Origin of the sequence: Streptomyces sp. BJ20 (genome assembly GCF_022869105.1) — a bacterium.
GTDB lineage: Bacteria > Actinomycetota > Actinomycetes > Streptomycetales > Streptomycetaceae > Streptomyces > Streptomyces griseoincarnatus.
Genome location: NZ_CP094918.1, coordinates 6374841 through 6836213, shown reverse-complemented (window position 1 = coordinate 6836213; position 461373 = coordinate 6374841). Strand labels below are relative to the sequence as shown.

Here is a 461373-nt window from a genome sequence, read left to right as displayed (position 1 = left end):
CGGCCTGGACCTGGAATGGCTGTTCGCCAACGCGGACCACTACCAGGACTACGTGGTCTCGGTGCACCAGCTGTTCGCGCGGATGCTGTCGCTTCCGGTGATGACGGTGGCCGCGCTCCAGGGCCACACGTTCGCGGCCGGGGCGATGCTGTCGCTGGCGCACGACTTCCGCGTGATGCGCGCGGACCGCGGCTACTGGTGCCTCCCGGAGGCGGACATCGACATCCCGTTCACCCCCGGCATGTCGGCCCTCATCCGCGCCCGCCTGACCCCGCAGACGGCCCACGAGGCGATGACGACGGCACGGCGGTACGGGGGTGTCGACGCGGCGGCCGCGTCGATCGTGGACCGGGCGGTGCCGGAGGCGGACGTCCGCGCCACGGCTGTCGCCCTGGCCGAGTCCCTGTCCGGCAAGGCCGGGAACACGCTGGGCACGATCAAGTCCCGCCTGTACACGGAGGTCTTGACGACCCTGAGGGACACGACGAACCCGATGGGCTGACGGCACGACACGTCCCCGGGCCCGAGGAGGGCCGCATCCCTCAGCCATGTTCCGCGCAGGTGGGAGACGGCGCCGGGCCCGGACATCGGGAGCCTGCCCCCACTCCCCGAGGCGCGCCTCACGACCGTCGCCCGGCGGCCCGAGCGCACCGTCTGCCCGACGTCTGTCCGAGGCCTGTCCGAGGCCTGCCCGAGGCCGGTCCGACGCGGGCCGTCGACCGGTGTCGGGGGCAGCGGGCCGTCCTGCCCGCCTGCGGCCTGGGCGCGCCGCCTGCCCGACGCGGGCCGTCGACCGGTGTCCGGGGCAGTGAGCCCTGCTGCCACTCACCCGCCTGGATCCCTCGGACTGGGCACGCGGCACAAGGCACCGGAAGCTGGGCGTCAGGCCCGCAGGACGGCCGGTAAGGCAGACCCCGTCGCACCGGACCCCGTCGAGCCGTGAAGGGGGCGGGTCCCGTCTTGGTGCTGCCCATCTCCCAGGAGCGTGACCGTGGCCCGGAACCGTAGTCTGATCCCTAGCTCGCCGGCCGAAGTCTGGCGCCTGCTGTCCGACGGCCACCGGTACGGGGAATGGGTGACCGGAACGCAGCAGATCCTCGCAGTGGACCCCCATTGGCCGGACGTGGGCGCCCGACTGAAGGTCCGCGTCGGCGCCGGCCCTCTGACGCTCGACGACACCTGCGTCGTCCGCATCTGCGAACCGCGGCGCCGCCTGCAACTGGAAGCGAAGGCGGGGCCCTTCGGCGCGGCTCGCATCGCCATGAAGTTGACGCCCTGGGGCGAGCACACCCTCTTCACGCTCGACTGGCACCCCCTCCGGGGCCCCGGCACACGCATGCACGGGCTCCCCGTCGACTACGTCGTCCGGGTCCGCAACGGCATGATGCTGACCAAGCTCGCCCGCGCCGCGGTCCGCGAGCACACAGCGGCCGTTTGAGGCGCCACACGGAGACGGAGACGGCCCGTCCACTGCTGGGGGCTTCTTCGAGCGTGCTCGGGAGAGTCGAGCACGCCCCACCCTTCCTCGTCGTGCCACTCGCGGACAGTCGCAGTCACCATGGCGGAACCTTGCGGCCGCGTCTGCGCCGGCACCCCGGGTCCGCGGGGTCACGGCGGAGCTGCACTTCCACGCCCCGCCACAAAGCGAGCCAGATGCCGGAAGGCCCTCACCCGAGACCCGCGTCATCCGCCCACAACCGCCCGGGACAGGGCGACCAGCGGACAGGATGGCCATTCATGCCTGGTCGGCTGCGATCCCGGCCGGACAGTGCGGATCCTTCGGGGGCATTCGGGAGACCGACTCCTCGTCCGCTCACTTGGTCAGACCTGGCCGAGGTCGACCTCCGCCGGGAAGGGTGCCGCGACCTTGAGGACGCCGGTGAAGACGTCTCCGTCCCGGTAGGTCATCGTCGCGGGGTCGAGAACGTAGGTGTACACGAGGGGAACGCCGGTCGCGGCCTGCTCGATCCGCCAGTAGAAGCCGATGCCTGCCTTGGCGTACTGGTCGACCTTCACGATGCGGTCGGTGGTCTCCGAGCCTGGCGACACCACCTCCGCGACCAGCAGCACATGCTCAGGACGGGTGGGGGTGATGTCGATCGTCTCTGCGCGGTACACGACGACGTCCGGGCGGCGATTGGTGAGCGGGACGTCCTGAAGCCGGACGTCGAAGTCCGTGTCGGCGTTCCACTCCGGGCCCGCGGCGGCATCCAGGGCGTTCGCCAGAATCCGGGCCAGCCGGTTGTGCCGCTTGGAGGCATTCGGACTCACGACGACCATCCCGTCCACGATCTCGATACCGGCGCACTGCTCCTCGGACCAGGAGTCGTACTCCTCCGCCGTGATCTGCTCATGCATCCACGCCGGGGCCACCATCTCGGCCGTCATGAAGCACCTCCCGGACACTGTGCTGCGGGCCCGATCCCGCTGCGTGCAGCGTACTGTCTGCCGTCCTTCCGGCACGCTGATCTCGCTCACGCTCCCTACCGTCGGCCGACGTCCGGCCGGCAAGCCCACGACGAGTGGGAAACCGGCGCGCTGCCAAACAGGCACACCGAGGTACTTCACGTGCGTCACCAGACCCAGCGGCGCAGGGGTGAGCTGTACGACGACGACCCCAAGAGCCGTCGCAGCCGCGTCGTGCCGCGGTACCACTTCCGCCACGCCGACGAGGGGGGCGGCTTGTGGTACATCGAGGCCGTACCCGACCGCGGCGAGTTGGTCGCCATCAAGCAAGCCGAGCTGACTTCGGCCGGCCGGCTCCACCGGTACAGCTGGGAGCACCTGGAGGACGAGCACGGCGGCCTGACAGACCAGGCGATCGACCCTGAAGAGGACCTGCTGGAGATCATCCCGACCGAAGAGTTCCAGCGAGTGTGGACGCAGTGAACACCGTCTGGGCCCGCACCGTGGTGCAGCCCTGCAATGCAACTCGGTAGGGACACCAACCTGTTGAAAGCATGCTGGTGGGTGCTGTCCGGTGAAGGCGCGGGTTGCCCGGCGGAAGCCGACGAGCAACCCGAGCGAGGTGAACGTGTCCCGTCAGACCTTCTCGACCCGTACGGGGCGGCCTGCGAGAAGCTGGTTCAAATCGTCGGTGTCCGAGGTGAAGACGGTTGCCTGGACTCCCCGCTCGGCTTCCCTTGCGGCCACAGCCGCCAGGACGGCGTCGCTGGCGTACCTGTGCCCGTGCAGACCTGCGGTCTTCAACATGTCCCGTGCCGTGGCGATCACCCGGTCGTCCGTGTGCACGATGCGGATCCGGGACCGCGTCCAGTTCCACAGTGCCTGCCTCGACGTTTCGCGAGGATCCCATGCCTCCAAGGTGGTGGGGGCCGAGGTGACGATGGAGATGTCGAGCCGCGGAGCCGCCTTGATCAGCGCGACCATCTCCCGATCTCCTTGAATCGCCTTGGAAAGGGCCTCGGAGTCGAACACGAAGACGCGTTGTCGTGGCTGGTGCAGCTTTGCTCGGGCGGCGCGGCTCATGCGGCCGCACCGGGGCGCGATCGCCGCTCGTCATGCCAACCGTCGATGGCGGCGATGTGGTCCAGCGCTGCCTGCTGCTCGTCGTCCGTCACCGGCCCGTGCTCTTCCTCAAGGCGTTCGGCCAGCTCGCGCAACCGGTCCATGGCGTCTTGATGGGCGGCGGCGGCCGCGATGTAAGCGGACACCCCTCGTGCGTCGACACGTTCCTTGATCGATTCGACAAGTTCTTCCGGCACGGTGATGGTGATCTTCCGAGTTGCCATACTTGAAATATGCCAGGCTCTGCGTCAAGCGACCTGACTTTCTCCGCGGCCCGGCTCGCAAGCCTCTGTCGTCATCCTCGTTCAGGGTGCCGGCCTCTCCAGGTCACCACCAGGCGATCAGAGGTGTCGGGCTCTCCGGGCGATCGATGAAGGCCGATCTCTGACGTTCCTCCCGATGGCTCGGGCGCGTACCCGCGGACGACGTGGCGACAGCCGTCCCGCGCGGTCCTCGAAACGGCGAAGGGCCGGCCCCGGAGAAAAGCTCCCTCGAACCGGCCCTACTGTCTGTGCCCCCGGCAGGATTCGAACCTGCGACACCCGTTTTAGGAGAGGCTGGGGCGTCTTGGCGGTGACTTGCGGCTTCATCGGTCTGGCCAGCGGGCACGCATGCAACCGCTCGTTCCCGTTGTTGACCGTGGCTGGCCCCTGCATCTGGCACGGCTGTGGCACGCGAACTCTTGGTCCCGAGCCAGGGGGGCCGTTCAGTCGAGGAAGTAGGACCAGAAAGGGATCGTGGCGTACTGATGGTCTTCGGGTGTCGGCACAGGGCGACCGAACTCGTGGTGGAAGTAGTCGACCAGATCGGTGCCGTAATAAATGATGTCCGTCTGGTATATCGAAAGTACAGGCGCGCCGGTGCGGTCTGGATCGGCCAGCAGGTACCGGTGCGAGTAGATCGGCACCATGACCGGGACCTTGGCCAAGTACGTGCGAGCCACTTCGATGGCATCCTGAGTGCCCGCCGGCCGCGGCTCCCAGTCCGGGTGCCAGAAACCGTTGTGCTCCACGTCGAACAGCACCCCATGCACCGGCCATGCCAACCGCTCCGCCAGGTTCTCCGGCTCGCCGTCCCGCCAATCGGGCCAACTACCGCTCCCCGTAGGTATCCCTGCCCCCAGCAGGGTTCGATGCTCCGGCGCGAAGCGGAACCCCCAGCGCTCCTCAGCGCGGTCAAGCTCCCGCTCGCTCATGCCTCGCTTTACCTTGACGCGGGCAGAGAGCATGGCAAGCAACGCCTCGGCGTCTTTGGAGGTCAGTGGGTTCTCGGGGCTGACCGGAGTCATGCGTCGAACCGTAGGACACCTCGAGGACGGCAAGCAGCGGATTTCCCCGAGACCTCAGTTTGGGAAGCTTAGGTCACTCAGGGGGCATGGCCAGCTGACCTGCGGCGGAGCGGACTCGGCGATTGGTGGGCGGCCGGCTGGTTCCCCGGTGTCCCCCGTGACTCCCCGCAGCATCTGGCACGCAACTGGCACAGCCTGACGCTTCCTACAGTCAGCGGGAACAGCCCCTGGGATGGGGTGTCCGGGGTGCGAACTCGCCTACAGGTAGGCAGAGTTGCAGGTCATAGGCTGTGATATAGTTCTGTTGCTTGATCTCTTCGCCCCTTGAGCTGCGGCATCAAGGGGGTGGGCTCTACGCCGCCAGAGGATGAATCAGAGCTCGAAGATTTATAAATCCATATCGTTAAATCGCAAGCCTGATTTCTTTTCGCGACGATGGCGCATTAGTGCCGGAGTGATTAGAAGTCGGGCTTTTCTTGTTTCTACACAGAGAAGGTTAGAAGCTCTACCCGAGAGTTAAACAATCAATGGAGGTGCTGGTGCGCGAATTTTTCACGCAGGTTGGGCAGACGGTCCGGTTCGCGATTGCCGACGAGTCCCGGACCGCCCGCCTGAAGTCCCTGATCACGACGACTGCCATCGTCGTAACCGTGGGCTACTACGTCCTGTTCGTTAGGTAGACGCGTTCTACGCCAGGACAACTTAAGAGCTCGTAACACGATCTCGCTGGCGTGCTGCGGCTGCTCGGGGTTGTTACGTAGGTTGCCGGTGCCGAGGTCGTTCACGGGCTACGCCGGAGTCATGCCGGGATGAAGCTCGGCCACCAGGGTGGGACGTTGCCCGCGCACAACGGGGCGGGGTAGGAGTGCGGCATGCCGAGCCAGGTGACAAGGAACCAGGTGAACCACAGGGTGAAGATGAGCCCTGCAGTCAGGGCTGTCCTGCGATGACGTTTTCCGAGGGTGCTGTGCAGGATCACCCACGGAACCGCAGCGGCGATCCATATGAGAGGCGCAAGAAACAGCAAGGTCATGCCATTGGTTACGCCGTTGCCGATGTCACAAGCAGCCCATGCACTCCCTATGGCAGGAGTGGATACCACCGCAGTCAGCCCACCGAAGAGGACACCGAGGCCAGTTCCTCTGAACCAGCGGCTCGGAGGAGTCGACGGCTCTGCTCCCATGATCGTCTCTCCTGCCTTGCCGTAGATGCGGAGAGTACCAACGCTCTGAAGCAGCCCACTGGGGCCCTGAACCTGCCCCGACGCCGGTCAGTCGTTCTTGGGCTTCCGAAGCCGTCGCCAGCAGAGGAGACTGCAGGCCAAGGAGACGAAGGCGTCGTGGAGTTCGGTGCGGCGTTCCCAGCGGACCGCGAGGCGTTTGAAGTGGTGGAGCAGGGCGAAGGTCTGCTCGACGACGTAGCGGAGCTTGCCCATGCCCTTGATGTTCGGGGCCCCCTTGCGGGAGATGACGGGCAGGATCCGTCGGCGACGTAATTCGGCGCGGTGGGCGTTGGAGTCGTAGCCCTTGTCGCCGAGCAGGGCTTCGGGCCTGCTGCGGGGCCGGCCGGGGCGGCCGGCGACGGGCGGGATGCCGTTGACCAGGGCGAGGGTCTGGGTGACGTCGTTGACGTTGGCCGCGGTGGTGATGACCTTGAGCGGGGTGCGACGGCCATCGCAGATCAGGTGGTGTTTGCTGCCCGTCTTCCGCCGGTCGACCGGCGACGGACCGGTGTCGGCGCTCCCTTTTTCGCGCGGATGTGAGAGCCGTCCACGCACGCACGTGACCAGTCGAGTTCGCCGGCCGCGTTCAGTTCCGCGAGCAGGATCCGGTGCAGCCGGTCGAAGACTCCTGCTTTCTGCTACCGGTCCAGGCGGCGCCAGCAGGTCTGTCCCGAGCCGAACCCCAGCTCCAGCGGCAGGAGCTGCCAGGCTATGTCGTTGTAGAGGACGTACAGGATTCCCTGGAGGCAGAACCGGTCCGCCACCGTCGTGGCCCCGGCGCCTTCTCCGACCACGGCGGCAGCAGCGATTCGATCAGCGCCCACAAGTCGTCGTCACGATCCACGGCCGGGTAGTCACACCCTCACGAACGGCCGAATCCTCACACCAGTCACGGCCAACCACGACTTTTCAGCAAGATCGTGTTACGAGCTCTAAGGCGTGATCCAGTTGGCCCATCCGAAGGTGAACTTGTATGCGGCGCGCGCTGCACCCCATCCTCGCTTGCCCGCCAGGAGGGCCACAACCAGAGCGACCACGAACAGCGCTGCGAAGGCTCCTGCGATGATCACCCCCGTCCCGGGGGACCAGACCACACTTACGAACACACTCGCCACGACCACAAGCATCAGGCCCACGTGCGCAATCGGCAGTTCCACCCGGAACACCTCGCGTATCGCAGCGCGCGATGCCCGCATATCCGTGTTGTAGCGGTCTCTCGCCACATCAGGATCGGCTTGCGGCCCTTCCGACCATCGCTGGTCCACCAGCCCTCCCCTTCTTCCCGCCCGTTCGGGAGAGCCTAGACCGCAACTCGTCCCTCAGACCCCAACCCACCACTCACCCCAACTCCCATCCCGTCCGCCGTCGACCCACATACCGTGGAGCGGGCGTGGTTCAGGGCGTCCAGGTGGAGCGCGCCACTGTACGAACGACCTGGACGCCCTGGGCCGCGTCTGCTCGGCTCTGCCTGGGTCGATGGTGGACGGGATGGGAGCAACCCGCTCATGCCACTACCGGCCCGCGGTCGGCGACGACGCCCCCTCCATCCCGGTGCCGGCCGATCCCCCGCCGGAGGCGATCGTCTGTGACCGCAGGTCGCATTGTGCGGTGCTCTCCTCATAGTCTTCGGCCCTACCCATCAGTGGGCGCGCGTCGGCGTAGCGCGGGCGGAGCGGGCCGAAGGCAGGAGCGGAGCCGGGAAGCGCGCCCCGGCGGAGCGGAGCGCAGCCGGGGCTTGAGCTGGCCCTTCCGTGTGTGCCACCGGTCGGCTGATGCGGCAGTCGGACAAAGCCGCTGGTGTGTGCCTCCGTCCGGCGCTGTTGCTGTCAGCCGTAGATGTCAGAGCTCGCGAGAGATCCACCGGTCGTCGAGGAACTCAAGGCGTGCGACCGCACTGCTTGCCCCACGTTCACAACAGACCATTTCGGCGGAGTTCTTCCCGACGCCGGCGGTCCGCATCAGCGCCGTTCTTGCCACGAGCTGCTCGCGCCCGCTTTCGCGGCTTGCGAGGGGGTTGTGCCTGGGCATCAAGTACCCGGTCGTACTTGTTCTCGCCACCCACACTCGACGGATCAACTGGGTCTCCGCCATGCAGGTTGTAAGCAACGAACCACTGGCTCACAGTCGCCCCTTGCCCTTGACGCTACCGGTCTCGGCATAGCGTCGGCCCTCTGAAGCTGGTGAAGGAACTCTACTCAGCGTGGTCGACGTGCGCCATGGCCTGCGGCGAAGGACGTCTGAGTCAACAGACATGGCCAGGACGCGGCAGCGTCGACCTTGGCGGATGCCTCTGAGGTGTGACTCCAACGAGCGGACGTAGTGGCACGTCTGTGGCACGGAGCCCGGAACGGTGAAGGGCCAGCCTGGGTGAGGAAACCCCTCCTGAGCTGGCCCTTCTGTCCGTGCCCCCGGCAGGATTCGAACCTGCGACACCCGCTTTAGGAGAGCGGTGCTCTATCCCCTGAGCTACGAAGGCGTGGCCGGCGGTCAAGCCGTGCCGTGAGCGTCCTGGTCGGTGGCCGCGGACCCGCTCAGGGGGCAGCGGCGCCCGCCGGGGCGCTCGATCCACAGGGTACCGGATCAGCGTCCGGGCGGGTGGGGGACGGTGAGGGGAGCCCCTGTCCCGAGCCCCAGCCGGACCGCCTCGCCCCGCCCCGCCCCGACTCACCCGGACGGCCTCAGAGCTTCCGGGCCACCCCTCCGAACATCGCCACCTCCGCCGGAACCTCACCGGAGCCCTCGTCCGGGCGCCACCGGTTGCAGGACACCACCCCCGGCTCCAGCAGCTCGAGCCCCTCGAAGAAGCGGGACACCGCCCCGGGTGTCCTCTGCGTCAGCTTCGGGGTGCCGTTCTCGTTCCAGAACGCCACCGCCGCGTCCACGTCCGGCATGTCCGGGCGGGTGATCGTGTGGGAGAGGACGAGGTGGCTGCCCGACGGCAGGCGGTCCATCAGGCGGCGCACCACCCCGTACGCCTCCCCGTCGTCCTCGATGAAGATGACCACGCCCAGCAGGACCAGGGCGACGGGCTTGCCGAAGTCCAGTGTCTTCGCGGCCTGTTCGAAAATCTCGTCGATGTTGCGCAGGTCCTCGTCGAGGTACGCCGTGCTGCCCTCCGGCGTGCTGGTGAGCAGCGCCTCCGCGTGCGCCAGCACGATGGGGTCGTTGTCGACGTAGACGACCCGCGATTCGGGCGCGACGCGTTGCGCCACCTCGTGCGTGTTGTCGGCCGTGGGCAGACCCGTGCCGATGTCCAGGAACTGGCGGATCCCGCACTGCCCGGCCAGGTACCGCACCGCGCGGCCGAGGAACTGCCGGTCGGCCAGGGCGTAGTCGCCGATGCCGGGGTGCAGCTTACGGATCTGGTCGCCGGCGGCCTGGTCGACCGGGTAGTTGTCCTTGCCGCCCAGCCAGTAGTTCCAGATGCGGGCGGTGTGCGGCTGGTCGGTCCTGATGCGCTTGCGCGCCTCCAGCGATGCCGCGGATATCTCCGTCACTACGTCCTCCCAAAGCTGGCCGGCAGCTGTCAAGGAGCAACCTAGCGGGGGGAGTTGTAAGGGAAAGGTCAGCCCCTGGCCCGGTTACCGGGGCGACGTGCGCGTCACCCTCACCCGGTACTCGTCCTCGCCCCCCGCCAGCACCGCCACCCGTACCCCCTCCCCCCGGTCCACGAAGTCCTGCCCCGGCTTGAACGTCGCGTCCGACAGTTCCGCGTGCACGTTGGGCGCCCGGGTGCAGCCGCCGCTGTCCCGGGTCGCGTCGTGCACGGTGATCGGGCCCATGCCCGTGTCCACGTCCGCGTCGACCCGGTAGACCAGGACGCCCGGCCGGCACACCGCCTCGTCGTTCCCGTCGCGGGTGCGCAGCTCGACCGCGTACCCGGAGTGCGCGTCGAGCGGGATGAAGAGCAGCTTGGGGCCGCCCGCGCGGGCCAGCGGCGTCAGGACGTACTCCCGTGAGCCCCGCTCGGCCACGCAGCTCACCTGGGAGGCGTCCAGCCAGCCCAGCTTCCATTTGTGCCAGGCGAGGAAGTCGTTGTTGGCGCCCCAGTCCTCGCTCATGATGTCCCAGTGGCCGACAGCGCCGCCGCCCTCGGCGGTGTAGAGGTCGGGCAGGCCGAAGACGTGGCCGTTCTCGTGGGGCAGGACGCGGTAGCCGGTGCGGTCGTAGGAGCCGGAGCCGTCGTCCTGGCGGGAGTAGACGAACGAGGCGTTGGAGACGGGCCGGCCGTCCGCGATGGGGGCCTCGTCGTTGCCGGCGAAGGTGACGGACAGGACGGTGTCCAGGGCGGCGGGGCCTGCGTTGGGGGTGACGAGGACGTTGACCAGGTCGTACGCCTGGAAGTCCACCTCAGGGTCGGCCACGGAGACGATGTCGCGGATCAGCTCCCGGTAGCCGGGGTCGAAGGGGGCGCCGCGCTCTATGCCGTACTGGCGGAAGGACTTGGGCATGCGCAGCCACTCGGGGACGGGCAGTTCGGGGCGGTAGTCGAGGCGGCCGTAGGAGCTGGTGGTGAACCAGTCGCGGGTCTGCGGGAAGAACTCGCGGTAGCGGTCCAGGGCGTCGCCGTCGCCGGGTGCGTCCGAGAAGTCGATCATCAGGGTGAGGGCGCGGACCGTGCCGGTGGAGCGGGTGTAGCCGGGGTCCGTGGGGATGCCCTCGGACATCTGGACCTCGCGGTCGCTGCCGATCATGCACGGGCCGTGGGGGGAACTGCGGGAGAGGGCGCTCGGGCCGGCGCCGGGGGCGGTGGTGGCGGGGGAGAGGTGGCCGCTTCCGGCCGAGCTGCAGACCGCGAGGGTGAGGGCGGCGACGGAGCCCAGGGCGGCCAGGCGGCGCGGGGATATCCGGCCTCGGCTCGGCTGCGGCTGCATGGGGGACCTCCGCTCCGCACGGCAGCCGCCGTCTCCGACTGCACCCTCGTGATCACCCTGCGTCACGGGTCAGGGGTGCGCCCGCCGGGTGGTCCGATCGTGGGGGTCACCGGACGCTAGAAAGTGACCTGAGTCACATCAAAAACTTCCCGGGCGGGAAATAACCGGGGATCGTCTCCCCGTTTACGCCTGTGTCCGCACGATCCGGGGACGCAATCCCCGGATGCGACGCGGGCGAAGAACAGACGTCAGAGCAACACCCCGAGGAGTGCACCGTGACCGCGACGACCGAGACCCCCGTGACGCGCAAGGCGCCCCGGCCCCGCGCCGACGCCCTGCGCAACCGGGAGCGGATCGTCGCCGCCGCCCGTCTGATGTTCGTCGAGTTCGGGTGCGAGGTGCCGCTCGACGAGGTCGCCCGCCGGGCCGGCGTCGGCAATGCCACGGTGTACCGCAACTTCCCGGACCGCGACGCGCTCGTGCGCGAGGTCGTCTGCTCCGTCATGGACCGTACGGTGCGGGCGGCCGAGCAGGCGCTGAACGAGACCGGGGACGCCTTCGAGGCGCTGGAGCGCTTCGCGCACGCGGCCGCCGACGAGCGGATCAGCGCGCTCTGCCCGATGATCTCCAGCACCTTCGACCAGAGCCATCCCGACCTGGAGGATGCGCGGCGGCGCGTCGAGAGCCTCGTCGTCCAGCTGATGGACCGTGCCCGGGCGGCCGGCCAGCTGCGGGACGACGTGGAGTACGGCGACCTGCTGGTGGGTGTCGCGCAGCTGAGCCGGCCCCCGGCCGGCACCGGCTGCATGAGCGCCGACCGCTTCGTCCACCGCCATCTCCAGCTGTTCCTGGACGGGATGCGGGCGCCCGCCCCCTCCGTCCTGCCGGGTTCGGCCGTGACCGTGGAGGACCTGCGCCGCTGAGCCACTCCTGACACCCGCAGGCCGCCCGTCCTGATCACGGGCACCGGCACCGACGGCCGTCGACGGGGACGCGCCGTTGGCCGAACACGCCCGATTTTTCGTTACTCACCCATTCATTCCGTTACACGTCCCGAAGTGGGTACCTCCATGTCTGAAACAGTGTCCCCGGCCGGAAAGGCCCCGGGTCGCGCCGACGCCGGCGGCCCGGACGCCAACCGCTGGAAAGCGCTCGTCTTCATCGCGATCGCCCAGCTGATGGTCGTCCTGGACGCCACCATCGTGAACATCGCCCTGCCCTCCGCCCAGCAGGACCTGGGCATCTCGGACGGCAACCGCCAGTGGGTGGTCACCGCCTACGCCCTGGCCTTCGGCGGACTGCTGCTGTTCGGCGGACGGATCGCCGACCTGTGGGGACGCAAGCGGGCCTTCGTGGTCGGTCTCGGCGGCTTCGCGCTGGCGTCCGCGCTGGGCGGCGCGGCCACCAACGAGGCGATGATGTTCGGCGCCCGCGCGCTCCAGGGCGCGTTCGGCGCGCTGCTCGCGCCCGCCGCGCTGTCGCTGCTCGCGGTGATGTTCACCGACGGCAAGGAGCGCGCGAAGGCGTTCGGCATCTACGGCGCGATCGCCGGCGGCGGCGGCGCCGTCGGCCTGATCCTCGGCGGCTTCCTCACCGAGTACCTGGACTGGCGCTGGACGTTCTTCGTGAACATCCCGTTCGCCGTGATCGCCGCGGCCGGCGCGTACTTCGTCATCCGTGAGCCCGCGGGCGGCCGCAACCGCTCCCCGCTGGACGTCCCCGGCGTGGTCCTGTCCACCCTGGGCCTGGTCGCGCTGGTCTACGGCTTCACCCGCGCCGAGTCCGAGGGCTGGAGCGACACCGTCACGATCGCGATGTTCGTCGCCTCGGCCGTGCTGCTCGCCGCGTTCGTGGCCGTCGAGGCGCGGGTCAAGGCGCCGCTGCTGCCGCTGCGCGTGATCACCGAGCGCAACCGCGGCGGGGTCTACCTGTCGCTGGGCCTGGCCATCATCGCGATGTTCGGCCTGTTCCTCTTCCTCACCTACTACCTCCAGGTCGTGAAGGGCTACTCGCCGGTCAAGACCGGCTTCGCCTTCCTGCCGATGATCGCGGGCATGATCACTGGCTCCACGCAGATAGGCACCCGGCTGATGACCCGGGTCGCGCCGCGGCTGCTGATGGGCCCCGGCTTCCTGGTCGCGGCGGTCGGCATGCTGCTGCTGACCCAGCTGGAGATCGGCACCTCGTACGCGGCCGTGCTGCTGCCCGGCATGCTGCTGCTCGGACTCGGCATGGGTACGGCGTTCATGCCGGCCATGTCGCTGGCCACCCTGGGCGTCGAACCGCGTGACTCCGGTGTCGCCTCCGCGATGGTGAACACCTCGCAGCAGGTGGGCGGCGCGATCGGCACGGCCCTGCTGAACACGATCGCCGCCTCCGCCACCACCGCCTACGTCGCCGACCACATCGGCGGCGCCTCGGGCCGGGCCCAGCAGCAGCTGGTCCAGCTCCAGGGGCAGGTGCAGGGCTACACCAGCGCCATCTGGTTCGCGGTCGGGATCCTGGTGGCGGCCGCGGTCATCGCCCTGACCCTGATCAACGCGGGCCGTCCGGGCGCCACGGCGGTCGCCGGGTCCTCCGACGCGGCCGCGGAGAACGAGGCGGCCGTGCCGGTGGCCATGCACTGATCCACGGGCCCGCCTCCCGGAGCCATCCGCGCGGGAGGGGAAGGGGACGCCCCTTCCGAGCGGTTCCGAAGGACCTGCCCCGGCTTCCGCGGCGTCAGCGGAGCCAGGGCAGGTCCGCACCCGCTTCGCTCGGCTGAAGTCCCTCGGCGACGATCCCCATGATCTCGCCGAGGGACTTCTGCTGTTCCGGGGTGAGCCGGTCGAACACCGCCTGCCGTACGGCGTCGACATGGCCGGGCGCGTGGCGGCGCAGCACGTCCGTGCCCTCGTCGGTGAGCACGGCGAACTGGCCGCGCTTGTCGGAGGGACAGTCCTCGCGGCGGACCCAGCCGTTCTTCTCCAGGCGCGCGACCGCGTGCGACAGGCGCGAGCGGGTGATCTTGGCGTCCTTCGCCAGCTCCGTCATCCGCAGCCGCCGGCGGGGCGCCTCGGCCAGCTTGACCAGCAGGCCGTAGTAGACGTGCGGCATGCCCGCGTCCCGCTGGAGCTGACGGTCGAGGTGGTCCTCCAGAAGCGTGGTGGCGTCGACGTACGCACGCCAGACGCGCTGTTCCTCGTCGGTGAGCCAGCGAGGCTCCCCGGCGGCTGCCGAAGATGCGGGTGCCGTGTTCATGTCTCCACTGTACGGGCGCTCTCCTTGAAGGTTAAACAAATGAGGGGTACAGTCGTCAGTGGAAGTTGAGACTTCAAGTAGATGTTTCCAGGAGACGCTCGCGAAGGAAGGAGTCGCCGTCATGACCGCCGCCACTCAGGAGCGCATGCCGGCGCTCTACCTCAGCCACGGCGCCCCGCCCCTGGCCGACGACCCCGTCTGGCCCGGCGAGCTGGCCGCCTGGTCCGCGGGCCTGCCCCGCCCCAAGGCGATCCTCGTCGTCTCCGCCCACTGGGAGGAGGCGCCGCTCGCCCTCGGCGCCACCGGGACCGTCCCCCTGGTCTACGACTTCTGGGACTTCCCCGAGCACTACTACCGGGTGACCTACCCTGCCCCCGGCGCCCCCGAGCTCGCCGACTCCGTGCGCAAGCTGCTGCGCGCCCCCGGCACCCCCGTCCAGGACGTCCCCGACCGGGGCCTGGACCACGGCGCCTACGTCCCGCTCGTCGAGATGTACCCGGACGCCGACATCCCCGTCCTCCAGGTGTCCATGCCGACCCTCGACCCCGTGAGGCTGATGGAGATCGGCCGCCGCCTCGCCCCCCTACGGGACGAGGGCGTGCTGATCGTCGGCTCCGGCTTCTTCACCCACAACCTCGCCGCGCTGCGCCAGGGCGGCATCCCCGCCTGGTCGGCCGAGTTCGACGCGTGGGGCAGGGAGGCGCTCCAGGCGCGGGACGTGGACGCGCTGCTCGACTTCACCCGCAAGTCCCCCGCGGGCCGGCTCGCCCACCCGCGCACCGAGCACTTCGCCCCGCTCTTCGTCACCATGGGCGCCGCCGACGCGGCAGGCGATCTCGGGGAACAGAAGTCCGTGATCGACGGTTTCTGGATGGGGCTGGCCAAGCGGTCGGTGCAGTTCGGCTGAGACCCCCCCCGCGGGTCCGGAGCCGTGATGACCGGGGGTCACGCCCGCCGCGTCACAGCTCCTTCTCGTGCCAGGCCACGTCCCACCAGCAGCCGAACTTGTGACCCACCTCGCGGTACGTGCCGACGTACCGGAAGCCGAACCGCTCGTGCAGCCGCGTCGAGGCGGCGTTCGGCTGGGCGATGCCCGCGTAGGCGCGGTGGAGCCCCTCGTCCGCGAGGGCGTCGAAAAGAGCCCGGTAGAGCAGGGTGCCGATGCCGCGCCGGCCGGCGTCGGGGGCGACGTACACCGTCGTCTCAACGGACGTCGCGTAGGCGGGTTTCGCGCGGAACGGGCTCGACGAGGCGTACCCGAGGACCCGGCCGGACCCGGCGTCCGTGGCAACCATCAGGCGGTGGGGGCCGTCTACAGGGTGGGAGAGCAGCCAGGGGCGTCGCTCCGCCGGAGTGAACGGCGTGGTGTCGAACGTGACGGCCGTCTCACGTACGTAGTGGTTGTAGAGGTCGGTGAGGGCCACGAGGTCACCCTCGTCCCCCGGCCTGACCTGCACCTCTGCGTGATCCGACGGCATCGCACCTCCTGCGTGGCCGGACAGGGTACTGCATGATCAGAAAAATCGGGGGACGGGTTGGGAATTCTGTCCTGATTCCAGTCGTTGTTTCCTACGGATGCGGGCACCCGACCAGAGTCCGGAAGAGACCTGAAGACCGTGCCGAGTGTCCGCAGGACCACCCGCTGACCTCACCATCGCAAGGGAGCACGCATGGCAACCCGTGCCGTCGCCCGTCGTCAGTCCGCCTCCGGCGAGACGGTCGACTCGGCAAGCAGTGTTCGCGCCCATGGCGGCGAGATCGCCGACCGCGACCTGGTCGGCATGTACCTCGACGAGATCGCGCGCACGCCGCTGCTCGACGCCGCCAAGGAGGTCGAGCTGTCACAGATCATCGAAGCGGGTGTGTTCGCACAGCAGATCCTCGACGGGCGCGAGGAGAACAAGGTGGGAGCCACCCCGGAGGAGCTCCAGGCCCTGGTCGACGCCAGCGAGCGGGCGAAGGACGTCTTCATCCGTTCCAACCTCCGCCTGGTCGTCGCCGTCGCCCGGCGGTACCCGCGCAGCGGTCTGCCGCTGCTCGACCTGATCCAGGAGGGCAACGCCGGCCTGGTCCGCGCGGTCGAGAAGTTCGACTACCGCAAGGGCTTCAAGTTCTCGACGTACGCCACCTGGTGGATCCGGCAGGCCATCACCCGGTCCATAGCCGACCAGTCGCGCACGATCCGTCTGCCCGTCCACCTGGTGGAGGAGCTGGGTCGGATACGCCGTGTGCAGCGCGAGTTCAACCGTGAGCACGGCCGTGACGCCGAGCCCGCGGAGATCGCCGCCGAGCTCGGCTCCACGCCGGAGCGCGTCACCGACGTGCTCGACTGGGCGCGCGACCCGGTGTCGCTGAACATGTCGGTGGACGACGAGGGCGAGACGCAGTTCGGCGACCTTCTGGAGGACACCTCGGCGGTGTCGCCCGAGCAGTCCGTGATGACGCTGCTGCGCAGCGAGGAGCTCGACGACCTGATCGGCCGCCTCGACCAGCGCACGGCCTCCATCATCAAGATGCGCTACGGCATCGAGGACGGCCGCGAGCGCACGCTGACCGAGGTCGGCAAGGAGCACGGCCTGACGCGCGAGCGCATCCGCCAGATCGAGAAGCACGCGCTGCTGGAGCTGAAGAAGCTGGCCCGTTCCACCGGGTTCGACGCGGCGGCGTGACGGGAGCGTCCGTCCGCCGGCGCGGCGGCCGGTCCCCGCGTGCGCGCGTCGGCCGTCCCGAGTGACGGCCGTGCCGCGCGCGGTCGCGTGAGGGGCGCGGGCCGCGTGCGCCGGGTGGCGGAAGACCGCGCAAACATGGCTGTTCCCCGCCGCTTCAACCCGGCGGGGCCAGGGAACAAGACGTGAGAACCCAGCAGTCGGAAAGCTTCGGGGCCTCGGGCCCCGGGCCGACCCACGCGCCACGTCCCGACGCACCACCCCCCCGGCGCCGGGACTTCCCAGGCCGGGTCCGGCGCCTGTCCCCCCGGGCGCCGGGCCCGGCTTTCCCTTTGCGCCTACAGCGGGTCACCCCGGACCTGAACCCCGGGGTGGCCCGCCAGATGGCAGATTGTGCCACATGGGCATAGCCTGCCGAACGTGAGCAGCACCACCCCGACGCCGCCCCCGCCGTTCCCCGAAGACCCGGCCGCCGACGGCTCGTTGACCGAACGGCGCAAGGCGCAGACCCGCATCCACATCGCCCGTACCGCCGCCGGGCTCTTCGTCCGGGACGGCCTGCGCGCCACCCGCGCCGAGGACATCGCCCACGCGGCCGGTGTCGCCCCGCGCACCTTCTACCGGTACTTCCCCACCAAGGAGGAGGCCATCGGCCCCCTCTACGCGCTCGGCGCCCGGCGCTGGGTGGACGCGGTCCGCACCGCCCCCGCCGGTACGCCCCTGCCGCGCGTGCTCGAGGAGGCGGCGCGGCACACCCTCACTCCCGGGCTCGGGGTCGCCGAGGAGTCCTGGAGCTGGGTCCGCACCCTCATCCGGCTCGCGGCGGACAACCCGGCCCTGGGCAGGGTGTGGGCGGAGGCCTGCCGGGCCTCCGAACGGGACCTGGCGGAGGCGCTGGCCCACCGGCTGACCGAGGGCCAGCCCCCGCGGCCGGACGCCGACGTCTCCGCCCGCACCCGCCTGTGCTTCGCCGCGGCCGTCGCGAGCGCCGCCGTCCGCACCGCCATGGAGAACTGGGCGGCGGTCGACGGCCCCGCGGAGGGCCCGCACGGCCCCGCGGAGTTGGCGACCGCCAACCTGGCCGCGCTACGGGACTTCCCCTGGGACGCGGTGGTACGAGTGCGGGGGCAGTGAGGGGCACGGAGCACGGGTCGGGCGCGGGGCGTTGACGGCGGGGGCACCGCGAGCGAAGGGTGCGGGCGACGCGCGGCGGGCGTGGGCGTTGGTGGTGCGGGCGCGGGGTGTGGCGGCGGGGGCGCCGTGAGCGATGGCGTGGGTGACGCGGGTGTCGAAGGGGGGCGGGCGCGGGGCGTTGGCGGTGCCGGCGCGAGGTGTTGGCGGCGGGGCGCCGCGATCGTGTGGCGTGGGCGTTGACGGTGTGCGCACCGGCTCGGGCGGGCGCGCGCCGGTGCCGCGGCAGGCACCGTTGGGGGCGCGCGGTCGCGCCGGCGCGGGGGCGGGGACAGGCACGCCGTGCGGGGAGGGGACCGGCGTGCCCGGGGCGCCGGGGAGTTACTCCACGGCGCCCGCCGCTTCCGTCAGCCGCGTGCCCAACGCCCGCGCCGCCTCCGCCAGTTCCGGCGGGTCCTGGACGGTGAAGGCGTGCCCCGTCATGGCCAGGCGTACCGCCATCCAGTCCTTCGGGCCGCTCACCGTCGCCCGCAGCCGGCAGCTGTCCTCGTCCAGCGGCTCGGGCGCGCCCATCCAGGGCGGGAGCCGCGACGCGACCGTCGCGGCGGGCGCGGAGAACGTGACGGCGATCTCGTAGGAGTCGAGCGCGCGGTTCACGGACCGCCGCAGGAACTCCGCGGCGCTGCCCGTCGGCAGTTCGCGCGGGCTGAAGCGGGCGCCGGTGGCGAAGGGGTCGCTGACCCGGTCGACGCGGAAGGTGCGCCAGTCCGCGCGGTCGAGGTCGTAGGCGACCAGGTACCAGCGGCGGCCGGTGGACACCAGCCGGTGCGGTTCGGTCAGGCGCCGGGACTCGGTGCCGTCGGCGGCGCGGTAGGAGAACCGCAGCCGTTCGTGCCCGGCCACCGTGGACGCCATCACCGTGAGCGTCTCCGGGGCGATGGTCGGGCCGTCCCCGCTGGTGAGCGGGGTCGTCGCGGCCTGGAGCACGCTCACGCGGTGCCGCAGCCTGCCGGGCAGCACCTGCTCCAGCTTCGCCAGGGCCCGCACCGACGCCTCGTCCACACCCTCCAGGGCGTGCCCGGCGCCGGCCCGCAGGCCGACCGCGATGGCGACCGCCTCCTCGTCGTCCAGCACCAGCGGCGGCATCGCCTTCCCCGCGACCAGCCGGTAGCCGCCGTCCGACCCCATCGTCGCCTGCACGGGATAGCCGAGGTCCCGCAGCCGCTCGATGTCCCGCCGGACCGTGCGCCGGGAGACACCGAGCCGGTCGGCCAGCTCGCCGCCGGGCCATTCTCGGGGTGTCTGGAGGAGGGAGAGCAACTGGAGCAGCCGTGCCGGGGTGTCCGTCGTCATGCGTCGAGGATGCCTCACCATTAGGACGGGATCCGACCTACTGGGGTTCTAGCGTCACGGACATGCACTCCACCGACATCGCTCACGCACCGACACCGGAGCCCGCCCAGGGCGACCGCCGGCGCTGGTTCGCGCTGGCCATCGTGATGACCGCGGCCTTCATGGACCTCGTCGACGTCACCATCGTCAACATCGCCGTCCCGTCGATCCAGCGCGACGAGGGCGCCACCTTCAGCCAGATCCAGTGGATCACCGCCGGCTACGCGCTCGCCTTCGCCGCCGGGCTGGTCACCGGCGGACGCCTCGGCGACATCCACGGCCGCAAGCGCGTCTTCCTCGTCGGCATCGGCGGCTTCACCGTCGCCTCCGCCCTGTGCGGGCTCGCCGTGAACCCCGAGATGCTGGTCGCCTCCCGCATCCTCCAGGGCGCCATGGCCGCGCTGATGGTGCCGCAGGTGCTGTCGATCGTCCACGCCACCTTCCCCGCTCACGAACGAGGCAAGGTGTTCGGCCTGTTCGGCGCGATCGTCGGACTCGGCGCGGTCTCCGGACCGCTGCTCGGCGCGCTGCTGACGGAGTGGAACCTGTTCGGCCTGGAGTGGCGGCCCATCTTCCTGATCAACCTGCCCGTGGGGGTCGCCGCCCTCATCCTCGGCAGCCGTTTCATCACCGAGTCCAAGGCGCCCCGCGCGTTGAAGCTCGACCTGCCCGGCGTCGCCCTCGTCACCCTCGCCCTGCTGATGCTGCTCTACCCGCTCACCCGCGGCCGCGAGCTGGGCTGGCCGGTGTGGGGCCACGTGTCGATGGCGGGCGCGCTCGTCGTGTTCGCGGCCCTGGTGGCGTACGAGCGGGCCAAGGGCGCGCGGGACGGCTCCCCGCTGATCGAGCTGTCGCTGTTCCGGGTGAAGAGCTTCGCGGCGGGCATCGCCGTCCAGACGGTGTTCGGCGTCGGACTCGGCGTGTTCTTCCTGGTCTGGACGCTGTACATGCAGATAGGGCTGGGCTGGAGCGCGCTGCGCGCCGGCCTGACGGGCGTGCCGTTCTCCGTCGCGGTGTCGGTGGCCGCCGGGGTGTCCGTGCAGCAGCTCGTCCCGCGCTTCGGCCGCAAGGTGCTCCAGGCGGGCGCCCTGGTCATGGCGGCCGGCGTGCTGATCTACCTGGTGGAGGCCGACCACTACGGGCTCGGCATCACCTCCTGGCAGATGGCGCTCCCGCTGGCCGTCATGGGCGTCGGCATGGGCCTCGTCGTGGCCCCGCTGACCGACGCGGTGCTGTCCGAGGTGCCGCGCGAGCACGCCGGTTCGGCGTCGGGACTCATCAACACCGTGCAGCAGATGGGCAACGCGCTCGGCCTCGGTCTGGTCTCCGTGGTGTTCTTCGGAGTCATCGACGAGGAGCTCGCGCCCGCCGAGGTGGGCCCCGCCTTCGTGGACGGCTTCACCCATGCCCTGGGCTGGGTGGCGGCGGTGCTCGGCGCGATCTTCCTGCTGATGTTCGCCCTGCCGAAGCGGCCGGCGCAGCACGTCGAGGGCGCCGCGGGCGCCGCGGAGACGCCGGCGGCGGGGGAGAAGGAGCCGGAGCTGGTGCCCTGACGCGCCCGCCCTGACGTGCCAGAGCCCGGAAACGGGCATGACCGGACGCCCGGTCATGCCCATTTCCGGGCTGTGACTGTTTACTTTCCGGACATCCCGACGTAGCCTCCCAGCGAAATCACACGTTCGGACACGGACGCGCCCACGAAGGTGAGCGCGGACGGAACCGGGAGGCAGGCGGCCATGTACGCACCGGAACGGCAGCAGGAGATCCTCCGCCTCGCCCGCGACGGCGGACGCGTCGACGTGGTCTCGCTCGCCGAGGAGTTCCAGGTGACCGCCGAGACCATCCGCCGGGACCTCAAGGCCCTCGACCGCGCCGGACTCGTCCGCCGCGTCCACGGCGGCGCCATCCCCGCCGGGCGCCTCGACTTCGAACCCGACCTGGCCGAACGCGAGACGACCGCCGCCGACGAGAAGGACCGCATCGCCCGCGCCGCCCTCGCCGAGGTCCCCGCCGACGGCACCATGATCGTCGACGCGGGGTCGACCGCCGGCCGCCTCGCCGGCTTCCTGACCCCGGAGCTCTCCCTCACCGTCGTCACCCACAGCCTGCCCGTCGCGGCCCGCCTCGCCGACCACCCCGGCATCCAGCTCCACCTCGTCGGCGGACGCGTACGGCACCGCACCCGCGCCGCCGTCGACGCCTGGGCGCTGAGGGCGTACGCCGAGATCCGCGCCGACGTGCTGTTCCTCGCCGCCAACGGGTTCTCCGCCGAGCACGGCCTCACCACCCCCGACCTCGCCGAGGCCGCCGTCAAACGCGCCGCGACGGCCGCCGCCCGGCGCGTGGTGCTGCTCGCCGACTCCTCCAAGCACGGCCAGGAGCACTTCGCCCGCTTCGGCGGCCTCGACGACGTGGACCTCCTCATCACCGACACCGGGCTCGACCCGCAGGACGCCGCCGCCATCGAGGCCGGCGGCACGGAAGTGGTACGCGCATGATCCTCACCGTCACCCCCAACCCGTCCCTGGACCGCACCTACGAGGTGCCGTCCCTGGACCGCGGCGAGGTCGTCCGCGCCACCGGCGAACGCGTCGACCCCGGCGGCAAGGGCGTCAACGTCTCCCGCGCCGTCGCCGCCGCCGGCCGCCGCACCGTCGCCGTCCTGCCGCTCGGCGGCGCCCCCGGCGCCCTGGTCGCCGACCTCCTCGACGCCCAGGGCATCGAGGTCGCCCCCGTCCCCGTCACCGGCGCCACCCGCTCCAACATCGCCCTCGCCGAGGCCGACGGCGTCCTCACGAAGATCAACGCACCTGGCCCGGACCTCACCCCCGCCGAGCAGGAGAACCTCCTCGACACCGTCCGCCGCCACGCCGCAGGCGCCGACTGGATCGTCTGCTCCGGCAGCCTCCCCCGAGGCCTCGGACCCGCCTGGTACGCCGAACTCGTCGCCCGCGTCCACGCCGCCGGCCTGCGCATCGCCCTCGACACCTCGGGACCCGCCCTGCTCGCCGCCCTCCGCGAACACCCCGACGTCGTCAAACCCAACGCCGAGGAACTCGCCGAGGCCGTCGGCCGCCCCCTCACCACCGTCGGCGACGCCCTCAAGGCCGCCGAGGACCTGCGTGAGACGGGCGCCCGCGCCGTCCTCGCCAGCCTCGGCTCCGCCGGCCAGCTCCTCGTCGACGCCGACGGGGCCTGGTACGGCACCGCCCCCGTCGCCGCCGTCCGCAGCAACGTCGGCGCCGGCGACGCCTCCCTCGCCGGATTCCTTGTCGCCGGCGGCCGCGGACCGGATGCGCTCGCCTCCGCCGTCGCCCACGGCGCCGCCGCCGTCTGCCTCCCCGGCAGCGTCATGCCGACGCCCGGCGACCTCGACCCCGCCGCCGTGACCGTCACCCCCGACATCCCCGTCGACCGACCGCTGGACGGAGCGGCCGGATGACACCCACCGAGCACCCCTTCCCCTACGAGCTCCCCCGTCCCCCTCTCGTCCCCACCCCCGCCCGCCCCGCCCTACGGGCCACCCGGGCGATACGCGTGCGAAGGAGCCCGCGATGAGCGACACCATCACCGCGGACCTGGTCGACCTCGACCTGTCCGCCGACACCAAGGAAGCGGCGGCCCGCGCCCTCGCCGAGCGCATGGTGACCCTGGGCCGGGTCACCGACCTGGAGGGTTTCCTGGCCGACGTCGCCGCCCGTGAGGCGCAGATGCCGACCGGCCTCGACGGCGGCATCGGCATCCCGCACTGCCGCAGCGCCCACGTCACCGAGCCGACCCTCGCCTTCGGCCGCAGCGGCGCCGGCATCGACTTCGGCGCCCCCGACGGGCCGGCGGACCTGATCTTCCTCATCGCCGCACCGGCCGGCGCCGACGACGCCCACCTCACCCTGCTGTCCGCCCTCGCCCGGCGCCTGATGAACACCGAGTTCACCGACGCCCTCCGCGCCGCGACCGACGCGGAGCACGCGGCGGCGCTGATCCGGGGGGAGGAGACGGCTCCCGAGGGCGGGGCTCCCGAGGACGCGGCTTCCGAGGGCGGAGCTGCGGAGGACGCAGCCTCCGAGGGCGGGGCTTCTGAGGACGCGACTGCCAAGGGCACGGGGCCTGAGGGCGCGGCTTTCGAGGGCGCGGACAGCGCCCCCGACGACTCCGTGGCGGCGCCGGCGGCGGCCTCCGCCGGCGCCGCCACGGGCCCCGCCGCCCTCGACGGCGACCGCCCCTTCCGGATCGTCGCCGTCACCTCCTGCCCCACCGGCATCGCCCACACCTACATGGCCGCCGAGTCGCTGGAGAACGCCGGCCGCGAGACGGGCGTCGAGATCGTCGTCGAGACGCAGGGCTCCGCCGGCTTCACCCGGCTCGACCCGGCCGTCATCGCCGCCGCGGACGGCGTGATCCTCGCCCACGACGTCCCCGTACGGGAGAAGCAGCGCTTCGCCGGGAAGCCCACCGTCGACACCGGTGTGAAGGCCGCGATCAACCGCCCCGCCGACCTGATCGGCGAGGTCCGCGACAAGGCCGCACGCGGTGAGACCACCGAGGCCGCCCAGGCCGGGTCCACCCCCGTCGAACGCGCCGGCACGGACGACGAGGGCTACGGCACCCGCCTGCGCCGATGGCTGATGTCGGGCGTCAGCTACATGGTCCCGTTCGTCGCCGCCGGCGGACTGCTCATCGCCCTCGGCTTCGCGATCGGCGGCTACGAGATCAACGAGGCCCCGTCGGTCATGGACCACTTCGTGTGGACCCAGGCCGCCAGCTGGGGCGCGCTGCTCTTCCAGATCGGCGGCGTCGCCTTCGGCTTCCTCGTGCCCGTCCTCGCCGGATACATCGCCTACGGCATGGCCGACCGGCCCGGACTCGTCCCCGGCTTCGTCGGCGGCGCCATCTCCCTCACCATCAACGCCGGCTTCCTCGGCGGCCTCGCCGCCGGACTGATCGCCGGCGGCGTGGTGCTCGCCATCCAGAAGGTGAACATCCCGGCGGCGCTGCGCGGCATCATGCCGGTCGTGGTGATCCCGCTGATCTCCTCGGCGGTCGTCGGCTTCCTGATGTTCGTCGTCATCGGCAAGCCCATCGCCGAGGCCCAGAAGGGCATGACCGACTGGCTGGGCGGCCTCACCGGCGCCAACGCCGTCCTGCTGGGCGCCCTGCTCGGCCTGATGATGTGCTTCGACCTCGGCGGTCCCGTCAACAAGGTCGCCTACACCTTCGCCACCGCCGGCATCGCCGTCGCGAACCCCAGCGACTCCGCGATGAAGGTCATGGCCGCCGTCATGGCGGCCGGCATGGTCCCGCCCCTCGCGATGGCCCTCGCCACCACCGTGCGCGGCCGGCTCTTCAACCGCGCCGAACGCGAGAACGGCAAGGCCGCCTGGGTCCTCGGCGCCTCCTTCATCTCCGAGGGCGCCATCCCCTTCGCCGCCGCCGACCCGCTCCGCGTCATCCCCGCGTCGATGGCCGGCGGCGCGGTCACCGGCGCCCTGTCCATGGCGTTCGGCGCCACCCTGCGCGCACCCCACGGCGGCATCTTCGTGGTGCCCCTCATCGGCAACCCGCTGCTCTACCTCGTCGCCATCGCCGCCGGCGTGGGCGTCACCACGGCCCTCGTGATCGTCCTCAAGGGCCTGCGCCGGTCCGCCGGTCCGGCAGGTCCGGCGACGGGCGAGGACACCGCCCTCGCGCCGGCGGCCGGGGGCGCTGGAACGCGCAAGGAGACGGTCGCCGCGCGAACGGTGTGACGATGCGTCCGTTTGGGGGTGTGTGGGCAGTTCATGCCTAGTGCGATATAGATCACGATCGTCACGGTCCGGGGTACAACTCCCCGGACCGTGGTGTGTACTGGGCGGCATGGCTGAGCACGAGACCCTCTCGCGGACGACGGGTGCCACCGTCCTCACTCTGGTGGTTGTGGCCTGCGCGGCCGGTCTGGCCGACGCCCTCCGGCGCCGCGTACGCCTCCGCAGGCGCGCGCGCCACCACGCCGGGGCGGCGTCCGTCCCGGCGCACGCCCACACCCACCACGGCTCCCCTACCATCCCGCGTCAGCGGGCCACAGGCCCGAGCGCGGAGACCGTGCGCCTCACCGAGGCCGAACGTGACGCGTTCGCCGTCCTCGTCCGGCGCCTCTCCGAAGGGGACTAGGCCTGCCCCGCACCCCGCTGAGGGGTTCGTTCAGCGGCCCTGCGCGGCCCGGCGCTCCATCGCCCGCCGCGCGGCGTCCTCACTCGCGTACACCTCGCACATGTGCCGCCCGTCCGGCGTCACCGTGTGCTCGACCTCCCACAGCGAGACCTCACCGCCGTCACCCAGCAGGAACGCGTGCTCGTACAGCGAGAAGCACAGGGGCGCTCGGCCCGCCCGCGAAGGACGGCCGAACGCCTGCGTGATGCGATGCGCGCACGCCGTCGACAGCAGCGCCGCCGTCTCCGCGTCCGGCCGGTCCGCGTTCTCCGCCCGGCGCAGTAAACGCCGGGCGTGATCGGGGGAGTCGTCCGGGACGTACACATGGCGCACCGCGGGCAGCGTGAACGCGGTTTCCGTCACCGGCAGTTCGAAATCGGGGGCCTCCGGCGGCAGCGACAGCCGCGCGGTCGCCGTCCGCAGTTCCTCCTCGTCCACGTACACCTCGTGCTGCGGCTCGCTGCCCGGCGCGGTGTTGTGGACCAGCTCCCACAGCGTCAGCGCCGAACCGTCTGCCAGCAGCCACGTGTGCCGGTACGTCTCCCGGTGCAGACCCGCGCTGTGGTGCGCCGAATGCAGGGAACCGTCGTGCGCCAGCGCGCAGTCCAGCCGGCGGATCGTCTCGTCCGGCAGCTCGAAGGAGTTCAGGGCGCGGCCCAGGAGGCGCGCGAGATGCTCCTCCGGTGAGTCGGACGAGTCAGGTGGTTCGCACGCTGCCGTCTCGTACGGAACGCTCAAGGTTTCTCCCGGCGTTGCTGCATGTCACCTTGTGGGTGCATACCGTAGCCCCTCGGTCGGACGTCGTGTCCGGGAACCGAGAAAACGTATGCCCGAACGACGAGCGGAACACACGAGAAGTTTCTGACGAAGTGCGCCCCGGCATGAATTGTTCCTGGTCAAACGGTACTTCAGGGGTGCGTGGGGGAGAGGACGCGACCCGTTGCGCGCCGCCCCGCGCACGCCGGTGGCTCCGCCCCCCTGTCCCGCTGTCCGACACGACTGGACACGTCGCCTCGGTGGTGACGTAAGTTGCGGAGCGCCTTCTTCCGCACCCTACGCACGAGAAATGAGGCCCCGGAGTGAGCGACCAGGAGAAGACGAGCCTGTGGCAGGGCTTCAAGGCCTTCCTGATGCGCGGGAACGTCGTCGATCTGGCGGTGGCGGTCGTCATCGGTGCCGCTTTCACCCACATCGTCAACTCGGTCGTGGAAGGGATCATCAATCCGCTGGTGGGCGCGTTCGGCACCCAGAACCTCGACAGCTACACGTCTTGCCTGAAGGGCCCCTGCGAGGGCACCGGGGACGCGGCTACGGGGGTGCGGATCCTGTGGGGCTCGGTGCTCGGCGCGACGCTGCAGTTCGTGATCACGGCGGCCGTCGTCTACTTCCTGATGGTGCTGCCCATGGCGAAGTACCTGGCCCGCCTGGATGCGCGCCGGAAGGCGAAGGAAGGGGCCCACGAGGTCGTCGAGGTGACCGAGCTGGAGGTCCTCAAGGAGATCCGGGACGCGCTGCTGGCCGAGCGTGCGCAGGGCGGGGGCAGGAGCCTGCGGACGGACGACGGCGGACAGACGGGCGACGGGCGGTAGCAGTAGGGGACCCAGCCGCCCGGTCAGATGTGGTGGGGCGGCTTCTCGTCGAGGAAACGCTTCAGGTCGGCGGCGCTGTCGCCGGACGGGCGCTCGCCCCAGCCGCGGTCCGTGTCGTCGGAGGCCGGCTGGTCCAGCGGGTCGTCGAAGACCAGCGCGGGCTTCGGCTCGCGCGGCGGCTCGGGGACGGTACTCATGCTTACAGGGTACGGCCGGGGCCGCGGGGGCATGACTGCCTCCATGAAGGCTGACGCTCTGACGGATGTGGCCGGCGTGCGGGTGGGGCACGCGACGCGGACCGGCGACGGATGGCTCACCGGAACCACGGTGGTGCTCGCCCCCGAGGGCGGCGCGGTCGCCGCGGTGGACGTACGCGGCGGCGGACCCGGCACGAAGGAGACCGACGCGCTGGACCCGCGCAACGTGGTCCAGCGCGTGGACGCGGTCACCCTGACCGGCGGCAGCGCCTTCGGCCTGGACGCGGCGTCCGGGGTGATGGCCTGGCTGGAGGAGCAGGGCCGCGGGGTGCGGGTCGGTCCCGAACCGACACACGTGGTGCCCGTCGTGCCGGCCGCCTGTGTCTTCGACCTGCGCCGGGGCGGTGACTTCCGGGCCCGGCCCGACGCCTCCCTGGGCCGCGAGGCGATCGAGGCCGCCGCGGCCACCGGTCCGGGGGCGCCGGTGCCGCAGGGGTGCGTGGGCGCCGGGACGGGCGCCGTGGTCGGCCAGCTCAAGGGCGGGGTCGGCTCGGCGAGCACGGTCCTGCCGTCGGGGGTGACCGTGGCCGCGCTGGTGGTGGCCAACGCGGTCGGGTCGGCGGTGGACCTGGAGACGGGGGTCCTCTACGGGGACTACTTCGGCGGGCGCCCGCGTCTGCCCGGCACCGAGGTGCACCGGGCCGCACGGCGCCGGCTGGCGGAGGCGGCCGAGCGCAACGCCCCGCCGCCGATGAACACCACCCTCGCCGTGGTCGCCACCGACGCCGACCTGACCCGCGCGCAGGCGCAGAAGCTGGCCGGGACCGCGCACGACGGCATCGCGCGCGCCGTCCGCCCGGTGCATCTGCTGAACGACGGCGACACCGTCTTCACCCTGGCCACCGGCACACGCCCGCTGGACGCGAAGGACCCGCTCGCCCTGAACGAGGTGCTCGCGGCGGGCGCGGACCTGGTGACCCGGGCGATCGTCCGCGCGGTGCGGGCCGCCACCCCGGTGGACGGTCCTGGCGGTGCGTGGCCGTCGTACGGGCAGCTGTACGGCGGGAGCTGAGGGAGCGGGCGGGGACGGCCTCCGGCCGGCCGGGGCGCCCGGCGCCGCGCGCGTCACCACAGCGTCACCGCCAGCCGCGCCGTGGTGCTCGCGCCCGCCAGCTCGGCCGCCGTGTCGCGCGGCACTGACAGGACGACCAGCGCGCCCCCGTCGCCGTCCGGCGGCTCCGGCACCTCCGTGACCCGCGCCCCGCGCGCGACCACTCTGGCGTCACCACCGGACACCGTCTCCTCGGCCGCGATCACGTCCACCCGGTCGCCGGGCCGCAGCAGCCGGACCGTGGCCGCGTCGGCGATCCGCACCGGCGCGCTGACCTTCGCACCCGCGCGCCGCTGCCGAAGGGGACGGTCACCGTCGTTGGACGGCACGGGAGTCCCGGCCGCCGCCCGGGCCGGCCCGGGATGTCCGCGCGAGCGGTCGGTGTCCCTCGGGCCCGCCGCGACGAGCGCCGCCGCGGTCACCGCGAGACCGACCGCCACCGCCCGTCTGCGGTGCCGCCCCAGCCGGCCCGCGAGCGGCAGCGCGCCGCGCACCCGCACCGGGTCGAAGTGCGGCACCGCGCACGGCGGCGGCACATCGGCGCCGTGCGGACGCGGGAACGGAGAGCGACGGTACGCGGACGACGCAGAGGGCGCGGACGTCATGGACGTCATGGACGTGGACGACATGGACACGGGGCCACCACCTGGGACGCGGGAACGGCTTGCGCACCCCACGATGAAGCGTCCGGCAGGATCCCGCCGAGGGCTGTGAACACATCCTCACCTGTGGAAAACCGCGCCACCCGAACGAGCACCTCCGCGACGGTGAACCGCCCCGCGTGGACGGCCGCGCACCCCGCCGGAACGGCCGTGCACCCCGCCCCACAGCAAGGCGCCCCCCTACGGCAACGCGCCCCCCCCTACGGCAACGCGCCCCCCTACGGCAACGCGAACCTCGCCTACGGCAACGCGAACCCCGGATCCATCCCCCCCAGCGCCGACGCGCACAGACAGTCCCGCTCCTCCGTCGACGGCAGCGCCGCCACCGCGTCGAACAGCACCCCCCGCAGCCGGTCCACGTTGGCCGCGAACACCCGGAGCACCTCGTCGTGGGAGACGCCCTCGCCCGTCTCCGCGCCCGCGTCCAGGTCCGTGACCAGCGTCAACGACGTGTAGCAGAGCTCCAGCTCACGGGCGAGCGCCGCCTCGGGGTGTCCGGTCATGCCCACCACGGACCAGCCCTGCGCCTGGTGCCACAGCGACTCGGCGCGGGTGGAGAACCGCGGGCCGTCGACGACGACCAGCGTGCCGCCGTCGACCACCTCCCAGTCCCGCCCGCGGGCGGCCTTCAGCGCGGACGCCCGCCCGGTGGGGCAGTACGGGTCGGCCAGGGACACGTGGACGACGTTCGGCACGGTGCCGTCGGGCAGCGGGAGCCCGTCGAAGTAGGAGTTGGCGCGCGACTTGGTGCGGTCCACGAGCTGGTCCGGCACCAGGAGCGTGCCCGGTCCGTACTCGGGGCGCAGACCGCCCACCGCGCACGGGCCGAGGACCTGGCGCACGCCGACCGACCGCAGCGCCCACAGGTTGGCGCGGTAGTTGATGCGGTGCGGGGGCAGATGGTGGCCGCGTCCGTGCCGGGGCAGGAAGGCGACCCGCCGGCCGGCCACCTCGCCGAGGAAGAGGGAGTCGCTGGGCGCCCCGTAGGGGGTGTCGACCTGGACCTCGGTCACGTCGTCGAGGAAGGAGTAGAAGCCGGATCCGCCGATGACGCCGATCTCGGCGTTCGCCATGTTCGCCATGGCCCGACCCTAACGGCACCCGGAAACGGCGGGAGAGAGTCCCGTCGGCCGCCTCCGTGGCGCCGCAGACGCCGAGGACCCCGCCGTCGGGGGACGGCAGGGTCCTGGGAAGCGTGCGTCAGGCGGTCAGGCCGCCGTGGTGCTCGTCGAGCTGCCGGAGGAGCCGGACGAGGACGAGCTCGAACCGGAGTCCGACGACGAGGAGCTCGACGACGAGGATCCGGAGGACTTCGACGACGCCGGCGAGGAGCTCGACGAGGAGCCGCGGCTGTCGTTGCGGTAGAAACCGGAACCCTTGAAGACGATGCCGACCGCGGAGAACACCTTCTTCAGGCGGCCCTGGCAGCTGGGGCACTCGGTCAGGGCGTCGTCGGTGAACTTCTGCACCGCCTCGAGGCCCTCGCCGCACTCGGTGCACTGGTACTGGTAGGTCGGCACTGTCTTCCTCCTGGCACTCTCACTCAATGAGTGCTAACGACGGTCCATAGTGACGCATTCCGTGGGCCTAGTCCACCGCGACGGGCTCGCGGTGACCCACGCCACGTGCGACCGTACGCCCGCGCGGAGCACCCGCGAGCCGCGAGCGCAGCGCCAGCAGGGTCGCCAGCGCCAGCAGCGTGCCGCCCATCGGCACCAGGAAGCCGGCGCCGTCCCACAGCCGGTCCTCGAACTGTCCGGCGACGGTGACGGCGGCGGCCTGGCCCAGCGCGACGGCGCCGGTCAGCCAGGTGAACGCCTCGGTGCGGGCGCCCGCCGGGACCAGGTTCTCCACCAGCGTGTAGCCGGTGATCAGCGCCGGGGCGATGCACATGCCGACCAGCAGGCCGAGCGCGCCCAGCAGCAGCGCCGAGTCGGCCGTCCACAGGGCGGACGCGGCCAGCGCGAGGGCGGCGTAGGCGACGATCAGACGGCGCTGCGGGGCGACCTTCCAGGCGATCGCGCCGCAGGCGAGGCCCGCGAGCATGTTGCCCGCGGCGAAGACGCCGTAGAGGACGCCGTTGAGGCCCGGTTCGCCGATGGACTCGGTGTACGCGGCCAGGGAGACCTGCATGCCGCCGAAGACGGAGCCGATGCCGAGGAACGTCACGATCAGCACGCGCACGCCGGGCACGCGCAGCGCGGAGGCGTGCCGTACGCGGGTGTGGCCGTCGGCGGCCGTGGCGACCGGCGGCTGGGTGCCCTTCTGGGCGGCGAACAGCAGACCGCCGACCAGGGTGAGCGCGGCCTCGGCGAGCAGGCCCGCGGACGGGTCGACCGTCGTGCACAGCGCGGTGGCGAGCAGCGGGCCGACGACGAAGGTGAACTCGTCGGTGACGGACTCGAAGGCGGCGGCGGTCGCCATCAGCGGGGAACCCTTGAGGCGGACGCCCCAGCGGGCGCGGACCATCGGCCCGACCTGCGGCACCGAGGCGCCGGTGGGGACGGCCGCGGCGAACAGCGCCCACAGGGGTGCGCCGTTCAGCGCGAGGGCGGTGAGGCCGAGTCCTGCCGCCGCGTGCACCAGCACGCCCGGCACCAGCACGGCGCGCTGGCCGTGGCGGTCGGCGAGCCGGCCGGTGTACGGGGCGAACAACGCCATGGAGACGCCGGTGACGGCCGCGACGGCGCCGGCCGCGCCGTAGGAGCCGGTGGTGTGCTGGACGAGCAGCACGATGGAGAGGGTGAGCATCGCGAACGGCTGACGCGCCGCGAAGCCGGGGAGCAGGAACGTCCACGCGCCGCGGGTGCGCAGCAGGCGGCCGTATCCCGGTCGGGAGGTGGCCGCCGAGTCCTTCGACGTGGTGACCGTGGATGCCACGGCCCGTGCCTTTCCGCCACCTGGTAGCGCCCCGCGCGAGGTCGCGCGGGCACGCCGAGAGCTGTCCTCTTGCGCTGACTGCGGTAGATACCGGCGCCACAGCTCAGGGCGCCCGGCCGCCATACGGTCGCGCCAGCTCTGCGTCAGGCAGAGTTGGTTCGATCTGGGGTCGCTTCATGATACAGGGGGTGACGGCGTGCACGCCTGTGAAAGTGAGCACCCTCTCAGCGTCCGGCCTGCGATCCTTCGGTGTCCCGGCCGGTGCCCAGCCAGCCGGCGAGCTTGCCGCCCCGGGCGACCGCGCGCAGCCGGCGCTCCGCGGCGTCCCGTACCGGGTCGGTGGCGACGACGAGGAGTTCGTCCCCGCGGCGCAGCATCGTCTCCGGCGACGGCACGAAGGACGCCCCGTCCCGCACGACGAGGGTGACGGCGGACCCGGTGGGCAGCCGCAGCTCGCCGATCTCGACGCCGTGCATCCGCGACCCGGCGGGGACGGTGACCGACAGCAGATGGCCGCGCAGCCGCTCCAGGGGCGCCGACTCGACGCCCAGGTCGGCGGCGCCGGAGTCGCCGAGCCGCAGCAGCCGGGCCAGTCCGGGCAGCGTCGGACCCTGCACCAGGGTGTAGACGACGACCAGCAGGAAGACGATGTTGAAGATCCGCTCGCTGCCGTCGACGCCCTGCACCATCGGGATGGTCGCCAGGACGATGGGCACGGCGCCGCGCAGGCCGGCCCAGGACATCAGCGTCTGCTCCTGCCAGGGCACCCGGAACGGCATCAGGCACAGCACGACGCCGAGCGGGCGGGCCACCGTCGTGAGGACCAGTCCGACGACCAGCGCGGGCACGATGTCGTCGGCGAGTTCGTGCGGGGTGACCAGCAGGCCGAGCAGCACGAACATGCCGATCTGGGCGAGCCAGCCGAGCCCTTCGGCGAAGCCGCGGGTGGCGGGCCAGTGCGGCAGTCTGGCGTTGCCGAGCAGCATCGAGGCGAGGTAGACGGCGAGGAAGCCGCTGCCGTGGACGAGCGCGCCGGCCGCGTAGGCGGTGACGGCGATGGCCATGACGGCGATCGGGTAGAGGCCGGAGGCGGGCAGCGCCACGTGCCGCAGGGCCAGGGCGCCGAGCCAGCCGACGGCGAGGCCGACGGCGGCGCCGATCGCCAGCTCCAGCAGGATCTCGCCGAGCAGCACGTACCAGTGCTCGACCGGACCTGACGTGGAGAAGGCCACCACGAGGATCACCACGGGCGCGTCGTTGAAGCCGGACTCGGCCTCCAGGGTGCCCCGCACCCGGGCGGGCAGCGGCACCTTGCGCAGCACCGAGAAGACGGCCGCCGCGTCCGTCGAGGAGACCACCGCGCCGATGATGAGCGCCTGCCGCCACTCCAACCCGATCAGCAGGTGCGCCGCCGTGGCCGTCACGCCGACGCTCACCGCGACGCCGGCCAGCGCCAGCGCGGCGGCCGAGGGCAGGACCGGTCTGATTTCGGTCCACTTGGTGCCCAGGCCGCCCTCGGCGAGGATCACGGCCAGGGCCGCGTAGCCGATGACCTGGGTCAACTCGGCGTTGTCGAACTGGATGTCGCCGATGCCGTCCTGGCCGATGGCGATGCCGATGCCCAGGTAGACGAGCAGGCTCGGGAGCCCGCTGCGCGAGGAGATCCGGACCGCCGCCACGGCGACGAGCAGAACGAGCGAGCAGACGAGCAGGAGCTGGTTGAGGTGGTGGACAGTCAGCGGCGTTCCCTTCCCCGGCCCAGGCGCCCCCGTGAGGGAGCGCGCGCGTCCGTCGCGGGCGATGCGCCCGCTTTCCGGGCGAACCGCTTCGATTGTCACGGCGAACTACTTCGTTACCTTACCTAACTCTTGACGCGCTCTTGACGCGAAAGGCGGCAAGATCGAACGCCCGTCCGGGCTGGTTCCCCACTCCGCGTCAAGGGGCGCGGAGCCCTGCGCCTATCGTTGCTCCAGCGCTCAGTTAAAAGCACAGCCCGACCTGCCGCTCGCGTTAGGACAGCAAGGACAGCGATGCCCACCGACACCACCGCCGCCTCCACGGGTCAGCAGGCCGCCGGCACGTCCGGCAGGAAGAAGGGGCGCAAAGGCCGTCTCATCGTGCTCGTCCTGGTGCTGGCCCTGATCGGAGGCGTCGCCTACGGGGCGTACTGGTCCGTCAGCACCGTGCGCGCCTCCTTCCCGCAGACCGAGGGGTCGATCACCCTCGAGGGACTCTCCGGGCCCGTCGACGTCAGACGCGACGGGTACGGCATCCCGCAGATCTACGCCTCCTCCGACGAGGACCTGTTCATGGCGCAGGGCTACGTCCAGGCGCAGGACCGGTTCTACGAGATGGACGTGCGCCGGCACATGACGTCCGGCCGGCTGTCGGAGATGTTCGGCGCGGGCCAGGTCGACAACGACGCGTTCCTGCGCACCCTCGGCTGGGACCGCGTCGCGAAGCAGGAGTACGAGGAGAAGCTGTCCCCCGCCACCAAGAAGTACCTCCAGGCGTACGCGAAGGGCGTCAACGCCTATCTGGAGGGCAAGGACGGCAAGGACATCTCCCTCGAGTACGCGGCGCTGGGCTTCGAGAACGACTACGCGCCGGGCGAGTGGACTCCGGTCGACTCCGTGGCCTGGCTGAAGGCGATGGCCTGGGACCTGCGCGGCAACATGCAGGACGAGATCGACCGGGCGCTGCTGACCAGCCGCCTCGGCCCGAAGCAGATCGCCGACCTGTACCCGTCGTACCCGTACGCCCGGAACAAGCCGATCGTGCAGGAGGGCGGCTACGACGAGGGCAGCGGCACGTTCGAGGCCGAGGGCGGCTCCGGCTCGGGTGACGGTGAAGGCGAGGGCGACGGTTCCGGCTCCGGGGACGGCACCGGCTCCGGCGAGGGCGCCGGTTCGGAGCTCGGCGGCGGCACGGAAGGCGGCACGGGAGCCGGTGCGGAGGGCGACGCGGCCGGCTTCGAGGGCCAGCTCACCGGACTCCAGCGGGTGCTGGAGGACCTCCCCACCGCCGTCGGCGTGAACGGCGACGGCATCGGCTCCAACTCCTGGGTCGTCTCCGGCGAGCACACCGTCTCCGGCAAGCCGCTGCTCGCCAACGACCCGCACCTGTCGGCCTCGCTGCCGTCCGTCTGGTACCAGATGGGCCTGCACTGCCGCGACGTCTCCGACGCCTGCCGCTACGACGTCACGGGGTACACCTTCGCGGGCATGCCCGGCGTGATAATCGGCCACAACCAGGACATCGCCTGGGGCCTGACCAACTCCGGCGTCGACGTCACCGACCTCTACCTGGAGAAGATCACCGGCGACGGCTACCAGTACGGCGACAAGGTGGTGCCGTTCGAGACGCGCGAGGAGACCATCAAGGTCGCCGGCGGCGCCTCGCGGAAGATCGTCGTCCGTGAGACCAACAACGGCCCGCTGCTGTCGGACCGTTCGGACGACCTGGTGAAGACCGGCAAGAAGGCCACCGTCGACAGCGCGGCCCCCGACCGGGGCGACGGCTACGCCGTGGCGCTGCGCTGGACCGCCCTGGACCCCGGCCGCACCATGGACGCCGTCTTCGCGATCAACCGCGCCGAGGACTGGGACGACTTCCGCGAGGCCTCCGAACTGTTCGAGGTGCCCTCGCAGAACCTCGTCTACGCGGACACCGAGGGCCACATCGGTTACACCCTGCCCGGCAGGATCCCGACCCGTGCGGAGAAGCACGACGGCTCCGTCCCCGCGCCCGGCTGGGACCCGGACTACGAGTGGACCGGCTGGGTCGACCAGGACGAACTCCCCTACGAGTTCGACCCGGAGCGCGGCTACATCGTCACCGCCAACCAGGCCGTCGTCGACGAGGACTACCCGTACACGCTGACCACCGACTGGGGCTACGGCGCCCGCAGCCAGCGGATCAACGACCTGATCCAGTCGAAGATCAAGGACGGCGGGAAGATCTCCACCGACGACATGCGGCAGATGCAGCTGGACAACTCCAGCGCCATCGCCAAGCTGCTGGTGCCCGAACTGCTCAAGATCGACGTCGGCGACGAGCACGTCCGCGAGGCGCAGAAGCTGCTGGAGGGCTGGGACTACACCCAGGACGCCGACTCGGCGGCCGCCGCGTACTTCAACTCCGTCTGGCGCAACATCCTCAAGCTCTCCTTCGGCCACAAGCTGCCCAAGGAGCTGCGGGTCAAGGGCCAGTGCCTGTGGGTCGAGCCGGTCAACACCACCGGCCCGGCCGACGAGGCGGGCAAGGTCCGCGAGTGCGGCCAGCGCTCCGCGAGCCAGGCGCAGCCGGACGGCGGCGACCGCTGGTTCGAGGTGGTCCGGCGGCTGATGGCCGACGAGGACAGCGAGTGGTGGAGCACGCCGAAGCGCGGCACCCGGCCCGGCGCGGAGAACCGCGACGAGCTGTTCAAGCGGGCCCTGATCGACGCCCGTTGGGAGCTGACCGCCAAGCTCGGCAAGGACATCGACTCCTGGAACTGGGGCCGGCTGCACCGCCTGTTCCTGGACAACCAGACGCTCGGCAGCGACGGGCCCGGCTTCGTGAAGTACGTGCTCAACCGCGGCCCGTGGAAGCTCGGCGGCGGCGAGGCCACCGTCAACGCCACCGGCTGGAACGCCGCCGGCGGCTACGGGGTCGTGTGGGTGCCGTCCATGCGGATGGTCGTCAACCTCGACGACCTCGACAAGTCCCGCTGGATCAACCTCACCGGCGCCTCCGGGCACGCCTACAACGCCCACTACGTCGACCAGACGGACAAGTGGGCCGAGGGCGAACTGCTCGAGTGGGCCTACTCGGAGAAGGCGGTCGAGGACGCCACCACCGACCACCTGGTGCTCAAGCCCTGACCCGCACCCCGCGGACACGACGGCCGGCCTCCACGCGCGCGTGGAGGCCGGTCCGCGTCTCTCAGACCTCCGGTGCGGGGCGGCCGAACCGCCGCACGCCGGACGGGGTCACCACCGCGTCCACCGGCCGGTCGTGCGGCTCCTGCGGCACTCGCTCCACGACCTCCCAGTCGTACAGCAGCACCACCAGCGCCGGACGCACGCGGGCCCGCTCCAGGCGGGCGAGGACACGGTCGTAGGAGCCGCCGCCGCGGCCCAGGCGCATCCCGCGGGCGTCCACGGAGAGACCGGGCAGCAGCACGGCGTCCGCCTCCGTCACGGCGCGGGGGCGCAGCCGCTCCCCGGCGGGCTCCAGCAAGGTCATCCGCCCGCCGCCGTGCTCCGCGGGCAGCAGGGAGTCCGGGCCCCGGTAGACGCCCCACGCCAGGTCGTTGTCGGGCAGCAGCGCGGGCAGCAGCACCCGCACGCCTCGCGCGCGCAGCGCGTCCAGCAGCGCGAGGGTGCCCGGTTCGCCCCCCACGGAGACGTAGGCGGCCACCGTGCGGGCCTCGGCCAGCTCGGGCAGCGCGAGCGCCCGGCGGGCCAGGGCGCCGGCGTGCGCCTGAACGTCATCGGCCGTCAATCCGTTCCTCACCCGGAGGACTTCGCGCCGTCGCGTGCGCTTGTCAGGTTCGGGCTGGCCCTGGTTCTGTCTCAAGTCGATTCCCGTACTGTCTTAATGTGCTCATATGAGCATTTTTTCAGCGGAGTCACAGATTCAGTGCAAAGACACCGGCTAGGGTGTCGCCCATGTCTCAGTCACACCCGCGGATCAGCAAGGCTGTCATCCCCGCCGCCGGCCTCGGCACCCGGTTCCTGCCGGCCACCAAGGCCACGCCCAAGGAGATGCTGCCGGTGGTCGACAAGCCGGCGATCCAGTACGTGGTCGAAGAGGCCGTCGCCGCCGGCCTCGACGACGTCCTCATGGTGACGGGCCGCAACAAGCGCCCGCTCGAGGACCACTTCGACCGCAACTACGAACTCGAGTCCGCGCTCGAGAAGAAGGGCGACGGCGAGCGTCTCGCCAAGGTCCAGGAGTCCAGCGACCTCGCCACCATGCACTACGTCCGTCAGGGCGACCCCAAGGGCCTCGGTCACGCCGTGCTGTGCGCCGCCCCGCACGTCGGCGACGAGCCCTTCGCCGTCCTCCTCGGCGACGACCTGATCGACCCGCGCGACCCGCTGCTCCAGCGCATGATCGAGGTGCAGCAGGAGCACGGCGGCAGCGTCGTCGCGCTGATGGAGGTGGCCCCCGAGCAGATCCACCTCTACGGCTCCGCCGCCGTCGAGGCCACCTCCGACGCCGACGTCGTGCGGCTCAGCGGACTGGTCGAGAAGCCCTCCCGCGAGGAGGCGCCCTCCCACTACGCCATCATCGGCCGCTACGTCCTCGACCCGGCCGTCTTCGACGTGCTGAGCAAGACCGAGCCCGGCCGCGGCGGCGAGATCCAGCTGACCGACGCCCTCCAGCAGCTCGCCACGGACGCCACTCTCGGCGGACCGGTGCACGGCGTCATCTTCCAGGGCCGCCGCTATGACACCGGCGACCGCGGTGACTACCTGCGTGCCATTGTCCGTCTCGCGTGCGAACGTGAGGACCTGGGACCGGACTTCCGGACCTGGCTCCAGCGATTCGTCACCGAGGAGATGCAGCAACGTTGAGCAGCGCCGCGCCCCGCACCGCAGAACCGGACCGCCTCTGGTCGGTGGACGAGCACCTGGACGACATCCTCGCGACCGTCCGGCCGCTCGACCCCATCGAGCTGCACCTCCTCGACGCACAGGGCTGCGTCCTCGTCGAGGACATCACGGTCCCGGTCTCCCTGCCCCCCTTCGACAACAGCTCGATGGACGGCTACGCGGTGCGGGTCGCGGACATCGCCGGCGCGAGCGAGGAGTACCCGGCCTCCCTCGAGGTCGTCGGCGACGTCGCGGCCGGCGTGGCCGACCCGGTGCACGTCGGTCCCGGGCAGGCCGCGCGCATCATGACCGGGGCCCCGCTCCCGCCCGGCGCCGAGACCGTCGTCCCCGTCGAGTGGACCGACGGCGGACTGGGCGAGGGCCCCGCCGCCGGGATGCGCGCCCGCAGCCTCGCCCCCGACGGCGCCACCGGACAGGTCGCCGTGTACCGCCCCGCGCCCGCCCGCGCGCACGTGCGCGCCCAGGGCAGCGACGTCCGGGCCGGCGACCGCGTCCTGAAGGCCGGCACCGTCCTCGGCCCGCCGCAGATCTCCCTGCTCGCCGCCGTCGGCCGCGGCACGGTCCGGGTGCGCCCGCGCCCGCGCGTGGTGGTCCTCTCCACCGGCAGCGAACTCGTCCAGCCCGACGAGCCGCTGCGCCCCGGCCAGATCTACGACTCCAACAGCTTCGCCCTCACCGCCGCCGCCCGCGACGCCGGCGCCATCGCCTACCGCGTGGGCGCCGTCGCCGACGACGCCGAGACCCTCCGCGACACCATCGAGGACCAGCTCGTCCGCGCCGACCTGATGGTCACCTCCGGCGGCGTCAGCGTCGGGGCGTACGACGTCGTCAAGGAGGCGCTGGCGCACGCGGGCGACGAGGACGAGCCCGGCAGCGGCGTGGAGTTCCGCAGGCTCGCCATGCAGCCGGGCAAGCCGCAGGGCTTCGGCTCCATCGGCCCCGACCACACCCCGCTGCTCGCCCTCCCCGGCAACCCGGTCTCCTCCTACGTCTCCTTCGAGCTGTTCGTCCGCCCCGCCATCCGCACCCTGATGGGGCTCCAGGACGTCCACCGGCCGCGCGTCCGCGCCGAACTGAGGGCGGAGAAGGCACTGACCTCGCCGAAGGGCCGCCGCCAGTTCCTGCGCGGCAGGTACGCCGACGGCGTCGTCACGCCCGTCGGCGGCGCCGGATCGCATCTGGTCGCCGCCCTCGCGCAGGCGAACGCGCTCGTCGTGGTCCCCGAGGACGTCGAGGACGTGGCGCCCGGCACCGAGGTCGAGGTGGTCCTGCTCGGCTGAGCACCGCCCGTTGGCGGTACCGTGTCGCGCACAGCAGGCCCGCGCCCCGCACCGCGCCGGGCCAGGACCGGGAGCGCCACACGATCATGACCGTGCCTTCCCGGGGGGACACCCCCGGACCCACCGACGACCAGTCCCGTCTGACCCACATCGACGAGGCGGGCGCCGCCCGCATGGTCGACGTGTCCGCCAAGGACGTCACCGCGCGCACCGCACGCGCCACCGGCCGCGTGCTCGTCGCGCCCCGCGTGATCGAACTGCTGCGCGGCGAGGGCGTGCCCAAGGGCGACGCGCTCGCCACCGCGCGCATCGCGGGCATCATGGGCGCCAAACGCACCCCCGACCTCATCCCGCTGTGTCACCCCCTGGCGCTGTCCGGTGTGAAACTGGACCTGTCGGTCGCGGACGACGCCGTGGAGATCGCGGCGACCGTACGGACGACGGACCGCACGGGTGTCGAGATGGAAGCCCTCACCGCCGTGTCCGTGGCCGCGCTCACCGTGATCGACATGGTCAAGGCGGTCGACAAGGAGGCGGTCATCACGGACGTGCGGGTGGAGGAGAAGACGGGCGGCAAGTCGGGCGACTGGAGCAGGTCGTGACGCCCTCCGCGGCCCCGTACCGGGCCCTCGTCGTCACGGCCTCCAACCGGGCCGCCGCCGGCGTCTACCAGGACACGGGCGGCCCGCTGATCGCCGACGGCCTGAAGCGGTTCGGCTTCGCCGTCGACGGCCCCCGGGTCGTCCCCGACGGCGACCCCGTGGAGGCGGCCCTGCGCGCGGCCGTCGACGCCGGGTACGACGTCGTCGTCACCACCGGCGGCACCGGCATCTCGCCCACCGACCGCACCCCGGAGGCCACCCGCCGGGTGATCGACCGCGAGGTCCCCGGCATCGCGGAGGCCATCCGCGCGTACGGCCGGGACAAGGTGCCCACCGCCGCCCTCTCCCGCGGCCTCGCCGGTGTCGCGGGCACCACGCTGATCGTCAACCTCCCGGGGTCCAGCGGCGGGGTGAAGGACGGTCTCGCCGTCCTGGAGCCGCTGCTCAGGCATGCGGTGGACCAGTTGCGCGGCGGGGACCACCCCCGTCAGGACGCCGACGACGGGGGTGCGCCCTGAACACCCCGTACTGGCCCGTGGAACTGGTGGACGGCGACATCGTCCTCCGGCCGATAAAGCTGCGCGACCAGAAGGCTTGGCGCGAGGTGAACCGCCGCAACCGCGACTGGCTGCGGCCCTGGGAGGCGACCATTCCGCCGCCCACGCCCAGCGGCCCCGTCACCCACCGCCCCACCTACCGCCAGATGGTGCGCCACCTGCGCTCCGAGGCCAACGCGGGCCGCATGCTGCCGTTCGTCATCGAGTACCAGGGGCGCCTGGTCGGGCAGTTGACGGTCGCCGGGATCACCTGGGGCTCCATGTGCTCCGGGCACATCGGCTACTGGGTCGACGAGGACGTCGCCGGACGCGGGGTGGTGCCGACGTCCGTCGCGATGGCCGTCGACCACTGTTTCCGCACCGTCGGACTGCACCGCATCGAGGTCTGCATTCGCCCCGAGAACGGGCCGAGCCGCAGGGTCGTGGAGAAACTCGGATTCCGTGAGGAAGGGCTGCGTCCGCGCTATCTCCACATCGACGGCGCATGGCGTGACCATCTTGTGTTCGCGCTCACCGCCGAAGAAGTCCCCGACGGACTCCTCGGCCGCTGGCGCCGCACCCGCGCCCAGGAGCGGTCCCGCCATGAGCTGCCCGGACGTGAGCAGCGCGACCGTGGAATCCCGCACGGGCCCGGTAATTGAATAAACGTTCGAATTGCAGGGTGGGATGACCGGTCCGGAACCGGCAATTACCGGGATCCGGCGACTGTCTGATCGCATCCATCACAAGAAAAGTTCGAAATATCAGCCAGATCGTGCGACACACCGGCCCAATTGGCCTATGGCCTCGCGCAAACCCCTCTACGGTGTGAGACGTGAGCAGCAGCGGCCTCATCTACGCAGTCATTGTCGGGGCCTGGGCCGCCTACTTGGTGCCGATGTGGCTCCGTAGGCAGGACGAGCTGAACGAGGCACGTCCGACGGAACGCTTCAGTACCGCCATCCGACTGCTGTCCGGACGGGCGGGCATGGAGCGCCGGTACGCCAAGGACCTGCGGGCGCGCTCCGCCGACGAGGGGGAGCAGGGCGTCCACGACCCGGATGCGATCACCGACTCGGTGGACGTCCGGGCCTTCGCCGTGTCCCAGACCCGTCCGCAGACCCAGGCGCCCGTACCGCCCCTCCCGGACGAGCGTCCGGAACCGGGCCGCGGCGGGCGGGCCCCGCAGGAACGCGGCGAACCGCACGCGCCCGAGGGGGCCGCCCCGCGCGAGGAGCGGCCGTCCGGCCGGGGCGAACCGGCCGCCGCCCGCGGTCCCGCCGCGCAGGGCCGCGTCCCCGCCGCGCGCCGCCCCACGGACGCCGCCCGCCGGGACCGCAACGCGCAGGCCGCCGCCGAGCGTGCCCGGCGCTCGAAGGTCCTCGCGCGCCGCCGGCGCACCATCACAATGCTGTTCCTCGCCTTCACGCTCGGCGCGGTCGTCGCCGCCGTCGGCGGGCTGGCGTTCCTCTGGGCGCCGGGCGTGCCCGCCGTGCTGCTCAGCGCCTACATCGCCTATCTGCGCTCCCAGGAGCGCCGCCGGTTCGCCTACCAGATGGACCGCCGCCAGGCCGAGGTCGCGGCGCAGCGGCTGCGCGAGCGGCGGCCCCGCCGCCGTCCGGTCACCGAAGAGGCCGACCCGGACGAACCGGAGGGCCCGGAAGCCGGCGCCGACACCGATCCCGGCCTGTCCGCGCTCGCCGCGGACCGGCGCGCGCTGGTCGAGCAGACCGACCACGCCGAGTGGGTCGACCAGCAGCGCGAGCGCAGCCGGCGGCCCGGTCAGGGCGGCGACAGCTGGGACCCGGTCCCCGTCCCGCTCCCCACGTACGTGACCGCCCCCGTCGCGCCGCGCGCCTCCGGGGACGTCGACCTCGGCGCCCCGGACACCTGGAGCTCCGCCCGCTCCAGCGCCGTAGCGGCCGAGGAGAGGCGGGCGGCGGCCGAGGAGCAGGAGCCACCGGCGGCCGACGACCGGGACGAGGACGACAGCCGCACCGACGCCCGCCGCGCCGCCTCCGCCCGCCGCTCCCGCGAGCGCGGACGCACCCCGCTGTTCGACCAGTACGAGGACGGCGACCGCCCCAAGGCCGCGAACGAATAGCACTCGGCCAACGGATTTTTGAGCACCCCGATCGGGATGCTAAAGTTTCACTCGTTGCAAGGGCCTGTGGCGCAGTCCGGTAGCGCACCTCGTTCGCATCGAGGGGGCCAGGGGTTCAAATCCCCTCAGGTCCACGCAACGAAGCCCCGACCGGGATCTCCCGGCCGGGGCTTCGACTTGTTCGGGCTGTCAGCCGGCACCGGTCATGTCCAGCACCTTGGCCGCGTCCGGAGGTCTCACGTCCAGCGGTTCGTCGAAGGCGCTGAAGGACGTGGTGACGACGCGCTCGTCGTCCTTGTGGACGACCTTGAGGATGTACGGCTTGCCCTCGGCGGCGATGGAGAAGGTGAAGGAGCCGTCCTCGCCGTCGGCCACCTCCAGCGAGGTCGCCGGTATCCCGTCGACCTCGGTCGGACCGCCCTTCTCGTCCGCCTCGCCGAACGAGGCGAACTCGTACGTGCACTGCGCGAGCCCGTCCCCCGGCACCGACTCGCTCGCAGGCGTCTTGATCCAATGCTCCTGCTGGCCCGTGCCGGGCCTCCGCTTGCCGAACTTCTCCAGGTAGGCCCGGTTCGGGCGCACGTAGTCCGACCCGTCGATCCGGATCTGTTCCAGGCGGGAACCCGAGGCCCCGCTCGACGTGAACGTGCACGTGTCGTCGAGGTCGGTCGTGAGGCGGGTGGACAGCTCCCCGTCCTCGGTCGTCCTGTTGACTATGTCGACGGTCACCGATTTCAGCGCGTTCATCGTGGCGTTCGCGTCGTCGAGCAGGTGATCGGCGGAGCTCGTCTCCGTCTTGCCGTCGTCGGAACAACCGGTCACGGCGACTGCCGTCACCAGGCACGCCAGTGCCGCTGTCACAGCGGCAGACATTCTTCGCATGAGGCCCCCTCGGACGAGAAACGGATCGATCATGCCACGTGACCTGGGCGGGGCTGCCACGCGTGAAGCCCCGGCCGCGTGCAGCGGACGGGGCTTCGACGAAGGGGTGCTTCTGGGCCGCTACAGGTTCTTCGCGTAGCAGCGGCTGTCCTCGTGGAAGCGGTAGTAGCCGAACTTCTCGCAGGGCTCGTAGCCGCTGGAGGTGTAGAGGGCGATGGCCTCCGGCTGCTTGGTGCCGGTCTCCAGGACCATGCGGACGCGGCCGGCGGCGCGGGCGTCCTCCTCCAGGGCGGCGAGGATGCGGCGGGCGAGACCTCTGCCGCGCATCTCCTCGACGACGTACATGCGCTTCAGCTCGGCGTCGCCGTCCCGGTTGCCCTCCTCGTTGGCGTCCTGGACGCGCCAGCCGCCGGAGGCGACCGGGACGCCGAGCGCGTCGTAGGCGATCAGGTAGATGCCGTTGGGGGGACGGAAGTCCGCGGGGTCCATGGGGGTGGCGTCGCCGCCGTCGCCGTAGCGGATGTCGTACTCGGCCTGGACGGCTGCGTCCAGTTTCACGGCGTCGGGATGGTCGTAGGGGACCGGGCGGATTTCCATGACGAGTACCGTAAAACATGCCTGGACCTGCGCGTGTCGTATCGTGCCCTGGTGCTCACCGTGACCTCTGTCAACGTCAATGGACTCCGCGCCGCCGCCAAGAAGGGCTTCGTGGAGTGGCTCGCCGGGACCTCCGCCGATGTGCTGTGCCTCCAGGAGGTGCGGGCCGAGGCGGCGCAGCTGCCGGAGACGGTGCGGGAGCCTGAGGGATGGCACGTGGTGCACGCGCCCGCCGCGGCGAAGGGGCGTGCGGGGGTGTCCCTGTACACCCGGCGTGAGCCCGACAGCGTCCGGATCGGCTTCGGCTCGGCGGAGTTCGACGGCAGCGGGCGCTACGTCGAGGCTGACCTGCCCGGTGTGACGGTCGCCTCCCTGTACCTGCCGTCCGGCGAGGTGGGCACGGAGCGGCAGGACGAGAAGGTCCGCTTCATGGACGAGTTCCTCGCCTACCTCAAGGAGCTGCGGGAGAAGGCCGCCGCCGACGGGCGCGAGGTCGTCGTCTGCGGTGACTGGAACATCGCGCACGAGAAGGCCGACCTGAAGAACTGGCGCGGCAACACCAAGAACTCCGGCTTCCTGCCCGAGGAGCGGGAGTGGCTCTCCCGCGTCCTCGACCCGGCCGACGGCGGCTACGTCGACGTGGTGCGGGCGCTGCACCCGGACGTCGACGGCCCGTACTCGTGGTGGTCGTACCGGGGGCGGGCCTTCGACAACGACACCGGTTGGAGGATCGACCTGGCCGTTGCCACCCCCGGGCTGGCCGCGCGAGCGGTCAAGGGATTCGTCGAGCGAGCGGCCAGTCACGAGGAACGGTGGTCGGATCACGCGCCCGTGACGGTGGTCTTCGGGCAGTGAGGTCCTCGTGCGAGCACGCGGACGCGGACGCGAGACCACGCCGCGTGCTCACACGAAGCTTGTCGGACTCGGCTGTCCGATCGCGCGCTTTTCTCGGTGAGGGTGAGACGCTCACATGAGGTTGTCGCGTTTGCGCAGCCTCCGGTCCAGCGCCAGCGACAGCTCCGCGTCCACCACGCTGCGGGCCAGCGGGCGCAGGCGGTGGAGGGCCTCCTCCGGGGCGTGGCGGAGGATCAGGCCGGCGAAGAGGTCGGCGAGGGCGTCGGCGTGGGCGCGGACCTCCGCGCCGGTGCGGAGCACCTCGCCGAGCGGGATGCCCTCGCGGACCAGCGCCGCGGACACCTCCAGCAGACGGCGGCTGATGTGGACGATCTCCTCGCCGTCGACGCCCAGGTAGCCGAGGTCCAGGGCGGCGGCCAGGTTCTCCGGGGTGACCTCGCCCGCGAAGTGGTCGGCGAGCTCCTCGGGGGTGAGACGGACCGGGGTCTCCTCCGTGGGGACCTCCATGCCCAGCAGGTCGCCGACGCCGCGCCCGTTGTCGAAGGCCTCGGCCAGTTCCGCTATGCCGTTCAGGGTGTGACCGCGCTCCAGCAGCGCCGTGATGGTCCGCAGCCGGGCCAGGTGGTGGTCGTCGTACCAGGCGATGCGGCCCTCGCGGCGCGGCGGCGGGATGAGTTTGCGCTCGCGGTAGAAGCGCAGGGTGCGCACGGTGATGCCGGCGAGCCGCGCCAGTTCCTCCATGCGGTACTCGCGCCGTTCCGTGGGGGTGCCGCTGTCGTCCGTCACACCTGAACCCTAGGTCGTACCGGCGGTAACTTTCCTCGCACGCCCCCTACCCATGAGTACGGCACTGCTCTACGCTCCCCATTGCGCCAGTGTTCACTGGCATGGTTCTGAGCGATGCGCGGAGGCTTAGGGATGGCCGAGCACGAGCATGTACGGGTCGCGGTGATCGGGTCGGGATTCGGCGGACTGGGTGCCGCCGTACGGCTGCGCCGCGAGGGGATCACGGACTTCGTCGTCCTGGAGCGGGCCGGCGGCGTCGGCGGCACCTGGCGCGACAACAGCTACCCCGGGTGCGCCTGCGACGTGCCCTCCCACCTGTACTCCTTCTCCTTCGCGCCCAACCCCGACTGGCCACGCTCCTTCTCCGGCCAGGAGCACATCCGCGCCTACCTGGAGCGCGTCACCGACACCTTCGGACTGCGCCCGCACCTGCGTTTCAACGCCGAGGTGAAGCGCATGACCTGGGACGCCGAGCGGCTGCGCTGGGACATCGAGACCACCGGCGGCAACTGGAGCGCGGACGTCGTCGTCTCCGCCACCGGGCCGCTGTCCGAGCCCAAGCTGCCGGACGTGCCCGGTCTCGACACCTTCCCCGGCAAGGTGTTCCACTCCGCCCGCTGGGACCACGACTACGACCTGCGCGGCAAGCGCGTCGCCGTGATCGGCACCGGCGCCTCCGCCATCCAGATCGTCCCCTCGGTCCAGAAGCAGGTGGAGAAGCTCACCCTCTTCCAGCGCACCCCCGCCTGGGTGCTGCCCCGCATGGACCGGCCCATCGGCGCCGCCGAGCGCGCCGTGCACCGGGCGCTGCCCTTCACCACCAAGCTGCGCCGCGGGCTGCTGTGGGGCATCCGCGAGCTCCAGGTGCAGGCGTTCACCAAGCACCCGGGCGAGCTCGGCTTCGTCGAGCAGCTCGCCAAGCGGAACATGGCGCGGGCGGTCAAGGACCCGGCGCTGCGGGCCAAGCTCACCCCCGACTACCGCATCGGCTGCAAGCGGATCCTGCTGTCCAGCACGTACTACCCGGCCCTCGCGCAGCCCAACGTGGACGTCGTCGCGAGCGGGCTGACCGAGGTGCGCGGATCCACCCTGGTCGCCGCCGACGGCAGCGAGGCCGAGGTCGACGCGATCGTCTTCTCCACCGGTTTCCACGTCACCGACATGCCGATCGCCGAGCGGGTCGTCGGGCCCGAGGGCAAGACCCTCGCGGACGTGTGGTCGGGCGGCATGCAGGCGCTGCGCGGCGCCTCCGCGGCCGGCTTCCCCAACTGGATGACGATCATCGGCCCCAACACCGGCCTCGGGAACTCCTCGATGATCCTGATGATCGAGTCCCAGCTGAACTACATGGCCGACTACCTGCGTCAGCTCGACGTCCTCGGAGGCCGGGTCGCCCTCGACGCCCGCCCCAGCGCGGTCCGCGCCTGGAACCACCGGGTGCAGGAGCGGATGAAGCGCACGGTGTGGAACACCGGCGGCTGCACCAGCTGGTACCTCGACGCGAGCGGCCGCAACACCACCATCTGGCCCGGCACGACAGCCGAGTTCCGGCGCGCCACCCGCCGCGTCGACCTCGCCGAGTACGCCGTGCTGCGCGCCGCCGACGCGCAGCCGGGGGCCGGCGCGGAGAACGCGGAGGTGGCCGCATGAGCCGCCCCACCCCCGTCACCACCGGACGCTACGCACCGCCCGCCCCGGTGCGCGAACTGACCGCCACCTCCGCCGACGGCGCCCCGATCCACGTCGAGGTGCACGGGCCCGAGGGCGCGCCCGCCGTCGTCCTCGCGCACGGCTGGACCTGCTCGACCGCCTTCTGGGCCGCGCAGATCAGCGAACTCGCCGCCGACCACCGGGTGATCGCCTACGACCAGCGCGGCCACGGACGCACCCCGGCGAGCCCCGCGTGCAGCACGGACGCGCTCGCCGACGACCTCGAGGCCGTCCTCACCGCCACCCTCGCCCCCGGCGAACGCGCCGTGATCGCCGGGCACTCCATGGGCGGCATGACGGTGATGGCCGCCTCCGCCCGGCCCGCGTTCCGCGAGCACGCCGCCGCCGTCCTGCTGTGCAGCACGGGCAGCGCGCGGCTGGTTCCCGAGTCCACGGTGCTGCCGCTGCGTCCCGGCCGGGTCCGGACCTGGATCACCGGGCACATCCTCGGCAGCCGCGCCCCGCTCGGCCCGGTCACCCCAGCCGCCCGGCGCATCCTCAAGTACGCGACCATGGGCCCCGCTTCGGCACCCGCCATGGTGGAGGCCTGCGCCCGCATCGTGCACGCCTGCCCCCGCACCGTGCGCCACGCCTGGTCGCACGTGCTCGCCACGCTCGACCTCGACGCCGCCGTACGCGAGGTGCACGTGCCCGCGGAGATCGTCGTCGGGACGGCCGACCGGCTCACCCCGCCCGTGCACGCCCGTGCGCTCGCCGCCGCGCTGCCCGACTGCCGCGGCGTCACCGAGCTGCCCGGCGTCGGCCACATGACCCCCGTCGAGGCGCCCGACCTGGTCACCACGCGGATCCGGGCCCTCATCACCGCACACGTGAGTGCCCAACAGCCGTCCGTACCCGTCGAGGAGAGCGCATGAGCAGGGTCAGTCTCGAAGGAAAGGTCGCCGTCGTCACCGGCGCGGCGCGCGGGGTCGGGGAGCTGCTCGCCCGCAAACTCTCCGCGCGCGGTGTGAAGGTGGCGCTCGTCGGACTCGAACCGGACGCCCTGAAGGACGTCTCCGCCCGGCTGCACAGCGACAGCGACCACTGGCACGCGGACGTCACCGACCCCGAGGCGATGGCCCGGGTCGCCGCGGAGGTGCGCGAGCGCTTCGGCCGGGTGGACATCGTGGTCGCCAACGCCGGTGTGGCGACGGGCGGCCCGTTCACCGAGTCCGACCCGGACGCCTGGCGGCGGGTCATCGAGGTCAACCTGATCGGATCGGCCGTCACCGCACGGGCGTTCCTGCCGCTGCTCGCCGAGAGCCGCGGCTACCTGCTGCAGATAGCGTCCCTCGCCGCGATCACCCCGGCGCCGATGATGACGGCGTACTGCGCCTCCAAGTCCGGTGTGGAGGCGTACGCGCACGCGCTGCGCGCCGAAGTCGCCCACCGGGGCGTCAAGGTGGGCGTGGGCTACCTGTCGTGGACCGACACCGACATGGTGCGCGGCGCCGACCAGGACGACGTCATGCGGGAGTTGAGGCAGCGGCTGCCCTGGCCGGCCAACAAGACCTATCCGCTCGGGCCCGCCGTGGACCGGCTCGTCGCCGGCATCGAGCGGCGCTCCGCGCACGTCTACGGGCAGGCCTGGCTGCGCGGCATGCAGGGCGTCCGCGGCTACCTCCCCGCCCTCATCGGCACGGTGGGGCAACGGGAGATGAAGCGGTTCGGGCACCGGCTCGACGGGCTGCGCATCGGCCTGGTCGGGGCGGGCGGCAGCGCCGACGAACAGCATCGCGCTACGGTGCGTGACTGATCGACATGCGCAGGGTAACCGCCCGTGTGAATCTGGTCGGGCAAGTTCCCCACCCACAACGGGAGTGAACCCTCATGGGTATGAAGGACCAGATGCAGGAGAAGGCCGGCCAGTTCCAGGAGCAGGCCAAGCAGCGCGCCCAGCAGGGCAAGGAGCAGCTGCAGAACCGCGGCCGCCGTCGGGAGGACGAGCAGGACCCGCAGCGCCGCCGCGAGTCCGAGGAACGCTTCGACCAGGACCGCGAGGTCTGACGTCGACGCACCCGGGCAGTGACGTGCCGTAGGAAGGGGTGCCCCTGGCGAAGGGGGCACCCCTTTCTCGCGCCCTCAGCGGCTGCGCGGCGGCAGCTTCGGACGCGACCGGTCGGGCACGTCGGCGTATCCCGGGGCCGAGGCGGGCGGTTCGGCCTCCAGCAGGTCGAGCGCGAGCCGTACGGCGTCGTCCAGGACCGCGTGCCGGCCCTCGGCCCAGTCCAGCGGGGTGCGCAGCGCCTCCAGGTCGGGGTCGACGCCCCGGTTCTCCACGGACCAGCCGTACGCGTCGAACCAGGCCGCGTTCATCGGCACCGTGATCACCGTGCCGTCCCCGAGCCGGTGCCGGCCGGTCATGCCGACCACCCCGCCCCAGGTGCGCTGCCCCACCACGGGCCCCAGCTCCAGCAGCTTGAACGCGGCCGTGATCATGTCGCCGTCGGAGCCGGTCGCCTCGTCGGCCAGCGCGACGACCGGTCCGCGCGGCGCGTTGGAGGCGTACGACACGGGCTGGGCGTCGCGGGTGAGGTCCCAGCCGATGATGGTGCGGGTCAGCTTCTCCACCACGAGCTCGCTGATGTGGCCGCCCGCGTTGCCGCGCACGTCCACGATGAGCGCGGGCCGGGACATCTCCATCCGCACGTCCCGGTTGAACTGCGCCCAGCCGGAGCCGCCCATGTCGGGGATGTGCAGATACCCGCAGCGGCCGCCGCTCAACTCCCGCACGACGGCACGGCGTTTGGCCACCCAGTCCTGGTAGCGCAGGGGTGTCTCGTCGGTCAGCGGGACGACCGCGACCCGCCGCGGCGGGCCTTCGCCGTCCGGTACGAAGGTCAGCTCGACGGTGGTGCCGCCCGCCGCCGCGAGCAGCGGGTACGGCCCGGCGACGGGGTCCACCGGGCGGCCGTCGACATGGGTGAGGACCGCGCCCTCGCGGATGCCCGCGCCGGCCAGCGGGGAGCGGGCGCGGGAGTCGGAGGAGTCGCCGGGCAGGATCCGCTTCACCGTCCAACCGGCCTCCCGGTGCACCAGGTTGGCGCCGAGCAGGCCTTGGCGGCGCTGGTAGTGCGGGGGCCCCTCGTTGCGGCGTGCGGCGGTGACGTAGGCGTGCGAGGTGCCCAGTTCGCCGAGGACCTCGCGCAGCAGGTCGGCGAACTCGTCGGGGGAGGCCACCCGTTCGACCAGCGGGCGGTACTGCTCCAGCACACCGTCCCAGTCGATCCCGCACATGTCCGGCTCCCAGAAGTAGGCGCGGATCAGCCGCCCCGCCTCCGCGTACGCCTGGCGCCACTCGGCCGCCGGGTCCGCCTCGTGCTTGACGCGGCGCAGGTCGATCCAGACCGTGGAGTCGCCGTCGCCCCGCTCGGTGGCGGGCGCCGCGCGCAGCTCGCCCTCGTCGACCACGACCAGCCGGGTGCCGTCGCCGCTCACCGCGAAGAAGTCGAGGCCGCCGACGAGTTCGGACTTCTTCGCCTTGGGGACGTCGAAGTGCTCCAGGGTGGGCCGGCCGCTGGTGTCGTCGGGGTTGGCGAACGTCTCGCCGAGCGCGCCCGAGATCGGCCAGCGCAGCCACACCAGCCCGCATCCGGCGACCGGGTACAGCCCTGAGTACTTGGAGGCCGCCACCGGGAAGGGAGTGACCCTGCTCTCCAGGCCCTCCGCCTCCACGGTGACCGTGCCGCCCTCCTCGCCCTCCTCCTCCAGCGGGTCGAGCCCCCCGGCGGCGGGCCGCCCCTCCGGGTTCAGCGCGAACGGCGAGGGTGTCGCAGACGACAGCGGCACCAGGTACGGGCGACAGCCCAGCGGGAAGGACAGGTCGCCGGTGTGCACGTCGTACACCGGGTCGAAGCCGCGCCAGGACAGGAACGCCAGGTAACGGCCGTCCCGGGTGAAAACCGGGTTCTCGTCCTCGAAGCGGCCGCCTGTGACGTCCAGGACCAGCCGGTCCTTGATCCGTGCGAGCTTGATCTGCCGCAGCGACCGTCCGATCACCGGGTGGGACCAGGCCAGCCAGGCGCCGTCGGGGGAGAAGGCGAGGTCGCGCACGGGGCCGTTTCCGGAGTGGATCAGCTCGGTGACCTCCTGAGCCGTCCCGTCCGTCGCCTCGTCGGTGTCCACCAGCAGCAGCCGCCCGTCGTGCGCGGCGACCGCGAGACGCTGCCCCTCGGGGTCGGCGACCATCTCCAGCACCCGGCCCAGCTTCCCGGCGGCCAGCCTCCGGTGTGCGCGGGGGCCGGTCGCCCGGGGCAGCGAGGCGATCTCCACGGCGTCCTCGCCCTCGGCGTCCGTGACGTACGCGATCTGGCCGCCCGCGCCGAGCATCTCCGGCAGCCGCACCCGTACGCCCGGGGTGTCGGTGAGGGTGCGGGCGGGGCCGTCGCGGTGGGTGAGCCAGTACAGGCTGCCGCGTACCACGACCGCGCTGGCCCGGCCGGTCTCGTCGACGGACAGGCCGTCCAGGTGCTGCGCCGTGGGCACCTGGTAGGGGCGCCGGCCGGAGCGCGGACCGCTCAGCCGCACGTCCAGCCGGCGCGGCTGTGAGCCGGGCGACAGGTCGTCCACCATCCACAGGTCGCCGGCGCACTGGTAGACGACGCGGGTGCCGTCCGTGGCGGCGTGCCGGGCGTAGAAGGCGTCGTGGTCGGTGTGGCGGCGCAGGCCGGTGCCGTCATGGGCGCAGGAGTAGAGGTTGCCGATGCCCTCGTGGTCGGAGAGGAAGGCGATCCGGCCGCCGACGAACATCGGCGAGTGCAGATGACCGTCGAGTCCTTCCAGCAGACGGTGGCCGTGCAGCCAGAGCCGGCCGGTGGCGCCGCCCCGGTAGCGCTTCCAGGACGCCGGTTCGTGCGGCGGGGTGCCGGTGAGCAGCAGCGACCTGCGCTCGCCCGCCAGGTCGGCGACCTGGATGTCGGAGACCGGGCCCCAGGGCAGCTTGCGTCCGGGGCTGCCGTCCAGGCCGAGCTTGTAGGCCCAGGTGAAGTAGGAGAAGGGCTCGCCGTGCGAGGTGACGGCGAGGATCGCCTCGTGCCCGTGTTCGTCGGGCGGGGCCCAGCCGCAGACCCGGGTGTCGGAGCTGCCCCAGTACGTCAGCCGCCGGCCGGGGCCGCCGTCCACCGGCGCCAGGTGCACCTCGGGGTCCAGGGTGCGCCAGCTGGTGTACGCGATGTGGCGGCCGTCGGGGGAGAAGCGGGGGTGGCCGAGCTTGGTGCGGTCGGCGGTGAGCCGCCAGGCGCGGCCCGCACCGTCCAGCGGGGCGAGCCAGAGGTCGTCCTCCGCCACGAAGCACAGCAGGTCGTCCTTGAGGTGCGGCAGACGCAGATAGGTCACCCTCCCCATGCTTTTCCGGGGGACGGACCGCAGCAACTTATGCCGAACCGACAACCGTGACGCACACCACGTACGAAACGGTTTCGTTTCGCTACTCGTGCGTTGTACCGTCGTCTTGTACGAAACCGTGTCGTTTCTTTGACGCGGTGGGACCGGAGCGGAAAGGTGGTCGGCATGAGTGACAGCGCGACGTCACGTCGCAGCCGGATCACCCCCGAGCGCGAGGCCGAGCTGTACGGGGCCGTGCTCGACCTGCTCCGTGAGGTCGGTTACGACGCCCTCACCATGGACGCCGTGGCCGCCCGCACCCGGTCCAGCAAGGCCACGCTCTACCGCCAGTGGGGCGGCAAGGCCGAGCTGGTGGTCCGGGCGATGCACAGCCAGAAGCCGGGCAGCATCGCCGACGTGGACACCGGGTCCCTGCGGGGTGACCTGCACACGATCATCGGCCGCGAGGACGACTGCGTCATGGCGGAGAACGTCGCTCTCATGCGCGCGCTCGCCATGGCGGTGCACCAGAACGACGACCTGCGCCAGGCGCTCCGTGAGTGGCTGGTGGAGCCGGAGGTCGAGGAGTTCCGGCGGATCGTCGACCGCGCGGTCCGACGGGGCGAGGTCCGCGCGGACTGCCCGGCGCTGGACTACATCGTGCACATGCTGGTCGGGGCGTTCGCCACCCGGACACTGATCGACGAGCAGCCGCCCACGCAGGCTTTCCTCACGTCGTACATCGACGCCGTGGTACTCCCCGCCCTCGGAGTCGCCCCAGCCGACTGACCCCCAGTCGCACCGAGACAGCCACCTCCTGACGTATCCGCTCACGCCGTCGGGCTGATCCTTCCTGCCCTGAAACATCCACGACCTGACCGGGAGCACGCCCTCGTGGCCACATTCCTGTACCGACTCGGCCGGTTCTCCTTCCGGAAACGGCACGTCGTCGCCCTCTTCTGGGTGGCGCTGCTGGCGCTCGCGGGCGCCGGCGCGGCCGGCGCGCCCGCGGCCGGCAACTCGTCCTTCTCCATCCCCGGCACCGAGGCCCAGAAGGCCTTCGACCTGCTGGACGAACGGTTCCCCGGCGCCAGCGCCGACGGAGCAACCGCCCGCGTCGTCTTCAAGGCGCCCGACGGCCAGAAGATGACCGACCCCGGCAACAAGGCGGCGGTCCAGGACACCGTCGACGAGCTGTCCGGCGGCGCCGAGGTCACCCAGGTCACCGACCCGTACCAGGGCGGCGGCGTCAGCCAGGACGGCACGGTCGCCTACGCCTCCGTGACCTACGAGGTCCCCGGCATGGAGCTGGAGGAGTCCTCCCGGGAGGCACTGAAGGCCGCCGCCGAGGACGCCCGCGACTCCGGGCTGACCGTCGAGATCGGCGGTGACGCCCTCCAGGCCGTCCCGGAGACCGGCTCCGCCGAGATCATCGGCATCGGGGTCGCCGCGGTCGTCCTCGTCATCACCCTCGGCTCGCTGCTCGCCGCCGGACTGCCGCTGCTCACCGCGATCGTCGGCGTCGGCATCGGCGTCGCGACCATCACCGCGCTGGCGAGCACGCTCGACCTGGGCTCCACCACCTCCATCCTGGCCTCGATGATCGGTCTCGCGGTCGGTATCGACTACGCCCTCTTCGTGGTCTCCCGCTACCGCGCCGAACTCGCCGAGGGCCGCGAACGCGAGGAAGCGGCCGGACGGGCCGTCGGCACCGCCGGTTCCGCCGTGGTCTTCGCCGGTCTGACCGTCGTCATCGCCCTGGTGGGCCTGTCCGTCGTCAACATCCCGATGCTGACGAAGATGGGCATCGCCGCCGCAGGCACGGTCGCCGTCGCGGTCCTCATCGCCCTCACCCTCATCCCCGCCGTGCTCGGCTACGCCGGCCGCCGTGTCCGTCCCGCGGGCGAGAAGAGCAAGCTGCTCGGCGGCGGACGCGCCACGGACAAGGCGGACAAGCCCAACATGGGCACCCGCTGGGCGAGCTTCGTCGTCCGCCGCCCGCTGGCCGTGCTGCTGCTCGGCGTCGTCGGCCTCGGCGCCGCCGCGGTCCCGGCCGGCTCCCTGGAGCTGGGCCTGCCCGACGACGGCTCCCAGCCGACGTCCACCACGCAGCGCCGCGCCTACGACCTCCTCTCCGAGGGCTTCGGCCCCGGCTTCAACGGCCCGCTGGTGGTCGTGGTCGACGCCCAGGGCAGCGACGACCCGCAGGCCGTCTTCCAGCAGGCCGGCGACGAGATCAAGGCGCTCGGCAACGTCGTGAACGTCGCCCCCGCCGCCCCCAACAAGGCCGGCGACACCGCGACGATCGCCGTCATCCCGGACGCCAAGCCGTCCTCGGCCGCCACCGAGGACCTGGTCCACGACATCCGGGCCGCCGGCGCCGACATCAAGGACGGCACCGGCGCGGAGGTCCTCGTGACCGGCGCCACGGCGATGAACATCGACGTATCGCAGAAGCTGAACGACGCGCTGGTGCCGTACCTGGTGCTGGTGGTCGGACTCGCGTTCCTGCTGCTGATCGTGGTGTTCCGCTCGATCCTGGTCCCGCTGAAGGCGGCCCTCGGCTTCCTGCTCTCCGTGCTGGCGGCCCTCGGCGCGGTCGTCGCGGTCTACCAGTGGGGCTGGCTGTCCGGCCTGATGGGCGTCGAGGAGACCGGCCCGATCATGTCGATGATGCCGATCTTCATGGTCGGCGTGGTCTTCGGACTGGCCATGGACTACGAGGTCTTCCTCGTGACCCGCATACGCGAGGCCCACGTCCACGGCGAGAAGCCGGCGCAGGCCGTGGTCACCGGGTTCCGGTACAGCGCGCGGGTGGTGACCGCCGCGGCGGTCATCATGATCGCGGTGTTCTCCGGGTTCATCGGGTCCAGCGACTCCATGGTCAAGATGATCGGCTTCGGCCTCGCGATCGCCGTCCTCTTCGACGCGTTCGTGGTCCGCATGGCCATCGTCCCGGCCGTCCTGGCGCTGCTCGGCGCCAAGGCCTGGTGGCTGCCGAAGTGGATGGACCGCGCCCTGCCCAACGTGGACGTGGAGGGCGAGAGCCTCGCCGCGCACGCCGGCGCGGCGGACAAGGACGACGAGGACAAGGAACTCGTCCGGGCCTGACCGCCCGGACGGTCACGACCAGCCGGTGAGGGCTCCGTGGGGACGGGGCGCCCTCACCGGCTTCCTCGTTCCCGTCCGCCGTGTCCGCCGCCCGGAACGAGGTCGCGTGCGCCGGGTTCCGGCGGTTACGGTGCCCCGCATGACCACTTCAGCCACCGGAGACGAAGGCTTCGCAGCCCACCCACGCTTCGCCGAGGCCCTGCGCGAACTGGGCCTCGAGGACGTGGTCGGCCAGGTCCGCCGCTTCCCGGACGCCACCCGCACCGCCGCGGAGGCAGCGGCGGCGGTCGGCTGCCAGCTCAGCGAGATCTGCAAGTCCCTGATCTTCGCCGCCGACGGCGACCCGGTCCTGGTCCTGATGGACGGCGCGTCCCGCGTCGACCTCGACCGGGTCCGCGAGGAACTCGGCGCGGGGCGGGTCACCCGCGCCAAGGCCGACGTCGTCCGCGAGACCACCGGGTACGCCATCGGCGGCGTACCCCCCTTCGGCCACCGCACCCGCACCCGCGTCCTCGCGGACCGCTCCCTCCTCGACCACCCCGTGGTCTGGGCAGCGGCAGGCACCCCCTACGCGGTCTTCCCGATGCCCCCGAAGGACCTGATCACCCACGCGGGCGCCACGCTGGTGGACGTCCGCGAACACGAGGCGTGAGGCCTCCGGTGACCGCGGTGGTGAGACACCCCGCGGTCACCGGCGACAGGCCGGATGGAGCCGCGCAGCGCCGCACGGGCGCGTGCGGCGGGTGAGCTGAAGGCGCACCCTGGAATCAGAGGACATCCGGAGGTGATCCGTCATGATGCACACCGCAGTGGGATGGCACATCGAGATGGAGTTCGTCGAGGACGACCAGCACACCCGCGCGGTCGCGATGGTCAGGCTGCCCGACGGGTCCGAGGTGCGCGCCCACGGGCACGCGTCCCGGCACTACACCGACTCCAATCAGCCGCGGGTCGGGGAGGAGATCGCCGGCGCCCGGGCCCTCAACGAACTCGCCATGCAGATGCTCGACAAGGCGCACCGCGAGATCGACGACGCGTCCGGCCGCGTCTCGCACCCGATCCACGTCTAGGGTCTCTCGTTTGGATCAGGCCGGATCAGGGAGCGGGGTCCGGTGCCGTGCGTCGCAAGGCCGGGGTCCGGTGCCGTGCGTCGCAAGGCGGAGGAGGGCGGCAGGGCGGAGCCCTGACAACCGACGACAACGCGGCGAGGCGCGGTGCCAGGGCCCGCGAGCCCGGCCTGATCCGAACGAAAGGTCCCTAGGCACGGCCAGGCGCGTCCGGGGGCAGCCGCACGCCCTCCCGAACCGCGCGGATCAGCGCCTGGGCCCTGGGATCCGCGGTGACCGTCCTGCGGAAACCGTTGGTGACGTAGCCGAGGGCGACGCCGGACTCCGGGTCGGCGAAGCCGAGGGAGCCGCCGCGGCCGGGGTGGCCGAAGGAGCCCGGGGCCAGGAGCGGGGAGGCGCTGCCGTGCAGCATGTAGCCGAGCCCGAAGCGGGTGCCGACCACCAGGACACGGTCGGGACCCGCCGACTCCTGCGCGCGGGCGCGCTCCACCGTGTCCGGGGAGAGCAGGCGCACCCCGTCGACCGGGCCGGTGAGTGACGCGTAGAAGCGGGCCAGCCCGTCCGCCGTCGCGATTCCGTTGGCGGCGGGCAGGGCGGCCGCGTGGAAGGCGGGGTCGTTGTGGTCCGGGGACGGGTGGATCGCGGCGAAGGCGCGGCGGGTGAGGGAGTCCGGGTCGGTGTAGGCGGCGGTGACCGACCGCTTGGGCCGGGCGCGCAGCGCCCCCGACGGCTCGGGCGCCGCGACCTTGCCGACCCGCCCGACGCGGTGCGCCTCGGAGGCCGGAAGGCCCACCCACAGGTTCAGGCCCAGCGGAGCCGCCATCTCGGACGCGATCCACTCCCCGGTGCCCTTCCCGGTCACCCGGCGCACCAGCTCGTCCACCAGCCAGCCGTACGTCAGCGCGTGGTAGCCGTGGTCGGTGCCCGGCTCCCACACGGGGGCCTGCGCGGCGACCGCCTCGGCGGCCCGTACCGGGTCGGTGGCGTCGGCGAAGCTCAGCGGACGGTCCAGCACGGGGAGGCCCGCGCGGTGCCCGAGGACGTGCCGGACCAGCACGCCCTCCTTGCCGTGCGCCTTGAACTCCGGCCAGTACCGGCCGACCGGCGCGTCCAGGTCGAGCAGGCCCCGCTCGTGCAGCATCAGCACCGCGGCGGCCGTGACCCCCTTCGTCGCCGACCGCACGACCTGCGCGGTGTCCCGCTGCCAGGGCGCGTCGCCGTCGACGTCCTTCGTCCCGGCCCACAGGTCCACGACCCGATGCCCGTCCCGGTACACGGCGAGCGCCGCCCCCCGCTCCCCGAGCCGTTCGAAGTTCCGGGCGAACGCCTCCCGGACCGGTTCCCAACCGCCGGCCACCGTGCCGTGCACTTCGACGCCCATGTCCCGTCGTTCCTTCCACTCGCCTGCGACAGTGGGAGCAACCACACCGCCGCGCCTGCGATTCCGGGGCGCGGCGCGCCCGTCACCCACGGCCGGGCGGTGCCGGCACGGAACGCGGGTCGAAGCCGTACGGCAGTTCCAGGCGGTGCGCCCGCATGAGGCCGTCGTCGGCGAGCAGGTCCCCCGTCGGGCCGTCCGCCGCGATCACCCCGTCGCTGAGGACCAGCGCGCGCGGGCACAGCTCCAGCGCGTACGGCAGGTCGTGCGTGACCATCAGGACGGTGACGTCCAACGAGCGCAGGATGTCGGCCAGTTCACGGCGGGACGCCGGATCGAGGTTGGAGGACGGCTCGTCCAGGACGAGGATCTCCGGCTCCATCGCGAGCACGGTCGCCACGGCCACCCGGCGCCGCTGCCCGAAGGAGAGGTGGTGCGGCGGGCGGTCCTTGAACTCCGCCATGCCGACCCGCTCCAGGGCGCGGTCCACGCGCGCCTCCAGCTCGGCCCCCTTCAGCCCGGCCGCCGCCGGACCGAACGCCACGTCCTCCCGCACCGTCGGCATGAAGAGCTGGTCGTCCGGGTCCTGGAAGACGATCCCGACCCGGCGCCGGATCTCCGCCATGTTCCGCCTGCCGACCTCCAGGCCGGCCACGCGCACGGTGCCCGCGCCGCCGGTGAGGATGCCGTTGAGGTGCAGGACCAGGGTGGTCTTGCCGGCGCCGTTCGGCCCGAGCAGCGCGACCCGCTCGCCGCGCCCGATGGTGAAGTCCACGCCGAACAGGGCCTGATGGCCGTCGGGGTAGGCGAACGCGAGGCCGGAGACCTCCAGGGAAGCAGTACTCACAGGGTCCATCCCAGCAGACACACGACGAGGGCGGCGCAGGGGAGGGCCAGGGCGTACGACCACTGCGCCCGGGACGCCGCCACCTCGTCGATCACCGGCACGACCCCGGTGTAGCCGCGGCTCACCATCGCCAGATGGACGCGCTCGCCGCGTTCGTAGGAGCGGATGAACAGCGCGCCCGCCGACTTGGCGAGCACGCCCCAGTGCCGTATCCCGCGCGCCTCGAAGCCCCGGGACTCGCGGGCGATCCGCATGCGGCGCATCTCGTCGGTGATGACGTCGCCGTAGCGGACCATGAAGGACGCGATCTGCACCAGCAGCGGCGGCAGCTTGAGCCGCTGGAGGCCGTGCAGCAGCTCCCGCAGTTCGGTGTTGGCGGCGAGCAGGACGGACGCGGCGACGCCGAGGGTGCCCTTGGCCAGCACGTTCCAGGCGCCCCACAGGCCGTTCACGCTCAGCGACAGCCCGAGGACGTCGACCCGCTCGCCCTCGGCGACGAACGGCAGCAGCACGGCGAACGCGACGAACGGCACCTCGATCAGCAGCCGCTTCAGCAGGAAGCCGGCCGGCACACGCGCCGCGTACGCGACCGCGGCGAGCAGCACGGCGTACGCGCCGAACGCCCACATCGCCTCGCGCGGCGTGGACACGACCACGATCACGAAGGCGAGCACCGCGGCGAGCTTGGTGTGCGGCGGCAGGGCGTGCACGGGGGAGTGGCCGTGCCGGTAGAGCCGGTGGGAGTGACCCGCGCCCACGTCAGACGCTCGTGCCGGCGGGGGAGGTGTCCTCCGCCCGCTCGTCGGCGGCGCGCCGGCGGCGGACCGCCCAGAACACGCCCGTGCCCGCCACGACCGTCACGCCGACGCCGATCACGCCCGCGAGGCCGCCGGACAGCCGGGCGTCGTCGACGTCCTTCACGCCGTAGTCGGCGAGCGGGGAGTCCGCGACCGCGTGCTCCTCCGCCTGCTTGTCGATGCCGTGGTCGGCGGCGACCTTCTCCAGGCCGTCCGGGTTCGCCGAGGCGTAGAAGCTCACGAACCCCGCGAGCATCAGCGAGGTGACCAGGCCGGCGATCCAGACCTTGCGCGGGGAGCGCGCGGCGGCCGGGACGGGCTCCGCGGTCTCCGGGGCGTCGACCAACTCGCCGTTCACCCGCAGCTTCAGCTTCTGACCCAGCCCGCGCGCGCCGTGCACCAGGTCGGGGCGTACGGCGATCACCGCGCCGACGGTCAGCGCGGTGATGGCGGCCTCGCCGAGGCCGATGAGGACGTGCACGCCGACCATCGCGGTGGCGACCTTGCCGATCGACACGTCGGTGGTGCCGCCCACCGCGTACAGCAGCGTGAAGACGACCGCGGAGGCCGGGACGGAGACCAGGGCCGCCACGAAGGAGGCGGCGGTCACCGAGCGGCGGGAGCGCGGCAGCACCTTCACCAGGCCGCGGAACAGCGCGTAGGCCACCACGGTGGTGGTGATGGCCATGGTGGTGATGTTCACACCGAGCGCGGTGAGGCCGCCGTCGGCGAACAGCACGGACTGGAGCATCAGCACCACGGACACGCACAGCACACCCGTGTACGGGCCGACGAGGATCGCGGCGAGGGCGCCGCCGAGGAGGTGGCCGCTGGTGCCGGCGGCCACCGGGAAGTTCAGCATCTGCACGGCGAAGATGAACGCCGCGACCAGCCCGGCCAGCGGGGCGGTGCGCTCCGCGCCGCCGCTCGCGCCGGGGCGTGCGGTGTCGTCGAGCTCGCGGCGCGCGCCGCGCAGGCTCACGGCGATCGTGCCGGCGGCGAGGACGCCGGCGGCGGCGGATACGGGGACGTCGATGAATCCGTCAGGTGCGTGCACGGACCCGATGATGTGTCCTCTTGCGAACCTTTCGCAAGAGCGAGTGGCTTGTTCTACGTCTCGTCGTACGTTCCGTCTACCTCATCTGTGATATAGGCCGCTCGGAAGCGCGGATTCCGATTTGGGTGCACGATGGGACGGGGGTGGGTAAACGGCTGATAAGCCATGGATGCCTTGCCGGGGCGTACGACGCAGCGTAAGGGGCCCACCGATGTCCGTGATCGAGCAGTACGCGCGAGTCCACATCGTGACGGATGAGGATCCCCTGCTGGAGAGTCACGGGGCGGTCCCCGTGGTGCTGCGGTACGACCCCGAGCACGACCCCCGCCACGTCCGGGTGGACCTGCCCGGGACGCGGCCGCTCGAATGGGTCGTCGACCGGGACCTGCTGGAACACGGCCTCAAGGCGCCCGTGGACAGCGGCGGCATACGGGTCTGGCCGTGCGGCCGGGTGCAGGCGGTGGTGGAGTTCCACACGGGCCAGGGCCACTCGGTGGTCGAGTTCGACAGCAAGACCCTGTCCCGCTTCCTCCGCCTCACCCACACGACGACGGCCCAGCCGGTCCCCCACTGACCGCCCGGCCGGAGGACTGCTCGGGCGGAGGACTGCTCGGGCGGAGGACTGCTCGGGCGGAGGACTGCTCGGGCGGCAGGCGGCAGGCCACGGACGCCGTGCGCCGGGTCGCCCGCGTCGGCCGCATGCCCGTCCGCCCATGCCGGCCGCACCGCCCCGCGAGCGCGCCCGCGGCCACAGACACGCGCCTGGTACCTGCCGCACCCCGGCGAGGCGGGCCTCCCCGGCTGTCAGCACGGCATGACGGGGTGGCGGGCCGCCGGACAGTCGGCGGCCGGGCTCGGAAACGGTGGACCATGCCCGGTGACCGGCCGAAGCAAGGCGCCCGCCGGTCCGTACGGCGGCCGTCCGGTACAGCGCGGCCTTTTCGGTACGGCAGCCCTGTCCGGTACAGGCGCCTGTCCTGTACGGCAGCCTGTCCGGTACGGTCGCTTGTCCGGCACCGGCACCGGCACCGGCGGCGGCCCGGTCGCCTCCGCCGAAGGGCGCGGGGCGCCCCCGTAGCATGCCGCCCGGGGCGGGGGACCGCCCCGGGTCTCTCAGCCGCCCGCCTTCAGCAGGGCCGCCACGACCGGGCCCGCCGTGGAGCCGCCGTGGCCGGCGGACTGGACGACGGCGGCCGCCGCCAGGTCGCCGCGGTACGCGGTGAACCAGCCGTTCGGCTTCTTCTGTCCGTCCACCTCGGCCGAGCCCGTCTTCGCGCCGCGCTCACCGTCCACCCCGGCCATCGCCTCCGTGGCGGTGCCGGCGGTCGCGGTGTACGACATCAGCTCCCGCAGCTGCGCGAGCGTGCCCGCGGACAGGGTGCGCGGAGCGGTCGCCAGCTGACGTCCGTCGACCTCCGGCGAGACCAGGTACGGCTGGTGGAAGACACCCGCCTTCACCGTCGCCGACACCGACGCCATGTTCAGCGGGTTCATCCGCACCCCGCCCTGGCCTATCAGCGACGCGGCCATCGGGGCCTTCGACTGCACGGGCACCGCGCCGTCGAACGTGGACACCCCGACCTTCCAGTCGTTGCGGCCCAGCCCGAAGTAGTCCTGGGCGTGCTGGGTGAGGTCGTCGTCCTCCAGCTTCGGGGCCTGGCTGATGAAGGCCGTGTTGCAGGAGGCTGCGAAGCTCGCGCGGAACGTGCCGTCCTTGATCTGGAACTTGTCCAGGTTCTGGAACTTCCAGCCGCCGTAGCTGAAGTACTTGGGGCACGGGTGCTTCTTGTCGATCGACGCGAGGCCCTTCTCGATCAGCATCGAGGAGGTGACCACCTTCATCGTGGAGCCCGGCGCCAGCGACCCCTGGAAGGCGACGTTGAAGCCGCGCGAGGAGTTCGCCGCCGCGAGTATCTCGCCCGTCGACGGCCGCACCACCACCACCGAGGCCCGCTTCCGCTTCGCCACCTCGGCCTCGGCGAGCGCCTGCAGGGACGGGCTCAGCGTGGTCTTCACCGTGCCCGGCGTGCCCTCGCTCAGCTCCAGCAGGGTCGTGTCGGCCAGCTCCGCCTTCTTGGACGCCTCGCCGCGCACCACACGCAGCTCGACGCCGGCCTCGCCGCCCGCCTTCTCGCCGTACTTCTCGCGCAGCCCGTCCAGGACGGACCCCAGTGACGGGTACTTCTCGGTGGTCAGCTCACCGCCGTCGCGGTCCAGCGCCTTCACCGGCGGGGTGCCGGCCTCGCCGGTGACCAGCTTGTCGCCCTCCCGCAGCTCCGGGTGCAGCACGGACGGCCGCCAGTCGACGCGCGGCTCCCCGTCCCCGGCCCGCCGCACCACCGTCAGCGTGCTGTCGTACGTCAGCGGCTTCGTCGTCTGCTCGTACGACACCGTGCCCTTGAGGGCGAAGGTGACCGAATCCCGGGCGGGGGCGCCCGGAGTGAGGGCGAGGTCACGGACGCGGGCGTCCTTCACGTACGAGGCGAGCGCCGCCTTCGCGGCCACCGGGTCGTCGGTCGCGGCGGCGGCCTCGGCGACCTGCCCGGACTGCCAGGCGGTGAGGAACGTCTCGGCGGCGGCGGTGACCTCGTCGGCCGTCAGCGGGCCCGACTTCACGGTCTCCGCCTGGGAGGCGGAGTCCCCGCCGTCCCGCCCCGCGCCCTCGACGAGTGCGTACGCGCCGTAGCCGGCACCGCCCGTCAGCACGACCATCGCCGCGCCGATCACGACCGGTCTCATGTTCCGCCGTTCCCCGGCGCGCCCTCTGTTCCCCACTGGTGTCCGTCCTCCGTGCCCCGCCCCGGCCCCCCGCGGCCCGCGTGGCTCTCGATCGAGTCAAGGCCCCGTCGGCGCAGCCACGCCGACGACGGCCCCCACCCTAAAGTCCCGCCCGACGGGCCGTGCGCTCAGCCGCCCGCTCGTAGCACGGCTGCGACAATCGGCCCCGCCGCGTCGCCGCCGTGGCCGCCCTGCTGGGCCATCGCGGCCGCCGCGACGTCGTTGCGGAAACCGGTGAACCAGCTGTCCGACGTGGCGTTGCCGTCGACCTCCGCGGAACCGGTCTTCGCGCCGATGTCACCGCCCAGGCCGGACATCGCCTTCTGCGCGGTGCCCTGGGTGGCGGTGAGCCGCATCATCTCCTTGAGCTGGGCCGACGTCTCCGACGACAGGCCCTTCGCCTGCGCCAGCTGACGGCCGTCCAGCTCGGGGGAGACCAGATACGGCTGACGGAACGCACCCGTGACGGCGGTCGCCGTCACCGAGGCCATGTTCAGCGGGTTCATCTGCACCTGGCCCTGACCGATGGCGTTCGCCGCCCGGTCCGGGCCGCCGGACGCCGGCACGCTGCCGTCGAAGGAGGCGATGCCGGTCTTCCAGTCGTCCCGGCCGAGCCCGAACCGCTCCTGTGCCTCCCGGGTGAGCGAGGCGTCGTCGACCGGCTCCTCGTCGATCAGCTTGATGAAGGCCGTGTTGCAGGACCGCAGGAAACTGTTGGCGAGGGTGGCGCCCTCGTTCGGCTCCATGCCGGTGAGGTTCTTGAAGGTCTGGCTCTTCCAGACCGCGGTGTCCGTGCAGGGCGCGGGGCCGTTCATGGAGGTCACGCCGTTGTCGATGAGCATCGCGGCAGTGATGATCTTCATGGTGGAGCCGGGGGCGACCTGGCCCTGGAAGGCCGCGTTGAAACCGTCGCCGCGGTTGTTGGCCACCGCCAGGACCTCGCCGGTGCTCGGCTTCAGCGCCACCACCGAGGACTCCGGGAAGTCCTTCACCGCCTTCTCGGCGGCCGCCTGCACCCCGGCGCTGAGCGTCGTGCGCAGCTTGCCCGGCTCGCCGTCGGCGAGGGTGAGCAGCGGGGTGTCCGCCTCGTCGGTCGCGTGCCGGATCGACAGCTCGACGGCCGGACTGCCGCCCGCCTTGTCGCCGTACTTCTGCCGCAGAGTGTCCAACACCGGCCCCAGGGAGGGGTACTTCTCCCTCGTCAGCACGGTGCCGTCGCGGTCCACCGCCTCGATGGGCGGCTGCGCGGACTCCCCGGTGACGAGGGTGTCCCCGTCCTTCAGATCCGGGTGGACGACGGACGGCTCCCAGTCGACCAGCGCGCGGCCGGTGGTCTGCCCGCGCACGACCGTCAGGGTGCTGGTGTAACGCAGCGGCTTGGAGGCGCCGTCGGCGGATACGGTCGCCTTCACCGTGAACGGCACGGTGGCGCCGCGCGGGGCGCCCGGCGTGATGTCGACCCGCCCTATGCGCGCCTCCTCGCCGTACGCGGCCAGCAACGCGCCCGCGTCCTGCGCGTTGTTCGTGTACGAGGCGGCCTGCGTGGCCCGCCCCTTCTCCCAGGCGCCGAGGAACGCCTCGGTCGTCTCGCGCACCTCGTCCTCGTCGGGCGGCCCCGACCTGGGCGTGTCCGCGGCACTGGAGCCGCCCCCGCCGCCTCCCCCGCCGATCGCCGAGACGATGTTGTACGCCCCGTACCCCGCTCCGCCGACCATCACGGCGAACACGCCGCCGACGACGGCGACCTTGACCCCCTTGCCCATCGGGCATTCCTCCCCGGCCGGACCCCCGCGCCGTCTGAACACGTTCAAAAGCCCGGCACGCCCCGAACCCTACGGGCTGCCCGCGCCCAACGGGGCGGGAGCAAGGGATCGTTGTCCCAAAGAGACCCGCACCCGAGGGGGCACCGCGCCCCGGTCGGAGGGCCCGGAGGGCTAGACCCACGTGTCCAGCCACATCCGCGAGCGCCAGTCGTCGATCGGGATCGGGGTGCCCGTGTAGATCGGCCAGAAGTAGATGAAGTTCCAGACGACCAGGAGGGTGAGGACGCCCGCCGCTGTCGCTCCTGCCACGCGGCGGGTGTCCGTGGAGCGGGGCGGGCCGACGATCGCGCCCAGGAGCATCGCCACCGCCAGGCACAGGAACGGCAGGAAGACGATCGCGTAGAAGTAGAAGATGGTGCGTTCCTGGTAGAAGAACCAGGGGGCGTACCCCGCGGCGATGCCGCAGGCGATCGCGCCCGCGCGCCAGTCGCGGCGGAAGGCCCACCGCCACAGCACGTACAGCAGCGCCAGGCAGCCCACCCACCACAGCATCGGCGTGCCGATGGCGAGGACCTCCTGCGCGCACTTCTCGCCCGCGTCCACCGGGCAGCCGTCCACGCCGGGCGCGGGCGACTCGTAGAAGTACGACACCGGGCGGCCTGCGACGATCCAGCTCCACGGGTTGGACTCGTACGTGTGCGGTGAGGACAGGCCGACGTGGAACTCGTACACCTGGTTCTCGTAGTGCCACAGGCTGCGCCACCAGTCGGGGAACAGCCACGACCAGTCGCTCCCCCGCCCGTCGCGGGTGGCCCAGTCGCGGTAGTAGCCGCCGCTGCCGTCCGTCGCGGAGAGGATCCAGCCGATCCAGGACGCGAAGTACGTGAACACCGCCACCGGAACCGTCGAGAGGAACGCCCAGCCCAGGTCCCGCTTCAGGACCGCCAGCCGGGGCCGCACCGCGCCCGCGACCCGGCGCGCGCCGACGTCCCACAGCACGGACATCACACAGAACGCGGCCATGACGTACAGGCCGTTCCACTTGGTGCCGATCGCCAGGCCCAGCATCAGGCCCGCCGCGAGACGCCACGGCCGGAATCCGATCCGGGTGTTCTCGGCGACGTCCACGTCCGGGCGGGCCCGCCCGTCGGCGTCCACAGGCAGCGCGGCGGCCAGCTTCCCGCGGGCCTTGTCCCGGTCGATCAGCAGACACCCGAAGGCCGCCAGCACGAAGAACATCAGCACGCCGTCGAGCAGCGCGGTGCGGCTCATCACGAAGTGCAGCCCGTCCACCGCCATCAGCGCGCCCGCGAGGCAGCCGAGGAACGTGGAGCGGAACAGCCGCCGCCCGATCCGGCACAGCATCAGCACCGACAGGGTGCCGAGCAGCGCCGTCATGAACCGCCAGCCGAACGGGTCGAAGCCGAAGATCAGCTCGCCCAGACCGATCACGTACTTGCCGACCGGCGGATGGACGACGTACGCGGCGTCCGTCGGGATCGGGACGTTGCCGCCCGAGTCCAGGATGAGCCGGTTGACCTCCTTGTCCCAGTTCACCTCGAACCCGCGGTGGACGATCGCCCACGCGTCCTTCGCGTAGTACGTCTCGTCGAATATCACCGCCTTGGGGTGACCCAGGTTCCAGAACCGCAGCACCCCCGCCACCAGCGTCACCAGCAGCGGACCGCCCCACCCCGACCAGCGGACGAAACGGTCGGCGAGCAGCGGCGGCACACCGAGCGTCTTCCACAGCCGGCCCGAGGGCTCGGTGTACGGCGGGACCAGGCGGTCGCGGACGTCGCCCCTGACGGCGGACGGGCGGTGGCCGAAACGCCGCAGCCGGTGCTGCCACGTCTGCCGCTGCTCGAGCGGCGACTGCTCCTGGCGGGTGTCCGGGGAGGACGCGGTACTGGTCACCGCGCCATCGTAGGGAACGGCGCTGTGTGAGTCCCGCGCATGGGCGGTATGCCCCGCCTCCGTCCGCTCCTGGGAGGATGGACGCGTGACCGGAACCCTCGTACTCGCAGGCACCCCCATCGGCGACATCTCCGACGCGCCGCCCCGGCTCGCCGAGGAACTCGCCGGCGCCGACGTCGTCGCCGCCGAGGACACCCGGCGGCTGCGCCGGCTGACCCAGGCGCTCGGCGTCACCCCCAAGGGGCGGATCGTGTCGTACTTCGAGGGCAACGAGACCGCCCGTACGCCCGAACTGGTCGAGGAGCTGGCCGGCGGCGCGCGCGTGCTGCTCGTCACCGACGCGGGCATGCCGTCCGTGTCCGACCCCGGCTACCGGCTGGTCGCCGCGGCCGTCGAGCGGGACGTCCGGGTCACCGCGGTGCCCGGGCCGTCCGCCGTGCTCACCGCGCTCGCCCTGTCCGGGCTGCCCGTGGACCGCTTCTGCTTCGAGGGGTTCCTGCCCCGCAAGGCGGGGGAGCGTCTTGGCCGGCTGCGGGAGGTCGCGGACGAGCGCCGCACCCTCGTCTACTTCGAGGCCCCGCACCGCCTCGACGACACCCTCGCCGCGATGGCCGAGGTGTTCGGCGGTGAGCGCCGGGCCGCCGTCTGCCGCGAGCTGACCAAGACCTACGAGGAGATCAGGCGCGGGCCGCTCGCCGAGCTGGCCGCCTGGGCGGCGGAGGGCGTGCGCGGGGAGATCACCGTGGTCGTCGAGGGCGCCCCCGAGAAGGGCCCCGAGGAGTACGACGACGCCGAGCTGGTACGCCGGGTGCGGGTGCGCGAGGAGGCGGGCGAGCGGCGCAAGGAGGCCATCGCGGCGGTCGCGGCCGAGGCGGGGCTGCCGAAGCGGCAGGTCTTCGACGCGGTGGTGGCGGCGAAGAACGCCGGGAACGTCCGAGACGGCGGGGCGCGGTGACGGCCGGACGCCGCCCCTTCGCCATGACCGGACGTCGCCCCTTCGCCATGAGAAGGAAGGGCGTCGGTAAAGAGTCCGGGACGTTCGGGTAATCCACGGCCAATTCGGCGCCAATACTCCGTCCGTTCCCGTGTGCTCATGGCCGCCGGGGAGTCCACTGGTCGAAGGGGCGGGCACGGGCCCGTCCCGTCAGCGGACCGACAGGAGCCGGCATGACCGAGATCCCCGGACCGGGCGGACTGCGCGCGGGCGCCACCGCCGTCGTCACCGAGGCGTACGCCTTCGCCTGCATGCGCTGCGGGTACGGCTGGGAGCAGTCGTACGAGATAGAGCACCACGTCGACGCCGACGGCCGCACCTTCGTGCTGTACGTGGCGGACGGCCGGATCGTGCCCTCCCCGCTCAGCCGGCCCGCCTGCCGCAGCTGCGACGGGCATGTCGTACGGATCCTCCGCCCGGGCCGCGTCGCCTCGGCCCGCGACGCCGCCCACCGGGAGCGCCGGGTGCCGGCCGCCGGGCCGGTGGAGGCGCCCTGGGCGCCGGAGGGCTCCGCGCCGCTTCCGTAGGATCGGGGGCATGCCTGTCGACGACCGAGACAAGAACGCCGCGCCGCCGCTTCCGGAGCCCCTGCGGGTGCCGGTCGCGGACTCCCACACGCACCTCGACATGCAGTCCGGCACGGTCGAGGAGGCCCTCGCCAAGGCCGCGTCGGTGGGAGTGACGACCGTGGTGCAGGTCGGCTGCGACCTCAAGGGCTCCCGGTGGGCGGCGGAGACGGCCGCGGCGTACGACGCGGTCCACGCGACGGTCGCGCTCCACCCCAACGAGGCCCCGCGCATAGTCCACGGGGATCCTGGGGGCACCTCCCGGCCCTCTGGGGCTGGGGGAGGCTGGTCGCGGCAAGGGGCCCGTGAGCCCGGCGGGGACGCGGCGCTGGACGAGGCGCTCGCCGAGATCGACCGGCTGGCCGCGCTGCCGCAGGTCAAGGGCGTCGGCGAGACGGGCCTCGACCACTTCCGCACCGGTGAGGAGGGCAAGGAGGCCCAGGAGCGGTCCTTCCGCGCCCACATCGAGATCGCCAAGCGGCACGGCAAGACGCTCGTGATCCACGACCGCGACGCCCACGCGGACGTGCTGCGCGTGCTGAAGGAGGAGGGCGCCCCCGAGCGCACCGTCTTCCACTGCTACTCCGGGGACGCGGAGATGGCGGAGATCTGCGCCCGCGCCGGCTACTACATGTCCTTCGCCGGCAACGTCACCTTCAAGAACGCGCAGAACCTGCGGGACGCCCTGGCCGTCGCCCCGCTGGAGCTGGTCCTGGTGGAGACCGACGCGCCCTTCCTCACCCCCGTGCCCTACCGCGGCCGGCCCAACGCCCCCTACCTGGTGCCGGTCACCGTGCGTGCCATGGCCGCCGTGCGCGGCATCGACGAGGAGGCGCTGGCCGGCGCGCTGGGCGCCAACACCGCGCGCGCCTTCGGCTACTGACGGACCCGCGGCACGTGCACGTTCCGTAGTCGTGTCGCTTGGGGGAGTGACCGGTGCTCGGCTAGGTTCTGGGAGCCCCCTCGGGGGTTCCCGTGGCCAGCCCTGGAGCGTGTCGGCGTGAGCACCACCCTGCGGTTCGAGACGTATCAGAAGACGTGTCCGACGCACGCCGTGTGCGGCGGCATCCACGAGGCGGAGACCGTGCCCGCCCTGCCCCGCCGCGCACCCGCCCCCGCGCCGAGGCGGTCCGCGCACCGCCGCCCCGGACGGTACGCCGAACGGGCCGGGGCCGCGCGCCGACTGCTGCCGAAGGCGCTGGTCGTCGCGTTCCTCGCGGGCGGCACCAGCGCCTTCGTCGCCGAGGACAAAGGCGTCGAGCTGACCGTCGACGGCAGCCCCCGCACCCTGCACACCTTCGCCGACGACGTCACCGGGCTGCTCGCCGAGGAGGGCGTGCACACCGGGCCGCACGACGAGATCAGCCCCGCCCCCGGCACCGCCCTGGAGGACGGCGACACGGTCGAGGTGCGCCACGCGCGTCCGCTGCTGCTCACCCTCGACGGGACCCGGCAGCAGGTGTGGACGACCGCGGCCACCGTCCACGGGGCGCTGCGGCGGCTCGGCGTACGGGTCACCGGCGCCCATCTGTCCGTCCCGCCCGGCACCCCCGTCGGACCCGCCGGGCTCGCCGTGGAGGTCCGCACCGAACGCGCGGTGACCGTCCTCGCCGACGGACGGGCGCGCACCGTCCGCACCAACGCCGCGACCGTGCGGGAGGCCGTGCACCAGGCCGGGGTCACCCTGCGCGGACGCGACACCACCTCCGTCGCCCCCGGCAGCTTCCCGCGCGACGGCCAGACCGTCACCGTGCTGCGCATCACCGACGGCACGGAGGTCCGCGACGAGGAGATCCCGTTCACCGAGGAACGCATCGAGGACCCCGCGCTGGCCCACGGCACGGTGGTCGTCGACCGCGCCGGGCGGCCGGGGCTGCGCCGCCTCACCTACGCGCAGCGCACCGTCAACGGGGTCCGGCAGCGGCCCCGGCTGCTGAGCACGGACGTGGTGCGCGAACCCGTCGCGCGCCGGGTACGGGTCGGCACCCGGCCCGTCCCGATGTCCGTGCGCGGCGCGGACACGCTGGACTGGGACGCGCTCGCGCGGTGCGAGTCCGGTGGCCGGCCCGACGTCACCGACCCGTCGGGCACGTACGGCGGGCTGTACCAGTTCGACACCCGCACCTGGCGCGACCTCGGCGGCGCCGGCCGCCCCCAGGACGCGCCCCCGGCGGAGCAGACGTACCGCGCGAAGCGGCTGTACGTCCGCAGCGGCGCCGCCGCCTGGCCGCACTGCGGGGCCCGGCTGCGCGGGTGACGGCACCGGCGGCGACCGGGGCGTGCCCGCGCGCCCCGTACCCTTGTCCCGTGACCAGCCCCACCCCCGACGCCCTCCTGGGCCCCGCCGACGTCCGCGAACTGGCGGCCGCCCTCGGCGTACGGCCCACCAAGCAGCGCGGCCAGAACTTCGTCATCGACGCCAACACGGTCCGCCGTATCGTGCGCACCGCCGAGGTACGCCCCGACGACGTCGTCGTCGAGGTCGGCCCCGGACTCGGCTCGCTCACGCTGGCGCTGCTGGAGGCCGCCGACCGGGTCACCGCGGTGGAGATCGACGACGTGCTGGCCGGGGCGCTGCCCGCCACGGTCGCCGCCCGCATGCCGGAGCGCGCCGACCGGTTCGCGCTGGTCCACTCCGACGCGATGCACGTCACCGAGCTGCCAGGACCGGCGCCGACCGCGCTGGTCGCCAACCTCCCCTACAACGTGGCCGTACCCGTGCTGCTGCACATGCTCGAGACCTTCCCGAGCATCGAGCGCACGCTGGTGATGGTCCAGTCCGAGGTCGCCGACCGGCTCGCCGCCGCCCCCGGCTCGAAGGTGTACGGCGTGCCCTCGGTCAAGGCCAACTGGTACGCCGAGGTGAAGCGGGCCGGGGCCATCGGCCGCACCGTCTTCTGGCCCGCGCCGAACGTCGACAGCGGCCTGGTGTCGCTGGTGCGGCGCGCGGAGCCGCTGAAGACCACCGCGACCCGGCGCGAGGTGTTCGCCGTGGTCGACGCGGCCTTCGCCCAGCGCCGCAAGACGCTGCGCGCCGCCCTCGCCGGGTGGGCGGGCTCGGCCGCGGCGGCCGAGGCGGCGCTGGTCGCCGCGGGCGTCTCGCCGCAGGCGCGGGGCGAGTCGCTGACCGTCGAGGAGTTCGCGCGCATCGCCGAGCACAAGGACACCGAGCACAAGGACACCGAGCACAAGGAGCGGGGCCCGCAGTGAGCGTCACCGTCCGCGTCCCCGCCAAGGTCAACGTCCAGCTCGCGGTCGGCGCGGCGCGCCCCGACGGCTTCCACGAGCTGGCCAACGTCTTCCTCGCGGTCGGCCTGTACGACGAGGTGACCGCCACCCCGTCGCCGGACGGACCGCGCATCACCTGCGAGGGGCCGGACGCCGCACAGGTCCCCCTCGACCGCACCAACCTCGCCGCCCGCGCCGCCCTGGCCCTCGCCGAGCGGTACGGCCGCACACCTGACGTGCACCTCCACATCGCCAAGGACATCCCCGTCGCGGGCGGCATGGCCGGCGGCAGCGCGGACGGCGCCGGCGCGCTGCTGGCCTGCGACGCGCTGTGGGGGACGGGTGCCTCGCGCGAGGAACTCCTCGACATCTGCGCCGAGCTGGGCAGCGACGTGCCCTTCAGCTTGGTGGGAGGGGCCGCGCTCGGCACCGGGCGCGGCGAGAGGCTGACGGAGCTGGAGACCGGGGGCGCCTTCCAGTGGGTGTTCGCGATGGCCACACGGGGGCTGTCCACACCGGCGGTGTTCCGGGAGTTCGACCGGCTGGCGGAAGCGCGGGAGATCCCGGAGCCGGTGGCTTCGCAGGAGCTGCTCGGCGCGCTCGCCAAGGGTGATGCGGAAGCGCTCGCGGCCACCGTGTCCAACGATCTTCAGCCGGCGGCGCTGTCGCTGTTCCCGGAGCTGGCGGACACGCTGGCCGCGGGGCGCGCGGCGGGGGCACTGGCCTCGCTGGTGTCGGGGTCGGGGCCGACGACGGCGTTCCTGGCGCGGGACGCGGAGGCGGCGGAGGCCGTCGCGGCGGCGCTGCGAACCTCCGGCACCTGCCGAGACGTACGCACGGCGTCGGGGCCGGTGGCGGGGGCCACGGTGGTCTGAAGGGCTCAGGGCCGCACTTCCACCGGGCTCAGGTCGATGGCGATGGCGGAAGGCTTGTCGACCTTGATCCGGTCGCGGTGCACGCCCATGTGCACGTAGGACTGCGTCATCGGGTCGAGCTCGTAGACATGGACGAGGGGACGGCCGTTGGTTCCGTCCTGCTCCACGCGCCAGTAGTTCGGGATTCCCGCGAGGGCGTACTTGAGTGGTTTGGTCGTCCTGTCGCGGGACTCCGAATCGGGTGAGACCACCTCCACGACGAGCAGGACGTCCTCAGCCTGGAAACTGGTCTGGTCCAGCCCGGTGACGGCATCGGCCCGCACCACACTGACATCGGGTTCGGGGCCGTTGCGCTTGTCCAGGATCACGGCCATCTCCCGCTCGACACTGAACTCCGGGCCCAGGCAGCTGCGCAGTCCGTTGACCAAGAGGTCGATCACAAGGAAGTGGAAGCGACGCTGCGGACTCACGAAAACCAGACTCCCGTCGATCAGCTCGGTGTGCGGCGGGAGATCGGGCAGCGTGAACAGGTCGTCCACGGTGTAGCCGTCCTGCGGCGGCACCGGCCACCGGACGCGGTGCTTCACGGGTTCGGCGGTCATGATTCCTCCCATGGACGGGATCCTGCTGCCTGCCCCTTACCGTAGCCGCCCGTTTCCGATCACGTCATCACAAAGGGTGACCATCTCCTCGCGTCACGACCGCCCCCCGGCAGGGCCTACGCTGGAAAGCTGATCGATCCACCGGGCAGGAGCAAAATGGCCGTCAATCTGGTCAATGTCGAGAACGTCAGCAAGGTGTACGGCACGCGTGCGCTGCTGGACGGGATTTCGCTCGGCGTCTCCGAGGGGGACCGGATCGGGGTCGTGGGGCGCAACGGGGACGGCAAGACCACGCTGATCCGCATGCTGGCCCGGCTGGAGGAGGCCGACACCGGGCGGGTGACGCACTCCGGCGGGCTGCGGCTCGGCGTACTCACCCAGCACGACTCGCTCGACCCCGGGGCGACCGTCCGGCACGAGGTCATCGGCGACATGGCCGACCACGAGTGGGCGGGCGACGCCAAGGTCCGTGACGTGCTCACCGGACTGTTCGGCGGGCTCGACCTGCCCGGCTTCCCCAAGGGGCTCGACACCGTCATCGGACCGCTGTCCGGCGGCGAGCGGCGCCGCATCGCGCTGGCCAAGCTGCTCATCGAGGAGCAGGACCTGATCGTCCTCGACGAGCCGACCAACCACCTCGACGTCGAGGGCATCGCCTGGCTCGCCGAGCACCTGCGCAACCGCCGCTCCGCGCTCGTCTGCGTCACCCACGACCGCTGGTTCCTCGACCAGGTCTGCACCCGCATGTGGGACGTGCAGCGCGGCGTCGTCCACGAGTACGAGGGCGGCTACTCCGACTACGTCTTCGCCCGCGCCGAGCGCGAGCGCATCGCGGCCACCGAGGAGGCCAAGCGGCAGAACCTCGTCCGCAAGGAGCTGGCCTGGCTGCGCCGCGGCGCCCCCGCGCGCACCTCCAAGCCGCGCTTCCGTGTCGAGGCCGCCAACGAGCTGATCGCGGACGTGCCGCCGCCGCGCGACAGCAGCGAGCTGATGAAGTTCGCCTCCTCGCGGCTCGGCAAGACCGTGTTCGACCTGGAGGACGTGACCGTCCAGGCCGGGCCCAAGGTGCTGCTGAAGCACGTGACCTGGCAGCTCGGACCCGGCGACCGCATCGGCCTGGTCGGCGTCAACGGCGCCGGCAAGACCTCCCTGCTGCGCGCGCTCGCCGAGGCCGCCCGCAGCGAGGGCGAGACGCAGCCCGTGGCGGGGCACATCCGCGTCGGGAGGACCGTCAAGCTGGCCTATCTGTCGCAGGAGGTCGCCGAACTCGACCCCACCTGGCGGGTGCTGCAGGCCGTGCAGCAGGTGCGCGAGCGCGTCGACCTCGGCAAGGGCCGCGAGATGACCGCCGGCCAGCTCTGCGAGACGTTCGGCTTCAACAAGGAGAAGCAGTGGACGCCCGTCGGGGACCTCTCCGGCGGTGAGCGGCGCCGTCTCCAGCTGCTGCGGCTGCTGATGGACGAGCCCAACGTCCTCTTCCTCGACGAGCCCACCAACGACCTCGACATCGAGACCCTGACCCAGCTCGAGGACCTCCTCGACGGCTGGCCCGGCTCCATGATCGTGATCTCCCACGACCGGTTCTTCGTCGAGCGCACCACCGACCGGGTCTTCGCCCTGCTCGGAGACGGCACCCTGCGGATGCTGCCGCGTGGCATCGACGAGTACCTGGAGCGCCGCAAGCGCATGGAGGAGGCCGCCGCCGCCTCCGCCCAGGCCGCCGCACCGGCCCGCGGCGCGACCTCCGAGAAGAGCGCCGCCGACCAGCGCGCCGCGAAGAAGGAACTCCAGCGCATCGAACGCCAGTTGGACAAGATCTCGGCCAGGGAGGCCACCCTCCACACCGCCATCGCCGAGAACGCCACGGACTTCGCGAAGGTGGCCGAACTGGACGCCGAGCTGCGGGACCTGGCCGGTCAGCGCGACGAACTGGAGCTGCGCTGGCTGGAACTCGCCGAGGACGCCTGACCGGCGCGCGAGCCGCGTCACGCGCCTGCGTGCGGGGAGCGCGCGCCGCGTGAAGAGGGCGTGAAGGCACGTAACGGGCGCATCACAGGCCGGTCCTCCCTTGGGAACAGGGGAGGACGCGGCCCGGTGGCGTGTCGGTGCCGGGTGATAGAAAGAGCCGTCTGGTAAGTGACCGACGACGACTCTGGGTCATCACGAACCTCAGGGCGTGGCTAAAAATCAGTGAGCAAGGGGGAACGCGCTGATGACTCAGCCGCCCAACCAGCCGCCTCAGGGTGGCTTCGGACCTCCGCAGGAACCGCCGCCGGGCGGTGGTTTCGGACCGCCGCAGACGCCGCAGACTCCTCCGCCCCCGCAGGGCGCCCCGTCGACGCCGCCGCCCCCGCAGGGCCAGCCGTCCGGAGCCCCGCAGCCCGGGTACGGCTACCCGCAGCAGCCTCCGACGCAGCCCGGTCCCTACGCCTCCGGGCCGTACCAGCAGCCCGGCCCCTACGGACAGCCGCAGCAGCCGGGCCCGTACGGCACGCCCGGGTACGGCTACCCGCAGCAGCCCGGATTCCCCGGGGCGCCCGGCACCCCGCCCGGCGGCGGCTCCCGCAACCCCTTCAAGGGCAAGCCGCTGCTGATCGCCGCCGCCGCGGTGGCGGTCGCGCTGGTCGTCGGCGGCACGGTGTGGGCCGTCTCCGGCGACGACGACAAGAAGGAGCCGGTCGCCCGGCAGACCGACGACCCCAAGCCGGGCAAGTCCGGCGCCGCCCCGGTCAACCCGGGCGACGGCAGCGGCGACGGCGGCGAGGAGACCGAGGACCTCAACGAGGGCCGCCAGGCCGGCGAGTCCAAGGTGCTCTGGTACAAGGAGGCGCCCGACGCCCCCGGCTCCGGCGCCGACGCCCCCGGCCAGTGGATCACCGGCGAGACCGCGGTCAAGGCGGCCTACAAGGACCTCTACGGGTACAACGTCACCGACGGCAAGCCCGCCTGGGACACCATCACCTTCCCCCACAAGATCTGCGCGGTCACTCCGGGGAAGACGGCCGACGACAAGATCGTCGTCGCGTCCATGAGCGGCAGCAGCGACAGCGCCAAGTGCAACCAGCTCCAGCTCGTCGACCTCGTCACCGGCGAGAAGGGCTGGACGCAGGAGGTCGCCGACGGCGCGCTGTTCGACAGCGTGCTCTCCATCGAGATGTCCCTCGCGGGCAACACGCTGATGGTGGGCCGCTCCCAGTCCGGCACGGCGTACGACGTGCGCACCGGCAAGAAGCTGTGGGACTCCAAGCGGTACGGCGACGACCCCTGCTTCCCCGCCGCGTTCGCGGGCGGCAAGCGGCTGATCCAGGTCGCCTCCTGCGGCGCGGGCGGCGCCAACGCGCACGACGAGGTCCGCGAGCTCGACCCCGCCACCGGCAAGGCCAGGTGGACGTACAAGTACGCCAAGGGCTGGCGCGTCGAGCGCACCTTCTCCGTCGACCCGCTGGTCGTCTACGCGACCAAGCAGGAGGAGGGCAGCGACAAGAAGTCGTGGAACATCGCCGCCTTCACCTCGGCAGGCAAGCTGCGCTCCCAGGTCGCCGTCGACGAGAAGTTCGACCCGGGCTGCGGCTGGGCCATCCTCGCGCGCGACCTCCAGGGCTGCACGGGCGTCGTCGTCGCGGGCGACACCCTCTACCTGCCGACGGCCGCCACCACCGGGGCCAACGAGCTCGTCGCCATCAGCCTCGCCAACGGCAAGGAGCTGTGGCGCGAGTCCTCCCCCGCGGAGGAGTCGATGATCCCGATGAAGGTCGAGGGCGGAAAGCTCGTCGCCTACGTCGAGCCGTCCTACGACGCCGGCGGCCGTGTCGTCGCCCTGCCCGTCAGCGGTGCGAGCCACAAGCCGGCCACGCTGATGCAGAACCCGCAGGCGGTCGCCGACATCGAGAACGGCTTCTTCAGCAAGGCGATCGACTGGGTCGACGGCCGCTTCTACCTGTCGACCACCCGGCTGAACGGCAACGACGACGCGAAGGAGAAGTTGATGCTCGCCTACGGCACATGAGGCCCGTGAGCGCAACTCGCGTCACTTTCCCGCCGCCCGTCGTCCCCTTCCCCTGAGGTACCCACGTCATGAGCCAGCCGCCTCCGCCGCCCAACCAGCCCCCGCAGCAGCCGGGGTTCGGGCCGCCGCAGGAACCGTCGGAGCCGCAGACGCCCCCGGCTCCCGCCACGCCTCCCACCCCGCCCGCGCAGCCGCCCCAGCAGCCCGCCGGGCCTGACCTGAACAAGGCGCCCCAGCCGCAGCCGGGCTACGGCTACCCGCAGGCGCCGGGGACCCCGCCGCCCGCCGCGCCGCCGACGCCCCCGCAGGGGCCCGGTTACGGCTACCCGCAGCAGCAGCCCGCCGGTTACGGCTACCCGGCCCAGCAGCCCGGCCCGTACGGCCAGCCCGGCCCCTACGGCCAGCCGCAGCAGCCGGGACCGTACGGGCAGCAGCCTCCCTACGGCTACGCGCAGCCGACCGTGCCGATGCAGGCGCAGGCCGGACAGCCCGGCGGCGGCCGCAAGGTCAACGCCCAGGTGGCGATCATCGTCTCGGCGGTCGTCGCGATCGCGCTGATCGTCGGCGGCGGCGTCTGGTACGCGAACTCGTCCGGCAAGGACGACGACAAGCAGACCACCGCCGAGGGCGGCGACACCAAGGGCGGCGAGGGCGACGGCAAGGAGGGCGGCTCCGGTGACGGGGGCGCCACCACCGGCGAGGCCGAGGAGAAGGCGCCCGCCGCCACCGGGTCCAAGGTGCTGTTCCAGGTGCCCTCGCCCAAGGTGCCCAAGGGCGTCACGACCATCTCCATCGCCGGTTCCTGGCTGACCGACTCCGTCTACGCCAAGAGCGGGCTGTCGGAGATCACCGGTTACGACCGCAAGAGCGGCACCAAGAAGTGGACGCTGGACCTCCCCGGTCCGGTGTGCGCGGCGACCCCGCACGTCACCGAGGACAACAAGACGGCGATCGTCCACAAGCCGGCCATGCCGAGCAAGACGGACCCCCAGGCCTGCACCGAGGTCGCGGTGGTCGACCTGGCGGCCGGCAGCAAGGTGTGGACGAAGACCGCCAAGTCCGGCACCATGCCGGTCAGCTTCAACAACGTCACGATCGGCGGCGGCACCGTCGCGGCCGGCTCCACCAGCGGCGGCGCCGCCTGGGACCTCGCCACCGGTGACGAGCGCTGGGCGCCGAAGACGTCCGACTCCTGCTACGACGCCGGGTACGGCGGCGGCGCCAAGCTGGTCGCGGTCCGCAAGTGCGGTTCGTACGACCAGCGTCAGCTGCACATCCAGAACGTCGACCCCAAGACGGGCGACGTCCTCGCCGAGTACAAGATGGACGAGGGCATCGAGTACGCGGCCGTCGTCTCCACCGACCCGCTCGTGGTGGCCGCCGACGTCGGCGACAGCGCCGGTGACGGCAGCGGCATCTCCGACTTCTTCTCCATCGACAACAAGACCGGCAAGCTGCGCGCCCGCCTCTCCGCGCCGGGCGACGAGTTCGCCGCCCGCTGCGACGCCATCTACAAGGTGGAGAACTGCACGGGGGTCACGGTCGGCAACGACCGGCTGTACATCGCCACCGAGGAGCACGACAGCGGCGGCGACTCCTACAGCCAGACCAACGAGGTCGTCGCCTTCGACCTGGCCACCGGCAAGCAGACCGGTCAGCGCGCCGACGCCGGCGAGAACTACGAGATCTTCCCGCTGCGCATGGACGGTCCCGACGTCATCGCGTACAAGCGGCCGCCGTACGACAAGGGCGGGCAGGTCGTCAGCATCGACGGCGAGTCCTTCAAGGAGACGATCCTGATGGAGAACCCGTCGACGGAGGCGGTGCGCGACGTCGAGTCGCGGATGTCGCCCGACTACTCGGAGATCCAGTTCGGGCAGGGCGGGCTGTACATGTCCTCCGTGTACGCGAGTGACTTCACGAGCCGTGAGAAGGAGTACTCGGTGATCGCCTTCGGTACGGAGTGATCGTTCGCGGTCGCTCCGTGGGTTCGCCGACGGCCCCGTCCCTGCTCAGGGACGGGGCCGTTCGCGTACCGCTCATCACGCGCTCTTCGCCATCGAACACGAGAATTTCGGCGTTCCGGGGCGATTCTCGCCGGTAGGGGAAGCGCGACGTCGAACAAGCGTGTAGCTTCCGGGGGCATCCGGGGGTGTGGTGGGTTGTCTGGGGGGATGGTTGTCCGATGGGAGTGCGGCTGATGGTGGTCGACGACCACCGACTGCTCGCCGAGGCGCTGGCCTCGGCGCTGAAGCTGCGAGGGCACAGGGTGCTGGCCGCGGCGGCGCCCGCGGCGGGGGCCGCGGACCTGGTGATCAGCAGGGCGCCGGAGGTCTGTCTGCTGGGGACGGCGGCGCCGGCGGAGGCCGGGACGTTCGACCCGGTGGTGAAGATCAAGCGGGAGCGGCCGCAGGTGGCGGTGGTGGTGCTGGGGCCGGTGCCGTCGCCGCGGGGGATCGCGGCGGCGTTCGCCGCGGGGGCGTCGGGGTACGTACGGCACGACGAGCGGATCGAGGGCGTCGAGCGGGCGATGCTGAAGGCGCGGGCGGGGGAGGCGGCGGTGGCGCCCGCGCTGTTGCAGGGGGCGTTCGGGGAGCTGCTGAATCCTGCTGCTCAGCCGGACGACGAGGGGGCGCGGTTGTTGTCGATGCTGACGCCTCGGGAGGTCGAGGTGCTGGTGCGGGTCGCGGAGGGGGAGGACACGCGGCTGATCGCGGCGGGGATGGGGATCGCGCCGTCGACGGCGCGGACGCATGTGCAGAGGGTGTTGATGAAGCTGGGGGTGGGGTCGAGGCTGGAGGCGGCGGCGCTGGCGGCACGTACGGGGTTGCTGGACCGGGCGTCGACGCGGTCGTAGTGGGGGGCTGAGGTCTGAAATCTGAGGTCTGAGGTCTGACGCCTGCGGCGCGTCGTGCCGTCCGGCGGGGGTTCGGGTTTGACGCCTGCGGCGCGTCGTGCCGTCCGGCGGGGGTTCGGGTTTGACGCCTGCGGCGCGTCGTGCCGTCCGGCGGGGGTGCGGGTTTGACGCCTGCGGCGCAGGGTTCTGTGCGGTGGGGGCGGGGCGTAGCGCCTACGGGCGGTGGGTGGTGCGGGGCCGCGGTGGGGGCGGTCGTCCTCGGTCTGGCGCGAGAGTGCGTGCTGGAGAGGCACAGGGGGAGGACGCGCCAGCCGCTGCGGGCGCCCACCCCCACCCCGTCCCCTCCCCGCCGCGAGCGGCTACACCGCCGTCGTGGCGGGCACACGTCCCGCCACCCGCGGGCATTCGTGCCGCTTAGGGCGGCACGGGTGGGCGCGGCGGCACCCTGCCGGCGCCAGGTGCGCGAACATCCCCCGGCCCGCACCGACGCCGGCGCCCACTGCCCCGCCGGCCGCGGGCAGGCGTGGCGCCTGGGCCCGACGGGGGCACCCCTCGTTCGGGCGAAGCCGGGCCGCACCCACGCGGGTGCCGCGAACGCACACGGGGTGTGCAACCCCCGTACGTGAGGGTGCACACCCCGTGTGACAGGGACGGCGTCAAGGAGTGGACGCGTCCTTGTCCTCAGGGACCGCCGGGGGCGGTGGCGTCGGGCGGAGCCAGAGCCACAACAGGAACAGGAGCCCGAGGATCAGCATCCCCAGCCCCGTCCACAGGTTGATATTGACCCCCGCCGCCTTCTCGATGTCGGCATCCGACGCGGTGAACCCGGCGATCATCACGATCACCCCGTACACGACGAACAACCCACCGATGATCCGCCGGATGTCGAACAGGCGCGCGGCCGTGGCGGACTTGGTCTCCAGCTCGGTGATCTCCTTCTGGAGATCGTCCTCGGAGTAGTGATCGGACATGCTCTCTCAATCCTCCCGCGGTCAGAACGAGAACGGGATGTAGCAGGCGGCAGCCAGAATCACCGCGCCCCAGCCCAGCAGCGCCGGCTTGCGGTACCACGCGTCGTCGCCCTCGGCGGGCGGCTCCGCCATGCCGGGCGAGCGGGTGCCGTACACCAGCCCCTGCAGCTCGGCCTGCGGCTTCGGCGCCGTGAACAGCGACACCGCGACCATCACGACCGCGCCCGCGACGAAGCCCGCGATCGCGGAGACGAAGTTGGCGCCCTGGTCGGAGGGGATGTCGATGACGCCCTGCTCGTAGATGTAGAAGTAGTTCACCATCGCCGCGGTGGTACCCGCGAGCAGGCCCCAGAAGCCGGACTTCATGGACGCCCGCTTCCAGAACATGCCGATGATGAAGACGACGAACATCGGCACGTTGAAGAAGGAGAACAGCGTCTGCAGGTAGGCCATGATGTTGGAGAACGAGCTGGCCAGGAACGCCGTGCCGATGGACGCGAGCACGCCGATCGCGGTGATCAGGCGGCCGAAGCGGACGTAGTAGGAGTCCTCGCGGTCCTTCACCACGTACTTCTGCCAGATGTCGGCGGTGAAGACGGTGTTGAAGGACGAGACGTTCGCCGCCATGCCCGCCATGAACGCGGCGAGCAGACCGGTCACGGCGATGCCGAGCACACCGTTGGGCAGCAGCTGCTGCATCAGGTACGGGATGGCGTCGTTGTACTGCAGGTCCGAGCCGGCGGTGCCGATCCTGGGGACCAGCACGGCGGCGACCAGGCCGGGGATCATCACCAGGAAGACGATGAAGATCTTCGGGAACGCGGCGATCAGCGGGGTGCGCTGGGCCGCGGAGAGGTTCTTCGCGGACAGTGCGCGCTGCACCTCGGCGAAGTTGGTCGTCCAGTAGCCGAAGGAGAGGACGAAGCCGAGGCCGAGGACGATGGTCAGCCAGTTGGCGCCGAGCGGGTTGTCGCTGCCGATGCCGGTGCCGCCCCACGCGGTCATGAAGTTGTCGCCGCGGGCCGAGGTGAGCTGGTCGGACAGGCCGTCCCAGCCGCCGACGCTCTTCAGGCCGAGCACGGTGATCGGGATGAGCGCGGCGAGGATGACGAAGAACTGCAGGACCTCGTTGTAGATCGCCGAGGACAGACCGCCCAGGGTGATGTAGCCCAGGACGAAGGCTCCGGCGACGACGATGGCCACCCACTGCGGCCAGCCGAGGAGCGCCTCGACGACGATCGCCAAGGCGTAGAGGTTGACGCCCGCGATGAGGATGGCGGCCGCGGCGAAGAGGATCGAGCTCAGCAGGTGCGCCGCCTTGTCGAAGCGCAGCAGCAGGAACTCGGGGACCGAGCGGACCTTGGAGCCGTAGTAGAACGGCATCATCACGAGGCCCAGGAACACCATCGCGGGGATGGCGCCGATCCAGTACCAGTGCGTCGTGTAGACGCCGTACTGCGCGCTGTTCGCGGCCATGCCGAGGATCTCGGTGGCGCCGAGGTTGGCCGCGATGAACGCGAGTCCGGTGACCCAGGCGGGCAGCGAGCGGCCGGACAGGAAGAAGTCCAGGCTCGTCTTGACCGACCGGCGGGCGGCGAAGCCGATGCCCAGCACGACGAGGAAGTAGATCCCGAGGATCGTGTAGTCCAGCCAGTTGGTGGGGAGCCGAAGCTCCGCGGCCAGGTATGTGGGGGTATGCATACGCACTCGCTTCGTTCGCGAACTGATCCGACGCGGAATCTACGCCTCCGTGTTCAATAGCTGAACACGTTCCTACACGTTCTTTGTTTGATTGTGATGAGAGCCGCGCGATGGTGAGTTGTGATGTGTTATGTTTGATTGTGTTGAGTGACTGGGCGGGTGCGGAGGAGTGCCACAGTGAAGAAGACCTCGACCCGGCTGGCCGACGGACGTGAGCTCATCTACTACGACCTCGCCGACGACACCGTGCGCGACGCGGTCGACCGCCGGCCGCTGGACGCCACCGTGACCACGTCCGAGATCCGCCGCGACGAGCTCCTGGGCGATTCCGTCGCCATCGCCTCGCACCGGCAGGGCCGTACGTACCACCCGCCGGCCGACGAGTGCCCGCTGTGCCCGTCGGAGGGCGACCGGCTGAGCGAGATCCCCGACTCCTCGTACGACGTGGTGGTCTTCGAGAACCGCTTCCCCTCGCTCGCCGGGGACTCCGGCCGCTGCGAGGTCGTCTGTTTCACCTCCGACCACAACGCCTCCTTCGCCTCGCTGAGCGAACGGCAGGCGCGGCTGGTGCTGGACGCCTGGACGGACCGCACGTCCGAGCTGTCGCATCTGCCCTCCGTTGAACAGGTGTTCTGCTTCGAGAACCGGGGCGCCGAGATCGGGGTCACCCTCCAGCACCCCCACGGGCAGATCTACGCCTACCCCTTCACCACTCCCCGCACCGCCCTGATGCTGCGCCAGGTGGCGGCACACAAGGAGGCGACGGGCGGGGACAACCTGTTCGACGCCGTGGTCGAGCGGGAACGCGCCGGCGAGCGGGTCGTCCTGGAGGGTGAACACTGGGTGGCGTTCGTGCCGTACGCGGCGCACTGGCCGTACGAGGTCCACCTGTACCCCAGGCGCAGGGTGCCCGACCTGCTGGGACTCGACGAGGCGGCGCGCGCGGAGTTCCCCCGGGTGTACCTGGAACTGCTCAGGCGCTTCGACCGGATCTTCGGGGAGAACGAGCCGCCCACGCCGTACATCGCCGCCTGGCACCAGGCGCCGTTCGGCCCGCTGGACGACTTCGACGGCGTGACACGCGACGACTTCGCGCTGCACCTGGAGCTTTTCACCATCCGCCGTACGTCCGGCAAGCTGAAGTTCCTCGCGGGCTCCGAGTCCGGCATGAACGTGTTCATCAACGACGTGCCGCCGGAGCGCGCGGCCGAACGACTGCGGGAGGTAGCGAGTTCATGAGCGGGAAGTACCTGGTCACCGGGGGCGCGGGATACGTAGGCAGTGTCGTCGCCCAGCATCTGGTCGAGGCCGGTCACGAGGTCGTCGTGCTCGACAACCTCTCCACCGGCTTCCGTGAGGGCGTTCCCGCGGGCGCCACGTTCGTCGAGGGCGACATCCGCGACGCCGCCAAGTGGCTGGACGCGTCGTTCGACGGCGTGCTGCACTTCGCCGCCTTCTCCCAGGTCGGGGAGTCGGTGCAGAAGCCGGAGAAGTACTGGGACAACAACGTCGGCGGCACCATGGCGCTGCTCGGCGCCATGCGCGAGGCCGGCGTGCGCCGCCTGGTGTTCTCCTCCACGGCCGCCACCTACGGCGAGCCCGAGCAGGTCCCGATCCTGGAGACCGCCCCCACCCGGCCCACCAGCCCCTACGGCGCCTCCAAACTCGCCGTCGACCACATGATCAGCGGCGAGGCGCAGGCGCACGGGCTCGGCGCGGTCTCCCTGCGCTACTTCAACGTCGCCGGCGCCTACGGCGCGTACGGCGAGCGCCACGACCCCGAGTCGCATCTCATCCCCCTGGTGCTCCAGGTCGCCCAGGGCCGGCGCGAGGCGATCTCCGTCTACGGCGACGACTACCCGACGCCCGACGGCACCTGCGTGCGCGACTACATCCACGTCGCCGACCTGGCCGAGGCGCACCTGCTCGCGCTGACGGCGGCCACGCCCGGCGAGCACCTGATCTGCAACCTCGGCAACGGCAACGGCTTCTCGGTCCGCGAGGTGATCCGGACCGTCCGCAAGGTCACCGGGCACCCGATCCCCGAGGTCGTCGCACCGCGCCGGGGCGGCGACCCCGCGACCCTGGTGGCGTCCGCCGCCACGGCCCGCGAGAAGCTCGGCTGGAACCCGTCACGCGCGGACCTCGAGGGAATCGTCGCGGACGCGTGGGAGTTCGCGCAGCGGCGCGGCAACTAGGAGCAACGAAGGGTCAGGGGTCAAGGTATGAGCGAGTCCAGCGCGGCCGCCGCGGAAGCCGTCGCCGCACGGTTCGAGGAGCTGTACGGGAGCGCCCCCGACGGGGTGTGGGCGGCACCCGGCCGGGTCAACCTCATCGGCGAGCACACCGACTACAACGACGGCTTCGTCATGCCGTTCGCCCTGCCGCACACCGCGGTGGCGGCGGTGTCCCGGCGCGACGACGGCGTACTGCGCCTGCACTCCGCCGACATCGGCGGGCCCGTCGTCGAACTGACGGTGGACGGCCTCGCCCCCGAGTCCGACAAGCGCTGGACCGCCTACCCGGCGGGCGTCGTCTGGGCACTGCGCGAGGCCGGCCACGCGGTCACCGGCGCGGACGTCCACCTCGCGTCCACCGTCCCGGCAGGCGCCGGCCTGTCCTCCTCGGCCGCCCTGGAGGTCGTGGTCGCCCTCGCGCTGAACGACCTCTTCGCCCTCGGTCTGCGCGGCTGGCAGCTCGCCCGGCTGTCCCAGCGCGCGGAGAACGTCTACGTGGGCGCGCCCGTCGGCATCATGGACCAGACGGCGTCCGCCTGCTGCGAGGCGGGTCACGCCCTGTTCCTCGACACCCGTGACCTGTCCCAGCGTCAGATCCCCTTCGACCTGGCCGCCGAGGGCATGCGCCTGCTCGTCGTCGACACCCAGGTCAAGCACAGCCACAGCGAGGGCGAGTACGGCAAGCGCCGCGAGGGCTGCGAGAAGGGCGCGGCCCTGCTCGGCGTCGACGCCCTGCGGGACGTGCCCTACGACGATCTGGACGCGGCGCTGGCCCGCCTCGGCGACGACGAGGAGGTCCGCCGCCTGGTCCGCCACGTGGTGACCGAGGACCACCGCGTCGAGCAGGTCGTCTCCCTCCTGGAGTCGGGCGACACCCGCGCCATCGGCCCCCTCCTGGTCGAGGGCCACGCCTCTCTCCGCGACGACTTCCGCGTCTCCTGTCCCGAACTCGACCTGGTCGTCGACACGGCGGTGTCGGCCGGCGCGCTGGGCGCCCGTATGACGGGCGGCGGCTTCGGCGGCTCGGCGATCGTGCTGGTGGAGGAGGGGGACGTCCCGACGATCACCAAGGCGGTCGAGGAGGCCTTCGCTGCGGCGGGATTCAAGACGCCCCGCGTCTTCGAGGCGGTGCCTTCGGCGGGGGCGCGGCGGGTGCGGTAGCCGCTGCGACGCGCACGTCGGGCAAAGTCGTCCGGTGCCGGCCCGGCGGACAGCCGGGCCGGCACCGACGGGTGTCAGGGAGACAGGCTCGCTGCCACGCGGTTTGCGCAGTCACGGTCGACCGCGTTGACGGACAGCCCGGTGAAGTCCTGAGCCTGCTCGGGGAGGGCACCGGTTCCGCCGATGAAGTCCAGCGTCCAAGGGGTCTTGCGCAGGGAGAGCACCTGTATTCCGTCGTTCGTCGAGAACTTCGTCCGGAGCCATCCCCGCTGCTTCAGCTCGTCGGCCATCCGTTCGGTGTCCCTCGGATCGGGTTCCGCTGCCGTGGACACCACGGCTGTCACCGCGCAGGCGCTGAACTCGCGGTTGTCCATCTCGCTGAAGCGCGCCCCCTCGAACTCTCCCGCCGCCAGGCCGGCACGGATGTCCGCTCGCGCCTCCGCGAGGCTGATCGCGGCACGAGGTTTGTCCCGGGACGCCTTTGTCCCGGTGCCCGGAGATTCCGGTTCCGCTGCCTCGTCAGCGCATCCGGACAGCAGCATCGCCGCCGCCGTCGCGGCAACGACCCCCTTCGGCAGTACCCGCACCGTTCCCCCCGCCTCGCCCGATCATGGAACTCGCATGCTAGCGAGGGAAGTCGGTGAGCCCTCACCCAATCTGTTTCGTCAGGGTGTACTCCGTGATCCCCGGCGGATAGTCGGGGATCACGCAGACCACCTCGTAGCCCTGCTTCCGGTAGAAGTCCGGGGCCTGGAAGTCCCAGGTCTCCACGCGGGAGTGGGTGCAGGCGCGTTCGGTGGTGGCGAGGCGTTCCGCCTCGGTCAGGAGCGTGGAGCCGAGGCCGGTGCCGCGGTGGGGCGCGTCGACCCAGAGGTAGGTCACGTGGAGCCACGTCGTCCAGGTGTGGCCGACCAGGCCGCCCGCGAGTCGGCCGTTCGCGTCCGACGCCCACACGTGCAAAGGGGATTCGCGCTCGGCGGGGGTTCCCCGGAGGGCCCGCAGGACCGGCGAGGCCGCCGTGTTGGTGTCCCGCAGCCGCCTGTGGAGCAGATCGCGTCGGGCCTTGTCGACTTCTGTCTCAAGACGAAACATGCGGCACACCATAAACGCGCAAGGCCGCCAGTTCTGCAAATCGACTTCCGCTCCGGGCCCCCGCCCGTACTCTGATGAACAGCGCCGGTGGGGGCCGGCGTGCGTTCAGGGGGCGAGACAGCCGGGCACGGCGTCCGGGGCGGGGGTGGCGGTTGTCGCGCGGCGGCGGCCGTGCGGACGACGCCGTCCCGTCCCGCGTCCGGCGAGGAAAGCCACGGGGGCCTCGGTGCCGTGTCCGCGCCGGTGTCGTCCACCGGTGACGGGGTAGTCCCCTGCTCTGGGAAGAGCGTGGGGAAGGGGGTTACGTGGTTCGCATTCGAGTCCTGGTCGTCGACGACCACCGTATCTTCGCCGAGTCGCTGGCCGCGGCGCTGGCCGCGGAGCCCGACGTCGACGTGTCCGCGGCGGGCAGCGGTCCGGCGGCGCTGCGGTGTCTGGAGCGGGCGGCGGCCGAGGGGCGGCGGTTCGACGTCATGCTCGTCGACGCCGACCTGGGCGTCCCCGTGCCGGACGGGCGCCCGGCCGTGCCCGTGCAGGCCGTCGACGAGGACGGCGCCGTGGACGGCATCTCCCTGGTGAGCGGCGTGCGTTCGGCGCAGCCGCAGGTGCGGGTCGTCGTGCTCGCCGAGAAGGACGACCCGGCCCGCGCCGCCCTCGCCCTCCAGGCGGGCGCCTCCGGCTGGGTCGCCAAGGACTGCTCGCTGAGCCGGCTGCTCACGGTCATCCGCGGTGTGCTGCGCGACGAGACCCATCTGCCGCCCGCGCTGCTGACCGGTGTCCTGCGGGAGTTGACCGCCGCCCGGCGTCATCGCACGGAGAGTGAACGGCTCGTGGAGTCGCTCACCCCGCGCGAGCGGGAGGTGCTGCGCTGCATGGTCGCCGGCCTGGGACGCAAGGCCGTCGCCGAGCGCCTCTATCTGTCCCCGCACACCGTGCGCACCCATATGCAGAACGTCCTCGGCAAGCTGGGCGTGCACTCCACGCTGGCCGCCGTCGCCCTCGCGCGGCGGGCCGGGGTCGGACCGGTCGACCTATCCGGGGATGTTGTCGAACGGGGCGGTCAACTGGCGTAGAAGACCCGCCAGTTCCACCCGCTGTGAGTGCGTGAGCTCGCCGAGGATCGCCCGTTCCTGGGCGAGCAGACCCGCCAGCGCCTGGTCCGCGCGGTCCTTGCCCTCGTCGGTCAGCCGCACCAGCACACCGCGCCGGTCGCTGGGGTCCGGCAGCCGCTCCACCAGGCCCTTCTTGGCGAGCCGGTCGATGCGGTTGGTCATCGTGCCCGAGGTGACGAGCGTCTGCGTGAGGAGCTGCCCGGGGGAGAGCTGGTACGGGGTGCCCGCGCGGCGCAGCGCGGTCAGCACGTCGAACTCCCAGGACTCCAGGCCGTGCTCCGTGAAGGCGAGGCGGCGTGCGCGGTCCAGATGCCGGGCCAGTCTGCTGACCCGGCTGAGCACCTCGAGCGGTTCCACGTCGAGGTCCGGGCGCTCCCGGCGCCACGCTGCGACCAGCCGATCGACCTCGTCCTCCATAAGGATCAGTGTAGTGGTTGTGTCGACGTGAAGTCTCTTGATGTCAAGTCTCTTGACGCCGAGAGTTCTTGCCCGGCAGGCTGGAGGTACGCCGATCCGCGATCCGGGAGGTCCCGTGTCCGCAGCAGCCGCCCGTCCCGTCTGGGACCCCGCCCAGTACCTGCGTCACGCCGGGCACCGCACCCGGCCCTTCACCGACCTGCTCGCCCGCGTCCCCGAACTGCCCGGCGACCCGCCCCGCATCGCCGACCTCGGCTGCGGCGCCGGCAACGCCACCGCCCTCCTCACGGAGCGCTGGCCCGCCGCGCGCGTCACCGGCTACGACAACTCCCCGGAGATGCTCGGCAAGGCCCGCGCCGACCACGAGGGCCCCACCGGCGGAGGCGGCCGCCTCGACTTCGCCCACGCCGACGCGGGCACCTGGACGCCCGGGGAGTCGTACGACCTGATCGTCAGCAACGCCACCCTTCAGTGGGTGCCCGGCCACGTCGAGCGGTTCGGAGCGTGGATCGACGGACTCGTGTCCGGCGGGGTCCTCGCCTTCCAGGTGCCCGGCAACTTCGGCGCCCCCAGCCACACCCTGATGCGCGACCTCGCCGCCTCCCCACGATGGCGGGACCGTCTGTCCGGGGTGCTGCGCCACGAGGACGCCGTCCTGCCGCCCGAGGGGTACCTGGACCGCCTGGCCGCCCTCGGCTGCTCCGTGGACGCCTGGGAGACGACGTACGTCCATCTGCTGACGGGGGAGGACCCCGTGCTCGACTGGGTGAAGGGCACGGGGCTGCGGCCCGTCCTCACCGCACTCGACGACGACCCGCCGGCGCGGGAGGAGTTCCTCGCCGAGTACCGCGCCGCACTGCGCCGGGCCTACCCGGCCACCGTGCACGGCACCCTGTTCCGCTTCCGCCGCGTCTTCGCCGTCGCCGTCAGGGAGGCGTGATTCAGGGGGTGCGGCCCAGGTGGGTGACGAGGATGTGGATCACGTCGTCGTCGATGACGTAGAGCACCCGGTAGTCGCCGACGCGCAGTCGGCGCGCTGTCGGTCCGTAGGCGACGGAGTGGGCGGGCCGGGGCTCCTTCGCCAGGGTGTCGACGGCCTCGTAGACGGCGGCCAGCCCTGCCGGGTCGTCGCGGAGGAACCGTACGGCCGCGTCCGTGGCGTTGGGCTCCCAGATGATGCGACAGGTCACGGGCGCAGCCCCAGCATGCGTCCGACCTCTTCGTGCGGGATGCCTTCGCCGAGGAGGCCCGCAGCCTTGCGGCGCTCGTAGTCGGCAACCGCCAACGCGTCTTCCAGATCCTCTATGACCTGCGGCGACACGAGAAGCGCGGCCACGTGTCCGTGATCCGTGAGGGCGATGGTCTCGCGGCCGTGGGCTGCGCGACGCACGAGGTCGCCGAGCTGGGCACGGGCTGCGCTGATCGTGATCTCAGTCATGCGCACATGATTGCACAAGGTTAATCTAGTGCGCTGTAGTTTCAGCTCTTCCGGTGGCCTATCAGACGCGGCTTCGGCTCCAGGCCGTCCAGACCGTGCCAGGCGAGGTTCACCAGATGGGCCGCCACCTCCGCCTTCTTCGGCTTGCGCACGTCCAGCCACCACTGGCCGGTCAGCGCCACCATCCCGACCAGCGCCTGCGCGTACAGCGGGGCCAGCTTCGGGTCGAAGCCGCGCGACTTGAACTCGCGGCCCAGGATGTCCTCCACCTGGGTGGCGATGTCCGAGATCAGCGAGGCGAAGGACCCCGTCGACTGGGGGATGGGGGAGTCACGGACCAGGATGCGGAACCCGTCCGTGTACTCCTCGATGTAGTCCAGCAGCGCGAACGCGGCCTGCTCGCACAGCTCCCGCGGGTGACCGGCCGTCAGCGAGCCGGTCACCATGTCCAGCAGCCGCCCCATCTCCCGGTCCACCACGACCGCGTACAGCCCCTCCTTGCCGCCGAAGTGTTCATACACCACGGGTTTGGAGACCCCGGCCTTCGCCGCGATCTCCTCCACCGACGTGCCTTCGAACCCCTTGGCCGCGAAGAGGGTGCGGCCGATCTCCAGCAGCTGCTGGCGGCGCTCGGCACCGGTCATCCGGGTGCGGCGCGCACGCCGCGGCTTGTCATTGCTTGGGGTGCTGGAGTCGGTCGCCACGGCGACCATCATGCCGCCTCGGCGGCTTCCCTCCCGCGCGGGGCGGCGCCATCCGGGCTGACACGGCGCGAATCGATACGCGAGCGTGACGGCCACCGCACGTCGTACGCCCAGCCCAGCTGCTCGAACCAGCGGATCAGCCGTGCCGAGGAGTCCAGCTGCCAGCGCTCCACACCGTGCCGCGCCGAGGTGGGGTCGGCGTGATGCAGGTTGTGCCACGACTCACCGCACGACAGGATCGCCAGCCACCACACGTTGCCCGAGCGGTCCCGCGACTTGAACGGACGCTTGCCCACCGCGTGGCAGATCGAGTTGATCGACCACGTCACATGGTGCAGCAGAGCCACCCGGACGAGTGACCCCCAGAAGAAGCCGGTGAACGCACCCCACCAGGACATCGTCACCAGACCGCCGATCAGCGCGGGCAACGCCAGCGACAGCACCGTCCACAGCACGAACAGACGGGAGATGCGCCGCAGCGCCGGGTCCTTGATCAGATCCGGCGCGTACTTGTCCTGCGGCGTCTGCTCCTCGTCGAACATCCACCCGATGTGCGCCCACCACAGGCCCTTCATGAGCGCCGGGACGGTCTCCCCGTACCGCCACGGCGAGTGCGGGTCGCCCTCCGCGTCGGAGAACTTGTGATGCTTGCGGTGGTCGGCCACCCAGCGCACCAGCGGTCCCTCGACCGCCATCGAACCGGCGACGGCCAGCGCGATCTTCAGCGGCCGCTTCGCCTTGAACGAGCCGTGCGTGAAGTGACGGTGGAAGCCGATGGTGATGCCGTGGCATCCCAGGTAGTAGAAGAAGGCCAGCAGGCCGAGGTCCAGCCAGCTCACCCCCCATCCCCATGCCAGCGGCACGGCCGCCAGCAGCGCGAGGAAGGGGACGACGATGAAGAGGAGCAGCGTGATCTGCTCGATGGACCGCTTCCGCTCCCCGCCCAGCGTGGCGGAGGGTGCGGTGTCGTCGGGCCGGGACTGCTTCGGGGCTTCGTCGAGCACGTCGGAGCTTGAGGTCATGCGTTCCCCTGTGGGGTATGTGGACTGAGGGAAGGTGCCGAACCGCCGGAACCGCATCGCTTTCCTACGGTCCCGTAACCTACGGCATCGTAAGTATGGCAGTGCGTAGCCCCGCGGCAAGAGCCCGTGGGCCAGCGCGTCCGGCTCGGCACCTATCCTTGGAAGTCGGTCGGACAGCGCGGTCCGCTCTGATTTCTTCCCGGACGTCCGGCCCGCAAGCGGCGCACGCCGCGCGGGACGCTCGTTCGGGTTCCCTCCCAGATGAGCTTCCAACACTGCAAGGAGCCGCACCTGTGAGCAGTGCCGACGACCAGACCACCACGACGAGCGCCGAACTGCGTGCCGACATCCGCCGACTGGGCGACCTCCTCGGCGAGACGCTCGTCCGGCAGGAGGGCCCGGAACTCCTCGACCTCGTCGAGAAGGTCCGCCGCCTCACCCGCGAGGACGGCGAGGCCGCCGCCGAGCTGCTGCGCGGCACCGAACTGGAGACGGCGGCCAAGCTGGTGCGCGCCTTCTCCACCTACTTCCACCTGGCCAACGTCACCGAGCAGGTGCACCGCGGACGCGAACTCGCCGCCCGCCGCGCCGCCGAGGGCGGTTTGCTGTCCCGCACCGCCGACCGGCTCAAGGACGCCGACCCCGAGCACCTGCGGGCAACCGTCCGCAACCTCAACGTGCGTCCCGTCTTCACCGCCCACCCCACCGAGGCGGCCCGCCGTTCCGTCCTCAACAAGCTCCGCCGCATCGCCGCCCTCCTGGAGACCCCGGTCCTCGCCTCCGACCGGCGCCGCCTCGACACCCGCCTGGCGGAGAACATCGACCTCGTCTGGCAGACGGACGAACTGCGCGTGGTGCGCCCCGAGCCCGCCGACGAGGCCCGCAACGCCATCTACTACCTCGACGAGCTGCACGCCGGCGCCGTCGGCGACGTCCTGGAGGACCTCACCGCCGAACTGGAGCGCGTCGGCGTCCACCTGCCGGACGACACCCGCCCGCTGACCTTCGGCACCTGGATCGGCGGCGACCGCGACGGCAACCCCAACGTGACCCCCCAGGTCACCTGGGACGTCCTGATCCTGCAGCACGAGCACGGCATCAACGACGCCCTGGAGATGATCGACGAGCTGCGCGGATTCCTCTCCAACTCCATCCGCTACACCGGAGCCACCGAGGAACTGCTCACCTCCCTCCAGGCCGACCTGGAGGCGCTGCCCGAGATCAGCCCCCGCTACAAGCGGCTCAACGCCGAGGAGCCCTACCGGCTCAAGGCCACCTGCATCCGGCAGAAGCTGGAGAACACCAAGCTCCGCCTCGCCAAGGGCACCCCGCACGAGCCCGGCCGCGACTACCTCGGCACCAGCGAGCTCATCACCGACCTGCGGATCATCCAGGAGTCCCTGCGCCGGCACCGCGGAGGCCTCTTCGCCGACGGGCGCCTCGCCCGCACCATCCGCACCCTCGCCGCCTTCGGCCTCCAGCTCGCCACCATGGACGTCCGCGAGCACGCCGACGCCCACCACCACGCCCTCGGCCAGCTGTTCGACCGGCTGGGCGAGGAGTCCTGGCGCTACGCCGACATGCCCCGCGAGTACCGCGCCAAGCTGCTCGCCAAGGAGCTGCGCTCCCGCCGGCCGCTGGCGCCCACCCCGGCGCCCGTCGACGAGGCCGGCGAGAAGACCCTCGGCGTCTTCCGGACCGTCAAGCGCGCCCTGGAGGTCTTCGGCCCCGAGGTCGTCGAGTCGTACATCATCTCCATGTGCCAGGGCGCCGACGACGTGTTCGCCGCCGCCGTCCTCGCCCGCGAGGCCGGCCTCGTCGACCTGCACGCCGGCTGGGCGAAGATCGGCATCGTGCCGCTCCTCGAGACGACGGACGAGCTCAAGGCCGCCGACACGATCCTCGAGGACATGCTCTCCGACCCGTCCTACCGGCGCCTCGTCGCGCTCAGGGGCGACGTCCAGGAGGTCATGCTCGGCTACTCCGACTCCTCCAAGTTCGGCGGCATCACCACCAGCCAGTGGGAGATCCACCGCGCCCAGCGCCGGCTGCGCGACGTCGCCCACCGCTACGGCGTCCGGCTGCGCCTCTTCCACGGCCGCGGCGGCACCGTCGGCCGCGGCGGCGGCCCCACCCACGACGCGATCCTCGCCCAGCCCTGGGGCACCCTCGAGGGCGAGATCAAGGTCACCGAGCAGGGCGAGGTCATCTCCGACAAGTACCTCATCCCGTCCCTCGCCCGCGAGAACCTCGAACTGACCGTCGCCGCCACCCTCCAGGCCTCCGCCCTGCACACCGCGCCGCGCCAGTCCGTCGAGGCCCTCGCCCGCTGGGACGCCGCCATGGACGTCGTCTCCGACGCCGCCCACGCCGCGTACCGGTCCTTCGTCGAGGACCCCGACCTGCCGACGTACTTCCTCGCCTCCACCCCGGTCGACCAGCTCGCCGAGCTGCACCTGGGCTCGCGGCCCTCCCGCCGCCCCGGCTCAGGCGTCTCCCTCGACGGCCTGCGCGCCATCCCGTGGGTGTTCGGCTGGACCCAGTCCCGGCAGATCGTCCCCGGCTGGTTCGGCGTCGGCTCCGGCCTCAAGGCCCTGCGCGAGGCCGGCCTGGACACCGTGCTCGACGAGATGTACGAGCAGTGGCACTTCTTCCGCAACTTCGTCTCCAACGTGGAGATGACCCTCGCCAAGACGGACCTGAGGATCGCCCAGCACTACGTCGACACCCTCGTCCCGGACGAGCTCAAGCACGTCTTCGACACCATCAAGGCGGAGCACGCCCTGACCGTCACCGAGGTGCTGCGCGTCACCGGCGAGCAGGAACTGCTGGACGCCGACCCCGTCCTCAAGCAGACCTTCTCCATCCGCGACGCCTACCTGGACCCGATCTCCTACCTCCAGGTCGCCCTGCTCAAGCGCCAGCGCGACGCGGTCGCCGCCGGCGACCAGCCCGACCCGCTGCTCTCCCGCGCCCTGCTGCTCACCGTCAACGGCGTCGCCGCAGGCCTGCGCAACACCGGCTGACCCGCGGACGCACGAAACGGCGGCGCCCTCCGGCTCCTGCGAACCGGAGGGCGCCGCCCTCGTCATGTCCCGGGACCCCTACAGCACCACGAACGCCGCCGTCAGCAGTCCCGCGCCCGCCAGCGCCATCACCCACGCCGCGCGCGTCCGCAGCAGGCCGCCCGCCACCACCACCGACGCCAGCAGCAGCGCACCCCCGAGCGGCACCCACGCGTACAGCACCCCGGCAGGACCGGAGCGCACCGCCTCAGCGCCGCCCGGCTTCAGCACCACCGTGTAGGTGCGGCCCTCCTCCACGGCCACCGTGTCGCCCAGGACCACCTTGGCGCGCGGCTGCGCCCCCGGCGACAGCGGCCGGAACGGACCCTCGCAGGCGTCCTCGGCACACCGCGTCACCTCGACCGTGCCGCGCTCGCGGCCCTTGGTGAGCATCACGTGCTGCGCCGTCCCCCACGACGCCCATACGCCGGCGATCAGGATCAGCACGGCGACCGTGCCCATCGCCGCGAACCGGCCGAAGCGCAGTGCGGAGGAACCGCGCGAGGAACGGACAGCGGAAGGCATGGCCGCGATCTTTGGCCATGACCTCGCGCCCGGTCAACTCCGGCGGGCGGCACCAGGGCAGATGTCCGGCGTTGTCGCCCTCATCACCCGCGTCACGAGTTGTACGCGCTCTGCGCCCGCTCCAGACCCTCCGCCACCAGGCACTCCACCGCGTCCGCCGCCCGGTCCACGAGGTAGTCCAGCTCCTTGCGCTCCGCCGACGAGAAGTCCTTCAGCACGTAGTCCGCCACCTGCATCCGCCCCGGCGGCCGGCCGATCCCGAACCGCACCCGGTGGTAGTCCCGGCCGAACGCACCCGTCAGCGACTTCAGACCGTTGTGCCCGTTGTCCCCGCCGCCCAGCTTCAGCCGCAGCGTCCCGTAGTCGATGTCCAGCTCGTCGTGGACCGCCACCACCCGCTGCGGCGGCACCTTGTAGAACTCCCGCAGCGCGTTCACCGGCCCGCCCGACAGGTTCATGTACGACATCGGCTTCACCAGCACCACCCGCCGGCTGCCCGGCCCCGGAGGCCCGACCCGGCCCTCCACGACCTGCGCCTGCGCCTTCGCCGCCCGCTTGAACCGGCCGCCCATCCGCTCCGCCAGCAGGTCCGCGACCATGAACCCCACGTTGTGCCGGTTCATCGCGTACCCCGGCCCCGGATTGCCCAGCCCGGCGACCAGCCAAGGGCCCGCCGCGTCCTCCGTCACGCCCACGCTTCCTCCCACATACGCGTCGGCCGCCGCCCCGCACGGGAGCAGCGGCCGACGTACGACTGGATCCGAAAGGCTCAGGCCTCGGCGGCCTCGTCGCCCTCCTCGGCGCCCTCGGGCGCCTCCTCGGCCTGCGCAGCCAGGACCTGCAGCACCACGGCGTCCTCCTCGACGGCGAGGGTGACACCGCCGGGAAGCTTGATGTCCTTGGCGAGCACGGAGGCGCCGGCCTCCAGGCCCTCGACGGAGACGGTCACACCCTCCGGGATGTGCGTGGCCTCGGCCTCGACCGGCAGCGCGTCCAGGACGTACTCCAGCAGGTTGCCGCCCGGGGCCAGCTCACCCTCGGCCTGCACCGGGATCTCGACCTGGACCTTCTCGCCCCGCGTCACCAGCTGCAGGTCGACGTGGACCAGGAAGCCCTTCAGCGGGTCACGCTGGACGGACTTCGGGATGGCCAGCTCGTTGGTCTTGCCGTCGATGTCCAGCGCGATCAGGACGTTCGGCGTACGCAGGGCGAGCAGCAGTTCGTGGCCCGGGAACGTCAGGTGGATCGGGTCGGAACCGTGACCGTACAGAACACCGGGAACCTTGTCCTCACGACGGACACGGCGGGCAGCGCCCTTGCCGAACTCGGTGCGCGTCTCGGCGGCGATCTTCACCTCGGACATGATCACTCCTCATAGTCAGAAACGGACGTGGTCACCCGGCCACGAACGGCCTGCTACGAAGAGCGCGTCGATAACGGACCGCCGTACGGACTTCCGAAGAAGCGGTACGGCCTCCCTCGCCGAGCAACTCGTGCAGTTTACCCGGGCCAGGAGGCCGCACCCAAAACGATCACCGGCAGCCGAACGGATGTCGGACCGCAGAACCCTTACTGCTCGTCGAACAGGCTCGTCACCGAGCCGTCCTCGAACACCTCACGCGCCGCACGCGCGATCGTCGGCGCGATCGACAGCACCTTGATCTTGTCCAGACTCTCGCTCAGCTCACCCGGCGTCGGCAGCGTGTTCGTGAACACGAACTCGCTCACCTTCGAGTTCTTCAGACGGTCCGCCGCCGGACCCGACAGCACACCGTGCGTCGCCGTCACGATCACATCCTCCGCGCCGTGCGCGAACAACGCGTCCGCCGCCGCGCAGATCGTGCCACCGGTGTCGATCATGTCGTCCACCAGCACGCACACGCGGCCCTTCACCTCGCCGACCACCTCGTGCACCGTGACCTGGTTCGCCACGTCCTTGTCCCGGCGCTTGTGCACGATCGCCAGCGGCGCGCCCAGCCGGTCGCACCAGCGGTCCGCCACCCGCACACGGCCGGCGTCCGGGGACACCACCGTCAGCTTCGAACGGTCCACCTTCGCGCCCACGTAGTCCGCCAGCAGCGGCAACGCGAACAGGTGATCCACCGGACCGTCGAAGAAGCCCTGGATCTGGTCCGTGTGCAGGTCCACCGTCAGCAGACGGTCCGCACCCGCCGTCTTCATCAGATCCGCGATCAGACGCGCCGAGATGGGCTCACGACCGCGGTGCTTCTTGTCCTGCCGGGCATACCCGTAGAACGGCACGATCACCGTGATCGAACGGGCCGACGCACGCTTCAACGCGTCGATCATGATCAACTGCTCCATGATCCACTTGTTGATCGGCGCCGTGTGGCTCTGGATCAGGAAGCAGTCGGCGCCACGCGCCGACTCCTGATACCGCACATAGATCTCGCCGTTCGCGAAGTCGAAGGCCTTCGTCGGGACGACCCCGACACCCAGCTGCTGGGCGACCTCCTCGGCAAGCTCGGGGTGGGCGCGGCCGGAGAAGAACATCATCTTCTTCTCGCCGGTCGTCTTGATCCCGGTCACAGCACTGTCTCCTCAGAGGTGTCTCAGCTGGTGGGGTGCGCGTTTCCGCACCTCTCACGGTACGCCGTCCCGAACGGAACGCTTTCCGGTCAGTCCTCGCCGGCCGGCTCCCGCGACGCCGCCTCCGCGGCCTTCGCGGCAGCGCTCCCCGGACGCTTACGAGCCACCCAGCCCTCGATGTTGCGCTGCTGACCACGGGCCACCGCCAGGGAACCGGGCGGCACGTCCTTCGTGATCACCGAGCCCGCAGCCGTGTAAGCACCGTCTCCGACCGTGACAGGAGCAACAAACATGTTGTCCGACCCCGTACGGCAGTGCGACCCGACCGTCGTGTGATGTTTGTCCTGTCCGTCGTAATTGACGAACACACTTGCCGCACCGATGTTCGAGTACTCGCCGATCGTCGCATCACCCACGTACGACAGGTGCGGAACCTTCGACCCCTCGCCGATCGACGCGTTCTTCGTCTCCACATACGTGCCGATCTTGCCCTTGCGCGCCAGCCGCGTCCCCGGACGCAGATACGCGAACGGACCCACCGACGCCTCCGGACCCACCTCGGCGCCCGTCGCCACCGTGTTGTCCACACGCGCACCCGCACCCACCAGGGTGTCCGTCAGCCGCGTGTTCGGACCCACCTCGCAGCCCTCGCCCAGATGCGTGCCCCCGTGCAACTGCGTCCCCGGATGCACCACCGCGTCCCGCTCGAACGTCACCCCCACGTCCACCCACGTCGACGCCGGATCCACCACCGTCACACCGGACAGCATCGCCACCGTCAGCAACCGCTCGTTCAGGATCCGCCGCGCCTCGGACAACTGCACACGGTTGTTGATCCCCGCGATCTCCCGGTGATCCCCCGCCACCGACGCACCCACCCGGTGCCCCGCCTCACGCAGGATCCCCAGCACGTCCGTCAGGTACTCCTCACCCTGGCTGTTGTCCGTACGCACCTTCTTCAACGCGTCCGCCAGCAGCGCCCCGTCGAACGCGAACACACCCGAGTTGATCTCCCGGATCGCCCGCACCTCGTCCGACGCGTCCTTGTGCTCCACGATCGCGGTCACCGCGCCGGAACCGTCCCGCACGATCCGGCCGTACCCGGTCGCGTCCGGCACCTCCGCCGTCAGCACCGTCACCGCGTTGCCGTCCGCCACATGCGTCTCCGACAGCCGGCGCAGCGTCTCACCGGTCAGCAGCGGAGTGTCGCCGCACACCACGACCACGGTCCCGTCCACGGAACCGCCCAGCTCCTCCAGGCCCATCCGCACGGCGTGCCCCGTGCCGTTCTGCTCCGCCTGCACGGCGGTCCGCACCTCCGGGGCGACCTCGGCGAGATGCGCGGTCACCTGCTCACGGGCGTGGCCCACGACGACGACCAGGTTCGCCGGGTCCAGTTCACCGGCGGCGGCGAGCACATGACCCACCAGGGAACGACCACAGATCTCGTGCAGGACCTTCGGTGTGGCCGACTTCATACGGGTGCCCTCACCCGCTGCGAGAACGACGACGGCTGCCGGGCGATTGGCGCTCACGGGATGCCCTTCGGCTGTGTTGGAGGTGGGGGATGGACATCCGCAGGATACCGGGGCGTTTCCGGGGGGACATGAGAGCGGGTCCTGACCGGTTGCCGGTCAGGACCCGAACAATGCAGCTCCGCCAGCTGGATTCGAACCAGCACTACAGAGCTTCAAAGGCTCGCGGGCTACCAGTTACCCCATGGCGGATCGCTGCGTCAGACCATACCTGAGGAGGGTGGCGTCGCGATCCCGGAGACCATTCCTGTCCACCAGCCTTCGATGCGCCGGTACAGGTCGGCGCCTTGTGAGACCCGGATGACCAGACAGCCGCGATAGGTGTCGCCGACGTTCTTCCGGACGGTCGTCGGGTTGTGCTTCTTGATGGTCGTCTTCTGGAAGACGGAGACGTCCACGCCGACCAGATCCGCCCAGTATCGTTTCGCGCCTTCCACGTCGGCGGTCATGTGGATCATCACGCGGTACCGCAGGCGATCGGGCTCGACGCCGAGCAGGTCGAGCCATGCCAGGTACAGCTTGATCACGCCGGGGTCGCTGTTGACGAAGAGGACGTTCTCACGCCGGTCGTAGGGCTTGTCCTTCGCGCCCTCGGCCCAGTAGAGGGCCGCACCCGCGAGGAAGAGGTCGCGGTCGGACAGCGGGCCGATCTCCAGGGCGGCGGCCTCCTTGGTCCGCCGGCGTTGCTCGTCCCGCACCGCCAGCTCGTGCTCCCAGCGCATGCGGCCCGCCAGCCGCGCCTGCTCCGAGGGCGGGCGCCGCTCCGGCTTCGGCAGATCCCGTACGCACAGGGAGATCGAGCTCTTGGAGCAGCCCAGTTCGACCTGGATCCGGTCGTAGGTCCAGCCCTGCAGGCGGAGCTCGCGGGCCCGCGCCCGCAGGTCGTCCTTGGCGTTGGGGCGCCGGGTCCAGTCGGGGGCGGGTTCGCCTTGGAGGAGCCGGTTGAGGATGTCGTTGTTGTCGACGTGGAGCCGGTCGCGGATCTGGCGTCGGCTGAGGCCCGCGCGTCGCAGGGCGACCGCCTGCTCGCGCAGGCCTTCGAAGTCGGCGTATTTGCCGGTCGGATGTGCCATGGGCATACCGTCCGGGCGGAATGGAGGGTTCCCCCCTCGAACGGTGATCGATTCAGCAGTTCGAGGGATTGTGGGGCGTATCGCGGCCGATCGGTCGGAGGGTGTGGTCCGGTGGCGAGGTGAAAAGTCGACGGAAACAGGGCTGGGAGCGCCTTTAGGCTGGGGGCATGACCACGGCGGGGGAAGACCATGTGACGGCCCGGGGAGGGCCCTGGTGGTGGGAGCGGCGGCGTAGTGCCGTGCTCGATGTGGGGCTCGCGGCGGTGTCCGCGCTGGAGTGCGGGGTCGAGGGGGTCCCGTTCGCGTGGGAGGCGGGGATCCCGGTCCCCGTGGGGGTGCTGTTCGGCCTCGCGGCGGGGTCGGTGCTGCTGGTGCGGCGGCGGTGGCCGATCGCGGTGGTGCTGGTGGCGATCGCGGTGACGCCGGCGGCGATGGGGTTCCTGCTGGGGATCGTGGGCCTGTACTCGCTGGCCGCGTCTGACCTGCCGCGCCGGATCATCGGGTCGCTGGCGGGGATGCAGTCTGTGGGTGTGCTGATCGTGATGTTCGTGCGGATGCGGCAGGACATCGCGCGCGGGGACGTCGACGTGGGTGACTGGCTGGTGCCGTTCGCGTCGGTGACGATGGCGTTGGGTGTGACGGCTCCGCCGGTGCTGCTGGGGCTGTACGTGGGGGCGCGGCGGCGGCTGATGGAGAGTCTGCGGGAGCGGGCGGACAGTCTGGAGCGGGAGCTTCAGCTGCTCGCGGAGCGGGCGGAGGAGCGCGCGGAGTGGGCGCGGGGTGAGGAGCGGACGCGGATCGCGCGTGAGATGCACGACGTGGTGGCGCACCGGGTGAGTCTGATGGTGGTGCACGCTGCGGCGTTGCAGGCGGTGGCGCGGAAGGATCCGGAGAAGGCGGTGAAGAACGCCGCTCTGGTGGGGGACATGGGCCGGCAGGCGCTGACGGAGTTGCGGGAGATGCTCGGGGTGCTGCGGGCGGGTGGGGACGCGGTGCGGCCCCGGCCGGAGGGTGCGTCGGTGCCGTTGGCGGCGGTGGGTGCGGCTGCCGCGGCCGCCGCGTCGCGGGTGGTGGTGGAGGAGCCGGCGGAGGGGCCGTCGCTGGCGGAGATCGACGAGCTGGTGGGGCAGTCGGCCGCGGCGGGGATGGTGGTGGATCTGTCGGTGGAGGGGGAGTACCGGTCGTACGCGCCGGAGGTGGAGGCGACGGCGTACCGGGTGGTGCAGGAGGCGTTGACGAACGTCCACAAGCACGCGGCGGGTGCGAAGACGTATGTGCGGCTGGCGCACCGGGTGTCGGAGATCGCGATGCAGGTGGAGAACGAGCCGCCGTCGGGCGTGGGTTCGTCGGCGGGGCTGCCGTCGGGGGGCAACGGTCTGGTGGGGATGCGGGAGCGGGTGTCGGCGCTGGGCGGGGTGTTCGTGTCGGGGCCGACGGACGCGGGGGGTTTCCGGGTGTCGGCGGTGATCCCGGCGTCGTAGCCGCCGGGTGTCAGCCGGCGGTGAGGCGTTGGGGCCGGGCGCCGGAGATGAGGGTGGCGAGGGCGTGGTCGATGTCGGGGCCGAGGTACCAGTCGCCGGTGTGGTCGAGGGCGTAGACGCGGCCCTGTGCGTCGATGGCGAGGAGTGCCTGGGTGTCGGTCTCGGTGCCGAGGGGGCAGACCTCGGTGTCGAGGGCGCGGCCGAGGTCGCCGAGGGTGCGGGCGAGGTGGAGGCCGTGCAGGGGGTCGATGTGGACCGGGGTGGGGGAGATCTGGCGGCCGGGTCCGGTGGGCCGGATGTGGAGTCCGCCGAATTCGGCCCAGGCCTCGACGGCGGCGGGGAAGACGGTGTGCCGGTGTCCGGCGGGTGAGGTGTGGTCGCGGAGGGTGTCGGCCCAGATCTCGGCCTGTTTGATGTCCCAGCGTCCTGGTTGCCAGCCGGCGGTGCGCAGTGCGGCGTCGACGGGGACGGCGAATCTGGTGGTCGAGGTGCGGTCGGTGTGCATCTGCCCTTCGTTCGTCGAGGTCGTGCGGTGGTGCTGGGGGTGGTTCAGCTGTCGGTGGGGGTGGGGTCGACCGTGCGGACGCCGAAGTGGGCGGTGAGGGCGGTGCAGGCGCGGCAGGGGGCGGCGTAGCTGCCGTGGAGGGGGTCGCCGTCCTCGCGGATGCGGCGGGTGGTGAGCTTGGCGTGCTTGAGGGCCTTGCGGGCCTCGCCGTTGGTCATGGGTTTGCGGGCGGCTCTTTTGCTGCGGGCGGCGTCGGCGGTGGCGATGTGCCGGGAGATGAGGATGGTCTCGGCGCAGCGTCCGGTGAAGCGGTCGCGCTGGTCGCTGGTGAGGGTGTCGAGGAAGTCCTGGACGAGCGGGTGGAGCGCGGGGGGTGTGTCGCCGCGGGCGGCGGTGCCGGTGAGGGTGGCGCCGCGGACGGAGAGGGCGGCGGCGATGGTGGGGAGGATGCCGTCGCGGCGGTGCCGGAGGACGGGTGCGGGGGTGCTGTCGGTGGCGCTCCAGCCGATGCGGGGGTCGCCTGAGCGGGGGTCGCCGGATGGTCCGGTGTGCGTCCCCGTCTGCGTCGCGTTCATGATCGTCATCCCCTCCCGAGCATCCCCCCGGTGGTCACAGAGTGCCAAATCGCGTGGCGGCTGGGGAAGCTGGGGCGTGGCGACACGCCAGGGCGGGGGCGGGCTGTCACGGCGGGGTGACGTGGGGTCACGGAAGCGGAGGGGCTGGTGACCGGTGCCCGGTGACCGGTGGGGGCGTACCGCATAGGCTGTCGGCACCGCGATCCGGCGGTGTTCCGTGCGCGGGCGCCGAGGGGCTCGTGGTGGTGAAGCAGTCGAGACAGACGTGACAGTCGAATACGTTCCGTGACGGCCCCGACGGTGGGGCGGGCGGGCGTACAGAGTGCCGCAGGGGGCAACCGCCATGACGACAGGTCGGCTCGGGCTGGGGGCACCTTCCGGCCGCCAGGCTGGGGGAACTTCCGCGCCGCCGAACGCGGCCTACGCCGGGCAGGTCGTGCACTTCCCGGATCCGGTGCGGGCGGCCCGTCACCCGAGAGGGGTGCGGGTGGACGAGCGCGGCTACCCCGACTTCTCGCCCTACGCGCGCGCGGCCGCGGAGATCGCTGACCCGCCGGAGGGTTTCGGCGTGGACGAGCTGCGGCTGACGGACTACGTGTCGGCGAACGCGGCGTTGGCGGCGACGGGTCACGAGTTGTGGGACACGGTGTCGGCGGTGGCGACGCCGCACGGCTGGACGTGGCATCACGTGGCGGGTACGCGGCGTCTTGAGCTGGTGCCGGTCGAGGTGAAGGCGCTGTTGCGGCATCACGGTGGTGTGGCGACGGCGGCGGTGGACCACGGCAAGCGGGGCACGCGGCCGTTGCAGGAGACGCGTCCGGCGCATTTCGGGCTGCCGAAGTCGGGTGTGGCGGTGACGGAGTCGCAGGTGCTGGGCGTCGAGGAGGATCTCGGGTACCGGCTGCCGGGCGCGTACCGGTCGTTCCTGAAGGCGGCGGGCGGCTGCGCGCCGGTGGGGACGGCGCTGGACGCGGAGCTGGGTCTGCTGGTGGACCAGCCGTTCTTCACGGTGCGGGACGAGGCCGCGGTGAACGACCTGGTGTATGTGAACAAGTGTCTGCGGGACCACCTGACAAAGGACTATCTGTGCGTCGCGTTCGTGCAGGGCGGTCTGCTGGCCGTGAAGGTGCGGGGCGAGCGGCAGGGTTCGGTGTGGTTCTGCGCGTACGACGACGTGCGGGACGTGGATCCTTCGTGGTCGCAGGCGGAGCGTGTGGAGCGGCTGCTGCTGTCGTGCGGTGAGGATTTCGACGTGTTCCTGTCGCGGCTCGCGGGGTCTCCTCCGGAGTTGGAGACGGTGGCGAATCTGATGGTGGACGGCGGGTTCGCGCATGCCGTTCCGGTTTCTTCCGCGGGGGAGTGAGTCGTAGCGATGGTGACGTTCGCGCAGGCGCAGGAGCGCGCGGAGGAGTGGGTCAACGGGGACGTGCCCGCGTACCAGCACCGTGAGGTGCGGGTGCGGGAGTTCGGTCTCGGGTTCGTGGTGTGGGCGGAGGACCGTGCGGACGGTCCGCGCTCGGACGGCGGCGGGCAGCGGCTGGTGATCGCCCGGGACAGCGGTGAGGCCACGCTGTGGCCGGCGCTGCCGGTGGGTGAGGTGATCCGCCGGTACGAGGAGGAGTACGGCAGGGATGAGGCGGCGGCTCAGGAGCCGGCGCCCGCGCCTCCGGCGCGGGTGGACCTCAACCAGACGTCGTTCCTGCTGAGTCCGCCGGAGTGGTTGCAGGAGGCGGCGGACCGGCTGGGGATCCCGGACCGGCGCGGGGAGACGTCGGGGGGCGCCGGAGGGGCGGCCTCCGGGGCGGTCGCGGCGGCGTCCGCGGGGTCCGGTGCCGGGTCGGCGCCGGGTGTGGTGCCGGGGCAGGCGGGTGCGCCGGACGCGAGTTGGGCGTCGTCGTCCACGGGTGCGGGCCGGGGCGTCGGCGCGGGTGACTCCGAGGAGTCCTCGGCGGGTTCCGGTGCCGCGGCGTCCGCGCCCGACGGCAGCGGTTCGGCGTGGCCGGCGGCCGTCGGCGGTGCGGACGAGGGCACGCCGTGGGCGGGTACGGACACCACGGCGGACGCGGGCGAGGACCGCTCGGTGCCGCTGCCGCAGACCGTGTACGCGCCGCAGGTGCGGGAGTCGGGTGAGGACGCCCCGGCGACGCCCGACGCGAAGACGGCGCTGATGTCGGGTGGCAGCGGGCTGCCGCCGACGGCGGTCGCGCCGGCGGTTCAGGCGGGGCAGCCGACGCCTCCGCCTCCGACTCAGGCGGGGCCCTCCGCGGCGCTTCCGCCTCCGACTCAGGCGGGGCCCTCCGCGACGCCTCCGCCTCCGACCCAGGCAGGCGCTCCCGGCACCCCGGCTCCGGGTACGCCCGCGCCGCCGGCTCCGGGCGCGCCGGACGCCGGTGACATCGCCGACGCCGCGACCAGCAAGGCGACCCCGCCGCCGAAGCGGGGGCAGGGTCCGACGACCCCGCCGCCTCCGGGCGCCCCGGGGACGCCGGGCGCGCGACCCGGCGGCACGCCCGCGTCTGCGTCCGCGCAGGGCGGGAGCGGCTATGTGCCCACACAGCTCGTGTCGTCGCTGGGCCCTGAGGGTCCGGAGGGCGCGGGCGGCGGGCAGACACCTCCGCCGGCTCCGCCGCCGGGTGCGCCCGGCACGCCTCCGGGCGGGGTGCATCACGCGGCGACGATGCTCGCCGATCCGAACAGTTCGGGCGCGGGGGCGCCCGTGCCTCCGGGACCGCCGGGGGCTCCGGGGCAGCCGGGTGCGCACGGCGGGCCGGGCGCGCCGCAGCAGCCCGGCCAGCCTGGTGCGCCTCAGCCTCCCGGCCAGCCTGGTGTGCCTCAGCCTCCCGGTCCGCCCGGTGCTCCGGGCCGGCCCGGTCAGCACGGGGCCCCGGGTACTCCAGGCGCGCCCCAGCCGCCCGGTCCTCCTGGTCAGCCCGGCGCGCCCCAGCCTCCCGGTCCTCCCGGCTCCCCCGGTCAGCACGGTGCGTCCGGTCAGCCCGGTGCCCCGGGTGCTCCCGGCGCGCCCCAGCCTCCGGGCCCGCCAGGCGCTCCGGGTGCCCCCGGTCAGCCCGGCGCGCCCCAGCCACCCGGCGCCCCGGGCGGCGCCCCCGGCACCCCGCCCGTGCACCACGCGGAGACCGTCCTGGCCGCACCCCCCGTCGGTGGTCCGGGCGCGCCCCCGCCGCCGCCCGGTGCGCCCGGTACCCCGCCGATGGCGCCCGGGTCGGTGCCTCCCGGTGCCATGCCTCCGCCGGGCGCTCCCGTGCCGGGGCAGCCGCCGGCGTACGGCTATCCGCAGCAGCCGCCCGGTCAGCCGACCGTCGGCCCCGGCTACCAGGCCGTGCTGCGCTACCGCGCGCAGGACGGCTCCGAGCAGCAGCTGATCCGGCGTTCAGCGCCGGGCACCCCGCACCCGGAGTGGCAGATCTTCCACGAGCTGCGCGCGATGAACGTGCCGCCGAACCAGGTGCTGGAGCTGCACACGGAGCTGGAGTCGTGCGAGCTGCCGGGCGCGTACTGCGCGCGGATGATCCGCGAGCAGTGGCCGCAGGCGCGCATCACGTCGATCGCGCCGTACGGCACGGACCACGCGAGCCGGCAGCAGGGCATGCGGCAGCTCCTGGCCCACCAGGGCGAGCTGCACCAGGTGGCGGACGGTCCCGCGCGTCCCGCCCCGGTGCGGGCGCCGGTCCCGCCGGTGCATCCGGCCCCGCCGATCCCGCCGGAGGCGATCGGGCAGGAGCTGGCGGCCGCGTTCGGGCCGGGCGTGTTCCGGTTCGAGCAGGCGGCGGTGTCCCGTCAGGGTGTGCCGCCGGTGGTGGCGCACACGCTGGTGACGGCGGGTCTGCCGGCGGACATGGGGCCGTTCTTCTGGGCGCAGGCCCAGCCCGGCCGCCCGGTGCCGACGCTGGCGGAGCTGGCCGCGGAGCGGGGTGTGCAGCCGGCGCCGGACGCGGGCTCGTACCTGGTGATGGGCAGCGACTTCGGCAAGGCGGTCTGTGTGCAGTACGGCACGGCGAACATCGTCGCGGTGCCGGTGGAGGCCGGTCCGGGCGGTACGGCGGTGCCGCCGCAGTTCGTGAACACCGGGCTGCCGGAGTTCGCGCGCTGCCTGGCGCTGCTGGGCCGGATGTGGCGTCTGCGGTTCGGGCTGAACCAGGAGCAGGCGGGCCGCTGGACCGTCGACTTCCAGGCGCAGCTGGCCGCGCTGGACCCGGCGGCGCTGGGGTCGCCGGAGACGTGGTGGTCGGTGCTGCTGGAGCAGATGTGGGACGGGCTGCTGTGAGCCGCCGCCGCTGAAGGTGTGACCCGTGAGCCGGGCCCGGTCGTCGTCACGACCGGGCCCGGCTCTCGTCTGTCCGCCCCCGCAGGGCCCGCCGAGCGGAGTGTCGCGTTATGAACACTTCCTCGTCATAGATCAAGATGTGCGCGATTCATCCCTTTTGTGCTCGGTCGTCGTGCTGGGCTTCATGTCCGTCGGTGGAAGGGGTTCCAGGGTGAGCAGCAGCACATCGGTGTCGTCGCGGGGGTTCGAGATCGTCCGCCGGGGGCGCGGGTACCGTCCGCTCCAGGTGATCGCGTACGTCGAGGCGCTGTCGGACGACCGGGACGCCGCCTGGGAGCGCGCGGCGCGGCTCACCGTCCTGGCGCGGGAGATGGAGGAGGAGCTCGAGCGGCTGCGGGAGCGGGCGGCCGGGCTGCCGGAGCAGACGTACGAGTCGCTCGGCGACGGTCCCCGGCGGCTGTTCCTGCTGGCGCTGGAGGAGGCCACGGCCGTACGGGAGTCGGCGCGGCAGCACGCGCGGGACCTGGTCGACCTGGGGCGGGACGACGCCGCCGGGGTGGAGGATGCCGCGCGGGCGTACGCGGCCACGCTGCGCGCCGTCGTCGACGAGTACGCACGGGAGCGGCTGGCCGCGGCGCGGGAGAAGGCCGACGAGATCCGTGTCGAGGCGCGTCTGGACGTGAAGGAGCGGCGCACCGAGACGCTGGCGGAGGTGCGGCGGCTGCGGGAGCGCACCTCGGAGCTGCTCGCCGAGGAGGCCAGGGCGCAGGCGCAGCGGCTCGACGAGGTCGCGCAGGAGGAGGCGGCGCGGGCGGCGGAGCTGGACGCCCGGCAGGCGGAGGCGGAGGAGCGTGCCGAGAAGGTGCTGGCAAAGGCGCGGCAGGCGTTCGCCGACGCGGAGGAGGCGGCCCGGCGCCGCGCGGACGAGGCGCGGGAGCGGGCGGCGGAGGTGCTGGCCGAGGCGCAGTCCCGGGTGGAGGGCGTCGAGCGGGAGACCGAGCGGGTGCTGAGGGAGCACGCCGACCGGCGGGAGGACGTGCAGATGCAGATGGACCACGTGTCCGCCAGCCTGAGCGCGCTGACCGGCCGCGCGGTGGAGTGACCTCCCCCCCCCGCACGGCCGGCGGGTGTCCGCCGGCGGTCAGGGCCTTCCGCTGGTCGGCGTCTTGCTCTGATCAGGGCCTTCCGCTGGTCGGCGTCTTGCTCTGATCAGGGCCTTCTGCGGATCGCGCCGGCGAGGATCCAGCCCTCCACCGCCTCGTACTGGCGGCGCTGTTCCTCCGCCCGGGCGCCGCCGGAGGCGACGGTGCCGAGCCAGCCGCAGAGGAAGCCGAGGGGGATGGACAGCAGCCCGGTGGTGGTGAAGGGGAACCAGGTGAAGTCGGCGTCGGGGAAGGCGGCGACGGGGGAGCCGGAGACCAGGTTGGTGCCCGGCATCAGCACCAGTACGGAGACGGTTCCGCCGATGAGGGTGGCGAGCAGACCGGTGCGTGTGTAGCGGCGCCAGAAGAGGCTGTAGACGAGGGCCGGGGCGATGGCCGAGGCGCCCAGGCAGAAGGACAGCGTGATCAGCGGGTGCAGGCTGTGGTGCTGCACCAGGGTGGCCAGCAGGATCGCGGGGGCGCCGACGGCCGCGGCGGACAGGCGGGCCAGCAGCATCTCGCGGCGCGGCGTCATCTCCCGGACGCGGGCGGCGAACACGTCGTGCGCGAGGGAGTTGGCGCAGGCGAGGATCATCCCGGCGACGGAGGCGAGGACGGTCAGGAAGATCGCCGTGGTGACGGTGGTGAACAGGACGGTCTCCGCGGTGGACACCTCCGCGCCGAACACCGCGCGCGTGCCGAGCAGATAGGCGGTGTTGCCCCGCGGGTCGGCCCCGGCGACGACGGCCCGCCCGAGCAGGGCGGTCGCGCCGAACCCGACGACCGTGATGACCAGCACGAACAGCGCCACGCCGGACACCGCCCAGGACATCGAGCGGCGTACCTGACGGGCGCTGTCCGCGGTGTACATGCGCATGGTGATGTGGGGGAGGCAGGCGCCGCCGAGGACCACCGTGAGATGGGAGCTGATCATGTCGATGCCGGGGCTCGCGCTGCCGGCGAACTGCAGCCCGGACGCGAGGAAGGCGTCGCCGGTGCCGCTGCCGGCGGCGGCCGCGTCGAAGAGGGCGCCCGGGTTCCAGTCGAAGCGGTGCAGCATCAGCGCGGCGACCACCAGGCCGGAGCCGAGCAGCAGCACGATCTTCAGGATCTGGATGAGGGCGGTGCCCTTCATGCCGCCGATCGCCGCGTAACTGATCATCAGCGCGCCCACGCCGACGATGCACCCGGTCTGCATCGACTCGCCGGAGAAGCCCAGGATGAACCCCATCAGCTGCCCGGTGCCGGCGAGTTGCACCAGCATCAGGGGCAGCAGCGAGGCGAGGGTGACGACGCTGGCGGTGATCCGCACCGAGCGGCCGCCCGGCATGCGGCGGGTCAGCGCGTCGCCCATGGTGAACCGGCCCGCGTTGCGCAGGGGTTCGGCCAGCAGGAACATCAGCAGCATCAGCGACAGGGCGGTGCTGAGCGCGAGGACGACGCCGTCGTAGCCGAACAGGGCGATGACGCCGCTCGTGCCGAGGACGGTCGCGGCGGAGATGTAGTCACCGGCGATCGCGAGACCGTTGCGCATGGGGGAGAGGGAGCCGTAGCCGGTGTAGAACTCGTCGAGGTCGTCCCGGTCGGGGCCGGTCAGCACGCACAGCAGCAGGGTGACGGTGGCGACCGCGGAGAACCCCACCAGGGACATGGTCTCGGCGGTGTCGCCGAACAGCGGGTTCACCGGGCCGCCTCCCGCCGCGCGTCGACGACCGCCTGTCGGCGGATCAGCTCGGCCAGCGGGTCCACCCGGCGGCGCGCGGTCGCCTCGTACAGGGCGACGGCGAGCCAGGTGACGGGCACCTGCCCCACGGCGAGCAGCAGACCGGTGGGGACGCCGGCGGTGGTGCCGGTCATGAGGGAGGGCGCGAACGCGGACAGCACCAGGAAGAGCACGAAGTAGCCGAGCGCGGTGAGGGTGGCGGTGCGGCGCTGCCAGCGGTAGGCGCGGCGCAGCCGGCGCAGGTCGCTGTGGTGGCCCAGCGGGGCGTGCCGGGGAGCCCGGTGCGGCCGGGGCGGGGGCGGGGCGGGCGGCAGCCAGGGGTAGGTGCGGTGGGTCGGGGAGGCGGCGCAGGGGACGCCCGCGCGGGGATCCGTGTACGGGCCATCGGCGTACGGGGGCGGGGGGCGGTGCGGGTCGGGCGGAGGGGGAAAGGGGCCGGCGGGCATCCCGTGCTCCTTGCGTGGCTCGGGTCCGTGCGGGGACCGCAGGGAGGGGGGTGGCGGAGCGGAGCCCGCACGTTACTCGCGCGTAGAGCGGAGCGCGACGGTTTGGCGCAACTCGCGCGCGGGGGAGCGCTCTCGGCGGTGGTACACGCCCTGAGCTGGGGTGTTACCCGGATTAACTCCGACTTTTGCGGTGGACGCGGGACATCGCGCTGTCCACCGGCGGGCGGCCCGCTTGACCCTGACGCGACGGAAGGGTGGACGCTGGGCGGCGCCGGACGGGCCGGGGCCGAGGGCGCGGACGGGAGGATGCCGGGGGAACCGAAGGGAGGAGCGACCCCGAGGCGGTCTCCACCCCACGGGGGAGAGCCCCTAGGGGCATCTCCGTACTGCGGCTCGGGGAGGGTTCGTCCCGGCGGAGGACGAGGCGGGGCCGCCTTCGTCCTTAACCTGGCTTTACGCCGCTGGGGGGTGGCGGAGCACAGCACCGGGGGTGGGGTTTTCCACAGCAGAAGACTGCGCTGAACACCAGCGCGCCGGACCCCCTCCCCCCGCCAGACTGAAGCACGAACCGCACACCACGCACCGGGCGGCCGCCGCACACGAGGGCGGCCGCCGGGAGCACCGCTTTCCCTTGCCAACCGACATAGGAGACTTACCGTGACATCGGCTGTGACCATTCCCAGGCACGGGGGTACTGGAGGGACTACGGCCGTTGCCGCGCGGGCGCGGCAGGTCGTGAAGGCGTACGGGTCGGGGGAGACCCGTGTCGTCGCCCTCGACCACGTCGACGTGGACATCGCCCGCGGCCAGTTCACCGCGATCATGGGCCCCTCGGGGTCCGGCAAGTCCACGCTGATGCACTGCCTCGCCGGGCTCGACACCGTGACGAGCGGTCAGATCTACCTGGACGACACCGAGATCACCGGGCTGAAGGACAAGAAGCTCACCCGGCTGCGCCGCGACCGGATCGGCTTCATCTTCCAGGCGTTCAACCTGCTCCCGACGCTCAACGCGCTCGAGAACATCACGCTGCCGATGGACATCGCCGGCCGCAGGCCCGACAAGGCCTGGCTGGACCGGGTGGTGGAGACCGTCGGGCTCGCGGAGCGGCTCAAGCACCGGCCCACGCAGCTCTCCGGCGGCCAGCAGCAGCGGGTCGCCGTGGCGCGGGCGCTGGCCGCCCGGCCGGAGATCATCTTCGGTGACGAGCCGACCGGCAACCTCGACTCCCGCGCCGGCGCCGAGGTGCTCGGCTTCCTGCGCCGCTCGGTCGACGAGCTGGGCCAGACCATCGTCATGGTCACCCACGACCCCGTCGCCGCCTCCTACGCGGACCGCGTGCTGTACCTCGCTGACGGCCGCATCGTCGACGAGATGCACCAGCCCACCGCCGAGCAGGTCCTGGATCGCATGAAGGACTTCGACGCCCGGGGGCGCACGTCATGACCGTGCTCAAGACCTCGATGCGCAACTTCCTCGCGCACAAGGGACGCATGGCGCTGTCGGCGGTGGCGGTGCTGCTGTCGGTGGCGTTCGTCTGCGGGACGCTGGTGTTCACGGACACCATGGGCACCACCTTCGACAAGCTGTTCGCGGCGACCTCCTCGGACGTCACCGTCAGCTCCAAGGACGCCTCCGAGGGCGGCGAGACCACCGCCCGCAACGGCAGGCCGCCGGTGATACCGGCCTCCGTGGTCGACGAGGTGAAGCGCGCGGACGGCGTGCGGGCGGCCGAGGGCGCGGTGTTCTCCACCGCCGTCACCGTCGTCGACGGCGACCGGGACAGCCTGTCGCCCACCAACGGCGGCCCGACCATCGTCGGCAGCTGGAACAGCAACGACGCCCGCACCATGGACATCACCTCCGGCGCCGCGCCGAAGGGCGCCGGCCAGGTCATGCTCGACGCCGACACGGCCGAGAAGCACGGCCTGGGCGTCGGCGACGAGCTGAGCGTCATCACCGCGCTCGGCACGCACACCGCGAAGATCTCCGGCGTCGCCGACTTCACCGTCACCAACCCCGGCGCCGCGATCTTCTTCCTCGACACGCCCACCGCGCAGAAGGTCCTGGTCGGCGAGACCGGCGTCTACACCGACGTCAGCGTCACGGCCGCCGAGGGCGTCAGCGACGACCAGCTGAAGCAGAACGTGCTGGCGGAGCTCGGCGGCGGGTACAGGGTGCTCACCGCGGAGGAGGCCGCCGAGGCCAACCAGAAGGGCGTCGAGGGCTTCATGAACGTCATGAAGTACGCGATGCTCGGCTTCGCCGGGATCGCCTTCCTCGTCGGCATCTTCCTGATCATCAACACGTTCTCGATGCTGGTCGCCCAGCGCACCCGCGAGATCGGCCTGATGCGGGCCATCGGCTCCTCCCGCCGGCAGGTCAACCGGTCGGTGCTGATCGAGGCGCTGCTGCTCGGCGTCGTCGGCTCCGTCCTCGGCGTCGGCGCGGGCGTCGGTCTCGCGGTCGGCCTGATGAAGCTGATGGGCGCCGTCGGCATGGAGCTGTCCACGAGCGACCTCACCGTCGCCTGGACGACCCCCGCGCTGGGCCTGCTCCTCGGCGTCGTCGTCACCGTCCTCGCCGCCTACCTGCCCGCCCGCCGCGCGGGGAAGATCTCCCCGATGGCCGCGCTGCGCGACGCCGGGACCCCGGCGGACGGGCGCACCGGCTGGGTCCGCGCCGTCACCGGCCTGGTCCTCACCGGCGGCGGAGCGGCCGCCCTCTACCTGGCGGGGGCCGCCGACAAGGCCACCGACGGCTCCATGTGGCTCGGTCTCGGGATCGTGCTGACCCTCATCGGCTTCGTCGTCGTCGGCCCGGTGCTGGCGAGCGGTGTGGTCCGCGTCCTCGGCGCGGTCCTGCTGCGGGCGTTCGGCCCGGTCGGCCGCATGGCCGAGCGCAACGCCCTGCGCAACCCGCGTCGCACCGGCGCGACGGGCGCCGCGCTGATGATCGGACTCGCGCTGGTGGCGTGCCTGTCCGTGGTCGGCTCCTCCATGGTCGCCTCGGCCACCGAGGAGCTCGACAAGGTGGTCGGCACGGACTTCATCGTCCAGGACGACAACGGCCAGCGGCTCAGCCCGGAGGCCGTCGCCGCGGTCAAGGCCACCGACGGCCTGGACCGGGTCACCGAGTACAAGTGGACGGAGGCCGGCTTCACCACGCCCGACGGGAAGACCAGCGACGACACCGCGATCACCGCCGTCGATCCGACGTACGCCGTCGACATGCGCATCGAGACCGTCGAGGGCAAGCTCGCGGACGCCTTCCGGCCGGACTCCATGTCCGTCCACGAGGACTTCGCGAAGGACCACGACATCACCCTCGGCTCGACCGTCGACGTCGCCTTCGAGGGCGGCAGGACCGGCACGCTCACCGTGCGGGCCGTCACCAGCAGCGAGGGCGCCATCGACGCCGGCGCGATGTACACGTCGATCGACACCCTCGCCCGGTACGTGCCCGCCGAGAAGATGCCGCTCACCCTGATGGTGCTCGCCTCGGCAGAGGACGGTCAGAAGGACGCCGCGTACGCGGCCCTGAAGCAGTCCATGGACGGCTTCCCGCAGTTCGAGGTGCGCGACCAGACCGACTACAAGGAGGCGCTGAAGGACCAGATCGGGCAGCTGCTCAACATGATCTACGGCCTGCTGGCGCTGGCGATCGTCGTGGCGATCCTGGGCGTGGTGAACACCCTGGCCCTGTCGGTCGTGGAGCGCACCCGGGAGATTGGCCTGATGCGGGCCATCGGCCTCTCGCGCCGCCAGCTGCGCCGCATGATCCGCATGGAGTCGGTCGTCATCGCCCTCTTCGGCGCCCTGCTCGGCCTCGGACTGGGCCTCGGCTGGGGCGCGACCGCCCAGCAGCTCCTCGCCCTGGAGGGCCTGAAGGTCCTCGACATCCCGTGGCCCACCATCGCCGGGGTGTTCGTCGGATCCGCGTTCGTCGGCCTGTTCGCCGCGCTGGTCCCGGCGTTCCGGGCGGGCCGGATGAACGTCCTCAACGCCATCGCGACCGAGTAGCGGCCGAGGAGCGCCGACGGGAATCGGCCGACGGCGGCAGCCCCGGGTTCACCGCACACGGGGGTTGCGGGGAGACCGGCGCCGGAAGGTCCCACGGGGGCCTTCCGGCGCCGGCGCGTGCGGCGAGGGGCGCGCGTGGCCCGTCGTCGTCCACAGCCCCGGCGGCTGTCGGCGGGGCGACGTACCCTGGACACCCCCGGCCCGCGGCGCGCGTCGGGCCCGTCGTGTTGCACATCCCCGGAAGGGATTCCGCCCCGCATGAGCCTGCACGGTCTGCTCGACGCCGTCGTCAAGGACACCGCCCTCGCGGAGGCGGTCACGGCCGCCGCCGACGGCAACCGCATGCACGTCGACCTCGTCGGCCCGCCCGCGGCCCGTCCCTTCGCGGTCGCCGCGCTGGCCCGTGACGCCGGCCGCCCCGTGCTCGCCGTGACGGCCACGGGACGCGAGGCGGAGGACCTGGCGGCCGCCCTGCGCTCGCTGCTCCCGCCCCAGGGGGTCGTGGAGTACCCGTCCTGGGAGACGCTGCCGCACGAGCGGCTCAGCCCCCGCAGCGACACCGTCGGCCGCCGCCTCGCCGTGCTGCGGCGCCTGGCCCACCCCCGCTCCGACGATCCCGAGACCGGCCCCGTCTCCGTCGTCGTCGCCCCCGTGCGCTCCGTGCTCCAGCCGCAGGTCAAGGGCCTCGGCGACCTGGAGCCCGTCGCCCTGCGCACGGGGCAGAGCGCCGACCTGAACGACGTCGTCGACGCCCTCGCCGCCGCCGCGTACGCGCGCGTCGAGCTGGTGGAGAAGCGCGGCGAGTTCGCGGTGCGCGGCGGCATCCTCGACGTCTTCCCGCCCACCGAGGAGCACCCCCTGCGGGTGGAGTTCTGGGGCGACGACGTCGAGGAGATCCGCTACTTCAAGGTCGCCGACCAGCGGTCCCTGGAGGTCGCCGAGCACGGCCTGTGGGCGCCGCCCTGCCGTGAGCTGCTGCTCACCGACGAGGTGCGCGAGCGGGCGCGGGTGCTCGCCGAGGAGCACCCGGAGCTGGGCGAGTTGCTCGGGAAGATCGCCGAGGGCATCGCGGTGGAGGGCATGGAGTCCCTCGCCCCGGTCCTCGTCGACGACATGGAGCTGTTGCTGGACGTGCTGCCCAAGGGCGCCATGACCGTCGTCTGCGACCCTGAGCGGGTGCGCACCCGCGCGTCCGACCTGGTCGCCACCTCGCAGGAGTTCCTCCAGGCGTCCTGGGCGGCCACCGCCGGCGGGGGCGAGGCGCCCATCGACGTCGGCGCGGCCTCCCTGTGGTCCCTCGCCGACGTCCGGGACCAGGCCCGCGAGCTGGACATGCTGTGGTGGACGGTGTCGCCGTTCGCCGCCGACGAGGAGCTCGACGCCGACACGCTCAAGCTGGGCATGCACGCCCCCGAGACCTACCGCGGCGACACCGCGCGGGCGCTCGCCGACACCAAGGGCTGGCTCGCCGACGGCTGGCGCACGGCCTACGTCACCGAGGGCCACGGTCCGGCCGCCCGCACCGTGGAGGTGCTCGGCGGCGAGGGCATCGCCGCCCGCCTCGACAACGACCTGGGCGAGCTGACCCCGTCCGTTGTGCACGTGTCCTGCGGCTCCGTCGACCACGGTTTCGTCGCCCCGGCGCTCAAGCTGGCCGTGCTCACCGAGACCGACCTCACCGGCCAGAAGGCGTCCGGCCGCGAGGGCGCCCGGATGCCCGCCCGGCGCCGCAAGACCATCGACCCGCTCACGCTGGAGGCGGGCGACCACATCGTCCACGAGCAGCACGGCGTCGGCCGGTACATCGAGATGGTGCAGCGCACCGTGCAGGGCGCCACCCGCGAGTACCTGGTCGTGGAGTACGCCCCCGCCAAGCGCGGCCAGCCCGGCGACCGCCTCTACATCCCCACCGACCAGCTCGAGCAGATCACCAAGTACGTCGGCGGCGAGGCGCCCACCCTGCACCGGCTCGGCGGCGCCGACTGGACCAAGACCAAGGCGCGCGCCAAGAAGGCCGTCAAGGAGATCGCCGCCGACCTGATCAAGCTGTACAGCGCGCGGATGGCGGCGCCGGGCCACGCCTTCGGCCAGGACACCCCCTGGCAGCGCGAGCTGGAGGACGCCTTCCCGTACGCGGAGACGCCCGACCAGCTCACCACCATCGCCGAGGTCAAGGAGGACATGGAGAAGTCGGTCCCCATGGACCGTCTGATCTGCGGCGACGTCGGTTACGGCAAGACCGAGATCGCGGTACGGGCCGCGTTCAAGGCCGTGCAGGACGGCAAGCAGGTCGCGGTGCTGGTGCCGACGACGCTGCTGGTGCAGCAGCACTTCGGGACGTTCGGCGAGCGGTACGCGCAGTTCCCGGTGAACGTGCGGGCGCTGTCCCGCTTCCAGACCGACACCGAGGCCAAGGCGGTCCTGGAAGGTCTGAAGGACGGCTCGGTGGACGTGGTCATCGGCACCCACCGGCTGTTCTCCTCCGAGACCAAGTTCAAGGACCTGGGCCTGGTCATCGTCGACGAGGAGCAGCGGTTCGGCGTCGAGCACAAGGAGCAGCTGAAGAAGCTCCGCGCCAACGTCGACGTGCTCACCATGTCCGCCACGCCCATTCCCCGGACCCTGGAGATGGCGGTCACCGGCATCCGCGAGATGTCGACGATCACCACCCCGCCGGAGGAGCGCCACCCGGTGCTCACCTTCGTCGGCCCCTACGACCAGCGGCAGATCGGCGCCGCCATCCGCCGTGAACTGCTGCGTGAGGGCCAGGTCTTCTACATCCACAACCGCGTCGAGTCCATCGACCGGGCGGCGGCCCGGCTCCGTGAGATCGTGCCGGAGGCGCGGATCGCGACCGCCCACGGCCAGATGTCGGAGCAGGCGCTGGAGCAGGTCGTCGTCGACTTCTGGGAGAAGAAGTTCGACGTGCTGGTGTCCACGACGATCGTCGAGTCCGGCATCGACATCTCCAACGCCAACACCCTCATCGTCGAGCGCGGCGACAACTTCGGCCTCTCCCAGCTGCACCAGCTGCGCGGCCGGGTCGGCCGCGGCCGCGAGCGCGGGTACGCGTACTTCCTGTACCCGCCGGAGAAGCCGCTGACGGAGACCGCGCACGAGCGTCTCGCGACCATCGCCCAGCACACCGAGATGGGCGCGGGCATGTACGTGGCGATGAAGGACCTCGAGATCCGCGGCGCGGGCAACCTGCTCGGCGGCGAGCAGTCGGGGCACATCGCGGGCGTCGGCTTCGACCTGTACGTGCGGATGGTCGGCGAGGCCGTCGCCGACTACCGCCGTCAGCTGGAGACAGGCGAGGTGGAGGAGGCGCCGCTCGAGGTGAAGATCGAGCTGCCGGTCGACGCGCACGTCCCGCACGACTACGCGCCCGGCGAGCGACTGCGCCTCCAGGCGTACCGGGCCATCGCCTCCGCCAACAGCGAGGAGGACATCGCGGCCGTCCGCGAGGAGCTGGTCGACCGCTACGGCAAGCTGCCGGAGCCGGTGGAGAACCTGCTGCTGGTGGCGGGCCTGCGGATGCTCGCGCGGGCGTGCGCCGTCGGCGAGATCGTGTTGCAGGGCACGAACATCCGGTTCGCGCCGGTGGAGCTGCGCGAGTCGCAGGAGCTGCGCCTCAAGCGTCTCTACCCCGGCTCGGTGATCAAGCCGACGTCCCACCAGGTACTGGTGCCACGCCCGAAGACCGCGAAGGTCGGCGGCAAGCCGCTGGTCGGGCGGGACCTGCTCGGCTGGGTGGGGGAGTTCCTCACCTCGGTGCTGGGGTCCTGACCCCGTACGGACAGCAGGGCCGCCCGTGGTGCGCGCGAGGCGCATTGCGGGCGGCCCTGAGATGTACGTGAGGCCCTGCGGCTGGTCGGGACGGTCGCGGTGCATAGGGCGAAGACAGGTCTGGACCACTCGCTCGTTACGGTGAGCTTCCGGATGGACCGCTCCCGCCGGGGCAGGTTCGGAGCAGAACAGCAGAACGAGGGAGGGGCGCGGTGACGCGAGATCTGGGGTGGGGCGGCAGGACGCGGCGCGCGGCAGGAGCGGCGGCCGCCGTCGCGGTGGTCCTCCTCGCGGGATGCGAGTCGATACCCGACGTGGACGTGCCCGCGTCCGGCGGCAGCGGGGCCCCGGCCCCCGACGGGCGCGCGGCGAGCCCGCTGGACAACCCCGACGGCACCCGCCCCGGCCTCGCCCCCGTCCGTGACGCACAGGAGCGCGCCGAGGCCGCCGCCCTCATCGACAAGGTCGCCACCAAGGGCCGCGGCCCCAAGACCGGCTACGACCGCGACGAGTACGGCTACGCGTGGATGGACACCGCCGACGGCGTGCCCCTCGCCCGGAACGGCTGCGACACGCGCAACGACATCCTCCAGCGGGACGGCCAGGAGCTGCGCTTCCGCTCCGGCTCCGACTGCGTCGTCGTCTCCCTGACCCTGGCCGACCCCTACACCGGCAAGACCATCGAGTGGCGCAAGCAGAAGGCCGCCGAGGTGCAGATCGACCACGTCGTGCCGCTCTCCTACAGCTGGCAGATGGGTGCCTCCCGCTGGTCCGAGGGCAAGCGCCGGCAACTGGCCAACGACCCGCTCAACCTGCTCCCCGTCGACGGAAGCGCCAACTCCGCCAAGAGCGACTCCGGCCCGGCGTCCTGGCTCCCGCCCAGCAAGGGCGTCCGCTGCGCCTACGCCGTCCGCTTCGCCCAGGTCGCCGTGAAGTACGAGATGCCCGTGACGAAGGCGGACAAGGAGACCATGCGGGAGCAGTGCGGGGTCTGAACCCGCGCTGGGAGTACGGCTTCCCCGCCCGCACCGAGTCCGAGCTGGCCTGGGTGCAGCACGCGCTCGCCCGGCTCAGGGACGGCGGCACCGCCGTGCTGCTGATGCCGCCCGCCGTGGCGTCCCGTCGCTCCGGCCGGAGGATCAGGGCCGACCTGCTGCGCCGGGGCGCGCTGCGCGCCGTCGTCGCGCTGCCCGCCGGGGCGGCGCCCCCGTACAGCGTGCCGCTGCACCTGTGGGTGCTGCGCCGGCCCGACCGGACGCACGCGCAGCCGGAGCTGCTGCTCGTCGACGCCGGGCGGTTCACGGCCGAAGGGCGCGGGGGACCCGACTGGCCCGGGGTGCGGGAGACCGTGCTCGACGCCTGGGGCGCCTTCGACCGGGACGGCAGCGTCGGGGAACGGCCCGGCGTGGCCCGCTCGGTGCCGGTCATCGAACTCCTCGACGACGACGTCGACCTGACCCCCGCCCGGCGGCTGCCGCCCCCGGCGGACACCGACGGCGCCGGCCGGCTCGCCGACGTACGGGCGCGGCTCGACGAGACGCTGCGGCTGACCGCCGAGCTGGCGCCGCCGCCCGCGGAGCCCGTGCCGTCCGCCGCGTCCGGGCGGCTGCCGCTGACCACCGTCGGCGAACTGGCGCGCGCGGGCGGCCTGGTGATGCGCACCGGCGGCCACGGCGGCCGGGCGCGGGTGCCCGTGCTCACCGACCACGACGTGCTGATCGGGACCGCGCCCTCCGGGACGCTCCCGGAGAGCGAGGAGGAGCCGGTGCTCACCGAGCCGGGCGACGTCGTGCTGCCCGTGCTCGGCGGCGGGGCCGTCGCCCGGGTCGTCGACGAGGCGACCGCGGGGGCCGTCCTCGGCCGCAACCTCGTGCTGCTGCGCCCCGATCCGGCGGCGCTCGACGCGTGGTTCCTCGCCGGGTTCCTGCGCGGCACCGCCAACCACCGCCAGGCCAGCAGCTACGCGTCCACCGCCACCCGGCTCGACGTGCGCCGCCTCCAGCTCCCGCGCCTCGCACCGGACGAACAGCGGCGCTACGGCGAGCGGTTCCGCGCCCTGGACGCGTTCGAGAGAGCGCTCAGGGAGGCCGGACGCCTCGGCGAGCAACTCGTGCGCGGGATGTACGACGGCCTCACGGACGGGACGATCGCCCCGGACTAGCGTCCGCCCCTGCTCCGGTACGGCAACGGTTCGGTACATCACGGGACCGGTTGTCGCCGTGGACCTATACGCTCGGACTCTCCACCGGAGTTCACACATCGGCTACACCCGTCCAGGAGCAGCATGTACGGCCACGGCGCGCCGCCGCCCCCACCCAGCTCGGGATCGGTCATCACGCAGCGCGTGCTGTACGCGGCCTCAGGGGTGCTGTGCTGCGGGATGCTGTCCGCCGTGCCGCTGTTCCGCATCGCGGTACTGCGCGGGCGGGTCCTCGACTGGACAGCGGCCTGGGCGAGCATCCCGCTGGCCGTCATCTGCATCGCCGTGATCGGGTCCGTCCCCGAGGAGGACTGGCGGGGTGACGTGGGCCTCGCCGTCATGCTCCTGATGGGCGCCTGCGCGAGCGCGTACTACCTGATCGTCGACATCCGCCTGCCCCGGCAACGCGGGCCGTACGGCGGCCCGGTGCCGCCCTCACCGCACGCCACCACGGTCCACGCCCACGGTGGTCCCGCCCCCTACGGCTATCCGCAGCCGGCCTCGCCGTACACGCCCACCGCCCTGTCACAGCCTCAGCCGCAGCCTCCGCACACCCCGTTCCCCGGCCCCGTGCCGCCCTCCACCGCCCCGCCCGCCGCCGTGCCCCCGTCGCAGGCGCAGCCGCCGCAGGGGCCCGCGCCCGCCCGGATCGACCAGGTGCGCGCCGAGCTCGACGAGCTCAGCGACTACCTGCGCCGGCAGGACGGACAGCAGCGGCCGCCGGGTGACCACGAGGGCGGACGGTGAGCGCGGCGGCGGGACGGGTCGTCGCCGGCCGCTACGAACTGTCCACGCTCATCGGCCAGGGCGGCATGGGACAGGTCTGGACGGCCTACGACAAGCGGCTGGACCGGCGCGTGGCGGTGAAGCTGCTGCGCCCCGACAAGGTGGCGGGACACGAGGCCGACGAGCTGCGCCGCCGCTTCGTGCGCGAGTGCCGGGTGACCGCGCAGGTCGACCACCCCGGCCTGGTCACCGTGCACGACGCGGGCAGCGAGGGCGAGGAGCTGTTCCTCGTCATGCAGTTCGTCGACGGCGCCGACCTCGGCGACCACCTCGCCGAGCACGACCCGTACCCGTGGCAGTGGGCGGTCGCGGTCGCCGCGCAGCTGTGCGCGGTGCTCAGCGCCGTGCACGCGGTGCCGATCGTCCACCGCGACCTCAAGCCGCGGAACGTGATGGTGAAGCAGGACGGCACGGTCACCGTCCTCGACCTCGGCGTGGCCTCCGTGATGGACGCCGACACCACCCGCCTGACCCACACCGGCACCCCCATCGGCTCGCCCGCCTACATGGCGCCCGAGCAGGCGATGGGCGGCGCGGTCGGCCCGTACACCGACCTGTACGCGCTCGGCGTGCTGATGCACGAACTGCTCAGCGGGGACGTGCCGTTCTCCGGCTCCACGGCGCTCGGGGTGCTGCACCGGCACCTGTACGAGCCGCCCGTGCCGGTGCGGCGGCTGCGCCCCGAGGTGCCGGAGGCGCTGGAGGCCCTGGTGCTGCGGCTGCTCGCCAAGGACCCGCAGCACCGCCCGGACTCGGCGCAGGAGGTGTACGAACACCTGGCGCTGCTGCTGCCCTCCCGGTCCGTGCCCACCGGCGCCCCGCTGGACCCCACCCGGCCCTTCCTGCGCCCGCACGCGCCCTGGCCGGACCGCGCCAGGACGCCGGCGCCGCAGCCCGCGCCCGCCGCGCCGTCCGCGCCGACGGCGGAGAAGGCCGACGTGGCCGCCGCCGTGGACGAGGTGAAGCGGCTGCTCGGCGAGGGCCGCATCACCCAGGCCGTCGACATCCTCGGCTCGATCCTCCCGGTCGCCGCCGAACAGCACGGCGAGCACTCGCCGGTGGTGCGCACCCTGCGCAAGCAGTACGCGGCCACGCTCCTCGACGACGGCCAGTACCGGCGGGCCCTGCCCGAGCTGCGGCGTCTGGCCGACGAGCGCTCCGCCGAGGCGGGCCAGGCCGACCCGCAGTCGCTGCGCCACCGCTACGAGGCCGCCCAGTGCCTGGAGCAGCTCGGCGACCCGGCGGCGGCCCTCGCCGAGTACCGGGCGCTGCTGCCGTACTACGAGAACCGGTACGTGGCCGCCGGGGACCCCCAGCAGGCGCACGACGTGCGGCGCCGCATCGGGCATCTGCTGCTCGCCCTCGGCGACCGGCCCGCCGCACACGACACGCTGGTGCGGCTGCTGCACGACGTGGAGCGCGTCCAGGGACCCGGGCACCCGCTCGCGGCGGACATCCGGCGCACCCTCCAGTGGCTCGGGCAGGTGCGCGGGTAGCCGCTCGGGCCCGCGCTTGGGGAGACGGCGGGCGCGGCGGTGCCGGAAGTCGCCGTGAATCGTTGGTCGAATGGGTTGGCCAGAGCTTGGCCGATGCCTACCATCGATCACCGCAGGACTTTGTGCACCGCCGCACAAGCTCTCCTCAGGAGGTTTCCTTGCACCGCCGTCGTCGCACCGCGTTCCTCCTCACCGCCGCGATCGCCGCGGCCCCTCTGCTCACCGCCTGCGGCAACGACGCGCACCCCGGTGCGGCGGCCGTGGTCGGCGGGGAGCGGATCACCGTGTCGCAGCTGGAGAACCGCGTCGACGAGGTGCGCGCCGCCCAGCGGGAGGCGGTCCCGGACGAGGCGCAGTACCAGCAGGCCATCGCCCGCACCGGCGGCCTGACCCGCGACACCCTGCACAGCATGGTGCTGGACCGGGTGCTGGAGCGCGCCGCGCGCGACGCCGGGGTGACCGTCTCCGACCGCGAGGTGCAGCGCACGCGGGCCGAGTTCGAGGAGCAGGCCGGCGGCGCGGAGGCGCTGGAGGCCGCCTGGCTCCAGCAGTACGGCGTGCCGCCGCAGCGCCTCGACGAGAACCTCCGCCTCCAGGTGACCGCGCAGAAGCTCGCCCAGAAGCTCGGCACCGACACCAGCCGGCCCGAGTTCTGGAAGGCGCTGTCCGACGCGAGCAAGGAGCTCGACGTCGATCTCAACCCGCGCTACGGCGAGTGGGACGCGGAGAAGAGCAGCCGGGTCGACGCGAAGACGCCGTGGGTGAAGGACGTCACCGCCGTGGCCGGGCCGCCGCTGGGGCTGTGACGTGGGCTAGTTTCGAAGGGTGAACGCAACCAGCCCCGCCCCGGCCCCCGAGGCCGCCCCCGGCCGTGTCGTCCTGCTCACCACCAGCCACCGGGTCGCGCCGGGACTGCTGTCCTGGCCCGCCTGGCAGGCGCTGCGCGCGGCCGACCGGGTGCTGTGCGCGGACGGCGCCCATCCGCAGCTGCCGTACCTGCGGGAGGCGGGGACAGCCGTCGAGGAGTACGCGCCCACCGCCGAGGAGGTCGTCGACGCCTGCGCCGGCGGACGCACGGTGGTCGTCGTCGCGACCGGCGAGGGCGAGCCCGCGCTCACCGACGGACTGGCGCGGATGGCCGGCGGCGGCCGGGTCCGCATGCCGGAACTGGAGCTGCTGCCCGCCTCCTACGACCTGCCCGGTGCCCGCCTGCTCGATCTGGTGCAGGTCATGGACCGCATCCGCGCCGAGTGCCCCTGGTCCTCGCAGCAGACCCACAAGGGCCTCGCCAAGTACGGCATCGAGGAGGCGTACGAGCTCGTCGAGGCCATCGAGGACGGCGACCGGGACGAGCTGCGCGAGGAACTGGGGGACGTGCTGCTCCAGGTCGTCTTCCACGCCCGCATCGCCGAGGAGCACGCGGAGGAGCCCTTCTCGATCGACGACGTGGCGGGCGGGATCGTCGCCAAGCTCGTCCACCGGCATCCGCACGTCTTCGGGGAGGAGACGGCGCGGACGCCGGAGGAGGTCAAGGCGCACTGGATGCGGACGAAGGCGGAGGAGAAGCGGAGGGAGTCCGTCACGGACGGGGTGCCGGTGGGGCAGCCGGCGCTGGCGCTGGCCACGAAGCTGGCGTCGCGGGTCCGTTCGGCGGGGCTGTCCGTCCCTCTTCCCTCCGGGGAAGGGGTCGGGTACGAGCTGCTTGCGCTCGCCGCGCGGGCGGAGGCGGAGGGGGTGGACGCGGAGGCGGCCCTCCGGGCTGCGGCGCGTGCGTACCGGGACGCGATCCGCGCCACTGAACAGGACGCGCGCGCCTGACCTCCCACTTCGGGGGCTCCGCCCCCGAACCCCCCGTTCGCGCAGTTCCCCGCGCCCCCAGAAAGGGGCGCGGGGAACTGCGCGATCAGCCACGTACTCACCCGCACATGCCCTGCGCGCCCAGCCACCCCGCCCCCGCCCCCGCTGCCGCAGGCCCCCGTTAGGGTCGCCCCATGCCTGACCAGTCACCCCCCGCCCCCGACCTCTTCACCTGGGAGTTCGCAGCCGACCCCTACCCCGCCTACGCCTGGCTCCGCGAGCACGCCCCCGTGCACAGAACCAAGCTCCCCAGCGGCGTCGAAGCCTGGCTGGTCACCCGTTACGCCGACGCCCGTCAGACCCTCGCCGACCACCGCCTGTCGAAGAACCCCGCGCATCACGACGAGCCCGCGCACGCGAAGGGGAAGACCGGCATCCCGGGTGAGCGGCAGGCCGACCTCATGACACACCTGCTGAACATCGACCCCCCGGACCACACCCGTCTGCGCCGCCTGGTCAGCAAGGCCTTCACCCCCCGACGGGTGGCCGAGTTCGCACCCCGCGTGCAAGAACTCACGGACGACCTCATCGACCGCTTCACGCGCGGCGGCGACACCGCCGATCTCATCCACGACTTCGCCTTCCCCCTCCCCATCTACGCCATCTGCGACCTGCTCGGCGTCCCGCGCGAGGACCAGGACGACTTCCGGGACTGGGCGGGCATGATGATCCGTCACGGCGGCGGCCCGCGCGGCGGGGTGGCGCGGTCGGTGAAGAAGATGCGCGGCTACCTCGCCGAGCTGATCCACCGCAAGCGGCAGGCGCTGCCCGCCGAGCCCGTCCCCGGCGAGGACCTCATCTCGGGTCTGATCCGCGCCTCCGACCACGGCGAGCACCTCACGGAGAACGAGGCCGCCGCGATGGCGTTCATCCTCCTCTTCGCCGGCTTCGAGACGACGGTCAACCTCATCGGCAACGGCACCTACGCCCTGCTCACGCACCCGGAGCAGCGGGAGCGTCTGCAGCGGGCGCTGGCCGAGGGGGACCGCGGGCTGCTGGAGACCGGGGTGGAGGAACTGCTGCGCTTCGACGGCCCGGTGGAGCTGGCGACCTGGCGGTTCGCCACGGAGCCGGTCGTCATCGGCGGGCAGCGGATCGAGACCGGCGACCCGGTGCTCGTCGTGCTGGCCGCGGCCGACCGGGACCCGGAGCGGTTCGCCGACCCGGACACCCTGGACCTGGGCCGCCGCGACAACCAGCACCTCGGGTACGGGCACGGCATCCACTACTGCCTGGGCGCCCCACTCGCGCGCCTGGAGGGACAGACCGCGCTCGCCACGCTTCTGACGCGTCTTCCGGACCTCCGGCTCGCCGCCGATCCGGCCGAACTGCGCTGGCGCGGCGGCCTCATCATGCGGGGACTCCGCACGCTTCCGGTGGAATTCTCCCCTCCGCGTTCAGGACAGACCTGACCTTCCTGTCCGTGCCCGGGGGTCGGTGTGCGGAAACCTGAGGCATGCTCAACTCTGTGATCTTCATGTGATCTGCACGGCATGAACTTGTGACAAGTGATCGACTGCCTATACGTTCACCCATCAAGTACGGCGCGCCGCACGGTTCTGCTCGCCGTACCGGTCCTTGTTGCCGAGTGAAAGGCTTCCGCATGCTCTCCGGGAACGGCCGACACCGTCGCCCCCGCCAGGCTCCGGCTCTGCTCGTCGCCGCCGGGGTGACCGGATCCGCGATCGCGATCCCGCTCCTCGGGGCGGGCGCCGCCAGCGCGGCGGACGGTGAGACCTGGGACCGGGTCGCGGAGTGCGAGAGCGGCGGCTCCTGGAGCCAGAACACCGGCAACGGCTACTACGGCGGCCTGCAGTTGACCCAGGACGACTGGGAGAACTACGGCGGCCTGGAGTACGCGCCCAGCGCCGACGCGGCCAGCCGCAACCAGCAGATCACCGTGGCCGAGAGAATCCTCGCCGACCAGGGCGTCGGCAAGTGGCGCGCCTGCGGCCTGCTCACGGGCCTGAACCAGGACACCGCGTCCCCGAACGTCGACCCGGGGGTCCCGACCGGCACGGACCGGGACGACACCCGGACCGGTGGGACGAGCACCCCGTCCGGTTCGCCGGAATCCGGCGCTTCGTCCTCTTCTCCCTCCCCGTCGGCCACGTCGGGTTCATTCGATTCGTCCGATGAGGCGAAGGGTGACGCGGACGCTGGTGCCTCCCCGTCCGTCTCCGCCTCCCCCGAAAGTGATGAGTCGGACAAGTCCGAACAGAGTACCGGTTCTTCGGTCGTCACCGAGTCCGAGGACAGCGGTCCGGGCCGCCATCGCGGCCCCAGCGCGCAGGAGGACGAGGCCGCCGACGCCGGGACCCCGTCGTCCGGCCGGCACGCCTCGCCCTCCGCGGACACGCCCGCGGGCATCGCCGACGACCGCTACACCGTCCAGGGCGGGGACAGCCTGACCTCCATCGCCGACTCCCTTGCCCTGACCGGCGGATGGACGGCGCTCTATGTCGAGAACCAGCAGGTCATCGGCGACGACCCGGACCTCATCCTGCCTGGCCAGCGGCTCCTGGTGGACACCGGAACCGCCGAATAGCGGCGGGAAACGGGCGGCCGAAGGCGCCTGTGGGCGACGGCAGTTGACGGAGCGATAAGGGCTGAATGTCCGTAATAAGGACTGTGAGAGATAGGTCTCAGAGGCCCTGATCATCTTTGATATTCCACCGATCGCGTGCTTACGGTCGTGACCGCTCGCCATCGCGGGCCCCGGCTGCCGCCACGCCGAATCCTGCCAGTGGCAGCACGGGAACAGTCGTCGCGTCATGCGCCGTAGGCAGGAGCGGGGGACCCAGGTAAGTGCCGCGACCGGACGGTTGACGTCCGGTTCGGCTCGGGGTGAAGCCGCGTCCCGGGAGGGGCGTGGCCGGGCAACTCAACCGGCCCGAACCCGACAGCTCACCTCGTAGGCGTCGGTGAGGGGATCCATCCATGCTGTTTTCCGGCAAGGGCAAGCACCGTCGTCCGTCCAAGGCCACTCGCGCCATCGCCATCGCCGGTGTCACCGGCGCCGCCGTCGCCGGCCCGCTGATGGCGTCCGGCACCGCCTCCGCGGCCACCGCGTCCGAGTGGGACGCCGTCGCCCAGTGCGAGTCCGGCGGCAACTGGTCCATCAACACCGGCAACGGCTACTACGGCGGCCTGCAGTTCTCCGCCTCCACCTGGGCCGGCTACGGCGGCACCCAGTACGCCGCCACCGCGGACCAGGCCACCAAGGCCCAGCAGATCGAGATCGCCGAGAAGGTCCTCGCGGGCCAGGGCAAGGGCGCCTGGCCGGTCTGCGGCACCGGCCTGTCCAACGCCGCCTACGACGGCGGCTCCGCCGAGGGCTCCTCGCAGGAGTCCGGCTCCACCGAGTCGCGTGAGAGCGAGCAGAAGGCCTCCCGCTCCGCCGAGCGCCCGGCCGCTCCGAAGGCGGAGAAGAAGGCCGAGAAGAAGACCGTCACCACCCCGACCGGCAAGAAGGTCGAGAAGGGCGACGGCGAGTACAAGGTCGTCAAGGGCGACACCCTCAGCTCCATCGCCGCCGAGCACGACGTCAAGGGCGGCTGGGCGAAGCTGTTCGAGCTGAACGACGACATCGTCGACGACGCCGACCTCATCTACCCGGGTCAGCAGCTGCACCTGAAGTAAGGGCGGACCGCCAGGTCCCTCCCCGTCTCCACGGGCTCCCCGCCCCGGTGCGTTTCTTCCCCCGTGCGCACCGGGGCGGGGTCATGTCCGGACGCATTCCGGTCACGGTTTCCCGAACCGGCTTTGTTCCGTTCGGAAACAATTTACTCTCGGTTCTGTCCATGAGGCGGGCGGCGAGATGGCCGATCGCCCGGAGCCGGTTAGGCTCGGACCCGCAGGGCCCCCGCGGCCCCGCTCACCCGCGTCACATCCCAAGAAGGAGATGCTCGTGCCGTCCATCGACGTCGTCGTAGCCCGGGAAATCCTGGACTCCCGAGGCAATCCCACGGTCGAGGTCGAGGTCGGCCTCGACGACGGCAGCACGGGTCGTGCCGCCGTCCCGTCCGGCGCCTCCACCGGCGCCTTCGAGGCCATCGAACTCCGTGACGGCGACGCCGGCCGTTACCTGGGCAAGGGCGTCGAGAAGGCCGTGCTGGCCGTCATCGAGCAGATCGGCCCGGAGCTCGTCGGCTACGACGCCACCGAGCAGCGCCTGATCGACCAGGCGATGTTCGACCTGGACGCCACCGACAACAAGGGCTCCCTCGGCGCCAACGCCATCCTCGGCGTCTCGCTCGCCGTCGCGCACGCCGCCTCCGAGGCCAGCGACCTGCCGCTGTTCCGCTACCTGGGCGGCCCGAACGCGCACCTGCTGCCGGTGCCGATGATGAACATCCTGAACGGCGGCTCGCACGCCGACTCCAACGTGGACATCCAGGAGTTCATGATCGCCCCCATCGGCGCGGAGTCCTTCTCCGAGGCGCTGCGCTGGGGCGCCGAGGTCTACCACACCCTCAAGAAGGTGCTGAAGGGCAAGGGCCTGGCAACCGGTCTCGGCGACGAGGGCGGCTTCGCCCCGAACCTCGGCTCCAACCGCGAGGCCCTCGACCTCATCCTCGAGGCGATCAAGGAAGCCGGCTACACCCCCGGCGAGCAGATCGCCCTGGCCCTCGACGTGGCCGCCTCCGAGTTCTACAAGGACGGCGTCTACACCTTCGAGGGCAAGGAGCGCACGGCCGCCGAGATGACCGAGTACTACGCGGAGCTCGTCGCCGCGTACCCGCTCGTGTCCATCGAGGACCCGCTGTTCGAGGACGACTGGGAGGGCTGGAAGGCTCTCACCGCCCAGCTCGGGGACAAGGTGCAGATCGTCGGCGACGACCTCTTCGTCACCAACCCCGAGCGCCTGGCCCGCGGCATCGAGGAGGGCGCCGCCAACGCCCTGCTGGTGAAGGTCAACCAGATCGGCTCGCTGACCGAGACCCTGGACGCCGTCGAGCTGGCCCAGCGCAACGGCTTCAAGTGCATGATGTCCCACCGCTCCGGCGAGACCGAGGACGTCACCATCGCCGACCTCGCCGTCGCCACCAACTGCGGCCAGATCAAGACCGGCGCCCCGGCCCGCTCCGAGCGCGTCGCCAAGTACAACCAGCTGCTGCGCATCGAGGAGATCCTCGACGACGCCGCGGTGTACGCCGGCCGCAGCGCGTTCCCCCGCTTCAAGGGCTGAGCGCCGCTCGCGTAGGAAGCGTCGTACGTACGTCCCCGTACCCGGTCCCGTACCGTGTGCGGGGACGTACGCGTGTATGAGACCGAACGAGAGGCGGGAACATGGCGGTGAAGGACCGGGACCGTTTCTCCACCGCGACCAGGATCCGGCTGATCGGTGAGCAGACCGCGGCCCGGGTCTACCGCTCCCAGACCAAGCGGCAGGCCCGCCGCTCGCGGCTGACCGGCCGCGCGGCCCTGCTCGCCCTGGTCCTCTGCTCCCTGGTCGTGGCCCTCGCCTACCCGATGCGGCAGTACGTCTCCCAGCGCGCGGAGATCGCCGACCTGCAGAAGGAGCAGGACGAGACCCGCCGGCGGGTCGAACGGCTGCGCGACCTGAAGGCCCGCTGGCAGGACGACGCGTACGCCGAGCAGGAGATCCGCAGGCGCCTGCACTACGTCATGCCGGGGGAGACCGGCTACATCGTCGTCGACCCGGCCGGCGCCGACCCCACGCGCGGCGACCTCCGCGCCGCCGACCGCCCCTGGTACGCCAACGTCTGGGACGGCGTCGACAAGGCCGACGCCGCCGCCCAGTGACCCGACGGAACACCGCAGAAAGACACGTATGGACACCCCTCCGCCCACGACCCCGCGTACCGAGCCCACCGACGCGGACGTCGAGGCCTTCAAGCAGCAGCTCGGCCGCCCCCCGCGCGGGCTGCGCGCCATCGCGCACCGCTGTCCCTGCGGGCAGCCGGACGTCGTGGAGACCGCGCCGCGGCTGCCCGACGGCACACCCTTCCCGACGCTGTACTACCTGACGTGCCCGCGGGCGAACTCCGCGATCGGCACGCTGGAGGCGAACGGCGTGATGAAGGAGATGACCGAGCGGCTGGCCGCCGACCCCGAGCTGGCGGCCGCCTACCGCGCGGCGCACGAGGACTACGTCCGCCGCCGCGACGAGATCGAGGAGCTGAAGAACTTCCCCAGCGCAGGCGGCATGCCGGACCGGGTGAAGTGCCTGCACGTCCTCGTCGCGCACTCGCTGGCCGCCGGACCGGGCGTCAACCCGCTCGGCGACGAGGCGCTGGCGATGCTGCCTCAGTGGTGGGCCAAGGGCCCCTGTGTGACGTCCGCGGCCGGGGAGGACGCCCAGTGACCCGGGTCGCCGCGATCGACTGCGGTACGAACTCCATCCGTCTGCTGGTCGCCGACGCCGACCCGGCGACGGGCGAACTCACCGATCTGGACCGGCGGATGACGATCGTGCGGCTCGGCCAGGGCGTCGACCGCACCGGACGGCTGGCGCCTCAGGCGCTGGAGCGCACCTTCGCCGCCTGCCGCGAGTACGCGGAGATCATCGAGAAGCACGGGGCCTCGGAGCACCTGCGCTTCGTCGCCACCTCGGCCTCCCGCGACGCCGAGAACCGCGACGACTTCGTGCGCGGGGTGGTGGACATCCTGGGCGTGGAGCCCGAGGTGATCACCGGCGACCAGGAGGCGGAGTTCTCCTTCACCGGCGCCACCAAGGAGCTGACCGGCCGCGACGACCTGCACCGGCCGTTCCTGGTGGTGGACATCGGCGGCGGCTCCACCGAGTTCGTCGTCGGCGACGACCGTGTGCGCGCCGCCCGTTCCGTGGACGTCGGCTGCGTCCGGATGACCGAGCGCCACCTGGTGCGGGACGGGGCCGTGACGGACCCGCCCACCGAGGAGCAGATCGCGGCGATGCGCGCCGACATCGAGGTCGCCCTGGACCGGGCGGAGGAGACGGTGCCGCTGCGCGAGGCGCGGACGCTGGTGGGCCTTGCGGGGTCCGTCACCACCGTGTCGGCGATCGCGCAGGACCTGCCCGAGTACGACTCGGCGGCCATCCACCACTCCCGTGTCTCCCGCGACCGGGTCCGGGAGATCACCGAGTGGCTGCTGCGCTCCACCCATGCGGAGCGGGCCGCCGTGCCGTCCATGCATCCGGGCCGGGTCGACGTGATCGGCGCGGGCGCCCTGGTACTGCTGGCGGTCATGGAGCGCACCGGCGCCGAGGAGGCCGTGGTCTCCGAGCACGACATCCTCGACGGGATCGCCTGGTCCGTGGCCTAGGTCTCTTCTGTTACCGGCCAGTAGCACTCCGCTGAGCAGTCGGGATAGCGTTTGAGCGGCGCTCCCGGGGGGCCTTCGGACCCCTCGGGGCGGACCTCCCCGGGAAAGTTCGTGAAGTTCTTCACAAGGAATTGGCCCCGGGAGGGCGAAGAAGTGGGTCCGATTGACCCGTTCGGGCGCTCAACACCCCTTTGAACACGTTCAGAAGGGGGGTGCGGGGGGTTCGCGCACACCGCTCGCACCGACCGCCCGGCCGGCCTCACGGGCCGCCTCCGGCCGCAGAGAGGCAGCTCACGCGGCATTGACAACGCGTCAAGCGGGAGCCCGGTTCCCGATCCGGACTGTGATCTGGATCAAGAAGCGCGGGATAGTAGCACAGGCCCTGCCGGAGCTTGTGAAGGGGCGCACGAGGTACCCCCCTCGGGCGGGTGGATACTCGATGGCATGAGCACCACGGAGCGTCCCAGGATCCTCGTAGTAGGCGGTGGGTACGTAGGCCTGTACGCAGCTCGGCGCATCCAGAAGAAGATGCGTTACGGCGAGGCGACCGTCACCGTCGTCGACCCGCGGTCGTACATGACCTACCAGCCCTTCCTCCCCGAAGCCGCCGCCGGCAGCATCTCCCCGCGGCACGTCGTCGTCCCGTTGCGGCGCGTGCTTCCCAAGGCGGAGGTCCTCACCGGCCGGGTCACCACCATCGACCAGGACCGCAAGGTCGCCACGATCGCCCCGCTCGTGGGCGAGGCGTACGAGCTGCCCTTCGACTACCTGGTGATCGCGCTCGGCGCGGTCTCCCGCACCTTCCCGATCCCCGGCCTCGCCGAGCAGGGCATCGGCATGAAGGGCGTCGAGGAGGCCATCGGCCTGCGCAACCACGTCCTCGAGCAGCTCGACAAGGCCGACTCCACCACGGACGAGGAGATCCGCCGCAAGGCGCTCACCTTCGTCTTCGTGGGCGGCGGCTTCGCCGGCGCGGAGACCATCGGCGAGGTCGAGGACATGGCCCGGGACGCGGCCAAGTACTACAAGACGGTGTCCCGCGAGGACATGCGCTTCATCCTCGTCGACGCCGCCGACAAGATCCTCCCCGAGGTCGGCCCCAAGCTCGGCACGTACGGCAAGGAGCACCTCGAGAGCCGCGGCGTCGAGGTCTACCTGTCCACCTCCATGGACTCCTGCGTCGACGGCCACGTGGTGCTGAAGAACGGCCTCGAGGTCGACTCCAACACCATCGTGTGGACCGCGGGCGTCAAGCCGAACCCGGCGCTGGCCCGCTTCGGCCTGCCGCTCGGTCCGCGCGGCCACGTCGACACCGCGCCGACCCTCCAGGTCAAGGGCACCGACTACATCTGGGCCGCGGGCGACAACGCCCAGGTCCCGGACCTCGTGGGCCGCAAGGCCGGCAACGAGAACGCCTGGTGCCCGCCGAACGCCCAGCACGCGCTGCGCCAGGCCAAGGTCCTCGGCGACAACGTGATCTCCGGCATGCGGGGCTTCCCGCAGAAGGAGTACAGCCACGCCAACAAGGGCGCGGTCGCGGGCCTCGGCCTGCACAAGGGCGTCGCGATGATCGTGATGGGCAAGTTCAAGATCAAGCTCAAGGGCCGGCTCGCCTGGTACATGCACCGTGGCTACCACGGTCTGGCCATGCCGACCTGGAACCGCAAGATCCGGATCTTCGCCGACTGGACCCTCGGCATGTTCCTCAAGCGCGAGGTCGTGTCCCTGGGCGCGATCGAGACCCCGCGCGAGGAGTTCTACGAGGCCGCCAAGCCGGCCCCGGCGCCCGCCGCGAAGCAGGAGCCGAAGAAGACCGAGGCCAAGGCCTCCTGACCCGGGGTCGCCCCCCAGGTCACCCGTAGGCCACCCCGAAGGGGCCGCCCGCCATCCGTGGTGCGGGCGGCCCCTTCGGCATGTCCCCGGGATGACTCCCCGCGGGTTGCGTTTCCGTGTTTTGCCCGAAGATGACGCGCGCCGGGGACTGCCACGGCCGCGCCCAGGTGTTTACGTGGTGACGACATTCCGGGATCCGGTCACGGAGGTGTACACCATGGCAGACGCCGCCTCACGGCTGAGAGGCATCCTCGAGCAGTTGCTCGGAGCACCCTTCCCGGTGCGTGTCCGCACCTGGGACGGCTCGGAAGCCGGCCCCCCGGAGGCCCCCGTCCTGGTCGTGCGCAACCGGCGCGCCCTGCGCCGTCTGCTGTTCAAGCCGGGCGAACTGGGCCTGGCGCGCGCCTGGGTGGCCGGCGATCTGACGGTCGAGGGCGACCTCTACACCGCGCTGGACCGGCTCGCCGGGAGCATCTGGGAGCGCGACGAGGACGCCCGTACCCTGGCCCAGTCCCTGCGCGACCCGGAGTTCCGCTCGGCGGTGCGCCGGCTGTTCGCCATGGCGGGCCCGCCGCTGCCGCCCGCCCCGCCTCCCGAGGAGGTCCGAAGGCCCCGCCGCGGACTGCACACCAAGGGCAGCGACAAACGTGCCATCAGCCACCACTACGACGTCGGCAACGAGTTCTACGAGATCGTCCTCGGCCCGTCCATGGTGTACTCCTGCGCCTACTGGCCCGCCCCGCCCCCGGAGGGCACCCTCGAGCAGGCCCAGCACGACAAGCTCGACCTGGTCGCCCGCAAGCTCGCCCTGCGGCCCGGGCAGCGACTGCTGGACGTCGGCTGCGGCTGGGGCTCCATGGCGATCCACGCGGCCCGCGAGCACGGGGTGAACGTCGTCGGCATCACCCTCTCCCAGGAGCAGGCCGCCTACGCCCGCAAGCGGATCGCCGAGGAGGGGCTCACCGACCGCGTCGAGATCCGCGTCCAGGACTACCGGGACGTCGCGGACGGCCCCTACGACGCGATCTCCTCCATCGGCATGGCCGAACACGTCGGCTCCGAGCGCTACCTGGAGTACACGACCGTCCTGCACCGGCTGCTGAAGCCGGGCGGGCGGCTGCTCAACCACCAGATCGCCCGCCGCCCGCAGCGCGACGAGGAGTCGTACCGGGTGGACGACTTCATCGACGCCTACGTCTTCCCCGACGGCGAGCTGGCCCCGCTCGGCACCACCGTCACCCTGCTGGAGCGCGCCGGGTTCGAGGTGCGCGACGTGGAGTCGATCCGCGAGCACTACGCCCTCACCCTGCGCCGCTGGGTCGCCAACCTGGAGGCCGACTGGGCCCGTGCCGTGGCCCTGACCGGTCCGGGCCGGGCCCGCGTCTGGCAGCTGTACATGGCCGCTTCCGCGCTCGCCTTCGAACGCAACCGGATCGGAGTCAACCAGGTCGTCGCGGTGCGGACCCCCGAGTCCGGCGCCTCCGGGATGCCGCTGCGGGCCCGGGTGTGGGGCGCTCCCGGACCGGCCTGATCCGCACCACGACGTGAAGGGCCGGGCTCCCCGTACGGAGCCCGGCCCTTCGGTGTGCCGCGTCGACGAGGTCACTCCGCCTTGATCGCGTTCAGCATGTTCAGCCGGGCGGCGTTGCGGGCCGGCCACAGGGCGGCCAGGACGCCCACCAGTCCGGCCAGCACCACGAAGATCCCGATCCGGTCCCAGGGCAGGACCAGCGCGTACCCGGGGATCTCCTCGGCGACGGTCTCGCCGATCGCCCAGCCGAGGAACGTGCCGAGACCGATGCCGACCACCGCGCCGAAAACCGAGATGACGACGGCCTCCAGCCGGACCATCCGCTTCACCCGGCGCCGGTCCAGACCGATCGCGCGCAGCATGCCGATCTCCTGCTGCCGTTCGAAGACGGACATCGCGAGGGTGTTGACGACGCCGAGCACCGCGATGATCAGAGCCATCGCCAGCAGGCCGTACATGACGTTCAGCAGGGTGTTGATGGCGCCGCCGAACTCGTCGCGGATGTCCTGCCGGTCCATGACGGTGATCGCGGGGTTGTCACCGAGCGCGTCGATGAGGACCTTCTCGTTCGCCGCGGACTGGCCGCCGTCGACCTTCACGAAGATCTGCCGGATGTACGGCTTCGCCTCGTGCTCGCTCACCACGGCGGTGTCGACGAGGACGGGGGAGAGGAACTCGCTGTCCTTGTAGACGGCGCCGACCGTCAGCGTCGCCTTCTTCTCGTCGGCGAAGGTGAAGGGGATGTTGTCGCCGGGCTTCCAGCCCTTGCTCTCGGCCGTGGTCTCGGCGACCGCGATCTGCCCCTCGGCGAGCGAGTCGACGTCGCCGCTGACGACGTCGACGTTCAGGACCTCCTGGATGTCGCCCGGGGTGACCGCGGAGGCGGAGACGTAGTCGTCACCGGTCTGGAGGTAGGCGTCCTGCTGCGGCGAGACCGCCGAGACGCCTTCGGCCTTCTCCAGCGCGGTCAGCGCGGACCGGTCGAGGTCGCCTCCGTTGGCCATCGAGACCATGTAGTCGGCCTTGATGTTGTCCGTGGTCATCTTGTCGATGGCGGTGCCGACCGTGACGCCGAGCACCGACAGGCCGGTCACCAGCGTCAGCCCGATCGCCAGCGCCGAGGCGGTGGCGCCGGTGCGGCGCGGGTTGCGGACCGCGTTCTGGCCGGCCAGCTTGCCGGCCACGCCGAAGGGCCCGACGAGCAGCGGACGGACGAGTGCGATCACGGGCCGGGACAGCAGCGGGATCAGGATGATCACGCCGATCAGAGCGAGGAACGCCCCCGCGCCGATGTACATCCGGCCGTCGTCGCCGCCGGTCGAGGCGCCTGCCACGATCCCCGCCGCGCCGAGGGCGGTGACGGCCCCGCCGATGGAGTTGCGCAGCACCAGCGACTTGGTGGTGGCCACCGCGTGGACGCTGTTCATCGCCGCCACCGGCGGGATCTTCGCGGCCCTGCGGCCGGGCAGCCAGGCGGCGAACACCGTGATCAGCACGCCCACCGCGAACGCCGAGATCACCGGAGTGGCGGACAGGACCAGCGGGCCGTCAGGCATCTTCATGTCGAACGCCGCCATGCCGGAGCGCAGTCCGACGGCCAGACCGATGCCGAGGACGAAGCCGACGGCCGAGGCCACCAGACCCACCACCGCGGCCTCGGCGAGCACCGAACGGGTGATCTGCCTGCGGGACGCGCCGACCGCGCGCATCAGGGCGACCTCCTTGGTGCGCTGGGCGACCAGCATCGTGAACGTGTTGGAGATCAGGAAGACGCCCACGAAGAGCGCGATGCCCGCGAAGCCGAGCAGGACCTGCTTGAGGTTGCCCATGCCCTGTTCGATCTGGTCGGCCTGCTCGTCCGCGAGCGCCTTGCCGGTCTGCGCCTCCGCCGTGTCCGGCAGCAGCGGCTCGACCGCGGCGAGGATCTCGGCGTCGTCCGCGCCGGGGGCCGCGACGACGGTGACGTCCTCGAAGTAGCCCTGCTCGAGGTACTGCTTCTGGGCGACGGCGGTGTTGAAGAGGACGAGGCTGCCGCCGGCGTTGACGGCGCCGTCCTCGGTGGTGAACACACCGCTGAGGGTGTACTCCTTCACCGGGCCGTTGGTGGCGACGCGCACCCGGTCCCCGACCGCGTACTCGCCCTTGGCCGCGGACTCCTCGTCCAACGCGATCTGGCCGTCCTGCACCGGGCCGGAGCCCTCGGTGAACGTGTACGCGGGGTCCTTGCCGTTCTCGCCGGGCGCGAAGTTGGAGCCCTTGTTGGACCAGCCGACGCCGATCAGCTTCCCGTCGGGGTCGGCGACCCCGGCGAAGCCCTCGACACGGCCGTACACCCCGGCGACGCCGTCCACGGCGGAGATCCGGTCGAGGTCCTTGCCGGACAGGCCGGGGGCCTCCTCGGGGTTGTCCGGGTCGGCGTACGAGGTGACGGCGACGGCGACGTCGTCGTAGCTCTTCGCCGACTGGTTGCGGAAGGCGTTGGAGAGGGTGTCCGCGAAGACCAGGGTGCCCGACACGAACGCCACGCCGAGCATCACGGCGAGCACGGTCATCAACAGCCTGGCCTTGTGCGCGAAGACGTTGCGCAAGGCGGTACGGAACATGGGTCTTCTCTGTCCAGACGGTACGGGGGAGGGGCGAGCGGGCGGCGGGCCCGGGGTCAGCTGGTGCGGCCCTTGGCGTCGAAGCGCTTCATGCGGTCCAGCACCGAGTCGGCCGTCGGGCCGTGCAGCTCGTCGACGATGCGGCCGTCGGCGAGGAAGACCACCCGGTCCGCGTAGGCGGCGGCGACCGGGTCGTGGGTCACCATGACCACCGTCTGGCCCAGTTCGCGCACGGAGTTGCGCAGAAAGCCGAGCACCTCGGCGCCGGAGCGCGAGTCGAGGTTGCCGGTCGGCTCGTCGCCGAAGACGATGTCGGGCCGGGACGCCAGCGCCCGGGCCACCGCGACCCGCTGCTGCTGGCCGCCGGAGAGCTGGGCGGGCCGGTGGCTCAGCCGGTCGGACAGGCCGACCATGCGGATCACGGTGTCCAGCCACTCCTTGTCGGGCTTGCGGCCCGCGATGTCCATGGGGAGCGTGATGTTCTCCAGGGCGTTGAGCGTCGGCAGCAGGTTGAACGCCTGGAAGATGAAGCCGATCTTGTCCCGGCGCAGCCGCGTGAGCTGCTTGTCCTTCAGCGCGCCCAGCTCGGTGTCGCCGATGCGCACGGAGCCGGAGGAGAAGGTGTCGAGCCCGGCGACGCAGTGCATCAGCGTGGACTTGCCCGAGCCCGAGGGACCCATGATCGCGGTGAACTCGGCCTGCCGGAAGTCGACGGAGACCCGGTCCAGCGCGACGACCCGGGTCTCGCCCTGGCCGTAGATCTTCGACAGCTCCGTGGCGCGCGCGGCCACGGTGGTGGTCCGGTCGGCGAGGGGGGCGGTGGTCACGGATGAGCTCCTGTCAGGACGGCGTGTTTCGGGGACGTGACCATCCTTCCGTGGCCTCGCCGCCGCGTAGTCAACCGCTGCTCCGGTTCCCGGGGGGGACTCGGGAGGGAGCGCGGGATGCCGGGTCATACCTGGGGATGACAGGAGACCCCTACCCGGGTCGTCCCCGGAACGGGTGGGGCGCCCTGTCCCGGACGGTGAAATTCCGTCATTCCGCGTGCGGGGGACCTCGTCGCACGCAAGGCTGGTGGCACGTACTGACGGTGCCTTCCGGTGTCTGATGCTCCCTCAGGCGCCAATAAAATAAGACAAGATCGGTCCATCCCGCCGCGGGCGGAGGGAGGGTCACCGATAGGCTCGGAACCGCGAAGCGGAGCCCACGGCCTGCCCGGATGGTGGAATGCAGACACGGCGAGCTTAAACCTCGCTGCCCCTGAGCGGGCGTGCCGGTTCAAGTCCGGCTCCGGGCACCACCACGCCTCGCCCCCCACGCTCGCCCTGGCCTCCCCGGACGCCCCGCGCGGCCGTTGACACCCGGGCGGGCGTGCCCGGAAACTCGCGTTCGGCCGCGGGCGAAGGGGGACGACCGGTGCGTACCACCGTGGGAATCGTGGGGGCCGGTCCTGCCGGGCTGACGCTGGCGCGGCTGCTGCGGCTGGCGGGCATCGACTGTGTCGTCCTGGAGTGCCGCGACCGCGCCCACGTGGAGCGGCGGCAGCGGGCCGGGGTGCTGGAGCAGGGCACCGCCGACGTGCTCAGGGCGGCCGGGGCTGGGGAGCGGCTGGACCGCGAGGGCCTGCCCCACGACGGCATGGAGCTGCGGTTCGACAGGCGCCGCCACCGCGTCGACTTCCCGGACCTCACCGGCGGGCGCCGCGTCACCGTCTACGCCCAGACCGAGGTCTGCAAGGACCTCATCGCCCTCGCCGAGACCGACGGTCCCCCCGTGCTCTTCGAGGCGGAGGTGCTCGCCGTGGAGGACGTGGACACCGACGCCCCGCGGATCCGCTTCCGCCGCGACGGCCGCGAGGAGGTGCTGGAGTGCGCCTACGTGGCCGGCTGCGACGGCTTCCACGGGGTGTGCCGGGCCGCCGTCCCCGCCGCCGTCTCCCGCGTCTTCGAGCGCGCCCACCCGTACGCCTGGCTGGGCGTCCTCGCCGACGTGCCGCCGTCCCACGACGAGCTGGTCTACGCCCGCCACGACCGCGGCTTCGCCCTGCTGTCCATGCGCTCCCCGACCGTCTCCCGCCTCTACCTCCAGGTGCCGGAGGGCACGAAGGCCGAGGAGTGGACGGACGAGGAGATCTGGGACGAGCTGGACCGTCGCCTGGAGACCGCCGACGACTGGACCCTGGAGCGCGGCCCCCTCACCCAGAAGTCGGTCACCCCGATGCGCTCCTACGTCCACGAGCCCATGCGGTACGGACGGCTCTTCCTCGCCGGGGACGCCGCCCACATCGTGCCGCCGACCGGAGCCAAGGGCCTCAACCTCGCCGTCGGGGACGTCGTGGTCCTCGCCCGCGCCCTGGAACACGAACGGCGCACCGGCTCCCCCGCGCTGCTGGACGCCTACTCCGCGACCTGCCTGCGCCGCGTCTGGCAGGCCGAGCGGTTCTCCCACGACATGACCGCGCTGCTGCACCGCGACCCCGGCGCCACCGCCTTCGACGACCGGCTGCAGCTCGCCCGTCTGGACCGCGTCGCCAGCAGCCGGTCCGCCGCCGCCGACCTCGCCGAGGGCTACACCGGATTCCCCTTCGGGTGATCACTGTCTCCGGCCGGTTCCGGGCAGGTACCGGCTCGGTACCGGTCCGTCACCTGGCGTGAAGGGAATCACCAGGACGCGTAGCGTGTTGCGCAGCACAACGAGGGAAAGATCCTCCCCAAGCATTAGGGTCTTTCCTTTGCCTACCTATTACTCTTGAGCCAAGGCCGCACCGAGTGGCCATGGAGGAGTGAAATGAGGAGCAGTAACCCGGTCTTCTCGCGACGGGGGTTCGGCCGCGACAACGGCTACGCGGGCTTCAACACCGCGCCGCAGGCCGGGGGCCCCGCAGTCGCCACGCAGGCCAACCCGTACGCCCAGCCGACGGGCAACCCGTACGCCCAGAACCCGTACGCGCAGCAGCAGCAGTACGGCGCGCCGCCGCAGGCTCCCGCCGCGGCCGGCCGCATGACCATCGACGACGTCGTGATGCGCACGGGCACCACGCTCGGTGTGCTGATCGTCACCGCCGCGCTCGCCTGGGCGCTGCTGCCGGTGGACGACGCCAACATCGGCCGGTCCTACGGCATCGGCATCGGCTCCGCGCTGATCGCCATGGTCCTGGGCTTCGTGCAGGCGTTCAAGCGCAAGGCGTCGCCCGCGCTCATCCTGACCTACGCCGCCTTCGAGGGTGTGTTCCTCGGCGTCATCTCCAGCGTCGTCGACAACCGCATCGCCGACGGCGCGGCCATGCAGGCCGTGCTCGGCACCATGGCGGTGTTCGCCGGTGTGCTGGTGGCCTACAAGGCCGGGTGGATCCGCGTCAACCGCCGCTTCTACGGCTTCGTGATGGCGGCCGCCCTCGGCTTCATCCTTCTGATGGCCGTGAACCTGCTGTTCGCGGTGATCGGCGGCGGTGACGGCCTCGGCTTCCGCAGCGGCGCCCTCGGCATCCTCTTCGGCGTCGTCGGCATCATCCTCGGCGCCTGCTTCCTCGCCCTGGACTTCAAGCAGGTCGAGGACGGCATCGCCTACGGCGCCCCGCGCGAGGAGGCCTGGCTCGCCGCCTTCGGCCTCACGCTGACGCTGGTGTGGATCTACCTCGAGTTCCTGCGGCTCATCTCGATCCTCAACAGCGACTGACGCCCCGGCGTCCGCCGCACGGCATGACGAAGGGCCCCGGTTCCCACCGGGGCCCTTCGCCGTGTCTCGGGTCCGTTCCGGGGGACGGGCCGGGCGCCGGCTAGAGCAGCCTGCGCGCCGCCCTCCGCAGGTCGTACTCGTGCACGATCGCCTTGGCGTGGCCGTACGCCAGGTCGTACTCGTGCCTCAGCCAGCTGACCTTCTCCTCGAACCGGACGAGCGCCGGACCTTCTTCGACGGTGCGCACCCAGTCGGCGATCTCACGACCGGTGCAGTGCGGGATGCGGGCGAGCATGTTGCGATGGGTCTCTGCGGAGAAGACTTGGGACATCGGCGCCTCCGGACGCTGGGATACAAGCCGGTCCTTCAGGTCACCGTGCCCGAGCGCCCGCCCGTTGGCAACAGTCCTGCCGCGCCGCGTACGCTCGCCGCGTGGTTGATACGACGCCCTTCACCCGTGCCGTGGATCATTTCGCCGACCGTCTGCGGGCCGCGCCGCAGAGCCGGCTGCAGCGGGGGGCGGCGGCCGAGGCGCTCGCCCTGGCCAGGGAGCTGGCGCGGCGCACCCAGCATGTCGAGGAGCCGGGCACCGAGCCGCGCGAGATGCCGGACGCCGGCATGTTCGCCGCCGCCGACCAGATCACCGTCGCCGGACACGACTTCGCCCTCGTGCTGAAAAGCGACGAGGAAGTGGCCGAAGCCGTCCGGCTCGTGGAGGAGGCACGCGAGCGCGCGGGCGTGTGACCCGGCGAGGGGCGTGCGCCGGGCGGTGCGGGAGCGCCCCTCGGAACGCCGGGGGCCACGGGCGCTACGGGTACGAGTACTACGGGTGCTACAGGGACGCGATGACGCGGTCCGCGAGGATGTAGACACTGCCCTCGCCGCAGGAGAACGTCAGCGTGTACGCCCCGGAGATGCCGGAGCCGCCCAGCAGGAACGGGGTCTCGCCCGCCCGCAGCGCCTCGGCCAGCCGGTCCGCGGTCTCGCGGTGGCCCGGCGTCATGCACAGCGTGGTGCCGTCGGCGAAGACGTACACGTCCAGGGTGCCCAGCGGGCCCGGACGGACGTCGGTCAGCTCGGTGCGCGCGGCCGCCAGCTCCTCCAGGATCTCCACCGTGCGCTCGTGGTCGCTCACGACCGGCGAGGAGTGCGGCACGAAGTCCGGGTGCGAGGGGTGACGGCGGCGGGCCGCGGCCAGCTCGGGGGAGTCCCCGGCGTGCTCCTCGATGTCGGCGCCGGGCTCGACGACCGGCTCCAGGCCCGCGAAATCGGCCTGCCGGGGCAGGAACAGCTCGCTGTCGGGCAGACCCAGCAGGGACGGTCCTTCGGAGGCGTCACGGGCCTCCTGGGCGGCCCAGAACGCCCGCGCCTCGGCCAGCTCGCGCTCCCGCTCCTCGGCGAGCGCCTCCGCGACCGCGGCGCGTATCTCGTCCGGTCCCGCCGAGCGGGCGGGCGGGACCTGGGCATGGCCCGTGGCCCGGCTCCTGGCCAGCTCGGTGTGCAGTGCCGCGACCTGTCGGCGCAGCACCAGCACGCTGCGCAGGACGGCGACGCCCACGGCACCGGTGGCTGCCGTGGTGATCAGCAGGGCGATCGGCATGGCGCTCACTGACGTACTCCCGGTTCACAGTCGACCCCCGACTTCCTACATCAGCTTGAAGGGCGGACTAACCATCTGTCAGTGCGTAACGTCACGAATCGGACAGTCCGATGGGGTGTGGACGCCTGATGCGGCTTCCGTGACCTGCGTGGATACCCCTCCCGGGAGGCGTAGGTCACATCCTGGGGGAATTTGGATCACAGAACGGCCCGGCACCCCGGGGGCCGGGGGTTCCGGGCCGTTCTCTCACGCCCTGTGCCGCCGTCGTGACGCAGCGGCACGCGGGGTCAGCTCAGGCGCTCGACGACCATCGCCATGCCCTGGCCGCCGCCGACGCACATGGTCTCCAGACCGAACTGCTTGTCGTGGAACTGCAGGGAGTTGATGAGCGTGCCGGTGATACGGGCGCCGGTCATGCCGAAGGGGTGGCCGACGGCGATGGCGCCGCCGTTGACGTTCAGCTTGTCCAGCGGGATGCCCAGGTCCTTGTAGGAGGGGATCACCTGGGCGGCGAACGCCTCGTTGATCTCGAACAGGTCGATGTCGTCGACGGTCAGGCCGGCCCGCTGCAGGGCCTGCTTGCTCGCCTCGACCGGGCCGAGGCCCATGATCTCCGGGGAGAGGCCCGAGACGCCGGTGGACACGATCCGGGCCAGCGGGGTCAGGCCCAGCTCGCGGGCCTTGGTGTCGCTCATGACGACGAGCGCGGCGGCGCCGTCGTTGAGCGGGCAGCAGTTGCCGGCGGTGACCAGGCCGTCGGGGCGGAAGACGGGCTTCAGGCCGGAGACGCCCTCCATGGTGACGCCGGGGCGCGGGCCGTCGTCCTTGCTGACGACCGTGCCGTCGGGCAGTGTCACCGGGGTGATCTCGCGCTCCCAGAAGCCGTTCTTGATGGCTTCCTCGGCGAGGTTCTGCGAGCGGACGCCGAACTCGTCCATCTCCTGGCGGGTGACGCCCTTCCAGCGGGCGAGGTTCTCCGCGGTCTGGCCCATCGCGATGTACGGGTCGGGGACCAGTCCGTCCTCGCGCGGGTCGTGCCAGGTGGTGCCCTCCTGCTGGGCGACCTCGGCGGTGCGGGCCTCGGCCTCGGCGAACAGCGGGTTGCGCGTGTCCGGGAGGCTGTCGGAGTTGCCCTTCGCGAAGCGCGAGACCGTCTCGACGCCGGCCGAGATGAAGACGTCGCCCTCTCCGGCCTTGATCGCGTGCAGCGCCATGCGGGAGGTCTGCAGCGAGGAGGAGCAGTAGCGGGTGACCGTGCAGCCGGGGAGGTGGTCCATGCCCATCTGCACGGCGACGATCCGGCCGAGGTTGTTGCCCTGCTCGCCGCCGGGCAGGCCGCAGCCGAGCATCAGGTCGTCGATGTCCCGCGGGTCCAGCTCGGGGACCTTGGCGAGGGCCGCCTGGATGATCGTGGCGGTCAGGTCGTCCGGGCGCAGGTCCTTGAGCGAGCCCTTGAAGGCGCGGCCGATGGGGGAGCGGGCGGCGGAAACGATCACGGCTTCGGGCATCACGGCTCCAGAGTGAGAGGCGACGGCGTTGCGCTCGGCGGGCGGGCGCGGGCGGACATACCGGCGGGTCGGTGCGGCGCCTGTTGGGAAGTTACCCGTACGTATGCGCGTGGTCACGCGTGTCGGGGTGTGAGATGGGCCGCAACTGTCTAAGCGCTTGCTTTTTTGTGACCCGGGGCGGGTCGGCCCACCTGTACCGCTGTACACCGCGGTGTGGGGCCCTGCGCGGCAGAGGGTCGGTGCGGGCGCGTCTTGGCCCGTGCCGCCTGCGCCCACCCGTGCCGCCCCAGCGGCACGAATGCCCGCAGGCCGCCGGATTACGTCGACGGTTGCGTCGAGGGCTCGGGCTCGGATTCCGTGACCCTGCGGCGCCGGCGCCGTTTGAGGAGGGCCCAGGCGCCTCGGGGCCCCGTCGGCATCGCCGCCGCGACCTCCGTGCCCGCCTCCGACGCGGCCTCCGCCGCCGCCTGTGCCACCGGCAGGAAGCCCTCGCGGCGGGCGGCGTCCGGCCGGTCCTCCTCCGCCGGCCACAGGCCCAGCGCCGCGCACACCGTCGGCAGCACCGCCATCGCCGCCGTCGCGTACCCCTCCGCCGACGGGTGGTAGCTGTCCGGGCCGAACAGCTCCCGCGGGTTCGCCGCGAACTCCGGGCCCAGCAGGTCACCCAGCGACACCGTGCGCCCGCCCTGCTCGACCACGCCGATCGTCTGCGCCGCCGCGAGCTGCCGCGAGGCGCGGCGGGCCATCCAGCGCAGCGGCTGCTGTACCGGCTCGATCGTGCCGAGATCCGGGCACGTGCCGACCACCACCTCCGCGCCGGCCGTCCGCAGCCGGCGCACCGCCGAGGCGAGGTGGCGCACGGAGCGGGTCGCCGGCATGCGGTGGGTGACGTCGTTGGCGCCGACCATGATCACGCAGATGTCCGGCACCCGCGACGGGTCCGCCAGCGCCAGACCCACCTGCCGGTCCAGGTCGTCCGAGCGGGCCCCGGGCACCGCGACCGTGGACAGTCCCACCGGACGCTCCGCGATCGCCGCCACCCCGGCGGCGAGCAGCGCGCCCGGCGTCTGCCCGGCCCGGTGCACGCCCTGCCCGGCGGCCGTGGAGTCGCCCAGCATCGTCAGCCGCAGCGCCGGCTCACCTGGCACCGTGTAGGACGCGCCGTACAGTCCGTCCGAGGTGGGCACGTGAGGAGTCGTGCCGTTGCCCACACGGCGCCGGGCCAGCTGCGCCTCCGCCAGCAGCAGCCCCACGGCCGCCGCGCCCGCCAGCCCGATCCCCCCGCCGCCGTACGCGGCGCCGGCCGCGATGCGCCGGGCCACTCGCGCCCTCGACATGCCCGTCATGCTCGCCGCCACCTCCTCGTAGCCGTACACCCAGGTCTTGCCCCGTACGGACGGTGGTCCAATCCCGACGGGGAGTGAACGACCCGGCCGGGTCGGGCTGCGGGGAGGGCCTACGCTGGCATCACCACCACGACCACCTCTTTTGCAGCAGTCCGGAGACAACGGTGCAATTCCACGACTCGATGATCAGCCTCGTCGGCAACACCCCGCTGGTGCGGCTCAACAGCGTGACCAAGGGCATCAGGGCCACCGTCCTGGCCAAGGTGGAGTACTTCAACCCGGGCGGCTCCGTGAAGGACCGCATCGCCCTGCGCATGATCGAGGCGGCGGAGAAGAGCGGCGAGCTGAGGCCCGGCGGCACCATCGTCGAGCCGACCAGCGGCAACACCGGCGTCGGACTCGCCATCGTGGCCCAGCAGAAGGGCTACAAGTGCATCTTCGTCTGCCCGGACAAGGTCTCCACGGACAAGATCAACGTCCTGCGCGCGTACGGCGCCGAGGTCGTCGTCTGCCCGACGGCCGTGGCCCCCGAGCACCCCGACTCGTACTACAACGTCTCCGACCGGCTGGTCCGTGAGACGCCGGGCGCCTGGAAGCCGGACCAGTACTCCAACCCGAACAACCCCCTGTCGCACTACCACTCCACCGGTCCCGAGCTGTGGGAGCAGACCGAGGGGAAGATCACCCACTTCGTGACGGGCGTCGGCACCGGCGGCACCATCTCCGGCACCGGCCGTTACCTCAAGGAGGCCAGCGACGGCCGCGTGAAGGTCATCGGCGCGGACCCCGAGGGCTCGGTGTACTCCGGCGGTTCCGGCCGCCCGTACCTGGTGGAAGGCGTCGGCGAGGACTTCTGGCCGACCGCCTACGACCGTGAGGTCGCGGACGAGATCGTCGCCGTCTCCGACAAGGACTCCTTCCAGATGACCCGCCGGCTCGCCAAGGAGGAGGGCCTGCTGGTCGGCGGCTCCTGCGGCATGGCGGTCGTGGCGGCGCTGGAGGTGGCCTCCCGGCTCGGCGAGGACGACGTCGTCGTCGTCCTGCTCCCCGACAGCGGCCGCGGCTACCTCAGCAAGATCTTCAACGACGAGTGGATGGCCGACTACGGCTTCCTCGAGGACTCCGGCCCGAGCGCCCGCGTCGCCGACGTCCTGGACGACAAGGAGGGCGGCCACATCCCGTCCCTCGTCCACATGCACCCGGACGAGACCGTCGGCCAGGCCATCGAGGTGCTGCGCGAGTACGGCGTCTCGCAGATGCCGGTCGTCAAGCCCGGCGCCGGCCACCCGGACGTGATGGCCGCCGAGGTCGTCGGCTCGGTCGTGGAGCGCGAGCTGCTGGACGCGCTGTTCAGCAAGAGCGCCTCGCTCGACGACCCACTGGAGAAGCACATGTCCGCGCCGCTGCCGCAGGTCGGCTCCGGCGAGCCGGTCGCGGACCTGATGGCCGTGCTGGGCAAGGCGGACGCGGCGATCGTGCTGGTCGAGGGCAAGCCGACCGGTGTGGTCAGCCGTCAGGACCTGCTGTCCTTCCTCGCCAAGAACGGCGCCTGAGGTAGCCGTCCGCGGCGGGGTGGGTGGCCGATCGCGCAGTTCCCCGCGCCCCTTCGGGGCGCGGTCACCGCAGCTGCCTCAGGGGCGCGGGGAACGGCGCGCGTAACCCACGACGACCCGCACCCGGGTCCCGGACCTCAGGAGCGCGGTCCGTCCCGCGTAGTCGGTCCCGCGGGAAGTCCCGCGCGGGACTTCGCGGAAGTGGTACGAGCACGTCACGCCCGCGCAGCACTCGGTTAACACGGCTCCGGCACAGTGGTGGATGTCGGCGGGACGGGAGCGGCTCCCCGTTCCGGCCGACGGCCACACGGCGTCGAAGGACCTCCGGAGCGGCTCCCGGACCTCCATGGACGCCTGTGAAACGCACTACGCCCGTGGCGGAGCGCGTGTTCGCGGGGACCGCCGTCGTCCCGCCCCCCGGCAACGGGGGTGCGGCGGTCCCCGCGCAAATCCTTCCCCCACCCCGGGGCACCCGCGCCACTTCCCCCCGTGCGGCTCAGTCCTCCCAGGCGTCGTCGTCCCGCGTGGAGCGGCGGCCCCGGAACAGCGCCGGGTTGCCGCGCGCGACCTGGACGACGTTCACGCCGACGATCCCCGCCCAGGCGACCAGCAGGCCGGGCAGGCCGGCCACGCCCCCGCCGATCGCGGACAGCGGCACCGCCAGCACCATCGACACGATCCCGAAGCCGAACCGCTCGCCCCAGGAGTCCGTGGCCTTCGGCGCCCGCGCGTCCCGGGCGGACGTCAGCTGATGCTCCGCCAGCTGCCGGCGCACCCGGCGCTCCACGGCGCCGTCGACGCGCTGGTCGACCTTCTCCAGGAACGAGTCGATCAGGGCGGACTCGTAGTCCTCGCCCAGTTCCCTGCGGGCCTGCAGGGAGGCGTGGAGTTCCTTCTTCAGCTCGGCGTCCCGCGCGTCCATTCCGGTCATGTCTCACAAGGTAGGGACGCGGGAGCCGGCGCGCACTGGGGGTAACCCCCGTTCCCGTCCTCGGGCGGGCCGCCGTCCCGCGGCCCCCGCGCGCCGCCTCAGATCAGCCCTTGCACATCTTCTCGTCGGCCCGGGACTGCGGGACGTCGACCTTCTTCGGTGTCGCGACCGGCACCCCGGCCTCCGTGAAGTCGGGGCCGAGGGTCAGGGTCATCGGTCCGTCGCCGGCCTCGGCGGTGGGCTTCATCGCGGAGGCGGGCAGGCCCATCAGGTCGGCCAGCTTGCGGGCCTGGTCCGCCTGGTCCGGGGCGTACACGAGCTGGGTGCGGGAGACCTTCGCGGGGGCGTTGCCCTGGTTCGCCGAACGGGACACCCCCTGGCCGTTCTGCAGCCAGGTGACCGTCTCCCCGGCCGCGCCCTGCGGGCCGCCGCCGTTGAGGACGTCGACGCGCACGGCGGACGCCTCGGCCCGCGCGCCCTTCAGCAGCGCGTCCTGCTTGTCCTTGGCCTTCTTCTTCTCCTTCTTCACCTCGGTGAACGACACGTCGTCCTGGAGCATGGAGAACACCTGCGGTGCTTTGGCCGGGTCCGGGACGACGGTGACGGGTTTGGGTTCGTCCGGGTTGTCGACCACCGGGAGCGTCATCAGCGTGATGTTCTTCAGGTCGATCTTGCCGAGTTCCTTGGCGAGGGTGAGCAGCTTGCCGGGGCTGCCGATGGCCTTGTCCACGGTGAGGGACTTGGTGGCCGCGTCGGCGACGTCCAGCATCTTCGTCGGGCTGCCGAGCGTGTCCTCCTTGAGGCGGCGCAGCATCGACGCGACGAACTTCTGCTGCATCCCGATCCGGTCCAGGTCGCTCTCGTTCTTCAGCCCGTGCCGGTTGCGCAGGAAGGACAGCGCCTCCTCGCCCTGGAGGGTGCTCTTCCCGGCCGGCAGGTCGAGCTTGGTGCCGCCCGAGGTGTCCTTCAGCGGCTGCTCCAGGCACACCTCGACGCCGCCGACCGCCGTGGACAGCGTCTTGACGGCGTTGAAGTCGAACATCATGAAGTGGTCCACGTCCAGGCCGGTCAGCTGCTCGACCGTGCGCATGGTGCAGCCGGGGTCGCGGCCCTCGACGCCGTAGGACTCGTTGAACCGGGTGGTGCCCTGCGAGCCGGGGACCGTCTTCGTCGAGCCGTCGGACTGCCGGGTCTCGCAGTCCGGTATCTCCGTCATCAGGTCCCGGGGGATGCTCACCACCGTCGCGTTGGACCGGTCCCCGGCGACGTGGAACAGCAGCGTGGTGTCGGCATGCCCGGTCACGTTGTCCCGGTTGCCGTACGCCTCGTTGCCCTTGCCGGTGCGGACGTCGTTGCCGATGACGAGGATGTTGGCCGGGCCGTCCCCGAGGACGGTGTCGCTGCCGACGTCACCGATGTCGACGGTGTCGATGTTCCCGCCCAGGCGGTCCCACCAGTAGTACGCGAACGCCGAGCCGCCGACGAGCACCAGGCCCATCACGCCCCCGGTCCACATCAGCGCCTTGCGGCGGCCGGACCGCTTCGGCTGCCTGCGCGTGCGGCGGTGCGAGTCGCGGGGGCCGCCGGGGGCGGGGTCGCCGTCCCGGTCGCGCGGGTCCGGGTCGGTCTCGCGCGGGCCGCCGGGACGCGGGCCGGGCGCCTGGCGGGTGCGCTGGCGCGGCACCGAGGGCGTCGGAGGCGTCGGGGGCCGCACGTCGCCCTCCAGCCTCAGCTCGTACTCACCGGTCTGCGGATTGAGCACCCACTGGTCGGCGGGATCGGCCCCTTCCGCCCGCCCACGACTCTGCGCGTCCACGCCCCCACCCACTCCTGCGCCCTGTGCCCCGTGGGGCACCTGAGTCCAGAATTGCTTACATGTTCGACGACTTACGCTATCCGGCCGTTCCCGGCCTCGCGGACCTCGTGGCGAAATCGTCGAGATCCGGATGGGTCCGGGAAGAGGGCCCCGGATCCATGACATGGCGTGATCCGCGCAGGGTCCGGCGCCCGTCCGGCACGGTGCGGCGTTCGCCTGTATAACGGCATGCAGAAGTCACGACGGATGAATGGGCCGGGGACGGCCGAGGGGGAGTCAGGTCATGAGCGGCACCGAGAGCCCCGCGGCGCGTCTCCAGGCGCTCTTCGAGGGGCACCGGCTGACGCCCACCCAGCGGCGCATCGCCCACAGCATGGTGCGGCGCGCCGCCGACGTGCCGTTCCTGTCGAGCGTGGAGCTGGCCGAACTGGCCGGGGTGAGCCAGCCCTCCGTGACCCGCTTCGCCGTCGCCCTCGGCTTCGACGGCTACCCCGCGCTGCGCCGGTACCTGCGCGAGGTCGCGCCGGCCGAACCCGCCCCCGACACCGGCTCGCTCAACGAGTACCAGCAGGCCGTCGAGGCCGAGATCGAGAACCTGCGCCATCTCGCGGAGGTGCTGGCCGACCCCGAGCCCGTACGGCGCGCGGGGCGGGTGCTCGCGGAGAGCCGCCCGCTGCCCGTCCTCGGCCTGCGGGCCGCCGCCGCCCAGGCGCACGGCTTCGCCTACTTCGCCGCCAAGGTCCACCCGGACGTACGGCTGCTCAACGAGGGCGGCACGATGCTGCTCGACCGGATCGACGCGGCCGTGCGGGCGGGGGCGTCGGCGCTGCTGTGCTTCGCGCTGCCACGGCATCCGCGCGAGGTCCTCGACGCGCTCGTCCACGCCAAGGAGTCGGGGCTGGCCGTCGTCACCGTCGCGGACTCGGCGTTCGCGCCGGTCGCCAAGGTGTCCGACCTGCTGCTGCCGGCCGCCGTCGGCACGGCGCTGGTGTTCGACACCGCGTGCGCGCCGATGCTGCTGGGGCGGGTGCTGCTCGAGGCGATGTGCGACGACCTGCCCGACGCGCAGGCGCGGCTGGAGGAGTTCGACACCCGGGCTGCGGCGCGCGGGCTGTTCGTGGAGTGAGGAGAGTGACGCGGCGGCCGTCCCCCCGCGTCTTCTCAGACTCGTCTCAGCTTGCCCCGCTAGCGTCCGTCACCGGGGACTTCCCTCGAAGGCGTTCCACAGGTAAGGGACTTCCCACAGATGGACTTCCTCAGGAATCGGGAGACGGGAGGCTGGACGTGACGCGCGGAGGACAGGGGCTGGCCCGGGTGGCCGTCGTCGTACGGGCCGGAGCCGCGCCACTGTGGTGGCTGGGGGTCGTCGCCGCGGGCGCCGGGGCGTTCGTGCCGGGTCTGACGGGGCTGCGGATCGGCGCGCTCGGCGGAGCCGCGCTGTTCCTCGTGGCCGCGGCCCTCGTGACGCTGACAGGGCGGGGCCGGTACCGCGCACTGGCCCGCGCGGCGGCCCGGGCGGGCCGGCACGACGTGCTGCAGGACCGCGCGGTCACCGCGCGCAACTGGCGCCGGGCGCACCGCTGGTGGCTGCTGCTCGCCTTCCTCGCGGCCCTGGGCTCGGCCCTCGCGGCGCCCGCCGCGGCCGGACTGCTGCTCGCCGGGTGCGGTGTGGGGCTGTGGCTGAAGGCGGCGTGGATCGGCCGCCTGGAACGCGCCGACGAGGTACTGCTGTGGGTCCGCGTGGACTGGCTCCGCAACGGCGCGGGCCGCCCCGCCGGCCGCGCCGTCAAGGCCTACCGCACCACAGGCATCGCCGCGGGCGACGCGGCCCCGGGCGGAGCGCGCCGCAAGCTGACGACGGCGGCGTGACGGAACACCCCGGGCGCGCGGTCACCACGCGCCCGGGGTGTGTCCGCGCCTGACACGGCCGTGTCGGCCCCACACCCGTACCCGCGCCACACGCCGACGCCCCGTCCGACCCGGGCCGGAGCCGGCTGGGCCCAGGCCCGTTGGGGTGTGTCCGCGCGGGCTGCGCCGGGCCGGGCCAGCCCTGCGGCGCATGGGTGCACCGGGCGTGTGCCGTGTCGGCACTCGGGAGGCGGCGTCGGCGCGCTGCCGTCGCCCGTGCCCCGTCGGGTGCCGTCCGAGGCGCTCGGCCCAGGCCCGTTGGGGTGTGTCCGCGCGGGCTGCGCCGGGCCGGGCCAGCCCTGCGGCGCATGGGCGCACCGGGCGTGTGCCGTGTCGGCACTCGGGAGGCGGCGCGGGCGCGCTGCCGTGCGGCTACCGGCCGTGCCGGGGTGCGGGAGGCCGGGGCGCGGGTGTGTGTCCGTGCTGCGGCCGGTGCCGACGGAGGCGGTTCAGCCCAGGCCTGTTGGGGCTTCGTGCGGGCTGCGCCGGACCGGCCTCGGCGCACCGGGCGTGTGCCGTGTCGGCACTCGGGAGGCGGCGCGGGCGCGCTGCCGTGCGGCTACCGGCCGTGCCGGGGTGCGGGAGGCCGGGGCGCGGGTGTGCGTCCGTGCTGCGGCCGGTGCCGACGGAGGCGGTTCAGCCCAGGCCCGTCAGAGCGTCCGTATGGGCCGCGCCCGACTCCGCGACGATTTCCTCGATCGGCTGGGCCGGGCGGACCGTCGCGAAGGTGATCTCGCCCGAGGGGGACTGCGCGTAGCCGAGGACGGCCGGGCGCGGGAGCGAGTTGTAGGCGTAGTGGTGCGCGAAGTAGTACGCGCCGGTGTCCAGCGCCGCCGCGTGGTCGCCCTGCTCCAGCAGCGGCAGTTCCTGCCCCTGCGCCAGCAGGTCGCCCGCGAAGCAGGCCGGGCCGGCGACGTCCTGGACGACCGCCGGGCCTTCCTTGGGCAGCCCCTTCGCGTCGTACGCGGCGATCCGCAGCGGCCACGACTGCGGCGCGTACACCGTGCGCGTCGCGACCTGCACGCCCGCGTGGGTCACCGCGACCGGACGGCCGCCCGCGCTCTTGGCGTACTCCACGCGCGTGACCACCGTGCCGTGCTTCGCCAGCAGGGACCGGCCGAACTCGGTGACCAGCCCGTACCGCCCGTCGAACAGCCCCGGCACCGTCTCCTTCAGCAGCCGCGCGTACTCCGCGTACGTCGGGCGGCTCTCCTCGGAGGCGAAGTTCACCGGCAGTCCGCCGCCGATGTCGAGGGTGTCGACCTGCCGGCGTCCGGCCCGCCGGTTGATCTCCTCCGCCAGCTCGTACGTCTCCGCGACCCCGCGCGCCATCATCGTCAGGGCGATGCCCTGGGAGCCGGTGTGGGCGTGCAGCCGGGTCAGCCACGGACGGTCCAGGTACGCCTGGACCACCCACTCCCGCGCGCCCTCGTCCCGCAGCGCCACACCGAACTTCGACGTGGCCGTCGCGGTCGACAGCGCCTCGATGGAACCGCCCCCGACCTGCGGGTTCACCCGGATACCCAGCGGCGACCGCACGTCCGTGCCGGCCACCAGCGCGTCGATGCGCTCCAGCTCCTGCGGGTTGTCCGCGTTGACGGCGATGCCCAGCTCCAGCGCCTCCCGCAGCTCGGCGGGCGTCTTGGCGGGGGAGTCCAGCACCGTGCGCCCCGGCTCCACACCCGCGGCGCGCGCCAGCGCCAGCTCGCCCGGGCTGGCCACTTCCGCGCCGACGCCCTCCTCACGCAGCAGCCGCAGCACCGGCACCAGCGGGCTCGCCTTCACCGCGAAGGCGTGCAGCACCGGCGTGCCGGGCGCGGTCACGGCCTCGAAGGCGGCCCGCAGGTCCGCCGCCGACTCACGGATGCCGGTGACGTCCAGCAGCCCCACGAGGGGCGCGTCGGTGTCCAGGAAGCCCCGCTCCACGGCCGCCCGCACCGCGGCGTCCCGGCGGGCCGCCCGCCCGGCGGCCCGCGGGTCGGCCCCGGCCGTCACGTCGCCCGTCCTGTCACGTATCTGCTCGTTCGCGCGCATGCATCCAGCCAAACATCCCCCGGACGGAGGCGCCGACGCACCCCCTGTATTGACTAGGTCTATTCAGTCAATGAGGATGTGAATATCTGCAGACGTCGTGTGGCCACCTGGAGGCACCCCATGTCAGGACCTCTCCCTCCCGTCTCCCCCCACCACCCTCGATCGAGGCCCTACGGGCCACCCCCCGGTGTGGTCCGAGCACCGCGCGGCAGCGAGCTGAGCGCCCTGGGATGGCAGCAGGAGGCCGCCCTGCGGATGCTGCAGAACAACCTCGACCCGGAGGTCGCCGAGCACCCCGACAAGCTCGTCGTCTACGGCGGTACCGGCAAGGCGGCCCGCGACTGGCGCTCCTTCGACGCCATGGTCCGCACGCTGCGAACCCTCAAGCAGGACGAGACGATGCTCGTCCAGTCCGGCCGCCCCGTCGGCGTGATGCAGACCCACGAGTGGGCACCGCGCGTCCTCCTCGCCAACTCCAACCTGGTCGGCGACTGGGCGAACTGGGAGGAGTTCCGCCGCCTGGAGCAGCTCGGGCTGACCATGTACGGGCAGATGACCGCCGGCTCCTGGATCTACATCGGCACCCAGGGCATCCTCCAGGGCACCTACGAGACCTTCGCCGCCGTCGCCGCCAAGCGCTTCAACGGCTCCCTCGCCGGCACCATCACCCTCACGGCCGGACTCGGCGGCATGGGCGGCGCCCAGCCGCTCGCGGTCACCATGAACGACGGCGTCGCCATCTGCGTCGACTGCGACCCGCGCGCCATCGACCGCCGCATCGAGCACCGCTACCTCGACGTGAAGGCCGACTCCCTCGACCACGCGCTGCGCCTCGCCGTCGAGGCCCGCGACGCCCGACGCCCGCTGTCCGTCGGCGTCCTCGGCAACGCGGCCGAGGCCGTCCCGCAGCTCCTTGCCATGGGCGCGCCGATCGACGTCGTCACCGACCAGACCTCCGCCCACGACCCCCTCGCCTACCTGCCCCTCGGCACGGCCTTCGAGGACATGGCCGACGCGGCCGCCAAGGACCCGGCCGGCTTCACCACGCGCGCCCGCGAGTCCATGGCCAGGCACGTGGAGGCGATGGTCGGCTTCCAGGACGCCGGCGCCGAGGTGTTCGACTACGGCAACTCCCTCCGCGGCGAGGCCCAGCTCGCCGGGTACGAGCGGGCGTTCGCCTTCCCCGGCTTCGTCCCCGCCTACATCCGGCCCCTGTTCTGCGAGGGCAAAGGCCCCTTCCGCTGGGCCGCCCTCTCCGGCGACCCCGCCGACATCGCTCGGACCGACCGCGCCATCCTCGACCTCTTCCCGGAGAACGAGTCCCTCGCCCGCTGGATCAAGATGGCCGGGGAGCGCGTCCACTTCCAGGGCCTGCCCGCCCGCATCTGCTGGCTCGGCTACGGCGAACGCGACAAGGCCGGCGAGCGGTTCAACGACATGGTCGCGAGCGGCGAACTGTCCGCGCCCGTCGTCATCGGCCGCGACCACCTCGACTGCGGCTCCGTGGCCTCCCCCTACCGGGAGACCGAGGCGATGCTCGACGGCTCCGACGCCATCGCCGACTGGCCCCTGCTCAACGCCATGGTGAACGTCGCCTCCGGCGCCTCCTGGGTGTCGATCCACCACGGCGGCGGCGTCGGCATGGGCCGCTCCATCCACGCCGGACAGGTCACCGTCGCCGACGGCACCGCCCTGGCCGGCGAGAAGATCCGCCGCGTGCTGACGAACGACCCGGGCATGGGCGTCATCCGGCATGTGGACGCCGGGTACGACATCGCGGAGTCGGTCGCGGACGCGAAGGGTGTGCGGGTGCCCATGCGTGAGGGTGACTCCGCGTGAATCAGGACGGGAACTCTCCGGTGGGGGCAGGCGGGGCGTCGCCGACTGCGGGCTCGGCTGTGCCCACCCGTTCCGCCCTGCGGAACGACTGCCCACAGCCTGATTCGTTCCACGAGATGTGGCGGCAACTGCTGCCCGTCGGACGGAACTCCGCCAGCGGCGGCTACCGCCGGTTCGCCTGGACCGGCGCCGACGCCGACTGCCGGGACTGGTTCCGCGAGCAGGCCCGCCGCCGCGGCCTCACCTACGAGGAGGACCGCAACGGCAACCAGTGGGCCTGGCTCGGCGACCCCGCCGAGGGGGACGCCGTGGTCACCGGCTCGCACCTGGACTCGGTGCCCGACGGCGGCGCCTTCGACGGGCCCCTCGGAGTCGTCTCCGCCTTCGCCGCCCTCGACGAACTGCGCCGCCGGGGCGTCCGTCCGACGACGCCGCTCGGCATCGTCAACTTCGGCGACGAGGAGGGCGCCCGCTTCGGGCTCGCCTGCGTCGGCTCCCGGCTCACCGCGGGCGCGCTCACCGTCGACCAGGCCCACCGCCTCACCGACGCCGACGGCATCACCCTCCCGCAGGCCATGGAGACCGCCGGCCACGACCCGGACGCCATCGGCCCCGACCCCGTACGCCTCGGCCGCATCGGCGCGTTCGTCGAGCTGCACGTCGAGCAGGGCCGGGCGCTGGACCTCACCGGCGACCGGGTCGGCGTCGCCTCCGCGATCTGGCCGCACGGCCGCTGGCGGTTCGACTTCCACGGCGAGGCCAACCACGCCGGCACCACCCGGCTCGCCGACCGGCACGACCCGATGCTGCCGTACGCCGAGACCGTCCTCGCCGCCCGCCGGGAGGCCGAACAGGCGGGCGGGGTCGCCACGTTCGGCAAGATGGCCGTCGAGCCGAACGGCGTCAACGCCGTGCCCTCCCTGGTGCGCGGCTGGCTCGACTCCCGCGCCTGTGACCAGGAGCGCCTGGACGCGGTGGTCGGCGGGGTGGAGCGGGCCGCCCGCGCGTACGCCGCCGACCACGGCGTCCAGCTGGACGTGGAACGCGAGTCCTTCACCCCCGTCGTCGAGTTCGACCACGCCCTGCGCGACCGGCTCGCCCGCATCCTCGGCAAGGACGCCGGTCTGAAGGTGCCCGTCCTCGGCACCGGCGCGGGACACGACGCGGGAATCCTCGCGGGACGCGTCCCGACCGCCATGCTGTTCGTACGGAACCCCACCGGCGTCTCGCACTCCCCGGCCGAGTCCGCCGCCGAGGACGACTGCGTGGCCGGGGTCCTCGCCCTCGCCGACGTACTGGAAGGACTGGCCGCCCCGTGACCGCCACCCCGCGGACGTACTGGCTGGAACACGCCTGGCTCGGCACGCACGTCGAGCCCGGCGTCGCCCTCGACATGACGGACGGGCGCATCGCCGCCGTCCGCACCGGCGTCCCCGTGCCCCCGCCCGGCGCCGCGATCCTGCGCGGACTGACCCTTCCCGGACTGGCGAACGCCCACAGTCACGCCTTCCACCGCGCCCTGCGCTCCACCGTCCAGGTCGGCTCCGGCACCTTCTGGACCTGGCGCGAGGTCATGTACGCCACCGCCGACCGGCTCACCCCGGACCGCTACCACGCCCTCGCCCGCGCCGTGTACGCCGAGATGGCGCTGGCCGGGATCACCACCGTAGGCGAGTTCCACTACGTGCACCACGCGCCCGGCGGCACGCCCTACGCCGACCCCAACGCCATGGGGGAGGCGCTCCTCGCGGCCGCCGCCGAGGCCGGCATCCGGATCACCCTCCTCGACGCCGCCTACCTCTCCTCCGGCTTCGGCCGGCCGCCCACCGCGCACCAGCTCCGCTTCTCCGACGGCGACGCGGAGGCCTGGGCCGCACGCTCTTCACTTCTCAAGGACCGGGACCACGCGCGGATCGGCGCGGCCGTGCACTCCGTGCGGGCCGTGCCCGCGGAGCAGCTGTCGACGGTGGCGCGCTGGGCCGAGGAGCGGCGGGCCCCGCTGCACGTGCACCTGTCCGAGCAGACCGCCGAGAACGACGCCTGCCGGGAGGCACACGGCTGCACCCCCGCCCAGCTGCTCGCCCTGCACGGCGTGCTCGGGCCGCGCACCACCGGCGTGCACAACACCCACCTCACCGCCGAGGACGTCTCACTGATCGGCGGCAGCGGCACCGGCACCTGCATGTGCCCCACCACCGAACGCGACCTCGCCGACGGCATCGGACCCGCCGTGGCCCTCCAGAACGAGGGCTCCCCGCTCAGCCTCGGCTCCGACAGCCACGCCGTCGTCGACCTCTTCGAGGAAGCGCGCGCGATGGAGCTGAACGAGCGGCTGCGCACCCGCACCCGCGGTCACTGGACGGCCGCGGCCCTGCTGCGCGCGGCCACCGTCGACGGGCACGCGGCGCTCGGCTGGGACGACACCGGCGTCATCGAGGCCGGGGCGCGCGCCGACCTCACCACCGTCGCGCTGGACTCGGTCAGGACGGCGGGGCCGCTGCCCCGGCTGGGCGCCGAGACGGCCGTATTCGCCGCGACGGCCGCCGATGTGCGGCACACGGTCGTGGCAGGCCGGCACGTGGTGAGCGACGGGGCGCACACGCTGGTCCCCGACGTGCCCGGAGCCCTCGCGCAGGCGATCCGGGACCTGCGCGCCTGACGACCCATGAGCACGCGACCCATGAGGACACCATGAGCGCCACCGTCATCACGAACATCGCCACGCTGGTCACCAACGACCCCTCCCTCCGCGACTCGGACCCCCTCGGCCCGGTCCGGGACGCGGCCGTCGTCATCGAGGGCGACCGCGTCGTGTGGACCGGCGAATCAAGCAAAGCACCCGCCACCGACAACCGGGTCGACGCGGGCGGCCGCGCGGTCCTGCCGGGCTTCGTGGACTCCCACTCCCACCTGGTGTTCGCCGGGGACCGCACCGAGGAGTTCAACGCCCGCATGTCGGGCCGCCCGTACAGCGCGGGCGGCATCCGCACCACCGTCGCCGCCACCCGCGCCGCGGGCGACGCGGACCTGGAGGCCAACCTCACCCGCTACCTCACGGAGGCGCTCCGTCAGGGCACCACGACCTTCGAGACCAAGTCCGGCTACGGACTGACCGTCGAGGACGAGGCCCGCGCCCTGCGCCTGGCCGCCCGCCACACCGACGAGGTGACCTACCTGGGCGCCCACATCGTCGCCCCCGAGTTCGCCGACGACCCGGCCGGCTACGTCTCCCTGGTCACCGGAGACATGCTGAACGCTTGTGCCCCGCACGCCCGTTGGATCGACGTGTTCTGCGAGAAGGGCGCCTTCGACGGCGACCAGGCCCGCGCGATCCTCACCGCGGGCAAGGCGAAGGGGCTGCACCCGCGCATCCACGCCAACCAGCTCTCGTACGGCCCCGGTGTGCAGCTGGCCGTCGAGCTGGACGCGGCCAGCGCCGACCACTGCACCCACCTCACCGACGCCGACGTGGACGCGCTGGCGAACAGCTCGACCGTGGCGACGCTGCTGCCCGGCGCGGAGTTCTCCACCCGGGCCGCGTGGCCGGACGCCCGGCGGCTGCTGGACGCGGGGGCGACCGTGGCGCTGTCCACCGACTGCAACCCCGGTTCGTCGTTCACCTCGTCGGTGCCGTTCTGTGTCGCGCTCGCCGTGCGGGACATGGGGATGACGCCCGACGAGGCGGTCTGGGCGGCCACCGCGGGCGGGGCGGCGGCGCTGCGGCGCACCGACGTCGGCCGGCTCGTCCCGGGCGCGTACGCGGACCTGGTGCTGCTGGACGCCCCCAGCCACGTCCACCTGGCCTACCGGCCGGGCGTCCCGCTGGTCACGGGCGTGTGGCGCAGGGGCGTACGGGAGGTCTGAGCAGGCGCCGGAAGGCCCCAGAACCTCTGAAAGGCGGCCCGGACCGTCCGGGCCGCCCCTGGAGGAGGGACGTCACGCGGCCGGGATCACTCCTCGACCGTGAGGCCCTTGCGCAGCTTGACCAGCGTCCGGGACAGCAGACGGGAGACGTGCATCTGGGAGATGCCGAGCTCCTCGCCGATCTCCGACTGGGTCATGCCGGCGACGAAACGCAGCGACAGGATCTTCCGGTCCCGCGACGGCAGTTCGGCGATCAGCGGCTTCAACGACTCGATGTACTCGATGCCTTCGAGCCCGTGGTCCTCGTAACCGATCCGGTCGGCCAGCGCGCCCTCGGCGTCGTCCTCCTCGGGCTGGGCGTCCAGGGAGGAGGCGGTGTACGCGTTCGACGCGGCCATGCCCTCGACGACCTCGTCGGTGGTGATGCCCAGCCGCTCCGCCAGCTCGGCCACCGTCGGCGCGCGGTCGAGCTGCTGGGCCAGTTCGTCGCCCGCCTTGGCCAGGTCCAGCCGCAGCTCCTGCAGGCGGCGCGGTACGCGCACGGACCACGAGGTGTCGCGGAAGAAGCGCTTTATCTCGCCGATGATGGTCGGCATCGCGAAAGTGGGGAACTCCACACCTCGCGTGTGCTCGAAGCGGTCGATCGCCTTGATCAGGCCGATGGTGCCGACCTGGATGATGTCCTCCATGGGCTCGCTGCGGGAGCGGAACCGGGAGGCGGCGAACTTGACCAGGGCGAGGTTCAGTTCGACGAGCGTGGTGCGTACGTACGAGTACTCGTGACTGCCTTCGTCGAGCGACTCCAGCCGCTCGAACAGGGTCTTGGACAGGGCCCGTGCGTCGACCGGGCCCACCTCGTCGTACGGGGGGATCTCCGGGAGTCCGGCGAGTAGACCGTCCTCGACGACTTCCAGGTCGTCCCGCTCGATGGGATCCAGATGTTCCGGAGGTGGTGTCGACGTCGCTTCGTGGGTAGGCGATGCGTCGAGCCGGGGTGACATGATGTCCTCCATCGTTCTCGGCATATGGCTGCCGAAGCCAAAACGTGCACTGCGGTGTGCGGCGCCTCCAAAGCCGGCCGTGTCGGTTACGTGTCTTTACTAGCCCTACCGGCTGCTCGGAGCCCCCCGCAAGTGCCTTCTGTGCGCTTATGTCCGTTTGTGCGTGATTGTTAGAGTGTCGTTGCGTGGCCGGAAGGCGTAATGTTCGAGAGCGTCAGGAACAGCCACGACCTCGGGAGAGAGAGACGGCATGGACCGCGGGACGGTCGGCAGCGCACAGTCGGGCCGGCTTCTGGTCGAGGTGCGAGAAGAGGGCCCCAGTGCCGTCGTGACCCCGGCGGGTGAGTTGGACCACCACACCGCCGATCTGTTGCGGGAGCCACTGGAGGACTGCCTCGCCAAGGGTTTCAAGCGGCTTGTCATCGACTGCTCGCGGCTGGAGTTCTGTGACTCCACGGGGCTGAACGTGCTGCTCGGGGCCCGGTTGAAGGCCGAGGCGGGCGGTGGCGGGGTGGCCCTCGTGGGGATGCAGCCCGTCGTTGCGCGCGTGTTCGAAATCACGGGGGCGGACGCGGTGTTCGCCGTCCACGACACGCTCGAGGCGGCCCTGGCCGACGATTCGGCGTGACGCGGGCGGGCAGGCCCGGCGGGGCGCTCGTGCCGCCTCCGCCGCCGGGGGAGGGCTCCCTGCGCGTTTTTTCGTGCGAATACGGGGGTGTTCCGTCGGACGGGTCGGGCAGGAGACACCCTGTACGTCCCGGACGCGGGGGTCGGGAGGGTGCCGAGAACCATGCGGGCCGTCCGCGCGTGACCGGCGGAGTACGGCAGATTTTGCATTGTGAACTGGTGACACGGTGAGGTGAAGCGCTGATGAGCACCACCCGGCCCTATTCGCCGGGCGACCGCGGTCCGGAGCCCAGCGGCGCTTCCGGGACGTCCGGGGGCGCTGCACCGGCTGCGGGCGCCCCGGACGGCGGTGTGGCCACGCCGACCGCCGAGACGGTGTCCCCTCCTGGGCCGCCCGGCGGCGCACAGGTGCGCCGGCTGAGCTTCGAGGACCAGAGCGGGGTCGTGCCGCTCGCGCGGGACTTCACGCGGCAGGCGCTGTACGACTGGGGCTGGCTGCCGACCGCCACGGCCGACCGCCGGGCCGCCGCCGAGGACGTCCTGCTCGTCGTGTCCGAGCTGGTCACCAACGCGTGCCTGCACGCCGAGGGGCCGGACCTGCTGACCATCACCTGCGACCGCAAAGTGATCCGCCTCGAGGTCACCGACCGCGGCACCGGCCAGCCGTCCCCGCGCACACCCCACCGCGCGGGCCGCCCGGGGGGCCACGGCATGTTCATCGTCCAGCGGCTGTGTCTGGACTGGGGCGTCCAGCGCCTGCCCGATGTGGCGGGCAAGACGGTCTGGGCCGAGCTGGGCACGCCGTCGTAGTTCCCGGTACGCACCGGCCTCCAGGACCCTGAAAGGGTTCCCGGGGGCCGCTTCGTTTTGGGCGAGGTCGCCTGTACGATCCTGAGCCGCCGTGAAACGACCGGACCCCGCCTCGGGAACTCCCAGGCCGCCACGGCCTCGCCTGGGCGCCTCCAGTGCCCGGGCCGGGTACAACACGCTCCGGTGCTGGTCCGGGCCGGGGGGAGTCTGCGCTGCTCGGCGCCGACGAGGTGCCGCCGCGCCCACCCGTGCCGCCCTGCGGCACGACTGCCCGCAGCGGCGCGGCGCCCCTCAGGGGCGCGGGGAACTGCGCGGTCAGCCACAGCCGGCCGGCACCCTGCAAGAGCCCCCACCCCAGCGGCGCTCAACAGCGCACACCCCCGCGCCGCAGCGCACCCCAAACCCCGAAGGGCTCCCAGCCGTACCGGCTGGGAGCCCTTCGTTCCAGTGCGCGACTCAGTGCGCGACGCGCGACACCCGCGTCAGCGGACATCTCCCATCAGCGACTTCACCTTGTTGCGGTACATCCAGACCGCGAAGCCCGCCACGACCGCGAGGGTCGCCTCCAGGGCGACGATGCCCGTCTTGTTGAGGTCGACGCCGGCGATGGACAGCAGACCGGTCGTGGCGTCACCGGCGGTGACGGCCAGGAACCAGACGCCCATCATTTGCGAGGCGTACTTCGCGGGCGCCATCTTCGTGGTGACCGACAGGCCGACCGGGGAGAGCAGCAGCTCGCCGACGGTCTGGACGAAGTAGATCGCCACCAGCCACAGCGCGGCCGCCTTGTGGCCGCCCTCGGCGATCGACAGCGGGGCGAGGAACAGGAAGAACGAGACGCCGACCAGCATCAGGCCGGAGGCGAACTTCACGATCGTGCTCGGCTCCTTGCCGCGCCGGTTCAGCGCGAGCCAGATCCAGGCGAAGACCGGGGCCAGGGCCATGATCAGGACCGGGTTGACCGACTGGTACCAGGAGACCGGGAAGTCCCAGCCCAGCACACTGTTCTCGGCCGACGAGTCGGCGAAGATCGACAGGGTCGAGCCGCCCTGGTCGTAGATCATCCAGAAGATCGCCGCGGCGACGAAGAACCAGATGTACGCGGACATCTTCGACTGCTCGGTGCGGTCGAGGTCCTTGTCGCGCTTGATGCGCGCCAGCACCATCACCGGGATGATCACGCCGAGCAGGGTCAGCGGGACCAGGATCCAGTTCAGGGTGTAGTGGCCGGAGAAGCCGACGATCGCGTACGCCACGACGGCGATGCCCGCCCACAGCGCGGCCTTGCGCAGCGTGGAGGCCTTCTCCTCGGCCGACAGCGGCTTCGGGACGACGCTGGACTGCGGGTCCAGGTGGCGGGTGCCCAGCAGGAACTGCGTGACGCCCAGACCCATGCCGAGCGCGGCGAGCGCGAAGCCCAGGTGCCAGTTGACGCTCTCACCGACGGTGCCGATGATCAGCGGCGCGGCGAAGGCACCGAGGTTGATGCCCATGTAGAAGACGGTGAAGCCGCCGTCCCGGCGCGGGTCGTCCGGACCCTTGTAGAGCTGGCCGACCATCGTGGAGATGTTGGCCTTCAGCAGACCGGAGCCGATCGCGACGAGGCCGAGGCCGCCGTAGAACGTGCCCGAGTAGGGCAGGGCCAGCGTCAGGTGACCCAGCATGATGACACCGCCGGCGACGGCGACGGTCCTGCGGGGGCCCCAGACCCGGTCGCCGAACCAGCCGCCGGGCAGGGCGAGCAGGTACACCAGCGACAGGTACACCGAGTAGATGGCGGTGGCGGTGCCCGCGCTCAGGCCGAGACCGCCCGGCGCGACTAGGTACAGCGGGAGCAGAGCCCTCATGCCGTAGTAGGAGAAACGCTCCCACATCTCGGTCATGAAGAGAGTGGCCAGTCCGCGGGGGTGGCCGAAGAAGGTCTTCTCGGATCCGGGGGTGCCCGGGGAGACCGAGTCCTTCGTCAGGCTGGACGCCATGGTCGTTCCTTGCTGTCGGGACGCGTCGCGCGAGACGGGTACGCGCCCGGTGGGGGGCTGGCCGGCACCGGCGGGCGCGTACCGTCCGCCCCACGCCCGGGGGGTGCCGCCCCGGATCACGGAGCGACGGACGGCGACCACCGGGATCCACGCCCCGCCGTGCGTCGACGCGCGGCGAAGGCCCGGCCACAGGTCATTCCTTCAGGGACCGGCAGAGCGTGCCGGCCCGCACACGAAAGAGACCTTCAGCGTCAACTGCCGCCAAAGGTCCCCGCGGTGCAACAGGCGTTGGTTCACCATACGGCAGGACACTGCCGGATATGGAAGGACTTGAGACGCGAATCACAGGTTTCAAAGGAACCGTGATCGCCTATTCGAAGGTCTGCCCAGCATCGCACCTCGCACCCGCAGGTCCGTCTCAGGGGTCGGGACGGTGAGAATCGGGTGAGACACCGGTAAGAACCGAGCCCGCCGATCACACCCCTGCGGCTCGGGCCACGGGTCTACCATCATCCGCATGACCCGTGTACTGCTCGCCGAGGACGACGCGTCCATCTCGGAGCCGCTGGCCCGCGCCCTGCGCCGGGAGGGCTACGAAGTCGAGGTGCGTGAGGACGGACCCGGCGCCCTGGACGCCGGAATGCAGGGCGGCGTCGACCTGGTCGTGCTGGACCTCGGGCTGCCGGGGATGGACGGCCTGGAGGTCGCCCGCCGGCTCCGCGCCGAGGGGCACACGGTTCCCCTGCTGATCCTCACCGCGCGCGCCGACGAGGTGGACACGGTCGTCGGCCTGGACGCGGGCGCCGACGACTACGTCACCAAGCCGTTCCGGCTCGCCGAGCTGCTGGCCCGGGTCCGGGCCCTGCTCCGTCGCGGCGCCGCCGAGCCGCAGCAGCCGCCCGCCACCCACGGCGTGCGGATCGACGTCGAGTCGCACCGCGCGTGGATGGGCGACGAGGAGCTCCAGCTCACCGCCAAGGAGTTCGACCTGCTGCGGGTGCTGGTGCGCGACGCGGGCCGGGTGGTCACCCGCGACCAGCTGATGCGCGAGGTCTGGGACACCACCTGGTGGTCCTCGACCAAGACCCTCGACATGCACATCTCCTGGCTGCGCAAGAAGCTCGGCGACGACGCGGCCAACCCCCGCTACATCGCCACCGTGCGCGGCGTGGGCTTCCGTTTCGAGAAGAGCTGAACCCCCGCCGGGGTTCCGCCGCCGGGTAAGAGAACATGCGCCGCCGTCTGATCCAGTCCACGCTCGCCGTGGTCCTCGTCGTGATCGCCGTCTTCGGGGTCTCCCTGGTGATCGTCGAGACCCGCACCATCACCGAGACCGCCAAGGAGCGCGTGGAGTCCGAGGCGGTGCGGCTCGCCAGCATCGTCGACAGCCGCCTGCTCGTCGAGGACAAGGTCACCGCCGAGATCATCGGCGACCAGATGCCCGACGACCGGTACGCTGTCGTCCGGATCCCCGGCAAGCCGCCCATCGAGGTCGGCTCCAGGCCGGACGGCGACGTCATCAGCGCCACGGCGCCCGGCGAGGAGGGCGAGACGGTCACCGTCCAGGAGCCGCGCTCGTCGGTGACCGCGGAGGTCGCCCGTACCTTGCTGATCATCGGTCTCGTGGCGCTGCTCGCCGTGATCGCGGCGGTGCTGCTGGCCATCCGGCAGGCCAACCGGCTCGCCTCCCCGCTGACGGACCTCGCCGAGACCGCCGAGCGCCTCGGCTCCGGCGACCCGCGTCCCCGCCACCGCCGCTACGGCGTTCCCGAGCTGGACCGGGTCGCCGACGTGCTGGACGCCTCCGCCGAGCGCATCGCGCGCATGCTGACCGCGGAGCGAAGGCTCGCCGCCGACGCCTCCCACCAGCTGCGCACCCCGCTCACCGCGCTGTCGATGCGACTGGAGGAGATCACCGTCACCGACGACCCGGACACGGTGAAGGAGGAGGCGACGATCGCGCTCGCCCAGGTGGAGCGGCTGACGGACGTGGTGGAGCGGCTGCTGACCAACTCCCGCGACCCGCGCACCGGCTCCGCCGTCACCTTCGAGCTCGACGACGTGATCAAGCAGCAGCTCGCCGAGTGGCGCCCCGCCTACCGCAGCGCGGGCCGGGCCATCGTGACGTCCGGCAAGCGGCATCTGAAGGCCGTGGGCACCCCGGGCGCGGTCGCGCAGGTGCTGGCCGCGCTGATCGAGAACTCGCTGATGCACGGCGGCGGCACGGTCGCCCTGCGCACCCGGGTCACCGGCAACCAGGTCGTCGTGGAGGTCACCGACGAGGGTCCCGGCGTGCCCGCCGAGCTGGGGTCGCGGATCTTCGAGCGGGCGATCAGCGGCCGCAACTCCACCGGGATCGGCCTGGCGGTCGCCCGTGACCTCGCGGAGGCGGACGGCGGCCGTCTGGAGATGCTCCAGGCCAAACCGCCCGTGTTCGGTCTGTTCCTCTCCAGCACGCCCCCGCGGGAGGACCCCGACGAGGAGACCCGCAGGACGGTGCGCTGAGACGCGCGGCGGTCACCCGGCGCGGTACGGCCGCTACGGCACGCGCTGCCGGGGCCGCTCCCCGGCCATGGTGGCGCCGCCTGCCGCCACGGGTCCCTCCCGCACCGGCAGGGCGCGGAACACCCATGTGCGGTAGGACCAGAAGCGGAACAGCGTCGCGATGCCGATGCCGAGGAACTTGAAGATGTTGCTCTGCAGGGAGCTGTCCCAGCCGAAGCCGTACGTCGCCGTGTAGAGCACGCCGTTCTCGATCACCAGGCCGATGACGCTGAACAGCAGGAACAGCGACATCTCGCGGGTGCGCCGGGACTTGTCGCGGTCCCGGTAGGTGAAGTACCGGAAGCCCACGTAGTTGAAGACGATCGCGACCACGGTGGCGATGACGCTCGCGCGCACCACCTGGAGGTCGGTCGCCTGACGGACCAGGTTGAACACACCGAGGTTCACCAGAACCCCGGCTCCCCCCACCGCGCCGAACTTGGCCACTTCGCGGAAGAGCCGTCGAAGCCCCGAGGAACCTTGTTCCATCGCCCACAGGCTCCCGTCGGTCGAGTGCGTCAACTCCGCCATGCTAACCACCCGCACGCGCGATCTTCCTGCGGACGCCGTGTCGCACGGGCCGCATGTGTCCCTTCCGTCCCAGGGGACGGGCGGGAATCGGCCACCCTGGCGTGGGCGGATACCCTGGGGGCGTGACGTTCCCGGTAGTCGGCATGGTCGGCGGCGGTCAGCTCGCTCGTATGACACACGAGGCGGGCATCCCGCTCGGCATCAGGTTCAAGCTCCTCAGTGACACCCCGCAGGATTCGGCGGCCCAGGTGGTGAGCGATGTCGTCGTCGGCGACTACCGCGACCTGGACACGCTGCGCGACTTCGCGCGCGGCTGCGACGTGATCACCTTCGACCACGAGCACGTGCCCACCGAGCACCTGCGGGCCCTGGAAGCGGACGGCGTGCCCGTCCGCCCCGGGCCCGAGGCGCTGGTGCACGCCCAGGACAAGGGCGTGATGCGCGCGAGGCTCGACGCGATCGGCATCCCGTGTCCGCGCCACCGCATCGTGTCGGATCCGGCCGACGTGGCCGCGTTCGCCGCGGAGCTCGAGAGGGGCGGGCCCGAAGGGCCCTCCGGCGAGGACGGTGGTGGGCGACGGGCGGGCGGTTTCCCCGTCGTCCTCAAGACGGTGCGCGGCGGGTACGACGGCAAGGGCGTGTGGGTCGTGAACTCCGCCGAGGAGGCCGCCGAGCCGTTCAAGGCCGGGGTGCCCGTGCTCGCCGAGGAGAAGGTCGACTTCGTGCGGGAGCTGGCCGCCAACGTGGTCCGCTCCCCGCACGGCCAGGCCGTCGCCTACCCGGTCGTGGAGTCGCGGCAGGTGAACGGCGTGTGCGACACCGTGATCGCGCCCGCGCCCGACCTCGACGAGGAGCTGGCGCTGAAGGCCGAGGAGATGGCGCTGACCATCGCCAAGGAGCTCGGCGTGGTCGGTCACCTCGCGGTGGAGCTGTTCCAGACCCGCGACGGCCGCATCCTCGTCAACGAGCTCGCGATGCGCCCGCACAACTCCGGCCACTGGTCCATGGACGGCGCGATCACCTCGCAGTTCGCCAACCACGTCCGCGCCGTCCTCGACCTCCCCCTCGGCGACCCGCGCCCGCGCGCGCGGTGGACGGTCATGGTCAACGTCCTCGGCGGCGACTACCCGGACATGTACTCGGCGTACCTGCACTGCATGGCGCGCGACCCCCAGCTGAAGATCCACATGTACGGCAAGGACGTGAAGCCCGGCCGCAAGGTCGGTCACGTGAACACCTACGGCGACGACCTGGACGACGTGCTGGAGCGCGCCCGTCACGCAGCCGGCTACCTGAGAGGCACGATCACCGAATGAGCCCGGTTGTAGGAATCGTCATGGGGTCCGACTCCGACTGGCCCGTCATGGAGGCCGCGGCCAAGGCCCTCGACGAGTTCGAGATCGCCTACGAGGTCGACGTCGTCTCCGCGCACCGCATGCCCCGCGAGATGATCACGTACGGCGAGCAGGCCGCCGACCGCGGGCTCAAGGCGATCATCGCGGGCGCGGGCGGCGCCGCCCATCTGCCCGGCATGCTCGCCTCGGTGACCCCGCTGCCCGTCATCGGCGTGCCCGTGCCGCTGAAGTACCTCGACGGCATGGACTCGCTGCTGTCCATCGTGCAGATGCCGGCCGGTGTGCCGGTCGCCACCGTCTCCGTCGCCGGCGCGCGCAACGCGGGCCTGCTCGCGGCCCGCATCCTCGCCGCCCACGACGAGGAACTGCTCGGCCGCATGAAGGAGTTCCAGCAGGAGCTGAACGACCAGGCGACCGACAAGGGCAAGCGGCTGCGGGCCAAGGCCGAGGGCGCCGGCACCGGTTTCGGCTTCGGCAAGTGAGCGGGGCGGACCGTATGACCTCCCTGGACGACGCCCGCGCCCTGCTCGCCGAGTTCCCCGTCGTCGACGGGCACAACGATCTGCCCTGGGCCCTGCGCGAACAGGTCTCCTACGACCTCGACGCCCGCGACATCGCCGACGACCAGTCCGCCCATCTGCACACCGACATCCCCCGGCTGCGCGCGGGCGGCGTCGGCGCGCAGTTCTGGTCGGTGTACGTGCGCGCCGACGCCCCCGACCCCGTGCCGGCCACGCTGGAACAGATCGACTGCGTACGGCAGTTGCTGGACCGGCACCCGCGGGACCTGGCGCCCGCGCTGACCGCCGCCGACATGGAGGCCGCGCGCCGTGAGGGCCGTATCGCCTCCCTCATGGGAGCGGAGGGCGGCCACTCCATCGCCAACTCCCTCGGCACGCTGCGGGGGTTGTACGACCTCGGGGTGCGCTACCTGACCCTCACCCACAACTTCAACGTGGCGTGGGCCGATTCGGCGACCGACGAGCCGGGCGTGGGCGGACTGTCGGCGTTCGGCCGCGAGGTGGTGCGGGAGATGAACCGGCTCGGCATGCTGGTCGACCTCTCCCACGTCGCCGCCACGACCATGCGGGACGCGCTGGACACCAGCACCGCGCCGGTGATCTTCTCCCACTCCTCGGCCCGCGCGGTCTGCGACCACCCGCGCAACATCCCCGACGACGTACTGGAACGGCTGCCCGTCAACGGCGGCGTCGCGATGGTGACGTTCGTGCCGAAGTTCGTCCTCCAGGCCGCCGTCGACTGGACGGCGGCCGCCGACGAGAACCTCCGCGCGCACGGCTTCCACCACCTCGACACCAGCCCCGAGGCGATGAAGCTGCACCGCGCCTTCGAGGAGAGCCGCCCGCGGCCCGTCGCCACGGTGGCCACGGTCGCCGACCACCTCGACCACATGCGCGAGGTCGCCGGGATCGACCACCTCGGCATCGGCGGCGACTACGACGGCACGGCCTTCACCCCCGACGGCCTGGACGACGTCTCCGGCTACCCCCGGCTGATCGCCGAGCTGCTGGACCGCGGCTGGTCACGCGCCGACCTGGCCAAGCTGACCTGGCAGAACGCGGTCCGCGTGCTGGGCGCCGCCGAGGACGTGGCCCGTGACCTGCGCGCCACGCGCGCGCCGTCGAACGCCACCATCGAGGCGCTGGACGGCTGACCGGAGGACGCGGCCCGGGGGCGGACGTCCCGTCTTACCCCGAACGCCGCGTTCACCAGGAAGCCAACGGGTGCTCCGTGCGACGGTGACCGTACCGCCCGAGGTCACGACGTACGGAGCCCCGTTATGGCCGATCTCCAGGACGATCTGCATACCGCCGCCGAGGTGGGCCGTGCCGACGAGCCGTACCCGCAGGAGGCGGTGGTCGTCGGCCCTGAGGAGTACCGGCCGGTCTCCGACCCGGACGACGCACCCCTCGACCGCGCGCGGGCCGTCCTCGCCGCCCACCCCGTCTGCGACGGCTACAGCGGCCTGCCGTGGACGCTGCGCGGACTGCCCTGGTACGACCTCGACCTGGGGGAGAGCGCCGTCGACGCGGACCTGCCGCGGCTGCGTCGGGGGCAGGTCGGCGCCGTGTTCTGGTCGCTGCACCTGCCCGACGGCCACGACGGCGGCCGGGCGCTCACCACGACCCTGGAGCAGCTGGACCTGGCGCAGGGGGTCGTCGCCGCCCACGACGCGGGGCTGCGGCCCGCGCGCACCGCCGGAGAGGTCGTCGACGCCCGTAACTGCGGCCGGGTCGCCGTCCTGTTCGGTCCCGCGGGCGCGCCCGCCCTCGGCGACTCCCTGAGCGTCCTGCGCTCCCTGCACGCCCTCGGCGTCCGGGTGCTCACCCTCACCGGCACCTCCTGGGCGGGCCCGGCCGGGCTCTCCCGCTTCGGCGAGGAGGTCGTACGCGAGATGAACCGGCTCGGCATGGTCGCCGACCTCTCCTACGCCTCCGCCCCCACGATCCGCCGGGCGCTCGTGGTCTCCAAGGCGCCGGTGCTGTTCACCCGCTCCGGCGCCCGCGACCTGCGTCCGCACCCGGCCAACCTGCCCGACGACCTGCTCGCCGCGGTGGGCGAGGCGAAGGGGCTGTGCCTGGTGCCGCTCACCGCCGAGCAGGCCGGCCCGACCGTCCGCGACGTCGCCGACCACCTCGACCACGTCCGCACCGTGGCCGGCCCGGAGTGCGTGGGCCTCTCCGGCACGTACGACACGGGCGGCGCGCACCCGCAGGAACTCTGCGACCCGTCCTGCTACCCCCGCCTGATCGCGGAACTCCTCCGCCGAGGCTGGGAGGAATCCGACGTGGCCCTCCTGACCTGGGGCAACGTCCAACGCGTCCTCCGCGCGACCGCCTTCACGGCCCACACGGCCCAGCAACGCCGCAAGCCGTCGACGGCGACGATCGCCACCCTCGACGGCTGAGGCGACACCCGGCCGGGGCCCGGCTCACCTGCGACGTGCTCGCCCCTTCAGGGGCGCGGGGAACTGCGCGACCAGCCACGGGCTGCCCGCACCCGGTGTTGGCGGGGTGCCGCTGCGCCCACCCGGGCCGCCCCAGCGGCACGATTGCCCGCGGCTGGGGTGGCGGGCGCCCCCATAGGGGCGCGGGGAACTGCGCGACCAGCCACGGGCTGCCCGCACCCGGTGTTGGTGGGGTGCCGCTGCGCCCACCCGGGCCGCCCCAGCTGCCGGCAGGCGCGCCCCGTGGTCCTACGGCTGCTCGATACGGCACAGGCAGAAGGGGTGGCCCGCCGGGTCGGCGTAGACGCGGAAGTCCTTCTTCTCGTAGTCCTCGCTGTCCAGGACGCGGGCCCCGAGGGCCAGCACCTTTTCCTCCGCCGCGTCGATCTCCTCCCACGTGCCGCCCGCGTCGAAGTCGAGGTGGAACTGCTGGGAGTCGTGATCGGCGGCCGGCCAGGCCGGCGGCGTGAAGCCGGGGGCGCGCTGGAAGGCGAGGCGGGGGCCCGAAGGGACCTGGAGGACCACCCAGTCCTCGTCCTCCGCCACGGGCGTGCCGCCGGCGACGGCCGCGTAGAAGACCGCCAGTTCACTCGGGTCGGGGCAGTCCAGGACGACGCTGCGCAGTCGTGCCACGGGGGCCATCGGTTCCTCCATGTCTCGTCAGGCTCTCAGCAGGCGCACAGGCAGAACGGGTGCCCGGCCGGGTCCGCGTAAACCCGGAAGGTCCGCGAGCGGTCCTCCGTCTCCAGCGGCTTCGCCCCCAGCGCCAGGACCTCCTTCTCGGCCGCGTCCAGGTCCTCGACGGTCAGGTCGAGATGGAACTGCTGGGAGCGGTCGGCCGCGGGCCACCGCGGGGGGACGTGGCCCTCGGCCCGCTGGAAGGCCAGCGTCGGGCCGCCGGGGACCGCGAGGTCCACCCAGTCGCCCTCACCCTCCGGCGTGCCGCCCACGACTCCGGCGTAGAAACCGGCCAGCGCGTGCGGGTCAGGACAGTCCAGGACGACGGCGCCCACCTTCGCTACGGACATGACTGCCTCCTCGTGTTACCGCTTGAAGCGGTCTACAGGTAACCGTTACCGCATGGTGCCGCAGTACCGGTAACCTCGCAAGGAGATTTCGGAAAGGTACCGTCGCGTCATGAGCGAGAGAGCGGCCCCGCCGGGGCGGCTGACCCTGGTCCACGACCTCGTCAACACCGTGGACCTCGCCACCGGCGCCGACGCACTGGACACCCCCGAGGGCCGCGCGCCCTTCGGGATCGCCGAGGACACCGTCGACGACGCCCGCGAGCTGCGCGAGTCACTGCGCGCCACCCTGCTCGCGCACGCCGGGCACCCCGCCCACCGCCCGGTCGTCCCGCTCGGCGAGCTGCTCGCCCGCGCCCCCCTGGTGGTCACGGTCGACCCCGCCGACGGCTCCGCCGCCCTCGCGCCGGTCGACGAGGGGCCGCTGCTCTCCCGGGTCGCCGCCGCCGTCGCCGAGGCGGTCACGGCCGGCACCTGGCAGCGCCTCAAGGCGTGCGAGTCCCCGGCCTGCCACTGGGCCTACTACGACCGCAGCCCCGCCGGACGCGGCCGCTGGTGCTCGATGCAGGTGTGCGGGGCCCGCGCGAAGATGCGCCGGTACCGGGCGAAGCAGGGGTAGTCCCGGCACGCCCGCGCCCGGTGCGGCAGAATGCAACACGACGCCGGTTCGGCCGACTGAGCCTCGGCCGAACCGGCGTCACCCCGAGCGCGGGAGGCGCGTCTCAGGCCCCGGGGCGTCCCATCGCCCGGAAGCGCCAGCCGGCCCGCCGCCACGCCTCCGCGTCGAGCGCGTTCCGCCCGTCCAGCACGACCCGCTCGGCCGCCACCTCGCCCAGCTCCGCCGGGTCCAGCTCGCGGAACTCCCGCCACTCCGTCAGGTGCAGCACGACATGGGCGCCGCGCACCGCCTCCAGCGCCGAGTCGGCGTACCCGAGCGTCGGGAACAGGCTGCGGGCGTTGTCCATGCCCTTCGGGTCGTAGACCGTGACCTGGCCGCCCTGGAGGTGGATCTGCCCGGCCACGTTCAACGCGGGCGAGTCACGGACGTCGTCCGAATCGGGCTTGAAGGTCGCGCCCAGCACCGCCACCCGCTTGCCGAGGAACGGCCCGCCGCCCAGCTCCTGCCGGGTCAGCTCCACCATCCGGCCGCGCTGGCGCATGTTGATCGAGTCGATCTCGCGCAGGAACGTCAGCGCCTGGTCCGCGCCCAGCTCACCGGCGCGGGCCATGAACGCCCGGATGTCCTTCGGCAGACACCCGCCGCCGAAGCCGATCCCGGCGCGCAGGAACTTCCGGCCGATGCGGTCGTCGTAGCCGATCGCCTCGGCCAGCTTGGCGACGTCGCCGCCGGTGGCCTCGCACAGTTCCGCCATCGCGTTGATGAACGAGATCTTCGTGGCGAGGAAGGAGTTCGCGGACGTCTTCACCAGCTCCGCCGTCGGGAAGTCCGTCACCACGAACGGCGAGCCCTCCTCGACCGGCGTGGCGTACACCTCGCGCAGCAGCTTCTCCGACCGCTCGCTGCGCACGCCCACCACGATCCGGTCCGGCCGCAGGGTGTCCTGCACCGCGAAGCCCTCGCGCAGGAACTCCGGGTTCCAGGCCAGCTCCGCGTCCGCCCCGGCCGGCGCGTGCTCCGCGAGGTAGGCGGCCAGCCGGTCCGCCGACCCGACGGGCACCGTCGACTTGCCGACGACCAGCGCGGGACCCTTCAGATGCGGGGCGAGCGAGGCGATCGCCGAGTCGACGTACGACATGTCGCAGGCGTACTCGCCGTGCCGCTGCGGGGTGTTCACACAGACGAAGTGGACGTCGCCGAACTCGCCCAGCTCGGCCCAGTCCATCGTGAACCGCAGCCGGCCGGTCGAGCCCTCGATCCCGGCCACGTGCCGGCGCAGCAGCTCCTCCAGCCCCGGCTCGTACATCGGGACCTCACCGCGGCGCAGCTTGTCGATCTTCTCGGGCACCACGTCGAGGCCCAGCACCTCGAAGCCCAGCTCGGCCATGGCCGCGGCGTGGGTCGCGCCGAGATAACCGGTGCCGATCACGGTGATCTTGAGGGCCATGGGGGTGCTCCAGAGGTCTGTGGCAGGCACGTGCGCGCCCGAGCATATCCGGGGCGCCCGTACGCCTCCCGCCCGGTTGTTCCCGCGCTGTCGCCCAGCTCACCTATCCACGAGCACGGGGGAAGGCCTAACATTTGAGTTACTTAACGGTAGTTAGCGTGATCAGCATCGCAGCGTTTTGGAGCGTGAGAGACCTTGGCCGGATCGGCTGACTTCGACCTGTACCGCCCGTCCGAGGAGCACGACATGCTCCGGGACGCCGTCCGCTCGCTGGCCGAGGCGAAGATCGCGCCGCACGCCGCCGCGGTGGACGAGGAGGCCCGCTTCCCCCGTGAGGCTCTCGACGCGCTCGTCGCGAACGACCTGCACGCCGTCCACGTGCCCGAGGAGTACGGCGGCGCCGGCGCGGACGCGCTCGCCACGGTCATCGTGATCGAGGAGGTGGCCCGCGTCTGCGCGTCCTCCTCCCTCATCCCCGCCGTGAACAAGCTGGGCTCGCTGCCGGTCATCCTCTCCGGCTCCGAGGCGCTGAAGAAGAAGTACATGGCCCCGCTCGCCAAGGGCGAGGGGATGTTCTCGTACTGCCTGTCCGAGCCGGACGCCGGTTCCGACGCCGCCGGCATGAAGACCCGCGCCGTCCGCGACGGCGACTTCTGGGTGCTCAACGGCGTGAAGCGCTGGATCACCAACGCCGGCGAGTCCGAGTTCTACACGGTGATGGCCGTCACCGACCCGGAGAAGCGGTCCAAGGGGATCTCCGCCTTCGTCGTGGAGAAGTCCGACCCGGGCGTGTCCTTCGGCGCCCCGGAGAAGAAGCTCGGCATCAAGGGCTCGCCCACCCGCGAGGTCTACCTGGACAACGTCCGCATCCCCGCCGACCGCATGATCGGCGAGGAGGGCACCGGCTTCGCCACGGCGATGAAGACCCTGGACCACACCCGCATCACCATCGCCGCGCAGGCCCTCGGCATCGCCCAGGGCGCCCTCGACTACGCCAAGGGCTACGTCAAGGAGCGCAAGCAGTTCGGCAAGCCGATCGCCGACTTCCAGGGCGTGCAGTTCATGCTCGCCGACATGGCCATGAAGATCGAGGCCGCCCGCCAGCTCACGTACGCGGCCGCGGCGAAGTCCGAGCGGAACGACAGCGACCTGACCTTCCAGGGCGCCGCCGCCAAGTGCTTCGCCTCCGACGTGGCCATGGAGGTCACCACGGACGCCGTCCAGCTCCTCGGCGGCTACGGCTACACCCGTGACTACCCGGTCGAGCGCATGATGCGCGACGCCAAGATCACGCAGATTTATGAAGGCACGAATCAGGTTCAGCGGATCGTGATGGCGCGCAACCTGCCGTAACCGGCGGGCGTGACGGCGAGAGGGCGTCCGGATCCCCGGGCGCCCTCCGCGCTGTCCGGCCCGGACGCGGTCACCTGCGCCAGAACAGGTGGTGCGTCACACCGCTCGGGCTGGGCACGGCCTCCAGGTGGTACCGGTCGAGCAGGTCCTCAGGGGAGTCCCACAGACGCAGCCCGGAGCCCAGCTTCACCGGCGACACCGCCACGTGCAGGGTGTCCACCAGACCCGCGTCGAGGAACTGCCGCACGGTGGTGACCCCGCCGCCGAGCCGGACGTCCTTGCCCTCCGCCGCCTCCCGCGCCAGCTCCAGCACCCGCTCCGGGGTCCCGTCGACGAAGTGGAACGTGGTGTCGGACAGCGTGAACGACGGACGCGGGTGGTGGGTCATCACGAACACCGGTGTGCGGAACGGCGGCTCGTCCCCCCACCAGCCCTGCCACTCGTGGTCCTGCCAGGGCCCCCGCTGAGGCCCGAACTTGTTGCGGCCCATGATCTCGGCGCCGATGTCGTGCGTGAAGTCACGGGTGAAGTAGTCGTCGAGGCCCCGGGTCCCGCCGGGGGCGGTGCGGTTGGGCCAGCTCGCGGTCGCCCCCGCCCAGGCGAACATCCTGCCGGGGTCCACATGGCCGAAGGGGCGCTCGAGGGTCTGGTCCTCGCCCGCGCCGATCCCGTCGGCCGAGACGTTGAAGTTCTGTACGCGCAGCAGCTGAGGCACTGTCTCTCCTGACATGGGTGACAGTGGGTGGACTCCCCGCAGGGGGAGAACTCATCGCCGCCGGCTCACAGGAAACGCCTGATCGGGGTGACCGCCGCCTCCGCCAGACGGGCCCGCAGCGGACGGCGCCGCCAGCGGGCCGGGGCGACGGCCTCGCTCTGCTTGCGGTCGGCGTCGAAGTCGTCGTCGAGCCGGGCGGTGAAGTCCTCGTCGAGGACGGCCAGCATGACCTCCTCGTCGTGCTCCAGCGAGCGTCGGTTGAAGTTGGTCGAGCCGATCAGGGAACAGACGCCGTCCACCGTGATGATCTTCGTGTGGAGCATGGTCGGCTGGTACTCCCGCACCTCCACGCCCGCGTCCACCAGCGTCTGGTAGTGCTGACGTCCGGCCAGCAGACAGGCGCGCTGGTCGGTGTGCGGGCCGGGCAGCAGGATCTCGACCCGCACGCCCCGGCGTGCGGCGGCCGCCAGCAGGTCGATGAAGTACTCGTCCGGCGCGAAGTACGCCGTGGACAGCCGGAACCGCTCCTGCGCCGAGGTGAGCACCACGCGCAGCAGGGTCTGCATGTCCTGCCAGCCGAAGCTGGCCGAGCCGCGCACCACCTGCACCGTGGCGTTGCCGGGCTGCTCCTGCGAGGTGAAGCGGTCGTACTCGTCGTACAGCTCGTCGTGGCACTCGGCCCAGTTCTGGGCGAAGGCCGCCGCGATGCCGTCCACGGCCGGGCCCCTGACCCGCACATGGGTGTCGCGCCACTCCTCGGGGGTGCGGGCGTCGCCGCACCACTCCTGCGCGATGCCCACCCCGCCGGTGAAGGCGGTGTGCTCGTCGGTGACGAGCACCTTGCGGTGGCAGCGGTGGTTCTGCCGCATCGGCGACAGCCGGGTCGGCTTGCGGAACCACGCCACGTGGACGCCGGCCTCCTCCATCGCCTCCAGCAGCTCCGGCTCTATCTCCTTGGCGCCGAAGCCGTCCAGCAGCAGCCGCACGCGGACGCCCGCGCGGGCCCGCTCCGCCAGCGCCCCCGCGAACTCGTGCGCGATGTCGCCCCGCCAGTAGACGAACGTCATCATGTCGACCGTGTGCTCCGCGGCGCGGACCGCCTCCAGCATCGCAGGGAAGATCTCGTCGCCGTTGCGCAGCGGCACGAGTTCGTTGCCCTCGGTCGCCGCGATGCCGATGAGCCGCTCCAGCCGTCTGCGCAGCCGCTGCCGTTCCGTCTGTGCCGTCATGGTCCTCTCCTGGTCCGTCCCGCGATTCGCCCCCTCGGCGCCGCGGTCACCGGCGCCACCCTCCCTGGTTGCCGCTCCCGGCCCGGCCAAGCAGCGCCCCTGTGGTGGTCATGGACACAGGGGCGTAGGACGGGAGGTGCGAGGAGCGAGCGCCGGTCCTCGCCGGACCCTGGGAGGAGCCATGACCCAGCAGCAGCCGGCCACGGAACCGCTGAGCAAGGAGATGCAGGACTGCGTCCAGGCGTGCATGACCTGTCACGGCGTGTGCGAGGAGGCCATGAGCGCGTGTCTGCAGAGGGGCGGCGAGGACCGGACGCGGATCATGCGGGCGCTCCTCGACTGTTCGGAGATGACCCGCATGTGCGCGGACATGATGATGCGGCGCTCGCCGCTGCACAACGAGATGTGCATGATGTGCGCGCAGGCCTGCGACCTGTGCGCGGAGGCGTGCATGACGATGCCGGAGGACGAGCTGATGACGCGGTGCGCCGAGTCGTGCCGCCGCTGCTCCGAGATGTGCCGTGCGATGGCGGGCGCCCCGATGTGACGGGACACGCCGGACATGCGCGAGGGCACCCCGGGAAGGGGTGCCCTCGACGTGGTGACCGGCGGTGTCAGTCGCCCGTGACGGTCACCTTCTCGTCGTTGTTCAGCTGGTTGACCAGCTGCTTCACCTTGTCCTTGTCCCACAGCAGGTTGCCGCCGCTGGAGCCGGCGAGCGGCATGTTCATCGAGGTGCCCTCGCCGCCGCTGACGCCCTTCATCGACCAGAACATGTCGGCCAGGTCGAACAGGCCCATCTCCTTGTCGACGATCAGGGAGTCCAGTCCGGCGCTCATGGTCGGGTAGAGCCGGAAGGGGTTGAGGACGGTGCCCGGGGTGGCGACCTGGTTGGCCAGGGCCGAGAGGAACTTCTGCTGGTTCTTCGTGCGGTCCAGGTCGGAGCCGGCCAGGGCGTAGCGGGTGCGGACGAAGGCGAGCGCCTCCTCGCCGTTCAGGGTCTGCTTGCCCTTCTTGAGGTCGGCGCCGGACTTGGTGTCCTTGATGTCCTGCGGGATGTCGATCTCCACGCCGCCGACCGCGTCGACGATGTTCGCGAAGCCGGCGAAGCCGATCTCCACGTAGTGGTCGATGTGCAGGCCGGTGTTGAACTCCACCGTGCGCACCAGCAGCTCCGGGCCGTCCTCGGCGTACGCGGCGTTCAGCTTCACCTGGCGGCCGGTGCCCTGGTAGGTCTTCCCGGACTCGGAGCCCTTGAAGGTGGGGATCTCCACGTTCGAGTCACGGGGCAGCGATATGAGGGTCGGGCCGTTGTCGCCGGTGTGCAGGATCATCACCGAGTCCGTGCGCTTGCCCTCGGAGGAGCCGGTGCGCAGCCGCTTCTTGTCCTCGTCGGACAGCCCCTCACGGCTGTCGGAGCCGACGATGAGGTAGTTGGTGCCCTCGCCCTTCTCGGGCCGCTCGATCACCTTCGACAGGTCGACCTCGCGGTTGAGCTTGGAGTCGGCCCAGAAGTACGTGGCGACGGTGGTGACGAACAGCACGGTCACCAGGGTGATCGCCGTCCACTTGATACGGCGCCGCCAGTCCGGCGCGGGGCGCTGCGGGCCGTAGCCGTCACCGCCGCCGCGTCCGCCACCGTAGACCTGGCCCGTGTTGTAGCCGCTGTCGTAGTCGTCGTAGCCGCCGCTGCCGTGGCCGTCGACGTACTGGGGCTGCTGCGGGACCCCGCCGTAGGCGCCCTGCCCGGGAGGGGCCGGCTGACCCCGCCGGACCTGCCGCATGACACGGGGGCTCTCGGGCTGGGCGCTCGCGCTCCCGCGTCCGTAGCGGCGGCCGCGGTTGTCGTCGGACCATGCCTCGGGCCAATCATTCATGGCAGACAGTGTGCAGGTCCGCCGGGCCGGCCGTACAAGAGTCGTCGGAAAATCAGAGCGGCCCTGTTGCGAAGCTGACACAAAACAACCGCTTGTGACCTCGGCATAAGGTGGAGGCCATGACAGACCAGGCCCCTGCCGCGCAGACGGACGGTCCGGAGATCCCGGGCAAGCCCGTCTCGGCGTCCCGCACCACCCTCAGCCACATCATGACCCACAGCGACACCAATCTTCTGGGCACCGTGCACGGTGGGGTGATCATGAAACTGGTCGACGACGCGGCGGGCGCCGTCGCCGGCCGGCACTCCGGAGGGCCGGCCGTGACGGCCTCCATGGACGAGATGGCGTTCTTCGAGCCGGTCCGCGTGGGTGACCTTGTTCACGTCAAGGCCCAGGTCAACTGGACCGGCCGGACCTCGATGGAGGTCGGGGTGCGGGTGCTGGCCGAACGCTGGAACGAGTCCACGCCGGCGACGCACGTGGGCTCGGCCTATCTCGTCTTCGCCGCGGTCGACGCCGACGGCAAGCCGCGGCGGGTGCCGCCGGTCCTCCCCGAGAGCGACCGCGACCGCCGCCGCTACCAGGAGGCCCAGATCCGCCGCACCCACCGCCTCTCCCGCCGCCGCGCGATCCTGGAACTCCGCGAGAAGCGCGCGGCGGAGGGCTTCGACGACTGACGCCGCCGCCCTCCGGTGCCGCCCTGGGCGGACGCCCCGGGCCCCTGACCCGGGCGTCCGCGACACGGCTCGCTGCCTGAGCGCTCAGGGCGAGGACGGCGTCCCGGCCCGCGAACGGCCGGTGACGCCGGACCCTCGCGCAACGGCCGAGCCGGGCATGCCCGGCTGCCGTGTGCCGAGGCCGCCGGCGGCCCGGAGGGGCGAGCGGTCCGGCGGGGACGGCGGGTGCTCCGGGCCACGGCCCGCGGGGGCCGGAAGGGAAGCGCCGCGGGCGGGGTCAGCCGCAGTTGACCTCGTCGCCGCGGACCACTCCGAACTCTCCCTGGCCCGGGTCCTCCGGGCGGACCTTGCGGACCTTCTCGAAGTCGGCGCCTGCGATGACCTTCAGGGTCGGGCCCTGGCCCTTCACCGCGCGCAGTTCGCTGCCGGGGAGGGCCGCCGCGAGGGACTTCGCGGAGCGGTCCCAGCGGGGGTCGTAGGCGACGACCGTGCGCCCGTGGTCCTGGCGGGCGGCGTTGACGGGGGCCTTGGTGGTGGCGAAGCCGGTCGCCGCCAGGGCCGCGTCCACGCGCCGGCCCAGACCGGGCGTGCGGGTGCCGTTCTCGACCTGCACCCGGATCTGCTTCGGGTCGACCGGCACCCGCAGCGCCGCGCCGGCCGAGGGCCGCGGGGACAGCGGCTCGTCGCGGCGCAGCGCGTCGAAGATGTGCTCGGACTTCTCCGGGTCCCACTTCAGCGTCGAGCCGATGCCCTTCACGACGTGCCCCGGCGTCACCACGGGCACGGTGGTGAACTCCGACGACGACGGTGAGAAGTTCCGCATCGCCCGCCCCAGGTCGAGCAGCTCGCCGGTGCCGAACCCCTCGTCCGCGCGGACCGAGCCGAGCACCGCGCGCGTGACGTCCCGGAACCGCATCGGGTTCAGCAGGATCCCGGACGACGTGGCCCGCTCCACCAGCGCCGCAAGGAAGTGCTGCTGCCGCCGCATCCGGCTGAGGTCGGACCCCCCGTCGACGTACCGGGCACGGACGTACTGGAGGGCCTCGCCGCCCTTGAGGGTGTGCCGGCCCGGGGCCAGGTCGAGTCCGCTGCGGCTGTCCTTGAGCCGCTGGTCGGTGCAGATCTCCACGCCCCCGACCACGTCGACCGTCTTCATGAAGCTGGCGAAGTCGACCTCCAGGTAGTGGTCGATCTTCACCCGGGTCATCTTCTCCACCGTCCGCACGGTGAGCTGCGGCCCGCCCTCCGCGTAGGCCGCGTTCAGCTTCAGCGGGTGTCCCTCGTGCCGCTGCCCGCTGACCCGGTCGGTGTGCGGGGGCGTCTGGGCGTAGGAGTCGCGGGGCAGGCTGACGACGCTGGCGCGGTCCCGGTCCTCCGAGATGTGCACGATCATGATCGTGTCGGTGCAGTGGCAGGGCGCCCCGCCGAGCCGGTACTTCTCCCGCTCTGCCTTGCCGATGCTGTCCCGCCCGTCCGTGCCGACCAGCAGGATGTTCATGCCGTGCCCGGCCCGTGGCCGGTTCTTCATGTCGCGGAACGGGTCGACGCGTGCGATGTCGTCGTCGAGCCCGCTGAGCACCGCGTGCCCGATCCCGGCGGAGGCGAGCACCACGACCGACAGCGCGGTGACCGTGCGCATGACCCACCGCGGCCGGCGGCGCGGGGGCGCCGGCGGGCGTGGGGCCGGGCGGGGCGGCCGCGCCGGGCGCCGGTCGGGGTTTCGGGGCCGGGGGGAGCGCGGCGGCGTGGGCAAGGGGGGCACCTCCGGACGACGGCCGAGCGTGGAATCGTGAGCACCGTAGGCCGATACGATCTGCGGCCCTTCGCACAGCACCCCGGCACGCGCAGACGTGTCCCCCGTTCGCGGTAACGTGAGGCTCCTATGAACGCCAATCCCGACGTGCGGCCCCCGGCCGTTTCCGTGATCATGCCCGTCCTCAACGAGGAGCGGCATCTGCGCGGCGCGGTCCGCGCGATCCTCGCCCAGGAGTACGCCGGCGAGATGGAGGTCGTGATCGCCCTCGGTCCGTCCACGGACCGCACGGACGAGATCGCCGCCGAGCTCGTCGCCGAGGACCCGCGGGTGCACACCGTGCCCAACCCGACGGGCCGCACCCCGGCCGCCCTCAACGCGGCGATCAAGGCCTCGCGCCATCCGATCGTGGTCCGCGTCGACGGCCACGGGATGCTCTCCCCGAACTACATCGCCACCGCCGTACGCCTCCTGGAGGAGACCGGCGCGCAGAACGTCGGCGGCATCATGCACGCCGAGGGCGAGAACGACTGGGAGCGGGCCGTCGCCGCCGCGATGACCTCGAAGATAGGCGTGGGCAACGCCGCCTTCCACACGGGCGGCGAGGCGGGCCCCGCCGAGACCGTGTACCTGGGCGTGTTCCGGCGCGAGGCGCTGGAGCGGCAGGGCGGCTACAACGTGGAGTTCATCCGCGCCCAGGACTGGGAGCTGAACTTCCGCATCCGTGAGGCGGGCGGGCTGATCTGGTTCTCGCCCGAGCTGCGGGTGTCGTACCGCCCCCGCCCGTCCGTGCGGGCGCTCGCCAAGCAGTACAAGGACTACGGCCGCTGGCGTCACGTGGTGGCCCGCTACCACGCCGGCTCCATCAACCTGCGCTACCTCGCGCCGCCGACCGCGGTGTGCGCGATCGCGGCCGGGATCGTGGTGGGCGCGGCGCTCACCCCGTGGGGCTTGGTGATCCCCGGTGGCTATCTCGCGGCGATCGCCGCTGGCTCGATACCCGCAGGCAAGGGTCTCCCGCTGAAGGCGCGGCTGCAGATCCCGGTGGCCCTCGCCACCATGCACATGTCGTGGGGCTGGGGCTTCCTGACCAGCCCGCGCTCCCTGGCGAAGAAGGTCATCGCCTCCCGCCGGCCCGCCGTCAAGGCGGAGGACGCCACGGCGGCCTGACGCCCCGTCCGCCCCTCACCCGACGTCCGAAGGCCCCCTCAGTGAGGGGGCCTTCGCGCGTCACCAGGTGAAGCCGGGGCTCACCTGCATGCAGGCCTTGTCGTCCGCGCCGTTGAGCGCCTGCGCCGACTCGGGCGTGGTGTCGTCCTCCTCGGGCGCCTCGTACCGCGTGCCTTCACGCCAGTCCGCGCCCACGACGAGCGTCACGCCGGACACGTCCGTGGACCGCTTCACCGCGTCGGCCGGGATGCCGAGGACCGCGGCGACACGTCGGGCGTCGCCCTCCAGATCGGCACTCGGGAAGCGCACCACGGTCCGCTTCTCGGTGTACGCGCCGTCGGTGTCGGCGGTGGCGCCGGTGAAGCCCTTCTCCTGGAGCTCCCCGGCGATCGCGGAGGCCCGGCCCCCGGCGGGAGCGAGGGTGTCGGTGCGGGTGCCGTTGCGGACCTGCACGGCGATGGCCGAGTCGTCCGCGGCCGGGTCGGTGGGCGGCTTGACCACGGGCGGCTTCGGCTTGGCGTCCCTGCCGTCCAGGGCGATGTCCTCACGCACCAGCCGGAACAGCTTCTCGGCGTCCTCCGTGGGCTCCACGCGGGCGCCCACGTACCGGTTGGGCATCGTGGTCATGGTGATGCGCTCCGGCTTCACCTTCCGCAGCTCGGTGCTCAGGTCGTACAGCTTCTTCACCGTGTCGAGGCCCGGGTCCACGGTGAGCGCCCGGGTGGCCTCCTCGGCCAGCCGGCGCAGGTTGTTGGGGCTGCTCAGCGTGGCGTTCTCGCGCAACTGCCGGGCCAGCGAGTTCATGTACATGTGCTGCGCCTTGGCGCGCGCGAGGTCGCTGCCGTCCTCGAAGCCGTACCGGGTGCGCAGCCACTGCAGGGCCTGCTCGCCCTTGACCGGGTGGGTGCCCTTCGGCAGCTTCAGCCCGGAGCCGTGGCCCTGGCTGTCGCGCGAGTGGATGTTGGCGTCGACGCAGACCGGGACGCCGCCGACCGCGTCCGCCATGGCGACCACGCCCGCGAAGTCCACCATCACGAAGTGGTCGATGTGGATGCCGGTGAGCTCCTGCCAGGTGGCCACCGTGCAGCCCGGACCGCCGTGGCCGAGGCTCTGGTTGGTCATCACCCGGCCCTCGCTCGCCGGGTACACCGTGCCGTCGTCCGGGTCGGTGCACTTGGGGATGTGCAGCAGGGTGTCGCGCGGCATGCTGATCACGGACATGTTGCTGCGGTCCGCGGACAGGTGCACCAGCATCTGCACGTCCGCCAGCGGTGTCGAGCCGAACGTCTCCCGGGCGCCGCCGAGCTTCTGGTTCTCCTCGCTGTCCCGCGCGTCGCTGCCGATCAGCAGGATGTTCAGCGGGGTCTGGCCCGCCGCGTTGGGCGTCGGCTCGGCGACCTTGCTGTCGCCCAGGTTCAGCGGGTCCCTGCGGATGTTGTCGTTGAGCTCCCGGTAGTACAGGTAACCCGCCGCGCCGGCCGCGAGTATGAGCAGCGCGAGCACCGCGGCGGACCACTTGAGGACCCGCCGGAAGCGCCGTGGACGCGGGGCCGAGCCGTCGGCGGGCGGGGCGTCGTCGGGCGGGGCGTCGTCGGGAGCCGGCGCGAACTCCTCGTCGCGGGCCGTCTCCCGCGTGGCGTTCTGTGTCACTGCCCCGTCCTTCCCACCCCTGAAAAACACCTCGCTCCGGCACGCAGGCCCCGCCCTGCGTCCTGTTAGACGCTTGACAGGCCCGTCAGTTGCCCCGGGTTTTCCCTCGATTTCCCCAAGGGGCGGCGGGGGCCCCGCCCGCCGCGGGCGCTACCAGCGGTACGGCGCGTACACGTCCATGCAGGCGCCCTTCTCGTCCGCGCCGATCGCGTCGGCGTCGTCCGGCAGGTCGCCCGCCTTCGGCGGCTCCGGCTCCCGGTACGTCCCGCCCTCGCGCCAGTCCGCGCCGACCACCACCGTGACGCCGGAGACGTCGGCCGACCTGCGGACCGAACTCATCGGGACGCCCAAGGACTCGGCGACCCGCTGGGCGTCCCCCTTGAGGTCGTCGGCCGGGTAGCGCACGACGGTCCGCTCCTCGGCGCCGGCGGCGGAGGTGTCCGGCGCGGCGCGGGTGAAGCCCTGCTCGGTCAGCTCCTCGGCGATCGCGCTCGCCCGGCCGGTGACCGGCGCCTCGGTCGCCGACCGGGTCGCGTTCCGCACCAGTACGCCGATCTCGTCGTCGGGCGCGGACGGGTCCGCGGTGCGCTCCTCGCGGGACGACTTCCCGGCCCCGCCCGTGCCGCTCCTCGCGCCCTTGCCGCCCTTGTCGTCGAACGGCACGTCGTCGCGGAGCAGCGCCCAGACCTGCTCGGCGTCGTCCCCGGCGGGCAGCAGGTGGTTGGCGTTCTGCGGGTCCTGGACGGTCGGCAGGGTCGTCATCGTGATGCGCTCCGGCGGCACCGTCCTCAGCTGCATCCCCAGGTCGTACAGCTTCTTCACCGACCCGATCTCCTCGGAGACCTGGAGCGACTTCGTGGCCGCCTCCGCGAGGTCGGTGAGGCGCCCGGTGTCGGTGAAGACGTTCTGCCCGCGCAGTGTGCGGATCATCGAGTTCATGTACATGCGCTGCGCCCGGGTGCGCAGGATGTCGCTGCCCCACGCGTGCCGGGTGCGCAGCCACTGCAGGGCCTGCACGCCCTCCACCTTGGTCGTGCCGGCCCGCAGTTTCAGGCCCGAGCCTCCGGGCACGCCGGGCAGCGGCCGGTCCCACACGTTCTGCCGGACGCAGACCTCGACGCCGCCGACCGCGTCCGCCATCCGCACGACGCCCGCGAAGTCGATGGTCATCCAGTGGTCGACGTAGACACCGGTGAGGTTCTCCCAGGTGGCGAGCGTGCAGCCCGGACCGCCGCGCGCCAGCGAGGTGTTGATGATGTCGTTGGTCTCCGGGTACGTCGTCCCGGTGTCCGGGTCGGTGCAGCGGGGGATGTCGACGCGGGTGTCGCGGGGGATGCTCACCACGGCCGCGCTCTTCCGGTCGGCGGCCAGATGGATCAGCATCTGCACGTCGCCGAGCGGCGGGTTGCCGCGGTTGGCCTTGCCGCCGCCGAGCGCGACGTTGGCGTCGGAGGCGCGGCTGTCGGAGCCGATCAGCAGGATGTTGAGAGGCGTCTGCCCGGCCGCGTTCGGCGCGGAGCGCTCGGCCTTGGAGTCGCCGCTGCTGCGCTCGCCCCTCACCAGGTTGTCGTTGAGATGGTCGTAGTACAGGTAACCGGCGCCGGCCGTGCCGAGTATCAGCACCGCCAGGGTCGTCGCCGACCAGCGCAGGGCGCGCCGTGCCCGTCCGCCGCGCGGTCTCCCGTCGCCGTCGCCGCCCTCGGCGGCGCGCGCTCCCTCGGGACGGCCCTCCTCGGGCGGGCCGGACCGGCGCGGGGCGCCGTCCTGCCGTGCCCCGTCCTCGTACACGTCACTTCGCGTCATCGTGCGGTGTTTCTCCCCACCCCTGGACATGGAACGGGCCCGTCTGCGCCCCGTAGGACGCGAGACGGGCCCGTCCGGTGCCTACTCGGCGCAGACGACCTTGTCCGCCGTGGATTTCTTGATGTCGTCCGGCGCCTTGTCCGGAGGCGTGAGCGAGACGCCCGCGCCCTTGAAGTCCTTGCCGAGGGTCAGCGTCATCGCGGGTACGCCCTGGGAGTTGGTGACACTCTCGCCCGGCTTCAGCGCCGACGCGGACAGGCCCATGATGTCGGCCAGCCGCCGCGCCTGGTCCGCCTGGTCGGGCGCGTACTCGAGAGTGGTCTTCGCCAGCTCCGCCGGCGCGTTGCCCGCGTTCTCCGACTTGTCGACGCCCTGCTCGACCTGGAGCCAGCTCAGGGTCGACTGGGCGCTCCCGGCGGGCGCGCCGCCGTTGAGGACGCGCACCCGCACCTCGGAGGCCGGCGCCTTCTCGCCCTTCAGCCGGGCGGCGACGGCGGCCTTCTCCTTCTTCTCCTTCTGCTTGACCTCGGTGAACGACACGTCGTTGCGGATCAGGTCGAAGACCTGCGGCGCCTTCGACTCGTCGAGCACGACGGTCGCCTTGACCTTCTCCGCCGGGTTGTCGATCACCGGGATCGTCGTGAACGTCAGGTTCTTGACGTTGAGTTTGCCCAGCTCCAGACCGAGGTCCTTGAGCTTGTTGATGCTGTTGAGCGTCGAGTCGACGGTGAGCGCCTCGGTGCCCGCCTCGGCCAGCTTGATCATCTTGGACGGGCTGGTGAGCGTGTCGTTCGACTTCAGCTCGCGCATCAGGGAGCTGAGGAACTGCTGCTGCAGCTCGATCCGGCTCAGGTCGCCGCCCAGGCCCACCGAGTGGCGGGTGCGCACGAACGCCAGCGCTTCCTCGCCCTCGATCCGGTGCGTGCCCTTGGGCAGGTTCAGGTGCGAGTCCGGGTCGTTGATGTCCTTGCCCAGGCACACCTCGACGCCGCCGACCGCCGAGGTCAGCGTCTTCACCGCGTTGAAGTCCGCCACCATGAAGTTGTCCGGCTTGATGCCGGTCAGCTCGGTCACGGTCCGCATGGTGCAGCTGGGCGTACGGCCGCCCTGGCCGAGGCTGGTGTTGAAGCGGACGCCGGTCTCGCCCGGGATGACCTTCTCGCTGCCGTCCTCCTGCTCGGTGGGGCAGTCCGGGATGTCGACTATCAGGTCGCGCGGGATGCTCAGCGCGGTGGCGTTGGAGCGGTCCTTGGAGACGTGCAGCAGGATCGTGGTGTCGGCGTGGCCCGCGCTGCCCTTGTCGCCGTAGCCCTCGTTGCCCGAGCCGGTGCGCTTGTCCGTGCCGATCAGCAGGATGTTGATGGCCTGGTCCTTCTGGAAGCCACCGGTACCCGCGCCGTCGTCGGAGACGGACGTGATGTTGTCGTTCAGGTGCTCCAGGTACAGGTAGCCGCCCACACCCGTGGCGAGCACCAGGAAGGCCACCGTGCCGCTGGTCCACAGCAGCACCTTCTTGGCCTTCTTGGGTTTCTTCGCCGGCCGGCGCCCTCGGCGGCCCGCCGGAGGCTCCTCCTCCTGCGCACCCCGGCGCCGGCGCTGCGGCGGCACGTCCCGCCCGGGCGTCTCACGCCCGGGGGAGGCGCGGCCGGGGCGCTCGGACCCCTGGTCGGGCGACGCCGACCGGGCACGCGGATTTCCCGCCCCCGCGTTCCGCGGCCCGCGCGGGGCCGGAATGGGCGACTGCGGTGCGGAAGGGCTCAGTCGCAGTTCGTATTCGCCGGTGTGCGGATTGAGTACCCACTGGTCTGCGGGATCGACGTTCTCTCCCCGCCCACGGCCTTGCGCGTCCACGGTCGCTCGAATCCTCCGTCGGGGCCACGCGGCGCCTTTCCCCTCCCAAGGCGCTCGGGTCTCGGTCACAGTGCGGGATCTCAGGACGGACCTGAAGGAACGGACGCACCGGAGGGCTCACACTAACGGGCCTGATCGGCGTCCGGCGACGTCGGTGACGAATTCCACGCCTTCACAAGGGGCAATCCGCCCATTTCCGTGGACAGGAGTTCGCAGCCTGGGAGTTGTCTTTGAGTTTCCTTTACGCGCAGGTGTCCTCGGCGGCGGTGTTGCCGGAGAACGTGGGCTCCGGGGACGCGCTGTCCGCCGGGGCCGGTGTTTCCTTTTCCGTGGCCTTTCGCTCACCGTCCGTGCCCACGCGTACGGCTTCGTCCTTGCGCAGCCGCTCGAACAGTTCCCCGGCGGCGGGCTGGGCGAGTTGATCCCGATTCACGTCCCCGGCGTAGGACTCCCGTGGCACGGTGAGGAATTGCACGCCTTCCGCCGGGATGTCGCGAAGCCCCCGCACGAGTTCGTACAAACCGCGCAAGCTGGCGAGTTCGGGGTCGGTCGTGAGGGACGAGGTGGCCGCGTCCAGTACGGGATACAGCTTCACCGGATTCAGCAGGATCTCGTTGCTGCGGACCTTGGTGACCAGCGCGCCGAGGAACCGCTGCTGGCGTTCGATGCGGCCGGTGTCGCTGCCGTCCCCGAGGCTCTTGCGGGCCCGGACGTAGCCGAGGGCCTGCTCCCCGTCGAGCGTCACGCGCCCCGCCGGCAGGTGCAGGTGGGCGTCCTCGTCGTCGATCGGCTCGCTCAGGCACACCTCGACGCCGTCCACCGCGTCGACCATGTCCTTGAACCCCTCGAAGTCGACGACGACGTGGTGGTCCACGCGGATGTCGGTGAGCTTCTCGACGGTGCGGACGGTGCAGGCCGAGCCGCCCACCTCGAAGGCCGCGTTGAACTGGGCGAACATCGGCGCGGAACGCGATCCGTCGGGGCGGCGGCAGCCGGGCACGTCCACCATCAGGTCCCGCGGTATCGACACCGCGGTGGCGCTGCGCCGGCCCGCCGACAGATGCAGCAGGATCACCGTGTCCGAGCGCTCGGTGCCCGGATCGCGCCCGTAGCGGCGGTTCTCCGCGCCCGCCCGCGAGTCCGACCCGATCAGCAGGACGTTGAGGGCGTCCTTCACCAGAGCGGTGGGCCGGTCCTTCTCGAACCGGGCGAGCTCGGCCGCCGCCGCCTCGTCCGGGGTGATGTTCCCCTCCAGCTTCATGTACACCGCCCACCCGGCGGCCGCGGCGCCCACCAGCGCGAGGGACACCCCGAGGCTCACCCCCCACGCCCAGCGCCGGCGACGGCGGCGGACCGCGCCGCGTCCGCTGGGCGAGGCGCCGGAGCCCGGACCGAGAGGGCGCTCCGCCCCGCCCTGCCCCTCGGGGGGTATGCCTGCGCTGTCGCTCATGCCGGTTCCACCCCTCCCTGTGTACGGGCCGGGACGGCGTACGGGTGCGGGCCGCTCCGCGTGCCGCGCGGGTGCGGCCCGCGGTGCGCCTGCCGCTCGGTGTGTGCCGCTTCCTACGACTGTGGCCCGGGGGAGGGACGGGTGGGGGGTGGTGCTACGCCGAACGGGTGAGGGTGGGGTGTGCCGAGGCCAGGTCAGCGGGCGATGACCGTGACCCGTTCGCTCTCCACCCGCTTGTCCAGGGCGTCGGCGTCCAGCCGGTCGAGGTTGCGGCACAGCACCACGGAGCCACCGGTCGCCAGCGGCGCGTACAGCCCGGCGTTCAGCCCTTCCCAGGTGTCGTACGGCAGCCCCGAGAGGATCCGGGAGCCGGGGCCGGTCAGTCCGAGGTCCGGAGCCTCCGCGCGGGCCCGCTCGACGACCTCCGCGCCCGAGAACTCCCGGCCCGCCACGATCAGAGCCGGCTCCTCCGGGTCGACGGGCGCGTACGGCACGAACCGGTCGCCCTGCCCCGGCACCTCCACGGCGTAGTCGGCGAAGCCCTCCGGCGGCTGCGGGAAGCGCCCGCCGAGCGGCCGCAGCGCCAGCGCGACGCGCGGGCCCGAGCAGGCGCGGGCGGCATCCAGCGACTCCGGCTCCGGGCCGCTCACCACCACGTCCGCCGCGGACGCGTCGCCGCCGACGTCCGCGACCACGCCGACCGACGCGCACGCCAGCAGCCACACCGCGGTCTGCCAGTGCGCGGGCAGCAGCAGGGTCACCCGGTCGCCCGGTTCGACGGACAGCTCGTCCTGGAGCAGGTTGGCGGTCTTGGCCACCCAATTGGCGAAGGTGGCCACGGACAATTCGACCCGTTCGCCCGTGGCGTCGTCGTAGAAGGTCACCAGGGGGCGTCCCGGGTCCGCGGCGAGCGCGGAACTCAGCAGGTCGGCAGGGGTGCGGTCGGTGGCGTTCACCCGCGCAAGCGTACGCGGCCCCCGCCGGGCGCACCCTCCGTGCGGGCCATGGGCGGGCCACCGGTTCGGGGGAACGGCAGCCGACAGACCGTCATATGAGCGATGGACAGATTTGTCTGCCTCTGTCCAAGCTCAGGGGCATGCGTGGAATTCTTGCATCCTCGATCGGCGTCACCTGCGCCGCGGCCCTCGCCCTCCCGCTCGCCCCGCCCGCCGCCGCGTCCGTCTCGTCCGTCTCGTCCGCCGGGACGCCGGCGCCGGTGGCGGTGGCGGACGTGGCCACGCGAACCGTGGGGACGGCCGGCGCCCGAACCGGCCCCCGAGCCGATGTCCCGGGCAGTACCCAGTCGCTGCCCCTGCGGCCCCTCACCCGCGACCGTGCCTCCGGCGCCGTGCTCGGCCTGACGCCCCGGACGGTACGGACCTTCTCCCTCCTCGGCGTCGTCTGGGAGGACCCCTCCGTCGACCTCCACGGCCGCGTGCAGGTCCGCACCCGTGCGGCCTCCACGGGGGACTGGACCGACTGGCAGGACGTCGAGACCCACTACACCCAGCACGGGGCGGACCCGGACTCCTCGGAGGCCGCCTCCGGGAAGGCGCGGGGCGCCACCGCGCCGCTGTGGGTGGGGGAGTCGGACGGGGTCGAGGTGCGGGTGCTGCCGGAACCGGATGCCGGTGAGCCGGAGGAGGTGGATCCCGTCGGCACGGGGCCGGATGAGGGCGCGTCAGGCGGGGAGGGCGCCGGTGAGGTGTCCACCCTGCCGGCCGGGATGCGGCTCGATCTGGTCGATCCGGGGGAGGCCGAGCCCGGGGAGTCCGCGGGGGGCCCCGAGCCTCAGGCGGAGCCCGGGGGCCCCGAGCCCCAGGCGGAGTTCGGGGAGTCCGCAGAGGGCGCCGAGGGCGCAGAGGGCGCCGAGCCCGCCGAGGGTGCGGAAGAAGCCCATACGGGCGTCATGACCGCCGCGGCCAAGGCCGCCTCCGCCGCCAACTCCGCCCTCGTGCCGCTCGGCGCCACCCAGATCCCCTCGCTCACCGCCGAGGAGACACGGGAGGAACTCGTCGCCCTGCGCGGCACCGGACTGACCGAGCAGCAGCAGGCCAAGCCGTACATCGGGCCGCGCCCCTCCATCGTCACCCGGCGCGGCTGGGGGGCGGACGAGAGCCTGCGCGAGAAGAGCTTCGTCTACACCAGCAAGGTCAAGGCGGCCTTCGTGCACCACACCGCCTCCGGCAACAGCTACTCCTGCTCGCAGGCGCCCTCCCTCATCCGCGGCTTCTACCGCTACCACACCAAGAGCCTGGGCTGGCGGGACATCGGCTACAACTTCCTCGTCGACAAGTGCGGCCGTATCTACGAGGGCCGGGCCGGCGGCGTGGCCAAGCCGGTCAAGGGCGCGCACACCATGGGGTTCAACTCCAAGACCACGGGCATCGCCGTCATCGGCTCCTACGGCTCCAAGAAGCCGTCCTCCAAGGCGGTGAAGGCCGTCGCCCGGCTCACCGCCTGGAAGCTCGGGCTGCACGGCATGAACCCGAAGAAGAAGACATCCCTGACGTCCGGCGGGGGCAACCTGTACGCGAAAGGCAAGAAGGTGAAGATGAAGGTGATCTCCGGCCACCGGGACGGGTTCAACACCTCGTGCCCCGGGGGGAAGCTGCACAAGAAGCTGGGCAGCGTGCGGTCCAAGGCGGCCGGATACCAGGGTCGCTGAGGGAGCAGGCCGGGGGCCGGCCGCTCCGTTCCTGCCGGGAGCCGTCTGCATACACTGGCCGGCCGAAAGACAGTTCGGCCGGTCGCGGCAGGAAGCAGAGACGACAGGTGACAGAAGCGATCCTCCTGGTCGGCGGCAAGGGCACACGACTGCGTCCGCTCACGGTGCACACGCCCAAGCCCATGGTCCCGGCGGCCGGGGTGCCGTTCCTCACGCACCAGCTCGCGCGGGCGCGCGCGGCGGGCGTGGAGCACGTCGTCCTCGCCACGTCGTACCTCGCCGAGGTGTTCGAGCCGTACTTCGGCGACGGGTCCGCGCTGGGGCTGCACATCGAGTACGTCACGGAGGAGGAGCCGCTCGGCACGGGCGGCGCCGTCCGCAACGTCGCCTCACGGCTGCACTCGGGGCCGGACGAGCCGGTGCTGGTGTTCAACGGGGACATCCTGACGGGGCTGGACATCCGGGCGCTGGTGCGGACGCACGAGACGTCCGGCGCCGATGTCTCGCTGCACCTGACGCAGGTGAGCGATCCGCGGGCGTACGGGCTGGTGCCGACGGACGGGACGGGGCGGGTGCTGGCGTTCCTGGAGAAGCCGCAGAAGCCCGAGGAGATCGTCACCGATCAGATCAACGCGGGGGCGTACGTGTTCCGGCGGTCGGTCATCGACACGATCCCCGCGGGGCGGGTGGTGTCGGTCGAGCGGGAGACGTTCCCGGGGCTGCTGGCGGCGGGGGCGCATCTCCAGGGCATGGTCGACTCGACGTACTGGCTGGACCTCGGGACACCGGCGGCGTTCGTACGGGGGTCGGCGGACCTGGTGCTGGGCAGGGCGCCGTCGCCGGCCGTGCCGGGGCGGTGCGGGGACCGGCTGGTGTTGCCGACGGCGCGGGTCGCGCCGGACGCGAAGCTGGAGGGCGGGACGGTGGTGGGCGAGGGGGCGTTCGTCGCGGAGGGCGCGCGGGTCTTCGGCTCCACGATCCTGCCGGGGGCGGTGATCGAACCGGGGGCCGTCGTGACGGACTCGCTGATCGGGACGCGGGCGCGGGTGGGCGAGCGGGCGGTGCTGACCGGGGCGGTCATAGGGGACGGGGCGGTCGTGGGTGCGCGTAACGAGCTGAGGGAGGGCGTGCGGGTGTGGTGCGACGCGCGGATCCCCGCCGGGGCGGTGCGGTTTTCGTCGGATCAGTAGCGGGGGTGCGGGGTCGACGCCTGCGGCGCAGGGTTCTGTGCGGTGGGGGTTGCTGTAGCGCCCAGGGTGGGGTGGTGGTGCGGGGCCGCGGTGGGGGTGGTCGTCCTCGGTCTGGCGCGAGAGTGCGTGCTGGAGAGGTTCGGGGCGTGGACGCGCCAGCCGCTGCGGGCGCCCACCCCCACCCCGTCCCCTCCCCGCCGTCGGCGGCTACACAGACTCCAGTGGCGCGTGGCGGCCGCAGATGTCGCCAACTGCGGGCATTCGTGCCGCTTAGAGGTCCCAACAAAGGCGTTGGACGTGTCGGTGGGTGATGAGGCAGGTGGCGAGGCCGAGGAAGGCTTCGTGTGATGTCGTCGCGTCTTTCCCAGCGGACGCGTAGGCGCCGGAAGCCGTGCAGCCAGGCGATGGTGCGGGGTACTCCCACTGGATGCCGGTGTGCAGGACGAACAGGATCCCGCACAGAGCCTGCCGGTCAGGAACCCTCGGCCGCCCCGCGACCAACTTCGCACCCGGCTCCGGCAACAACGGCTCAATCAGCGACCACAGTTCGTCCGACACGATCCACGGACGAGAGTTCCTCTTCCCCACGAACAGAGCAACGAGCATCTGAGCCGACAGCCACACCATCAGCCGACTTCTGTTAGGACCTTTTAGAAGCCGCAACGCCATCTGCCCAGCTCAAGGACTCGTAGTTCCCCATCGTGGCAGGCCACGGGGCCGCCTGGTCCCTTCCGGGACATTTGATGAGCAGGTGCCGCCGCGCCCTGTCTGACCTGCGGTGAAGCGAGTCAGACGGCGGCATCCGTGGGACGGCTCGGGGACTTCGCGCCTGCGGCGGGCTCCTACGTGCCGCACCCCGCGAGCGCCGGCGTCCGGTCATCGCTCCACGAAGACGGCAGCGTGACCGGCGCCGGTGCGAACTCCCCATGTGCCGCCGAACGACCTGGTCCATACTCGACGGGAGCGGCACGTCCGAGACCTTGCGCCCCTGGGAAGCGCGAAGCACGGTTCACCCTCACCATCCTGGCCTAACCCGGGATGTGAACACCTCCCTTGTTGAGGTCGACGTCCTCCAAGGTGAGCCCGAGCGCCTCCCCTTGCTGCGGCCCGGACCTCGCACCGATCACGACGAGGAGCCGGTAGCGGTCGGGCATCGCCGCCCGCGTCCAGGAGGCGAACGGGAACGCGTGTCGAAGTCGCCTACGCCTGTTGCGCATTCCGGGTTCGAGAAGCGCCCGTTGAGCCGACGCACCCGCATCATCTCGTTGGCAGCCGCCGCGTGACCCGGGCAGCCCGACCCGAAGCTGACGGATCATCGCCTGGCGCCTCCTGTTCCGCTTGACCGCCGCTTCTTGATCACACTTTCATCACGAGTTACTCCTGTCACGCTTCCATCCACCCGCCGATGACAACGATTCGCGCAAGTGACCGAATTCGATTCATGGGGTGGGAATGAGACGGACACAATCCGTCGATCGCGCAAGAAGCAGACCGACGCATCGCTTCATGGCGGTGGCGACGGCGACGGCCGTCCTGGCGGCGTTGCCCGCGGTGGGGGCGCTGCCTGCCGCCGCGGCCGAGCAGAGCCCGCGCCTGTCCGAGGGGGCGCGGGCTCTCGCCGCAGCGAAGGAGTCCGGCAAGCGGGTGGAGGTGACCGGAGAGCGGACGGAACGCACCACCGTCCACGCCAACCCGGACGGTCTCACCTTCACGCTGGAGGAGTCGGCCGTCCCGGTGCGCGTGGCCGGGCCGGACGGCGGCTGGCGAACGCCGGACGCGACGCTGGAGAGACGTGCGGACGGCACGGTCGGCCCCAGGGCGTCCGCCGCGGAGATGGCGTTCTCCGGCGGTGGTGACAAGGCCCCGCTGGTGTCGATCGCCGACAAGGGCCGCATGCTTGCCCTGGACTGGCCGGGCCGGCTGCCCGAGCCGCGGCTCGAGGGGGCGAGCGCCCTGTACCGTGACGTGCTGCCGGACGTCGACCTGCGGGTGACCGCGACGGTGGAGGGCTTCCAGCACGTGCTGGTGGTCAAGACCCCGGAGGGGGCCGCGCGCCCCGAGTTGAAGGAGCTGACCTTCGGGCTGCGCACTGCCGGCGGGCTCACCGTCCGCAAGAACGCGCGCGGTGCGCTCGCCGCTCTCGACGCGACCGGAAAGACCGTCTTCCGCGCGCCCACCGCGCAGATGTGGAACTCGGCCGGCAAGGCCGCCCAGGAACGGCGCCTCGAGGCCGGCGTGACACCCACCCGCCCCCAGCCCACCCCGGCCGTGAAGACGCCGGTGAACGAGGCCGACATCCCCAGGGCTCGGCCCACGCCGGCCGGACCGCCCGTCCCGTCCCAGGGCTCCGCGAAGGTGACCGCGCCGTCCTCCGCCGCTCCCGTGAAGGCCGCCGAGGCCCCCTCCTCCGCCACCGGCCTGGAGCCGGGCCAGGGCGACGAGGTCGCTCGCATGGGCGTGAAGGTGACGAAGAGCGCGCTCTCTGTCGTTCCGGACGCCTCGCTGCTGGCGCGTACGCCCGCCGCCGCGTTCCCCGTCTACATCGACCCCACCGTCACCTGGGGCGAGTCCGAACGCACCCTGCTGCGCAGCGACGGCTACGAGTCGTACGGCTGGGGCAACGGCGACGACGGCCTGGGCAAGGGCGTCGGCAAGTGCGGTACCTGGAACGGCTACTACTGCGGCCCGGGCTACGTGCAGCGCCTGTACTTCGAGTTCTCGCCCGCGAGTCTGAAGGGCAAGCACGTCCTCGACGCCACCTTCCGCGTCACCGAGCCGTGGGCCTTCCAGTGCTCCCCGCGCTGGGTCGACCTGGTCCGCACGAACAACATCTCCTCCTCCACCACGTGGTCCACGCGCCCCAAGGAACTGGACTGGATGGGTGACCGGCACGTCTCCGCAGGACGCGGATCGCTGTGCGACCCGGACTCACCGGACGCTCCGATCGAGTTCAACGACAACCCGGAGGAGACGAACGAGAACCTCACGCCGACCGTCCGGGACTTCGCGGCCGGCAAATTCTCCCGGCTCACCCTGCAGATTCGCGCCCACGACGAGACCGACACCTCCGCCTGGAAGCGGTTCAAGAACGACGCCGTTCTCGCCGTCGACTTCGTCGGGCTGCCCGAGAAGCCGTCGTCGATCGGTCTGGTGACCGGCTCCGGCACCACCTGCTCCACGACGGAGTCCAATCCCTCGATCGTCTCCGACCCGACCCCGGCGCTGACCGCCACCGCCCAGACCAAGTCCGGCGGGGAGAACGGCGCCCAGCTCCGTGTGGCGTTCGACATCGACCACAAGAACACCGACGGCACCTGGGGCGACACCACGGCCGGCGCCGGTGACGTGCGGCCCTCCACCGGCTACATCGGTGACAACGCCAAGGTGACGATGTCGTGGTCGAGTCTGACCGAGGGCAAGCTCTACCGCTACCGCGCCTGGGTCCGCTCGTACTACAACAATGGCGGCAGCTACCTGTCCGGTCCTTCCAACGGCTCGACGACCGGCTGGTGTTACTTCAAGGTCGACCCGACCGCCCCCAAGGCGCCCGTGATCACCTTCGGTACCCCGTACACCGAGTGCACGACCAACGCGTGCGCGGCCAAGGGCGGTCCCGGGGTCAAGGGCACCTGGACCTTCAAGCCGGCCACCGGGGACACCACCAACGTCTCCTACCAGTACAACCTGTCCTCGACGTCGACGTTCCCGACCGCGACCGGCTCCGCCCCGACCGTGACCATCACGCCCGAGCGTTCCGGCACCTACACGCTGTGGGTACGGGCCAAGGACAACGTCGGCCGGTACGGCGCGTGGAACGCCGTCGACTTCCTCGTCGCGGCCGGCGCCGGGTCTGTCGCCAGGTATCACTTCGACGAGGCGAGTGGAGTCGCCGTCGACTCCGCCACCACAGGCACCACCCGCCACCCGGCGACCCTGGCAGCCGGTGCCGTACGGGACGACCGCGGCCGCCGCGGCCTGATCACGCACGACGCCGCCGGTCAGCCGCTGGCCACCCAGGTCACCGACAAGGGCCTGCGCCTGGACGGCTCCACCGGCTGGGCGTCCACGTCCGGCCCCGTCCTGGAGACCCGCTCGTCATACACGGTCTCCGCCTGGGCCTGGGTCGACCCGGCGTCGTCCAAGACGGAGACGATCCTGAGCCACACGCCCAGCACCGCGAGCCCGTGGGCGAAGAAGTACAGCCCGTTCATCGTCTCCTACAAGGGCGGCGCCTGGAGCCTGCGTGTCTTCTCCACCGAGGGCACCTTCTCCCGTGACGCCAGCGCGCCGGCCTCGCCCAAGGGCACCTGGACCCATGTCGCCGGTGTGCACGACGCGACCGCCAAGAAGGTCCACCTCTACATCAACGGCACGCTGCAGGCGTCCGTCGACGCCGGTACGCCATGGTCGGCCGACGGCAACCTGGAGATCGGCCGCGTCATGTACGGGGACACCTACGTGGACCAGTTCCAGGGCTCCATCGACGAGGTCGCCGTCTGGCAGCGCGCGCTGACCGCCAAGGAGATCGCCGACGAGGCACGGACGCTCATCTCGGCCGGGTACTCGGGCCTGGAGCTGGTCGCCGACTGGCGGGCCGCCGACGGCAGCGGCACCACGGTCGCGGACACGACGTCCGGCTACGGCAAGACCCTGACGCTGAGCGGCGGCGCCTCCGTGGTCGACGGGGAGATCGTGCTGGACGGCGTCGACGACGGCGCCATGTCGCCGGTCAACACCGCCGTGGTCGACGGCACCGGCGCGTTCACCCTGACGACCACGGTGTCCCTGGACGGCGCGAAGCTGGCCTCGAAGCCGGTCGGCTACGCGGGCAGGGTGCTGGGCCAGCGCACCAGCGGCAGCGGGTCGTACGGCTTCTGGTACGAGGTGACCGGCAAGGAGACCGTCCTCGACGAGGAAACCCTCGAAGAGCGCACCGTCCCGGTCGGCAAGTGGCACTTCGGGGCCCGCAACGCCGACGGCACGTACACGTCCGTGGTGTCCGACGAGGTCGCCGCCCTCGACAGCCCCGTACGGCTGACCGGCGTCTTCGACCCGCTGTCCGCCACCATGCGCCTCTATCTCGGCCACAACCAGAACGGCGACGACACCGAGTACACCGCGCCGATCGGGCTGTCGTACGAGGTGTCCGCAGGCCGCGCCTGGAACGGCTCCGCCTGGTTCGAGCACCTGCCGGCCCGTATCGGCGAGGTCCGCCTCTTCTCGGGCGCCGTCGCCGGACCGGAACAGATCGCCTCCCACATCGGGGACTGACGCCCCGCTCACGTAGGGGCCGCGGTCGGCACCGGCCGCGGCCCCTACCTCCCACGCACGGCCGGTCCCCGTCGGGGACCGGTTCTTTCAACCACTCAGGTGAGAAGGGCAGACATGTCCTTGGACAAGATCGAAGCCAGATCCCGGCTCGCGGTGACAGCCGCCGCCGACGGCGTCCGGCGGCGCGGGAAACGCTCCATGGCCACAGTGCTGTCACTGGCACTTACCGTTCCGACGCTGCTGTTCATCCCCACCGCGCAGGCTGGGGAGAACGGCGGCCTCGGCCGCCCGAAGCTGCCCGACAGCCGGGCGGACAAGGTCCGGGAGGTGACCGGACTCGGCGCGAAGAAGGCCCGTGACCAGGTATCACGCGACAAGAAGGCCAACCGGGAGCAGGCCGCCAGGGCCCTGCGCGAGCAGCGCCGCGCCGCCTGGCCGAAGCAGGGCTCCGCGACCGTCCGGCTGACCGGGAACGTCAAGGCGGCCGCCACGGGCACGCTGGGCGGACTGCCCCTCACCGTCCGGCCCGCCACAGGCAAGGACGGCCTGCCGGGCGCCACGGACGTCCGTTTCACGGTGCTCGGCGCCGACGCGGCCGAGGCCGCCGGGGTCAACGGCGTGCTGTTCACCGGTACCGCCGACACCGCGGGCCGCGCCCGGGTCACCGTCGGCTACCAGGGCCTGGCCGGCGCGATGGGCGGCGGCTGGGCGTCCCGGCTGCGCCTGGTCGAGCTGCCGTCCTGCGCGCTGACCACCCCCGAGAAGCCCGCGTGCCGCAAGCAGACCCCGCTTCCGTCGGCCAACGACACCACGGCGCTGAACGTGACCGCCTCCCTCGCCCTCCCCGAGGACGGCGGCCTGGCCCCGCAGCTCACCACCGCCGGCTCGTCGACAGCGGGCGTCTACGCCCTGTCCGCGGCCGGTGCAGGCGAGGGCGAGGCGCCCAACGGCAGTGGCGACTACTCGGCCACCCCGCTCGCCCCTTCGGCGTCCTGGGAGGCTGGGGGCAGCTCTGGCTCGTTCACCTGGAAGCACGACCTCACGCCGCCGCCGGCGGCCGCCGGCCCGACGCCGGCGCTGTCACTGGCGTACGACTCCGGCAGCATCGACGGGCGCAGCGCCACGACGAACAACCAGAGCACGTCGGTGGGCGAGGGGTTCTCCTTCACCGAGTCCTACGTCGAGCGCACCTACGGCGACTGCGACGAGGACGGCCACGACGGCATCCACGACAAGTGCTGGAAGTACGACAACGCCAGGCTGGTCCTCAACGGCAAGGCGTCGCTGCTGGTCAAGGACGGCACGTCCGGTGAGTGGCGGCTCGCGAACGACGACGCCTCCCAGGTGACCCGCTCGACCGGTGCCGACAACGGCGACGACAACGGCGAGTACTGGACCGTCGTCACCGGTGACGGCACCAAGTACGTCTTCGGCCTCGAAAAGCTGGACGGCGCCACCACCCAGCGCACCAACTCCGCGTGGACCGTCCCCGTCTTCGGCGACGACTCCGGTGAGCCCGGCTACTCCGGCGGCACCAGTTTCTCGGGACGCTCGCTGACGCAGGCGTGGCGCTGGAACCTCGACTACGTCGAGGACGTCCACGGGAACGCCGCCACGTACTGGTACGCCGAGGAGAAGAACTTCTACCGCAAGAACAAGGCTTCCACCGCCAACGCCGAGTACACGCGCGGCGGTTACCTCAAGGAGATCAAGTACGGTCTCCGCAAGGGCGCCCTGTTCACCGACGACGCCGACGCCAAGGTCGCCTTCGGCTACGCCGAGCGGTGCACCGCCGCGGACTGCTCGTCGCTGACCGAGTCGACCGCGCACAACTGGCCGGACGTGCCGTTCGACGCGATCTGCTCCCGAGGCGAGAGCGACACCGACTGCCTGGCCGTCGGCCCGTCGTTCTTCTCCCGCAAGCGGCTCACCACCATCGACACGTTCTCCTGGGACGCCGCCTCGGCCGCCTTCGACCCGGTGGACTCCTGGGCCCTCACCCAGAAGTACCTCGACGGCGGCGACATCGGCGACTCCTCCGACCACACGCTCGCCCTGATGTCGCTCAAGCGGACCGCGAAGGCCGGTACGGCGATCGAGATGGACCCGATCTCGTTCACCTACCACATGCGCCCCAACCGGGTGGACGGCACGGACGACATCCTGCCGCTGACCCGGCCGCGCATCTCGACGATCACGTCGGAGACCGGCGCCATCACCACCGTCACACTGTCGGGTTCCGAGTGCGTCCGCAGCGAGGTCATGGGCGCCGCCGAGGACACCAACACCCGCAGCTGCTACCCGCTGTACTGGAACATCAACGGCGCCGCCGACGCGTCCGTCGACTGGTTCCACAAGTACCGGGTCCTCGCCGTCACCGAGACGGACCCCACGGGCCAGAACGAGGCCGTCGAGCACGCGTACGGCTACAGAGGCGCTGCCTGGCACTACAACGACGACCCGTTCGTCCCCAAGGCCGAGCGGACCTGGTCCGACTGGCGCGGCTACCGCGAGGTCACCGAGTACAAGGGCGCCCTCGGCACCACCCGCTCCAAAACCGTGTCGCTGTACATGCAGGGCATGCACGGCGACAAGAAGAAGGACGGCACCACCAAGTCCGTCACCGTCGCCCCCCTGGCCTCCCCCTCGCTCGGCCTCGCCGGCCTCACGGACAGCGACCAGTATTCCGGTCACCTGCGCCAGAAGGTCACCTACGACGGCGCGACGGCGATATCCGCCGAGTCCAGCGAGCCGTGGTCGTCCGAGACCGCCCGGCAGAACGTGCCGGGCGCCGGCGACCACGTCGCCCGGTTCGTGCGCACCCAGAGGGAGACGACGCACACCTATCTGACGGTGCCGCGGACCTGGCGGTCCCGCACGGTCGAGACCAAGTACGACAGCTACGGCATGGTCTACCAGTCCGAGGACCTGGGCGACGACGCCAAGAGCGGCGACGAGACCTGCACCCGGACCTGGTACGCGCGAAACGACTCGGCCGGTCTGTCCGAGCTGGTCTCCCGGAAGCGTGTGGTCGGCAGGCTCTGCTCGGTCACGGATTCCGGTTTGTCGCTGCCGACGACCGCGGGCACCCGCGGCGACGTCCTCTCGGACACCGCCACCGCGTACGACGACGCCACCTGGTCGACGTCCATGACGCCGACGAAGGGGCTGGTGACGTGGGCCGGCCGGGCGAAGGCCTACAGCGGCACGACGCCGAGCTGGCAGACGGTCGAGACCAGCGGGTACGACGCGCTCGGCCGCGTCACCAGCACCACTGACGCAGCCACCCGCACGACGACGACCGAGTACACGCCGCTGACGGCGGGCCCGCTCACCAAGAAGGTCGTGACCAACCCGAAGGGCCACAAGGTCACCACCTTCCTGGACCCGCGGCGTGGCCTCGACCTGCGCGTCTACGACCCGAACCTGAAGAAGACGGAACTCGCCTACGACGCCCTCGGCCGGCTCACCGACGTCTGGGAGCCCAACCGCAACCGGGGCGCCGGAGACGCCCCGAACCAGAAGTTCGGCTACGGGCTGAGCGCGACCAAGCCCTCCTGGCTGTCGACCTCCACCCTGAAAGCTGACGGCACCACGTACAACACCACCTACACGCTCCACGACGCCCTGCTGCGCCCGCTCCAGGTGCAGGCGCCCAGTCCCGAAGGCGGGCGGGTGCTCACCGACACCCGCTACGACTCCCGCGGCCTGGCCTACGAGAAGCACGAGGAGATCTTCGACCCCGCGAAGGCACCGACCTCCACGTACGCGCGCGCCGAGTACGGCGAGGCGCCGAAGCAGACGATGACCGTCTTCGACGGAGCCGAGCGCCTGACGAGCGCCAAGCTGCTGGTGTACGGCGTGGAGAAGTGGACGACCACGACGACGTACACCGGTGACTCCACGGCGACCAGCGCCCAACAGGGCGGCACCGCCGTCCGCGTCGTCACCGACGCCCGGGGCCGCGACGTCGAGCGGCGCGAGTACGCCGGTGCGAGCCCCGAGGACAGCGCGTTCGGCGGCGGCGTCGGCAGTTCGTTCAGCACCGTGCGGTTCGAGTACACGCTGGACGACAGGCAGCGCACCGTCACCGGTCCGGACGGCGCGGTCTGGACGTACGGCTACGACCTGTTCGGCCGGGAGACCAGCGTCAGCGACCCCGACAAGGGAACGTCGAGGACCTACTACGACGCCCTCGACCAGGTCGTCAAGAGCACCGATGCGCGCGGTCGCAGCCTGCTCACCGCGTACGACGAGCTCGGCCGGCCCACCGCCACCTGGGACGGCGTCCAGGACGACGCCCACCTGCTGACGGAACGCACCTACGACACGGTGCTCAAGGGCCTGCCCGGCAGCAGCACCCGCTACGTGGGCGGTCGCGCCGGAAAGGCGTACACCAAGACGATCACCGGTTACGACAACCTCGCCCGGGCGACGGCCACCAAACTCACCCTGCCGGCCACTGATCCACTGGTGGCGGCCGGTGCCCCGGCCACCGTCGAGTTCACCAGCCACTACCGTCTCGACGGCACGCTGGGCAGCAACGCGGAGCCCGCACTGGGCGGCCTGCCGTCCGAGGTGATCAGCTACGGTTACACCCCGCTCGGCCAGGTCACCTCGATCGCCGGCGCCACCGGTTACCTGCTGGACGCCGACTACTCGGCCAGGGGCCGCGTCGAGCAGTACGCGCTCGGCACGGCGAACACCGAGTCGGCGAAGAAGGTGTACGTCACCAACCGGTACGAGGAGGGCACCGGTCGCCTGATCCGCAGCCATGTCACGGACCAGACACACCCGTACATGCTGATGGACCTCAACTACACCTTCGACGACGCCGGCAACGTCACGGCCATCTCCGACCCGACCACCCTGGGCGGCTCGAGCGCGGCCGAGACCCAGTGCTTCCGGTACGACGGCAGCCGCCGTCTCACCAGCGCCTGGACCCCGTCGTCGCAGAACTGCGCCGACACCCGCAGCGCGACCAGCCTGTCGGGCCCGGCCCCGTACTGGACGGACTTCGCGTACAACGCGGCCGGCCAGCGCACCGCCGAGACTCAGCACAAGGCGGCCGGCGACACCACGACCACCTACTGCTACAAGGAGGGCCGCCCGCACCTGCTCTCGGGCACCAGCAAGACCGCGAACTGCACCACGCCCGAGACTCCGTACGGCTACGACCCGTCCGGCAACACGACCGCGCGCCCCGGCCCGTCCGCGGCGCAGAGCCTGTCCTGGTCCACCGAGGGCAAGCTCGAACGGCTCACGGAGAGCGGCAAGAGCACCGACTACGTCTACGACGCCGACGGCCGGCTCCTCATCCGCTCCGCCGAGAACGGCGAACGGGTCCTCTACACCGGCAACACGGAACTGCACCTGCGCGCCGACGGCACCACCTGGGCGCAGCGGTTCTATTCGTCCGGCAGCCTGAAGATCGCAGTCCGGAGCAACGAGTCCGGGAGCAACAAGCTCTCGTACCTCGTCGGTGATCATCAGGGCACGCAGAGCCTGGCGGTGGCCGCGGACGCCGCGCAGACGTTCACGAAGCGCCGCACGACGCCGTTCGGCGCTGAACGCGGCGCGGCGACGGGCGGCACATGGCCGGACGACAAGGGGTTCCTCGGCAAGACGAACGACAGGACGACTGGTCTGACGCATGTCGACGCACGTGAGTACGACCCCTCAATCGGCCAGTTCATCAGCGCGGACCCCAGACTCAGCACCGACCAGGCGCAGTCCCTGAACGGATACGCCTACGCCAACAACAACCCGACCACCTTCGCCGACCCGACCGGTGAGAAGGTCCCCGAGTGCGACGAGCCGCAGAAGTACGGCATCACCTGCCGGGGCGGCATCCCCGTTCCCAGCGGCGACAAGGGCAAGGGAGACAGCGGTAAGGGCAACGGCGGCGGTGGCGGTGGCGGCGGCGGTGGCGGTACGGCCACCGGTGGCACCGTGTACGGGCCTCCGGCTCCCGCTCCCTCCTGCGGCACACCGCCCCTGCTGACCTGTCCGCCCGTGCTCGGGCCGGTGGCGCAGCCGCTCCTGATGGGGCCCGACCCCGCGCCGATCCTCTCGTTCTCCGCCGACTGCGGAATCATGGACATCCGCAATTACCTGTGCAACGCAGGTAACGGATTCGTCACCTCGGGGTCGTACCTCCACGAGGGCTTCAACCAGTCGAACGAGATCGTCCGCAAGTCCGCCAAGAACATGCGCAGCCATTCGAACCCCACGACGCGGAGCAACGCGGCCAAGACGCTTCGCTCACTCCAGACCAATCAGGGGATGAAACGTCTGGTGGAGATCGGGCGCAACCCGGCTGTGCAGAAGCTGGGCAAGGCCAATCTGGTGACCGGCGTCGCGTTCACCTACTGGTCGAACTACGAGAACACGGACAACGTCGCGTTGGCGGCCACCGAGACCGCCGTCGACACGGCCGTCGTGATCGGCGCCACCAAAGCCGGTGCCACACTCGGCGCCGCCATCGGTACCGCCATCGCACCAGGTGTCGGAACCGTGGTCGGCGCGGCCATCGGCGGCGCCGCCGGAGCGGTCGGAGGCATTCTCGCCACCGGTCCGGTGAACAACGCCATCTCCAAGGGGTGGAAGAAACTCTTCGGCTGATCGGTCACTGAAGTAACCGCCGGGTCGGCTGAGCGGCGCGACGTACGCTCGTAGCCGGCCCGGCGCCCCTCCCGGCCCTGCCGGGCCCCCGCTTGCGGAAGGAAGAAGCGTGTACTACGTCATCGCCGCGTTCCTCGGCATCGCCCTCGTCTTCATGACGTGGAAGGCGATACGGCTGTGGAGACATCCCGAGGTGATCGACGACTTCTCGACCGCCTTCGCCTTCCTCCCCTTCGGCAAGGATGTGCGCAGGGGCGAGGTGCGGTCCGTTCTGCTCACCGTGATCACGCTGTGGAGTGCGGCGGTCCTCTTCGTCAGCGGGCTCACGCTGGCCGAGGACGAGATCTCCACGGCCGGTGCGTACGTCATCGCGGGCGCGGTGGTGGTCATCCTGCTCTGTCTGCTGTGCGAGGCGAGTGTGATCCTCTTCAACCGCCCCAAGTTCGTCGTCCCGCCCCACATGCGCGCAGACCTCGGCGTCATCGCCACCCGGCGGGCCCGCCGCAAGAGGTGAGACGGCACACCCCCGTAGGCCCGGGCCCAGCACTTTTACGACCCGTTGTGACTGATCACGCCTCGTCGTCGACGGGTTCATTCGAGGTGGCCGTCGTCCGTGAAGGCGGTGTTGGCCGGCGGGCCGCGCCGTAAGTGAGCGTTTGGTTCGCTGGTGTCCGTTTGATTCAGGGTTAGGTGTCGCGCCAGTTGGTAGTGCTTTCCTGGGTGACTCGGCGGCTCATGAGGTCGATGGCGGCGACGCGGATCATGGCGGCTGATCGGTGTGGGTGGGTTTCGTAGTCGCGGGCCAGGCGGCGGTGGTGCATGAGCCAGCCGAGGGTTCGTTCGATGACCCAGCGGCGCGGTTGGACGGTGAAGGTGTGGCTGCCGGGGGTGCGGTGGACGACTTCGAGGTCGATGCCGCGGGTGGCGGCGTGTTCGACGGCGGCGTTCTTGTATCCGGAGCCGGCCCAGGCTTTGGTGACGCGGGGGTGGCGGGCGGCGATCTGGTCCAGGAGGTGGGTGCCGGCGGTGGAGTCGTGGACGGCCGCGGAGGTGACCAGGACAGTGAGGAGTAGGCCGAGAGTGTCGGTGACGATGTGTCGTTTGCGACCGGCGATCTTCTTGGCGGCGTCGTAGCCCTGGTCGGCGAGGTGGACGTTGGCGGAGGTCTTGACCGACTGCGAGTCGAGTACGCAGGCGCTGGGGTGGGCGTCGCGCCCCTCGTGTTCTCGGACGAGCCGGCGGAGGAGGCCGGTGAGCTGGTCGAAGATGCCGTCGGTCTCCCATTTGGCGAAGTATCCGTAGACGGTCTGGTGAGGTGGGAAGTCGTGCGGGAGGTAGCGCCAGGGGATGCCGGTGCGGTCGACGTAGAGGATGGCGTCCATGAGGTCGCGCAGGTCGTGGGTGGGGCGGCGGATGCCGGCTCGGGCGTCCCGCCAGGCTTGGAGGGTGGGGCGGATGAGTTCCCATCGCGCGTCGGACAGGTCGCTGGGGTAGCGGCGCCTGGGCTGCATATTGCCGGAGTACGGGACCGTGGCCGGCGCAGGGAGAGTGTGCGGGTTGCCGGTGGAAGCATCGGGGCAAGCCGGGGCACTGCTAAATGAGACGGTGCATTGCTGGGCGAAAACATGCGCCGTTCAGACTCCCCAACTGGGCCATTGAGGACTTATCCCCGTATACGGGGTCGTCGTACAGCGACCACGCCGGGGCGCAATCTGCCAAGAACTACCGCGAAAGCGAACCAAACGCTCACTAAGAGCGTCTGATCACTGTTCAGGCTGTTGTGGCGGTCATGTCCGTTTCGATTCGCCAGGTTGGCGCGGATTCTCCCGTCAGTTCGCGGGCCATTTTGTTAGCCATCGCCCAGTGGATCATTGCCGCTGATGCAGCACCGGGCGCACTCCGGCGTGCCAGGCCTATCCCGCCCCTGTTACCAGGGGTCCAGTGCTCGGCGCGGCTGGTTCACAGTGGAGTAGTCGATCCCATGCCGCAGGATCAGGTGCTCAACCCCAGGCTGTCGGACGCGGCCAGATGACTTGCCCGTTGACCGTGACGGAAATGCCGGCCTACGCGCGGCGCGCGAGTTCCTCAGAGTGGGCACGTGCCGGGTGACGTACGGCTGGCCGCTGAAGTCGACGGTAACCGTGTGCCGCAGCACGTCGTCGTCGGCGTCGTGAAAGATCTGCTCGATCTCCAGGCACACCCGGTCGGCGGAGATCCCGAAGTCGCGGGCCTCCTGCTCGCTCACCTGCCGGGCCCGGCTGCCGGTGACCATCCGCACCGTCCCGGCCGGTGCGCCCGGCGGCAGCTCGACAGCACCCAGCGGCGCGGCTGCGACGTTGCCGGACCGGCGTCTGCGCTTCGGCGGGCCCGGGCCGAACGCGCTCAGAGGGCCGACTGCGAGACAGCAGTCGGGCAGCCGCCGGTCGTGCAGCGCATGGCGTGAATGCGAAGGTCGGCCGCATTGTCAGTGGTGCCCTCTACGATCCAACCCAGTTGTAGTCCGAGTGAGTTAAAGGTCCTAACAGAAGTCGGCTGATGGTGTGACTGTCGGCTCAGATGCTCGTTGCTCTGTTCGTGGGGAAGAGGAACTCTCGTCCGTGGATCGTGTCGGACGAACTGTGGTCGCTGATTGAGCCGTTGTTGCCGGGGCCGGGTGCGAAGTTGGTCGCGGGGCGGCCGAGGGTTCCTGACCGGCAGGCTCTGTGCGGGATCCTGTTCGTCCTGCACACCGGCATCCAGTGGGAGTACCTGCCCCAGGAGCTCGGCTTCGGCTCCGGCATGACGTGCTGGCGTCGGCTGGCGGCCTGGAACGAGGCCGGCGTGTGGGACCGAATCCATGTCGTCCCGCTGCAGAAGCTGCGGGCGGCGAAGCAGCTCGACTGGTGCCGGGCGGTGATCGACTCCAGCCATGTGCGGGCCGCTCGGCGGGGCCCAAAAGCGGACCCAGCCCGGTCGACCGCGCACGTCCGGGCAGCGAGCACCACGTCCTCGTCGATGGCCAAGGCATCCCGCTCGCGGTGTCGCTGACAGGCGGAAACCGGAACGACGTCACGCAGCTGCTGCCTCTTCTCGCCAAGGTCCCGTCCGTCGCGGGCCCGGACGGCCACGGCGGCGGCCCGATGTGGTGCTCGGCGACCGCGGCTACGACCACGACAAGTACCGCCGGCTCGTGTGGGGCCTGGGCATCAAACCGGTGATCGCCCGCCGCGGCGTCCCGCACGGTTCAGGGCTCGGAGTGCACCGGTGGGTCGTCGAGCGCTCCATCGCCTGGCTGCACGGCTTCCGGCGCCTACGCGTCCGCTGGGAAAGACGCGACGACATCCACGAAGCCTTCCTCGGCCTCGCCACCTGCCTCATCACCCACCGACACGTCCAACGCCTTTGTTAGGACCTCTTAGGGCGGCACGGGTGGGCGCGGCGGCACCCTGTCGGCGCCAGGTGCGCCGACACCCCCCGGCCCACACCAACGCCGGGGTGAGGAGAAAGAAGGGGGTGCCGCAGCACACGTACGGTGCCGCACCGCACCGCGGGCTAGAGCCGCCCGATGTCCCCGTGCGGCATACGGGGCGCCCGCCGCGCAGGCGTCCTCCCGCTCAGCAGGATGAGCCGTGCGGCACGATGCCGCTGCCCCGCATACGGCTCCAGCAACGACAGCATCACGGAGTCGTCCGCGTCCCGGTCCCCCGCCAACGCCCACCCCACGATCCCCGGCAGATGCAGATCCCCCACGGTCACCGCATCCACCGCCCCATGACTCCGCTGCACCGTCTCCGCCGACGTCCACGGCCCGATCCCGGACACCAGCTCCAGCCGCGCCCGCGCCTCCTCGGGAGACATACGGGCCGCCTCCTCCAGCCGCGCGGCGACCCGTACCGCGCGCAGCACGGTCGACGCCCGCTTGTCGTCGACACCGGCGCGGTGCCACTCCCAGGAGGGGATCAGCGCCCAGGTGCGCGGCGCCGGCATCACCGCCATCCGCTCGGGCGCGGGCCCGGGCGCGGGTTCGCCGAACTTGCGGACCAGCAGCCGCCACGCCCGGTACGCCTCCCCGGTCGTGACCTTCTGCTCCAGGATCGACGGGATCAGGGATTCGAGGACCAGGCCGGTGCGCAGCAGCCGCAGGCCCGGCAGGCGGTGGTGGGTGAACGCCAGCAGCCGGTGCCGGGGCACGAAGGCGGACGGGTCGTCGGCGGCGCCGAGCAGTTCGGGGAGCCGGTCCAGGAGCCAGTCGGCGCCCGGGCCCCACGCCTGGCCGCGGACCGTGTCGTCGTGCCGGGTCACGCGGAGGGTGCCGGGACCCACGGGTGTGAGGCTGGTGCGCCACGCGGCGCCGTCCGGGGTCGTGCGGAACGTCGGGTCGCCGGTGCCGCGGCGCAGCGGGCCGAGGACCAGGCCCAGGTCCAGGGGCCCGTTCGGTACCCAGGTCCGGGTCCGGGGCGAGGCCGGCGCGCCGCGGGGGCCTCGTGGCGACGGCATCGCGACATGGCCGCCGCGCACGGTGGTCCGTGTGGGGCGGGGAGCGAAGCGTCCGGCCACGAGAGTCCCTGGGGTGAGAGTGAAAGCTCCTACGAGGGTAGGGCCTCGCTCACCGCACCTCGATGAAACGGGCGGCGTCCCGCTCGGGACGGGGGCGCGGCTCCTGAGCCGGGTGGCCCACCGCGACCGCGCCCATCGGGTCCCAGTCGGCCGGCAGGTCCAGCACCTCGCGGACCACGTCACGGCAGAACATCGTCGACGACACCCATGCCGAGCCGAGCCGCTCGCCCGCGAGGGCCACCAGGAGGTTCTGCACGCCGGCGCCCGTGGCGACGACGAACATCTCCCGCTCCGCGCCGTCCCTGCGGGCGTCCCCGTAGTGGTGCGAGCCGTCCATCACCAGGCAGGGCACGACCAGGTACGGGGCGTTGCGCAGGACGTCGCCGCGGCGGATCCGCTTGGCGACGGACTCCTCGGACTTGCCGTCCCGGCGCAGGTCCGCGATCCAGGCGTCGCGCATCGCGTCGAGGAGCCGGGTGCGGGTCTCGGGTGATTCGAGGAGGACGAAGCGCCAGGGGGTGGTGTGGTGGGGCGCGGGGGCCGTCACGGCGGCGGCCACCGCGCGGCGGACCGCAGCGGGGTCGACCGGCTCGTCCGTGAAGGACCGCACCGTACGGCGCTGGGCCACCGCCTCGCGGACCGCCTCGGACGTGCCGAGGCGGAACATGTCGTCGCGTGCGGCGCGGACCAGGGCACGGGCGCCCTCGGTGGCGTCGGGGGACGTGGTGTGCGGCAGGCCGCGGACCACCGCCACGGGGAGGCCCGCGGCCTTGCCCTTGACCAGGTCGCCCGCGGCGGCCAGCTCGTCGGCGGTGGCGACGACCGTGGCGGCGAGCGGGTTGCCGTGCGCGTCGGTGCCGCCGCGCAGGTCGTCCAGCACGCGCACGCCCGCCGCGCCGATCGCCACGTCGGTCAGGCCGGCGCGCCAGGGGCGGCCGAAGGTGTCGGTGACGATCACGCCGACCTCGACGCCGAGCGCGTCGCGGAGCCCCTGGCGGATCGTGCGCGCGGAGGCGTCCGGGTCCTCGGGGAGCAGCAGGACCGTGCCCGGTGCCGTGTTGGAGGCGTCGACGCCGGCGGCGGCCATGACCAGGCCCTGCCGGTTCTCGACGATGCGCAGGGGGCCGCGCCGGGCCACCACCCGTACGGTCTCCGCGTCGATCGCGGCCTCCCGGTCGGCCGCCTCGACGATCCGGCCCTCCGCCTTGGAGACGATCTTCGAGGTGACCAGGAGGACGTCGCCGTCGGCGAGGTCGGGTGCGGCGGCCGCGATCAGCTTGGCCAGGTCGTCGCCGGGACGGACCTCGGGCAGGCCCGGGAGGGCCCAGACCCGGTAGGAGGGGTGCGCCTCGCTCATGCCGTACGGACCTCCTCGGCCAGGGTCAGCGCCTCGCCGGCCATCCGGGCGGCCGCGTCCACGTCGGTCATCATCAGCGGCACGGCCCGGCAGCGGATGCCCGCCGCCTCGACCCGCTCCACGCTCGCCGCGTCCACGGTGTCCACCAGCCAGCCGTCCAGCAGCCCGGAGCCGTAGTGCTCGGCGACCGCGGCCGCCGTGGACTCCACGCCGACGGCGGCGAGCACCTTGTCGGCCATGCCGCGCACCGGCGCGTCCCCCACGATCGGGGAGAGGCCGACCACCGGCACGCCCGCGTCGGCGATGGCCTCGCGGATGCCGGGCACCGCGAGGATCGTGCCGACGGACACCACCGGGTTGGACGGCGGGAAGAGGATGACGTCGGCCTCGCCGATCGCCTCCAGCACACCCGGGGCGGGCTTGGCCTGCTCCGCGCCGACCGGCACGACCGCCTGGGCGGGCACCGAAGCCCGCAGCCGCACCCAGTACTCCTGGAAATGGATCGCCTTGCGCTCGCCGTCCAGTTCGACCGCCACGTGCGTCTCCACGCGGTCGTCGGTCATGGGGATCAGGCGCACCCCGGGCTGCCAGCGGTCGCACAGCGCCTCGGTCACCGCGCTCAGCGGGAAGCCCGCGCCGAGCATCTGGGTGCGCACGATGTGCGTGGCGAAGTCGCGGTCACCGAGCCCGAACCAGTCCGGGCCGACGCCGTAGGCCGCGAGCTCCTCCTTGAGGTGGAAGGTCTCGTCGCTCCGCCCCCAGCCCTGCTCCTCGTTGATACCGCCGCCGAGCGTGTACATCACCGTGTCGAGGTCCGGGCAGACCTTCAGCCCGAAGAGGTGGATGTCGTCGCCGGTGTTGCCGATGACCGTGACGTCCGCGTCCGGCGCGGCCTGCTTCAGACCGCGCAGGAAACGGGCACCGCCGATGCCGCCTGCCAGAACCACAATGCGCATGGGGCCATCCTCGCAGGCCGCCACGACATCGCGTCAGCCAGTCACCGGACCGTTGCCCGGCGTGCCTCGCAGTGCGGGGCGGCGGGGGAGGCGGCGGCCGGACGGAGCCGGGACGCGGGGCGCATCGGCATCTCGGTCAGGCCCGGGTGGTAGACGTGCAGGCTGACCGCGGGTTCCAGGGTGTCGTTGACGACGTCGTGCGCGTAGCCGGGCGCGAAGACCCGCTGGTCCCCGGCGGTCAGTACGCGCGTGCCGCGGTCGGTGCGCTCGGTCAGCGCGCCGTCCAGGACGGTGAGCACGCCGGAGGAGCGGCCGTGGTCGTGCGGTCCGCTGCCCTGGCCGGGCACCCAGGACAGCAGCCACACCTCGTAGCCGGGGCCGGTGCGCAGCCGGTGGTACCAGCGGGTGGTGGCGTCGTAGCGCACGAGGGGTTCCCACTGGGCGCGGTCGGCGGCGACGGCGCGGGCCAGGCCGGCGAACTCGGCCACGGTGGAGGGGTGTTCACGCTCGGGCTGGAGCAGGTGCGGGACTTCGAGGATGTCGCCGGCGATCTGGAGGTCGCTGTCGCTGTTCATGGGATACGGAGGTCCTCGGCGCGATGAGGCGGGGCGATGGGGGTGTCGCCGCGTGGGGCCCGGGTCGCGGGCGGGCGGCGGGGTTCGCTCCGGTGGGAGCGGATTCAACTGGAGGAGGCCGGGTCGTCGAGGGACGCGGCGACGGCGGGAGCGCGGTGGCTCAACAGCCGGTACGGCGACAGCTACAGCGAGCGCGGGCAGCACCGAGGAACCCGGCGGAGCGGGTCGAGGTGAGTGCCGGATTCGCGAGCATGCCCACAAGGAGAGCGGTTCACACCACCGAAGTCAACTCGACGCCCGGTATGTGGGATCGGGTTCACCTCATCCGGTCTATCTGGCAGGTGAAAGGTTTGCTCAGTCGGTTGCCGGGACACAAGGTGCGCACGGCCGGGCGCCCCGCGCGCCGTTGCGATCTCGTGATCCGACTGTGATCCGGATCGCCGCGGCGAGGGGTGTCGGAACGGGATCGATCCTCTGGGCGTCCTCCCTCATGAGGCTCTGTGCGGGGCCGGACTCCCTCGGGGTCTCGTCTGTGTGTCAAGGTTTAGGGTGATTTGAACACTTTCCGCTCGGCCTTGGTTCCGCAGAGTGAATAAGGGGCCCAATAGCAGATCTCGGCTTGACTCGCCCGGAGCAGCACACTTGTAATTTCACTCGTGTCGTTCAGCCGGAATCGGTAACGGCCACATCACGGGGACGCGAAAGACGGACGAGGGGCGCACATGACCGAGCTGGTGCAGCAACTGCTGGTCGACGACGCGGACGAGGAACTCGGCTGGCAGGAGCGCGCGCTGTGCGCCCAGACCGACCCCGAGTCCTTCTTTCCCGAGAAGGGCGGCTCCACCCGGGAGGCCAAGAAGGTCTGCCTCGCCTGCGAGGTCCGCTCCGAGTGCCTCGAGTACGCCCTCGCGCACGACGAACGCTTCGGCATCTGGGGCGGTCTGTCCGAGCGGGAGCGCCGCCGCCTCAAGAAGGCCGCCGTCTGACGCGCGGCTCCCCCGGCGCCGCCTGGCGCACTCCCGCTTTGCGCACGCTTTCTCGTACAAACGTCACTTAAGGCCCGTCGCCGGTGGGTTGTCCACAGGCGGCGGGCCCCCTTGTTGTGCAGCCGATAGTGTGGTCGCTCGTCCGAGACGCCCCGCCGCCCCCATCGGGCACGGGCGTCCCCACAGTCCACCGAACCGGGGCCCGTACCTCGATGTCCGTGCACAGCCACACGGCAGCCCGTCAGGATTCCGCTGCCGCACCTGAGTTCCCGCGTCACGTGGTGACCGCGGTCCTCGTCTCCCACGACGGCGCCCGCTGGCTGCCGGAGGCGCTGGCCGGCCTGCTCGGCCAGGAGCGCCCCGTCCAGTCCGTCATGGCCGCCGACACCGGCAGCGCCGACGACTCCGCCCGGCTGGTCGCCGAGGCCCTCGGCGACGACCGCGTCCTGCACCTCGCCCGGCGCACCGGCTTCGGCCAGGCCGTCGAGGAATGTCACCGCGGCGCCGCGCACCTCACCCCCGACGACCTGCCGTACCTGAAGCGGCCGAGCAGCTGGGACCCGGTCACCCGCAGCTGGCGCGACGACGCCTACGACCTGCCCGAACTGCCGTACGGCGAACCGGTCGAGTGGCTGTGGCTGCTGCACGACGACTGCGCGCCCGAGCCCGACGCGCTGGCGGAGATGCTGCGCGTCGTGGAGAACGAGTACGAGCTCGGCCGCGAGGACGTGGCCGTCGTCGGCCCCAAGCTCCGCGGCTGGTACGACCGCAGGCAGCTGCTCGAGGTCGGCGTCTCCATCGCCAACTCCGGCCGCCGCTGGACGGGCCTGGACCGCCGCGAGCAGGACCAGGGCCAGCACGACCACGTACGGCCCGTGCTGAGCGTGTCCACCGCGGGCATGCTCGTCCGCCGCGACCTCTTCGAGCAGCTCGGCGGCTTCGACCGGCACCTGCCCCTCATGCGTGACGACGTCGACCTGTGCTGGCGGCTCAACGCCGCCGGCTACCGGGTCCTCGTCGCGCCCGAGGCGGTCGTCCGGCACGCCGAGGCGGCCTCCCGCGAGCGCCGCACCGTCGACTGCGTGGGCCGCACCGCCGCCTCCCCGCACAAGGTGGACAAGGCCGGCGCCGTCCACACCCTCCTCGTCAACGCCCGCACCGCCGCCCTGCCCTGGGTGCTGCTCCGGGTCGTCCTCGGCACGCTGCTGCGCACCCTCGCCTACCTGGTCGGCAAGGCCCCCGGCCAGGCCGTCGACGAGATCCGCGGCCTCATGGGCGTCCTGCTGCGCCCCGAGCGCATCCTCGCCGGACGCCGCGACCGCGGCAGCCCCCAGGTCGACAAGGGCGAGCTGCGCCCGCTGTTCCCGCCGCCCGGCGCGACCGTCCGCGTCACCGTGGAGCAGGTCGCGGGCAACCTCGTCGGCCGCTCCGACCCCGAGGCCGCCTCCGGCGCCGGACGGCACGGCAGCGCGATCGAGTCCGGACCCGGCGGCGACGACGCCGACTTCCTCGAGATCGAGCAGTTCGCCCGCCTCAAGCGCATCGCCCGCCGACCGGGGCCGGTCCTCTTCCTGACGCTGCTGCTGGTCTCGCTGGTGGCGTGCCGTCAGCTCCTCGGCGGCGGCGCACTGGCCGGCGGCGCCCTGCTGCCCGTGCCCGCCGCAGCGGGCGACCTCTGGGCCCGCTACACCGACGCCTGGCACGCGGTCGGGGCCGGCGGCACCGGCACCGCGCCGCCCTACCTGGCGATCGTCGCGGCGCTGGCGACCCTGCTGCTCGGCTCCACCGGCCTCGCCGTCACCGTGATGCTCGTCTGCTCGGTACCGCTGGCGGGCTTCACCGCGTACTTCGCCTCCCGCCCGCTCGTCGAGTCCCGGCTGCTGCGCGCCTGGGCGGCCGTCGCCTACGCCTTCCTGCCCGCCGTGACCGGCGCCCTGGCCTCGGGACACATCGGCACGGCCGTGCTCGCCGTGCTGCTGCCCCTCCTCGCCCGCGCCGGCATCGCCGCGAGCGGCCTCACCGCCCCCGACGGCCGCGGCAGCTGGCGTGCCACCTGGGCGTACGCGCTGCTGCTCACCCTCACCACGGCCTTCACCCCGATCGTGTGGCCGATGGCGCTGGTCCTCGGCATCGGCGTGCTGGCCCTGCGCAGGGCCGACCTCAAGACCTACGCCCCCCGCTTCCTGGCGCAGTTCGGCAGCCCCCTGCTGGTCCTCGCCCCCTGGTCGCTGTCCCTGCTGCCGTTCGGCTTCTTCCAGGAGGCCGGACTGCCGTTCGGCGCGTCGGCCGCGTCCGCGCCCGACCTGCTCGGCGTGAGCCCCGGCGGGCCCGGCACCGGCGGCGGGCTGCTGCTGATCGGCCTGGTCCTCGCCGCGCTGGCCGCCCTGCTGCGCGCCGAGCGTCGCACGGCGATCCTCACCGCGTGGACGGCCGCCCTGGTGGGCCTCGTCTTCGCCGCCCTGTCCAACGGCTCCGCCTGGGCGGGCCCCGCCACCCTCGTCTACGGCATCGCCCTGCTGGCCGCCGGCACGCTGGGCGCGGACGGCGCCCGCTCGCGCGTCGCCGAGCAGAGCTTCGGCTGGCGCCAGCCGGTCGCCGCGCTGATCGCCCTGGCCTGCGCCGTCGGCCCGCTGGTGCTCGCCGTCGGCTGGATGGTCCGCGGCGCCGACGGTCCCGTCGAGAGGCGGGACCCGGTGCAGGTGCCGGCCTTCGTCGCCGAGGAGAGCGCCACCCGCGACCAGGCCCGCACCCTGGTCCTCCACACCGACTCAGCCGACCGCGTCGACTACGTCCTGGTGCGCGGCTCCGGGGCCCGTATGGGTGACGCGGAGATCGCCGCCCAGGACGGCGAGAACGAACTGCTCGACAAGGTCGTCGCCAACCTCGTCGCCGGCTCCGGCGCCGACCAGGCCGACCAGCTCGGCGGCTTCGCCGTCCGCTACGTCCTGGTGCACCAGGGCGCCCCGCGCGAGGTCACCCGGGTGCTGGACGCCACACCCGGCCTGAGCCGGCTCAGCCAGCAGGCGGGCGGCGCGCTGTGGAGGGTGGACCGGCAGGTGGCCCGCGCGGCCGTCGTGCCCGCCGAGGGCGAGGGCGAGCCGGAGCCCGTGGCCGCGGGCCCGGTCGAGATCCACACCGACATCGAGGACGGCGCGGAGGGCCGCGTCCTGCGCCTGGCCGACTCCGCCGCGGAGGGCTGGACCGCCACCCTCGACGGCAAGGCGCTCACCCCGACCACGGTCGACGGCTGGGCCCAGGGCTTCGAACTGCCCGCGTCCGGCGGGCGCCTGGACGTCACCTACGACGAGCCGTTCACCCACACCCTGTGGATGTGGGCGCAGGGTCTGCTCGCCGTGGTCCTCGTGGTCATGGCGCTGCCCGGCCGCAGCCGTGACGTCGACGACGACCTGCCCGAGGAGGAGCCCGTCCCCGCCGAGGCCGTGGCCGGCGAGGGCCGCCGCGCCCGCCGCCTGCGCGCCCAGGCCGAGGCGGAGGCCGCCGCCGCGGCGGCCGACGGGCCGGACGACGGCGCTCCGGAAGGGCCGGGCGAGCCCCGCCCCGAACCGGAGGCCGACATGCCCGCCCCGCCGGAGCACCCGCCGGCGTCCGTCCCGCACCAGGCCGACTACGGCGACTGGGACCAGAGCCAGTACCAGAACGCGGGCTACGACGAGAACGCCTACGCGGCCACGCCCTACCAGCAGCAGTACCCGGCGGACGGCTACGGCGGACAGCAGTACCCGGCGGAGGGCTACCCGCAGCAGGACGGCGCGTACGACCCGTACGGCTACGGCGCCCCGCAGCAGGGCTACGACCAGACGTACCCGCAGGGATACGACGGGACGACGTATCCGCAGGGCTACGACACCCCGTACGACCCCCACGGCACGGGCAACGAGCGTCCTGACGGGAGCCAGCAGTGAACCGCACCACCCTGTCCCTGATCGCCGGCGCCACCGCGCTCGCGGCCGTCACCGGCTTCGCCGCGGTCTCGGCGCCCGACCCCGAGGCCGCCGGACAGCGGACCGGGGCGGCGGCCACCCTGCCCGTGGAGCGCACCGGCCTGCTGTGCCCGCGGCCCAGCACCTCCGACCTGGCCGAGACGACGTACACCTCGTTCACCCCGGTCACGGAGGGCGCGGACGACAAGGGCACGGCCGTGCTCCGGTCGGCCGCGCAGCAGTCGGCCCCGGACGAGGGAGAGGACGCCGAGGGCGAGGACGAGAAGGACGGCGAGACGACCGAGAAGGGTGAGGAGACCGAGAAGGGCGACAAGGACGCCGCGAAGGACGACAAGGCCGACCGGCCCGTCCTCCAGCTCGAGGAGCCCGGCAAGCCGGTGACCGCAGAGGCCGACGGCGCCGACGCTCCCGCCCTGGTCGGCACCGCCGACGGCCGCTTCGCGTCCGGCTGGACCGCGCAGCAGACCACGGAGGTCGCCGCGGGCACCGGCCGCGGTCTCCAGGGCGTCGCCTGCTCCGCCGCCGACACGCAGTTCTGGTTCCCCGGCGCCAGCACGGACGACAGCCGCACCGACTACATCCACCTGACCAACCCGGACGACTCCGCGGCCGTGGTCGACATCGAGCTGTACGGCAAGGACGGTGAGCTGGAGACGACGGTGGGGGAGGGCATCACGGTCAGGCCCCGCTCCGCGGAGCCGGTGCTGCTGTCCACGCTCACCGCCGAGAAGCAGACCGACGTCACCGTGCACGTGGTGGTGCGCAGCGGCCGGGTGGGCGCCGCCGTGCAGGCCCTGGACGACGAGACGGGCGGCGACTGGCTGCCCGCGTCGGCCGACCCGTCGGGCCGTCTGGTCCTGCCCGGCATCCCGAAGGACGCCAAGGCCGTGCGCCTGGTCGCGTTCACGCCCGGGGACGCCGACGTCGACCTGAAGGTGCGGCTCGCCGCCCCGTCCGGTCTGATCACCCCGGCCGGCAACGAGACGCTGCACCTCAAGGGCGGCATGACCGCGGCCTTCGACCTGGGTGAGCTCACCCGCGGCGAGGCGGGTTCCCTCGTGCTGACGGCGCCGGACGGCTCGGTGCCGGTCGTTGCGGCCGTGCGGGTGCTGCGCGGCGAGGAGGGCAAGCAGGAGTCGGCGTTCATCCCGGCCGCGCGCCTGATCGAGACCCGGGCGACGGCGCTGGACAACACCGCCGAGGGCACCACCCTGTCGGTCACCGCGCCCGAGGGTGGAGCCGAGATCAAGGTGACGGCCTCCGCGGGCACCAAGGGCGGCACGCCGCAGACGAAGACGTACAGCATCAAGTCGGGGACGACGCAGGACATCGAGGCGCCGGTGCCCGCGGGGCTGAAGGGCAGCTACGCGCTGACGGTCGAGACGCGGTCCGGCGGTCCCGTATACGCCTCGCGCACCCTGGCCTCGACGGAGGGCGGTGTCCCGTACTTCACGGTGCAGCCGCTCCCGGACGACCGGGGCATGGTGGCGGTGCCGGACGCGTCCGAGGACCTGTCCGTCCTCCAGCGGTAGCGGTCCTCCGGCGGTAGCCGTCCTCCAGCGGTAGCCGTCCTCCGGCGGCAGCCGTACGAAGCCCCCGGTACGTCAGTCCTCGCCGTACCGGGGGTCGACCGTTTCGGGGGTGAGTCCCAGCAGGTCGGCGACCTGTTCGACGACGACCTCGTGGACCAGCGCCGCCCGCTCGTCGCGCCCCTTGGAGCGGATCTCGACCGGCCGCCGGTAGATCACCACGCGCGCGGGGCGGCCGTCGCGTGCCGTCACCGTCCCGCCCAGCGGGACCGTCTCGTCCCAGCCGGGTCCGGCCGCGCCGTCCAGCTGAGGGACGTCGTGCACCAGGAAATCGATGTCGGCGAGCTGCGGCCAGCGCCGCTCCAGCCGCTCCACCGAGTCCTGCACCAGATCCGCGAACGTCTCCGCGCGGCTGGCGGCCAGCGGCACCTGGGGCGGTGCGATCGGGCCGCGCATGCCCCGGCCGTGGCGGTCACGGCGTCGGGGTCCGGGGGCTGCGGAGCGAGAAGTCACGGGGCTGTCCATCACTGCGAAGGGTAGTCGTCGTGCCGCCGCGCCGCCCCACGCCCACGCGCGTTCCGGCCGACCCGCGCGCCATGTCACAACCTGACCATTCCAGCCAAGGTTGGGCTCGATTCCGTATCTCTCCTGGACCGATCACCTCAAGGCATTTGACGGTGTTTATGCCGAGTGGTGACCGCAACCAGAACCGGCCGAAAGCCGCCGTTCCGGCGTACCGCCTGGTCACAGAGGTGTGTTTCCTGGGGTATGTGGGGCGTTTCACACTCCGACACGGGGGAGTGACCTGGTGGAGAGTCGTCGCGGCCCGCTCAAGAGTGCGGTACCGTCCAACGTCGTGAGCCCTGTACGTCGCTGTTCGCGCACCGCCTGCGGCCGTCCCGCCGTCGCGACGCTGACGTACGTCTACGCCGACTCGACCGCGGTCCTCGGCCCGCTCGCCACGTACGCCGAACCCCACTGCTACGACCTGTGCGCCGAGCACTCCGAGCGCCTCACCGCGCCGCGTGGCTGGGAGGTCGTCCGCCTGCTCGACGGGTCCGCCCCGGCGCAGCCCAGCGGGGACGACCTGGAAGCGCTCGCCAACGCCGTGCGTGAGGCGGCCCGCCCCCAGGAGCGGGCGGCCGGAGCCGGCGGCGGCGCGCGCGGCGCCGACCCGATGGAGGTCGCCCGCCGCGGCCACCTGCGGGTTCTGCGCTCCCCGGACAACTGAGCGGCGCGCTCCGCGGCCGTCGGACTCGCGGGCCACGAGGGCGACCTGCTGCCCAAGGTGCTGCCCTGGAGCCGCGGCCTGCTGCTCGTGATGCCTGATCGTGGTGGGCCAGAGCACGGCGGTGCTCGGCTGGATGCTGCCGTGAACCTCCGCGACGGCCGTGCCGGACGCTACGGGTAGTTTGTGGTGACCGACAGGACTTCCGGAAGGGCTGGCCGTGGCTGCTGATCTCTCGCAGATCGTGAAGGCGTACGACGTGCGCGGGGTCGTCCCCGACCAGTGGGACGAGGCGCTCGCCGAGCTCTTCGGGGCCGCCTTCGTGCGGGTGACCTCCGCGACCGCCGTCGTCACCGGCCACGACATGCGCCCCTCGTCCCCGGGCCTGTCCGCCGCCTTCGCCCGCGGCGCGGCCGGCCAGGGCGCCGACGTCACCGAGATCGGCCTCTGCTCCACCGACCAGCTGTACTACGCCTCGGGCGCGCTGGACCTGCCCGGCGCGATGTTCACCGCCTCGCACAACCCGGCGCGGTACAACGGCATCAAGCTGTGCCGCGCCGGCGCCGCCCCCGTCGGCCAGGACACCGGCCTCGCCGGCATCCGCGCCCTCGTCGAGGAGTGGAGCGACACGGGCGCGCCGGAACCGGCCGCCACCACCGGGACGGTCACCCGCCGCGACACCCTCGAGGACTACGCGGCCCACCTGCGCTCCCTCGTCGACCTCACCGGCATCCGCCCGCTGAAGGTCGTCGTCGACGCCGGCAACGGCATGGGCGGCCACACCGTCCCCACCGTCCTCGCCGGACTGCCGCTCACGCTCGTCCCGATGTACTTCGAGCTCGACGGCACCTTCCCCAACCACGAGGCCAACCCGCTGGACCCTGCCAACCTCGTCGACCTGCGGAAGCGGGTCCGCGAGGAGGGCGCCGACCTCGGCCTCGCCTTCGACGGCGACGCCGACCGCTGCTTCGTCGTCGACGAGCGCGGCGAACCGGTCTCCCCCTCCGCCGTCACCGCCCTGGTCGCCGCCCGCGAACTCGCGCGCAACGGCGGCACGGGCACCGTCATCCACAACCTGATCACCTCCCGGTCCGTGCCCGAGGTCGTCCGGGAGAACGGCGGCACCCCCGAACGCACCCGCGTGGGCCACTCCTTCATCAAGGCGGAGATGGCCAGGACCGGCGCCATCTTCGGCGGCGAGCACTCCGCCCACTACTACTTCCGCGACTTCTGGAACGCCGACACCGGCATGCTGGCCGCCCTGCACGTCCTCGCCGCGCTCGGCGAGCAGCAGGGCACCCTGTCCGCGCTCGTCGACCAGTACGACCGCTACGCCGGCTCCGGCGAGATCAACTCCACCGTCGACGACCAGGCCGCCCGCCTCGCCGCTATCCGCGCCGCCTACGAGGGCCGCGAGGGCGTCACCCTCGACGACCTGGACGGCCTCACCGTCTCCGCCGCCGACTGGTGGTTCAACGTCCGCCCCAGCAACACCGAGCCCCTGCTGCGGCTGAACGCCGAGGCCCGCGACGAGGCCACCATGATCCGCGTCCGCGACGAGGCCCTCGCCCTGATCAGGCAGTAGTCGCCGAACCCTCCGGAGCCGGGGCGGCGGGTCCCGGGCGTACCGCCCCGGACCCGCCGCGCGGCCCCCAACCGGCGGTACCCTGACCAGCACATCCACCAGTGAAGGGACCCACATGCCTCTCGAAGCCGGCCTCCTGGAGATCCTGGCCTGCCCGGCCTGCCACTCCCCCCTCGAGGAGCGGGACGCCGAGCTGGTCTGCACCGGCCAGGACTGCGGGCTCGCCTACCCGGTCCGCGACGGCATCCCCGTCCTCCTCGTCGACGAGGCCCGCCGCCCGGAGTAGCCGCCCCGCGCGCCCGGAGCCCCCGCGTACCGCCCCGCCGATCGGAGCCAGTCGCCCATGCTCGACGAAACGCTGCTCGACTCACCGGAGGGCCTCGCCGAGGCCGACCACCGCGCCCTGCTCCGCGGCGCCGCCGAGGCCGGGGCCCGCGTCCGCACCGCGGCACGGCACGCCGCCGAGGCGGGCGTGGGGGACCTGAAGCCCGACGGCCGCCCCCGTGCCGTGCTCATCGCCGGGCCCGGAGCCGCCGCCACCCAGACCGCCGACCTGCTCGGCACCCTGGCCGGCGCCGGCAGCCCCGTCACCCGACTCGCCCCCACCGGCGTCGCGCCCGCCGCGGGCGCCCTGCGCTGGGAACTGCCGGGCTGGGCCGGGTCCGTGGACCTGCTGCTGATCGCCACCCCGGACGGCACCGAGCCGGGCCTGTCCCTGCTGTCCGAGCAGGCCTACCGGCGCGGCCTCACCGTCGTCGCCGTCGCCCCCGCCGGCACTCCGCTCGCCGAGTCCGTCTCCGGCAGCCACGGCCTGTTCGTCCCCATGGCCGTCGCCCCCTACGACCACGACGAACCCCTCGCCGCCTCCGCGCCCGGCATGCTGTGGGCGCTGTTCACCCCGCTGCTCGCCCTGCTCGACCGCACCGGTCTGCTCACCGCGCCGCCGGACGCCCTGCAGAAGGTCGCCGACCGCCTCGACGCCGTCGCCGAACGCTGCGGGCCGGCCGTCCTCACGTACAGCAACGCGGCCAAGACCCTCGCCGCCGAACTCGCCGACGCGCTGCCCGTCGTGTGGACCGAGGGCGTCTCGGCCGGACCCGCGGGACGGCGTTTCGCCGCCGCACTCGCCGAGCTGTCCGGCACCCCCGCCGTCGTCGCCGAACTGCCCGAGGCCCTCGCCGCGCACAGCGCCCTGCTCGCCGGACCGCTCGCCGCCGGCGCCGACCTGGACGACTTCTTCCGCGACCGCGTGGAGGAGCCGCCCGCCCTGCACGCGCGCGTGGTGCTGCTCCGCGACCGGCCCCTCGGCGGCCTCACCGCCGCCCCCGCGGCCCGCGAGCTGGCCCTCACCCACGACACCCCGATCAGCGAGCTGGAACCGGAGGAGGGCGGCGAACTGGAGACGCTCGCGGAACTGATCGCCGTCACCGATTTCGCCGCCGTTTACCTGGCGCTCGCCTCGGCACCCCGATGATGCCGAAGGCCCCCTGACCCCCGCGCGGACGCCCGGCCCCGCGCGCCCGCACGAGAACCGGCAGAAGGAACGCGAAGAGCCCCATGGACCGCCTCGACAACACCGTCCGCCCCTACGCCTGGGGCTCCACCACCGCCATCCCGCGGCTGCTCGGCACCGAGCCGACCGGCGAACCGCAGGCGGAGATGTGGATGGGCGCCCACCCCGGCGCCCCCTCACGCACCGGCCGGGGCACCCTCGCCGAGGTCGTCGACGCCGACCCGGAGCGCGAGCTCGGCGCCGCCACGGTCGCCAAGTTCGGGCCCCGCCTGCCGTTCCTGCTCAAACTGCTCGCCGCCGGCTCCCCGCTGTCCCTCCAGGTCCACCCCGACCGGACCCAGGCGCAGGCGGGCTACGAGGACGAGGAGCGCCGGGGCGTCCCCGTCACCGCCCCGCACCGCAACTACAAGGACGCCAACCACAAGCCCGAACTGATCTGCGCCCTCACCGAGTTCGAGGGCCTGTGCGGCTTCCGCGACCCGCTGCGCGCCGCCGAACTCCTCGACGGCCTCGGCGTGGACTCCCTCAAGCCGTACGTCGACCTGCTGCACGCCCGCCCCGAGGAGGCGGCCCTGCGCGAGGTGCTCACCGCCGTCCTCACCGCCGACCCCGACGAGATGGCCCACACCGTCACGGAGACGGCCGCCGCCTGCGATCGCCTCGGCGGCGACCACGCCCCCTACGCCGGCATCGCCCACCACTACCCGGGCGACCCCGGCGTCATCGCCGCGATGCTCCTCAACCACGTCCGGCTCCAGCCCGGCGAGGCCCTGTACCTCGGCGCCGGCGTCCCGCACGCCTACCTCGACGGCCTCGGCGTCGAGATCATGGCCAACTCCGACAACGTCCTGCGCTGCGGCCTCACCCCCAAGCACGTCGACGTCCCCGAACTGCTGCGCATCGTCCGTTTCGAGGCCGCCGACCCCGGCGTGCTCCGCCCGGAGGCCGGCCCGGACGACGAGGAGGTCTACGAGACCCCCACCGACGAGTTCCGGCTCTCCCGCTACGTCCTCCCCGAGGGTGCCCCCGCCCACGACCTCACCCTCGACGCACCGCAGATCCTGCTGTGCACCGCGGGCGCCGTCCGGGCCGGGGGTGAGCACGACCTGACCGCCGGACACTCCGTCTTCGTCCCCGCGGGTGAGAAGGCCGAGGTCTCGGGTACCGGAACCGTCTTCCGGGCCACCGTCGTCCTCTGAGCGGGCCATGACCAGGACCTGACGCGGCGTCGCCGGGCAGTGCTGCAACAATGGCGCACCGTCACAGCACGGACCACGGCCCGGCGGCGGGCGCACACGCCTGCCCGGACCTCCACGGCATACGAAGGGACAACGCGGACACATGAGCGCGTCAGGCGGCACCAAGGCGATCGTGGCGGCACTCGTCGCCAACCTCGCGATCGCGGTAGCGAAGTTCGTGGCGTTCGTCTTCAGCGGCTCCTCGTCGATGCTCGCCGAGTCCGTGCACTCGGTCGCCGACTCCGGCAACCAGGCACTGCTGCTCGTCGGCGGCAAGAAGGCACAGCGCAAGGCCACCCCCGAGCACCCCTTCGGCTACGGCCGCGAGCGGTACATCTACGCCTTCCTCGTCTCCATCGTGCTGTTCTCGGTCGGCGGCATGTTCGCCCTCTACGAGGGCTACGAGAAGATCAAGCACCCGCACGAGCTGGAGCACTGGTACTGGCCGGTCGGCGTGCTGGTCTTCGCGATCATCGCCGAGAGCTTCTCCTTCCGCACCGCCATCAAGGAGTCCAACGCCCTGCGCGGCCGCCGCTCCTGGAAGGAGTTCGTCCGCCACGCGAAGGCGCCCGAGCTGCCGGTCGTCCTGCTGGAGGACCTCGGCGCCCTCGTCGGTCTGTTCCTCGCCCTCGGCGGTGTCGGCCTGGCGCTCGCCACCGGCGACAGCGTCTGGGACGGCATCGGCACCCTCTGCATCGGCGTCCTGCTCATCCTGATCGCCCTGGTGCTCGCCGCCGAGACCAAGTCGCTGCTGCTCGGTGAGGCCGCGGGCGCCGAGGAGACCCGCAAGATCGAGGCCGCCGTCGTCGACGGCGACACCGTCACCCGCATCATCCACATGCGCACCCTCCACCTCGGCCCGGAGGAACTGCTGGTCGCCGCCAAGATCGCCGTCCGGCACGACGAGACCGCCGCGGAGATCGCCACCGCCATCGACGCCGCCGAGGTCCGCATCCGCGACGCCGTGCCCATCGCCCGGGTGATCTACCTCGAGCCCGACATCTACAGCGAGGCCGAGGCCGCCAAGGGCTCCGACCCCGAGGCCTCGCCCGGCGGCCCCGCCCAGCCGGACGAGGCGCACTGACCCACCCCGACACCGCCGTCAGGCCGTTCCGGGACCGCACCGCGGCCCCAGAACGGCCTGATGTGTTCGCGGCGGGACTGGGGACCGCCGGGCGGGTCGGTGTAGCTTGGGACGGAGCCAGACGTCGCTGCTGATGGCGGTCGGGCGGTCCCACCACGGACCGGCCGAGGGAGAGAGGGCCTCCGACGGACTGCGCTGCGCGTACGCGGGCATGCCTGTGCCCTCCTCGGGCACTCCTGTGTCCGCCGCCGCGCAGACCAGCCGTACCCACCTCGACCCAACCCGAGGAGCAGCCCGTAATGACGACTGTCGACAACCGACAGGACTTCAAGGTCGCCGATCTGTCCCTGGCCGAGTTCGGCCGCAAGGAGATCACCCTCGCCGAGCACGAGATGCCCGGCCTGATGGCGATCCGCAAGGAGTACGCCGACGCTCAGCCCCTGGCCGGCGCCCGGATCACCGGCTCCCTGCACATGACCGTGCAGACCGCCGTCCTCATCGAGACCCTGGTCGCGCTCGGCGCGGAGGTCCGCTGGGCGTCCTGCAACATCTTCTCCACCCAGGACCACGCCGCGGCCGCCATCGCCGTCGGTCCGAACGGCACGCCCGACAACCCGCAGGGCGTCCCCGTCTTCGCCTGGAAGGGCGAGACGCTGGACGAATACTGGTGGTGCACCGAGCAGGCGCTGACTTGGCCGGACAGCCCCACCGGCGGCCCGAACATGATCCTCGACGACGGCGGCGACGCCACCCTCCTCGTCCACAAGGGCGTGGAGTACGAGAAGGACGGCAAGGCGCCCTCCCCGGACACCGCCGAGTCCGACGAGCACCGGGTCATCCTGGAGCTCCTCAACCGCACCCTCGCCGAGAACCCGCAGAAGTGGACCCAGCTGTCCTCCGAGATCCGCGGTGTGACGGAGGAGACCACGACCGGCGTCCACCGCCTGTACGAGATGCAGCGTGACGGCACCCTGCTGTTCCCGGCGATCAACGTGAACGACGCCGTGACGAAGTCGAAGTTCGACAACAAGTACGGCTGCCGCCACTCCCTGGTCGACGGCATCAACCGCGCCACCGACACGCTGATCGGCGGCAAGACCGCCGTGGTGTGCGGCTACGGCGACGTCGGCAAGGGCTGCGCGGAGTCGCTGCGCGGCCAGGGCGCCCGCGTGATCATCACCGAGATCGACCCGATCTGCGCACTGCAGGCGGCGATGGACGGCTACCAGGTCACCACGCTCGACGAGGTCGTCGAGACGGCCGACATCTTCGTCACCACGACCGGCAACAAGGACATCATCATGGCCGGCGACATGGCCAGGATGAAGCACCAGGCGATCGTGGGGAACATCGGCCACTTCGACAACGAGATTGACATGGCCGGCCTGGCGAAGGTCCCGGGCATCGTCAAGGACGAGATCAAGCCGCAGGTCCACACCTGGACGTTCCCCGACGGCAAGAAGATCATCGTGCTGTCCGAGGGCCGCCTGCTGAACCTGGGCAACGCCACCGGCCACCCGTCGTTCGTGATGTCCAACTCCTTCGCGGACCAGACCCTGGCCCAGATCGAGCTGTTCACCAAGCCCGACGAGTACCCGACCGGCGTCTACGTGCTGCCCAAGCACCTCGACGAGAAGGTCGCCCGCCTCCACCTGGACGCGCTCGGCGTCAAGCTCACCACGCTCCGCCAGGACCAGGCCGACTACATCGGCGTGAAGGTGGAAGGCCCGTACAAGTCCGACCACTACCGCTACTGAGCCGGCCGCTCCTCACCGAGCCCGAGCCCCGAGGCAGGCCCCCGCACCCCCGTGCCGGGGGCCTGCCCCGTTGTCGGACCGGCGACCGGCCCCGCCCTCACGACCCAGGACCTCCATGCCCCGCGGCCGCTATTCGCTCCATGACCCGCACGATCACGCCCCCCTCGCGGACGAACACTTCCAGTGCGCCCCCGGCCCCTCCGGCTGGCGCTACGTCTCCCAGCTCACCGCCCCCGACGGCGATCACACGGGCTCGGTAGACCTCACCCTCGACGCCCTCGGCCGCCCCCTCCGCCTCGAACTGCACGCCGCGAGCTGGCAGGTCCGCGGCGCCGCCCTCGACGGCGTCACCTGGGTCCGCACCGACCCCACCGGAACCCACGCCACCGAAGGCAATGTGCGCGCCCACGCCTTCACCGGCTCGTCCCCCGCCTTCCTCGTCGCCACCGCCCGTCTCCTGCGCCTCACCCCCTCCGCCGCGGCCACCCGCGTACGCCTCGTCGCCTTCACCGGCCCGGTCCTCGCCCCCCGTACCGTGGACCAGTCCTGGGCGCTGGTCGACAGAGAAACACACGCCACTGACAACGGCCCTCTGACTGTGGACGCGTACCAGGTCACGGCCCTGGACACGGGCGAACAGCACACGGTGCACCTGGCCGGCGACGTCGTCCTGTCCGCGCCCGGAGTCGAGCTGGAGGACCTGGAGTCACCGCCTTCGGACCTCGGCTGAGGCAGCGCCGTCTCCGGCGGCGGTCAGGCGGGCGGCGCGAAGCCCGTCGCGGGCCGCTCGGCCGACGCGCCGCCACCGGCGGCCTCACTGCTCGAGGCAGGCCCGACCGGCGGCACCGGCGGAGGCACGGGGGCGGGAGGAACGGCGGGCGGCGACAGCACCGGCCCGCCCGCACCTGTGGGAGCGGGAGCAGCCGGGGAGCCCCCGCCGCCGAACGTCCGCTGCGCCTCTCGCGTCTGCCGCTCCTGCAGCACCGCCGCCAGATACATGGCGGGCGGCACCCCCGGAGGCACCGGCGCCCCGGTCCGCCCGGCCACGTCCGACGCCAGCCGCTCCGCCATCGACCAGCCGACCTGCGGATCGAGCTGCCGCATCCGCGTCAGGTACTGACGGACGGCGAGCCACAGATCGTCGGGCACCGCCGACAGGTCGAGCCCGGAGAAGCGTCCCGCCAGCCACGGCGGAGGCGGCGGCACGAAAGCGCCCTGCCCGGCCGCCGGTATCCGCTCCCGCACCACCAGCGTCCCCGCGAACACGTCCCCCAGCCGCCTGCCGCGCGCCGACACCAGCGAGGCGACGCAGGCCACGACTCCGAATGTCATCAGGATCTCGATCACCCCGAGCAGTCCCCGCACCAGCGCGTGCCGGAACCGGATCGGCCCGCCGTCGTCCCGCACCACCCGCAGCCCGCACGCCAGCTTTCCGAGTGACCGCCCATGGGTCAGCGTCTCCACCAGGATCGGCCCGCCCACCAGCACCAGGACGAACGTCGCGATCGACACCGCTGTCCGCGCCGCCTCGTCCAGCGAGGCCGTCGCCGCCACCAGGCCGAGGGTCACCAGGATGTAGACGGTCACGGCCGCCGCCAGGTCCAGCAGCACGGCCAGCCCCCTGCTGGGCAGCTTCGCGGGGCGCAGTTCCAACGCCACCGCCTCGCCCGTCACCAGCTCACTCACGCCCGCCGCCTCTCCCTGGGTCTGCCCCGAACACCGCCAGTCTGCCAAGCTGATGGCACATCGCACCGCAGTACGAACAGCCGAGGAGCAGGGACACCGATGGACCTCGACGTCTTCGTCTCCGCCCATCGAGCGGAGTGGGACCGTCTCGACGCCCTGCTCGCACGACGCCGCCGGCTCACCGGAGCGGAGGCCGACGAACTCGTCACCCTGTACCAGCGCGCCGCCACCCACCTCTCGGTGATCCAGTCGGCCGCCCCCGATCCTCAGCTCACCGGTCGGCTCAGCCGGCTGGTCGCCCGCGCGCGCAGCGCCGTGACGGGCACCCGCCGGGCGTCCTGGCGCGATGTCACGCACTTCCTGACCCACGGTTTCCCCGCGGCCGTGTACCGCGCGCGTCACTGGTGGGTGCCGACGGCGCTGATCTCCACGGCCGTGGCCGCGCTGCTCGGCTGGTGGATAGGCACGCACCCCGAGGTCCAGGCCTCCATAGCGGCGCCCGCGGAACTCCGCGAGATGACCCGCCCCGGCGGCCAGTACGAGACGTACTACTCCAGCAACCCGGCCACCTCGTTCGCCGCGCAGGTATGGACGAACAACGCGTGGGCCGCCGCGCTGTGCCTCATCCTCGGGGTGTTCCTCGGCCTGCCGGTCCTGTGGATCCTCTTCCAGAACATGCTCAATCTGGGCGTCGGCTTCGGCCTGATGTCCTCCGCCGGCCGCCTCGACACCTTCCTCGGCCTGGTCCTGCCGCACGGCCTGCTGGAACTCACCGCGGTCTTCGTCGCCGCCGGCACGGGACTGCGGCTCGGCTGGACCGTCGTCGACCCGGGCCCCCGCACCCGCCGCACCGCCCTGGCGGAGGAGGGCCGCGCCGCCCTCGCCATGGCGATCGGCCTGGCTCTGGTCCTGTTCGTCTCCGGCGCCATCGAAGGCTTCGTCACCCCGTCGGGCCTGCCCACCTGGGCCCGCATCACCATCGGCGTCGTCGCGGAGCTGGCCTTCCTGGCGTACGTCTACATCCTCGGCGGACGCGCGGCCCGCGCGGGCGCCACCGGTGACTTGGAGGAGTCCGAGCGAAGCGCCACCGTGCCCACGGCCGCCTGATGTGCGACCGGCCCCGGTGAGCTGCTAGTGTCCTCTTCGCCCCACGGGAGCCGTTGACGCGGTGCCGGTGGGGAGGTAGATTAGAACAGTTGCCTGGAGATGGGTTCTGACCCGGAAGGCGACGGTGAACATCTACTGGCTTCCCGCCGGGACGCAGATTCCGCGGAAGCACCCCCCGATAAGTCGGAATTCGAGGCCGGTCAATCCGCCCCGGAACTTCTGATAAAGTCGGATCCGCCGGAAAGGAAAGCGCGAGAGCGTTGACCTGGAAAGCACCGAGGAAATCGGATCGGAAAGATCTGATAGAGTCGGAAACGCAAGACCGAAGGGAAGCGCCCGGAGGAAAGCCCGAGAGGGTGAGTACGAAGGAAGCGTCCGTTCCTTGAGAACTCAACAGCGTGCCAAAAGTCAACGCCAGATATGTTGATACCCCGTCCATCCGGTTTCGGATGGTCGAGGTTCCTTTGAAAAAACACAGCGAGGACGCTGTGAACGTCGGGATTATTCCTCCCGATGTTCCGCTCTCGTGATGTGTGCACCCGCGCTTTTAATTAAGCACTGTCGGGTAAACATTCACGGAGAGTTTGATCCTGGCTCAGGACGAACGCTGGCGGCGTGCTTAACACATGCAAGTCGAACGATGAACCTCCTTCGGGAGGGGATTAGTGGCGAACGGGTGAGTAACACGTGGGCAATCTGCCCTGCACTCTGGGACAAGCCCTGGAAACGGGGTCTAATACCGGATACTGACCCGCTTGGGCATCCAAGCGGTTCGAAAGCTCCGGCGGTGCAGGATGAGCCCGCGGCCTATCAGCTTGTTGGTGAGGTAATGGCTCACCAAGGCGACGACGGGTAGCCGGCCTGAGAGGGCGACCGGCCACACTGGGACTGAGACACGGCCCAGACTCCTACGGGAGGCAGCAGTGGGGAATATTGCACAATGGGCGAAAGCCTGATGCAGCGACGCCGCGTGAGGGATGACGGCCTTCGGGTTGTAAACCTCTTTCAGCAGGGAAGAAGCGAAAGTGACGGTACCTGCAGAAGAAGCGCCGGCTAACTACGTGCCAGCAGCCGCGGTAATACGTAGGGCGCGAGCGTTGTCCGGAATTATTGGGCGTAAAGAGCTCGTAGGCGGCTTGTCACGTCGGTTGTGAAAGCCCGGGGCTTAACCCCGGGTCTGCAGTCGATACGGGCAGGCTAGAGTTCGGTAGGGGAGATCGGAATTCCTGGTGTAGCGGTGAAATGCGCAGATATCAGGAGGAACACCGGTGGCGAAGGCGGATCTCTGGGCCGATACTGACGCTGAGGAGCGAAAGCGTGGGGAGCGAACAGGATTAGATACCCTGGTAGTCCACGCCGTAAACGGTGGGCACTAGGTGTGGGCGACATTCCACGTCGTCCGTGCCGCAGCTAACGCATTAAGTGCCCCGCCTGGGGAGTACGGCCGCAAGGCTAAAACTCAAAGGAATTGACGGGGGCCCGCACAAGCGGCGGAGCATGTGGCTTAATTCGACGCAACGCGAAGAACCTTACCAAGGCTTGACATACACCGGAAAGCATCAGAGATGGTGCCCCCCTTGTGGTCGGTGTACAGGTGGTGCATGGCTGTCGTCAGCTCGTGTCGTGAGATGTTGGGTTAAGTCCCGCAACGAGCGCAACCCTTGTCCCGTGTTGCCAGCAGGCCCTTGTGGTGCTGGGGACTCACGGGAGACCGCCGGGGTCAACTCGGAGGAAGGTGGGGACGACGTCAAGTCATCATGCCCCTTATGTCTTGGGCTGCACACGTGCTACAATGGCCGGTACAATGAGCTGCGATATCGCGAGGTGGAGCGAATCTCAAAAAGCCGGTCTCAGTTCGGATTGGGGTCTGCAACTCGACCCTATGAAGTCGGAGTCGCTAGTAATCGCAGATCAGCATTGCTGCGGTGAATACGTTCCCGGGCCTTGTACACACCGCCCGTCACGTCACGAAAGTCGGTAACACCCGAAGCCGGTGGCCCAACCCCTTGTGGGAGGGAGCTGTCGAAGGTGGGACTGGCGATTGGGACGAAGTCGTAACAAGGTAGCCGTACCGGAAGGTGCGGCTGGATCACCTCCTTTCTAAGGAGCACTTCTAGGCTGCCTCGGCAGTCCAGAGGCCAGCATGCGAGCGAACGTCTCGCACTGGTTGCTCATGGGTGGAACGTTGACTACTCGGCACGGTCCAGGATGGACCAGGCGCTAGTACTGCCCCTTCGGGGCGTGGAACGCTGATCTGGGCAACTGGCTGTGTCGGGCACGCTGTTGGGTGTCTGAGGGTACGGCCGTGTGGTCGCCTTCAGTGCCGGCCCCAGTGCACTCCGGGTTTGTTCCGGGGGTGATGGGTGGTTGGTCGTTGTTTGAGAACTGCACAGTGGACGCGAGCATCTGTGGCCAAGTTTTTAAGGGCGCACGGTGGATGCCTTGGCACCAGGAACCGATGAAGGACGTGGGAGGCCACGATAGGCCCCGGGGAGTCGTCAACCAGGCTTTGATCCGGGGGTGTCCGAATGGGGAAACCCGGCAGTCGTCATGGGCTGTCACCCTTGCCTGAACACATAGGGCAAGTGGAGGGAACGCGGGGAAGTGAAACATCTCAGTACCCGCAGGAAGAGAAAACAACCGTGATTCCGGGAGTAGTGGCGAGCGAAACCGGATGAGGCCAAACCGTATGCGTGTGAGACCCGGCAGGGGTTGCGCATTCGGGGTTGTGGGATCTCTCTTTCATGGTCTGCCGGCCATGAGACGAGTCAGAAACCGTTGATGTAGGCGAAGGACATGCGAAAGGTCCGGCGTAGAGGGTAAGACCCCCGTAGTCGAAACGTCAGCGGCTCGTTTGAGAGACACCCAAGTAGCACGGGGCCCGAGAAATCCCGTGTGAATCTGGCGGGACCACCCGCTAAGCCTAAATATTCCCTGGTGACCGATAGCGGATAGTACCGTGAGGGAATGGTGAAAAGTACCGCGGGAGCGGAGTGAAATAGTACCTGAAACCGTGTGCCTACAAGCCGTGGGAGCGTCGCGCAAGGACTTGTCCTTGCGTCGTGACTGCGTGCCTTTTGAAGAATGAGCCTGCGAGTTTGCGGTGTGTTGCGAGGTTAACCCGGGTGGGGAAGCCGTAGCGAAAGCGAGTCCGAACAGGGCGTTTCAGTAGCACGCTCAAGACCCGAAGCGGAGTGATCTAGCCATGGGCAGGTTGAAGCGGAGGTAAGACTTCGTGGAGGACCGAACCCACCAGGGTTGAAAACCTGGGGGATGACCTGTGGTTAGGGGTGAAAGGCCAATCAAACTCCGTGATAGCTGGTTCTCCCCGAAATGCATTTAGGTGCAGCGTCGTGTGTTTCTTGCCGGAGGTAGAGCACTGGATAGGCGATGGGCCCTACCGGGTTACTGACCTTAGCCAAACTCCGAATGCCGGTAAGTGAGAGCGCGGCAGTGAGACTGTGGGGGATAAGCTCCATGGTCGAGAGGGAAACAGCCCAGAGCATCGACTAAGGCCCCTAAGCGTACGCTAAGTGGGAAAGGATGTGGAGTCGCACAGACAACCAGGAGGTTGGCTTAGAAGCAGCCACCCTTGAAAGAGTGCGTAATAGCTCACTGGTCTAGTGATTCCGCGCCGACAATGTAGCGGGGCTCAAGCGTACCGCCGAAGTCGTGTCATTGCGATATGTACCCCCAACGGGGATCGTGATGGGTAGGGGAGCGTCGTCTGCCGGGTGAAGCAGCCGCGTAAGCGAGTTGTGGACGGTTGACGAGTGAGAATGCAGGCATGAGTAGCGATTCACACGTGAGAAACGTGTGCGCCGATTGACTAAGGGTTCCTGGGTCAAGCTGATCTGCCCAGGGTAAGTCGGGACCTAAGGCGAGGCCGACAGGCGTAGTCGATGGATAACCGGTTGATATTCCGGTACCCGCTGTGAAGCGTCAAACATCGAATCCAGTGATGCTAAGCCCGTGAAGCCGCCGGCTGAGTCTTCGGACGAGGTCGGAGTGGTGGAGCCGGTGACCCGAGCTGGTAGTAGGTGAGTGATGGGGTGACGCAGGAAGGTAGTCCATCCCGGGCGGTGGTTGTCCCGGGGTAAGGGTGTAGGACGTCAGGTAGGTAAATCCGCCTGGCATGTGTCTGAGACCTGATGCCGAGCCGATTGTGGTGAAGTGGATGATCCTATGCTGTCGAGAAAAGCCTCTAGCGAGTTTCATGGCGGCCCGTACCCTAAACCGACTCAGGTGGTCAGGTAGAGAATACCGAGGCGTTCGGGTGAACTATGGTTAAGGAACTCGGCAAAATGCCCCCGTAACTTCGGGAGAAGGGGGGCCACATCCGGTGATGAGCTTCGCGCTCTGAGCTGGGGGTGGCCGCAGAGACCAGCGAGAAGCGACTGTTTACTAAAAACACAGGTCCGTGCGAAGCCGTAAGGCGATGTATACGGACTGACGCCTGCCCGGTGCTGGAACGTTAAGGGGACCGGTTAGCTTGGATTCGTCCAGGCGAAGCTGAGAACTTAAGCGCCAGTAAACGGCGGTGGTAACTATAACCATCCTAAGGTAGCGAAATTCCTTGTCGGGTAAGTTCCGACCTGCACGAATGGCGTAACGACTTCTCGACTGTCTCAACCATAGGCCCGGTGAAATTGCACTACGAGTAAAGATGCTCGTTTCGCGCAGCAGGACGGAAAGACCCCGGGACCTTTACTACAGTTTGATATTGGTGTTCGGTTCGGCTTGTGTAGGATAGCTGGGAGACTTTGAGCATCGGACGCCAGTTCGGTGGGAGTCGTCGTTGAAATACCAGTCTGGTCGTGCTGGATGTCTAACCTGGGTCCGTGATCCGGATCAGGGACAGTGTCTGATGGGTAGTTTAACTGGGGCGGTTGCCTCCTAAAGGGTAACGGAGGCGCCCAAAGGTTCCCTCAGCCTGGTTGGTAATCAGGTGTTGAGTGTAAGTGCACAAGGGAGCTTGACTGTGAGACCGACGGGTCGAGCAGGGACGAAAGTCGGGACTAGTGATCCGGCGGTGGCTTGTGGAAGCGCCGTCGCTCAACGGATAAAAGGTACCCCGGGGATAACAGGCTGATCTTCCCCAAGAGTCCATATCGACGGGATGGTTTGGCACCTCGATGTCGGCTCGTCGCATCCTGGGGCTGGAGTCGGTCCCAAGGGTTGGGCTGTTCGCCCATTAAAGCGGTACGCGAGCTGGGTTTAGAACGTCGTGAGACAGTTCGGTCCCTATCCGCTGTGCGCGTAGGAGTCTTGAGAAGGGCTGTCCCTAGTACGAGAGGACCGGGACGGACGAACCTCTGGTGTGCCAGTTGTTCTGCCAAGGGCATGGCTGGTTGGCTACGTTCGGGAGGGATAACCGCTGAAAGCATCTAAGCGGGAAGCCTGCTTCGAGATGAGGACTCCCACCCACTTGATGGGGTAAGGCTCCCAGTAGACGACTGGGTTGATAGGCCGGATATGGAAGCACGGTAACGTGTGGAGTTGACCGGTACTAATAGGCCGAGGGCTTGTCCTCAGTTGCTCGCGTCCACTGTGTTGGTTCTGAAACCACGAACAACCCCATGCCATGGTCACGGCATGTCGGCGGTTGTCAGTTTCATAGTGTTTCGGTGGTCATAGCGTAGGGGAAACGCCCGGTTACATTCCGAACCCGGAAGCTAAGCCTTACAGCGCCGATGGTACTGCAGGGGGGACCCTGTGGGAGAGTAGGACGCCGCCGAACAATTCTTGTATGAGAGCCCCCGTGCCATTCGGCACGGGGGCTTTCTGCGTTCTACGGCGCCCCGCACCGCCCCTTTCTACAGCCGCCCCGCCGACTTCAGTGCCAGATACGCGTCCGCCAGCGCCGGCGCCAGTTCCTCCGGAGTCGCGTCCACGACCGTCACCCCGCGGCGGCGGAGTTGGTCGGCCGTGCGGTCGCGTTCCGTGTGGGCCTGTGCGGCCGCCGCGGCCTCGTACACCGCGTCGACGTCCCCCCGGCCCTGCCCCATCGCCGCGACATGCGGGTCGGCCACCGAGGCCAGCAGAACCGTGTGGCGCTGTGTCAGGCGGCTCAGGACAGGCAGGAGGCCCTCCTCGACCGGTGTCGAGTCCACCGTCGTCAGGAGCACGATCAGGGAGCGGCGTGGGGCCGTTCGGAGTGCCGCCGCCGTCAGGCCGCGGGCGTCCGTCTCCACCAGCTCGGGTTGCAGCTGGGCCATCGCGTTCACCAGCGACGGCAGGAGATCGCCGGACGCGCGGCCCTGGACCAGGGCGCGGACCCGGCGGTCGTAGGCCAGCAGGTCGACGCGGTCGCCGGCACGGGAGGCCAGGGCGGCGAGGAGCAGGGCCGCGTCCATGGAGGCGTCCAGGCGCGGTGCGTCACCCACGCGTCCGGCGGAGGTGCGGCCGGTGTCGAGGACGAGCAGGAGATGGCGGTCGCGCTCCGGGCGCCAGGTGCGTACCGCGACCTCGGACTGGCGGGCGGTGGCGCGCCAGTCGATGGAGCGGGTGTCGTCACCGGGGACGTAGGCGCGGAGGCTGTCGAACTCGGTGCCCTCTCCCCGCGTCAGGACGCTGGTGCGGCCGTCCAGTTCGCGCAGGCGGGCCAGCTTCGACGGCAGGTGCTTGCGGCTGGTGAACGGGGGCAGGACGCGGACCGTCCAGGGAACCCTGTGGGTGCCCTGGCGGGTGAAGAGGCCGAGGGGGCCGTAGGAGCGGACGGTGACGCGGTCCGCCTGGCGGTCGCCGCGGCGGGTCGGGCGCAGGCGTGTCGTCACGCGGCGGCGTTCGCCCGCGGGGATCGTCAGCCGGTGCCGGGACGCCTCCGTCTCCGTGCCGGGCGTCCAGCTGCTCGGCGGCCAGGCGTCGCGGAGACGGGCGCGCAGCGGGCGTCGGGACGGATTGGTGACCGTCAGGGTGATGTCGGCGGTCTCGCCGAGCCGTACGGAGGTCTCGCCGGAGCGGGTCAGGCCGAGCGTGCGGACCGGGGCGGCCAGCGCGTAGTCGCAGGCGCAGGCCACCGCGAGGGGTGCGTTGACGGCGAGGAGACCCGTCCAGCCGGGTTCCCAGACGCCGACGGGGAGGGAGCCGAGGGCCGCGAGGAGAGCGGCGCGTCCGGTGGGAGCCATCAGCGGGGGACGGGGACGTGGGAGAGGACCGCGGTGATGACCGAGTCGGCCGTCACGCCCTCCATCTCGGCCTCCGGGCGAAGCTGTATGCGGTGGCGGAGCGTGGGCAGGGCGAGGGCCTTCACATCGTCGGGGATGACGTAGTCGCGGCCGGTCAGCCAGGCCCAGGCGCGGGCGGTCGCGAGGAGCGCGGTGGCGCCTCGCGGGGAGACGCCGAGGGTGAGCGACGGAGACTCGCGGGTGGCGCGGCAGATGTCGACCACGTACGCGGTGATCTCGGGGGAGACCGTGGTGGCGGCGACGGCGCGGCGGGCGGCCTCCAGGTCGGCGGCGGTCGCGACGGGGCGCACGCCGGCGGCGCGCAGGTCGCGCGGGTCGAAGCCCTCGGCGTGGCGGGTGAGGACGTCGATCTCGTCCTGCCGGGACGGCAGGGGGATCGTCAGCTTGAGGAGGAAACGGTCGAGCTGTGCCTCGGGCAGGGGGTAGGTGCCCTCGTACTCGACGGGGTTCTGGGTCGCGGCGACCAGGAACGGGTCGGGGAGGGCGCGCGGGGTGCCGTCGACGGTGACCTGGCGTTCCTCCATGGCCTCCAGCAGGGACGACTGGGTCTTCGGGGGCGTGCGGTTGATCTCGTCCGCGAGGAGGAGGTTGGTGAAGACCGGGCCGGGCTGGAAGGAGAACTCGGCGGTGCGGGCGTCGTAGACCAGGGAGCCGGTGACGTCGCTCGGCATCAGGTCAGGGGTGAACTGGACGCGCTTGGTGTCGAGTTCGAGGGCGGCGGCGAGGGAGCGGATCAGCAGGGTCTTGGCGACGCCGGGGACTCCCTCGAGGAGGACGTGGCCGCGGCAGAGCAGGGCGACGACGAGGCCGGTCACGGCGGGGTCCTGGCCGACCACGGCCTTGGCGATCTCCGCGCGCAGCGCCTCCAGGGCGGCCCGGGCGGCGGCCGGGTCGCCGGTGGGCGCGGCGTTGTCGGTGGTCGGGTCCATCATGGACGGCGTACCTGCCTTTCGAGGGCGTCGAGTTGGTCGGCGAGCCGGATCAGAGCCGCGTCGTCGCCGGGGGGCGGGCCGAACAGAAGCGTGTGGGGGGACGGTCCGTCGCCGTCGAGGCGGGCGGACAGCGCGGGGAGCAGGGCCTCGGGCGAGTGCGCCTGGGTGCCGGGGACGCCGACGAGGGGGGCGAGGCGGATGCGGGTGGCGGAGCGCAGAGCGAGGGCGGCGCGGTCGCGGGCGTCGGCCTTGCGGTAGAGGCGGGCGCGGCCTTCGACGGTCTCGGAGGCGCGGATCGCCACGGGGAGTTTCTCGGGCACGAGGGGGCCGAGCCGGCGTGCCCGCCACAGGGCTGCCAGGGCGGCTGCGACGAACAGCTGGAGGGTGCCCCAGAGCCAGCCGGAGGGGAGGAGGTCCAAGAAGCTCTTCTCGTCCTCGGTCCCGGCGGTGGCGTCGGCGGGCGTGGGGAGGTACCAGACGAGATGAGGGCGGGAGCCGAGGAGCTGGAGCGCCAGCGAGGCGTTGCCGTGCTCGTCCAGGCGGTCGTTGTAGAGGATGTCGGGGGCGCCGAGGAGGACGGTGTCGCCGGTGCCGGAGGGGGCGGGGAGGCGCAGCAGGGTGGCCAGGCGGTGGCTGCGGTAGCACTCGTCGGCGTCGGGGTGGGCGGAGGAGTAGCGGATGCCGCCCGTGTCGGCGCTGCCCGCGCGTACGGCGGCGGGGAGGTCGCAGCCCGGTTCGAGGGTGGAGTCGAGACTGTTGGCCGGGTCGGCCATGACGCCGGGGGCGAGGCGCTCCACGGAGGTGATGCCGGAGGCGACCAGGACGGTGCGGCCGCCGGAGTCCTCGGTGGCCGCGCGCAGCCGTGTCTGCTGGCGAGGCGTCAGCAGGTCCGGCACGGCGACCAGCACGGTGGTGTCGGGTCCCGCAGCGTCGGCGGCCTCGGCGAGGGTGGTGACCACACGGGTGTCGACGCCCCGGTCGGCGAGGAGTTCGGCGACGGCGCGGCTGCCGAGGGGGTCGGCGGAGCGCGGGTCGAGCCGGCCGTGCCGTGCGTCGGAGCGGACGACGGCGATGGCGACGGCCGCGACGACGAGCAGCACCAGCGCGAGGGCGACGCCCCGGCCGCGGGTCCACACCTGGCGGGCGGTGGGGGAGGCCGAGGTGGGCGGCGAGGTGACCTCGGTCGTCATCCGGCGGCTCCCTGGCGGGCGTCGGGGTGGGCGCCGCCGCTGCCGGCGAGGGCGGGCTTGGCGCGCTCCAGGTCGCCGTCGAGGGCGGCGAGCCCGCGGTACGTGTCCTCGGAGGCGGTCCGGCCGCCGTACGTGACGTCGTCGAAGTCGCGGGCGGCGGTGCGCAGCCGGTCGCCGTGGGCGGGCAGGGCGCGGCCGGCCTCGGCGGCTGCCTCGTCGGCGGTGCGGCCAGGGCGGGGGTCGAGGAGGGCGCGTTCCTCCAGGGCGCGGACGACGGCTCGCATGCGTTCCTGGACGGCCTGGTTCCAGTGGCCCTGGGCGGCGTGCGCCTCGGCGGCGGCGCGGTGTTCGGCGGCGCTGCGGGGGCGGTCGTCGAACAGGGCGGGGGCGGTGACCGGGCGGCGGCGCGGGACGCCGAGGCGCCACCACAGGGCGGCCCCGACGGCGAGGGCGGCGACGACGATGACGACCAGGCCGAGCGCGCCGCCGGGTGTGGCGGTGGACGCGGCGCCGAGCAGGTCGTCGACCCAGTCCCAGAAGGCCTCGAGCGCCCGCTGGAGCCAGCTGGGGTCGTTCTCGTGGTACATCTGCTTCGACAGCTCGCGCCGCGCCGCCTCCCGCGCGGGGTCGCGCGGGAGGGTGACGGGCGGTTCGTCGTCGCCGCGCGCGAGCAGGCGTACGGCGGTGTCGGCTGCCGACGGCAGGGCCGGTACGGCCTGGAGAACTCCCCCCGGGACGGTCACCGCATCAGCTCCCGCCGGTGGCGCCGGGGCCCTGGACGCCCGCGGCGCGCGCCAGTTCGAGGTCGAGGGCCTCGCGGCGGATGCGCTGGTCGATGTAGAGGAGCACGGTGACGCCGGCGGTGATCGGGAACGTGATCATGGAGCCGATCACCGAGCCGATGCCGCTGATGATCAGGAACGTCCAGCCGATGTCCCCGCCGGCGGTGTTCAGGAAGCCGGTGACGCCGTCGCCGCTGAACGCGGCGGCTAGGAACGTGAAGGGGATGACGATGATCGCCGCGACGACGTAGGCGATGATCGCGGCGAGCAGCTGGATGCCGAAGACCCGCCACCAGGAGCCGCGCACCAGCCGGGCGGAGCGGCGCATCGCGGTGACGATGCCCTGCTTCTCCAGCATCAGCGCGGGGGAGGCCAGCGAGAGGCGGACCATGAGCCAGGCGGCGAACACGGCCGCGGCGAGCAGGCCCAGCAGGGTCAGTCCGAAGCCGACCTCGGCGCCGGCGGAGACGCTGACGAGGATGCCGGGCAGCGCGCCGACGGCGGCGATGGCCACCGCGATGAGCCCGAGCAGGAGGATCAGACCGAACAGCTTGAGGACCTGCGGGCGGGCGTCGCGCCAGGCCTCGCCGGTGGTCACCGGGCGGCCGAGGACGGCGCGGCTGGTGACGGTGGTGAGCAGGGCGGTCGCCGCGACCGTGCCGATCAGCGTGATGCCGTAGAGCGCGGCGGAGCTGAGCAGCAGGTCGCCCATGACGTCGGTGAGTTCGCCGAGGGTGGCGCTCGGGTCGTCGAGCACCTCGGTGTTGGCGTCGTCGAGGACGAAGCCCTGCAGCAGGACCGCGGCGATCTCGGTGAGGACGGCGAGGGTCAGCGAGATGCCGAGGACCGTACGCCAGTAGGTGCGCATGGTCGACACGGCGCCGTCGAGGAGTTCGCCGACGCCGAGGGGGCGCAGCGGGATGACGCCGGGCTTCGCCGCGGGCGGGGGTCCTCCCCAGCCGCTGCCCCAGGGCGCCTGGCCGCCGGGTCCGCCGGGCGGCGGGGTGCCCCAGCCGGGGCCGGGGGGCGGCGGAGGCGCCTGACCGGGGCCGCCCGCACCGGGGGTGCCGGTGGGCGCGGACCACTGGGCGGCCGGGGGCTGGTCCTTGGACCACTTCACGCCCGGCTCCCGCGGGGCGTCACCCGACTGCCGCGGCCGGTCGGCGGACTGCTCGGGGCCGGGACGGCCGTCGGACCCGGCAGGCCCGGACGCGTCCGGTTCCCGCCCGTCGGACGGGGCGGATCCGGGCGAGGCCCAGCCCGGAGTGTCGTTCATCGTCGCTCCTTCACGGTGCCCGGCCGCGGTCGCGGTGGCGGCTCGGGCAGCCATCGTGCCATGCGGTGCTTTCCGGTGGACCCGCCGAGGTCGGGGCTCCTCGCCTTCTATTGTCCGCGTGACAGGGGGCAGACTGGCGGCATGGCTGATCAGTACGCGCACAGCGGCGACAACAAGCGGCCGACCGGGATGCCGGCACTGCGCTGGGAGGAGCCTCCCGAAGGCCCGGTGCTGGTCCTGCTCGACCAGACGCGGCTCCCGGCCGAGGAGGTCGAGCTGGTCTGCACGGACGCGCCCGCACTGGTGGAGGCGATCCGTTCGCTCGCCGTGCGCGGCGCCCCCCTGCTGGGTGTCGCGGGCGCGTACGGTGTCGCGCTCGCGGCCGTGCGGGGCTACGACGTGGACGACGCGGCGGCGGCCCTGGAGAGCGCCCGGCCCACGGCGGTGAACCTGGCGGTCGGGGTGCGGCGGGCGCACTCCGCGTACCGGGCGGTGGTGGACGGCGGCGGCGACCCGCGGCAGGCGGCCGGGGCGGCGCTGGCCGCCGCGCGGCAGCTGCACCAGGAGGACGCCGAGGCCAGTGCGAGGATGGCGGTGCACGGGCTGGCGCTCCTCGACGAGCTGATGCCCGGCGGCGGGCACCGGATCCTCACCCACTGCAACACCGGTTCGCTGGTGTCGGGCGGCGAGGGGACGGCGTTCGCGGTGGCGCTCGCGGCGCACCGGGCGGGGCGGCTGCGGCGCCTGTGGGTGGACGAAACGCGTCCGTTGCTGCAAGGTGCTCGCCTGACGGCGTACGAGGCGGCCCGCAGCGGCATGGCGTACACCCTGCTCACCGACAACGCGGCGGGATCGCTGTTCGCGGCGGGCGAGGTGGACGCGGTGCTGGTCGGCGCGGACCGCATCGCGGCCGACGGTTCGGTGGCGAACAAGGTGGGGAGCTATCCGCTCGCGGTGCTCGCGCGGTACCACCATGTGCCGTTCATCGTGGTGGCTCCGGTGACGACGGTGGATCCCTCGACGCCGGACGGGGCGTCCATCGAGGTGGAACAGCGTCCCGGCCATGAGGTGACAGAGATCACGGCGCCGCAGGTGCCGGTGGCCGGAGCGGAGGCGGGAGGCGGTATTCCGGTGGCCCCCTTGGGGACGACCGCGTACAACCCGGCGTTCGACGTGACACCGCCGGAGCTGGTGACGGCCGTCGTCACCGAAGAGGGCGTCGTTTCGCCCGTGACCACCGAGGCTCTGGCCGCCCTGTGTGCCAGGTCACGCCAGGTAACGATTAGCTAATGGGATGATGTCGTTTATGAAGGGACGAGTCCTTGTCGTCGACGACGACAGCGCACTGGCCGAGATGCTCGGCATCGTGCTGCGCGGTGAAGGTTTTGAGCCGTCTTTCGTAGCCGACGGCGACAAGGCGCTGGCCGCTTTCCGTGAGACCAAGCCGGATCTGGTCCTGCTGGACCTGATGCTCCCCGGCCGTGACGGCATCGAGGTCTGCCGCCTGATCAGGGCGGAGTCCGGGGTGCCGATCGTGATGCTCACGGCGAAGAGCGACACCGTCGACGTGGTGGTGGGCCTGGAGTCCGGGGCCGACGACTACATCGTCAAGCCGTTCAAGCCGAAGGAGCTGGTCGCCCGGATCCGTGCACGGCTGCGCAGGTCCGAGGAGCCGGCGCCGGAGCAGCTCGCCATCGGCGACCTGGTGATCGACGTGGCCGGTCACTCCGTGAAGCGGGACGGGCAGTCCATCGCCCTGACGCCGCTGGAGTTCGACCTGCTGGTCGCCCTCGCGCGCAAGCCGTGGCAGGTGTTCACGCGTGAGGTGCTGCTGGAGCAGGTGTGGGGCTACCGCCACGCGGCGGACACCCGCCTGGTCAACGTCCATGTGCAGCGGCTGCGCTCCAAGGTCGAGAAGGACCCGGAGAAGCCCGAGATCGTGGTGACCGTCCGAGGTGTCGGATACAAGGCAGGACCGAGCTGACATGTCCGGTGACAGTGCCGCTTCGGCGCCCGGCCGGTCCGGGGGCCGTCCGGAGCGGCCTGTCGGCCGGGGGACGGCCGCCTCCCGCTGGCGCCACCTCTTCGACGGCGACCTGCTCCAGGGCGGTGTCCAGGGCAGCCCGGTCGTCCGCCTGGTCATGCGCTGGGTGCGGCGCCCGCTGCTGCCCGTCATGCGGTTGTGGCGGCGCAACATCCAGCTCAAGGTCGTCGTCACGACGCTGCTGATGTCGCTGGGCGTCGTGCTGCTGCTGGGCTTCGTCGTCATCGGCCAGGTGCGCAACGGCCTGCTCGACGCCAAGGTGAAGGCGTCGCAGAGTCAGGCCACGGGCGGTTTCGCCGTGGCCAAGCAGCAGGCCGAGCAGGCCGGGAGCGTCACCGACGAGGAGGGTCCCGCACCCGACGGCCGCCCCTCGCAGAGCGTCATCCAGTGGATGAGCGACCTCGTCGCCTCGCTGTCCAGCGGCGGCCAGGGCGCCTTCGACGTGGTGACCCTGCCCTCCGGCGGCGACAGCGGCAGCGGGCGCGGACCGCGTGCCTCCGGCGGGGTCAACCCGGCCGCCAGCGTCCCCGCGGCGCTCCGCGAGCGCATCGACACCGGCACCGGGGCCGCGCAGAGCTACACGCGCATCGTCTACGCGGAGAAGGCCAAGGAGTCCCAGCCGGCCCTCGTCATCGGCAAGCAGGTCAACGACCCCAACGGCGACCCGTACCAGCTGTACTACCTCTTCCCGCTCACCCAGGAGGAGAAGTCGCTGAGCCTGGTCAAGGGCACCCTGGCGACCGCCGGGCTGTTCGTGGTCGTGCTGCTCGGGGCGATCGCCTGGCTCGTGGTGCGGCAGGTGGTCACGCCGGTCCGGATGGCCGCCGGGATCGCCGAACGGCTGTCGGCGGGGCGGCTCCAGGAGCGCATGAAGGTCACCGGCGAGGACGACATCGCCCGTCTCGGCGAGGCCTTCAACAAGATGGCGCAGAACCTCCAGCTCAAGATCAGCCAGCTCGAGGACCTGTCACGGATGCAGCGCCGGTTCGTGTCGGACGTGTCGCACGAGCTGCGTACCCCGCTGACCACCGTGCGGATGGCCGCCGACGTCATCCACGAGGCGCGCGAGGACTTCGACCCCGTGACCGCGCGGTCGGCCGAGCTGCTCGCCGACCAGCTCGACCGGTTCGAGTCGCTGCTCGCCGACCTGCTGGAGATCAGCCGCTTCGACGCGGGCGCGGCGGCCCTGGAGGCGGAGCCGATCGACCTGCGCGAGGTGGTCCGTCGCGTGGTGACCGGCGCGGAGCCGCTCGCCGAGCGCAAGGGCACCACCATCAAGGTCGTCGGCGACCAGCAGCCCGTGGTCGCCGAGGCCGACGCGCGGCGCGTGGAGCGGGTGCTGCGCAACCTCGTCGTCAACGCCGTCGAGCACGGCGAGGGCAGGGACGTCGTCGTCAAGCTGGCCGCCGCGGGAGGGGCCGTGGCGGTCGCCGTGCGCGACTACGGCGTCGGGCTCAAGCCCGGCGAGGCCACGCGCGTGTTCAGCCGTTTCTGGCGGGCCGACCCGGCCCGCGCCCGCACCACGGGCGGTACGGGCCTGGGCCTTTCCATCGCCCTGGAGGACGCCCGGCTGCACGGCGGCTGGCTCCAGGCGTGGGGCGAGCCGGGCGGCGGCTCGCAGTTCCGGCTGACGCTGCCCAGGACGGCGGACGAGCCGCTGCGCGGGTCTCCGATACCCCTGGAACCCAAGGACTCACGGCGCAACCGGGGCCTCGACGACGCGGGACTGCCGCGCGGCGGCGACGGCGAGAAGCGCGCCACGGTGCCGGTGAACCGGCCGGGTGCCGACGACCCGGCGCAGTCCGCACGCGACCCGCTGGGCCTCAGGCCCGCGGCCTCGGCGCCCACGGCCGATCCCACCGCCCTGCCCGGCAGCGGCGCGCGCGTGGTGGCCCGCTCGGGCAGCACGCGGATGACGCCGGGCACGGCGCCCGGCGTGAACGGCGGGACGGACGAGGCCCCGGGCGGCGCGGACCGGCCGGCGGCCGACGGTGAGGGCGGGGACGGCGCACCGCGCGGTGCGGAGAAGGACGGGGAGGCGACGCGTGGGCGGTGAGCGTGTGAGGCGCGGGCGGGGGACACCGGCCAGGGCAGCGGTGTACGCCGCCTGCGGGGCGGTCCTGCTGGCCGGGTGCGCCTCGATGCCGGACAGCGGCGACCTGCGCGGGGTGGAGTCCACGCCGCGCCAGGACTCGCAGGTGCGGGTGTACGCCGTGCCGCCGAGCGACGACGCCACTCCCACCCAGATCGTCCAGGGCTTCCTGGAGGCGCTGACCAGCGACGACGCCGACTACAAGACCGCGCGCCAGTACCTGACCCCCGAGGCGTCCAAGTACTGGCGGCCGGAGCAGTCCACCACCGTGCTGTCCGACGGGCCCGGCGCGCGCGCCGACCGGGAGCCCCGCGAGGACAGCACCGCCCTGACGTACACGCTGACCGGCACAAAGTTCGCCACCGTGGACGCGCAGCAGGCGTACGCGCCCTCCTCCGGCCACTACAGCGAGCTCGTGCGGCTGGTGAAGGACGACAAGAGCGGCCAATGGCGCATCGACGCGGTGCCGCAGGGCGTCGTCATGGGCAAGTCGGACTTCCAGCGCAACTACACGTCCTTCAACAAGTACTACTTCGCCTCGAACGTGGACGTGGACGGGTCGTCGCTGCCGATGGCCGTCGCCGACCCCGTGTACGTGCGCCGGCACGTCGACCCCACGACGCGAATGGTGCGCTCGCTGCTCTCCGGCCCGACGAGCTGGCTCGACCCCGTCGTCCGGTCGAGCTTCCCGACCGGCATCCGGCTGCGGAAGGGCGCGGGGCCGCTCACCCCGGACGACCGGGGCAAGCTCACCGTGCCGCTCAACGACCGGGCGTCCGACGTCGGCACCGGCCGCTGCGAGGAGATGGCCGCCCAGCTGCTGTTCACGCTGCGCGACCTCAGCCCCGCGGTGGAGGAGGTCGAACTGCGGGCCGACGGCGGGCAGCTGTGCTCGCTCACCCAGGACGGCGCCGAGACCGTGGCCACCCGGGGCGCGCTCAACCAGCCCGACCACCTGTACTACCTCGACGGCAAGGACAAGCTCGTCCGGGTCGCCGCCGGCAGCCGCAGCCCCGACCCCGAACCGGCGCCCGGCGCGCTCGGACAGGGCGAGCAGCGCCTGCGGTCGGTGGCGGTCGCGCGGGACGAGCGCACGGCGGCCGGTGTCGGTCTCAACGGCCAGGACCTGTTCGTCTCCGCGCTGGCGCAGGGCGCCCCCCTCGGCGAGCCGGTGCTGCGCAGCCAGGGCAAGACCGAGCAGGACCGGCTGACCCCGCCGAGCTGGGACGCCCAGGGCGGGCTGTGGATCGCCGACCGCGACCCCGCCCGCCCCGGCCTCTACCTGCTGGAGGAGGGCGCGGGCCGGCCGCTCCAGGTGCGTACGCCGGGCCTGGAGGGGCGGATCCAGGCGGTGCGGGTGGCCGCCGACGGGGTGCGGATCGGTCTCGTCGTGGAGAACGGCGACCAACGGTCGCTGCTCATCGGCCGGATCGAGCGCAGCGGCCCGGACGAGGCCGGGTCGGGCGAGCAGCCCACGGTCACCGTGGTGGAGCTGCGCTCGGCCACCCCCGAGCTGGAGCAGGTCACCGCCATGTCGTGGGCCGGGGACAGCCGGCTCGTGGTCGTGGGCCGCGAGCACGAGGGCGTGGAGCAGATGAAGTACGTCGCGGTCGACGGCTCCACTCCGGACGTGCCGTCGCCCGCCGCGCTGACCGGCGTGAAGGCGCTGACCGCCGCCGGGGACGAGAACGCGCCGCTGGTGGCGTACTCGGTGGACGGCATCGTGCGGCTGCCGTCGGGGGCGCAGTGGCAGAAGGTGGCGGAAGTGACGGAGGGGAAGGCTCCGGTCTATCCGGGTTGAGCGGGGTTCGGGCCGAGCGGGTTCGGGCTGGACGGGTGTTGGCCCTGTGGGTTCGGGCTGAGCGGGGTTCGGGCTGGGCGGGTTCGGGTGGAGCGGGGGCCGGGCTGGGCGGGTTCTAGCCCCAGCGGGTTCGGGTGGAGTGGGGTTCGGGCTGGGCGGGTCCTAGCCCGACGGGGGTCCGGGAGGAGCGGCGTTCGGGCTGGGCGGATCCCGGCCCAGTGGGTCCGGGCTGAGCGGGTCCGGGTTGACCGGCTCACGGCTCTCGCTCCCGTGTTCGAGCGGTTTCGGCCCTGGTCACACGGTTGTCCACAGGGGTGGCCGGGTGACCGGGGCGTTGGCACAGTGAGCCCATGCGGAGCTGGTGGCGGGACCTCACCGACCTGGTGCTTCCGGCCGAGTGCGGCGGATGCGCCCGGCCCCGCGCCGTGCTCTGCGACCGGTGCCGTGCGGCGCTGAGCGGCAGGACGCCACGCCGGGTGCGGCCGGCGCCCGAGCCCCGCGGACTGCCGCCCGTGCACGCGGCCGCCCCCTACGCCGACGAGGTGCGCGCCGTGCTGCTCGCGCACAAGGAGCGCGGCGCCCTGGCCCTCGCCCGGCCCCTGGGCGAGGCCCTCGCGGGCGCGGTGCGGGCGGGACTGGGAGCCCCGGCGGCGCGCGGGCGGCCCGACAGCCGTGACGGCGCGGGCAGGGCGGCATGCGCCCCCGTACTGCTCGTCCCCGTGCCGTCCGCCCGGCGGGCCGTGCGGGCGCGCGGGCACGACCCGGCGCGGCGGATCGCGTACGCGGCGGCGGGTGAGCTGCGGCGCTCGGGGGTACCCGCAGCGGTACTCGCCGCGCTGGGGCAACGGCGGCCGGTGGCCGACCAGTCGGGACTCGGCTCGAGGCAGCGGCTGGCCAACGTCGCCGGCGCCCTCGGAGTGACGCCGGGCTGCGCCCGGCTGCTGCACCGGGGCCGGGTCGTGCTGGTCGACGACCTCATGACGACCGGGGCGACCCTCGCCGAGGCGGCGCGCGCGGTCAGGTCCGCACAAGGGCTGCCCGGCCCGGAAACGGAACCGGCCGGAAAGGGGCGGGAGGCATCGAGCAATTCGCGGCCCGCGTTCGTGTACCTGGGTGAGACGTGGGAAGGGTCAGAACAACGAAGGACACCGCCGTCGGCGTGGAGCGGAGCGGACCGGCAGCCCGGCCGGACGGTGAAGGAGGCGGGCGGGAAAAGCGCCGGCGGAACGCCCGGCGTGGTGTGCGCGGCCGTCGTGGCGGCGCCGCCGGATGCGTTCGGAATACACCGAAACTGACTGAGAACTTACGTCGTTGCAGGTAATCAAAGGGTTAATTCCCCTGAATGGAGGTACGTCGCGGTAGAGGGTGACGCCATCCGTCCGCGCGAGATATGTTCGGTTGTGAGGGAAAGCCGCAGGCCACACCCTCTGATCGAAATGCGGCGGTGCGGGCCTTTTCGACTTCACCCGCACCGGTGGACTGGAGATCTCGCGCCGGGGGGAGGAGGTGGACGTCACCGAGTCCGAGGCTCCGGACGACACCGGAGCCTGGTGCAAAAGGGAGACACATCCGCAGCGAAGCGGAGTGATCCGGGAACGGAGTTCTGCGTGGACATCGTCGTCAAGGGCCGCAAGACAGAGGTGCCCGAGCGGTTCCGGAAGCACGTGGCCGAGAAGCTGAACCTGGAGAAGATCCAGAAGCTCGATGGCAAGGTGATGAGCCTCGACGTCGAGGTGTCCAAGGAGCCCAACCCCCGACAGGCCGACCGCTGTGACCGGGTGGAGATCACGCTCCGCTCCCGCGGCCCGGTGATCCGGGCGGAGGCGGCGGCGAGCGACCCGTACGCGGCGCTCGACCTGGCAGCGGAGAAGCTCGACGCCCGGCTGCGCAAGCAGCACGACAAGCGTTTCTCACGGCGCGGCGCGCGCAGGATCCCCGCCGCCGAGGTCCCCGACCACGTGCCCGGCGTGGCCACCCTCAACGGCACCGGCGCGAGCACCGCGCGGGAAGAGGAGCAGGCGGTCCCGACCAAGAAGATCGGTTCCCTGGAGGTCCAGGGCGACGGGCCGCTGGTCGTCCGCGAGAAGAACCACGTGGCCGCCCCCATGACCCTCGACCAGGCGCTCTACGAGATGGAGTTGGTCGGGCACGACTTCTACCTCTTCGTCGACTCCGAGACCAAGGAGCCCAGCGTCGTCTACCGGCGCCACGCCTACGACTACGGCGTGATCCACCTCAGGACCGACACGATGGTCACCGAGAACCACTCCCCGGAGGCGGGCGGAACCCTCGGCGGCTGACCCGCCGGGCGACAGCACAGCAGGTGCCCCTGGTGCGCGTGTGCGCCCCCAGGGGCACCGGCGTGCCACCGCCCGGCGTCCACACCGGCACCCCGGTGACGGTGCGGCATGGAATCATGGCGGCAGCGGCCCAACCGGTGGGCCGTTGCCTTGGGTTGGCGATGGTCAGGACCACAGGCCACAGCCTTCAGGGGGAGGAACGCGATGGCGGACAGCTTCGGACCGATGCGGGACGAGGATGCCGACGACGGCGTCGTCGGCATGGGCCCGGACGCGGACACTCCGCGCAAGGAGCCGATCAGAGTCCTCGTGGTGGACGACCACGCGCTGTTCCGCCGCGGTCTGGAGATCGTGCTGGCCGCCGAGGAGGACATCCAGGTCGTCGGCGAGGCCGGTGACGGCGCCGAGGCCGTGGAGAAGGCCGCCGACCTGCTGCCCGACATCGTCCTGATGGACGTGCGGATGCCCAAGCGGGGCGGCATCGAGGCCTGCACCTCCATCAAGGAGGTCGCCCCCAGCGCCAAGATCATCATGCTGACGATCAGCGACGAGGAGGCCGACCTCTACGACGCCATCAAGGCGGGCGCCACCGGCTACCTGCTCAAGGAGATCTCCACCGACGAGGTCGCCACCGCCATCCGCGCCGTCGCCGACGGGCAGTCCCAGATCAGCCCCTCCATGGCGTCGAAGCTGCTCACCGAGTTCAAGTCGATGATCCAGCGCACCGACGAGCGCCGGCTCGTCCCCGCGCCCCGGCTGACGGACCGCGAGCTGGAGGTCCTGAAACTCGTCGCCACGGGGATGAACAACCGGGACATCGCCAAGGAGTTGTTCATCTCCGAGAACACCGTGAAGAACCACGTGCGCAACATCCTGGAGAAGCTCCAGCTGCACTCCCGGATGGAGGCCGTGGTCTACGCGATGCGGGAGAAGATCCTCGAGATCCGCTGACCGGCGGACCCGCCGATCCGCCGATCCGCCGGCTCAGGCGAGCAGCCGGGCCAGCTCCGCCGTGAGCGGCTCACGCAGCTCCGGCGCGTCCACCCGCTCCACACGGACGTCCGTGCAGCCGACCCAGCCCGCCGCCTCCACCAGCGCCTGCGCCACCTGCGGCACCGCCTTACGGCCGTCCAGCGTGACCTGCTTGGCGACCAGCGCGCGGCCCTCGCGCGCCGGGTCCACGCGGCCCACCAGCCGCCCGCCCGCCAGCACCGGCATCGCGAAGTAGCCGTGGACACGCTTGGGTTTGGGGACGTACGCCTCCAGGCGGTGGGTGAAGCCGAACATCCGCTCCGTGCGCGCCCGCTCCCAGATCAGGGAGTCGAACGGCGACAGCAGCGTCGTGCGGTGCCGCCCGCGCGGCGGCGTGGCCAGGGCCTCCGGGTCCGCCCAGGCCGGCTTGGACCAGCCCTCGACCGTGACGGGCACCAGCCCCGAGTCGGCGATCACCGCGTCGACCTGCTCGCCCTTCAGCCGGTGGTAGTCAGCGATGTCCGCGCGGGTGCCCACGCCCAGCGCCCGTCCGGCCAGCCCCACCAGGCGGCGCAGGCACTCCTCGTCCGAGGGCTCCTCGGCCAGCAGCGCGGCCGGCACGGCCCGCTCGGCCAGGTCGTAGACCCGCTTCCAGCCGCGCCGCTCCACGCACACCACCTCGCCGTACATCAGGGCGCGCTCCACGGCGACCTTGGTGCCGGACCAGTCCCACCACTCGCTGGTGCGCTTCGCGCCGCCCAACTCCGTGGCGGTCAGCGGCCCTTCGGTGCGCAGTTGCTTGACGACCTGGTCGTACACGCCGTCGGGCAGCTCGTGGTTCCAGTGCGGGCGGGCGCGGTAGGCGCGGCGGCGGAAGGCGAAGTGCGGCCACTCCTCGACGGGGAGGATGCAGGCGGCGTGCGACCAGTACTCGAACGTGTGCGCAGGTTGGTCGCCCTGCTTCCAGTACGCCTCCTCCACCGTGCGGCGGCCCACGGCGCCGAGACGGGCGTAGGGGATCAGCTCGTGCGAGCGGGCGAGGACGGAGATCGTGTCCAGCTGCACCGCGCCGAGGTGGCGCAGGACGCCGCGCACACCGGCGCGGCGGTCGGGGGCGCCGAGGAGTCCCTGGGCCCGCAGGGCGATGCGGCGGGCCTCGTCGGCCGAGAGTTCCGTGGTCGGACGCGGCAGGGTCGTCATAGGTCCGCACCCTAGAGGGCCCCACTGACAACGGCGGGCGCCCCGCACGGCACGGACGTCAGCCGCGGGCGGGCACGTACGGGGTGGTGGACGGAAGGCCCAGGTCGGAGGGGAGCAGGGAGCCCACCCAGCCGTCCCGCAGCACCCCCTTGTTGACGAGCGAGGAGCGCAGCACGCCCTCGATCGTGAAGCCGGCCCGCTCGGCGACCGCGCGGGAGGCCGTGTTGCCGACCTCGGCGCGCCACTCCACGCGGTCGATGGACATCCGGGTGAAGGCCCAGCGGCACGCGGCCACGGTGGCCTCGGTGATGTAGCCGTTGCCGCGGTGCTCCTTCGCGCTCCAGAAGCCGACCTCGCCCGTCGCGAACGACCGCAGGGTGATGCCGAGCATGCCCGTCAGCTCCCCGGCGGGCAGGAAGACGCCGAAGGTGAACATCGTGCCGTTCGCCCAGCCGTCCGGGGCGATCTGCTCCGTGAAACCACGCGCGTGCTCGGGGAGGTACGGCGAAGGGATCGTGGTCCACCGCTGGATGTCCGGGTCCTGGCAGATCCGGTACACGGTGTCGGTGTCCTGCGGGCCGACGGTGCGCAGCAGCAGACGGTCGGTGACGAGCGTGACGGGTTCCATCGGGCGATTCTGCGCACGTCGCCCCGGCGGACGCCATCCCTCCGGCAGGGGGCGGACCGATGATCACCCTGCGTGCGATTCGCCCTACGCGTGCGGCACCATCCGGGCGCCCGGGACGTTGTCCGTGTAGCAGCCGTGCCACGGTTCGGCTGCGGTGGACGGTCACCGCCCCGGCAGGCCTCCCGGCGCGACGGGGTCCTCGCATACGATGGCCGTTGCTCAGTCAGTGAAACGGAAACCGACCGTCCCAGGCCCGACCGGCAAGGAGACCAACCCCCGTGTCCGTCCTCTCGAAGATCATGCGTGCAGGCGAAGGCAAAATCCTGCGCAAGCTGCACCGCATCGCGGACCAGGTCAACTCCATCGAAGAGGACTTCGAAGGCCTCTCCGACGCCGAGCTGCGGGCCCTCACCGATGAGTACAAGCAGCGCTACGCCGACGGTGAGAGCCTGGACGACCTGCTGCCCGAGGCCTTCGCCACGGTGCGCGAAGCCGCCCGGCGCGTGCTGGGCCAGCGCCACTACGACGTCCAGATCATGGGCGGCGCGGCCTTGCACATGGGTTACGTGGCGGAAATGAAGACCGGTGAGGGCAAGACCCTCGTCGGCACGCTCCCCGCCTACCTCAACGCCCTGTCCGGCGAGGGCGTCCACATCATCACGGTCAACGACTACCTGGCCGAGCGTGACTCGGAGATGATGGGCCGCGTCCACCGCTTCCTGGGCCTGGAGGTCGGCTGCATCCTCGCCAACATGACGCCGGCCCAGCGCCGCGCCCAGTACGCGTGCGACATCACCTACGGCACGAACAACGAGTTCGGCTTCGACTACCTGCGCGACAACATGGCGTGGTCGAAGGACGAGCTGGTGCAGCGCGGACACAACTTCGCCATCGTCGACGAGGTCGACTCCATCCTCATCGACGAGGCCCGTACGCCGCTGATCATCTCCGGCCCCGCCGACCAGGCCACCAAGTGGTACGGCGACTTCGCCAAGCTGGTCAAGCGCCTCAAGCGCGGCGAGGCCGGCCAGCCGCTGAAGGGCATCGAGGAGACCGGCGACTACGACGTCGACGAGAAGAAGCGCACGGTCGCCATTCACGAGGCGGGCGTCGCCAAGGTCGAGGACTGGCTCGGCATCGACAACCTGTACGAGTCGGTGAACACGCCGCTCGTGGGCTACCTGAACAACGCCATCAAGGCGAAGGAGCTCTTCAAGAAGGACAAGGACTACGTCATCATCGACGACGAAGTCATGATCGTCGACGAGCACACCGGACGTATCCTCGCCGGCCGCCGGTACAACGAGGGCATGCACCAGGCCATCGAGGCCAAGGAGGGCGTGCCGATCAAGGACGAGAACCAGACGCTCGCCACGATCACGCTGCAGAACTTCTTCCGCCTCTACAAGCGCCACGACCACAACGGCAAGGAGATGCCGGGGCTGTCCGGCATGACCGGTACGGCGATGACCGAGGCCGCCGAGTTCCACCAGATCTACAAGCTCGGCGTGGTGCCCATCCCGACCAACCGGCCGATGGTCCGCAAGGACCAGTCGGACCTGATCTACCGCACCGAGGTCGCCAAGTTCGAGGCGGTCGTCGACGACATCGAGGAGAAGCACCGCAAGGGGCAGCCGATCCTCGTCGGCACCACCTCGGTCGAGAAGTCCGAGTACCTGTCGCAGCAGCTCAGCAAGCGGGGCATCCAGCACGAGGTGCTGAACGCCAAGCACCACGAGCGTGAGGCGCAGATCGTCGCCCAGGCCGGCCGCCGCGGCGCCGTCACGGTCGCCACGAACATGGCCGGCCGTGGTACGGACATCAAGCTCGGCGGCAACCCCGAGGACCTCGCGGAGGCGGAGCTGCGGCAGCGCGGCCTCGACCCCGAGGAGCACATCGAGGAGTGGGCCGCGGCCCTGCCGGAGGCGCTGGCGCGCGCCGAGGAGGCCGTGAAGGCCGAGAAGGACGAGGTCGAGAAGCTCGGCGGCCTCTACGTCCTCGGTACCGAGCGGCACGAGTCGCGGCGTATCGACAACCAGCTGCGCGGTCGTTCCGGCCGTCAGGGCGACCCGGGCGAGTCCCGCTTCTACCTGTCGCTCGGCGACGACCTGATGCGGCTGTTCAAGGCGCAGATGGTCGAGCGCGTGATGTCCATGGCGAACGTGCCGGACGACGTGCCGATCGAGAACAAGATGGTCACCCGTGCGATCGCGTCCGCGCAGTCGCAGGTGGAGACGCAGAACTTCGAGACGCGTAAGAACGTCCTGAAGTACGACGAGGTGCTCAACCGGCAGCGCGAGGTCATCTACGGCGAGCGCCGCCGCGTCCTGGAGGGCGAGGACCTGCAGGAGCAGATCCACCACTTCATGGACGACACGATCGACGCGTACGTCCAGGCGGAGACCGCCGAGGGCTTCCCCGAGGACTGGGACCTCGACCGGCTGTGGGGCGCGTTCAAGCAGCTCTACCCGGTGAGCGTCTCCATCGAGGAGCTGGAGGAGGCGGCCGGCGACCGTGCCGGTCTGACCGCCGAGTTCATCTCCGAGTCCATCAAGGACGACATCCGCGCCCAGTACGAGGCGCGCGAGGCGCAGCTCGGCTCCGAGATCATGCGCGAGCTGGAGCGGCGGGTCGTGCTGTCGGTGCTGGACCGCAAGTGGCGCGAGCACCTCTACGAGATGGACTACCTCCAGGAGGGCATCGGCCTGCGCGCGATGGCCCAGAAGGACCCGCTGGTCGAGTACCAGCGCGAGGGCTTCGACATGTTCAGCGCGATGATGGACGGCATCAAGGAGGAGTCCGTCGGCTACCTGTTCAACCTGGAGGTCCAGGTCGAGCAGCAGGTCGAGGAGGTGCCGGTCGAGGACGTCAAGCCGACCGCCGACCTGGAGAAGCAGGACGCGGTGCCGGCGCAGGCGCGGCCGGAGATCCGCGCGAAGGGGCTGGACGCCCCGCAGCGGCGGAACCTCCACTTCTCCGCTCCCACGGTGGACGGCGAGGGCGGCACCATCGAGGGCGAGCTGGCCACCGACGACGAGCCGGTGCGCTCCTCCGCGGACGGCCTGACCCGCGCGGAGCGCCGGAAGCAGGCGCGGGGCGGGCGTCGCCGCAAGAAGTGACGTCGCCGCACCGACGGAACTGTCGGCACTGACGGCCGGGGCCGGGCACCTGAGGGTGTCCGGCCCCGGCCGTTGTGCGGGGTCGTCAGCGGGGGCCGCCCAGCTCGACGGCGGTGCAGCGCCAGCGGAGGTCCCGGCCCCGCTCCAGCCGGAACGCCATGGCGCGGAGCCTGTCCCCGGCGCCGATCCGCGCGAACGCCTCGATGGCGCCCTCCCGCGGCACGAACCAGCCGATGTCCCGCACCACGGGCCGCGCCCCACGCGTCCGCAGGGGCCCGCGCTCGGCGAGCCGGATCAGCTCGTCGTAGGCCTGTCCGGCACTGTGCCGCAACATCGCGTGTACGGGGCGCTGCCCGCTGAGCACGGCGACGAGCAGTTCCGCGAAGCGGTCGGTGGGCCGAGGCTGCGGGACGCCCCGGGGCATCCCGCCCGGCCGGGCGGACGCGGTGCCGTCCGGTGCCGTGCGCGGGGCCCCGGGCGGCGTTCCGCCCGCCGGCCGGCCGTGGTCGGCGGGCGCGCCGACGGGCGCTGTGCCCGGGCTCCGGAGCCTCCTGCCCGACGGCACTCGGGTCCCGTTGGCGACCGCCGTGCCATCGGCCCTCCGGCCGGGTGCGCCCATGGCCGTGCCCGCGGCCGCCCCGTTCAGGCGCTCGGGCGGCGTGCTCGAAGAGCCGCCCCGGCTGCCCGACGCCGAGCCGTCCGTCCTTCGCCCGGCGCCGGCCGGGGTGTGCGGAGGCGGCGCCGCCGGTGCCGTTCCCGGGCCGGGGGCCGCGCGGCCCACTGGGCGGGATCCCGCGTCTGCGGACACCGCGCTCAGGTGCTCAGGCGGCGCGGCGGACGGTGCCCCGGGCTCTGAGCCCGCGCGGCCGCCGCGCGTCGGTGCTCGGCCCGCCGGACGGTTGTCCGTCGGGCGGGTGCGGCGTCGCGGCGTGTTCCTGGGGCGGCCCGCGTCGGGGGAAGGGGACACGGAGGTGCTCGTCGTGGGGACGCGTGGGGGGACCGCTGCGGGGGAGCGGCGTGGTGTTCTGCTCATGACCTTGTGCACGAGGGCCCCGTTCTGAAGGCCGGGCCGGCGGGGGGAGCCGGGTACCGGGCAGTAACTTCGTGACGGGGATCTTGTACGGGGACGTGTGGGGGCGGGGCAAGGAGGGGCGGGGGTGCGGGGAGTGCGGTGGGAAGTTCACTTATCCGGGTGGTCCGCCGCCGGACGAGCCCTTGTTCACGCGGGTGGGGCGGGTGAATCCGTGGACCCGGGGTGACGGTCCCGGAGGGGGCGGCGAGGGCTCGAAGGGGGACGGGCGCGACGTATTCTGAGACCTTGCCGAAGAAGTGACCCGAGCTGACGAAAGCGGCCGACCATGCGCGTCTACGTCCCCCTCACCCTCCCCGGGCTCGCCGAGGCGCACAGGACGGGGCAGCTGGGCGAAGGGCCGTTCACCGCGTACGCCGTGACGCCCGCGCTGCGCGAGTGGTACCTCTCCGACGACATCGAGGAGCTGGAGTACGCCGCGCTCGGCCGCGCCGCGCTGGCCTCCCTGCGTCTCCTCGCCGCCGACCCCGCCGCGCCGCGCCGCCGGGTGGTGGTCGCCGTGGACGTGGCCGACGGCGCCGCCTCCGCCGACCCCGGCCGGGGCCCGGAGCGGGACGCGCTGGGCGAGGTGCGCCTCGCCGGGCCCGTACGCCTGGCGAAGGCGGCCGCCGTGCACGTGGACGCGGAGGACGCCGAGGAGGACGTGGCGGCCGCCGCACGGGCGCTGGACGCGGCGGACGAGGGCGACGACGACGCGCGGTCCGTCGTGGACGGCGCGGAGGACCACGAGCTGCTGTGGTTCGCGACGCAGGAGGTCCCGCAGCTCGTCGCCTGACGGCCCGGGTAGGTTTTCCACATGGGGACGCACACGGACGCGCACATCGTCTGGGACTGGAACGGCACGCTCTTCCACGACGTCGACGCGGTCATCGGGGCGACGAACGCGGCCTTCGCCGAGCTGGGACTCGCGCCCATCACGCTGGAGCGGTACCGGGAGCTGTACTGCGTGCCGGTGCCGCGCTTCTACGAGCGGCTGATGGGCCGGCTGCCCAGCCAGGCCGAGTGGGAGGTCATGGACGCCGTCTTCCACCGCCACTACACCGAGCACCGGGTGCGCTGCGGCCTCGCCGACGGCGTGGAGGACCTGCTCACGGGGTGGGTGGCGGCGGGCCGCAGCCAGTCGATCCTCAGCATGTACGGGCACGAGGAGCTGGTCCCGCTGGTGGAGGACTTCGGGATCTCCTCCCACTTCATACGCGTCGACGGCCGCACAGGACCCTCCGGCGGCAGCAAGGCGGAGCACATGGTGCGCCACCTGGACGCGCTGCGCGGCACGGTGGACCCGCGGCGCACGGTGGTCATCGGCGACGCGGCCGACGACGCGCTGGCCGCGCTCCACGTGGGCGCGCACGCCGTGCTGTGGACCGGCGGCTCGCACGGCCGGGCCGGCCTGGAGGCGGTCGGGGTTCCGGTGGTCGACAGCCTGAGCGAGGCCGTGGCGGAGGCGGAACGCCTGGCGGTCTCCGGCTGACGTGAGGAGCCCGCCGCACTGTGCGAAACGTCAAAGTTCGCCCCCCGGTTTTGTACACATACGGCTCATGACGGGGCCCCTCCGGAGAGCGATAGCCTAGGCAGCGTGATCAGCGCGATAGCTCGCGGGGACCGTGGCGTCCCCGCTGTGCGCCCGGCGAGCACGGAGGACATCCGTGACCGGGTGGCGACCGCTGATCCTCGCGGGCGGCACGGGACGCGGCGCACCACAGGGGGGCCGACGTCACGGAGAGCCACGTCACACCCGTCGGACGCACTCAATTCCGCCGAGAAGCCCCCGCTCCTCTCACCCTGCGGCATACCGTCGGCACAGACCGGACACCCCGTGTCGTACCGCCGCACCTCAGGGTCGGAGACCGTACTTCCTTCTACGTCACGCAACGGCGCGCGACAGGAGCCAGAGGACCATGCAGACCAAGCTGGACGAAGCCAAGGCCGAGCTGCTCGATCGGGCCGCCCGGGTAGCTGAGAACAGCCCGGCCGGGGGGAAACTGCCGACTGGGACCGCGGAGGGGGACACACCCGACCGGGATGCCGTCCTCGCGTTCCTCCAGCGCTACTACCTGCACACCGCCCCGGAAGACCTCACCGACCGCGACCCGGTCGACATCTTCGGTGCCGCAGTCTCGCACCGGCGGCTCGCCGAGAACCGCCCGCAGGGCACGGCGAACGTCCGGGTGCACACCCCGACCGTCGAGGAGAACGGCTGGACCTGCAGCCACTCCGTCGTCGAGGTCGTCACCGACGACATGCCCTTCCTCGTCGACTCCGTCACCAACGAGCTGACCCGCCAGGGCCGCGGCATCCACGTGGTGATCCACCCGCAGTTCGTGGTCCGCCGGGACGTCACCGGCAAGCTGATCGAGGTCCTCTCCGACCCGGTGAGCGGCGATCTCCCGCAGGACGTCCGCGATCTGCCGCACGACGCGCACGTCGAGTCCTGGATCCACGTGGAGATCGACCGCGAGACCGACCGCGGCGACCTCAAGCAGATCACCGCCGACCTGCTGCGGATCCTCTCCGACGTCCGCGAGGCCGTCGAGGACTGGGGCAAGATGCGCCAGGCCGCCACCTCGCTGGCCGACGCGCTGCCCGACGAGCCCGTCCCCACCGACCTGCCCCCGCTGCAGGTCGAGGAGGCCCGCGAGCTGCTCCACTGGCTCGCCGACGACCACTTCACCTTCCTCGGCTACCGCGAGTACGAGCTGCGCGCCGACGACTCGCTGGCCGCCGTGCCCGGCACCGGCCTCGGCATCCTGCGTTCCGACCCGCACCACGCGGCCGACGAGGACCACCCGGTCAGCCCGTCCTTCGAGCGGCTGCCCGCCGACGCCCGCGCCAAGGCCCGCGAGCACAAGCTGCTCGTCCTCACCAAGGCCAACAGCCGCGCCACCGTGCACCGGCCGTCGTACCTGGACTACATCGGCGTGAAGAAGTTCGACGCCGACGGCAACGTCATCGGCGAGCGCCGCTTCCTCGGACTGTTCTCCTCCGCCGCGTACACCGAGTCCGTGCGCCGGGTGCCCGTGATCCGCCGCAAGGTCGAGGACGTCCTGGAGCGGGCCGGCTTCTCCCCGCACAGCCACGACGGGCGCGACCTGCTCCAGATCCTGGAGACCTACCCGCGCGACGAGCTGTTCCAGACCCCGGTCGAGGAGCTGCAGTCCATCGCCACCTCGGTGCTCTACCTCCAGGAGCGCCGCCGGCTGCGGCTGTACCTGCGCCAGGACGAGTACGGGCGCTACTACTCCGCCCTCGTCTACCTGCCGCGCGACCGCTACACCACCGCGGTGCGGCTGCGGATCATCGACATCCTCAAGGAGGAGCTCGGCGGCGTCAGCGTCGACTTCACCGCCTGGAACACCGAGTCGGTCCTGTCCCGGCTGCACTTCGTCGTCCGCGTCCCGCAGGGCACCGAACTGAGCCACCTGTCCGACAGCGACAAGGAACGCCTCGAGACGCGGCTGGCCGAGGCGGCCCGCAACTGGTCCGACGGCTTCTCCGAGGCCCTGACCACGGAGTTGGGCGAGGAGCGCGCCGCCGAGCTGCTGCGCCGCTACGCGGGCGCCTTCCCCGAGGGCTACAAGGCCGACCACACCCCGCGCGGGGCCGTGGCCGACCTGGTGCGCCTGGAGGAGCTGGGCGAGCAGCGCGACTTCGCGCTCAGCCTGTACGAGCCGGTGGGCGCGGCGCCCGACGAGCGCCGCTTCAAGATCTACCGCACCGGCGAGGCCGTCTCCCTGTCCGCGGTGCTGCCGGTGCTGCAGCGCCTCGGCGTCGAGGTCGTCGACGAGCGGCCGTACGAACTGCGGTGCGACGACCGCAGCGTCGCCTACATCTACGACTTCGGGCTGCGCATGCCGCAGGCGCCCGGCGGCGGGGTGGACCACCTCGGCGACGACGCCCGCGAGCGTTTCCAGGACACCTTCGCGGCGACCTGGACCGGCAAGGCGGAGAACGACGGCTTCAACGCCCTCGTGCTGAGCGCCGGGCTCACCTGGCGCCAGGCGATGGTGCTGCGCGCGTACGCCAAGTACCTGCGCCAGGCCGGGTCCACCTTCAGCCAGGACTACATGGAGGACACCCTCCGCAACAACGTCCACACCACCAGGCTGCTGGTCTCCCTGTTCGAGGCGCGGATGTCGCCGGACCGGCAGCGCGCCGGGTACGAGCTGGTGGACGCCCTGCTGGAGGAGCTGGACGCCGCTCTCGACCAGGTCGCCAGCCTCGACGAGGACCGCATCCTGCGCTCCTTCCTCACCGTCATCAAGGCGACGCTGCGGACCAACTTCTTCCAGGAGGCGCGCGGCGGCGAGCCGCACGACTACGTCTCCATGAAGTTCGACCCGCAGGCCATCCCGGACCTGCCCGCGCCGCGTCCGGCGTTCGAGATCTGGGTGTACTCGCCGCGGGTGGAGGGCGTGCACCTGCGCTTCGGCAAGGTCGCGCGCGGCGGTCTGCGCTGGTCCGACCGGCGTGAGGACTTCCGCACCGAGATCCTCGGCCTGGTCAAGGCGCAGATGGTGAAGAACACCGTCATCGTGCCGGTGGGCGCCAAGGGCGGCTTCGTCGCCAAGCAGCTGCCCGACCCGGCCGTCGACCGCGACGCCTGGATGGCCGAGGGCATCGCCTCCTACCGGACGTTCATCTCCGCGCTCCTCGACATCACCGACAACATGGTGGGCGGCGAGGTCGTGCCGCCGGCGGACGTCGTCCGGCACGACGAGGACGACACCTACCTGGTCGTCGCCGCCGACAAGGGCACCGCGACCTTCTCCGACATCGCCAACGAGGTCGCCGAGAGCTACAACTTCTGGCTCGGGGACGCCTTCGCCTCAGGCGGCTCGGCCGGCTACGACCACAAGGGCATGGGCATCACCGCCCGCGGCGCCTGGGAGTCCGTCAAGCGGCACTTCCGCGAGCTGGGCGTGGACACCCAGAGCGAGGACTTCACGGTCGTCGGCATCGGCGACATGTCCGGCGACGTGTTCGGCAACGGCATGCTGCTCAGCGAGCACATCCGCCTGGTCGCGGCCTTCGACCACCGGCACATCTTCATCGACCCGAACCCGGACGCGGCCACCGGGTACGCCGAGCGCCGCCGGCTGTTCGAGCTGCCGCGTTCCAGCTGGGCCGACTACAACGCCGAGCTGATCTCCGCGGGCGGCGGCGTCTTCCCGCGCACGGCCAAGGCGATCCAGCTCAACGGACACATCCGTGAGGCCCTGGGCATCGAGGGCAAGATCGCCAAGATGACCCCGGCCGACCTGATGAAGGCCATCCTCACGGCGCCGGTCGACCTGCTGTGGAACGGCGGCATCGGCACCTACGTCAAGGCGTCCACCGAGACCGACGCGGACGTCGGCGACAAGAGCAACGACGCGATCCGCGTCGACGGCAAGGACCTGCGGGTCTCCGTCGTCGGCGAGGGCGGCAACCTGGGCATGACCCAGCTCGGCCGGATCGAGTTCGCGCTGCACGGCGGCCGGATCAACACCGACGCCATCGACAACAGCGCGGGCGTGGACACCTCCGACCACGAGGTGAACATCAAGATCCTGCTGAACGGCCTGGTCAAGGAAGGCGACATGACGGTGAAGCAGCGCAACAAGCTGCTCGCCGAGATGACCGACGAGGTCGGCAGCCTGGTGCTGCGCAACAACTACGCGCAGAACACCGCCATCGCCAACGCGCTCGCCCAGTCGAAGGACATGATCCACGCCCAGCAGCGCTTCCTGAAGCACCTGGTGCGCGAGGGGCATCTGGACCGGGCGCTGGAGTTCCTGCCCACCGACCGGCAGATCCGCGAGCGGCTCGCCTCCGGGCAGGGTCTGACCGGGCCGGAGACGGCGGTGCTGCTGGCGTACACGAAGATCACCGTCGCCGACGAGCTGCTGCACACCTCGCTGCCCGACGACCCGTACCTCAAGGGGCTGCTGCACGCGTACTTCCCGACCGCGCTGCGCGAGCAGTTCGGGGAGCACATCGACAGTCACCCGCTGCGCCGTGAGATCACCACGACCGTGCTGGTCAACGACACGGTCAACACCGGCGGCACCACGTATCTGCACCGGATGCGCGAGGAGACCGGGGCGTCGCTCGAGGAGATCGTCCGGGCGCAGACCGCGGCCCGCGCGATCTTCCGCTCCTCGGTCGTGTGGGACGGTGTGGAGGCGCTCGACACCATGGTCGACGCCGCCACCCAGACCCGGATCCGGCTGCACTCGCGCCGTCTGGTGGAGCGCGGCACGCGCTGGCTGCTGAACAACCGGCCGCAGCCGCTGCAGCTCGAGGAGACGGTGTCGTTCTTCGCCGAGCGGGTGGAGGAGGTCTGGGCGCAGCTGCCGAAGCTGCTGCGCGGCGAGGACCAGGACTGGTACCGGAAGATCTACGACGAGCTCACCGGCGCCGGCGTCCCGGACGAGCTGGCCACCCGGGTCGCCGGGTTCTCCTCCGCCTTCCCGACGCTCGACATCGTGTCGGTGGCCGACCGGATGGGCAAGGAGCCGCTGGACGTCGCCGAGGTGTACTACGACCTCGCCGACCGGCTGCGCATCACCCAGCTGATGGACCGGATCATCGAGCTGCCGCGCGCGGACCGGTGGCAGTCCATGGCCCGCGCGGCGATCCGCGAGGACCTGTACGCGGCGCACGCGGCGGTCACCGCGGACGTGCTGGCGGAGGGCGACGGCACGTCGACGCCGGAGCAGCGGTTCGCGCTGTGGGAGCAGAAGAACGCGGCGCTGCTGGGCCGGGCCCGCACCACGCTGGAGGAGATCCACAGCTCCGACGCGTTCGACCTGGCCAACCTGTCGGTGGCCATGCGGACCATGCGCACGCTGCTGAGGTCCCACTCGTAGGGCGACCGGGCCCGTGGAGGGGCGTCGCGGACCGTCACGGTCCGGGGCGCCCGTCGCGCGTGTGTGGTGCGTTGGGCGGGAATCGGCGGCGAACCCGTGGGGGCGGCCCCGTCACGGGAAAGGGCTCCCCTGTGACTGTCCGATCCTCGTCGTCCGGGGTGTCCGGGGAGACCGGCACGCGCCGCCCCGCGCTCCGCCCGGCCGCCGTCGGCCGGGTCCTGGCCACGGGCGTCACCGGACTCGTCCTCCTCCTGCTGACCCTGGTCGTCGTACAGCTGCCGTGGATGGGCGATCTGGGCGTCCACGCGGCCACCGTGCAGCGGCTGCGGCACGCCCCGCTCGCCCCCGGCAACCCGCTGGTCGACGCGAACACCCCGAGCCCGTACTACTCGCCGTGGACGCTGGTGCTCGGCGGGGTGGCCCGGGCGACCGGCCTGGATGTGTTCGTGGTGCTGCGGCTCGCCGCCGCGGCCGGACTGGCGCTGCTGGTCACGGGCGTGTGGCGGTACGTGCGGACGCTGAGCGCGCACCCGGCCGCGCCCGTGCTCGCGCTGCTGTCCCTGCTGTTCCTGTGGGGCACCGAGCCCCTGCTGTGGAGCGGCTTCACCGGGCTGCACTCGCTGGCCCTGACGGCGGCGTACCCGAGCACCTTCACGCTGGGGCTCGCCTTCCACTTCTGGACCTGGCTGAGCGGGGCGCTGCGTCGGCCGGCCGGGTGGGGGGTGTGGCTGGGGCTGGGTGTGCTGTGGGCGGTGATCCTGCTCTGCCACCAGTTCTCCGGGGTGGTGGCCACGGCCGGCGCGGCCGCCACGGTGGCCGCCGCGCGTCCCGGGCGCGCGGTGTGGCCCCGGCTCGGCGGCGCGCTGCTGCTGGGCGTGTCGGTGCTGGGGGCGTGGCCGTACTACGACTTCTTCGCGCTGGCGGACGCCGGGGAAGGGCTGGAGACGGTGCACCGGGTGCTGTACGCGCAGCCGGTGGCGCGGTTCGGGCTGGTGCTGCTCGGGGTGGCCGCGCTGGTGGGGCGGTGGCGGCGCGACCACCGGGACCCGCTGGTGGTGTTCTGCGCCCTGGGGGTGCTGGCCGTCGCGGCGGGCCGGGTCACCGGGCACTACTCCTGGGCGCGGGCCCTGCCGGCGGCGGTGATCCCGGCGCAGCTCGCGGCGGCGCTCGCGGTCGTGGCGGCGGGGTCGCGGCGGGTGCGGTCGGTGTGGGCGGCGCTGCTCGCCGGGGCGCTGCTGGCCGGCGCCTGGGCGCAGGCGGGCGCCCTCGGGTACGTGGTCCCGGCCGACGCGCTGCCGGGTCCGGTCGCGGAGAAGTACCGGCGGCCGTGGCCGGGGTACGGCTGGATCACCCGCTGGGTGCGGTACGGCGACGTCGTCATGGCCGAGGGCCGGGTCGCCCGCCAGGTGCCCGCCTACGGCCCCTACACGGTCGCGCCCGGCTACCCGGACTTCTTCCTCGCCGACGAGGAGCGCCGTACGGCCGCCACCGAGGCGTACTTCGCCGCGGGCACGCCCCCGGCCGAGCGGCGGCGCACCGAGCGGGAGTACGAGGTGCGCTGGGTGCTGGACCACCGTGGCGCGCTGGACGACCCCGCGCTGCGGCCGGTGGCCCGGGGGCCGCGCGGAGAGGTGCTGTACGCCGTGCCGTGAGCGACGTGGGGGAGTCGGCGGGCGGTGCCCGGGACGCGTCGTGCCGGGAGTCCGGCGGGGCGTCAGCGGACAACGCCCGCCACCAGCTGCACCGCCCTGCGCAGACGCGGGGGGACCAGGCGGCCGGCGAGCGGGCGGAGCGCCGCGGTGACGCCGGCCGGCTCCCAGCGGACCTGGAGGCGCCCTGGGTTGTGCCCCTCCGGCTCGACGGTGACCCGGTGCGGGGCGGCGCCGGAGCGGTAGGGGACGCGGGCGGTCAGCGCCGGGAACTCCAGGGGAGCCAGCAGCAGCGCCTGGTTGCTCCGGCCGCCGCCGGAGAGCCTGACCAGCGGGTGCCGGACCCCCGAGAAGCCGCCCAGCGGCAGCCGCGCCCCGGCCAGGTCCAGCCGCACCGTCCCCTCGAACACACCCGGCCGCACCGGGTCCAGGCGGAACGGCACGGTGAGGCGGCGCCGGCCCGGGGAGATCACCAGGCTCGCCCGCTGCGGGCCGACGGGGAGCCGCAGCGCCGGGTCGTAGGTCCGCACGGTGAGGTCCACGCGGGCGCCGCCCCCCGGGACGCGGGCCATCCCGGTGATCTCGTGCCGGAACAGCGCGCCGGGGAAGGGCCGGGTGTCCGGCTCCAGCTCGGTCAGGTCCAGCTCGCGGCGGGCGGCCACGGTGTCCGGCACACGGTCGCCCCAGTAGACCCGGCCGTCCGCTTCGGCGGCGAGCCGCCTCGGGGCGACGCCGTACCCCAGCCCCCGCGCGGCGAGCGCGGCCTCCGGCAGGCGGCGGTCCCTCACCAGCTGGAGCACCACCCGCTCCGCGCGGGGCAGCCGCGCGTACGCGCCCGGGGCCAGCGTCTCCAGGTAGGGGTTCACCTCGTCGGCGAAGGCGGCCAGCCACTCCTCGTCGCGGTACGGCAGGTCGCCCGCGTACATCCGGAAGTCGTGCTTGAGGAACTTGTGGTCCTTGTCCTCGCGCAGCCCCTCGTGCCCGCTCTCCGCCAGGAACGCGTCGATCAGCCGCTGCACGTGGATCCGGTCGCGGACGTTGCCGATCAGGTGCCGCTGGTTGGATATGGACGCGGCGTCGGAGCGGACGTAGGGGGCTATGTACCAGAGGTAGACCGGCTCGGGGACGATCGTGAACCGCTCCGCCAGGCAGTAGGCCTGCGCCGAGAACAGCTGGTCCTCGTAGTGGATGCCCTCCGGGAAGCGCAGCGCGTGCCGGTCGAGGAAGGCGCGGGCGTACATCTTGCTGGTCGCCAGGTGCTCGAAGAACAGCCGTGGGTCGTCCTCGACGCCGTCCAGGGTGCGGCGCTCGCCCACCAGGTGCGGCATCCACGTGGAGCGGCGCCCGGTGTCCACCCGGATCCGGCGCACCGCGCCCATCGCGAAGTCGATCTCCCGCTCGCGGTGCGCGGCCAGCAGGGCGGCGACCGCCCCCTCCGGCAGTTCGTCGTCGCTGTCGAGGAACATCAGGTACGGCGCCCGGGAGATCTCCAGGGCGCGGTTGCGCGGGGCGCTGCACCCGCCGCTGTTCTCCGGAAGGCGCAGGTACCGGACGCGCGGGTCGGCGGCCGCCAGCTCCCGCGCCACCCGGGGGGTGTCGTCCGTGGAGTGGTCGTCGCTGATGACGACCTCCAGCTCGCGGTGGGTCTGGCGGCACACGGAGCGCACGGCGCGGGGCAGCCGTCCGGCGTCGTTGTGCACGATCACCGTGACGGTGACGTCGGGGAGCCGGGACGTGGACATCACGCGGTCACCTCCTGGGGGGCCGGCGCCGGGGTGCGCTCCTGAGGCGGCAGCACCGGGGGCAGGGACGCCTCGTCCTCGCCGAGGAACACCCGGCGCACGACCCGCTCGGCGGCCCGGCCGTCGTCGAACTCGCAGAACCGGCGGCGGAACGCCGCCCGCGCCTTCGCCGCGCCCTCGTCGCGCCAGGCGTCCGTGGCGAGGATCTCGGTCAGGTCGTCCTGGGTGCGCGCGACCGGCCCCGGCGCCTCGGCCGTCAGGTCGAAGTACACCCCGCGCGTGGTGCGATACGTCTCCCAGTCGTCCGCGTGGATCACGATCGGGCGGTCCAGGTTGGCGTAGTCGAACATGATCGACGAGTAGTCCGTGACCAGCGCGTCGGCGGCCAGGCACAGCTCCTCGACCGGGTCGTACGCGGACACGTCGATCACGCGCCCGGAGCGGCGCAGCCCGGCCAGCGGGGAGAGGCCCGAGTCGTAGAAGTAGTGGGCGCGCACCAGCAGCACGGTGTCCTCGCCGAGCCGGTCGGCGAGCGCGGCCAGGTCCAGGCGCGGGGTCCAGCCGGCCTCGTAGTCGCGGTGGGTGGGCGCGTAGAGGACGGCCCGGCGGCCGGGTGCGATGCCCAGCCGCTCGCGGACCGCGCGCACCTCGTCGGCGCCGGCCGTGTAGTAGACGTCGTTGCGCGGATAGCCGTGGTCGAGGGAGACGTACCGGGACGGGTAGGCGCGCTCCCACATGCGGGTGGTGTGGCTGTTGGCGGAGACGCTGTAGTCCCACTTGTCGACGCGCTCCAGCAGGGCGTCGAAGTCCAGGCCCTGCGCGGCGGCCGGGTAGGCCATCTGGTCGAGGCCCATGCGCTTGAGCGGGGTGCCGTGGTGGGTCTGCACATGCACCGCGTCGGGGCGTTTGACCACCGCGTTCGGGAAGTTGACGTTGTTGACGAGGTACTTCGCCGTGGCGAGCACCTCCCAGTAGCGGCGGGTGCCGGGGACCACGTGGTCGGTGCCGGGCGGCAGCAGGGCCGCGTTGCGCGCGGTCACCACCCACACCGGGTGGACGTGCGGGGCCAGCTCGGCGAGGGCCGCGGCGATCGCGGCGGGGTTGCAGGCGACGCCGCGGTTCCAGTAGGCGGAGAACACAGCGAGGTGCGGGTCGACGGGGCGGCGCAGCGCCGCGCGGTACTGGTGGTCGCGGACCAGGGCCCCGGCCTGCCGCCGTCCGGCGCGCACCGTGGACCGCACGGCGCGGCGGGCGTGGTTGGCGGCCTGGAAGGCGCGGTAGCGGGTGTAGGCGCCCTCCTCCAGCAGCGAGCGGCGCACGCCTTCCGGGCCGCCGGGACGGCGGTACCCCTCGGGGCGGCGGCGCACGGCGGCGGATCCGGCCCGCAGGAAGAACTCCCGGGCGGCCGGCTCGGGCACGGCGCCCCGGGCGAAGGTGCGCAGGCAGTCGCGGACCATGATCTCGTAGAGCACGGTGTAGACGGCCGGACGGTCCTGGGCGAGGTCGAGGAGGGCCTCGTAGCGGTCGACGGCGGCGAGGTGCTGTGCGGGGGTGACGGGCGGGAGGCTCGCGGGGCGCAGCCGCCGGTCCTCGTAGGCGATGTGCGGCAGGCAGGAGACGCGGCCGGCGAGCAGCAGCGCGGCGAGGGCGGCGCGGGGCTCGTCGTCGGTGGTGAAGTGGTCCTCGTGGGCCCGCCAGAAGTCGGCGCGCAGCACGCGGGTGCCGAGCAGCGGGGTGAGGCGCAGCAGGTAGGCGCTGTCGGCGAGGGCCGGCTCGGTGCGTCCGGCGCGGGCGAGGAGGGGACCGTCCGCCGAGGGCAGGGCGGAGCTGCGCCAGGTGCTGCGCAGATGGTCCAGGAGGAGGACGTCGACGGTGTCGGGCAGCTCGGCGGTGCGTTCGGCGACGGTGCGAGGGCTGCCGGGCGGGAGGCCGTCCTTGGCGCGGACGAAGTGCAGCCAGCGGCCCGTGGCCCGCGCGGCTCCCGCCGCTCTCGCCGCCGCGTCGGAGGTGCCGTCGGGCAGCGGGACCACCTGGAGCTGCGGGGCGTGCCGCCCGGCCGTCTCACGGGCCCAGTCGCCGACGGCGGCGACGACGACCTCCACGTCCGGCAGAGGGCGGGCGACGAGCGAGTCGAGCAGGCCGGTCAGGTGGTCCTGGGCGTTCGGCCCGTGGACGATGACGCTGAGCTGGGGCATCACGGGGCTCCTTCGGCTGCTCGTCGGCGCGGACGGTCCCGTCGGTCGTCATCCAGTCATAGTGACACCGATGGGGCGAATCGGTCGGCGGGAAGTCCACCCGAACGGCGCTCGCGCGCCCGCGCCGGATCCGCTAGCGGGCCCCGCGCGCCCGCGCCGGATCCGCTAGCGGGCCGCTCCGGTGAACTTCTCGTACTCGCGGAGCACCTCGTCCGTCGGCCCGTCCATGCGCAGCTCGCCGCGCTCCAGCCACAGCACCCGGTCGCAGGTGTCGCGGATGGACTTGTTGTTGTGGCTGACCAGGAACACCGTGCCGGCGTGCTTGCGCAGCTCGCGGATGCGGGCCTCGGAGCGCTTCTGGAAGGAGCGGTCACCGGTCGCGAGCGCCTCGTCGACGAGGAGCACGTCGTGGTCCTTGGCGGCGGCGATGGCGAAGCGCAGGCGGGCGGCCATGCCGGACGAGTAGGTGCGCATCGGCAGGGTGATGAAGTCACCCTTCTCGTTGATCCCGGAGAAGTCGACGATGTCCTGGTAGCGCGCCTTCACCTCCTCGCGGGACATGCCCATCGCGAGCCCGCCGAGCATCACGTTGCGCTCGCCGGTGAGGTCGGCCATCAGGGCCGCGTTGACGCCGAGCAGGGAGGGCTGGCCGTCGGTGTAGATGTGGCCGTTCTCCACCGGGAGCAGTCCGGCGACGGCCTTGAGCAGCGTGGACTTGCCGGAGCCGTTGGTGCCGATCAGCCCGATCGCCTCGCCGCGGTACGCCACGAAGGACACGTTCCGCACGGCGTGCACCCGGCGCACGCCGGACGCCTTCTCGGTCTGCTCGCGGCGGAGCATGCGGTTGAGCGCGGCGGTCGCGGTGCCGCGTCCGGCGCCGGTGCCGTTGACGCGGTAGACCACGTCGACGCCGTCGGCGACGACCGTCGGCCTCCTGTCCTGGGGGGTCTCAGCCACGGCCGTACCTCTCCTCTGCCTTCCAGAAGTAGACGAAGCCGACCACGCCGGCGAGCACCGCCCAGCCGAGCGCGAACGCCCACACGTGCGGCGGCAGGTAGGACGAGTCGTACTGGTCGATCAGCGCGAACCGCACCAGGTCCATGTAGATGGCGGCCGGGTTCCACTGGAGGACGTCCGCCAGCCAGGCGGGGACGTTCTTGTCCTCCAGCATCGCGGGGATGGAGAACATCACGCCGGACGCGTACATCCAGGTCCGCAGCACGAACGGCATCAGCTGCGCCAGGTCGGGGGTCTTGCTGCCCATCCGCGCGAAGATCAGCGCGAGGCCGGTGTTGAAGACGAACTGCAGCGCGAGCGCGGGGAGCACCAGCAGCCAGGAGGCGTCCGGGTAGCTGCGGAACCCGATCATGACGACGACCAGGACGATCATCGAGAACAGCAGCTGCTGGAGCTGCTGGAGCGCGAACGAGATCGGCAGCGACGCCCGGGGAAAGTGCAGCGCCCGGACCAGGCCCAGGTTCCCCGAGATCGCCCGCACGCCCGCGAGCACCGAGCTCTGCGTGAAGGTGAAGACGAAGACGCCCGTCACGAGGAACGGCACGTAGGCGTCACTCGGTATGCCCTTACGGGCGCCGAGCAGCAGGCCGAAGATGAAGAAGTACACGGCCGCGTTCAGCAGCGGTGTCGCCACCTGCCACAGCTGGCCCAGCTTCGCCTTGCTGTACTGGGCGGTCAGCTTGGCCTGCGAGAAGGCCAGGATGAAGTGGCGCCGTCCCCACAGCTGGCGGACGTACGCGCCGAGGGGCGGGCGGGCGCCGCTGACGGTGAGACCGTGCCGGGCGGCGAGGGCCGCGAGGTCGGTCCCGGGCGGTTCCGGGCGCGCCGACGCGGCGGGCGGTGTGTCGAGTGCCTGACTCACATCCGCTGCTTTCGCTAGGAGGGGGGTGGGGCGACGGTGACCACGGTTCCTGACGTCGGAACGGGACCGTATCGTCGCGTCGACGAGCGTAGGTCGAATGCACGTCGCAACGCAACCGTATCGTCGCTACGCGGGCGGCCTATGCTGGACCGCATGACGAACGCCGACGCGCCCGAGCCACGTCCGCGCCGGGCTCCCGCCGGGGCCGCCGTCCTGCGCGAGGATGTCACCGAGGCCATCCGGACGGCCGTCTTCGAGGAGCTCGCCGCCGTCGGCTACGCCCGCATGTCGATCGAGGGCATCGCGCGCCGTGCCGGTGTCGGCAAGACCGCGGTCTACCGCCGCTGGCGCTCCAAGCTGCACGTCGTCCTCGACGTGGTCTCCGCGCTCGCGGTCCAAGGCCTGCCCGCGCCGGACACCGGCTCCCTGGAGAGCGACCTGCGCCTGCTCTACGAGGTCAGCTCGCGCGCCCTGCGCCATCCCGTCGCCTCGCAGATCCTCCCCGACCTCCAGGCCGAGGCCGCCCGCAACCCCGAGATCGCCGAGGCCGTGCAGAAGGCCTTGCGGCAAGGCCAGGACGGGGTCGCCAAGGGCATCGTCACGGCGGCGCAGGAGCGGGGCGAGATCGGCGCCGGCGTCGACCACGCCCTGGCCCTCGACCTGATCTCCGGACCGCTGTACTGGCGCTCGGTGGTGATCCGCAGCCCGAAGCTGCCGAAGGGTTACCTGGACGGCCTGACCCGTGCGACCGCCCAGGCGCTCAGGGCGCTCTGAGCTCCGGCCCGCGGACGGGCGGCGATCGGTGCGTGCGCCCTGCCGACGCCTTGTGCCGCTGCCGCGCCCATCGGGGCCGGTGCGTCCCCGGAGGGGTCGGGCCGCCGTCGGTGCGGCCGTCCGGTCGGTACTCCGCCTGCGCCCTGCGCGCACGCCGCGACCGGCAGGGCCGGTGTGCCTCGGTGGGGAGAGGAGTGGACGAGGATCAGGCCGCGGCGGCTCGGGACGGCGGCGCGGGCGCTGGTGGAGACGGGCGGGTCCGTGCCAGGGGTGAAACACCGATCGGCCCCGGCGCCGGTCGGCACTCAGCCTGCGGGCCCGCTCCGACCTGTGGGGCGGGTGTGCTGCCGTGGGTGGCGTGCGGGTGGTTGTGGGCGGGGGTGGAGCAGTGATCGGTCCCGGCGTCGGTCGGCGCCCGGCCTGCGGGCCCGCTCCGACCTGTGGGGCGGGTGTGCCCCCCGTGGGTGGCGTGCGGGCTGTCGTGGGTGCCTTGCGGGTGGTCGGGCTGGGGTGGAGCAGTGATCGGTCCCGGCGCTGGTCGGCACCCGGCCCGCGGGCCTGCTCCGACCTGTGGGGCGGGTGTGCTGCCGTGGGTGGCGTGCGGGTGGTCGGGCGGGGGTGGGAGCAGCCGCGGTGATGGGGGTTGGCGCCAGGTCGGCCGTCGTCGCGGGCGTCGGGCCGGTGTCCGGTCGGGGCGCTGCGCTCCGGTCGTGCCCCCAGGGGGGTAGCCGCGGAGACGTGAGGCTGGTCAGGGCAGCCGGCGTCGCAGGCGGCCCGTCAGTATCCGGCCCGCGCCCTTCGCCCCCGCCGCCACCCGCAGGGCCAGCGCGCCTCCGTGGGTCGCGTAAGGGCGGACCAGGATCAGGCCGTGGCGAGGGCTCGGGACCGCCCGGGGGCGCAGCAGCCCGGGGCCGGTGAGGGCGTGGGCCGAGACCGTGCGGGTCGCGCCGTCGCGGAAGCGCAGGCTCAGCCGCAGGTCCCAGGCGCCCGTGCCGAGGGACGCCAGCCGTTCAAGCGGGACGGACGCCGCGGCGGTCCACGCGCCGTCGGCGGCCGGCCGTAGCGGCACCGTGCGGCGCAGCGCCAGGCCCGCGCGGTCCCGGTGGCGCCACTCCACCTCCGCGTCGACCGGGCCGGCCCGCCCGACCGTGCCGTACAGCTCGTGCAGGCGCAGCCGCAGCAGGCGGGTGCGGGTGCGCAACTCGGCGTCCACGGCGAGCGGCAGCAGGGGGACCGGGCGCTCCGGCAGGGTCTCCAGGGTGACCTCGGGCAGCTCCGCCGACCAGCAGGGCGTGCCGTCGGGCGTCCGGGCGTAGGGCGGGCACAGCCGGGCCGGGCGGGCGGCCAGCTCACGCAGCCGGGGCAGGTCGCGCGCCTGGGGCGAGGCCAGCAGCACCCGCGCGAGCAGCATGCCGGGGGCGGCGGGGTCCCCGGAGCGGTCGGCGGCGTCGTACTCGGCGAGGTGCTCACGGGTGTGCGCCCACCACGCGCGGCGGTAGGCCTCGTCGCGCAGCGGCAGCTCGCGGACGTACATGCGCAGGTCGTGGTCGAGGAACTTGGCCCGGACGGCACGCGCCAGCCCCTTCTCCCCGGCGTCCAGCAGGATCGCGTGCGCGGTGCGGCAGGCGTGCGTGCGGGCGCGCCAGTTGTCGACGCCCGCACGGTCCAGTGAGATCGACAGCCGGGGCGCGGCGCGGCGCACGTGCCAGACGTACACCCGGTCGGGGACCAGGGCGACGCGCGGTGCGGCGGCCCACACCCGCGCGGTGAAGACCATGTCCTCGTAGGGGAAGCGGCCCTCGGGGAACCGGATGCCGTGGGCGCGCAGGAAGTCCGTCGCGTACAGCTTGTTGACGCTGAGGGTGTCGCGGACCAGGCGCGGGCGGTCCGCCGGGCGGGCGACGACGGCGGGGGAGGCGTACAGGGCGGGCTCCCACGGCACCTCGCGGCCCGAGGGCAGCTCACGGCGCACACAGAGACCCCCCGTGACCTGCGCGTCCGCAGTCCGCGCGGCGGCGAGCAGCACGTCCACGGCACCGGGCGGCAGCACGTCGTCGCTGTCCAGGAACATCACGTACGGGGCGGCCGTCGCGTCCAGCCCGGTGTTGCGCGGGGTGCCGCAGCCGCCGCTGTTGACCGGCAGCCGGACGACCCGCAGCCGGGGCTCGGCGGCGGCCAGCCGCTCCAGCAGTTCCGCGCTGCCGTCCGTGGAGCGGTCGTCCACGGCGACGACCTCCCGCACGGCGGGCCCCTGCCCGAGCGCGGAGCGGACCGCGTCGGCCACATGGGCGGCGTCGTCGTGGCCTATGACGACGACCGAGACGGCGCCGGCGTCGGCCGGGGAGGGAGCGGGGTGCATGGCATCCTCGGGGCGCGCTGCGGAGGTTCACTCCACGCTCGCCCGGAGCGTGCCGTCCCGCACCCCGGGACGGTCCCGACGGGCGTCAGGACCCTTCGGCGGCCGCCTTGTCCAGGGCGGCGGTGAGGTCGGCGAGGGTGGCGCTCAGCGCGCGCATCTCCTCGACCCGCAGCCCGGTGGCGGCGGAGATCCGGCGCGGCACCCGCACGGCTCGCTCGCGCAGCGCGGCACCCTCCTCGGTGAGCCGCACCTCCACGGACCGCTCGTCGCGCGCGCTGCGCTCCCGGTGCACAAGACCGGCCGCCTCCAGCCGCTTGAGCAGCGGGGACAGCGTGCCGGAGTCCAGCCGCAGGCGCTCGCCCAGCCGCTTCACCGGCACCGTGCCGTCCTCCCACAGGACCAGCATGACCAGGTACTGCGGGTAGGTGAGGCCGAGATCCTTCAGCACCACCCGGTAGACGCCGTTGAAGGCGCGTACGGCGGAGTTGAGGCTGAAGCAGATCTGCTGGTCGAGACGGAGCCAGTCGTCCGTCACGGCCGGCGCGTCCGTCGCCGGGAGGGGGCCGGGTGTCGCTGTCATGCGTCCAGGGTAGCGCTGCGCGAGCCATTTGGTTGTGCCCAATTAAGTTGTGTGCTCTACTTGAGCCCACGGAGGCCGGGTCCCCAGGAGCCGGCCGGTCACCCGCCGAAAGGAAAAGGTGTCCCCATGGACGCGCTCTACACCGCAGTCGCCACCGCCACCCACGGTCGCGAAGGCCGCGCCGTCACCTCCGACGGCAAGCTGGACCTCGGCCTGAGCGCCCCCAAGGAGCTGGGCGGCGACGGCAAGGGCACCAACCCCGAGCAGCTCTTCGCCGCCGGCTACGCGGCCTGCTTCGGCAGCGCCCTCGGCGTCGTCGGCCGCGCCGCGAAGGTGGACGTCAGCGAGGCCGCCGTGACCGCCGAGGTCGGCATCGGCAAGCAGGGCGAGGGCTTCGCGCTCGCCGTGACGCTCCGCATCGAGCTGCCCGACAGCCTCGACGAGGAGACCGGCCGCAAGCTGGTCGAGCAGGCCCACCAGGTCTGCCCCTACTCCAACGCCACCCGCGGCAACATCCCGGTCGAGCTCGTCGTCGAGTAGTCCCGCCGCTCGTCGCCGACCCGCGCCAGCACCTCGCCGGTGCGCCGGCTCCAGGCCACCACCACGGCCTCCTCGGGCACCCGCTGGTACGGGGTGAGGAGCAGCCAGCGCACCCCGTAGCGGCGGACCACCGTGTCCCGCAGGGCGCGGGTCGAGGCGGGATCCAGGTACGCGCGCACATCGGCCACCCGCCGTAGCCGCTCACGTTCGTCCAGGGAGGCGTCCGGCCAGGCGGGTGCGGCGAGGTCGGGCCCGTACCCGGCGATCGCGTGGACGGAGTAGTAGCCGTCGGTGATCACCACCTCCCCGGGGGCGATGTGCCGGGCGGCCCAGTCGTACGACGGCCAGTCCGGGGGCTGCCGGAAGCCGACCGGGTCCGCCGCCGGGGGCACCAGCGCTCCCGCGTGCACGGTCAGGAGCCCGGCGACGGCACCCGCCGCCGCGGCCCCGCCCAGCAGCCGCCGCCACACCGGCCACGGGCGGGGCGCCGACAGTTCCACGGCCAGTGCGAGCTGCAACGGCAGCAGCGTCAGTCCGAGGGCACGCCCGTAGGTGTAGTGGCCGCTCACCCAGCCGTACGCGACGACGGCGCAGTCCAGGGCGAACATCAGCACCAGCGGGTCCCGCCGCGAGCGCCGGGCCCGCAGCCACAGGGCCGGAAGGCCCAGCAGCGCCAGCCCGAACTGCCCGGCCGGATCCAGGTACAGCCGCCGGTGCATCGCGTCCACGCTGGAGTCCCCGGCCAGCGCGAACACGTCGAAGTACGGCCAGCAGGCCGCCGTCGTCAGAGCCACCGCACCGGTCAGCGCCCAGCGCCCGGCCAGCGCCGCCGACCACCGCCGCTGCCACCCGGCGACCAGGGCCAGCGCCCCCAGCACCGCCGCGACCGCGGTGATCGGGTGCACCAGCAGGATCAGCCCGTACAGCAGACCCAGGCCCGCGTACCCGGACAGCGGACGCAGACCGCCCGGCCCCAGATAGCGCACGCCCCCGGTGTCCCGGGCCCGCGCGCCGGTCAGCGCCCACGCCCAGAGGGCCAGCCCGATCGCGAACGCCGACGGGTAGGGCAGGTTGCCCGTCATCGACATCAGGTTGAGGTAGCCGCTCCACCAGGCGCGCTCCACACCCCACAGCAGGGCCGTCGCGGCGAGCGCCAGCACCGGCGCCCAGGGGCGCGGGGTCAGCACCCGCACGAAGCGGCCCAGACCGGTGAGCAGGACCAGCAGGTTCAGCGGCCCGGTCAGCCGCAGCACCTCCCAGCCGCCCAGCCCGGTCAGCCGGGCGAACGCGCCCTGCGCCACGGCGTACGGCGAGTAGTACGGGCTGCCCGCGCCCGGCAGGTCCGCCATCGGGTGCCGGGGGTGCAGCAGATCGGCCTTGAGGCGCTCCACGACCGCCGCGTGCTGGCCGGCGTCGCAGCACAGCGGCACCCGCCAGAACGCCAGGGTCATCATCAGGAAGAACAGGAAGCCGGCGCACTGGTACGGCGACGGGCGCCAGGACCCGCCGCCGCGCAGCGCCGTGGCGCCGTCCACCGTGCGGCGCCTGACGAGGACGCCGACGCTCATCGGATACGAAGAGAAAGGGGCATTCGGGGCACTTGCCCAACGTTCCCGTGGACGGCCCGGTTCTGACCAGCCGTCACCGCTTCGGGTGACACCCGGTCAGCCCACCGGCTCCGCCGGCGCCCCCTGCGCGGGCACCACGGCCCGCCGCAGCACCGGCTCCAGCAGCAGCGGCACCCCCAGCACCGGCAGCAGCCAGGCCAGCGTGATCAGCCGGTCGCCCCAGATGTTGATGTCCGGGTGCCCCGCCTGGTTGAGGATCCCCGTGCAGGCCGCCGCGGCCAGGAAGACCCCGAACGCCGGCCGCCGCCGCGCCCCCAGCACGCCCGCCGCCAGCGCCGCCACGAAGAACGGCTCCCACAGCTGCCGCCGCGCCCACTCCATCCAGAAGTTCCCCTGAAGCTGGAAGAACTCCGCCCACGGCCGCTCCCGGTCCGGCCGGGCGAAGTGGTCGGTGAGCAGGTCCTGCACGCTGTCCGACACCGACGGGTAGTCCAGCAGCCGGGACACGAGCACCGTGCCCAGCGCCCCCGCGCACCCCACCACGCAGAGCGCGACGGGACCGCGCCCCGCCGGGATCCCCCGCCACCGTCGCCGTACCGCGACCGCCACGCCCGCCGCCGCCAGACACGCCCCGAGGAACAGCGCCTGCGAGTGCTTCACCGTGAACAGCGCGAACAACGCGCCGGCGACCAGCGCGAGCCCCGCCCGGGGTCTCGTCCCGCCCAGCACCAGGGCGCAGCCCCACAGCGCGGCCAGGGTGAGCGCCAGCATCAGGCCCTCGGTCATCGGGCGCATCGCCGTCGTCCCGCACGGCAGGACCAGGTACAGCGCCATCCCGGTGAGCGCGAGCGGCACCGGGGCCGCCAGCGTGCGCAGCACCAGGTACACCAGCACCCCGCCCGCACAGGTGATCAGCACGCCCGCCGTCCACACCCCCCACGTCACCCCGAGCAGCGCGACGAAAGGCGCCAGGACCAGCGGGTAGCCGGGCCGCACCTCGAAGATCCGCATGAACCGCTCCGGCATGAACGGCACCGTGTGCCCGGCGGTGTCCCCGGCCGCGAGGCGCGCCTCCACCTGCCGCCACTCCTGCTCCCGGCACTCCTCGAGCACCCGGGGCGCGGGGTCAGGGGCGTGGAAGCGCACCACGTCCACGAGCTGCGCGCGGTGCGCCATCGCCGCCTTCCCCGCGCAGTAGTGGTCGATGGTGGCGGCCGCCGCCTCCCGCTTGTCCGCGCCGGTCAGACTCAGCGCGTACGACACGTAGTTCTTGCTGTCGGGGGTGTCGCGGCCCTCCACGGTGGCCAGCTGCATCAGCGCGAACAGGGCGGCCAGCAGCAGCACCCAGGTGCGCGGCCTCATGACGGGGCCAGCAGGTCGCGGACGGCGGTCTGCGCGGGCAGCAGGCCGGGATCCCCCGAGGACTCCGGCAGCGGCTCGCCCAGCATCACGGCGCGCACCACCCGCTCGGCGGCCCGGCCGTCGTCGTACGCGCAGAACCGCTCCCGGAACGCCGCCCGCAGCCGCGCCGACTCCTCGTCCGCCCAGGTGCCCGACGCGAACAGCCACGCCAGCTCCGGGTAGGAACGCGTCACATGGCCCGGTGGCATGGCCGTGACGTCCAGGTACGCGCCCCGGCTCGCGCGGAAGGCGTCCCAGTCGTCGGCGTGCACCACGACCGGCCGGTCCAGCAGGGCGTAGTCGAACATCACGGACGAGTAGTCGGTGACCAGGACGTCCGCCGCGAGCAGCACGTCCTGCACCTCCGGCTCGTCGGTGGCGTCCACCAGCACGCCCCGACGGTGCAGCTCCGACAGGCCGAGTCCGCGGGCCGGTCCTTCGGCGAGCGTGGGGTGCAGCCGGACCACCAGGGTGCGGCCCTCGCCCAGGTCGGCGGCGAACCGGGCCAGGTCGATCCGCTCCGCCAGACCGTCCCTGCGGTAGTCCCGGCGGGTCGGCGCGTACAGCACCACCGTGTCACCCTCCGGGATCCCGAGCCGCCCCCGGGTCGCGCGGGCACGCTCCTCGTCGCCGCGCACCAGCACGTCGTTGCGCGGGGAGCCCGACCGCAGCGAGGTGAAGTGACAGGGGAAGGCCCGCTCCCACACCAGCTCGGAATGGAGGTTGGCGACCAGGCTGTGGTCCCAGCGGTCGGCCCGGCGCAGCATCTGCGGCACGTCGAAGTGAAGCCGCGCGCCGGGCTTGTCCAGCAGATCGGCGCCCGCGTACTTCAGCGGGGTGCCGTGGTGGGTGTGGACGTGCACACTGCCCGGCCGTTTCACGAGCGTGCCCGCCCAGTTGACGTTGTTGACGAAGTAGGTGGCCCGCTCGGTCACCCGGCGGTACTCCGGCGTGTCCGGCAGCACGAACGGGGTGCCCGGCGGCAGGGACGTGGCCCGCTCCTCGTCGGCGACCACCCACACGCCCCGGATGTGCGGGGCGAGTTCGCGGGCCGCGCGGTAGACGGCCGCCGGGTCGCCGACCATCCCGCGGTGCGAGAACGCCGAGTACACGGCGAGGTGCGGATCCAGCGGGCGGCGCAGCAGCGACCGGGCGCGCACCGCCCGCGCCGCCGTCGCCGTCCGCGCCTGCCGGGCCCGCCGCTGCAGCTCCCGGCCGGTCCGCGTGGCCCGGCGGCGCAACACGTACCCGGCGTAGGAGCCCTCCAGGACGCGCAGTTCGGCGGGGACCCGCCCGTCCGGCGGGCGGTGCGCGTGGAACATCTCGGCGGTGCGGCGGAAGAACTCCGCCCGGTCCGACGGCGGCAGCCGGTCCGGCTTGGACAGGATGTCGAGACAGTGCTCGCCCATCTTGGCGTGCAGGAACGGCCGCCAGTGCGCCAGCGCCGGACGGGCGTCCACGAACCGGAACACCCGTGCGTACTGCTCGTGCACGTCGAAATGCTTGCGGCTGGTCGTGGACAGGATGTTCCCCTGGCGGCGCTGCCGGTAGTACAGGCAGATCCGGTCCAGGGTGGCGATGCGCTCCGCGCTGAGCAGCACCGGGAACGTCCAGGGTGTGTCCTCGTAGTAGCCGGGCGGGAAGGTGAAGCCCTCCCGCTCGACGAAGTCACGTCGGTAGACCTTGTTCCACACCACCATCAGCAGGTCGAGGATCTCCGGCCGTTCGGCCGCCGTGAAGGTGCTCGCGGAGGCGTCGGCCAGCACATGCGCGAGGACGTTGCGCCGGGTGCCGCCCCACCAGTAGGTGCGGGCGTAGTCGAAGACCAGCACGTCCGGGTCGCCGGTCTCGTCGAGGCGGTCCGCGAGGGCGCGCAGCGCGCCCGGCGTGAGGGTGTCGTCGCTGTCCAGGAAGAGCAGGTGGTCGCCGGTCGCGTGCGGCATCCCGGCGTTGCGGGCCCGGCCGAGGCCCACGTTCTCCTCCAGGTGCAGCACCCGCACCCGGTCGTCGCGGGCCGCGTAGTCGTCGAGGATCGCCCCGCAGCCGTCGGGGGAGCGGTCGTCGACGGCGATCAGCTCGAGGTCGCGGTAGGACTGCCCGAGCACCGAGTCGAGACAGGCGTGCAGATAGCCCTGCACGTGGTGGACGGGGACGATGACGCTGAAGCGGGGCACGTCAGCTCCTCACCAGGGCGGCGGCCGCGGGGGCGGGAACGCGTTCCGCGAGCGGGACCAAGGGCGGCAGGGCCTCGGGCGGCTCGCCGAGCAGCACCCGGCGCACCACCCGCTCCGCGGCCCGGCCGTCGTCGAACGGGCAGAACCGCTCCCGGAAGGCGGCCCGCAGCGCCGCCGCCTCCGCATCCGCGTACGAGCCGTCGCGGAACACCCGGGCCAGTTCCTCGGGCGTGCGGGCGACCCGGCCCGGCGGGGCGGCCATCAGGTCGAAGCAGACGCCCCGCGTCTCCCGGTACACCTCCCAGTCGTCGGCGTACACCACGATCGGGCGGTCCAGGTTGGCGTAGTCGAACATGATCGACGAATAGTCCGTGACCAGGGCGTCCGCGGCGAGGCACACGTCCTCCGAGGAGCGGTGCGCCGTGACGTCGATGACCCGCCCGCCGCTTCCGCGCCCGCCCCGGTCGTAGAAGTAGTGCGCGCGCAGCAGCACCACCACGTCCTCGCCGGCCGCCTCGCAGAACGCCTCCAGGTCGAGCCCCGGCTCGAACCCCGTGTGGTGGTCGCGGTGCGTCGGCGCGTACAGCACGGCCCGCGCGCCCTCCGGGACACCCAGCTCGGCGCGGACCCGGGCCACGTCGTCGGCGCCGGCCGTCACGTACACGTCGTTGCGCGGATAGCCGTACTCCAGATGCTCGTACGAGCCGGGGAAGGCGCGCTCCCAGACACGGGTGGAGTGCGGGTTGGAGGAGAGGTTGAAGTCCCAGCGGTCCACCCGCCCCAGCAGCTTGGTGAAGCTGCCCGTGGCGGCCGCCACCACGGGATACGTCGACTGGTCCACGCCCATGGTCTTCAGCGGGGTGCCGTGCTGGGTCTGGAGGTGCACGCTGCCGGGGCGTTTGACGACGCCCTCCGCGAAGTTGGCGTTGTTCACCAGGTACGTGGCGCGGGCCAGCAGCTCCCAGGCACGGTGACTGCCGAGCACCGCGTACTCCACGCCGTCGGGGACGGTGTGCGCCTGGTCGGCCTCCACCAGGAACACGCCCCGGATGCGCGGGGCGAGTTCGCGGGCCTTGGCGTGGATCGCGGCCGGGTTGCAGGCGTAGCCACGGCCCCAGTACGCGCAGTACACCGCGAGGTCCGGGTCGAGCGGGCGGCGCAGCTGAAGGCCGTAGTGCAGCCGGGTGCGCAGACCGCGCGGGCGGGGCAGCGCGGCCGCCGCCCGCCCGGCCGCGCGCCGGGTGTCCCGCAGCGCGGCGAACGCCTCGTACGACCCGGCCGCCAGCAGCCGGTGCTGCACGCCCAGGCTGCCGCCCGGCGGCCGGAACCCGGCGGGCCGGTGCCCGCGGTACAGGGCGCTCGCCCGCCGGAAGAACTCCCGCCGCCCGTACGGCAGCCGGCGGGGGTGCGCGGCGGTCTTCAGCACGGCCGCGAAGAGCTGCTCGAACAGCGGCCCCGACCGCTCGGCCGGCAGTCCCAGCCCGGCGGCCTCGTCCAGCACCCGCTCCGTCTGGTCCAGCAGATCGTGGTGGTGCGCCCCGGGCAGCCGCAGCCGGTCGCCCTGGCGGCGCGCCCGGTGCCGCACCAGCACCCGGCGCGACACCGCCACCCGCTCCGCCCGCAGCAGCGCCCGCCCGCACCAGCCGACGTCGGTGAACCACCCGGGCGGGAAGTCCAGTTCGTGCTCGGCGACGAAGGCGCGCCGCCAGGCCGCGCTCCACGCGGGCAGGCCCACCCCGGTGAGCCGCGGGGCGCGGGCGGGGGCGAAGGCGCCACCCGGGGCGTGCTCCAGCAGCGGCGCGACGGGGCGCGTGGGCTCGCCCTCCCACCACGGGACGCGCTCGTGCTCGCAGGGCAGCACGTCCACCGGGCCGGTCTCCGCCAGCCGTGCGTCCAGCGCCGCCAGCGCGCCCGGCACCAGCACGTCGTCCCCGTCGAGGAACAGCAGGTACGTCCCGGTCGCCGCCCGCACGCCCGCGTTGCGCGCACCCGCCAGCCCCTCGGACGGCGGCGCGTGGACGGGCGCCACCCGGGAGTCCCGCTCGGCGTGCCCGGCGGCGACACCGGCCGCCGGTGACCCGGCGGCGTCGCAGACCGGGATCAGCTCGAAGTCGCCGAACGACTGGGCGAGGACCGAGTCCAGCGCCTGGCCCAGCCGACCTGCGACCCCATGGGACGGGACGATGATGCTGAAGCGGGGCATTCTGCTCTTTCCGTTGACGAGGGCGTGACGGCGGCCGGTCAGCGGGCGGGCCGCCGCCCGGGCCGCCCCGTCGGACGCCGCGCGGGCGGCCGGGCCGGGGCGGGCCGTGACGAGCCGGGGGACATGCGTACTCCCGATGGGGGCAACGACGGGCGGACGGGGTGGGTGACGGTCAGAAGACGGCCGGCTGCGGCGGCAGCGACACCACGGGCGTCTCCGGCGCGACGGCGGCCGCCGGCACCGGTCGCCGTCGCGCCGGCGGGACGGACAGCGGCTCTGCGAACTCCCCGAGCAGCACCGTGCGCACCACCCGCTCGGCGGCGCGGCCGTCGTCGTGCGGGCAGAAGCGGTCACGGAACGCCGCCCGCAGCCGGGTGGCGCGCGGTCCGCACCAGCGGCTCCCGGCGAAGATCTCGATCAGCTCGTCCTCGCTGTCCGCGACCGCGCCGGGCGGGACGGTCCACGGGTCCACGTAGAGGCCGTGGGCCGCCGCGTACGCCTCCCGGTCCTCGGCGTGCAGCACGATCGGCCGGTCCAGGCCCGCGTAGTCGCACATCAGCGGGGAGAAGTCGGTGACCAGGGCGTCCGAGGCCAGGCACAGCGCCATCACGTCCGGGTGGGCGCTCACGTCCACCACCCGGTCGGAGGCGGCCTCGAACGGCTCGCCGTCGGGGCCCGCGGCGCGGGAGAGGATCACGAACCGGGGGCCGAGCCGGCGCACCACGCGCTCCAGGTCGAGCGTGCGCACCGGGGTGCGGCGGTAGTCGCGGGGCGCCGGCGCGTACAGGATCGCCACCGCGCCCGCGGGGACGCCCAGGGAGTCCCGCAGCACGGCCACGTCCTGCGGGGTCGCCGTGTGGAACCGGTCCGTGCGCGGCCTGCCGTACTCCAGCGTCCGGTAGCGGCCGGGCAGCACCCGCTCGTAGGTCAGCGTGGAGTGCCGGTCGCCGGTGACCACGTGGTCCCACTGGTCGACGCCCTCCAGCAGCCGCGCGAAGTCCGTGTCCCGGGCCGCGGCCGGCCGGTCCTGGAGGTCGAGCCCCGCGTACGCCAGCGGGGTGCCGGGCGGGGTGTGCACCAGGATCTGCCCCTTGCGTTTGACCAGGCCGGGCACGAGCGCGCGGTCGGTCACCACGTACGCGCTGCGGGCCAGCGCGGTCAGATGGGAGGCGGTGCCCGGCACCAGGCGCCGCGTGGCGGTGGGCAGGGTGTGGTGCAGCTCGCGGCGGGTCGCCCAGGCGGTGCGGACGCGCGGGGCGTGATCGCGGACCGCGGACTCCAGGGCGGCCGGGTCGCCGCCGTAGCCGCCGTCGCCCTCGACGGTGAACAGGACACGGCCGGTGTCCGGCGGGAGCAGCCGCTGGACGCGGTAGTGGGTGCGCAGCAGGGCGCGGCGCAGACCGCGCAGCGTGCGGCGGCGCACCCGGCCCGCGCGGCGGCCCAGGGCGGCGGCGAGGCGCAGGACGCGGTACGTGCGATGCAGCCCGAACCGCACCAGCGCGTGCCGTACCCGGGCGCGGGCGGGGACGGGCGCGCCGGGCGTGCGGTGGCGCCGGTACTGCTCGCGGGCCCGGCGCAGGAAGGCGGCGCGCGAGCCGCGCGGCAGCCGGTCCGGGCGGGTGTACACGGTGAGCAGGTGGTCGACCATCCGGCGGAACAGCACCGGCCGCCAGCGCTCCAGGTCGGAGTGTGCGTCGAGGTGGGCGAAGACCCGGTCGTACTGGCCGAAGACCTCGAAGTGGCGCTCGCTGGTGGTGTGCAGGATGCCGCCGGTACGCCGCTGCCGGTAGTGCACGCAGACCCGGTCCAGCGTGGCGACCGTCCCCGCCGTCATCAGCACCGGGTACGTCCACGGGGTGTCCTCGTAGTAGCCGGGCGGGAAGGTGAAGCCCTCCCGCTCGACGAACTCCCGCCGGTACGCCTTGTTCCAGGCCACCGCGAGCAGGCTGAGCAGCCCGGGCCGGTCGGCGAGGGTGAACGGCGCCGGGCCGTGCTCGGCGAGCTGGGCGGCGACCTGGTTGCGCACGGTCTCGCCGGTCCAGTAGGCGCGGGCGTAGTCGTAGACCAGGACGTCCGGGTCGCCGGTCTCCTTCAGCCGGTCGGCGACGGAGAGCAGCGCGTCCGTGGTGAGGGTGTCGTCGCCGTCGAGGAACACCAGGTAGTCGCCGGTCGCGCGGGCCATGCCCGCGTTGCGGGCCGGGCCCAGGCCGATGTTGGCCGGCAGGTGCACCGGCCGCACCCGCGGGTCGCGGGCCGCGAACTCGTCGATCACCGCGCCGCAGGCGTCGGGCGAGCAGTCGTCCACGGCGATCAGTTCGAGGTCCGGGTACGACTGGGACAGCACCGACTCCAGGCACTCGCGCAGATACGCCTGAACCTGGTACGCGGGGACAATGACACTGAACCTGGGCAAGGGGCATCCAACGGTCGGCGCGGGCGTTCTGCCCGGCAACGCCCGTTGGCCCGCCTTGGTTACGCACCCCTGCGGCATCCGGGGGAATCACGTCGCACGAAGGGGCGGACCTCGGCCGGTCCGCCCCCCAACTACACTCGTGATGTGCCTATTTGACGGCGCCCGCCATCACACCGGACACGAACTGCCGCTGGAACGCGAAGAACACCACCAGCGGTACCACCATCGAGATGAACGCGCCCGGCGCCAGCACGTCGATGTTGTTCCCGAACTGCCGTACCTGCGTCTGCAGGGCGACCGTGATCGGCTGGCTCCCCGAGTCGGTGAAGATCAACGCGACCAGCATGTCGTTCCACACCCACAGGAACTGGAAGATGCCCAGCGCGGCGACGGCCGGACCGGCCAGCGGCATCACCACCCGCACGAACAGCCGCAGTTCGCCCGCGCCGTCCAGCCGGGCCGCCTCCAGCAGCTCCTTGGGGATCTCCGCGAAGAAGTTCCGCAGCAGGAACACCGCGAACGGCAGACCGAAGCCGACGTGGAACACCACCACACCGGTCAGGGAGCCGAAGAGGCCCAGCTTGCCGAAGAGTTCGGCGATCGGGATCAGCGCCACCTGCACCGGCACCACCAGCAGCCCCACCACGGCGAGGAACCACCAGTCGCGGCCCGGGAAGTCCATCCACGCGAAGGCGTACCCGGCGAGCGCGCCGATCACCACCACCAGCACGGTCGCGGGCACGGTGATGTACACCGTGTTCAGCAGCGAGGCGGTGATGTCGTCGTTCTCCAGCAGGGTCCGGTACGCGCCGAAGGTCAGCTCGGACGGCTCGGTGAACACCGTCCACCAGCCGTCCACCGCCATGTCCTCCGGCGAGCGCAGGCTGGCCAGCAGCAGCCCGATCGTCGGCACCAGCCAGAACAGGCCGACGACGATCAGGAAGACGCGGACCGCCCCGCCGCTCACCCACCCGGCGAGCCGGGACCCCAGCGACCGCTCCGCCCGGACGGGCTCGGCGGGCCGCACGCCCGCCCTCGTGACGCCTCCGGCGTCCGCGCTCATCGCCGCACCTCCCGCCTCAGCCGCCGTACGTTGAACCACATCACCGGGATCACCAGCAGCAGCAGGAACACCGCGATGGCGCTGGCGACGCCCGGCTGGTCCTCGGAGAAGCCCTTGCGGTACAGCTCCAGCGCGAGGACGTTGGCGTCGTCCTGCGACGAGCCCGGCGCGATGATGAAGACCAGGTCGAACACCTTCAGGACGTTGATCATCAGGGTGACGGTGACCACCGCGAGGACCGGCGCGAGCAGCGGCACCGTGACCCGCCGGAACACCTGCCACTCGTTCGCGCCGTCCACCCGTGCGGCCTCCAGCAGCTCACGGGGCATGCCCGCGAGCCCGGCCGCGATCAGCACCATCGCGAACCCCGCCCACATCCAGATGTACGAGCCGATCACGGCCGGGGTGACCAGCGACGGGCCGAGCCAGTCGAGGCCGTTGTAGGGCTCCTCGAAGTTGCCCGCGGGCAGCCGCAGCCGCGCCCCGTCGGCCTTCGACGAGAGGGAGAACGTGCCGTCGGCGGCGGCCGTGGCCGTCTCCACCACCTCGCCGTCCTTCACCGCCTCGATCCGCATCCCGGCGTAGCCCAGCTCGGAGGAGTCCACCTGGTTGAGCGCCCCGACGCCCTTGCCGCGGGTGAAGTCCTGCCAGGTGCTGCCGGTGATCCGGTCGTCCTCCGGCTTCGGCGCCGCGGCCGGCTTCGCGTCGTCCGGCATCACATCCGGGGGGACGCCCACCAGCGGCAGCGTCACCGTGTCCCCGGCGCTCACCGTGTCCTTGGTGACGAACGCGCCCCCGCCGGCCGGCTCCAGCGGCGACTCGCGGCCCGGGTGCGCCTTCGGGAACGCCGAGGACTGGGCGAAGGTGTCGTGCACGCCCACCCACACGGCGTTCGCCACGCCCTTGTCCGGGTCCTGGTCGTAGACGAGACGGAAGATGATGCCCGCCGCCAGCATGGAGATGGCCATCGGCATGAAGACGACCAGCTTGAACGCCGTGCCCCAGCGCACCCGTTCGGTGAGCACCGCGAAGATCAGACCGAGCGCGGTCGCGACCGTCGGGGCGAACACCACCCAGAGGATGTTGTTCTTCAGCGCGGTGCGGATGCCGTCGTCGGTGAACAGCGCCTGATAGTTGTCGAATCCGGCGAAGGAGTCGCCGGACTGGTCGTAGAAGCTGCGGATGACCGAGTACCCGATCGGGTAGACCACGAGCGCCCCGAGCAGCACCAGGGCGGGCAGCAGGAAAAGCGCCGCCACGGTCCTGCGGGTTCCGGTGACGCTCTTGCGCGACCTGGGAGCGACGGGGGCCGTCTTCGCGGACCCCGCCGCCGTGTCCGCCGCCATCCCCGGTCAGTTCCCGTACGCCGCGGCCGCGTCGGCCTCCAGCTTCGCCTGGGTGCCGGCCACGTCCGACGGGTTCTTCAGGAAGTCCTGGAGCGCCTTCCACTCACCCTTGCCGGGCGTGCCGCCGAAGGCCTGCGGAGCCTGGTCGGACATGTCGAAGCGGAAGTCGTCGCCGGCGTCGACGAGCGCCTTGGCCATCTTCTGCTGGACCTCGTTCGGGTACGCCGACTCCGGCACGTTCTTGTTCGGCGAGAGGTAACCGCCGAGCTTCGCCTGGATGCCCGCCGCGTCCGGCGAGGCGAGGAACGTCACCAGGGCCTGCGCCGCCTCGGAGTCCTCCAGGATCACCGCCGCGTCGCCGCCGGACACCACGGGCGGGGTGTCGCCGACCGCGGGGAACGGGAACACCTTCGCGTCGGTGCCCACCTCCGCCTTGGTCTCGCCGATGTTCACCTGCACGAAGTCGCCCTCGTAGACCATGCCGGCCTTGGGCTGGTCGCCGCCGGTGAAGGTCTGCGTCACGGACGCCGGGAACTCCGTCTGCAGCGCGCCGTCGGGGCCGCCCGCGAGGTAGTCCTTCTTCCCCCAGACCTCGGCGAGGGTGGTCAGCGCCTCCTTGACGGACGGGTCCGTCCACTTGATCTCGTGCTTCGCGAGCTGGTCGTACTTCTCCGGGCCCGCCTGCGAGAGGTAGATGTTCTCGAACCAGTCGGTGAGGGTCCAGCCGTCGGCGCCGCCGACGGAGAACGGGGTGACGCCGGAGTCGTAGACCATCTGCGCGGTGTTCAGCAGCTCGTCCCAGGTCTTCGGCTCGGACGCGCCCGCGTTCTCGAAGACCTGGGCGTTGTACCAGATCAGCGACTTGTTCGCGGCCTTGTAGTAGACGCCGTACTGCTTGCCGTCGACCTTGCCGATGTCCTGCCAGCCCTGCGAGTAGTTCTTCGCCAGTTCCTTCGTGGCCTCCGGGCCGAGCGGCTTGGCCCAGTTCCTCTCCACGGCCTGCTTGATCGCGCCGGGCTGCGGCAGCATCGCCACGTCCGGCGGGGCGCCGCCCGCGATCTTCGAACCGAGGAAGTTGATGATCGGGTCCTGGGCGGGGACGAAGGTCACCTTGGCGCCGGTGCGCTTCTCGAACTCCGCGAGGACCTGCTTGAAGTTCTTCTGCTCCGCACCGGTCCACACGGCCGCGACCTCCAGGGTCTGGCCCTCCAGCTTCGGCAGGGTGACGGTGGTTCCGGTGTCCCCGGACGCCTTGCCCTTGTCGTCACCGCCCCCGCCGCCACCGTCGTCGTCGCCTCCGCAGGCGGTGAGGGAGACCGCCAGCACACCGGCGGCCAGTGCCGCGGCGGCCCTGACGGCCCGTCGGGAGGGGAGAACCGGCCCGTGCCGTCCGGCCGCCCCGCGTATCCGGAAGTTCCTGCTCGTCCTGCGCATCACTGCCCCGTTCTCGTACTCCGTCGTACTTGGCCGAACGTTCGAGCGCTGTTCCGTGCGGTCTGGTCTACGCCCGGCAGGTGGGGGTGGCAAGAGCGCGTCCTGTGTCAACTCGTCGATCGTGACCACGTCGTGACCAGGCGTCACATGCGCGGCCGCCGGCGGGTGGTCGGCGGCTGGTCGCGCAGTTCCCCGCGCCCCTGAGGGGTGTTTCCGCCGCGGCCGCTGGAAGCGTCGCACCGCCGCTGCGGGCTGGCTGCCGCCCCAGCTGCGGGTGGTCGGTGGCTGGTCGCGCAGTTCCCCGCGCCCCTGAGGGATGTCCTAGCTGCGGGCAGTCGTGCCGCTTGGGGCGGCACGGGTGGGCGCAGGCGGGGCCTGGCTAGCGCCGTGAGCGAGGGTTCGGTGCCTCGAGCCCCGTGCCCCGCAACCCTGTCGACGTCGGGTGCGGGTGGTGGGTGGCTGGTCGCGCAGTTCCCCGCGCCCCTGGGGGGCGCTTCCGCGCCCCGCTTGGCTGCGGGTGGTTCGTTCCCCGCGCCCCCGGAGGGCAGCCGCTTACAGAAGCGACGGCACCCGGGGGGACGCGACCTGGCGGGCCGCCCGGTCGAGGGCGCTGGCGAGGAGGGCCAGGTCCGTAGGCCCGTTGCCGAGTTCCCGCACCTGCCGCCGCGCCGGCGGATCCCCCATCCGGTGCCACTCCAACGGCACCACCGTCGGCCGCAACGTCGCGGTCCGCGGAATCCGCCCCGTCACCCGGCCCCCCTGGAACTCCGTCCCCCGCCCGTCCGCACGGACCAGCTGCCCCCGCCCCGGCGCGGGATCGTCCGGCCCACGCCCCACGACCGGCGCGTCCAGCGCGACCCGCAGCGACGCCTGCTTCACCGGCTCGGTCTGCGCCGTCCGGGGACACGGCGCGGTCGCCGCGACCAGATGCACCCCGAGCCGCTCGCCGTCCCGCGCCACCGCCTCCAGCGCCCGCATCACCGACCCCGCGGCCGGCCGGCCGGGCGCGCCGAGCGCGGGGGAGACCAGCTGGTCGAGGTCGTCCACGACCACCACCAGCCGGGGCAGCGCCGGCGCGGCCTGCGTCTTGCGCCGGTCCGCGCCCGGCCGCAGCCGCACGGTCGCGCTGGGCGGGCTGTCCAGGTCGCCGTTCGCCGCCGTGCGCTGGGCGACCATCCGGTCCGTCAGCTCCCGCCCCGTGTGCCACTCGGCGAAGTCCGAACGCCCCAGCAGCTCGGCCCGCCGCTTCAGCTCGGCGCTCAGCGACTGCGCGAACTCCCGCATCCGCACCGGGTCGTCGGCGCTCAGATGGGTGGAGACGTGCGGCACGTCCGTGCACACCCGCAGGCCCTCCCCGGCCCCGGCCCCGGCCCCGGCCCCGGAGCCGGTGACCGGGACGCCGCGCCCGTCGACCAGGACGATGCCCAGCCGGTCGGGCCGCTCGGCCGCGGCCAGCGAGGCGACGACCGCGCGCAGCAGCTCCGTACGGCCGCTCCCGGACGGGCCCTCGACCACGAGGTGGGGCCCGTCGGCGGCGAGGTCGGCGCTGACCGGTCCGCGCGGGCCGGCCCCGAGGACCGCGGTGGCGCGGCCGCCGAGCGCGCCGGTGTCGTCGGCCGCGTCGGCCCAGCGGGCCATCAGCGACGCCGGGGTGGCGCGGGCCAGGCCCAGCTCGTCGAGCAGCCGCGCCGACGGGGGCAGCGGCGCCGACACGCGGGGGTGCGGTCCGGCCGCGGGGCCGTCGGGCCGCAGCGGCGCGAGCGCCCGCGCGAACCGTTCGGCCCAGGCCGCGGACACCGCGTCCACGGTGGCGAGGGTGCCGTGTCCGATCGGGCCGGGCGGGGAGGCGTCGCCGGTCCTGGCCACCCGTAGCAGCCGGAGCGCGGTCGCCACGTCCCCGCTGAGCAGCGCGACCGCCCCGCAGTCACGGAACGCGGGCGCCACCGCGCAGGCCGCCTCGTACGTCTCCGTCAACGGGGACGCGGGCGAGGCGGCGGGCGTCTCGGCGAGGCACAGCAGATGGACACCGCCGCGCGGCCCCTCCACCGCCAGCCGCGCCAGGGCGTCCCGCACGTCGGCATCGCCGGGGTCGCCGTCCACCACGACCACCGTGAACGGCCCGGCGTCGGCCGGGGAGCCCGCGTGGTCGTGGTCGGCGAGACGGCGCAGCAGCTCGTCGGCGCGGGCCGCGGCCTGCTCCCGGTCGTGGGCGAGGAGCAGCCGGCAGTCCTGGCCGTGCCCGGGCCGCAGATGCGGCAGCCAGCCCAGCCAGGACCACTCGGCGGTGCGCTCGTCCGAGGGACGGGACGGGTCCGCGGCGATCAGGACGATCTCCAGCGTGTCGGGGGAGTGCAGCGCGGCGAGCTGGGCGAGCGCCGCGCGGGCCAGCCCGGAGAGCCGCTCGCGCGGTCCGGCGAGCCCCAGCGCGCCGACCTCGCGCAGCCCCACGGTCACGGGGACGACGGGCAGCAGCCGGGAGCCGTCCGGCGCGGGCCGGTCGGCGGTGCCGAGCCGCACCGCGAGCGCCTCGGGGTGGCCGGGCCCGCGCTCCCACAGCCGGGGGCCGGGGCCGAGCGCGGTGAGCAGCAGGGTGGCCGGGTCCGGCCAGGTCTCGGGCTGCGCGGGGACGGCAGGCGCCGGGGCGTACGCGGCTCCCTGGGGCGGGGCGTCGTGGAGGGCCGCGTCGGCGTCCCGCTCGGTCCGCCCGCCGGTGAGCCGCCGCGCCCAGGCGCCGATCCCGCCCCGCTTGCGCGCCCGCGGCGGCTCGGGGACGTCGGTGCCCCGGACCGGGGTGCCCTTGCGGGTGCCGTCGGGGGTGTCGGCGGCCTGCGCGGCGGTCGCGTCGGCGTACCGCCCGTCGCGGGCGTCGCCGGTGGTCCGGCCGGTGGGGCCGACGGGCGGCGGTCCTGCGGGGTGCGGTCCCGGGTGCGCGGTGGGTGCCTCGTCCCGCGTCTGGCCGTGCACGGGGTCGGCGTACAGGCCGTGCGCCTGCCCCCGGCCCGCGTGCGTCTCGTCGTCCGGGACGGGCCGGGAGACCCGCCGCCCCTGGGGCATCCGGGGCACGTCCCCCCGGGCGGCGATCCGCACGGTGCGCTGCCCCTGGCTCCCGCCGTCGCGCCGCTCGGCCGCCGGGGGGCCGCCCTGCTCCGGTACATGAGAAAGGGGGCCCGACGCCGGAGCGTCGGCGTGGGCGGGCGTGGCCCGGTCCGCCGAGCCGTAGGCGTGGTGCGTCGGCGCGCGCGGCCCCTCGGGGGCGCCCCCGTCGTCTCGCGGACCCGGCGCTCCCACGGCGTCCCGGGCCGTACGCGGCCCCGGCACCCGTACGTGTCCCTCCCCGTCCGGGGTGGTCGCCGTGCGGGCGGACGGTCCCTCCGCCGGGGTCAGCCGCAGGGCGGACTCGCCGATCCGCAGCAGCGCGCCGGGGGTGAGCCGCACCGGGCGGGCGCCGACGGGGCGGCCGTCCAGTGTGGTGCCGTTGGTGGAGCCGAGGTCGGCGACGGAGACGCGGCCGTCCGCGCCGACCGTCACCGCGCAGTGCAGCCGGGAGACGTCCGGGTCGTCGAGGGGCACGTCGGCGTCGGCGGAGCGGCCTATGCGGATCTCCCCGCCGTGCAGCAGGTGGACCCCGCCCGCGTCGGGCCCGGCGACCACGTGCAGCCGGGTGGGGGAGGCGTCCAGCTCGGGGTGCGGCTCGGGCTCGCCCGGTGCTCCCACCGCCAGCACCGCGCCGTCGATCAGCGGGGGCTCGCCCAGCGTGCACCGCTGGGCGTCGAGCCGCTGGTCACCGGCGTACAGCACGGGCGTGCCCGAGGAGCCGTCGCCGCCGGAGACCGCCGAGGCGAGCGCGGAGGCGACCGCGGCGAGAGCCGTGCCCGCGGGCGCCGTGACCAGCACGTCGCAGCTCACGGCCCGCTCCCGGACGGGGGAGGAGGGGCCCAGCGGGTCTACGACGGTCAGCCGGATCTGCATCGCCGTCAGCTGTCCCTTCTGCGCGAGCGCCCGCGACACGGGGGACGAAGCCGCCCCGCGGTCCCCCTCCGCGGACTTCCCCCACCGCCACACGCGCACGTACGGCCAGTACTGCCCGCATCCTCGCACCTGCCACCGACAACGCGCCCGCCTCCGGGCATCAAATGATCTTGATTGGTCGGCTCTGCCCGTAAAAATGCCTGACCAATGACGCGCGGATGATCGTTCCGCGCCGACTTGAGATCGGTCACGTCCGGCCCACGGCAACCAACGGACAGAGTCGGGCGTCTTTCCGGCAGACTCCGCACACGCGGAATCCGCGGAGAATTCAACGGAACCGTCGAAACCGTCGAACAGGAACGGGAACCGGTGCGTAAGACCCAGCACAGGGCGACGCAGAAGTCGGCCGGCCGGTATCCCGTGCGGCGGCACTACAGTGGGTCGGAACATTCCGCAGCAGGGTGGACCACGGTGTACGCCAGCCAGCAAGCAGCAGGGAGCGCATGACGTGCGGCCGGTAGGGAGCAAGTACCTGCTCGAGGAGCCGCTCGGACGCGGCGCCACGGGCACCGTCTGGCGCGCGCGCCAGCGGGAGACCGCGGGCGCCGAGGCGGCCGTGCCGGGCCAGCCCGGCGAGACCGTGGCGATCAAGGTCCTCAAGGAGGAGCTGGCGGGCGACGCCGACGTCGTGATGCGCTTCCTGCGCGAGCGCTCGGTCCTGCTGCGGCTCACCCACCCCAACATCGTCCGGGTCCGCGACCTGGTGGTCGAGGGCGAGCTGCTGGCCCTGGTCATGGACCTCGTCGAGGGCCCCGACCTGCACCGCCACCTGCGCGAGAACGGCCCCTTCACCCCCGTCGCCGCGGCCCTGCTGACCGCGCAGATCGCCGACGCGCTCGGGGCCAGCCACGCCGACGGCGTGGTCCACCGCGACCTCAAGCCCGCCAACGTCCTGCTCAAGCAGCAGGGCGGCGAGATGCACCCGATGCTCACCGACTTCGGCATCGCGCGCCTCGCCGACTCCCCGGGCCTGACCCGCACCCACGAGTTCGTCGGCACGCCCGCGTACATCGCGCCGGAGTCCGCCGAGGGCCGCCCGCAGACCTCCGCCGTCGACATCTACGGCGCCGGCATCCTGCTGTACGAGCTGGTCACCGGCCGTCCGCCGTTCTCCGGCGCGTCCGCCCTGGAGGTGCTGCACCAGCACCTGAGCGCCGAGCCGCGCCGCCCGTCCACCGTGCCCGACCCGCTGTGGACGGTCATCGAGCGCTGCCTGCGCAAGAACCCCGACGAGCGGCCCAGCGCCGAGAACCTCGCGCGCGGCCTGCGGGTCGTCGCCGAGGGCATCGGCGTGCACGCGAACTCGGCGCAGATCTCCGCAGCGGAGAACGTCGGCGCGCTCCTCGCCCCCGACCCCGCCCCGGCGCAGGTCCCCGGCGAGCCGTCCGCCCCCGGCGCCTCCGACCCCACGCAGGTGCTGCCGCAGAACCCGAACGGCGCCTACGACCCCAACGCCGCGACCAGCGTCCTGCCGCAGACCGGCCCGTCCGGCGCGGCCGACCCCACGGCCGTGATGCCCCCGGTGCCGCCGGGGCAGCCCGCCGGCGGCCCCGAGGATCCGCACCCCTGGCAGAACCAGCTCCGCGCGGCCCGCGACCGCAACGAGCAGACCCAGGTCCAGTACCTCGACCCCGGCCAGGACCCGCTGCGCCGCCGCCCCCAGCGGCAGGTGTCCCGGCCGCCGCAGCAGCCTCCGCAGCACCGGCCCCAGCAGCAGCCGCAGCCCGGTCCCGGGTACGGCTACCCGCAGCAGCCCCAGCCGCAGCCGCAGCAGTACGCCCCGCCGCCGGAGCGCCGGCGCAGGCAGGCGCCCCAGCCGCCGCAGCGGTACGCGCCCCCGCCGGAGCCGCAGCGCCCCGTGCGGGAGCCGCGCCAGCCCCGGCAGCGCAGCGCCAACCCGATGCGCATCCCCGGCCTGGGCTGCCTGAAGGGGTGCCTGTTCACGCTGCTCATCCTCTTCGTGGCGAGCTGGCTGATCTGGGAGCTGAGCCCGCTCCAGGACTGGATCGGCACGGGCAAGGGCTACTGGGACCAGCTCAGCGACTGGTTCGGCTCGGTCACGGGCTGGATCGAGGACCTGGGCGGCCCCTCGGACCCGGCGAACTAGGTTCGTCTGCCGATTTGTCGACACCTGAGGGCTGATTTCCGGGTCTCCGGTGAAGGTCACCTGTCCGGACGCGTAGCTTTGGCGACAACACGCGTCGGTAGGAGCAGTCTTGGCACGGAGAATCGGCAGCCGGTACACCGCCCATCAGATCCTCGGGCGGGGCAGCGCCGGCACGGTGTGGCTGGGCGAGGGCCCCGAGGGGCCCGTCGCCATCAAGCTGCTGCGTGAGGATCTCTCCTCGGACCAGGAGCTCGTCGGCCGCTTCGTGCAGGAGCGGACGGCGCTGCTCGGTCTGGAGCATCCGCACGTGGTGTCCGTGCGGGACCTGGTCGTCGACGGCAACGACCTCGCACTGGTCATGGACCTGGTCCGGGGCACCGACCTGCGCACCCGGCTGGACCGGGAGCGCCGGCTCGCCCCGGAGGCCGCGGTGGCGATCGCCGCGGACGTCGCCGACGGCCTGGCCGCCGCGCACGCGGCCGGGGTCGTCCACCGCGACGTCAAGCCGGAGAACGTGCTGCTGGACATGCAGGGCCCGCTCGGCCCCGGCGGCTCGCACCGCGCCCTGCTGACCGACTTCGGCGTGGCGAAACTCATCGACACCCCGCGCCGCACCCGCGCCTCGAAGATCATCGGCACGCCGGACTATCTGGCCCCCGAGATCGTCGAGGGCCTGCCGCCGCGCGCCGCCGTCGACATCTACGCCCTCGCCACGGTCCTCTACGAGCTGCTCGCGGGTTTCACCCCGTTCGGCGGCGGCCACCCGGGCGCGGTGCTGCGCCGGCACGTCACCGAGACGGTGGTGCCGCTGCCCGGCATCCCGGACGAGCTGTGGCAGCTGCTGGTGCAGTGCCTGGCCAAGGCGCCCGCCTCGCGTCTGCGCGCCTCCGAGCTGGCCGCCCGGCTGCGGGAGCTGCTGCCGCTGCTGGCCGGGATGCCGCCGCTGGACGTGGACGAGCCGGACACCGACGAGGCCGAGGAGGCCGCCGAGGAGCTGTCCGGCGCGGCCCCCGCCGCCGGACAGCCGGTGCGCCGCCGGGGCGCGGTCCCGCTCGTGCCGGGCGCCAGGCCGTCCGACTCCAACCGTGACACGCACACGTCGATGCGTGTCCCCGCGCCGGACGAGCTGGCCGGCGGAGCCCGCGGCACGGCCCGCGCCCCCCGGGCGGCGGGCGCCCCCCGCCCCGGCTCGGCCCGCAACCGAGCGGTGACGCGCCGCCGCCGCCTCACCCTGGCGGTGGCGGCGACCCTCCTGACGGCAGCAGGAGTAGCCACCTGGCTGACCACGACGGACGACACCCCACCCCCACCCCCGGACATGGAGAACTCGGCCCCGGCCGCCCCATAGGAACGCGGGGAGACGCCCCCCTCAGGGACGTGGGACGAGGGAGGACGCCCCCTCAAGGACGAGGGTGGACGCCCTCTCAGGGACGCGGGAGGACGACGCCCTCAGGGGCGCGGGGAACTGCGCGAAGGGGGTCTGGGGCGCAGCCCCAGGAACGCGAGGGAAGCACCCGGCACGAGCAGGGCCACGGGAGGGCGGCGCCCCCCTCAGGGACGAGGGAGGACGATCCCCTCAGGGGCGCGGGGAACTGCGCGAAGGGGGTCTGGGGCGCAGCCCCAGGAACGCGAGGGAAGCACCCGGCCCCAGCAGGGCCACGGGAGGGCGGCGCCCCCCTCAGGGACGAGGGTGGACGCCCTCTCAGGGACACGTGAGGACGACTCCCTCAGGGGCGCGGGGAACTGCGCAAAAGGGGGCCCGGGGGCGCAGCCCCCGCAAGAGGGGAGGGGAGCCGGGCGCCCCGCCCGGCATGGCCCACGGCGGGAAGCCGTTACGCTGGAGGGCGTGGCAGTCGTCGACGTATCCGAAGAGCTCAAGTCCCTCTCCTCGACCATGGAGTCGATCGAGGCCGTCCTGGACCTCGACAAGATGAGGGCAGACATCGCCGTGCTCGAGGAGCAGGCGGCCGCGCCGTCCCTCTGGGACAACCCGGACGAGGCGCAGAAGATCACCAGCAAGCTGTCCCACCTCCAGGCGGAGGTCAGGAAGGCCGAGGCCCTGCGCTCGCGGATCGACGATCTCGCCGTGCTCTTCGAGATGGCCGAGGAGGAGGACGACCCGGACACCCGCGCGGAGGCCGAGTCGGAGCTCACGTCGGTCAAGAAGGCACTGGACGAGATGGAGGTCCGCACCCTCCTCAGCGGTGAGTACGACTCCCGTGAGGCGCTGGTCAACATCCGCGCCGAGGCGGGCGGCGTGGACGCCGCCGACTTCGCCGAGAAGCTCCAGCGCATGTACCTGCGCTGGGCCGAGCAGCGCGGCTACAAGACGGAGCTGATCGAGACCTCGTACGCGGAGGAGGCCGGCATCAAGTCGACCACCTTCTCCGTGCAGGCGCCGTACGCCTACGGGACGCTCTCCGTCGAGCAGGGCACGCACCGCCTGGTGCGCATCTCGCCCTTCGACAACCAGGGCCGCCGCCAGACGTCCTTCGCGGGCGTCGAGGTGCTCCCCGTGGTCGAGCAGACCGACCACATCGAGATCGACGAGTCCGAGCTGCGCGTGGACGTCTACCGCTCCTCGGGTCCTGGCGGCCAGGGCGTGAACACCACCGACTCGGCGGTGCGCCTCACCCACATCCCCACCGGCATCGTGGTCTCCTGCCAGAACGAGCGGTCGCAGATCCAGAACAAGGCCACCGCGATGAACGTCCTCCAGGCCAAGCTGCTGGAGCGGCGCCGCCAGGAGGAGCAGGCCAAGATGGACGCCCTGAAGGGCGACGGCGGCAACTCCTGGGGCAACCAGATGCGTTCGTACGTGCTGCACCCGTACCAGATGGTCAAGGACCTGCGCACGGAGTTCGAGGTGGGCAACCCGGAGGCCGTGTTCAACGGCGAGATCGACGGGTTCCTCGAGGCCGGAATTCGCTGGCGCAAGCAGCGGGAGAAGTAAGACCCGCCCGCCGCCCGCACGCCGATTTGTCGACAAGGCAACTGCCGCTTACGGAGCGGCAGTTGCCTTGTCGTGTCAGGGATGTCCGGGATTTACATCACACTCACAGCTTCCGTGTCCGGCAAAGCGTGCGGAGCAGGACATCGCGTGCGCAACGCCCTTGACGTTCCTTTGGAAAGTGGGAAGGGTGAAGCGTGGCATGCGCATTTCTGGGGCGCATGTGAACCGGGGGGCGTTTCACCACAGTTACCTCCGTTGATCACGGCCCTGGGCGCCGCCTCACTGACGATGAGCTACTGGGGGTAGCAACCACATGACCAAGAAGACGCGGATCCGTGTCGCACGCATCGCGGCCGGTGCCGTGATAGCGGCCGGCGCCTCGCTCACGGCGGCCGGCGCCGCCTCCGCCCTCGAGATCGGCGTGAGCGCCGAGGCGAACGACGCGGGCCTCGGCCTGGGCGTGACCCTCGACGGCGACGAGCCGGGCGACGGCGACGACGAGACGGAGGACCCGGGCTGCGACATCGGCACGAACCCGGACTGCCCGGATGACGGCGAGACGCCTGGCGACGGCGGGGAGACGCCGGGTGACGGTGGGGAGACGCCGGGCGACGGCGGTGAGACCCCCGGCGACGGCGGGGAGACGCCGGGCGACGGCGGCGAGACTCCCGGCGACGGCGGAGAGACTCCGGGCGACGGCGGAGAGACTCCGGGTGAGACGCCCGGCGACGGGGAGGGCCCTGTCGAGGCGCCCTCCGAGTCCGCCCCCGGCAGCGGTCTCGACCCCGACGGCGGTGCCTCCCCGCAGGAGGAGGGCTCCTCCTCCCTGACCGACACCGGCGAGGAGGCCCCGGCGGCCTCGGCGCAGGGCAACGGCAAGGAGCTGGCCGAGACCGGTGCCGCCGAGACCACCTTCCTGGTGATCGGCGCCGCCACGATGATCGCCGGCGGTATCGGCTTCCGGGTGCTCCCGCGCCTGATGACCGGCCGCGGCGGCGCCGCCGCCTGACGGTGGCCGCGCGCGTACGCACCGTACGCACGACATGACACAAGGGCCCGGAGCGCCGCCGCGCTCCGGGCCCTCGCCGTGTCTGTGGAGTCCCTGTCCGTCCTGGTCAGACGGTCTGATGGGCGAGCAGGGCCACCGCCGCGACCAGCACCGCCAGCAGGACGATCAGGGTCATCGGGGTCAGCCCCGCGAAGAAGTTCTCCTGCTGCATCCGCTCGCGGTTCGCACGGCACACGGGGCACCGGCCCTCGCTCACGGGCGCGGCGCAGTTCGCGCACACCAGCCGGTCGTACGTCATGCGCTCGCCCTCCTCGCGCCGGTTCCTGGGGTTCAACGCCCACCACCGCGTGAACGTTCCCCTTCCACTGTGCCAGGTTCCTGCGTCAGCCGCGCCGGGTCGCTCCCGGAGAGGGTGGTTCATGAGGATGCGCGGCTGCGGCGCCGTCGGGGTCGCTCGCGCCCACGCGGCGGAGCCGCACATGTCACAGCCCCGCCCCCCTGGGATGCTGCCCTCACCCGGCACCGGAACAAAAGGGCGCAAGTCCTGCGCAACCCCTACCGGTGCCTGCGCACGCCTGCCCGGGTCGCGTAAGGTCACGCTCATCTACCCCCGGCTACCCGTGGTGCATCCGTGATCCGATTCGACAACGTGTCCAAGGTCTACCCCAAGCAGACCCGCCCAGCCCTCCGGGACGTGTCCCTGGAGGTCGAGAAGGGCGAGTTCGTGTTCCTCGTCGGGTCCTCCGGCTCCGGTAAGTCCACCTTCCTGCGGCTCGTCCTGCGCGAGGAGCGGGCCAGCCACGGGCAGGTGCACGTCCTCGGCAAGGATCTCGCCCGCGTCTCCAACTGGAAGGTGCCGCAGATCCGGCGGCAGCTGGGGACCGTGTTCCAGGACTTCCGCCTGCTGCCGAACAAGACGGTCGCCGAGAACGTGGCCTTCGCGCAGGAGGTCATCGGCAAGTCGCGCGGTGAGATCCGCAAGTCCGTGCCGCAGGTGCTCGACCTGGTCGGGCTCGGCGGCAAGGAGGACCGGATGCCGGGCGAGCTGTCCGGCGGTGAGCAGCAGCGCGTCGCCATCGCGCGGGCCTTCGTCAACCGGCCCAAGCTGCTCATCTGCGACGAGCCCACCGGCAACCTCGACCCGCAGACCTCCGTCGGCATCATGAAGCTGCTCGACCGGATCAACCGGACGGGCACCACCGTGGTGATGGCGACGCACGACCAGAACATCGTGGACCAGATGCGCAAGCGCGTCATCGAGCTGGAGAAGGGCCGCCTCGTGCGCGACCAGGCACGCGGCGTCTACGGCTACCAGCACTGACGCTCCACGGAAAGGCTTGATCAGACGCCATGCGCGCCCAGTTCGTCCTGTCGGAGATCGGCGTCGGTCTCCGCCGCAACCTGACGATGACCTTCGCGGTCGTCGTCTCCGTCGCCCTGTCGCTCGCCCTGTTCGGCGGGTCGCTCCTGATGAGCGACCAGGTGAGCTCGATGAAGGGCTACTGGTACGACAAGGTCAACGTCTCCATCTTCCTGTGCAACAAGTCCGACGCCGAGTCCGACCCGAACTGCGCCAAGGGCGCGGTGACCGACGACCAGAAGAGCCAGATCAAGGCCGACCTGGAGAAGATGTCGGTCGTCGACACGGTGTCGTACGAGTCGCAGGACGAGGCGTACAAGCACTACAAGGAGCAGTTCGGCGACTCGCCGCTGGCCAGCTCCCTCACGCCGGACCAGATGCAGGAGTCGTACCGCATCAAGCTGAAGGACCCGGAGAAGTACCAGGTCATCGCGACCGCCTTCGACGGGCGCGACGGGGTGCAGTCCGTGCAGGACCAGAAAGGCCTGCTGGACAACCTCTTCGGCCTGCTGGAGGGCATGAACATCGCCGCCCTCGCGATGATGGCGCTGATGCTGGTCGTCGCCCTGATGCTGATCGTGAACACCGTCCGGGTGTCCGCGTTCAGCCGACGGCGCGAGACCGGGATCATGCGCCTGGTGGGCGCCTCCGGCTTCTACATCCAGGCGCCGTTCATCATGGAGGCCGCGGTCGCCGGACTCATCGGCGGCGGCCTCGCGTGCGGCTTTCTGATCCTGGCGCGGTACTTCATCATCGACCACGGACTCGCCCTGTCGGAGAAGCTGAGCCTGATCAACTTCATCGGCTGGGACGCCGTCCTGACGAAGCTTCCGCTCATCCTGGCGACCAGTCTGCTGATGCCGGCGTTGGCCGCGTTCTTCGCGCTGCGCAAGTATCTGAAGGTGTGACTCTTGCCAACCGGGGCGCGCGGCCAACAGGCCGTGCGCCCCTTCGCGTTGTCCTAGACTCACCGGCATGTCAGGTCGTGACCCGTTCTGTCGGCCCCGCAGCGTCCGCCGCGGCGCCGCCCTGACCTTGGTCTTCGCGAGCGTGCTCGTCGCCGGCGCGGCCACGGGCAGCCTTCCCGGCGCCGACCGCGGGGACGCCGCGGACGGCGCCGCGCAGGCCGCTCCGGTCGGCCACCACGCCGAGGTCGCCCGGGCGGCCGAGGAGGCCGCCGCCCACGGCGCGTCCCCGCTGGAGGCCGCGGAGCGCGCGGTCAGCCGCAGCGGCGACCACTGGGGCGCCGTCTACTCGCGCGGCGAGTACGAGGAGTTCGAGGCCACCCTCGACGGCGCCTACACCGGCGTCGGCCTGTGGGCCCGCGAGCGGGACGGGCGCATCGAGGTGAGCAGGGTCGGCAGCGGCACGCCCGCCGACGAGGCGGGCATCCGCCCGGGCGACCGGCTGCGCAGCGTAGACGGGGAGAAGGTCGACGGGCGGCCCGTCACCGAGGTCGTCTCGTTACTGCGCGGCGACAGGGCGGGCAAGGCCGCCGGCAGCACCGTGCGGCTGGGCCTCGAGCGCGGCTCGCGCTCGTGGAGCGAGACCGTCCGGCGCGCCCGGCTGTCCCGGGATCCGGTCACCGTCCGCTCCCTGGCCTCCGGTGTCACGGTCGTCCAGGTGTCCGCCTTCACCAAGGGCTCCGGAGAGAAGGTGGGCGCCGCCGTGCGGGAGGCGCCGAAGGAGTCCGGCATCGTCCTCGACCTGCGGGGCAACCCCGGTGGCCTGGTCGCCGAGGCGGTCACCGCGGCCTCCGCCTTCCTCGACGGCGGCCTGGTCGCCACCTACGACGTCGCCGGGGAGCAGCGTGCCCTGCACGCCGAGCCCGGCGGCGACACGAGGAGACCTCTGGTCGCGCTGGTCGACGGGGGGACGATGAGCGCGGCCGAACTTCTCACCGGCGCCCTCCAGGACCGCGGACGGGCGGTCGTCGTGGGATCCCGCACCTTCGGCAAGGGCTCGGTGCAGATGCCGACGGAGCTGCCCGACGGCTCCGTCGCCGAACTGACCGTCGGCCACTACCGCACCCCCTCCGGCCGTGGCGTCGACGGCCACGGCATCACCCCCGACCTGGAGGCCGACGGGCGGGCGCTGGAGCGCGCGGAGACGGTCGTCGGCGGACTCGGCCGGTGACCCGCCCCCGGTAATCGGCTTCCCGTGGAGCCCCTCCGTAGTGCGAAAATGGGCGGCACTATGGCTAAGGAAAAAGGGCGCAAGCTGATCGCGCAGAACAAGAAGGCGCGCCACGACTACCTCATCATCGACACCTACGAGGCGGGTCTGGTGCTCACCGGCACCGAGGTGAAGTCCCTGCGTCAGGGCCGGGCGTCGCTGGTGGACGGCTTCGTCCAGCTCACCGACCACGAGGCGTGGCTGCACAACGTGCACGTCCCCGAGTACAGCCAGGGCACCTGGACGAACCACAGCGCCCGGCGCAAGCGGAAGCTGCTGCTGCACCGCGAGGAGATCGACAAGCTGGAGGCCAAGTCCCAGGAGACCGGCCACACCATCGTGCCGCTCGCCCTGTACTTCAAGGACGGCCGGGCGAAGGTCGAGATCGCGCTCGCCAAGGGCAAGAAGGAGTACGACAAGCGGCAGACGCTGCGCGAGAAGCAGGACCGGCGGGAGGCCGAGCGGGCGATCTCCGCGGTGCGCAGGAAGCAGCGGGCCTGAGGGTCCGGGGCCCCGGGACCTCGCGGGAATAGGCTGGCATCGACCCGCGTTGGTCACGTACGATGGCATCGCACCCCACAGCGGGTGCGCGTCACCTCCTCCGGGAGGGTTTGACAACACAACATGGGGATGATCGGTTTCGACAGCGGCTGTCGAAGCAGGGGAAGCGTGTCGAGGAAGCGGCCATGATCTCGTAAACCACAGGCCGAAAAAAATAATCGCCAATTCCAAGCGATCTGTCTCCCAGGGCGAGCTCGCCCTCGCTGCCTGATCTTCAGGTAGCGAGCAGCGGCTCCCCTACTTAAGGGAGTGTCAGCCCGGGGATGTTCCCGACCCGGATCCTGGCATCAGCTAGGGAACTAAACCTTGATCCCGGTCACGGGGTGAAGAGGGAAAACACACAGTGACTGGGCCCGTCGGAGACTTGTCGGCGTGATCTCCGGGGCCGAGAAAAGCACAGCCGACTGCACACGGAGAAGCCCTGGTTCCGCACCGTTGGACGCGGGTTCGATTCCCGCCATCTCCACTTACCCCATGTGGGCAGAGGCCCCGTCGCGCGAGCGGCGGGGCCTCTGTCATGCGCGGCCAGTCCCGCGTGGCCGCGTCCCGTGCGGCCACATGGGCGCACCCCCGCGATGTGGGGGCCGCACCCATATCGGTGGGTGGTTCACGCTTCTACCTTCACTCTCCATGACACAGACCAGAGCCGCACTGCGCCCCACCGTGCTGACGGCCCTCCTGGCCGCCCTCCTCTCCGTCCTGCTCGCCCCCGCGCCCGCCTCCGCCGCCTCCCTCCAGGAGGTCACCGGCTTCGGCAGCAACCCCGGCGCCCTGAAGATGTACCGCTACGTCCCCGACGGGCTGCCCGCGGGACGCCCCGTGGTCGTCGCGCTGCACGGCTGCACCCAGAACGCCGCCGGGTACGCCTCCGGCACCGGCTGGACCACGCTCGCCGACCGCTGGGGCTTCTCCGTCGTCCTGCCGCAGCAGCAGAGCGGCAACAACCTCAGCCAGTGCTTCAACTGGTTCGAGTCCGCCGACATCGGGCGCGGCCAGGGCGAGGCCGCCTCGGTCGCGCAGATGGTCGACCGGCAGCTCGCCGACGTCTCCGGCGACCCGTCCCGCGTCTACGTCACCGGGCTGTCCGCGGGCGGCGGGATGACCGCCGTGATGATGGCCGCCTACCCGGAGAAGTTCGCCGCGGGCGGCATCGTCGCAGGGCTGCCGTACGGCTGCGCGCAGGCCGCGGGGACGGCGTACGTGTGCATGTTCGTCGGGGCCACGCAGACCCCCGCGCAGTGGGGCGACCGCGTGCGCGCCGCGCGGCCCGGGTACACCGGGCCCTGGCCGGCGCTCACCGTGTTCCAGGGCACGGCCGACTACACGGTGCGGCCGGCCAACATGACCGCCCTGGTGGACCAGTGGACGAACGTGCACGGCGCCGACCGCACCGCCGACGTCGGCGACACCGTCGCCGGGTACCCGCACCGCGTCTACCGCGGCCCCGCCGGGAACGCGGTCGTGGAGACGTACAGCCTCACCGGGATGGGGCACGGCCAGCCCGTCGACCCCGGGAGCGGGGACGCTCAGTGCGGGGCGGCCGGGGCGTACTTCCTGGACGTGAACCTGTGCGCCGCGTACCGGCTGGGGAAGGCCTGGCAGCTCGGCTGAGCGTCAGTGCCCGCGCGGCGCCGTGCTCGCCCGCTCCGTCAGCCGGGGCGGCAGCAGGGTGGTGCCCGGTACGGGAGCCCCGGACAGCTTCCGTATCAGCAGATGCACCGCGCGGGCGCCCAGCTCGGCGGCCGGCACGGCCACCGAGGTGACCGGGACGCGGGCCGCCGCGGCGACCGGGGCCGGGCAGACGGCGGTGAGCGACAGATCGCCGGGGACCCGCATCCCCAGCTGCTCGAACGCCTCGATCAGCGGGTCGACGAGCGGCTCGTTGTGCACCACCACCGCGGTCAGCGCGGGCAGGTCGCGCAGCAGCCGCTCCGCGACCGCGCGGGCCGCGTCCCGGCCGGTGCCGCACGGCAGCGCCGCCGAGGCCAGCCCGTGCCGGCCGGCGGCCGCGGTGAAGCCCTCCACCAGTCGCCGGGCGAACGCCGTGCGCCGCACGTACACCTCCGGCGGCGAGCCGACCAGCGCCACCGTGCGGTGCCCGAGCCCCGCCAGATGGTCCACGCACAGCTCCCCGGCCGCCCGGAAGTCCAGGTCGACACAGGTCAGACCGTCCGCCTCGGCGGGCACCCCGATCAGCACGGACGGCAAGGAACAGGAGCGCAGCAGCGGCAGCCGCGGGTCCTGCAACTGCACGTCCGTCACGATCACCCCGTCCGCCAGGCCCGTCTCCGTGACCCGCCCGATGCCCTCGTCGCCCTCGCCCTGGGTGAGCAGCAGCACGTCGTGGTCGCGGGCGCGGGCGGCGGTGACCACCGACACCGCGAACTGGGTCACCACGGGCAGATGGATGCCGGGCCGCATCGGCACCGCCAGCGCGAGCACCTTCGCCCGGGCGCCGGACCGGGACCGCCCGCCGTCGTCCGTGCGGTAGCCGAGCTCACGCACGGCGGCCTGCACCCGGCGCCGGGTCGCGTCGGAGATCGGCCGCTTGCCGCTCAGCGCGTACGAGACCGTACTGGGGGAGACGCCGGCGCGCCGGGCCACATCCGTGATCTTCACCATCGGGAGTCCTCGTGGGCACGGTCCGTGGGGGGAGGAAGCGGCCGACGCCCTTGTCGAAGCGCTTCGACGGGTGAAGGTATGTGCGGGATCTGTGCCCGTCAATGGTGCGGACGGTGATCCATGGAGCGGTTCGACGAGCCGAACGAGAGCAGCGTCCCGGCGACCGTGAAGGCGGTCAGCGCCGCCGCCACCGGCACCCCGTATCCGGCGGTGGCCGAAACGTGCTCCACGATCCAGCCGCCGGCCGCGCTGCCGCAGGCGATCCCGCCCAGCAGCCCGGTGACCGCCAGCGTCATGCCCTCGTTCAGCCGCCCCTCGGGGGTGTGCCGCTGCACCAGGGTCATCGTGGTGACCATGGTCGGGGCGGTGGCCATGCCCGCCACCAGCAACGCGCCCGCCAGGACCAGGAGTGAACCGGTGAGGGCGGCGGCCAGCAGCGGCAGCGTCATCAGCGCGGCCATCGCGGCCAGGCACCACAGCAGGCGGGGCCACATCGACCCGGCCGGGCGCACCGCCCCGTACAGCAGGCCCGCCACGCAGGAGCCCGCCGCCTGGAGCGCCAGCACGGCACCGGCCGCCGTACGGTGCCCCTGCCCGTCCGCGAACGCGATCGTCACCACCTCCATCGAGCCGAACACCCCGCCCGTCGCCAGGCAGACCAGCAGCAGCGGCCGTATGCCCGGCGCGCGCAGAGGGGCCCGCCCGGCGGCGCGGCGGACGGCCGGGGGCTCCGTGGAGCGCTGCGCGGTGAACAGCGCGACACCCGTCAGCAGCAGCACCGCGCCCGTCAGCGTCCCCGCCTCGGGGAAGAACGTCCCGCACAGCACGGCCGCGAGCACCGGGCCGAGCATGAAACACAGCTCGTCGGCGGCCTGCTCGAAGGAGTTCGCGGTGTGCAGCGCGTCGGGTCTGCCCTTCAGCAGATGCGCCCAGCGGGCCCGGGACATGCCCCCGGTGTTCGGGGTGGTGGCGGTCGCGGCGTAGGCGGCGAACAGCGTCCAGGCCGGGGCGTCGTACCGCACGCAGAGCACCAGCGCCAGCGAGCCGAGCACCGCGATCAGCGTGGCCGGAAGCGCGATCCGGGCCTGCCCGAACCGGTCCACCAGGCGCGCGGTCCACGGAGCGACCACCGCCGTCGCGGCGAGCCCGGTCGCGGTGACGGCGCCGGCCAGGGCGTAGGACCCGCGGCTCCCCGCGATCATCACGATCGCGCTCACCCCGAACATCCCCATCGGAAGCCGGGCGAGCAGATTCCCCGCCGTGAAGGCACGGGCGCCCGGCACGGCGAACAGACGGCGGTACGGGCCCGGCTCGCGCGGGGCGCGCGGGGCGAAGTCGACGGCCACGAGGGTGTCGGAGGTGACGGTGAACAGGCGGGTGTCCCCGGAGGTCGGCTGCGGCATGGCCTCACCGTCGCCCCTGGCCGGCCGCCTGGTCCAACACCTTCTCCGCACGCATTGACGCACCTGTGTTGTAGGTTCGCGGTCATGCCCGCCTCCGCCCACGTCGACCCCCGCCTGCTGCGCGCCTTCGTCACTGTCGCCGAGGAGCTGCACTTCACCCGCGCCGCGGCCCGCCTCTACGTCGCCCAGCAGGCGCTGAGCCGGGACGTGCGACGGCTGGAGCGGGAGCTGGGCTGCGAGCTGTTCGTCCGCAGCACCCGCCGGGTCACGCTCACCGCCGACGGCGAGCGCCTGCTGCCGTACGCGAGCGCCGCGCTCCGGGCGCAGGACGACCTGCTCGCCGCCGCAGGACAGAGCCGCCCGCTGCTGGTGGACCTCAACTCACCGGGCCTGGAGACCCACCGCGAGGTGCTGCACCGGGCGCGGGAGCGGGCGCCCGGGCACGAGCTGATGGCCCGTTACGAGAGCGGGCTGACCTGGGCGGCCGGGGAGCTGCTCGCGGGGCGGCTCGACGCGACGTTCGGCCGTTTCGCGGGGCTCGCCCCGGCCGTGAGGGCAGGCCTCGACCAGCAGCCGGTGCGCTACGAACCGATGGCCGTGGTGCTGCCCGTGAACCATCCCCTGGCCGGTCTGCCCGAGGTGCCGCTGGCCGCGCTCGCGGGCGAGACCGTCTACGCCGGGGCGGGCAACGCGCGCACCGAGGAGTGGACGGACCTGGCGCGGCGGCTGTTCGACGGGCGGGGCATCACGCTCGCGCCGCCCGCCCCGCTGGCGGTGGGCGAGGAGGAGTTCCAGCGGGTGATGGCGCGGACCCGCAACCCCATCCTCGCCGTGGTGGGTTTTCCGCCACTGCCGGGGACGGTGTCGCGCCCCCTGGTGGAGCCGGTTCCCCTCTCGCCCGTGTCCCTTGTATGGCGAAAAGGAATGACCCACCCTGCTTTGGCTGAACTGCGCAGGTCGGCGGCCGAATTGGCCGCCGAGCGAGGTTGGCTGGAGCGTCCCGTGGACTCCTGGCTCCCGGGATCGGACGCCGATGTGATGGGAGCGCACCCAATGTCTCGCTGCTGACACAAAAGGTCGCCACGCAAACACACAACCTCCGCGTGCGCTACATTCGATGCTTCGAGCACGGTGTGATAAACGGGGCGCTCGGAGCGGGTGGGGGCCCGGTCCGCCGACGGGTGCTCGGGTCGTACGCGCGCCGATGGTTCCGTTGGGGGGAAGTGCGAGCGCGTGGAAAAGTGGCGAGAAGACGCCCAACCGGGTCGGCCGCAGTCGGCCGACGGTTCCCGGAGGTTCGCGGAAGCGGACGAGGACGCCCGTGAGACACGGGTGCTCCCCCTGGCGGAGAGACCCGCCGAACCCGGTCCGAGAGACGGCGCGGAGAGTTTCCGCGCCGGTTCCGGTTCCGGGTCCCTCGACGAGCGCTGGGCGCGGCTCGGAGTGTTTCCGTCCGGGAACGGCAGGGACGAGGACCGCACACAGATGCTGCCCCCGACCGGGGGCGACGACAGGACCGAGGTCCTGCCCGGGACGGGCGGCCGCCCCGGCCCGTCCGGCACGCCCTGGCACGGCGGCGAGGACCGCACACAGGTGCTGCCCGGGGTGGGCGGCCGCCCCGGTCCTTCCACCCGCCCCGGCCCGGCCGGCGGCGTCCGCCCGGGCGACGGACCCGGACCGTCCGTCGGCGCCCGCCCGAGCGACGGGCCCGGAACGTCCGTCGGCCGCGGCGGCTTCGACGCCTTCCGTAAGTCGGCCGCGCCCGCTCCGCACCGGCCCGCCGACGACGCCTTCCGCAAGCCGGCCGCGCCCGCTCCGCACCGGCCCGCCGACGACGCCTTCCGTAAGCCGGCCGCGCCCGCTCCGCACCGGCCCGCCGACGACGCCTACGACTCCGAGCGCACCACCGCCCTCCGCGTCCCCCGTCCCGCCGCTGCGGCGGCCCCGGCTGCGCCGGACGCCGGCGCCACCACCCGGGTCCCGGCCGCGGGCGCCGCGGGCCCCACGGACGCCGGCGCCGCCGTCCGTGACCCGTGGCAGGAGGACCCCGGCACCGCCGAGGCCACCCATGACCCGCACGAGGTGACGGTCCAGCTCGACGCCGTGCAGATCGGCGCCGGCGGCGTGTTGCGCCGGTCATCCGGAGCGGGCGCGGCGCCCGAGGCGGCCCCCGTGTTCGTCGACGAGTCGGGCCGCCGCAACCGGCTCTACCGCCGCATCGGCCTGGCCGTCGGACTCGCCTGCGCGGGCTACGCCGTCGTCATGGTCGCCACCCTGCTGTCCGGCAACTCCGACGCTCCCTGGATGCCCGTCCCGGGCCAGGAGGAGAAGCCGTCCGGGCAGGTCGGTACCACCCCCCGGCCCTCCGCGACCGACCCCGTGCCCAGCTCCGGCACCAGCCTCGACCCCGGCGTCGGCACGCCCGCCCCGGGCGCCTCCGACCTGCCCGGGCCCGGAGTCTCCGCCCCCGTGGCGGGCGGCGCCGGCGGCACGGAGCGGCAGCCGGACGGCGGCGCCCCGGCGACCACCCCGGCCGGCCGCGCCAGCTCCCAGCCGGCCACCGGCGGCGGCGACGCGGGCGGCGGGGCCACCGTCGAGACGCCTCCGGCCGGCGGCGGCACCGCCACGCAGCCCACGACGCCGACGACCCCGGCAGAGCCTCCGCCGCCCGACACGGCCGACCCGACCGGAGGCGGAGGCGGCGAGGCCGGCGGCACCGACAGCCTTTCCGCTCCGTCCGGCGGCGACCGCCCGGTCGCCGCCGAACCAGCCGCGGGCGCCGACCCCGCCGCCGCACCGTCCCCGGAGAACGTCCTCTGATGGCACCCCCGTCCCACCGCCGCCGGGCGCCCCGCCCGGACCGGCGCGGCGCACTGCGCCGACGCGTACCGCTGCGCCTGCTCCTGCCGCTGCTCGTCCTGGTCGCCCTCGCCGCCATGCTGATGCTCCGCGGCTACGTGCACAGCGAGATCCTGGCCGACCACCGGGTCCAGGACCCCGCCCCCACCACCCAGGTGCCCAAGGAGATACTCGAGGGCGGCCCGGTCATAGACGCCCGCGGCGGCAAGGCCACGACCCTGAGCGTGCCCGACCACCGGCTGGTGCTCACCTTCGACGACGGCCCGGACCCCACCTGGACGCCGAAGATGCTCGACGTGCTGAAGAAGCACGACGCGCACGCCGTCTTCTTCGTCACCGGCACCATGGCCTCCCGCCACCCGGACCTCGTCCAGCGCATGGTCGACGAGGGCCACGAGGTCGGCCTGCACACCTTCAACCACCCCGACCTGTCGCTCCAGTCCAAGAAGCGCATCGACTGGGAGCTGTCGCAGAACCAGCTCGCCCTCACCGGCGCGGCCGGCATCCGCACCTCGCTGTTCCGCCCGCCGTACTCGTCCTTCTCCGACGCCATGGACAACAAGTCCTGGCCGGTCACCGAGTACATCGGCAGCCGCGGCTACCTCACCGTCGTCAACAACACCGACAGCGAGGACTGGAAGCGCCCCGGCGTCGACGAGATCATCCGCCGCGCCACACCGAAGAACGGCGAGGGCGCCATCGTCCTCATGCACGACTCCGGCGGTGACCGCAGCCAGACCCTGGCCGCGCTCGACACGTTCCTGCCCGACCTCAAGGACAAGGGCTACGAGTTCGACAACCTCACCGAGGCCCTGGACGCGCCCAGCGCCCACAGCCCGGTCACGGGGCCCGAGCTGTGGAAGGGCAAGGCCTGGATCTTCCTGGTGCAGGCCTCCGAGAAGATCACCGGCGTGCTGGTGGTCGGCCTGGCGATCATCGGCACCCTCGTCATCGCCCGCTTCGTGCTGATGCTGCTGCTGTCCGGCGCGCACGCCCGCCGGGTGCGCCGCAAGGGCTTCCGCTGGGGCCCGCCGGTCACCGAGCCGGTCACCGTGCTGGTCCCGGCGTACAACGAGGCCAAGTGCATCGAGAACACCGTCAACTCCCTGATGGCCAGCGATCATCCGATCGAGGTGCTGGTCATCGACGACGGCTCCACCGACGGCACCGCCCGCATCGTCGAGGCGATGGGCCTGCCCAACGTCCGGGTCATCCGCCAGCTCAACGCGGGCAAGCCCGCCGCCCTCAACCGGGGCCTCGCCAACGCCCGCCACGACATCGTCGTGATGATGGACGGCGACACGGTCTTCGAGCCGTCCACCGTCCGTGAGCTCGTCCAGCCCTTCGGCGACCCGCGGGTCGGCGCCGTCGCCGGCAACGCGAAGGTCGGCAACAAGGACAGCCTCATCGGCGCCTGGCAGCACATCGAGTACGTGATGGGCTTCAACCTGGACCGCCGGATGTACGACATCCTGCGCTGCATGCCGACCATCCCGGGCGCCGTCGGCGCCTTCCGGAAGTCGGCGCTGGAGCCTATCGGCGGCATGAGCGACGACACTCTCGCCGAGGACACCGACGTCACCATGGCGCTGCACCGCGCCGGCTGGCGCGTGGTCTACGCGGAGAACGCCCGCGCCTGGACCGAGGCCCCGGAGACCGTCCAGCAGCTCTGGTCGCAGCGCTACCGCTGGTCCTACGGCACCATGCAGGCCATCTGGAAGCACCGCCGCGCCCTCGTCGACAAGGGCCCCTCCGGGCGCTTCGGCCGCGTGGGCCTGCCCTTCGTCTCGCTGTTCATGATCGTGGCGCCCCTGCTGGCCCCGCTGATCGACGTCTTCCTGCTGTACGGGCTGGTCTTCGGGCCGACCCAGCAGACCATCCTCGCTTGGCTGGGCGTCCTGGCCATCCAGGCGGTCTGCGCCGCCTACGCGTTCCGCCTCGACAAGGAACGCATGACCCATCTGATCTCGCTGCCGCTGCAGCAGATCCTGTACCGCCAGCTCATGTACGTCGTGCTGCTCCAGTCCTGGATCACGGCGCTCACCGGCGGCCGGCTGCGCTGGCAGAAGCTGCGCCGCACCGGTGTCGTCGGGGCGCCCGTGAACGGGGCGGTGCCGAGCGGCCAGGCGTACGACGACGACCGGAGGCCGGTGGCATGACCCACGGACACCCGTCCGGCGCCGCTCCGGTCCCGGACGGCCCTTACCCGCCCCCGTACGGCGCCCCCACGGACGTGGCCCGGCGGCCGGCGCACGCGTTCCCCCAGCAGCACACGACGGAGCCGGCGGCGGTGGAGCCGGCTCCGCAGGAAACCCCGGCCGCTCCGAAGAGGCCGGGCCGGGACAGGTACCTGGACCTGCTGCGGTCCATCGCCCTGGTTCGGGTCGTCGTCTACCACCTCTTCGGGTGGGCCTGGCTGACCGTGCTGTTCCCGTCCATGGGCGTGATGTTCGCGCTCGCCGGCTCGCTGATGGCGCGGTCGCTGAAGCGGCCCGCCTGGAGCGTGATCCGGTCCCGGGTCCGCCGTCTGCTGCCGCCCATGTGGATCTTCGGCGCGGTCGCGCTGACGCTGCTGTTCATGAGCGGCTGGAGCCCCGGGGACGATCCGGACCAGGGTGGCGGTCCCTGGGGTCTGGTCAAGCTCTTCAACTACCTCGTCCCGATCGGCGCCCCGCCCTACCCGTTCGAGGCCGGAGACCTGGGGTGGCTCACCGGCGGCACCTGGGCGGACGACGCGGTGGGACCGCTGTGGTACCTGCGCGCCTACCTGTGGTTCGTGCTCGCGTCGCCGCTGCTGCTGTGGGCGTTCCGCCGGGCGCCCTGGCCGACGCTGCTCGCCCCGCTCGGCCTGACGGCCGTCGTCGGCACCGGGCTGGTCACCATCCCCGGGGAGACCGGCCACGCGGTCACCGACTTCGCGGTCTACGGTTCCTGCTGGGTGCTGGGCTTCGCCCACCAGGACGGCATGCTCAAGCAGGTGCCGCGCTACATCTCGGTGTCCTGCGCCTCACTGGTGATGGCGTTCGGCCTGTGGTGGGCCTCGGGCCACCTCGGCGACGGGGGCTGGGACCTCAACAACATCCCGCTGGCGCAGGCCGCCTGGTCGTTCGGATTCGTGGTGATCCTGCTCCAGTACTCGCCCTCGTGGCAGGAACTGCCGGGCCGGCTCGCGGGCTGGGACAAGCTGGTGACCCTGTCCAACAACCGGGCGGTCACCATCTACCTGTGGCACAACCTGCTGATCGCGCTCACCTTCCCGATCGTCGACCTGCTGTACGAGATCCCGTTCATGCAGAGCGAGCGCGGGGTGGAGGCGCTCAACAGCACGTACGAACTGTGGGCGTTCGCGTTCGTCTGGCCGCTGATCGGTCTGATGATCCTTTCGACGGGCTGGGTCGAGGACCTCGCTGCGAAGCGGAAGCCACGTCTGTGGCCGAACGGCAGCAAGAGCAAGCGCCCCCGGACGAGCGCCGGGGCGCACCGGGGCTGACGTCAGGTTGCCTGCGGTCACCGAGGTGTGCCGGTGGCCGTTGGGCCACTCGCTTCTTTGCCAGTGTCGTGCTTCCGCGACCCGCGTCAAGGGCGCTGCGTTCCGCTGCGCTCCACTCCGCGTCGGCTCCGCCGATGGCCCTCCGGGCCACCCTTGACCCGGCTCGCTGCAGCACGGGGGAGAAGCGAGCGAGCGGCCCGGAAGAGCGGGTGGCCGGCCTGTGTCGGTCCCTTCGGCCGGCCGACCAGTCACCCGGCGTGCGGGAGACGCGCCCGCGCCTCGCGGGCACGCCGGGTGGGCTTGGCGACTGACGGCGGGTGAAGAGACCCGTGGGCCGGGTCGGTGCCTTTTGATGTGCGGGGTCCCACCCCCTTTCGGAATCCGTGAACACTTTGGCCCGAAGTGTTCACGGATTGTGAAGGGGGTGCGTTCCTCAGGATGTCTCGGCAGTCGATGACGATGCCGGTCACTTCGTGAGGTGAGCGAGGAAGACGGCCCATGCGGTGGGAGAGAGGCCGAGCCGCGGGCCGGACGTCGTCTTCGAGTCGCGTATGAGGACGGCGGCGGTAGTGGTGGCCACTTCGACGCAGTTGGAGGCGTCGGGGCTGTAGGAGGACTTGCGCCATCGGTGGTCGGACATGGTGACTTCAGGTCTCCTTGGCGAGGCGGTGAATCAGGTCTCGGGACTCGACAGGCTCGAGGGCGTTCGACTCCATGCGGTCGAGCACTGAACGGTATTTGTTCAACTGGGCTTCCGCGTCCAGGAATTCGCACCCGTGATGGGTGTCCAACTGCACGGTGTCGAGCTGCGGGACGGGCCCCAGCAGGTAGTCGATCGACTGTCCCGTTCCCGGGAAGGAACCCTTGCCGAACGGGATGATCCGAACGGTGACGTGTTCCAGTTCGCTCATGTCCAGCAGGTGCCGGAGCTGGGCGCGGACGGTCGTCGAACCGCCGTACCCCATGTGCAGCGCGGACTCGTGGATCACCGCCGTGTAGGGCGGTGGGTTCTCGCGGTGGAGAATGCCCTGGCGCTTGATGCGGTGGGTCACGCGGTGCTCGATCTCGTACTGCCTCAAAGGTGGCACCGCTTCGCAGAAGAGCGCGCGGGCGTGCTCCGTGGTCTGGAGGAGCGCCGGAATGTGGACGACCAACGCCACGCGCAGGGCTGCAGCATGGTGCTCCAGTTCGGCGAGGTCGATGAGGCCCACCGGAAGGTGCTCGCGGTACTCCTCCCACCAGCCCCGCGACCGCCGCCCGGTCATCGCGGCCAACGCGTCGACCAGCGCGGCGTCGGGACAGGCGTAGGCGTGTGCCATGGAGTGGATGCGGTCGGCGCTGACGGGGGTGCGGCCCGTCTCGATCATGCTGATGCGCGCTTGGTTGACGCCGAGCAGTTCGCCGGCGCCGGTCGCGGTGAGGCCGGCTCGTTCACGAAGCTTGCGCAGCTCAGCGCCCAGTCTCCGCTGCCGCAGCGTCGGATTGTTCGTGGGCGGCACGGTGTGTCCCTCCTGGCCGCGAGGCGGCGCGTTTCTCCCTCACACGAGTGAAGCATGGATGGTTTCCGCTAGTTCTGTAGGAACCATCTAACCATCGGCCCTACGGTGGTCGCACAGCGCCCGACCGCCCACTCCGCTGAGTCGGAAGTGCACCGCGAACCGCGGCACCGCCACCGCCCGACGGAGTTGTTGAGCGAGCCCGAGTCCCCCCAACCCTCCCCGGAGACAACCATGGTCACCGTAGCCCCGCCCCACCCCTGGGCGTACGCCCTTCGCCTCCCCCGTGACCCCCGCGCCGTACGCGTCGCACGTATGACGGTGCGGGCCGCGCTCGACGGGCACGGCAGGCAGGACGCCGTCGACGTCGTCGAGTTGCTGACGTCGGAGCTGGTCACCAACGCCTACCTGCACACCAAGGGGCCCGCCTCCCTACGGCTCACGGGGCTGAGCGGCGGCCGGCTGCGGGTCGGGGTGTGGGACAGCGACCCGTACGTCCCCGCCCCGTTCGGCGGGGCCGGTGACGCTTCCGTCCCGCTCGCTCCGCTCGACTCCGGGTCCGGGCGCGGACTGCGTCTCGTGCAGGAGTACGCCGACTCCTGGGGAGGGTGGGCCCTGGGTGACGGTGCGCTGGGGCGGGGAGCGGGGAAGCTGCTCTGGTTCGAGGTGGGCGGGCGTGCCACACTGCCCCTGTTGCTGAAGTGAACGGTAAGCCAGGGGGCGCGGGGCGAATGAGCAAGCGGCAGACGCAGAAGATGCTGCGGTTGATGGCGAGCGGGGAGCCGGTGGAGCTCACCAGCGCCATGGCATCCGTGAAGAAACTCGCCCGACTCGCCTTCGTCGCCCAGCAGTTCGGCTACGAGTACGCCGACGTCCGGCAGGGCGGCGGGAACAACAGCCAGCTGAAGATGCTGATCGTGCCCGACCCCAGCCCGCAGGCCCAGGCCCGCGCCGCGCAGAACTGGGCGCAGTACCCCAACGCCCACGACGGCGTCTCCGTGCCGCCGCTCGTGCCGGACGCCTTCGAACTGCTCAAGGCGCGCATCAACTTCGACCTCACCGGCAAGAACGCCGAGAAGCGCATGGGCTACGGCGCGATCGGCGTCTCCATCGGCGCCGTGATCATCGCCTACCGGCTCGGCGGCACCTCGGACGACTTCGTCATCGCGGCGGTGATCTGGCTGGCGCTCATGGCGATCCTGGGCATCGGCTTCGTCGTCACCCGCAAGCGCAACGCCAAGTTCGCGGCGCGGCTCCAGGCGGCCGGCTTCATGCCGGTCACGGACGAGACGGGCCGGGTGCGTTACCTGCCGCCGGGCGGACAGATGCCGGGCCACGGCAACCCCTTCGGGGCCGGTCCGTACGGCCCGTACGGGGCGCAGGCACAAGGCGCACCGCCGGTCCCGCAGCAGCAGCCGGTGGTGGACCACGCCCCGCAGCAGCCTCCGGCGTACGGGCAGCCGTTCCCGCAGCAGCGGCCCGCACCGGGCTACGCCCAGCAGTCTCCCGCCGGGCAGCCCGCCCCGTACGGCGGGCAGCAGCCCGGCGGCCCCTACGCCCAGCCCGGCCCCTACGCCCAGCAGCCGCCCGCCTACGGCCAGCCAGGGCCGTACGGCGCCCCGCCGCAGCAGGCGCCCGGCCCCTACGGGCAGCCCCCGCAGCACTGACCCCTCACCACGCCCCCGGTGACCGGTGACGGACACCTCTCACCCCGCCCCCGCCCAGGGTGAGAGCAACGTTCCCTGCCGGTCACCGCGTGCCACAGGCCGGAAACGCTCCCTCCCTACCTTCGGGACCAGCCCTCGCGGCACCGCCGCGCCCCGGAGAGCAGTGGAGGCCCCATGACAGCCCGCGGCCGTTGGATCCAGCAGTGGGACCCGGAGGACGAGACCTTCTGGAACCGCACCGGAGAGCGGATCGCCCGCCGCAATCTCCTCTTCTCCGTCCTGTCCGAGCACATCGGCTTCTCGATCTGGACCATGTGGTCCGTGCTGGTGCTCTTCATGGGCCCCGAGTACGGGCTCACCCCCGCCGACAAGTTCCTGCTGACGTCGCTGGTCACGCTGGTCGGCGCCGTCGTCCGGGTCCCGTACACCTTCGCCGTCGCGGTGTTCGGCGGGCGGAACTGGACGATCATCTCCGCGGGACTGCTGCTCGTGCCGACCGTCGCCGCGTTCGCGGTGATGGAGCCGGGCACCTCCTTCTCCACGTTCCTGCTGGTCGGCCTGCTGGCCGGCATCGGCGGCGGCAACTTCGCCTCCTCCATGACCAACATCAACGCCTTCTTCCCGCTGCGGAAGAAGGGCTGGGCGCTCGGACTGAACGCCGGCGGGGGCAACATCGGCGTCCCCGTCATCCAGCTCGTCGCCCTCGCGATCATCGGCGCGAGCGGGGGGCCGCGGGTGCTGCTCGGCCTGTACATCCCGCTGATCGTCGTCGCCGCCGTGCTCGCCGCGCTCTACATGGACAACCTGGCCTCGGTGAAGAACGACACCGGCGCCGCCAAGGACGCGGCGCGCGACCCGCACACCTGGATCATGTCGTTCCTCTACATCGGCACGTTCGGCTCGTTCATCGGCTACAGCTTCGCCTTCGGGCAGGTGCTGCAGAACCAGTTCGACCGCACCCCGCTGGAGGCCGCGTACGTCACCTTCGTCGGGCCGCTGCTGGGCTCGCTGATCCGGCCGCTGGGCGGCTGGCTCGCCGACCGCTACGGCGGCGCGCGCATCACGCTGTGGAACTTCGTCGGCATGGGCGCAGCGACCGCCGTGCTGATCGCCGCCTCCATGGCGCAGTCGCTGGCGCTGTTCACCGTCGCCTTCGTGGGGCTGTTCGTGCTGACCGGCCTCGGCAACGGGTCGACGTACAAGATGATCCCCGGCATCTTCCAGGCCAAGGCGCACGCGCTGGGTCTCGAAGGGGAGGCGGCGGCCGCGTACGGGCGGCGGCTGTCCGGGGCGTCCATGGGGCTGATCGGCGCGGTGGGCGCACTCGGCGGCGTCGGCATCAACCTGGCCTTCCGCCAGTCCTTCCTCTCCTACGGCTCCGGCACCGGCGCCTTCGTGGCGTTCCTCGCCTGCTACGCGGTCTGTTTCGCGGTCACGTGGGCGGTATACCTTCGCCGGCCCGCCGCCCGGTCGGCCGGAGTGACCCCCGCCACGGAGGAGAAGCCGCAGCTCAGTTACGCCGAGGTCTGACCGACGGTGACGTAACACTGGTGACATGAAGCCGAACCGAGCCTGTCACGGACCATTGGCAGGCTCGCTCGGCACGGACGTGGAGCCGCACCTCCGTGCAGGACACCTCCGTGCAGGACGCCGACTCGAGCCGGGACGAGAGTGATGTACGACGAACGAGAGCAGTCTCCGGAGCACGGGCCCCTCGCCGGGTTCACCGTGGGCGTGACCGCGGCGCGCCGGGCCGACGAGCTGGGCGCGCTGCTGGAGCGGCGCGGCGCGGCGGTGCTGCACGCCCCGGCGCTGCGGATCGTGCCGCTCTCCGACGACAGCGAACTGCTGGCCGCCACCAAGGAGATCATCGGGCGGGCCCCGGACATCGCGGTCGCCACCACCGCGATCGGGTTCCGCGGCTGGGTGGAGGCCGCCGACGGCTGGGGACTCGGCGAGGACCTGCTGGAGCGGCTGCGCGGGGTGCGGATCCTGGCGCGCGGGCCCAAGGTGAAGGGCGCGATCCGGGCGGCCGGGCTGACCGAGGAGTGGTCGCCGGCGTCGGAGTCGATGGCGGAGGTGCTGGACCGGCTCCTCGAGGAGGGCGTCGACGGGCTGCGCATCGCCGTCCAGCTGCACGGCGAGCCGCTGCCCGGGTTCGTGGAGTCGCTGCGGGCCGGGGGAGCGGAGGTGGTGGGCGTGCCGGTGTACCGGTGGCTGCCGCCGGAGGACATCGGACCGGTGGACCGCCTGATCGACGCGCTCGTCGCCCGCACCCTGGACGCGGTCACCTTCACCAGCGCGCCCGCCGCCGCGTCGCTGCTGTCCCGCGCCGAGGAGCGGGGCCTGCTCGACGACCTGCTGGCCGCGCTGGGCCACGACGTGCTGCCCGCCTGCGTCGGCCCGGTCACCGCGCTGCCGCTCCAGGCGCGGGGCGTCGACACGGTGCAGCCCGAACGCTTCCGTCTGGGGCCGCTGGTCCAGCTTCTGTGCCGCGAACTCCCCTCCCGCGCGCGCACGTTGCCCGTCGCCGGGCACCGGGTGGAGATCCGGGGGCACGCGGTGCTGGTCGACGGCGGGCTGCGGCCCGTGCCGCCCGCCGGGATGTCCCTGCTGCGGGCGCTGTCCCGCAAGCCCGGCTGGGTCGTCTCCCGCGCGGAACTGCTGCGCGCCCTTCCGGGGGCGGGCCGCGACGAACACGCGGTGGAGACCGCGATGGCCCGCCTGCGCACCGCCCTGGGCGCCCCGAAGCTGATCCAGACGGTGGTCAAACGCGGCTACCGCCTCGCCCTCGACCCGGCGGCGGACACGAAGTACGACGCGGCGGTCTGACCCGGCGGCGCCGGGACGCGAACGCGCTGTCCTCCCGGGCGTGCGTCGCCCTGCCCGGCGGGACCGCCCGCCCGGCCGCCGACGGGACGCCCCGCGCGGGTGTCGCGCCCGAGCGCGAGGGGCCGTCGCGTCCCTGCGCACGCGGACGCGCCGCGGTGGTCGGGCTGGGCGCGCCAGAGCTTCGAACGCGCTGTGGCGTCCCGGGCGTGCGTCGCCCTGCCCGGCGGGACCGCCCGGCCGGCCGCCGACGGGACGCCCCGCGCGGGTGTCGCGCCCGAGCGCGAGGGGCCGTCGCGTCCCTGCGCACGCGGACGCGCCGCGGTGGTCGGGCCGGCGGCGCCGGGCCGCGAACGCGTCGTGGCGTCTCCGGCGTGCGCCGCCACGCCGGGCCGGCCTGCCCGGCCGGCCGCCGACGGGACGCCCCGCCCGGGCGTCGCGCCCGAACACGAGGGCCGTCGCGTCCGGCAACGCGTGGATCTTCACCCCGCGCAACTCCCCCGCCGCAAGGGCGGAGCCGAAAGCGCGCGGCGGGAGGGGTTCCGGGGTCCGGGGCGGGCGGGCACTGTGGAGGGAGCACGGTTTCCCGGTTCGCGCACGGCCCCCACGCCCGCGGGGGCCCACCTAGGCGGTGGCAGGACATGGCACTGGGCACGGTCACGGCGTCCTACGAGCTGAGGTTCGACACCGGGCGGGTCTGCCTGGATCTGCTCGCGACCGCCCATCCGGGGGAACGGCTGGGTTCCGTCGACGCGCTGCGGGCGTGGATCACCGGTGCCGGACTCGTCCCCGACGGCACCCCGCTCGCCCACGCCGACCCGTCCTGGCTGGACGCCTTCCGCGAACTGCGTTCCCACCTCGTCCCGTTGGTGCGGGCGCCCGGCTCCCCGTCCCAGGGCCCGGCGCTGGCCCGGGTCAACGACCTGGCCCGCTCCGCGCCCCCCGCGCCGCGTGCGGTGCCCGGCGCGGACGGGACGCTGGTGCGCCGGCTCGACGGCCCGCCCGGCCGTGACGCGCTGATCGGCGCGGTGGCCCGGGACGCGGTGGACCTGCTGACCGACCCGGCCGCCCGCGCGAGCGTGCGCCAGTGCGAGGGCGACAACTGCCCCATCGTGTACGTCGACACCTCACGGGGACGCAGAAGGCGCTGGTGCTCCAGCGAGGTCTGCGGGAACCGGGAACGCGTGGCCCGCCACCGCCGCCGTACGGCAGCGCTCACCCGCGCGTGAACAGCGGCCGGCCGCCACGCCCGATTGAACTCCCTTATCCTGTTCGCGGTTTTCGCGCCTTGAGGTTCCCAAGAATTGGTTAAGTGATCTCCGTCACAACTTTGGTGGGCCCTTGCGGGCGCGCGTCGACACCTTGCCGCTCGCCGTGTGTCGGAAATGTGAAGAGGGCGCGGGGGGAATGTGCGCTCATGTCCCGGTCGTCGTGACGTCCCCGAGAAAACCGCCGTCTCTCTTTGAACGCCCAACGCCCCCCGTGCGTACCGGTTGTCGAGCGACCGACTGGGGGATCCCCCGGACACCGGAGGTGGGCGTGCGCAAGGATGCGGCCGTGGCCAATGAACGTGGAACGAGGGCCCGACATCGCATGTCTTCACAGCCCTCGGAACCTGACGAGGAGCTGATGCGTGCGCTGTACCGCGAGCACGCAGGACCCCTGCTGGCGTACGTCCTCAGGCTGGTCGCCGGAGACCGGCAGCGCGCCGAGGACGTCGTCCAGGAAACGCTCATCCGTGCCTGGAAGAACGCCGGTCAGCTCAATCGGGCGACCGGTTCGGTACGCCCCTGGCTGGTGACGGTCGCCCGGCGCATCGTCATCGACGGCCACCGCAGCCGGCAGGCCCGGCCGCAGGAGGTCGATCCGTCGCCGCTGGAGGTCATCCCCGCGGAGGACGAGATCGACAAGGCGCTGTGGCTGATGACGCTGTCGGACGCACTCGACGACCTGACCCCGGCACACCGGGAGGTCCTCGTCGAGACCTACTTCAAGGGGCGTACCGTCAATGAGGCGGCCCAGACACTCGGCATACCGAGCGGCACCGTGCGCTCCCGGGTGTTCTACGCCCTGCGGTCGATGAAGCTGGCTCTGGAGGAGCGGGGGGTGACGGCGTGATGAGTGTGTACGGGGGAAACCAGGGATTCGGCACGGGCGGGACGGGTATGTCTGGTGCCATGGAGGGATCACCGGTGCCGAACGAACACGAGACCGTCGGTGCCTACGCCCTCGGCATCCTCGACGACGCCGAAGCCAGCGCCTTCGAGGCGCACTTGGCGACCTGCGAGTGGTGCGCCCAGCAGCTCGACGAACTCGCCGGCATGGAACCGATGCTGGCCGCCCTCGCGGACCTGCCCGACGCCGCCGGATCGCCCGCGATCGGCGAGTCGCTGTCCGCGAAGCCGTCGCCGCGCGTGGTGGAGAAGCTCGTCGACGAGGTGGCCGAGCGCAGGGCGCGCAAGCGCCGCCGGAACTTCTACATGGTCGCCGCGGCCGGCGCGCTGATCGTCAGCGGCCCGTTCGTGGCCGTCGCCGCGAGCGGCGGGGACGGCGGCAGCGGTGGCGGTGGCAACACCGGGCGCACGCTCGCGGCCAACCCGGTGAAGGACGCCTTCGACAAGAGCTCCGAGAAGATCACGGCCACGGACCCCTCCACCGGGGTGACCGCCACCGTGGCCCTGGAGGACAAGCTCTGGGGCACCGAGATCGTCACCGAGCTGAAGAACGTCAAGGGCGAACAGAAGTGCTCGCTCATCGCCGTCGGCAAGAACGGCGAGCGCGAGACGGTGAACTCCTGGGCGGTCACCGGCGAGGGCTACGGACTGCCCGACGCCGCGACCGACAAGGGCAAGCAGCCGCTGTACGTCCAGGGCGGCGCCGCGTTCGAGCGCAACCAGATCGACCACTTCGTGGTCGCGACCTTCGACGGCAAGACGCTCGTGGAGGTCGACGCGTAGCCTCACGGGGCCCCCTTCGCGTACGGTTGACGGCTGCCCAGCACGTCAGAAGGGGGCCCGGTGGCCGCTCAGGCTCAACAGGAATCCGCGGTCGTCCCGGTTCACGACTCCGTTCGCGACCGGGAGATCCGTCTGGAACAGGAACACCTGGACCGGGTGTACCGGCGCCTCGAGGAGAAGATCTCCGAGGCCGAGTTCCTCATGCACGACGCCGCCCAGCGCGGCCACGTCGGCACACCCGGCGCCCTCGCCGAGCGGGACGCCCAGGTCTTCCGGGCCGGCATCCACCTCAACCGGCTGCACAACGAGTACGAGGACTTCCTCTTCGGCCGGATCGACCTGCTGCCCGGCAAGGACGGCAAGAAGGGCCCGGACGGCGCCTACACCGCCGTCGAGCCCGCCGAGGGCGCCGTCCGCCCCGACAACACCGCCGACATCGCCGAGACCCTGCACATCGGCCGCATCGGCGTCCTCGACGAGGACTACGCCCCGCTGGTCATCGACTGGCGGGCGCCCGCCGCGGCGCCCTTCTACCGCTCCACCCCGGTCGACCCCGGCCGGGTCGTGCGGCGCCGGGTGATCCGCTCCAAGGGGCGCCGGGTGCAGAGCGTCGAGGACGACCTGATGCGTCCCGAGCTGAAGGCCACCCTCGACGGCCGCGAACTGGCCGTGATCGGCGACGGCGCCCTGATGGCCGCGCTCGGCCAGGCCCGTACGCACACCATGCGGGACATCGTCGCGTCCATCCAGGCCGAGCAGGACCTGGTGATCCGCGCCCCCGCCGCCTCCGTCACCTACGTCGAGGGCGGTCCCGGCACCGGCAAGACCGCCGTCGCCCTGCACCGCGCCGCCTACCTGCTCTACCAGGACCGGCGCCGGTACGCGGGCGGCATCCTGATCGTCTCCCCGACCCCGCTGCTCGTCGCCTACACCGAGGGCGTGCTGCCGTCCCTCGGCGAGGAGGGCCAGGTCGCCATCCGCGCCATCGGCTCCCTCGTCGACGGCGCCGAGGCCACCGTGTACGACTCCCCGGCCGTGGCCCGGATCAAGGGCTCGTACCGCATGCTCAAGGTGCTGCGGAAGGCCGCGCACGGCGCCCTGGAGCTGGACGACTCCCCGCAGCGGCTGCGGGTCGTCGCCTTCGGCCGCCGTCTGGAGCTGGAGGCCGAGGAGCTGGCGGGCATCCGCCGCACCGCCCTCGGCGGCACCGCCCCCGTCAACCTGCTCCGCCCTCGCGCCCGCAAGCTGATCCTGGACGCCCTGTGGGAGCGCTCCGGCGCGGGGAACCGGCACACCGACCCCGAGCTCGCCGCCGAGCTGCGCTCCTCCTTCGACGAGGACATCACCTCCGAGGACGACTTCATCGCCTTCCTCGACGCCTGGTGGCCGGAACTCACCCCGGCCGCCGTCCTGGACGCCATGACCGACGAGCGGCGCCTCGGCCGCTGGGCCCGGCGCGTCCTCAACCCGGGGGAGGTGCGCAAGCTGGCGCGCGCCCTCCAGCGGGACGGGCGCTCCGTGCACGACATCGCGTTGCTGGACGAGCTCCAGGCGGTCCTGGGCGCACCCGCCCGGCCCCGCAAGAAGCGCGAGGTCGACCCGCTGGACCAGCTCACCGGCCTGGAGGAGCTGATGCCGGTGCGCGAGGAGACCCAGCGCGAGCGTGCCGAACGGCTCGCCCAGGAGCGCGTCGAGTACGCGCACGTCATCGTCGACGAGGCGCAGGACCTCACGCCGATGCAGTGGCGCATGGTCGGCCGCCGCGGCCGCCACGCCACCTGGACGATCGTCGGGGACCCGGCCCAGTCCTCCTGGTCCGACCCCGACGAGGCCGCCCAGGCCCGTGACGAGGCCCTCGGCACCCGTCCGCCCGTCGCCCGCCACCGCCCTTCCGCGGAAGGTTCTGCGGGCCGCGCCTCTCGTGGCCGCCGCTTCGAGCTGACCGTGAACTACCGCAACCCGGCCGAGATCGCCGAGCTGGCGGCGAAGGTCCTCGCCCTCGCCATGCCCGGCTCCGAGTCGCCGCGCGCGGTGCGCTCCACCGGCGTCCAGCCGCGTTTCGCCGTGGTCCGGGACACGCTGGGGGCCACCGTGCGCGCCGAGGCCGCCCGGCTGCTGGAGCGGGTGGACGGCACGGTCGGCGTGGTCGTCGCCATGCGGCGGCGCGAGGAGGCGCGGCGCTGGCTCGACGGGCTCGGCGACCGGGTGGTGGCGCTCGGCAGCCTGGAGGCCAAGGGCCTGGAGTACGACGCGACGGTGGTCGTCTCGCCCGCGGAGATCGCCGACGAGTCCCCGGCCGGCCTGCGGCTGCTCTACGTCGCCCTGACGCGCGCGACGCAGCAGCTCACCGTGGTGTCCGCGGAGCGCGACGAACCGGACGCCGAGGGGGTCCCCGACCTGCTGCGGGACTGAGCGGACGGCGGTGCCGAGGGGCGCGGTGAAATATCCCCCGGTCATGGGAATGGCCCCGGGCGATCCGTTTGTTAGCCTGGACGTGGCACCGGCCCGATCCAAGCCCCCGGGCCCAACCATAGTCGCTTCGAGCGACCACTTGCCGCGAGGCGAGCATGGCGGGTCGGTGTCATGAGCGTTCGAGAGGCCCTCGTCACGAGATGTGACGGGGGCCTCTTTTGCTGCCCGTTCTCCTCTCGTATGGTGGAACTCGATTTCCGGCTGGTGACAGTCGGCGGTGAACAAAACGTTCGCAATCCGAGGCGGCTACCACGTACTCAGCGGTAGGTGCGACGATCGGACGGCACGATTCGCGACACGGTTGAAAAGCAGAGGAACGGCCATGGCAACGGCGCCCAGCGTCTCCTACTCGATGACCATCCGGCTCGAGGTGCCCGCGGGAGGAACCGCGGTGTCCCAGCTCACCGGGGCCGTCGAGTCCCACGGAGGCCTGGTGACCGGCCTCGACGTGACCGCGTCGGGCCACGAGCGGCTCCGGATCGACGTCACGATCGCGGCCACCTCCACCGCCCACGCCGAAGAGATCGTCGAACAGCTGGGCCACATCGAGGGCGTCACCCTCGGCAAGGTCTCCGACCGTACGTTCCTGATGCACCTCGGCGGCAAGATCGAGATGGCGTCGAAGCACCCCATCCGCACCCGTGACGACCTGTCCATGATCTACACGCCCGGCGTCGCCCGGGTCTGCATGGCGATCGCCGAGAACCCCGAGGACGCCCGCCGTCTCACCATCAAGCGCAACTCCGTTGCGGTCGTGACGGACGGCTCCGCCGTGCTGGGCCTGGGCAACATCGGCCCGAAGGCCGCGCTGCCCGTGATGGAGGGCAAGGCCGCCCTGTTCAAGCGGTTCGCCGGCATCGACGCCTGGCCGCTCTGCCTGGACACCCAGGACACGGACGCGATCGTGGAGATCGTCAAGGCGATCGCCCCCGGCTTCGCCGGCATCAACCTCGAGGACATCTCCGCGCCCCGCTGCTTCGAGATCGAGGCCCGGCTGCGGGAGGCCCTCGACATCCCCGTCTTCCACGACGACCAGCACGGCACCGCGATCGTGGTGCTCGCCGCCCTGACCAACGCCCTGCGCGTCACCGGCAAGTCCATCGAGAGCATCCGGGTCGTCATGTCCGGCGCCGGCGCGGCCGGCACCGCCATCCTCAAGCTGCTGCTCGCCGCCGGTGTGAAGAACGCCGTGGTGGCCGACATCCACGGCGTGGTGCACGCCGGACGCGAGGACCTGGTCGACGCCGCCCCCGGCACGGCCCTGAGGTGGATCGCCGACAACACCAACCCGGAGAACCTCACCGGCACGCTGAAGGAGGCCGTGCGCGGCGCGGACGTCTTCATCGGCGTGTCCGCCCCCAACGTGCTGGGCGCCGAGGACGTCTCCGCGATGGCCGAGGGTGCGATCGTGTTCGCGCTCGCGAACCCCGACCCCGAGGTGGACCCGGCGATCGCCCGCCAGACGGCGGCGGTCGTCGCCACCGGCCGCTCGGACTTCCCCAACCAGATCAACAACGTGCTGGTCTTCCCGGGCGTCTTCCGCGGCCTGCTGGACGCCCAGTCCCACACCGTCAACACCGAGATGATGCTGGCCGCCGCGCAGGCCCTGGCCGACGTGGTCACCGAGGACGAGCTGAACCCGAACTACATCATCCCCAGCGTCTTCAACGAGAAGGTCGCGGGCGCGGTCGCCGACGCCGTCCGGGACGCCGCGAAGGCCGCCGGCGCGTGACGCCCGCGATGGGTGTGAGCGCCTGAAGCCGCGACGGTCCGCGGGCTGTGAGGATCGCCACGGGATTCGAAACGGCGCGTCGTGGAACCCGTAGTCCCGGCGGCCCTCTAGGGTGGGCGGCCGGGCCTGGGCTCCGGCCCCTGCTGTCCGCTGCCGGAAGCGGACGGAGCGTCACCGAGCGGAGGCCGTGGCGCTCTTCGTGTGACTCCCTCGGGTGTTCTCACGACTCCTGCGGGTGCCGGATTGGCATTACCGCCGCAGGTAGAGGCAGGATGCGTCCCTGGGCGCGAGGGTCCGACGAAGGACCCGGGTCCGGGGACTCACCGAGGAACCTGGCAGCATCGGCTTTCGCCGTGCCCGACATGCGGCTCCGCCGCGTGGCACGCCTCAACGGCAAGAAGAACACGGGAGTAACAACATGAACCGCAGTGAGCTGGTGGCCGCGCTGGCCGACCGCGCCGAGGTGACCCGCAAGGACGCCGACGCCGTGCTGGCCGCGTTCGCCGACGTCGTCGGCGACATCGTCTCCAAGGGCGACGAGAAGGTCACCATCCCCGGCTTCCTGACCTTCGAGCGCACCCACCGCGCTGCGCGCACCGCGCGCAACCCGCAGACCGGTGAGCCGATCCAGATCCCCGCGGGTTACAGCGTGAAGGTGTCGGCGGGGTCGAAGCTGAAGGAAGCGGCCAAGGGCAAGTAAGGCGCCTCTGCGGGCGCCTCACACCCGAGCGGGTCAGCGCCGTTCGGGCTGGGCGCCCGTCGCCGTGTGCCGGCCGCTCGTGGTTGGTCGCGCAGTTCCCCGCGCCCCTTTCGGGGCGTTGCAGTGAACGCCGATGGGGCGGTCACCCGGATCGGGTGACCGCCCCATCGGCGTTCGTGTGCTGTGGGTCAGCCGAGGGCTTTGCCCGGGAGTTCCACCTTCGCCCCGAGGGCGGAGAGCTTCTCCATGAAGTTCTCGTAGCCGCGGTTGATCAGGCCGATGCCGTGGACGCGGGACGTGCCCTGGGCGGCGAGGGCCGCGATCAGGTAGGAGAAGCCGCCGCGCAGGTCGGGGATCTCGAGGTCCGCGCCCTGGAGCTTCGTCGGGCCGGAGACGACCGCCGAGTGCAGGAAGTTGCGCTGGCCGAAGCGGCAGTCGGAGCCGCCCAGGCACTCGCGGTAGAGCTGGATGTGGGCGCCCATCTGGTTGAGTGCGGACGTGAAGCCGAGCCGGGACTCGTAGACCGTCTCGTGGATGATGGACAGGCCCGTGGCCTGCGTCAGGGCGACCACCAGCGGCTGCTGCCAGTCGGTCTGGAAGCCCGGGTGCACGTCCGTCTCCAGGGCGATGGACTTCAACTGCCCGCCCGGGTGCCAGAAACGGATGCCCTCGTCGTCGATCTCGAAGGCGCCGCCGACCTTCCGGTAGGTGTTGAGGAACGTCATCATCGAGCGCTGCTGGGCGCCGTGGACGTAGATGTTGCCCTCGGTGGCGAGCGCCGCGGACGCCCAGGAGGCGGCCTCCAGGCGGTCCGGCAGGGCGCGGTGGGTGTAGCCGCCGAGCTTGTCCACACCGGTGATGCGGATCGTCCGGTCGGTGTCCATCGCGATGATGGCGCCCATCTTCTGCAGGACGCAGATGAGGTCCTCGATCTCCGGCTCCACCGCCGCGTTGGACAGCTCGGTGACGCCCTCCGCGAGGACCGCCGTGAGCAGCACCTGCTCGGTGGCGCCGACGGACGGGTACGGCAGCTGGATCTTCGTGCCGCGCAGCCGCTGCGGGGCCTCCAGGTACTGGCCGTCCGCGCGCTTCTCGATCGTCGCGCCGAACTGCCGCAGCACGTCGAAGTGGAAGTCGATGGGGCGTCCGCCGATGTCGCAGCCGCCGAGGCCCGGGATGAACGCGTGCCCGAGGCGGTGCAGCAGCGGGCCGCAGAACAGGATCGGGATCCGCGAGGAACCGGCGTGGGCATCGATGTCAGCGACGTTGGCGCTCTCCACATAGGTGGGGTCGAGCACCAGTTCGCCGGGCTCGTCGCCCGGACGGACCGTCACGCCGTGCAGCTGCAGCAGCCCCCGGACGACCCGGACGTCACGGATGTCCGGAACGTTGCGCAGCCGGCTCGGTGCGCTGCCCAGCAGCGCGGCGACCATGGCCTTCGGTACGAGGTTCTTCGCACCGCGGACCCGGATCTCGCCCTCCAGCGGGGTTCCGCCGTGGACAAGCAGTACGTCATCGACGTCGTTGACGGTCATGAATCTCGCGTTCCGTGGAGTGGGGCAGAGGGTCAGAAGGGAAAGGGTAATCGCCCTTCACCCCCCTTCTGTAAGCCCGAGGAGGCCCTGGGAACGTCATGGCTCTGTCACAACACGAACGGTTCCCCGGCGGCCACGCGGGGTCACCGCGTCCGGACGCGCGCCGGGCGCGCGTCCAAACGCCCGTCCGCACTCCTTCACCCCGGCCGGACGATGCCCGACCAGGAAGCTCTCGCGCGCGGTGGCGGTCTTCACTCCGTCACCCGCATTGCCTCCCCGCGCACGGGGAAGATGCGGGATCATGTCTGGCATGACCGAGGTGTCCTCGCTCACAGGGCGGCTGCTCGTGGCCACTCCCGCTCTGGCGGACCCGAACTTCGACCGCGCGGTGGTGCTCCTTCTCGACCACGACGAGGAGGGCTCCCTCGGTGTCGTCCTCAACCGGCCGACCCCGGTGGACGTGGGAGACATCCTGGAGGGCTGGGCGGACCTGGCCGGCGAACCCGGCGTGGTGTTCCAGGGCGGCCCGGTGTCGCTGGACTCGGCCCTCGGTGTCGCCGTCGTCCCGGGCGGCGCGGCGGGGGAGGAGCCGCCGCTCGGCTGGCGCCGGGTGCACGGCGCGATCGGCCTGGTCGACCTGGAGGCCCCGCCGGAACTGCTCGCCTCCGTCCTCGGCTCGCTGCGGATCTTCGCCGGCTACGCGGGCTGGGGCCCCGGTCAGCTGGAGGACGAGCTGGTCGACGGCGCCTGGTACGTGGTGGAGTCCGAGCCCGGTGACGTGTCCTGTCCGGCGCCCGAGCGGCTCTGGCGCGAGGTGCTCCGCCGGCAGCGCAACGAGCTGGCGATGGTCGCCACGTATCCGGACGACCCTTCGCTCAACTGACCGGGGCGGGCTTCAGTACCCTTGGCTGTTATGAGCACTCTTGAGCCCGAGCGCGGGACTGGTACGGGGACCCTCGTCGAGCCGACGCCGCAGACCTCCCACGGCGACGGTGACCACGAGCGCTTCGCCCACTACGTCCAGAAGGACAAGATCATGGCGAGCGCCCTCGACGGCACTCCCGTCGTGGCGCTGTGCGGCAAGGTGTGGGTGCCCGGCCGCGACCCGAAGAAGTACCCGGTGTGCCCCATGTGCAAGGAGATCTACGAGTCCATGGGTGAAGGCGGCGACGACAAGGGCAAGGGCAAGGGCGACAAGTAGTCCCCTCCCTCTCCTGACGCCGGCCTGAGTCCTCCGAGGCCCCCGGGGTGCGCTTTGCGTGCCCACGGGGGCCTTTGTGCTGCTTGCCCGTTGCACAGGGCGCGTCGGCCGGTCACAGAGTGGTGGAGACCTCTTGTGGCGTGGTTCACCCAGTCCCTAGCCTCCGGTGTGTTGTGCACAGCGAAACCGCTATTGCATATGTTGCAACGCGCTCGGAGGAGCACTCCATGAAGCTGTCCGTCCGCATGCTCGCCGTCGCGGCCGTCCTCGCCACCGCCGCCTGCGCCCCTCAGACCTCCGGCAACTCCTCCTCCGACAAGGACGAGAAGACCGGCACCCTGCGCGTCTGGCTCTTCCAGGAGGTCAACAACCAGCCGAAGGAACAGGTCGTCGACTCCGTCCTCGCCGAGTTCGAGAAGGAGCACGAGGGCGCCGAGGTCACCGTCGAGTACATCCCCGTCGAGACCCGCGCCCAGCGCATCAAGGCCGCCTTCAACGACCCCAGGTCCGCGCCCGACCTCATCGAGTACGGCAACACCGACACCGCCGGCTATGTGAAGGACGGCGGACTCGCCGACGTCACCGAGGACTTCGGCGCCTGGGGCGAGGCCAAGGACACCGACCCCACCGCCCGCCAGTCCGTCACCGTCGGCGGCAAGGTCTACGGCGTCCCCTACTTCGTCGGCGTCCGCGCGCTGTACTACCGCACCGACGTCTTCGAAGAACTCGGCCTCGACGTCCCGAAGACGCAGGCCGAGCTGATCTCCACGGCGAAGGAGATCCGCGCCGCGAAGCCCGAGCTGTACGGGCTCGCCGTCGGCGGCGCCTACACCTACGGCGCGATGCCCTTCATCTGGGCCCACGGTGGCGAACTGGCCACCGGGAACGGCGGTTCGTACGCCGCCGCGATCGACAGCGCCGCCGCGCGCAAGGGCATCGAGGCGTACACCTCGCTGTTCGGCGACGACAACTGCCCCGCCGCCAAGTGCGCCGCGATGACCGGCAACGACACGATCACCGCGTTCGCGGCGGGCAAGGCGGCCATGGCGATCGGCGGCGACTTCAGCCACGCCGCCGTCGAGGCCGGCACGGTCAAGGGCGACTACGCCGTCGTGCCGCTGCCGGGTCTGAAGGCCGGGTCGATCGCCCCGGCGTTCGCGGGCGGCAACAACCTGGGCGTGCTGAAGTCCACCACCCACCGCACCCTCGCCGTCGATCTGATGAAGCGGCTCGCCTCCAAGGAGGCGCAGGGGCAGCTGTTCGAGGCGATGGGGTTCCTGCCGACGTTCTCCGACGTGCGGCAGCAGGTGGCCGCGAAGGAGGCCTTCGTGAAGCCGTTCGTCGAGACGCTCGCGGCTGACACGAAGTTCGTGCCCGCTTCGCCGGCCTGGGCGCAGATCGATGCGGGTGCGGTGCTGCCGACGATGTTCCAGGAGGTCGTGTCCGGCAAGAAGGACGTGGCTACTGCGTCGGCGGACGCTGCCAGGAAGATGAACGACGCGTTCGGGTCGGTCGGGTGAGCGGGCCTACGGGCTCGGGGGTTCTCGAGCGTTCGCGGGTGCGGGCCGGTGGGGGCTCGGCGCGCCCACGCGGCGGCAGCCGCACATCCGGTACAGCCCCGCGCCCCCGAACAAGGCGTCCCAGCACCCCCTGGTTGTATCTCGCCCCGGCGCTCGTGGTGCTCGGTGGGCTGCTCGCCTATCCGATCTATCAGCTCGGGCTGATCTCGGTCTTCCACTACACCCAGGCTCAGGTCAGTGGTGGGGAGCCGACGACCTTCGAGGGGTTCGGGAACTACTCCCGGCTGTTCTCGGACGGGCAGTTCTGGGAAGTGCTGCTGGCCACCGTGGTGTTCGCGGCGGCCTGTGTCGTCTCCACCCTGGCCGTGGGGTGCGCGCTCGCCGTGCTGCTCACCCGGGTGCGGGCCGTGCCGAGGCTGGCGTTGATGCTGGCCGCGCTGGGCGCCTGGGCCACGCCCGCGATCACCGGGTCCACGGTGTGGCTGTTCCTGTTCGACGCCGACTTCGGTCCCGTCAACCGGGTGCTGGGGCTCGGTGACCACTCCTGGACGTACGGGCGGTTCAGCGCGTTCTTCCTGGTGCTGCTCGAAGTGGTGTGGTGCTCCTTCCCGTTCGTGATGGTCACCGTCTACGCCGGCATACGCGCCGTGCCCGCCGAGGTGCTGGAGGCGGCCGCGCTGGACGGCGCCTCCCAGTGGCGGATCTGGCGGTCGGTGCTCGCGCCGATGCTCCGCCCGATCCTGGTCGTCGTCGCCATCCAGTCGGTCATCTGGGACTTCAAGGTCTTCACGCAGATCTACGTCATGACGGGCGGCGGGGGCATCGCGGGACAGAACCTGGTGCTCAACGTGTACGCGTACCAGAAGGCGTTCGCGTCCTCGCAGTACAGCCTGGGCGCCGCCATCGGCGTGGTCATGCTGCTGATCCTGCTCGCCGTGACGCTGGTGTACCTGCGGCTGCTGCGCCGCCAGGGGGAGGAACTGTGAGTCCCGTGAGGCAGGACGTGGAATCCCGGGTGAATCTTCTGAGCCGGTTCACCCGGCGCCCGGGCCGGACGGCGGCCGAGGCGACCGCCCTGGTGGTCGCCGCCGTGGTGGCCTTCCCCCTGTACTGGATGGTGCTGAGCGCCTTCAAGCCGGCCGGGGAGATCCGGTCGGGCGAACCGCGGCCGTGGACGTCGGCGCCGACGCTGGACTCGTTCCGGCGGGTGTTCGGGCAGCAGGATTTCGGCCGTTACTTCCTCAACAGCGTCGTCGTCGCGGTCGCCGTGGTGATCGCCTCCGCGTTCATCGCGTTTCTCGCCGCGACCGCCGTGACACGATTCCGGTTCCGTTTGCGGACCACCCTGCTGATCATGTTTCTGGTGGCCCAGATGGTGCCCGTGGAGGCGCTGACGATCCCCCTGTTCTTCGTGATGCGGGATCTCGGTCAGCTGAACACGCTGTGGTCGCTGATCCTGCCGCACATCGCCTTCTCCCTGCCGTTCGCGATCTGGATGCTCAGGGGGTTCGTGAAGGGCGTTCCCGAGGCGCTGGAGGAGGCCGCGTACATGGACGGGGCGAGCCGTACGCGGTTCCTTTGGCAGATCCTTTTCCCGCTCGTCCTGCCGGGCCTCGTGGCCACCAGTGTGTTCTCGTTCATCTCCGCCTGGAACGACTTCCTGTTCGCCAAGTCGTTCATCATCAGCGACATCTCCCAGTCGACCCTGCCGATGGCGCTGCTGGTGTTCTACAAACCCGACGACCCCGACTGGGGCGGGGTCATGGCGGCGTCCACCGTGATGACGATTCCCGTGCTGGTCTTCTTCGTACTCGTACAGCGGCGTCTGGTCTCCGGACTGGGCGGCGCGGTAAAGGACTGACGTGATGCCGACTTCACTGATTCCGGCGCCCCGGGGCGTCGTCGCCGGTACCGGGGAGACCCGTCTGACGGAGGCTTCCCGGCTGTACGCCGGTGCCGGCGCGGAGGGCGTGGGGCGGTGGCTCGGGAGTGTGCTGCGGGCCGCCACCGGACTGCCCTGGAGGGAGGCGGGGGAACCCGCCCAGGCGCGTGACGGTGTCCGGCTCTCCCTCGCCGCGGACCTCGGCCCGGAGGCGTACCGGCTCGTCAGTGACGCTGCGGGCGTCCTCGTCGAGGGCGGCGACGCCGCCGGCGTGCTGTACGGCGCGCAGACCCTGCGGCAGCTCCTCGGCGCCGACGCGTTCCGCAGGGCGCCGGTCCGCCGCGACCGGGCGTGGACCGTGCCGCACCTGACCGTCGAGGACGCGCCCCGCTTCCGCTGGCGCGGTCTGATGCTGGACGTGGCCCGCCACTTCATGCCGAAGGAAGGGGTGCTGCGTTATCTCGATCTGATGTCCGCGCACAAACTCAACGTGCTGCATCTGCACCTGACGGACGACCAGGGCTGGCGCGTCGAGATCAAGCGGTATCCGCGGCTCACCGAGACCGGATCCTGGCGCGCCCGCACGAAAATCGGCCACCGCGCCTCGCCGCTCTGGGACGACCGGCCGCACGGCGGCTTCTACACCCAGGACGACCTCCGCGAGATCGTCGCCTACGCGGCCGAGCGGCATATCTGTGTGGTCCCCGAAATCGACGTGCCAGGGCACTCGCAGGCCGCCATCGCCGCGTATCCCGAACTCGGCAACTCCGACGTCGTCGACACCGCCGCGCTGACCGTCTGGGACACCTGGGGCATCAATCCGAACGTCCTCGCTCCCACCGAGGGCACCCTGCGCTTCTACGAAGGGGTGCTGGAGGAACTCCTGGAACTCTTCCCCGCCGATGCCGGGCCGTTCTCGCCGTTCGTGCACATCGGCGGCGACGAATGCGTCAAGGACCAGTGGCGGGAGTCGAGGACGGCGCGGGAACAGATCGCGAGGCTCGGGCTCGCGGACGAGGACGCCCTGCAGTCCTGGTTCATCGGCCACTTCGACCGCTGGCTGGCCGAACGCGGGCGGCGGCTCATCGGCTGGGACGAGATCCTCCAGGGCGGACTCGCGCCGGGCGCCGCCGTTTCGTCCTGGCGCGGCTACGCGGGCGGGGTCACCGCGGCCCGCGCGGGCCACGACGTGGTGATGTGCCCCGAGCAGCAGGTCTACCTGGACCACCGCCAGGACGCGGGCCCCGACGAGCCGGTGCCGATCGGGTACGTGCGCACCCTGGAGGACGTCTACCGGTTCGACCCGGTCCCGGCGGAGCTGACGCCCGAGGAACGGGAGCGGGTGCTGGGCACGCAGGCCAACGTGTGGACCGAGGTGATGGAGGACCAGGGGCGCGTCGACTACCAGACGTTCCCCCGGCTCGCCGCGCTGGCCGAGGTCGCCTGGAGCGAGCTGCCCGCCCCCGCCGACCGGGACTTCCCCGGCTTCGAGCGGCGGATGACCGAGCACTACCGGCGCCTGGACGCCCTCGGCGTCGCCTACCGGCCGCCCGGCGGTCCCCGCCCGTGGCAGCGCCGCCCGGGCGTCCTGGGCCGCCCGATCGACGGGCCGCCGCCCGCCCTGTAGCCGCGTCCCGCGGTCGTCCCCCGGTGCTCTTCTGCCCCGGGGGACGACCCCTGCCCCCCGCGTTCGCTGCGGGCCGAACAGGACGGGTGATAACGGAACAAGAGCTTCTGAAGGCTGTGATTCCGCGGTACCCGGGCGATTCGGGGACGGAATCGTCCAGGTCCGGGTCCAGCCGGGCGAATACCTCCTAGCGGACCCCCGTCCTCGGCACCTGCCAAGATGTGCCAGAGTTGCCACGTCCGCCCTGTCAGCACGTACCGTACGGCGCACGGGCGGGACCAGGTGGGGCAGCGGGAAGGGGCAGCCGGTTTTGAGCACGCACGCACCGCAGGCGGCGCAGGCTGTGACGCTGCCCACGACGCTGGACGAGGCCGTGGCGGCGCTCACCGCCATGCCCGCCGCCGTGCCCGTCGCGGGCGGCACCGACCTGATGGCCGCCGTCAACTCCGGGCAGCTCAGGCCCGCCGCGCTGGTCGGCCTCGGCAAGATCAGCGAGATCCGCGGCTGGCAGTACCTGGACGGACACGCGCTCCTCGGCGCCGGACTCACCCACGCGCGCATGGGCCGCCCCGACTTCGCCGCGCTCATCCCGGCGCTCGCCGCCGCCGCGCGGGCCGCCGGACCCCCGCACATCCGCAACGCCGGCACCCTCGGCGGCAACATCGCCTCCGCCGCCCCCACCGGGGACGCCCTGCCCGTGCTGGCCGCCCTGGAGGCGACGCTGATCGTCGCCGGGCCGGGCGGCGCCCGCCGCGAGGTCCCGGTGTCGCACCTGCTGGCCGGCATGGACGTGCTGCGCCCCGGCGAGCTGATCGGCTACGTGCGCGTGCCGCTGCTGCACGCCCCCCAGGTCTTCCTGAAGGCGACCGGCCGCACCGGACCCGGCCGCGCCGTCGCCTCCGTCGCCCTCGTGCTCGACCCCGCCCGGCGCGGGGTGCGCTGCGCGGTGGGCGCCATAGCGCCGATGCCGCTGCGGCCCCTGGACGCCGAGCAGTGGGTCGCGCAGCTCATCGACTGGGACAACAACCGCGCGATCGTGCCCGAGGCGCTCAGCGCGTTCGGCGAGTACGTCGCCGCGGCCTGCATCCCCGACGCCGCGCCCGGCGAGGACGGCACCGTCCCGCCCCTGCCGCCCGCGGTACTGCACCTGCGGCGCACCGTCGCCGCGCTGGCCCGACGAGCACTGGGGAGGGCGTTGTCGTGACCGACGACCAGCACGGACAGGGCGGCACGCCTCCGGGCGGCAGCCGCTGGGACCCGCTGCCGCAGGGCGACTACGACGACGGCGCCACGGCCTTCGTGAACCTCCCGGAGGGCGGCATCGACGCCCTGCTGGACGCCATGGAGAGCCCGCTGGCCGCTCCCGGCCACGGCTACGTCCCGCCGCAGATCACGGTCACGCCGGCCACCACCGCGGGCACCGACCCGGCGGCCACCGGCAGCTGGGCGGCGCCCGGCGCCCCCGTCGACGGGGCCCAGTGGCACGACCCGGCGTCCGCGGAGCCCGACGCGACGGCGGGGGACCCGTACGGCTACGACCCCGGCGCGAGCGGGCAGTGGGCCTACGACCCCGACGCGCAGGGGCAGCACGACGCACACGGACAGCAGCACGCGCAGGACCACGACGCCGCGGCGCGGCACCAGGGGCACGGTCAGGCGCCGGGGCAGGACGTCACCGGGCAGTGGTCGATCCCCGTGGCGGGCGGCGACCTGCCGGACGAGTCCGGCGAGTTCACCACGTCCTCCCTGGTCGAGCAGTGGGGGAACACCCCTCCGGCGACCCTCCCGGGCGGCGCCGCCGCCCCCTGGGCCGAGTCCCAGTCCATCGGCACGCCCTGGGGCCCCGGCGTCCCCGGCGTGCCGCAGGACCACGACCAGCACGGCGGTGCGTACGCGCCGCAGCCCGGCGCCTACGACGGCCAGGGCGGGCAGGACGGCGAGCACGGGCCCGCCCGGGAGACGCAGGACCCCTCCGCCCGGCAGCACGGCTCCCAGCCCTCGTACCCGGGCGCGCCCGGCGCCTCCCCGGAGCAGCCGCAGGCGCGCCCCGCCGAGGACGCCTCCGCGCACGACGCCCCGCAGGCGTCCCGGCCGCTGCCCGCCGAGGAACACCCGGAGCAGCCGTGGCAGTCCGAGGAGGGCGCCGACGGTGACGCCGGGGCCGCCGGAGGCCACGAGCACCCGCAAGCCCTCCAGGACGCCGAGGAGCCCTCCTCCGGCACGTCCGAGGGCGACGGCGACTTCGAGGACACCGCGGACGCCCAGGAGACCTCCGACGCCTCCGAAGGGCCCTCGGAGGCCCCGGAGCCCTCCGAGGGCGACGTCGCCCCCGACGACGCGGACGGCGCGGGCGCCCCGGAGGCATCCGACGAACCGGACGCCCCCGTCGCCGACGTCCTCGTGGCCCCGCACGACGACCACCCCCTCGCCTCCTACGTCCTCCGTGTCAACGGCACCGACCGGCCCGTCACCGACGCGTGGATCGGCGAGTCCCTGCTCTACGTGCTGCGCGAGCGGCTCGGCCTGGCCGGCGCCAAGGACGGCTGCTCGCAGGGCGAGTGCGGCGCGTGCAACGTCCAGGTCGACGGCCGGCTCGTCGCGTCCTGCCTGGTCCCCGCCGTCACCGCGGCCGGCAGCGAGGTCCGCACCGTCGAGGGACTGGCCCAGGACGGCCGCCCCTCTGACGTGCAGCGCGCCCTCGCCCGCTGCGGCGCCGTGCAGTGCGGCTTCTGCGTGCCCGGCATGGCGATGACCGTGCACGACCTGCTGGAGGGCAACCCGGCCCCGACCGAGCTGGAGACCCGCCAGGCCCTGTGCGGCAACCTGTGCCGCTGCTCCGGCTACCGGGGCGTGGTGAACGCCGTGCAGGAGGTCGTCGCCGAACGCGAGGCGCACGCCGAGGCCGAGGCCGCCGCGGACGACGGCGACGGCACCCCCCGCATCCCGCACCAGGCGGGCCCCGGCGCCGGCGGGGTCAACCCCTCGGCGTTCGGCGTCGCACCGCAGGACCAGCCCCACGGCCAGGACGGAGGCCAGGCGTGAGCAGCGAAGCAGCCACCGTGCAGACCGCCGAGGCGGCCCCCGAGGAGGAGGCCGTCCCGCGACGCGGACTCGGCGCCTCCCTCCCGGCCGCCGACGCGCGCGCCAAGACCGAGGGCACCTTCCCGTACGCCGCCGACCTGTGGGCCGAGGGCCTGTTGTGGGCCGCCGTGCTGCGCTCCCCGCACCCGCACGCGCGCATCAAGTCGATCGACACCACGCACGCGCGCGAGATGCCCGGCGTCCGCGCGGTCGTCACCCATGAGGACGTCCCCGGCGCCTCCGTGCTCGGCCGCGGCACGGCCGACCGCCCCGTCTTCGCCTCCGAGGTCGTACGCCACCACGGCGAGCCGCTGGCCGCCGTGGCGGCCGACCACCCCGACACCGCGCGCATGGCCGCCGCCGCGGTCATCGTCGAGTACGAGGTGCTCGACCCGGTGACCGACCCCGAGCAGGCCTTCGAGGCCGAACCCCTGCACCCCGACGGCAATCTGATCCGGCACATCCCGCTGCGCCACGGCGACGCGGACGCGGTCGGCGAGGTCGTCGTCGAGGGGCTGTACCGCATCGGCCGTCAGGACCCCGCCCCCATAGGGGCCGAGGCCGGACTCGCCGTGCCCCGCCCGGACGGCGGGGTCGAGCTGTACCTGGCGTCCACCGACCCGCACGGCGACCGGGACACCGCCGCCGCCGCGTTCGGCCTCCAGCAGGACCAGGTCAAGATCGTCGTCACCGGCGTGCCCGGCGCCACCGCCGACCGCGAGGACCAGAGCTTCCAACTGCCCCTCGGGCTGCTCGCGCTGAAGACCGGCTGCCCGGTGAAGCTCGCCGCCACCCGCGAGGAGTCCTTCCTCGGCCACACCCACCGCCACCCCACCCTGCTGCGCTACCGCCACCACGCCGACGCCGAGGGCAAGCTGGTCAAGGTCGAGGCGCAGATCCTGCTCGACGCGGGCGCCTACGCCGGCACCTCCTCCGACGCCCTGGCCGCCGCCGTCGCCTTCGCCTGCGGCCCGTACGTCGTGCCCAACGCCTTCATCGAGGGCTGGGCGGTGCGTACCAACAACCCGCCCTCCGGCCATGTGCGCGGCGAGGGCGCGATGCAGGTGTGCGCCGCGTACGAGGCGCAGATGGACAAGCTGGCCAAGAAGCTCGGCCTGGACCCGGCCGAGGTGCGGCTGCGGAACGTGATGGCCACCGGCGACGTGCTGCCCACAGGACAGACCGTCACCTGCCCCGCCCCCGTCGCCGAACTGCTGGAGGCCGTACGGGACTTCCCGCTGCCGCCGCTGCCCAAGGACACCCCCGAGGACGAGTGGCTGCTGCCCGGAGGACCCGAGGGCGCGGGCGAGCCGGGCGCGGTGCGCCGGGGCGTGGGCTACGGCCTGGGCATGGTGCACATGCTCGGTGCGGAAGGCGCCGACGAGGTGTCCACGGCCACCGTGCGCGTCCAGAACGGCGTGGCGACCGTGCTGTGCGCGGCCGTCGAGACGGGGCAGGGCTTCTCCACACTGGCCCGGCAGATCGTGCAGGAGACCCTCGGCGTCGACGAGGTGCACGTGGTGCCCGTCGACACCGACCAGCCCCCGGCCGGGGCGGGCTGCCGCGGACGTCACACCTGGGTGTCGGGCGGGGCGGTGGAGCGCGCGGCCAAGATGGTCCGCACGCAGCTCCTCCAGCCGCTGGCGCACAAGTTCGGCATGTCCACCGAGCTGCTCCAGATCACCGACGGCAAGATCACCTCGTACGACGGCGTGCTGTCCACGACCGTCACCGAGGCGATGGACGGCAAGGAGCTGTGGGCGACCGCGCAGTGCCGGCCGCACCCCACCGAGCCGCTGGACGACGCGGGGCAGGGCGACGCCTTCGTCGGCATCTCCTTCTGCGCGATCCGCGCCGTGGTGGACGTCGACATCGAGCTGGGCTCGGTCCGGGTCGTGGAGCTGGCCGTCGCGCAGGACGTGGGCCGGGTGCTCAACCCGGCGCAGCTCGCCGCGCGGATCGAGGCGGGCGTGACCCAGGGACTGGGCGCCGCGCTCACCGAGAACCTGCGCACCCCGCGCGGTCTGATCCGCCACCCCGACCTCACCGGGTACGCCCTGCCGACCGCGCTGGACGCGCCCGACATCCGGATCGTGAAGCTGGTCGAGGAGCGGGACGTGGTCGCGCCGTTCGGCGCGAAGGCGGTCAGCGCGGTGCCGGTGGTGACCTCGCCGGCCGCGATCGCCTCCGCCGTGCGCGCCGCCACCGGGCGTCCGGTGAACCGGCTGCCGATCCGCCCGCAGGCCGCCGTGGTGACCGGTAACTGAGCGATTCCCCGGGCCGATCGGCCGCTCGGGGCAACGCTCGGGGCCTCCCGCGCGTCTTGAGGGACAGGGCGCCGGCCGCGCCCCCCGTTTCCGATGCGTTGTCAGTGGTGCCGCGTACTCTTCGGAGCAGTGGGGGACGGCCGTGGGTCCGGCAGGACGCGGGCCGTCCTGCCCGGGGCGGGACGTTCGCGGGCCCGGGACCGAGCACACGTATCGCGGGGGAATCATGAGCACGACCGACACCGTTGTCGCGAGGGCGATCACACTCACCGAGGACGACCTCGGTCCCCAGGTCACGCACGCGTCGACGCGGAGCTGGCTGACCGGACCCGGACTGCCCTGCGACAACGGCCTGTTCCGTTTCGCGGAGCCGGCCCGCCCCGGCGGCCTGCCCACGGTCGCCGAGGTGACGGGCGCCGCCGACCGGCTGTCGCCCGCGCTGCGCGACCGGCTCGTCATCGGCGCGTTCGCCGCTCCGGTGGGCCTGGAGCCGGAGTCCGTGCTGCTCGACGGCGCCACCGGCGAGGTCTCCAGCGCGTACGTCCACGACCGGCCCGACCTCCTGGACTGCCGTCCGCTCGCCCCGTCCCTGCCGACGTTCGTCCGCTTCGCCGCGGCCACGGACGAACTCGCCGGCCTGCGCGGCCAGTTCGCCGCCTACGCCGGCCGGTACGGCACCAAGGCGGTCGCGGAGGCCTCACGGCAGCTGCTGGCGGTGTTCGAGGAGGGCGCGGACGGTGAGCCCGCGCCGTTCTGGCGGATGGCGGCGCTGATCCGCCCCCTCGCCCTGGTCGCGGGTCCCGGCACGGCCTCGGGCCTCGCCCTGGACCTCCCCCTGCGCCTGCTGGACGACGAGTTCGGCCGGGGCGGCGTCGTCCGCTTCGAGGAGGTCGACTTCCCCGCGACGCTCACGCACGAGCCGACCCGCCGCTTCCTGCGCGAGACGGGCCTGCCCGAGGACGGCTTCCTGTTCTCCCTGGACACGGACCAGCCGCTGCGCACGCTCACGGAGTACGCGGCCGACGACTGCGGCGGCTTCCCGTCCGGCCTCCTCCCGGCCCACGCCGACCGGCTGATACGCGTCGGGCACCTGGTCGACGACCACGGCCTGGTCGTCGACGGGGCGACGGGGGCGGTGCTGAGCTGGAGCGAGTCGGACGGGGCGCTGCGCCCGCTGAACACGGACATCTCCACGCTGGCGTTCACCCTCTGGCTCCTGCACCGGGAGCGCTCCCTCGACGAGGCCTCCGGCCACGCGCTCACGAGCGACGCCTACGACCAGCTCGCCCTGACGATGATCCAGGTCCTCGCCTCGGTCGACCCCACGGGCACGACCCCGGACGCGGACTGGCACTACTGGACCCGCCTCTTCCAGGACGAGGCGGGCGGGGTTCTCTGAGGCGGGTCGCCCCGACGGGGGCGGGCTGCTGCGGGGTGCGGGTGCCGGGGGAGCGCGGCGGGTGAGCCGCTTCGGCCGTCGGCTCGCGAGGCCCAAGGGAACTCCGGGGCGTGCGACGCGACTGCCGTGGCCCCGTGCACGAAGGGAAGGCCGTCGGGTCCTACGACCAAGGTCCCGGTGCCGGACCCGACCCCCGACAGGGGTCAACCAGGGCCGTGGACCTTACCCTGACGGTCATGACCGCCCCGAACCCCCGCGACACGGGTGTCGCCGAGCCCGCCGGCGCTCCCGCCCCGGCCGTCGTCCCCGACGACACCGTCCTCAGCCGCAGGTACCGGGCGCTGAGCATCGGGGTCGTCTCCGTCGTGCTGCTGATCGCCTTCGAGGCGACCGCGGTGGGCACGGCGATGCCGGTCGCGGCCCGCGAGCTGAACGGCGTCCCGCTGTACGCGTTCGCGTTCTCCGGGTACTTCACCACCAGCCTCTTCGGCATGGTGCTGTCCGGCCAGTGGTCCGACCGGCGCGGCCCGCTCGCCCCGCTCACCTGGGGCATCGCCTCCTTCGCGGCCGGGCTGCTGATCGGCGGCACGGCGGGCGCGATGTGGCTGTTCATCCTGGGCCGCGCGGTCCAGGGGCTGGGCGGCGGCCTGGTGATCGTCGCCCTGTACGTCGTCGTCGGCCGCGCCTATCCCGAGCGGCTGCGCCCGGCCATCATGGCGGCGTTCGCGGCCGCCTGGGTCGTCCCGTCCATCGTCGGTCCGCTCGCCTCCGGCGCGGTGACCGAGCACCTCGGCTGGCGCTGGGTGTTCCTCGGCATACCCGTGATCGTGGTGCTCCCGGTGGCGCTCGCCCTGCCCCAGATCCGCCGTCTCGCCTCCGGCCCGGTCGGGGACGCGCCCGGCGCTGCCGGCCCCGCGCCGCACCCCGGGGCCGAGGCCCCGGCCTCCTTCGACCGCCGCCGTATCCGGCTGGCCCTCGCGATCTCCTTCGGGGCGGGCCTCCTCCAGTACGCCGCGCAGGACCTGCGCTGGCTGTCCCTGCTGCCGGGCGCGCTGGGCGTGGCCCTGCTGGTCCCGGCCGTCCTCGGTCTGCTCCCGCGCGGCACCTGGCGCGCGGCGCGCGGCCTGCCGTCGGTGGTGCTGCTGCGCGGGGTCGCCGCCGGGTCCTTCATCGCGGCGGAGTCCTTCGTCCCGCTGATGCTGGTCACCCAGCGGGGGCTCAGCCCGACGCTGGCCGGCTTCTCCCTCGCGGCGGGCGGCGGCACCTGGGCGCTGGGCTCCTGGGTGCAGTCCCGGCCCCGCCTGGAACCGCACCGGGAGCGGCTGATGACCGTCGGGATGCTGCTGGTCGCGTTCGCCATCGCGGCCGCGCCCAGCGTGCTGATCCACTCCGTGCCCGCCTGGACGCTGGCGGTGGCGTGGGGGTTCGGCTGCTTCGGCATGGGCCTGGTGATCTCCTCCACCAGCGTGCTGCTGCTCCACCTCTCCGCCCCCGAGGAGGCGGGCACCAACTCCGCCGCCCTCCAGATCTCCGACGGCCTCTCCAACGTCCTCCTGCTGGCGATCGGCGGCGCGGCCTTCGCCGCCCTCGGCGGCGGCACCGTCAGCCACGCGGCGACGGAGGCCACCGGCTCCCACCCGGCCGCCTTCGCGGCGGTGTTCCTGCCGATGGCGGCGGTGGCGCTGGCGGGGGTGTGGGTGGCTGCTCGGGTGCGGGAGCGTTGACCCGTAAACCGGTCGTCACCAGGTGATCGCCGACAGTAGTCTCCCGCCATGTCCGAACTGGTTCTCCGCCTCGACCCCGACGTACACCAAGCTCTCCACGACCTCGCGGACGCGCAGGACCGCGCCCCGGAGGAGGTCGCGCGGGAAGCGCTGCGCCGCCACCTGCACGAGGAGGGCACGCTGGTGCGTGTCGTCGCCGAGCGCATCGCGCGGCAGCACGCCGAGTTGCTGAGGAGGCTCGGCGAATGACCCGGCACCTCACCGTCGACGAGGTCACGGCCATCGCCGAGGTCGCCTTCGGCGGGCAGCCGCCCGAGACCCGGGAGCCGGGGCTGTTGGCCTCGGCCGTGCACCGCCCACGCGCCCGGATGTTCGGCACCGCGGCGTACGAGGATCTGCACGAGCAGGCCGCGGCCCTCCTCCACGCCGTCGCGACGAACCACCCGTTCGTCGACGGCAACAAACGCACCGCGTGGCTGGCCACCGCCACCTTCCTCGCGGTGAACGGGGTCGACCTCGCGGGCGTGGACCAGGACACGGCGTACACGCTGGTCGTCGATGTGGCATCGGGGGCGGAGAGTGATGTGGGAGAAATCGCGCGGCGGCTGAGGCGGTTGTGATGTGGGTCCCACCCTCGGGCGGGACGGCCGCGTAGCGGCATGTGCGTCACCGCCGCATCGGTAGGGTGGCCCGGTTGTCCCACGCAGATGCGCCGACCCACCCCCCCGGAGATCGTGACTACCACCGCCGGCACCGCCTCGCACCACCTGTCCCCGGCCTTCCCCGGCCGTGCCCCCTGGGGTACCGCCGGCAAGCTGCGCGCCTGGCAGCAGGGGGCGATGGACAAGTACATCCAGGCTCAGCCCCGTGACTTCCTCGCGGTCGCCACGCCCGGCGCCGGAAAGACCACGTTCGCGCTGACGCTGGCGTCCTGGCTGCTGCACCACCACGTCGTGCAGCAGGTGACCGTCGTCGCGCCCACCGAGCATCTGAAGAAGCAGTGGGCGGAGGCGGCCGCCCGCATAGGCATCAAGCTCGACCCGGAGTACAGCGCGGGCCCGCTCGGCAGGGAGTACCACGGCGTCGCCGTCACGTACGCCGGTGTCGGCGTGCGCCCCATGCTGCACCGCAACCGCGTCGAGCAGCGCAAGACGCTCGTGATCCTGGACGAGATCCACCACGCCGGTGACTCCAAGTCGTGGGGCGAGGCCTGCCTGGAGGCGTTCGAGCCGGCCACCCGCCGGCTCGCGCTGACCGGTACGCCGTTCCGCTCGGACACCAACCCCATCCCGTTCGTGACGTACGAGGAGGGCGACGACGGGATCCGCCGGTCGTCCGCCGACTACACCTACGGGTACGGCTCCGCCCTCGCCGACGGCGTCGTCCGTCCGGTGATCTTCATGTCGTACAGCGGCAACATGCGCTGGCGCACCAAGGCCGGCGACGAGATCGCCGCCCGGCTCGGCGAGCCCATGACCAAGGACGCGATCAGCCAGGCCTGGCGCACCGCCCTCGACCCGCGCGGTGAGTGGATGCCGTCCGTGCTGCGCGCCGCCGACCATCGGCTCACCGAGGTCAGGAAGGCCATCCCGGACGCCGGCGCCCTGGTCATCGCCTCCGACCAGGACTCCGCCCGCGCCTACGCCAAGCTGATCCGCGACATCACCGGCCACAAGGCCACCCTCGTCCTCTCCGACGACGCCGGCGCGTCCCAGCGGATCGACGAGTTCAGCGCGAGCGACGACCGCTGGATGGTGGCCGTCCGCATGGTGTCCGAGGGCGTCGACGTCCCGCGCCTCGCGGTCGGCGTGTACGCCACCACCATCTCCACGCCCCTCTTCTTCGCCCAGGCCGTCGGCCGCTTCGTGCGGTCCCGGCGGCGCGGCGAGACCGCGTCCGTGTTCCTGCCGACCGTGCCGGACCTGCTCGGCTTCGCAGGCGAGATGGAGCGCGAGCGCGACCACGTCCTCGACAAGCCCAAGAAGGAGGGCGAGGAGGACCCCTATGCCGAGTCCGAGAAGGAGATGGACGAGGCGAACAAGCAGCAGGACGAGGACACCGGCGAGCAGGACATGCTGCCCTTCGAGGCGCTGGAGTCCGACGCCGTCTTCGACCGGGTGACGTACAACGGGGCCGATTTCGGCATGCAGGCGCACCCCGGGAGCGAGGAGGAGCAGGACTACCTCGGCATCCCCGGCCTGCTGGAGCCGGACCAGGTGCAGCTGCTGCTCCAGAAGCGGCAGGCACGGCAGATCGCGCACAGCAGGAAGAAGCCGGCCGAGGAGGCCGACCTGCTCGAACTTCCGGCCGAGCGGCGGCCCGTGGTCTCCCACAAGGACATGATGGAGCTGCGCAAGAAGCTCAACTCGCTCGTCGGCGCCTACGCCCACCAGAGCGGCAAGCCGCACGGCGTGATCCACACCGAGCTGCGCCGGGTGTGCGGCGGTCCGCCGTCCGCCGAGGCGACGGCGGGACAGCTGGGCCAGCGGATCGCCAAGGTGCAGGAGTGGGCCACCCGCATGCGGTGAGACGCCTGTGCGTCACGTGTGGACGGGGAAGCGACGGGGAGCGGTCCCCTCGTGAGCGTACCGGGACAAAAGTGACCAGTTTGTTCAACTGGTGACCGGATTCTGGACGGAGCCTTCCGCTCAGCGGGACCGGCTCGCTACTGTCCCGCTACGCACACGCCCCGTGGCAGCGCCGCCGCGGAGCGCAGCCGTGAAGCGACTGTGCCCGGGACTGGTCCGGGCCGCCGGCCGATCGGCGGCCCTCTGAAGCGCGTGACCGCCGGGACCGGTGACGCACCTGCAGCGAGGGGGCCGTCGACCTCACCACTGAAGGAGTGGGCGTCGTGACCGCGGAGACCTCTCAGACGCTCGACAGGGGCCTACGGGTCCTGAAACTGCTCGCCGACACGGATCACGGGCTGACCGTCACCGAGCTTTCCCAGAAACTGGGCGTCAACCGGACCGTCGTGTACCGGTTGCTCGCCACGCTCGAGCAGCACGCGCTGGTCCGCCGCGACCTCGGCGGCAGGGCCCGCGTCGGCCTCGGCGTGCTGCGGCTGGGACGACAGGTGCACCCGCTGGTCCGGGAGGCGGCGATGCCGGCGCTGCGGTCTCTCGCGGAGGACATCGGCGCCACCGCCCACCTGACCCTGGTCGACGGGGCGGAGGCCCTCGCCGTGGCGGTGGTGGAGCCGTCGTGGACCGACTACCACGTGGCCTACCGGGCCGGGTTCCGGCATCCGCTGGACCGCGGCGCCGCGGGCAAGGCGATACTCGCCGCCCGGCAGAAGGCCCCCGGCGACCCCGGCTACACCCTCACCCACGGCGAGCTGGAGACCGGCGCCTGCGGGGCGGCCGCGCCGCTCGTGGGTGTCACGGGCGTCGAGGGGAGCGTGGGCGTCGTCATGCTGGCGGACGTCGTGCCGGAACGGGTCGGCAAGCGGGTGGTGGAGGCAGCCCGTGAGGTCGCCGAGGCCCTGCGCTGACCGTACGCACCGGGCGGGGGCGCCCACCCCGGCGGATCCGCCCCCGTGGGCTCCCCGGCCGGGTGCCACGCCCGTCACGTTAGATTGGCTCCGTGCTCACTCGCCTCACACGTCCCCAGGCCCTGGCCGTCTGCGCCGCCCCGGCCGCCGCGCTGCTGGCCACCGCCGTGCTCGCGCCGCTGCCCTTCTCCGTGGCGCAGCCCGGGTTGACGGCCGACGTGCTCGGCGAGAACAAGGGGCAGCAGGTCATCACCGTCTCCGGCGCCCCCGTACGGGAGACCACCGGCCAGCTGCGGATGACCACCATCGAGGCGACCTCGCCGGACACCCGCGTCAGCCTGCCGCAGGTGATCGACAGCTGGTTCAGCACGGACGAGGCGGTCATGCCCCGCGACGCCGTCTACCCCAGCGGGGACGACGTCCAGGAGATCGAGCAGTTCAACCGGAAGCAGATGAAGGAGTCCCAGGACGAGGCCACCCGGGCCGCGCTGACGTACCTGGGCCGCGAGAACCAGGGCATCGACGTCACCCTGAAGCTCGCCGACGTCGGCGGCCCGAGCGCCGGACTGCTGTTCTCCCTCGGCATCGTCGACAAACTGGACGGCGACGGCAGCGGCGGCGACCTCACCGGCGGCCGGGTCGTGGCCGGCACCGGCACCATCGACGCCGAGGGCCGGGTCGGCGCGGTCGGGGGCGTGCCGCTGAAGACGCAGGCCGCCAAGCGGGACGGCGCCACCGTCTTCCTCGTCCCGCGCGACGAGTGCGCCGAGGCCAAGGCCGAACTGCCCCAGGGGCTGCGCCTGGTTCCGGTGACCACGCTGGAGGGCGCCGTGGACGCGCTGGTCGCCCTGGAGAAGGGCGCCGGCGAGGTCCCCGCCTGCTGACCCCCGCTACCCCTCCTGCACGAACCCCTCGGCCACCATCCAGTCCAGCGCGACCTGGTGGGGGTCCTCCCCGTCGACGTCGACCCGGGCGTTGAGGGTCTGCGCCACGTTGTTGTCCAGCTTCTCCGTGACCGGGGCCAGCACCTCGGCGATCGCCGGCCACTCCTCAAGCGTCTTGCTGTTCACGGTCGGGGCCGCGTTGTAGTTGGGGAAGAAATTCTTGTCGTCCTCCATCACCACCAGGTTCATGGACTTGATCCGCCCGTCGGTGGTGTACACCTCGCCGTAGGTGCAGGCGCCCTCGGCCGTCTGCGTGTAGATGATCCCGGAGTCCATCTGCGTGATGTTGCCCGCCGGGACGCTCATCCCGTACGCCTTCTGCATGCCGGGCAGTCCGTCCGCGCGGTTGGCGAACTCGCCCTCCACGCACAGCGTCACCGCGCCCGGGTCGGTCTTCGACAGCTCCGCGACCTCCGACAGGGTGCGGGTGCGGTACCGCTCGTAGTTGGCCTGGTTCATGGCCAGGGCGTACGTGTTGTTCAGCTCCGACGGCTCCAGCCAGGTCACGCCGTTCTTCAGGTCCGCGTCCCGCACCGCCCGCCACTGCTCCCGGGGGTCGGGGATCGGTCTGCTGTTGCCCAGGTACGTGATCCACCCTGTGCCCGTGTACTCCCACCCGGCGTCCGCCTCGCCCTTGACGACCGCCTCCCGCGAGCCGACCGAGCCCTGGATGCCCGTCCTGTCCACCACCTCCGCGCCCGCCGCCTGGAAGGCGATCCCCATGATCGCGCCGAGGATCAGCTGCTCCGTGAACTCCTTGGAGGTGACGGTGAGATCGGCGCCCTCCAGCGGCTTCCCCCGGCCGATCGTGCCCGGCTCCACGTCGTCGACCATGGGCGACCCGCTGGTCAGCCCGCACCCCGACACCACCGCGAGCAGCACCGCCGCCAGCGCCGACCGCACCCCCGGACGCCCGCTCACGGCCCGGCCTCCAGTCCGCGCGGCCGCAGCAGCAGCTCCGCCAGCGAGGCCAGCCAGTCCACCAGCAGGGCCAGCGCGACGGTGAGCACCGACCCCACCACCAGCACCGGCATCCGCTGGCTGGTGATCCCGGTGGTGATCAGCACGCCGAGTCCGCCGCCCCCGCCGAAGGTGGCCAGCGTCGCCGTGCCGACGTTCAGCACCAGCGCGGTGCGCACGCCCGCGAGGATCAGCGGCACGGCGAGCGGCAGTTCCACCCGGGTGAGCACGCCCACCGGGGACATGCCGATGCCGCGCGCGGCCTCCAGCAGCGCCGGGTCGTTGGCCCGCAGCCCGGCGATGGTGTTGGACAGCACCGGCAGCACGGCGTAGGCGATGATGCCGATCAGGGCCGCCCGGCGGCCGATGCCGAGCCAGATCACCAGCAGCGCCAGCAGGCCGATCGCCGGGGTGGCCTGGCCGATGTTGGCGAGCGTCATCACCACCGGGGTGGCCCGGCCGGCCTGCCCCCGGGTCAGCAGGATGCCCAGCGGAATGGCGATGATCAGCACGAAGAACGTCGAGATCGCGGTCAGCTCGATGTGCTGCCACAGCGCCTTCGACACCCGCCCGTCCGACAGCGCGTTGCGGGTGAGGGCGTCCAGGTCGGCCTGCTCGAACCACAGCCAGGTCGCCAGCAGCACGGCGATCAGCAGCAGCGGCAGCAGGGTCAGCTTCTGCCAGGTCACGCGCGTCGGCGCCACCGCCGGGCGGACCGGGGGAGGGGCCTCCTCCGCGTCCGGTCCCGTGTCCTCGCGCGTCTCGGGCCCATCGCCGGGCCGCCGCCCCTCGGAGGTCCTCACGCCTGCGCCTCCCCGCGGTCGCCCGAGGGGTGCGCGCCCTCCTGCTCGGCGTGCGTCTGCGCGGACCGCTGCTCCTCCAGGCCGGCCTGCGACTCCCGCGCCTCCAGCCGGTCCGCCTCCAGCAGCTCGTGCACGGAGTTCATCAGCGTCTCCACGTCCACGACACCCTCGTACGCGCCGCGCCGCCCGGTCACCGCGACGCGGCCCGTGTTGTCGGTGAGCACCGCCTCCAGGGCGTCCCGCAGGGTGGCGTCGCGGGTCACCGTGTCGTGCACCAGGACGCCCGCGCGGGCCAGGGAGCCCTGGGCGCGCACGATGTCGCCGCGCCGCAGCCACTTGTAGGGGCGGCCGCGCTTGTCCAGCACCAGCACCTCGTCCGTGCCGGCGGAGCGCAGCCGGGCGGAGATCTCGTCGAGCGGGTCGTCGACGCCCACCGTCGGGTAGTCGGTGATGGCCACGTCGCCGACCCGGGTGAGGTTGAGCCGCTTCAGCGCCGCGCCCGCGCCGACGAAGCCGGACACGAAGTCGTCGGCGGGGTTGGTGAGGATCGCCTCCGGGGTGTCGAACTGGGCGATGTGGGACTGCTCGCGCAGCACCGCGATCCGGTCGCCGATCTTGATCGCCTCGTCGAAGTCGTGGGTGACGAACACGATCGTCTTGTGCAGCTCCCGCTGGAGCCGGATCAGTTCGTCCTGGAGGTGGTCCCGGGTGATCGGGTCGACCGCGCCGAACGGCTCGTCCATCAGCAGCACCGGCGGGTCCGCCGCCAGCGCCCGCGCCACGCCGACGCGCTGCTGCTGGCCGCCGGAGAGCTGGCGCGGATAGCGGTCGCGGAACTCGCCGGGGTCCAGGCCGACCAGGTCCAGCATCTCCTCCACCCGGTCCCGCACCCGCCCGGACGGCCAGCGCAGCATCTTCGGCACCAGGGCGATGTTCTGCGCGACGGTCATGTGCGGGAACAGCCCGCTCGCCTGGATCGCGTAACCGATGGTGCGGCGCAGCTTCACCGGGTCCATGTCGGTGACGTCCTCGCCGCCGATGCGGATCCGGCCGCCGGTCGGCTCGATCAGCCGGTTGATCATCTTCAGGGTGGTGGACTTCCCGCACCCGGAGGGGCCGACGAGGATCACCGTCTCGCCCGCTCCGATCTCCATGCTGACGTTGTCGACGGCGGGCCGGTCGCTGCCCGGGTAGCGCTTGGTGAGGCCCTCCAGCTCGATGGTCGCCCCGACCGACCGGGGAGCGGCCTCGGTCGTCTCCGGCTCAGGCACGGATCCCCCTGGAGATGGTCAGCCGTCCGATCAGGACGTACGCGGCGTCGAACAGCAGGGCCAGGACGATGATCCCGAGGGTGCCGGCGAGCACCTGGTTCAGCGCGTTCTTGCTGCCCAGGGAGGCGATTCCGCGGAAGATCAGGTTGCCGAGGCCGGGTCCGGAGGCGAAGGCGGCGATGGCCGCGATGCCCATCAGCATCTGTGTGGAGACGCGGATCCCGGTGAGGATCGGCGGCCACGCCAGCGGCAGTTCCACCCGCACCAGCCGGGACAGCCGGGACATGCCGATGCCGGTGGCCGCGTCCACCAGCGCCGGGTCGACCCCGCGCAGGCCCACGATCGCGTTCCGCACGATGGGCAGCAGCCCGTACAGGGTCAGCGCGATCACGGTCGGCGGCACGCCCAGCCCCACGATCGGGATGAGCAGGCCGATCATGGCCAGCGCCGGGACGGTCAGCAGGGTCGCGGTGACGGTGGTGGCGAGGTTGCCCGCCCACTCGCTGCGGTAGGTGACGATGCCGATGACCACCCCGAGGGCGGTGGCCACCACCATGCACTGGAAGACGACGCTGGCGTGCTGGTAGGCGTCGACGAGCAGTTGCTGGTGCCGGCTCTCCAGGTACTCCCAGAAGTTCACATCCGCTCACCCCCAGCTCGGCCAGGTCCGGTCACTCACCGAGCGCGGCCTGCTCCACCAGCGGGATGATCCGCAGCGGAACGGGGTTCTCCATGACGATCGCCGTGGACGCCCGGACGATGCCATCAAAGCCGACGACGCGGTCGATCACCCGCTGAAGATCGGCGTTCGAGCGAGCCACGAGGCGGCACAGCATGTCCCCCGTGCCGGTGGTGGTGTGCAGCTCCAACACCTCCGGCACGGTCGCCAAGTGGGCCCGGACGTCGGCTCCTTGACCCTGTCTGATCTGCAGGGTCGCGAACGCGGTGACCGGGTAGCCGAGGGCCGCGGGGTCCACCTGCGGGCCGAATCCGCGGATGACTCCGTTCGACTGAAGCCGGTCCAGACGGGCCTGCACGGTCCCGCGCGCCACCCCCAGCCGACGGGACATCTCCAGCACCCCGATGCGCGGTTCACGCGCCAGCAGCACGATGATCCGCCCGTCCAGATGATCGATCGCCATACCGCTCTCCCCAGTGGTCATCCTGTACAGAAAGCCCGCCGGTACGGGCGTTCGGCTGAACATGTTGCCCAGTGAATGAGCGAACTATTGCGCACCTTGCAGGGCTGTTCCACCCTGCCCCTATGACGCAGACCACACACACCGCTCCCGACACCGCACGGCAGGCAGACCCCTTCCCGGTCAAGGGAATGGACGCGGTCGTCTTCGCCGTGGGCAACGCCAAGCAGGCGGCGCACTACTACTCCACCGCCTTCGGCATGCAGCTCGTCGCCTACTCCGGACCGGAGAACGGCAGCCGCGAGACCGCTTCCTACGTGCTGGAGAGCGGCTCGGCCCGCTTCGTCCTCACCTCGGTGATCAAGCGGTCCACCGAGTGGGGCGCCTTCCTCGAGGACCACGTGGCCGCGCACGGCGACGGTGTGATCGACCTCGCCATCGAGGTGCCGGACGCCCGCGCCGCGTACGCGTACGCGATCGAGCACGGCGCCACCTCCGTCGCCGAGCCGTACGAGCTGAAGGACGAGCACGGCACCGTCGTGCTGGCCGCCATCGCCACCTACGGCAAGACCCGGCACACCCTGGTCGAGCGCGGCGGCTACGACGGCCCCTACCTGCCCGGCTACGTCTCCGCCGCCCCGATGGTCGAGCCGCCGGCCAAGCGCTCCTTCCAGGCCGTCGACCACTGCGTCGGCAACGTCGAGCTCGGCCGCATGAACGAGTGGGTGGAGTTCTACAACAAGGTCATGGGCTTCACGAACATGAAGGAGTTCGTGGGCGACGACATCGCGACCGAGTACAGCGCGCTGATGTCCAAGGTCGTGGCCGACGGCACGCTCAAGGTCAAGTTCCCGATCAACGAGCCCGCCGTCGCCAAGAAGAAGTCCCAGATCGACGAGTACCTGGAGTTCTACGGCGGCGCCGGCGTCCAGCACATCGCGCTGAACACCAACGACATCGTGCACACCGTCCGCCAGATGCGCGCCGCCGGCGTGCAGTTCCTGGACACCCCGGACTCGTACTACGACACCCTCGGCGAGTGGGCGGGCGAGACCCGCGTGCCGGTGGAGACGCTGCGCGAGCTGAAGATCCTCGTCGACCGCGACGAGGACGGCTACCTGCTGCAGATCTTCACCAAGCCGGTCCAGGACCGCCCGACCGTCTTCTTCGAGATGATCGAGCGCCACGGCTCCATGGGCTTCGGCAAGGGCAACTTCAAGGCCCTGTTCGAGGCGATCGAGCGCGAGCAGGCCAAGCGCGGCAACCTGTAGGCGCCGCCCGCCCGCGCCCTCAGGAGGACTCGGGGCCCGCCTGGACGGACGGCTCACCCAGGCGGGCCAGCGCCTCCTTCGCTCGGGGCGCGTGCAGGGGCGAGAACCAGGGGTTGATCTGCAGCGCCTCCGTCAGATGGCGGCGCGCTGCCCCGTACCGCTCCAGGGATCGCTCGATCGTCCCCCGGTGGTAGGCGAACAGCGCGCTGCGCACGCCCCCGCCCTTCGTGCCCTCCGTGGCCCGCACCGCGAAGGGCAGAGCCTCCTCGTCCTCACCGGCCCGGTGCAGCGCCCAGCCCAGCGCGTCCGCGACCTCCGTCGACGGGTGCCGCTCCCACTCCGCCCGCAGCCGCCGCACCGCCGCCCGCGCGTCCCCGTGGTCGGCCTCGAACCGGCCCAGCACCAGCTCCTCGTCCGCGCCGTGCGCGGCGGCCAGCCGGACCCGCTCCCGCAGCAGCGCGTAGTGCACCTCGGCGGCCGACCGCATCCCCAGCGACTCGTACAGCTCGCCCAGCTCCAGCGCGTACTCCGGCCGCGGATGCCTCGCCAACGCCGTGCGGTACGCGCTCAGCGCCTCCGTGGTGCGGCCCAGCGCCGCCAGCGCCCTGCCCTGCCCGGCCTGGGCCGCCCGCTGGTCGGGGTCGGTGCGCACCGCCTCCCGGAAGTGACGCAGGGCGTCCTCCCGGTCGCCGCGCTCCCAGGCGAGCTGCCCGGCCCGCTCCAGGTAGGCCGCGCGCTCGACGGGCTCCCCGGCGGCCGACGCGGCGTCCGCGATCTTCGCCGCCGCGTCCTCCCGCCAGCCGCGGTCCCGGTAGACGGCCGCCGCCCGCACCATCACCGCCGGGCCCGAGCGCAGCTCCATGAGCTTCTCCAGCAGCCGGCCGGTCTCCTCGTCGTCGCCGAGCCCGGCGGACGCCTCGATCAGCGGCGGGTACGTCGTCCACCGTCCGGGCTCCAGCTTCCGCGCCGCCTCGCCCCACGCGCGGGCGCTCGCGTGGTCGCGGCGGGCGTTCGCCAGCACGGCCATCGCCCGCAGCGCCGGCACGTTGTCCTTCCGTACCTCCAGCGCGGTGCGCAGCGCCTTCTCGGCGCGCGGCCAGTACCGCGGGTCGGCCAGCCGCACCCCTTGCTCCACTTGGGCCGCGCCCAGCTCGGCCCAGGCGCGGGCGTCCCGGGGGTGCTTCCGCAGATGCCGTTCGCGCTCGGCGGCGAGCGCCTCCAGGTCGGGCAGCGCGGCCGGGACGCCGCTGGTCACCGCGGCCAGGGCGCGCTCCTGCGGGGTGGGCGCCGGGGGCGGCGCCTGCCCGCCCCACGGCAGCGTCACCAGGACCCCGCCCAGCACGGCGGTGCCGGCGGCCGAGGCGAGCAGGGCGCGGCGGTACCTCCGCCGGCGCGCACGAGGCTTGTCGTCCATGGCGCACACTGTGCGTCACACCCTGCCTACGTATGATCATCACACTCCGGACGGGCCCGGCCGCCCTCATGGGGTTCACACCGATGGCCCCGGGTGCCACGCTGTGATCATGAGCCGTATCGAAGCGCGACGCGATGAAGACACGGTGGCGGCCGGACCTCTCGTCGACCGGCTGCTCGGCGGCCTGCCCGCGGAGGCCGTCCTCACCGACCCGGACGTCACGGCCTCCTACGCCCACGACATGGCGAGCTTCTGCCCGGCCGGCAGCCCCGCGGTGGTGGTGCTGCCCCGGACGGCCGAGCAGGTCCAGCACGTGATGCGCACCGCCACCGAGCTGCGCGTGCCGGTCGTCCCGCAGGGCGCCCGCACCGGCCTGTCCGGCGCCGCCAACGCCACCGACGGCTGCATCGTGCTCTCGCTGACCAAGATGGACCGCATCCTGGAGATCGACCCGGTCGACCGGATCGCGGTCGTCGAACCGGGCGTGATCAACGCCGCCCTCTCCCGCGCGGTCGCCGAGCACGGCCTCGCCTACCCGCCGGACCCCTCCAGCTGGGAGATGTGCACCATCGGCGGCAACATCGGCACCGCCTCGGGCGGCCTGTGCTGCGTGAAGTACGGCGTCACCGCCGAGTACGTCCTCGGCCTGGACGTCGTCCTCGCCGACGGGCGGCTGCTCACCACCGGCCGCCGCACCGTGAAGGGCGTCGCCGGCTACGACCTGACCCGCCTGTTCGTCGGCTCCGAGGGGTCCCTCGGCATCGTCGTCCGCGCCGTCCTCGCGCTGCGGCCCAAGCCGCCGGAGCAGCTGGTGCTGGCCGCCGAGTTCGCCTCCGGCGCCGCCGCGAGCGACGCGGTGTGCCGGATCATGGCCGGCGGTCACGTGCCGTCCCTCCTCGAACTGATGGACCGCACCACCGTCAAGGCGGTCAACGACATGGCCCGCATGGGCCTGCCGGAGTCCACCGAGGCGCTGCTGCTGGCCGCGTTCGACACCACCGACCCCGCCGCCGACCTCGCCGCCCTCGGCGCCCTGTGCGAGGAGGCCGGCGCCACCCAGGTCGTCCCCGCCGAGGACGCCGCCGAGTCGGAGATGCTGCTCCAGGCCCGCCGGACGTCCCTGGTCGCGCTGGAGGCCGTCAAGGGCACCACGATGATCGACGACGTGTGCGTGCCCCGCTCCCGGCTCGGCGAGCTGATCGAGGGCGTCGAGCGGATCTCCGAGAAGCACGGGCTGACCATCGGCGTCGTCGCCCACGCCGGCGACGGCAACACCCACCCGACGGTCTGCTTCGACGCCTCCGACCCGGACGAGTCCCGGCGGGCCCGCGAGTCCTTCGACGAGATCATGGCGCTCGGCCTGGAACTCGGCGGCACCATCACCGGCGAGCACGGCGTGGGTGTGCTGAAGAAGGAGTGGCTGGCGCGGGAGGCCGGCCCGGTGTCCATGGAGATGCAGCGGGCCGTCAAGCGCGCGTTCGATCCGCTCGACATTCTGAACCCGGGCAAGCTCTTCTGAACGAGAAGGTGCCCGAAAGGGGTGGGGTCCGGCCGGACGGGACGTCCGGCCCCCGCCCGTCTGATAGATGTGGTGGCCCCCGACCCATCCCTCGAGCAGATACGGGACGACGGACATGAGCGCCCCAACCCCGGCACCCGGAGACGACAGGCCCCGCGAGGGGTACTACCCGGACCCCTCCATTCCCGGATACGTCCGGTACTGGAACGGCGCCTCCTGGGTGCCGGGCACCAGCCGTCCGGCACCCGCCGACGGAGAGCCGCTCGCCCCGCCGCCCGGCGCCGCACCGGCCGCCTCCTCCGGCGCCGCTCCGGCCGTGCCGTCCGTGGAGGAGACCGGCCCGCACTTCTTCGACGAGGACCCGGACGACGCGCCCGCCCCGGCGGCCTCGTCCCCGGCCGACGCCCAGCACGGCAGCCGGCCCGAGCCCGCCTCCGCCTGGGGCGCCGACCGCTCCCGCCAGTCCGGCTTCGGCGGCGACCAGGACCGCAAGGTCTCCTGGGGCACCGCGGGCGCCGACCCCCGCGTCCCGCACGACTCGGCGGCGGCGCAGGGCGGCCCGGCCGCGTCCGAAGCGGCGGCCGCCTCCCAGGACGCCCCGCGGGCGGACGGGACGTTCGTCTTCCGCAGGCCGACGGCCGACCCCGCGCGGCAGCCCGCCCCGTCCGGCGGCGCGGCGGCGTCCCCCGACGAGGGCACCATGACCTTCCGCGCCGTCCCCCCGCGCGCCGGGGAGACGAACGCGCCCGGCGCCGGACGGCCCGGCTTCACCGCCGGGAAGGCGGCGGCCGAGCGTACCGCCGCCGCGTCGGCGTCCGCGCCCGCCACCCCTCCGTCCGGCCCGCAGCAGGCCACCGCGCCCGCCGTACCCGCGCAGACCGCAGGACCCGCCGCCGCACCCTCCCCGGCCGCTTCCGCCCCGGCGGGCCAGCCGGCCGCGGCCCCGGCCGCCTCGACGCCGCTGACGACCGGCCCCGGGGGCGGGCAGCCCTCCTGGCCGCAGCAGGTGCACCGGCTCGCGGGCGCCACTCCGGAACCGCAGGCCGCGCCCTGGAAGCCCCCGGTCGACGACGTGTTCCAGGCCGCCGCCCGCCGCCAGGCCGCCGCCCGGCCCGCCACGCTGGGCCGACGGCTGGCCGCCCGGCTGCTCGACACGGTCGTCCTCGGCGCCGTCACCGCCGCGGCCGCCGTGCCCCTCGGCATGAAGGCCCTGGACCACGTCGACGCGAAGATCGAGGCGGCCAAGCTGTCCGGACGGACCGTCACGGTGTGGCTGATCGACGGCACCACCGCCGTCCACCTCGGCATCGTCCTCGCCGTCCTGCTGCTCGCCGGGGTGCTCCTCGAGGTGCTGCCCACCGTCAAATGGGGCCGCACGCTGGGCAAGAGGCTCATGGGTATCGAGGTGCGGGACATCGAGGCGCACGAGGCCCCGGGGTTCGGCGCGGCGCTGCGGCGCTGGCTGGTCTACTGCGTGCCCGGACTGCTCGTGGTCGGGGCCGTCGGCGTGCTGTGGTGCCTGTTCGACAAGCCCTGGCGCCAGTGCTGGCACGACAAGGCCGCGCACACCTTCGTCGCCGCCGCCTGACACCCGCGCCTGACACCCGCGCCCGACGCCGCCGCGCGACGCGGCGGCCTGACGGCGTGCCGGCCCGGCGGGCGGCGGCCCGGTACTCCGGACGGCGGCCCGCCGGATGCGGGGCTGCGGGGTTCGGGATCGGATCGGGGGCATGACCACCGAACCGCCCCCCGGCCCCGGTCAGCAGCAGCCGGACGACGACCCGTTCCGGAAGCAGCAGCAGCCGCCGGACGACGACCCGTTCAGGAAACAGCCCCCGCCGGGCGCCCCCGGCCCGGGCTCCGGTTCCCCGTACGACACCCCTGGCGCCACGCCCCCGCCCGGGCAGGGCGGCAGCCACCCCCACGAGGGCGGCGGCGCCTCGGGGCCCTACGGCGGCGGGGGAGCGGGCGGCCCCTACGGCGGGAGCGGCGGCCCGTACGGGGGCGGACCCGGCGGTCCCTACGGCGGCGGGCCGGGCGGCGGCCCCTACGGTGGCCAGCCGGGCGACCCGCTGGCCGGGATGCCCCCGCTCGCCGACAGCGGCCGGCGCACGCTGGCCCGCATCATCGACATGGTCCTCGTCGGCATCGTCGTCTGGCTGCTCACCTGGCCGGTCGGGGTCAGCGAGTACAACTTCGACGGCGACCAGGTCAACGTCGGCAACGGCTTCGCCCAGTCGGTCATCGCCGCCGCCCTGTACATCGCGTACGACACCTTCATGGCCGTCCGCTTCGGCCGCACCCTCGGCAAGAAGTGGCTGGGCATGCGGGTGGCCGACCTCGCCGACGGCTCCAACCCCTCCGTGCAGACCGCGCTGATCCGCGCGGCCGTGCTGTGGCTGCCGTTCGCCTTCTGCTGCGCCTGCGTGTGGACCGCGATCGCGGGCGGCTGGAGCTACTTCGACCGGCCCTACAAGCAGGGACTGCACGACAAGGCGGCCAGGACCGTCGTGGTCTCGGCCCGGTGAGGCCCGGCCGCCGCTCCGGCCACGCGGCCGGAGACCGCCTCAGGCGGGCGGGCTGGGCGTCAGGACGCCGCGCGCGGGCTGGGCGTCAGGACGCCGCCCGCTCGTGGACCGGTTCGCGGACCTGCTCGCGGGACGGGGACGGCACCGTGGCCCGCACCGGGAGCGGCGTCGCGGGCCGGGTCACGGCGGGGCGCCGGGACCGGGGGCCCGGTACGCGCACGGCCACCACGAGTCCCAGGGCGAGCGACACGACGGCGACCGCCGCGACGCCCGCGCCGGAACTCGTCCCGGACAGCAGCAGCAACGCGAAGGCCGACAGGATCACGGCGCACGAGCCGTAGGCGAACTGAGCGGCAGTCGGACGGGGCATGGCCATCGTGTCCTCGGAAGTCGGGGGCTGTCGGCCTGGCTTTCCGCCGGCTCAAGGGCGGTTCCGCCAAGCGACTCTAACCGCGAGAGTGCCCGAGGGGAACGGACGGTAAGCGTGACCTGACCTACAGGGCCGATGCACAGGGGGCGCACGGATTCATGACGCCCCGCACACGGCTGGACAGACGTATCCTCCGGGGTTTCGCGCGGAACTGTCCGCAATGCGAACCGCCGCTCCGCATAACGTGTTTGATCTGTCCAAGTCAAGGTCTGTTTTTTCTGCCGAACCTCTAGTCAAATGACGTCACTTGACTACACGCGTTGATCACGTGCGCGCGGGACCTTCCATAGACGGAACCTCCTTCGGCCGCGCGCAGGCACGCGGGAGGGGATCTCAAGTGACCAGTAGACCCTGGACGTTCAGAGCGGCCGCGATAGGCGTGGCCCTTGCGGCGGCCACCGCCACCTGCTCTGCGTTCACCGTGGCGCAGGCGGACTCGGCCGACCCGGCCGACCGTCCCAGCGCCGTGGACAGGCACGACCCGGCGTCGAACAACCACGTCGACCACGACCTCGAGGGCCCGCTCTCCAAGACGCAGGCGGCCCAGCGCGAGGAGGCACTCAACCAGGTGCTCTCCGGCAGGACGTCGGTCAAGAACCGTGACGGTTCGAAGGTCGTCCAGCTGAAGAGCAAGAAGGGCGACAGCAAGTACGTCGAGCTCGGCCGGGAGAAGACCGACAAGATCTTCACCATCCTGGTGGAGTTCGGCGACAAGATCGACAGCCGCTACGGCGGCACCCCGGGCCCCCTGCACAACCAGATCGCCAAGCCGGACCGCGAGGTGGACAACTCCACGGCCTGGCAGGCGGACTACGACCAGCAGCACTTCGAGGACCTGTACTTCGGGTCCGGCAAGGGCGTCGACTCGGTCAAGACGTACTTCGAGAAGCAGTCCTCGGGCCGCTACTCGGTGGACGGCGAGGTCTCCGACTGGGTCAAGGTGCCCTACAACGAGGCCCGCTACGGCTCCAACAAGTGTGTGCCCGACAACTGCGCCTGGTACGCGGTGCAGGACGGCGTCACCGCCTGGGCCGAGCAGCAGAAGGCCGCCGGCCGGACCGACGCCCAGATCAAGGCGCAGCTGTCCCAGTACGACCTGTGGGACCGCTACGACTTCGACGGCGACGGCGACTTCAACGAGCCCGACGGTTACATCGACCACTTCCAGATCGTGCACGCCGGTGAGGACGAGTCCGCCGGCGGCGGCGCCCAGGGCGAGGACGCGATCTGGGCCCACCGCTGGTACGCCTTCGGCACCGACGCCGGCGCCACCGGCCCCGAGAACAACAAGCTCGGCGGCACGCAGATCGGCGACACCGGGATCTGGGTCGGCGACTACACCATCCAGCCGGAGAACGGCGGACTCGGCGTCTTCGCCCACGAGTACGGCCACGACCTCGGCCTGCCGGACCTCTACGACACCCAGGGCGGCGAGAACGCCACCGGCTTCTGGACGCTGATGTCGTCCGGTTCCTGGCTGGGCACCGGCAAGAACGAGATCGGCAACCTGCCCGGCGACATGACCGCCTGGGACAAGCTGCAGCTCGGCTGGCTGAACTACGACACCGCCAAGGCCGGCGTCAACTCCTGGCACAAGCTGGGCGTCGCCGAGTACAACACCAAGCACAAGCAGGCGCTGGTCGTCCAGCTCCCGAAGAAGGCCGTCACCACCGAGATCGTGGAGCCGGCCGAGGGCCGGACCCAGTGGTGGAGCGGCAGCGGTGACGACCTGCGGAACACGCTCACCCGCAGCGTCGACCTCACCGGCAGGTCGTCGGCCGAGCTGTCCCTGGACGGCTGGTACGAGATCGAGTCCGACTACGACTTCCTCTACACCGAGGTGTCCACCGACGGCGGCGCCAACTGGACCGCCCTGGACGGCACGGTGGACGGTCAGCCGATCCCGCGGGACGGCAGCGACAAGCCGGCCCTGCACGGCACGGTCGACGGCTTCAAGAAGCTCGTGTACCCGCTGGACGCCTACGCGGGCCAGAAGATCGACCTGCGCTTCCGCTACCAGACCGACGGCGGCGTCGCCCTGAAGGGCTTCGCGGCCGACGCGATCACGGTGACGGCGGACGGCACCGCGCTCTTCACGGACAACGCCGAGACGGCCGACGAGGCCTGGACGGCGAAGGGCTTCTCCCGCATCGGCGCGTCGTTCACCAACGACTACGAGCAGTACTACATCGCCGAGAACCGGCAGTACGTCTCGTACGACAAGACGCTGAAGGTCGGCCCGTACAACTTCGGCTTCGCGAACAGCCGTCCGGACTGGGTCGAGCACTACGCGTACCAGAACGGCCTGCTGATCTGGAAGTGGGACACCTCCCAGCAGGACAACAACACGAGCGTGCACCCGGGCACGGGTCTGATCCTCCCGATCGACTCCCACCCGACCGCGCTCAAGTGGTCCGACGGCACCCTGATGCGCAACCGCATCCAGACCTACGACGCCACGTTCAGCAAGTTCCGCACCGACGCCATCACCCTGCACAAGGCGGACGTCGCCCGGTACATCCCGTCCTCGAAGGGTGTGTCGGTCTTCAACGACCGCACCAACACCTACTGGGACCCGGCGAACCCGACCGGCAGCGTCCAGGTCACTGACACCAACACCAAGATCAAGATCAAGAAGGAAGCCAAGGACGGCTCCACGATCGAGCTCGAGGTGGGCCCCGCAGGCCGGTAAATAGCGTTCTCGCAGGTCAGCACATGATCGGCGGTGACCCCCTGGCGGGTCACCGCCGATCCGTGTTTAGGTGCCTCCTGTGGCTCTCTTATTGACACCTGCTGATACGGGGGTATGACCGCATGGCCGCAGGAGGCTTCTGCAAGCTGCCGAACGGCACGGTGGTGGTGGCGCTGAACCTGCCCAGCCCCGCCGCCGACGCACCGGCCGGGGTACGGGTGCTGGTCCACGCGCAGAACCGGGCGCGCGCCCTGACCAGGCTGCGCAACCTGGGCCTGCGCGCCGTCTACCTGCGCGGGAACACCGCGCCGCCCACACCCGACGAGATCACGGCGGTCCTGCACCATCCCGACGGCCTGATATGGCGCACGGCGCCCGCCGGGGGCGGGCTGTCGGTGGAGCTGTGGCACCCGATCCGGGCGCTGATCATCCGCCCGGCCGCCCCCGCCTGACCGGCCGCCCCCGCCTGACCGGCCGCCTCCGCCTGACCCGGCTCACCGCACGACCGGCTTGCCGGACAGCTCCACGCCGGCCTCCCGCAGCTCCTCCAGCGTCCGCTCGGTGGTCTCCCGGGACACGCCCGCGGTGAGGTCGAGCAGCACCTGGGTGCGGAAGCCCTCACGGACCGCGTCCAGCGCGGTGGCCCGTACGCAGTGGTCGGTGGCGATGCCCACGACGTCCACCTCGTCGACCTCCCGCTCCCGCAGCCACTCGGCGAGCGGCGTGCCGTTCTCGTCGGCGCCCTCGAAGCCGCTGTAGGCCGCCGCGTACGCCCCCTTGTCGAAGACCGCGTCGACCGCCCCGGAGGTCACGGCGGGCGCGAAGTTCGGGTGGAAGCCGACGCCCTCGGTGCCGGCGACGCAGTGGGCGGGCCAGGAGCGCCGGAAGTCGGGGCGGTCGGAGAAGTGGTCGCCGGGGTCGACGTGGTGGTCCCGGGTGGCGACCACGTGCCGGTACCCGGCCGGTGCCTGGCCGATCAGCTCGGTCACGGCGGCGGCCACGTCGGCGCCGCCGGCGACGGCGAGGCTGCCCCCCTCGCAGAAGTCGTTCTGCACGTCTACGACGATCAGTGCGCGGCGCATGGTCGGTGTCCTTCGGCTCTGGGCGGACGGATGGATTCGGCGGGGCCGGGCGGGCGTGCCTCGGGCCCCGGGGGCGGAGCGACGGACGGGGGACTCGCGCCGTGGCTTGCCTTTAGCTACCCGACGGCAGGTGCACGTACTCCGTCGGAAGGACGGGTTCCCCGCGCGAGAGCTGTGTCGCGGACAGCGGGAGACCGGCGCGGGCGGCGGCGTGCCGGTCGCGGACCACGTCCAGCGGCTCGCGGGCGACCACCTCGCCGCCCCGCACCAGCGGCACCGTCAGCTGCCGGTCGGCCAGCTCGGGCGGGACCTCACCGGTGCCGATCACCTCGGCCTCGGCGACGCCGTCCGCGTCCCGCCGCCGCGCGGCCCACTTGCGGCCGCCGATCGACGTCTTGCCGCCGGTGGACTTCTTCGCCACCGGCACCAGCGGCGCCTCCGGGCCGGCGGACTCGGCGCGCGCGACCAGCTTGTAGACCATCGAGCAGGTCGGGTGCCCCGAGCCGGTCACCAGCTGCGTACCCACCCCGTACGCGTCCACCGGCGCGGCGGCCAGTGAGGCGATGGCGTACTCGTCCAGGTCCGAGGTGACGACGATCTTCGTGTCGCGTGCGCCCAGCTCGTCGAGCTGCTGCCGCACCCGGTGGGCCACCAGCAGCAGGTCGCCGGAGTCGATGCGCACCGCGCCCAGCCCGGGCCCGGCGACCTCCACGGCCGCGCGGACCGCCTCGGTCACGTCGTAGGTGTCCACCAGCAGGGTGGTGCCCGCGCCGAGGGAGTCCACCTGGGCGCGGAAGGCGTCCCGCTCGGTGTCGTGCAGCAGGGTGAAGGCGTGGGCGGAGGTGCCGACGGTGGGGATGTTGTAGCGGAAGCCGGCCGCCAGGTCGGAGGTGGAGGAGAAGCCGCCGATGTAGGCGGCGCGGGAGGCGGCCACGGCGGCCAGCTCGTGGGTGCGCCGGGCGCCCATCTCGATCAGCGGCCGGTCGCCGGCGGCGGACGACATCCGGGAGGCCGCGGCGGCGATGGCCGAGTCGTGGTTGAGGATCGACAGGATCACCGTCTCCAGCAGCACGCACTCGGCGAAGCTGCCCTCCACCCGCATGACCGGCGAGCCGGGGAAGTAGACCTCGCCCTCCGGGTAGCCCCAGACGTCGCCTGAGAAGCGGTAGCCGGCCAGCCAGTCCAGCGTTTCCTCGTCGACGACGGCCTTCTCGCGCAGGAAGCGCAGCAGGCCCTCGTCGAAGCGGAAGTTCTCCACCGCGTCCAGCACCCGGCCGGTGCCCGCCACGACGCCGTAGCGGCGGCCGTGCGGCAGCCGCCGGGTGAAGACCTCGAACACGCTGTGCCGCTCGGCCGTGCCGGCCTTCAGCGCCGCCTGCAGCATCGTCAGTTCGTACTGGTCGGTGAAGAGTGCCGTCGACGGAACATTCACCGGCAACCCAAGGTCCGCTGTGTCCATGGCGAGGATGGTACCCCCATTTCGTCAGTCTGACGATTTAGCTGCCGGGGCGGTCGTGAGCGGGCCGGTTTGTGCGACCACCCCCCTCCGGTGGCAGCATGGGCAGTGTGACGTCACCCGCACCCCTGGAGATCGAACGCACCGAGTCGGCGGAGGAGGCCTTCGCCGTACCCGAGCCCGACGTCCCGTGGGTCACGATCGTCCACAACGACCCGGTCAACCTCATGAGCTACGTGACGTACGTCTTCCAGTCGTACTTCGGCTACTCCAAGGACAAGGCCACCAAGCTCATGCTCGACGTCCACCACAAGGGCCGGGCCGTCGTCTCCAGCGGCACCCGCGAGGAGATGGAGCGCGACGTCCAGGCCATGCACGGCTACGGCCTGTGGGCGACCCTCCAGCACGACCGGAAGTGAAGCCGGACATGACCGCCCGGGACGTGGCCCGACCCCGCCCGCAGGACCGGAAGTAGCGAATCGCCTCCATGCCAGGACACTTCGAACCGCTCCCCGGCGGCGGCGCGGCCGTCGCCCTCGACGACGTCGAGATCTCCATCATCCGCTCGCTCGCCGTGCAGCTGATGGAGATCATCGGCCCCGGCCCGGCCGAGGAGTCCGGCGGCGACCCGCTCGCGGAGCTCTTCGCCGAGGGCCCCAGCGAGCCGCCCTCCGACCCGGTGCTGCGCCGTCTCTTCCCCGACGCCTACGTCGACCCGGAGGGGACCGAGCGGCCCGAGAAGGCCGAGGAGCAGCGGGCGTACTCCGCCGAGTTCCGCCGCTACACGGAGAACGACCTGCGGGCCGGCAAGCGGGAGAACGCGCTGGCGGTGATCCGTTCCCTGGACGGGCTGAGGGCCGCGGCCGGCGAGGGCGAGGCGGTGCTCAAGCTGACGCCGGAGGAGTCCGTGCGCTGGCTCGGCGCGCTGAACGACCTGCGCCTGGCGATCGGCGCCCGGCTGGAGATCACCGACGAGGACGACAGTGACGTGCTGTTCCACCTCTCGGACGAGGATCCGCGCAAGCCGATGGTGATGGCGTACCTCTGGCTGGGTGGTCTTCAGGAGACGCTCGTCTCGACGCTGACGCCGTAGAGACATCCGGATGACCGGAAAGTGATGCGAAGCGTTCGCTCAGAAGAACCTCAAGTCCGAATAACGATCGTGTCACCGCCCCTGCGGATTTGTGCCGCGGGGGCAATTTTATGTGATCTGGGTCACGCGGAGGCCCGTAAGGGCGTGGTAAGAATTCGCAACCCGCTTGCGCCGCCGACGCGGATGTGAGCAACGAAGCCGGTCATCACCGGTGTGCACGCCTGCCCGACACGGACGCGGCCCCCTCCCCCGGGGGCGTCCCCTACCGCCGTCGCCGGACCGGAACGCGGGCCATGCCTGAGCCGTCCCCGACTCCTCACCTGCCGGAACGACCCCGCCCCACCTGAGGAAGTTCGATGTCACTCGACTCCATCACCACGACCATTGACGACGCCGTCAGCGATTTCTTCGACCCTGTCGCGACCACGGTCGGCGACATCGTCTTCTACACCGTTCCCGTCGCCGGGACGGACCTCCCCCTGATCGTCGCCTGGCTGGTGATCGCCGGCCTGGTCTTCACGGCCTGGTTCGGGCTCATCCAGGCCCGCAAGCTCAAGCTCGCCTTCGACGTCGTGCGGGGCCGCTACGACGAGAAGGACTCCCCCGGCGAGGTCAACCACTTCCAGGCGCTCACGGCCGCCGTCTCCGGCACCGTCGGCCTCGGCAACATCGCCGGTGTGGCCGTCGCCGTCTCCATCGGCGGCCCCGGCGCCACCTTCTGGATGATCCTCTGCGGCCTGCTCGGCATGGCCACCAAGTTCGTCGAGGTCACCCTCGGTGTGAAGTACCGCGAGCAGCACCCCGACGGCACCGTCTCCGGCGGTCCGATGCACTACCTGCCCAAGGGTCTCGCCGAGCGCTTCGGCCGCGGCGGCGCCAAGCTCGGCAAGGTGCTCGCGGTCCTCGCCTCCGTGATGATCCTGTTCTTCGGTCTGTTCGGCGGCAACCTCTTCCAGACCAACCAGAGCTACGCGCAGATCTCCTCCACCTTCGGCGGCGAGGACGGCTTCCTGGCGTCCTCCGCGGGCGCCGTGCTGTTCGGTCTCGTGGTCGCCGCCCTGGTGGGTCTCGTGCTGCTCGGCGGCATCCGCTCCATCGCCTCGGTCACCAGCCGTCTGGTGCCGGCCATGGCGATCATGTACGTCCTGGCGTGTCTGGTCGTCATCCTGGTCAACGTGACCGCCGTGCCCGACGCCATCGGCACCATCTTCCAGGGCGCCTTCGAGGCGGAGGGTGTCGCGGGTGGTGTCATCGGCGCCCTGATCGTCGGTTTCCAGCGCGCCGCCTTCTCCAACGAGGCCGGTCTGGGCTCCGCGCCCATCGCCCACTCCGCGGTGAAGACCAAGCACCCGGCGAGCGAGGGCCTGGTCGCCCTGCTGGAGCCGTTCATCGACACGGTCGTCGTCTGCACCATGACCGCGCTGACCATCGTCATCGCGGCCCCCGCCAGCTGGGACGCGGCCCGCGAGGGCAACGAGATCGGCGGTGTCACGATCACCTCCGACGCCTTCGAGACCGTGCTGCCCTGGTTCCCGAACCTGCTGACCGTCGCGGTGCTGCTGTTCGCCTTCTCCACGATCCTCACCTGGGGCTACTACGGTCTGAAGGCATGGACGTACCTCTTCGGCCGCAGCAAGGTGAGCGAGACCGTCTTCAAGGCGGTGTGGAGCGTCTTCGTGATCGCGGGCTCGCTGCTCTCGCTCGACTCGCTGATCAGCCTGGCCGACTCGGCGCTGTTCCTGCTGTCCGTGTTCAACATCATCGGCCTCTACCTGCTGGCCCCGGTCGTCAAGCGTGAGCTGAACTCCTTCCTCACCTACGTCCGCAACCGCCACTCGGGCGCGGCGGAGGCGGACGCCGGCCCCGCGGAGCCGGAGACGGCCAAGGCGCCCTGAGCGTCCCTTCCGGCCCCAGGGGCCCGTCCGCACCGCGCGCCGGTGCGGACGGGCCCTTTCCGTTTCCGGTTTGACCTGCAACTTGTGCGCAAATGTTCGCTCAACGGTCGCTCAAATCCGCTTAACGGTTCCGTCAAACGAGCCACCGCCTTTCCGTCTCCGGGCCGCGTTTGTCCCCCTTTTCCTGTGCGCCACGTCACAAGCGGGGCAGTCGGCCGTCCCGTCGCCCGTGATAGACCTTCACGACCGCCCGGCGAACGCCACCCGAACGTTCGGCCGGGTGCGCCACCGAGCCGGTCACCGCCGGCCAGGCACGGGCGGACCCGCGCGTCCGCCCAGCTCCATCAGTCCGGGGGGATCGAGACCCGATCCGCGGCCGACAGTCGGCCCGGGTCGGCATGGAGAAAGGCGCACTACGCATGACCTCTGCGAAGGTCACCGAAGCCTCCGAAGAGGGGTACGAGCGCGGGCTCGGCAGCCGCCAGGTCCAGATGATCGCCATCGGCGGCGCGATCGGCGTCGGCCTGTTCATGGGCGCCGGCGCGAACATCGCCAAGGCCGGCCCCAGCATCATCCTCATGTACGCCCTCGCGGGCGTGGTCATCTTCTTCATCATGCGGGCCCTGGGCGAGCTCCTCCTCTACCGGCCCGTCTCCGGCTCCTTCGCCGAGTACGCCCGCGAGTTCCTCGGCCCGTTCTTCGGGTTCGTCACCGGCTGGACGTACTGGCTGATGTGGGTGGTCACCGGCATGGCCGAGCTGACGGCCGCCGCCATCTACATCCACTTCTGGTTCCCCGGGATCCCGCAGTGGGTCAGCGCCCTGGTCTTCCTCGTCGTGCTGTTCGGCGTGAACCTGATCTCCGTCAAGATCTTCGGCGAGGTCGAGTTCTGGTTCTCGATGATCAAGGTCACCGCCATCATCGGCATGATCGTCATCGGTCTCGGCGTGCTCACCCTCGGCTTCTCCGACGCCGGCGACACCGCCGCCGTCTCCAACCTCTGGTCCCACGACGGCTTCTTCCCCAACGGCATCGGCTCCAGCCTGATGACCCTCCAGGGCGTCATGTTCGCCTACCTCGCCGTCGAGCTCGTCGGCGTCACCGCGGGCGAGTCCGAGAACCCCGAGAAGACCCTGCCCAAGGCCATCAACACCCTGCCCTGGCGCATCATCGTCTTCTACGTCGGCGCCCTGCTGGTGATCCTCTCCGTCGTCAAGTGGACCGAGTTCTCCGCCGGCGAGAGCCCCTTCGTGCACGCCTTCGGCGAGATCGGCATCCCGCTCGCCGCCGGCATCGTCAACTTCGTCGTGCTCACCGCGGCCCTGTCGTCCTGCAACTCCGGCATGTACTCCACCGGCCGGATGCTGCGCGGCCTCGCCGCCAACAACGAGGCCCCCAGGGCCTTCGCCCGGCTCAACGCCCGCAGGACGCCCGCCGTCGGCATCACCGTCTCCGTGGCCCTCATGGGCATCGGCGTGATCCTCAACTACGTCGTCCCGGAGAAGGCGTTCGCCTACGTCACCTCCGTCGCCACCGCGGCCGGCATCTGGACCTGGATGATGATCCTCGTCAGCCACATCCGTTACCGCCGCGCCGTCGACGCCGGCCGGCTGCGCGCCTCGTCCTTCCCCGCCCCCGGCGGCGCCCTGTTCAGCTGGGTCGCCCTGGCCTTCCTGCTCGGCGTCACCGTCATGATCGCGGCGGACGCGGACGCCCGCGTCTGTCTCTACGTCGCGGCCGGCTGGGCCGTCGCCCTGGGCGTCGGCTGGACCGTGCTCAGGAAGGGGAACCCGGCGATCGCGGACCGCGACGAGGACCGGTTCGAGAAGGTCGGCTGACCACCCCGGAGGACACCGGCGCACGGGGTGCTCTCGTGGGGTTCCCCGCCGCCATCCGCTCCAGGTGTCCGGCATACGGGCTGTTCCGTACCACCCCTCGGTACGGAACGGCCCGTCTGCTTATCCTGAGCCCATGCTGACCATCACCCAGGCCCTCCACGACCAGATCGTCGCCCACGCCCGTGAGGACCACCCCGACGAGGCGTGCGGCGTGGTGGCGGGCCCGGTGGGCTCCGGCCGCCCCGAGCGTTTCATCCCCATGCTGAACGCGGCCCGCTCGCCCACGTTCTACGAGTTCGACTCCCAGGACCTGCTGAAGCTGTACCGGGAGATGGACGACCGCGACGAGGAGCCGGTGGTCATCTACCACTCGCACACCGCGACCGAGGCCTACCCCTCGCGCACCGACATCACCTACGCCAACGAGCCCGGCGCCCACTACGTGCTGGTCTCCACCGCCGACACCGACGGCGCAGGCGACTTCCAGTTCCGGTCCTTCCGGATCGTGGAGGGCGAGGTCACGGAGGAGGAGGTGCGCGTCGTTGACGCGTACTGATCCCGCATGACGGATGGTCCACGTCCGGGATGTGGGATCACACCCCGGGACCCCGACAGGGAATCGATACGATGAGTGCATGGTTCTCTTCGACGTGGGCGACAAGGCGCCGGGCATGCTGCTCGTGGCGCGGCTCCACGTCGACCTGTGCAGGCTGAACAGCGCCATCTGTTGACGTTCCGCAGCCGCCTGCGGCCCTGAGCCGCGGCGCCGCCGTGCGCCTTCGAAGAACCCACGACACCTTCCGACAGGAGCCCTCAGCCATGGCCATCGAGGTCCGCATCCCCACCATCCTCCGCCAGTACACCGACGGTCAGAAGGCGGTGGAGGGCAACGGGGACACCCTCGCCGAGCTCTTCGCCGACCTCGAGACCCGGCATGCGGGCATCCAGGCCCGCATCGTGGACGACGGCCAGCTGCGCCGGTTCGTCAACGTCTACCTGAACGACGAGGACGTCCGTTTCCTCGACGGCATCAGCACCAAGCTGAGCGACGGCGACAACGTGACGATCCTGCCGGCCGTCGCCGGCGGGATGGCCTGATCCGCATGCGGTACGACTCCCCGCTGGCCGCGGTGGGCAACACCCCCCTGGTGCGCCTGCCGCGGCTGTCGCCGTCCGCCGACGTCCGCATCTGGGCCAAGCTGGAGGACCGCAACCCCACGGGCTCCATCAAGGATCGTCCCGCCATGTTCATGATCGAGCAGGCGGAGAAGGACGGCCGCCTGACCCCGGGCTGCACGATCCTCGAGCCGACCAGCGGCAACACCGGCATCTCCCTCGCCATGGCCGCGAAGCTCAAGGGCTACCGCATGGTGTGCGTGATGCCGGAGAACACCTCGCAGGAGCGGCGCGACCTGCTCGGCATGTGGGGAGCGGAGATCATCTCCTCCCCGGCCGCGGGCGGCTCCAACACCGCCGTGCGCGTCGCCAAGGAGCTGTCCGCGGAGCACCCGGACTGGGTGATGCTCTACCAGTACGGCAACCCGGACAACGCGGGCGCCCACTACGCGACCACCGGCCCGGAGATCCTCGCGGACCTCCCGTCCGTCACGCACTTCGTCGCCGGCCTCGGCACCACGGGCACCCTCATGGGCGTCGGCCGCTACCTGCGCGAGCACAAGCCCGACGTGAGGATCGTCGCCGCCGAGCCGCGCTACGACGACCTGGTCTACGGCCTGCGCAACCTCGACGAGGGCTTCGTGCCGGAGCTGTACGACGCGTCCGTCCTCACCACCCGCTTCTCCGTCGGCTCCGCCGACGCGGTCACCCGCACCCGCGAACTCCTCCAGCAGGAGGGCATCTTCGCGGGCGTCTCCACCGGCGCCGCCCTGCACGCCGCGATCGGCGTCGCGAAGAAGGCACAGAAGGCCGGCGAGTCCGCCGACGTGGTCTTCGTCGTCGCCGACGGCGGCTGGAAGTACCTGTCGACGGGCGTCTACACGGCGGCGACGACGGAAGAAGCCATCGCAACGCTCCAGGGCCAGCTCTGGGCGTAGTCCGTCACGCGTGACGTGCCAGGGCCGGGGACACACTCCCCGGCCCTTCCTCCGTCCCGGGCGGACTCACTCCGCCTCCCCCTCCTTCTCCCGGCGACGGTCCCTGCGGGGCCGGTGGCCTCTGCCCCAGCCGTCGACGAGGGCGGTGACCAGGGCGAGCAGGACCACCGCGGCGAGTGCGAGCCACCAGGCCGTGTTCATGCCCAGACCGTACCGGCGCGAGCTGTGAGCGCGCGCCCCCTCCCGCCCCGGCACGCGCTCCTTCCAGCCGAACCGGTGACAGCACAGGTGAGTTCGCCCACAACGGCGCCTGGTGGAGGAGCGACCGCAGGTTTTGCGCCTTACGCTCGACGAACCGCACGACCCCCGTCTTCTCCCACCCGCCAGCGGAGGTTTCTGCTTCATGAAGCTCACCGTCGTCGGCTGCTCGGGGTCGTTCCCGTCCGCGGAATCGGCCTGCTCGAGCTACCTCGTCGAGGCCGACGGCTTCCGGCTGCTCCTCGACATGGGCAACGGCGCCCTGGGCGAGCTGCAGCGCCACTGCGGTCTCTACGACCTCGACGCGATCTTCCTCAGCCATCTGCACGCCGACCACTGCATCGACATGTGCGCCTACTTCGTGGCGCGTTACTACCGGCACGACGGCGGCCGCTGCGCCCCGCTGCCGGTCTACGGCCCCGAGGGCACCGAGCACCGGCTGACGACCGCCTACGCCGACACCCCCTCGGCCTCCTCCATGAGCGAGGTCTTCGACTTCCACACGGTCAAGCCGTCCACCTTCGAGATCGGCCCGTTCCTCGTGCACACCGAGCGCGTCGCGCACCCGGTCGAGGCGTACGGCATCCGCATCGAGCACGGCGGGAAGACGCTGACCTACTCCGGCGACACGGGGGTGACCCCGCTGCTGGACGACCTCGCCCGGGACGCCGACCTCTTCCTGTGCGAGGCCGCCTTCACACACGGCAAGGAGAGCATCCCGGACCTGCACCTCAACGGCCGTGAGGCGGGCGAGTCCGCGGCCCGCGCCGGGGCCCGCCGGCTGATCCTCACGCACATCCCGCCGTGGACCGACCCGCAGGTCAACCTCACCGACGCGCGCGCGGTGTACGACGGCCCGGTGGGACTGGCGGCGCCGGGAGCGACGTACGAGATCTGAGCGCGGCAGCCCTGTGCACGTGGACGGCCCCGGAACCTGCTCGGTTCCGGGGCCGTCCACGTCGTACGCGGAGGCGTCACGCCTTCGTGGTGTCCTCCAGCTCCTCCTCGGGCTCACGTCCCGGGGTGGGCAGGTCGAACTTGGTGATGGCGAAGCGGAAGAGCACGTAGTAGATCACCGCGAACACCAGGCCGATCGGGATGATCAGCCACGGCTTCGTCGCCAGGTTCCAGTTCAGGGCGTAGTCGATGAAGCCCGCCGAGAAGGTGAAACCGGCGTGCACACCGAGCGCCCAGGTGATCGCCATGGACAGCGCGGTCAGCACCGCGTGGATCACGTACAGCGCCGGGGCGATGAACATGAACGCGAACTCGATCGGCTCGGTCACACCGGTCACGAACGAGGTCAGCGCGAGCGAGAGCATCATGCCCAGTACGGCCTTGCGGCGCTCGGGGCGGGCGGCGTGCGCGATGGCGAGCGCGGCGGCCGGCAGGCCGAACATCATGATCGGGAAGAAGCCCGACATGAACTGGCCGGCGTCCGGGTCACCGGCGAAGAAGCGGTTCAGGTCGCCGTGGACGACCTCGCCCGCCGCGTTGGTGAAGTCACCGATCTGGAACCAGGAGACGGTGTTCACGAACTGGTGCATGCCGATGGGGATCAGCGCGCGGTTGATCAGACCGAACAGACCCGCGCCCGCGGCGCCCAGACCGGTGATCCACTCGCCCGCGTCGGAGATGAGGTTGCCGATCGGCTCCCAGACCAGGCCGAAGAAGACGCCCACGAGGGTGCCGACGAAGGCCATGATGATCGGGACGAGGCGGCGGCCGTTGAAGAAGCCGAGCCAGTCGACCAGCCGCTTGCGGTGGTACCGCTGCCACAGCACCGCGGCCAGCAGACCCATCAGGATGCCGCCGAGGACGCCCGGGTTGTTGTACGTCGCGGCTATGTCCGCGCCGTCCTGGACCTTCGCCTCGGTGACGGGGAAGGCCTTCAGCACGTTGCTGTAGACCAGGAAGCCGACGAGCGCGGCGAGCGCGGTCGAGCCGTCGGCCTTCTTGGCGAAGCCGATGGCCACACCGATGCAGAACAGCATCGGCAGGTTGTCGAAGATGGCGCCACCCGCGGTGGCGAAGACGGCCGCGACCTTGTCCCAGCCGAGGCCGTCCGCGCCGAACACGTCCGGCTGGCCGAGGCGCAGCAGGATGCCCGCCGCCGGCAGGACGGCGATCGGGAGCTGAAGGCTGCGGCCGACCTTCTGCAGGCCCTGGAAGAGGCCGGATCCCCGCTTCTTTGCGGGGGCCGCCGAGTCGGTGGCGGTGCTCATACTTCCTCCATCGGTGGTGGTCTACACCACTAGTGGTGTAGACCTGTTGTAGCACGATGAAGGCCACGTAAGGAACCCGCGAATCCGCGACTGTGCGACTACGCACGGTGCCCCTGCGGGAGCGCCGGACAGACCCCTTCACGGGCGCACCGAAAAGCCCCCGGAACTCAAGATCCCGAGGGCTTGGACAGCCGCCTCCAGCCTAGGAGATCAGCGCCGCGTCGCGTCCTCCACCTCCTCCTCCGGCTCCCGCCCCGGAGTCTTCAGGTCGAACTTCGTGATCGCGAACCGGAACACCACGTAGTACACCGCCGCGAACACCAGCCCGATCGGGATGATCAGCCACGGCTTCGTCGCCAGGTTCCAGTTGATGACGTAGTCGATCAGCCCCGCTGAGAAACTGAACCCGTCGTGCACCCCGAGGCCCCACGTCACCGCCATCGACACACCCGTCAGCACCGCGTGCACCGCATACAGCGACGGCGCCACGAACAGGAACGAGTACTCGATCGGCTCCGTGATGCCCGTCACGAACGACGTCAGCGCCACCGACAGCATCAGACCGCCGATCTCCTTGCGCCGGTCCGGCCGCGCACAGTGCGTGATCGCCAGCGCCGCCGCCGGCAGCGCGAACATCATGATCGGGAAGAACCCCGACAGGAACTGCCCCGCGTCCGGGTCGCCCGCCAGGAACATGTTGATGTCACCGTGCACCACCCTGCCGTCCGGCGTCGTGTACGTGCCGAACTGGAACCAGATGGGCACGTTCAGGAACTGGTGCAGCCCGATCACCAGCAACGCCCGGTTCGCGACCCCGAAGACGCCCGCACCCCACGCGCCCAGCCCCGTCATCCAGTCGCTGAAACTCTCCAGCGCGTCACCGATCGGCGGCCACACCCACAGACACAGCGCCGCGAACACGATCGCCGCGAACGCCATGATGATCGGCACGAGCCGCCGCCCGTTGAAGAAGCCCAGCCAGTCCACCAGCTTCGTCCGGTGGAACCGCTGCCACAGATACGCCGCCGTCAGACCGATGACGATGCCCCCGAACACCCCCGGATTCTGGTAGTCGAACGACGTCACCGTCCCGTCCGCCAGCTGACAGCCGACGTTCGGCACCGCCTGAGACCCCTCCGGACAGTCCTTCGGGAACTGCCGCAGCACAGTGAAGTAGACGAGGAACCCCGCCACCGCCGCCAGCGCCGTCGACCCGTCCGCCTTCTTCGCCATCCCGATGGCCACACCCACACAGAACAACAGCGGCAGCCCCAGCGAACCGTCCAGCAGTGCCCCGCCCGCCCCCGCCATCACCTTCGAGACGTTCGTCCAGCCCAGCCCGTCGTCCCCGAACACGTCCGGCTGCCCCAGCCGGTTCAGGATGCCCGCCGCCGGCAGCACCGCGATCGGCAGCTGCAGACTCCGCCCCATCTTCTGCAGCCCCTGGAACAACCGGTGCCAGCGCTCCCGCAGAGGGCTCGGTCCGGCATCGGCGCCCACGGGACTCTCCGTACTCATCAAGTCCCCTTCGCTGGACGGCTCCGAGGGTTTGGCGGCAGTCCCCCCGGTGGTGTAGACCAGTGAGGCAGGACGGTTCCGCTGTCGTGACGCCCATCATCGAGCGCCCACGACATGACCGCTCGCAAAGATGGGCCAACTGTGGGTTACTGCGACAAAGCGGTTCGGATCAGGGAGAACGAACATGGCCACCAAGGCTGAGAAGATCGTTGCCGGGCTCGGCGGCATCGACAACATCGAAGAGGTCGAGGGCTGCATCACCCGCCTCCGCACCGAGGTCGTCGACCCCTCCAAGGTCGACGACGCCGCCCTCAAGGCCGCCGGCGCCCACGGCGTCGTCAAGATGGGCAGCGCCATCCAGGTCGTCATCGGCACCGACGCCGACCCCGTCGCCGCCGAGATCGAAGACATGATGTGAACCACCGCACCACCTGACGCGCGCACCGCGGCCCCACCGGCCGCCACCGCACCCGGGCCCTTCCCCCAGCACGGGGAAGGGCCCGCCGTCTCTGCGGCTAGGCTCGACGCCATGTCTCGCATCGACGGCCGCACCCCCGAACAGCTCCGCCCCGTCACCATCGAACGCGGCTGGAGCAAACACGCCGAAGGCTCCGTCCTCGTCTCCTTCGGCGACACCAAGGTCCTCTGCACCGCCTCCGTCACCGAAGGCGTCCCCCGCTGGCGCAAGGGCAGCGGCGAGGGCTGGGTCACCGCCGAATACGCCATGCTCCCCCGCGCCACCAACACCCGCGGCGACCGCGAATCCGTCCGCGGCCGCATCGGCGGCCGCACCCACGAGATCAGCCGCCTCATCGGCCGCTCCCTGCGCGCCGTCATCGACTACAAGGCCCTCGGCGAGAACACCGTCGTCCTCGACTGTGACGTCCTCCAGGCCGACGGCGGCACCCGCACCGCCGCCATCACCGGCGCCTACGTCGCCCTCGCCGACGCCATCGGCTGGGCCCAGGGCAAGAAACTCGTCAAGCCCGGCCGCAAACCACTCACCGGCACCGTCGCCGCCGTCTCCGTCGGCATCGTCGCCGGCGTCCCCCTCCTCGACCTCTGCTACGAGGAGGACGTCCGCGCCGACACCGACATGAACGTCGTCTGCACCGGCGACGGCCGCTTCGTCGAGGTCCAGGGCACCGCCGAGGCCGAACCCTTCGCCCGCGACGAACTCAACGCCCTCCTCGACCTCGCCGTCACCGGATGCACCGAACTCGCCGCCGCCCAGCGCACCGCACTCGATACCCTCCTCGAAAAGTAAAAGGCACCCCAAGACCCGTGGTCGGCGCGAGCAACCGCGCCGACCCCCGCCGCGTCTGAGGGGATACGGGCGCACGGGCACCCCCCCGCGCGCCCCGCCGACACACCGGGCCCCACCGGCCCGACGAGGGAGGGAACCATCCATGGCAGCGAGCCGCCGACGCCGCACCGCAGCCGTCGCCGCCACCCTGGCGGCCGTCGCGCTGACCACCGGACTCACCACCGGCTGCTCCGCCGTCGACAAGGCACTCGACTGCGTCCGCACGGCCGACGCCGTCGCCGAGAGCGTCACCGACATGCAGCAGGCCGTCGAGAACGCCTCCAACGACGTCACCCAGCTCGAGGAAGCCCTCGACTCCGTCGAGACCAACCTCGGCACACTCCGCGACGAGACCGACAACGCCGACGTCGGCAAGGCCGTCGACGACCTCGAGAAGGCCGTCGCCAACGTCCGCACCTCCGTCGACAACGGCGACACCACCCCCGACCTCAGCCCCGTCACCGACGCGGCCGGCGAACTCACCAAGGTCTGCACCCCGTAGCGACGGCCCCCGTCATGGGCCCAGGGATACTGGGCCCATGACCCGCCTGATCCTCGCCACCCGCAACGCCGGAAAGATCACCGAGCTCCGCTCGATCCTCGCCGACGCGGGCCTGCCCCACGAACTCGTCGGCGCCGACGCCTACCCCGACGTCCCCGACGTCAAGGAAACCGGCGTCACCTTCGCCGAGAACGCCCTCCTCAAGGCCCACGCCCTCGCCCGGGCCACCGGCCTGCCCGCCGTCGCCGACGACTCAGGCCTCTGCGTCGACGTCCTCGGCGGCGCGCCCGGCATCTTCTCCGCCCGCTGGGCCGGCCGCCACGGCGACGACAAGGCCAACCTGGACCTGCTCCTCGCCCAGCTCTCCGACATCGCGGAGGAACACCGCGGCGCGTCCTTCGCCTGCGCGGCGGCCCTCGCGCTGCCGGACGGCACGGAGCGGGTCGTCGAGGGCCGCCTGGACGGCACCCTCCGCCACGCCCCGGCCGGCACGAACGGCTTCGGCTACGACCCGATCCTCCAGCCGGAGGGCGAGACACGCACGTGCGCGGAGCTGACCCCGGAGGAGAAGAACGCGATCAGCCACCGGGGGAAGGCGTTCCGGGCGCTGGTGCCGGTGGTGCGGGAGTTGCTGGGCTGATGCGGTAAGGGGGCCTGCCTCTTTCGAGACAAGCCCCCTCCTCGTGTACGCCCGGTCGGATTCGAACCGACAAACACGACCACCTAAAGGTCGCCGCTCGCCGTTGGCGTACGGGCGCAAGCACGGATCCACTTTACTGGGCGGACGTCCGCTGTCGCTGGCCTCCTCGGCACCATGTGTCTGTCGTCGAGTGACAATTGGGGCAGAGTAGGCGCAAATTGTCCCTGCGGTCGTCGCTCCAGTCCCCGTTGATGTGATCGATCTCGAGAGTCATCGACCTGCCGAGCCACTCGGGGCCCGTACCGCACTCGGCGCACTCGTTCGGCACGCCGACTCCGAGCAGCGCCCGGCGCAGCAGCACGGCGCGGGTGCGGCGACTGCCGTCGTGCATGACCAGGATGTCCTCTGGTGGTCTGAGGGGAGTCACGCCCGGCTTGCCCCGCTGGTGGGCCTGCCCCAGGAAGTGCGCCGTCGAAAGGTTCTCCTCCGCGATCCAGCGACGCAGGAGGGTGCGCTGAGTCTCGGTGTAAGGGCGCCCGAGGCAGCGAAGTGTTGCCGCGATCGACACGGATTCGGCGACTGCCGTCCGCAATTCTTCGAGGGCGGGCCGCTCCTGCCTCCGTGTCCTCATACCGCGCCCTCACCCGCCCGTCGCTTGGCCCTGCCCCGGTAGTCGTCCGTGGTCGAATGGCAGTTGGGGCACAGCAGCCGGAGATTGCCGATGCGGTTGTCGCGCCAGTTGCCGTCGACGTGATCGACCTCCAACGGCAACGGACGGCCCCGCCATCGCGGCTCAGTACCGCACATCGCGCAGCGCTCGGGTACGCCGGACGCCGTCATCGCCCACTTGAGCCGGTCGCTCGGGATACGCCGGGCCTGACCGGCCGACTGCTCGACGAGTACCGTCTCGGGCGTCCTGCGCTGCCGGGGAACACCGCGTCGGGTGGGCGTGCGGAAGTGCGAGGTGTCGATCCCGTACGCCTTGATCCGGCGGCTGATGTGGGTGTGGTGCCCTCCGACCACCTCGAGGCCGAGGCGGCGCAGCACCTCGCACATGTTCGTCGACGCCGCGACCGCTTCTTGGAGGATGTCCCGCGTCCACTTCACGCCCTCGCGCTGGAAGTGGGACGTGTCGACGCCGAGCCGTCTCATGCGGCTCAGCACGTACCGTCGCGTCGAACTCCTCGGGTCCACTCCCAGCCGCTCCAGCGCCTCCGTCAGCGTCCGAGACTCCCGAGCCGCCTCCTCCAGCCGTTCCTTCGTGTACGCGCTCGCCCCCATCGAACCCCCTCCGTGCTCCGTCCACGTGTTCGTGGTCTCGTACGGAGCAACGATCCGGATATCGGACGGTCACGTACGGAAAGCGGAACGGCCTGTACCGGAGTGCCGGTGCAGGCCGTTCCGAAGGGGCAGCCGGGTCAGATGCCCAAGTCCTTGATGATCTTGGCCACGTGGCCCGTCGCGCGGACGTTGTAGAGGGCGTGCTCGACCTTGCCCTCCTCGTCGACGACGATCGTGGAGCGGATGACGCCCATGTAGGTCTTGCCGTAGTTCTTCTTCTCGCCGAACGCGCCGTAGGCGTCCAGGACCTTCTTGTCCGGGTCGGCGAGCAGGGTGACCTTCAGGTTCTCCTTCTCGCGGAACTTCGCGAGCTTCTCCGGGGCGTCCGGGGAGATGCCGATCACGTCGTACCCGGCCCCGGCCAGCAGGTCGAGGTTGTCGGTGAAGTCGCACGCCTGCTTGGTGCAGCCGGGCGTCAGCGCCGCCGGGTAGAAGTAGACGATGACCTTGCGGCCCTTGTGGTCGGCCAGCGACACCTCGGTGCCGTCGGCGTCGGGCAGGGTGAAGGCGGGGGCCTCGTCCCCGGGCGTCAGGCGTGCGCTCATCGGTCTCGTCTCCTCGTACGTGCACTGCGTGGATCAGGTGCCGGGATCGAGGGTAACCGGGGGTCCTGACAGTGCGGCGCGGCCTGAAGCTGACAGACTGTCCGGCACAGGCAACACAGCGGATCGTGGAGGCGACACGGTGGCGGACACGGCGGACACCAGGACCCCGGCGCAGATCGAGGCGGACATCGCGCGTCGCCGTGCGGTGCTGGCGGAGACCCTGGACGAGATCGGGGTGCGGGTGCACCCGAAGACGATCGTGGGTGACGCGAAGGCCAGGGTCGTGTCGAACGTGGACCACACGCTGGGGCGCGCCTATGTGGGCGTCAACCGTGTGGTGAGTGATGTGAAGGCGCAGTTCGTGGACGAGACGGGCTCGCCGCGGCTGGAGCGGGTGGTCCCGGTGGGGCTGCTGGTGGTGGGTGTCGTGGGGCTGCTGGCCCTGGGCACCCGTAAGCGGCGGCGCTGAGGTGTCGGCGGACGGGTCCCCCTCCCGCGTGCGTCCGTCGTCGAGGCAGGTAGGTTTCAGGCTGTGAGCGCCAACAGAAACGACAGTTCCCCGCACGACAAGCTGCCGATCCGGATGCTGCACGACCGTGTGCTCGTGCGGCAGGAGACCGGTGAGGGCGAGCGGCGTTCGGGGGGCGGCATTCTGATTCCCGCGACGGCGGCGGTGGGCCGTCGGCTGGCCTGGGCCGAGGTGGTCGCGGTGGGACAGAACGTGCGGACGGTGGAGCCCGGTGACCGGGTGCTGTTCGACCCGGAGGACCGTGCGGAGGTCGAGGTGCGCGGGACGGCGTACGTGCTGATGCGGGAGCGCGATCTGCACGCCGTGGCCGCGGACCGTTTCGAGGGGTCGGAGGACTCGACCGGCCTGTATCTGTAGTCCCAGCTGTGCGGAAGGGCCGGTGACACCCGTCACCGGCCCTTTTCGCGTGGTCGGCTACCGTGGGAGGTCCTGCGCGGCCTCGCCGTGCGGGCCCCGACGAGACGCGCCGTACCGGGGTGAAGGCAAAGACGACGCACCCCCGTTTCGCTGTCGTGTCCCGGAGGTGCCGTCATGGCCTGGGTTCTGCTGGTGGTCGCCGGTCTGCTGGAGGTCGGCTGGTCGGTCGGCATGAAGTACACGGACGGTTTCACCCGTCTGTGGCCGAGTGTGCTGACGGGCGCCGGCATCGTGACGAGCATGCTGCTGCTGTCGTACGCGGCGCGGACGCTGCCGATCGGGACGGCGTACGGCGTGTGGGTGGGGATCGGCGCGGCCGGGGCGGCGGTGCTGGGCATGGTGGTGCTCGGGGAGCCGGTGACGGCCGCGCGGATCTTCTTCATCTGTCTGCTGCTGGTGGCCGTGGCGGGCCTGAAGGCGACCTCGGGTCACTAGGGGCGGCCAGGCGGTTTCGTTCGGATCATCGGGTGGACCGGAGGAAGGTGTCTGTGCTGTGGCGTCCTGCCCGGAGGATGGTCGTCGTCTTCTGGTGACGGGTCGCGGTGTCGCGCCACTGCTTACGGCGGTTGCTGCGCCGGCTTCGGGTGCGCGGCCGCGCTGCTGGGCCGGGCGCGGGCGGCGAGTGAGCAGGCGTCGGCCGTCGTGCGGGAGCCGCTGCAGGTTTGCTCGGCGGGCCTGCAGCTCGGGGATCAGTTTGCTGGAGGGAGTGGCAGGACGAGGCGGAAGGTGACGCCGCGGTCCTGGCCCGTGTCGAGTTCGAGGCGGCCGCCGTGGCCTTGGGCGATGGCCGTGGCGATGGCCAGGCCCAGACCGGAGCCGCCTCGTGCCCGGGTGCGTGCGGGGTCCGCCCGGTAGAAGCGCTCGAACACGCGCTCCGCGTGGGTGGCCGTCAGCCCGGGGCCGTCGTCTTCGACCTCGAGGACGGCGACTCGGGTTCCGGCCGGGAAGGGTGGTGCCATGCTGACGCGTCCCCGTGCGTCGGTGCCACCGGTGCGGGCACTGGCCCGGCCCGCTCCTACGCGCACGAGGATCCGGGTGCCGGGTGGGGTGTGGGTGTGGGCGTTCGCCAGCAGGTTGTCGACGATCTGCCGGAGACGGTGGGGGTCTCCCACGGCTTCCACCACATCTAGTTCGCCCTCTCCCTCCCCGTCGGTGTCGGCGGTGCGCTCGCGCAGGGGGGACAGGCTCACGGGGTGATTCGGTCGCTGCAGGGCTGCCGCGCTCACCGCGTCTGCTGCAAGGGACAACAGGTCTACGTATTCCTGCTGGTAGTCGGGGCTCCGGTCCAGTTGGGCGAGTAGTTGAAGGTCGTCGACGAGCAGGCTCATCCGCTCCGCGTTCTGGGCGATGTGCCGGTCGGCTTCCTGGCGCTCCTCGGCGGTGCGGCGGTCGGAGCGCAGTGCGAGCTGGGCGAATCCCTGGATGGCGGTCAGCGGGGTACGCAGTTCGTGTCCGGCGTCGGCGACGAAGCGGCGCAGTCGCATCTCCGAGGTCTCGCGTTCCCGCAGGGCCTGCTGGAGTCGGTCGAGCATGGTGTTCAGCACGGTGCCGAGCCGTCCGATCTCGGTGTGCGGGTCGGTGTCCGGCAGCCGCAGGTCGAGCTGCCCGGCGGTGATGGCCTCGGCGGTGTGCTCCACGCGGGTCAGCGGCAGCAGGCTGAGCCGGACCACTCCACGGCCCAGTACCCACAGGGCTGCCACGGTGATGACGAGGAGCAGGCCGTTCAGCCACAGGATCTTTGACGTCGCCCCGTCCACGGTGTCGAGTGGCAGGGCGATGACGACGGTCAGGTCGCGTGGTCCGTCCCGCCGCAGGACGCGCCAGTTCCCGTCTCCGGTCTCGGCCGCCACCGAGGTCGGGCTGCCTTCGGTCGGCAGGCGGTCGATGCTGTCGGGGAGCCGGGGGCCCGGCTTGTCGTCGGAGCCGAGTGTCTGGGGCAGGCGGTTGCCGCGGGCGTCGTAGAAGTAGACGTGGAAGTCCGAGGGCAGCGCCCCGGGTTCCGGATTGCGGGGGCGGCGTGTGTCGAGGAGGGCGGAGGCAGGCATGGGCCGGAAGTCGGCGAGCCGCTGGTCGACGCCGTCGAGGAGCCAGGACCGCAGGACGAGGAAGCCGATCAGCTCGGCGGCCAGCACGGCCAGGGTGGCCAGCACGGTGACCCCGAGGACGAGACGCCGGCGCAGTGAGCGGGGCGCGCGGAGGCCGGTCAACGGTCCGCTGCCCCTTGGCCCGTGCGCGGCAGCCGCAGGCTGTAGCCCACGCCGCGGACGGTGTGGATGAGGGGCGGGTCGAAGCGGTCGATCTTCTTGCGCAGGTACTTGATGTAGGTCTCGACCACGCGGGTGTCGCCCGCGAAGTCGTACTGCCAGACATGGTCGAGGATCTGGGCTTTGCTCACGACCCGGCCGGCGTTGTCCAGGAGGTAGGACAGCAGCTTGAACTCGGTCGGTGAGAGCTGTACGTACTGGCCGGCCCGGTGCACCTCGTGTGCCCTCTCGTCGAGTTCGAGGTCGGCGTAGCGCACGACGGTGTCCGGCAGCAGGGCCTCGGGGCCGAGGGTTCGCCGCAGGATGGCCTGGATGCGCAGGAGTACTTCCTCGATGTTGAAGGGTTTGGTGACGTAGTCGTCAGCGCCGATGCTCAGCCCTTTGATGCGGTCGTCCACGCCGGTGCGTGCGGTGAGCAGAAGAACGGGCACGAGGTTGCCGGCCGTGCGCAGCCGGCGGGTCACCTCGTAACCGTCGAGGTCGGGCAGCATGATGTCCAGCAGGATCAGGTCGGGCTGCAGGCGCGCGGCCTCGGCCAGCGCGGCGAGTCCCGTGTCCGTGCTCCGCACGTGGTAGCCGGTGAGACTCAGCGTCGATTCGAGCAGCGTGCGGATGCTGGGCTCGTCCTCGACGACGAGGAGCCGGTGCTGCCGGTTCTCTTCGGTCCGCTCGGTCATGTCGGCACTACGTTCCGTTCTCTCCCCAGGCCCGGCACTCGCCGGCCCGTCGTGGAGGCTGTTCCCGCACCGGGTCCGGTGCGTCGTCGGCGTGTGGGGCGCGCCGGGCCCGGTGCGGGTGCGCAGCGGCGTTGTGTCAGGCAGCCAGCTTGCCCTTGCGGAGCGTGATGGCCCTGGGGGCGTGTTTGGCCAGGTGGGAGTCGTGCGTGACCATGATGAAGGTGAGTCCGTCCTCCTTGCAGCGGGTCTGCAGGACGTCCATGATCTCGTCGCGGGTGGTCTCGTCGAGGTTGCCCGTCGGTTCGTCCGCGAGCAGGACCTGTGGCTTCTTGACCAGGGCCCGGGCTATCGCCACTCGCTGCTGCTGGCCGCCGGACAGCTCGCTGGGCACGTGGCCCAGCCGCTCTCCCAGCCCGACCGAGGTGAGGGCCTCGGCGGCCAGTTCGCGCCGCTCCTTCGGCTTGACGCCCAGCGGCACGAGGGCCGTTTCGACGTTCTCCTGGGCGGTGAGGGTGGGGATGAGGTTGAAGCTCTGGAAGACGAAGCCGATCTTCTCGCTGCGCAGGCGGGTCAGGCGGGCCTCCGGCAGCTTCGCCAGGTCGACGCCGTCGAGCAGCACACTGCCGGAGGTCGGCCGGTCCAGGCCGCCGAGCATCTGCAGGAGGGTCGACTTGCCGCCGCCGGTGGGGCCCTTGATGACCAGGTAGTCACCTGCGGTGATGGTGAGGTCCACTCCGGCGAGCGCGTCGACAACGCCCTTGCCGCGGGTGTAGCGCCGGGTGACGCCGGTGAGTTCGTACATGGTGTGGTTGCTCCTGCGGAGGTGGGACGAGGGCCGGTCAGGCGACGCGGGAGAGGGCGTCGGCGGGGCGGAGCCGGGAGGCGCGCCACCCGCCGAAGCCACCGGCGACGAGGCCGCCCGCGACGGCGAGGCCGACGGCCAGGACGATCACGGAGAGGCTGACCGGTGCGGTGAGCACCACGTCCAGCGTCCGTGCGGCGGTTTCGCGTGCGGCACCGCCGGGGCCGCCGCCCATTCCGCCACCGCGACCGCCCATGCCTCCACCGCCACCGGGGCCGCTCGTACCGCCGCCCGAAGCGCCCAGTTCCGCGGAGAGCGAGGGCCCGAACGCGGTAACCGCCCAGGCGCCGGCCAGGCCCAGCCCGATGCCCAGCGCGCCACCGGCCAGGCCCGTCACGACGGCCTCGCCGACGACCTGCCCGGTGACCCGGCGCGAGCGCCAGCCCAGGGCCTTGAGGGTGCCGAACTCCCGCACGCGCCGGGCGACGGCGGACGAGGTGAGCAGGCCGGCGACCAGGAACGCCGCCGCCAGGACCACCACGGACAGCCAGCGGCCGACCGTCTCGGCGAGGCCGGAGGCGGTGGACAGCGACCCCGAGACGGTGTCCGCCAAGTCCTCGGAGGTGGTCACGGTCGCGTCCGGAACCGCCTTGAGCACCGCCGATTCCACCGCACCGAGCTGCTGTGCGTCGTCGGCCTGTACGTAGACGGTGGTGATCTTGTCCTTGGCGTCGGCCAGGGTCTGGGCCTGGGCGAGCGGCAGGTAGACGTTGGCGGCGGCGTCCCCGCTGGTCGCCGTGGCGACACCGATGATCTCGAACTTCGTGTCGCTCACCGTGACCGTGCCACCGGCCGCCAGCTTCTTCTCCTGGGCGTAGGCGCTGTCCACCACGGCCACCTTCGCCGATGCCTCCGACGTCTCGAAGCCGCGCCCCTCGGTGATCTCGGAGGAGGACAACGGACCCATCTCCGGATGGGTGACATCGGTGCCGTACACGGTGAAACTGTCGATGGAGAAGTCGGCGCCACCGCCCGTCACCTCACCATCCGAGCCGCCACCCCGCCCAGCGCCCGGCCGCTGCTGGAACTGGCCGCGGCTGAACTCGCCGTCGACCTTCACCACATTGAGGCTGAGCCCGCCCACGGCCTCCGACACACCGTCCGCCTTCGCCACGGACGGGACCGTGGCGGCGTCAAGAGTCTGCAGGCCCTGCACCATGACCCGGTCACTGCTCTGCCGCTCCCCGTCCTCCCCTTCGCCACCTGCGTCGAAGCGGAATCGCGGCCGCTCGCCCCCGGTCTCCGACGGCGGCTCCGGGGCCTTGGTAACGGTCATGTCGGTACCCAGCCCGTAGAGCGATTCGAGGACTTGGTCCTGGGCCTTCCCCATGCCGGTGGAGACGGCGTTGACCACGATGACAAGAGCGATACCGAGTGCCAGCCCGGAAGCGACGACCAGCGCCGACTTTCTCCGGCGGCGCAGCTCACGGCGCAGATAGGTGAAGAACATGCGCCGCAAGCTATGCGCGTGGCCTGGTAACACCGTGAGCGTTGTGTGAGAGAACGCCGAGAGTTTCACCGCAGCGGACACCGCGCTTGGCCCGTGATGACGCCCTTCGGTCGTCGGGCCGACCAGAGAAGAATGCTCGTGAAGTGGCCAACGGCACACCCGGACCCACGACCGACTGATCCAAACGAAAGTGCCTAGTTCCAGCGGCGTCCGTCGAGGGCGCCGCTGAGTCCGCCGGGGCCGGGGAGTTCGTCGCGGTTGGAGCCGCCGTCGTCGGTGCTGCCGCCGGTGGTGTCCTCGCCGCCGCCCGTGCCGGTGCCGTCGCCGGTGTCGCCGCTCTGGCCGCCGGTGGGGGAGCCGGTGGAGGTGCCGCCGGTGGAGTCCTGGTTTCCGCTCTCCGTGCCGTCGTCGCCGGTGTCGTTGCCGCTGTCGTCCTCGGGGGTGCCGCTGTCGGTGTCCTCGTCGTCGGGGGCGCCGGTGGCGGGGGAGGAGGGGTCGTCGGAGGAGGACGGTCCGCCGCTGGAGTCGGGGGCGGGGGGCTGGCTCTCGTTGGCGCCGGGCTGGAGCCGCAGGTTGAAGGAGCTGACGGGTTCGCCCTTGAGGGCGTCACGGGTGTACTGGCCCCAGATCTCGGCGGGTGCGCCGCCGCCGTTGACGCGGGGCAGGCCCATGGCGCCGTAGAGGGACTTGTGGCCGGCGGTGACGGGGTCCTGGCCCATGACGGCGACGACGGTGGCGAGGTCGGGGGTGTAGCCGGCGAACCAGGCGGCGGTGTCCTCCTCGGCGGTGCCGGTCTTGCCGGCGGCGGGGCGGCCGGAGGTCTGGGCGGCGGTGCCGGTGCCGTTCTCGACGACGCCCTTGAGGACGGAGGTGGTGGTGTCGGCGGCCTCGCGGCTGACGGCCTGCCGGGTGCGCCGCTCGGGGAGGGCGATGTCGCGGCCGTTCTGGGTGATCTCCTCGACGAGGGTGTACGGGGTGTGCTTGCCGTGGTTGGCGAGGGTCGCGTACGCCTGCGCCATGTCGAGGACGCTGGCGCTGGCGACGCCGAGGGCGATGGAGGGTCCGGCGTCGTCGAGGCTGGGGGTGTCGGGGGAGATGCCGAGGTCGACGGCGGTCTGACGGACCTTGTCGGGGCCGACGTCGACGGCCATCTGGGCGTAGACGGCGTTGACGGACTTGTCGGTGGCCTCGCTGACGGTGATGTCGCCGTAGTCCTCGTGGTCCTCGTTCTCGGGTGCGTAGCGGGGGCCGGCCCAGCCCTGGACGGGGCGTTCGCTGGTGCCGTCGTAGCGGGTCTGGGGGGTGATGCGGCGGCCGTCCTGGGTGCGGGCGTCGTTCTCGACGGCGGCGGTGAGGACGAAGGGCTTGAAGGAGGAGCCGGTCTGGAAGTCCCGGCGGGTGGCGTTGGGGGTGTACTGCTTGACGTAGTCGACGCCGTTGTACATCGCCACGACCTTGCCCGTCTTGGGTTCGACGGAGGCGCCGCCGGCGCGGACGTAGGTGTCGACCTTGCGGTTGTTCTGGTCGAGGCGGTCCATGAGGTTGTCGTTGACGGACTCGACAAAGGCGTCCTGCTTGTCCTTCTGCAGGGTGGTGGTGATGCGGTAGCCGCCGGCGTCGAGGGAGGCCTCGTCGACGATCTTGTTGTCGGTGAGGTGCTGCTTGACGACGTTGACGATGTAGCCGCGCTGCCCGGACATGCCGGTGGAGTGGGTGGTCCGGTTGGGCACGGGGAAGGTGAGGCGGGCGCGTTCGGCCGGGTCGAGCCAGCCTTCGTCGACCATGCCGTCGAGGACGTAGTTCCAGCGGTCCTCGACGAAGGCGCGGTTCTCGGGGTGCGCGATCACGTCGTACTGGCTGGGGGCGTTGACGAGGGCGGCGAGGTAGGCGGCGCGTCCGGCGTCGAGTTCGGAGGCGTCCATGTCGTAGTAGGCGTGGGCGGCGGCCTGGATGCCGTAGGCGCCGCGGCCGAAGAAGCTGGTGTTGAGGTAGCCCTCGAGGATCTCGTCCTTGGACTGGTTGCGGTCCAGCTTGATGGCGATGAAGAACTCCTTCACCTTGCGGGTGACGGTCTGCTCCTGGCGCAGGTAGTAGTTCTTCACGTACTGCTGGGTGATGGTGGAGCCGGACTGCTTGCCCTTGCCGGTGACGGTGTTCCAGGCGCCGCGGGCCATGGCCAGGGGGTCGACGGCGGACTCGGTGTAGAAGTCTCGGTCCTCGGCGGCGAGGACGGCGTGCTGGGCGTCCTTCGAGATCTTGGAGAGGGTGACGTTCTCCCGGTTGACCTCGCCGTCGCGGGCGATGACGGAGCCGTCGGCGTAGAGGTAGACGTTGGCCTGCTGGGTGGCGAGGGCGTTGGCGGCGGGGATCTGGACGAGGGCGTAGCCGAGGAGGAAGCCGCCGACGAGGAGCAGCGTGGTGACGAGGAACGCGCCGAGGACCATGCGCCAGGTGGGGACGGCGCGGCGCCAGCCGGTGCGGCGGGCCTTGAGGGCCGCGCGGCGTTCCTCGCGGGCGGCCTTCTTGTCCGTGGCGGCACCCGGCTTCTCGGCGGAGGCGGCGCCGGACTCCTGGCCGGCGGCCGTGGCGGCCCCGCCGTTCTCGTCGGATTCATCCGATCGTGTGGCGTCGGCGTCGTCCGTCCGGGTGTCGTCCCGGGCGTCGTCGGGCGCGTCGGTCGATCGAGGCTCGTGCGATGCCCAGCCCGGGCGGGGCTTCTTCGGCTGCGGCTCGTCGCTCATGTCGTGCACGGACTCCTGATTCGCCTCGTTCGTTCCCGTACGCCTCATGTGTGTGCGTACGCCTCGTGCGTGCCTCTTATTGAAGACTGTCGCACCTGTCGCCGCCTTCGGCGGGCGGCGACGCGCGTCGTGCGTCCTGCGCCGTGTCGCCCGTTCGGCCGCGCCGGCTGTTCACCTGACCGGAGGACGGGCCGGAAAACCCGTGGCGACGCGATCTCTCCCCGGACTAGGCTCCTGCGCTTCGGTTCCTAGGGCGGGAGGGGTGGAAAGGGGTGGGTTCGGCACGGTTGTACCTGGCCGTGGCGGCCCGGGGATTCCGGCGGTACGCGTCGTACCGGGCGGCGACCGCGGCCGGGGTGTTCACCAACACGGTGTTCGGCCTGATCCTCGTCTACACGTATCTGGCGCTGTGGGACGAGCGTCCGGACCTCGGCGGCTACGACCAGGCCCAGGCGGTGACGTACGTGTGGCTGGGGCAGTGCCTGTTCGCGGCGCTGGCGCTGCAGGGCGGGGGCGTCGAGACGGAGCTGATGGAGCGCATCCGCACCGGTGAGATCGCGGTGGACCTGTACCGGCCGGCGGATCTGCAGCTGTGGTGGCTGGCGGGCGACCTGGGCCGTGCGGCGTTCCAGCTGCTGGGGCGCGGGGTGGTGCCGTTCCTGGTGGGCGGGCTGTTCTTCCCGACGGCGCTGCCGACGCGGTTCGACACGTGGGTGTGGTTCGCGGTGGCGCTGCTGCTGGCGGCGCTGGTGAGCTTCGGGATCCGCTATCTGGTGGCGCTGAGCGTGTTCTGGCTGCTGGACGGCACGGGTGTCAGCCAGGTGATGATGATCCTCGGGGTGTTCTTCTCGGGCATGGTGCTGCCGCTGAACGTCTTCCCGGGCGGGTTCGGCGAGGTGGCGCGGGCGCTGCCGTGGGCGGCGCAGCTCCAGGTCCCGGCGGACGTGCTGATGGGGGAGACGGCGGTGGCGGGGGCGTTCGCCTTCCAGGCGATGTGGGCGGTGCTGCTGCTCGCGGCGGGCCGGCTGGTGCAGTCGGCGGCCACGCGCCGGGTGGTGGTGCAGGGTGGCTGAGCGCGGCGCGGTGCTGGAGGGGCTGCGGGCGTACCGGATGATCGCCGGGATGTGGGTGCGGTCCGGGATGACCTACCGGGTGTCGTTCGTGTTCACGCTGTTCGGCAACCTGGTGATGACGGGGATGGACTTCGTCGGGATCCTGCTGATGTTCTCGCAGGTCGACTCGCTGGCGGGCTGGTCGCTGCCGGAGGTGGCGTTCCTGTACGCGGCGTCGGTGACGTCGTTCGGCCTCGCGCATCTCGCGGCGGGGTCGATGCCGCAGCTCGGTTCGCGGATCAGGGACGGTTCCTTCGACGTGCTGCTGGTGCGTCCGGTGCCGGTGCTCGCGCAGGTCGGCGGGGACCGTTTCTCGCTGCGCCGCCTGGGGAGGATCGCGCAGGGCGGGGCGGTGCTGGGCTGGGCGCTGGTGGCGGCGGACATCGACTGGACGGTGTCGAAGGTGCTGCTGGTGCCGCTGATGGTGGTGTCCGGCGCGGCGATCTTCGTGGCGGTGTTCGTGGCGGGCGCGGCGTTCCAGATCTACGCGCAGGACGCGGCGGAGGTGCAGAACGCGTTCACGTACGGAGGGACGACGATGCTGCAGTATCCGCCGGCGGTGTTCGGGAAGGACCTGGTGCGCGGGGTGACGTTCGTCCTGCCGCTGGCCTTCGTCAACTGGGTGCCCGCCGCGCACGTCTTGGGGCGTCCGTACCCGCTGGCGCTGCCGGGGTGGGTGGCGTTCGCGTCGCCGCTGGTGGCGGCGGGGTGCTGCGCGCTCGCGGGGCTGGCGTGGCGTACGGGACTCAGGTCGTACAGGAGCGTGGGGAGTTGAGCGGGCGGATGGAGACGACAGCCGGACCGGACACGGACGGCCGGGCGGAGGCGTTCATCGAGCTGGACCGGGTCGAGAAGGTGTTCGACGTGCGGCGGCGCAAGGGGCTGCTGCGGCGGGAGCGGCACCAGGTGCGGGCGGTGGACTCGATCTCCTTCACGGTGGCGCGTGGCGAGATGGTCGGTTACATCGGGCCGAACGGCGCGGGGAAGTCGACGACGATCAAGATGCTGACGGGCATCCTCACGCCGAGCGGCGGCCGGCTGCGGGTCGCAGGGATCGACCCGTCGCGGGAGCGGACCCGGCTGGCGCACCGCATCGGTGTGGTGTTCGGGCAGCGCACCACGCTGTGGTGGGACCTTCCGCTGATCGACTCGTACAAGCTGATGCACCGCATGTACCGCATCCCCGACGCCCGCTACCGGGAGAACCTCGCGCGGCTGGTCGAACTGCTCGATCTGGGCGACCTGCTGGAGGTTCCGGTGCGGCAGCTGTCGCTGGGGCAGCGGATGCGCGGGGACATCGCGGCGGCGCTGCTGCACGACCCGGAGGTGCTGTACCTGGACGAGCCGACGATCGGCCTGGACGTCGTCTCCAAGACCCGGGTGCGGGAGTTCCTGCGGCAGGTGAACGCCGAGCGCTCCACGACCGTCCTGCTGACCACGCACGACCTCCAGGACATCGAGCAGGTCTGCTCCCGTGTGATGGTCATCGACCACGGCCGGCTGGTGTACGACGGGGCGCTCGCCGGGCTGCACGAGGTGGGGGAGAGCGAGCGGACGCTGGTGGTGGACCTGGAGCGGGAGTGCCCGCCGGTGGAGGTGCCCGCTCCCGCCCGGGTGGTGCGGGTGGACGGGCCCCGGCAGTGGGTGGCGTTCCCCGCGTCGGAGCCGGCGGCCGGGCTGGTGACGCGGATCGCCGAGCGCTACCCGCTGGTCGACCTGTCGGTGCGGGAGCCCGACATCGAGGCGGTCATCGCGCAGATGTACGCGGAGCGGGCCGGGCGGACGCCGACGCGGCCCTCGTAGCCGTGTGACGGGGACAACTCGTAGGCTGCTGGGTATGACCGACGACGCACCCGCACCGGACCTCCGCGCCTCCGACGCCGACCGTGAACGGGTCGCCGAAGTCCTCCGGGACGCCCTCGCCGAGGGGCGCCTGGACATGGAGGAGTTCCAGGAGCGGCTGGACGCCACCTACCAGGCGCGCACCTACGGGGAACTGGCCCCCATCACCCGTGACCTGCCCGCGTCGGGCACGGCGGTCGCGCCCGCCGTCTCGCTGACGAAGGACCCGGTGACGGGCGGCAGTTGGGCGGACCGCATCGTCGGCGGGGACGACTCGGGGCTGTCGACCTGGGCGGTCGCCGTGATGAGCGGCTTCGAGCGCAAGGGGCGGTGGACGGCGCCCCGGCGCTTCAACTGCTTCGCCTTCTGGGGCGGCGGCACCATCGACCTGCGCGACGCGAACTTCGCGGACCGCGAGATCGTCATCAACGCCGTCGCGATCATGGGCGGGATCGACGTGACCGTGCCGCCCGGCGTGGAGGTCGTGGTGCGCGGCGTCGGCGTCATGGGCGGCTTCGACCACCGCGAGGAGGGCGTGCCGGCCGAGCCGGGCGCCCCGCGCGTGATCGTCACCGGGTTCGCCTTCTGGGGCGGGGTCGGCGTGCAGCGCAAGCTGCCCCGCGCGGAGCGGCAGCGGTTGCGCGAGGAGCGGCGGCGGGAGAAGCAGGAACTCAGGGAGGAGCGGCGGCGGGAGCACCTGGAGCGTGCGGAGCGGCAGCGGCAGCAGCATCTGGACAGCGCCGAGCGGCATCGCCGGGAGCTGGAGGAGTCGCGGCGTCTCCACGACCCGCTGAACCTGCACGGCACGCGGGAGGAGCGGGAGCGGCGGCCCGAGGACCGCTGACCGTGCTCACCGGGCCCGGCGCCGGTCACAGCCGGGCCGGCGCCCCTCCCTTCAGCGCCTTCAGGTCGAACGTCTCCGCCATGCGCGCGTAGCCCTCGTCGCTGGGGTGCAGCCCGTCCCCCGAGTCGTGGCCGGCCCGGAGGCGTCGGGGGTCGTACCCGTCCCGCACGGCCTCGTCGAAGTCCACGACCTCGTCGAACACCCCGCCGTCGCGGATCTCCGCGTTGACCCGCTGCCGCACGTCCTCGCCGTACGCGGTCCAGCCGTGGTGCCCGCGGTACGGCATCAGCGTCGCTCCGACGACCTTGATCCCCCGCGCGTGCGCCCGCTCGGTCAGGGCCGTCAGCCCGCCCGCGATCCGTTCCGGGTCGGCGGTGTCCGGCGCGCGGAGGATGTCGTTGACGCCCAGCACGACGACCACGACCCGCACGTTCGCGCGGCCCAGCACGTCCCGGTCGAAGCGGCGCGGCGCGGCGGCGTTGCGCGGCGGCCGGCCGGGCCCGTCGGCGAGGACGCGGTTCCCGCTGAGCCCGGCGTTGACGACGCTGTAGCGGGGGAGGTCCCGGCCGGACGCGAGGGCCGCGCGCAGCCGGCCGGACAGCACGTCGGGCCAGCGGGCGTCGGCGCCGGTCGTGGACGAGATGCCGTCGGTGAGGGAGTCGCCGAGGACGACGACCGTGCCCTCGGAGTCGTCGCTGAGTACGTCCAGCGCGGTGACGTACCGCCAGACGGTGCTCTGCCCGTTGTACGCGGCCCCGGTGGTGTCGCGGGTGTGCTCGCCCTCGGCGACCCAGGAGATCTGCCGGGCGTGCTCGTGGTACGTCACCGGGCCCGAAGGGGCGGGGGAGTACGTGCTGATCAGCACGTGCGCGTCGCGCGGGACCGGGACGCGCACGGCGTCGCTGACCACCTGTCCGCCCGCAGGGACGACGACCGACGGGTTCCCGGCGAAGGTGAGGGGCCGCATGGTGCCGGCGAGCGCGGCGGCCGTGTCCGGGCCGGCGGAGACGGCGATCGAGGCGTGCGTGAGGGTGAGCGGGGCGCGCCCGTAGAGGTTGGACAGGGTGACGCGGGCGCGGGTGCCGCCCGCGGTGGTGTGGACGACGTTCCGTACGGACCGGCCGGCGAGCCCCGTTGTCTCCGTGCCGGGCTCGCCGCCGCCGGGCGCGGTCGCCCAGGCGGTGACCCAGGTCCCGGCGGAGGCGGGCGCGACGGGGTTCCCGGCCCCGCCGCCGTCCCGGGCGGGGGTGTTCCGCCCGCGCAGGCCGTCGGCGGACACCCCGACGAAGATCACGGCGGACACGGCGAGCACGGCCGCGAGCATCGCGGCGAGCAGGGCGGCGTACCGGCCGGGCCGGCCGGGGCCTCCCGCCGCGACGGGGTGCGCCCGTCCGTCCGGCCGCTGCGGGGTTTCGGTGGGCCACCCGCCCGGGGCGGAGGGCTCCGCGCCGGGGGAGGGGGTCGCGGCGGCGGGCGGGGTCTGTCCGGGGGGCTGCCGGAGGGTTTCGGCGGGCTCCGCGCCGAAGAGGCCCTGCCTTGCGGGTGTCCCGTGCCGGGTGGGAGGCCCCGCGTCCCCGGACGGGTCTGCTTCGGGGGAGGTCCCTGTGCCTTCCGGCGGGTCCGGCACGGTGAAGGGCTCCGGTTGGGTGGGTCGCCCCCGTCGGGCGGGAGGCTCCGCGCCGGGGGAGGGGGTCGCGGCGGCGGGAGGGGTCTGTCCGGCGGGCTGACGGCGAGTTTCGGCGCGTACAGCGCCGAAGAGGCCCTGCCCTGCGGGTGTCCCGTGCCGGGTGGGAGGCCCCGCGTCCCCGGACGGGTCTGCTTCGGGGGAGGTCCCTGTGCCTTCGGGCGGGCTCGGCACGGTGAAGGGCTCCGGCGGGGTGGGCCGCCCCCGTCGGGCGGGAGGCTCCGCGCCGGGGGAGGGGGTCGCGGCGGCGGGCGGGGTCTGTCCGGGGGGCTGCCGGAGGGTTTCGGCGGGCACAGCGCCGAAGAGGCCCTGCCCTGAGGGTCTCCCGTGCCGGGCTGGAGGCTCCGCGCCCCTGGACGGGTCTGCTTCGGGGGAGGTCCCCGTGCCCTCGGGCGGGTTCGGCACGGTGAGGGGCTCCGGCGGGGTGGGCCGCCCCCGTCGGGTGGGAGGCTCCGTGCCCCCGGACGGGTCTGCTTCGGGGGAGGTCCCCGTGCCCTCGGGCGGGTTCGGCACGGTGAGGGGCTCCGGCGGGGTGGGCCGCCCCCGTCGGGCGGGAGGCTGGTGGCCGGCGGGGGCGGGCCGCCGGATGCCGTCGCGGCGCCGGGTCATGCTGTGCTGTTCTCCTCGCAAGGCGGGAGCCGCGGGCGGCTCCGTCCGTCGCACCATCGTGGGCCAGGGCGGGGGCGGCCGGGTGCGGGACGCGGCCGGAGATCATCCGGGCGGCCCCCGGGGCCGCCCCCGGCCGGGCCTTCGGGTGGTGCTTCCGTGCGGCCCGGGGTGTCCGGGCCGCGCCCGGGGTACCCCTAGGTGACGTCCCTGGACAATCCCCCCACGGACAGACGCCGGGAACTCCTGTTCCGTTCCAGGAGTCGGTCAGGCAGGGACAATGTGTGAGGGATCACCGAACGGGTGGAGCGGATGGAACGGACTGAGACGGCGGAGACCGAGGACGGGACCGCCGCCGGGCAGCGGCCCGGCGCGGGTGCCGCCACGAACCGCGCGATGACGACGTTCAGCGCCGCGGACGAGGAGAAGCGGCGCGGGGTGCGCCGGATGAAGATGACCGCGACGGGCCTGCTGCTGTTCGTCGCCCTCGTCTACGTCCTCGCCAAGTGGGCGTCCCACCAGGGCGCCGGCGCCTGGGCGGGCTACGTGGCCGCGGCGGCGGAGGCGGGCATGGTGGGCGCGCTGGCCGACTGGTTCGCCGTCACCGCGCTCTTCCGGCACCCGCTGGGCCTGCCCATCCCGCACACGGCGATCATCCCCACCAAGAAGGACCAGCTCGGCACCGCCCTCGGCGACTTCGTCGGGGAGAACTTCCTCTCCGAGGACGTCGTCCGCAGACGGCTGCGCGCCGTCGGCATCGGCGGCCGGCTCGGCGCCTGGCTCGCCGTCCCCGAGCACGCCGACCGGGTCACCGCCGAGGCGTCGGCGGCCCTGCGCGGCGCGCTGACCGTGCTGCGCGACTCCGACGTGCAGGCGGTCGTCGGCGAGGCGATCACCCGCCGGGCCAACGCCCAGGAGATCGCGCCCGGCATGGGCAAGATGCTGGAGCGGATCGTCGCCGACGGCGCCCACAAACGCGCGGTGGACGTCGTCGTCTCCCGCGCCCACGACTGGCTCGTGCTGCACAGCGACGCCGTGATGGACGCGGTGCACGGCGGTGCCCCCGGCTGGACGCCCAAGTTCGTGGACCGCAAGGTCGGCGAGCGCGTCTACAAGGAGCTGCTGCGGTTCGTCACCGAGATGCGGGACATGCCGAGCCACCCCGCGCGCGGCGCCCTGGACCGCTTCCTCACCGACTTCGCGACCGACCTCCAGTCCGACACCGACACCCGCGCCCGTGTGGAGCGCCTCAAGGGCGACATCCTGGGCCGCAGCGAGGTGCAGGACCTGATCGCGTCCGCCTGGACGGCCGTACGGGGCATGATCGTCTCGGCGGCGGAGGACGAGCGCAGCGAGCTGCGGCTGCGGCTGCGGGCGTCGCTGCTGTCGCTGGGCGCCCGGATGTCGCTCGACCTGAAGCTCCAGGGCAAGGTCGACACCTGGCTGGAGAGCGCCGCGGTGTACGTGGTGACCACCTACCGCAAGGAGATCACCCTCCTGATCACGGACACGGTGGCGAGCTGGGACGCGGAGCACACGACGAAGAAGATCGAGGCCAACATCGGCCGAGACCTGCAGTTCATCCGCATCAACGGCACGGTGGTCGGCTCGCTCGCGGGCCTGGTGATCTACACGGTGTCGCGGGCGTTGGGGGCGTAGCCCGGCCGCCGGACCGTAGGGCCGCACCCGCCGGGGACCGCCCCGGGCGTGAAAGCGGCGGGCACGGGGCACACGAGGTTCACTTCGTCGAGGAGGGAGCCCATGGCCACCGCGCAGTCCGGGACCGGACGCACCATCACCACCAGAATCCCCGCCCGCCTGGACCGCCTGCCGTGGTCCCGCTGGCACTGGTCCATCGTCATCGGCCTGGGCACGGTGTGGATCCTCGACGGGATGGAAGTCACCATCGTCGGGAACATCGCGGCCCGTCTGTCCGAGCCCGGCAGCGGACTGCCCATCACCTCCGGCGAGGTCACCGGCATCGCCGCCGCCCTCTACGTCACCGGCGCCTGCACCGGCGCCCTCTTCTGGGGCCGGCTGACCGACATCTACGGCCGCAAGAAGCTGTTCCTGATCACCCTGGCCGTCTACCTGGGCGCGACGGCCCTGACCGCGCTGTCCTTCGACACCTGGTGGTTCTTCCTCTTCCGCTTCCTCACCGGCTTCGGCATCGGCGGCGAGTACGCGGCCATCAACTCCGCGATCGACGAGCTGATCCCGGCGAAGTACCGGGGCCGCGTGGACCTGCTGATCAACGGCAGCTACTGGCTGGGCGCGGTCGGCGGCGCGCTGCTGTCCATCGTCGCCCTGAACACCTCGATCTTCCCGGCGGACGTCGGCTGGCGCCTCACCTTCGCGCTGGGCGCGGTCCTGGCCCTGGTGATCCTCCTCGTACGGCGGCACGTCCCGGAGAGTCCCCGCTGGCTGCTGATCCACGGCCGGGACGACGAGGCCGAGCGCATCGTCGGCTCCATCGAGGAGCGCGTCACGGCGGAGGAGGGCAAGGAACTGCCGGCCGCCGCGGACGAGATGACGATCCACCAGCGCACCCGCACCACCTTCACGGAGATCGCCCGGACCGTCTTCGCCCGCTACCGCAGGCGCTCCACCCTCGGCTTCGCCCTGTTCATCGGGCAGGCGTTCCTCTACAACGCGATCACGTTCGGCTTCGGCGCGATCCTCACGCAGTTCTTCGACGTGCCGTCCGGGAACACCGGCTACTACTTCGCGGTCATCGCGGCCGGCAACTTCCTCGGCCCGCTGCTGCTGGGCAAGCTGTTCGACACCGTCGGCCGCCGCGTCATGATCTCCGGCACCTACGTGCTGTCGGGCGCGCTGCTGTTCGGCACGGCGTGGCTGTTCGACCGCGGTTCGCTCACCGCGGCGACGATGACGGCGTGCTGGTGCGTGGTGCTGTTCTTCGCCTCCGCCGGCGCCTCCAGCGCCTACCTCACGGTCTCCGAGATCTTCCCGATGGAGACCCGGGCCATGTCCATCGCTTTCTTCTACGCGATCGGCACCGCCGCCGGCGGCATCAGCGGCCCGCTGCTCTTCGCCGAGCTGACCAGCACCGGCGTGGTCGGCGACACGGTGCTCGCGTTCCAGATCGGCGCGGGGCTGATGGTCGCTGCGGGCGTCGTGGCGGCGATTCTCGCGGTGAACGCGGAGCGGCGGTCCCTGGAGGACATCGCGACGCCGCTGTCGGCGGCCGAACCGCAGCAGGCGGCGGCCCGTTCCTGAGGGACGGGCTCCTGACGGGCGCTTCAACGGGGTACGGCCGGCGGAGGCTCTCAGCCCCGCCGGTCGGCCACCGCCCAGGACGCGAGGGCGACCGCGCCGGCCACCCCGAACACGGCCGGCCAGGCGCCGACCTTCTTCGCCAGCGGGTGCGACCCGGCGAAGGCGGCCACGTACGCCGCCGACAGCACACCGGCCGCCGTGCCGCCCGCCCGCTCGCGCCACTGCTGGGCGGCGGCGACCCCGGCGGCGGCGAGCACGACCCCGCCGAGCTGCCGCTTACGGGTCCAGCGGGCCACGCCGTACCCGCCGACGAGCCCGCTCGCGGCCACGACCGAACTGGGAACCTTCGCCATGCCTGCTGCCTCCTGCCACTGCGCCCGCGAGGGGCGCGGAAAACCACGGACCTCCGAGGCTAACGCGCCCGGCGGCGCCCCCTCTCACCAGCCCCGGAGCGGCTGTCCGCGCGAAACTGAGTCGGAGGTTGTCAACTTTCCAGCGGGTGGGTTATATAAGGAAGTGATCCGTAGGGCATCGCACAAGCGGCTTCATGGAAAGGAGTGGACTGTGATGCTCATGCGTACCGACCCGTTCGCCGAGTTCGACCGCCTCACGCGGCAGGCCTTCGGCCAGGCCACCCGCACCTCGGTGATGCCGATGGACGCCTATCGGGCAGGGGACGATTTCATCGTCCACTTCGACATCCCCGGCATCGACCCGGAGTCCATCGAGCTCGACGTCGAGCGCAACGTCCTGAACGTCCGCGCAGAGCGCCGTGCGCCGGCCCCCGAGGGCGCGGACCTGGTGGTCGCCGAGCGTCCGACCGGTCACTTCAGCCGGCAGCTCTTCCTCGGCGACACCCTGGACACCGAGCGCATCGACGCCACGTACGACGCGGGTGTCCTGACCCTGCGCATCCCGGTGGCCGAGGCGGCGAAGCCGCGCCGCATCCAGATCACGGGCGGCGACAGCCGCAAGCAGATCGCCGGCTGACACCCGCCCGCCCCTTCCACGCGTCCCGCGGATCCCCCTCCCGCGGGACGCGTCCACGCGCCGTACGCCCCCGGCGGGCGACGCGACACCGGACCCCCTTCAGACACCGGACCCCGTTCAGAACCGAATACCGCAGCAGGAGAGGAGCTTCGGATGACCACGCTGACGCCGCAGAAGCCCGCGATCCCGCAGCCGGGAGGCGACATCACCCCGGCGCCCGAGCCACGCCCGGCGCAGGACCCCGCCTGGCGCGAACTCGTCGACGCCGTGCGGCAGGCGGGGCAGTACCCGACGCGGTCGGAGGCGGAGAGCGTCACCCGCATCGTCCTGTCCGCCCTGGGCGGCCACGTCGTCGGGGACGAACGCGTCGACCTGGCCCGCGCCCTGCCCGAGGAGGCGGCGCGGGTGGTCGCCTCGCAGATCCCGGCGACCCGCCCGTTGACGGCGGCCGAGTTCGTCGACTCGGTGGCGGCCCGTATCGAGGGCGCCACCCCGGCGACGGCCCGCTGGGACGTCAGCTCCGTCCTCAGCGTTCTGCCGCCGCTGGTCGGCGACGAGCTGGTGACGCGCATCCTGAACCAGCTCCCGCCCGGCTACGCCCTCCTGTTCGGCAGGGCGGAGCTGACACCGGCGGCGTGACGGGCGCGCCGTAGTTCCCCTTCCTCACCGGCGAGCGCCCTCGCGCCCCTCGGGCACGGGTGCGCTCGCCGCGCGACGGAGGGCACGCTCCGTACACTCCCGGCACTCGTGAGCGTACGGTCGTACGCATGTCGACGGACTACTTCGCGGGCGATCCGCGCACGAACCTGGAGCGGATGCTCGCGGGTGACCTGTACATCGCCGACGACCCGGAGATCGGCCGCCGGCTGGAGCGCGCCATGCGGCTCGCCGCCCGCTACCAGGCCGCGTACCTGGAGGATCGGGACCAGGCGAAGGCGGTCCTGACCGAACTCCTCGGCTCGGTCGGCGAGGACGTCGAGATCCGCCCGCCGCTCTTCGTCGACTACGGCAGCAACATCACCGTCGGCGCCCGCACCTTCGTCAACTACCACCTCACCGCGCTGGACGTCGCCGCCATCACCATCGGCGAGGACTGCCAGATCGGCCCGAACGTCCAACTCCTCACGCCCACCCACCCGGTGGAGCCGCAGCCGCGCCGCGACAAGCTGGAGGCGGCGCGGCCCATCACCATCGGGGACAACGTGTGGATCGGCGGCGGCGCGATCGTCTGCCCCGGCGTGACCATCGGCGACAACTCGGTCATCGGCGCGGGCGCGGTCGTCACCAAGGACGTCCCGGCGAACGTCGTGGCGGTCGGCAACCCGGCCCGCCCGGTCCGCACCCTCTGACGGCCGCCGCGCAACAGCACGCACGGCCACCGGACGCACCGGCCTCCGCCGCCTGGGCACCCTGACCGAGGGCCTCCACCGCGCCCTCGGCGGACCCGCCTGTCACACCTGGCCCCTACAGTCCTCCCATGACACAACCGACTCCCCCCGGTGTGCCCGCCGACGGCACACCGGACGACAACACGGCTTTACGAATAAGGCAGTTGAGGGAGGACCTCGGGACCGCGAGTCCCGCCGAGGCAGGTGAGGCGGTCAGGGAACTCATGCTGCCGGCAGCGTCCGGCGGCGGCGACGCGACGTTGCACCTGGCCGTGCGGTACAGCGAAGCGTCCGACTGCTCCACCGAGGAACTGCTCCTCCTGTGGGCGAGGGCCGACGGAGACCCGTTCGGTTTCTGCGAGACCTTCGAGGCTCCGGCGTACCGTGCGCGCAAGGCCGTCAGGGCACTCGTCGCCCTGTCCGCAGCGGGTGACGGCGGACACCACGCCCTGAAACTGGCCGCCCGGTTCATCCATCTGGATCCCCACGCGTCCAAGTTCCTCGTCCGTCTGTGGAGGACGCACCCTGACCCGGACGGTTTCGCCGAGCACCTGCTCGCTCCCGCCTTCCGTCAGGAGGGCAGGACGGAACTGCGCCTGCCGTACGCCTCCTCCCTGCGGGGGCTGCGGCATCTCACGATGCTCGAGAAGCTCGACCTCCACCGGTGTGACGGGCTCACCGACCTCACCGAGGTCGGTGAACTCACCCGTCTCACGGACCTCGATCTGGGTGGCTGCACGAGCGTGGAGGACCTCACCCCGATCGGCCGGCTCACCCGGCTCACCCGCCTGGATCTGAGTTGGTGCGACGCCGTCCAAGACTTCGATCCCTTGCTGAACCTCAGCGGCCTGCGTCACCTGAGGCTGATCCGGACCAAGGTGCGTTCCCTCCGCGTGTGGGGCGAAGCACTGGCCGCTCTGGAATCCCTGGATCTCCGACACTGCGGGTCTCTCACGGACCTGGACGGACTCGCCGGACTACCGCGCCTCGCACACCTCCAGCTGAGCGGCGGCCACCGTGTCGATCTCTCGCCGTTCGCGGCTCTTCCCGGACTCCGGTCCCTGGAACTCGACAACTGCGATGAGCTGACGACGCTCGAAGGGCTGGGCGGCCACCCGCGGCTGGTGAAGCTCGGCATCCACGGCAGTCCGCTCCTGCGCACCACGGAGGGTCTGGGCGAGCTGCCGGCCTTGCGGGAGCTGACGCTGACCGGTTGCTCCACGCTGGCCGACCTCAGGGGACTCGGCCGCCTGCCCGCTCTGCGCACCTTGATGATCAACGGCTCCGCCGTCTGCGACCTCGGCGATCTGTCCGGATCTCCGTTGTCCACACTGACCCTGCTCTACATGGAGGAGTTGGAGTCGCTCGGCGCCCTGCAGGACTGCCCCGGTCTGCGTGAACTGACCGTGCGCTACCTGAAGAACTGCCCTGCGGCCGAGGGCATACCGGTGGAACGGCTCAGCTCCCTCACCGTGGCCGGCCCGAGCTGGGCCGCGTTGAGGGACATCACCCTGTTCACCGCTTCGCCCCGCCTGGCAGAACTCGACCTGCGGCACTGCCGGTCCCTGACGGATCTCCGGCCCCTGCTCGACATGCCGGCGCTGTCACACGTCCACCTGGCCGAGCGGAACGCGATCTCGCCCTCGGGGGTCCCCGATTTCGCGGTGACCGACCTCAGGGCACGCGGCGTGACCGTCACGCTGCACCCCTGACCGTCCACGGTCCGCCGCTCACCCGGAGCGACACCCCCTTGTCGAACCCACCTGACCGCGAGGAGACTCCCCATGCCCCCCGAAACGCCGGACCTACTGCGTGAGTTCCGTGAGAGAGCTCTGACAGAGGGCATCCCCCCGGACGACATCGCCCGGTGGACGGACCTCGCCCGACCCTGCGCCTTCCTTGGCACCAAGGGTGGCGGGCCGGTGGTGGGCCGGCTCGGCGGGCCCCTCATGCTTCCCCCGGACGCCCCCGACCCGTGGTGCAAGCTCGCCGCCACCGTCGACCTGGCCGCGCTGCCCGCCGGAGCGACCGACCTCGACCTGCCCGTCGACGGCCACCTCCTGCTCTTCGCCGACCCCGACCCCGACCGGATCGGGGAGGGGAACCTGGGCACCGCCCTCCACATTCCCGCAGGCACACCCGTCGAGGAACGCCCTGCGGACCTTGACCCGGAATGGAGAAACTACCCGTACGAAACGGATTTCCCGGAAGGGCTGCTCCGTCTGAGTACCGACGTCTCCCTGCCTTACTTCACTTCGGTCCCCGCGTCCGGAGCCCTTTTGGGCTGCGAGCCTCACCCGGAACATCCGTATGCGAGCGAACTGATCGAGGTATGGATGGAGATGCCGGGCGAGGGCGTCGGCCTCGGGCTTCAGCTGGGTGGATACGCCGAGGACGAGTACGGGGAGGAGGATCCCAGCGTGGCGGCCGGGCGGGAGGCGGCACGTGCGGTGGCCCGCGGCGAGCTGCCCGCGCCCGACACGGACGTACGTCCCGAGGACTGGGTGTGCCTCGCCCAGTGGATACACGGGCTCGACGGTCTGGAGATGGCCCTCTACTCCTGGTCGATCTCCCGGCAGGACCTGGCCGCGGGGCGCTTCGACAGGGTCTACGCCACCATGACCTGGAATCCGTGACGCCCAGCGGGGCGCGTGCGGCACGCCTTAATCGTTAATCGTTTGCCGCCGGTCGGCGCGCGGAGATAGGAACGGCGGCATGCTGAAGGGAACCAGGGTCGGCCTTCGGGCGCGGCACGAGGACGACATACCGGTCCTGCGGGCCGAGCTCTACAACGACGTGGTCAACGCCGCGCGCGCCGAGGGCCGTCCCTGGCGGCCGGTCACGGCGAACGACCCGCAACTCGCCTTCGACAACCAACCGGAGAACCTGGCGTCCTTCTCCGTGGTGGAGCTCGAGGGCGACACCCTCATCGGCACGGCGAACCTGTGGGGCATCGACACCCACAACCGCAACGCCCACATCGGCATCGGCCTGCTCCCCGCCGCCCGCGGCAAGGGCTACGGCACGGACGTCGTCGCGGCCCTCTGCTACTACGGCTTCGCCGTGCGCGGCCTGCAACGCCTCCAGATCGAAACCCTCGCGGACAACGAGAGCATGATCCGCGCGGCGGAACGCAACGGCTTCGTACGGGAGGGGGTGCTGCGCTCGTCGGCGTGGGTGCTGGGGGAGTTCATGGACGAGGTGGTGCTGGGGTTGCTGGCGGGGGAGTGGGAGGGGGAGGGGGGTGCAGGGGGGTAGGCACTCCCCTGCTTCCGAACGCCGGCGCCTTCCGGAGAAGCGTCGTGTTCACCCCCTCTTGAGCGCCCGGAGGAACGCGACCCAGGCGGGGTTCGCCACGGTGACCACGGGCCCGTCGACCGTCTTGGTGTCCCTCACATGAGCGCGTGTCGAGGTGATCGCGCACTCCACACACTCACCGCCCGCACCATTGCTGTACGAGGACGTGTGCCAGGCGAGTGCGCGGTCGGTCGGCTGCGCTGCGGTGGTCACTTCGAGTACTCCTTCACGACGGACTGGACGAGCCGGGCGGACCGCTGCGGACTGAGGGCCGCCGCACGCAGGCCGTCGAACGCCCGCGTGTACTCACGGACATGATGCTCGCCCTCCAGGTAGACCGCGTCCGTGATGCCGTCCCGGTACACCAGGTCCGGGTCCTCCGGGGCAGGGAAGCCGAGCATGGTGAAGGAGCCTGTCGCGGGATACGTGCCCGAGTCGAAGGGGAGAATCTGGAGGGTCACGCTCGGCAGGTCGGCCGCCTCCAGGACCTTTTCGAGTTGGTCCCGCATGACCTCCCGGTCCCCGATGACGTTGCGCACGGCCCCCTCGTTCACGACGAACCAGGCCTCGGGCGCGTCGGGACGCGTCAGCATGTCCTGCCGTTCGAGTCGTACTCGCACGGCCCGGTCGATGTCCTCGGCCGACATGTGGGCGCCGGTCGTGTGGAGTTCGCGGGCGTACGCCTCGGTCTGCATCAGGCCCGGCAGCACTTCGCACTGGTACTGGCGGAGCATGGAGGCGTCCTGCTCCAGACCGATGTAGATGTTGAACCACTCGGGCACGCCCGCCCCGTGCACCTGCCACCACCCGCGCGTCTTCGCCTCGCGCGCCAGGGACTTGAGGAACTCGCGCAGCTCGTCGCTCGTGTCGTAGAAGCGGCACAGCGCGTCGACGTCCGAGGGTTGGACCCGCCCGCTGCCCGTCTCCATGCGGTTGACCTTGGAACCGCTCCAGTCCAGCGCCTGGCCGACCTGGGCGCAGGTCAGTGCGCTCTTCTCCCGGAGCTTCTTCAGCTCGATCGACAGACGCCGACGGCGTGCCGTCGGTGAACCGGCCATGACGTTCCCCTCGAACCCTGCGGTGCGTAGCGAGAGTTCAGTCTGCTGCCAAGAGCGCCGCGTGCCAATCACACGGAAGTGGGAATCCCGCCGTGCACATTGCACGGCGGGATGGGATCCGCCCATTCTGGAGTCACGGAGCGACGGAGAGTGATCGACGGTCACCCTCCGGCACAGTCGCGTACACACGTGATGGGAGAAGACGTCGTAATCCATGGACACCGGGTGAGGCGAAGGTCGTGGGACGTGGCCTTCACCGCGCACCCCGAGGAGGTCGCGCGCTTGCGCCGCGCCGTGGGGATCCATCTGACGGCATGGGGTCTCGACGACCAGGTCGACACGGTGCAGCTCTGCGTCAGTGAGCTCGTCTCCAACATCGTCACGCACGTCGGCGCCGGCACTCCGGCCTCGCTCGCGCTGTCGACGGACGGTGAGCGACTGCGCGTCGAGGTGTACGACCCGGACTCACGGGCGTTGCCCACCCTTGTGGACGCCGAGGCCGACGCGGAGGGCGGACGGGGGATGGCGCTCGTGGCCGCGCTGGCCGACCGCTGGGGCGTGCAGGTGTACGACGACCACAAGGTGACGTGGTGCGAGTTCGCGGTGGGGGCCTCAACGGCATCGGCCGCGCCGGACGGGGAGCCGTCGGTGGAACGCGCCGATGCCCTGCTGGGCGTCTACGCGACCTTGAAGCCGCCGGCGTGCTCGTACGACCGCGAGTCCGGGAGGGTGCGGCGGCGGGTCGAGGAGGAGTCCGTGATCGACATGGTCACGGACCTCCTGCACCGGCTCCGCGCCCACGGCGGTGACGTTGACCGTGTGCTGGACTGCGCGCAGAGTCGCCTCGAAGGCGCGGGTCTTCCTTTGTCGCCCTGAACGCGGACGCCCCGGCGCGGTCGGTCAGCCGCGCAAGAATGCGTAGATGGCGGACGCTATCGCCTTGCCGAGTGGAATCGGCACCGCGTTCCCGATCTGCGTGGCGATTTCCGTCTTCGTGCCACACCAGCGGAAGTCGACCGGGAAACCTTGGATGCGCGCGGCTTCGAAGTGGGTGATGGGGCGATTCAACTCCGGGTGCAGGTAGCGCCCCTTCTCCGGCTTGTAGAACTCGGTTCTGATGGTGACGGAGGGCTCACCGCGGCGGAGGCGTCCCATGACGTCTCCGGTGCCGGAGTTGTGGCTGTCCCAGCTATTCGTGGACAGGTACTGAGGATCTTCGTACGCGGCGGCTTCATCCTCCGTGAGGATGAGGATTTCCCCGGAGTCGTCCTGCACGAAGTACTTGCCCCGGAGATCCTTCCGGTTTCCTCGCGGTGGAATGGCCTTGTACCGGGCCCGGGAGAGCAGCGCTGGATTCCGGCCGAAGTGCAGATCCTCCGTCGTGAAGATTCCGGGCTTCTCGGTGTTGATCTCCGGAACGACTTCCATGCCCTCGGGCAGTTCCGTGCCACGCAGCTCACGACGGGCGGACTCGGCGAAGACCTCGTCCACGGTGTTCCAGAAGGTGACCGAGGTCTCGATGCCGTCCAGCAGTGAGGCGGTGGCGTCGGCCACAGAGCGCTTCGGTCGCCGGACGTGAGTCGGCTCCGGGTAGGCCATGGTCCGTCCGACGCCCGCATCCTTGTGGACACCGATGACGATGGCCCTGCGTCGCGCCTGACGTGCCCCGTAGTCAGCGGAATTCAGCAGATACCGCTTCGCGCTGGTCTCGGCGTCGTCGGTCGGCTGGTGTCCGAGAGGGTCCACGAGGCGGTAGTCGGCCAGCTTGCCCTTGGGCCCGACCTCCCGGAGCAGGCTCCTGAACTCGTCCGACCTGACGAAGCGGTCGACGTTCTCGATGACGAAGACCTGAGGACGCACCTTGGCGACGATGCGTACGTATTCCTCCCACAGGCGATTACGCTCGCTGCCCTTCTTCGCGCGGTTCAGGGCCGAGAAACCCTGACACGGCGGCCCTCCGACCACGACCTCCGCTCCGAGAGCCTCAGGAGTGGGATCCCACTCTTCGATGTCCCCGACGTGCACGTGAGCCGGCGGGAGCTGGTCATCGGGGCGGAGCTTGCCGAAGTTCACCGCGTACGTGGCCGCAGCGGCCTTGTTGTGCTCCACCGCGGCGACGCTGTGGAAGACGGGGCCGACGTCGCCGGCGTGCGTGGGGCGGAACTCGTGGAAGCCCTGCGTGAAACCCCCGCAGCCGCTGAAAAGATCAACGACGGTGATGGGCTCGGGGGTGTCCGGACGGGGCGTGCGCATGGATGGATCCTAGCTGCGGAGAGCTTTCGCGATGCTGCGGCCCACAGCAGTCGCGAGGGGCGGGGGCATGGCGTGGCCGATCTGGCGGTAGCGGGAGGTCTTGCCGCCGACGAATGTCCACTGGGTGGGGAAGGACTGGATGAGGGCAGCCTGTTCCACGGTCAATTTGGGCATCTCCTCCGGAGAGAAGTCGGCGCCGGGCGGCTCGTCGCCCAGGCTGTTGCCGTTCACTCCGAGCGTCGCCCAGGCCTTCTTGCTGCCCGTGGGACCGAGGTCGGCCCCACCGCGCCGGTCGGAGCCGCCGACGAGCGCAGGGGCGATCCGGTCGGCGTTCCTGGCCCACGTCTCGGCGCCCGACCAGCCCCGGGACGCCATCGAGGGCCCAAGGACCTGACCCACGCTGGGAGCCTGGGACCCGCTCGGCTCGGGCCATGAGAAGGCACCGAACCAGGGCTCCCGCATTGCGACGAGGAAACCGCTTCTCCGATTTTGAGGTACCCCGAAGTCGGACGCGTTCAGCACCTTCCAACTGCACCGCAGACCGATCTGGGCCAGTGTGGTCTCGATCCAGTACCGGTCCGACTCGAATTCCTGTCCTTCGACGAGTTCAGGCACGTTCTCGAAAAGGACGGCGCGCGGTCCGATTCGCCAGGCGAGATCGATCGCCACGCGCAGAACCCGGCGTTCCTCGGCGTCCTCGGGGCGGGAGAGGGTCGCCACCGACTTCACGCGGGGCAGTCCGCCGCTGAGGAGATCGACGTTCATCACGTCGGGGCGCTCGTCCGGCTGGAACTCCGCCAGATCGATGCAGATGGTCTGCCACTGGGGGCGGTTCCGGATGAGGGTGGAACAGGCGTCGGACTTGCTGTCGATCAGTGCGACCGGGTCGAAGTCGGCGGCCTCCAGTCCCAGGGCCTGGCCCCCGGCCCCGGCGCAGATTTCGACCGACGTGAAGCGTCGGTCGACCGGCTCCGCCGCGAGCCCGGGCTGCGGGGCGGCCTCGACGACGGTGGACGTCTTCGCCTCGCCGATCTGCTTCTCGGGAGTCGAGGGTGCGGGCGTCGGGGCCGTTGACGGAGTGGCACGTTGGGCGTCAACCGCTTCCCGGGCCACGGCACGCAACTCGTCGTCGAGAGCCCGTTCTCCGATGCCGTCGAACAGGACGAAGGGCGCGAGGCGGAGCAGGCGCTTCAGGAAGTCACGTAGCGTCTCGCGTTCGTTGAGCCCGTTCAGATCCAACTCGTCCCAGACGCGCAGGACGGCTCGCACCAGGTGAGGGCTCCCGCCCAACGCCGCACGACGGGCGTAGATCTGGTCGAACGCGGCCTCGCCCAGGATCCGCAGGGCGTGGTACGGCTCCTCCTCCTCGGGAGAACGCACCAACTGGGCCCGCCACCAGAGCCGACCGAAGACGTGACGCGTCAGGTCCGTGCCGAGCACCCGGTCCTTGGGCGGTTGCGGGTATCGCCAGAAGGCCACGTCCGGCATGAGGACCAGGGCGAGGAACGCCCACACGTCCCGGGCGGCGGCCTCGGCCGGCACCATACCCGCCTCGGAGTGCAGGAACGCGGCCAACTTGAGGTCGAACTCGGCGTTGCGGGCACGGTCGGAGTCGTCGGGGAAGCCTGCCCGTCGCGCGAGGTCGAGAACGCCCTCCCGTAGTTCCTTCAGACGGGACTCGGTAACCCGGTCCCCTCCCGTGGCCACGTAAACGGCCGTTTCGTGCGTCACGTCGACGCGGGCGGCCAGTTCGGTGACTGTCAGCTCGCGGTACTCGTGGAACAGCGGCTTCGCCTGGTCCGCAAGCAGCCGAGGATAAAGGAAGCCCATGTCTACACCTTGAAGATCTTCACTGCCGCCTGCAGGTCGGAGGCGAACAGGGCGGGGGACTGCTGTCGGCGCAGTCGGATGTCGGTGATCGACTGTCCTGGGAAGAGCTGCTCCACGAGGTTCAGGAGGGTGGCGCCCAGCGATCCCTCGGCGAAGTCGGTGTCCTCGATGAAGTCGTCCTGGTTGAGCGCGTGCTCGACCATGGTGCGTGCCGCGTCCGCGTAGACGGCGGACAGCACGATCCGGTCCACGGGGCCGGGTTTCGACGCCTTCTGGAAAGCACTGGCCGTGGCGCTGTTGCGCTCGTTGACGAGAAGCAACAGGGAACCCATGGTCGCGCTGTCGAGGCCGCCGCTGATCTGCAGGTGCCAGGCGGCGTCGTCGGGGAACGACGTCCGCGCGAAGTCGATGACGGCCATGGGGAACTGCGGCGCGTCACCCTGGAGTCGCAGGGTCTGCCGGTCGCTCCACAGCACCGATCCCGCCCTGCGAGGGGTGGAGGGGCGGGCGTCGGTCCTGCGTTCGGCGAGTAGCAGAGCCGTGTCCAGGAGGAGGAGACCCCCTAGGTCGGCGCCCCGCAGCCGGAAGTCGAACTCGGCGACGCCGGTGGCGTTCGCGGGCATCGGGATCTGCTCGGCCGGACCGCTCAGGTTCGAACCGGTCGCCGTCCAGACCGCCGACAGCACGAGCGGTGCGTCGTCGGGCAGTCCCGACTGCCGCCGTGCGCGTTCCAGATCGACGCGAACGGTGCGGCGCAGGGACAGATCCAGTTGGTAGTCCCAGTCCGGCATGGCCTCCGGCAACGGCACCTCGCCGTCCTCGACGACGAGTCGCCAGGACTCGGCCGAGACGACGTCCTCCGTCGGGACGCGGTAGGGAAGGACACGGCGGCTCACGGCTCCTTCACCGCCTCCACCTTGATGCCGATCTCGGTCATGGTGTCGGGGGCGGGACGGACAAGCGCGCGCCACAAGGCGTCGCTCCCCTCCACGACACAGGGATCGCCGTCGTACAGGCGCCCCGACTCGTCCTGCCAGCCGATGAGCACGGGCATGGTCGCCCCGAGGGGCGGGTCGGTCTCGCGTCCACCTGTTCCCGGCAACGTGACCGCCAGGTCACTCCGTACGCGCTGCGGACCGGCCACCGGCAGGCGGAAATCCTGCACCAGCAGGGTGTTCTCCCCGTGGTCCTCGTAGTAGGGCTCACCGACGTACTGCACCCGGGGGCGCCGGCGGGGCGTGGAGTCGCCCGCGCCGTGCGGCGCACCGGCGTCGCCACCGTTCCCGCCGCCGACGGTCGACCCTCCGGAGGCCTTGCTCTTCTTCGTGGTCCGCCGCCCGCGTCCGTCGGTGTCGTCGTCGACGTCTGCCGACCGGGTCACGGTGCTGCCGGGCTTGGAGTAGTCGGTGGCTCCACCGATGCCCCATGCTCCGCCTACGAGGCCGGAGAAGTACGAGCTGGCGGCTCCCAGGGCCACGCTGCTGGCGCCCTGGCCGGCATTCCCGTTGAGGGACAGCAACCCGTTCAGCGCCTCACCGATGCGGGTGAACGTGGTGTGGACGTACGTACTTTCCGGTCGCTCCAACGACTGGGAGTTCCAGGCGTCATGCGTGGGCGGTTCGGCCTTGGCGTAGACCTCGTCCATGGACTCGTCGGCCCGGAAGACACCCGCGTATCCCTGGTGGATGCTGGGCGGCTTGGGCCCCGGACGATAGGTGACGACGAGCTCCGCGGGGCGCATCAGACACACGTGGTGAACGATGTCCTCGATGCCGAGGAGCTCCTTGGCACGCGAGCGTTCGAGCGCCGGCATGATGCGCTTGTCCAGGCCGAGTCGCCCCAGGTGCTTCTTCGGGTTTCGACAGGCGAGGTCACGACCCTGTTCGCCCTTCATCACCTCGTACGCCTTGACGAACATGTGCAGCGGAGGCGTGCTGCGGGGGTCCGGCACCTCGTACGGGACGCCGTCGCACGTGACGGAGAACCGCATGGCGGGAGGCTTGCCGTCCGTCGAGATCATCTTGGGCCAGAGGTGCCAGGCGATCGTCTCGGCCAGGTACTCGGCCGCGTTCGTCGGCTGCTCGAACTCGTCGAGATTCGGGTCGATCACGACCACGGTCGTCCCGGTCTCCTGCGGCCCGAACGGCCGCAGACCCAACCGCTGGGCGACGGCGTCGGCCGCCGTCCCCACGAGGGGCTCCACCACGTCACCTGAGGTGTCGCCCCACCAGTGGCGGCCCGTGTAACGACGGTCCCCTGCGTGTTCGGTGGCCACGTAGCTCTTCCAGAGCGTGCACCCGATGAGACGGGTCTCGTAACCCCCGTCGGAGGTGCGGCAGCGGGAGTGCACCAGCACGGAGCCGGACCTGGAGAGCAGGTAGAAGATGCCCTTGCCGAAGCCGTACGTGCCACCGCCCAGGGCCCTGTCCCGGGGCTCGCCGATGTTGCGGATGAACGACACGAAGTCCCGGTCCGCACCGACCGCGTCGTTGGCGCGCGTCGGGCCTCCCAGGCCACGGGTTCCGCGGTCGGAGACGGCGAGCACGCGGATGACGGGATGCCTCAGCGTGGTGCGCAGCGGGAAGTGGTCGGGGTTCGTGGGGGCTCCGGCCGGGAGGAGCGTCCGCCACGCTCCGGCATGCGCGGGGTCGACCGTCCACATGTCGATGCCGTAGTCGACCGGTGCCGAGGAGTCGGGCAGGCGGGCGTCCCAACTGTTCTGCGCCGACTCCCGGACAAGGATGGTCAACAGGTCGAGTTCCGGACGACCCAGCTGGTTACGGATGCCCTCGGCGGCGCTGGCCCCCTCGGGCGGGTAGGGCTGGGAGTACCACGAGACTTCCATCAGTCGGACTCCTGAGTGATGCGCTCGACGGCACGCGACACCTCGTCGGGTGTCAGCGTGCCGGGGACCTCTCCCGTGAGGTCGATGGTGTACTCGACGTCCACGACGGAGACCGGCAGGCCGGCCGCGGTGAGCGCGCCGCCGGTCAGTCCGGGGAATCCAGGGAGGACGCGGAACCACGTCTCCTCCCCGACGGCGAAACGGACGTCCCGGTAGCGGTCGGCCTCGAAGTGGCGGTAGCCGACCTCGGACAGCAGACCGAGCAGGGTGCTCTCGTCGTCGCAGTGCCGCAGCGTGCGCTCGACCAGTTCCACGAAGCCGGTACCGCCCCCCGACGCTGCCATCCGGTGCAGTGCGACCCACACCAGGTGAAGACTGCCGTCCTGCGGAGGCTCCAACTGGTCCAGTCCGTGTATTCGGGGCCTGCGACCGGCGGGTTCCACCGCCGTCTTGACCTCGACGGCATCGAGACCCGTCGAGAAGTCGTGACGGTGACCCTTCGGGCCGAACCATATGCGATGGGCGCCCGGATCGCGTTCCAACAGCCGCTCGAGGACCAGGAGTTCGCCGAACAGGCCCGCGAGCTGCTCGGGCCCCAGAGCGGGGCCCTGAGTCTGGAACAACGCCTTCCAACGGTCGAGGACGCGATACAGCCCCTTGACGGGGTGGTCGGGCGCCTCGCCCACCGTGGACAGCACATCGGCACACAGCTTGGTGAACAGGTCCTCGAAGTCGTCCCGGAGACAGGCCAGGTCCGCGTACGTCTGGTAGGTCTCCTCGTCCTCCAACGGGCGCTTGTGGAGGCGCAGCACCGGGCCGTCGAGACCGGAGCGAACCTTGGTGCGGCTGTTCACCGGTACCAGGAGATGGTGGTGGCCCTCGTGGTCGACGGCCGCCGCAATCGGCCCTTCGCCCGTGGTCACCGGGAGGTGGGACACACGGAGGCGGTGCTCGCCCGTGGTGGGCTTCGCCTCCAGTGCCGTCCAGTGCTCCTCGACGAGCTTGCTCCATGCGGGCTCGCTCACGCCTCCTCGCTCTCCAGGAGGCTGAGGTCCTCGTCCTCGATGCTGACGCCGGAGAGGTCGGCCGAGATGTACTTCTCCACGGTGCTGTCCCCGCCGAAGACTTTGGGGAAGACGAGACCGACACCGATGACGTGTTCCTCGGCGTTCAGAGGGCGACGCGTCGGCTTGGGAGGGTTGGGCGCGGACGTCTTGTCGATGGGGTACAGGATGAGGAGACCGGTGTCCGGAAGCTGCGCCTCCCGCAGCTTCATGATTTCCTCCTCCTTCAACTTCGACACGTCGCCCGTCAGGTCGACCCCGGCGTCACGACGGCTCATCAGGGTCTTGATGTCGGCGTGCTCGGGACCCAACGTGTCGGCCAGGCGGGCTCGGACACCCCGCCCGACAGCCACGTTCGGCGCGAACTCGAAGGGCTCACCCTTGGGGTTGCCGACGACGGCCACGTTCCAACGGCGCAGCGAACCGGCCGCGGAGATGCGCTTGCGGATGTACGCGGTCATGAGTTCGCCGTCGTTCTCGGGCGACTTCTCGTGAAACTTGTACTCCGCCAGGAAGTCGGTCACCACGTCGAAGGGCACGTCACGGAACACGTAGCGCCCATCGGCCGACCGGTCCTCCACCCGCACGGCGTTCGCGATCGAAGCCCCGACCAGCTTGCGGGCGGCGTCGATGTTGCCGCGCAGCCAGTCGGCATCGGTGCGGAAGTAGTGGGTCTGCACGCGCCGGCCACCGTAGGAGGACGCGGCCGTGACCGCCGAGCGCATCTTGGCGGCCGCCGTGACGCGCAGCGACGGGTGGGTGCGCAGCCGGACCGCGAAGGTCAAGGGGGTCTCGGACTCCGTCATGTAGACGTCGATGTCCCGCCGCATCTCGGTCTCGACCGTCGCCAGGTGGCGGAACCACTCGGCCAGTTCGTCGGTCATCCAGATCCTGGGCAGGTCGGCGTAGCCGTTGCGGAACCCGAACCAGCGCCCCATCTGCAGGAGCGTGTCGTAGGCGGAGACCGCCCGCACGAAGTAGCTGACGGACAGGCCCTCCAGCGTCAGACCACGCGACAGGGTGTTGCCGCCCACGGCGATCGCGACCACCGGGCCGTTCTCGTAATCCAGGCGGTCCTCGCTGCTGGAGTTGTCCATGATGACCCGGCAGCTGCCGAGCACGCCGGGCAGCTCGGGCAGCAGCGAGTCGAACGGCACCTTGGTCTCGCCGAACTCCTCGGCGGGGACGCGAGCGGTCTCCTCGTCCCACAGCGCGCGCAGCCGCCTCAGCACGTCGGCGTCGGCGAGCGACTCGGCCCTCCTCCGTCTGAGGTGCTCCAACGGCCGCTTGAAGCTGTTGTGCACTGCCGTGTTGACGCTCGTGTGGATGAGCATCGTGCTGTGCGGGTTGCCGGTGCCACGGACCCTGCGGGCGGCGGTGACCAACCAGAAGTAGTCGATGGCCCGCTCGAGGGTGTCCGTGATCACGGGCTCGAAGCCTTCGACGTCGGCCTTCGTCTCGGGGCGGACGCACGGCACGTCGTCCTGCGGCACCGAGCGGATCATGTCGTGGCCGTCGTCGACGTCGTCCTTGTCCTCGCCGTCCAGCGCGTACCGGCCGAACAGCACCTCGGTGCCGAAGTGCCCCTTGGGCTTGGGCAGGTTGACGACGAAGTCGCGGGGATACAGGTCCTCGGCGGCGGGATCGATCAACAGGTTGGCGAACGGCGAGGCCGTGTAACCGACGTAGGCGGAGCGCGGCAGGCTGCCCATGATGCTGAGGATCAGCGGGTTGATGGACTTGGTCGCCACCGTCGCCTGGTCGGCCTCGTCGTCGATGATCAGCGCCGGACAGTCCTCCAGGTAGTCGGACGCCTTGGCCAGCCACTGCGAGAGCTTGCGCAGCACCGTCGCGTTCTTCTTCACCACGCACAGGACGCGGGTCTTGTTGCTCTTGCCGAAGTAGCTCGCGGGGTTCTCGTGCGGTGTGAAGTCCTTGTCCAGACCAGTGAGCTGCGACCACATCGAGGGGTTGGGGTCAATGAGTTGTTGCACCAGTCGGGCCTGCGTCTGGCGGCGGAGCCCGTTGTGGATGCCGGCCAGCACGATGAAGAGCTTGTAACCACGGTCGGCCGCTTTTGCCATGACCGAGGTGAAGTTCGTGGTCTTGCCGGACTGCACGTACCCGACCACCAGGCCGCGCGTGGAAAAGGCCTTTTCCTTCGGGTGGTTGAGCAAGGAGACGATCCGGGTGGACGAGTCGTCGAGATCCTGGATGGCGGGCTTCTCCGGCCAGCCGTCCTTGCGGAGCAGGTTCACGATCGCGGGCCAGCACTTGTCCTTGGCCTGGGGGCCCGTGTACCAGGTGTCCCGGTTGCCCAGGACCACTGCGTGGGGCTCCTCGAGCTCCTTGATGCGGATCGTGCGTTCCTCGTGGCGCCGGCGGATCTCCTCGACGACGTGTTGTTCCACGCCGAGCAGTTCCAGCCGCTTCACGGCCTCCGAAGGGGGAAACGTTTCCAGCAGCGCCTGGAACGTCTCGTACATACCATCGAAATCGTCGGTCATATGATCGACCGCCCCCCGCTCTCGTTCATCGTCCGCCTGTTGGGCAGGCATGGTGCGACCCAGATCAACGCCCCCGCATTCACATCGCCTATACATTATTGGTGTAGGTCGTTGCTGAGTAAATCGATCTCGCAAACCCCCAGGTCCGGATGTGGACCCTTAACGGATGAACGGGGTGCAACGTGGTCAACCTGCCTGCGCTCAGGATTGGTCGTCGGTCTCTCGCCGTGGTTTCACCACGGCGGTGATTCGGGAGGCCACGTCGTCGACGGGTTCGTGCTCCCAGAAGCGGAGGACGGTCCACCCTTCGTGGGCCAGGTGCTTGGTCGTCTCGGCGTCGCGGGTCATGTTCTTGTCGAGCTTGGTGCGCCACCACTCGGCGTTGGACTTGGGGCTGGTCGCATGCTGCGGGCAGCCGTGCCAGAAGCAGCCGTCGAGGAACACGGCGACCTTGGCCTTGGGAAAGGCGATGTCGATCGTGCGGCGGGGCATTCCGGGTACGGGCACGTTCACCCGGTACCGCAGGCCTCCGGCGTGCAGGATTCGTCGAACCGCCACCTCGGGAGCCGTGTCGCGACGGTTCTGGCGACTCATGCGCGCGGAGACGCTGGGCGAGGACGGGACGACACCGGACACACCTGCATTCTGCCGGCGTCGAAGGGTGGACGGAGGTCCAGGTGATCGGGCAGGGGCACGCCCCGGCCCGGCATAAGCTCCCCCCCCATGGTGCAAAGCCCCGCGCCCCACGTCGACGCCTACCTCGCCGAGCTGCCCGACGACCGCAAGGTCGTCCTGACGCGGCTGCGGGAGCTGTGCCGGACCGAGCTCAAGGGTTTCACGGAGGTCATGGCCCACGGGATGCCCGCCTATGAGCGCGACGGCGTCGCCGAAATCGCCTTCGCGAGTCAGAAGCGGTACATCTCCTTCTATCTGCTCCGTGGCGATGTCCGCGACGCCTTCGCCGAGCGGCTGGCCGGCCAGGACATGGGCAAGGGCTGTCTCCGCTTCCGTAAGCCTGAGCGCGTCGACCTCGACCTGGTCCGCGACCTGCTCCGGGCCACCGCGACCGCCTCCGGCCCGGTCTGCTAGCGGCCGACCGCGCGCCGGCGACTCCGCACGTCGCCCCCCCCACGCCGACTCCGCATGCCGGGCACCCCCCCACGCCGACGACCCCGCACGCCCCAACACACCCGCACGCCAACACTCCCTCCCCTCGCACCCGTACCCCATCAGGATAAGTTGTGCGCAATCTAGTTGCACACAACTAAACGGTGCGCTATCTTCTTCATCAGTGCTCACCGCACACCAGACCTCACAGAGGGGCAGTCACCATGCCGTTCATCACCGTCGGCCAGGAGAACAGCACCGACATCGAGCTGTACTACGAGGACCACGGCAGCGGGCAGCCGGTCGTGCTGATCCACGGGTACCCGCTCGACGGTCACTCCTGGGAGAAGCAGACCGCCGCCCTGCTCGCCGCCGGCTACCGGGTCATCACCTATGACCGGCGCGGGTTCGGGCAGTCCAGCCAGCCCACCACCGGCTACGACTACGACACCTTCGCCGCCGACCTGAACACCGTCATGGAGACCCTGGACCTGCGCGACGCGGTTCTCGTCGGGTTCTCCATGGGCACCGGCGAGGTCGGCCGCTACCTCGGGACGTACGGGTCGGAGCGCGTCGCGAAGGCCGCCTTCCTCGCCTCGCTCGAGCCGTACCTGCTCAAGACGGACGACAACCCGACGGGCGTCGACGGATCCGTCTTCGAGGGCATCGAGAAGGCCGTCACCGCGGACCGGTACGCCTACTTCACCGCGTTCTACCAGGACTTCTACAACCTGGACGAGAACCTCGGCACCCGCATCAGCGAAGAGGCCCTGCGCAACAGCTGGAACGTGGCCGCCGGGTCCTCCGCGTACGCCTCCATCGCCGCCGTCGCCACCTGGACCACCGACTTCCGCGGCGACCTGGCGAAGATCGACGTCCCGGCGCTGATCCTGCACGGCACCGCCGACCGGATCCTGCCCATCGAGGCCACCGGCGAGCCCTTCCACCGGGCCCTGCCCCAGGCCGAGTACGTCGTGATCGAGGGCGCCCCGCACGGCCTGCTGTGGACCCACGCGCAGGAGGTCACCGACGCCCTCCTCGCCTTCCTCGCCAAGTGAGCCGGTACCGACACGGGAGCCGGTAGCGACACCGGCAACAGCAAGCGCGCCCGGCCGCCGGACGAACCGGTGACCGGGCGCACCCCTACGCGCGCGTCAGCGCGAAGACGTCTGTACCCCGTGGCACTCCCCGTACGGCTCCCCCGACCCGCACCAGCACGCCTCCACCCGCTCCGGCGGCCACGCCACCGCACGCCCCCGCGCCGCCAGCGTCGTCGCGTACTGGGGGAGGAGCGACGCGTCCGAGGGGGACGTCAACTCCGAGGCCGCGAACGCCTCGTACGACGGGACCGTGCCCCGCACGATGCCCAGGTTCGGCGTGCCGGAGGCGGCCAGTTCGCGCAGGGCCGCCTCTATCGTCGCCAGGTGGGCCTCGTAGGACGGGTACTCCTCCGCGAGGTCCGGGTACGCCTCCGTCAGCTCCGCCAGTTCGTCGGCCGGCCAGTGCAGCACCGCCACAGGGAACGGGCGGGACAGCGCCTCCCGGTACGCGCCCAGCTCCGCGCGCAGCCGCAGGATCTCCGCCTCCAGCTCCTCCGGGTTCTCCGAGCCCAGCGACCACACGCGCTTCGGGTCGTGCAGCTCGTCCAGGCCGATGGGGTGCCTGTGCACGGAGTCGGCGAGCGAGTCCCACTCGTCGTGCGCCGCGCCCAGCATCCTGCGCACCCGGTGGCGGCCGAGGAGCAGCGGGTGCGTGGCGCGCGGCGGCTCGCTCACACCCGTCAGCAGCAGGCGCACCGCCTCGGTGAACGTCTCGTGCGCCTGCTCCAGCTCGTCGTGCGCCTCCAGCGCCTCCGCGACGATCACCCAGGGGGCCGGGTCGCGCGGGGACGCCGTGCGGATGCCGTCGATGATCGCGCGGGCCTCCGCCTCGTGGCCGTACTCCCACAGGTTGGAGGCCTTCAGGGCGCGGACCAGGTGCGGGTTGTCCAGGTCCGCGCCCGAGGTCAGCAGGCGGTCGTAGTGAGCCGTCGCGGCCGGGCGCTCGCCGGCCAGCTCCCGGTGCGCGGCGGCCCGCAGCAGCAGGGCCTCGGCGTCCTCGGGGTAGCGGTCGGCGGTCCGCTCGAGACGGGCGGCCTCGTTGATGTGGTCGACGTTTTCGGCAGGCGTGTCGGGGCGCATGGGGGACACCGTACTGCCGACAGGTGACAGAAGTGAGGGCCGCAGGGCCCTCCGGCGCCGGTCCACGGCCGACCCCCCGACGGTTCGCCGCGGTCCCACGACCGTTCCCGCCCCGGTCCTACGACCGTTCCCGCAGCGCGAGCACCGCCACCGCCGCGACCAGCGCCAGCACCGCGGACACCACCATCGCGATGTCCGTGCCGCGGGCCGGGCCGCCGCTCGACGACGTCGCCACGGCGATGGTGAGGGAGACGCCGGCGCACGAGCCGATGTACCGCAGGGTCTGCTGCGCGCCGGAGCCCATCGCGGCCCGCGCGGCCGGGACCGACTCCACCGCGAGCAGCGGCAGCGCCGCGTTGAGCAGGCCGCTGCCGACGCCGGCGATCAGCATGCCGGGGACGAACCGCGTCGTGGAGCCCGCGTCCAGCGCGCCCAGCATGGTGATCACGCCGACCGCGTGCAGGGCGAACGCGATGGCCAGTTGGACGCGCGTCGGGACGCGGCCGGCCAGGCGGCGGGCCTGCAGCGCGACGACGAAGGCGAGGCCCGCCCACAGCAGCGTCAGCAGGGCCGTGTCCATCGCGGACATCCCCAGTACCCGCTGGAGCACCGCCGGCAGGAAGCTGAACAGTCCGATCACCGACAGTCCCGTGAACAGGCCGCCGACGGAGGAGGCGAGGAAACCGCGGTGGCGGAGCAGGGACAGGTCGATCATCGGGGTCGCCGTGCGCCGCTCCACCAGCGCGAACCCCGCGAGGAGGACGACGGCCGCGCCCAGCAGCAGCCACACCGGCGCCCGCAGCCAGCCGTCCCGGCCCAGCGTGAGGGCCGCCACCAGCGAGACCAGCGCCAGTCCGAACGTCGCGGCCCCGGCGAAGTCGGGCCGGCCGCCGCGCGGGGACCGCGACTCGGTGAGCGCGCGGGTGCCGAGCAGGGCGATCACCAAGGCGGCGGCGCCCAGGACGCCGTAGACCGCGCGCCAGTGGGGTATCCCGGCAGCGAGCAGCGGACCCACCGCGATGCCCCCGGTGACGAACGCGCCCCACACGCCCGTCGCCCGCAGCCGTCCGGCGGCCGTCGGGAAGGCGTGCACGATCAGGCCGAGACTGCTGGCCAGCAGGGCGGCGCTGGCCGCGCCCTGGGCGATCCGGGCCAGCGTGAACAGCCAGGTGCCGGTGGCGAGGGCCCCGAGGGCCGTGGTGACGCCGAGCGCCAGGGTGCCCAGGACGAAGATCCGGCGGCGGCCGTAGTCGTCGGCGAGGCTGCCGGCCACCAGGAGCAGCGCGGCGAGCCCGAGCGGGGTGCCGTTGAGCAGCCACGCCTGCGCGGACAGCGGGGTGTGCAGGGCGGCCGCGGTGGCGGGCAGCGTGACGATCGGGGTGGTGTACGTCATCAGCGCCACGGCCGTGGCGGCACTGGTCAGGGCCAGGGTGGCGCCGGGGCGCGGAGGTGACTCGGGGTCGGCGGCGCGCGCGGTGGCGGCCTGCGCCTGTGCGGCGGTGGCGGGGCTGGCGGTCATGTCGTCGGGTTCCTCTGCGGGATCGGGGAGTGAGGGGCGCGGGAGAGGATAAGTTCGTTGAATGAACCTACCTGGGCCCGACCACGGTAGCACCCTTAGGTTCGTCCATTGAACCAACAAACGGAAAAGTGGTTACAGTGGACGGCATGGCACTGGGCAAGGACTACGCGACGCAGGAGTGCTCCATCGCGAGCGCCCTGGAGGTCATCGGCGAACGCTGGACGCTGCTCGTCATCCGCGACGCGTTCTACGGCGTGCGCCGCTACAACGACTTCCTCGTCCACCTCGGCATCCCGCGCGCGGTCCTCGCCTCCCGCCTCCAGGCGCTCACCGCCCAGGGCATCCTGGAGAAGCGCCGCTACCAGGAGTCCCCGCCCCGCGACGAGTACGTCCTCACCGACCGCGGCATCGCCCTGTGGCCCACCCTGCGCGCCCTCGGACTGTGGGGCCGCGAGCACCTCACCGGGCGGCAGCTGCGGATCTTCCGGCACGCCGCCTGCGGCACCGAACTCGGCCCGTACAGCGACTGCCCCACGTGTGGAACCGTCGTGGCCGTCCCGGACGTCGAAGTGGTGCCGGGACCGGACCTCGGCCGGGACCCGGCCGACCCGGTCAGCCGTGCGCTGCTCAAGCCGAAGCGGCTGCTGCAGCCCGTGGAGGTCGACCCCGCCTGACGGACGGCTCACGCCGAGCTGACAGAGGGGCCTGGCACAATGCGGTGCACGCGACGCACCACGAGACGGAGAGAGGGGGGACACGGCCCGTGTCAGGGTTCACCACGCGGCACACGCCCGACGGGCGGCCGGTCACGCGCTCCGCGCGCGCCCTCCTCGCCCTGCTCTTCCCGCTGCTCCAGATCGCCCTGCTGCTGACCCCGGCCCCCGACGGCGGCCTCTCCCTGGTCCACGTCACGCTCGCCGCGACCGCCGCGGCCGGCGCCGCCCTCACCGCCTGCGCCGTGATCGCCGCCCGCAGCGCGCCCGCCGTACCGCCCACGCGGGTCCGCACGGCCCTGCGCGACCGTGACCGGCGTACGGCCTTCCTCCCTCAGCGGGATCCCGACGCCAAGGGGCGCACCCGCCCCCGGGCGCCCGGTCACGTCCTCCCGGCGACCGCCGCGTAGGGCACCTCCGCAGGACGTTCTCCCCACGTTCCCTCCGCACGCCCCGCGCGCGGGTCGTCATGCCGACCGTCCCGTCCCGTCCCGGCCGTCCGCCGCGCCGGGACCCCCGGCACGACGAGACCCCCGGAGGGCTCACCCATGTCCGTCTTCGCCAGCCTGGTCGAGCAGCTCGCCGACCTGCTCCGCCCCCTGTTCGGCCTGTCCGCCGCGGCCGCCGCGATCATCGCGTTCACGGCCCTCGTACGCCTTCTCGTCCACCCGCTCTCCCGGGCCGCCGCGCGCGGGCAGAAGGCGCGGGCCGCGCTCCAGCCGCGCATCGCCGAACTGCGCCGCAAGCACGGCAAGAACCCGGAGAAGCTCCAGAAGGCCGTGATGGAGCTGCACGCCGAGGAAAAGGTGTCCCCGCTGTCCGGCTGCCTGCCCAGCCTGCTCCAGCTCCCCGCGTTCTTCCTGCTCTACCACCTCTTCTCCAGCGGCTCGATCGGCGGCGAGCCCAACGCGCTGCTCACCCACCAGCTGCTCGACGCGCCCCTCGGCGGCCGGTGGGCGGACGCCCTCGCCGACGGCGGCGCGTTCGGCGGGGCCGGTGTGGTGTACCTCGGTCTCTTCGCGGTCGTCGCGGTCGTGGCGTACTTCAGCTACCGGCTCTCCCGCCGGATGACCGAGGCGTCGGCGGCGACGGCGGGCACGCCTGGAGCGGGCGCGGACCCGCAGGTGCCGGGTGCCGCCGCCATGGGCGGGGTCATGAAGGTCATGCCGTTCATGTCGTTCTTCACCCTGGTCACGGTCGCCGTCGTGCCTCTCGCCGCCGCGCTCTACATGGTCACCTCCACGACGTGGAGCGTGATCGAGCGGTCCGTGCTGTACCGGTGAGCCGGGGCGGGCGCGGTCCAGTACGTGAACCGGGTCTTGCGGAGTGGAGGGACCGGCCTGGAGGATCGGCCGGTCCTCCGACGGCCGCGCCCGCCGCACCGGTCGTCCCCGTCGGGCGGACGCACGCGAGCGAGGGAGACACGGCCATGAAGCTGCTGCGCGTCGGTACGGCGGGACGGGAACGGCCCGCGCTGCTCGACCCCGAAGGGACCCTGCGGGACCTGTCCGGACTCGTCGCGGACATCGACGGGACGCTCCTCGCCGACGAGGACGCCCTCGGCCGGATCAGGGGCGCGGCCGCCGCCGGGGACCTGCCCGCGCTGGACGCGACGGGGCTGCGCACCGGGCCGCCGCTCGCGCGGATCGGCAAGATCGTGTGCATCGGGCTGAACTACCACGACCACGCCCGCGAGACCGGCGCCGAGCCGCCCGCCGAGCCCGTGGTCTTCTTCAAGGCCCCGGACACCGTCGTCGGCCCCGACGACACGGTGCTGATCCCACGCGGGTCGGTGAAGACCGACTGGGAGGTCGAACTCGCCGTCGTGATCGGGCGGACCGCGCGGTACCTGGAGTCGGCGGAGGAAGGACTCGCGCACGTCGCCGGGTACGCCGTCGCCCACGACGTCTCCGAGCGGGAGTTCCAGATCGAACGCGGCGGCACCTGGGACAAGGGCAAGAACTGCGAGACGTTCAACCCGCTCGGCCCCTGGCTGGTCACCGCCGACGAGGTGCCCGACCCGCAGAACCTGTCGCTGCGGCTGTGGGTCAACGGCGAGCTGAAGCAGGACGGCACGACGGCAGAGCAGATCTTCCCCGTCGGTGAGGTCGTGCGCTACGTCAGCCGGTTCATGACCCTGTACCCGGGCGATGTCATCAACACCGGCACCCCGGCAGGCGTGGCGATGGGCCACCCCGAACCGAAGCCGTACCTGAGGGCCGGGGACGTGGTCGAGCTGGAGGTCACGGGGCTCGGACGGCAACGGCAGGTGCTGGCGCAGGCCTAGCCACGCGGGAGCGCGGGCGTCTCCGCGCTCCCCGCGGGGCCGCCGTACGCGCCCTTCCCCGGCGGGCCCCGCCCCGCCACACTGGGTCCGCCCCACGCCGGTCACGCCCGCTCCGGGGCGGGACGGGGTGGGGCGCGAACCGGGGGGAGTGAGCGGTGTGACGGTGGCCGGGGATCCGTCCGAGGACGAGGTGCGGGCGGAGTTGGACGCGTATCTGGCTCGCCGCCGGGGGAGATGGGGCGCCCGGACGTCCGCGTACTTCCACCTCGACCGGCTGCACCTGCTCGACGCCTCGGTCGTCCGGCGCGTCGAGAAGCGCACCGAGACGACCCGTGACGAGCCCGGCGACCCCGGCCTCGCCGAACGGCCGGTCTACGACGTGCTGGACGAGTACGAGGTCGACCCGCGGGACGTGCGGCGCGGCGAGCCGCTCGACCTGGTCAAACGGGACACGGTGAGCAAGCGTGCCTGCGCCTGCGGGAACGGCCTCCGGCAGTGTCCCGCCTGCGCCGGGATGACGTACCGTCCGTGCGAGCCCGCCCGTCCCTGCCCCGTGTGCGCGGGGGTCTCCCCCTGCACGCAGTACCTCGGCCACGGTGCCAAGCCCGGCCGTACGGCCCGCCCGCCCAAGGCGCGGCGGCCGGCGCGCCCCGAGGAACGGGTGAAGTGCGCGGCCTGCGGCGCACCCGACAGCGCGTGCGGCGCCTGCCAGGGCTGGGGGAAGGTCAGATGCCAGACGTGCCAGGGGCGGGGGCGCGTGCCGTGCACGACGTGCACCTCCAAGGGGACCGTCAGGTGCGAGACGTGCGGTGGCCGCGGTGAGCTGACCTCTTGGACCGCCGGACGGATCACCTGGACCTCGGAGACCGAGAAGGTGCCGTGGCCGCACCGTCCGCCGAAGCGTGTGACGTCACACCTGCACGCCGGGCTGTGGCACGACAACCAGCTCGGCCCCGGGGACCCGCTCCCCGACGACCTCTCCCTCCCGCACCGCTCGCTCGTCGAGCAGCACCTGGACACCGTGAAGGGGGAGCAGGACCGCACCGTCGTCATCAGACGGCTCACCGTCGTCAGGGCGAGACCCAAGGGCAGCGGGAACAGGGAGTACTACATCTTCAAGAACGTGTCCGGCGGCCTCACGGTGCGGCCGGCCATGTCGGACGAGGGCCGCCGGAACACCGCAGCGGTGCTGGCGGCGGCCGCGGCCCTCGTCGTCCTCGTGCTGCTCCTCGTCAGGTGACCCGGGCTAGGCCCGCGACAAGAAGTGCTCCAGCGCCTCCACCACCAGCCGGTGGTCCTGGAGCTGGGGCAGGCCCGACACCGTCACCGCGCCGACGACGCCCACGCCCTCGACCGTGATGGGGAAGGAGCCGCCGTGCGCCGCGTACGTGTCCGGGTCGAGGCGGGACGACTCCTCGAACGTCGTGCCCTTCGCCCGGAACCGCGCGCCCACCAGGTAGGACGCGGAGCCGTACCGCTCCACCACCCGGCGCTTGCGGGCGATCCACGCGTCGTTGTCGGGCGTGGAGCCCGGCAGCGCCGCGTGGAACAGCTGCTGGCCCGCGCGGTGGATGTCGATCGCGACCGGCGCCTGCCGCTCACGCGCCAGCTCCACCAGCAGACTGCCCAGCGCCCACGCGTCGTCGTGGGTGAACCGGCCGAGGACCAGGCGGCGTTCCTGCGCCTCCAGTTCCTCCACGGTCGGGGTGAGCTCCGGCTTCGGGGTGGTGGTCACAGGGTCACCGTCACCTTCTCGGCGGCCGAACGGCGCGCAGCCTCAAGGACGTCGAGGGCCGCGGCGGCCTCCTGCGCGGTCACCGGGTTGGGGCCGTGGGCGTGCAGTGCCCGCGCCACGGCCGCGTAGTAGGCGGGGTAGTCGCCCGGCAGGGTGGGGACAGGGCTGCCGCCACCGGTCACCGGGGACTCCCCGGCGCCGAGACGACCCCACAGCTCCTCGGGCTCGGCACCCCACTCGGCACCGGACGCGCCCGGGCGGGAGCCGTCGCGCAGGGCGGCCTCCTGCGGATCCAGGCCGTGCTTGACGTAACCGGCCTTCGAGCCGAGGACGCGGAAGCGCGGGCCGAGCTGCGCGGTGGTCGCCGAGACGTACAGGTGGGAGCGGACCCCGCTCTCGTGGGTGAGCGCGATGAAGGTGTCGTCGTCGGTCAGCGCGCCCTCGCGGCGGACGTCCGCCTCGGCGTACACCGACGTCACCGGGCCGAACAGGACCAGCGCCTGGTCGACGACATGGCTGCCGAGGTCGTACAGCAGGCCGCCGATCTCCGCCGGGTCGCCCGACTCCCGCCAGCCGCCCTTGAGCTGCGGGCGCCAGCGCTCGAAGCGCGACTCGAACCGGTACACCTCGCCCAGCTCGCCGTCGGCGATCAGCCGTCGCAGGGTGAGGAAGTCGTTGTCCCAGCGGCGGTTCTGGAACACCGACAGCAGCAGGCCGCGCTCCTCGGCCAGCTCGGCCAGCGCCCGGGCCTGAGCCGCCGTGCCCGCGACGGGCTTGTCCACGACGACCGGCAGACCGGCCTCCAGCGCGGCGGTGGCGAGCGGGACGTGCGTCTTGTTCGGCGACGCGACGACGATCAGGTCCAGTTCGTCCGCGCGCGCCCACAGCTCGTCCGCCGAGGCGGCGACCCGTACGTCCGGGTGCTCGGCGCGTGCCTGCGCCTGCCGTTCGGGGTTCGAGGTGACGACGGTGTCGAGCGTGAGGCCCTGGGTCGCGGCGATCAACGGGGCGTGGAACACGGAACCCGCGAGGCCGTAGCCGACGAGGCCGACGCGGAGGGGAGTGCCAGTCATGCGTCCTACTTTCGCAACGCTGTTGCCAAAGTGCAAGAGCGGGACACAATGGGCGGGTGAACAGGACGTACGGCGGTGGCATGCGAGGCGCGGGCGGCGGGGCCAACCTGCTCGCCCTGCGCAGCCACAACACCGCGCTGGTGCTGGACCTGCTGCGCACGGCCGGGACGGAGGGCATCAGCCGGCTGGAGCTCGCCGAGCGCACCGGCCTCACACCGCAGGCGGTCAGCAAGATAACCGCCCGGCTGCGCGAGGAGGGCCTCGCGGCGGAGGCCGGGCGACGGGCGTCGACGGGCGGCAAGCCGCGCACCGTGCTGCGGCTGGTGCCGGAGGCTGGGCACGCGGTGGGTGTGCATCTCGACCGCGACGAGCTGCGGGCGGTGCTGGCGGATCTCGACGGCACGGTGGTCGCACGGCGGCACGCGCCGCTGGACCTGGGGGCGGGCGCGGAGGCTGTACTGGGGCGGGTCGCCTCTGTCGTGGGGGAGCTGGGGGCGGAGGCCGCGGGGACGCGGTCGCTGCTGGGGGTGGGCGTCGCGCTGCCGGGGCCGCTCGACCATCGGCGGGGGGTGTTGCACCGGGTGACGGGGTTTCCCGAGTGGGACGGGTTTCCGCTGCGGGAGGCGTTGTCCGCGCGGTTGGGAGGTGTGCCCGTGGTGGTGGACAAGGACACCAACGCCGTGGCGCTCGGGCTGGCCGTCGGGGGTGAGGGCGGGTCCTTCGCCTATCTGCACCTCGGTACGGGGCTGGGGGCCGGCCTGGTGATCGGCGGGAGTGTGCACCGGGGGCCGCGGACCGGGGCGGGAGAGTTCGGGCACCAGGTGGTGCAGCTGGACGGGCCGCGGTGCGGGTGCGGGGACCGGGGGTGCGTGGAGGCGCTGTGCCTGGCGGCGGTGGCGCGGGGGGAGACGGCGGAGGCGGCCCGGGTGCTGGGGACCGGGGCGGCGAACCTGGTGGGGTTGCTGGACATCGACCGCGTGCTGGTGGGCGGGCGGACGGTGGAGGGGGCGCCGGAAGTGTTCGTGTCCGGTGTACGGGGGGTGCTGGAGGCGCGGGCGCGTCGGACGGGGGAGGAGTGTGGTGTGGTGCGGCTGGTGTCGGGGGAGGAGCGGGTCGCCGAGGGGGCGGCGCAGCTGGTGTTGGCGCCGGTGTTCGGGCAAGACGGGTGAACGTCCACGGTGTGGGGGCTGGGCAGGGGGTGTCGCGCAACCCGGCGCCGACGGGATGCCGCCGCGCCCGCCCGTGCCGCCCCAGCGGCACGACTGCCCGCGACTGCGGAGTCCCTCAGCGGCACGACTGCCCGCGACGGCGGCGTTCTCAGGGGCGCGGGGAACTGTGCGACCGGTCACGGACGACCCGCACCCGGGACGATTTAGGCTGGGGCCCGCAGGGCCCGACGACGGCAGGAGATCGTGCACATGGCAGACCGCAAGCCCATCGAGTCCTGGCTCACCGACATGGACGGGGTGCTGATCCATGAAGGGGTGCCGATTCCCGGGGCCGACGCCTTCATCAAGAAGCTGCGCGAGTCCGGGCGGCCCTTCCTGGTGCTGACCAACAACTCGATCTACACCCCGCGCGACCTGCACGCCCGGCTGCGCCGGCTGGGGCTCGAGGTGCCGATCGAGAACATCTGGACGTCCGCCCTGGCCACCGCCAAGTTCCTCGACGACCAGCGGCCCGGCGGCTCCGCGTACGTCATCGGCGAGGCCGGTCTGACGACGGCGCTGCACGACATCGGCTACATCCTCACCGACCACGACCCCGACTACGTGGTCCTCGGCGAGACCCGCACGTACTCGTTCGAGGCGATGACCAAGGCGGTGCGGCTGATCAACGCCGGGGCCCGGTTCATCTGCACCAACCCCGACGAGACCGGCCCCTCCACCGAGGGCCCGCTCCCGGCGACCGGCGCGGTGGCCGCGCTCATCACCAAGGCGACCGGCCGGCAGCCCTACTTCGCGGGCAAGCCGAACCCGCTGATGATGCGCACCGGGCTGAACACCATCGGGGCGCACTCCGAGAGCAGCGCGATGATCGGCGACCGGATGGACACCGACGTGCTGGCGGGCATCGAGGCCGGCATGAAGACGTACCTGGTGCTGACCGGGCTGACCCGGCCGGAGCAGGTGGAGAACTTCCCGTACCGGCCGAGCAAGGTCGTCGACTCCATCGCCGACATCGTCGACCTCGTCTGATCGTCGTACGGCCGTTTCGCCGTACCTCGTTCACCCGACCGGTCCAGTGCCGCGCGTAAGAGGGTGCGGGGCCGGGCCGGGCGGGGGAACCTCCAGAGTGTCTGGAGGTTCACGATGGGTAAGCGGCGACTCGCACTCTGCGCGGGTGTCCTGGCCGTCACCGCGTTCGGTCCGGCGGCCTGCGCGGCGTACGCGGCGGACGGCGGGGACGTCTCGGTCGTCCCCGCGGCGCCCGCGCCCGGCGGCGACATCGCTCTCAGGGTGACCGGCTGCGACGCGCGCGAGGCGGTCGCGCAGTCCCCGGCGCTGGTGTCCGACGCCCGCCTCACCCCCGACGACGGCGACGGCCTCGCGGGCGAAGGGCGGGTGCGGTCCACGGTCACCGCGGGGACGTACACGGTGACCGTCGCCTGCGACGGCACGGAGCACCGGGGCACCGTCGAGGTCGTCCGGAAGCACACGCCCGCCGCAGGCGCCGAGCCCTCCACGTATCCCTCACCCGTCGCCCCCGTGAACGCCGGAGCCGGCGGTGCCGCGCGGGACCTCGCCGGCGGTCCTGAGCGGCACGGACCCGGCACCGCCCAGACGGTGGTCGCCCTCGCCCTGGCCGGGACCGCCGCCCTCACCGTGCACCGGGCGGCCCGCCGGCAGGCGCGGCGCGGCCGGAGGACGGGTTGACCGGCATCATGCGCGACCTGACGAAACGGCTGCCCGCCGGCGCGGTCTGGGTGGCGCTGCTGCTCGGACTGTGGCTGTGGGGGCAGGGACTCACCGAGGTGCCAGCCGGGACGGCCGGACCCGCCACCGGCGACATGGCGGCGGCCGGACGCCCGCCCCTGACCGACCTGCCCACCGTGCACCGGCCGCTGAAGGCCGCGGACCCGCTCACCCTCGACATCCCCGGCCTGGACCTGCGCGCCCCGGTCGTCGCCCGCGGCCTGGACGAGCGCGGCGCCCCGGAACCGCCGCCGCTGGACCGCGCGGGCGAGGTCGGCTGGTACGCGGCCGGCGCCGCCCCCGGCGCGGAGGGCGCCGCGCTGATGGTGGGGCACGTCGACACCGAGACGCGGCCCGCCGTCTTCCACCGGCTGGACACGCTGGAGCCCGGCCAGGAGATCCGGGTGGCCCGCAGCGACGGCACGGTCGCCGAGTTCACCGTCGAGGACGTCCGGGTGCTCGACCGGGACGGCTTCGACGCCCGGGAGGCGTACGGCCCGCGCCACGACGGGCGCGCCGAACTCCGACTGATCACCTGCGGCGGCGCCTTCGACCCCACGGCCGGCGCCTACGAGGCGAACGTCGTCGTCTCCGCGTACCTGACCGACGCCTCGGCGCCCCGCACCGACGCGTGAGCGGAGCGGGAGCCCTCCCGGCCCGGCCGGCGGCCTGCTCCCCGGAGGCCGCCGGCCGGGCCGGTCCTCGACCGCGCGCGGCACGGGCCGCGGGAGGTGACCCGGCGGGACGCGCGGGAGGTGTGCGGAAGGCGCGTGGGAGCACCGGCCCGCGGTCGGCCGGCCGGCGCACACGACTCTAGAGGGAAAGCCGGGCCCGGCCCAGGGGGCGGCGCACGTCAAGGCCCGGACCGGTCGCATTCCGTGATCGGCGCAGGTGGGCGCGGATCCGGCCACGTCGCGGGCGGACGGCGCCACGGCGTCCCCGGCCCGCTGTAACAGGCCGTGGACAAGCGGCACTCGGCCGTCCTGGCGGGCCGGGGCGTATGCCAGGATTGGGGCTCGGAACACTTGGAACAAGTGCACCCAAGGGGGGTCGGATGTACGGCAGCAGGGGGGTCGGGGCGTTCGCCGGGGGGCGGGCGTCCGCAGCGGTGCTGGGGGCGGCGCTGCTGCTCGCGGGATGTTCCTCCGGGGGTGACGACGGCAAGGAAGGCTCGGCCTCGGCCGTCGTCACGCAGCAGCCGAAGGAGGCGGACCCCTTCTGGGTCAACCCGGACGGCGTCGCGGCGCGCGAGGTCGGCGAGCTGCTGGGGGACGGCAGGAAGGCCGAGGCGCAGCAGCTCAGGAAGATCGCCGAGCAGCCCGTCGCGGAGTGGATCAACCCGGAGAACGCCGAGGAGCAGGCGCGGGAGTTCACCGAGGGCGCCGACAAGGCCGGCCGCCGCGCGGTGCTGGTCCTCTACAACATCCCGCACCGCGACTGCGGCCAGTACTCGCAGGGCGGCGCCGCCGACGGCGACGCCTACCGGGACTTCGTCGACGCGGTGGCCGAGGGCATCGGGGACCGCCCGGCGACGGTGGTGCTGGAACCGGACGCGGTGCTGCACCTCGTCGACGGCTGCACCCCGGAGGAGTTCCACGAGGAGCGCTACGACCTCCTCGACGGCGCCGTCACCCAGCTCAAGGGCCTGAAGAACACCAAGGTGTACCTGGACGCGGGCAACGCCGGCTGGGGCAACCCCGACCAGATCCACGAGCCGCTGAAGCGGGCCGGGATCGAGCGGGCCGACGGCTTCGCGGTGAACGTCTCGAACTTCTACACCACCGAGGACTCCGTCGCCTACGGCAAGGAGCTGTCCGCCAAGGTCGGCGGAAAGCACTTCGTCGTCGACACCAGCCGCAACGGCAACGGCCCCTACACGGGCGGCGATCCGGACGAGCGCTGGTGCAACCCGCCCGGCCGGGCGCTCGGCGAGACCCCGACGACCCGCACGTCCGACCCGCTCGTCGACGCCTACCTGTGGATCAAGCGTCCGGGGGAGTCGGACGGCGAGTGCAAGGGCGGCCCGAAGGCCGGCGAGTGGTGGGAGGACTACGCCCTGGACCTGGCGCGCGCGTCGACGACGTAGCGGCCGGGGAGCTCGGGAACACGAGAGGGGGCGCCGTGCGGATCGCACGGCGCCCCCTCCTTCGTACCGGCGGGCGCGCTACGGCACCTGCACCCACTGGGCCTTGCTGGGCGTGCCGTCGCCGTCGGTGACGAACAGCATGTACCAGCCGGACTGCACCAGGTTCTTGTTCTTCGGCACGGTCACCGTGATCCGGTCGCCGTCGGTCGTGAAGTCCAGGGCGATGGAGCGCTGGTCCACGTCGGTGACGTGGGTGGAGGCGCTCGGCCGGATCAGCCGGACCTTCTTGACCGACGCCGCGTCCTGCGAGGTGAACGTGCCGGACCCGCCCCGCTTGACGGTCTGCGGCCCGCCGGAGAGGTCGGGCTGCTCCTCGTCGCCGTACAGGTACGGCGGGGTGTAGATCTCGACGCGCTGCTCGAACTCGCCCGGCTTGGTGTTGGCCTTGTCGGCGAACAGCGAGTCCGAGCCGAAGAACATCACGCGGCCGTCGGGCAGCAGGATCGAGCCCGAGTGGTAGTTGCGGCCCACCAGCGGATCGGCGACCCGCCGCAGCTCGTTCTTCTCCGTGTCGTAGAGCCGCGCCTCGAGGATGTTCGAGTCGCTGCGGCCCCGGTAGTCCTCCGAGCCGCCGGAGATCAGCACCTCGTCGTTCGGCAGGATCGACGCCTGGGGGTAACGGGTGCCCTTGTCCAGCGACGGCCCGTCGACGAACTCCGGGTCGTCGGACTTCAGGTCGACGATCCGGGTCTTCTCACTGGACCGCGGGGACTCGCCGACCCCGCCGCCGCCGATGACCATGTACTTCTCGTCCTGGGCGGGCGGCAGCAGCACCGTGCCGGACGTCTCCATCAGGTCCGGGTCGCTCAGCCCGGGGATCTTCTTGAACTTGTTGGTCTCCACGTCCCAGACGCCCGGCTCGCGGCCGACGTCGTCCGGCCCGTAGCCCGCGTTCGACCCCGAGTAGAAGACCTTGCCGTTCTGCGTCAGGAACAGCGCCGGGTACGTCGGGAACTGCCGCTCCTTGTCGGTGTACTCCCACTCCTTGGTCTCCGGGTCGTAGATCTCGTTCTTGCCCGGGACGAGCTGGCCGATGTCGTCGAGGCCGGAGACGCTGAGGATCTTCCCGTCGCTCAGGGTGGTGAGCGTCGGGTACCAGCGGGCCTCCTTCATCGGGTCGACCTTGATGTACTTCTCCGCGACCGGGTCGAACTCGTAGGCGTCCCGGATCCCCTGGAAGTCCTTCTTGTCCAGGGCGAGCTTCTCGGCGATGCCGTACGTGTTGCGCGCGTCGTCGCCGGTGAGCCCCTGCACCCGGTAGTTGTCCTGCGTGCCGGTCTCGTACGCGGCGCCTTCCTTCTGCGCCTCGACGTAGATACGGCCCACGCCCGGGGTGTTGCCGAGGAACTCGCCCGTCTCCGGGTCGAACTTCTTCTCGGCGCGCGGCACGAGCACCGGGTCCTTCGAGACGAAGGTCTTGCCGTTCTCCTTGCCGGTGAACTTGGTGCCCGCCGGGAGGGTGACCGGCTTGTCCGGGTTCTCGTTCTGGACGAGCATCAGGCCGCCGGCCTTCTTCACGTCGCCCTTGAGCTTCTCGTACCGCTTGGTGCCGCCCGCGATCAGCAGGTTGCCGTTGGCGAGCTGCGTGTGCCCGGTGCAGAACAGGTCGTTCGGCGTCGGGACCTTCTTGATGGTGCCCTTGACCGGGTCCCAGATCCGGGTGTCGTACTTCTTCGCGTCGAAGTTGTCCTGGTTGTTGCCCGACCCCGCGACGAGCAGCACCTTGCCGGTGCGCAGCAGCGCCGCGTGGATGGTGTTCTGCCGGTACTCCTCGGGAAACTCGACGATCTCCCACTTGCCGTTCGCGGCCTTGTACTCCGGCTGATTGATCTTGTACTGGTGGTATTTCTCCGACCCGAAGCGGTAGAGCCACGGGCCGTTCATCCCGGCCAGCGCGAGCACCACCGCCGTGCCTATCGCGATCCGACGGGCGCGACGGCGGCCTGCACGGTCAGTCATTCCTTACGTCCCCCAAGTCCACCAAGGGCGATCTGCATGGTCTGGTCGTCGCCGGGGGTGCCGCCCCCGGGGCCTCCCGGCCCTTCGGGGCCCCCTGATCCGCCCGGTGCGCCGTGGGAGCCGGCCCAGTGGGGCCGGGGCTGCGGCTGGTGCGGCGCGTGCTGCTGCTGGGGCATCCGCACGCCGTCGGCCGGGGTCGCGTCCTCGCGCCGGTGCCCCGCCGCGTGGGCGCCGGGCTTCTTCCGGTCCTGCCGCATGCCGTGACGCCAGGCGAACATCGGCGCCGCGGTGATGAGCAGGGCGAAGGTGGCCCAGATGACCATCGCCGGGTGGGAGTGCCCGAAGACGAAGCCCGCGGCGATGGAGCCACCGAAGATCAGAATGAAGTACCAGTGGTACCGGAAGGTGCCGAACCAGGTGTCCGGGCTGGCCGAGTCGCCCTTCGGGGTGACCACGAACTTGCTCTTGCGGCGCAGCACCGAGTCGATCAGCGCCTTCGCGTAGAGCGGGGCCGACAGCGCGGACATCACCATGCCGGCCACACCGCCGGAGCCCTCCGGCTCGTGCGGGGAGACGTTGTGCCGGCGGTTCCAGACGTACAGGCCGATCTGGAGCGCGGAGGCGTTGCCGTAGAGCATCAGCCAGACGGCCGGGTCGATGTTCACACCCGAGGCGCCCAGGCCCAGGAACAGCGCGCAGCTGAGCGCCGCGAGGATCCAGTTCAGGGCGGACATCGGATAGAAGATGATCATCATCGTGTAGTTGAAGAGCTTGCTCGGCGGGAGCGTGAACCAGCCCTTCCAGTACTGCTTGAGGATCGTCTCGTACGTGCCGCGCGACCAGCGCATCTGCTGGGTGAAGAAGTCGGTCCAGGCGTTGGGGCCCTCACCGACCGCCAGCACGTCCGGGGTGTAGACCGAGCGCCACTTCCGTCCGGTCTCCGGGTTCTTCGCCCGGTGCATCTCGAACCCGGTCGCCATGTCCTCGGTGATCGAGTCGTACAGGCCGCCGATCTGCTTCAGCGCCTTGATGCGCACGGCGTTGGAGGTGCCCACGAACATGGGTGAGCCGTAGCGGTTGCCGGCGCGCTGGATCAGCGCGTGGAAGAGGAACTGCTGGGACTCGGCGGCCTTGGTGACGAAGTTGTCGTAGTTGCCGTAGACCTGCGGGCCGATGACGAAGCCGACGTCCGGGTCGCGGAAGAAGCCGAGCATCCGCTCCAGGTAGTTCGGCAGCGGCACGTGGTCGGTGTCCACGGAGGCGAAGAAGTCGTAGTGGTCGCCGTGCGCGTCCAGCCAGGCGTTGTAGTTGCCGTGCTTCGTCTTGGCGCGGTGCGGGCCCTTCTTCTGGTTCCACTTCGCGACGCCCTTGCGGGAGAAGTGATGCACGCCGAGGCGCTCGCAGACCGCCTTCACCTCGGGGTCGTCGCCCTCGTCGAGCAGCCAGACGTGCATCAGTCCCCGGTGGCGGATCCTCACGGCCGCCTCCAGGGTCTTCGTCACCATCTCCAGCGGTTCCTTGCCGGGCACGAAGGAGGTGAGGAAGGCGACCCGGGTGCCGGTCTCGGGCACCACCGGGACCGGGTCCCGGGCGACGAGCGTGGCGTGCGCGTTCGACACCACGTTCATGCAGCGGAAGAACTCGATCAGACCGATCGACACGAGCATCACGACGTCGAGGGCGGGCAGCCACTCGAACGCCGGGTGGTCGCGCTCCGTCCAGTGCGACGGCTGGAGCAGCCACACCAGCAGCACCAGCGACAGCACGGGGGCCGCCAGCAGCATCAGCGCGATGCGGATGCGGTGCGGCTCCTGCGAGATCAGCGAGCGGTACTGGACCTTGTACGGCTTGTTCGGATCGGGCTGGGTGAGGGGACCCGAAAGGCGGCTGTAGTGCTCGTAGTCGTATCTGGGCAGCGCTTTCTTGATCCGGCGGAACGTACCCGTGTTCCAGTTCCGATGGCCCGGCACCCGCAGCTGGGTGGTCTGGGACGGGTCGTCGTCCCGGTGGGCGCCCGTCGGCGTCGACGTCATGAGTCATCCCCCCACACGCGGCAAGAGCGCGTGTTTCGTCGCTTCCTTACGTCCGTCGTCGGTTCCCCTCGACCTCCGGACGTGTCAGTGGCGGACCGCGGTCACCACGTCACGCACACCTTATAGACACGACTTCGTGTCCTTCCGGTTGCATGATCCCCCTTCGGTGCCGGCGCGGGGGAACGGGGTCCCCCACCCCGTTCCGGCCGACGGCCGGTGCTCCCCCCGGTCCCCCCAACGACCGCGACGGCGCGGACCGTTGAAGGGACCAGGGTCCCGGTTCGCTCCTCATGATCGCAAGGTGCGAAACACGGTGCATACCGGACGTAAGGTGCCATTGTGACGCCTGGGGGCGTCCTGTGATGTCACAGTTCCGTACGGGGCGCGAGGGCGATGTGCTCAACGGGGGCGAGAGAGTTTCCGGCCAAAAACCGACGGGCCCCTCGTGGAGCGAGGAGCCCGTCGTGTCGGTGCGCCGCCAGGGACTCGAACCCCGGACCCGCTGATTAAGAGTCAGCTGCTCTAACCAACTGAGCTAGCGGCGCCTGCTGACGGCAGAACTCTACAGGACCCCGGAAGGTCCTCGTGACCACCTCGTCCCGCCGCCCGCCACCCGGGGCGTCCGACGGAGGGGCGCTTTACATCATTCGGACCGTCAAAGTGCGCGCCCGGAAGACCGTTGCGACACTGACGCTCGTGCGCAGAGGCGGAGAAACGTTCCGGGAATGTGAGGGGAATCGCATGGGGTCTCCGGTGTGCGAGGAATGCGGTCCGGCCGGAGACCGCGCGTGCCTCGGCCGCGCGGGTGAACAGCGGGAGCGGCCGCTTCCCCGGGCGCGGCGGATGCGGCGCTCCGTGGCGCGGCGCACCGCCCTCGTGGTGGCCGCGGTCGCGTCCGCCGCGCTCGGCGCCCACCCGGCCCCCGCGGCAGCCGCCCAGGACACCCGGGTCTCCGCCGGCCAGGGCCTCCCCGCAGACCAGGGGAGCGGCGGCGGGCAGGGCGCGCCGGGGCCGCTGTTCGGCGCCGGCGGGCGCACGGGCCCCGCGCTGCCGCCCGGGACGATCCCCGCGATCAGCCGGACGGACATCGTCAAGCGGGCCGCCGCCTGGGTCAGCCGGAAGGTCCCCTACAGCGTGGCCTCCTACTGGTCCGACGGATACCGGCAGGACTGCTCCGGCTATGTGTCGATGGCCTGGAAACTGCCCGGCAACGAATGGACGGGCAGCCTCGCGCAATACGCCGACAAAATCACCAAGGCGGAACTCCAGCCCGGTGACATCCTCCTCTTCCACAATGCGTCCGACCCGTACAACGGTTCGCACGTCGTCATTTTCGGCGGGTGGGCGAACACCGCCCGCACCCAGTACGTCGCCTATGAGCAGACCCCGCCGCACACCCGCAAGATGACGACCCCGTACGCCTACTGGAACAACTCGGCGCGCTATGTGCCGTACCGCTACAAGGGCGTGACCGACGGGGCCGCGGGTGCCGCTCCGGAGACCGCCGCGTCCGTCCTGCCGCCGCTTCCGGCCGGGCCGCCGGTGGCGGATTCCCCACCCGTCACCGGGGGCGCGGACGCCGTCGTGCCGGGCGGCGGGGCGCCGGCGCCCGCGGTGCCGGACGCTCCCCGCGGAACGGACGCCGGCAAGGGGGCGGCCGGTGCGGCGCCGGCGCGGCGGCGCGTCTCCCTGGACGGCGCTCCCGGCCCGTCGGGCACACGGTCCGGCGAGGTCCCGGACGGCTCAAACGGAGGTTCCGCTTCTGCCCCGGCGGGGCTTCTTGCCGCGCCCGCCCCGCAGAGGGCGGCGGGCTGCCCCGGCCGCGCGCCGTTCCTTTCGGGTGCGGAGAACGAGCACGTCACCCGGCCGGGCCGGCAGCCGGAGGCGACGGGGTCCGGCCGGCACCGCACCCAGGGCCCGGGCCCGCGCCGGGGCGAGGGGGGCCGGCGCAAGGCGGCCGGCCTCGACGCGGCCGGCTTCCAGCGGGAGCGGGGCCGGCCGGGCGGGGCGGCGGACGGCGCCCCGGGCCCGGAGACCTGGCAGCGCATCGCCTGACCCGAACGGGGCGCCGGGCGTCCGCCCCCGCCCGAGTCCCCCGATGTGACGCATCTGGCGCGGAGGCTGGAGGCACGCATGACCACCACGACATCCCACGTCCCCGAGTACGTCCCCGAGTCCGAGGGGCCCGACGGCGGCGTCGCGGCCGCCCGCCCGGCCCGGCTGATCCACACCGAGTCCACCACCGAGATCCCCGTCCACCTGCTGTTCCGTGAGGAACCCGCGGCGCCGCCCGCGGAGGTGAAGCTGCGGCCCCCGGTCGTCGCCCACCGCCCCCCGCCCGAGAAGGAGGACCGGGACACGCGGGACATCGGCGTACGGGCCCGCGCGTCCGCGCCCGGCGTCGACCCGGACGTCGTGGAGCGGCCCGCGCGGGTGCTGCCGGGGATCGCCGGGGTGCTGGCGGGGGTGTGCGGCGCGGCGGGCTGCGCGGTCACGGCGTGGTGGGCGGGGGTGCTGCCGCCGTTCGCGGCGGAGGCGTTCGGACGGTCCGCGGGGGCCGGTGGTCCCGGGCCCGCGCAGTGGGCCGCGTTCGCCGGGGCCGGGGCGCTCGGGCTGTTCGGCTTCGGCGGTCTGGCCCGCGGCCGGACCGGGCGTGCCTGGGTGCTGGAGCTGTTCGGCCGCTACCGGGGGACCGTGCGGGGGACCGGACTGCTGTGGGTGAACCCGCTGCTGCTGCGCCGCCGGGTCGACGTGCGGCTGCGGTACTGGCGCGGCGAGCCGCTCCCGGCGGCGGACCGGGGCGGGGTCGCGCTGCGGGTGTCGGTGCTGATGGTGTGGCGGGTGCGGGACACCGCGCGGGCGACCCTGGGCGTCGAGGACCACGAGGGATACCTGCGGGCGTGCGTGGAGGCGGCGCTGCTGCGGGTGCCGGTGGCCGCGCCGGGCGCCGGGCGGGGCGCGGTGCAGGCGACGCAGGACGTGCTGACCCGGCTGGTGGCGGCGGACGCCGGGCCCGTGGGGGTGGAGGTGTGCGCCGTGCGTCCTCTCCGGGTGGAGTACGCGCCGGAGGTGGCGGCCGCGATGCACCGGCGCCGGCTCGCCGCGCTGGACGCCCGGCACCGGGCGGGTGTGGTCGGCGCGGTCGTGGACTCGGTGGAGGACACCGTGACCCGGCTGACCATGCGCGGCCTGGTCGACCTGGACGACTACGAGCGCCAGGTGCTGGTGAAGGACCTGACGGTGGCGTTCTGCGCGGGGCGGGGTGAGACCGGGTCCTGAACGGCGGGCGACCGCAGGGGGAAACAGGGTCTGCGATTGGTATGGACATGTTCAACAACCGTCCCTACCCTGAGACTTGGTCTAGACCTGCAACCCTGACATCTCCCCCACACTCCAGGAGCGGCAGCATGCGTAAACGGACCAAGCTGTACGCGGCCGCGGTGGGACTGGCCACGACCGGAGCGCTCATGCTCTCCTCCGGCGGCGCCAGCGGCCACGGCTACACCGACCTGCCCGTCAGCAGGCAGAAGCTCTGCCAGAACGGCGGCGTCTCCAACTGCGGCGCCATCCAGTGGGAGCCGCAGAGCGTCGAGGGGCCGAAGGGCTTCCCGTCGGCCGGCCCGGCCGACGGCAAGCTCTGTTCGGCCGGCAACGCGTCCTTCGCCCCCCTCGACGCACCGCGTACCCCGTCCGGCGGCGCCTGGCCCACCACCCGGGTGACCGGCGGCCAGCAGTACACCTTCCGGTGGCAGTTCACGGCGATGCACGCCACCACCGACTTCAAGTACTACGTCACCAAGCCGGGCTGGAACCAGAACCACAACCTGTCCCGGTCCGACCTCAACCTCACGCCGTTCCTGACCGTCCCCTACAACGGCCAGCGTCCGCCGCAGACCCTGTCGCACAGCGGCCGGCTGCCCAGCGGACTCAGCGGCCACCACGTGATCCTCGCGGTGTGGACGGTCCACGACACGGGCAACGCGTTCTACGCCTGCTCCGACGTGACCTTCTAGGAGCGGCCCGGGGCATCACCCCGCACATCCGGGCACGCCAAAGGGCCTCTCGCTCCCACGAGAGGCCCTTCTCGGTGCGCCGCCAGGGACTCGAACCCCGGACCCGCTGATTAAGAGTCAGCTGCTCTAACCAACTGAGCTAGCGGCGCATGACTCCCGCCGTCCGCTTCCGCGGTCGGCGACGGGAAAAATCATACCCGGTCCGCGAGGGTGCTCCCGACCACTCCCGCCGAGGCCCGGGCCGCCGGCTCAGATCGCCAGCGACAGCAGCAGCGGAGCGGCGTTGCGGTTGAGGGCGTCGGCGGCCCGGCGCAGCCGGTGGGCGTGCTCCAGCGGCAGGGACAGCGCCAGGCATCCCGCCGTGGACCCGGCGGTGAGCGGGACGGCCGCGCAGACCGTGCCGACCGCGTACTCCTGGAGGTCCAGGACCGGCACCGTCGGCGGCTGCGCGGCGAGCCTCGACAGCAGCAGGCGGTCGCTGGTGATGGTGCGCGAGGTGAGCCGGGCCGGGCGGTGCCGGGCCAGATGGTCGCGCCGGCCCTCGTGGTCCAGCTGGGTGAGCAGGCTCTTGCCGACCGCCGTGGCGTGCGCCGAGAAGCGGAAGTCCACCCATTCGTTCACCTTCGGGGTGGCCGGGGAGTCGGCGTACTGGGTGACCCGGACCTCGCCGTCGACGTACCGGCTGAGGTAGACAGCGGCGCCCACGGAGTCGCGCAGCCGGTCCAGGGTGTGCTGGAGCTTGTCGCGCAGCGCCCGGTCGTGTCCTTCGGCGGAACCGAGGCGGGTGAAGGCCGCTCCGGTGACGTACGCGCCGTCGGTGAGCTGCTCGACGTAGGCCTCGCGGCGCAGCATCCGCAGGAGGGTGGTCAGCCGCTCCGTGCCGAGGCCGGTCTCGCGGGCGAGTTCGGTGTTGTCGACTCCTGTGGTGTGCCGCGCCACCGTCTCCAGGACGCGCAGGGCGTCCTGGACCGAGTGGTACGACGCGGTCGGCTCGTGCCTCAGCGCCACGGTTTCCCCCTGCGCTCGCTCTTGGGGCCGCAATCCGGTCAGCGAATCCCTTCCACGATAGCCGTCAAACGGCCCGTGGGAAGCGGGGGTTGACAAGATTGCGGCCCTCTCAACTGCGACGCCGACCTCTGGCATATGCCGGGGGAATGACCCACCGTTGTGACGTGGGTCATCGGCGCCGCGCGTCGCGGTTCCACTCCCGCCGGGGCGATCCCGCTCAGGAAGTGGAGCTGAACTTCGGGTCGCCGCCGGTGCCGAGGAGGGTGCCGCCCTCCCACAGGCCGATCTCCCAGTAGATGGTGGAGTTCTCCGGGATCTCGTCATGGAAGCTGTCGCACACCTGCCAGCCCGCCGCGGAGCCGCCGTGCTCGTAACAGCGGAAGTTGTCGCCGGTCCGGTTCACCGTGCCGCGCACCTCGATGTGGTGGCCGTCGGCGAGGGTGTCCCGGACGTAGAACTTGTCGCCGTAGGGGCGGAAGCAGGCCAGACCGGCCGTCGCGCGGGGGTTCTCGTAACCGGTGACCTCGTTGCAGTTGGCGTCGAGTGTCGGGGAGGTCGACGTGCTGGAGGCCCGCTCCGAGTAGAGGGTGGCCGCGGAGGCGGAGGTGCCGAGAAGGGCGACGAGGGAGAACGCGGTGGTGGCGACGAGCACGGGGGCGGTGCATTTCACTGGGCGGTTCACTCCTGAGGTGTGAAGGGGCGGTTCCCGGACACCCGCCCGGTCCACGGGGCGGCGGGCGGACTTCCGCGCCGGCCCGTGGAGTGGCGAGTGCGATATGACGTGTTCATTACAGTATGGACGGATTCGCGTCACTGTAAGGCGGTTCTCGGACACGCGTCGTCGGGAACCGGCCCCGCCGGCCCGGTACGGGGCGCACGCACCGTGGGTGGCACCGCGCGTCGTGCCACCGCCCCGTCCGACTCGAAGTCGCACGGGGCGGTCGGTCTGCGGGGGCCTGCGGTCCGCGGCACCACGTTCAGAGCACGGCGCTCAGGAACTCCCTGGTGCGGTCGTGCTCCGGCTCGCTGAAGATCTTCTCCGGCGGGCCCGCCTCGATGACCCGGCCGGAGTCGAACATCAGGACCTGGTCCGAGATGTCCCGGGCGAAGTTCATCTCGTGGGTCACGCAGAGCATCGTGATGTCCGTGGAGCGGGCGATGTCCCGCAGCACGTCCAGCACGCCGGCCACCAGCTCCGGGTCCAGGGCGGAGGTCACCTCGTCCAGCAGCAGCACCTTGGGCTGCATCGCCAGCGCGCGGGCGATGGCCACCCGCTGCTGCTGGCCGCCGGACAGCTGGGCCGGGTGCTTGTCGAGGTGGTCGGTCAGCCCGACCATCTCCAGCAGCTCCCGCGCCCGCTCCTCGGCCGCGTCCTTGGACATGCCGAGCACGGTGACCGGGGCCTCGGTGATGTTCCGCAGCACCGTCATGTTCGGGAACAGGTTGAACTGCTGGAAGACCATGCCGATCTTCTTGCGGACCTCGCGGACCTGCTTCTCCGGCGCCGGGAACAGCTGCTGTCCGTCGACGGTGATGACGCCCTCGTCCGGCTTCAGCAGGGTCATCAGCAGCCGCAGGATCGTGGTCTTGCCGGACCCGGACGGGCCGATCAGCGTCACGTGCTTGCCGGCGTCGACCGAGAAGTCCAGGTTGTCCAGGACCGTGTGGTCCCCGAACCGCTTGGTGACCCGCTCCAGCCGGATCAGCTCACCGCTCGCGCGCGGGGTCTCGGGCTTCTCGTCGAACGGGGCGTGGGTGTCAGTGGACAAGGCGTCGCTCCAGGGCTCGCAAGGCAAGGGAGGCCAGGTAGGAAATGACGATGAAGGCCACGCCGATCACCGTCAGGGGCTCGGTGAACTGGAAGGTCTCACGGGCGAAGAGCTGTGCCTCGCCGAGCATCTCCAGCACGGTGATCGCCATCAGGATCGGGGTGTCCTTCAGCATGGCGATGACGTAGTTGCCGAGGGCCGGGACGACCCGGCGGACCGCCTGCGGCAGGATCACCGCCGTCCAGGTCCGGCGCATCGGCAGGTTGAGGGCCGTGGCGGCCTCCCACTGCCCCACCGGAACGGCCTCGATGCCGGCCCGGTACACCTGCATGGTGTACGTCGAGTAGTGCAGGCCGATACCGATCACACCGGTGGTCAGGGCGGACAAGGTCAGCCCCCACTCGGGCATCACGTAGAAGAGGAAGAACAGCTGCACCAGCAGCGGCGTGTTCCGTACGAACTCGGTGACCGTGCCGACCGGCCAGGTGACCCAGCGCGAGGGCACCCGCATCAGCAGCGCCCACACCAGGCCCAGCACGAACGAGATCACCGAGCCGATGGCCAGGACCTGCAGGGTGACCAGCAGTCCGTCCCAGAAGTGCGGCATGAAGTCGGCGACCGCGCCCCAGTCCCAGTTCACGAGACACCTCCCACACCGGTGACCTCGGGCTGCCGCGCGGCTCCGGCGCCGGCCCGGGGTTCCTTGCCCACCCCTGCCTTCAGCTTCTTCTCCAGACCCCGCATGCCCCGGGTGAGGAGGAAGGCGATGACGAAGTAGATCAGCAGGATGTACGTGTAGATCTCCGCGCTCTCCTGGAGCGCCAGGCGCACCAGGTTCCCGCTGAACGCCAGATCGCCCATGCCCATGAGGGACACCAGCGCGGTGCCCTTCAGCAGTTCGATCAGGAGGTTGGAGAACGGCGGGATCATCTCCGGCACCGCCTGCGGCAGCAGGATCAGCCGCATCCGCTGCCACGGGGTGAAGCTGAGGGCGATGCCGCCCTCACGCTGCGCCGGGTCGACGGCCGCGATCGCGCCGCGCACGATCTCCGCGCCGTACGCCCCGTAGGTGAGGCCCAGCGCGAGCGTTCCCGCCCACATCGGCACCAGCTGCCAGCCGAAGCTCAGCGGCAGTACGAAGTAGATCCAGAAGATCATGATCAGCGCGGAGGTCCCGCGGAACACCGTCGTGTACAGGGCCGCGAGGAACCTGACCGCCCGCGACTGATGAGTGCGGGCGACGCCGACGACGAACGCGACCGCCGCGCCCAGCAGGGCGCTGAAGACAAGCAGCTGGACGGTCGTCCAGATGCCTCTGAGGACCAGTTCCCAGAGTCCGGATGTCATCCGCAGAGCTCCTTCGCGGTCATGTCCGTCATCTCGTTCTCGGTGAACCCGAAGGGCTTGAGAATCCGGAGCAGCTCGCCGCTGTCCTTGAGCTTGTGCAGCTCCCGGTTGAAGGCGTCACGCAGATTGGTCTCGCTCGGCCGGAAGGCGAAGGCGCCGCCGTCGACGTGCGGCTTGCCGCCGACGATCGGCTTGAACGGCTCGGTCACCTCGGCCTTGTTGGACTTCTTCACCACTTCCCGGGTGGTCAGCGCCGTACCGGCGAAGACGTCGGCGCGCCCGGTCTCGACCGCGTTCAGCCCGGCCACCTGGTCCGGCACGATCAGGATGTCGCCCCGCTCGTAGCCGGCCTCCACGGCGTACGCGATCTCCGCATAGCCGGTGCCGGTCGCGAACTTGGCCTTCTTCTCGACGACGTCCTTGTAGTTCCGCAGACCCAGCGGGTTGCCCTTGCGGACGATGAACGAGTCGAGCATCTGGTAGTCGGGGTCCGAGAAGATGACCTGCTCGCACCGCTCCGGGTTGATGTACATCCCGGCGGCCACGATGTCGAACTGCTGGGAGTTCAGACCCGGAATGAGGGAGCCGAACTCGGTGGGCACCGGCTGGACCCGGTCCACTCCCAGCCGTTTGAAGATGACCCTCGCCAACTCCGGCGCCTCGCCGGTCAGCTCGCCGTTCCTGTCGATGTAGCCGAAGGGGATCTCCCCGGCGATGCCGAGCCGGGCGACGCCCTGCGCACGCAGACGCTCCAGCAGCTCACCCCCTTCGGTGTCCGAGGCGGTGGCCACGCGTGAGCATCCGGTCGCCGCGAGCGCGCCGAGCGCCGCGACCCCCGCGAGCAGCGACCGGCGGGACGGCCCGGATATGCGATCACGCCCGACCGCGGGCGGCATTCTGTCTGGTGGTGAAGCCATGGCGGCGCGGCTACCCGAAGCGATGCGAGTTATTCCGGCCAATTTCGGCCCCGTTCGGCGGTCGGGCGGTCTTGACCCGCGCGGGACCATGGGGGACATGTCAGACCGATATCTCGAGATCTCCCTGGTCAAGCGAGGAGTCACCGGTACGGCCCGGCTGCTCGACGACCGGGCGCCGATCACCTGCGAAGCCGTCTGGAAATCTCTCCCGCTGTCCGGCGACGTCTACCACGCCAAGTACGCGCGCAACGAGATCTACGCCCTGTTCCCGCCCTTCGCGGACCGGGAGCCACCCCTGGAAAACCCCACAGTCACCCCCATCCCGGGCGACTTGTGCTATTTCACCTTCTCCGGTGCCGAGCTGGGCACCACGTCCTACGGCTACGACCGTGAGGTCCGCCCCGGCACCACCGTCGTGGACCTCGCCCTCTTCTACGAGCGCAACAACCTGCTGCTGAACGGGGACGTCGGCTGGGTCCCCGGCATCGTCTGGGGCCAGGTGGTGGAGGGCCTGGACGCCCTGGCCGACGCGTGCAACGACCTGTGGCGTACCGGAGCCGCCGGGGAGACGCTCAGCTTCCGGAGAGCGTGACCCCCGCCTCGTACAGCGCGTGCGCCGCCCGCAGCACCAGGTCGTCCCGGTGCCGCGCGGCCACCAGCTGCAGCCCGACCGGCAGCCCGTCCGCCAGACCCACCGGCACGCTGGCGGCGGGCTGCTGCGTCATGTTGAACGGGTAGGTGAACGGCGTCCACCCGGTCCAGCGCCGGTGCCCGGACCCCCGCGGCACCTCCGCGCCCGCCTCGAACGCCGTGACCGGCAGCGTCGGGGTGACCAGCAGGTCGTAGGTCTCGTGGAAGCGCCCCATCCGCCGGCCCAGGTCCATCCGGACGTCCACCGCGGCCAGATAGTCCAGCGCCGACAGCCGTCCCCCCGCCCGGACGATCTCCCGCAGCCCCGGGTCGAGCCGCTCCCGCTGCTCCCGGCCCAGGGCCTGGGTGACCCGCGCCGCGCCCGCGAACCACAGGGCGTGGAAGGCCTCCACCGGGTCGGCCAGGTCGGGGTCGGTCTCCTCGACGTACGCGCCGAGCCCCGCGAGCCGCTCCACCGCCCGCCGCACCACGGCCGCGACACCCGGGTCCACCCGTACCTGCCCGCCCAGCGACGGCGAGAACGCCACCCGCAGCCCGCGCACCCCGCCGCCCAGCGCCTCCGAGAACGGCCCCGGCGCCGGCGGAAGCCCCGACCAGTCGCGGGAGTCGGGCGCGGCGATCGCGTCCATCAGCAGCGCAGCGTCCGCCGCGTCCCGGGTCATAGGACCGACGTGCGCCAGCGTCCCGAACGCGCTCGCCGGATACAGCGGCACCCTCCCGTACGTCGGCTTCAGCGCGAAGATCCCGCAGAACGCCGCCGGGATACGGACGCTCCCGCCGCCGTCCGTGCCCAGCGCCAGCGGCCCCGCGCCCAGCGCCACGGCCGCCGCCGCGCCCCCGCTGGACCCGCCCGCCGTGCGCGTCGGATCGTGCGGGTTGCGGGTGACCCCGCTGAGCGGGGAGTCCGTCACGCCCTTCCAGCCGAACTCGGGCGTCGTCGTCTTGCCGAGGAACACCGCGCCCCGCTCCCGCAGCCGGGCCACCGACGGGGCGTCCTCGTCCCACCGCCCCACCGGGTCGATCGTCCGCGACCCCTTCAGGGTCGGCGCGCCGCGCAGCAGCAGGATGTCCTTCACCGTGACCGGCACCCCGTCCAGCGGCCCCAGCTGCTCACCCCGCCGCCACCGCTCCTCGGAGGCGGCCGCCCGCTCCAGGGCGTCGTCGGCGAGCAGCCGCACGAACGCGTTCACCTCGGGCTGGATCTCCTCGGCCCGGCGCAGCGCGGCGCGGGTCACCTCCACGGGGCCGAACTCGCCCTTGCGGTAACCGTCGGTGAGCCGGGTCGCGGTCAGTTCCGTGAGCTCGGACATCCACACTCCCTGGGAAGACGTCAGTGACCCGGTACATACCCGCGTCGCTTGTCGACCACGTTCCCCAGCGGTCCGCCCGCCTCCCACAGCTCGTACAACTCCACGAACTGCGCCGCCAGTTCGTCTCGCCAGCCGACCGTGTCGCCGCTCATGTGCGGCGAGACGACCACGCCCTCCAGCTCCCACAGCGGGCTGCCGTCGGCCAGCGGCTCGGCCGCGAACACGTCCAGCGCCGCGCCCGCGATCCACCGGTCGCGCACCGCCCGCACCAGCGCGTCCTCCAGCACCAGCTCGCCCCGGCCGACGTTGACGAAGTGCGCGGAGGGCTGCATCAGCCCGAACCGGCGGGCGTCGAACATCCCCCGTGTCTCCTCGGTCAGCGGCGCCGCGGCCACCACCCAGTCCGCGCGCGCCAGCAGCCGGTCCAGGTCCTCCGGGCCGTGCACCCCGTCCCGCGCCGCCCGGCCCACCAGCGCGGTCCTCACGCCCAGCGCCTCCAGCGTGCCGGCCACCGCCCGGCCGATCGGCCCGGACCCGACCACGCACGCCCGCGTCCCCGCCACCCGGCGCGTCTCCCGGTGCAGCCAGGTCCGCTCCCGCTGGAGCCGCAGCGTCCGCGGCAGGTCCTTGGCGAACGCGAGGACGAGACCGGCGACGTACTCGGCGATCGGTCCGTCGAAGACCCCGCGCGCGTTGGTGACCACCGTGTCGGACGCGGCGAGTTCAGGACAGAGCAGATGGTCCACCCCGGCGCTCGCCGTGTGCACCCAGCGTGGCCGGGGACCCTCGCCCGGCCACGCCCGGCGCACCGCGTGCGAGGTGAAGTCCCACACCAGCAGCACGTCCGCGTGCGGCAGCCGCTCGGCGAGCGTCGACTCGTCCGCGTGCTCGATCCGCACCCGCCCGGCGAGCCTGCCGAGGCGGGGGAGCGGTTCGGCGTCCAGGACGAGCAGCGTGGGCGTGGTCATGGGCCTCGTCTCCAGGTGGCTCGGTGCGGTCCGGCGGCCCCGGCGGGGGCCGGTGACGACGAGTTAACCGGGTGTTGACCGGGGGGTGACCCGAGTGGATTGACCCCGCCCCTACCCGAACCTACCGTCGTCGACACGGCTCTTTCCGCGTTCCTTCGTGTGCTCGTCTCCCAGCGTGAGGCCGGTGCCTGTCATGGACGTCTCCTTTCTCGGCGGCCCGAGCCCGCAGCGCGGGCTCGGGGTGGTGGCCCCCTTCGACTTCGCGCTGGACCGGGAGCTGTGGCGCTGGATCCCTGACGGTGTCTCCCTGCACGTGACGCGTACCCCGTACGTGCCGGTCGAGGTCAGTCTGGACCTGGCCCGGCTGATCAGCGAGCACGAGACGCTGGGCGACGCGGTGCGCACCCTCACCGCCGTCGCGCCGGAGGTCGTCGCCTACGCGTGCACCTCCGGCAGCTTCGTGGGCGGGATCGTCGGCGAACGCGCCATGTGCGAGGCGATGAGCCGGGCCGGCGCGGTCCCCGCGATCACCACCTCGGGCGCGCTGCTCGAAGCGCTGGTGGAGCTGGACGTGCGCCGGGTCGCCCTGGTCACCCCGTACACGGTGTCGGTCACCCGGGCGCTGGAGCACTACGTGGCGCGCGCGGGCGTCACCGTCACCGGCTGCGCGTACATGGGGCTGACCCGGCACATCTGGAAGGTCACCTACCGCGAGGTGGTGGACATGGCCCGGCAGGCGGTCCGCGACCGGCCCGGGACGGCCGACGCGCTGTTCCTCTCCTGCACCAACCTGCCGACGTACGACGTGATCCCGCAGCTGGAGGCGGAACTGCGCATACCGGTCATCTCGGCCAACCAGGTGACCATGTGGGCGGCGCTGCGCCGATTGGGTACCCGAGCGGTGGGACCGTATCAGGCGCTGATCGACGCGTCCGCACGCCCCGGGGCCGTCACGCCGGGCCAGGCGCCGACCGTACTGCCCGGCCAGGCGGCGCCCGGTCCGGTGCTGCCGGACGCACCAGGAGAGAAGCAGCAGGAAGGTTGGACATGACCGCACTGGGATTCCTCTACCCCGGCCACTCCGCGGAGGACGACTATCCGCGCATCGAGCAGTTGCTGGGCAGCGACGTGCGCGTGGACCTGGTGCACACCGACATCGGTGAGGACGCGCACCGGGTGGACGCGCTGCGCGAGATGGGCTCGCCCGAGCGGCTGGCGGACGGCCTGGCGGAGCTGCGGCTGTCCGGCGCCGAGGCCGTGGTGTGGGCGTGCACCAGCGGCAGCTTCGTGCACGGCTGGGACGGCGCCCACGAGCAGGTGCGAGGCCTCGCCCGCGCCGCGGGCATGCCCGCCTCCTCCACCTCCTTCGCCTTCGTGCACGCGATCCAGGAGATCGAGGCACGCCGGGTCGCCGTCGGCGCGACCTACCCCGACGACGTCGCCCAGCTGTTCGCCGGCTTCCTGCGGGCCGGGGGAGCGGAGGTCACCGGGGTGCGCAGCTCCGGGATCGTCACGGCGGCCGAGGTCGGCACCTGGGGCGAGCGGGAGCTGTTCGCGCTGGCCCGCGCGGCCGACTCCCCGGACGCGGAGGCGCTGCTCCTGCCGGACACCGCCCTGCACACCGTCGCCCACATCCCCGCCCTCGAGAAGGATCTGGGCAAGCCGGTGCTCACCGCCAACCAGGTCACCGTCTGGGAGTGCCTGCGCCTCGCCGACCGCCGTGTCAACGCGCCCGAACTGGGCGCCCTGTTCACGCGGGAGCCGGTCGTCCAGGCGTGACGGGGGCCGCCGGTCCGGCACGGACGTGAGGAACACACGTGAGGAACACCACCTTCGCCGGCGTGCGCCCTTCCACGCGCCCGGAGCGCGTCCCCGTCGCCGTCTTTGTGCGCCCCGCGAGCTGGGTAGTCACCGGTCGGCGCGCCCGCACGGCCGGGGCCGGCCGGTCCCCGCGGGCCGGACGCCCACTTGCGGGGGCGCGGGACAATGGACGGTGGCCCTCCGGCACCCGGGGGCCACCGCGACGTACGAAGGAGAAGTCATGGCGGAGCACACGCCGCGCCCGGACCAGCCGCGGCTACGCCCCGCGCCCCTGCTGTTCGAGCCCGCGCAGGCGGCCTCGGATCCCGAGCACTTCTTCGACCTGGAGTCGATCGAGGATCCGCGCGCGCTGCTGGAGCGGGCCACGGAGCTGACGCTCGCGTTCCGGGCCGCCGCGGACCGGGCGACGGAGTTCCAGGCGATCGCGGCGGCCCAGCTCGCCGACCCCCGGCGCTTCGACCGGCTGTCGACGGCGGACATCGCCGAGCGCGCCGAGTGGACCGAGGACTACGCGAAGAAGATGGTCGAGTTCGGCCGCGACCTGATGCGCGGCGGCGAGGGCCCGGGGCACGTCGACCCCGTGTGAGTCGCGCCGGCCCCCGGCCGTCCGGCCCGTCGAACGGGTGTGGCATATGCCGGGTGACAGGGTACGCGCCCGGCCGGGTTCCCGTCCCGAATTCCGGCAACTCTGCGGAACCGTTCCCTCACGGCACGTAGAAATATCTGCATGAGCAGCACACCGAATGTCTCCGACGTCAGCGGTGTCACCCCGGACGGAGCCGCCTGGCTCGCCTCGGCCGGCCCCGCCCCGTGCGGCGCCCGCACCCTCTGGGGCGAGCGGCCGGACGCCCCGGTGGTCCTGCCCTGCGGCGTCGTCTTCGACGTGGTGAGCGTGCCCGCGATCTTCGGGCGCCGGATGCTGGACCGCCTGTGGGAGGAGGGGCCGGGCTCGGGTCCCGTCGCGGAGTACCGGGGCCGGCTGCTGCTGTTCGGCGCCGTGGGTACCGCCCAGCGACTGCCCGCCCTGCTGAGGTGGGAGGAGTGGGGCGCCCACGGCAGCCGCACGGACGGCGTCCCGCCCCTGCTGTGCCACGGCGCCGGCGACGCGGTGACCGTCCCCGCCCCGGCCGGACCCGCACGCCCCGACGCGGGATCCCCGGCCCGCTGGCTGGTCGCCCCCGACAGCCGGAGCCCCTGGCTGCCGGGCCCGGAGGTGCTGCTCTGGGCGGCGGTGCGGGCGGCCCGTGCGGCCGTGCGGATATCGATTTTTCCTCCCGCCGATCGTGATGCTAATGTCTACGACGTCAGCAGGCGCCGCTAGCTCAGTTGGTTAGAGCAGCTGACTCTTAATCAGCGGGTCCGGGGTTCGAGTCCCTGGCGGCGCACGACACGAGAAGCCCCTCGCGCAAGCGAGGGGCTTTTTCGCGTCCGCGGGACCTGCGGGCGCGCGGCGCGCGTCACGCCGTTCCGCGGGTGACCCCGCGCGCCCGCCGCCTCGCGGCCCGCGATCCGGGGGCCGGCGGCGTCCGCCGCATACGGACGGCGAAGTGGCCCCACCCGTCAGGTCTGGCGCCGGGTGTCACGCGGCGCGTGATGCCGTGAGTGGGGCGTCCGCCACACGTGGAGGGTGAAGTGTTTCCCCCCCCACGGCGCGCGAGCGCCTGCGTTGCCGACTCGGCGGCATGTCGGCTTCGGCTGTCGGTGCGGAGGGTGTCAGGGCGCGGCCGGTGCGAGGTTCGCGCGCCGGATGCGGTGCTCGGGGTGGGGGTGTCGTGCGTTGCGGCCTTTCGTGGCGCGGTGCCTTTCCGGCCCGCGTCGGATGCGGAGGGTGTCAGGGCGTGGCCGGTGCGAGGATCGTGCGTCGGACGCGGTGCCGGGGTGCGGGGTGTCGTGCGTTCCGGCCTTTCGTGGCGCGGTGCCTTTCCGCCCCGCGACGGATGCGGAGGGTGTCAGGGCGTGGCCGGGCCGAGGCACGCGCGTCGGACGCGGTGCCGGGGTGGGGGGTGTCGTGCGTCCGGCCCTTCGTGGCGCCGTGCCCGACCGCCCCGCGACGGATGCTGCGGGTCGGCAGCCGGGTGGGCGTGTGCCGTCGCACGGGGCGGCTCGGGCCTCAGGACGCCACGCGGGTCGCCCGGTCGCCTGTGGTGATCTTCACCGTCCACGCGCCGGACGGCGTGCGGCCCTCCACGTCGACGCGGACCGACTCGCCGGGGACCGTGAAGCTCTCGCCCAGGGCGACCGGTGCGTCCGCCAGCGGCGGATAGACCGAGTCCTCCCAGCACGCCTCGGTGCGCGGGTGGGCGTCGATCACCTCGATTGGACCGCGCCCCGAGCGGGTGCCGCTGGACACCCGGTAGACCAGCACACCCGACCGGCACACCGCGCGGTCGTTGCCGAACGGGCCGCGCACCTCGAAGGCCAGGGCCGTGTCCGAGCCCGTGCGCACCACCGCCAGCTTGGTGCCGCGCCCCAGCCCGAACGACGGCGCACCCGCCGCGCCCGTCACCGGCGTGCCCGGACCCGCCCCCAGCGGCTCCAGCGTCAGCCGGACCGGACCGCCCTCCTGCACGCACCGCACCTGCCGCGGCTCAAGCCAGCCCAGCTTCCACTTGTGCCAGCCGAACAGGTCCGGTGCGAGCGCGAACTGGCTGCCCATCAGATCCCAGTCCCCGACATGGGTGTCCCAGTCGCCCTTGCCGTCCACCGGCCGGTGGTACAGATCCGGCAGGTCGAAGACGTGCCCCGTCTCGTGCGCGAGCACCAGCCGGTCCGGAGGATGGTTCTCGAAGACGGTGACGACCCGCCGGATGTCCACGCCGTCAGACCGCATCGGCCGGTCCAGGTTGACCACCTTCGTGGCGTCCGAGTCCACCCCCGGCGCGTCCGGGTCGGCGACGAAGTACACGATGTCGTAGGCCGAGTAGTCGACGTGCGGATCGGACGCGGCGAGCGCGTCCCGCAGATACGCCGCTCGGTGCGCCACCGTCCAGTCGCGCTGTATGGCGTACGCCGTCGAGGGGCGCGGCATGCGGATCCACCGCTTCACCGGGTGGGCCCGCAGGTCGAACTTCCCGTAGGAGGACCGCTCGAAGAATCGGTTCGTCATCGGGAAGTGGTCGGCGGCCAGCTCGTCCGGCGAGGTCAGCGGGTGCGAGTCGGGGAACGACAGGAACACCATCACCGCGTCCAGCCGGCTGGCCGGACGCGGGTACGCCGCGTTCCAGGTGTCCAGGCCCTCCGAGTGGTGGGCGTCGGTCCGGGTCAGCACGCACGGCTCCGCCGAGAACGGCTCGGGACCGGACGGCACGCTCACCAAGGACGTCGCCGCGAGCGCCGACATCGTCGTGCACATCGCCGCCGTGGTCCGCAGCCGGGGCCGGACACCCGAACGGCCCAGCCGCTGTCGCAGCGCCTCACGACCGAGTCCTCTCGGGGTGAGCTGACGCCGCACAGGGACCTCCGGGAGACGGTTCGCGGGACACCGCACCCAGAGTGGGATGATTTGTAGTACTACGCCCTGTTCAACTGCACCGGTCGGGTGAGAACAGCGGCGGAACGGGCGGGACCGCGCGCACTTCGCACCGCCCGCACTCACGGAACGTCACAACTGGTCGGGGCCTCGGCAGAAGCCGTCCGCACCGGTGCAGAAACGATCGGGCGGAGATGCGGAACCGGCCGGAAGGCCGGACAGTGGCTGGAGCGGCCCGACGCGGGCCTCTATGATCGGCACACTTTCCGGATGCGGAAGGTGTTTCCCTGCCCGACAGCGAGCGAGTGCACTGCGGGAGCGAGTGGTGAGCGGAACGTCCGAAGGGCCGACGCCCGCGACTGAGCTCAATCGATCGGTCGTCACGGAGAGTGAGATTCTGGCGTCCCCCGGTGCCGAGTTCGCCGAGCCCGCCGAGTTCGCCGAGTTCGCCGAGCCGGTGGAGCCGGTGGAGCCGGGCGAACCGGCCGGCTCCGCCTCCTCGCGGTCGCCCGCGCCCCCGTCCTACCGTTCCGTCTTCACCGCCGCCCCGCTCGCCATGGCCGTCGTCGACCGCGAAGGCATGGTCACCGGCGCCAACTCCGCCCTCGCCGACCTGCTGGGCCGTGACCAGGAGACCCTCACCGGCGCCGTCGCCGCCGACCTGGTCGACCTCGCCTCCGACGCCCGCACCTGGCACGCCTACCGCGAACTGCTGCGCGGCCGACGCGCCCGGCTGCGCTGCACCCGCCGGCTGAAACACCCCGAGGGACACGCCCTGTGGGTGCGGGTCACCGTCGCCCCGCTGCCCCCCGGCGACGGCGGCGTCCTCGTCTCCGTCGCCGACATCAGCGACCACCGCGCCCTCCAGGCCCGGCTGCGCCACCTCCGTATGCACGACCCGGTGACCCGGCTGCCCAACCGCACCCTGTTCCTCGAACGCCTGACCACCGCCCTGGAGGCGGAGTCGTACGCGGAGAGCGGCACCGGCCGGATCGGGCTCTGCTACCTCGACCTGGACGGCTTCAAGGCCGTCAACGACACCCTCGGCCACCGCGTCGGCGACCAGCTGCTCGCCGCCGTCGCCGACCGGCTCACCCGGTGCGCGCAGGACGCGGGCCGGGCCCGGGCCGGGATCCCGCTGGTCGCCCGGCTCGGCGGCGACGAGTTCGCCCTGCTCGTGGAGGACTCCACCGGCACCGACCAGCTCGCCGACCTCGCCGAGTCGCTGCTCGCCGCGATCCAGGAGCCGTTCGACCTGTCCGGCCGCCGCCTGAAGGTGTCCGCCTCCATCGGCGTGGTCGAGCGGCACGCCGCCGGGACCACCCCCACCGCGCTGATGCAGGCCGCCGACACCACGCTGTACTGGGCGAAGGCCGACGGCAAGGCCCGCTGGACGCTGTTCGACCCCGAACGCAACGCCACCCGCGTCACCCGGCAGGCCCTCGCCTCCTCCCTCCGCCCGGCCATCGACCGCGGCGAGTTCGCCCTGGAGTACCAGCCGCTGGTGGGCATGGACGACGACCGGGTGCACGGTGTGGAGGCCCTGATCCGCTGGCACCACCCCCGCTTCGGCACGCTCACGCCGAATCGGTTCATCTCCCTGGCGGAGGAGGACGGTTCGATCGTGCCGCTCGGCCGCTGGGTGCTGCGCACCGCCTGCCGACAGGCGCGCGACTGGCAGATCCAGTACCCGGACGAGCCGCCGATCTTCGTCAGCGTGAACGTGGCGGTCCGTCAGGTCTGGGACTCCGACCTGGTCGCGGACGTCGCCGACACCCTGAAGGAGACCGGGCTGCCCCCGCACCTGCTCCAGCTGGAGCTGACCGAGTCCGCGGTGATGGGCTCCTCGGGCCGGCCCCTCCAGGCGCTCAAGGCACTCAGCGACATGGGCGTGCGCATCGCCATCGACGACTTCGGCACCGGCTACTCCAACCTCGCCTACCTCAGCAGACTGCCGGTGTCGGTCCTGAAGCTCGACGGCTCCTTCGTGCGCGGCTTCCAGATCGAGGACCGCGCCGCCAAGGCCAGCCCGGCGGACGAGGTCATCGTCGAGGCGATGGTGCAACTCGCCCACCGGCTGGGGCTGACCGTCACCGCGGAGTGCGTGGAGACCTCCGCGCAGGCCACCCGGCTGCGCAGGATCGGCTGCGACACCGGCCAGGGCTGGCTGTACTCACGGCCCGTCCCGGCCGACCGCATCTCCGAACTGCTCGGCACACCCGGGGTTCAGGCGGGCGTCGGCAACCCGTAGGCGTCGGCGATCAGTTCGTACGACCGCACCCGGACGTCACCGCCGTGCGCGTTCGCCGTGAGCATCAGCTCGTCGGCGCCGGTGCGCTTCTGCAGGTCGTCCAGGCCGGCCCGGACCTCGTCCGCCGTGCCGTGGACGACGTTGGCGTTCCAGGACTCCACGAACTCCCGCTCCATCGGGCTGAAGTCGTACGCCTCCGCCTCCTCGGGCGTCGGCACGAGCCCCGGGCGTCCGGTGCGCAGCCGCACCATGTTCAGCGCGGCGGCCAGCACCTGGCGGCGCGCCTCCTTCTCGTCGTCGGCGGCGAGCGCGGCGACCCCGATCAGCGCGTAGGGGGCGTCGAGCACCTCGCTCGGCCGGAAGCTCTCCCGGTACAGGTCGAGCGCCGGGACCGTGTTCTGCGCGGAGAAGTGGTGGGCGAAGGCGAACGGCAGACCGAGCATGCCGGCCAGCCGGGCGCTGAACCCGGAGGAGCCGAGCAGCCACACCGGCGGCCGGTGCGGGGACTGCACCCCGCCCGGCGATGAGGCCTGCACCGGTCCGGGCACGGCGTGGATCCGCCGGTACGGGTGCCCGTCGGGGAAGTCGTCGTCCAGGAAGCGGGTCAGCTCGGCGAGCTGCTGCGGGAAGTCGTCGGCGCCCTCGTTCAGCCGGTCGGTGCGGCGCAGGGCGGCGGCGGTCGCGCCGTCGGTGCCGGGCGCCCGCCCGAGCCCCAGGTCGATCCGCCCCGGCGCCATGGCCTCCAGCGTGCCGAACTGCTCGGCGATCACGAGGGGGGCGTGGTTGGGCAGCATCACCCCGCCCGACCCGAGCCGGATCCGCCCCGTGTACGCGGCCAGGTGCGCGAGGATCACCGCCGGCGAGGAGGAGGCCACGCCCGGCATGGAGTGGTGCTCGGCCACCCAGTACCGGTGGTACCCGCGCGCCTCGGTGAGCTTCGCCAGCTCGACGCTGGTCCGCAGGGCGTCGGTCGCGGTCCTCCCGGCCCCCACCGTCACCAGGTCCAGCACGGAGAGGGGCACGGGGGCGGTGCCGTGTGCCGTGCCCCTGATCTCGTCGCCTGCGGTCACGTGGGTGCCTCCTGTCGGACGTCCTCGCACTCGGTGCATGTGCGGTGGGGGGAACAGGGGGTGGTCCCCGGTTATTCCCCCCGGCCGGGGGTGTGTCGTATGCGTGCTCGACCGCTCTGGGGCACGTACGTCCAGTGCGAACCGGGGCAGGACGTGAACTACGGCCGGACCGCAGGCGAGGGCCGACCAAGTGGCCGACCCTTCACGCACGTCGCGTGGGCTCGCCGAGGGCGGTGGCCTGCACCACACCTGCGGGGGTGAACCTCTGCCGATCCGGCTGCCCCAGGCCGCAGGGTCGTCCTACACTGCTGGCGTGACCGCTGCATACGACTACGAGGACATGCACCACCTGGTGGACCGGCTCACCCCGACCCAGGTGCGACGCCTGCGCCTGCTCGTCACCCAGGACGAGGAACTGTCCCAGGTCGCCCAGTCACTGCCGGCGGTCGACGCGAACGAGGGCGAGGAGTCGGTTCCGGCCGGGCTGCTGGCCCTGATCGGCAGCGTGAGCGGCCCAGAGGATCTGGCTGAACGGCACGACGACTACATCCGCGAGCGGATGCGCGAGCGCTTCGGCGACATGGCGTGATCGCCACGGTCCTGGACACCGGACCCTTGGCTGCAGCGTTCAACGCGGCCGACAGGCGCCACCCGGAGTGCGCCTCCCTGCTGACGTCGCTGACCGGCCGCCGTCTGCTGCCCAGCCCGGTCATGACCGAAGTCTGCTGGCTGCTGGAGCGCTGGCCGCAGGTCGAAGCGGCGTTCCTCGCCGAGGTCGCACGGGGAACATTCGAGCTGGTCCACCTCACTCCCACCGACCTGACACGCATGGGTGAGCTGGTGCTCCAGTACGCCGACTTCCCGCTCGGCGGGGTCGACGCCTCGGTCCTCGCGGTGGCCGAGCGCTTCGGCGTGGAACGGGTAGCCACCCTCGACCGGCGGCACTTCAGCGTCGTCAAGCCCGCCCACGTCCCCGCGCTGACACTCCTGCCGTAGCCCCTCAAGTTGGGCTACACCTCTGACGAGCAGCGCTGACGGCAACAAGCACCGACGCTTCTTGAATCATTTACGGAGGAGTTGTGGAGCCCCGTCGGAGCTTCTTCTGGTGCGGCTCATAGGGCGCTTTACGGCAACGTCAGCGGACGCGACTTTCTTGGTGCGAGCACCGTCTGCCCCGCACCGGATCAACCGGCCGTCCAGATCCACTGCGCCGCCCGGCGTCGTGTGCTTCCGCCCGACGAGTGTGCTGCGGAACGCCACGCCCCGTCATCGGCGCGACGGTCTACGGGGACTACGACTGCGGTCGCCGTCAGCCGCTCCCTACGGCCGCCACCGCACCCTGTGCTCCGCCAGATGCGACAGCACCGCGTGGTTCGCCTCCCAGCCGTCCGGGAACTTCACCAGCGTCCCCAGCTGGACCGGTTCCGTGGACGGGTAGTCGTCCAGGAGGTCCGTCACGCCCTCTCGGCAGACGACGATGCACGCGTGGCGGTGGCGGGAGGCGAGGACGCAGAGGCGGCCCGTCTCCAGGTGGAACGCCGTCGCGTCGGGGCGGCCGGACAGCGGGTGGAGGACGACCGTCACGTCGTACTCACGCCCCTGGAGCCGGTTCGCCGTGTCGACGGTCACGTCGCTCACAGCCAGGTCCGCCAGCGCCGCCCGCACCGCCGCCGCCTGGTCGCGGTGGGCTGTGCCGACCGCGACGCGGTCCGCGGTGAGCGGGGTCGGGTCGGGGGAGCGCTCGGAGACCGCCGCGCCGCCCCGGTCCAGCAGCCGGCGGACCACCTGGGCGACCGCCCCCACCGCCTCCGGGTCGGTGCGCGGGGTGTGACGGGCGGGCAGCTCCAGCAGGCCCCAGCCGGACTCCGCCGCCTCGTCGATCACCCGGTCCGGGCCCGAGCCGTCCGACGGGACGGCCAGGGTCAGGGCGCGGTCGCCGTGGTCCGTGCCGCTGCGGAACGGCGTGAACGGGTAGAACGCGTCGGACACCAGCGGCGCCGCCGAGGCGGGCAGCCGCCAGGACACCGGCAGACGGTGCTGCGGCAGGTCGGGGTTGTGCGCGAGCAGCGTGGTCACCGCCGAGCCCGACGGGTCGTACGACAGGCCCGCCCACTGCTCGGCGCCCACGATCGAGAACGGGTCCAGCTGCCCCGGGTCGCCCACGAACAGCGCCCGCTCGAACAGCCCGGCCACCGCGAGCAGCGCGTCCGAGCGCATCTGGTACGCCTCGTCGACGATCGCGTGCCGCCACGGCTCCACGTTCTTCACGTGCGCCCACTTCGCCGCCGTCGACAGCACCACCGGCAGCCCGGCGAGGTCCGCCGCCTTCGCCGACGTGCGCACCTGCTCCAGGCCGTCCAGCGCCCTGTCGTACGGGTCGGTGTCGCTGCTGTGCAGGCGGCCCACCGGCAGGTCGGGGTTCTTCTCGGCGAGGCGGAGGACGAGGTCGTCGACCTGCGCGTTCGTCTGTGCCACCACCATCAGCGGGCGGCCCGCCTCGGCCAGCTCCAGCGCCGCGCGCACCACCAGCGTGGACTTGCCGGCGCCGGGCGGGGAGTCGACGACGACACCGCGCGCGGGGCCGTGCAGTGTGTCGTGGAGGATCGCGTCCGTGGCGCGGGCGGCCGCGGAGCCGGGGTCGAACGCCGTCTCCTCGACGGGGGCGGTCACAGCACGTCCTCCTCGGTCACCGGGTCGGCGGGCTCGGGGGCGGGGTCCTCGCCGGGCGGCCCGCCGTGGGTCCACGGCGTCTCCTCCGGGTCGGGCAGCTTCGCGCCGCCGCGCGGCTCGTGCTCGAAGAGCGTGAAGCACAGCCGGTCGCCCTTCTCCGGCACCGAACCGGGCTCCGGCTCCTTGCCCCGCCCCATCTTGTCCATGATCCGCAGCACCAGCAGACCGTCGTCGGGGCCCGCCGCGTATTCCACGAACTCCGCCGTCTGCGGCTTCCCGCCCAGCGAGCGGTACGCCTTCACACGCTCGCCCAGGTGCGGCCGGTCGTCCGTGCGGACCGTGACCAGCGGCCGCGGGCTCGGCCGCTTGCTCTCGCTGTACGCCATCACCACGTCGACGACCTCCCCGGCGAACGCCTCACCCGACAGCCGCCGGGCCGCCATCGCCAGCGGGTCGTCGAGCGCCTCCTGCGCCTCCAGCCGTGCCTGCTCCCGCTCGCGGGCCGCCAGCTTGTTCGCCGCCGTCACCGCGTCGTCGCGGCGCGGCTGCGGCGGCTCGCCGGCCGCCACCCGGTCACGGTGGGCGGTGAACGACCACCGGTCGCGCGTCCGGCGCTCCTCCACGCGCGCGCCCTCCGGCAGCTCCCGCAGCAGGTCCAGGCCGCGCCACACCGCGTCCCAGGTGGGCCGC

Annotated in this window: 380 protein-coding genes, 8 tRNA genes, 3 rRNA genes, 1 other RNA gene, 5 pseudogenes and 2 riboswitches (2 of these 399 running past the window's edge); of the genes and pseudogenes, 230 read left to right on the top strand and 167 right to left on the bottom strand. The window is 72.1% G+C overall.

Annotated features, from left to right (window positions below; all coding sequences use genetic code 11):
- Positions 1 to 502 carry the 3' portion of an enoyl-CoA hydratase-related protein gene (locus MTR79_RS30690; RefSeq protein WP_189364957.1) on the top strand. It extends 170 nt beyond the left edge of the window, so the window shows 502 of its 672 coding nt (coding positions 171-672); its start codon lies off the left edge, out of view; it ends in the stop codon at positions 500 to 502.
- Between the two features lie 489 nt (positions 503 to 991).
- Positions 992 to 1438 (top strand): SRPBCC family protein, encoded by a 447-nt coding sequence (locus tag MTR79_RS30685; RefSeq protein ID WP_086703476.1) that lies wholly within the window; start codon positions 992 to 994, stop codon positions 1436 to 1438.
- A 56-nt stretch (positions 1439 to 1494) separates the two neighbouring features.
- On the opposite strand, the pseudogene MTR79_RS30680 reads toward MTR79_RS30685, so the two are convergent.
- A pseudogene (locus MTR79_RS30680) lies at positions 1495 to 1560 on the bottom strand (cold shock domain-containing protein); the annotation flags it as partial.
- 261 nt (positions 1561 to 1821) lie between these two features.
- Complete coding sequence (locus MTR79_RS30675) at positions 1822 to 2388, bottom strand: Uma2 family endonuclease (RefSeq protein WP_244792562.1); 567 nt, start codon at positions 2386 to 2388, stop codon at positions 1822 to 1824.
- 180 nt (positions 2389 to 2568) lie between these two features.
- Between MTR79_RS30675 and MTR79_RS30670 the strand changes: the two genes are divergently transcribed.
- The gene (locus MTR79_RS30670; protein ID WP_244793388.1) at positions 2569 to 2889 is read left to right on the top strand and encodes a hypothetical protein; all 321 of its coding nucleotides are present in this window, start codon (positions 2569 to 2571) and stop codon (positions 2887 to 2889) included.
- Between the two features lie 153 nt (positions 2890 to 3042).
- Here MTR79_RS30670 and MTR79_RS30665 read toward each other — a convergent pair whose 3' ends face one another.
- From MTR79_RS30665 to MTR79_RS30655, 3 genes are all read right to left on the bottom strand, one after another.
- Positions 3043 to 3489, bottom strand: a complete 447-nt coding sequence (locus MTR79_RS30665) for a hypothetical protein (protein WP_244792560.1) — start codon at positions 3487 to 3489, stop codon at positions 3043 to 3045.
- The gene (locus MTR79_RS30660) at positions 3486 to 3752 is read right to left on the bottom strand and encodes a hypothetical protein (protein ID WP_244792558.1); all 267 of its coding nucleotides are present in this window, start codon (positions 3750 to 3752) and stop codon (positions 3486 to 3488) included. Before MTR79_RS30660 ends, MTR79_RS30665 begins: the two co-directional genes overlap by 4 nt.
- Positions 3753 to 4234: 482 nt before the next feature.
- Positions 4235 to 4816, bottom strand: coding sequence for a hypothetical protein (locus MTR79_RS30655; protein ID WP_244792556.1), 582 nt, complete (start codon positions 4814 to 4816; stop codon positions 4235 to 4237).
- 527 nt (positions 4817 to 5343) lie between these two features.
- On the opposite strand from MTR79_RS30655, the gene MTR79_RS30650 reads away from it, so the two are divergent.
- Positions 5344 to 5496 (top strand): hypothetical protein, encoded by a 153-nt coding sequence (locus MTR79_RS30650; protein ID WP_244792554.1) that lies wholly within the window; start codon positions 5344 to 5346, stop codon positions 5494 to 5496.
- A gap of 590 nt (positions 5497 to 6086) precedes the next feature.
- On the opposite strand, the pseudogene MTR79_RS30645 reads toward MTR79_RS30650, so the two are convergent.
- The 5 genes and pseudogenes from MTR79_RS30645 to MTR79_RS30625 form a co-directional block, all read right to left on the bottom strand.
- Positions 6087 to 6882, bottom strand: a pseudogene (locus MTR79_RS30645) (IS5 family transposase).
- Between the two features lie 88 nt (positions 6883 to 6970).
- Positions 6971 to 7303, bottom strand: a complete 333-nt coding sequence (locus MTR79_RS30640) for a hypothetical protein (protein WP_244792552.1) — start codon at positions 7301 to 7303, stop codon at positions 6971 to 6973.
- A 1138-nt stretch (positions 7304 to 8441) separates the two neighbouring features.
- Positions 8442 to 8514, bottom strand: a tRNA-Arg gene (locus tag MTR79_RS30635).
- Between the two features lie 202 nt (positions 8515 to 8716).
- Entirely contained in the window at positions 8717 to 9535 is an 819-nt protein-coding gene (locus MTR79_RS30630; protein ID WP_114874319.1) for an SAM-dependent methyltransferase, read from the bottom strand.
- An 84-nt stretch (positions 9536 to 9619) separates the two neighbouring features.
- On the bottom strand, positions 9620 to 10912 hold the full coding sequence (locus MTR79_RS30625; RefSeq protein ID WP_244792550.1) for a M6 family metalloprotease domain-containing protein: 1293 nt from the start codon (positions 10910 to 10912) through the stop codon (positions 9620 to 9622).
- Positions 10913 to 11187: 275 nt separating this feature from the next.
- Here MTR79_RS30625 and MTR79_RS30620 point away from each other — a divergent pair, with 275 nt between their 5' ends.
- Together MTR79_RS30620 and MTR79_RS30615 are read left to right on the top strand one after the other, a co-directional pair.
- Entirely contained in the window at positions 11188 to 11835 is a 648-nt protein-coding gene (locus MTR79_RS30620) for a TetR/AcrR family transcriptional regulator (protein ID WP_048457430.1), read from the top strand.
- Positions 11836 to 11982: 147 nt separating this feature from the next.
- Positions 11983 to 13539, top strand: coding sequence for an MFS transporter (locus MTR79_RS30615; protein WP_175448641.1), 1557 nt, complete (start codon positions 11983 to 11985; stop codon positions 13537 to 13539).
- Between the two features lie 94 nt (positions 13540 to 13633).
- Here MTR79_RS30615 and MTR79_RS30610 read toward each other — a convergent pair whose 3' ends face one another.
- A complete protein-coding gene (locus tag MTR79_RS30610; RefSeq protein ID WP_086703154.1) occupies positions 13634 to 14152 on the bottom strand; it encodes a MarR family transcriptional regulator in 519 nt (172 codons plus the stop codon).
- 145 nt (positions 14153 to 14297) lie between these two features.
- On the opposite strand from MTR79_RS30610, the gene MTR79_RS30605 reads away from it, so the two are divergent.
- Positions 14298 to 15059 carry a class III extradiol ring-cleavage dioxygenase gene (locus tag MTR79_RS30605; protein WP_244793340.1) on the top strand — a complete coding sequence of 254 codons (762 nt, stop codon included), beginning with the start codon at positions 14298 to 14300 and terminating at the stop codon, positions 15057 to 15059.
- 52 nt (positions 15060 to 15111) lie between these two features.
- On the opposite strand, the gene MTR79_RS30600 is transcribed toward MTR79_RS30605, so the two are convergent.
- Complete coding sequence (locus MTR79_RS30600) at positions 15112 to 15630, bottom strand: GNAT family N-acetyltransferase (protein WP_244792548.1); 519 nt, start codon at positions 15628 to 15630, stop codon at positions 15112 to 15114.
- A gap of 192 nt (positions 15631 to 15822) precedes the next feature.
- Between MTR79_RS30600 and MTR79_RS30595 the strand changes: the two genes are divergently transcribed.
- Together MTR79_RS30595 and MTR79_RS30590 are read left to right on the top strand one after the other, a co-directional pair.
- Positions 15823 to 16821, top strand: coding sequence for a sigma-70 family RNA polymerase sigma factor (locus MTR79_RS30595; protein WP_037640090.1), 999 nt, complete (start codon positions 15823 to 15825; stop codon positions 16819 to 16821).
- 417 nt (positions 16822 to 17238) lie between these two features.
- A complete protein-coding gene (locus MTR79_RS30590; protein ID WP_244792546.1) occupies positions 17239 to 17952 on the top strand; it encodes a TetR family transcriptional regulator in 714 nt (237 codons plus the stop codon).
- 378 nt (positions 17953 to 18330) lie between these two features.
- Here MTR79_RS30590 and MTR79_RS30580 read toward each other — a convergent pair whose 3' ends face one another.
- Positions 18331 to 19302, bottom strand: coding sequence for a YafY family protein (locus tag MTR79_RS30580; RefSeq protein ID WP_086703194.1), 972 nt, complete (start codon positions 19300 to 19302; stop codon positions 18331 to 18333).
- Positions 19303 to 19364: 62 nt separating this feature from the next.
- Between MTR79_RS30580 and MTR79_RS30575 the strand changes: the two genes are divergently transcribed.
- From MTR79_RS30575 to MTR79_RS30555, 5 genes are all read left to right on the top strand, one after another.
- A complete protein-coding gene (locus MTR79_RS30575) occupies positions 19365 to 20894 on the top strand; it encodes an MFS transporter (protein WP_244792544.1) in 1530 nt (509 codons plus the stop codon).
- 183 nt (positions 20895 to 21077) lie between these two features.
- Positions 21078 to 21839 carry a DeoR/GlpR family DNA-binding transcription regulator gene (locus MTR79_RS30570; protein WP_086703191.1) on the top strand — a complete coding sequence of 254 codons (762 nt, stop codon included), beginning with the start codon at positions 21078 to 21080 and terminating at the stop codon, positions 21837 to 21839.
- Positions 21836 to 22783: a 1-phosphofructokinase gene (gene pfkB, locus MTR79_RS30565; protein WP_189364971.1), complete on the top strand. Its 948-nt coding sequence runs from the start codon at positions 21836 to 21838 to the stop codon at positions 22781 to 22783. Before MTR79_RS30570 ends, pfkB begins: the two co-directional genes overlap by 4 nt.
- Before the next feature lie 112 nt (positions 22784 to 22895).
- Entirely contained in the window at positions 22896 to 25085 is a 2190-nt protein-coding gene (locus MTR79_RS30560) for a fructose-specific PTS transporter subunit EIIC (protein ID WP_189364972.1), read from the top strand.
- Positions 25086 to 25194: 109 nt separating this feature from the next.
- Positions 25195 to 25488, top strand: a complete 294-nt coding sequence (locus tag MTR79_RS30555; RefSeq protein WP_086704682.1) for a hypothetical protein — start codon at positions 25195 to 25197, stop codon at positions 25486 to 25488.
- 30 nt (positions 25489 to 25518) lie between these two features.
- Here MTR79_RS30555 and MTR79_RS30550 read toward each other — a convergent pair whose 3' ends face one another.
- On the bottom strand, positions 25519 to 26265 hold the full coding sequence (locus MTR79_RS30550; protein ID WP_086704683.1) for a DUF6227 family protein: 747 nt from the start codon (positions 26263 to 26265) through the stop codon (positions 25519 to 25521).
- Positions 26266 to 26606: 341 nt separating this feature from the next.
- Between MTR79_RS30550 and mscL the strand changes: the two genes are divergently transcribed.
- A complete protein-coding gene (gene mscL, locus MTR79_RS30545) occupies positions 26607 to 27116 on the top strand; it encodes a large conductance mechanosensitive channel protein MscL (RefSeq protein WP_244792542.1) in 510 nt (169 codons plus the stop codon).
- Between the two features lie 23 nt (positions 27117 to 27139).
- Here mscL and MTR79_RS30540 read toward each other — a convergent pair whose 3' ends face one another.
- Positions 27140 to 27313, bottom strand: coding sequence for a hypothetical protein (locus MTR79_RS30540; protein ID WP_086704685.1), 174 nt, complete (start codon positions 27311 to 27313; stop codon positions 27140 to 27142).
- 43 nt (positions 27314 to 27356) lie between these two features.
- Here MTR79_RS30540 and MTR79_RS30535 point away from each other — a divergent pair, with 43 nt between their 5' ends.
- Positions 27357 to 28385, top strand: coding sequence for a P1 family peptidase (locus tag MTR79_RS30535; protein ID WP_244792540.1), 1029 nt, complete (start codon positions 27357 to 27359; stop codon positions 28383 to 28385).
- Between the two features lie 53 nt (positions 28386 to 28438).
- Here MTR79_RS30535 and MTR79_RS30530 read toward each other — a convergent pair whose 3' ends face one another.
- The 5 genes from MTR79_RS30530 to MTR79_RS30510 all read right to left on the bottom strand — a co-directional run bounded on the left by MTR79_RS30530 (position 28439) and on the right by MTR79_RS30510 (position 33768).
- Complete coding sequence (locus MTR79_RS30530) at positions 28439 to 29038, bottom strand: hypothetical protein (protein WP_244793338.1); 600 nt, start codon at positions 29036 to 29038, stop codon at positions 28439 to 28441.
- A 287-nt stretch (positions 29039 to 29325) separates the two neighbouring features.
- Complete coding sequence (locus tag MTR79_RS30525) at positions 29326 to 30168, bottom strand: S-methyl-5'-thioadenosine phosphorylase (RefSeq protein WP_183153231.1); 843 nt, start codon at positions 30166 to 30168, stop codon at positions 29326 to 29328.
- A gap of 126 nt (positions 30169 to 30294) precedes the next feature.
- Positions 30295 to 30606, bottom strand: a complete 312-nt coding sequence (locus MTR79_RS30520; RefSeq protein ID WP_026243722.1) for an FmdB family zinc ribbon protein — start codon at positions 30604 to 30606, stop codon at positions 30295 to 30297.
- A gap of 67 nt (positions 30607 to 30673) precedes the next feature.
- The gene (locus tag MTR79_RS30515) at positions 30674 to 31966 is read right to left on the bottom strand and encodes an MFS transporter (protein WP_244792538.1); all 1293 of its coding nucleotides are present in this window, start codon (positions 31964 to 31966) and stop codon (positions 30674 to 30676) included.
- Between the two features lie 224 nt (positions 31967 to 32190).
- Positions 32191 to 33768: a potassium/proton antiporter gene (locus tag MTR79_RS30510; RefSeq protein WP_244793336.1), complete on the bottom strand. Its 1578-nt coding sequence runs from the start codon at positions 33766 to 33768 to the stop codon at positions 32191 to 32193.
- A 228-nt stretch (positions 33769 to 33996) separates the two neighbouring features.
- Between MTR79_RS30510 and MTR79_RS30505 the strand changes: the two genes are divergently transcribed.
- Positions 33997 to 36831 (top strand): penicillin acylase family protein, encoded by a 2835-nt coding sequence (locus tag MTR79_RS30505; RefSeq protein ID WP_244792536.1) that lies wholly within the window; start codon positions 33997 to 33999, stop codon positions 36829 to 36831.
- Positions 36832 to 36892: 61 nt separating this feature from the next.
- On the opposite strand, the gene MTR79_RS30500 is transcribed toward MTR79_RS30505, so the two are convergent.
- Positions 36893 to 37528: a 5-formyltetrahydrofolate cyclo-ligase gene (locus MTR79_RS30500; RefSeq protein WP_086703365.1), complete on the bottom strand. Its 636-nt coding sequence runs from the start codon at positions 37526 to 37528 to the stop codon at positions 36893 to 36895.
- Between the two features lie 92 nt (positions 37529 to 37620).
- Between MTR79_RS30500 and galU the strand changes: the two genes are divergently transcribed.
- The 7 genes from galU to MTR79_RS30465 all read left to right on the top strand — a co-directional run bounded on the left by galU (position 37621) and on the right by MTR79_RS30465 (position 43227).
- Positions 37621 to 38532 (top strand): UTP--glucose-1-phosphate uridylyltransferase GalU, encoded by a 912-nt coding sequence (gene galU / locus MTR79_RS30495; RefSeq protein ID WP_086703364.1) that lies wholly within the window; start codon positions 37621 to 37623, stop codon positions 38530 to 38532.
- Positions 38529 to 39851: a gephyrin-like molybdotransferase Glp gene (gene glp / locus MTR79_RS30490; protein ID WP_086703362.1), complete on the top strand. Its 1323-nt coding sequence runs from the start codon at positions 38529 to 38531 to the stop codon at positions 39849 to 39851. The genes galU and glp overlap by 4 nt, the downstream gene beginning before the upstream one ends.
- Positions 39852 to 39937: 86 nt before the next feature.
- Positions 39938 to 40453, top strand: coding sequence for a cyclic pyranopterin monophosphate synthase MoaC (gene moaC, locus MTR79_RS30485; protein ID WP_019524183.1), 516 nt, complete (start codon positions 39938 to 39940; stop codon positions 40451 to 40453).
- Positions 40450 to 40971 (top strand): MogA/MoaB family molybdenum cofactor biosynthesis protein, encoded by a 522-nt coding sequence (locus MTR79_RS30480; protein ID WP_244792532.1) that lies wholly within the window; start codon positions 40450 to 40452, stop codon positions 40969 to 40971. Before moaC ends, MTR79_RS30480 begins: the two co-directional genes overlap by 4 nt.
- 26 nt (positions 40972 to 40997) lie before the next feature.
- Positions 40998 to 41651 carry a GNAT family protein gene (locus MTR79_RS30475; protein WP_244793334.1) on the top strand — a complete coding sequence of 218 codons (654 nt, stop codon included), beginning with the start codon at positions 40998 to 41000 and terminating at the stop codon, positions 41649 to 41651.
- Between the two features lie 173 nt (positions 41652 to 41824).
- Entirely contained in the window at positions 41825 to 43093 is a 1269-nt protein-coding gene (glpR, locus tag MTR79_RS30470) for a gephyrin-like molybdotransferase receptor GlpR (RefSeq protein ID WP_086703357.1), read from the top strand.
- A gap of 60 nt (positions 43094 to 43153) precedes the next feature.
- Positions 43154 to 43227 (top strand) — tRNA-Ala (locus tag MTR79_RS30465).
- 55 nt (positions 43228 to 43282) lie between these two features.
- On the opposite strand, the gene MTR79_RS30460 is transcribed toward MTR79_RS30465, so the two are convergent.
- Positions 43283 to 43954 carry a hypothetical protein gene (locus tag MTR79_RS30460; protein WP_244792530.1) on the bottom strand — a complete coding sequence of 224 codons (672 nt, stop codon included), beginning with the start codon at positions 43952 to 43954 and terminating at the stop codon, positions 43283 to 43285.
- Positions 43955 to 44095: 141 nt separating this feature from the next.
- Positions 44096 to 44572, bottom strand: coding sequence for a GNAT family N-acetyltransferase (locus MTR79_RS30455; RefSeq protein ID WP_086703353.1), 477 nt, complete (start codon positions 44570 to 44572; stop codon positions 44096 to 44098).
- Between the two features lie 51 nt (positions 44573 to 44623).
- On the opposite strand from MTR79_RS30455, the gene MTR79_RS30450 reads away from it, so the two are divergent.
- On the top strand, positions 44624 to 45427 hold the full coding sequence (locus MTR79_RS30450; RefSeq protein WP_189365033.1) for an exodeoxyribonuclease III: 804 nt from the start codon (positions 44624 to 44626) through the stop codon (positions 45425 to 45427).
- Between the two features lie 111 nt (positions 45428 to 45538).
- Here MTR79_RS30450 and MTR79_RS30445 read toward each other — a convergent pair whose 3' ends face one another.
- Complete coding sequence (locus MTR79_RS30445) at positions 45539 to 46168, bottom strand: MerR family transcriptional regulator (RefSeq protein WP_086703372.1); 630 nt, start codon at positions 46166 to 46168, stop codon at positions 45539 to 45541.
- 177 nt (positions 46169 to 46345) lie between these two features.
- Between MTR79_RS30445 and MTR79_RS30440 the strand changes: the two genes are divergently transcribed.
- The 4 genes from MTR79_RS30440 (at position 46346) to MTR79_RS30425 (ending at position 49930) form a co-directional block, all read left to right on the top strand.
- A complete protein-coding gene (locus MTR79_RS30440) occupies positions 46346 to 47863 on the top strand; it encodes an NAD(P)/FAD-dependent oxidoreductase (RefSeq protein ID WP_086703350.1) in 1518 nt (505 codons plus the stop codon).
- Positions 47860 to 48798 (top strand): alpha/beta hydrolase, encoded by a 939-nt coding sequence (locus MTR79_RS30435; protein WP_244792528.1) that lies wholly within the window; start codon positions 47860 to 47862, stop codon positions 48796 to 48798. The genes MTR79_RS30440 and MTR79_RS30435 overlap by 4 nt, the downstream gene beginning before the upstream one ends.
- Positions 48795 to 49679, top strand: coding sequence for an SDR family oxidoreductase (locus MTR79_RS30430; protein ID WP_086703347.1), 885 nt, complete (start codon positions 48795 to 48797; stop codon positions 49677 to 49679). Before MTR79_RS30435 ends, MTR79_RS30430 begins: the two co-directional genes overlap by 4 nt.
- Before the next feature lie 80 nt (positions 49680 to 49759).
- Positions 49760 to 49930, top strand: a complete 171-nt coding sequence (locus MTR79_RS30425) for a hypothetical protein (RefSeq protein WP_189365040.1) — start codon at positions 49760 to 49762, stop codon at positions 49928 to 49930.
- Positions 49931 to 50005: 75 nt separating this feature from the next.
- Here MTR79_RS30425 and MTR79_RS30420 read toward each other — a convergent pair whose 3' ends face one another.
- A complete protein-coding gene (locus MTR79_RS30420; RefSeq protein WP_244792526.1) occupies positions 50006 to 53257 on the bottom strand; it encodes a S41 family peptidase in 3252 nt (1083 codons plus the stop codon).
- 174 nt (positions 53258 to 53431) lie between these two features.
- On the opposite strand from MTR79_RS30420, the gene MTR79_RS30415 reads away from it, so the two are divergent.
- The 4 genes from MTR79_RS30415 to MTR79_RS30400 all read left to right on the top strand — a co-directional run bounded on the left by MTR79_RS30415 (position 53432) and on the right by MTR79_RS30400 (position 57426).
- Positions 53432 to 54034 carry a TetR/AcrR family transcriptional regulator gene (locus MTR79_RS30415; RefSeq protein ID WP_086703370.1) on the top strand — a complete coding sequence of 201 codons (603 nt, stop codon included), beginning with the start codon at positions 53432 to 53434 and terminating at the stop codon, positions 54032 to 54034.
- A gap of 105 nt (positions 54035 to 54139) precedes the next feature.
- On the top strand, positions 54140 to 56356 hold the full coding sequence (locus MTR79_RS30410; protein WP_244792524.1) for an MMPL family transporter: 2217 nt from the start codon (positions 54140 to 54142) through the stop codon (positions 56354 to 56356).
- A gap of 139 nt (positions 56357 to 56495) precedes the next feature.
- Positions 56496 to 57008 carry a YbaK/EbsC family protein gene (locus MTR79_RS30405; protein ID WP_244792522.1) on the top strand — a complete coding sequence of 171 codons (513 nt, stop codon included), beginning with the start codon at positions 56496 to 56498 and terminating at the stop codon, positions 57006 to 57008.
- Between the two features lie 142 nt (positions 57009 to 57150).
- Complete coding sequence (locus tag MTR79_RS30400) at positions 57151 to 57426, top strand: DUF1876 domain-containing protein (RefSeq protein ID WP_048457393.1); 276 nt, start codon at positions 57151 to 57153, stop codon at positions 57424 to 57426.
- 187 nt (positions 57427 to 57613) lie between these two features.
- On the opposite strand, the gene MTR79_RS30395 is transcribed toward MTR79_RS30400, so the two are convergent.
- From MTR79_RS30395 to MTR79_RS30380, 4 genes are all read right to left on the bottom strand, one after another.
- On the bottom strand, positions 57614 to 58804 hold the full coding sequence (locus MTR79_RS30395; RefSeq protein WP_244792520.1) for a serine hydrolase domain-containing protein: 1191 nt from the start codon (positions 58802 to 58804) through the stop codon (positions 57614 to 57616).
- 82 nt (positions 58805 to 58886) lie between these two features.
- Positions 58887 to 59657 carry an ABC transporter ATP-binding protein gene (locus MTR79_RS30390; RefSeq protein ID WP_048457391.1) on the bottom strand — a complete coding sequence of 257 codons (771 nt, stop codon included), beginning with the start codon at positions 59655 to 59657 and terminating at the stop codon, positions 58887 to 58889.
- On the bottom strand, positions 59645 to 60406 hold the full coding sequence (gene cbiQ, locus MTR79_RS30385; RefSeq protein ID WP_244792518.1) for a cobalt ECF transporter T component CbiQ: 762 nt from the start codon (positions 60404 to 60406) through the stop codon (positions 59645 to 59647). Before cbiQ ends, MTR79_RS30390 begins: the two co-directional genes overlap by 13 nt.
- Before the next feature lies 1 nt (position 60407).
- Positions 60408 to 61502, bottom strand: a complete 1095-nt coding sequence (locus tag MTR79_RS30380) for an energy-coupling factor ABC transporter permease (protein WP_244792516.1) — start codon at positions 61500 to 61502, stop codon at positions 60408 to 60410.
- 211 nt (positions 61503 to 61713) lie between these two features.
- On the opposite strand from MTR79_RS30380, the gene MTR79_RS30375 reads away from it, so the two are divergent.
- Positions 61714 to 62076 (top strand): SsgA family sporulation/cell division regulator, encoded by a 363-nt coding sequence (locus tag MTR79_RS30375; protein WP_086703336.1) that lies wholly within the window; start codon positions 61714 to 61716, stop codon positions 62074 to 62076.
- A 539-nt stretch (positions 62077 to 62615) separates the two neighbouring features.
- On the opposite strand, the gene MTR79_RS30370 is transcribed toward MTR79_RS30375, so the two are convergent.
- The 3 genes from MTR79_RS30370 to MTR79_RS30360 all read right to left on the bottom strand — a co-directional run bounded on the left by MTR79_RS30370 (position 62616) and on the right by MTR79_RS30360 (position 67960).
- Complete coding sequence (locus tag MTR79_RS30370; protein WP_244792514.1) at positions 62616 to 64241, bottom strand: penicillin-binding transpeptidase domain-containing protein; 1626 nt, start codon at positions 64239 to 64241, stop codon at positions 62616 to 62618.
- Positions 64242 to 64408: 167 nt separating this feature from the next.
- Positions 64409 to 66043, bottom strand: a complete 1635-nt coding sequence (locus tag MTR79_RS30365) for a penicillin-binding transpeptidase domain-containing protein (protein ID WP_189364982.1) — start codon at positions 66041 to 66043, stop codon at positions 64409 to 64411.
- 171 nt (positions 66044 to 66214) lie between these two features.
- On the bottom strand, positions 66215 to 67960 hold the full coding sequence (locus MTR79_RS30360; RefSeq protein WP_086703205.1) for a phospholipid carrier-dependent glycosyltransferase: 1746 nt from the start codon (positions 67958 to 67960) through the stop codon (positions 66215 to 66217).
- 85 nt (positions 67961 to 68045) lie between these two features.
- Here MTR79_RS30360 and rsmI point away from each other — a divergent pair, with 85 nt between their 5' ends.
- From rsmI to MTR79_RS30330, 6 genes are all read left to right on the top strand, one after another.
- Positions 68046 to 68915 carry a 16S rRNA (cytidine(1402)-2'-O)-methyltransferase gene (gene rsmI / locus MTR79_RS30355; RefSeq protein ID WP_086703203.1) on the top strand — a complete coding sequence of 290 codons (870 nt, stop codon included), beginning with the start codon at positions 68046 to 68048 and terminating at the stop codon, positions 68913 to 68915.
- Between the two features lie 212 nt (positions 68916 to 69127).
- Complete coding sequence (locus MTR79_RS30350) at positions 69128 to 69481, top strand: hypothetical protein (RefSeq protein WP_086703202.1); 354 nt, start codon at positions 69128 to 69130, stop codon at positions 69479 to 69481.
- A 10-nt stretch (positions 69482 to 69491) separates the two neighbouring features.
- Positions 69492 to 70403, top strand: coding sequence for a TatD family hydrolase (locus MTR79_RS30345; protein WP_244792512.1), 912 nt, complete (start codon positions 69492 to 69494; stop codon positions 70401 to 70403).
- A gap of 117 nt (positions 70404 to 70520) precedes the next feature.
- Positions 70521 to 71777 (top strand): resuscitation-promoting factor, encoded by a 1257-nt coding sequence (locus MTR79_RS30340; protein WP_280518377.1) that lies wholly within the window; start codon positions 70521 to 70523, stop codon positions 71775 to 71777.
- A gap of 50 nt (positions 71778 to 71827) precedes the next feature.
- A complete protein-coding gene (rsmA, locus tag MTR79_RS30335) occupies positions 71828 to 72730 on the top strand; it encodes a 16S rRNA (adenine(1518)-N(6)/adenine(1519)-N(6))-dimethyltransferase RsmA (protein ID WP_244792510.1) in 903 nt (300 codons plus the stop codon).
- Positions 72727 to 73623, top strand: coding sequence for a 4-(cytidine 5'-diphospho)-2-C-methyl-D-erythritol kinase (locus MTR79_RS30330; RefSeq protein ID WP_189364986.1), 897 nt, complete (start codon positions 72727 to 72729; stop codon positions 73621 to 73623). Before rsmA ends, MTR79_RS30330 begins: the two co-directional genes overlap by 4 nt.
- A 5-nt stretch (positions 73624 to 73628) precedes the next feature.
- On the opposite strand, the gene MTR79_RS30325 is transcribed toward MTR79_RS30330, so the two are convergent.
- A complete protein-coding gene (locus MTR79_RS30325) occupies positions 73629 to 74225 on the bottom strand; it encodes a Uma2 family endonuclease (protein ID WP_114874355.1) in 597 nt (198 codons plus the stop codon).
- Positions 74226 to 74381: 156 nt separating this feature from the next.
- Here MTR79_RS30325 and MTR79_RS30320 point away from each other — a divergent pair, with 156 nt between their 5' ends.
- From MTR79_RS30320 to MTR79_RS30305, 4 genes are all read left to right on the top strand, one after another.
- Entirely contained in the window at positions 74382 to 76193 is a 1812-nt protein-coding gene (locus tag MTR79_RS30320) for an ABC-F family ATP-binding cassette domain-containing protein (protein WP_244792508.1), read from the top strand.
- Between the two features lie 244 nt (positions 76194 to 76437).
- A complete protein-coding gene (locus tag MTR79_RS30315) occupies positions 76438 to 78231 on the top strand; it encodes a PQQ-binding-like beta-propeller repeat protein (protein WP_086705241.1) in 1794 nt (597 codons plus the stop codon).
- Between the two features lie 68 nt (positions 78232 to 78299).
- Positions 78300 to 80198, top strand: coding sequence for a PQQ-binding-like beta-propeller repeat protein (locus tag MTR79_RS30310; RefSeq protein WP_244792506.1), 1899 nt, complete (start codon positions 78300 to 78302; stop codon positions 80196 to 80198).
- 218 nt (positions 80199 to 80416) lie between these two features.
- Positions 80417 to 81088, top strand: coding sequence for a LuxR C-terminal-related transcriptional regulator (locus MTR79_RS30305; RefSeq protein WP_006135813.1), 672 nt, complete (start codon positions 80417 to 80419; stop codon positions 81086 to 81088).
- Positions 81089 to 81744: 656 nt separating this feature from the next.
- Here MTR79_RS30305 and MTR79_RS30300 read toward each other — a convergent pair.
- Positions 81745 to 82059, bottom strand: a complete 315-nt coding sequence (locus MTR79_RS30300; RefSeq protein ID WP_189364990.1) for a hypothetical protein — start codon at positions 82057 to 82059, stop codon at positions 81745 to 81747.
- A 21-nt stretch (positions 82060 to 82080) separates the two neighbouring features.
- Positions 82081 to 83760 (bottom strand): sodium:solute symporter family protein, encoded by a 1680-nt coding sequence (locus MTR79_RS30295; RefSeq protein WP_086702687.1) that lies wholly within the window; start codon positions 83758 to 83760, stop codon positions 82081 to 82083.
- Between the two features lie 177 nt (positions 83761 to 83937).
- Between MTR79_RS30295 and galT the strand changes: the two genes are divergently transcribed.
- Genes galT through galK form a run of 3 tightly spaced genes read left to right on the top strand, consistent with a single transcriptional unit; the run spans position 83938 to position 87158 of the window.
- A complete protein-coding gene (gene galT, locus MTR79_RS30290) occupies positions 83938 to 84999 on the top strand; it encodes a galactose-1-phosphate uridylyltransferase (protein WP_086702688.1) in 1062 nt (353 codons plus the stop codon).
- On the top strand, positions 84996 to 85958 hold the full coding sequence (gene galE, locus MTR79_RS30285; RefSeq protein ID WP_086702689.1) for a UDP-glucose 4-epimerase GalE: 963 nt from the start codon (positions 84996 to 84998) through the stop codon (positions 85956 to 85958). The genes galT and galE overlap by 4 nt, the downstream gene beginning before the upstream one ends.
- A gap of 27 nt (positions 85959 to 85985) precedes the next feature.
- On the top strand, positions 85986 to 87158 hold the full coding sequence (gene galK, locus MTR79_RS30280; RefSeq protein WP_086702691.1) for a galactokinase: 1173 nt from the start codon (positions 85986 to 85988) through the stop codon (positions 87156 to 87158).
- 74 nt (positions 87159 to 87232) lie between these two features.
- Here galK and MTR79_RS30275 read toward each other — a convergent pair whose 3' ends face one another.
- Positions 87233 to 87700: a hypothetical protein gene (locus MTR79_RS30275; RefSeq protein WP_086702708.1), complete on the bottom strand. Its 468-nt coding sequence runs from the start codon at positions 87698 to 87700 to the stop codon at positions 87233 to 87235.
- 106 nt (positions 87701 to 87806) lie between these two features.
- Positions 87807 to 88250, bottom strand: coding sequence for a GNAT family N-acetyltransferase (locus MTR79_RS30270; RefSeq protein WP_244792504.1), 444 nt, complete (start codon positions 88248 to 88250; stop codon positions 87807 to 87809).
- A gap of 305 nt (positions 88251 to 88555) precedes the next feature.
- On the opposite strand from MTR79_RS30270, the gene MTR79_RS30265 reads away from it, so the two are divergent.
- On the top strand, positions 88556 to 89323 hold the full coding sequence (locus tag MTR79_RS30265; protein WP_086702692.1) for a response regulator transcription factor: 768 nt from the start codon (positions 88556 to 88558) through the stop codon (positions 89321 to 89323).
- Here MTR79_RS30265 and MTR79_RS30260 read toward each other — a convergent pair.
- Complete coding sequence (locus MTR79_RS30260) at positions 89282 to 89779, bottom strand: MarR family transcriptional regulator (protein ID WP_048457365.1); 498 nt, start codon at positions 89777 to 89779, stop codon at positions 89282 to 89284. The genes MTR79_RS30265 and MTR79_RS30260 overlap by 42 nt on opposite strands.
- A 115-nt stretch (positions 89780 to 89894) precedes the next feature.
- Between MTR79_RS30260 and MTR79_RS30255 the strand changes: the two genes are divergently transcribed.
- Positions 89895 to 90719: a trans-aconitate 2-methyltransferase gene (locus MTR79_RS30255; protein ID WP_244792502.1), complete on the top strand. Its 825-nt coding sequence runs from the start codon at positions 89895 to 89897 to the stop codon at positions 90717 to 90719.
- Between the two features lies 1 nt (position 90720).
- On the opposite strand, the gene MTR79_RS30250 is transcribed toward MTR79_RS30255, so the two are convergent.
- Genes MTR79_RS30250 through MTR79_RS30235 form a run of 4 tightly spaced genes read right to left on the bottom strand, consistent with a single transcriptional unit; the run spans position 90721 to position 92943 of the window.
- On the bottom strand, positions 90721 to 90969 hold the full coding sequence (locus MTR79_RS30250) for a type II toxin-antitoxin system RelE/ParE family toxin (RefSeq protein ID WP_086702695.1): 249 nt from the start codon (positions 90967 to 90969) through the stop codon (positions 90721 to 90723).
- The gene (locus MTR79_RS30245) at positions 90966 to 91217 is read right to left on the bottom strand and encodes a type II toxin-antitoxin system Phd/YefM family antitoxin (protein WP_006135801.1); all 252 of its coding nucleotides are present in this window, start codon (positions 91215 to 91217) and stop codon (positions 90966 to 90968) included. The genes MTR79_RS30250 and MTR79_RS30245 overlap by 4 nt, the downstream gene beginning before the upstream one ends.
- A 41-nt stretch (positions 91218 to 91258) precedes the next feature.
- Positions 91259 to 91933 carry a TetR/AcrR family transcriptional regulator gene (locus MTR79_RS30240; RefSeq protein WP_086702697.1) on the bottom strand — a complete coding sequence of 225 codons (675 nt, stop codon included), beginning with the start codon at positions 91931 to 91933 and terminating at the stop codon, positions 91259 to 91261.
- Entirely contained in the window at positions 91930 to 92943 is a 1014-nt protein-coding gene (locus MTR79_RS30235) for a fatty acid desaturase (protein ID WP_244792500.1), read from the bottom strand. Before MTR79_RS30235 ends, MTR79_RS30240 begins: the two co-directional genes overlap by 4 nt.
- 293 nt (positions 92944 to 93236) lie before the next feature.
- On the opposite strand from MTR79_RS30235, the gene ppc reads away from it, so the two are divergent.
- On the top strand, positions 93237 to 95969 hold the full coding sequence (gene ppc, locus MTR79_RS30230) for a phosphoenolpyruvate carboxylase (RefSeq protein WP_086702698.1): 2733 nt from the start codon (positions 93237 to 93239) through the stop codon (positions 95967 to 95969).
- Between the two features lie 78 nt (positions 95970 to 96047).
- Here the strand turns inward: ppc and MTR79_RS30225 are convergent, their stop codons facing one another.
- The 7 genes from MTR79_RS30225 to MTR79_RS30195 form a co-directional block, all read right to left on the bottom strand.
- Complete coding sequence (locus MTR79_RS30225; protein WP_189364993.1) at positions 96048 to 96533, bottom strand: hypothetical protein; 486 nt, start codon at positions 96531 to 96533, stop codon at positions 96048 to 96050.
- Between the two features lie 92 nt (positions 96534 to 96625).
- The gene (gene pth / locus MTR79_RS30220; protein ID WP_121720284.1) at positions 96626 to 97228 is read right to left on the bottom strand and encodes an aminoacyl-tRNA hydrolase; all 603 of its coding nucleotides are present in this window, start codon (positions 97226 to 97228) and stop codon (positions 96626 to 96628) included.
- 74 nt (positions 97229 to 97302) lie between these two features.
- The gene (locus tag MTR79_RS30215) at positions 97303 to 97896 is read right to left on the bottom strand and encodes a 50S ribosomal protein L25/general stress protein Ctc (RefSeq protein ID WP_086702703.1); all 594 of its coding nucleotides are present in this window, start codon (positions 97894 to 97896) and stop codon (positions 97303 to 97305) included.
- Between the two features lie 206 nt (positions 97897 to 98102).
- Positions 98103 to 99083 (bottom strand): ribose-phosphate diphosphokinase, encoded by a 981-nt coding sequence (locus MTR79_RS30210; RefSeq protein WP_086702704.1) that lies wholly within the window; start codon positions 99081 to 99083, stop codon positions 98103 to 98105.
- Positions 99084 to 99172: 89 nt separating this feature from the next.
- A complete protein-coding gene (gene glmU / locus MTR79_RS30205) occupies positions 99173 to 100618 on the bottom strand; it encodes a bifunctional UDP-N-acetylglucosamine diphosphorylase/glucosamine-1-phosphate N-acetyltransferase GlmU (RefSeq protein ID WP_189364994.1) in 1446 nt (481 codons plus the stop codon).
- A 119-nt stretch (positions 100619 to 100737) separates the two neighbouring features.
- Positions 100738 to 100810 (bottom strand) — tRNA-Gln (locus tag MTR79_RS30200).
- Between the two features lie 8 nt (positions 100811 to 100818).
- Positions 100819 to 101691: a hypothetical protein gene (locus MTR79_RS30195; RefSeq protein ID WP_244792498.1), complete on the bottom strand. Its 873-nt coding sequence runs from the start codon at positions 101689 to 101691 to the stop codon at positions 100819 to 100821.
- A gap of 167 nt (positions 101692 to 101858) precedes the next feature.
- On the opposite strand from MTR79_RS30195, the gene MTR79_RS30190 reads away from it, so the two are divergent.
- Entirely contained in the window at positions 101859 to 103172 is a 1314-nt protein-coding gene (locus MTR79_RS30190; RefSeq protein WP_244792496.1) for a histidine kinase, read from the top strand.
- A 10-nt stretch (positions 103173 to 103182) separates the two neighbouring features.
- Here the strand turns inward: MTR79_RS30190 and MTR79_RS30185 are convergent, their stop codons facing one another.
- Both MTR79_RS30185 and MTR79_RS30180 read right to left on the bottom strand, forming a co-directional pair.
- Entirely contained in the window at positions 103183 to 103677 is a 495-nt protein-coding gene (locus MTR79_RS30185; RefSeq protein WP_086705531.1) for an SUKH-3 domain-containing protein, read from the bottom strand.
- Positions 103678 to 103721: 44 nt separating this feature from the next.
- Positions 103722 to 104252: a YwqJ-related putative deaminase gene (locus MTR79_RS30180; protein WP_114876096.1), complete on the bottom strand. Its 531-nt coding sequence runs from the start codon at positions 104250 to 104252 to the stop codon at positions 103722 to 103724.
- Positions 104253 to 104595: 343 nt separating this feature from the next.
- Here MTR79_RS30180 and MTR79_RS30175 point away from each other — a divergent pair, with 343 nt between their 5' ends.
- The 3 genes from MTR79_RS30175 to MTR79_RS30165 all read left to right on the top strand — a co-directional run bounded on the left by MTR79_RS30175 (position 104596) and on the right by MTR79_RS30165 (position 109636).
- On the top strand, positions 104596 to 105615 hold the full coding sequence (locus tag MTR79_RS30175; protein ID WP_244792494.1) for an SMI1/KNR4 family protein: 1020 nt from the start codon (positions 104596 to 104598) through the stop codon (positions 105613 to 105615).
- 9 nt (positions 105616 to 105624) lie between these two features.
- Entirely contained in the window at positions 105625 to 108534 is a 2910-nt protein-coding gene (locus MTR79_RS30170; RefSeq protein ID WP_244792492.1) for an SUKH-4 family immunity protein, read from the top strand.
- Between the two features lie 184 nt (positions 108535 to 108718).
- Complete coding sequence (locus MTR79_RS30165) at positions 108719 to 109636, top strand: cellulose-binding protein (RefSeq protein ID WP_244792490.1); 918 nt, start codon at positions 108719 to 108721, stop codon at positions 109634 to 109636.
- A gap of 107 nt (positions 109637 to 109743) precedes the next feature.
- On the opposite strand, the gene MTR79_RS30160 is transcribed toward MTR79_RS30165, so the two are convergent.
- Both MTR79_RS30160 and MTR79_RS30155 read right to left on the bottom strand, forming a co-directional pair.
- On the bottom strand, positions 109744 to 111327 hold the full coding sequence (locus MTR79_RS30160; RefSeq protein WP_086705203.1) for a cation acetate symporter: 1584 nt from the start codon (positions 111325 to 111327) through the stop codon (positions 109744 to 109746).
- Between the two features lie 29 nt (positions 111328 to 111356).
- Positions 111357 to 111845, bottom strand: coding sequence for a DUF485 domain-containing protein (locus tag MTR79_RS30155; protein ID WP_189364999.1), 489 nt, complete (start codon positions 111843 to 111845; stop codon positions 111357 to 111359).
- Positions 111846 to 112502: 657 nt separating this feature from the next.
- Here MTR79_RS30155 and MTR79_RS30150 point away from each other — a divergent pair.
- From MTR79_RS30150 to MTR79_RS30065, 18 genes and pseudogenes are all read left to right on the top strand, one after another.
- Positions 112503 to 113291 carry an ABC transporter ATP-binding protein gene (locus tag MTR79_RS30150; RefSeq protein WP_048457348.1) on the top strand — a complete coding sequence of 263 codons (789 nt, stop codon included), beginning with the start codon at positions 112503 to 112505 and terminating at the stop codon, positions 113289 to 113291.
- Entirely contained in the window at positions 113288 to 115867 is a 2580-nt protein-coding gene (locus MTR79_RS30145) for an ABC transporter permease (protein WP_244792488.1), read from the top strand. Before MTR79_RS30150 ends, MTR79_RS30145 begins: the two co-directional genes overlap by 4 nt.
- 258 nt (positions 115868 to 116125) lie before the next feature.
- A complete protein-coding gene (mfd, locus tag MTR79_RS30140; RefSeq protein WP_244792486.1) occupies positions 116126 to 119656 on the top strand; it encodes a transcription-repair coupling factor in 3531 nt (1176 codons plus the stop codon).
- A 278-nt stretch (positions 119657 to 119934) separates the two neighbouring features.
- The gene (locus MTR79_RS30135) at positions 119935 to 120651 is read left to right on the top strand and encodes an HNH endonuclease family protein (RefSeq protein ID WP_244793330.1); all 717 of its coding nucleotides are present in this window, start codon (positions 119935 to 119937) and stop codon (positions 120649 to 120651) included.
- Positions 120651 to 121817 (top strand): annotated as a pseudogene (locus tag MTR79_RS30130) (N-6 DNA methylase); the annotation flags it as partial. The gene MTR79_RS30135 and the pseudogene MTR79_RS30130, both read left to right, overlap by 1 nt.
- A 123-nt stretch (positions 121818 to 121940) precedes the next feature.
- Complete coding sequence (locus MTR79_RS30125; protein ID WP_086702287.1) at positions 121941 to 122603, top strand: hypothetical protein; 663 nt, start codon at positions 121941 to 121943, stop codon at positions 122601 to 122603.
- A 38-nt stretch (positions 122604 to 122641) separates the two neighbouring features.
- Complete coding sequence (locus tag MTR79_RS30120; RefSeq protein ID WP_279954150.1) at positions 122642 to 124138, top strand: serine/threonine-protein kinase; 1497 nt, start codon at positions 122642 to 122644, stop codon at positions 124136 to 124138.
- A 158-nt stretch (positions 124139 to 124296) separates the two neighbouring features.
- Positions 124297 to 124944, top strand: a complete 648-nt coding sequence (locus MTR79_RS30115) for a SurA N-terminal domain-containing protein (protein WP_122214569.1) — start codon at positions 124297 to 124299, stop codon at positions 124942 to 124944.
- Positions 124945 to 124963: 19 nt separating this feature from the next.
- Positions 124964 to 125956, top strand: coding sequence for a nucleoside triphosphate pyrophosphohydrolase (locus MTR79_RS30110; RefSeq protein ID WP_244792484.1), 993 nt, complete (start codon positions 124964 to 124966; stop codon positions 125954 to 125956).
- A gap of 173 nt (positions 125957 to 126129) precedes the next feature.
- Positions 126130 to 127407 (top strand): cytochrome P450, encoded by a 1278-nt coding sequence (locus MTR79_RS30105; RefSeq protein ID WP_189365005.1) that lies wholly within the window; start codon positions 126130 to 126132, stop codon positions 127405 to 127407.
- A 191-nt stretch (positions 127408 to 127598) separates the two neighbouring features.
- Entirely contained in the window at positions 127599 to 128543 is a 945-nt protein-coding gene (locus MTR79_RS30100; RefSeq protein ID WP_244792482.1) for a transglycosylase family protein, read from the top strand.
- Positions 128544 to 128762: 219 nt separating this feature from the next.
- A riboswitch (cyclic di-AMP (ydaO/yuaA leader) is annotated at positions 128763 to 128931 on the top strand.
- 4 nt (positions 128932 to 128935) lie between these two features.
- A complete protein-coding gene (locus MTR79_RS30095) occupies positions 128936 to 129637 on the top strand; it encodes a transglycosylase family protein (RefSeq protein WP_048457336.1) in 702 nt (233 codons plus the stop codon).
- Positions 129638 to 129905: 268 nt separating this feature from the next.
- Entirely contained in the window at positions 129906 to 131186 is a 1281-nt protein-coding gene (gene eno / locus MTR79_RS30090; protein ID WP_048457489.1) for a phosphopyruvate hydratase, read from the top strand.
- Between the two features lie 101 nt (positions 131187 to 131287).
- Complete coding sequence (locus tag MTR79_RS30085) at positions 131288 to 131764, top strand: septum formation initiator family protein (protein ID WP_189365007.1); 477 nt, start codon at positions 131288 to 131290, stop codon at positions 131762 to 131764.
- 28 nt (positions 131765 to 131792) lie between these two features.
- Positions 131793 to 132326 (top strand): DUF501 domain-containing protein, encoded by a 534-nt coding sequence (locus MTR79_RS30080; RefSeq protein WP_086698997.1) that lies wholly within the window; start codon positions 131793 to 131795, stop codon positions 132324 to 132326.
- Positions 132323 to 133267 carry a Ppx/GppA phosphatase family protein gene (locus tag MTR79_RS30075; protein ID WP_244792480.1) on the top strand — a complete coding sequence of 315 codons (945 nt, stop codon included), beginning with the start codon at positions 132323 to 132325 and terminating at the stop codon, positions 133265 to 133267. Before MTR79_RS30080 ends, MTR79_RS30075 begins: the two co-directional genes overlap by 4 nt.
- Positions 133268 to 133711: 444 nt before the next feature.
- Positions 133712 to 135100 (top strand): NAD(P)/FAD-dependent oxidoreductase, encoded by a 1389-nt coding sequence (locus tag MTR79_RS30070; RefSeq protein WP_078895082.1) that lies wholly within the window; start codon positions 133712 to 133714, stop codon positions 135098 to 135100.
- 217 nt (positions 135101 to 135317) lie between these two features.
- On the top strand, positions 135318 to 136631 hold the full coding sequence (locus MTR79_RS30065) for a cyclopropane-fatty-acyl-phospholipid synthase family protein (protein ID WP_086699017.1): 1314 nt from the start codon (positions 135318 to 135320) through the stop codon (positions 136629 to 136631).
- A gap of 71 nt (positions 136632 to 136702) precedes the next feature.
- Here MTR79_RS30065 and MTR79_RS30060 read toward each other — a convergent pair whose 3' ends face one another.
- Positions 136703 to 139234, bottom strand: coding sequence for an ABC transporter permease (locus MTR79_RS30060; protein ID WP_244792478.1), 2532 nt, complete (start codon positions 139232 to 139234; stop codon positions 136703 to 136705).
- 56 nt (positions 139235 to 139290) lie between these two features.
- Positions 139291 to 140061: an ABC transporter ATP-binding protein gene (locus MTR79_RS30055; protein ID WP_033276177.1), complete on the bottom strand. Its 771-nt coding sequence runs from the start codon at positions 140059 to 140061 to the stop codon at positions 139291 to 139293.
- A gap of 386 nt (positions 140062 to 140447) precedes the next feature.
- On the opposite strand from MTR79_RS30055, the gene MTR79_RS30050 reads away from it, so the two are divergent.
- The 3 genes from MTR79_RS30050 to MTR79_RS30040 all read left to right on the top strand — a co-directional run bounded on the left by MTR79_RS30050 (position 140448) and on the right by MTR79_RS30040 (position 142909).
- Positions 140448 to 140534 (top strand) — tRNA-Leu (locus tag MTR79_RS30050).
- A 116-nt stretch (positions 140535 to 140650) separates the two neighbouring features.
- Positions 140651 to 141826 (top strand): 4-hydroxybenzoate 3-monooxygenase, encoded by a 1176-nt coding sequence (locus tag MTR79_RS30045; protein WP_086699003.1) that lies wholly within the window; start codon positions 140651 to 140653, stop codon positions 141824 to 141826.
- Positions 141827 to 142021: 195 nt separating this feature from the next.
- Positions 142022 to 142909, top strand: a complete 888-nt coding sequence (locus MTR79_RS30040; RefSeq protein WP_086699005.1) for a Bax inhibitor-1/YccA family protein — start codon at positions 142022 to 142024, stop codon at positions 142907 to 142909.
- 100 nt (positions 142910 to 143009) lie between these two features.
- On the opposite strand, the gene MTR79_RS30035 is transcribed toward MTR79_RS30040, so the two are convergent.
- On the bottom strand, positions 143010 to 143240 hold the full coding sequence (locus MTR79_RS30035) for a DUF4287 domain-containing protein (protein WP_086699006.1): 231 nt from the start codon (positions 143238 to 143240) through the stop codon (positions 143010 to 143012).
- 101 nt (positions 143241 to 143341) lie between these two features.
- Between MTR79_RS30035 and MTR79_RS30030 the strand changes: the two genes are divergently transcribed.
- Entirely contained in the window at positions 143342 to 143653 is a 312-nt protein-coding gene (locus MTR79_RS30030) for a hypothetical protein (RefSeq protein WP_086699008.1), read from the top strand.
- A gap of 88 nt (positions 143654 to 143741) precedes the next feature.
- Here the strand turns inward: MTR79_RS30030 and MTR79_RS30025 are convergent, their stop codons facing one another.
- The 3 genes from MTR79_RS30025 to MTR79_RS30015 form a co-directional block, all read right to left on the bottom strand.
- Positions 143742 to 144518, bottom strand: coding sequence for a hypothetical protein (locus tag MTR79_RS30025; protein ID WP_086699009.1), 777 nt, complete (start codon positions 144516 to 144518; stop codon positions 143742 to 143744).
- A gap of 278 nt (positions 144519 to 144796) precedes the next feature.
- On the bottom strand, positions 144797 to 146017 hold the full coding sequence (locus MTR79_RS30020; protein ID WP_086699011.1) for an acetyl-CoA C-acetyltransferase: 1221 nt from the start codon (positions 146015 to 146017) through the stop codon (positions 144797 to 144799).
- 317 nt (positions 146018 to 146334) lie between these two features.
- A complete protein-coding gene (locus MTR79_RS30015; protein WP_086699019.1) occupies positions 146335 to 147363 on the bottom strand; it encodes an SGNH/GDSL hydrolase family protein in 1029 nt (342 codons plus the stop codon).
- 164 nt (positions 147364 to 147527) lie between these two features.
- On the opposite strand from MTR79_RS30015, the gene MTR79_RS30010 reads away from it, so the two are divergent.
- Entirely contained in the window at positions 147528 to 148916 is a 1389-nt protein-coding gene (locus MTR79_RS30010) for a cystathionine beta-synthase (RefSeq protein WP_086699012.1), read from the top strand.
- 496 nt (positions 148917 to 149412) lie between these two features.
- Here MTR79_RS30010 and MTR79_RS30005 read toward each other — a convergent pair whose 3' ends face one another.
- Both MTR79_RS30005 and MTR79_RS30000 read right to left on the bottom strand, forming a co-directional pair.
- A complete protein-coding gene (locus MTR79_RS30005; protein ID WP_086699014.1) occupies positions 149413 to 149838 on the bottom strand; it encodes a hypothetical protein in 426 nt (141 codons plus the stop codon).
- A gap of 112 nt (positions 149839 to 149950) precedes the next feature.
- Positions 149951 to 151663: an LCP family protein gene (locus tag MTR79_RS30000; protein ID WP_244792476.1), complete on the bottom strand. Its 1713-nt coding sequence runs from the start codon at positions 151661 to 151663 to the stop codon at positions 149951 to 149953.
- A 283-nt stretch (positions 151664 to 151946) separates the two neighbouring features.
- On the opposite strand from MTR79_RS30000, the gene MTR79_RS29995 reads away from it, so the two are divergent.
- Positions 151947 to 152789, top strand: coding sequence for a MurR/RpiR family transcriptional regulator (locus tag MTR79_RS29995; protein ID WP_244792474.1), 843 nt, complete (start codon positions 151947 to 151949; stop codon positions 152787 to 152789).
- 158 nt (positions 152790 to 152947) lie between these two features.
- Positions 152948 to 153532 (top strand): hypothetical protein, encoded by a 585-nt coding sequence (locus MTR79_RS29990; protein WP_086701050.1) that lies wholly within the window; start codon positions 152948 to 152950, stop codon positions 153530 to 153532.
- A 675-nt stretch (positions 153533 to 154207) separates the two neighbouring features.
- Here the strand turns inward: MTR79_RS29990 and MTR79_RS29985 are convergent.
- Positions 154208 to 155605: a diaminopimelate decarboxylase gene (locus MTR79_RS29985; protein WP_244792473.1), complete on the bottom strand. Its 1398-nt coding sequence runs from the start codon at positions 155603 to 155605 to the stop codon at positions 154208 to 154210.
- Between the two features lie 120 nt (positions 155606 to 155725).
- On the opposite strand from MTR79_RS29985, the gene hutU reads away from it, so the two are divergent.
- From hutU to hutI, 4 genes are all read left to right on the top strand, one after another.
- On the top strand, positions 155726 to 157444 hold the full coding sequence (hutU, locus tag MTR79_RS29980; RefSeq protein WP_244792471.1) for a urocanate hydratase: 1719 nt from the start codon (positions 155726 to 155728) through the stop codon (positions 157442 to 157444).
- A 116-nt stretch (positions 157445 to 157560) separates the two neighbouring features.
- Positions 157561 to 158763 (top strand): allantoate amidohydrolase, encoded by a 1203-nt coding sequence (locus MTR79_RS29975; RefSeq protein WP_244792469.1) that lies wholly within the window; start codon positions 157561 to 157563, stop codon positions 158761 to 158763.
- The gene (locus MTR79_RS29970; protein WP_086701057.1) at positions 158760 to 160103 is read left to right on the top strand and encodes a formimidoylglutamate deiminase; all 1344 of its coding nucleotides are present in this window, start codon (positions 158760 to 158762) and stop codon (positions 160101 to 160103) included. Before MTR79_RS29975 ends, MTR79_RS29970 begins: the two co-directional genes overlap by 4 nt.
- A gap of 32 nt (positions 160104 to 160135) precedes the next feature.
- Positions 160136 to 161308: an imidazolonepropionase gene (gene hutI, locus MTR79_RS29965; protein ID WP_086701058.1), complete on the top strand. Its 1173-nt coding sequence runs from the start codon at positions 160136 to 160138 to the stop codon at positions 161306 to 161308.
- An 86-nt stretch (positions 161309 to 161394) separates the two neighbouring features.
- Here the strand turns inward: hutI and MTR79_RS29960 are convergent, their stop codons facing one another.
- On the bottom strand, positions 161395 to 162309 hold the full coding sequence (locus tag MTR79_RS29960; protein ID WP_086701079.1) for an RNA polymerase sigma factor SigF: 915 nt from the start codon (positions 162307 to 162309) through the stop codon (positions 161395 to 161397).
- 250 nt (positions 162310 to 162559) lie between these two features.
- Here MTR79_RS29960 and MTR79_RS29955 point away from each other — a divergent pair, with 250 nt between their 5' ends.
- Together MTR79_RS29955 and MTR79_RS29950 are read left to right on the top strand one after the other, a co-directional pair.
- Positions 162560 to 162937: an STAS domain-containing protein gene (locus tag MTR79_RS29955; RefSeq protein WP_019522686.1), complete on the top strand. Its 378-nt coding sequence runs from the start codon at positions 162560 to 162562 to the stop codon at positions 162935 to 162937.
- Positions 162938 to 163179: 242 nt separating this feature from the next.
- Positions 163180 to 163746, top strand: coding sequence for an ATP-binding protein (locus MTR79_RS29950; RefSeq protein ID WP_086701060.1), 567 nt, complete (start codon positions 163180 to 163182; stop codon positions 163744 to 163746).
- Positions 163747 to 164228: 482 nt separating this feature from the next.
- Here MTR79_RS29950 and MTR79_RS29945 read toward each other — a convergent pair whose 3' ends face one another.
- Positions 164229 to 165725 carry an oligopeptide:H+ symporter gene (locus tag MTR79_RS29945; protein ID WP_086701061.1) on the bottom strand — a complete coding sequence of 499 codons (1497 nt, stop codon included), beginning with the start codon at positions 165723 to 165725 and terminating at the stop codon, positions 164229 to 164231.
- A gap of 517 nt (positions 165726 to 166242) precedes the next feature.
- Between MTR79_RS29945 and MTR79_RS29940 the strand changes: the two genes are divergently transcribed.
- On the top strand, positions 166243 to 166920 hold the full coding sequence (locus MTR79_RS29940; protein WP_019522689.1) for a response regulator transcription factor: 678 nt from the start codon (positions 166243 to 166245) through the stop codon (positions 166918 to 166920).
- A gap of 35 nt (positions 166921 to 166955) precedes the next feature.
- Positions 166956 to 168230 (top strand): ATP-binding protein, encoded by a 1275-nt coding sequence (locus MTR79_RS29935; RefSeq protein ID WP_048457310.1) that lies wholly within the window; start codon positions 166956 to 166958, stop codon positions 168228 to 168230.
- A gap of 33 nt (positions 168231 to 168263) precedes the next feature.
- Here MTR79_RS29935 and MTR79_RS29930 read toward each other — a convergent pair whose 3' ends face one another.
- Positions 168264 to 168758: a GtrA family protein gene (locus MTR79_RS29930; protein ID WP_048457486.1), complete on the bottom strand. Its 495-nt coding sequence runs from the start codon at positions 168756 to 168758 to the stop codon at positions 168264 to 168266.
- 164 nt (positions 168759 to 168922) lie between these two features.
- On the opposite strand from MTR79_RS29930, the gene MTR79_RS29925 reads away from it, so the two are divergent.
- From MTR79_RS29925 to MTR79_RS29910, 4 genes are all read left to right on the top strand, one after another.
- The gene (locus MTR79_RS29925; protein ID WP_189365018.1) at positions 168923 to 170116 is read left to right on the top strand and encodes a 5-(carboxyamino)imidazole ribonucleotide synthase; all 1194 of its coding nucleotides are present in this window, start codon (positions 168923 to 168925) and stop codon (positions 170114 to 170116) included.
- The gene (gene purE / locus MTR79_RS29920; protein WP_244792467.1) at positions 170113 to 170637 is read left to right on the top strand and encodes a 5-(carboxyamino)imidazole ribonucleotide mutase; all 525 of its coding nucleotides are present in this window, start codon (positions 170113 to 170115) and stop codon (positions 170635 to 170637) included. Before MTR79_RS29925 ends, purE begins: the two co-directional genes overlap by 4 nt.
- Positions 170638 to 170651: 14 nt before the next feature.
- On the top strand, positions 170652 to 171830 hold the full coding sequence (locus MTR79_RS29915; RefSeq protein ID WP_086701064.1) for a dipeptidase: 1179 nt from the start codon (positions 170652 to 170654) through the stop codon (positions 171828 to 171830).
- A 126-nt stretch (positions 171831 to 171956) separates the two neighbouring features.
- A complete protein-coding gene (locus tag MTR79_RS29910; RefSeq protein WP_086701065.1) occupies positions 171957 to 173084 on the top strand; it encodes a dipeptidase in 1128 nt (375 codons plus the stop codon).
- 288 nt (positions 173085 to 173372) lie between these two features.
- Here the strand turns inward: MTR79_RS29910 and MTR79_RS29905 are convergent, their stop codons facing one another.
- Both MTR79_RS29905 and MTR79_RS29900 read right to left on the bottom strand, forming a co-directional pair.
- Complete coding sequence (locus tag MTR79_RS29905) at positions 173373 to 173765, bottom strand: VOC family protein (protein WP_086701082.1); 393 nt, start codon at positions 173763 to 173765, stop codon at positions 173373 to 173375.
- A 26-nt stretch (positions 173766 to 173791) separates the two neighbouring features.
- A complete protein-coding gene (locus tag MTR79_RS29900) occupies positions 173792 to 174151 on the bottom strand; it encodes a VOC family protein (protein ID WP_122214540.1) in 360 nt (119 codons plus the stop codon).
- A 109-nt stretch (positions 174152 to 174260) separates the two neighbouring features.
- Here MTR79_RS29900 and MTR79_RS29895 point away from each other — a divergent pair, with 109 nt between their 5' ends.
- A complete protein-coding gene (locus tag MTR79_RS29895; protein ID WP_048457304.1) occupies positions 174261 to 174767 on the top strand; it encodes a CGNR zinc finger domain-containing protein in 507 nt (168 codons plus the stop codon).
- A 103-nt stretch (positions 174768 to 174870) separates the two neighbouring features.
- Here the strand turns inward: MTR79_RS29895 and MTR79_RS29890 are convergent, their stop codons facing one another.
- Positions 174871 to 176214, bottom strand: a complete 1344-nt coding sequence (locus MTR79_RS29890) for a UDP-glucose/GDP-mannose dehydrogenase family protein (protein WP_048457303.1) — start codon at positions 176212 to 176214, stop codon at positions 174871 to 174873.
- 195 nt (positions 176215 to 176409) lie between these two features.
- Between MTR79_RS29890 and MTR79_RS29885 the strand changes: the two genes are divergently transcribed.
- A complete protein-coding gene (locus tag MTR79_RS29885; protein ID WP_048457302.1) occupies positions 176410 to 177567 on the top strand; it encodes an acyl-CoA dehydrogenase in 1158 nt (385 codons plus the stop codon).
- Between the two features lie 70 nt (positions 177568 to 177637).
- Here MTR79_RS29885 and MTR79_RS29880 read toward each other — a convergent pair whose 3' ends face one another.
- On the bottom strand, positions 177638 to 178282 hold the full coding sequence (locus tag MTR79_RS29880; RefSeq protein ID WP_086701070.1) for a dihydrofolate reductase family protein: 645 nt from the start codon (positions 178280 to 178282) through the stop codon (positions 177638 to 177640).
- A 65-nt stretch (positions 178283 to 178347) separates the two neighbouring features.
- Positions 178348 to 179511, bottom strand: a complete 1164-nt coding sequence (locus MTR79_RS29875) for a phospholipase D-like domain-containing protein (protein WP_244792465.1) — start codon at positions 179509 to 179511, stop codon at positions 178348 to 178350.
- A gap of 181 nt (positions 179512 to 179692) precedes the next feature.
- On the opposite strand from MTR79_RS29875, the gene MTR79_RS29870 reads away from it, so the two are divergent.
- Complete coding sequence (locus MTR79_RS29870) at positions 179693 to 180058, top strand: four-helix bundle copper-binding protein (protein WP_086701074.1); 366 nt, start codon at positions 179693 to 179695, stop codon at positions 180056 to 180058.
- A gap of 67 nt (positions 180059 to 180125) precedes the next feature.
- Here MTR79_RS29870 and MTR79_RS29865 read toward each other — a convergent pair whose 3' ends face one another.
- Entirely contained in the window at positions 180126 to 181388 is a 1263-nt protein-coding gene (locus tag MTR79_RS29865; protein ID WP_086701076.1) for an LCP family protein, read from the bottom strand.
- Between the two features lie 119 nt (positions 181389 to 181507).
- On the opposite strand from MTR79_RS29865, the gene MTR79_RS29860 reads away from it, so the two are divergent.
- Entirely contained in the window at positions 181508 to 182065 is a 558-nt protein-coding gene (locus tag MTR79_RS29860; protein WP_048457297.1) for an acyl-CoA thioesterase, read from the top strand.
- Positions 182066 to 182342: 277 nt separating this feature from the next.
- Here MTR79_RS29860 and MTR79_RS29855 read toward each other — a convergent pair whose 3' ends face one another.
- On the bottom strand, positions 182343 to 183704 hold the full coding sequence (locus MTR79_RS29855; RefSeq protein WP_244792463.1) for an LCP family protein: 1362 nt from the start codon (positions 183702 to 183704) through the stop codon (positions 182343 to 182345).
- Positions 183705 to 183947: 243 nt separating this feature from the next.
- Between MTR79_RS29855 and MTR79_RS29850 the strand changes: the two genes are divergently transcribed.
- Positions 183948 to 184988: a glycosyltransferase family 2 protein gene (locus tag MTR79_RS29850; protein WP_122214535.1), complete on the top strand. Its 1041-nt coding sequence runs from the start codon at positions 183948 to 183950 to the stop codon at positions 184986 to 184988.
- Between the two features lie 60 nt (positions 184989 to 185048).
- Here the strand turns inward: MTR79_RS29850 and MTR79_RS29845 are convergent, their stop codons facing one another.
- The 5 genes from MTR79_RS29845 to MTR79_RS29825 form a co-directional block, all read right to left on the bottom strand.
- Positions 185049 to 186638 carry an LCP family protein gene (locus MTR79_RS29845; protein WP_244792461.1) on the bottom strand — a complete coding sequence of 530 codons (1590 nt, stop codon included), beginning with the start codon at positions 186636 to 186638 and terminating at the stop codon, positions 185049 to 185051.
- Between the two features lie 150 nt (positions 186639 to 186788).
- Positions 186789 to 188441 (bottom strand): LCP family protein, encoded by a 1653-nt coding sequence (locus MTR79_RS29840; RefSeq protein WP_244792459.1) that lies wholly within the window; start codon positions 188439 to 188441, stop codon positions 186789 to 186791.
- 81 nt (positions 188442 to 188522) lie between these two features.
- Positions 188523 to 190292 (bottom strand): LCP family protein, encoded by a 1770-nt coding sequence (locus tag MTR79_RS29835; protein ID WP_086705418.1) that lies wholly within the window; start codon positions 190290 to 190292, stop codon positions 188523 to 188525.
- Positions 190293 to 190533: 241 nt separating this feature from the next.
- Complete coding sequence (locus tag MTR79_RS29830) at positions 190534 to 191742, bottom strand: LCP family protein (RefSeq protein ID WP_244792457.1); 1209 nt, start codon at positions 191740 to 191742, stop codon at positions 190534 to 190536.
- A gap of 194 nt (positions 191743 to 191936) precedes the next feature.
- The gene (locus MTR79_RS29825; RefSeq protein WP_189365024.1) at positions 191937 to 192698 is read right to left on the bottom strand and encodes a TIGR03089 family protein; all 762 of its coding nucleotides are present in this window, start codon (positions 192696 to 192698) and stop codon (positions 191937 to 191939) included.
- A 140-nt stretch (positions 192699 to 192838) separates the two neighbouring features.
- On the opposite strand from MTR79_RS29825, the gene MTR79_RS29820 reads away from it, so the two are divergent.
- Positions 192839 to 194410, top strand: a complete 1572-nt coding sequence (locus MTR79_RS29820; RefSeq protein WP_244792455.1) for a peptidoglycan recognition protein — start codon at positions 192839 to 192841, stop codon at positions 194408 to 194410.
- Between the two features lie 107 nt (positions 194411 to 194517).
- Positions 194518 to 195600 (top strand): NDP-sugar synthase, encoded by a 1083-nt coding sequence (locus tag MTR79_RS29815; RefSeq protein ID WP_189365026.1) that lies wholly within the window; start codon positions 194518 to 194520, stop codon positions 195598 to 195600.
- A 414-nt stretch (positions 195601 to 196014) separates the two neighbouring features.
- Here the strand turns inward: MTR79_RS29815 and MTR79_RS29810 are convergent.
- A pseudogene (locus MTR79_RS29810) lies at positions 196015 to 196206 on the bottom strand (transposase); the annotation flags it as partial.
- A gap of 900 nt (positions 196207 to 197106) precedes the next feature.
- Between MTR79_RS29810 and MTR79_RS29805 the strand changes: the two are divergent.
- The 3 genes from MTR79_RS29805 (at position 197107) to MTR79_RS29795 (ending at position 208009) form a co-directional block, all read left to right on the top strand.
- Positions 197107 to 200871 (top strand): LamG-like jellyroll fold domain-containing protein, encoded by a 3765-nt coding sequence (locus MTR79_RS29805; protein WP_244792453.1) that lies wholly within the window; start codon positions 197107 to 197109, stop codon positions 200869 to 200871.
- 198 nt (positions 200872 to 201069) lie between these two features.
- Positions 201070 to 207495, top strand: coding sequence for an RHS repeat-associated core domain-containing protein (locus MTR79_RS29800; RefSeq protein ID WP_244793326.1), 6426 nt, complete (start codon positions 201070 to 201072; stop codon positions 207493 to 207495).
- Between the two features lie 109 nt (positions 207496 to 207604).
- Positions 207605 to 208009 (top strand): hypothetical protein, encoded by a 405-nt coding sequence (locus MTR79_RS29795; protein WP_189366772.1) that lies wholly within the window; start codon positions 207605 to 207607, stop codon positions 208007 to 208009.
- A 172-nt stretch (positions 208010 to 208181) separates the two neighbouring features.
- Here the strand turns inward: MTR79_RS29795 and MTR79_RS29790 are convergent, their stop codons facing one another.
- Positions 208182 to 209006, bottom strand: a complete 825-nt coding sequence (locus MTR79_RS29790) for an IS5 family transposase (protein WP_189366771.1) — start codon at positions 209004 to 209006, stop codon at positions 208182 to 208184.
- Positions 209007 to 209422: 416 nt separating this feature from the next.
- Positions 209423 to 209767, bottom strand: a complete 345-nt coding sequence (locus MTR79_RS29785) for a hypothetical protein (protein WP_189366770.1) — start codon at positions 209765 to 209767, stop codon at positions 209423 to 209425.
- 284 nt (positions 209768 to 210051) lie between these two features.
- Between MTR79_RS29785 and MTR79_RS29780 the strand changes: the two are divergent.
- A pseudogene (locus tag MTR79_RS29780) lies at positions 210052 to 210883 on the top strand (IS5 family transposase).
- Positions 210884 to 211026: 143 nt separating this feature from the next.
- Here the strand turns inward: MTR79_RS29780 and MTR79_RS29775 are convergent.
- From MTR79_RS29775 to MTR79_RS29760, 4 genes are read right to left on the bottom strand one after another with little or no spacing between them, the layout of a single operon-like run.
- Positions 211027 to 212031, bottom strand: coding sequence for a DNA-3-methyladenine glycosylase 2 family protein (locus MTR79_RS29775; protein WP_189366769.1), 1005 nt, complete (start codon positions 212029 to 212031; stop codon positions 211027 to 211029).
- Positions 212032 to 212080: 49 nt separating this feature from the next.
- Entirely contained in the window at positions 212081 to 213388 is a 1308-nt protein-coding gene (locus MTR79_RS29770) for a coenzyme F420-0:L-glutamate ligase (protein ID WP_244792451.1), read from the bottom strand.
- Positions 213385 to 214344, bottom strand: coding sequence for a 2-phospho-L-lactate transferase (gene cofD, locus MTR79_RS29765; protein WP_086703211.1), 960 nt, complete (start codon positions 214342 to 214344; stop codon positions 213385 to 213387). Before cofD ends, MTR79_RS29770 begins: the two co-directional genes overlap by 4 nt.
- Before the next feature lie 41 nt (positions 214345 to 214385).
- Complete coding sequence (locus MTR79_RS29760) at positions 214386 to 214919, bottom strand: cysteine dioxygenase family protein (protein ID WP_086703212.1); 534 nt, start codon at positions 214917 to 214919, stop codon at positions 214386 to 214388.
- A 722-nt stretch (positions 214920 to 215641) separates the two neighbouring features.
- Here MTR79_RS29760 and MTR79_RS29755 point away from each other — a divergent pair.
- The 3 genes from MTR79_RS29755 to MTR79_RS29745 all read left to right on the top strand — a co-directional run bounded on the left by MTR79_RS29755 (position 215642) and on the right by MTR79_RS29745 (position 221399).
- Positions 215642 to 215905 carry a WhiB family transcriptional regulator gene (locus MTR79_RS29755; RefSeq protein ID WP_006134669.1) on the top strand — a complete coding sequence of 88 codons (264 nt, stop codon included), beginning with the start codon at positions 215642 to 215644 and terminating at the stop codon, positions 215903 to 215905.
- 278 nt (positions 215906 to 216183) lie between these two features.
- On the top strand, positions 216184 to 219828 hold the full coding sequence (locus tag MTR79_RS29750; RefSeq protein ID WP_189366766.1) for a glycosyltransferase: 3645 nt from the start codon (positions 216184 to 216186) through the stop codon (positions 219826 to 219828).
- Positions 219825 to 221399, top strand: a complete 1575-nt coding sequence (locus tag MTR79_RS29745; protein ID WP_189366765.1) for a DUF5719 family protein — start codon at positions 219825 to 219827, stop codon at positions 221397 to 221399. Before MTR79_RS29750 ends, MTR79_RS29745 begins: the two co-directional genes overlap by 4 nt.
- A gap of 72 nt (positions 221400 to 221471) precedes the next feature.
- On the opposite strand, the gene MTR79_RS29740 is transcribed toward MTR79_RS29745, so the two are convergent.
- Positions 221472 to 221852: a metallopeptidase family protein gene (locus MTR79_RS29740; protein ID WP_086703218.1), complete on the bottom strand. Its 381-nt coding sequence runs from the start codon at positions 221850 to 221852 to the stop codon at positions 221472 to 221474.
- 352 nt (positions 221853 to 222204) lie between these two features.
- Between MTR79_RS29740 and MTR79_RS29735 the strand changes: the two genes are divergently transcribed.
- From MTR79_RS29735 to MTR79_RS29700, 8 genes are all read left to right on the top strand, one after another.
- Positions 222205 to 222627 (top strand): DUF3499 domain-containing protein, encoded by a 423-nt coding sequence (locus MTR79_RS29735; RefSeq protein ID WP_006134663.1) that lies wholly within the window; start codon positions 222205 to 222207, stop codon positions 222625 to 222627.
- 217 nt (positions 222628 to 222844) lie between these two features.
- Positions 222845 to 224209 (top strand): phosphomannomutase/phosphoglucomutase, encoded by a 1365-nt coding sequence (locus MTR79_RS29730; RefSeq protein ID WP_086703219.1) that lies wholly within the window; start codon positions 222845 to 222847, stop codon positions 224207 to 224209.
- A 115-nt stretch (positions 224210 to 224324) separates the two neighbouring features.
- Complete coding sequence (locus MTR79_RS29725; RefSeq protein ID WP_078895079.1) at positions 224325 to 224495, top strand: Trm112 family protein; 171 nt, start codon at positions 224325 to 224327, stop codon at positions 224493 to 224495.
- A gap of 57 nt (positions 224496 to 224552) precedes the next feature.
- Positions 224553 to 225683: an SIS domain-containing protein gene (locus MTR79_RS29720; protein ID WP_189366764.1), complete on the top strand. Its 1131-nt coding sequence runs from the start codon at positions 224553 to 224555 to the stop codon at positions 225681 to 225683.
- An 83-nt stretch (positions 225684 to 225766) separates the two neighbouring features.
- Positions 225767 to 226921 (top strand): mannose-6-phosphate isomerase, class I, encoded by a 1155-nt coding sequence (gene manA, locus MTR79_RS29715; RefSeq protein WP_086703222.1) that lies wholly within the window; start codon positions 225767 to 225769, stop codon positions 226919 to 226921.
- 142 nt (positions 226922 to 227063) lie between these two features.
- Complete coding sequence (locus MTR79_RS29710) at positions 227064 to 228044, top strand: cation diffusion facilitator family transporter (RefSeq protein ID WP_086703223.1); 981 nt, start codon at positions 227064 to 227066, stop codon at positions 228042 to 228044.
- 299 nt (positions 228045 to 228343) lie between these two features.
- Positions 228344 to 229801 carry an adenosylhomocysteinase gene (gene ahcY / locus MTR79_RS29705; protein ID WP_244792449.1) on the top strand — a complete coding sequence of 486 codons (1458 nt, stop codon included), beginning with the start codon at positions 228344 to 228346 and terminating at the stop codon, positions 229799 to 229801.
- A 115-nt stretch (positions 229802 to 229916) separates the two neighbouring features.
- A complete protein-coding gene (locus MTR79_RS29700) occupies positions 229917 to 230531 on the top strand; it encodes a hypothetical protein (protein WP_086702485.1) in 615 nt (204 codons plus the stop codon).
- A 23-nt stretch (positions 230532 to 230554) separates the two neighbouring features.
- Here MTR79_RS29700 and MTR79_RS29695 read toward each other — a convergent pair whose 3' ends face one another.
- Positions 230555 to 231487: an RDD family protein gene (locus MTR79_RS29695; protein ID WP_216715868.1), complete on the bottom strand. Its 933-nt coding sequence runs from the start codon at positions 231485 to 231487 to the stop codon at positions 230555 to 230557.
- Positions 231488 to 231586: 99 nt separating this feature from the next.
- Here MTR79_RS29695 and MTR79_RS29690 point away from each other — a divergent pair, with 99 nt between their 5' ends.
- The 4 genes from MTR79_RS29690 to rrf all read left to right on the top strand — a co-directional run bounded on the left by MTR79_RS29690 (position 231587) and on the right by rrf (position 238334).
- Positions 231587 to 232594 carry a stage II sporulation protein M gene (locus tag MTR79_RS29690; protein ID WP_189365387.1) on the top strand — a complete coding sequence of 336 codons (1008 nt, stop codon included), beginning with the start codon at positions 231587 to 231589 and terminating at the stop codon, positions 232592 to 232594.
- Between the two features lie 572 nt (positions 232595 to 233166).
- A 16S ribosomal RNA gene (locus tag MTR79_RS29685) occupies positions 233167 to 234694 on the top strand.
- 310 nt (positions 234695 to 235004) lie between these two features.
- A 23S ribosomal RNA gene (locus MTR79_RS29680) occupies positions 235005 to 238127 on the top strand.
- A 90-nt stretch (positions 238128 to 238217) separates the two neighbouring features.
- Positions 238218 to 238334: ribosomal RNA gene (gene rrf / locus MTR79_RS29675) — 5S ribosomal RNA — on the top strand.
- The 16S, 23S and 5S rRNA genes sit together here, the layout of an rRNA operon.
- 76 nt (positions 238335 to 238410) lie before the next feature.
- On the opposite strand, the gene MTR79_RS29670 is transcribed toward rrf, so the two are convergent.
- Genes MTR79_RS29670 through MTR79_RS29650 form a run of 5 tightly spaced genes read right to left on the bottom strand, consistent with a single transcriptional unit; the run spans position 238411 to position 243961 of the window.
- Complete coding sequence (locus MTR79_RS29670; RefSeq protein WP_244792447.1) at positions 238411 to 239721, bottom strand: DUF58 domain-containing protein; 1311 nt, start codon at positions 239719 to 239721, stop codon at positions 238411 to 238413.
- The gene (locus tag MTR79_RS29665; protein WP_102642085.1) at positions 239721 to 240710 is read right to left on the bottom strand and encodes a MoxR family ATPase; all 990 of its coding nucleotides are present in this window, start codon (positions 240708 to 240710) and stop codon (positions 239721 to 239723) included. The genes MTR79_RS29670 and MTR79_RS29665 overlap by 1 nt, the downstream gene beginning before the upstream one ends.
- Complete coding sequence (locus MTR79_RS29660; RefSeq protein ID WP_244792445.1) at positions 240710 to 241903, bottom strand: DUF4350 domain-containing protein; 1194 nt, start codon at positions 241901 to 241903, stop codon at positions 240710 to 240712. The genes MTR79_RS29665 and MTR79_RS29660 overlap by 1 nt, the downstream gene beginning before the upstream one ends.
- Positions 241900 to 242646, bottom strand: coding sequence for a DUF4129 domain-containing protein (locus MTR79_RS29655; RefSeq protein WP_244792443.1), 747 nt, complete (start codon positions 242644 to 242646; stop codon positions 241900 to 241902). The genes MTR79_RS29660 and MTR79_RS29655 overlap by 4 nt, the downstream gene beginning before the upstream one ends.
- Before the next feature lie 4 nt (positions 242647 to 242650).
- A complete protein-coding gene (locus MTR79_RS29650) occupies positions 242651 to 243961 on the bottom strand; it encodes a glycerophosphoryl diester phosphodiesterase membrane domain-containing protein (protein ID WP_244792441.1) in 1311 nt (436 codons plus the stop codon).
- 141 nt (positions 243962 to 244102) lie between these two features.
- Between MTR79_RS29650 and mtnA the strand changes: the two genes are divergently transcribed.
- The 7 genes from mtnA to MTR79_RS29615 all read left to right on the top strand — a co-directional run bounded on the left by mtnA (position 244103) and on the right by MTR79_RS29615 (position 253149).
- Positions 244103 to 245251: an S-methyl-5-thioribose-1-phosphate isomerase gene (gene mtnA, locus MTR79_RS29645; RefSeq protein ID WP_086705262.1), complete on the top strand. Its 1149-nt coding sequence runs from the start codon at positions 244103 to 244105 to the stop codon at positions 245249 to 245251.
- A gap of 4 nt (positions 245252 to 245255) precedes the next feature.
- Positions 245256 to 245945 (top strand): two-component system response regulator MtrA, encoded by a 690-nt coding sequence (gene mtrA / locus MTR79_RS29640; RefSeq protein WP_004987303.1) that lies wholly within the window; start codon positions 245256 to 245258, stop codon positions 245943 to 245945.
- A 1-nt stretch (position 245946) separates the two neighbouring features.
- A complete protein-coding gene (gene mtrB, locus MTR79_RS29635; protein WP_086705261.1) occupies positions 245947 to 248061 on the top strand; it encodes an MtrAB system histidine kinase MtrB in 2115 nt (704 codons plus the stop codon).
- Positions 248051 to 249898: an LpqB family beta-propeller domain-containing protein gene (locus tag MTR79_RS29630; protein WP_244792439.1), complete on the top strand. Its 1848-nt coding sequence runs from the start codon at positions 248051 to 248053 to the stop codon at positions 249896 to 249898. The genes mtrB and MTR79_RS29630 overlap by 11 nt, the downstream gene beginning before the upstream one ends.
- 350 nt (positions 249899 to 250248) lie before the next feature.
- The gene (locus MTR79_RS29625) at positions 250249 to 251193 is read left to right on the top strand and encodes a ComF family protein (protein ID WP_244792437.1); all 945 of its coding nucleotides are present in this window, start codon (positions 250249 to 250251) and stop codon (positions 251191 to 251193) included.
- A 312-nt stretch (positions 251194 to 251505) separates the two neighbouring features.
- A complete protein-coding gene (gene raiA, locus MTR79_RS29620; RefSeq protein WP_048460626.1) occupies positions 251506 to 252198 on the top strand; it encodes a ribosome-associated translation inhibitor RaiA in 693 nt (230 codons plus the stop codon).
- A 204-nt stretch (positions 252199 to 252402) separates the two neighbouring features.
- The gene (locus MTR79_RS29615; RefSeq protein WP_006132445.1) at positions 252403 to 253149 is read left to right on the top strand and encodes a response regulator transcription factor; all 747 of its coding nucleotides are present in this window, start codon (positions 252403 to 252405) and stop codon (positions 253147 to 253149) included.
- 33 nt (positions 253150 to 253182) lie between these two features.
- Here the strand turns inward: MTR79_RS29615 and MTR79_RS29610 are convergent, their stop codons facing one another.
- Both MTR79_RS29610 and MTR79_RS29605 read right to left on the bottom strand, forming a co-directional pair.
- Complete coding sequence (locus tag MTR79_RS29610) at positions 253183 to 254370, bottom strand: crosslink repair DNA glycosylase YcaQ family protein (protein WP_122212713.1); 1188 nt, start codon at positions 254368 to 254370, stop codon at positions 253183 to 253185.
- A 58-nt stretch (positions 254371 to 254428) separates the two neighbouring features.
- On the bottom strand, positions 254429 to 254998 hold the full coding sequence (locus MTR79_RS29605; protein ID WP_244792435.1) for a GNAT family N-acetyltransferase: 570 nt from the start codon (positions 254996 to 254998) through the stop codon (positions 254429 to 254431).
- A 278-nt stretch (positions 254999 to 255276) separates the two neighbouring features.
- Here MTR79_RS29605 and secA point away from each other — a divergent pair, with 278 nt between their 5' ends.
- Positions 255277 to 258117, top strand: a complete 2841-nt coding sequence (gene secA, locus MTR79_RS29600; RefSeq protein WP_086704880.1) for a preprotein translocase subunit SecA — start codon at positions 255277 to 255279, stop codon at positions 258115 to 258117.
- Between the two features lie 85 nt (positions 258118 to 258202).
- Here the strand turns inward: secA and MTR79_RS29595 are convergent, their stop codons facing one another.
- Positions 258203 to 258925 carry an Rv3235 family protein gene (locus tag MTR79_RS29595; RefSeq protein ID WP_244792433.1) on the bottom strand — a complete coding sequence of 241 codons (723 nt, stop codon included), beginning with the start codon at positions 258923 to 258925 and terminating at the stop codon, positions 258203 to 258205.
- A gap of 550 nt (positions 258926 to 259475) precedes the next feature.
- Between MTR79_RS29595 and MTR79_RS29590 the strand changes: the two genes are divergently transcribed.
- The 4 genes from MTR79_RS29590 to MTR79_RS29575 all read left to right on the top strand — a co-directional run bounded on the left by MTR79_RS29590 (position 259476) and on the right by MTR79_RS29575 (position 267710).
- A complete protein-coding gene (locus MTR79_RS29590) occupies positions 259476 to 259982 on the top strand; it encodes a hypothetical protein (protein WP_189365173.1) in 507 nt (168 codons plus the stop codon).
- A gap of 21 nt (positions 259983 to 260003) precedes the next feature.
- Positions 260004 to 260678, top strand: a complete 675-nt coding sequence (locus MTR79_RS29585; RefSeq protein ID WP_086699375.1) for an HAD family hydrolase — start codon at positions 260004 to 260006, stop codon at positions 260676 to 260678.
- A gap of 427 nt (positions 260679 to 261105) precedes the next feature.
- A complete protein-coding gene (locus MTR79_RS29580) occupies positions 261106 to 266058 on the top strand; it encodes an NAD-glutamate dehydrogenase (RefSeq protein ID WP_189365174.1) in 4953 nt (1650 codons plus the stop codon).
- 131 nt (positions 266059 to 266189) lie between these two features.
- Positions 266190 to 267710, top strand: a complete 1521-nt coding sequence (locus MTR79_RS29575) for a hypothetical protein (protein ID WP_244792431.1) — start codon at positions 266190 to 266192, stop codon at positions 267708 to 267710.
- A gap of 62 nt (positions 267711 to 267772) precedes the next feature.
- On the opposite strand, the gene MTR79_RS29570 is transcribed toward MTR79_RS29575, so the two are convergent.
- The 4 genes from MTR79_RS29570 to MTR79_RS29555 form a co-directional block, all read right to left on the bottom strand.
- Positions 267773 to 269449 carry a glycosyltransferase family 2 protein gene (locus MTR79_RS29570; protein ID WP_244792429.1) on the bottom strand — a complete coding sequence of 559 codons (1677 nt, stop codon included), beginning with the start codon at positions 269447 to 269449 and terminating at the stop codon, positions 267773 to 267775.
- Positions 269449 to 271644: a CDP-glycerol glycerophosphotransferase family protein gene (locus MTR79_RS29565; RefSeq protein ID WP_189365177.1), complete on the bottom strand. Its 2196-nt coding sequence runs from the start codon at positions 271642 to 271644 to the stop codon at positions 269449 to 269451. Before MTR79_RS29565 ends, MTR79_RS29570 begins: the two co-directional genes overlap by 1 nt.
- 165 nt (positions 271645 to 271809) lie before the next feature.
- A complete protein-coding gene (locus MTR79_RS29560) occupies positions 271810 to 272601 on the bottom strand; it encodes an ABC transporter ATP-binding protein (RefSeq protein ID WP_244792427.1) in 792 nt (263 codons plus the stop codon).
- Positions 272594 to 273523, bottom strand: coding sequence for an ABC transporter permease (locus MTR79_RS29555; protein WP_086704489.1), 930 nt, complete (start codon positions 273521 to 273523; stop codon positions 272594 to 272596). Before MTR79_RS29555 ends, MTR79_RS29560 begins: the two co-directional genes overlap by 8 nt.
- 141 nt (positions 273524 to 273664) lie before the next feature.
- Between MTR79_RS29555 and MTR79_RS29550 the strand changes: the two genes are divergently transcribed.
- A complete protein-coding gene (locus tag MTR79_RS29550) occupies positions 273665 to 274297 on the top strand; it encodes a TetR/AcrR family transcriptional regulator (protein WP_244792425.1) in 633 nt (210 codons plus the stop codon).
- Positions 274298 to 275045: 748 nt separating this feature from the next.
- On the opposite strand, the gene MTR79_RS29545 is transcribed toward MTR79_RS29550, so the two are convergent.
- Together MTR79_RS29545 and MTR79_RS29540 are read right to left on the bottom strand one after the other, a co-directional pair.
- Positions 275046 to 276656 (bottom strand): glycosyltransferase family 2 protein, encoded by a 1611-nt coding sequence (locus tag MTR79_RS29545; RefSeq protein WP_244792423.1) that lies wholly within the window; start codon positions 276654 to 276656, stop codon positions 275046 to 275048.
- A gap of 85 nt (positions 276657 to 276741) precedes the next feature.
- Positions 276742 to 277236 carry a MarR family transcriptional regulator gene (locus MTR79_RS29540; protein ID WP_048460640.1) on the bottom strand — a complete coding sequence of 165 codons (495 nt, stop codon included), beginning with the start codon at positions 277234 to 277236 and terminating at the stop codon, positions 276742 to 276744.
- 126 nt (positions 277237 to 277362) lie between these two features.
- On the opposite strand from MTR79_RS29540, the gene MTR79_RS29535 reads away from it, so the two are divergent.
- On the top strand, positions 277363 to 277776 hold the full coding sequence (locus tag MTR79_RS29535; RefSeq protein ID WP_199206298.1) for an organic hydroperoxide resistance protein: 414 nt from the start codon (positions 277363 to 277365) through the stop codon (positions 277774 to 277776).
- Here the strand turns inward: MTR79_RS29535 and MTR79_RS29530 are convergent.
- The 9 genes from MTR79_RS29530 to MTR79_RS29490 form a co-directional block, all read right to left on the bottom strand.
- The gene (locus MTR79_RS29530) at positions 277725 to 279344 is read right to left on the bottom strand and encodes a hypothetical protein (RefSeq protein ID WP_244792421.1); all 1620 of its coding nucleotides are present in this window, start codon (positions 279342 to 279344) and stop codon (positions 277725 to 277727) included. The genes MTR79_RS29535 and MTR79_RS29530 overlap by 52 nt on opposite strands.
- A 96-nt stretch (positions 279345 to 279440) precedes the next feature.
- A complete protein-coding gene (locus MTR79_RS29525) occupies positions 279441 to 280706 on the bottom strand; it encodes a hypothetical protein (protein ID WP_244792419.1) in 1266 nt (421 codons plus the stop codon).
- Positions 280703 to 282919, bottom strand: coding sequence for a bifunctional glycosyltransferase/CDP-glycerol:glycerophosphate glycerophosphotransferase (locus tag MTR79_RS29520; protein ID WP_244792417.1), 2217 nt, complete (start codon positions 282917 to 282919; stop codon positions 280703 to 280705). Before MTR79_RS29520 ends, MTR79_RS29525 begins: the two co-directional genes overlap by 4 nt.
- A 1-nt stretch (position 282920) precedes the next feature.
- On the bottom strand, positions 282921 to 285122 hold the full coding sequence (locus tag MTR79_RS29515; RefSeq protein WP_189365184.1) for a bifunctional glycosyltransferase/CDP-glycerol:glycerophosphate glycerophosphotransferase: 2202 nt from the start codon (positions 285120 to 285122) through the stop codon (positions 282921 to 282923).
- A 172-nt stretch (positions 285123 to 285294) separates the two neighbouring features.
- Positions 285295 to 287535, bottom strand: coding sequence for a CDP-glycerol glycerophosphotransferase family protein (locus MTR79_RS29510; RefSeq protein WP_244792415.1), 2241 nt, complete (start codon positions 287533 to 287535; stop codon positions 285295 to 285297).
- A 148-nt stretch (positions 287536 to 287683) separates the two neighbouring features.
- Positions 287684 to 288598 carry a carbohydrate ABC transporter permease gene (locus MTR79_RS29505; protein ID WP_189365186.1) on the bottom strand — a complete coding sequence of 305 codons (915 nt, stop codon included), beginning with the start codon at positions 288596 to 288598 and terminating at the stop codon, positions 287684 to 287686.
- Positions 288595 to 289944, bottom strand: coding sequence for a sugar ABC transporter permease (locus tag MTR79_RS29500; RefSeq protein ID WP_244792413.1), 1350 nt, complete (start codon positions 289942 to 289944; stop codon positions 288595 to 288597). Before MTR79_RS29500 ends, MTR79_RS29505 begins: the two co-directional genes overlap by 4 nt.
- 6 nt (positions 289945 to 289950) lie before the next feature.
- Complete coding sequence (locus MTR79_RS29495) at positions 289951 to 291378, bottom strand: extracellular solute-binding protein (RefSeq protein WP_244792410.1); 1428 nt, start codon at positions 291376 to 291378, stop codon at positions 289951 to 289953.
- A 552-nt stretch (positions 291379 to 291930) separates the two neighbouring features.
- Positions 291931 to 295347, bottom strand: coding sequence for an FHA domain-containing protein (locus MTR79_RS29490; protein ID WP_244793324.1), 3417 nt, complete (start codon positions 295345 to 295347; stop codon positions 291931 to 291933).
- A gap of 508 nt (positions 295348 to 295855) precedes the next feature.
- Here MTR79_RS29490 and MTR79_RS29485 point away from each other — a divergent pair.
- From MTR79_RS29485 to MTR79_RS29470, 4 genes are all read left to right on the top strand, one after another.
- Positions 295856 to 297514: a serine/threonine-protein kinase gene (locus tag MTR79_RS29485; RefSeq protein WP_244792408.1), complete on the top strand. Its 1659-nt coding sequence runs from the start codon at positions 295856 to 295858 to the stop codon at positions 297512 to 297514.
- Between the two features lie 109 nt (positions 297515 to 297623).
- Positions 297624 to 298862 (top strand): serine/threonine-protein kinase, encoded by a 1239-nt coding sequence (locus MTR79_RS29480; protein ID WP_109288758.1) that lies wholly within the window; start codon positions 297624 to 297626, stop codon positions 298860 to 298862.
- Positions 298863 to 299360: 498 nt separating this feature from the next.
- The gene (gene prfB / locus MTR79_RS29475; RefSeq protein ID WP_048460729.1) at positions 299361 to 300467 is read left to right on the top strand and encodes a peptide chain release factor 2; all 1107 of its coding nucleotides are present in this window, start codon (positions 299361 to 299363) and stop codon (positions 300465 to 300467) included.
- A 313-nt stretch (positions 300468 to 300780) separates the two neighbouring features.
- Positions 300781 to 301476 carry a hypothetical protein gene (locus MTR79_RS29470; RefSeq protein WP_244792406.1) on the top strand — a complete coding sequence of 232 codons (696 nt, stop codon included), beginning with the start codon at positions 300781 to 300783 and terminating at the stop codon, positions 301474 to 301476.
- Positions 301477 to 301582: 106 nt separating this feature from the next.
- On the opposite strand, the gene MTR79_RS29465 is transcribed toward MTR79_RS29470, so the two are convergent.
- Positions 301583 to 301774 carry a hypothetical protein gene (locus MTR79_RS29465; protein ID WP_019525816.1) on the bottom strand — a complete coding sequence of 64 codons (192 nt, stop codon included), beginning with the start codon at positions 301772 to 301774 and terminating at the stop codon, positions 301583 to 301585.
- A gap of 333 nt (positions 301775 to 302107) precedes the next feature.
- Here MTR79_RS29465 and ftsE point away from each other — a divergent pair, with 333 nt between their 5' ends.
- The 6 genes from ftsE to MTR79_RS29435 all read left to right on the top strand — a co-directional run bounded on the left by ftsE (position 302108) and on the right by MTR79_RS29435 (position 307183).
- Complete coding sequence (gene ftsE / locus MTR79_RS29460) at positions 302108 to 302797, top strand: cell division ATP-binding protein FtsE (protein ID WP_006132401.1); 690 nt, start codon at positions 302108 to 302110, stop codon at positions 302795 to 302797.
- Between the two features lie 29 nt (positions 302798 to 302826).
- Positions 302827 to 303744: a permease-like cell division protein FtsX gene (gene ftsX, locus MTR79_RS29455; RefSeq protein WP_048460726.1), complete on the top strand. Its 918-nt coding sequence runs from the start codon at positions 302827 to 302829 to the stop codon at positions 303742 to 303744.
- Positions 303745 to 303811: 67 nt separating this feature from the next.
- Positions 303812 to 304972: a S41 family peptidase gene (locus MTR79_RS29450; protein WP_244792404.1), complete on the top strand. Its 1161-nt coding sequence runs from the start codon at positions 303812 to 303814 to the stop codon at positions 304970 to 304972.
- Between the two features lie 60 nt (positions 304973 to 305032).
- Entirely contained in the window at positions 305033 to 305512 is a 480-nt protein-coding gene (smpB, locus tag MTR79_RS29445) for an SsrA-binding protein SmpB (RefSeq protein WP_048460724.1), read from the top strand.
- Between the two features lie 125 nt (positions 305513 to 305637).
- Positions 305638 to 306041, top strand: a transfer-messenger RNA (tmRNA) gene (gene ssrA / locus MTR79_RS29440).
- Between the two features lie 161 nt (positions 306042 to 306202).
- Complete coding sequence (locus tag MTR79_RS29435; RefSeq protein WP_189463094.1) at positions 306203 to 307183, top strand: PHB depolymerase family esterase; 981 nt, start codon at positions 306203 to 306205, stop codon at positions 307181 to 307183.
- A 3-nt stretch (positions 307184 to 307186) separates the two neighbouring features.
- Here the strand turns inward: MTR79_RS29435 and MTR79_RS29430 are convergent, their stop codons facing one another.
- Together MTR79_RS29430 and MTR79_RS29425 are read right to left on the bottom strand one after the other, a co-directional pair.
- Complete coding sequence (locus tag MTR79_RS29430) at positions 307187 to 308194, bottom strand: LacI family DNA-binding transcriptional regulator (RefSeq protein ID WP_189365190.1); 1008 nt, start codon at positions 308192 to 308194, stop codon at positions 307187 to 307189.
- A 98-nt stretch (positions 308195 to 308292) separates the two neighbouring features.
- Complete coding sequence (locus tag MTR79_RS29425) at positions 308293 to 309597, bottom strand: MFS transporter (protein ID WP_189365191.1); 1305 nt, start codon at positions 309595 to 309597, stop codon at positions 308293 to 308295.
- An 84-nt stretch (positions 309598 to 309681) separates the two neighbouring features.
- Between MTR79_RS29425 and MTR79_RS29420 the strand changes: the two genes are divergently transcribed.
- The 4 genes from MTR79_RS29420 to MTR79_RS29405 all read left to right on the top strand — a co-directional run bounded on the left by MTR79_RS29420 (position 309682) and on the right by MTR79_RS29405 (position 315946).
- Positions 309682 to 310665 (top strand): LysR family transcriptional regulator, encoded by a 984-nt coding sequence (locus MTR79_RS29420; RefSeq protein WP_244792402.1) that lies wholly within the window; start codon positions 309682 to 309684, stop codon positions 310663 to 310665.
- Between the two features lie 417 nt (positions 310666 to 311082).
- Complete coding sequence (locus tag MTR79_RS29415; protein WP_244793386.1) at positions 311083 to 312417, top strand: hypothetical protein; 1335 nt, start codon at positions 311083 to 311085, stop codon at positions 312415 to 312417.
- Complete coding sequence (locus MTR79_RS29410) at positions 312417 to 314615, top strand: glycosyltransferase (protein WP_086703960.1); 2199 nt, start codon at positions 312417 to 312419, stop codon at positions 314613 to 314615. Before MTR79_RS29415 ends, MTR79_RS29410 begins: the two co-directional genes overlap by 1 nt.
- The gene (locus MTR79_RS29405; protein WP_086703962.1) at positions 314612 to 315946 is read left to right on the top strand and encodes an acyltransferase; all 1335 of its coding nucleotides are present in this window, start codon (positions 314612 to 314614) and stop codon (positions 315944 to 315946) included. The genes MTR79_RS29410 and MTR79_RS29405 overlap by 4 nt, the downstream gene beginning before the upstream one ends.
- Positions 315947 to 316412: 466 nt before the next feature.
- Here the strand turns inward: MTR79_RS29405 and MTR79_RS29400 are convergent, their stop codons facing one another.
- Both MTR79_RS29400 and MTR79_RS29395 read right to left on the bottom strand, forming a co-directional pair.
- Positions 316413 to 316586 carry a DUF397 domain-containing protein gene (locus MTR79_RS29400; protein WP_189365195.1) on the bottom strand — a complete coding sequence of 58 codons (174 nt, stop codon included), beginning with the start codon at positions 316584 to 316586 and terminating at the stop codon, positions 316413 to 316415.
- Between the two features lie 7 nt (positions 316587 to 316593).
- Positions 316594 to 317445 (bottom strand): helix-turn-helix transcriptional regulator, encoded by an 852-nt coding sequence (locus tag MTR79_RS29395; RefSeq protein ID WP_114873899.1) that lies wholly within the window; start codon positions 317443 to 317445, stop codon positions 316594 to 316596.
- A gap of 231 nt (positions 317446 to 317676) precedes the next feature.
- Here MTR79_RS29395 and MTR79_RS29390 point away from each other — a divergent pair, with 231 nt between their 5' ends.
- The 10 genes from MTR79_RS29390 to MTR79_RS29345 all read left to right on the top strand — a co-directional run bounded on the left by MTR79_RS29390 (position 317677) and on the right by MTR79_RS29345 (position 329799).
- Positions 317677 to 318147: an ATP-binding protein gene (locus MTR79_RS29390; protein WP_244792400.1), complete on the top strand. Its 471-nt coding sequence runs from the start codon at positions 317677 to 317679 to the stop codon at positions 318145 to 318147.
- Between the two features lie 26 nt (positions 318148 to 318173).
- Entirely contained in the window at positions 318174 to 319109 is a 936-nt protein-coding gene (locus MTR79_RS29385) for a hypothetical protein (protein ID WP_244792398.1), read from the top strand.
- Between the two features lie 174 nt (positions 319110 to 319283).
- On the top strand, positions 319284 to 320639 hold the full coding sequence (locus MTR79_RS29380) for a nitrate/nitrite transporter (RefSeq protein ID WP_189365198.1): 1356 nt from the start codon (positions 319284 to 319286) through the stop codon (positions 320637 to 320639).
- Between the two features lie 144 nt (positions 320640 to 320783).
- A complete protein-coding gene (locus MTR79_RS29375) occupies positions 320784 to 321941 on the top strand; it encodes a uroporphyrinogen-III synthase (protein ID WP_086705451.1) in 1158 nt (385 codons plus the stop codon).
- 638 nt (positions 321942 to 322579) lie between these two features.
- Positions 322580 to 323167: a CGNR zinc finger domain-containing protein gene (locus MTR79_RS29370; protein ID WP_086703837.1), complete on the top strand. Its 588-nt coding sequence runs from the start codon at positions 322580 to 322582 to the stop codon at positions 323165 to 323167.
- A 304-nt stretch (positions 323168 to 323471) separates the two neighbouring features.
- Positions 323472 to 324056 carry a sigma-70 family RNA polymerase sigma factor gene (locus MTR79_RS29365; protein WP_078492847.1) on the top strand — a complete coding sequence of 195 codons (585 nt, stop codon included), beginning with the start codon at positions 323472 to 323474 and terminating at the stop codon, positions 324054 to 324056.
- 74 nt (positions 324057 to 324130) lie between these two features.
- The gene (locus tag MTR79_RS29360; RefSeq protein ID WP_078895320.1) at positions 324131 to 324895 is read left to right on the top strand and encodes a zf-HC2 domain-containing protein; all 765 of its coding nucleotides are present in this window, start codon (positions 324131 to 324133) and stop codon (positions 324893 to 324895) included.
- Positions 324896 to 324955: 60 nt separating this feature from the next.
- Entirely contained in the window at positions 324956 to 327307 is a 2352-nt protein-coding gene (locus MTR79_RS29355) for a UvrD-helicase domain-containing protein (RefSeq protein ID WP_244792396.1), read from the top strand.
- Positions 327308 to 327689: 382 nt separating this feature from the next.
- Positions 327690 to 329099, top strand: a complete 1410-nt coding sequence (locus tag MTR79_RS29350; protein ID WP_048460580.1) for an NAD-dependent malic enzyme — start codon at positions 327690 to 327692, stop codon at positions 329097 to 329099.
- 418 nt (positions 329100 to 329517) lie between these two features.
- Positions 329518 to 329799 (top strand): HU family DNA-binding protein, encoded by a 282-nt coding sequence (locus MTR79_RS29345; RefSeq protein WP_003990598.1) that lies wholly within the window; start codon positions 329518 to 329520, stop codon positions 329797 to 329799.
- 188 nt (positions 329800 to 329987) lie between these two features.
- Here MTR79_RS29345 and murA read toward each other — a convergent pair whose 3' ends face one another.
- Positions 329988 to 331334 carry a UDP-N-acetylglucosamine 1-carboxyvinyltransferase gene (gene murA, locus MTR79_RS29340; protein ID WP_048460579.1) on the bottom strand — a complete coding sequence of 449 codons (1347 nt, stop codon included), beginning with the start codon at positions 331332 to 331334 and terminating at the stop codon, positions 329988 to 329990.
- A 310-nt stretch (positions 331335 to 331644) separates the two neighbouring features.
- On the opposite strand from murA, the gene MTR79_RS29335 reads away from it, so the two are divergent.
- The 16 genes from MTR79_RS29335 to MTR79_RS29260 all read left to right on the top strand — a co-directional run bounded on the left by MTR79_RS29335 (position 331645) and on the right by MTR79_RS29260 (position 350412).
- On the top strand, positions 331645 to 332217 hold the full coding sequence (locus MTR79_RS29335) for a YqgE/AlgH family protein (protein ID WP_006134440.1): 573 nt from the start codon (positions 331645 to 331647) through the stop codon (positions 332215 to 332217).
- A gap of 30 nt (positions 332218 to 332247) precedes the next feature.
- Positions 332248 to 332535 (top strand): DUF3039 domain-containing protein, encoded by a 288-nt coding sequence (locus MTR79_RS29330; protein ID WP_048460578.1) that lies wholly within the window; start codon positions 332248 to 332250, stop codon positions 332533 to 332535.
- Positions 332536 to 332762: 227 nt separating this feature from the next.
- Positions 332763 to 334055, top strand: coding sequence for an extracellular solute-binding protein (locus MTR79_RS29325; RefSeq protein WP_244792394.1), 1293 nt, complete (start codon positions 332763 to 332765; stop codon positions 334053 to 334055).
- A 38-nt stretch (positions 334056 to 334093) separates the two neighbouring features.
- Positions 334094 to 335041: a sugar ABC transporter permease gene (locus tag MTR79_RS29320; protein ID WP_244792391.1), complete on the top strand. Its 948-nt coding sequence runs from the start codon at positions 334094 to 334096 to the stop codon at positions 335039 to 335041.
- A gap of 29 nt (positions 335042 to 335070) precedes the next feature.
- Positions 335071 to 335916 (top strand): carbohydrate ABC transporter permease, encoded by an 846-nt coding sequence (locus MTR79_RS29315; protein WP_048460586.1) that lies wholly within the window; start codon positions 335071 to 335073, stop codon positions 335914 to 335916.
- A 4-nt stretch (positions 335917 to 335920) separates the two neighbouring features.
- On the top strand, positions 335921 to 337564 hold the full coding sequence (locus MTR79_RS29310; protein WP_244792389.1) for a beta-N-acetylhexosaminidase: 1644 nt from the start codon (positions 335921 to 335923) through the stop codon (positions 337562 to 337564).
- Positions 337565 to 337874: 310 nt separating this feature from the next.
- Positions 337875 to 338768 (top strand): FAD binding domain-containing protein, encoded by an 894-nt coding sequence (locus tag MTR79_RS29305; protein WP_048460575.1) that lies wholly within the window; start codon positions 337875 to 337877, stop codon positions 338766 to 338768.
- Positions 338765 to 340606, top strand: coding sequence for a 2Fe-2S iron-sulfur cluster-binding protein (locus tag MTR79_RS29300; RefSeq protein WP_244792387.1), 1842 nt, complete (start codon positions 338765 to 338767; stop codon positions 340604 to 340606). The genes MTR79_RS29305 and MTR79_RS29300 overlap by 4 nt, the downstream gene beginning before the upstream one ends.
- Positions 340603 to 342912, top strand: coding sequence for a molybdopterin cofactor-binding domain-containing protein (locus MTR79_RS29295; RefSeq protein ID WP_086703831.1), 2310 nt, complete (start codon positions 340603 to 340605; stop codon positions 342910 to 342912). Before MTR79_RS29300 ends, MTR79_RS29295 begins: the two co-directional genes overlap by 4 nt.
- Positions 342913 to 343138: 226 nt before the next feature.
- Positions 343139 to 344311 carry an SUKH-4 family immunity protein gene (locus MTR79_RS29290; protein WP_189365206.1) on the top strand — a complete coding sequence of 391 codons (1173 nt, stop codon included), beginning with the start codon at positions 343139 to 343141 and terminating at the stop codon, positions 344309 to 344311.
- 236 nt (positions 344312 to 344547) lie between these two features.
- The gene (locus tag MTR79_RS29285; protein WP_189365207.1) at positions 344548 to 346035 is read left to right on the top strand and encodes an MFS transporter; all 1488 of its coding nucleotides are present in this window, start codon (positions 344548 to 344550) and stop codon (positions 346033 to 346035) included.
- A gap of 48 nt (positions 346036 to 346083) precedes the next feature.
- Positions 346084 to 346284 carry a hypothetical protein gene (locus tag MTR79_RS29280; protein ID WP_244792385.1) on the top strand — a complete coding sequence of 67 codons (201 nt, stop codon included), beginning with the start codon at positions 346084 to 346086 and terminating at the stop codon, positions 346282 to 346284.
- The gene (locus MTR79_RS29275; protein ID WP_244792383.1) at positions 346281 to 346655 is read left to right on the top strand and encodes a type II toxin-antitoxin system death-on-curing family toxin; all 375 of its coding nucleotides are present in this window, start codon (positions 346281 to 346283) and stop codon (positions 346653 to 346655) included. The genes MTR79_RS29280 and MTR79_RS29275 overlap by 4 nt, the downstream gene beginning before the upstream one ends.
- 87 nt (positions 346656 to 346742) lie before the next feature.
- Complete coding sequence (locus MTR79_RS29270; protein WP_244792381.1) at positions 346743 to 348563, top strand: DEAD/DEAH box helicase; 1821 nt, start codon at positions 346743 to 346745, stop codon at positions 348561 to 348563.
- A gap of 323 nt (positions 348564 to 348886) precedes the next feature.
- Positions 348887 to 349528, top strand: coding sequence for a helix-turn-helix domain-containing protein (locus MTR79_RS29265; RefSeq protein WP_086702234.1), 642 nt, complete (start codon positions 348887 to 348889; stop codon positions 349526 to 349528).
- A 92-nt stretch (positions 349529 to 349620) separates the two neighbouring features.
- The gene (locus MTR79_RS29260) at positions 349621 to 350412 is read left to right on the top strand and encodes a S16 family serine protease (protein WP_189365209.1); all 792 of its coding nucleotides are present in this window, start codon (positions 349621 to 349623) and stop codon (positions 350410 to 350412) included.
- A 6-nt stretch (positions 350413 to 350418) separates the two neighbouring features.
- Here MTR79_RS29260 and MTR79_RS29255 read toward each other — a convergent pair whose 3' ends face one another.
- The 5 genes from MTR79_RS29255 to MTR79_RS29235 all read right to left on the bottom strand — a co-directional run bounded on the left by MTR79_RS29255 (position 350419) and on the right by MTR79_RS29235 (position 354648).
- Entirely contained in the window at positions 350419 to 351393 is a 975-nt protein-coding gene (locus tag MTR79_RS29255; protein WP_244792379.1) for a glycine betaine ABC transporter substrate-binding protein, read from the bottom strand.
- Positions 351390 to 352136, bottom strand: coding sequence for an ABC transporter permease (locus tag MTR79_RS29250; RefSeq protein ID WP_238695878.1), 747 nt, complete (start codon positions 352134 to 352136; stop codon positions 351390 to 351392). Before MTR79_RS29250 ends, MTR79_RS29255 begins: the two co-directional genes overlap by 4 nt.
- A gap of 95 nt (positions 352137 to 352231) precedes the next feature.
- Positions 352232 to 353506: a betaine/proline/choline family ABC transporter ATP-binding protein gene (locus tag MTR79_RS29245; protein ID WP_122212670.1), complete on the bottom strand. Its 1275-nt coding sequence runs from the start codon at positions 353504 to 353506 to the stop codon at positions 352232 to 352234.
- Entirely contained in the window at positions 353499 to 354146 is a 648-nt protein-coding gene (locus MTR79_RS29240; protein ID WP_086702242.1) for an ABC transporter permease, read from the bottom strand. The genes MTR79_RS29245 and MTR79_RS29240 overlap by 8 nt, the downstream gene beginning before the upstream one ends.
- Before the next feature lie 31 nt (positions 354147 to 354177).
- Positions 354178 to 354648 carry an Lrp/AsnC family transcriptional regulator gene (locus MTR79_RS29235; RefSeq protein ID WP_048460563.1) on the bottom strand — a complete coding sequence of 157 codons (471 nt, stop codon included), beginning with the start codon at positions 354646 to 354648 and terminating at the stop codon, positions 354178 to 354180.
- Positions 354649 to 354770: 122 nt separating this feature from the next.
- Between MTR79_RS29235 and hppD the strand changes: the two genes are divergently transcribed.
- Positions 354771 to 355916: a 4-hydroxyphenylpyruvate dioxygenase gene (gene hppD, locus MTR79_RS29230; RefSeq protein ID WP_048460562.1), complete on the top strand. Its 1146-nt coding sequence runs from the start codon at positions 354771 to 354773 to the stop codon at positions 355914 to 355916.
- A 19-nt stretch (positions 355917 to 355935) separates the two neighbouring features.
- On the opposite strand, the gene MTR79_RS29225 is transcribed toward hppD, so the two are convergent.
- Positions 355936 to 357330, bottom strand: a complete 1395-nt coding sequence (locus MTR79_RS29225; RefSeq protein ID WP_244792377.1) for a tetratricopeptide repeat protein — start codon at positions 357328 to 357330, stop codon at positions 355936 to 355938.
- 103 nt (positions 357331 to 357433) lie between these two features.
- Here MTR79_RS29225 and MTR79_RS29220 point away from each other — a divergent pair, with 103 nt between their 5' ends.
- The 3 genes from MTR79_RS29220 to MTR79_RS29210 all read left to right on the top strand — a co-directional run bounded on the left by MTR79_RS29220 (position 357434) and on the right by MTR79_RS29210 (position 361377).
- On the top strand, positions 357434 to 358849 hold the full coding sequence (locus MTR79_RS29220; RefSeq protein ID WP_244792375.1) for an FAD-linked oxidase C-terminal domain-containing protein: 1416 nt from the start codon (positions 357434 to 357436) through the stop codon (positions 358847 to 358849).
- Between the two features lie 115 nt (positions 358850 to 358964).
- Positions 358965 to 360437: an RDD family protein gene (locus MTR79_RS29215; RefSeq protein WP_244792373.1), complete on the top strand. Its 1473-nt coding sequence runs from the start codon at positions 358965 to 358967 to the stop codon at positions 360435 to 360437.
- 142 nt (positions 360438 to 360579) lie between these two features.
- Positions 360580 to 361377, top strand: a complete 798-nt coding sequence (locus tag MTR79_RS29210) for an RDD family protein (protein WP_244792371.1) — start codon at positions 360580 to 360582, stop codon at positions 361375 to 361377.
- A gap of 85 nt (positions 361378 to 361462) precedes the next feature.
- On the opposite strand, the gene MTR79_RS29205 is transcribed toward MTR79_RS29210, so the two are convergent.
- Positions 361463 to 361747, bottom strand: coding sequence for a hypothetical protein (locus MTR79_RS29205; protein ID WP_086704999.1), 285 nt, complete (start codon positions 361745 to 361747; stop codon positions 361463 to 361465).
- Between the two features lie 397 nt (positions 361748 to 362144).
- Here MTR79_RS29205 and MTR79_RS29200 point away from each other — a divergent pair, with 397 nt between their 5' ends.
- Together MTR79_RS29200 and MTR79_RS29195 are read left to right on the top strand one after the other, a co-directional pair.
- Complete coding sequence (locus MTR79_RS29200) at positions 362145 to 364499, top strand: immune inhibitor A domain-containing protein (protein WP_086704998.1); 2355 nt, start codon at positions 362145 to 362147, stop codon at positions 364497 to 364499.
- A gap of 122 nt (positions 364500 to 364621) precedes the next feature.
- A complete protein-coding gene (locus MTR79_RS29195; protein WP_086704997.1) occupies positions 364622 to 364951 on the top strand; it encodes a hypothetical protein in 330 nt (109 codons plus the stop codon).
- 42 nt (positions 364952 to 364993) lie between these two features.
- Here the strand turns inward: MTR79_RS29195 and MTR79_RS29190 are convergent, their stop codons facing one another.
- Complete coding sequence (locus tag MTR79_RS29190; protein ID WP_244792368.1) at positions 364994 to 365581, bottom strand: isochorismatase family protein; 588 nt, start codon at positions 365579 to 365581, stop codon at positions 364994 to 364996.
- 112 nt (positions 365582 to 365693) lie between these two features.
- Positions 365694 to 367040, bottom strand: coding sequence for a nicotinate phosphoribosyltransferase (locus MTR79_RS29185; RefSeq protein ID WP_086701796.1), 1347 nt, complete (start codon positions 367038 to 367040; stop codon positions 365694 to 365696).
- A gap of 98 nt (positions 367041 to 367138) precedes the next feature.
- On the opposite strand from MTR79_RS29185, the gene clpS reads away from it, so the two are divergent.
- From clpS to MTR79_RS29150, 8 genes are all read left to right on the top strand, one after another.
- Complete coding sequence (clpS, locus tag MTR79_RS29180; RefSeq protein ID WP_244792366.1) at positions 367139 to 367456, top strand: ATP-dependent Clp protease adapter ClpS; 318 nt, start codon at positions 367139 to 367141, stop codon at positions 367454 to 367456.
- Between the two features lie 68 nt (positions 367457 to 367524).
- The gene (locus MTR79_RS29175; protein WP_086701795.1) at positions 367525 to 368130 is read left to right on the top strand and encodes a DUF2017 domain-containing protein; all 606 of its coding nucleotides are present in this window, start codon (positions 367525 to 367527) and stop codon (positions 368128 to 368130) included.
- 356 nt (positions 368131 to 368486) lie between these two features.
- Complete coding sequence (locus MTR79_RS29170; protein WP_086701793.1) at positions 368487 to 370025, top strand: alanine/glycine:cation symporter family protein; 1539 nt, start codon at positions 368487 to 368489, stop codon at positions 370023 to 370025.
- 419 nt (positions 370026 to 370444) lie between these two features.
- Positions 370445 to 371863 carry an amino acid permease gene (locus MTR79_RS29165; RefSeq protein ID WP_244792364.1) on the top strand — a complete coding sequence of 473 codons (1419 nt, stop codon included), beginning with the start codon at positions 370445 to 370447 and terminating at the stop codon, positions 371861 to 371863.
- A 133-nt stretch (positions 371864 to 371996) separates the two neighbouring features.
- Positions 371997 to 372419, top strand: coding sequence for a M67 family metallopeptidase (locus MTR79_RS29160; protein WP_033277492.1), 423 nt, complete (start codon positions 371997 to 371999; stop codon positions 372417 to 372419).
- A 79-nt stretch (positions 372420 to 372498) separates the two neighbouring features.
- The gene (locus MTR79_RS33735) at positions 372499 to 372594 is read left to right on the top strand and encodes a putative leader peptide (protein ID WP_310887537.1); all 96 of its coding nucleotides are present in this window, start codon (positions 372499 to 372501) and stop codon (positions 372592 to 372594) included.
- An 88-nt stretch (positions 372595 to 372682) separates the two neighbouring features.
- Positions 372683 to 372961: a MoaD/ThiS family protein gene (locus tag MTR79_RS29155; RefSeq protein ID WP_048460548.1), complete on the top strand. Its 279-nt coding sequence runs from the start codon at positions 372683 to 372685 to the stop codon at positions 372959 to 372961.
- A 5-nt stretch (positions 372962 to 372966) separates the two neighbouring features.
- Entirely contained in the window at positions 372967 to 373917 is a 951-nt protein-coding gene (locus MTR79_RS29150) for a cysteine synthase (RefSeq protein WP_086701791.1), read from the top strand.
- 66 nt (positions 373918 to 373983) lie between these two features.
- On the opposite strand, the gene MTR79_RS33655 is transcribed toward MTR79_RS29150, so the two are convergent.
- Positions 373984 to 374118, bottom strand: a complete 135-nt coding sequence (locus MTR79_RS33655; RefSeq protein WP_086701800.1) for a hypothetical protein — start codon at positions 374116 to 374118, stop codon at positions 373984 to 373986.
- A gap of 202 nt (positions 374119 to 374320) precedes the next feature.
- On the opposite strand from MTR79_RS33655, the gene MTR79_RS29145 reads away from it, so the two are divergent.
- Positions 374321 to 375073: an MBL fold metallo-hydrolase gene (locus MTR79_RS29145; protein ID WP_114873878.1), complete on the top strand. Its 753-nt coding sequence runs from the start codon at positions 374321 to 374323 to the stop codon at positions 375071 to 375073.
- A gap of 76 nt (positions 375074 to 375149) precedes the next feature.
- Here MTR79_RS29145 and MTR79_RS29140 read toward each other — a convergent pair whose 3' ends face one another.
- On the bottom strand, positions 375150 to 376400 hold the full coding sequence (locus tag MTR79_RS29140; RefSeq protein ID WP_048460545.1) for a PTS transporter subunit EIIC: 1251 nt from the start codon (positions 376398 to 376400) through the stop codon (positions 375150 to 375152).
- A gap of 210 nt (positions 376401 to 376610) precedes the next feature.
- Complete coding sequence (locus tag MTR79_RS29135) at positions 376611 to 377918, bottom strand: PTS transporter subunit EIIC (RefSeq protein ID WP_244792362.1); 1308 nt, start codon at positions 377916 to 377918, stop codon at positions 376611 to 376613.
- A 184-nt stretch (positions 377919 to 378102) separates the two neighbouring features.
- Here MTR79_RS29135 and MTR79_RS29130 point away from each other — a divergent pair, with 184 nt between their 5' ends.
- From MTR79_RS29130 to rdgB, 4 genes are all read left to right on the top strand, one after another.
- Entirely contained in the window at positions 378103 to 378336 is a 234-nt protein-coding gene (locus MTR79_RS29130) for a PTS glucose/sucrose transporter subunit IIB (RefSeq protein ID WP_033277486.1), read from the top strand.
- A gap of 111 nt (positions 378337 to 378447) precedes the next feature.
- Positions 378448 to 379185 (top strand): ribonuclease PH, encoded by a 738-nt coding sequence (gene rph / locus MTR79_RS29125; RefSeq protein WP_048460543.1) that lies wholly within the window; start codon positions 378448 to 378450, stop codon positions 379183 to 379185.
- A gap of 142 nt (positions 379186 to 379327) precedes the next feature.
- Entirely contained in the window at positions 379328 to 379726 is a 399-nt protein-coding gene (locus MTR79_RS29120; RefSeq protein ID WP_048460542.1) for a hypothetical protein, read from the top strand.
- A gap of 37 nt (positions 379727 to 379763) precedes the next feature.
- The gene (rdgB, locus tag MTR79_RS29115) at positions 379764 to 380366 is read left to right on the top strand and encodes an RdgB/HAM1 family non-canonical purine NTP pyrophosphatase (protein WP_244792360.1); all 603 of its coding nucleotides are present in this window, start codon (positions 379764 to 379766) and stop codon (positions 380364 to 380366) included.
- Positions 380367 to 380412: 46 nt separating this feature from the next.
- Here rdgB and MTR79_RS29110 read toward each other — a convergent pair.
- The 4 genes from MTR79_RS29110 to bcp all read right to left on the bottom strand — a co-directional run bounded on the left by MTR79_RS29110 (position 380413) and on the right by bcp (position 382252).
- Positions 380413 to 380484: transfer RNA gene (locus MTR79_RS29110), tRNA-Leu, on the bottom strand.
- 15 nt (positions 380485 to 380499) lie between these two features.
- Positions 380500 to 380757: an HNH endonuclease signature motif containing protein gene (locus tag MTR79_RS33730; RefSeq protein WP_348538764.1), complete on the bottom strand. Its 258-nt coding sequence runs from the start codon at positions 380755 to 380757 to the stop codon at positions 380500 to 380502.
- Positions 380758 to 380993: 236 nt separating this feature from the next.
- Positions 380994 to 381647 (bottom strand): HNH endonuclease signature motif containing protein, encoded by a 654-nt coding sequence (locus tag MTR79_RS29100; RefSeq protein WP_244792356.1) that lies wholly within the window; start codon positions 381645 to 381647, stop codon positions 380994 to 380996.
- 137 nt (positions 381648 to 381784) lie between these two features.
- Entirely contained in the window at positions 381785 to 382252 is a 468-nt protein-coding gene (gene bcp / locus MTR79_RS29095; protein ID WP_244792354.1) for a thioredoxin-dependent thiol peroxidase, read from the bottom strand.
- Positions 382253 to 382391: 139 nt separating this feature from the next.
- Between bcp and MTR79_RS29090 the strand changes: the two genes are divergently transcribed.
- The 3 genes from MTR79_RS29090 (at position 382392) to MTR79_RS29080 (ending at position 383633) form a co-directional block, all read left to right on the top strand.
- Complete coding sequence (locus MTR79_RS29090; protein ID WP_048460539.1) at positions 382392 to 382721, top strand: DUF3618 domain-containing protein; 330 nt, start codon at positions 382392 to 382394, stop codon at positions 382719 to 382721.
- Between the two features lie 63 nt (positions 382722 to 382784).
- Positions 382785 to 383138: a co-chaperone GroES gene (locus MTR79_RS29085; protein WP_006131657.1), complete on the top strand. Its 354-nt coding sequence runs from the start codon at positions 382785 to 382787 to the stop codon at positions 383136 to 383138.
- 76 nt (positions 383139 to 383214) lie between these two features.
- Positions 383215 to 383279, top strand: a riboswitch (guanidine-III (ykkC-III) riboswitch).
- A gap of 33 nt (positions 383280 to 383312) precedes the next feature.
- The gene (locus MTR79_RS29080; protein WP_244792352.1) at positions 383313 to 383633 is read left to right on the top strand and encodes a multidrug efflux SMR transporter; all 321 of its coding nucleotides are present in this window, start codon (positions 383313 to 383315) and stop codon (positions 383631 to 383633) included.
- Positions 383634 to 383887: 254 nt separating this feature from the next.
- Here MTR79_RS29080 and MTR79_RS29075 read toward each other — a convergent pair whose 3' ends face one another.
- The 5 genes from MTR79_RS29075 to MTR79_RS29055 all read right to left on the bottom strand — a co-directional run bounded on the left by MTR79_RS29075 (position 383888) and on the right by MTR79_RS29055 (position 391192).
- Positions 383888 to 385405 carry an ATP-binding protein gene (locus tag MTR79_RS29075; RefSeq protein WP_244792350.1) on the bottom strand — a complete coding sequence of 506 codons (1518 nt, stop codon included), beginning with the start codon at positions 385403 to 385405 and terminating at the stop codon, positions 383888 to 383890.
- Positions 385402 to 386139 (bottom strand): response regulator transcription factor, encoded by a 738-nt coding sequence (locus MTR79_RS29070; RefSeq protein ID WP_086701782.1) that lies wholly within the window; start codon positions 386137 to 386139, stop codon positions 385402 to 385404. Before MTR79_RS29070 ends, MTR79_RS29075 begins: the two co-directional genes overlap by 4 nt.
- Before the next feature lie 136 nt (positions 386140 to 386275).
- Positions 386276 to 386941, bottom strand: coding sequence for an ABC transporter ATP-binding protein (locus MTR79_RS29065; protein ID WP_244792348.1), 666 nt, complete (start codon positions 386939 to 386941; stop codon positions 386276 to 386278).
- Between the two features lie 37 nt (positions 386942 to 386978).
- Positions 386979 to 388451, bottom strand: a complete 1473-nt coding sequence (locus MTR79_RS29060) for an ABC transporter permease (RefSeq protein WP_244792346.1) — start codon at positions 388449 to 388451, stop codon at positions 386979 to 386981.
- A gap of 194 nt (positions 388452 to 388645) precedes the next feature.
- Entirely contained in the window at positions 388646 to 391192 is a 2547-nt protein-coding gene (locus tag MTR79_RS29055; RefSeq protein WP_244792344.1) for a transglycosylase domain-containing protein, read from the bottom strand.
- 272 nt (positions 391193 to 391464) lie between these two features.
- On the opposite strand from MTR79_RS29055, the gene MTR79_RS29050 reads away from it, so the two are divergent.
- Genes MTR79_RS29050 through MTR79_RS29035 form a run of 4 tightly spaced genes read left to right on the top strand, consistent with a single transcriptional unit; the run spans position 391465 to position 394990 of the window.
- On the top strand, positions 391465 to 392265 hold the full coding sequence (locus tag MTR79_RS29050; protein ID WP_225252703.1) for an ABC-2 family transporter protein: 801 nt from the start codon (positions 391465 to 391467) through the stop codon (positions 392263 to 392265).
- On the top strand, positions 392258 to 393079 hold the full coding sequence (locus tag MTR79_RS29045) for an ABC transporter permease (RefSeq protein WP_048460535.1): 822 nt from the start codon (positions 392258 to 392260) through the stop codon (positions 393077 to 393079). The genes MTR79_RS29050 and MTR79_RS29045 overlap by 8 nt, the downstream gene beginning before the upstream one ends.
- 8 nt (positions 393080 to 393087) lie before the next feature.
- Complete coding sequence (locus MTR79_RS29040) at positions 393088 to 394107, top strand: ATP-binding cassette domain-containing protein (protein WP_189365228.1); 1020 nt, start codon at positions 393088 to 393090, stop codon at positions 394105 to 394107.
- 34 nt (positions 394108 to 394141) lie between these two features.
- A complete protein-coding gene (locus tag MTR79_RS29035) occupies positions 394142 to 394990 on the top strand; it encodes a DUF1707 domain-containing protein (RefSeq protein ID WP_086698649.1) in 849 nt (282 codons plus the stop codon).
- A 25-nt stretch (positions 394991 to 395015) separates the two neighbouring features.
- Here MTR79_RS29035 and MTR79_RS29030 read toward each other — a convergent pair whose 3' ends face one another.
- Positions 395016 to 396314, bottom strand: a complete 1299-nt coding sequence (locus tag MTR79_RS29030; protein ID WP_189365260.1) for a GDSL-type esterase/lipase family protein — start codon at positions 396312 to 396314, stop codon at positions 395016 to 395018.
- A gap of 1278 nt (positions 396315 to 397592) precedes the next feature.
- Here MTR79_RS29030 and MTR79_RS29025 point away from each other — a divergent pair.
- Positions 397593 to 398939, top strand: coding sequence for a DUF445 domain-containing protein (locus MTR79_RS29025; RefSeq protein ID WP_244792342.1), 1347 nt, complete (start codon positions 397593 to 397595; stop codon positions 398937 to 398939).
- Positions 398940 to 399041: 102 nt separating this feature from the next.
- Positions 399042 to 400520, top strand: coding sequence for an MFS transporter (locus tag MTR79_RS29020; RefSeq protein WP_189365230.1), 1479 nt, complete (start codon positions 399042 to 399044; stop codon positions 400518 to 400520).
- A 50-nt stretch (positions 400521 to 400570) separates the two neighbouring features.
- On the opposite strand, the gene MTR79_RS29015 is transcribed toward MTR79_RS29020, so the two are convergent.
- Positions 400571 to 400873 (bottom strand): hypothetical protein, encoded by a 303-nt coding sequence (locus MTR79_RS29015; protein WP_086705343.1) that lies wholly within the window; start codon positions 400871 to 400873, stop codon positions 400571 to 400573.
- Between the two features lie 214 nt (positions 400874 to 401087).
- On the opposite strand from MTR79_RS29015, the gene MTR79_RS29010 reads away from it, so the two are divergent.
- From MTR79_RS29010 to MTR79_RS28985, 6 genes are all read left to right on the top strand, one after another.
- Complete coding sequence (locus MTR79_RS29010) at positions 401088 to 401510, top strand: Hsp20/alpha crystallin family protein (protein WP_189365232.1); 423 nt, start codon at positions 401088 to 401090, stop codon at positions 401508 to 401510.
- Positions 401511 to 401663: 153 nt separating this feature from the next.
- The gene (locus MTR79_RS29005) at positions 401664 to 402149 is read left to right on the top strand and encodes a DUF2267 domain-containing protein (protein WP_086705345.1); all 486 of its coding nucleotides are present in this window, start codon (positions 401664 to 401666) and stop codon (positions 402147 to 402149) included.
- A gap of 128 nt (positions 402150 to 402277) precedes the next feature.
- On the top strand, positions 402278 to 402859 hold the full coding sequence (locus tag MTR79_RS29000) for a sugar O-acetyltransferase (RefSeq protein WP_244792340.1): 582 nt from the start codon (positions 402278 to 402280) through the stop codon (positions 402857 to 402859).
- 263 nt (positions 402860 to 403122) lie between these two features.
- On the top strand, positions 403123 to 404610 hold the full coding sequence (locus MTR79_RS28995) for a hypothetical protein (protein WP_244792338.1): 1488 nt from the start codon (positions 403123 to 403125) through the stop codon (positions 404608 to 404610).
- A 72-nt stretch (positions 404611 to 404682) separates the two neighbouring features.
- Positions 404683 to 405534 (top strand): DUF1963 domain-containing protein, encoded by an 852-nt coding sequence (locus MTR79_RS28990; RefSeq protein WP_244792337.1) that lies wholly within the window; start codon positions 404683 to 404685, stop codon positions 405532 to 405534.
- A 79-nt stretch (positions 405535 to 405613) separates the two neighbouring features.
- The gene (locus MTR79_RS28985) at positions 405614 to 406156 is read left to right on the top strand and encodes a GNAT family protein (RefSeq protein ID WP_244792335.1); all 543 of its coding nucleotides are present in this window, start codon (positions 405614 to 405616) and stop codon (positions 406154 to 406156) included.
- A 48-nt stretch (positions 406157 to 406204) separates the two neighbouring features.
- On the opposite strand, the gene MTR79_RS28980 is transcribed toward MTR79_RS28985, so the two are convergent.
- Entirely contained in the window at positions 406205 to 406408 is a 204-nt protein-coding gene (locus tag MTR79_RS28980) for a DUF397 domain-containing protein (protein WP_244792333.1), read from the bottom strand.
- Positions 406405 to 407253, bottom strand: coding sequence for a helix-turn-helix transcriptional regulator (locus MTR79_RS28975; protein ID WP_244792331.1), 849 nt, complete (start codon positions 407251 to 407253; stop codon positions 406405 to 406407). Before MTR79_RS28975 ends, MTR79_RS28980 begins: the two co-directional genes overlap by 4 nt.
- Before the next feature lie 246 nt (positions 407254 to 407499).
- On the opposite strand from MTR79_RS28975, the gene MTR79_RS28970 reads away from it, so the two are divergent.
- Positions 407500 to 408129: an ATP-binding protein gene (locus tag MTR79_RS28970; protein ID WP_244792329.1), complete on the top strand. Its 630-nt coding sequence runs from the start codon at positions 407500 to 407502 to the stop codon at positions 408127 to 408129.
- 24 nt (positions 408130 to 408153) lie between these two features.
- On the opposite strand, the gene MTR79_RS28965 is transcribed toward MTR79_RS28970, so the two are convergent.
- The 7 genes from MTR79_RS28965 to MTR79_RS28930 form a co-directional block, all read right to left on the bottom strand.
- Positions 408154 to 409506 carry a DNA cytosine methyltransferase gene (locus MTR79_RS28965; RefSeq protein ID WP_244792327.1) on the bottom strand — a complete coding sequence of 451 codons (1353 nt, stop codon included), beginning with the start codon at positions 409504 to 409506 and terminating at the stop codon, positions 408154 to 408156.
- A gap of 9 nt (positions 409507 to 409515) precedes the next feature.
- On the bottom strand, positions 409516 to 411336 hold the full coding sequence (locus MTR79_RS33725) for a DUF6339 family protein (protein ID WP_348538738.1): 1821 nt from the start codon (positions 411334 to 411336) through the stop codon (positions 409516 to 409518).
- Between the two features lie 2 nt (positions 411337 to 411338).
- Positions 411339 to 412232, bottom strand: a complete 894-nt coding sequence (locus MTR79_RS28950) for a hypothetical protein (protein WP_244792325.1) — start codon at positions 412230 to 412232, stop codon at positions 411339 to 411341.
- The gene (locus tag MTR79_RS28945) at positions 412229 to 414181 is read right to left on the bottom strand and encodes a hypothetical protein (protein WP_244792323.1); all 1953 of its coding nucleotides are present in this window, start codon (positions 414179 to 414181) and stop codon (positions 412229 to 412231) included. The genes MTR79_RS28950 and MTR79_RS28945 overlap by 4 nt, the downstream gene beginning before the upstream one ends.
- Positions 414181 to 415206 carry a PD-(D/E)XK motif protein gene (locus MTR79_RS28940; protein ID WP_244792321.1) on the bottom strand — a complete coding sequence of 342 codons (1026 nt, stop codon included), beginning with the start codon at positions 415204 to 415206 and terminating at the stop codon, positions 414181 to 414183. Before MTR79_RS28940 ends, MTR79_RS28945 begins: the two co-directional genes overlap by 1 nt.
- Positions 415203 to 417731: a Z1 domain-containing protein gene (locus MTR79_RS28935; RefSeq protein WP_244792319.1), complete on the bottom strand. Its 2529-nt coding sequence runs from the start codon at positions 417729 to 417731 to the stop codon at positions 415203 to 415205. Before MTR79_RS28935 ends, MTR79_RS28940 begins: the two co-directional genes overlap by 4 nt.
- 222 nt (positions 417732 to 417953) lie before the next feature.
- Positions 417954 to 418346 (bottom strand): very short patch repair endonuclease, encoded by a 393-nt coding sequence (locus MTR79_RS28930; protein ID WP_244792317.1) that lies wholly within the window; start codon positions 418344 to 418346, stop codon positions 417954 to 417956.
- A 129-nt stretch (positions 418347 to 418475) separates the two neighbouring features.
- Here MTR79_RS28930 and MTR79_RS28925 point away from each other — a divergent pair, with 129 nt between their 5' ends.
- Together MTR79_RS28925 and MTR79_RS28920 are read left to right on the top strand one after the other, a co-directional pair.
- Positions 418476 to 418841, top strand: a complete 366-nt coding sequence (locus MTR79_RS28925; RefSeq protein ID WP_086701545.1) for a DUF1801 domain-containing protein — start codon at positions 418476 to 418478, stop codon at positions 418839 to 418841.
- A 242-nt stretch (positions 418842 to 419083) separates the two neighbouring features.
- The gene (locus MTR79_RS28920) at positions 419084 to 419917 is read left to right on the top strand and encodes an alpha/beta hydrolase (RefSeq protein WP_244792315.1); all 834 of its coding nucleotides are present in this window, start codon (positions 419084 to 419086) and stop codon (positions 419915 to 419917) included.
- Positions 419918 to 420013: 96 nt separating this feature from the next.
- Here MTR79_RS28920 and MTR79_RS28915 read toward each other — a convergent pair whose 3' ends face one another.
- Positions 420014 to 421039, bottom strand: coding sequence for an SEC-C metal-binding domain-containing protein (locus MTR79_RS28915; protein ID WP_244792313.1), 1026 nt, complete (start codon positions 421037 to 421039; stop codon positions 420014 to 420016).
- Between the two features lie 118 nt (positions 421040 to 421157).
- Entirely contained in the window at positions 421158 to 422558 is a 1401-nt protein-coding gene (locus MTR79_RS28910) for an MFS transporter (protein ID WP_244792311.1), read from the bottom strand.
- A 146-nt stretch (positions 422559 to 422704) separates the two neighbouring features.
- Between MTR79_RS28910 and MTR79_RS28905 the strand changes: the two genes are divergently transcribed.
- The 5 genes from MTR79_RS28905 to MTR79_RS28885 all read left to right on the top strand — a co-directional run bounded on the left by MTR79_RS28905 (position 422705) and on the right by MTR79_RS28885 (position 426798).
- Complete coding sequence (locus tag MTR79_RS28905; RefSeq protein WP_181383144.1) at positions 422705 to 423232, top strand: helix-turn-helix domain-containing protein; 528 nt, start codon at positions 422705 to 422707, stop codon at positions 423230 to 423232.
- Positions 423233 to 423321: 89 nt separating this feature from the next.
- Positions 423322 to 423681, top strand: a complete 360-nt coding sequence (locus MTR79_RS28900; protein ID WP_244792308.1) for a DUF6412 domain-containing protein — start codon at positions 423322 to 423324, stop codon at positions 423679 to 423681.
- Positions 423682 to 423819: 138 nt separating this feature from the next.
- Positions 423820 to 424554 (top strand): YidC/Oxa1 family membrane protein insertase, encoded by a 735-nt coding sequence (locus tag MTR79_RS28895; protein WP_244792306.1) that lies wholly within the window; start codon positions 423820 to 423822, stop codon positions 424552 to 424554.
- Between the two features lie 146 nt (positions 424555 to 424700).
- Complete coding sequence (locus MTR79_RS28890; RefSeq protein WP_175447314.1) at positions 424701 to 425558, top strand: fumarylacetoacetate hydrolase family protein; 858 nt, start codon at positions 424701 to 424703, stop codon at positions 425556 to 425558.
- Positions 425559 to 425715: 157 nt separating this feature from the next.
- Positions 425716 to 426798, top strand: coding sequence for a hypothetical protein (locus MTR79_RS28885; protein WP_244792304.1), 1083 nt, complete (start codon positions 425716 to 425718; stop codon positions 426796 to 426798).
- 6 nt (positions 426799 to 426804) lie between these two features.
- On the opposite strand, the gene MTR79_RS28880 is transcribed toward MTR79_RS28885, so the two are convergent.
- The gene (locus tag MTR79_RS28880; protein WP_086705407.1) at positions 426805 to 427293 is read right to left on the bottom strand and encodes a heme-degrading domain-containing protein; all 489 of its coding nucleotides are present in this window, start codon (positions 427291 to 427293) and stop codon (positions 426805 to 426807) included.
- Complete coding sequence (locus tag MTR79_RS28875) at positions 427290 to 428366, bottom strand: Gfo/Idh/MocA family oxidoreductase (protein WP_086705406.1); 1077 nt, start codon at positions 428364 to 428366, stop codon at positions 427290 to 427292. Before MTR79_RS28875 ends, MTR79_RS28880 begins: the two co-directional genes overlap by 4 nt.
- A gap of 80 nt (positions 428367 to 428446) precedes the next feature.
- Here MTR79_RS28875 and MTR79_RS28870 point away from each other — a divergent pair, with 80 nt between their 5' ends.
- From MTR79_RS28870 to MTR79_RS28850, 5 genes are all read left to right on the top strand, one after another.
- Entirely contained in the window at positions 428447 to 429535 is a 1089-nt protein-coding gene (locus MTR79_RS28870; RefSeq protein ID WP_244793320.1) for an ROK family transcriptional regulator, read from the top strand.
- A gap of 249 nt (positions 429536 to 429784) precedes the next feature.
- Positions 429785 to 430564 (top strand): HAD-IIA family hydrolase, encoded by a 780-nt coding sequence (locus MTR79_RS28865; protein WP_048460675.1) that lies wholly within the window; start codon positions 429785 to 429787, stop codon positions 430562 to 430564.
- Between the two features lie 114 nt (positions 430565 to 430678).
- A complete protein-coding gene (locus MTR79_RS28860; RefSeq protein ID WP_244792302.1) occupies positions 430679 to 431242 on the top strand; it encodes a hypothetical protein in 564 nt (187 codons plus the stop codon).
- A gap of 8 nt (positions 431243 to 431250) precedes the next feature.
- Entirely contained in the window at positions 431251 to 431916 is a 666-nt protein-coding gene (locus tag MTR79_RS28855) for a class F sortase (RefSeq protein ID WP_086703402.1), read from the top strand.
- A gap of 419 nt (positions 431917 to 432335) precedes the next feature.
- The gene (locus MTR79_RS28850; RefSeq protein WP_244792300.1) at positions 432336 to 433367 is read left to right on the top strand and encodes a glycoside hydrolase family 6 protein; all 1032 of its coding nucleotides are present in this window, start codon (positions 432336 to 432338) and stop codon (positions 433365 to 433367) included.
- A gap of 78 nt (positions 433368 to 433445) precedes the next feature.
- Here the strand turns inward: MTR79_RS28850 and MTR79_RS28845 are convergent, their stop codons facing one another.
- From MTR79_RS28845 to MTR79_RS28835, 3 genes are all read right to left on the bottom strand, one after another.
- The gene (locus MTR79_RS28845) at positions 433446 to 435386 is read right to left on the bottom strand and encodes a kelch motif-containing protein (protein WP_114873848.1); all 1941 of its coding nucleotides are present in this window, start codon (positions 435384 to 435386) and stop codon (positions 433446 to 433448) included.
- Positions 435383 to 437419 carry a cellulose synthase catalytic subunit gene (locus MTR79_RS28840; RefSeq protein WP_086704831.1) on the bottom strand — a complete coding sequence of 679 codons (2037 nt, stop codon included), beginning with the start codon at positions 437417 to 437419 and terminating at the stop codon, positions 435383 to 435385. Before MTR79_RS28840 ends, MTR79_RS28845 begins: the two co-directional genes overlap by 4 nt.
- 471 nt (positions 437420 to 437890) lie before the next feature.
- A tRNA-Lys gene (locus MTR79_RS28835) sits at positions 437891 to 437964 on the bottom strand.
- Positions 437965 to 438274: 310 nt separating this feature from the next.
- Between MTR79_RS28835 and MTR79_RS28830 the strand changes: the two genes are divergently transcribed.
- The 3 genes from MTR79_RS28830 (at position 438275) to MTR79_RS28820 (ending at position 441432) form a co-directional block, all read left to right on the top strand.
- Positions 438275 to 439474 (top strand): hypothetical protein, encoded by a 1200-nt coding sequence (locus MTR79_RS28830; protein WP_348538737.1) that lies wholly within the window; start codon positions 438275 to 438277, stop codon positions 439472 to 439474.
- Between the two features lie 78 nt (positions 439475 to 439552).
- Complete coding sequence (locus MTR79_RS28825; RefSeq protein ID WP_244792296.1) at positions 439553 to 440698, top strand: SPFH domain-containing protein; 1146 nt, start codon at positions 439553 to 439555, stop codon at positions 440696 to 440698.
- 128 nt (positions 440699 to 440826) lie between these two features.
- Entirely contained in the window at positions 440827 to 441432 is a 606-nt protein-coding gene (locus tag MTR79_RS28820; RefSeq protein ID WP_086705477.1) for a lytic polysaccharide monooxygenase, read from the top strand.
- A 75-nt stretch (positions 441433 to 441507) separates the two neighbouring features.
- Here the strand turns inward: MTR79_RS28820 and MTR79_RS28815 are convergent.
- From MTR79_RS28815 to ehuB, 7 genes are all read right to left on the bottom strand, one after another.
- Positions 441508 to 441581: transfer RNA gene (locus MTR79_RS28815), tRNA-Lys, on the bottom strand.
- Between the two features lie 100 nt (positions 441582 to 441681).
- On the bottom strand, positions 441682 to 442440 hold the full coding sequence (locus MTR79_RS28810) for an IclR family transcriptional regulator C-terminal domain-containing protein (RefSeq protein ID WP_086702937.1): 759 nt from the start codon (positions 442438 to 442440) through the stop codon (positions 441682 to 441684).
- Between the two features lie 217 nt (positions 442441 to 442657).
- Positions 442658 to 443110, bottom strand: a complete 453-nt coding sequence (locus tag MTR79_RS28805; protein ID WP_143637187.1) for a hypothetical protein — start codon at positions 443108 to 443110, stop codon at positions 442658 to 442660.
- 307 nt (positions 443111 to 443417) lie between these two features.
- Entirely contained in the window at positions 443418 to 444209 is a 792-nt protein-coding gene (ehuA, locus tag MTR79_RS28800) for an ectoine/hydroxyectoine ABC transporter ATP-binding protein EhuA (RefSeq protein ID WP_048457721.1), read from the bottom strand.
- Complete coding sequence (gene ehuD, locus MTR79_RS28795) at positions 444199 to 444849, bottom strand: ectoine/hydroxyectoine ABC transporter permease subunit EhuD (protein ID WP_086702934.1); 651 nt, start codon at positions 444847 to 444849, stop codon at positions 444199 to 444201. The genes ehuA and ehuD overlap by 11 nt, the downstream gene beginning before the upstream one ends.
- Positions 444846 to 445556 (bottom strand): ectoine/hydroxyectoine ABC transporter permease subunit EhuC, encoded by a 711-nt coding sequence (ehuC, locus tag MTR79_RS28790; RefSeq protein ID WP_086702932.1) that lies wholly within the window; start codon positions 445554 to 445556, stop codon positions 444846 to 444848. Before ehuC ends, ehuD begins: the two co-directional genes overlap by 4 nt.
- Entirely contained in the window at positions 445553 to 446452 is a 900-nt protein-coding gene (gene ehuB, locus MTR79_RS28785; RefSeq protein ID WP_189365265.1) for an ectoine/hydroxyectoine ABC transporter substrate-binding protein EhuB, read from the bottom strand. Before ehuB ends, ehuC begins: the two co-directional genes overlap by 4 nt.
- Positions 446453 to 446570: 118 nt before the next feature.
- On the opposite strand from ehuB, the gene MTR79_RS28780 reads away from it, so the two are divergent.
- Positions 446571 to 447065: a DUF3830 family protein gene (locus tag MTR79_RS28780; RefSeq protein WP_244792294.1), complete on the top strand. Its 495-nt coding sequence runs from the start codon at positions 446571 to 446573 to the stop codon at positions 447063 to 447065.
- Here the strand turns inward: MTR79_RS28780 and MTR79_RS28775 are convergent.
- Together MTR79_RS28775 and MTR79_RS28770 are read right to left on the bottom strand one after the other, a co-directional pair.
- Positions 447046 to 448434 (bottom strand): amidase, encoded by a 1389-nt coding sequence (locus MTR79_RS28775; protein WP_244792292.1) that lies wholly within the window; start codon positions 448432 to 448434, stop codon positions 447046 to 447048. The two genes, MTR79_RS28780 and MTR79_RS28775, sit on opposite strands and share 20 nt — an antisense overlap.
- A 20-nt stretch (positions 448435 to 448454) precedes the next feature.
- The gene (locus MTR79_RS28770; RefSeq protein ID WP_244792290.1) at positions 448455 to 449402 is read right to left on the bottom strand and encodes a D-2-hydroxyacid dehydrogenase; all 948 of its coding nucleotides are present in this window, start codon (positions 449400 to 449402) and stop codon (positions 448455 to 448457) included.
- A gap of 193 nt (positions 449403 to 449595) precedes the next feature.
- Here MTR79_RS28770 and MTR79_RS28765 point away from each other — a divergent pair, with 193 nt between their 5' ends.
- The 5 genes from MTR79_RS28765 to MTR79_RS28745 all read left to right on the top strand — a co-directional run bounded on the left by MTR79_RS28765 (position 449596) and on the right by MTR79_RS28745 (position 452608).
- Positions 449596 to 450453 (top strand): aspartate/glutamate racemase family protein, encoded by an 858-nt coding sequence (locus MTR79_RS28765; RefSeq protein WP_086702925.1) that lies wholly within the window; start codon positions 449596 to 449598, stop codon positions 450451 to 450453.
- Positions 450450 to 451181, top strand: a complete 732-nt coding sequence (locus MTR79_RS28760; protein WP_189365255.1) for a decarboxylase — start codon at positions 450450 to 450452, stop codon at positions 451179 to 451181. Before MTR79_RS28765 ends, MTR79_RS28760 begins: the two co-directional genes overlap by 4 nt.
- 262 nt (positions 451182 to 451443) lie before the next feature.
- Positions 451444 to 451809 (top strand): hypothetical protein, encoded by a 366-nt coding sequence (locus tag MTR79_RS28755; RefSeq protein ID WP_048457730.1) that lies wholly within the window; start codon positions 451444 to 451446, stop codon positions 451807 to 451809.
- A 141-nt stretch (positions 451810 to 451950) separates the two neighbouring features.
- Positions 451951 to 452544 (top strand): hypothetical protein, encoded by a 594-nt coding sequence (locus MTR79_RS28750; RefSeq protein WP_244792288.1) that lies wholly within the window; start codon positions 451951 to 451953, stop codon positions 452542 to 452544.
- Positions 452535 to 452608, top strand: a tRNA-Lys gene (locus MTR79_RS28745). The genes MTR79_RS28750 and MTR79_RS28745 overlap by 10 nt, the downstream gene beginning before the upstream one ends.
- A 725-nt stretch (positions 452609 to 453333) precedes the next feature.
- Here MTR79_RS28745 and MTR79_RS28740 read toward each other — a convergent pair.
- A complete protein-coding gene (locus MTR79_RS28740; RefSeq protein WP_244792286.1) occupies positions 453334 to 454575 on the bottom strand; it encodes a M6 family metalloprotease domain-containing protein in 1242 nt (413 codons plus the stop codon).
- 442 nt (positions 454576 to 455017) lie between these two features.
- Here MTR79_RS28740 and MTR79_RS28735 point away from each other — a divergent pair, with 442 nt between their 5' ends.
- The gene (locus MTR79_RS28735; RefSeq protein WP_244792284.1) at positions 455018 to 456943 is read left to right on the top strand and encodes an EAL domain-containing protein; all 1926 of its coding nucleotides are present in this window, start codon (positions 455018 to 455020) and stop codon (positions 456941 to 456943) included.
- On the opposite strand, the gene MTR79_RS28730 is transcribed toward MTR79_RS28735, so the two are convergent.
- Entirely contained in the window at positions 456919 to 458052 is a 1134-nt protein-coding gene (locus tag MTR79_RS28730; protein WP_244792282.1) for an LLM class flavin-dependent oxidoreductase, read from the bottom strand. The genes MTR79_RS28735 and MTR79_RS28730 overlap by 25 nt on opposite strands.
- A 274-nt stretch (positions 458053 to 458326) precedes the next feature.
- Here MTR79_RS28730 and MTR79_RS28725 point away from each other — a divergent pair, with 274 nt between their 5' ends.
- Both MTR79_RS28725 and MTR79_RS28720 read left to right on the top strand, forming a co-directional pair.
- Complete coding sequence (locus MTR79_RS28725) at positions 458327 to 458602, top strand: hypothetical protein (protein WP_244792280.1); 276 nt, start codon at positions 458327 to 458329, stop codon at positions 458600 to 458602.
- Positions 458599 to 459009 carry a PIN domain-containing protein gene (locus MTR79_RS28720; protein ID WP_053076954.1) on the top strand — a complete coding sequence of 137 codons (411 nt, stop codon included), beginning with the start codon at positions 458599 to 458601 and terminating at the stop codon, positions 459007 to 459009. The genes MTR79_RS28725 and MTR79_RS28720 overlap by 4 nt, the downstream gene beginning before the upstream one ends.
- 324 nt (positions 459010 to 459333) lie before the next feature.
- Here MTR79_RS28720 and MTR79_RS28715 read toward each other — a convergent pair whose 3' ends face one another.
- Together MTR79_RS28715 and MTR79_RS28710 are read right to left on the bottom strand one after the other, a co-directional pair.
- Entirely contained in the window at positions 459334 to 460683 is a 1350-nt protein-coding gene (locus MTR79_RS28715; RefSeq protein ID WP_244792276.1) for an AAA domain-containing protein, read from the bottom strand.
- Positions 460680 to 461373 carry the 3' end of a hypothetical protein gene (locus tag MTR79_RS28710; protein ID WP_244792275.1) on the bottom strand. The gene runs 908 nt beyond the window's last position, so 694 of the gene's 1602 nt are visible here — the last part of the coding sequence; its start codon lies off the right edge, out of view; the stop codon is at positions 460680 to 460682. The genes MTR79_RS28715 and MTR79_RS28710 overlap by 4 nt, the downstream gene beginning before the upstream one ends.

What these genes read in the sequence shown, in the direction of transcription:
- MTR79_RS30675 (WP_244792562.1), bottom strand. Translation starts at nt 2,388, where the DNA reads ATGACGGCCGAGATGGTGGCCCCGGCGTGGATGCATGAGCAGATCACG.
- MTR79_RS30665 (WP_244792560.1), bottom strand. Translation starts at nt 3,489, where the DNA reads ATGAGCCGCGCCGCCCGAGCAAAGCTGCACCAGCCACGACAACGCGTC.
- MTR79_RS30660 (WP_244792558.1), bottom strand. Translation starts at nt 3,752, where the DNA reads ATGGCAACTCGGAAGATCACCATCACCGTGCCGGAAGAACTTGTCGAA.
- MTR79_RS30655 (WP_244792556.1), bottom strand. Translation starts at nt 4,816, where the DNA reads ATGACTCCGGTCAGCCCCGAGAACCCACTGACCTCCAAAGACGCCGAG.
- MTR79_RS30650 (WP_244792554.1), top strand. Translation starts at nt 5,344, where the DNA reads ATGGAGGTGCTGGTGCGCGAATTTTTCACGCAGGTTGGGCAGACGGTC.
- MTR79_RS30625 (WP_244792550.1), bottom strand. Translation starts at nt 10,912, where the DNA reads ATGCAGCCGCAGCCGAGCCGAGGCCGGATATCCCCGCGCCGCCTGGCC.
- MTR79_RS30615 (WP_175448641.1), top strand. Translation starts at nt 11,983, where the DNA reads ATGTCTGAAACAGTGTCCCCGGCCGGAAAGGCCCCGGGTCGCGCCGAC.
- MTR79_RS30610 (WP_086703154.1), bottom strand. Translation starts at nt 14,152, where the DNA reads ATGAACACGGCACCCGCATCTTCGGCAGCCGCCGGGGAGCCTCGCTGG.
- MTR79_RS30605 (WP_244793340.1), top strand. Translation starts at nt 14,298, where the DNA reads ATGCCGGCGCTCTACCTCAGCCACGGCGCCCCGCCCCTGGCCGACGAC.
- MTR79_RS30600 (WP_244792548.1), bottom strand. Translation starts at nt 15,630, where the DNA reads ATGCCGTCGGATCACGCAGAGGTGCAGGTCAGGCCGGGGGACGAGGGT.
- MTR79_RS30595 (WP_037640090.1), top strand. Translation starts at nt 15,823, where the DNA reads ATGGCAACCCGTGCCGTCGCCCGTCGTCAGTCCGCCTCCGGCGAGACG.
- MTR79_RS30580 (WP_086703194.1), bottom strand. Translation starts at nt 19,302, where the DNA reads ATGACGACGGACACCCCGGCACGGCTGCTCCAGTTGCTCTCCCTCCTC.
- MTR79_RS30575 (WP_244792544.1), top strand. Translation starts at nt 19,365, where the DNA reads ATGCACTCCACCGACATCGCTCACGCACCGACACCGGAGCCCGCCCAG.
- MTR79_RS30570 (WP_086703191.1), top strand. Translation starts at nt 21,078, where the DNA reads ATGTACGCACCGGAACGGCAGCAGGAGATCCTCCGCCTCGCCCGCGAC.
- pfkB (WP_189364971.1), top strand. Translation starts at nt 21,836, where the DNA reads ATGATCCTCACCGTCACCCCCAACCCGTCCCTGGACCGCACCTACGAG.
- MTR79_RS30560 (WP_189364972.1), top strand. Translation starts at nt 22,896, where the DNA reads ATGAGCGACACCATCACCGCGGACCTGGTCGACCTCGACCTGTCCGCC.
- MTR79_RS30555 (WP_086704682.1), top strand. Translation starts at nt 25,195, where the DNA reads ATGGCTGAGCACGAGACCCTCTCGCGGACGACGGGTGCCACCGTCCTC.
- MTR79_RS30540 (WP_086704685.1), bottom strand. Translation starts at nt 27,313, where the DNA reads ATGAGTACCGTCCCCGAGCCGCCGCGCGAGCCGAAGCCCGCGCTGGTC.
- MTR79_RS30535 (WP_244792540.1), top strand. Translation starts at nt 27,357, where the DNA reads ATGAAGGCTGACGCTCTGACGGATGTGGCCGGCGTGCGGGTGGGGCAC.
- MTR79_RS30530 (WP_244793338.1), bottom strand. Translation starts at nt 29,038, where the DNA reads ATGACGTCCATGACGTCCGCGCCCTCTGCGTCGTCCGCGTACCGTCGC.
- MTR79_RS30525 (WP_183153231.1), bottom strand. Translation starts at nt 30,168, where the DNA reads ATGGCGAACATGGCGAACGCCGAGATCGGCGTCATCGGCGGATCCGGC.
- MTR79_RS30505 (WP_244792536.1), top strand. Translation starts at nt 33,997, where the DNA reads ATGCCCACCGACACCACCGCCGCCTCCACGGGTCAGCAGGCCGCCGGC.
- galU (WP_086703364.1), top strand. Translation starts at nt 37,621, where the DNA reads ATGTCTCAGTCACACCCGCGGATCAGCAAGGCTGTCATCCCCGCCGCC.
- moaC (WP_019524183.1), top strand. Translation starts at nt 39,938, where the DNA reads ATGACCGTGCCTTCCCGGGGGGACACCCCCGGACCCACCGACGACCAG.
- MTR79_RS30455 (WP_086703353.1), bottom strand. Translation starts at nt 44,572, where the DNA reads ATGGAAATCCGCCCGGTCCCCTACGACCATCCCGACGCCGTGAAACTG.
- MTR79_RS30445 (WP_086703372.1), bottom strand. Translation starts at nt 46,168, where the DNA reads ATGGAGGAACTGGCGCGGCTCGCCGGCATCACCGTGCGCACCCTGCGC.
- MTR79_RS30440 (WP_086703350.1), top strand. Translation starts at nt 46,346, where the DNA reads ATGGCCGAGCACGAGCATGTACGGGTCGCGGTGATCGGGTCGGGATTC.
- MTR79_RS30435 (WP_244792528.1), top strand. Translation starts at nt 47,860, where the DNA reads ATGAGCCGCCCCACCCCCGTCACCACCGGACGCTACGCACCGCCCGCC.
- MTR79_RS30430 (WP_086703347.1), top strand. Translation starts at nt 48,795, where the DNA reads ATGAGCAGGGTCAGTCTCGAAGGAAAGGTCGCCGTCGTCACCGGCGCG.
- MTR79_RS30425 (WP_189365040.1), top strand. Translation starts at nt 49,760, where the DNA reads ATGAAGGACCAGATGCAGGAGAAGGCCGGCCAGTTCCAGGAGCAGGCC.
- MTR79_RS30415 (WP_086703370.1), top strand. Translation starts at nt 53,432, where the DNA reads ATGAGTGACAGCGCGACGTCACGTCGCAGCCGGATCACCCCCGAGCGC.
- MTR79_RS30405 (WP_244792522.1), top strand. Translation starts at nt 56,496, where the DNA reads ATGACCACTTCAGCCACCGGAGACGAAGGCTTCGCAGCCCACCCACGC.
- MTR79_RS30400 (WP_048457393.1), top strand. Translation starts at nt 57,151, where the DNA reads ATGATGCACACCGCAGTGGGATGGCACATCGAGATGGAGTTCGTCGAG.
- MTR79_RS30395 (WP_244792520.1), bottom strand. Translation starts at nt 58,804, where the DNA reads ATGGGCGTCGAAGTGCACGGCACGGTGGCCGGCGGTTGGGAACCGGTC.
- MTR79_RS30390 (WP_048457391.1), bottom strand. Translation starts at nt 59,657, where the DNA reads ATGGACCCTGTGAGTACTGCTTCCCTGGAGGTCTCCGGCCTCGCGTTC.
- MTR79_RS30375 (WP_086703336.1), top strand. Translation starts at nt 61,714, where the DNA reads ATGTCCGTGATCGAGCAGTACGCGCGAGTCCACATCGTGACGGATGAG.
- MTR79_RS30370 (WP_244792514.1), bottom strand. Translation starts at nt 64,241, where the DNA reads ATGAGACCGGTCGTGATCGGCGCGGCGATGGTCGTGCTGACGGGCGGT.
- MTR79_RS30365 (WP_189364982.1), bottom strand. Translation starts at nt 66,043, where the DNA reads ATGGGCAAGGGGGTCAAGGTCGCCGTCGTCGGCGGCGTGTTCGCCGTG.
- MTR79_RS30350 (WP_086703202.1), top strand. Translation starts at nt 69,128, where the DNA reads ATGACCGAGATCCCCGGACCGGGCGGACTGCGCGCGGGCGCCACCGCC.
- MTR79_RS30345 (WP_244792512.1), top strand. Translation starts at nt 69,492, where the DNA reads ATGCCTGTCGACGACCGAGACAAGAACGCCGCGCCGCCGCTTCCGGAG.
- MTR79_RS30325 (WP_114874355.1), bottom strand. Translation starts at nt 74,225, where the DNA reads ATGACCGCCGAACCCGTGAAGCACCGCGTCCGGTGGCCGGTGCCGCCG.
- MTR79_RS30320 (WP_244792508.1), top strand. Translation starts at nt 74,382, where the DNA reads ATGGCCGTCAATCTGGTCAATGTCGAGAACGTCAGCAAGGTGTACGGC.
- MTR79_RS30315 (WP_086705241.1), top strand. Translation starts at nt 76,438, where the DNA reads ATGACTCAGCCGCCCAACCAGCCGCCTCAGGGTGGCTTCGGACCTCCG.
- MTR79_RS30310 (WP_244792506.1), top strand. Translation starts at nt 78,300, where the DNA reads ATGAGCCAGCCGCCTCCGCCGCCCAACCAGCCCCCGCAGCAGCCGGGG.
- MTR79_RS30305 (WP_006135813.1), top strand. Translation starts at nt 80,417, where the DNA reads ATGGGAGTGCGGCTGATGGTGGTCGACGACCACCGACTGCTCGCCGAG.
- MTR79_RS30300 (WP_189364990.1), bottom strand. Translation starts at nt 82,059, where the DNA reads ATGTCCGATCACTACTCCGAGGACGATCTCCAGAAGGAGATCACCGAG.
- MTR79_RS30295 (WP_086702687.1), bottom strand. Translation starts at nt 83,760, where the DNA reads ATGCATACCCCCACATACCTGGCCGCGGAGCTTCGGCTCCCCACCAAC.
- galE (WP_086702689.1), top strand. Translation starts at nt 84,996, where the DNA reads ATGAGCGGGAAGTACCTGGTCACCGGGGGCGCGGGATACGTAGGCAGT.
- galK (WP_086702691.1), top strand. Translation starts at nt 85,986, where the DNA reads ATGAGCGAGTCCAGCGCGGCCGCCGCGGAAGCCGTCGCCGCACGGTTC.
- MTR79_RS30275 (WP_086702708.1), bottom strand. Translation starts at nt 87,700, where the DNA reads ATGCTGCTGTCCGGATGCGCTGACGAGGCAGCGGAACCGGAATCTCCG.
- MTR79_RS30270 (WP_244792504.1), bottom strand. Translation starts at nt 88,250, where the DNA reads ATGTTTCGTCTTGAGACAGAAGTCGACAAGGCCCGACGCGATCTGCTC.
- MTR79_RS30260 (WP_048457365.1), bottom strand. Translation starts at nt 89,779, where the DNA reads ATGGAGGACGAGGTCGATCGGCTGGTCGCAGCGTGGCGCCGGGAGCGC.
- MTR79_RS30245 (WP_006135801.1), bottom strand. Translation starts at nt 91,217, where the DNA reads ATGACTGAGATCACGATCAGCGCAGCCCGTGCCCAGCTCGGCGACCTC.
- MTR79_RS30240 (WP_086702697.1), bottom strand. Translation starts at nt 91,933, where the DNA reads ATGATGGTCGCCGTGGCGACCGACTCCAGCACCCCAAGCAATGACAAG.
- MTR79_RS30235 (WP_244792500.1), bottom strand. Translation starts at nt 92,943, where the DNA reads ATGACCTCAAGCTCCGACGTGCTCGACGAAGCCCCGAAGCAGTCCCGG.
- MTR79_RS30225 (WP_189364993.1), bottom strand. Translation starts at nt 96,533, where the DNA reads ATGCCTTCCGCTGTCCGTTCCTCGCGCGGTTCCTCCGCACTGCGCTTC.
- MTR79_RS30215 (WP_086702703.1), bottom strand. Translation starts at nt 97,896, where the DNA reads ATGTCCGAGGTGAAGATCGCCGCCGAGACGCGCACCGAGTTCGGCAAG.
- MTR79_RS30195 (WP_244792498.1), bottom strand. Translation starts at nt 101,691, where the DNA reads ATGGCACATCCGACCGGCAAATACGCCGACTTCGAAGGCCTGCGCGAG.
- MTR79_RS30190 (WP_244792496.1), top strand. Translation starts at nt 101,859, where the DNA reads ATGACCACGGCGGGGGAAGACCATGTGACGGCCCGGGGAGGGCCCTGG.
- MTR79_RS30185 (WP_086705531.1), bottom strand. Translation starts at nt 103,677, where the DNA reads ATGCACACCGACCGCACCTCGACCACCAGATTCGCCGTCCCCGTCGAC.
- MTR79_RS30180 (WP_114876096.1), bottom strand. Translation starts at nt 104,252, where the DNA reads ATGAACGCGACGCAGACGGGGACGCACACCGGACCATCCGGCGACCCC.
- MTR79_RS30175 (WP_244792494.1), top strand. Translation starts at nt 104,596, where the DNA reads ATGACGACAGGTCGGCTCGGGCTGGGGGCACCTTCCGGCCGCCAGGCT.
- MTR79_RS30170 (WP_244792492.1), top strand. Translation starts at nt 105,625, where the DNA reads ATGGTGACGTTCGCGCAGGCGCAGGAGCGCGCGGAGGAGTGGGTCAAC.
- MTR79_RS30165 (WP_244792490.1), top strand. Translation starts at nt 108,719, where the DNA reads ATGTCCGTCGGTGGAAGGGGTTCCAGGGTGAGCAGCAGCACATCGGTG.
- MTR79_RS30160 (WP_086705203.1), bottom strand. Translation starts at nt 111,327, where the DNA reads ATGTCCCTGGTGGGGTTCTCCGCGGTCGCCACCGTCACCCTGCTGCTG.
- MTR79_RS30155 (WP_189364999.1), bottom strand. Translation starts at nt 111,845, where the DNA reads ATGCCCGCCGGCCCCTTTCCCCCTCCGCCCGACCCGCACCGCCCCCCG.
- MTR79_RS30145 (WP_244792488.1), top strand. Translation starts at nt 113,288, where the DNA reads ATGACCGTGCTCAAGACCTCGATGCGCAACTTCCTCGCGCACAAGGGA.
- mfd (WP_244792486.1), top strand. Translation starts at nt 116,126, where the DNA reads ATGAGCCTGCACGGTCTGCTCGACGCCGTCGTCAAGGACACCGCCCTC.
- MTR79_RS30125 (WP_086702287.1), top strand. Translation starts at nt 121,941, where the DNA reads ATGTACGGCCACGGCGCGCCGCCGCCCCCACCCAGCTCGGGATCGGTC.
- MTR79_RS30105 (WP_189365005.1), top strand. Translation starts at nt 126,130, where the DNA reads ATGCCTGACCAGTCACCCCCCGCCCCCGACCTCTTCACCTGGGAGTTC.
- MTR79_RS30100 (WP_244792482.1), top strand. Translation starts at nt 127,599, where the DNA reads ATGCTCTCCGGGAACGGCCGACACCGTCGCCCCCGCCAGGCTCCGGCT.
- MTR79_RS30095 (WP_048457336.1), top strand. Translation starts at nt 128,936, where the DNA reads ATGCTGTTTTCCGGCAAGGGCAAGCACCGTCGTCCGTCCAAGGCCACT.
- MTR79_RS30085 (WP_189365007.1), top strand. Translation starts at nt 131,288, where the DNA reads ATGGCGGTGAAGGACCGGGACCGTTTCTCCACCGCGACCAGGATCCGG.
- MTR79_RS30080 (WP_086698997.1), top strand. Translation starts at nt 131,793, where the DNA reads ATGGACACCCCTCCGCCCACGACCCCGCGTACCGAGCCCACCGACGCG.
- MTR79_RS30070 (WP_078895082.1), top strand. Translation starts at nt 133,712, where the DNA reads ATGAGCACCACGGAGCGTCCCAGGATCCTCGTAGTAGGCGGTGGGTAC.
- MTR79_RS30065 (WP_086699017.1), top strand. Translation starts at nt 135,318, where the DNA reads ATGGCAGACGCCGCCTCACGGCTGAGAGGCATCCTCGAGCAGTTGCTC.
- MTR79_RS30060 (WP_244792478.1), bottom strand. Translation starts at nt 139,234, where the DNA reads ATGTTCCGTACCGCCTTGCGCAACGTCTTCGCGCACAAGGCCAGGCTG.
- MTR79_RS30040 (WP_086699005.1), top strand. Translation starts at nt 142,022, where the DNA reads ATGAGGAGCAGTAACCCGGTCTTCTCGCGACGGGGGTTCGGCCGCGAC.
- MTR79_RS30035 (WP_086699006.1), bottom strand. Translation starts at nt 143,240, where the DNA reads ATGTCCCAAGTCTTCTCCGCAGAGACCCATCGCAACATGCTCGCCCGC.
- MTR79_RS30020 (WP_086699011.1), bottom strand. Translation starts at nt 146,017, where the DNA reads ATGCCCGAAGCCGTGATCGTTTCCGCCGCCCGCTCCCCCATCGGCCGC.
- MTR79_RS30015 (WP_086699019.1), bottom strand. Translation starts at nt 147,363, where the DNA reads ATGACGGGCATGTCGAGGGCGCGAGTGGCCCGGCGCATCGCGGCCGGC.
- MTR79_RS30005 (WP_086699014.1), bottom strand. Translation starts at nt 149,838, where the DNA reads ATGGACGCGCGGGACGCCGAGCTGAAGAAGGAACTCCACGCCTCCCTG.
- MTR79_RS29995 (WP_244792474.1), top strand. Translation starts at nt 151,947, where the DNA reads ATGAGCGGCACCGAGAGCCCCGCGGCGCGTCTCCAGGCGCTCTTCGAG.
- MTR79_RS29985 (WP_244792473.1), bottom strand. Translation starts at nt 155,605, where the DNA reads ATGCGCGCGAACGAGCAGATACGTGACAGGACGGGCGACGTGACGGCC.
- hutU (WP_244792471.1), top strand. Translation starts at nt 155,726, where the DNA reads ATGTCAGGACCTCTCCCTCCCGTCTCCCCCCACCACCCTCGATCGAGG.
- MTR79_RS29975 (WP_244792469.1), top strand. Translation starts at nt 157,561, where the DNA reads ATGTGGCGGCAACTGCTGCCCGTCGGACGGAACTCCGCCAGCGGCGGC.
- hutI (WP_086701058.1), top strand. Translation starts at nt 160,136, where the DNA reads ATGAGCGCCACCGTCATCACGAACATCGCCACGCTGGTCACCAACGAC.
- MTR79_RS29960 (WP_086701079.1), bottom strand. Translation starts at nt 162,309, where the DNA reads ATGTCACCCCGGCTCGACGCATCGCCTACCCACGAAGCGACGTCGACA.
- MTR79_RS29955 (WP_019522686.1), top strand. Translation starts at nt 162,560, where the DNA reads ATGGACCGCGGGACGGTCGGCAGCGCACAGTCGGGCCGGCTTCTGGTC.
- MTR79_RS29950 (WP_086701060.1), top strand. Translation starts at nt 163,180, where the DNA reads ATGAGCACCACCCGGCCCTATTCGCCGGGCGACCGCGGTCCGGAGCCC.
- MTR79_RS29945 (WP_086701061.1), bottom strand. Translation starts at nt 165,725, where the DNA reads ATGGCGTCCAGCCTGACGAAGGACTCGGTCTCCCCGGGCACCCCCGGA.
- MTR79_RS29940 (WP_019522689.1), top strand. Translation starts at nt 166,243, where the DNA reads ATGACCCGTGTACTGCTCGCCGAGGACGACGCGTCCATCTCGGAGCCG.
- MTR79_RS29935 (WP_048457310.1), top strand. Translation starts at nt 166,956, where the DNA reads ATGCGCCGCCGTCTGATCCAGTCCACGCTCGCCGTGGTCCTCGTCGTG.
- MTR79_RS29930 (WP_048457486.1), bottom strand. Translation starts at nt 168,758, where the DNA reads ATGGAACAAGGTTCCTCGGGGCTTCGACGGCTCTTCCGCGAAGTGGCC.
- purE (WP_244792467.1), top strand. Translation starts at nt 170,113, where the DNA reads ATGAGCCCGGTTGTAGGAATCGTCATGGGGTCCGACTCCGACTGGCCC.
- MTR79_RS29915 (WP_086701064.1), top strand. Translation starts at nt 170,652, where the DNA reads ATGACCTCCCTGGACGACGCCCGCGCCCTGCTCGCCGAGTTCCCCGTC.
- MTR79_RS29910 (WP_086701065.1), top strand. Translation starts at nt 171,957, where the DNA reads ATGGCCGATCTCCAGGACGATCTGCATACCGCCGCCGAGGTGGGCCGT.
- MTR79_RS29905 (WP_086701082.1), bottom strand. Translation starts at nt 173,765, where the DNA reads ATGGCCCCCGTGGCACGACTGCGCAGCGTCGTCCTGGACTGCCCCGAC.
- MTR79_RS29900 (WP_122214540.1), bottom strand. Translation starts at nt 174,151, where the DNA reads ATGTCCGTAGCGAAGGTGGGCGCCGTCGTCCTGGACTGTCCTGACCCG.
- MTR79_RS29895 (WP_048457304.1), top strand. Translation starts at nt 174,261, where the DNA reads ATGAGCGAGAGAGCGGCCCCGCCGGGGCGGCTGACCCTGGTCCACGAC.
- MTR79_RS29890 (WP_048457303.1), bottom strand. Translation starts at nt 176,214, where the DNA reads ATGGCCCTCAAGATCACCGTGATCGGCACCGGTTATCTCGGCGCGACC.
- MTR79_RS29875 (WP_244792465.1), bottom strand. Translation starts at nt 179,511, where the DNA reads ATGACGGCACAGACGGAACGGCAGCGGCTGCGCAGACGGCTGGAGCGG.
- MTR79_RS29870 (WP_086701074.1), top strand. Translation starts at nt 179,693, where the DNA reads ATGACCCAGCAGCAGCCGGCCACGGAACCGCTGAGCAAGGAGATGCAG.
- MTR79_RS29865 (WP_086701076.1), bottom strand. Translation starts at nt 181,388, where the DNA reads ATGAATGATTGGCCCGAGGCATGGTCCGACGACAACCGCGGCCGCCGC.
- MTR79_RS29860 (WP_048457297.1), top strand. Translation starts at nt 181,508, where the DNA reads ATGACAGACCAGGCCCCTGCCGCGCAGACGGACGGTCCGGAGATCCCG.
- MTR79_RS29855 (WP_244792463.1), bottom strand. Translation starts at nt 183,704, where the DNA reads ATGCGCACGGTCACCGCGCTGTCGGTCGTGGTGCTCGCCTCCGCCGGG.
- MTR79_RS29850 (WP_122214535.1), top strand. Translation starts at nt 183,948, where the DNA reads ATGAACGCCAATCCCGACGTGCGGCCCCCGGCCGTTTCCGTGATCATG.
- MTR79_RS29840 (WP_244792459.1), bottom strand. Translation starts at nt 188,441, where the DNA reads ATGACGCGAAGTGACGTGTACGAGGACGGGGCACGGCAGGACGGCGCC.
- MTR79_RS29830 (WP_244792457.1), bottom strand. Translation starts at nt 191,742, where the DNA reads ATGAGCGACAGCGCAGGCATACCCCCCGAGGGGCAGGGCGGGGCGGAG.
- MTR79_RS29820 (WP_244792455.1), top strand. Translation starts at nt 192,839, where the DNA reads ATGCGTGGAATTCTTGCATCCTCGATCGGCGTCACCTGCGCCGCGGCC.
- MTR79_RS29805 (WP_244792453.1), top strand. Translation starts at nt 197,107, where the DNA reads ATGGCGGTGGCGACGGCGACGGCCGTCCTGGCGGCGTTGCCCGCGGTG.
- MTR79_RS29800 (WP_244793326.1), top strand. Translation starts at nt 201,070, where the DNA reads ATGGCCACAGTGCTGTCACTGGCACTTACCGTTCCGACGCTGCTGTTC.
- MTR79_RS29790 (WP_189366771.1), bottom strand. Translation starts at nt 209,006, where the DNA reads ATGCAGCCCAGGCGCCGCTACCCCAGCGACCTGTCCGACGCGCGATGG.
- MTR79_RS29785 (WP_189366770.1), bottom strand. Translation starts at nt 209,767, where the DNA reads ATGGTCACCGGCAGCCGGGCCCGGCAGGTGAGCGAGCAGGAGGCCCGC.
- MTR79_RS29770 (WP_244792451.1), bottom strand. Translation starts at nt 213,388, where the DNA reads ATGAGCGAGGCGCACCCCTCCTACCGGGTCTGGGCCCTCCCGGGCCTG.
- cofD (WP_086703211.1), bottom strand. Translation starts at nt 214,344, where the DNA reads ATGCGCATTGTGGTTCTGGCAGGCGGCATCGGCGGTGCCCGTTTCCTG.
- MTR79_RS29760 (WP_086703212.1), bottom strand. Translation starts at nt 214,919, where the DNA reads ATGAACAGCGACAGCGACCTCCAGATCGCCGGCGACATCCTCGAAGTC.
- MTR79_RS29755 (WP_006134669.1), top strand. Translation starts at nt 215,642, where the DNA reads ATGACCGAGCTGGTGCAGCAACTGCTGGTCGACGACGCGGACGAGGAA.
- MTR79_RS29740 (WP_086703218.1), bottom strand. Translation starts at nt 221,852, where the DNA reads ATGCGCGGCCCGATCGCACCGCCCCAGGTGCCGCTGGCCGCCAGCCGC.
- MTR79_RS29725 (WP_078895079.1), top strand. Translation starts at nt 224,325, where the DNA reads ATGCCTCTCGAAGCCGGCCTCCTGGAGATCCTGGCCTGCCCGGCCTGC.
- MTR79_RS29720 (WP_189366764.1), top strand. Translation starts at nt 224,553, where the DNA reads ATGCTCGACGAAACGCTGCTCGACTCACCGGAGGGCCTCGCCGAGGCC.
- manA (WP_086703222.1), top strand. Translation starts at nt 225,767, where the DNA reads ATGGACCGCCTCGACAACACCGTCCGCCCCTACGCCTGGGGCTCCACC.
- MTR79_RS29710 (WP_086703223.1), top strand. Translation starts at nt 227,064, where the DNA reads ATGAGCGCGTCAGGCGGCACCAAGGCGATCGTGGCGGCACTCGTCGCC.
- ahcY (WP_244792449.1), top strand. Translation starts at nt 228,344, where the DNA reads ATGACGACTGTCGACAACCGACAGGACTTCAAGGTCGCCGATCTGTCC.
- MTR79_RS29700 (WP_086702485.1), top strand. Translation starts at nt 229,917, where the DNA reads ATGCCCCGCGGCCGCTATTCGCTCCATGACCCGCACGATCACGCCCCC.
- MTR79_RS29690 (WP_189365387.1), top strand. Translation starts at nt 231,587, where the DNA reads ATGGACCTCGACGTCTTCGTCTCCGCCCATCGAGCGGAGTGGGACCGT.
- MTR79_RS29670 (WP_244792447.1), bottom strand. Translation starts at nt 239,721, where the DNA reads ATGGCTCCCACCGGACGCGCCGCTCTCCTCGCGGCCCTCGGCTCCCTC.
- MTR79_RS29665 (WP_102642085.1), bottom strand. Translation starts at nt 240,710, where the DNA reads ATGGACCCGACCACCGACAACGCCGCGCCCACCGGCGACCCGGCCGCC.
- MTR79_RS29660 (WP_244792445.1), bottom strand. Translation starts at nt 241,903, where the DNA reads ATGACGACCGAGGTCACCTCGCCGCCCACCTCGGCCTCCCCCACCGCC.
- MTR79_RS29650 (WP_244792441.1), bottom strand. Translation starts at nt 243,961, where the DNA reads ATGAACGACACTCCGGGCTGGGCCTCGCCCGGATCCGCCCCGTCCGAC.
- mtnA (WP_086705262.1), top strand. Translation starts at nt 244,103, where the DNA reads ATGGCTGATCAGTACGCGCACAGCGGCGACAACAAGCGGCCGACCGGG.
- mtrA (WP_004987303.1), top strand. Translation starts at nt 245,256, where the DNA reads ATGATGTCGTTTATGAAGGGACGAGTCCTTGTCGTCGACGACGACAGC.
- mtrB (WP_086705261.1), top strand. Translation starts at nt 245,947, where the DNA reads ATGTCCGGTGACAGTGCCGCTTCGGCGCCCGGCCGGTCCGGGGGCCGT.
- MTR79_RS29625 (WP_244792437.1), top strand. Translation starts at nt 250,249, where the DNA reads ATGCGGAGCTGGTGGCGGGACCTCACCGACCTGGTGCTTCCGGCCGAG.
- MTR79_RS29615 (WP_006132445.1), top strand. Translation starts at nt 252,403, where the DNA reads ATGGCGGACAGCTTCGGACCGATGCGGGACGAGGATGCCGACGACGGC.
- MTR79_RS29610 (WP_122212713.1), bottom strand. Translation starts at nt 254,370, where the DNA reads ATGACGACCCTGCCGCGTCCGACCACGGAACTCTCGGCCGACGAGGCC.
- MTR79_RS29605 (WP_244792435.1), bottom strand. Translation starts at nt 254,998, where the DNA reads ATGGAACCCGTCACGCTCGTCACCGACCGTCTGCTGCTGCGCACCGTC.
- MTR79_RS29590 (WP_189365173.1), top strand. Translation starts at nt 259,476, where the DNA reads ATGCGCGTCTACGTCCCCCTCACCCTCCCCGGGCTCGCCGAGGCGCAC.
- MTR79_RS29585 (WP_086699375.1), top strand. Translation starts at nt 260,004, where the DNA reads ATGGGGACGCACACGGACGCGCACATCGTCTGGGACTGGAACGGCACG.
- MTR79_RS29580 (WP_189365174.1), top strand. Translation starts at nt 261,106, where the DNA reads ATGCAGACCAAGCTGGACGAAGCCAAGGCCGAGCTGCTCGATCGGGCC.
- MTR79_RS29570 (WP_244792429.1), bottom strand. Translation starts at nt 269,449, where the DNA reads ATGTCCACGTCCCGGCTCCCCGACGTCACCGTCACGGTGATCGTGCAC.
- MTR79_RS29565 (WP_189365177.1), bottom strand. Translation starts at nt 271,644, where the DNA reads ATGCCCCAGCTCAGCGTCATCGTCCACGGGCCGAACGCCCAGGACCAC.
- MTR79_RS29550 (WP_244792425.1), top strand. Translation starts at nt 273,665, where the DNA reads ATGCTGGACCGCATGACGAACGCCGACGCGCCCGAGCCACGTCCGCGC.
- MTR79_RS29545 (WP_244792423.1), bottom strand. Translation starts at nt 276,656, where the DNA reads ATGCACCCCGCTCCCTCCCCGGCCGACGCCGGCGCCGTCTCGGTCGTC.
- MTR79_RS29540 (WP_048460640.1), bottom strand. Translation starts at nt 277,236, where the DNA reads ATGACAGCGACACCCGGCCCCCTCCCGGCGACGGACGCGCCGGCCGTG.
- MTR79_RS29535 (WP_199206298.1), top strand. Translation starts at nt 277,363, where the DNA reads ATGGACGCGCTCTACACCGCAGTCGCCACCGCCACCCACGGTCGCGAA.
- MTR79_RS29530 (WP_244792421.1), bottom strand. Translation starts at nt 279,344, where the DNA reads ATGAGCGTCGGCGTCCTCGTCAGGCGCCGCACGGTGGACGGCGCCACG.
- MTR79_RS29525 (WP_244792419.1), bottom strand. Translation starts at nt 280,706, where the DNA reads ATGAGGCCGCGCACCTGGGTGCTGCTGCTGGCCGCCCTGTTCGCGCTG.
- MTR79_RS29515 (WP_189365184.1), bottom strand. Translation starts at nt 285,122, where the DNA reads ATGCCCCGCTTCAGCATCATCGTCCCGTCCCATGGGGTCGCAGGTCGG.
- MTR79_RS29505 (WP_189365186.1), bottom strand. Translation starts at nt 288,598, where the DNA reads ATGAGCGCGGACGCCGGAGGCGTCACGAGGGCGGGCGTGCGGCCCGCC.
- MTR79_RS29500 (WP_244792413.1), bottom strand. Translation starts at nt 289,944, where the DNA reads ATGGCGGCGGACACGGCGGCGGGGTCCGCGAAGACGGCCCCCGTCGCT.
- MTR79_RS29495 (WP_244792410.1), bottom strand. Translation starts at nt 291,378, where the DNA reads ATGCGCAGGACGAGCAGGAACTTCCGGATACGCGGGGCGGCCGGACGG.
- MTR79_RS29490 (WP_244793324.1), bottom strand. Translation starts at nt 295,347, where the DNA reads ATGCAGATCCGGCTGACCGTCGTAGACCCGCTGGGCCCCTCCTCCCCC.
- MTR79_RS29470 (WP_244792406.1), top strand. Translation starts at nt 300,781, where the DNA reads ATGACCAAGAAGACGCGGATCCGTGTCGCACGCATCGCGGCCGGTGCC.
- MTR79_RS29465 (WP_019525816.1), bottom strand. Translation starts at nt 301,774, where the DNA reads ATGACGTACGACCGGCTGGTGTGCGCGAACTGCGCCGCGCCCGTGAGC.
- ftsX (WP_048460726.1), top strand. Translation starts at nt 302,827, where the DNA reads ATGCGCGCCCAGTTCGTCCTGTCGGAGATCGGCGTCGGTCTCCGCCGC.
- MTR79_RS29450 (WP_244792404.1), top strand. Translation starts at nt 303,812, where the DNA reads ATGTCAGGTCGTGACCCGTTCTGTCGGCCCCGCAGCGTCCGCCGCGGC.
- smpB (WP_048460724.1), top strand. Translation starts at nt 305,033, where the DNA reads ATGGCTAAGGAAAAAGGGCGCAAGCTGATCGCGCAGAACAAGAAGGCG.
- MTR79_RS29435 (WP_189463094.1), top strand. Translation starts at nt 306,203, where the DNA reads ATGACACAGACCAGAGCCGCACTGCGCCCCACCGTGCTGACGGCCCTC.
- MTR79_RS29430 (WP_189365190.1), bottom strand. Translation starts at nt 308,194, where the DNA reads ATGGTGAAGATCACGGATGTGGCCCGGCGCGCCGGCGTCTCCCCCAGT.
- MTR79_RS29425 (WP_189365191.1), bottom strand. Translation starts at nt 309,597, where the DNA reads ATGCCGCAGCCGACCTCCGGGGACACCCGCCTGTTCACCGTCACCTCC.
- MTR79_RS29420 (WP_244792402.1), top strand. Translation starts at nt 309,682, where the DNA reads ATGCCCGCCTCCGCCCACGTCGACCCCCGCCTGCTGCGCGCCTTCGTC.
- MTR79_RS29415 (WP_244793386.1), top strand. Translation starts at nt 311,083, where the DNA reads ATGCTGCCCCCGACCGGGGGCGACGACAGGACCGAGGTCCTGCCCGGG.
- MTR79_RS29410 (WP_086703960.1), top strand. Translation starts at nt 312,417, where the DNA reads ATGGCACCCCCGTCCCACCGCCGCCGGGCGCCCCGCCCGGACCGGCGC.
- MTR79_RS29405 (WP_086703962.1), top strand. Translation starts at nt 314,612, where the DNA reads ATGACCCACGGACACCCGTCCGGCGCCGCTCCGGTCCCGGACGGCCCT.
- MTR79_RS29400 (WP_189365195.1), bottom strand. Translation starts at nt 316,586, where the DNA reads ATGTCCGACCACCGATGGCGCAAGTCCTCCTACAGCCCCGACGCCTCC.
- MTR79_RS29390 (WP_244792400.1), top strand. Translation starts at nt 317,677, where the DNA reads ATGGTCACCGTAGCCCCGCCCCACCCCTGGGCGTACGCCCTTCGCCTC.
- MTR79_RS29385 (WP_244792398.1), top strand. Translation starts at nt 318,174, where the DNA reads ATGAGCAAGCGGCAGACGCAGAAGATGCTGCGGTTGATGGCGAGCGGG.
- MTR79_RS29380 (WP_189365198.1), top strand. Translation starts at nt 319,284, where the DNA reads ATGACAGCCCGCGGCCGTTGGATCCAGCAGTGGGACCCGGAGGACGAG.
- MTR79_RS29375 (WP_086705451.1), top strand. Translation starts at nt 320,784, where the DNA reads ATGTACGACGAACGAGAGCAGTCTCCGGAGCACGGGCCCCTCGCCGGG.
- MTR79_RS29370 (WP_086703837.1), top strand. Translation starts at nt 322,580, where the DNA reads ATGGCACTGGGCACGGTCACGGCGTCCTACGAGCTGAGGTTCGACACC.
- MTR79_RS29350 (WP_048460580.1), top strand. Translation starts at nt 327,690, where the DNA reads ATGGCAACGGCGCCCAGCGTCTCCTACTCGATGACCATCCGGCTCGAG.
- MTR79_RS29345 (WP_003990598.1), top strand. Translation starts at nt 329,518, where the DNA reads ATGAACCGCAGTGAGCTGGTGGCCGCGCTGGCCGACCGCGCCGAGGTG.
- murA (WP_048460579.1), bottom strand. Translation starts at nt 331,334, where the DNA reads ATGACCGTCAACGACGTCGATGACGTACTGCTTGTCCACGGCGGAACC.
- MTR79_RS29335 (WP_006134440.1), top strand. Translation starts at nt 331,645, where the DNA reads ATGACCGAGGTGTCCTCGCTCACAGGGCGGCTGCTCGTGGCCACTCCC.
- MTR79_RS29330 (WP_048460578.1), top strand. Translation starts at nt 332,248, where the DNA reads ATGAGCACTCTTGAGCCCGAGCGCGGGACTGGTACGGGGACCCTCGTC.
- MTR79_RS29325 (WP_244792394.1), top strand. Translation starts at nt 332,763, where the DNA reads ATGAAGCTGTCCGTCCGCATGCTCGCCGTCGCGGCCGTCCTCGCCACC.
- MTR79_RS29310 (WP_244792389.1), top strand. Translation starts at nt 335,921, where the DNA reads ATGCCGACTTCACTGATTCCGGCGCCCCGGGGCGTCGTCGCCGGTACC.
- MTR79_RS29290 (WP_189365206.1), top strand. Translation starts at nt 343,139, where the DNA reads ATGAGCACGACCGACACCGTTGTCGCGAGGGCGATCACACTCACCGAG.
- MTR79_RS29285 (WP_189365207.1), top strand. Translation starts at nt 344,548, where the DNA reads ATGACCGCCCCGAACCCCCGCGACACGGGTGTCGCCGAGCCCGCCGGC.
- MTR79_RS29280 (WP_244792385.1), top strand. Translation starts at nt 346,084, where the DNA reads ATGTCCGAACTGGTTCTCCGCCTCGACCCCGACGTACACCAAGCTCTC.
- MTR79_RS29275 (WP_244792383.1), top strand. Translation starts at nt 346,281, where the DNA reads ATGACCCGGCACCTCACCGTCGACGAGGTCACGGCCATCGCCGAGGTC.
- MTR79_RS29270 (WP_244792381.1), top strand. Translation starts at nt 346,743, where the DNA reads ATGCGCCGACCCACCCCCCCGGAGATCGTGACTACCACCGCCGGCACC.
- MTR79_RS29235 (WP_048460563.1), bottom strand. Translation starts at nt 354,648, where the DNA reads ATGGCGATCGATCATCTGGACGGGCGGATCATCGTGCTGCTGGCGCGT.
- hppD (WP_048460562.1), top strand. Translation starts at nt 354,771, where the DNA reads ATGACGCAGACCACACACACCGCTCCCGACACCGCACGGCAGGCAGAC.
- MTR79_RS29225 (WP_244792377.1), bottom strand. Translation starts at nt 357,330, where the DNA reads ATGGACGACAAGCCTCGTGCGCGCCGGCGGAGGTACCGCCGCGCCCTG.
- MTR79_RS29215 (WP_244792373.1), top strand. Translation starts at nt 358,965, where the DNA reads ATGAGCGCCCCAACCCCGGCACCCGGAGACGACAGGCCCCGCGAGGGG.
- MTR79_RS29210 (WP_244792371.1), top strand. Translation starts at nt 360,580, where the DNA reads ATGACCACCGAACCGCCCCCCGGCCCCGGTCAGCAGCAGCCGGACGAC.
- MTR79_RS29205 (WP_086704999.1), bottom strand. Translation starts at nt 361,747, where the DNA reads ATGCCCCGTCCGACTGCCGCTCAGTTCGCCTACGGCTCGTGCGCCGTG.
- MTR79_RS29195 (WP_086704997.1), top strand. Translation starts at nt 364,622, where the DNA reads ATGGCCGCAGGAGGCTTCTGCAAGCTGCCGAACGGCACGGTGGTGGTG.
- MTR79_RS29190 (WP_244792368.1), bottom strand. Translation starts at nt 365,581, where the DNA reads ATGCGCCGCGCACTGATCGTCGTAGACGTGCAGAACGACTTCTGCGAG.
- MTR79_RS29185 (WP_086701796.1), bottom strand. Translation starts at nt 367,040, where the DNA reads ATGGACACAGCGGACCTTGGGTTGCCGGTGAATGTTCCGTCGACGGCA.
- clpS (WP_244792366.1), top strand. Translation starts at nt 367,139, where the DNA reads ATGGGCAGTGTGACGTCACCCGCACCCCTGGAGATCGAACGCACCGAG.
- MTR79_RS29175 (WP_086701795.1), top strand. Translation starts at nt 367,525, where the DNA reads ATGCCAGGACACTTCGAACCGCTCCCCGGCGGCGGCGCGGCCGTCGCC.
- MTR79_RS29170 (WP_086701793.1), top strand. Translation starts at nt 368,487, where the DNA reads ATGTCACTCGACTCCATCACCACGACCATTGACGACGCCGTCAGCGAT.
- MTR79_RS29165 (WP_244792364.1), top strand. Translation starts at nt 370,445, where the DNA reads ATGACCTCTGCGAAGGTCACCGAAGCCTCCGAAGAGGGGTACGAGCGC.
- MTR79_RS29160 (WP_033277492.1), top strand. Translation starts at nt 371,997, where the DNA reads ATGCTGACCATCACCCAGGCCCTCCACGACCAGATCGTCGCCCACGCC.
- MTR79_RS33735 (WP_310887537.1), top strand. Translation starts at nt 372,499, where the DNA reads ATGGTTCTCTTCGACGTGGGCGACAAGGCGCCGGGCATGCTGCTCGTG.
- MTR79_RS29155 (WP_048460548.1), top strand. Translation starts at nt 372,683, where the DNA reads ATGGCCATCGAGGTCCGCATCCCCACCATCCTCCGCCAGTACACCGAC.
- MTR79_RS29150 (WP_086701791.1), top strand. Translation starts at nt 372,967, where the DNA reads ATGCGGTACGACTCCCCGCTGGCCGCGGTGGGCAACACCCCCCTGGTG.
- MTR79_RS33655 (WP_086701800.1), bottom strand. Translation starts at nt 374,118, where the DNA reads ATGAACACGGCCTGGTGGCTCGCACTCGCCGCGGTGGTCCTGCTCGCC.
- MTR79_RS29145 (WP_114873878.1), top strand. Translation starts at nt 374,321, where the DNA reads ATGAAGCTCACCGTCGTCGGCTGCTCGGGGTCGTTCCCGTCCGCGGAA.
- MTR79_RS29140 (WP_048460545.1), bottom strand. Translation starts at nt 376,400, where the DNA reads ATGAGCACCGCCACCGACTCGGCGGCCCCCGCAAAGAAGCGGGGATCC.
- MTR79_RS29135 (WP_244792362.1), bottom strand. Translation starts at nt 377,918, where the DNA reads ATGAGTACGGAGAGTCCCGTGGGCGCCGATGCCGGACCGAGCCCTCTG.
- MTR79_RS29130 (WP_033277486.1), top strand. Translation starts at nt 378,103, where the DNA reads ATGGCCACCAAGGCTGAGAAGATCGTTGCCGGGCTCGGCGGCATCGAC.
- rph (WP_048460543.1), top strand. Translation starts at nt 378,448, where the DNA reads ATGTCTCGCATCGACGGCCGCACCCCCGAACAGCTCCGCCCCGTCACC.
- MTR79_RS29120 (WP_048460542.1), top strand. Translation starts at nt 379,328, where the DNA reads ATGGCAGCGAGCCGCCGACGCCGCACCGCAGCCGTCGCCGCCACCCTG.
- rdgB (WP_244792360.1), top strand. Translation starts at nt 379,764, where the DNA reads ATGACCCGCCTGATCCTCGCCACCCGCAACGCCGGAAAGATCACCGAG.
- MTR79_RS33730 (WP_348538764.1), bottom strand. Translation starts at nt 380,757, where the DNA reads ATGCACGACGGCAGTCGCCGCACCCGCGCCGTGCTGCTGCGCCGGGCG.
- MTR79_RS29100 (WP_244792356.1), bottom strand. Translation starts at nt 381,647, where the DNA reads ATGGGGGCGAGCGCGTACACGAAGGAACGGCTGGAGGAGGCGGCTCGG.
- bcp (WP_244792354.1), bottom strand. Translation starts at nt 382,252, where the DNA reads ATGAGCGCACGCCTGACGCCCGGGGACGAGGCCCCCGCCTTCACCCTG.
- MTR79_RS29080 (WP_244792352.1), top strand. Translation starts at nt 383,313, where the DNA reads ATGGCCTGGGTTCTGCTGGTGGTCGCCGGTCTGCTGGAGGTCGGCTGG.
- MTR79_RS29070 (WP_086701782.1), bottom strand. Translation starts at nt 386,139, where the DNA reads ATGACCGAGCGGACCGAAGAGAACCGGCAGCACCGGCTCCTCGTCGTC.
- MTR79_RS29065 (WP_244792348.1), bottom strand. Translation starts at nt 386,941, where the DNA reads ATGTACGAACTCACCGGCGTCACCCGGCGCTACACCCGCGGCAAGGGC.
- MTR79_RS29060 (WP_244792346.1), bottom strand. Translation starts at nt 388,451, where the DNA reads ATGTTCTTCACCTATCTGCGCCGTGAGCTGCGCCGCCGGAGAAAGTCG.
- MTR79_RS29055 (WP_244792344.1), bottom strand. Translation starts at nt 391,192, where the DNA reads ATGAGCGACGAGCCGCAGCCGAAGAAGCCCCGCCCGGGCTGGGCATCG.
- MTR79_RS29040 (WP_189365228.1), top strand. Translation starts at nt 393,088, where the DNA reads ATGGAGACGACAGCCGGACCGGACACGGACGGCCGGGCGGAGGCGTTC.
- MTR79_RS29035 (WP_086698649.1), top strand. Translation starts at nt 394,142, where the DNA reads ATGACCGACGACGCACCCGCACCGGACCTCCGCGCCTCCGACGCCGAC.
- MTR79_RS29030 (WP_189365260.1), bottom strand. Translation starts at nt 396,314, where the DNA reads ATGCTCGCGGCCGTGCTCGCCGTGTCCGCCGTGATCTTCGTCGGGGTG.
- MTR79_RS29025 (WP_244792342.1), top strand. Translation starts at nt 397,593, where the DNA reads ATGGAACGGACTGAGACGGCGGAGACCGAGGACGGGACCGCCGCCGGG.
- MTR79_RS29020 (WP_189365230.1), top strand. Translation starts at nt 399,042, where the DNA reads ATGGCCACCGCGCAGTCCGGGACCGGACGCACCATCACCACCAGAATC.
- MTR79_RS29015 (WP_086705343.1), bottom strand. Translation starts at nt 400,873, where the DNA reads ATGGCGAAGGTTCCCAGTTCGGTCGTGGCCGCGAGCGGGCTCGTCGGC.
- MTR79_RS29010 (WP_189365232.1), top strand. Translation starts at nt 401,088, where the DNA reads ATGCTCATGCGTACCGACCCGTTCGCCGAGTTCGACCGCCTCACGCGG.
- MTR79_RS29005 (WP_086705345.1), top strand. Translation starts at nt 401,664, where the DNA reads ATGACCACGCTGACGCCGCAGAAGCCCGCGATCCCGCAGCCGGGAGGC.
- MTR79_RS29000 (WP_244792340.1), top strand. Translation starts at nt 402,278, where the DNA reads ATGTCGACGGACTACTTCGCGGGCGATCCGCGCACGAACCTGGAGCGG.
- MTR79_RS28995 (WP_244792338.1), top strand. Translation starts at nt 403,123, where the DNA reads ATGCTGCCGGCAGCGTCCGGCGGCGGCGACGCGACGTTGCACCTGGCC.
- MTR79_RS28990 (WP_244792337.1), top strand. Translation starts at nt 404,683, where the DNA reads ATGCCCCCCGAAACGCCGGACCTACTGCGTGAGTTCCGTGAGAGAGCT.
- MTR79_RS28985 (WP_244792335.1), top strand. Translation starts at nt 405,614, where the DNA reads ATGCTGAAGGGAACCAGGGTCGGCCTTCGGGCGCGGCACGAGGACGAC.
- MTR79_RS28975 (WP_244792331.1), bottom strand. Translation starts at nt 407,253, where the DNA reads ATGGCCGGTTCACCGACGGCACGCCGTCGGCGTCTGTCGATCGAGCTG.
- MTR79_RS28965 (WP_244792327.1), bottom strand. Translation starts at nt 409,506, where the DNA reads ATGCGCACGCCCCGTCCGGACACCCCCGAGCCCATCACCGTCGTTGAT.
- MTR79_RS33725 (WP_348538738.1), bottom strand. Translation starts at nt 411,336, where the DNA reads ATGGGCTTCCTTTATCCTCGGCTGCTTGCGGACCAGGCGAAGCCGCTG.
- MTR79_RS28945 (WP_244792323.1), bottom strand. Translation starts at nt 414,181, where the DNA reads ATGGAAGTCTCGTGGTACTCCCAGCCCTACCCGCCCGAGGGGGCCAGC.
- MTR79_RS28935 (WP_244792319.1), bottom strand. Translation starts at nt 417,731, where the DNA reads ATGTACGAGACGTTCCAGGCGCTGCTGGAAACGTTTCCCCCTTCGGAG.
- MTR79_RS28930 (WP_244792317.1), bottom strand. Translation starts at nt 418,346, where the DNA reads ATGAGTCGCCAGAACCGTCGCGACACGGCTCCCGAGGTGGCGGTTCGA.
- MTR79_RS28925 (WP_086701545.1), top strand. Translation starts at nt 418,476, where the DNA reads ATGGTGCAAAGCCCCGCGCCCCACGTCGACGCCTACCTCGCCGAGCTG.
- MTR79_RS28920 (WP_244792315.1), top strand. Translation starts at nt 419,084, where the DNA reads ATGCCGTTCATCACCGTCGGCCAGGAGAACAGCACCGACATCGAGCTG.
- MTR79_RS28915 (WP_244792313.1), bottom strand. Translation starts at nt 421,039, where the DNA reads ATGCGCCCCGACACGCCTGCCGAAAACGTCGACCACATCAACGAGGCC.
- MTR79_RS28910 (WP_244792311.1), bottom strand. Translation starts at nt 422,558, where the DNA reads ATGACCGCCAGCCCCGCCACCGCCGCACAGGCGCAGGCCGCCACCGCG.
- MTR79_RS28905 (WP_181383144.1), top strand. Translation starts at nt 422,705, where the DNA reads ATGGCACTGGGCAAGGACTACGCGACGCAGGAGTGCTCCATCGCGAGC.
- MTR79_RS28895 (WP_244792306.1), top strand. Translation starts at nt 423,820, where the DNA reads ATGTCCGTCTTCGCCAGCCTGGTCGAGCAGCTCGCCGACCTGCTCCGC.
- MTR79_RS28890 (WP_175447314.1), top strand. Translation starts at nt 424,701, where the DNA reads ATGAAGCTGCTGCGCGTCGGTACGGCGGGACGGGAACGGCCCGCGCTG.
- MTR79_RS28875 (WP_086705406.1), bottom strand. Translation starts at nt 428,366, where the DNA reads ATGACTGGCACTCCCCTCCGCGTCGGCCTCGTCGGCTACGGCCTCGCG.
- MTR79_RS28870 (WP_244793320.1), top strand. Translation starts at nt 428,447, where the DNA reads ATGCGAGGCGCGGGCGGCGGGGCCAACCTGCTCGCCCTGCGCAGCCAC.
- MTR79_RS28865 (WP_048460675.1), top strand. Translation starts at nt 429,785, where the DNA reads ATGGCAGACCGCAAGCCCATCGAGTCCTGGCTCACCGACATGGACGGG.
- MTR79_RS28860 (WP_244792302.1), top strand. Translation starts at nt 430,679, where the DNA reads ATGGGTAAGCGGCGACTCGCACTCTGCGCGGGTGTCCTGGCCGTCACC.
- MTR79_RS28855 (WP_086703402.1), top strand. Translation starts at nt 431,251, where the DNA reads ATGCGCGACCTGACGAAACGGCTGCCCGCCGGCGCGGTCTGGGTGGCG.
- MTR79_RS28850 (WP_244792300.1), top strand. Translation starts at nt 432,336, where the DNA reads ATGTACGGCAGCAGGGGGGTCGGGGCGTTCGCCGGGGGGCGGGCGTCC.
- MTR79_RS28845 (WP_114873848.1), bottom strand. Translation starts at nt 435,386, where the DNA reads ATGACTGACCGTGCAGGCCGCCGTCGCGCCCGTCGGATCGCGATAGGC.
- MTR79_RS28840 (WP_086704831.1), bottom strand. Translation starts at nt 437,419, where the DNA reads ATGACGTCGACGCCGACGGGCGCCCACCGGGACGACGACCCGTCCCAG.
- MTR79_RS28825 (WP_244792296.1), top strand. Translation starts at nt 439,553, where the DNA reads ATGACCACCACGACATCCCACGTCCCCGAGTACGTCCCCGAGTCCGAG.
- MTR79_RS28820 (WP_086705477.1), top strand. Translation starts at nt 440,827, where the DNA reads ATGCGTAAACGGACCAAGCTGTACGCGGCCGCGGTGGGACTGGCCACG.
- ehuC (WP_086702932.1), bottom strand. Translation starts at nt 445,556, where the DNA reads ATGACATCCGGACTCTGGGAACTGGTCCTCAGAGGCATCTGGACGACC.
- ehuB (WP_189365265.1), bottom strand. Translation starts at nt 446,452, where the DNA reads ATGCCGCCCGCGGTCGGGCGTGATCGCATATCCGGGCCGTCCCGCCGG.
- MTR79_RS28780 (WP_244792294.1), top strand. Translation starts at nt 446,571, where the DNA reads ATGTCAGACCGATATCTCGAGATCTCCCTGGTCAAGCGAGGAGTCACC.
- MTR79_RS28775 (WP_244792292.1), bottom strand. Translation starts at nt 448,434, where the DNA reads ATGTCCGAGCTCACGGAACTGACCGCGACCCGGCTCACCGACGGTTAC.
- MTR79_RS28770 (WP_244792290.1), bottom strand. Translation starts at nt 449,402, where the DNA reads ATGACCACGCCCACGCTGCTCGTCCTGGACGCCGAACCGCTCCCCCGC.
- MTR79_RS28765 (WP_086702925.1), top strand. Translation starts at nt 449,596, where the DNA reads ATGGACGTCTCCTTTCTCGGCGGCCCGAGCCCGCAGCGCGGGCTCGGG.
- MTR79_RS28760 (WP_189365255.1), top strand. Translation starts at nt 450,450, where the DNA reads ATGACCGCACTGGGATTCCTCTACCCCGGCCACTCCGCGGAGGACGAC.
- MTR79_RS28755 (WP_048457730.1), top strand. Translation starts at nt 451,444, where the DNA reads ATGGCGGAGCACACGCCGCGCCCGGACCAGCCGCGGCTACGCCCCGCG.
- MTR79_RS28750 (WP_244792288.1), top strand. Translation starts at nt 451,951, where the DNA reads ATGAGCAGCACACCGAATGTCTCCGACGTCAGCGGTGTCACCCCGGAC.
- MTR79_RS28740 (WP_244792286.1), bottom strand. Translation starts at nt 454,575, where the DNA reads ATGTGCACGACGATGTCGGCGCTCGCGGCGACGTCCTTGGTGAGCGTG.
- MTR79_RS28730 (WP_244792282.1), bottom strand. Translation starts at nt 458,052, where the DNA reads ATGCACCGAGTGCGAGGACGTCCGACAGGAGGCACCCACGTGACCGCA.